At 62.9% G+C, this 451,250-nt stretch carries 410 protein-coding genes and 3 pseudogenes (1 of these 413 running past the window's edge); 218 read left to right on the top strand and 195 right to left on the bottom strand.

What is annotated here, in order from left to right:
* Positions 1-772: the 5' portion of an ABC transporter permease gene (locus ACQZ5H_RS10500; protein ID WP_112712476.1), read on the bottom strand. The gene continues 212 nt to the left of window position 1, outside the view; only the first 772 of its 984 coding nucleotides appear in the window; its start codon is at positions 770-772; its stop codon lies beyond the left edge, outside the window.
* A gap of 389 nt (positions 773-1,161) precedes the next feature.
* Here ACQZ5H_RS10500 and ACQZ5H_RS10495 point away from each other — a divergent pair, with 389 nt between their 5' ends.
* The 4 genes from ACQZ5H_RS10495 to ACQZ5H_RS10480 are packed head-to-tail and all read left to right on the top strand — an operon-like array spanning position 1,162 to position 4,784.
* Positions 1,162-2,082: a MurR/RpiR family transcriptional regulator gene (locus tag ACQZ5H_RS10495; RefSeq protein WP_130280082.1), complete on the top strand. Its 921-nt coding sequence runs from the start codon at positions 1,162-1,164 to the stop codon at positions 2,080-2,082.
* Entirely contained in the window at positions 2,075-2,719 is a 645-nt protein-coding gene (locus ACQZ5H_RS10490; protein WP_112712480.1) for a cysteine hydrolase family protein, read from the top strand. Before ACQZ5H_RS10495 ends, ACQZ5H_RS10490 begins: the two co-directional genes overlap by 8 nt.
* Positions 2,716-4,035, top strand: a complete 1,320-nt coding sequence (locus ACQZ5H_RS10485) for a glutamine synthetase family protein (protein WP_449097612.1) — start codon at positions 2,716-2,718, stop codon at positions 4,033-4,035. Before ACQZ5H_RS10490 ends, ACQZ5H_RS10485 begins: the two co-directional genes overlap by 4 nt.
* Before the next feature lie 2 nt (positions 4,036-4,037).
* Positions 4,038-4,784 carry an N-formylglutamate amidohydrolase gene (locus ACQZ5H_RS10480; protein ID WP_449097611.1) on the top strand — a complete coding sequence of 249 codons (747 nt, stop codon included), beginning with the start codon at positions 4,038-4,040 and terminating at the stop codon, positions 4,782-4,784.
* Positions 4,785-4,817: 33 nt separating this feature from the next.
* Here ACQZ5H_RS10480 and ACQZ5H_RS10475 read toward each other — a convergent pair whose 3' ends face one another.
* A complete protein-coding gene (locus tag ACQZ5H_RS10475; protein WP_449097610.1) occupies positions 4,818-5,561 on the bottom strand; it encodes a metallophosphoesterase in 744 nt (247 codons plus the stop codon).
* A 283-nt stretch (positions 5,562-5,844) separates the two neighbouring features.
* On the opposite strand from ACQZ5H_RS10475, the gene ACQZ5H_RS10470 reads away from it, so the two are divergent.
* From ACQZ5H_RS10470 to ACQZ5H_RS10445, 6 genes are all read left to right on the top strand, one after another.
* Positions 5,845-7,518, top strand: a complete 1,674-nt coding sequence (locus tag ACQZ5H_RS10470; protein WP_449097609.1) for an amidohydrolase — start codon at positions 5,845-5,847, stop codon at positions 7,516-7,518.
* 100 nt (positions 7,519-7,618) lie between these two features.
* Positions 7,619-8,710: an ABC transporter ATP-binding protein gene (locus ACQZ5H_RS10465; protein ID WP_112712488.1), complete on the top strand. Its 1,092-nt coding sequence runs from the start codon at positions 7,619-7,621 to the stop codon at positions 8,708-8,710.
* Between the two features lie 7 nt (positions 8,711-8,717).
* Positions 8,718-9,632: an ABC transporter permease gene (locus tag ACQZ5H_RS10460; protein WP_203431135.1), complete on the top strand. Its 915-nt coding sequence runs from the start codon at positions 8,718-8,720 to the stop codon at positions 9,630-9,632.
* Positions 9,625-10,425, top strand: a complete 801-nt coding sequence (locus tag ACQZ5H_RS10455; protein WP_112712492.1) for an ABC transporter permease — start codon at positions 9,625-9,627, stop codon at positions 10,423-10,425. The genes ACQZ5H_RS10460 and ACQZ5H_RS10455 overlap by 8 nt, the downstream gene beginning before the upstream one ends.
* A 16-nt stretch (positions 10,426-10,441) precedes the next feature.
* The gene (locus ACQZ5H_RS10450) at positions 10,442-11,476 is read left to right on the top strand and encodes an ABC transporter substrate-binding protein (protein ID WP_112712494.1); all 1,035 of its coding nucleotides are present in this window, start codon (positions 10,442-10,444) and stop codon (positions 11,474-11,476) included.
* Between the two features lie 62 nt (positions 11,477-11,538).
* Complete coding sequence (locus tag ACQZ5H_RS10445) at positions 11,539-12,570, top strand: histone deacetylase family protein (RefSeq protein ID WP_449097608.1); 1,032 nt, start codon at positions 11,539-11,541, stop codon at positions 12,568-12,570.
* A 22-nt stretch (positions 12,571-12,592) separates the two neighbouring features.
* Here the strand turns inward: ACQZ5H_RS10445 and ACQZ5H_RS10440 are convergent, their stop codons facing one another.
* From ACQZ5H_RS10440 to ACQZ5H_RS10430, 3 genes are all read right to left on the bottom strand, one after another.
* Complete coding sequence (locus ACQZ5H_RS10440) at positions 12,593-13,768, bottom strand: MFS transporter (protein WP_449097607.1); 1,176 nt, start codon at positions 13,766-13,768, stop codon at positions 12,593-12,595.
* 151 nt (positions 13,769-13,919) lie between these two features.
* Positions 13,920-14,555, bottom strand: a complete 636-nt coding sequence (locus tag ACQZ5H_RS10435; protein ID WP_449097606.1) for a Vgb family protein — start codon at positions 14,553-14,555, stop codon at positions 13,920-13,922.
* 29 nt (positions 14,556-14,584) lie between these two features.
* Positions 14,585-15,805 carry a helix-turn-helix domain-containing protein gene (locus tag ACQZ5H_RS10430; RefSeq protein ID WP_449097605.1) on the bottom strand — a complete coding sequence of 407 codons (1,221 nt, stop codon included), beginning with the start codon at positions 15,803-15,805 and terminating at the stop codon, positions 14,585-14,587.
* A gap of 110 nt (positions 15,806-15,915) precedes the next feature.
* Between ACQZ5H_RS10430 and ACQZ5H_RS10425 the strand changes: the two genes are divergently transcribed.
* Entirely contained in the window at positions 15,916-16,710 is a 795-nt protein-coding gene (locus tag ACQZ5H_RS10425) for a DUF899 domain-containing protein (RefSeq protein ID WP_449097604.1), read from the top strand.
* A 4-nt stretch (positions 16,711-16,714) separates the two neighbouring features.
* The gene (locus tag ACQZ5H_RS10420) at positions 16,715-16,990 is read left to right on the top strand and encodes a hypothetical protein (protein WP_449097603.1); all 276 of its coding nucleotides are present in this window, start codon (positions 16,715-16,717) and stop codon (positions 16,988-16,990) included.
* Positions 16,991-17,004: 14 nt separating this feature from the next.
* Here ACQZ5H_RS10420 and ACQZ5H_RS10415 read toward each other — a convergent pair whose 3' ends face one another.
* Positions 17,005-17,706 (bottom strand): helix-turn-helix transcriptional regulator, encoded by a 702-nt coding sequence (locus ACQZ5H_RS10415; protein WP_112712506.1) that lies wholly within the window; start codon positions 17,704-17,706, stop codon positions 17,005-17,007.
* A gap of 98 nt (positions 17,707-17,804) precedes the next feature.
* On the opposite strand from ACQZ5H_RS10415, the gene ACQZ5H_RS10410 reads away from it, so the two are divergent.
* The 4 genes from ACQZ5H_RS10410 to ACQZ5H_RS10395 all read left to right on the top strand — a co-directional run bounded on the left by ACQZ5H_RS10410 (position 17,805) and on the right by ACQZ5H_RS10395 (position 20,327).
* On the top strand, positions 17,805-18,203 hold the full coding sequence (locus ACQZ5H_RS10410; RefSeq protein WP_449097602.1) for a VOC family protein: 399 nt from the start codon (positions 17,805-17,807) through the stop codon (positions 18,201-18,203).
* 186 nt (positions 18,204-18,389) lie between these two features.
* Positions 18,390-18,611, top strand: a complete 222-nt coding sequence (locus ACQZ5H_RS10405) for a hypothetical protein (protein WP_449097601.1) — start codon at positions 18,390-18,392, stop codon at positions 18,609-18,611.
* Positions 18,612-18,750: 139 nt separating this feature from the next.
* Positions 18,751-19,794 carry a catalase family peroxidase gene (locus ACQZ5H_RS10400; protein ID WP_449097600.1) on the top strand — a complete coding sequence of 348 codons (1,044 nt, stop codon included), beginning with the start codon at positions 18,751-18,753 and terminating at the stop codon, positions 19,792-19,794.
* Positions 19,791-20,327 carry a cytochrome b gene (locus ACQZ5H_RS10395; protein ID WP_203430141.1) on the top strand — a complete coding sequence of 179 codons (537 nt, stop codon included), beginning with the start codon at positions 19,791-19,793 and terminating at the stop codon, positions 20,325-20,327. The genes ACQZ5H_RS10400 and ACQZ5H_RS10395 overlap by 4 nt, the downstream gene beginning before the upstream one ends.
* Positions 20,328-20,453: 126 nt before the next feature.
* Here the strand turns inward: ACQZ5H_RS10395 and ACQZ5H_RS10390 are convergent, their stop codons facing one another.
* The 3 genes from ACQZ5H_RS10390 to msrA all read right to left on the bottom strand — a co-directional run bounded on the left by ACQZ5H_RS10390 (position 20,454) and on the right by msrA (position 24,493).
* Positions 20,454-22,478, bottom strand: a complete 2,025-nt coding sequence (locus ACQZ5H_RS10390) for a methyl-accepting chemotaxis protein (RefSeq protein ID WP_449097599.1) — start codon at positions 22,476-22,478, stop codon at positions 20,454-20,456.
* A 648-nt stretch (positions 22,479-23,126) separates the two neighbouring features.
* The gene (locus tag ACQZ5H_RS10385) at positions 23,127-23,567 is read right to left on the bottom strand and encodes a response regulator (protein ID WP_112712516.1); all 441 of its coding nucleotides are present in this window, start codon (positions 23,565-23,567) and stop codon (positions 23,127-23,129) included.
* 230 nt (positions 23,568-23,797) lie between these two features.
* Positions 23,798-24,493: a peptide-methionine (S)-S-oxide reductase MsrA gene (gene msrA, locus ACQZ5H_RS10380; protein WP_130280119.1), complete on the bottom strand. Its 696-nt coding sequence runs from the start codon at positions 24,491-24,493 to the stop codon at positions 23,798-23,800.
* A gap of 202 nt (positions 24,494-24,695) precedes the next feature.
* Here msrA and ACQZ5H_RS10375 point away from each other — a divergent pair, with 202 nt between their 5' ends.
* The 6 genes from ACQZ5H_RS10375 (at position 24,696) to cueR (ending at position 38,462) form a co-directional block, all read left to right on the top strand.
* Positions 24,696-30,170, top strand: coding sequence for an alpha-2-macroglobulin family protein (locus ACQZ5H_RS10375; RefSeq protein WP_449097598.1), 5,475 nt, complete (start codon positions 24,696-24,698; stop codon positions 30,168-30,170).
* Positions 30,170-32,251 carry a penicillin-binding protein 1C gene (gene pbpC, locus ACQZ5H_RS10370; protein WP_449097597.1) on the top strand — a complete coding sequence of 694 codons (2,082 nt, stop codon included), beginning with the start codon at positions 30,170-30,172 and terminating at the stop codon, positions 32,249-32,251. Before ACQZ5H_RS10375 ends, pbpC begins: the two co-directional genes overlap by 1 nt.
* A gap of 90 nt (positions 32,252-32,341) precedes the next feature.
* On the top strand, positions 32,342-32,905 hold the full coding sequence (locus tag ACQZ5H_RS10365; RefSeq protein WP_449097596.1) for a dihydrofolate reductase family protein: 564 nt from the start codon (positions 32,342-32,344) through the stop codon (positions 32,903-32,905).
* A 95-nt stretch (positions 32,906-33,000) separates the two neighbouring features.
* The gene (gene treY / locus ACQZ5H_RS10360; protein WP_449097595.1) at positions 33,001-35,442 is read left to right on the top strand and encodes a malto-oligosyltrehalose synthase; all 2,442 of its coding nucleotides are present in this window, start codon (positions 33,001-33,003) and stop codon (positions 35,440-35,442) included.
* A gap of 95 nt (positions 35,443-35,537) precedes the next feature.
* Positions 35,538-38,057, top strand: a complete 2,520-nt coding sequence (locus tag ACQZ5H_RS10355; RefSeq protein WP_449097594.1) for a heavy metal translocating P-type ATPase — start codon at positions 35,538-35,540, stop codon at positions 38,055-38,057.
* A 9-nt stretch (positions 38,058-38,066) separates the two neighbouring features.
* A complete protein-coding gene (gene cueR / locus ACQZ5H_RS10350) occupies positions 38,067-38,462 on the top strand; it encodes a Cu(I)-responsive transcriptional regulator (RefSeq protein WP_130280131.1) in 396 nt (131 codons plus the stop codon).
* Here cueR and ACQZ5H_RS10345 read toward each other — a convergent pair.
* From ACQZ5H_RS10345 to ACQZ5H_RS10335, 3 genes are read right to left on the bottom strand one after another with little or no spacing between them, the layout of a single operon-like run.
* A complete protein-coding gene (locus tag ACQZ5H_RS10345; protein WP_449097593.1) occupies positions 38,459-38,725 on the bottom strand; it encodes a type II toxin-antitoxin system VapC family toxin in 267 nt (88 codons plus the stop codon). The genes cueR and ACQZ5H_RS10345 overlap by 4 nt on opposite strands.
* Entirely contained in the window at positions 38,718-38,891 is a 174-nt protein-coding gene (locus tag ACQZ5H_RS10340) for a PIN domain-containing protein (protein ID WP_449097592.1), read from the bottom strand. Before ACQZ5H_RS10340 ends, ACQZ5H_RS10345 begins: the two co-directional genes overlap by 8 nt.
* Positions 38,891-39,130: a type II toxin-antitoxin system VapB family antitoxin gene (locus ACQZ5H_RS10335; RefSeq protein WP_112712534.1), complete on the bottom strand. Its 240-nt coding sequence runs from the start codon at positions 39,128-39,130 to the stop codon at positions 38,891-38,893. The genes ACQZ5H_RS10340 and ACQZ5H_RS10335 overlap by 1 nt, the downstream gene beginning before the upstream one ends.
* A gap of 117 nt (positions 39,131-39,247) precedes the next feature.
* Here ACQZ5H_RS10335 and ACQZ5H_RS10330 point away from each other — a divergent pair, with 117 nt between their 5' ends.
* Genes ACQZ5H_RS10330 through ACQZ5H_RS10320 form a run of 3 tightly spaced genes read left to right on the top strand, consistent with a single transcriptional unit; the run spans position 39,248 to position 41,279 of the window.
* Positions 39,248-39,787 carry a sigma-70 family RNA polymerase sigma factor gene (locus ACQZ5H_RS10330; RefSeq protein ID WP_449097591.1) on the top strand — a complete coding sequence of 180 codons (540 nt, stop codon included), beginning with the start codon at positions 39,248-39,250 and terminating at the stop codon, positions 39,785-39,787.
* Entirely contained in the window at positions 39,774-40,541 is a 768-nt protein-coding gene (locus ACQZ5H_RS10325; RefSeq protein ID WP_130280139.1) for an anti-sigma factor family protein, read from the top strand. Before ACQZ5H_RS10330 ends, ACQZ5H_RS10325 begins: the two co-directional genes overlap by 14 nt.
* A 21-nt stretch (positions 40,542-40,562) precedes the next feature.
* On the top strand, positions 40,563-41,279 hold the full coding sequence (locus ACQZ5H_RS10320) for a Bax inhibitor-1/YccA family protein (protein WP_112712540.1): 717 nt from the start codon (positions 40,563-40,565) through the stop codon (positions 41,277-41,279).
* A gap of 148 nt (positions 41,280-41,427) precedes the next feature.
* Here ACQZ5H_RS10320 and ACQZ5H_RS10315 read toward each other — a convergent pair whose 3' ends face one another.
* The 3 genes from ACQZ5H_RS10315 to ACQZ5H_RS10305 form a co-directional block, all read right to left on the bottom strand.
* Positions 41,428-42,546, bottom strand: coding sequence for an RHE_PE00001 family protein (locus ACQZ5H_RS10315; RefSeq protein ID WP_449097590.1), 1,119 nt, complete (start codon positions 42,544-42,546; stop codon positions 41,428-41,430).
* Positions 42,547-42,623: 77 nt separating this feature from the next.
* Positions 42,624-43,340, bottom strand: a complete 717-nt coding sequence (gene hutC, locus ACQZ5H_RS10310; protein WP_449097589.1) for a histidine utilization repressor — start codon at positions 43,338-43,340, stop codon at positions 42,624-42,626.
* A gap of 59 nt (positions 43,341-43,399) precedes the next feature.
* Positions 43,400-44,746 carry a formimidoylglutamate deiminase gene (locus ACQZ5H_RS10305; RefSeq protein WP_449097588.1) on the bottom strand — a complete coding sequence of 449 codons (1,347 nt, stop codon included), beginning with the start codon at positions 44,744-44,746 and terminating at the stop codon, positions 43,400-43,402.
* 116 nt (positions 44,747-44,862) lie between these two features.
* Here ACQZ5H_RS10305 and hutI point away from each other — a divergent pair, with 116 nt between their 5' ends.
* The 3 genes from hutI to hutU are packed head-to-tail and all read left to right on the top strand — an operon-like array spanning position 44,863 to position 49,332.
* A complete protein-coding gene (hutI, locus tag ACQZ5H_RS10300; protein ID WP_449097587.1) occupies positions 44,863-46,113 on the top strand; it encodes an imidazolonepropionase in 1,251 nt (416 codons plus the stop codon).
* Positions 46,110-47,645 carry a histidine ammonia-lyase gene (hutH, locus tag ACQZ5H_RS10295; RefSeq protein ID WP_449097586.1) on the top strand — a complete coding sequence of 512 codons (1,536 nt, stop codon included), beginning with the start codon at positions 46,110-46,112 and terminating at the stop codon, positions 47,643-47,645. The genes hutI and hutH overlap by 4 nt, the downstream gene beginning before the upstream one ends.
* 1 nt (position 47,646) lies before the next feature.
* Complete coding sequence (gene hutU, locus ACQZ5H_RS10290; protein ID WP_449097585.1) at positions 47,647-49,332, top strand: urocanate hydratase; 1,686 nt, start codon at positions 47,647-47,649, stop codon at positions 49,330-49,332.
* Between the two features lie 4 nt (positions 49,333-49,336).
* Here hutU and ACQZ5H_RS10285 read toward each other — a convergent pair whose 3' ends face one another.
* Positions 49,337-49,726, bottom strand: a complete 390-nt coding sequence (locus tag ACQZ5H_RS10285; protein WP_199625510.1) for a type II toxin-antitoxin system VapC family toxin — start codon at positions 49,724-49,726, stop codon at positions 49,337-49,339.
* Positions 49,723-49,986: a type II toxin-antitoxin system Phd/YefM family antitoxin gene (locus tag ACQZ5H_RS10280; RefSeq protein ID WP_130280153.1), complete on the bottom strand. Its 264-nt coding sequence runs from the start codon at positions 49,984-49,986 to the stop codon at positions 49,723-49,725. The genes ACQZ5H_RS10285 and ACQZ5H_RS10280 overlap by 4 nt, the downstream gene beginning before the upstream one ends.
* A gap of 71 nt (positions 49,987-50,057) precedes the next feature.
* Here ACQZ5H_RS10280 and ACQZ5H_RS10275 point away from each other — a divergent pair, with 71 nt between their 5' ends.
* The 5 genes from ACQZ5H_RS10275 to hutC (ACQZ5H_RS10255) all read left to right on the top strand — a co-directional run bounded on the left by ACQZ5H_RS10275 (position 50,058) and on the right by hutC (ACQZ5H_RS10255) (position 54,051).
* Positions 50,058-50,642 carry a HutD/Ves family protein gene (locus tag ACQZ5H_RS10275; protein WP_449097584.1) on the top strand — a complete coding sequence of 195 codons (585 nt, stop codon included), beginning with the start codon at positions 50,058-50,060 and terminating at the stop codon, positions 50,640-50,642.
* A 116-nt stretch (positions 50,643-50,758) separates the two neighbouring features.
* Positions 50,759-51,706, top strand: a complete 948-nt coding sequence (locus ACQZ5H_RS10270; protein ID WP_449097583.1) for an ABC transporter substrate-binding protein — start codon at positions 50,759-50,761, stop codon at positions 51,704-51,706.
* A 67-nt stretch (positions 51,707-51,773) separates the two neighbouring features.
* Complete coding sequence (locus ACQZ5H_RS10265) at positions 51,774-52,547, top strand: ABC transporter permease (protein WP_449097582.1); 774 nt, start codon at positions 51,774-51,776, stop codon at positions 52,545-52,547.
* Complete coding sequence (locus ACQZ5H_RS10260; RefSeq protein WP_199625513.1) at positions 52,544-53,329, top strand: ABC transporter ATP-binding protein; 786 nt, start codon at positions 52,544-52,546, stop codon at positions 53,327-53,329. The genes ACQZ5H_RS10265 and ACQZ5H_RS10260 overlap by 4 nt, the downstream gene beginning before the upstream one ends.
* Before the next feature lie 20 nt (positions 53,330-53,349).
* Positions 53,350-54,051 (top strand): histidine utilization repressor, encoded by a 702-nt coding sequence (gene hutC / locus ACQZ5H_RS10255; RefSeq protein WP_449097581.1) that lies wholly within the window; start codon positions 53,350-53,352, stop codon positions 54,049-54,051.
* 2 nt (positions 54,052-54,053) lie between these two features.
* On the opposite strand, the gene ACQZ5H_RS10250 is transcribed toward hutC (ACQZ5H_RS10255), so the two are convergent.
* The 4 genes from ACQZ5H_RS10250 to ACQZ5H_RS10235 are packed head-to-tail and all read right to left on the bottom strand — an operon-like array spanning position 54,054 to position 57,539.
* Positions 54,054-54,866 (bottom strand): 3-methyl-2-oxobutanoate hydroxymethyltransferase, encoded by an 813-nt coding sequence (locus ACQZ5H_RS10250; RefSeq protein ID WP_449097580.1) that lies wholly within the window; start codon positions 54,864-54,866, stop codon positions 54,054-54,056.
* A gap of 12 nt (positions 54,867-54,878) precedes the next feature.
* Complete coding sequence (locus tag ACQZ5H_RS10245) at positions 54,879-56,102, bottom strand: NAD(P)/FAD-dependent oxidoreductase (protein ID WP_449097579.1); 1,224 nt, start codon at positions 56,100-56,102, stop codon at positions 54,879-54,881.
* Positions 56,103-56,112: 10 nt separating this feature from the next.
* Complete coding sequence (locus tag ACQZ5H_RS10240) at positions 56,113-56,427, bottom strand: MocE family 2Fe-2S type ferredoxin (protein WP_112712568.1); 315 nt, start codon at positions 56,425-56,427, stop codon at positions 56,113-56,115.
* Positions 56,428-56,453: 26 nt separating this feature from the next.
* Positions 56,454-57,539, bottom strand: coding sequence for a fatty acid desaturase family protein (locus ACQZ5H_RS10235; RefSeq protein ID WP_449097578.1), 1,086 nt, complete (start codon positions 57,537-57,539; stop codon positions 56,454-56,456).
* 135 nt (positions 57,540-57,674) lie between these two features.
* Between ACQZ5H_RS10235 and ACQZ5H_RS10230 the strand changes: the two genes are divergently transcribed.
* Positions 57,675-58,703: a LacI family DNA-binding transcriptional regulator gene (locus ACQZ5H_RS10230; protein ID WP_203430161.1), complete on the top strand. Its 1,029-nt coding sequence runs from the start codon at positions 57,675-57,677 to the stop codon at positions 58,701-58,703.
* 153 nt (positions 58,704-58,856) lie between these two features.
* On the top strand, positions 58,857-59,669 hold the full coding sequence (locus ACQZ5H_RS10225) for a TIM barrel protein (RefSeq protein ID WP_449097577.1): 813 nt from the start codon (positions 58,857-58,859) through the stop codon (positions 59,667-59,669).
* A 1-nt stretch (position 59,670) separates the two neighbouring features.
* Here the strand turns inward: ACQZ5H_RS10225 and cobM are convergent, their stop codons facing one another.
* Positions 59,671-60,429: a precorrin-4 C(11)-methyltransferase gene (gene cobM / locus ACQZ5H_RS10220; protein WP_449097576.1), complete on the bottom strand. Its 759-nt coding sequence runs from the start codon at positions 60,427-60,429 to the stop codon at positions 59,671-59,673.
* The gene (cbiE, locus tag ACQZ5H_RS10215; protein ID WP_449097575.1) at positions 60,426-61,664 is read right to left on the bottom strand and encodes a precorrin-6y C5,15-methyltransferase (decarboxylating) subunit CbiE; all 1,239 of its coding nucleotides are present in this window, start codon (positions 61,662-61,664) and stop codon (positions 60,426-60,428) included. Before cbiE ends, cobM begins: the two co-directional genes overlap by 4 nt.
* Here cbiE and ACQZ5H_RS10210 point away from each other — a divergent pair.
* On the top strand, positions 61,663-62,433 hold the full coding sequence (locus tag ACQZ5H_RS10210; protein ID WP_449097574.1) for a cobalt-precorrin-6A reductase: 771 nt from the start codon (positions 61,663-61,665) through the stop codon (positions 62,431-62,433). The genes cbiE and ACQZ5H_RS10210 overlap by 2 nt on opposite strands.
* Here the strand turns inward: ACQZ5H_RS10210 and ACQZ5H_RS10205 are convergent.
* From ACQZ5H_RS10205 to ACQZ5H_RS10180, 6 genes are read right to left on the bottom strand one after another with little or no spacing between them, the layout of a single operon-like run.
* Positions 62,397-63,161, bottom strand: coding sequence for a precorrin-3B C(17)-methyltransferase (locus tag ACQZ5H_RS10205; protein WP_449097573.1), 765 nt, complete (start codon positions 63,159-63,161; stop codon positions 62,397-62,399). The genes ACQZ5H_RS10210 and ACQZ5H_RS10205 overlap by 37 nt on opposite strands.
* A complete protein-coding gene (locus ACQZ5H_RS10200) occupies positions 63,158-63,889 on the bottom strand; it encodes a precorrin-2 C(20)-methyltransferase (protein ID WP_449097572.1) in 732 nt (243 codons plus the stop codon). The genes ACQZ5H_RS10205 and ACQZ5H_RS10200 overlap by 4 nt, the downstream gene beginning before the upstream one ends.
* Positions 63,886-64,518 (bottom strand): precorrin-8X methylmutase, encoded by a 633-nt coding sequence (locus ACQZ5H_RS10195; protein ID WP_449097571.1) that lies wholly within the window; start codon positions 64,516-64,518, stop codon positions 63,886-63,888. Before ACQZ5H_RS10195 ends, ACQZ5H_RS10200 begins: the two co-directional genes overlap by 4 nt.
* A 2-nt stretch (positions 64,519-64,520) precedes the next feature.
* Positions 64,521-65,885: a precorrin-3B synthase gene (gene cobG, locus ACQZ5H_RS10190; RefSeq protein ID WP_449097570.1), complete on the bottom strand. Its 1,365-nt coding sequence runs from the start codon at positions 65,883-65,885 to the stop codon at positions 64,521-64,523.
* A 41-nt stretch (positions 65,886-65,926) separates the two neighbouring features.
* Positions 65,927-66,685 (bottom strand): precorrin-6A synthase (deacetylating), encoded by a 759-nt coding sequence (gene cobF, locus ACQZ5H_RS10185; RefSeq protein ID WP_449097569.1) that lies wholly within the window; start codon positions 66,683-66,685, stop codon positions 65,927-65,929.
* Between the two features lie 14 nt (positions 66,686-66,699).
* The gene (locus ACQZ5H_RS10180; RefSeq protein ID WP_449097568.1) at positions 66,700-67,179 is read right to left on the bottom strand and encodes a DUF2938 domain-containing protein; all 480 of its coding nucleotides are present in this window, start codon (positions 67,177-67,179) and stop codon (positions 66,700-66,702) included.
* A gap of 231 nt (positions 67,180-67,410) precedes the next feature.
* Here ACQZ5H_RS10180 and ACQZ5H_RS10175 point away from each other — a divergent pair, with 231 nt between their 5' ends.
* From ACQZ5H_RS10175 to ACQZ5H_RS10140, 8 genes are all read left to right on the top strand, one after another.
* Positions 67,411-67,983 (top strand): GbsR/MarR family transcriptional regulator, encoded by a 573-nt coding sequence (locus ACQZ5H_RS10175; protein ID WP_112712593.1) that lies wholly within the window; start codon positions 67,411-67,413, stop codon positions 67,981-67,983.
* A 4-nt stretch (positions 67,984-67,987) separates the two neighbouring features.
* On the top strand, positions 67,988-69,691 hold the full coding sequence (gene cydD / locus ACQZ5H_RS10170; protein WP_449097567.1) for a thiol reductant ABC exporter subunit CydD: 1,704 nt from the start codon (positions 67,988-67,990) through the stop codon (positions 69,689-69,691).
* Positions 69,688-71,379 carry an amino acid ABC transporter ATP-binding/permease protein gene (locus ACQZ5H_RS10165; RefSeq protein WP_449097566.1) on the top strand — a complete coding sequence of 564 codons (1,692 nt, stop codon included), beginning with the start codon at positions 69,688-69,690 and terminating at the stop codon, positions 71,377-71,379. Before cydD ends, ACQZ5H_RS10165 begins: the two co-directional genes overlap by 4 nt.
* 73 nt (positions 71,380-71,452) lie before the next feature.
* The gene (locus tag ACQZ5H_RS10160) at positions 71,453-73,033 is read left to right on the top strand and encodes a cytochrome ubiquinol oxidase subunit I (RefSeq protein WP_449097565.1); all 1,581 of its coding nucleotides are present in this window, start codon (positions 71,453-71,455) and stop codon (positions 73,031-73,033) included.
* 5 nt (positions 73,034-73,038) lie between these two features.
* Complete coding sequence (gene cydB / locus ACQZ5H_RS10155; RefSeq protein WP_449097564.1) at positions 73,039-74,190, top strand: cytochrome d ubiquinol oxidase subunit II; 1,152 nt, start codon at positions 73,039-73,041, stop codon at positions 74,188-74,190.
* A gap of 12 nt (positions 74,191-74,202) precedes the next feature.
* The gene (gene cydX, locus ACQZ5H_RS10150; protein WP_130280199.1) at positions 74,203-74,313 is read left to right on the top strand and encodes a cytochrome bd-I oxidase subunit CydX; all 111 of its coding nucleotides are present in this window, start codon (positions 74,203-74,205) and stop codon (positions 74,311-74,313) included.
* Between the two features lie 115 nt (positions 74,314-74,428).
* On the top strand, positions 74,429-74,731 hold the full coding sequence (locus ACQZ5H_RS10145; RefSeq protein ID WP_130280201.1) for a hypothetical protein: 303 nt from the start codon (positions 74,429-74,431) through the stop codon (positions 74,729-74,731).
* A gap of 138 nt (positions 74,732-74,869) precedes the next feature.
* The gene (locus ACQZ5H_RS10140) at positions 74,870-75,487 is read left to right on the top strand and encodes a TerC family protein (protein WP_449097563.1); all 618 of its coding nucleotides are present in this window, start codon (positions 74,870-74,872) and stop codon (positions 75,485-75,487) included.
* A 52-nt stretch (positions 75,488-75,539) separates the two neighbouring features.
* Here ACQZ5H_RS10140 and ACQZ5H_RS10135 read toward each other — a convergent pair whose 3' ends face one another.
* From ACQZ5H_RS10135 to ACQZ5H_RS10110, 6 genes are all read right to left on the bottom strand, one after another.
* The gene (locus ACQZ5H_RS10135) at positions 75,540-76,583 is read right to left on the bottom strand and encodes a DUF2218 domain-containing protein (protein ID WP_449097562.1); all 1,044 of its coding nucleotides are present in this window, start codon (positions 76,581-76,583) and stop codon (positions 75,540-75,542) included.
* A complete protein-coding gene (gene fhuB, locus ACQZ5H_RS10130; protein ID WP_449097561.1) occupies positions 76,580-78,556 on the bottom strand; it encodes a Fe(3+)-hydroxamate ABC transporter permease FhuB in 1,977 nt (658 codons plus the stop codon). Before fhuB ends, ACQZ5H_RS10135 begins: the two co-directional genes overlap by 4 nt.
* The gene (locus tag ACQZ5H_RS10125) at positions 78,549-79,388 is read right to left on the bottom strand and encodes an ABC transporter substrate-binding protein (RefSeq protein WP_449097661.1); all 840 of its coding nucleotides are present in this window, start codon (positions 79,386-79,388) and stop codon (positions 78,549-78,551) included. The genes fhuB and ACQZ5H_RS10125 overlap by 8 nt, the downstream gene beginning before the upstream one ends.
* A 38-nt stretch (positions 79,389-79,426) precedes the next feature.
* Complete coding sequence (locus ACQZ5H_RS10120) at positions 79,427-80,206, bottom strand: ABC transporter ATP-binding protein (protein WP_449097560.1); 780 nt, start codon at positions 80,204-80,206, stop codon at positions 79,427-79,429.
* 82 nt (positions 80,207-80,288) lie between these two features.
* On the bottom strand, positions 80,289-82,454 hold the full coding sequence (locus ACQZ5H_RS10115) for a TonB-dependent siderophore receptor (protein WP_449097559.1): 2,166 nt from the start codon (positions 82,452-82,454) through the stop codon (positions 80,289-80,291).
* A 165-nt stretch (positions 82,455-82,619) separates the two neighbouring features.
* Entirely contained in the window at positions 82,620-83,504 is an 885-nt protein-coding gene (locus tag ACQZ5H_RS10110) for a helix-turn-helix domain-containing protein (protein WP_130280211.1), read from the bottom strand.
* A gap of 146 nt (positions 83,505-83,650) precedes the next feature.
* Here ACQZ5H_RS10110 and ACQZ5H_RS10105 point away from each other — a divergent pair, with 146 nt between their 5' ends.
* Positions 83,651-84,109: a YbaK/EbsC family protein gene (locus ACQZ5H_RS10105; RefSeq protein WP_413711953.1), complete on the top strand. Its 459-nt coding sequence runs from the start codon at positions 83,651-83,653 to the stop codon at positions 84,107-84,109.
* A gap of 79 nt (positions 84,110-84,188) precedes the next feature.
* Positions 84,189-85,190, top strand: a complete 1,002-nt coding sequence (locus ACQZ5H_RS10100; protein ID WP_449097558.1) for a Tim44 domain-containing protein — start codon at positions 84,189-84,191, stop codon at positions 85,188-85,190.
* A 4-nt stretch (positions 85,191-85,194) separates the two neighbouring features.
* Here the strand turns inward: ACQZ5H_RS10100 and ACQZ5H_RS10095 are convergent, their stop codons facing one another.
* Both ACQZ5H_RS10095 and ACQZ5H_RS10090 read right to left on the bottom strand, forming a co-directional pair.
* The gene (locus ACQZ5H_RS10095) at positions 85,195-86,472 is read right to left on the bottom strand and encodes an L-fuconate dehydratase (protein WP_449097557.1); all 1,278 of its coding nucleotides are present in this window, start codon (positions 86,470-86,472) and stop codon (positions 85,195-85,197) included.
* Between the two features lie 18 nt (positions 86,473-86,490).
* The gene (locus ACQZ5H_RS10090; protein ID WP_449097556.1) at positions 86,491-87,225 is read right to left on the bottom strand and encodes an SDR family oxidoreductase; all 735 of its coding nucleotides are present in this window, start codon (positions 87,223-87,225) and stop codon (positions 86,491-86,493) included.
* Between the two features lie 311 nt (positions 87,226-87,536).
* Between ACQZ5H_RS10090 and ACQZ5H_RS10085 the strand changes: the two genes are divergently transcribed.
* Positions 87,537-87,866 carry a hypothetical protein gene (locus ACQZ5H_RS10085; RefSeq protein WP_246777579.1) on the top strand — a complete coding sequence of 110 codons (330 nt, stop codon included), beginning with the start codon at positions 87,537-87,539 and terminating at the stop codon, positions 87,864-87,866.
* 18 nt (positions 87,867-87,884) lie between these two features.
* Here ACQZ5H_RS10085 and ACQZ5H_RS10080 read toward each other — a convergent pair whose 3' ends face one another.
* On the bottom strand, positions 87,885-91,505 hold the full coding sequence (locus ACQZ5H_RS10080) for a hydantoinase B/oxoprolinase family protein (RefSeq protein WP_449097555.1): 3,621 nt from the start codon (positions 91,503-91,505) through the stop codon (positions 87,885-87,887).
* Between the two features lie 89 nt (positions 91,506-91,594).
* Here ACQZ5H_RS10080 and ACQZ5H_RS10075 point away from each other — a divergent pair, with 89 nt between their 5' ends.
* From ACQZ5H_RS10075 to ACQZ5H_RS10040, 8 genes are all read left to right on the top strand, one after another.
* Positions 91,595-92,152, top strand: coding sequence for a winged helix DNA-binding protein (locus tag ACQZ5H_RS10075; protein ID WP_199625541.1), 558 nt, complete (start codon positions 91,595-91,597; stop codon positions 92,150-92,152).
* Positions 92,153-92,366: 214 nt separating this feature from the next.
* Positions 92,367-93,500, top strand: coding sequence for a transporter substrate-binding protein (locus tag ACQZ5H_RS10070; RefSeq protein ID WP_413711959.1), 1,134 nt, complete (start codon positions 92,367-92,369; stop codon positions 93,498-93,500).
* Positions 93,497-94,078 (top strand): ANTAR domain-containing protein, encoded by a 582-nt coding sequence (locus ACQZ5H_RS10065; RefSeq protein WP_112714417.1) that lies wholly within the window; start codon positions 93,497-93,499, stop codon positions 94,076-94,078. Before ACQZ5H_RS10070 ends, ACQZ5H_RS10065 begins: the two co-directional genes overlap by 4 nt.
* Positions 94,078-94,926, top strand: a complete 849-nt coding sequence (locus ACQZ5H_RS10060; RefSeq protein ID WP_449097554.1) for an ABC transporter permease — start codon at positions 94,078-94,080, stop codon at positions 94,924-94,926. The genes ACQZ5H_RS10065 and ACQZ5H_RS10060 overlap by 1 nt, the downstream gene beginning before the upstream one ends.
* Positions 94,923-95,843: an ABC transporter permease gene (locus ACQZ5H_RS10055; RefSeq protein WP_112714421.1), complete on the top strand. Its 921-nt coding sequence runs from the start codon at positions 94,923-94,925 to the stop codon at positions 95,841-95,843. The genes ACQZ5H_RS10060 and ACQZ5H_RS10055 overlap by 4 nt, the downstream gene beginning before the upstream one ends.
* 25 nt (positions 95,844-95,868) lie before the next feature.
* A complete protein-coding gene (locus ACQZ5H_RS10050; RefSeq protein ID WP_413711961.1) occupies positions 95,869-97,488 on the top strand; it encodes an ABC transporter substrate-binding protein in 1,620 nt (539 codons plus the stop codon).
* A 68-nt stretch (positions 97,489-97,556) separates the two neighbouring features.
* Positions 97,557-98,501, top strand: a complete 945-nt coding sequence (locus ACQZ5H_RS10045; protein WP_449097553.1) for an acetamidase/formamidase family protein — start codon at positions 97,557-97,559, stop codon at positions 98,499-98,501.
* On the top strand, positions 98,498-100,186 hold the full coding sequence (locus ACQZ5H_RS10040) for an ABC transporter ATP-binding protein (protein ID WP_449097552.1): 1,689 nt from the start codon (positions 98,498-98,500) through the stop codon (positions 100,184-100,186). The genes ACQZ5H_RS10045 and ACQZ5H_RS10040 overlap by 4 nt, the downstream gene beginning before the upstream one ends.
* Positions 100,187-100,228: 42 nt before the next feature.
* Here ACQZ5H_RS10040 and ACQZ5H_RS10035 read toward each other — a convergent pair whose 3' ends face one another.
* From ACQZ5H_RS10035 to ACQZ5H_RS09995, 9 genes are all read right to left on the bottom strand, one after another.
* Positions 100,229-101,026, bottom strand: a complete 798-nt coding sequence (locus ACQZ5H_RS10035; RefSeq protein ID WP_449097551.1) for a transporter substrate-binding domain-containing protein — start codon at positions 101,024-101,026, stop codon at positions 100,229-100,231.
* Between the two features lie 60 nt (positions 101,027-101,086).
* Positions 101,087-101,815, bottom strand: a complete 729-nt coding sequence (locus tag ACQZ5H_RS10030; RefSeq protein WP_112714431.1) for an amino acid ABC transporter ATP-binding protein — start codon at positions 101,813-101,815, stop codon at positions 101,087-101,089.
* The gene (locus ACQZ5H_RS10025; protein ID WP_449097550.1) at positions 101,799-102,452 is read right to left on the bottom strand and encodes an amino acid ABC transporter permease; all 654 of its coding nucleotides are present in this window, start codon (positions 102,450-102,452) and stop codon (positions 101,799-101,801) included. The genes ACQZ5H_RS10030 and ACQZ5H_RS10025 overlap by 17 nt, the downstream gene beginning before the upstream one ends.
* A 7-nt stretch (positions 102,453-102,459) precedes the next feature.
* Complete coding sequence (locus ACQZ5H_RS10020; protein ID WP_112714435.1) at positions 102,460-103,143, bottom strand: amino acid ABC transporter permease; 684 nt, start codon at positions 103,141-103,143, stop codon at positions 102,460-102,462.
* A gap of 40 nt (positions 103,144-103,183) precedes the next feature.
* Positions 103,184-103,939 carry a 2-dehydro-3-deoxy-D-gluconate 5-dehydrogenase KduD gene (gene kduD, locus ACQZ5H_RS10015; protein ID WP_449097549.1) on the bottom strand — a complete coding sequence of 252 codons (756 nt, stop codon included), beginning with the start codon at positions 103,937-103,939 and terminating at the stop codon, positions 103,184-103,186.
* Positions 103,940-103,943: 4 nt separating this feature from the next.
* Complete coding sequence (gene kduI / locus ACQZ5H_RS10010) at positions 103,944-104,780, bottom strand: 5-dehydro-4-deoxy-D-glucuronate isomerase (RefSeq protein ID WP_203430190.1); 837 nt, start codon at positions 104,778-104,780, stop codon at positions 103,944-103,946.
* Positions 104,777-105,547 (bottom strand): GntR family transcriptional regulator, encoded by a 771-nt coding sequence (locus tag ACQZ5H_RS10005; RefSeq protein ID WP_449097548.1) that lies wholly within the window; start codon positions 105,545-105,547, stop codon positions 104,777-104,779. Before ACQZ5H_RS10005 ends, kduI begins: the two co-directional genes overlap by 4 nt.
* Before the next feature lie 196 nt (positions 105,548-105,743).
* Positions 105,744-107,657, bottom strand: a complete 1,914-nt coding sequence (locus ACQZ5H_RS10000) for a DUF5054 domain-containing protein (protein WP_449097547.1) — start codon at positions 107,655-107,657, stop codon at positions 105,744-105,746.
* A gap of 237 nt (positions 107,658-107,894) precedes the next feature.
* Complete coding sequence (locus tag ACQZ5H_RS09995; protein ID WP_199625550.1) at positions 107,895-108,908, bottom strand: LacI family DNA-binding transcriptional regulator; 1,014 nt, start codon at positions 108,906-108,908, stop codon at positions 107,895-107,897.
* Positions 108,909-109,089: 181 nt separating this feature from the next.
* Between ACQZ5H_RS09995 and ACQZ5H_RS09990 the strand changes: the two are divergent.
* From ACQZ5H_RS09990 to ACQZ5H_RS09940, 11 genes and pseudogenes are all read left to right on the top strand, one after another.
* Positions 109,090-110,118, top strand: a pseudogene (locus tag ACQZ5H_RS09990) (ABC transporter substrate-binding protein).
* Between the two features lie 77 nt (positions 110,119-110,195).
* Entirely contained in the window at positions 110,196-112,436 is a 2,241-nt protein-coding gene (locus ACQZ5H_RS09985) for an ABC transporter permease (protein ID WP_449097546.1), read from the top strand.
* Complete coding sequence (locus ACQZ5H_RS09980; protein WP_449097545.1) at positions 112,433-113,494, top strand: ABC transporter ATP-binding protein; 1,062 nt, start codon at positions 112,433-112,435, stop codon at positions 113,492-113,494. The genes ACQZ5H_RS09985 and ACQZ5H_RS09980 overlap by 4 nt, the downstream gene beginning before the upstream one ends.
* A gap of 28 nt (positions 113,495-113,522) precedes the next feature.
* On the top strand, positions 113,523-114,323 hold the full coding sequence (locus ACQZ5H_RS09975; RefSeq protein ID WP_203430196.1) for an inositol monophosphatase family protein: 801 nt from the start codon (positions 113,523-113,525) through the stop codon (positions 114,321-114,323).
* Between the two features lie 177 nt (positions 114,324-114,500).
* Positions 114,501-115,226: a FadR/GntR family transcriptional regulator gene (locus ACQZ5H_RS09970; RefSeq protein WP_148194650.1), complete on the top strand. Its 726-nt coding sequence runs from the start codon at positions 114,501-114,503 to the stop codon at positions 115,224-115,226.
* Between the two features lie 44 nt (positions 115,227-115,270).
* Positions 115,271-116,779, top strand: coding sequence for an ABC transporter substrate-binding protein (locus ACQZ5H_RS09965; RefSeq protein WP_449097544.1), 1,509 nt, complete (start codon positions 115,271-115,273; stop codon positions 116,777-116,779).
* A 63-nt stretch (positions 116,780-116,842) separates the two neighbouring features.
* Positions 116,843-117,790 carry an ABC transporter permease gene (locus ACQZ5H_RS09960; protein ID WP_130280253.1) on the top strand — a complete coding sequence of 316 codons (948 nt, stop codon included), beginning with the start codon at positions 116,843-116,845 and terminating at the stop codon, positions 117,788-117,790.
* Entirely contained in the window at positions 117,787-118,659 is an 873-nt protein-coding gene (locus tag ACQZ5H_RS09955) for an ABC transporter permease (RefSeq protein WP_449097543.1), read from the top strand. Before ACQZ5H_RS09960 ends, ACQZ5H_RS09955 begins: the two co-directional genes overlap by 4 nt.
* A gap of 21 nt (positions 118,660-118,680) precedes the next feature.
* Positions 118,681-120,465: a gamma-glutamyltransferase family protein gene (locus ACQZ5H_RS09950; RefSeq protein WP_449097542.1), complete on the top strand. Its 1,785-nt coding sequence runs from the start codon at positions 118,681-118,683 to the stop codon at positions 120,463-120,465.
* Positions 120,466-120,467: 2 nt separating this feature from the next.
* Entirely contained in the window at positions 120,468-121,223 is a 756-nt protein-coding gene (locus ACQZ5H_RS09945; protein ID WP_449097541.1) for a DUF1028 domain-containing protein, read from the top strand.
* A 9-nt stretch (positions 121,224-121,232) separates the two neighbouring features.
* The gene (locus ACQZ5H_RS09940) at positions 121,233-123,071 is read left to right on the top strand and encodes an ABC transporter ATP-binding protein (protein ID WP_449097540.1); all 1,839 of its coding nucleotides are present in this window, start codon (positions 121,233-121,235) and stop codon (positions 123,069-123,071) included.
* A 158-nt stretch (positions 123,072-123,229) separates the two neighbouring features.
* On the opposite strand, the gene ACQZ5H_RS09935 is transcribed toward ACQZ5H_RS09940, so the two are convergent.
* Complete coding sequence (locus tag ACQZ5H_RS09935) at positions 123,230-123,361, bottom strand: hypothetical protein (protein ID WP_449097539.1); 132 nt, start codon at positions 123,359-123,361, stop codon at positions 123,230-123,232.
* Here ACQZ5H_RS09935 and ACQZ5H_RS09930 point away from each other — a divergent pair.
* The 6 genes from ACQZ5H_RS09930 to ACQZ5H_RS09905 all read left to right on the top strand — a co-directional run bounded on the left by ACQZ5H_RS09930 (position 123,360) and on the right by ACQZ5H_RS09905 (position 128,815).
* On the top strand, positions 123,360-124,853 hold the full coding sequence (locus tag ACQZ5H_RS09930) for a DegQ family serine endoprotease (protein ID WP_449097538.1): 1,494 nt from the start codon (positions 123,360-123,362) through the stop codon (positions 124,851-124,853). The two genes, ACQZ5H_RS09935 and ACQZ5H_RS09930, sit on opposite strands and share 2 nt — an antisense overlap.
* A 142-nt stretch (positions 124,854-124,995) precedes the next feature.
* Positions 124,996-125,667: an amino acid ABC transporter permease gene (locus tag ACQZ5H_RS09925; protein WP_449097537.1), complete on the top strand. Its 672-nt coding sequence runs from the start codon at positions 124,996-124,998 to the stop codon at positions 125,665-125,667.
* Positions 125,667-126,338 carry an amino acid ABC transporter permease gene (locus ACQZ5H_RS09920; protein ID WP_449097536.1) on the top strand — a complete coding sequence of 224 codons (672 nt, stop codon included), beginning with the start codon at positions 125,667-125,669 and terminating at the stop codon, positions 126,336-126,338. Before ACQZ5H_RS09925 ends, ACQZ5H_RS09920 begins: the two co-directional genes overlap by 1 nt.
* Before the next feature lies 1 nt (position 126,339).
* Complete coding sequence (locus tag ACQZ5H_RS09915) at positions 126,340-127,074, top strand: amino acid ABC transporter ATP-binding protein (protein ID WP_112714475.1); 735 nt, start codon at positions 126,340-126,342, stop codon at positions 127,072-127,074.
* Positions 127,075-127,083: 9 nt separating this feature from the next.
* Positions 127,084-128,001: a N(4)-(beta-N-acetylglucosaminyl)-L-asparaginase gene (locus tag ACQZ5H_RS09910; RefSeq protein ID WP_449097535.1), complete on the top strand. Its 918-nt coding sequence runs from the start codon at positions 127,084-127,086 to the stop codon at positions 127,999-128,001.
* A gap of 22 nt (positions 128,002-128,023) precedes the next feature.
* On the top strand, positions 128,024-128,815 hold the full coding sequence (locus ACQZ5H_RS09905) for a transporter substrate-binding domain-containing protein (RefSeq protein ID WP_199625560.1): 792 nt from the start codon (positions 128,024-128,026) through the stop codon (positions 128,813-128,815).
* Between the two features lie 60 nt (positions 128,816-128,875).
* On the opposite strand, the gene ACQZ5H_RS09900 is transcribed toward ACQZ5H_RS09905, so the two are convergent.
* On the bottom strand, positions 128,876-130,099 hold the full coding sequence (locus ACQZ5H_RS09900) for an argininosuccinate synthase (protein WP_449097660.1): 1,224 nt from the start codon (positions 130,097-130,099) through the stop codon (positions 128,876-128,878).
* Between the two features lie 124 nt (positions 130,100-130,223).
* Between ACQZ5H_RS09900 and ACQZ5H_RS09895 the strand changes: the two genes are divergently transcribed.
* Positions 130,224-130,679, top strand: coding sequence for an Lrp/AsnC family transcriptional regulator (locus ACQZ5H_RS09895; protein WP_449097534.1), 456 nt, complete (start codon positions 130,224-130,226; stop codon positions 130,677-130,679).
* Positions 130,680-130,697: 18 nt separating this feature from the next.
* Here ACQZ5H_RS09895 and ACQZ5H_RS09890 read toward each other — a convergent pair whose 3' ends face one another.
* From ACQZ5H_RS09890 to ACQZ5H_RS09860, 7 genes are all read right to left on the bottom strand, one after another.
* Positions 130,698-131,699, bottom strand: a complete 1,002-nt coding sequence (locus tag ACQZ5H_RS09890) for a LacI family DNA-binding transcriptional regulator (protein ID WP_199625561.1) — start codon at positions 131,697-131,699, stop codon at positions 130,698-130,700.
* Between the two features lie 127 nt (positions 131,700-131,826).
* Positions 131,827-132,372, bottom strand: a complete 546-nt coding sequence (locus tag ACQZ5H_RS09885; protein WP_449097659.1) for an RES family NAD+ phosphorylase — start codon at positions 132,370-132,372, stop codon at positions 131,827-131,829.
* Positions 132,338-132,709 (bottom strand): antitoxin Xre/MbcA/ParS toxin-binding domain-containing protein, encoded by a 372-nt coding sequence (locus ACQZ5H_RS09880; RefSeq protein WP_449097533.1) that lies wholly within the window; start codon positions 132,707-132,709, stop codon positions 132,338-132,340. Before ACQZ5H_RS09880 ends, ACQZ5H_RS09885 begins: the two co-directional genes overlap by 35 nt.
* 79 nt (positions 132,710-132,788) lie before the next feature.
* On the bottom strand, positions 132,789-133,571 hold the full coding sequence (locus tag ACQZ5H_RS09875) for a crotonase/enoyl-CoA hydratase family protein (protein ID WP_449097532.1): 783 nt from the start codon (positions 133,569-133,571) through the stop codon (positions 132,789-132,791).
* Entirely contained in the window at positions 133,568-134,428 is an 861-nt protein-coding gene (locus ACQZ5H_RS09870) for a hydroxymethylglutaryl-CoA lyase (RefSeq protein WP_449097531.1), read from the bottom strand. Before ACQZ5H_RS09870 ends, ACQZ5H_RS09875 begins: the two co-directional genes overlap by 4 nt.
* On the bottom strand, positions 134,425-136,404 hold the full coding sequence (locus ACQZ5H_RS09865; RefSeq protein WP_449097530.1) for an acetyl/propionyl/methylcrotonyl-CoA carboxylase subunit alpha: 1,980 nt from the start codon (positions 136,402-136,404) through the stop codon (positions 134,425-134,427). The genes ACQZ5H_RS09870 and ACQZ5H_RS09865 overlap by 4 nt, the downstream gene beginning before the upstream one ends.
* Positions 136,405-136,411: 7 nt before the next feature.
* Positions 136,412-138,019: a carboxyl transferase domain-containing protein gene (locus ACQZ5H_RS09860; RefSeq protein ID WP_449097529.1), complete on the bottom strand. Its 1,608-nt coding sequence runs from the start codon at positions 138,017-138,019 to the stop codon at positions 136,412-136,414.
* Between the two features lie 78 nt (positions 138,020-138,097).
* Here ACQZ5H_RS09860 and ACQZ5H_RS09855 point away from each other — a divergent pair, with 78 nt between their 5' ends.
* Complete coding sequence (locus ACQZ5H_RS09855; RefSeq protein ID WP_449097528.1) at positions 138,098-138,352, top strand: type II toxin-antitoxin system HicA family toxin; 255 nt, start codon at positions 138,098-138,100, stop codon at positions 138,350-138,352.
* On the top strand, positions 138,349-138,708 hold the full coding sequence (locus ACQZ5H_RS09850; protein ID WP_112714497.1) for a type II toxin-antitoxin system HicB family antitoxin: 360 nt from the start codon (positions 138,349-138,351) through the stop codon (positions 138,706-138,708). The genes ACQZ5H_RS09855 and ACQZ5H_RS09850 overlap by 4 nt, the downstream gene beginning before the upstream one ends.
* Positions 138,709-138,719: 11 nt before the next feature.
* On the opposite strand, the gene ACQZ5H_RS09845 is transcribed toward ACQZ5H_RS09850, so the two are convergent.
* The gene (locus ACQZ5H_RS09845) at positions 138,720-139,883 is read right to left on the bottom strand and encodes an isovaleryl-CoA dehydrogenase (RefSeq protein WP_449097527.1); all 1,164 of its coding nucleotides are present in this window, start codon (positions 139,881-139,883) and stop codon (positions 138,720-138,722) included.
* 77 nt (positions 139,884-139,960) lie between these two features.
* Entirely contained in the window at positions 139,961-143,431 is a 3,471-nt protein-coding gene (locus tag ACQZ5H_RS09840; protein ID WP_449097526.1) for an indolepyruvate ferredoxin oxidoreductase family protein, read from the bottom strand.
* A 260-nt stretch (positions 143,432-143,691) separates the two neighbouring features.
* Here ACQZ5H_RS09840 and ACQZ5H_RS09835 point away from each other — a divergent pair, with 260 nt between their 5' ends.
* A complete protein-coding gene (locus ACQZ5H_RS09835; RefSeq protein ID WP_449097525.1) occupies positions 143,692-145,056 on the top strand; it encodes a Xaa-Pro aminopeptidase in 1,365 nt (454 codons plus the stop codon).
* A 4-nt stretch (positions 145,057-145,060) separates the two neighbouring features.
* Here ACQZ5H_RS09835 and ACQZ5H_RS09830 read toward each other — a convergent pair whose 3' ends face one another.
* From ACQZ5H_RS09830 to ACQZ5H_RS09810, 5 genes are all read right to left on the bottom strand, one after another.
* Complete coding sequence (locus ACQZ5H_RS09830; protein WP_449097524.1) at positions 145,061-148,033, bottom strand: autotransporter outer membrane beta-barrel domain-containing protein; 2,973 nt, start codon at positions 148,031-148,033, stop codon at positions 145,061-145,063.
* A gap of 123 nt (positions 148,034-148,156) precedes the next feature.
* Positions 148,157-149,062 carry a DMT family transporter gene (locus ACQZ5H_RS09825; protein ID WP_449097523.1) on the bottom strand — a complete coding sequence of 302 codons (906 nt, stop codon included), beginning with the start codon at positions 149,060-149,062 and terminating at the stop codon, positions 148,157-148,159.
* A 95-nt stretch (positions 149,063-149,157) separates the two neighbouring features.
* Positions 149,158-150,189, bottom strand: coding sequence for a hydroxyacid dehydrogenase (locus ACQZ5H_RS09820; protein WP_449097522.1), 1,032 nt, complete (start codon positions 150,187-150,189; stop codon positions 149,158-149,160).
* A gap of 22 nt (positions 150,190-150,211) precedes the next feature.
* Entirely contained in the window at positions 150,212-150,640 is a 429-nt protein-coding gene (locus ACQZ5H_RS09815) for an aconitase X swivel domain-containing protein (RefSeq protein ID WP_449097521.1), read from the bottom strand.
* Positions 150,637-151,881 carry an aconitase X gene (locus ACQZ5H_RS09810; RefSeq protein ID WP_449097520.1) on the bottom strand — a complete coding sequence of 415 codons (1,245 nt, stop codon included), beginning with the start codon at positions 151,879-151,881 and terminating at the stop codon, positions 150,637-150,639. The genes ACQZ5H_RS09815 and ACQZ5H_RS09810 overlap by 4 nt, the downstream gene beginning before the upstream one ends.
* Before the next feature lie 247 nt (positions 151,882-152,128).
* Between ACQZ5H_RS09810 and ugpB the strand changes: the two genes are divergently transcribed.
* The 11 genes from ugpB to ACQZ5H_RS09755 all read left to right on the top strand — a co-directional run bounded on the left by ugpB (position 152,129) and on the right by ACQZ5H_RS09755 (position 164,353).
* Entirely contained in the window at positions 152,129-153,439 is a 1,311-nt protein-coding gene (gene ugpB / locus ACQZ5H_RS09805) for a sn-glycerol-3-phosphate ABC transporter substrate-binding protein UgpB (protein WP_130280297.1), read from the top strand.
* Positions 153,440-153,503: 64 nt separating this feature from the next.
* Complete coding sequence (gene ugpA / locus ACQZ5H_RS09800; protein ID WP_112714517.1) at positions 153,504-154,385, top strand: sn-glycerol-3-phosphate ABC transporter permease UgpA; 882 nt, start codon at positions 153,504-153,506, stop codon at positions 154,383-154,385.
* 9 nt (positions 154,386-154,394) lie between these two features.
* Positions 154,395-155,243, top strand: a complete 849-nt coding sequence (ugpE, locus tag ACQZ5H_RS09795; protein WP_112516416.1) for a sn-glycerol-3-phosphate ABC transporter permease UgpE — start codon at positions 154,395-154,397, stop codon at positions 155,241-155,243.
* Entirely contained in the window at positions 155,243-156,289 is a 1,047-nt protein-coding gene (locus tag ACQZ5H_RS09790; protein WP_449097519.1) for a sn-glycerol-3-phosphate import ATP-binding protein UgpC, read from the top strand. Before ugpE ends, ACQZ5H_RS09790 begins: the two co-directional genes overlap by 1 nt.
* 343 nt (positions 156,290-156,632) lie before the next feature.
* Entirely contained in the window at positions 156,633-157,592 is a 960-nt protein-coding gene (gene cyoA / locus ACQZ5H_RS09785) for a ubiquinol oxidase subunit II (RefSeq protein ID WP_449097518.1), read from the top strand.
* Positions 157,592-159,568, top strand: coding sequence for a cytochrome o ubiquinol oxidase subunit I (cyoB, locus tag ACQZ5H_RS09780; protein ID WP_449097517.1), 1,977 nt, complete (start codon positions 157,592-157,594; stop codon positions 159,566-159,568). The genes cyoA and cyoB overlap by 1 nt, the downstream gene beginning before the upstream one ends.
* Positions 159,569-159,577: 9 nt before the next feature.
* Positions 159,578-160,198 carry a cytochrome o ubiquinol oxidase subunit III gene (gene cyoC / locus ACQZ5H_RS09775; protein ID WP_449097658.1) on the top strand — a complete coding sequence of 207 codons (621 nt, stop codon included), beginning with the start codon at positions 159,578-159,580 and terminating at the stop codon, positions 160,196-160,198.
* Positions 160,198-160,557 (top strand): cytochrome o ubiquinol oxidase subunit IV, encoded by a 360-nt coding sequence (gene cyoD, locus ACQZ5H_RS09770; protein WP_449097516.1) that lies wholly within the window; start codon positions 160,198-160,200, stop codon positions 160,555-160,557. The genes cyoC and cyoD overlap by 1 nt, the downstream gene beginning before the upstream one ends.
* Before the next feature lie 68 nt (positions 160,558-160,625).
* Positions 160,626-161,849, top strand: a complete 1,224-nt coding sequence (hemA, locus tag ACQZ5H_RS09765; protein WP_449097515.1) for a 5-aminolevulinate synthase — start codon at positions 160,626-160,628, stop codon at positions 161,847-161,849.
* 22 nt (positions 161,850-161,871) lie between these two features.
* A complete protein-coding gene (locus ACQZ5H_RS09760; RefSeq protein WP_449097514.1) occupies positions 161,872-163,869 on the top strand; it encodes a DUF2849 domain-containing protein in 1,998 nt (665 codons plus the stop codon).
* Positions 163,856-164,353, top strand: a complete 498-nt coding sequence (locus ACQZ5H_RS09755) for a DUF934 domain-containing protein (protein ID WP_449097513.1) — start codon at positions 163,856-163,858, stop codon at positions 164,351-164,353. Before ACQZ5H_RS09760 ends, ACQZ5H_RS09755 begins: the two co-directional genes overlap by 14 nt.
* On the opposite strand, the gene ACQZ5H_RS09750 is transcribed toward ACQZ5H_RS09755, so the two are convergent.
* Positions 164,336-165,715 carry an aminotransferase-like domain-containing protein gene (locus tag ACQZ5H_RS09750; protein ID WP_449097512.1) on the bottom strand — a complete coding sequence of 460 codons (1,380 nt, stop codon included), beginning with the start codon at positions 165,713-165,715 and terminating at the stop codon, positions 164,336-164,338. The two genes, ACQZ5H_RS09755 and ACQZ5H_RS09750, sit on opposite strands and share 18 nt — an antisense overlap.
* A gap of 99 nt (positions 165,716-165,814) precedes the next feature.
* On the opposite strand from ACQZ5H_RS09750, the gene ACQZ5H_RS09745 reads away from it, so the two are divergent.
* The 13 genes from ACQZ5H_RS09745 to ACQZ5H_RS09685 all read left to right on the top strand — a co-directional run bounded on the left by ACQZ5H_RS09745 (position 165,815) and on the right by ACQZ5H_RS09685 (position 176,657).
* Positions 165,815-166,651, top strand: coding sequence for a methylenetetrahydrofolate reductase (locus tag ACQZ5H_RS09745; RefSeq protein WP_449097511.1), 837 nt, complete (start codon positions 165,815-165,817; stop codon positions 166,649-166,651).
* A gap of 47 nt (positions 166,652-166,698) precedes the next feature.
* Positions 166,699-167,481, top strand: a complete 783-nt coding sequence (locus tag ACQZ5H_RS09740; protein WP_112714539.1) for an IclR family transcriptional regulator — start codon at positions 166,699-166,701, stop codon at positions 167,479-167,481.
* A 188-nt stretch (positions 167,482-167,669) separates the two neighbouring features.
* On the top strand, positions 167,670-168,110 hold the full coding sequence (locus ACQZ5H_RS09735) for a hypothetical protein (RefSeq protein WP_413711988.1): 441 nt from the start codon (positions 167,670-167,672) through the stop codon (positions 168,108-168,110).
* A gap of 72 nt (positions 168,111-168,182) precedes the next feature.
* On the top strand, positions 168,183-168,968 hold the full coding sequence (hpaH, locus tag ACQZ5H_RS09730) for a 2-oxo-hept-4-ene-1,7-dioate hydratase (protein ID WP_112714541.1): 786 nt from the start codon (positions 168,183-168,185) through the stop codon (positions 168,966-168,968).
* A gap of 8 nt (positions 168,969-168,976) precedes the next feature.
* Positions 168,977-169,741, top strand: a complete 765-nt coding sequence (locus ACQZ5H_RS09725; RefSeq protein WP_449097510.1) for an HpcH/HpaI aldolase family protein — start codon at positions 168,977-168,979, stop codon at positions 169,739-169,741.
* 376 nt (positions 169,742-170,117) lie between these two features.
* Positions 170,118-171,374 (top strand): ABC transporter substrate-binding protein, encoded by a 1,257-nt coding sequence (locus ACQZ5H_RS09720; RefSeq protein ID WP_449097509.1) that lies wholly within the window; start codon positions 170,118-170,120, stop codon positions 171,372-171,374.
* A gap of 42 nt (positions 171,375-171,416) precedes the next feature.
* Positions 171,417-172,133: an ABC transporter ATP-binding protein gene (locus ACQZ5H_RS09715; protein WP_112714547.1), complete on the top strand. Its 717-nt coding sequence runs from the start codon at positions 171,417-171,419 to the stop codon at positions 172,131-172,133.
* 2 nt (positions 172,134-172,135) lie between these two features.
* Positions 172,136-172,915 (top strand): ABC transporter ATP-binding protein, encoded by a 780-nt coding sequence (locus ACQZ5H_RS09710; protein WP_449097508.1) that lies wholly within the window; start codon positions 172,136-172,138, stop codon positions 172,913-172,915.
* On the top strand, positions 172,912-173,838 hold the full coding sequence (locus ACQZ5H_RS09705) for a branched-chain amino acid ABC transporter permease (protein WP_449097507.1): 927 nt from the start codon (positions 172,912-172,914) through the stop codon (positions 173,836-173,838). The genes ACQZ5H_RS09710 and ACQZ5H_RS09705 overlap by 4 nt, the downstream gene beginning before the upstream one ends.
* A gap of 11 nt (positions 173,839-173,849) precedes the next feature.
* The gene (locus ACQZ5H_RS09700; RefSeq protein ID WP_449097506.1) at positions 173,850-175,037 is read left to right on the top strand and encodes a branched-chain amino acid ABC transporter permease; all 1,188 of its coding nucleotides are present in this window, start codon (positions 173,850-173,852) and stop codon (positions 175,035-175,037) included.
* Positions 175,034-175,915 carry an alpha/beta hydrolase gene (locus ACQZ5H_RS09695; protein ID WP_449097505.1) on the top strand — a complete coding sequence of 294 codons (882 nt, stop codon included), beginning with the start codon at positions 175,034-175,036 and terminating at the stop codon, positions 175,913-175,915. The genes ACQZ5H_RS09700 and ACQZ5H_RS09695 overlap by 4 nt, the downstream gene beginning before the upstream one ends.
* Before the next feature lie 165 nt (positions 175,916-176,080).
* Positions 176,081-176,293 (top strand): hypothetical protein, encoded by a 213-nt coding sequence (locus ACQZ5H_RS09690; protein WP_112714557.1) that lies wholly within the window; start codon positions 176,081-176,083, stop codon positions 176,291-176,293.
* Positions 176,283-176,657, top strand: a complete 375-nt coding sequence (locus ACQZ5H_RS09685) for a hypothetical protein (protein WP_449097504.1) — start codon at positions 176,283-176,285, stop codon at positions 176,655-176,657. The genes ACQZ5H_RS09690 and ACQZ5H_RS09685 overlap by 11 nt, the downstream gene beginning before the upstream one ends.
* A 24-nt stretch (positions 176,658-176,681) precedes the next feature.
* On the opposite strand, the gene ACQZ5H_RS09680 is transcribed toward ACQZ5H_RS09685, so the two are convergent.
* Together ACQZ5H_RS09680 and ACQZ5H_RS09675 are read right to left on the bottom strand one after the other, a co-directional pair.
* On the bottom strand, positions 176,682-176,948 hold the full coding sequence (locus ACQZ5H_RS09680; protein WP_413711996.1) for a hypothetical protein: 267 nt from the start codon (positions 176,946-176,948) through the stop codon (positions 176,682-176,684).
* Between the two features lie 38 nt (positions 176,949-176,986).
* Positions 176,987-177,139, bottom strand: coding sequence for a hypothetical protein (locus ACQZ5H_RS09675; RefSeq protein ID WP_449097503.1), 153 nt, complete (start codon positions 177,137-177,139; stop codon positions 176,987-176,989).
* 171 nt (positions 177,140-177,310) lie between these two features.
* Here ACQZ5H_RS09675 and ACQZ5H_RS09670 point away from each other — a divergent pair, with 171 nt between their 5' ends.
* Positions 177,311-177,571, top strand: coding sequence for a DUF982 domain-containing protein (locus tag ACQZ5H_RS09670; RefSeq protein WP_112714563.1), 261 nt, complete (start codon positions 177,311-177,313; stop codon positions 177,569-177,571).
* A gap of 841 nt (positions 177,572-178,412) precedes the next feature.
* On the top strand, positions 178,413-179,546 hold the full coding sequence (locus tag ACQZ5H_RS09665) for an HPP family protein (protein WP_449097502.1): 1,134 nt from the start codon (positions 178,413-178,415) through the stop codon (positions 179,544-179,546).
* On the opposite strand, the gene ACQZ5H_RS09660 is transcribed toward ACQZ5H_RS09665, so the two are convergent.
* The 6 genes from ACQZ5H_RS09660 to ACQZ5H_RS09635 all read right to left on the bottom strand — a co-directional run bounded on the left by ACQZ5H_RS09660 (position 179,524) and on the right by ACQZ5H_RS09635 (position 186,179).
* Entirely contained in the window at positions 179,524-179,826 is a 303-nt protein-coding gene (locus ACQZ5H_RS09660; RefSeq protein WP_449097501.1) for a hypothetical protein, read from the bottom strand. The genes ACQZ5H_RS09665 and ACQZ5H_RS09660 overlap by 23 nt on opposite strands.
* Positions 179,827-179,980: 154 nt before the next feature.
* Positions 179,981-180,730 carry an amino acid ABC transporter ATP-binding protein gene (locus ACQZ5H_RS09655; protein ID WP_449097657.1) on the bottom strand — a complete coding sequence of 250 codons (750 nt, stop codon included), beginning with the start codon at positions 180,728-180,730 and terminating at the stop codon, positions 179,981-179,983.
* A gap of 14 nt (positions 180,731-180,744) precedes the next feature.
* Positions 180,745-181,404: an amino acid ABC transporter permease gene (locus tag ACQZ5H_RS09650; protein ID WP_199625599.1), complete on the bottom strand. Its 660-nt coding sequence runs from the start codon at positions 181,402-181,404 to the stop codon at positions 180,745-180,747.
* 10 nt (positions 181,405-181,414) lie between these two features.
* Complete coding sequence (locus ACQZ5H_RS09645) at positions 181,415-182,062, bottom strand: amino acid ABC transporter permease (protein WP_449097656.1); 648 nt, start codon at positions 182,060-182,062, stop codon at positions 181,415-181,417.
* 58 nt (positions 182,063-182,120) lie between these two features.
* Positions 182,121-182,909: an ABC transporter substrate-binding protein gene (locus ACQZ5H_RS09640; RefSeq protein WP_449097500.1), complete on the bottom strand. Its 789-nt coding sequence runs from the start codon at positions 182,907-182,909 to the stop codon at positions 182,121-182,123.
* A 222-nt stretch (positions 182,910-183,131) separates the two neighbouring features.
* Positions 183,132-186,179: an aminotransferase class III-fold pyridoxal phosphate-dependent enzyme gene (locus ACQZ5H_RS09635; RefSeq protein WP_449097499.1), complete on the bottom strand. Its 3,048-nt coding sequence runs from the start codon at positions 186,177-186,179 to the stop codon at positions 183,132-183,134.
* A gap of 138 nt (positions 186,180-186,317) precedes the next feature.
* On the opposite strand from ACQZ5H_RS09635, the gene ACQZ5H_RS09630 reads away from it, so the two are divergent.
* On the top strand, positions 186,318-186,758 hold the full coding sequence (locus ACQZ5H_RS09630) for an Lrp/AsnC family transcriptional regulator (RefSeq protein WP_112714577.1): 441 nt from the start codon (positions 186,318-186,320) through the stop codon (positions 186,756-186,758).
* A gap of 13 nt (positions 186,759-186,771) precedes the next feature.
* Here ACQZ5H_RS09630 and ACQZ5H_RS09625 read toward each other — a convergent pair whose 3' ends face one another.
* Complete coding sequence (locus ACQZ5H_RS09625; RefSeq protein ID WP_449097498.1) at positions 186,772-187,698, bottom strand: LysR family transcriptional regulator; 927 nt, start codon at positions 187,696-187,698, stop codon at positions 186,772-186,774.
* 112 nt (positions 187,699-187,810) lie between these two features.
* Here ACQZ5H_RS09625 and hglS point away from each other — a divergent pair, with 112 nt between their 5' ends.
* From hglS to ydiJ, 4 genes are read left to right on the top strand one after another with little or no spacing between them, the layout of a single operon-like run.
* Complete coding sequence (gene hglS / locus ACQZ5H_RS09620; protein ID WP_449097497.1) at positions 187,811-189,202, top strand: 2-oxoadipate dioxygenase/decarboxylase HglS; 1,392 nt, start codon at positions 187,811-187,813, stop codon at positions 189,200-189,202.
* Between the two features lie 42 nt (positions 189,203-189,244).
* Positions 189,245-190,777, top strand: a complete 1,533-nt coding sequence (gene amaB, locus ACQZ5H_RS09615; protein WP_449097496.1) for an L-piperidine-6-carboxylate dehydrogenase — start codon at positions 189,245-189,247, stop codon at positions 190,775-190,777.
* Between the two features lie 12 nt (positions 190,778-190,789).
* A complete protein-coding gene (locus ACQZ5H_RS09610) occupies positions 190,790-192,025 on the top strand; it encodes a pyridoxal phosphate-dependent aminotransferase (protein ID WP_203430244.1) in 1,236 nt (411 codons plus the stop codon).
* Between the two features lie 23 nt (positions 192,026-192,048).
* Positions 192,049-195,081, top strand: coding sequence for a D-2-hydroxyglutarate dehydrogenase YdiJ (ydiJ, locus tag ACQZ5H_RS09605; protein WP_449097495.1), 3,033 nt, complete (start codon positions 192,049-192,051; stop codon positions 195,079-195,081).
* 59 nt (positions 195,082-195,140) lie between these two features.
* Here the strand turns inward: ydiJ and ACQZ5H_RS09600 are convergent, their stop codons facing one another.
* Positions 195,141-196,244: a saccharopine dehydrogenase family protein gene (locus ACQZ5H_RS09600; protein WP_199625605.1), complete on the bottom strand. Its 1,104-nt coding sequence runs from the start codon at positions 196,242-196,244 to the stop codon at positions 195,141-195,143.
* A 136-nt stretch (positions 196,245-196,380) separates the two neighbouring features.
* Here ACQZ5H_RS09600 and ACQZ5H_RS09595 point away from each other — a divergent pair, with 136 nt between their 5' ends.
* Positions 196,381-196,812, top strand: coding sequence for an Lrp/AsnC family transcriptional regulator (locus ACQZ5H_RS09595; protein WP_112714591.1), 432 nt, complete (start codon positions 196,381-196,383; stop codon positions 196,810-196,812).
* Here ACQZ5H_RS09595 and ACQZ5H_RS09590 read toward each other — a convergent pair whose 3' ends face one another.
* The 5 genes from ACQZ5H_RS09590 to bioB are packed head-to-tail and all read right to left on the bottom strand — an operon-like array spanning position 196,813 to position 201,844.
* Positions 196,813-197,799 carry a beta-ketoacyl-ACP synthase III gene (locus tag ACQZ5H_RS09590; RefSeq protein WP_449097494.1) on the bottom strand — a complete coding sequence of 329 codons (987 nt, stop codon included), beginning with the start codon at positions 197,797-197,799 and terminating at the stop codon, positions 196,813-196,815. It lies immediately after the preceding gene.
* Positions 197,796-199,076: an adenosylmethionine--8-amino-7-oxononanoate transaminase gene (locus ACQZ5H_RS09585; RefSeq protein ID WP_449097493.1), complete on the bottom strand. Its 1,281-nt coding sequence runs from the start codon at positions 199,074-199,076 to the stop codon at positions 197,796-197,798. The genes ACQZ5H_RS09590 and ACQZ5H_RS09585 overlap by 4 nt, the downstream gene beginning before the upstream one ends.
* A complete protein-coding gene (gene bioD / locus ACQZ5H_RS09580; RefSeq protein WP_449097492.1) occupies positions 199,073-199,714 on the bottom strand; it encodes a dethiobiotin synthase in 642 nt (213 codons plus the stop codon). The genes ACQZ5H_RS09585 and bioD overlap by 4 nt, the downstream gene beginning before the upstream one ends.
* On the bottom strand, positions 199,711-200,856 hold the full coding sequence (locus ACQZ5H_RS09575; RefSeq protein ID WP_449097491.1) for an 8-amino-7-oxononanoate synthase: 1,146 nt from the start codon (positions 200,854-200,856) through the stop codon (positions 199,711-199,713). The genes bioD and ACQZ5H_RS09575 overlap by 4 nt, the downstream gene beginning before the upstream one ends.
* Complete coding sequence (gene bioB / locus ACQZ5H_RS09570; protein ID WP_449097490.1) at positions 200,846-201,844, bottom strand: biotin synthase BioB; 999 nt, start codon at positions 201,842-201,844, stop codon at positions 200,846-200,848. The genes ACQZ5H_RS09575 and bioB overlap by 11 nt, the downstream gene beginning before the upstream one ends.
* A 147-nt stretch (positions 201,845-201,991) precedes the next feature.
* Here bioB and ACQZ5H_RS09565 point away from each other — a divergent pair, with 147 nt between their 5' ends.
* Complete coding sequence (locus ACQZ5H_RS09565; protein WP_199625611.1) at positions 201,992-202,645, top strand: GntR family transcriptional regulator; 654 nt, start codon at positions 201,992-201,994, stop codon at positions 202,643-202,645.
* Between the two features lie 43 nt (positions 202,646-202,688).
* Here the strand turns inward: ACQZ5H_RS09565 and ACQZ5H_RS09560 are convergent, their stop codons facing one another.
* The 5 genes from ACQZ5H_RS09560 to ACQZ5H_RS09540 form a co-directional block, all read right to left on the bottom strand.
* Positions 202,689-203,576 carry a MurR/RpiR family transcriptional regulator gene (locus ACQZ5H_RS09560; protein WP_199625612.1) on the bottom strand — a complete coding sequence of 296 codons (888 nt, stop codon included), beginning with the start codon at positions 203,574-203,576 and terminating at the stop codon, positions 202,689-202,691.
* Positions 203,577-203,702: 126 nt separating this feature from the next.
* Positions 203,703-204,716: a PDR/VanB family oxidoreductase gene (locus ACQZ5H_RS09555; RefSeq protein ID WP_449097489.1), complete on the bottom strand. Its 1,014-nt coding sequence runs from the start codon at positions 204,714-204,716 to the stop codon at positions 203,703-203,705.
* A 36-nt stretch (positions 204,717-204,752) separates the two neighbouring features.
* A complete protein-coding gene (locus tag ACQZ5H_RS09550; RefSeq protein WP_449097488.1) occupies positions 204,753-205,394 on the bottom strand; it encodes an aromatic-ring-hydroxylating dioxygenase subunit beta in 642 nt (213 codons plus the stop codon).
* Positions 205,391-206,692: an aromatic ring-hydroxylating oxygenase subunit alpha gene (locus tag ACQZ5H_RS09545; RefSeq protein ID WP_449097487.1), complete on the bottom strand. Its 1,302-nt coding sequence runs from the start codon at positions 206,690-206,692 to the stop codon at positions 205,391-205,393. The genes ACQZ5H_RS09550 and ACQZ5H_RS09545 overlap by 4 nt, the downstream gene beginning before the upstream one ends.
* A 26-nt stretch (positions 206,693-206,718) precedes the next feature.
* Positions 206,719-208,218 (bottom strand): glutamine synthetase family protein, encoded by a 1,500-nt coding sequence (locus ACQZ5H_RS09540; protein WP_413712014.1) that lies wholly within the window; start codon positions 208,216-208,218, stop codon positions 206,719-206,721.
* 242 nt (positions 208,219-208,460) lie between these two features.
* On the opposite strand from ACQZ5H_RS09540, the gene ACQZ5H_RS09535 reads away from it, so the two are divergent.
* Genes ACQZ5H_RS09535 through ACQZ5H_RS09520 form a run of 4 tightly spaced genes read left to right on the top strand, consistent with a single transcriptional unit; the run spans position 208,461 to position 212,983 of the window.
* Positions 208,461-208,997, top strand: coding sequence for a winged helix-turn-helix transcriptional regulator (locus ACQZ5H_RS09535; RefSeq protein ID WP_449097486.1), 537 nt, complete (start codon positions 208,461-208,463; stop codon positions 208,995-208,997).
* Between the two features lie 15 nt (positions 208,998-209,012).
* Entirely contained in the window at positions 209,013-210,101 is a 1,089-nt protein-coding gene (locus tag ACQZ5H_RS09530; protein WP_449097485.1) for an HlyD family secretion protein, read from the top strand.
* A 12-nt stretch (positions 210,102-210,113) separates the two neighbouring features.
* Entirely contained in the window at positions 210,114-211,691 is a 1,578-nt protein-coding gene (locus ACQZ5H_RS09525; RefSeq protein ID WP_112714615.1) for a DHA2 family efflux MFS transporter permease subunit, read from the top strand.
* 14 nt (positions 211,692-211,705) lie between these two features.
* Positions 211,706-212,983: a beta-ketoacyl-ACP synthase gene (locus ACQZ5H_RS09520; protein ID WP_449097484.1), complete on the top strand. Its 1,278-nt coding sequence runs from the start codon at positions 211,706-211,708 to the stop codon at positions 212,981-212,983.
* On the opposite strand, the gene ACQZ5H_RS09515 is transcribed toward ACQZ5H_RS09520, so the two are convergent.
* Positions 212,980-213,567, bottom strand: a complete 588-nt coding sequence (locus ACQZ5H_RS09515) for a TetR/AcrR family transcriptional regulator (protein WP_449097483.1) — start codon at positions 213,565-213,567, stop codon at positions 212,980-212,982. The genes ACQZ5H_RS09520 and ACQZ5H_RS09515 overlap by 4 nt on opposite strands.
* Before the next feature lie 140 nt (positions 213,568-213,707).
* On the opposite strand from ACQZ5H_RS09515, the gene ACQZ5H_RS09510 reads away from it, so the two are divergent.
* Both ACQZ5H_RS09510 and ACQZ5H_RS09505 read left to right on the top strand, forming a co-directional pair.
* Positions 213,708-214,427 carry an SDR family oxidoreductase gene (locus tag ACQZ5H_RS09510; RefSeq protein WP_203430255.1) on the top strand — a complete coding sequence of 240 codons (720 nt, stop codon included), beginning with the start codon at positions 213,708-213,710 and terminating at the stop codon, positions 214,425-214,427.
* A gap of 118 nt (positions 214,428-214,545) precedes the next feature.
* Positions 214,546-215,700, top strand: coding sequence for a metallophosphoesterase (locus ACQZ5H_RS09505; protein ID WP_449097482.1), 1,155 nt, complete (start codon positions 214,546-214,548; stop codon positions 215,698-215,700).
* Between the two features lie 27 nt (positions 215,701-215,727).
* Here ACQZ5H_RS09505 and ACQZ5H_RS09500 read toward each other — a convergent pair whose 3' ends face one another.
* The 7 genes from ACQZ5H_RS09500 to ACQZ5H_RS09470 are packed head-to-tail and all read right to left on the bottom strand — an operon-like array spanning position 215,728 to position 222,837.
* Positions 215,728-216,612, bottom strand: coding sequence for a hypothetical protein (locus tag ACQZ5H_RS09500; RefSeq protein ID WP_449097481.1), 885 nt, complete (start codon positions 216,610-216,612; stop codon positions 215,728-215,730).
* 22 nt (positions 216,613-216,634) lie between these two features.
* Entirely contained in the window at positions 216,635-217,582 is a 948-nt protein-coding gene (locus ACQZ5H_RS09495) for a threonine ammonia-lyase (protein WP_449097480.1), read from the bottom strand.
* Between the two features lie 21 nt (positions 217,583-217,603).
* Positions 217,604-218,593: an ornithine cyclodeaminase family protein gene (locus ACQZ5H_RS09490; protein ID WP_449097479.1), complete on the bottom strand. Its 990-nt coding sequence runs from the start codon at positions 218,591-218,593 to the stop codon at positions 217,604-217,606.
* Positions 218,594-218,600: 7 nt separating this feature from the next.
* The gene (locus ACQZ5H_RS09485) at positions 218,601-219,713 is read right to left on the bottom strand and encodes a DUF2817 domain-containing protein (protein ID WP_449097478.1); all 1,113 of its coding nucleotides are present in this window, start codon (positions 219,711-219,713) and stop codon (positions 218,601-218,603) included.
* Between the two features lie 17 nt (positions 219,714-219,730).
* Positions 219,731-220,888: a M20 metallopeptidase family protein gene (locus ACQZ5H_RS09480; protein ID WP_449097477.1), complete on the bottom strand. Its 1,158-nt coding sequence runs from the start codon at positions 220,886-220,888 to the stop codon at positions 219,731-219,733.
* A 39-nt stretch (positions 220,889-220,927) separates the two neighbouring features.
* On the bottom strand, positions 220,928-221,884 hold the full coding sequence (locus ACQZ5H_RS09475) for an ornithine cyclodeaminase family protein (RefSeq protein WP_449097476.1): 957 nt from the start codon (positions 221,882-221,884) through the stop codon (positions 220,928-220,930).
* On the bottom strand, positions 221,881-222,837 hold the full coding sequence (locus ACQZ5H_RS09470) for a threonine/serine dehydratase (RefSeq protein WP_449097475.1): 957 nt from the start codon (positions 222,835-222,837) through the stop codon (positions 221,881-221,883). Before ACQZ5H_RS09470 ends, ACQZ5H_RS09475 begins: the two co-directional genes overlap by 4 nt.
* Before the next feature lie 276 nt (positions 222,838-223,113).
* Between ACQZ5H_RS09470 and ACQZ5H_RS09465 the strand changes: the two genes are divergently transcribed.
* From ACQZ5H_RS09465 to ACQZ5H_RS09445, 5 genes are all read left to right on the top strand, one after another.
* Entirely contained in the window at positions 223,114-223,776 is a 663-nt protein-coding gene (locus tag ACQZ5H_RS09465; protein WP_199625627.1) for a helix-turn-helix transcriptional regulator, read from the top strand.
* A gap of 66 nt (positions 223,777-223,842) precedes the next feature.
* On the top strand, positions 223,843-224,616 hold the full coding sequence (locus ACQZ5H_RS09460) for a lysine/arginine/ornithine ABC transporter substrate-binding protein (RefSeq protein WP_112714637.1): 774 nt from the start codon (positions 223,843-223,845) through the stop codon (positions 224,614-224,616).
* A 27-nt stretch (positions 224,617-224,643) separates the two neighbouring features.
* Positions 224,644-225,348, top strand: coding sequence for an ABC transporter permease subunit (locus ACQZ5H_RS09455; RefSeq protein ID WP_130280397.1), 705 nt, complete (start codon positions 224,644-224,646; stop codon positions 225,346-225,348).
* Positions 225,345-226,031 carry an ABC transporter permease gene (locus ACQZ5H_RS09450; RefSeq protein ID WP_449097474.1) on the top strand — a complete coding sequence of 229 codons (687 nt, stop codon included), beginning with the start codon at positions 225,345-225,347 and terminating at the stop codon, positions 226,029-226,031. Before ACQZ5H_RS09455 ends, ACQZ5H_RS09450 begins: the two co-directional genes overlap by 4 nt.
* Before the next feature lie 211 nt (positions 226,032-226,242).
* A complete protein-coding gene (locus ACQZ5H_RS09445; RefSeq protein WP_449097473.1) occupies positions 226,243-226,878 on the top strand; it encodes a hypothetical protein in 636 nt (211 codons plus the stop codon).
* Positions 226,879-226,885: 7 nt separating this feature from the next.
* Here the strand turns inward: ACQZ5H_RS09445 and ACQZ5H_RS09440 are convergent, their stop codons facing one another.
* A complete protein-coding gene (locus tag ACQZ5H_RS09440; RefSeq protein ID WP_449097472.1) occupies positions 226,886-228,214 on the bottom strand; it encodes an aminotransferase-like domain-containing protein in 1,329 nt (442 codons plus the stop codon).
* Between the two features lie 100 nt (positions 228,215-228,314).
* On the opposite strand from ACQZ5H_RS09440, the gene ACQZ5H_RS09435 reads away from it, so the two are divergent.
* From ACQZ5H_RS09435 to ACQZ5H_RS09390, 10 genes are all read left to right on the top strand, one after another.
* Positions 228,315-229,295 (top strand): nitrate ABC transporter substrate-binding protein, encoded by a 981-nt coding sequence (locus ACQZ5H_RS09435; RefSeq protein ID WP_449097471.1) that lies wholly within the window; start codon positions 228,315-228,317, stop codon positions 229,293-229,295.
* Between the two features lie 35 nt (positions 229,296-229,330).
* Complete coding sequence (locus ACQZ5H_RS09430) at positions 229,331-230,215, top strand: ABC transporter substrate-binding protein (RefSeq protein WP_112715104.1); 885 nt, start codon at positions 229,331-229,333, stop codon at positions 230,213-230,215.
* Positions 230,212-231,168 carry an amino acid ABC transporter permease gene (locus ACQZ5H_RS09425; protein ID WP_449097470.1) on the top strand — a complete coding sequence of 319 codons (957 nt, stop codon included), beginning with the start codon at positions 230,212-230,214 and terminating at the stop codon, positions 231,166-231,168. The genes ACQZ5H_RS09430 and ACQZ5H_RS09425 overlap by 4 nt, the downstream gene beginning before the upstream one ends.
* A complete protein-coding gene (locus ACQZ5H_RS09420; RefSeq protein WP_449097469.1) occupies positions 231,165-231,944 on the top strand; it encodes an amino acid ABC transporter ATP-binding protein in 780 nt (259 codons plus the stop codon). The genes ACQZ5H_RS09425 and ACQZ5H_RS09420 overlap by 4 nt, the downstream gene beginning before the upstream one ends.
* Positions 231,945-232,028: 84 nt before the next feature.
* Positions 232,029-233,210 (top strand): M20 aminoacylase family protein, encoded by a 1,182-nt coding sequence (locus tag ACQZ5H_RS09415; protein WP_449097468.1) that lies wholly within the window; start codon positions 232,029-232,031, stop codon positions 233,208-233,210.
* Between the two features lie 259 nt (positions 233,211-233,469).
* The gene (locus ACQZ5H_RS09410) at positions 233,470-234,627 is read left to right on the top strand and encodes a Gfo/Idh/MocA family protein (protein ID WP_449097467.1); all 1,158 of its coding nucleotides are present in this window, start codon (positions 233,470-233,472) and stop codon (positions 234,625-234,627) included.
* 13 nt (positions 234,628-234,640) lie between these two features.
* Entirely contained in the window at positions 234,641-235,525 is an 885-nt protein-coding gene (locus tag ACQZ5H_RS09405) for a carbohydrate ABC transporter permease (RefSeq protein WP_112714657.1), read from the top strand.
* Positions 235,522-236,379, top strand: a complete 858-nt coding sequence (locus ACQZ5H_RS09400) for a carbohydrate ABC transporter permease (protein ID WP_449097466.1) — start codon at positions 235,522-235,524, stop codon at positions 236,377-236,379. Before ACQZ5H_RS09405 ends, ACQZ5H_RS09400 begins: the two co-directional genes overlap by 4 nt.
* 74 nt (positions 236,380-236,453) lie before the next feature.
* The gene (locus ACQZ5H_RS09395) at positions 236,454-237,659 is read left to right on the top strand and encodes an ABC transporter substrate-binding protein (protein WP_112714661.1); all 1,206 of its coding nucleotides are present in this window, start codon (positions 236,454-236,456) and stop codon (positions 237,657-237,659) included.
* Positions 237,660-237,747: 88 nt separating this feature from the next.
* Complete coding sequence (locus tag ACQZ5H_RS09390; RefSeq protein ID WP_413712028.1) at positions 237,748-238,881, top strand: ABC transporter ATP-binding protein; 1,134 nt, start codon at positions 237,748-237,750, stop codon at positions 238,879-238,881.
* A gap of 40 nt (positions 238,882-238,921) precedes the next feature.
* Here the strand turns inward: ACQZ5H_RS09390 and ACQZ5H_RS09385 are convergent, their stop codons facing one another.
* The 7 genes from ACQZ5H_RS09385 to ACQZ5H_RS09355 are packed head-to-tail and all read right to left on the bottom strand — an operon-like array spanning position 238,922 to position 246,437.
* On the bottom strand, positions 238,922-239,527 hold the full coding sequence (locus tag ACQZ5H_RS09385) for an alkylhydroperoxidase domain protein (RefSeq protein ID WP_449097465.1): 606 nt from the start codon (positions 239,525-239,527) through the stop codon (positions 238,922-238,924).
* Positions 239,528-239,538: 11 nt separating this feature from the next.
* Positions 239,539-240,174, bottom strand: coding sequence for a CMD domain protein (locus ACQZ5H_RS09380; RefSeq protein WP_449097464.1), 636 nt, complete (start codon positions 240,172-240,174; stop codon positions 239,539-239,541).
* A gap of 23 nt (positions 240,175-240,197) precedes the next feature.
* The gene (locus ACQZ5H_RS09375; RefSeq protein ID WP_449097463.1) at positions 240,198-241,244 is read right to left on the bottom strand and encodes a putative FMN-dependent luciferase-like monooxygenase; all 1,047 of its coding nucleotides are present in this window, start codon (positions 241,242-241,244) and stop codon (positions 240,198-240,200) included.
* Positions 241,241-242,926, bottom strand: a complete 1,686-nt coding sequence (locus ACQZ5H_RS09370) for a dipeptide ABC transporter ATP-binding protein (protein WP_449097462.1) — start codon at positions 242,924-242,926, stop codon at positions 241,241-241,243. The genes ACQZ5H_RS09375 and ACQZ5H_RS09370 overlap by 4 nt, the downstream gene beginning before the upstream one ends.
* Complete coding sequence (locus ACQZ5H_RS09365) at positions 242,923-243,813, bottom strand: ABC transporter permease (RefSeq protein WP_449097461.1); 891 nt, start codon at positions 243,811-243,813, stop codon at positions 242,923-242,925. Before ACQZ5H_RS09365 ends, ACQZ5H_RS09370 begins: the two co-directional genes overlap by 4 nt.
* On the bottom strand, positions 243,810-244,754 hold the full coding sequence (locus tag ACQZ5H_RS09360; RefSeq protein ID WP_449097460.1) for an ABC transporter permease: 945 nt from the start codon (positions 244,752-244,754) through the stop codon (positions 243,810-243,812). The genes ACQZ5H_RS09365 and ACQZ5H_RS09360 overlap by 4 nt, the downstream gene beginning before the upstream one ends.
* Positions 244,755-244,805: 51 nt before the next feature.
* On the bottom strand, positions 244,806-246,437 hold the full coding sequence (locus ACQZ5H_RS09355; protein ID WP_449097459.1) for a TIGR04028 family ABC transporter substrate-binding protein: 1,632 nt from the start codon (positions 246,435-246,437) through the stop codon (positions 244,806-244,808).
* A 401-nt stretch (positions 246,438-246,838) separates the two neighbouring features.
* Here ACQZ5H_RS09355 and ACQZ5H_RS09350 point away from each other — a divergent pair, with 401 nt between their 5' ends.
* The 6 genes from ACQZ5H_RS09350 to ACQZ5H_RS09325 are packed head-to-tail and all read left to right on the top strand — an operon-like array spanning position 246,839 to position 254,058.
* Positions 246,839-247,825 (top strand): BMP family protein, encoded by a 987-nt coding sequence (locus ACQZ5H_RS09350; RefSeq protein WP_449097458.1) that lies wholly within the window; start codon positions 246,839-246,841, stop codon positions 247,823-247,825.
* 9 nt (positions 247,826-247,834) lie between these two features.
* The gene (locus tag ACQZ5H_RS09345; protein ID WP_449097457.1) at positions 247,835-249,247 is read left to right on the top strand and encodes an amidase; all 1,413 of its coding nucleotides are present in this window, start codon (positions 247,835-247,837) and stop codon (positions 249,245-249,247) included.
* Entirely contained in the window at positions 249,244-250,770 is a 1,527-nt protein-coding gene (locus tag ACQZ5H_RS09340) for an ABC transporter ATP-binding protein (RefSeq protein ID WP_112714673.1), read from the top strand. Before ACQZ5H_RS09345 ends, ACQZ5H_RS09340 begins: the two co-directional genes overlap by 4 nt.
* Positions 250,760-251,809 carry an ABC transporter permease gene (locus ACQZ5H_RS09335; protein ID WP_203430273.1) on the top strand — a complete coding sequence of 350 codons (1,050 nt, stop codon included), beginning with the start codon at positions 250,760-250,762 and terminating at the stop codon, positions 251,807-251,809. The genes ACQZ5H_RS09340 and ACQZ5H_RS09335 overlap by 11 nt, the downstream gene beginning before the upstream one ends.
* A complete protein-coding gene (locus tag ACQZ5H_RS09330; RefSeq protein WP_449097456.1) occupies positions 251,806-252,747 on the top strand; it encodes an ABC transporter permease in 942 nt (313 codons plus the stop codon). Before ACQZ5H_RS09335 ends, ACQZ5H_RS09330 begins: the two co-directional genes overlap by 4 nt.
* A 21-nt stretch (positions 252,748-252,768) precedes the next feature.
* On the top strand, positions 252,769-254,058 hold the full coding sequence (locus ACQZ5H_RS09325; protein WP_449097455.1) for an amidohydrolase family protein: 1,290 nt from the start codon (positions 252,769-252,771) through the stop codon (positions 254,056-254,058).
* Positions 254,059-254,087: 29 nt separating this feature from the next.
* On the opposite strand, the gene ACQZ5H_RS09320 is transcribed toward ACQZ5H_RS09325, so the two are convergent.
* Positions 254,088-254,255 (bottom strand): hypothetical protein, encoded by a 168-nt coding sequence (locus tag ACQZ5H_RS09320; protein WP_449097454.1) that lies wholly within the window; start codon positions 254,253-254,255, stop codon positions 254,088-254,090.
* Positions 254,256-254,426: 171 nt separating this feature from the next.
* On the opposite strand from ACQZ5H_RS09320, the gene ACQZ5H_RS09315 reads away from it, so the two are divergent.
* Entirely contained in the window at positions 254,427-254,954 is a 528-nt protein-coding gene (locus ACQZ5H_RS09315) for a pyridoxamine 5'-phosphate oxidase family protein (protein WP_449097453.1), read from the top strand.
* Positions 254,955-255,293: 339 nt separating this feature from the next.
* On the opposite strand, the gene ACQZ5H_RS09310 is transcribed toward ACQZ5H_RS09315, so the two are convergent.
* Positions 255,294-256,328, bottom strand: a complete 1,035-nt coding sequence (locus ACQZ5H_RS09310; RefSeq protein ID WP_449097452.1) for an alpha/beta hydrolase — start codon at positions 256,326-256,328, stop codon at positions 255,294-255,296.
* Between the two features lie 154 nt (positions 256,329-256,482).
* Positions 256,483-257,394 carry an alpha/beta fold hydrolase gene (locus ACQZ5H_RS09305; RefSeq protein WP_449097451.1) on the bottom strand — a complete coding sequence of 304 codons (912 nt, stop codon included), beginning with the start codon at positions 257,392-257,394 and terminating at the stop codon, positions 256,483-256,485.
* A gap of 184 nt (positions 257,395-257,578) precedes the next feature.
* Between ACQZ5H_RS09305 and ACQZ5H_RS09300 the strand changes: the two genes are divergently transcribed.
* On the top strand, positions 257,579-258,172 hold the full coding sequence (locus ACQZ5H_RS09300) for a TetR/AcrR family transcriptional regulator (RefSeq protein ID WP_449097450.1): 594 nt from the start codon (positions 257,579-257,581) through the stop codon (positions 258,170-258,172).
* Positions 258,173-258,219: 47 nt separating this feature from the next.
* Here the strand turns inward: ACQZ5H_RS09300 and ACQZ5H_RS09295 are convergent, their stop codons facing one another.
* From ACQZ5H_RS09295 to ACQZ5H_RS09275, 5 genes are read right to left on the bottom strand one after another with little or no spacing between them, the layout of a single operon-like run.
* Complete coding sequence (locus ACQZ5H_RS09295) at positions 258,220-259,374, bottom strand: VWA domain-containing protein (protein ID WP_449097449.1); 1,155 nt, start codon at positions 259,372-259,374, stop codon at positions 258,220-258,222.
* Positions 259,371-261,683: a DUF5682 family protein gene (locus ACQZ5H_RS09290; RefSeq protein WP_449097448.1), complete on the bottom strand. Its 2,313-nt coding sequence runs from the start codon at positions 261,681-261,683 to the stop codon at positions 259,371-259,373. The genes ACQZ5H_RS09295 and ACQZ5H_RS09290 overlap by 4 nt, the downstream gene beginning before the upstream one ends.
* Positions 261,683-262,765 carry an ATP-binding protein gene (locus tag ACQZ5H_RS09285; protein ID WP_449097447.1) on the bottom strand — a complete coding sequence of 361 codons (1,083 nt, stop codon included), beginning with the start codon at positions 262,763-262,765 and terminating at the stop codon, positions 261,683-261,685. The genes ACQZ5H_RS09290 and ACQZ5H_RS09285 overlap by 1 nt, the downstream gene beginning before the upstream one ends.
* Positions 262,758-264,164 carry a DUF5691 domain-containing protein gene (locus ACQZ5H_RS09280; protein WP_449097446.1) on the bottom strand — a complete coding sequence of 469 codons (1,407 nt, stop codon included), beginning with the start codon at positions 264,162-264,164 and terminating at the stop codon, positions 262,758-262,760. Before ACQZ5H_RS09280 ends, ACQZ5H_RS09285 begins: the two co-directional genes overlap by 8 nt.
* Entirely contained in the window at positions 264,161-265,543 is a 1,383-nt protein-coding gene (locus ACQZ5H_RS09275) for an SWIM zinc finger family protein (protein WP_449097445.1), read from the bottom strand. The genes ACQZ5H_RS09280 and ACQZ5H_RS09275 overlap by 4 nt, the downstream gene beginning before the upstream one ends.
* 355 nt (positions 265,544-265,898) lie before the next feature.
* On the opposite strand from ACQZ5H_RS09275, the gene ACQZ5H_RS09270 reads away from it, so the two are divergent.
* Positions 265,899-266,216 (top strand): hypothetical protein, encoded by a 318-nt coding sequence (locus tag ACQZ5H_RS09270; RefSeq protein WP_449097444.1) that lies wholly within the window; start codon positions 265,899-265,901, stop codon positions 266,214-266,216.
* Between the two features lie 48 nt (positions 266,217-266,264).
* Here ACQZ5H_RS09270 and ACQZ5H_RS09265 read toward each other — a convergent pair whose 3' ends face one another.
* From ACQZ5H_RS09265 to ACQZ5H_RS09230, 8 genes are all read right to left on the bottom strand, one after another.
* The gene (locus ACQZ5H_RS09265) at positions 266,265-267,359 is read right to left on the bottom strand and encodes an ABC transporter ATP-binding protein (protein ID WP_449097443.1); all 1,095 of its coding nucleotides are present in this window, start codon (positions 267,357-267,359) and stop codon (positions 266,265-266,267) included.
* The gene (locus ACQZ5H_RS09260) at positions 267,359-268,405 is read right to left on the bottom strand and encodes an NAD(P)-dependent alcohol dehydrogenase (RefSeq protein WP_199625658.1); all 1,047 of its coding nucleotides are present in this window, start codon (positions 268,403-268,405) and stop codon (positions 267,359-267,361) included. Before ACQZ5H_RS09260 ends, ACQZ5H_RS09265 begins: the two co-directional genes overlap by 1 nt.
* Before the next feature lie 18 nt (positions 268,406-268,423).
* Positions 268,424-269,731 carry an extracellular solute-binding protein gene (locus ACQZ5H_RS09255; protein ID WP_449097655.1) on the bottom strand — a complete coding sequence of 436 codons (1,308 nt, stop codon included), beginning with the start codon at positions 269,729-269,731 and terminating at the stop codon, positions 268,424-268,426.
* 155 nt (positions 269,732-269,886) lie between these two features.
* Positions 269,887-270,846 carry an AraC family transcriptional regulator gene (locus ACQZ5H_RS09250; RefSeq protein ID WP_449097442.1) on the bottom strand — a complete coding sequence of 320 codons (960 nt, stop codon included), beginning with the start codon at positions 270,844-270,846 and terminating at the stop codon, positions 269,887-269,889.
* Positions 270,847-270,946: 100 nt separating this feature from the next.
* Positions 270,947-271,159: a hypothetical protein gene (locus ACQZ5H_RS09245; protein WP_112714709.1), complete on the bottom strand. Its 213-nt coding sequence runs from the start codon at positions 271,157-271,159 to the stop codon at positions 270,947-270,949.
* A gap of 72 nt (positions 271,160-271,231) precedes the next feature.
* Complete coding sequence (locus ACQZ5H_RS09240) at positions 271,232-272,332, bottom strand: D-TA family PLP-dependent enzyme (RefSeq protein WP_449097441.1); 1,101 nt, start codon at positions 272,330-272,332, stop codon at positions 271,232-271,234.
* Position 272,333: 1 nt separating this feature from the next.
* Entirely contained in the window at positions 272,334-273,809 is a 1,476-nt protein-coding gene (locus ACQZ5H_RS09235; protein ID WP_449097440.1) for a M81 family metallopeptidase, read from the bottom strand.
* A 30-nt stretch (positions 273,810-273,839) separates the two neighbouring features.
* A complete protein-coding gene (locus ACQZ5H_RS09230; protein WP_449097439.1) occupies positions 273,840-274,325 on the bottom strand; it encodes a hypothetical protein in 486 nt (161 codons plus the stop codon).
* Positions 274,326-274,436: 111 nt separating this feature from the next.
* Between ACQZ5H_RS09230 and ACQZ5H_RS09225 the strand changes: the two genes are divergently transcribed.
* From ACQZ5H_RS09225 to ACQZ5H_RS09200, 6 genes are all read left to right on the top strand, one after another.
* Complete coding sequence (locus ACQZ5H_RS09225; protein WP_130280459.1) at positions 274,437-274,823, top strand: RidA family protein; 387 nt, start codon at positions 274,437-274,439, stop codon at positions 274,821-274,823.
* A gap of 25 nt (positions 274,824-274,848) precedes the next feature.
* Positions 274,849-275,715 carry a MurR/RpiR family transcriptional regulator gene (locus tag ACQZ5H_RS09220; protein WP_449097438.1) on the top strand — a complete coding sequence of 289 codons (867 nt, stop codon included), beginning with the start codon at positions 274,849-274,851 and terminating at the stop codon, positions 275,713-275,715.
* 20 nt (positions 275,716-275,735) lie between these two features.
* Positions 275,736-276,512 carry an SDR family oxidoreductase gene (locus ACQZ5H_RS09215; protein ID WP_449097437.1) on the top strand — a complete coding sequence of 259 codons (777 nt, stop codon included), beginning with the start codon at positions 275,736-275,738 and terminating at the stop codon, positions 276,510-276,512.
* Between the two features lie 31 nt (positions 276,513-276,543).
* Positions 276,544-278,463, top strand: a complete 1,920-nt coding sequence (locus tag ACQZ5H_RS09210) for a beta-N-acetylhexosaminidase (protein ID WP_449097436.1) — start codon at positions 276,544-276,546, stop codon at positions 278,461-278,463.
* Between the two features lie 10 nt (positions 278,464-278,473).
* The gene (locus ACQZ5H_RS09205) at positions 278,474-279,910 is read left to right on the top strand and encodes a M81 family metallopeptidase (protein ID WP_449097435.1); all 1,437 of its coding nucleotides are present in this window, start codon (positions 278,474-278,476) and stop codon (positions 279,908-279,910) included.
* A gap of 81 nt (positions 279,911-279,991) precedes the next feature.
* The gene (locus tag ACQZ5H_RS09200) at positions 279,992-281,194 is read left to right on the top strand and encodes an MFS transporter (RefSeq protein WP_449097434.1); all 1,203 of its coding nucleotides are present in this window, start codon (positions 279,992-279,994) and stop codon (positions 281,192-281,194) included.
* 124 nt (positions 281,195-281,318) lie between these two features.
* Here ACQZ5H_RS09200 and repC read toward each other — a convergent pair whose 3' ends face one another.
* The 9 genes from repC to ACQZ5H_RS09155 form a co-directional block, all read right to left on the bottom strand.
* Complete coding sequence (gene repC, locus ACQZ5H_RS09195) at positions 281,319-282,605, bottom strand: plasmid replication protein RepC (RefSeq protein WP_449097433.1); 1,287 nt, start codon at positions 282,603-282,605, stop codon at positions 281,319-281,321.
* A 151-nt stretch (positions 282,606-282,756) separates the two neighbouring features.
* On the bottom strand, positions 282,757-283,800 hold the full coding sequence (repB, locus tag ACQZ5H_RS09190; protein WP_449097432.1) for a plasmid partitioning protein RepB: 1,044 nt from the start codon (positions 283,798-283,800) through the stop codon (positions 282,757-282,759).
* A 51-nt stretch (positions 283,801-283,851) separates the two neighbouring features.
* Positions 283,852-285,066 (bottom strand): plasmid partitioning protein RepA, encoded by a 1,215-nt coding sequence (repA, locus tag ACQZ5H_RS09185; protein WP_112714731.1) that lies wholly within the window; start codon positions 285,064-285,066, stop codon positions 283,852-283,854.
* A gap of 449 nt (positions 285,067-285,515) precedes the next feature.
* Positions 285,516-286,199, bottom strand: a complete 684-nt coding sequence (locus tag ACQZ5H_RS09180; RefSeq protein WP_449097431.1) for an ABC transporter permease — start codon at positions 286,197-286,199, stop codon at positions 285,516-285,518.
* A gap of 3 nt (positions 286,200-286,202) precedes the next feature.
* Complete coding sequence (locus ACQZ5H_RS09175) at positions 286,203-286,874, bottom strand: ABC transporter permease (RefSeq protein WP_199625672.1); 672 nt, start codon at positions 286,872-286,874, stop codon at positions 286,203-286,205.
* Positions 286,867-288,237 (bottom strand): M20/M25/M40 family metallo-hydrolase, encoded by a 1,371-nt coding sequence (locus ACQZ5H_RS09170; RefSeq protein ID WP_449097430.1) that lies wholly within the window; start codon positions 288,235-288,237, stop codon positions 286,867-286,869. The genes ACQZ5H_RS09175 and ACQZ5H_RS09170 overlap by 8 nt, the downstream gene beginning before the upstream one ends.
* 47 nt (positions 288,238-288,284) lie before the next feature.
* A complete protein-coding gene (locus tag ACQZ5H_RS09165; protein ID WP_112714739.1) occupies positions 288,285-289,064 on the bottom strand; it encodes a transporter substrate-binding domain-containing protein in 780 nt (259 codons plus the stop codon).
* A gap of 78 nt (positions 289,065-289,142) precedes the next feature.
* Positions 289,143-290,276 carry an aminotransferase gene (locus ACQZ5H_RS09160; RefSeq protein ID WP_112714741.1) on the bottom strand — a complete coding sequence of 378 codons (1,134 nt, stop codon included), beginning with the start codon at positions 290,274-290,276 and terminating at the stop codon, positions 289,143-289,145.
* Between the two features lie 22 nt (positions 290,277-290,298).
* The gene (locus ACQZ5H_RS09155) at positions 290,299-291,243 is read right to left on the bottom strand and encodes an ornithine cyclodeaminase family protein (RefSeq protein ID WP_449097429.1); all 945 of its coding nucleotides are present in this window, start codon (positions 291,241-291,243) and stop codon (positions 290,299-290,301) included.
* Between the two features lie 160 nt (positions 291,244-291,403).
* On the opposite strand from ACQZ5H_RS09155, the gene ACQZ5H_RS09150 reads away from it, so the two are divergent.
* Positions 291,404-291,934, top strand: a complete 531-nt coding sequence (locus ACQZ5H_RS09150; RefSeq protein WP_413712068.1) for a helix-turn-helix domain-containing protein — start codon at positions 291,404-291,406, stop codon at positions 291,932-291,934.
* Positions 291,935-292,032: 98 nt separating this feature from the next.
* Here the strand turns inward: ACQZ5H_RS09150 and ACQZ5H_RS09145 are convergent, their stop codons facing one another.
* The 4 genes from ACQZ5H_RS09145 to ACQZ5H_RS09130 form a co-directional block, all read right to left on the bottom strand.
* Entirely contained in the window at positions 292,033-292,275 is a 243-nt protein-coding gene (locus ACQZ5H_RS09145) for a hypothetical protein (RefSeq protein WP_112714747.1), read from the bottom strand.
* A 225-nt stretch (positions 292,276-292,500) separates the two neighbouring features.
* On the bottom strand, positions 292,501-292,962 hold the full coding sequence (locus ACQZ5H_RS09140; protein WP_112714749.1) for a helix-turn-helix domain-containing protein: 462 nt from the start codon (positions 292,960-292,962) through the stop codon (positions 292,501-292,503).
* Positions 292,963-293,115: 153 nt separating this feature from the next.
* Complete coding sequence (locus ACQZ5H_RS09135) at positions 293,116-294,138, bottom strand: hypothetical protein (protein ID WP_449097428.1); 1,023 nt, start codon at positions 294,136-294,138, stop codon at positions 293,116-293,118.
* Positions 294,138-295,175, bottom strand: a complete 1,038-nt coding sequence (locus ACQZ5H_RS09130) for an aldo/keto reductase (RefSeq protein ID WP_449097427.1) — start codon at positions 295,173-295,175, stop codon at positions 294,138-294,140. Before ACQZ5H_RS09130 ends, ACQZ5H_RS09135 begins: the two co-directional genes overlap by 1 nt.
* 261 nt (positions 295,176-295,436) lie before the next feature.
* Here ACQZ5H_RS09130 and ACQZ5H_RS09125 point away from each other — a divergent pair, with 261 nt between their 5' ends.
* Positions 295,437-295,880 (top strand): SRPBCC family protein, encoded by a 444-nt coding sequence (locus ACQZ5H_RS09125; RefSeq protein ID WP_203430299.1) that lies wholly within the window; start codon positions 295,437-295,439, stop codon positions 295,878-295,880.
* Between the two features lie 193 nt (positions 295,881-296,073).
* A complete protein-coding gene (locus ACQZ5H_RS09120) occupies positions 296,074-297,780 on the top strand; it encodes a methyl-accepting chemotaxis protein (protein WP_199625679.1) in 1,707 nt (568 codons plus the stop codon).
* Positions 297,781-297,806: 26 nt separating this feature from the next.
* Here ACQZ5H_RS09120 and ACQZ5H_RS09115 read toward each other — a convergent pair whose 3' ends face one another.
* The gene (locus tag ACQZ5H_RS09115; protein ID WP_449097426.1) at positions 297,807-298,400 is read right to left on the bottom strand and encodes an amino acid synthesis family protein; all 594 of its coding nucleotides are present in this window, start codon (positions 298,398-298,400) and stop codon (positions 297,807-297,809) included.
* A gap of 166 nt (positions 298,401-298,566) precedes the next feature.
* On the opposite strand from ACQZ5H_RS09115, the gene ACQZ5H_RS09110 reads away from it, so the two are divergent.
* From ACQZ5H_RS09110 to ACQZ5H_RS09070, 9 genes are all read left to right on the top strand, one after another.
* Positions 298,567-300,369: a helix-turn-helix domain-containing protein gene (locus ACQZ5H_RS09110; protein WP_112714761.1), complete on the top strand. Its 1,803-nt coding sequence runs from the start codon at positions 298,567-298,569 to the stop codon at positions 300,367-300,369.
* Positions 300,370-300,534: 165 nt separating this feature from the next.
* Complete coding sequence (locus ACQZ5H_RS09105) at positions 300,535-301,527, top strand: flavin reductase (protein ID WP_199625682.1); 993 nt, start codon at positions 300,535-300,537, stop codon at positions 301,525-301,527.
* 1 nt (position 301,528) lies between these two features.
* Positions 301,529-303,043 carry an aldehyde dehydrogenase gene (locus tag ACQZ5H_RS09100; RefSeq protein WP_449097425.1) on the top strand — a complete coding sequence of 505 codons (1,515 nt, stop codon included), beginning with the start codon at positions 301,529-301,531 and terminating at the stop codon, positions 303,041-303,043.
* A gap of 39 nt (positions 303,044-303,082) precedes the next feature.
* Positions 303,083-304,159: an LLM class flavin-dependent oxidoreductase gene (locus tag ACQZ5H_RS09095; RefSeq protein WP_449097424.1), complete on the top strand. Its 1,077-nt coding sequence runs from the start codon at positions 303,083-303,085 to the stop codon at positions 304,157-304,159.
* 1 nt (position 304,160) lies between these two features.
* Entirely contained in the window at positions 304,161-304,970 is an 810-nt protein-coding gene (locus tag ACQZ5H_RS09090) for an alpha/beta fold hydrolase (RefSeq protein ID WP_449097423.1), read from the top strand.
* On the top strand, positions 304,963-305,352 hold the full coding sequence (locus ACQZ5H_RS09085; protein ID WP_112714771.1) for a carboxymuconolactone decarboxylase family protein: 390 nt from the start codon (positions 304,963-304,965) through the stop codon (positions 305,350-305,352). Before ACQZ5H_RS09090 ends, ACQZ5H_RS09085 begins: the two co-directional genes overlap by 8 nt.
* Before the next feature lie 145 nt (positions 305,353-305,497).
* Positions 305,498-306,331: a transporter substrate-binding domain-containing protein gene (locus tag ACQZ5H_RS09080; protein ID WP_130280511.1), complete on the top strand. Its 834-nt coding sequence runs from the start codon at positions 305,498-305,500 to the stop codon at positions 306,329-306,331.
* A gap of 61 nt (positions 306,332-306,392) precedes the next feature.
* Positions 306,393-307,367, top strand: coding sequence for an amino acid ABC transporter permease (locus ACQZ5H_RS09075; RefSeq protein WP_449097422.1), 975 nt, complete (start codon positions 306,393-306,395; stop codon positions 307,365-307,367).
* Positions 307,364-308,107 carry an amino acid ABC transporter ATP-binding protein gene (locus ACQZ5H_RS09070; protein ID WP_281438215.1) on the top strand — a complete coding sequence of 248 codons (744 nt, stop codon included), beginning with the start codon at positions 307,364-307,366 and terminating at the stop codon, positions 308,105-308,107. Before ACQZ5H_RS09075 ends, ACQZ5H_RS09070 begins: the two co-directional genes overlap by 4 nt.
* A 14-nt stretch (positions 308,108-308,121) precedes the next feature.
* On the opposite strand, the gene ACQZ5H_RS09065 is transcribed toward ACQZ5H_RS09070, so the two are convergent.
* From ACQZ5H_RS09065 to ACQZ5H_RS09055, 3 genes are read right to left on the bottom strand one after another with little or no spacing between them, the layout of a single operon-like run.
* Positions 308,122-309,210 (bottom strand): lactonase family protein, encoded by a 1,089-nt coding sequence (locus ACQZ5H_RS09065; protein WP_449097421.1) that lies wholly within the window; start codon positions 309,208-309,210, stop codon positions 308,122-308,124.
* 11 nt (positions 309,211-309,221) lie between these two features.
* Positions 309,222-310,490: a glycerate kinase type-2 family protein gene (locus ACQZ5H_RS09060; protein ID WP_449097420.1), complete on the bottom strand. Its 1,269-nt coding sequence runs from the start codon at positions 310,488-310,490 to the stop codon at positions 309,222-309,224.
* 26 nt (positions 310,491-310,516) lie between these two features.
* The gene (locus ACQZ5H_RS09055) at positions 310,517-312,127 is read right to left on the bottom strand and encodes a GMC family oxidoreductase (RefSeq protein WP_449097419.1); all 1,611 of its coding nucleotides are present in this window, start codon (positions 312,125-312,127) and stop codon (positions 310,517-310,519) included.
* Positions 312,128-312,348: 221 nt separating this feature from the next.
* On the opposite strand from ACQZ5H_RS09055, the gene ACQZ5H_RS09050 reads away from it, so the two are divergent.
* From ACQZ5H_RS09050 to ACQZ5H_RS09035, 4 genes are all read left to right on the top strand, one after another.
* On the top strand, positions 312,349-313,428 hold the full coding sequence (locus ACQZ5H_RS09050; RefSeq protein ID WP_130280521.1) for a sugar ABC transporter substrate-binding protein: 1,080 nt from the start codon (positions 312,349-312,351) through the stop codon (positions 313,426-313,428).
* Positions 313,429-313,538: 110 nt separating this feature from the next.
* Positions 313,539-314,579, top strand: a complete 1,041-nt coding sequence (locus ACQZ5H_RS09045; RefSeq protein WP_449097418.1) for an ABC transporter permease — start codon at positions 313,539-313,541, stop codon at positions 314,577-314,579.
* Between the two features lie 5 nt (positions 314,580-314,584).
* Positions 314,585-316,087 carry a sugar ABC transporter ATP-binding protein gene (locus ACQZ5H_RS09040; RefSeq protein WP_449097417.1) on the top strand — a complete coding sequence of 501 codons (1,503 nt, stop codon included), beginning with the start codon at positions 314,585-314,587 and terminating at the stop codon, positions 316,085-316,087.
* Positions 316,088-316,097: 10 nt separating this feature from the next.
* A complete protein-coding gene (locus ACQZ5H_RS09035) occupies positions 316,098-317,060 on the top strand; it encodes an ABC transporter permease (RefSeq protein ID WP_112714789.1) in 963 nt (320 codons plus the stop codon).
* 62 nt (positions 317,061-317,122) lie between these two features.
* On the opposite strand, the gene gloA is transcribed toward ACQZ5H_RS09035, so the two are convergent.
* Positions 317,123-317,536, bottom strand: coding sequence for a lactoylglutathione lyase (gene gloA / locus ACQZ5H_RS09030; RefSeq protein ID WP_112714791.1), 414 nt, complete (start codon positions 317,534-317,536; stop codon positions 317,123-317,125).
* A 161-nt stretch (positions 317,537-317,697) separates the two neighbouring features.
* Here gloA and ACQZ5H_RS09025 point away from each other — a divergent pair, with 161 nt between their 5' ends.
* The 4 genes from ACQZ5H_RS09025 to ACQZ5H_RS09010 are packed head-to-tail and all read left to right on the top strand — an operon-like array spanning position 317,698 to position 321,501.
* Positions 317,698-319,143 (top strand): FAD-binding oxidoreductase, encoded by a 1,446-nt coding sequence (locus ACQZ5H_RS09025; protein WP_449097416.1) that lies wholly within the window; start codon positions 317,698-317,700, stop codon positions 319,141-319,143.
* Positions 319,144-319,146: 3 nt separating this feature from the next.
* Positions 319,147-319,866: a FadR/GntR family transcriptional regulator gene (locus ACQZ5H_RS09020; RefSeq protein ID WP_199625693.1), complete on the top strand. Its 720-nt coding sequence runs from the start codon at positions 319,147-319,149 to the stop codon at positions 319,864-319,866.
* Positions 319,867-319,883: 17 nt separating this feature from the next.
* Positions 319,884-320,627, top strand: a complete 744-nt coding sequence (locus ACQZ5H_RS09015; protein ID WP_449097415.1) for an SDR family oxidoreductase — start codon at positions 319,884-319,886, stop codon at positions 320,625-320,627.
* Positions 320,628-320,655: 28 nt separating this feature from the next.
* Complete coding sequence (locus tag ACQZ5H_RS09010) at positions 320,656-321,501, top strand: fumarylacetoacetate hydrolase family protein (protein WP_449097414.1); 846 nt, start codon at positions 320,656-320,658, stop codon at positions 321,499-321,501.
* A gap of 33 nt (positions 321,502-321,534) precedes the next feature.
* Here ACQZ5H_RS09010 and larB read toward each other — a convergent pair whose 3' ends face one another.
* The 4 genes and pseudogenes from larB to ACQZ5H_RS08990 form a co-directional block, all read right to left on the bottom strand.
* The gene (larB, locus tag ACQZ5H_RS09005) at positions 321,535-322,200 is read right to left on the bottom strand and encodes a nickel pincer cofactor biosynthesis protein LarB (RefSeq protein ID WP_449097413.1); all 666 of its coding nucleotides are present in this window, start codon (positions 322,198-322,200) and stop codon (positions 321,535-321,537) included.
* Positions 322,197-322,979 carry an ATP-dependent sacrificial sulfur transferase LarE gene (gene larE, locus ACQZ5H_RS09000; RefSeq protein ID WP_449097412.1) on the bottom strand — a complete coding sequence of 261 codons (783 nt, stop codon included), beginning with the start codon at positions 322,977-322,979 and terminating at the stop codon, positions 322,197-322,199. Before larE ends, larB begins: the two co-directional genes overlap by 4 nt.
* A complete protein-coding gene (gene larC / locus ACQZ5H_RS08995) occupies positions 322,976-324,271 on the bottom strand; it encodes a nickel pincer cofactor biosynthesis protein LarC (RefSeq protein WP_449097411.1) in 1,296 nt (431 codons plus the stop codon). The genes larE and larC overlap by 4 nt, the downstream gene beginning before the upstream one ends.
* A gap of 10 nt (positions 324,272-324,281) precedes the next feature.
* Positions 324,282-325,205 (bottom strand): annotated as a pseudogene (locus tag ACQZ5H_RS08990) (NAD(P)-dependent oxidoreductase); the annotation flags it as partial.
* Between the two features lie 108 nt (positions 325,206-325,313).
* Here ACQZ5H_RS08990 and ACQZ5H_RS08985 point away from each other — a divergent pair.
* Entirely contained in the window at positions 325,314-326,060 is a 747-nt protein-coding gene (locus ACQZ5H_RS08985) for a FadR/GntR family transcriptional regulator (protein ID WP_112714809.1), read from the top strand.
* 4 nt (positions 326,061-326,064) lie between these two features.
* Here the strand turns inward: ACQZ5H_RS08985 and ACQZ5H_RS08980 are convergent, their stop codons facing one another.
* From ACQZ5H_RS08980 to ACQZ5H_RS08955, 6 genes are all read right to left on the bottom strand, one after another.
* Entirely contained in the window at positions 326,065-327,351 is a 1,287-nt protein-coding gene (locus ACQZ5H_RS08980) for a lactate racemase domain-containing protein (protein WP_449097410.1), read from the bottom strand.
* A gap of 1 nt (position 327,352) precedes the next feature.
* Positions 327,353-328,081, bottom strand: a complete 729-nt coding sequence (locus tag ACQZ5H_RS08975; RefSeq protein WP_449097409.1) for an ABC transporter ATP-binding protein — start codon at positions 328,079-328,081, stop codon at positions 327,353-327,355.
* Positions 328,078-328,800, bottom strand: a complete 723-nt coding sequence (locus ACQZ5H_RS08970) for an ABC transporter ATP-binding protein (RefSeq protein WP_449097408.1) — start codon at positions 328,798-328,800, stop codon at positions 328,078-328,080. Before ACQZ5H_RS08970 ends, ACQZ5H_RS08975 begins: the two co-directional genes overlap by 4 nt.
* Positions 328,797-329,813, bottom strand: a complete 1,017-nt coding sequence (locus ACQZ5H_RS08965) for a branched-chain amino acid ABC transporter permease (protein ID WP_449097407.1) — start codon at positions 329,811-329,813, stop codon at positions 328,797-328,799. The genes ACQZ5H_RS08970 and ACQZ5H_RS08965 overlap by 4 nt, the downstream gene beginning before the upstream one ends.
* Positions 329,814-329,832: 19 nt before the next feature.
* Complete coding sequence (locus ACQZ5H_RS08960; protein WP_112714819.1) at positions 329,833-330,702, bottom strand: branched-chain amino acid ABC transporter permease; 870 nt, start codon at positions 330,700-330,702, stop codon at positions 329,833-329,835.
* A 100-nt stretch (positions 330,703-330,802) separates the two neighbouring features.
* Positions 330,803-331,954: an ABC transporter substrate-binding protein gene (locus ACQZ5H_RS08955; protein ID WP_449097406.1), complete on the bottom strand. Its 1,152-nt coding sequence runs from the start codon at positions 331,952-331,954 to the stop codon at positions 330,803-330,805.
* Between the two features lie 206 nt (positions 331,955-332,160).
* Between ACQZ5H_RS08955 and ACQZ5H_RS08950 the strand changes: the two genes are divergently transcribed.
* Genes ACQZ5H_RS08950 through ACQZ5H_RS08940 form a run of 3 tightly spaced genes read left to right on the top strand, consistent with a single transcriptional unit; the run spans position 332,161 to position 335,024 of the window.
* A complete protein-coding gene (locus ACQZ5H_RS08950) occupies positions 332,161-333,147 on the top strand; it encodes an aldo/keto reductase (RefSeq protein ID WP_449097405.1) in 987 nt (328 codons plus the stop codon).
* 12 nt (positions 333,148-333,159) lie between these two features.
* The gene (locus tag ACQZ5H_RS08945) at positions 333,160-334,035 is read left to right on the top strand and encodes an amidohydrolase family protein (RefSeq protein ID WP_449097404.1); all 876 of its coding nucleotides are present in this window, start codon (positions 333,160-333,162) and stop codon (positions 334,033-334,035) included.
* Entirely contained in the window at positions 334,032-335,024 is a 993-nt protein-coding gene (locus ACQZ5H_RS08940; RefSeq protein WP_449097403.1) for an aldo/keto reductase, read from the top strand. Before ACQZ5H_RS08945 ends, ACQZ5H_RS08940 begins: the two co-directional genes overlap by 4 nt.
* Positions 335,025-335,060: 36 nt before the next feature.
* On the opposite strand, the gene ACQZ5H_RS08935 is transcribed toward ACQZ5H_RS08940, so the two are convergent.
* The 3 genes from ACQZ5H_RS08935 to ACQZ5H_RS08925 all read right to left on the bottom strand — a co-directional run bounded on the left by ACQZ5H_RS08935 (position 335,061) and on the right by ACQZ5H_RS08925 (position 338,944).
* A complete protein-coding gene (locus tag ACQZ5H_RS08935) occupies positions 335,061-336,722 on the bottom strand; it encodes an ABC transporter permease (RefSeq protein WP_449097402.1) in 1,662 nt (553 codons plus the stop codon).
* Positions 336,723-336,773: 51 nt separating this feature from the next.
* A complete protein-coding gene (locus ACQZ5H_RS08930; RefSeq protein ID WP_449097401.1) occupies positions 336,774-337,778 on the bottom strand; it encodes an extracellular solute-binding protein in 1,005 nt (334 codons plus the stop codon).
* Between the two features lie 116 nt (positions 337,779-337,894).
* Complete coding sequence (locus ACQZ5H_RS08925) at positions 337,895-338,944, bottom strand: ABC transporter ATP-binding protein (protein WP_449097400.1); 1,050 nt, start codon at positions 338,942-338,944, stop codon at positions 337,895-337,897.
* A 278-nt stretch (positions 338,945-339,222) separates the two neighbouring features.
* On the opposite strand from ACQZ5H_RS08925, the gene ACQZ5H_RS08920 reads away from it, so the two are divergent.
* Both ACQZ5H_RS08920 and scpA read left to right on the top strand, forming a co-directional pair.
* On the top strand, positions 339,223-340,425 hold the full coding sequence (locus ACQZ5H_RS08920; protein ID WP_449097399.1) for an MFS transporter: 1,203 nt from the start codon (positions 339,223-339,225) through the stop codon (positions 340,423-340,425).
* A 114-nt stretch (positions 340,426-340,539) separates the two neighbouring features.
* The gene (gene scpA, locus ACQZ5H_RS08915) at positions 340,540-342,678 is read left to right on the top strand and encodes a methylmalonyl-CoA mutase (RefSeq protein ID WP_449097398.1); all 2,139 of its coding nucleotides are present in this window, start codon (positions 340,540-340,542) and stop codon (positions 342,676-342,678) included.
* A 6-nt stretch (positions 342,679-342,684) separates the two neighbouring features.
* On the opposite strand, the gene ACQZ5H_RS08910 is transcribed toward scpA, so the two are convergent.
* Positions 342,685-343,608 carry a LysR substrate-binding domain-containing protein gene (locus ACQZ5H_RS08910; RefSeq protein ID WP_449097397.1) on the bottom strand — a complete coding sequence of 308 codons (924 nt, stop codon included), beginning with the start codon at positions 343,606-343,608 and terminating at the stop codon, positions 342,685-342,687.
* A gap of 142 nt (positions 343,609-343,750) precedes the next feature.
* Between ACQZ5H_RS08910 and ACQZ5H_RS08905 the strand changes: the two genes are divergently transcribed.
* Positions 343,751-345,895: a TonB-dependent siderophore receptor gene (locus ACQZ5H_RS08905; RefSeq protein ID WP_449097396.1), complete on the top strand. Its 2,145-nt coding sequence runs from the start codon at positions 343,751-343,753 to the stop codon at positions 345,893-345,895.
* A gap of 48 nt (positions 345,896-345,943) precedes the next feature.
* On the opposite strand, the gene ACQZ5H_RS08900 is transcribed toward ACQZ5H_RS08905, so the two are convergent.
* Positions 345,944-346,825 (bottom strand): NmrA family NAD(P)-binding protein, encoded by an 882-nt coding sequence (locus ACQZ5H_RS08900; protein ID WP_449097395.1) that lies wholly within the window; start codon positions 346,823-346,825, stop codon positions 345,944-345,946.
* Between the two features lie 79 nt (positions 346,826-346,904).
* Here ACQZ5H_RS08900 and ACQZ5H_RS08895 point away from each other — a divergent pair, with 79 nt between their 5' ends.
* A complete protein-coding gene (locus ACQZ5H_RS08895) occupies positions 346,905-347,483 on the top strand; it encodes a TetR/AcrR family transcriptional regulator (RefSeq protein WP_449097394.1) in 579 nt (192 codons plus the stop codon).
* A gap of 3 nt (positions 347,484-347,486) precedes the next feature.
* On the opposite strand, the gene ACQZ5H_RS08890 is transcribed toward ACQZ5H_RS08895, so the two are convergent.
* Positions 347,487-347,648 carry a hypothetical protein gene (locus tag ACQZ5H_RS08890; protein ID WP_165402686.1) on the bottom strand — a complete coding sequence of 54 codons (162 nt, stop codon included), beginning with the start codon at positions 347,646-347,648 and terminating at the stop codon, positions 347,487-347,489.
* 43 nt (positions 347,649-347,691) lie between these two features.
* Positions 347,692-348,849, bottom strand: coding sequence for a fumarylacetoacetate hydrolase family protein (locus ACQZ5H_RS08885; protein WP_449097393.1), 1,158 nt, complete (start codon positions 348,847-348,849; stop codon positions 347,692-347,694).
* Between the two features lie 232 nt (positions 348,850-349,081).
* Here ACQZ5H_RS08885 and ACQZ5H_RS08880 point away from each other — a divergent pair, with 232 nt between their 5' ends.
* The 5 genes from ACQZ5H_RS08880 (at position 349,082) to ACQZ5H_RS08860 (ending at position 354,073) form a co-directional block, all read left to right on the top strand.
* Positions 349,082-349,480 (top strand): VOC family protein, encoded by a 399-nt coding sequence (locus tag ACQZ5H_RS08880; protein WP_199625718.1) that lies wholly within the window; start codon positions 349,082-349,084, stop codon positions 349,478-349,480.
* A gap of 112 nt (positions 349,481-349,592) precedes the next feature.
* Positions 349,593-349,862 carry a DUF2934 domain-containing protein gene (locus tag ACQZ5H_RS08875; protein WP_112714845.1) on the top strand — a complete coding sequence of 90 codons (270 nt, stop codon included), beginning with the start codon at positions 349,593-349,595 and terminating at the stop codon, positions 349,860-349,862.
* 82 nt (positions 349,863-349,944) lie between these two features.
* Entirely contained in the window at positions 349,945-351,342 is a 1,398-nt protein-coding gene (locus ACQZ5H_RS08870) for a c-type cytochrome (RefSeq protein ID WP_449097392.1), read from the top strand.
* On the top strand, positions 351,339-351,833 hold the full coding sequence (locus tag ACQZ5H_RS08865) for a (2Fe-2S)-binding protein (protein ID WP_449097391.1): 495 nt from the start codon (positions 351,339-351,341) through the stop codon (positions 351,831-351,833). The genes ACQZ5H_RS08870 and ACQZ5H_RS08865 overlap by 4 nt, the downstream gene beginning before the upstream one ends.
* Positions 351,833-354,073 (top strand): molybdopterin cofactor-binding domain-containing protein, encoded by a 2,241-nt coding sequence (locus ACQZ5H_RS08860; protein ID WP_449097390.1) that lies wholly within the window; start codon positions 351,833-351,835, stop codon positions 354,071-354,073. The genes ACQZ5H_RS08865 and ACQZ5H_RS08860 overlap by 1 nt, the downstream gene beginning before the upstream one ends.
* Before the next feature lie 7 nt (positions 354,074-354,080).
* Here the strand turns inward: ACQZ5H_RS08860 and ACQZ5H_RS08855 are convergent, their stop codons facing one another.
* The 4 genes from ACQZ5H_RS08855 to ACQZ5H_RS08840 all read right to left on the bottom strand — a co-directional run bounded on the left by ACQZ5H_RS08855 (position 354,081) and on the right by ACQZ5H_RS08840 (position 361,311).
* The gene (locus ACQZ5H_RS08855; RefSeq protein WP_449097389.1) at positions 354,081-354,314 is read right to left on the bottom strand and encodes a DUF2934 domain-containing protein; all 234 of its coding nucleotides are present in this window, start codon (positions 354,312-354,314) and stop codon (positions 354,081-354,083) included.
* Between the two features lie 19 nt (positions 354,315-354,333).
* On the bottom strand, positions 354,334-354,861 hold the full coding sequence (locus ACQZ5H_RS08850) for a sigma-70 family RNA polymerase sigma factor (protein ID WP_203430336.1): 528 nt from the start codon (positions 354,859-354,861) through the stop codon (positions 354,334-354,336).
* Positions 354,862-355,043: 182 nt separating this feature from the next.
* Positions 355,044-360,116 carry a beta strand repeat-containing protein gene (locus tag ACQZ5H_RS08845; RefSeq protein ID WP_449097388.1) on the bottom strand — a complete coding sequence of 1,691 codons (5,073 nt, stop codon included), beginning with the start codon at positions 360,114-360,116 and terminating at the stop codon, positions 355,044-355,046.
* 466 nt (positions 360,117-360,582) lie between these two features.
* Positions 360,583-361,311 (bottom strand): Crp/Fnr family transcriptional regulator, encoded by a 729-nt coding sequence (locus ACQZ5H_RS08840; RefSeq protein WP_199625724.1) that lies wholly within the window; start codon positions 361,309-361,311, stop codon positions 360,583-360,585.
* A 211-nt stretch (positions 361,312-361,522) separates the two neighbouring features.
* Here ACQZ5H_RS08840 and ACQZ5H_RS08835 point away from each other — a divergent pair, with 211 nt between their 5' ends.
* Positions 361,523-361,756 carry a hypothetical protein gene (locus ACQZ5H_RS08835; RefSeq protein WP_449097387.1) on the top strand — a complete coding sequence of 78 codons (234 nt, stop codon included), beginning with the start codon at positions 361,523-361,525 and terminating at the stop codon, positions 361,754-361,756.
* Here the strand turns inward: ACQZ5H_RS08835 and ACQZ5H_RS08830 are convergent, their stop codons facing one another.
* The 4 genes from ACQZ5H_RS08830 to ACQZ5H_RS08815 all read right to left on the bottom strand — a co-directional run bounded on the left by ACQZ5H_RS08830 (position 361,757) and on the right by ACQZ5H_RS08815 (position 364,282).
* Positions 361,757-362,473, bottom strand: a complete 717-nt coding sequence (locus ACQZ5H_RS08830) for a Crp/Fnr family transcriptional regulator (RefSeq protein ID WP_449097386.1) — start codon at positions 362,471-362,473, stop codon at positions 361,757-361,759. It abuts the gene before it with no gap.
* A gap of 3 nt (positions 362,474-362,476) precedes the next feature.
* On the bottom strand, positions 362,477-363,199 hold the full coding sequence (locus ACQZ5H_RS08825) for a metallophosphoesterase family protein (RefSeq protein WP_112714863.1): 723 nt from the start codon (positions 363,197-363,199) through the stop codon (positions 362,477-362,479).
* Positions 363,192-363,971 carry a hypothetical protein gene (locus ACQZ5H_RS08820; protein ID WP_449097654.1) on the bottom strand — a complete coding sequence of 260 codons (780 nt, stop codon included), beginning with the start codon at positions 363,969-363,971 and terminating at the stop codon, positions 363,192-363,194. The genes ACQZ5H_RS08825 and ACQZ5H_RS08820 overlap by 8 nt, the downstream gene beginning before the upstream one ends.
* Positions 363,972-364,075: 104 nt before the next feature.
* Positions 364,076-364,282, bottom strand: a complete 207-nt coding sequence (locus ACQZ5H_RS08815; RefSeq protein ID WP_112714865.1) for a hypothetical protein — start codon at positions 364,280-364,282, stop codon at positions 364,076-364,078.
* Between the two features lie 163 nt (positions 364,283-364,445).
* Between ACQZ5H_RS08815 and ACQZ5H_RS08810 the strand changes: the two genes are divergently transcribed.
* The 8 genes from ACQZ5H_RS08810 (at position 364,446) to ACQZ5H_RS08775 (ending at position 372,049) form a co-directional block, all read left to right on the top strand.
* On the top strand, positions 364,446-365,993 hold the full coding sequence (locus tag ACQZ5H_RS08810) for a putative bifunctional diguanylate cyclase/phosphodiesterase (RefSeq protein WP_449097385.1): 1,548 nt from the start codon (positions 364,446-364,448) through the stop codon (positions 365,991-365,993).
* A gap of 148 nt (positions 365,994-366,141) precedes the next feature.
* Positions 366,142-367,443, top strand: coding sequence for a hemolysin family protein (locus ACQZ5H_RS08805; protein ID WP_130280601.1), 1,302 nt, complete (start codon positions 366,142-366,144; stop codon positions 367,441-367,443).
* Between the two features lie 98 nt (positions 367,444-367,541).
* The gene (locus ACQZ5H_RS08800; protein ID WP_449097384.1) at positions 367,542-368,195 is read left to right on the top strand and encodes a lysophospholipid acyltransferase family protein; all 654 of its coding nucleotides are present in this window, start codon (positions 367,542-367,544) and stop codon (positions 368,193-368,195) included.
* Positions 368,192-369,142 (top strand): phosphatidate cytidylyltransferase, encoded by a 951-nt coding sequence (locus ACQZ5H_RS08795; RefSeq protein ID WP_112714871.1) that lies wholly within the window; start codon positions 368,192-368,194, stop codon positions 369,140-369,142. Before ACQZ5H_RS08800 ends, ACQZ5H_RS08795 begins: the two co-directional genes overlap by 4 nt.
* The gene (locus tag ACQZ5H_RS08790; RefSeq protein WP_449097383.1) at positions 369,139-369,525 is read left to right on the top strand and encodes a hypothetical protein; all 387 of its coding nucleotides are present in this window, start codon (positions 369,139-369,141) and stop codon (positions 369,523-369,525) included. Before ACQZ5H_RS08795 ends, ACQZ5H_RS08790 begins: the two co-directional genes overlap by 4 nt.
* A gap of 1 nt (position 369,526) precedes the next feature.
* Entirely contained in the window at positions 369,527-370,171 is a 645-nt protein-coding gene (locus ACQZ5H_RS08785; RefSeq protein ID WP_449097382.1) for a CDP-alcohol phosphatidyltransferase family protein, read from the top strand.
* 85 nt (positions 370,172-370,256) lie between these two features.
* On the top strand, positions 370,257-370,961 hold the full coding sequence (locus ACQZ5H_RS08780; RefSeq protein ID WP_449097381.1) for a GntR family transcriptional regulator: 705 nt from the start codon (positions 370,257-370,259) through the stop codon (positions 370,959-370,961).
* 125 nt (positions 370,962-371,086) lie between these two features.
* Positions 371,087-372,049 (top strand): dihydrodipicolinate synthase family protein, encoded by a 963-nt coding sequence (locus ACQZ5H_RS08775; RefSeq protein ID WP_449097380.1) that lies wholly within the window; start codon positions 371,087-371,089, stop codon positions 372,047-372,049.
* 266 nt (positions 372,050-372,315) lie between these two features.
* Here the strand turns inward: ACQZ5H_RS08775 and ACQZ5H_RS08770 are convergent, their stop codons facing one another.
* Both ACQZ5H_RS08770 and ACQZ5H_RS08765 read right to left on the bottom strand, forming a co-directional pair.
* Entirely contained in the window at positions 372,316-373,356 is a 1,041-nt protein-coding gene (locus ACQZ5H_RS08770; protein WP_449097379.1) for an Ldh family oxidoreductase, read from the bottom strand.
* A 29-nt stretch (positions 373,357-373,385) separates the two neighbouring features.
* Positions 373,386-374,564 carry a M20 aminoacylase family protein gene (locus tag ACQZ5H_RS08765; RefSeq protein ID WP_449097378.1) on the bottom strand — a complete coding sequence of 393 codons (1,179 nt, stop codon included), beginning with the start codon at positions 374,562-374,564 and terminating at the stop codon, positions 373,386-373,388.
* Between the two features lie 174 nt (positions 374,565-374,738).
* Between ACQZ5H_RS08765 and ACQZ5H_RS08760 the strand changes: the two genes are divergently transcribed.
* Both ACQZ5H_RS08760 and ACQZ5H_RS08755 read left to right on the top strand, forming a co-directional pair.
* Complete coding sequence (locus tag ACQZ5H_RS08760) at positions 374,739-375,074, top strand: hypothetical protein (RefSeq protein ID WP_112714895.1); 336 nt, start codon at positions 374,739-374,741, stop codon at positions 375,072-375,074.
* 119 nt (positions 375,075-375,193) lie between these two features.
* Positions 375,194-376,117: a DMT family transporter gene (locus tag ACQZ5H_RS08755; protein WP_413712133.1), complete on the top strand. Its 924-nt coding sequence runs from the start codon at positions 375,194-375,196 to the stop codon at positions 376,115-376,117.
* Between the two features lie 4 nt (positions 376,118-376,121).
* On the opposite strand, the gene ACQZ5H_RS08750 is transcribed toward ACQZ5H_RS08755, so the two are convergent.
* The 6 genes from ACQZ5H_RS08750 to ACQZ5H_RS08725 form a co-directional block, all read right to left on the bottom strand.
* Positions 376,122-377,732, bottom strand: a complete 1,611-nt coding sequence (locus tag ACQZ5H_RS08750) for a DHA2 family efflux MFS transporter permease subunit (protein ID WP_449097377.1) — start codon at positions 377,730-377,732, stop codon at positions 376,122-376,124.
* Between the two features lies 1 nt (position 377,733).
* Complete coding sequence (locus ACQZ5H_RS08745; RefSeq protein WP_449097376.1) at positions 377,734-378,897, bottom strand: HlyD family secretion protein; 1,164 nt, start codon at positions 378,895-378,897, stop codon at positions 377,734-377,736.
* Between the two features lie 91 nt (positions 378,898-378,988).
* The gene (locus ACQZ5H_RS08740; RefSeq protein ID WP_449097375.1) at positions 378,989-380,065 is read right to left on the bottom strand and encodes an ABC transporter ATP-binding protein; all 1,077 of its coding nucleotides are present in this window, start codon (positions 380,063-380,065) and stop codon (positions 378,989-378,991) included.
* Between the two features lie 9 nt (positions 380,066-380,074).
* The gene (locus ACQZ5H_RS08735; RefSeq protein WP_199625743.1) at positions 380,075-381,163 is read right to left on the bottom strand and encodes a carbohydrate ABC transporter permease; all 1,089 of its coding nucleotides are present in this window, start codon (positions 381,161-381,163) and stop codon (positions 380,075-380,077) included.
* Positions 381,156-382,154, bottom strand: coding sequence for a carbohydrate ABC transporter permease (locus ACQZ5H_RS08730; RefSeq protein WP_449097374.1), 999 nt, complete (start codon positions 382,152-382,154; stop codon positions 381,156-381,158). The genes ACQZ5H_RS08735 and ACQZ5H_RS08730 overlap by 8 nt, the downstream gene beginning before the upstream one ends.
* A gap of 23 nt (positions 382,155-382,177) precedes the next feature.
* A complete protein-coding gene (locus ACQZ5H_RS08725) occupies positions 382,178-383,455 on the bottom strand; it encodes an ABC transporter substrate-binding protein (RefSeq protein ID WP_449097373.1) in 1,278 nt (425 codons plus the stop codon).
* Between the two features lie 264 nt (positions 383,456-383,719).
* On the opposite strand from ACQZ5H_RS08725, the gene ACQZ5H_RS08720 reads away from it, so the two are divergent.
* From ACQZ5H_RS08720 to ACQZ5H_RS08710, 3 genes are read left to right on the top strand one after another with little or no spacing between them, the layout of a single operon-like run.
* The gene (locus tag ACQZ5H_RS08720; RefSeq protein ID WP_449097372.1) at positions 383,720-384,730 is read left to right on the top strand and encodes a Gfo/Idh/MocA family protein; all 1,011 of its coding nucleotides are present in this window, start codon (positions 383,720-383,722) and stop codon (positions 384,728-384,730) included.
* A 10-nt stretch (positions 384,731-384,740) separates the two neighbouring features.
* Positions 384,741-385,838, top strand: a complete 1,098-nt coding sequence (locus tag ACQZ5H_RS08715; RefSeq protein ID WP_130280627.1) for a Gfo/Idh/MocA family protein — start codon at positions 384,741-384,743, stop codon at positions 385,836-385,838.
* Between the two features lie 58 nt (positions 385,839-385,896).
* Complete coding sequence (locus ACQZ5H_RS08710) at positions 385,897-386,667, top strand: FadR/GntR family transcriptional regulator (protein WP_130280629.1); 771 nt, start codon at positions 385,897-385,899, stop codon at positions 386,665-386,667.
* Positions 386,668-386,743: 76 nt separating this feature from the next.
* Here ACQZ5H_RS08710 and ACQZ5H_RS08705 read toward each other — a convergent pair whose 3' ends face one another.
* Complete coding sequence (locus ACQZ5H_RS08705; protein ID WP_449097371.1) at positions 386,744-387,769, bottom strand: cell wall hydrolase; 1,026 nt, start codon at positions 387,767-387,769, stop codon at positions 386,744-386,746.
* A gap of 128 nt (positions 387,770-387,897) precedes the next feature.
* Entirely contained in the window at positions 387,898-388,866 is a 969-nt protein-coding gene (locus ACQZ5H_RS08700; RefSeq protein WP_449097370.1) for a LysR substrate-binding domain-containing protein, read from the bottom strand.
* A 113-nt stretch (positions 388,867-388,979) separates the two neighbouring features.
* Between ACQZ5H_RS08700 and ACQZ5H_RS08695 the strand changes: the two genes are divergently transcribed.
* On the top strand, positions 388,980-390,383 hold the full coding sequence (locus tag ACQZ5H_RS08695; protein ID WP_449097369.1) for an MFS transporter: 1,404 nt from the start codon (positions 388,980-388,982) through the stop codon (positions 390,381-390,383).
* Between the two features lie 33 nt (positions 390,384-390,416).
* Here ACQZ5H_RS08695 and ACQZ5H_RS08690 read toward each other — a convergent pair whose 3' ends face one another.
* A complete protein-coding gene (locus tag ACQZ5H_RS08690) occupies positions 390,417-390,884 on the bottom strand; it encodes a MarR family winged helix-turn-helix transcriptional regulator (RefSeq protein WP_449097368.1) in 468 nt (155 codons plus the stop codon).
* Between the two features lie 124 nt (positions 390,885-391,008).
* On the opposite strand from ACQZ5H_RS08690, the gene ACQZ5H_RS08685 reads away from it, so the two are divergent.
* The 4 genes from ACQZ5H_RS08685 to ACQZ5H_RS08670 all read left to right on the top strand — a co-directional run bounded on the left by ACQZ5H_RS08685 (position 391,009) and on the right by ACQZ5H_RS08670 (position 393,924).
* Positions 391,009-391,431, top strand: coding sequence for an organic hydroperoxide resistance protein (locus tag ACQZ5H_RS08685; protein WP_112714911.1), 423 nt, complete (start codon positions 391,009-391,011; stop codon positions 391,429-391,431).
* 328 nt (positions 391,432-391,759) lie between these two features.
* Positions 391,760-392,689, top strand: coding sequence for an IS110 family RNA-guided transposase (locus tag ACQZ5H_RS08680; RefSeq protein ID WP_449097367.1), 930 nt, complete (start codon positions 391,760-391,762; stop codon positions 392,687-392,689).
* Between the two features lie 139 nt (positions 392,690-392,828).
* On the top strand, positions 392,829-393,212 hold the full coding sequence (locus ACQZ5H_RS08675) for an antitoxin Xre/MbcA/ParS toxin-binding domain-containing protein (RefSeq protein WP_449097366.1): 384 nt from the start codon (positions 392,829-392,831) through the stop codon (positions 393,210-393,212).
* Positions 393,172-393,924, top strand: a complete 753-nt coding sequence (locus tag ACQZ5H_RS08670) for an RES family NAD+ phosphorylase (RefSeq protein WP_449097365.1) — start codon at positions 393,172-393,174, stop codon at positions 393,922-393,924. The genes ACQZ5H_RS08675 and ACQZ5H_RS08670 overlap by 41 nt, the downstream gene beginning before the upstream one ends.
* Here the strand turns inward: ACQZ5H_RS08670 and ACQZ5H_RS08665 are convergent, their stop codons facing one another.
* Complete coding sequence (locus ACQZ5H_RS08665; RefSeq protein WP_130280645.1) at positions 393,925-394,371, bottom strand: MarR family winged helix-turn-helix transcriptional regulator; 447 nt, start codon at positions 394,369-394,371, stop codon at positions 393,925-393,927.
* A gap of 92 nt (positions 394,372-394,463) precedes the next feature.
* On the opposite strand from ACQZ5H_RS08665, the gene ACQZ5H_RS08660 reads away from it, so the two are divergent.
* The 4 genes from ACQZ5H_RS08660 to ACQZ5H_RS08645 all read left to right on the top strand — a co-directional run bounded on the left by ACQZ5H_RS08660 (position 394,464) and on the right by ACQZ5H_RS08645 (position 410,215).
* Positions 394,464-395,192 (top strand): DUF899 domain-containing protein, encoded by a 729-nt coding sequence (locus ACQZ5H_RS08660; protein WP_413712140.1) that lies wholly within the window; start codon positions 394,464-394,466, stop codon positions 395,190-395,192.
* Between the two features lie 48 nt (positions 395,193-395,240).
* Positions 395,241-395,711 (top strand): DUF1579 domain-containing protein, encoded by a 471-nt coding sequence (locus ACQZ5H_RS08655; protein WP_449097364.1) that lies wholly within the window; start codon positions 395,241-395,243, stop codon positions 395,709-395,711.
* 56 nt (positions 395,712-395,767) lie between these two features.
* Positions 395,768-396,553: a VOC family protein gene (locus ACQZ5H_RS08650; RefSeq protein WP_449097363.1), complete on the top strand. Its 786-nt coding sequence runs from the start codon at positions 395,768-395,770 to the stop codon at positions 396,551-396,553.
* Between the two features lie 300 nt (positions 396,554-396,853).
* Entirely contained in the window at positions 396,854-410,215 is a 13,362-nt protein-coding gene (locus ACQZ5H_RS08645; protein WP_449097362.1) for a VCBS domain-containing protein, read from the top strand.
* 52 nt (positions 410,216-410,267) lie between these two features.
* Here ACQZ5H_RS08645 and ACQZ5H_RS08640 read toward each other — a convergent pair whose 3' ends face one another.
* The gene (locus ACQZ5H_RS08640; RefSeq protein WP_449097653.1) at positions 410,268-411,023 is read right to left on the bottom strand and encodes a GGDEF domain-containing protein; all 756 of its coding nucleotides are present in this window, start codon (positions 411,021-411,023) and stop codon (positions 410,268-410,270) included.
* A gap of 318 nt (positions 411,024-411,341) precedes the next feature.
* Here ACQZ5H_RS08640 and ACQZ5H_RS08635 point away from each other — a divergent pair, with 318 nt between their 5' ends.
* The 4 genes from ACQZ5H_RS08635 to ACQZ5H_RS08620 are packed head-to-tail and all read left to right on the top strand — an operon-like array spanning position 411,342 to position 416,867.
* Entirely contained in the window at positions 411,342-412,703 is a 1,362-nt protein-coding gene (locus tag ACQZ5H_RS08635) for a TolC family outer membrane protein (protein ID WP_130280653.1), read from the top strand.
* 19 nt (positions 412,704-412,722) lie between these two features.
* Positions 412,723-414,918, top strand: a complete 2,196-nt coding sequence (locus tag ACQZ5H_RS08630; RefSeq protein WP_449097361.1) for a type I secretion system permease/ATPase — start codon at positions 412,723-412,725, stop codon at positions 414,916-414,918.
* On the top strand, positions 414,915-416,207 hold the full coding sequence (locus ACQZ5H_RS08625; protein WP_199625758.1) for an HlyD family type I secretion periplasmic adaptor subunit: 1,293 nt from the start codon (positions 414,915-414,917) through the stop codon (positions 416,205-416,207). Before ACQZ5H_RS08630 ends, ACQZ5H_RS08625 begins: the two co-directional genes overlap by 4 nt.
* Entirely contained in the window at positions 416,208-416,867 is a 660-nt protein-coding gene (locus ACQZ5H_RS08620; protein WP_449097360.1) for a ribbon-helix-helix domain-containing protein, read from the top strand.
* Between the two features lie 3 nt (positions 416,868-416,870).
* On the opposite strand, the gene ACQZ5H_RS08615 is transcribed toward ACQZ5H_RS08620, so the two are convergent.
* On the bottom strand, positions 416,871-417,617 hold the full coding sequence (locus ACQZ5H_RS08615) for a histidine phosphatase family protein (RefSeq protein ID WP_449097359.1): 747 nt from the start codon (positions 417,615-417,617) through the stop codon (positions 416,871-416,873).
* 334 nt (positions 417,618-417,951) lie between these two features.
* Complete coding sequence (locus tag ACQZ5H_RS08610; RefSeq protein WP_354541110.1) at positions 417,952-418,722, bottom strand: transglutaminase-like cysteine peptidase; 771 nt, start codon at positions 418,720-418,722, stop codon at positions 417,952-417,954.
* 426 nt (positions 418,723-419,148) lie between these two features.
* On the opposite strand from ACQZ5H_RS08610, the gene ACQZ5H_RS08605 reads away from it, so the two are divergent.
* Entirely contained in the window at positions 419,149-420,375 is a 1,227-nt protein-coding gene (locus ACQZ5H_RS08605; protein WP_449097358.1) for a hypothetical protein, read from the top strand.
* A 68-nt stretch (positions 420,376-420,443) separates the two neighbouring features.
* Positions 420,444-420,824 carry a GFA family protein gene (locus ACQZ5H_RS08600; protein ID WP_449097357.1) on the top strand — a complete coding sequence of 127 codons (381 nt, stop codon included), beginning with the start codon at positions 420,444-420,446 and terminating at the stop codon, positions 420,822-420,824.
* A 2-nt stretch (positions 420,825-420,826) separates the two neighbouring features.
* Here the strand turns inward: ACQZ5H_RS08600 and ACQZ5H_RS08595 are convergent, their stop codons facing one another.
* The 3 genes from ACQZ5H_RS08595 to ACQZ5H_RS08585 are packed head-to-tail and all read right to left on the bottom strand — an operon-like array spanning position 420,827 to position 422,980.
* Positions 420,827-421,840 (bottom strand): aldo/keto reductase, encoded by a 1,014-nt coding sequence (locus tag ACQZ5H_RS08595; protein WP_130280667.1) that lies wholly within the window; start codon positions 421,838-421,840, stop codon positions 420,827-420,829.
* A gap of 27 nt (positions 421,841-421,867) precedes the next feature.
* A complete protein-coding gene (locus ACQZ5H_RS08590) occupies positions 421,868-422,164 on the bottom strand; it encodes a putative quinol monooxygenase (protein WP_449097356.1) in 297 nt (98 codons plus the stop codon).
* A gap of 18 nt (positions 422,165-422,182) precedes the next feature.
* The gene (locus ACQZ5H_RS08585) at positions 422,183-422,980 is read right to left on the bottom strand and encodes a type 1 glutamine amidotransferase domain-containing protein (RefSeq protein WP_449097355.1); all 798 of its coding nucleotides are present in this window, start codon (positions 422,978-422,980) and stop codon (positions 422,183-422,185) included.
* A 113-nt stretch (positions 422,981-423,093) separates the two neighbouring features.
* Here ACQZ5H_RS08585 and ACQZ5H_RS08580 point away from each other — a divergent pair, with 113 nt between their 5' ends.
* Positions 423,094-424,005 (top strand): LysR substrate-binding domain-containing protein, encoded by a 912-nt coding sequence (locus ACQZ5H_RS08580; RefSeq protein WP_449097354.1) that lies wholly within the window; start codon positions 423,094-423,096, stop codon positions 424,003-424,005.
* Between the two features lie 93 nt (positions 424,006-424,098).
* Positions 424,099-424,551 (top strand): hypothetical protein, encoded by a 453-nt coding sequence (locus ACQZ5H_RS08575; protein ID WP_449097353.1) that lies wholly within the window; start codon positions 424,099-424,101, stop codon positions 424,549-424,551.
* Positions 424,552-424,567: 16 nt separating this feature from the next.
* Here the strand turns inward: ACQZ5H_RS08575 and ACQZ5H_RS08570 are convergent, their stop codons facing one another.
* Both ACQZ5H_RS08570 and ACQZ5H_RS08565 read right to left on the bottom strand, forming a co-directional pair.
* Positions 424,568-425,023, bottom strand: a complete 456-nt coding sequence (locus ACQZ5H_RS08570; protein WP_449097352.1) for a MarR family winged helix-turn-helix transcriptional regulator — start codon at positions 425,021-425,023, stop codon at positions 424,568-424,570.
* Between the two features lie 13 nt (positions 425,024-425,036).
* Positions 425,037-425,477: a MarR family transcriptional regulator gene (locus ACQZ5H_RS08565; protein ID WP_449097351.1), complete on the bottom strand. Its 441-nt coding sequence runs from the start codon at positions 425,475-425,477 to the stop codon at positions 425,037-425,039.
* 86 nt (positions 425,478-425,563) lie between these two features.
* On the opposite strand from ACQZ5H_RS08565, the gene ACQZ5H_RS08560 reads away from it, so the two are divergent.
* The gene (locus ACQZ5H_RS08560) at positions 425,564-427,369 is read left to right on the top strand and encodes a chloride channel protein (protein ID WP_449097350.1); all 1,806 of its coding nucleotides are present in this window, start codon (positions 425,564-425,566) and stop codon (positions 427,367-427,369) included.
* Between the two features lie 47 nt (positions 427,370-427,416).
* Here ACQZ5H_RS08560 and ACQZ5H_RS08555 read toward each other — a convergent pair whose 3' ends face one another.
* Positions 427,417-428,949, bottom strand: coding sequence for an ABC-F family ATP-binding cassette domain-containing protein (locus ACQZ5H_RS08555; protein WP_449097349.1), 1,533 nt, complete (start codon positions 428,947-428,949; stop codon positions 427,417-427,419).
* A gap of 403 nt (positions 428,950-429,352) precedes the next feature.
* On the opposite strand from ACQZ5H_RS08555, the gene ACQZ5H_RS08550 reads away from it, so the two are divergent.
* Positions 429,353-429,655: an alkylphosphonate utilization protein gene (locus ACQZ5H_RS08550; RefSeq protein ID WP_449097348.1), complete on the top strand. Its 303-nt coding sequence runs from the start codon at positions 429,353-429,355 to the stop codon at positions 429,653-429,655.
* Between the two features lie 300 nt (positions 429,656-429,955).
* Here the strand turns inward: ACQZ5H_RS08550 and ACQZ5H_RS08545 are convergent, their stop codons facing one another.
* On the bottom strand, positions 429,956-431,512 hold the full coding sequence (locus ACQZ5H_RS08545) for a helicase HerA-like C-terminal domain-containing protein (protein ID WP_112714959.1): 1,557 nt from the start codon (positions 431,510-431,512) through the stop codon (positions 429,956-429,958).
* A 223-nt stretch (positions 431,513-431,735) separates the two neighbouring features.
* On the opposite strand from ACQZ5H_RS08545, the gene ACQZ5H_RS08540 reads away from it, so the two are divergent.
* The gene (locus tag ACQZ5H_RS08540; protein WP_449097347.1) at positions 431,736-432,128 is read left to right on the top strand and encodes a hypothetical protein; all 393 of its coding nucleotides are present in this window, start codon (positions 431,736-431,738) and stop codon (positions 432,126-432,128) included.
* A 334-nt stretch (positions 432,129-432,462) separates the two neighbouring features.
* A complete protein-coding gene (locus tag ACQZ5H_RS08535) occupies positions 432,463-432,759 on the top strand; it encodes a hypothetical protein (RefSeq protein WP_449097346.1) in 297 nt (98 codons plus the stop codon).
* 65 nt (positions 432,760-432,824) lie between these two features.
* Here ACQZ5H_RS08535 and ACQZ5H_RS08530 read toward each other — a convergent pair whose 3' ends face one another.
* The gene (locus tag ACQZ5H_RS08530; protein WP_449097345.1) at positions 432,825-434,240 is read right to left on the bottom strand and encodes an aldehyde dehydrogenase family protein; all 1,416 of its coding nucleotides are present in this window, start codon (positions 434,238-434,240) and stop codon (positions 432,825-432,827) included.
* A gap of 99 nt (positions 434,241-434,339) precedes the next feature.
* Between ACQZ5H_RS08530 and ACQZ5H_RS08525 the strand changes: the two are divergent.
* Positions 434,340-435,232 (top strand): annotated as a pseudogene (locus tag ACQZ5H_RS08525) (LysR family transcriptional regulator).
* 37 nt (positions 435,233-435,269) lie between these two features.
* On the opposite strand, the gene ACQZ5H_RS08520 reads toward ACQZ5H_RS08525, so the two are convergent.
* On the bottom strand, positions 435,270-436,433 hold the full coding sequence (locus ACQZ5H_RS08520) for an acyltransferase family protein (RefSeq protein ID WP_449097344.1): 1,164 nt from the start codon (positions 436,431-436,433) through the stop codon (positions 435,270-435,272).
* A gap of 133 nt (positions 436,434-436,566) precedes the next feature.
* On the bottom strand, positions 436,567-437,592 hold the full coding sequence (locus ACQZ5H_RS08515) for a DUF4886 domain-containing protein (protein ID WP_449097343.1): 1,026 nt from the start codon (positions 437,590-437,592) through the stop codon (positions 436,567-436,569).
* A 239-nt stretch (positions 437,593-437,831) separates the two neighbouring features.
* Between ACQZ5H_RS08515 and ACQZ5H_RS08510 the strand changes: the two genes are divergently transcribed.
* Entirely contained in the window at positions 437,832-438,719 is an 888-nt protein-coding gene (locus ACQZ5H_RS08510) for a hypothetical protein (protein WP_449097342.1), read from the top strand.
* Positions 438,720-439,079: 360 nt separating this feature from the next.
* Here ACQZ5H_RS08510 and ACQZ5H_RS08505 read toward each other — a convergent pair whose 3' ends face one another.
* From ACQZ5H_RS08505 to ACQZ5H_RS08490, 4 genes are all read right to left on the bottom strand, one after another.
* Positions 439,080-440,276, bottom strand: a complete 1,197-nt coding sequence (locus ACQZ5H_RS08505) for a hypothetical protein (RefSeq protein ID WP_449097341.1) — start codon at positions 440,274-440,276, stop codon at positions 439,080-439,082.
* 125 nt (positions 440,277-440,401) lie between these two features.
* Positions 440,402-440,965, bottom strand: coding sequence for a putative glycolipid-binding domain-containing protein (locus ACQZ5H_RS08500; RefSeq protein ID WP_449097340.1), 564 nt, complete (start codon positions 440,963-440,965; stop codon positions 440,402-440,404).
* A 173-nt stretch (positions 440,966-441,138) separates the two neighbouring features.
* Entirely contained in the window at positions 441,139-442,635 is a 1,497-nt protein-coding gene (zwf, locus tag ACQZ5H_RS08495; protein WP_449097339.1) for a glucose-6-phosphate dehydrogenase, read from the bottom strand.
* A 96-nt stretch (positions 442,636-442,731) separates the two neighbouring features.
* Positions 442,732-443,373 (bottom strand): HD domain-containing protein, encoded by a 642-nt coding sequence (locus ACQZ5H_RS08490; protein WP_449097338.1) that lies wholly within the window; start codon positions 443,371-443,373, stop codon positions 442,732-442,734.
* A 176-nt stretch (positions 443,374-443,549) separates the two neighbouring features.
* Between ACQZ5H_RS08490 and ACQZ5H_RS08485 the strand changes: the two genes are divergently transcribed.
* A complete protein-coding gene (locus tag ACQZ5H_RS08485) occupies positions 443,550-444,023 on the top strand; it encodes a VOC family protein (protein WP_449097337.1) in 474 nt (157 codons plus the stop codon).
* A gap of 4 nt (positions 444,024-444,027) precedes the next feature.
* Here the strand turns inward: ACQZ5H_RS08485 and ACQZ5H_RS08480 are convergent, their stop codons facing one another.
* From ACQZ5H_RS08480 to ACQZ5H_RS08460, 5 genes are all read right to left on the bottom strand, one after another.
* Positions 444,028-444,315, bottom strand: coding sequence for a type II toxin-antitoxin system RelE/ParE family toxin (locus ACQZ5H_RS08480; RefSeq protein WP_449097336.1), 288 nt, complete (start codon positions 444,313-444,315; stop codon positions 444,028-444,030).
* Complete coding sequence (locus tag ACQZ5H_RS08475) at positions 444,312-444,593, bottom strand: hypothetical protein (RefSeq protein ID WP_449097335.1); 282 nt, start codon at positions 444,591-444,593, stop codon at positions 444,312-444,314. The genes ACQZ5H_RS08480 and ACQZ5H_RS08475 overlap by 4 nt, the downstream gene beginning before the upstream one ends.
* Positions 444,594-444,654: 61 nt before the next feature.
* On the bottom strand, positions 444,655-445,425 hold the full coding sequence (gene tam, locus ACQZ5H_RS08470; protein ID WP_449097334.1) for a trans-aconitate 2-methyltransferase: 771 nt from the start codon (positions 445,423-445,425) through the stop codon (positions 444,655-444,657).
* Between the two features lie 169 nt (positions 445,426-445,594).
* On the bottom strand, positions 445,595-446,044 hold the full coding sequence (locus ACQZ5H_RS08465; protein ID WP_449097333.1) for a cupin domain-containing protein: 450 nt from the start codon (positions 446,042-446,044) through the stop codon (positions 445,595-445,597).
* A 37-nt stretch (positions 446,045-446,081) separates the two neighbouring features.
* Positions 446,082-446,708 carry a cysteine hydrolase family protein gene (locus tag ACQZ5H_RS08460; protein ID WP_449097332.1) on the bottom strand — a complete coding sequence of 209 codons (627 nt, stop codon included), beginning with the start codon at positions 446,706-446,708 and terminating at the stop codon, positions 446,082-446,084.
* 77 nt (positions 446,709-446,785) lie between these two features.
* Here ACQZ5H_RS08460 and ACQZ5H_RS08455 point away from each other — a divergent pair, with 77 nt between their 5' ends.
* Positions 446,786-447,670, top strand: a complete 885-nt coding sequence (locus ACQZ5H_RS08455; RefSeq protein ID WP_449097331.1) for a LysR family transcriptional regulator — start codon at positions 446,786-446,788, stop codon at positions 447,668-447,670.
* Here ACQZ5H_RS08455 and ACQZ5H_RS08450 read toward each other — a convergent pair.
* Positions 447,667-448,734: a patatin-like phospholipase family protein gene (locus ACQZ5H_RS08450; protein ID WP_449097330.1), complete on the bottom strand. Its 1,068-nt coding sequence runs from the start codon at positions 448,732-448,734 to the stop codon at positions 447,667-447,669. The genes ACQZ5H_RS08455 and ACQZ5H_RS08450 overlap by 4 nt on opposite strands.
* 140 nt (positions 448,735-448,874) lie before the next feature.
* Positions 448,875-449,915: a zinc-dependent alcohol dehydrogenase family protein gene (locus tag ACQZ5H_RS08445; RefSeq protein WP_449097329.1), complete on the bottom strand. Its 1,041-nt coding sequence runs from the start codon at positions 449,913-449,915 to the stop codon at positions 448,875-448,877.
* A 232-nt stretch (positions 449,916-450,147) separates the two neighbouring features.
* On the opposite strand from ACQZ5H_RS08445, the gene ACQZ5H_RS08440 reads away from it, so the two are divergent.
* Positions 450,148-451,035 carry a branched-chain amino acid aminotransferase gene (locus ACQZ5H_RS08440; protein WP_449097328.1) on the top strand — a complete coding sequence of 296 codons (888 nt, stop codon included), beginning with the start codon at positions 450,148-450,150 and terminating at the stop codon, positions 451,033-451,035.
* Positions 451,036-451,250: the final 215 nt, after the last annotated feature.

The raw sequence follows: 451,250 nt of genomic DNA, 5'->3' as shown, positions 1-451,250 counted from the left end.
CGATCACCGCGACCAGGACGATGTCGTAGAGCAGGGTCGAGTTGACGACGCGCGTATTGATCGAATGGAGGCTCGCGGCTGTCAGCAGCCCTGCGACAAAGGCGATGAGGGCCGAAAGCACATATCGGAAGACCAGCATTGGCCTGACCGGCATGCCGGCGTTACGCGCGGCAATCGGGTTGTCGCCGGCGTAGTAAACGTACCGTCCCCACTTGGTGTAGCGCAGAATAAGAAAGATAAGGAAAGCCAGCGCCGCAAAAATGAAAACCTCGATCGGCACATCGAAGAAGCGAAGGCCGCCGAAAAGCTGCAGCCAGTTCTCCGCCGGCACCGGAACCGCATCCTGGGCGATCAACTGCGAGCGCACGAAGCCGAAGACGAACGAGCCGCTGGCCAGCGTCACGAAAATTGCGGGAACATCCGCATAGGCGACCAGAAAACCGTTGATCAAGCCGATGCCGATCACGCCACCCAAGACGATGACGAAGGCCAGCCACCCGGAGGTTCCGTCGTTGAGCATCTGCAGATACCACGCCACCGACATCGCCATGACCGCAACGGCCGACAGATCGATCCCGCGGCCGATGATGACCACGGCCATGCCGAGCGCCAATATGCCGAGGACGGAGATCGAGCGGATGATCGAAACGACGTTCTCGGTCGTGAAGAAACCCGGGAGAGCGACGGAAGCGACAGCGAAGATCACCACGGCAATAACCGCCACGATAATCTCTTGGCTCAAAGCCCATTTCCGCGATGCGCGCTGCTTCATATGCAATCCCTCAGAACGCCATTAGCCTGCAGAAGCGAGGGAACTTCGTCAAAACGCGCTATCGCTAAATCAGCCGGAAGCTGAGAAGGATTTTCGGCGGCAACATCTGCCGTGCGAAATCTAATTCCCGGCGAAAGACCCGCAATCGACGCGGACCTACAGCTGGCAAGCGATTGAAGTACGATGCGTTCCCATGCAGTCTTTGCTGCGTTGCGAGAACGTTAGGCCGCGGCGGGCGGCTATGTCAATACGCTTTCATTGACTAAAGAAGGGATGAACTGTGAAAGGCATCCTACACCCTCTCCAGCTGTGGGATTGATGCAATTTATCTTTCACATATAAAGATATTGGTGTATTTCGCAGAATGAAATTCATAGGGGGAAGGTCACGTGACGGACGTCAGGACATTATTGCTCGATCAAAAACTGACCCTCACGCCGTCGGAAGAGAAGATCGTCCAGATCCTGCTTGCAGACTATCCGACCTCTGGACTGAGCACCGCAAGCAATCTGGCGAAAAAGGCGGGCGTCAGCGATGCGACCGTCGTTCGGCTCGCTGTCAAACTTGGGTTCGAAGGCTTTCCCGACCTCCAGAAACGGCTCCTGTCGGAAGTGGAGGCAAGACTTCACTCGCCTCTTTTGATGATGGAGACAAAGCGATCAAGCGACGCGGCCCAGGGAATTGCGGAAGCCTATCTGCATGCGGTCTCGGAAACGATAGACAAGACCGTCGGCGCAACGCCGGCGAACACCTATGACAAAGTCGCCAAGCTGATCATGGAATCCAAAGGCCGCGTCGGCCTCGTTGGCGGCCGCTTCAGCCGCCATATCGCTGGCATGCTGGCGGGGTACCTGTCGCAGCTCCGCCCCGGTGTCCACGACATCGGCACGCTCGCAGCGCCGTCGTTCGACATACTGGTCGATTACGGCAAGCGCGATGTGCTGATCGCCTTCGACTACAGACGCTACCAGAACGACGTCGTGGCCTTTGCCTCGCAGGCCGCCGATCGCGGCGCGACAGTCGTCCTGTTCACCGATCAGTGGCTCTCGCCGATTGCGGAGCACGCCGAGGTGACGATCATCTGTCCGCTGGACGTTCCATCCCCCTACGACACGCTCGCTCCGGCAGTCGCGCAGATCGAAGCGCTCGTGGCCCAGATCCTGTCGACGCTCGACGATTCCACACGCCGCCGCATCGAGAATCTCGAAGCTGTCCGGGCGCGCAATGGCGTGACTGTCGACGGCGATGAAAGCGAAACCAAGTCACAACCCGGCCCCAAGCGCACGAAAGGGACAACCAGCCATGCCTAGCAAACTCCTGAGCCGCGACGCACCCTATGTTGCCGGTGAAACGGCCCTGTTGCTGGTCGATATGCAGCGCATCTGGCTGGAGCCCGGGCTGGACCCCGATCACCCCGAGCGCGGTCCCGAGCACTATTTCTACCGCCAGACCGCCTCGGTCACGGTCCCCAACAACGAGCGGCTGCTCGCCGCAGCAAGAGCGAACGGGATCGAAGTCCTCCACACGATCATCCAAAGCCTGACTGAAGATGGCCGCGATCGCTCGCTGGACCACAAACTCACGCCGATCCACATTCCGCCGAGCAGCCCCGAAGGCTTTCCGCCGGAAAATCTCGGCCCGAAGAATGACGAGATCCTGATCCCGAAGACGTCCTCCGGCGTCTTCAACTCGACCAATATCGACTACGTCCTGAAGAACCTCGGCATCCGCTACCTGATCATCACCGGCATCATGACCGACCAATGCGTTGACATGGCGGTGCGGGATGCAGCCGACCGCGGATATTACGTCACCTGCGTTTCCGACGCATGCGCAGCCGCCTCGCAGGAGCGCCACGATACCGCGCTCAAGGCTTTCGGTGGCTATTGCTGGGTTGCGGACACCGATACCGTGGTCAAGCGCCTGTCAGTGAGGGCGGCGGCATGAGCACGGATGTCGACCTGACCGGGATCGTCACGACAGACATTGCCGCGGTTACGCGTGGGCGGTTTATCGCGAGCGACACGTTCGAGAAGACGATCGCCACCGGCGTCGGCTGGCTGCAGGCCAACCTTTCCCTGACGCCTTTCAACGTGATTGCGCATCCGAACCCGTGGGGTTCATCCGGTGACTTGCGGTTGCTGCCTGATCCGAATGCAAGATACCGGACCTCCAAGACTGGGTCCCAAACACCGTTCGATATGGTGCCGGGAAATCTCGTGGAGCTGGACGGCTCCCCGTGGTCATGCTGCACAAGAACTATGCTTGCAGATGCCCTCGCCGAGTTGAAAGCCAAGACCGGCCTTACGCTGGTGGCGGCATTCGAGCACGAGTTCAAACTGCTGGACGCGGGACTGCCCAAAGAACATGTGATGTCATTCGCGGGATTGCGCCGCGCCGACGGCTTCGCTTCGCAGGTGATGGCTGCTCTCGATGAAGCAGGGCTGAACCCGGAGGTTATCATCTCCGAGTATGGCGAGGATCAGTTCGAAGTAACGAACGCGCCGTGCGACGGGCTTGCGGCTGCGGACAGGGCAGCGGTCCTCAGGGAAATTGTACGCGAAATTGCGCGCACGCGCGGCTGGAAGGCGTCCTTCGCACCGAAGACATCGCCGTCGTCGGTGGGCAACGGTGTGCATATCCATTTCAGCCTCGTCGGGGCCGATGGTCAGCCGGCGACTTACGACCCGTCCGGTCCGGCTGGTCTCTCCCGGGCAGCGGGATCCTTCTGTGCAGGCGTGCTGCGCCATCTGCCGGCGATCACCGCACTGACTGCCTCCAGCGTATCATCATACTATCGCCTGAAGCCGCACAACTGGAGCTCGTCCTATACCTGGCTCGGCGACAAGGATCGCGAGGCTACCTTGCGGATCTGCCCTATGGTGACTTTTGGTGGAAAGGACCCTGCGAAGAGCTTCAACATCGAATATCGGGCGGCCGATGCGACCTCGAATCCGTACCTCGCACTCGCCGCAATCGTGCGCGCCGGCCTTGAGGGATTGATCGCCGGCCTTCCGTGCCCGCAGGTCCATTCAGGCGACCCGGAGGAACTCTCGGAAGAACAGCGCGTCGAGAAAGGTCTGCGCCGGCTGCCGGAGACGCTTGCCGGTGCATTGGACGCTCTCAAGTCCGATGCGGTGGTGACATCGTGGTTTTCCGAGGCCTTCCTGGAGACCTTCGTCGGAATGAAGGCGTTTGAAATGGCCTCGCTCGACGGGCTTGACGAGGAAGCGATCTGCGCAAGCTACCGGGCGGCCTATTGACGATGGGAACCGCAGACCAATCCGGCTGGCCCGATCCTGTTGAAATCCTGAATATCGACGGGACGTCGGAAGTCGTCCTGATCTGCGAGCATGCGTCGAACTTTATTCCGGAAGCTTTCAACGATCTCGGACTGCCATCCGAAGAGCTGGTTCGGCATATCGCCTGGGACATTGGCGCTGAAGGCGTGAGCCGCGCGCTCTCGCAGCTATTGGACGCGCCCTGCTTTCTCGGAAAATACTCCCGTCTTCTCATCGACCTGAACCGGCCGACCGACAGCCCTACGAGCATCCCGGAACTTTCGGAGGCGACTGCCATTCCCGGAAATATCGGCCTCGCTGTCGAAGCGCGCCAGGAAAGGATCGACAGGATATTTACGCCTTTCCAACAGGCTGTTTCCGCGCACTTGGACGCACGGCAGAAACAGGGGCTGCCGACGAAGATCGTCGCGATCCATTCGTTTACTCCGGTTTTCCTGGGTGAGGAACGCCCCTGGCACGCAGGCATCCTGTTCAACAAGTCATTCAGGTTCGGCCGGCAGATTATCGATCATCTGAGCCGGTCGACGGCGTTGAAGATCGGCGCAAATGTGCCCTACGTCATCGAACGAGCAAGCGATTACGCCATCCCGGTGCATGGTGAAGACCGGAGGCTCGACGCGGTATTGATCGAAATCAGGCATGACCTGATCGGATCCGCCGACGGGCAGGCCCGCTGGGCAAATTATCTGGCAGATTCTTTGAGGGCTTGACCACTCGACTTGACGCGACGCTATGCCGTAAGGCTACAGCCTTTGGCCCAGCGAATCCCATTCCTCTACGCCGATACCGCCATCGGCAGCGAGGCCCGTGCATACGAAATGGGAAAGCTCGTCATTGCGGATAACGGCCGCGGTCAACCGCCCGGTCCGGTAGGCCGCCGTGTCCAGCGCGATGCGATTTTGATATATTTCGGGTCGCAGAGAGCCGGTAACGGTATGACCGTGCACGACGATATGCTCGAACTGTTCGCCATGATCGAGAAATCCGGCCCGTATCCATCGCAAGTCGTACTCGGTCTGTTCGGCGAGCGGAACGCCGGGTCGCAGGCCGGCATGGACAAAGCAGAAGCGGCCGGCAACGTAATGCGTCACGGCATCGTTCAAGAGCTCGACATGATGCGGAAAGGCCTCGCGTATGTCCGCAGCGATCCCAGTGAAATTCGGCACCGGATGGCGGGAATAAGCGCTGACGGTCGCAACGCCACCCCAGTCCATCCAGTTCACCGCGTCTTCGTCAGCAAGCTCCTCGCGCAGAAGCGAGCGGAGGTAGTGATCATGATTTCCCAAGACGAGGCGCGAACCCGGATAGCGCTTGAGAGTGGAACCCACGAGATCGAGCACTTCAGGGCTATGCGGCCCCCGGTCGATCAGATCGCCGAGGAAAATGATGACAGGCTGTGCGCCTTCGCGAGCGGCGATATGGCCGAGGAGCGCCTTGAGAAGATCGGCACGTCCATGGATGTCGGCAATTGCATAGATGTCGGACAATGAAGGCTGGCTCCTGACTGCGATTTCTCGCGGCGCTCTGTAACCGATTGTGCTGGAAACGTATGTTTGCGCCGGAGGGACTTGATCCCGGTTACCTCGCGGACGGGCATCAGCGCAAGGGGTTCTTGAGTCGCGGAATTTTACGTAAGTAAAAGCTTACATTATAATCAGACGCAATGGATGCGTTCAGATTCAGGGTGGTCTTAAGCAGTCGTTGTGGTTAGCTTGCATTGCCTATCTCGCCTTCGCCACCGCCCGCCATCCGTCAAATCGCGAGTTCCCTATGACCCCGACAGCAGATCTTCTGATTCTCAATGCGCGCGTACTGACACTCGATCCCGGGCGGCCCAAGGCCACGGAAATTGCTGTCATTGATGGCAAAATTGCCGCGGTCGGTGCTAAGGGCGAGCTTGCTTCGCTGCGCGGCCCCGGCACCGAGGTTATCGATGCGGGCGGCGGGTCGGTCGTGCCCGGCTTTTCTGAAAATCACATGCATCTGTTCTCCGGTTCGGCCGAGCTCGTGCATCTGCAGCTCAATGGTGTCCACGGCCTTCCGGCACTGACGGAAGCGATCCGGAATTATGGAAAGGATCGCCTCGAGCAGGTGATGCTTTTTGCCCAGGGTGCCGATTACACGATCCTCGGCGGCGAGGAGCGGCTGACGCGGCATCATCTCGATGCGATCTGGCCGGACCAGCCGCTGGCCCTCTTCGCGCCCGACCATCATACCGCCTGGGCCAACACCAAGGCATTGGAGCTCGCCAATCTTCTTCATGGCGCCGAATTGCGCCCGGGCAACGAGATCGTCATGGGCGACGACGGGCTGGCGACCGGGGAGCTTCGCGAAATGGAAGCGTTCAGCCCTGTGCAGGCTGCCGGCGGCTTTGCGCGCTACCGACTTGGCCTTGCGACCGGCGGCGAGCCCGATCCGCGGCCGACCGATGTCGAATGGCGCACCGACATGGAAGTCATGCGCCGCGGGCTCGAATACTGCGCCCGCCACGGCATCACCACGATCCAGAACATGGATGGCAATCTCTATCAATTGGAGCTCTTGGCTGCGATCGAGAAGGAGGACGGTGGGCTGCCCTGCCGGGTCGCCATACCCTTCCACTTCAAGAATTTCATGTCGATCGACATGCTGGAGAAGGCCTCCGCCATGTCGAAGGCCTATGACAGCGATTTCCTGCGCTCGGGCATGGTGAAGGTCTTCTACGACGGCGTGCTGGACAGCTGGACGGCCGTCATGGTCGAACCCTATGCCGACCGGCCTGATTATGTTGGCGAGGGGTTGTTCAGGCCGGAGCGTTTCCGCGAGATCGCCATCGAAGCGGATAGACGCGGCCTGCAGATCGCCGTCCACGCGATCGGCGACGGCGCGGTCAGGGCCGTGCTCGATGGCTACGAAGCGGCCCGCAAGGAGAACGGCGCCCGCGACAGCCGCCATCGCATCGAGCATATCGAGGTCGTCCATCAGGACGACCTGCCGCGGTTTGCCGAACTCGGCGTCATCGCCTCGATGCAGCCTCCTCACCCGCCAGGCTGCATGGGCGTGCCGCTCGAGCCGACCGTATCGCGCATCGGACGTTCGCGCTGGCCGCTGAGCTATGCCTGGCGCACGATCAAGAATGCGGGTGCAAGGATCTGCTTCGCGTCGGATTGGCCGGTCTCGCCGATCAGCCCCATTCGCGGCATCCAGGCAGCGATGATCCGCGAACCCTGGCAGGCGACCGATCCGGATCAGAGCTTCAGCTTGATGGAAGCACTGGAAGGCTACACGACGGAAGGCGCCTACGCCGAGTTTCGTGAGGACCGCAAGGGCCGCATCAAGCCCGGCTTTCTCGCCGACATCACCATTCTCAACGCCGATATCGAGAGCGTTGCGGCTGATAAGCTCGGGGAGGTCGAGCCCGCGATAACAATCTGCGGCGGAAAAATCACCTACAAGGCGAACTAGATTGAGCGCTTGAGCGAATCCGGGTTGTCAATCGTCCGGCGCTGTGCTCACCTGACGGCCGTGGGAACTACATAATAATAGCGCGGTAAATGGCCTTTGCATGGCTCAGACGAATGCTGTCGAGATTAAGGGTGTATCCAAAATTTTCGGCTTCGGCGAATACGCCGTAGCTGCCGTCAACGAAACCTCACTATCGATCAGGCAGAACGAATTCTTCACGCTGCTTGGCCCGTCCGGCTGCGGCAAGACGACTTTGCTCCGGCTGATCGCCGGCTTCGAATTCCCGACGCATGGAGCGATCCTGCTCAACGGCGAGAACATCGCCGCGATGCCGCCCTTCAAGCGGCCGATCAATACCGTCTTCCAGAATTACGCGCTCTTTCCGCACATGACGGTGAGCGAGAACATCGCCTTCGGACTGCAGATGCTCGGCCGTCCGAAGGCAGAGATCAGCGCCCGGGTTTCCGCCATGTTGAAACTGGTGCGGATGGAAGCGCTCGCCAACCGCCGGACCAGCCAGATTTCAGGCGGACAGCAGCAGCGCGTTGCGCTCGCCAGAGCCCTTGCCCCGCAGCCGAAGGTCCTGCTTCTCGATGAGCCGCTGTCTGCCCTCGACTACAAGCTCCGCAAGGAAATGCAGATCGAGCTGAAGCGCCTCCAGGCGGAAACCGGCATCACCTTCATTTTCGTCACCCACGACCAGGAAGAAGCGCTGACCATGTCGGACCGGATCGCGGTCATGTCGGCGGGCAAGGTCCTTCAGGTCGGAAACCCGCGCGAGATCTATGATGCGCCGACCGATCGCTTCGTGGCCGATTTCATCGGCGAGACGAATTTCCTGCAGGGACGCGTCTCCGCGCTGAACGCCGGGCGGGCGGAGGTCGAGCTTGCGGTCGCTGCGCGCATCTCGGCGAGCGTGCCTGATGGCTTCGTTCCCGATGGCGACGTCACCGTCGTCTTGCGCCCCGAACACGCCATGCTCTGCACGCCGGCGGAGGGCCAGATCGGCGGGACGTTGACCGACATCATCTACTGCGGCACCGATACCCATTATCACGTGCGCCTTTCCGATGGCGACACGCGCTTCATGGTGCGCCAGCAGAACCGGCCGAACCACGTTGCCGGCTTTTCCCAGGGCGACGCGGTCGGCATTTCGATCGTCGCCGACGCAGCCCGCGTACTCAGGAGCTAGCCCGGAGATGACAGCGGAGATCGTCAGCGCGGAAAGGAAACGGGCCGTCCGGAACCGCTGGCTGCTCTCCCTCCCCGCGCTGCTGATCATCCTGTTTGCCGCCTGCGGCCCGCTGCTGATCGTCCTCGTTTACTCTTTCCTGACGCCCGGACCCTACGGCGACGTGCAGTGGCAGCCTTCCAGCGACGGCTGGATCAGCGTCTTTCTGCAGAGGGATATCTTCGACGATACGCTGTCGCTCGCCGACGCCCATATCTCGATCTTGCTACGGTCGCTGTCGCTCTCCTTCTTCACGACCATGCTGACGCTGATCGTCGGCTTCCCGACCGCCTATTTCATTGCGACCCGGCCTGAACGCACCCGCGAGCTCTGGCTGTTCCTGATCACCATCCCCTTCTGGACGAACCTGCTGATCCGCACTTTTGCCGTGCTCGAGATCATCCGCAACGAAGGGCTGATCAATACCGTGCTCATCCGTCTCGGGCTGATTGAGCGCCCCGTCCAGATTCTCTTCACCGACACGGCGATCCTGATCGGCATGGTCTATGTCTACCTGCCGCTGATGGTGCTTCCGATCTATGCGAGCCTCGAAAAGCTCGATTTCCGGCTGCTTGAAGCCGCCTATGACCTCTATGCGACGCCGGCGAAGGTCTTGCGCCGGATCATCCTTCCCCTGTCGACCCCCGGCATCGTGGCCGGGTCCATCCTGGTCTTCATCCCGTCGCTCGGCGCCTATGTGACGCCCACCATCTTGGGCGGCGGCAAGAACCTGATGATCGGCAACTTGATCGAACTGCAGTTCGGACAGGGGCGTAACTGGCCGCTCGGCTCGGCGCTTTCGATAACCCTGATGATCTTCGTGATGGCAGCGCTTCTGGTCTATGTCCGCAATGCCGGCTCAAAGGGGGCGCAGCATGGCTAGACGCTTCTCGGTACAGCGCCAGACCGGCTTCACGACGATCGCGATCATCTCCCTCTTCCTTCTCTATCTCCCGATCGCTGTTCTCGTCGTCTACGCGTTCAATGCGGGAGAATCGCTTGCATCCTGGCAGGGTTTCTCGCTGCGCTGGTTTGCGCAGGCCTACCAGAACCAGCAGGTGATCGACGCCTCGTTGCGTTCGCTGCAGATCGCCGTCATCGCCGCCGTCATTGCCACCATTGCGGCAACCATGGCGGCAATCGCCACGACGCGAACCGAAGCCTATCGCGGTCTGACGATGAAATATGCTTTCATCAACACCCCGCTGATGGTGCCGGAAATCGTCACCGCGGTAGCGCTTCTGATCCTGTTTTCGCGGATCAAGATCTGGACCGGCTATACCGGGCTTGGCTATCTCATCGCCGCCCATACCGCCTTCTGCGTGCCCTTCGCCTATCTGCCCATTCGCGCTCGGCTGGAGAACATGGACCTGACGCTGGAACGTGCCGCCGCCGATCTCTACGCCACGCCGCTCAAGACCTTCCGCTATATCACTCTGCCGCTTCTGTGGCCGGGCGTCCTTGCCGGTTTCATGCTGGCTTTCGTCATCTCGCTCGATGATGTCGTCATCACCGAGTTCGTCAAGTCAGCCGGCCAGGACACGCTGCCGACCTACATGCTCGGCCAGATCCGCCGTGTCATTACCCCTGAAATGAATGCGATTTCGACGGTCTTCCTCGTTCTTTCGATCGCGGCGGTCACCGTCTTCTTTTTCGTCAGCAAGAAACGCGAATAACAAGAAAGGGAACAGCATGAAGATCATCAATTGCGGCCTCGTCGCCTTGGCCACGCTTTTTGCAACGACCTCGCTCGCTTCGGCGGAAGGGGTGCTGAACATCTACAACTGGGGCAACTACACGAGCCCCGACATGATCAAGAAGTTCGAAGACAAGTACAAGGTGAAGGTCACCATCACCGATTACGATTCGAACGACACGGCGCTCGCCAAGGTTCGCCAGGGCGGATCCGGCTTCGATATGGCCGTGCCCTCGCAGAACTACCTGCCGATCTGGATCCAGGAAGGGCTGCTGCTCGAGACCGATCCGGGCAAGATGGAGAACTTCAAGAATGTCGCCCCGGAATGGGCAAACCCCGACTTCGATCCCGGCCGCAAATATTCAGTCCCGTGGGCGATGGGCATCGTCGGAACTGTCGTCAATACCGATGTCTATAACGGCGACATCAACACCTGGGCGATCATCTTCAATCCGCCGGAAGAGCTGAAGGGCAAGATCAACGTCGTGCCCGAGATGACCGACGTCATGGACGCCGCCATTCTTTATAACGGCGGCAAGAAGTGCACCGGCGACCTGACCGTGCTGAAGAAGGTGCGCGATACGCTGCTCGCCGCCAAGCCCTACTGGGTGGCGATGGAATACGGCACGATCCAGAAGATGGGCTCGGGCGACTTTGCCGCCTCGAGCGACTGGAACGGCTCGGCCTTCCGCCAGCGGCTCGCCAATCCGAAGATCCATTTCGGCTACCCTAAGGAAGGCTTCGTCAACTGGAGCGACAATCTTGTCGTGCTGAAGGAAGCCAAGAATGTCGAGAACGCCAAGCTCTTCCAGAACTTCATGATGGATCCGGAAAATGCCGGCATGAACTCGGGCTTCCACCGTTACGCCAACGGCATTGCCGGCTCGGAGAAATTCATGCCAGCCGACATGAAGGACGCGCCCGAAATCAAGGTACCGGACGAGTTCAAGTCGGTCGGCGTGCCCTCGCAGACCTGCCCGCCGGACGTTCAGGCGCTTTACACCAAGATCTGGACGGAACTGCAGAAGTAAGATCACCGGCAGCGCCATTCCCGCCGGTATGGCGCTGCATTTTTGTTCTCGCAGGTGTTTTCATGAAGACCGTCTTTTCTCCCCGCCATCTCGGCCATTCGAGCCAGCTGGAGCTTGTCGCCGGTGCGATCGTGCCGGGATTCGAACTGCCGTCTCGTCCAAAGTTCGTCGCCGAACGGATCGAGGCCGTCGGACTGGGGCCGGTCCTTGAGCCTGATGACCATGACCTGTCGACGGCGGCCAAGATCCATCGTCGGGATTATCTCGATTTCCTGCCGACCGTCTGGGATCGCTGGACGGCAGAGGGACGCAGCGGAACCGCCCTCCCCTTCACCTGGCCGACACGCGGCCTGCGCGGCGATGTGCCGCCGCGCTTTATCGACGGCTTGCTCGGCTACTATTCCTTCGATGCCGGCGCCGGTTTCGTCGAAGGCAGCTGGGATGCGATCAAGTCCTCGCATGACGTGGCGCTGAGCGCGGCCGCGATCGTGCAGGGTGGTGAGCGTGCCGCCTTCGCGCTCTGCCGCCCGCCCGGCCATCACGCCGGATCGGCTTTCGCCGGTGGCTATTGCTACATCAACAACGCCGCGGTCGCCGCCCAATGGCTGCGCGACAACGGCGCCAGACGCGTTTCGATCCTCGATGTCGATTACCATCACGGCAACGGCACCCAGGAAATCTTCTATGCGCGTGCCGACGTTCAGGTACTGAACCTCCACGCCGATCCGATGCAGGAATATCCCTACTTCCTCGGCCATGCCGACGAAAAAGGCGCAGGTGATGGCGAGGGCTTCAATCTCAATTATCCCATGCCCTTCGGAACCAGCTGGGCCGAATGGAACGCCTCGCTCGAAGACGCCTGCAGCCGCCTCGCGGCATATAAGCCGGATGTTGTGGTCGTGTCTCTCGGCGTCGATACCTTCGAGCGGGATCCGATCAGCAAGTTCAAGCTGAAGACAGAAGACTTTCCGAAGATCGGTGCACGCATCGCCGCCTTGGGATTGCCGACGCTGTTCGTCATGGAAGGCGGCTATGCCGTCGAAGAGATCGGCGTCAATGCCGTTGGCGTCTTGACGGGCTTCGAGGGTGCGTAAGGCACCTGCGGCATGCCAAAAGCTAGGGCCTCAGTGTTCCCAGTTTGCGACGGCTTGCGACCGCGACCAGCAACGTCGCGCAGACCATCAGTCCGGTCGTCGCAACGAGCGCCATCGTGATCGAACTCATCGTCATCATCGCGCTCGCGAAGATGACGCCCATGGCGTTTGCAGTTCGTAGCAACGCAAATATCTCCGCCCTCTTCGAGGGTGGAGCGAGCTTGTCGAGCTCGAGAGAATAATGCGTGCTGAGCGGCGCCAGCACGAAGCCCATGAGGATGGCGCCGCCGATCGTCGTCGCGACCGAGATGGAGGTCGCAACAAGCGCCGAGCCGACCGACATCAACAGCAGCTTCAGGATGACCTCGGCGCGCGAGGCGCCCCGGTTTCGTACGCTTACCCAGACCCCGCCCGCGACCGAAGCCAGGCATAGCGGCACGGTGAACATGATCGCCAAGGCGGGCGCATGGCCGAATTCGAGTGCCAGCGCGACGGCACCGATCTCGATGGCAGCGACGGCAGCGCCACCCGCCGTGGAACAAAGGAGCCAGATCATGATCTCAGGCGTGATCGTCGGCTCCGAGGATCGTACGCCGGCTTTCTGGACCTTCGCCCCAACCGAGGGGACGAGCAGCGCCGGCAACGTGCCAAGCACCGCCATCGCGCAGACTGCAAAGAGCGGCGAGACGCTGCCGAGCGCGGAGGCAAGCACCGGTGAAAGAACGAATGTGGCTTCGCCGAGCGTCGCGGCGATCCCAAGCGCGCGCGGCAGCTTGGCGGCAGGCGTGAGCTCATTCAGGACCGTGCGCAGATAGCCGAAGGCCGCACCGTTCACCAAGCCCGCAGCCGCCGCAAGACCAACCAGGACTTCCAGCGGCATCTTCCAAAACGCCGACAGCGTCATCAGCGCCAGCGCGATCGCCCGGAAGATCAGCAGGAAACGCAGTGCGGTTGCCGGCGTCACCGAAGACCCAAGCCGCGTCAGCGGAACGGCACCGGCCACCTGTGCAATGGTCATCGCCAGGATCATCGCCGCCCCGCCACTCGTCGCGCCTTCGAGCTGCAGCGCAAGCAGCGAAAAAGCCACCGGCCCTGCCGCTTGCGGGACGGACAGCGTTGCCGACGATATGAACCAGCGAAGCAAGCGCCCGCGAGCCGCTACCGGTGTGACGGCATGAGCGTCCAGATGATCTGTCATTCTCGTTCCGATTTCGACCGCCCCTGGCGGAGCGGCGCGGATCCTGGTGGAGGTGGGGAAATGAACCTGCCCTCCTCTAGAGCAAAGCTAGCGGAAGGTCCATCAGGCGCTTGGGCGATCGGAAAAATAGCGGAGCGGCAAAATGATCTGCCTAAGACCGCGGCCTCCTCACCGCGCGCACCACAGAACGCGTGCCGCCGCCGGCGAAGAAGCGGTCCTTGCCATCGGATTCCAGGCCGGAGACGCCGACGCCCTCGGGCATGTCGAGACGCACCAGAACCTCGCCGGTTGCCGGATCGATGCGGCGCACGTCACTTTCGTCGCCTTCCCAGGTTCCATGCCAGAGCTCGCCATCGACCCAGGTCACGCCTGTTACGACGCGGTCGGATTCGATCGTGCGCCGGATCGCGCCGGTTTCCGGATCGATCTCGTGGATCTTGCGGCCGCGATGCTGGCCGACCCAGAGGCTGCCTTCGCACCAGGCAAGGCCGGAATCGCCGCCGTTTCCGGGCGCCGGAATGGTCGAGAGAACAGTGCCGTCCTGAGGGTCGATCTTCATGATCCGGTCCTCGGCGATCTGGTAGAGGTAGCGGCCGTCGAAGGCGGTTCCGGCATGCGAGGCGACATCGATCGTGCGCAGCTCGCTGCCGGTTTCCGGATCCAGCGCGTGCAGCTTCTCGCCGGAGGCGAACCAGACATGCTGCCCGTCAAAGGTGACGCCGTTGACCCGCGCGGCGGTCTCGAAGGGGCCGTACTCGCGAATGATCTCAGCTGCGGATCGCTTCATGCTTCTTCCTCCATCGTCATTTCCTGACGCTAGTCGCTCGGGAGCGGTCCCGGGAGTAACAATGTTGTCGGGAAGCCGATTGCCGGCGTAATTATCCAGCGTCTCGCCCGGCCATTGCCGACGCTCTCGACCTTGCCCGATGTCGCTAACGTTTCGAGCGCCCGCTGCACCGTTCTAGCGCTGATGCCGAGCGCGATCGACAGAGCCGAGCTCGACCAGCTTTCGCCATCGGCGAGGAGAGCGAGCACGGCACCGTTCTCATCCTCGATCGGTGGCGCCAGCACGGCGACCGCGGCACCGTTGGCGGGCACGAGCACGAAACCCTCCTTCGTAGCCTCGATGGCCGCAAACCCTTCGAGTTCGGCGCGCAGCCGGCCGATCTCGACCCGCAGCCGGGCGCGGTGGGATTCGTCAGCATGGCGCGCGCCGAAGGCGCGGGCGAGCAGCAGGCCGCGCGGCACGTCATCGGGCGCGGCCTCGGCAAGCGCTCGGGCAAGCGAAAACAAGACCGGCCGGTGTGCCAGACGCACGATCCGCGACCCGCGCCGGACAGCGAAGCGGCAGGCATCGACAATGAGTGCATCGGAGGACAGGAGTGCCTCGACATCCTCAAGGTGAAGCGCGCGTTCCCGGCCCCGGACGACCTCCCTCCCCGCTGGAGCGTCGAGAACGCCGGCTGCGTTGCGCACCTCTGCAACCAGAGCCGGGATACCCGCATCGTTCGACGCTTTGGCCGCGCGCGCCAAAGCGTCGCGGGCGGGCTTGGTCTTCAATCGGCGGATCGCGATCCCGGCCACGGTCAGCTCCAGGCTTGCGCGTGCGGCGGGCGGCAATGGCGATGGGTCGAGCATGGCAAGCAGCGTCTCCGCCTCATCGAGCCGGCCGATCAGCAGCAGGCGGCGGATTTGGAGATTGCGGGCGTGGGCGGCGTTCAGCCCGTCCCCATGCCGCTCGAGCGTCTGGCGCGCCATCTCCAGAGCTTTCTCGGGCCAACCGAGATCGCGGCTGACAAGGGCGATCTCGGCTTCCGCCAGGGTACAGCGGGCGCGAGCCAGCGTTCCACGGGATGCGAAGGCGCGGTGAGCGCTTTTCAGAAGCGCCTTGGCGCGTTCGAAGTCGCCGAGCTGGGCAAGCGCGATGCCTCTGAGGGCGAGCGCCGGAGCGTCGTCGCGCAGCGCGACACGCTTCATTGCGCCGAGCACATCGCCGGCGGCAAGCGCCTGTGCGGCAGCCGTGATCATCGAGTCCATCGAAATCCCGTCACACTTGTAACTCCCACCCTCCGCTCAATCACACCTAGGGTAATGCCAACAGGCCGGCAACGTGAAGCGCCTGTTGAATGTCGATGAGGAGATGGATGATGACAACCCCGATGACAGGTACGCGTGAAGACTGGCTTTCGGCCCGGCTTGCCCTTCTGGAAGAAGAAAAGGAGTTGACGCGGCGCAGCGACGAAATCGCCGAGCACCGCCGCCAGCTTCCCTGGGTAAAGATCGGCAAACACTACCAGCTGCAGACGGATCAAGGTACGGTGCCACTCTCGGCGCTCTTTCGCGGGCGCTCGCAGCTCCTGGTCTATCATTTCATGTTCGGCACGGATTATACGGCGGGCTGCCCCTCCTGCTCGTCGATCGCCGACGGCTTCAACGGCATTTTCGTCCATCTGGAAAACCACGACGTCGCCTTCTGGGCGGTGTCGCGCGGACCGCTCGCCAAGCTGCAGCAATTCAAGAAGCGGATGGGATGGAGCTTCGACTGGGCGTCCTCGGCGGAGAGCGATTTCAACCACGACTTCAATGTCTGGTTCACGCCCGAAGAGCAGGTCAATGGCGGCATAGAATACAACTATCGCCGTGAGCCGCCGATGCCCGAGCCGCTCGCCGGCAAGACGGTGCAGCAGTGGGAGCTGAGGGGCAGCGAAGGGCCTGTCGCGCAAATCGCCTCGATGACCGGCACCGATGTGGCGACCTACACCCGCGACCGCCCAGGCGTCAGCGCCTTTGCCATGCGGGATGGCGAGATCTACCACACCTACTCCTCCTACGCCCGCGGGCTCGATGGTCTCTGGGGCATGTACCAGTGGCTGGACCGCGCACCGCTCGGGCGCAACGAGGAAGGGGTCTGGTGGCGCCATCACGACCGCTACGGGGTCTAGCGCCATGCGTGGACGCTCCACCCCCAACGGCATGGCCGGCGTTTTCGCCGGCCATTACAGGAAAACGGTTATTAGCCGCCTTCTGCACCTGGCCGCCGCGCCTGTCTTCGGCATCATGGCTTTCCTGAATGCTGGCGATCAATCGGCGATGATGATCTGCGCCAGCGAAGGCGGCTCTATACTGAGCGGGATGCCGGTGATGTATCTGCTGATGGCGATTGTCCATCTCGGGCCATGGCTGGATCTGCTCGGCGGGCGGGGCCAGTCGGTCACTCGATGACACCTGGTCCGTTGTTACCTTGAAGCTGCGGGCTCCCGGGCATTTCGCCAGCTCTCCCAGCGGCGGCGCAGCTCGCCTTTCCGCAGGCCGATACGCTCGTCAAGCACCTCGGCGGCGATCATCCTGTCGGTGCGAAAATGGCGGAAATCGCTCCGCGTCTCGCACCATGCGATCAGCATGCGATAGGCCTCGGCATAGCCGAGAATGATCGGCCAAACGATCCGCTCGGTCTCCTCGCCATGTTCGCTGCGATAGCGGAGCCTGATCTTCATACCGGTGCGGATGGCGTTGCGAAGCTGCAATGCATCGATGGTCTCCTTGGGATCGCCCGCTACGGGTTTGGTGCCAATGCTCGGTTCGGCAATATAGGGCCGCAGCCTCTCCGGTATGGCGACGGCGATCTTGGCAATCAGATCGCGGGCCGCACTGGCGAGCGATGGGTCGGAATGCTGGGCAACCCACTGGGCGCCGAGCACGGCGGCCTCGATCTCATCGGGCGTGAGCATCAGCGGCGGCATGTCGTAGTCTGAATCGAGGATATAGCCCAGGCCCGCTTCGCCGGCGATCGGCACGCGCTGGCCGATCAGATCGGCCATGTCCCGATAGACCGTGCGGATCGAGATCTCCAGCTCGCCGGCGAGCATCGTTGCCGTCACCGGACGGGATGACCGGCGAAGGATCTGGATGATCTGGAAAAGACGGTCGGCACGGCGCATGGGGTCACTCCTGCTGCCACCATGCTGTCAGGAGCCTCCGTTTACAAGGCCCGGATGCCGCACAAGCGGCAAAGCGTTTTGAACGGAGAGACGACATCATGAAACTTGCATCCACCCGCCTGATCGTCCGCGACATCAAGGCCACTGTCGCATTCTACGAACTGGTCACGGAAACCGCCGCCGACTGGCTGGCGCCGTTCTTCGCCGAGATCGTCACGCCCGGCGCGACACTGGCGATCGGCGCAGCCGAAACCGTTGCGCTCTTCAAAGAGGGAACCGCCGAACCGGGCGCCAACCGCTCGGCCATACTTGAATTCATGGTCGAGGATATCGACGCCGAATTCTCCCGCCTGAAGGACAAGGCCGACGTGGTCCACGAGCCAAAACTGCTACCCTGGGGCAACCGCACCTTCCAGCTTCGCGACCCCGAAGGCACGCTCGTGTCGCTCTTCATGCCTGAGACGGAGGCCGCGAGAGCACGGTTTGGTGGCCGGTGACGCCTTGGCCCAGCCAAGAAGCCATGTGAACTTCAGACGCAGAGAACATCGCTTGTGCATAGAAGCGCCCTGTGCACTCGACGTCTCGCCCTGGATCGACTAGCGACATCGACAGGTTCGCGGGCCGCAACAGGCGATGTTCGGCAGCTGGCAAGCCACGTTCGAGTTTTGCGATGGGAAGATCAGATGGGCAGATTTGAGGACACCGAAGCTGCGATTGCGCAGCGGCTTCGTGCGATGAAAGCCAAGCCCCAGATGACCATCAACCTTGTTGAGTTCAGCACGCCCTTGACCGCATCAGGATACACACAGGATGAGATCACCACTGTGCTCAACGCTTTGGCGCAGGATCGCATCGTTGAGATCGCGCCCGGCAACAGGCTTCGCTTGATCAAGCCTTTGCCGTAACCGGGTTTGACCACGCCCGGCAACAATGCCATCTTCCGTGACCAGAGAGCGGATAAAGCAATCCGCCGCATCGCTTGCCGCCGCACTGCCATTGATTTCCTAGCATCGCAGAGAAACTGATAACGACGGAGTGCCTTGTATGCCGGGCTCGCAGCGTTCCGCCCTCGGATCCCTCGTGCTGATTGCCGCCGTGGTCGGCTTCAGCGTCGGGGCTTTCGCCTATACGGCCGGATGGCTCACGCCTGGCCGCCTGACCTCCACCGAACTTGTCAGCGCTCTCGCGCCTCCTGGCGGAGCCGCCCTTGGGCATCGGCGCAATCATGCGAAGGGCGTGTGCTTTACGGGCAGCTTCGAAGCCAATGGAAACGCTGTGGCGCTTTCGAAGGCGCCGTTGTTCATCGCGGGGCAATATCCGGTTCTCGGGCGCTTCAATCTGGCAACGCCCGATCCTGATGCCGCCGATCCGACGGTCAGGGTGCGCGGCATCGGCGTGCAGATCACAGCGCCCGGCGGCGTCTGGCGCATGGCGCTGATCGACCCGCCCGTCTTCGCGGTCTCGACGCCGCAAGGGTTTTACGAATTGCTCGAAGCTTCGAAGAGCAAGAACCCCGACACGATGAAGGGCTTCGTCAGCGCACATCCGGAATTCGCGGCATTCGGCGAATGGGCGACCAAGGCACCCTGGACGGCGAGCTATGCCGAAGTGACCTTCAACAGTCTCAATGCCTTCATCTTCACCGACGCCGCCGGCAGCAGGAATGCGGTCCGATGGTCGCTCCGCCCGGAGGCGCAGGCCGTGACGATCTCAGCCGAGGATTTCGCGAAACTCGGCCCCAATCATCTCGAAGAGGACATAACGGAGCGCGTCTCCAAGGCGCCGCAGCGCTGGACGCTGATGCTGACGGTCGCCGATCCCTCCGATCCGACATCCGATCCGACAAAGGCCTGGCCGGCCGAGCGCCGCACGGTCGAGGCCGGAACGCTTGTGGTGGAGAAGATCGAGCCGGAGGCCGACGGTCCCTGCCGGGATATCAATTTCGACCCGACGATCCTGCCGGATGGCATCGCGGTATCCGACGATCCGTTCCCGGCAGCCCGCTCGGCGGCCTATGCCAAGTCCTACGATCTCAGAACCAGCGAGGCGAGCCACTATCCTCGAACAGCAGCGAGCGCAAAGCCATGACAGAGATGAAAACACGCTTCTCCGCCGCCCAGCGTCTGTTGCACTGGCTGATGGCGATCGCGATTATTGCCATGCTGTTCATCGGCGTCGGGATGGTCTCGACCATCGGCAGGCAGTACGTGCCCTTGCTGATAACCCACAAGACTCTGGGTATCGCCATTCTCGCGCTTGCCCTGGTTCGTCTCGTGGTTCGCTTCATCTCGGGCGCCCCGGCGCTGCCGCCGGATCTTCCGGGGCCGATGAAGCTCGCCGCGCATCTATCGCATGTCGCGCTCTACGCGCTGATGATCGGTATGCCGCTCATCGGCTGGGCGATGATGTCCGCGGCCGCCTATCCGATCGTGCTTTATGGCGGAATCCACCTTCCGCCGATCCTGCCTCAGAGCGCGAGCCTGCACGCTCTCCTCTGGAGCGCGCATTTCTATCTCGCCTTCGCGTTCTTTGGGCTGGTGGTGATGCATCTAGCGGCGGCGCTGTTTCATGGGCTGGTTCGCCGCGACGGCGTGCTCCAGACGATGCTGCCGGGCAAGTAACGTTCCGGCGCGCTTCATCCTGATCTTCGCCGGCTCCTCCCTGAGGAGTAATGTGAAGACCCGCCGGCTGCGACAGCATTGCGTGTGGCATTGATGCCGAAACCGACGGGGCTTTGAGGCGTGTGACTAGAACTCGCTCCACTGGGCGCTTCGGGTATCCACTGCCGCATTGCCGAAGGACGCCGCGACCTTGCGGCCGATGGCACGCGCCGGCGAAGCGTGTGCGACATCCGTGGACTGGGCGGCACGCAGCGTTCTCGACGCGGCCGACGAGGCCTCGGCAAGGCTGAAGCGGTTGACCAGTTCGCGCAGGCGCACGGCCTCGTTCGCGAGCGTGTTGGATGCCGCGTTCGATTGCTCGACCATTGCAGCATTCTGCTGCGTCGTCTGGTCCATCGCGTTGACGGCGGTGTTGACCTCGGCAAGGCCGACCGACTGTTCCTTTGCCGACGTCGCAATCGATTCCATATGCGTGTTGATCTCGACGATGAAGCCGCTGATCGTCTTCAAGGCAGAGCCGGTGTCACGCACCAGCTTGACCCCGTTCTCGACCTCGCTCGAGGAATTCTGGATCAGCCCCTTGATCTCCTTGGCAGCCTGGGCAGAGCGCTGCGCCAGTTCGCGGACTTCCTGGGCAACGACCGCAAATCCCTTGCCTGCCTCTCCGGCGCGCGCCGCTTCGACACCGGCATTGAGCGCCAGCAGATTGGTCTGGAACGCAATCTCGTCGATGACGCCGATGATGTTGGAGATCTGCTGCGAGCTCTCCTCGATCTTGCGCATAGCCTCCTCGGCATGGGAGACGACCTGAGCCGATTCCGCAGCCGACTGATTGGCCTGTCCGGCAACGCTTCTGGCTTCTTCCGTCCGCTTCGAGGAGTTCGTGACGTTGACGGTGATCTCGTCGAGTGCTGCTGCGGTCTGCTCCAGGGAGGCCGCCTGCTGCTCGGTCCGTCTCGAAAGATCGTCGGTTCCTGCGGCGATTTCCCGGGTGCCGGTGTCGACGGTCGAAATCGAATTCGAAATCTCCGAAAGTGTGGCGCCGAGTTTGCTGACGGAGCCGTTGAAATCGTGGCGCAGGGCCTCAAAGTCGGGTGCGAAGACCTCATTGATCTGGAAGGCGAGATCGCCACCGGCCAGGCGTTTCAGGCCTGCTGCCAGACCTGACGTTGCGAGACGCAACCGCTCTGCAGCATCCCGCTCGGCGCGTTCCTGAACGGTGAGACGCTCGGCTTCTGCGCGTTTGCGGTTGTCGTCGGCTTCCTGTTCGAGGCGCCGGTTCGAAATTGCCGCCTGACGGAAGACTTCGAGGGCCTTTGCCATTTCGCCGATCTCGTCGTCGTTGCGGGCGAGGCTGATGTCTGTATCGAGGCGGCCATCGGCGACTTGCGCCATGGAACTGCTCAGCTTGTACATCCCGCCGATGATGCGCTTGAAGGTGACAAACCCGACGAGAGCCAGCATCAGGACCAGCACCGACAGGGCGCTCAACGTCAGCGTCCAGTAGAAGCTCGCCCGTGCGGCTGCTCCGTCGATGGCGCTTTGCGTGCGCTGCTCGAGTTTCACGAAGAACGCATCGACCGGCTTCATGATCTCGGCCTTGGCCTTGTGATATTCCGGCGAATTCAACATCGCCGCCGCTTTCTGCCGCGCCTGCGGGCCAAGCGTTGCGGCATTGTCGACGAGATCCATGGCCTCGGTCTCGAGCTTGACGAGCGCATCCGAGCGCTTGGCAGCTTCGTCCAGAAGCGCAAACTCCTCATCGGTAAAGCCGGCAGCCTTCATCTCGTCGCGCGAAGAGATGGCCGGGCCGTCCGGGCGAGGTTTGGCATCGCCGCCGGCCACGAAATCCCAGTAAATTCGCTGGTATTCCTCGGGGCGAGGACGCGTGCCGTTGCGGATCTCGATGACGGCGTTGTACTGGTCCTTGAAGGACTTGTCGCCGGTCTCTGCATAGGTGCGGACCATGCGCGTCAGATCATCGGACGACTGCCGGAAATTGTCGGCAAGAATGTAGGATTTATACTTTTGATTATAGGCGCCGCTGATGTCCTCGGCGGCCTTGTCATAACTCCAGAGACTGGCCATCAGGCCAGCCATGGCGAGGCCGGTGACGGCGGCCAGGCCAATAAATTGCGTCTTGATTTTCATGATGACGATTTCCTGGCGTAGATGTGCCTTTGCGCCGCAATCATCGCGGACGCGGGAAGTCATTCTGCGCTGACGTTGTGTCTCGACCTCATTGTCGGGGGCGGCGAGAACGTAAGTTAATGATGGTTAGCGAATGGATAATTACGAATATAAGAAATGATCTTCTATTAATGCTAACGACACCGGCAATAGTATTACTGATTGAACTTTAAATACATATCCAAGCTAATTCAGCTGTTATTAATACGCAAAGAAATACTTCTGAATAATCAATCTGAAGTAGAATTTGCGCAGAATTTTCCGAACAAGAAACTCTCTGCGATAACTTTTCCGAACCTTCAGCCTTGGCCCACCGGGTGCTGGTCGCAGTCAGAGAGGACTCGTCGCGGATCGCGCTCTAGCCATAGCGCTCCGTCTTCCAGACGGTTCACCGGATGCGGCTCAGCAAACGGCGGGTGTAGCTTCTCGCGATGGGTGTCACAGCGCGCGGGAGAGCGCACACCACCTTTGAATCGCAAACAGATTATGGGATGCTTGCTCTCTTCACCGAGAGCATTTCAGCGCGCGCGCCTGCTTCATTTCTGGGGCGCACCCAATCCACCTCACAACCGCACAAGGCCGCAGCTCGCGGCCCGCGGCTATGTCAGCTCACGCAAACACCATCATCTGCGGCGGAACAGCCGCGAGCATGCCGGCGCGGCGCGCGACGGCGTATTTGAGGGACTGCTCGACGACGGCGGGCATGACGGGTTTGCTGACGACGCCGAGGGCGCCCTTGACGCCGTCGGCGACGGTTTCGGGGTTGCCGGTCATGAAGACCACGGTGATGCCGTGCTCTTCAGCAAGGCGGCGGCCGATCTCGGGGCCGGTTGCGCCATCGGACAGGTTGACATCGACGAAGGCAACATCGGCAAGCGGCGCAAGCTGCAGCGCCTGCTCCTTGTTGGTCGCGAGGCCCGCGACTTCCATACCCATGTTTTCGACCGTCGCTTCCAGATCGAGCGCGATCAGGAACTCGTCTTCTACAATCAATACTCTCTGGTTCATAACGTTATCCCGCAGCCATTTACGCACAACATTGATGGCCATGACGCCCTCTTCCGTTAACCCAAGCACGCGAAAGAACTTCGTTTCGAAGGGTTGTGGCCCGCGAAACTTGACGAGATAACGAGGTGGAAAAGGATATGTTCCGGCCCGGGACGTATTTTTTTGAACTTAACCCATTGTTAACGTTGATAAAACACTAACATCGCTTAAGTCTTTGAAATAAAAGGCGGCTCGAGCGGCCGCCTCTATGCTTATCCACAGGCCGGCGTTACTCAGCCCTTGGCCTTCAGCACCAGAACGGGATCTTCCCTGTATGCTGCCGGGAAGACCTGCTTCAGATTTTCGATCTTCGGCAGATCGTTATAGACGATATAGGGATAGGTCGGGTTCAGCGTCAGGAAATCCTGGTGATAGCGCTCGGCCGGGTAGAAGCCGTTGAACTCCGAAACCTTGGTGACGATCAGGTGCGGGAAGACCTTCGCCTGATTGAGCTGCGAGATATAGCTCTCGGCGACCTTGCGCTGTTCCGGGCTCTCGACGAACAGTGCCGAGCGGTATTGCGTGCCGCGATCCGGCCCCTGGAAATTCAGCTGCGTCGGGTTGTGCGCCACGGAGAAGAAGATCTGCAGCAGCTGGCCGTAGCTGACCTGCTTGGGATCGAAGGTGACCTCGACGGATTCGGCATGGCCGGTCGAGCCGGTGCTGACGGTCTCATAGTCGGCCGTCGCCTTGTCGCCGCCGGAATAGCCCGAGACGGCGTTCTTCACGCCCTTCACATGCTGGAACACGCCCTGCACGCCCCAGAAGCAGCCACCGGCAAAGACCGCCTTCTCGGTGGCGGGTGCGGCCGTCTCGTCGACGGTCGGTTTTGGAATGACGACGGCATCTTCCGCGGCGATTGCCGAGCCACAGGCAAAGAGCGAAATGGCCGCCAGTGCGGCGAGCCTTCCTGTCGAAAATACGCTCATGAGAACACCTCTACGAATGGGCTGTTCCCATCGTGTCGAAAGCTCCAAAAAGGCGCAATTCAAAAGGACTTATCTCACGCGGAAGTGACAATGGGATGGCGGCCTCTGTACGAAAGCGGGACACCGCATAAGTTGTGTTGACAATGGCGGCGGCCCGGCCAAAAGTGCACGCCGATCAGCGCCAGCCGACCGGGGGGACTTGATGTCTGTACGCTCGTTTTTCGCCTTTGCCGCCATCGCCATCTCTGCATTTGCAATCAGCCTTCCGGCCGCTGCCGCAGACAAGAAGCGCGATATCCAGACGATCAAGGACGCCGATTTCTTCGGCTTCGATCTCAGGACCGAGCAGAACGTCTCGCTCGACCAGTGCAAGGCTTCCTGCATCGGCGACAAGAGCTGCAAGGCCTTCACCTATAATCCGAAGGTCCAGTGGTGTTTCCTGAAATCCGACTTCAAGACGATGAACGCCTTCCCGGGCGCGATCGCCGGGCGCATCGTCGAGACGACGGCCGCAGCCATTCCGCAGGAGCCGGATCTGGGCGCTGCCCCGCGCCTCAATTTCCTCTCTGCTGACGTCATCCAGCAGGCTCGCGACTACAAGACGAACAACGAGCTGACCGAGGCGCAGGAAGGCCAGTCGGTCGACAACCTGACGGCTACCGCCCGCCTCGACCTGACCGCCAACAATCTCGCGGCTGCGCTGGAATCCTTCCACGGCGCGCTGGCGCTCACCCCTGACGATGGCGATCTCTGGCTGGAGACGGCGCGCGCCGCGAATTCGCTCGGCGGCACCGACAGCCAGGTCTTCGGCCAGGCGCAGCTCGATGCGCTGAATGCCTATAATCTTACGCGCACTGCGACCAAGCGCGCCGATGCGCTGGCCGTGCTCGCGACCTCGCTCGCCAAGAATTCCAATTATCGCGCCGCCCTCAATGCCTACAAGGCGAGCTTGGCGCTTGTCAGCTCCAAGGAAGTCAGCGACGCCTATCTGAAGCTGAAAGCCGAGCAGGGTTTCCGCATCACCGAGCATAATGTCGATGCCGACAGCGCCACGCCCCGCGCCTGCGTCACCTTCTCGGAATCACTGGTGAAGACCACCGATTACACGCCCTTCGTGACGCTGAACGGCCAGGCGCCAAAGGCGCTCGAAGCAAAGGACAAACAGATCTGCGTCGAAGGCCTCGTCCACGGCGAGAACTACAAGCTGGTCTTCCGCTCCGGCCTGCCGTCCTCGGTCGACGAGGTGCTGGAAGCGCCCGTCAGCCTCGACATCTATGTCAAGGATCGCAGCCAGACCGTGCGCTTCACCGGCGACAGCTTCGTGCTGCCGTCGACGGCGCGGCGCGGCATTCCGCTGGTCTCCGTCAACATCCAGTCGGCGGCCCTGAAGCTCTACCGCATCGGCGATCGCGGCATCGCGCCGCTGCTGACGAGCTCGCAGTTCCTGACCCAGCTCGACGGCTACAGCGCCCAGCGTATCGAGGACGAAAGCGGCGAGCTCGTCTGGCAGGGCTCGATCGATATCGCCAACGATCTCAACAAGGATGTGGTGACAAGCTTCCCGGTCGATGAAGCGCTGCCGCAGCGCAAGCCGGGCGTCTATCTGCTGATCGCCTCACCTGCCAATGCGCCCGCCAATGAGTGGGACAGCAAGGCGACGCAGTGGTTCGTTGTCTCCGATGTCGGCATCACCACCTATGCCGGCACCGATGGCCTCAACGTCTTCACCCGCTCGCTGGCATCGGCCAAGCCGATCGCGGGCGTCGAGCTGACGCTGCTTGCCAAGAACAATGAAGTGCTCGGCACCGCCAAGACCGACGATAACGGCCGCGCCACATTCACCGCCGGCCTGATGCGCGGCACGGCAGCGCTGACGCCCGCCGTCATCACTGCCAAGAACGGCGATTCCGATTACGTCTTCCTCGACATGACGCGCGCAGGCTTCGACCTCTCCGACCGCGGCGTTACCGGCCGCGCCTCGCCGGGCGCGATCGACATCATGACCTTCACCGAGCGCGGCATCTACCGCGCCGGCGAGACCGTGCATGCCTCCGCACTGGCCCGCGATACCGACGGCAAGGCCATCGAAAACCTGCCGCTCACCTTCGTCTTCCTGCGTCCTGACGGCGTCGAGGATCGCCGCATCATCAAGGAAACCAGCGATCTCGGCGGTTATACCGTCGATCTGCCGGTGCAGCAGAACGCCATGCGCGGCACCTGGACGATGAACATCTATACCGATCCCAAGGGTGAGGCGATTGGCACCAAGAGCTTCCTTGTCGACGATTTCGTGCCCGATCGCACCGACATGGAGCTGAAGACCGAGGCCAAGGAGATCGGCCCGGATACGCCGGCGACAATCGAGATCAACGGCAAATATCTCTATGGCGCGCCGGCCGCAGGCCTGACGCTCGAAGGCGATGTCGTCATCAAGCCGACCCGCGAGAGCGCCGCCTTCCCCGGCTATTTCTTCGGCCTTGCCGATGAGGAAGCCTCCGAGGAGAACCGCCAGACGATCGAGGGCCTGCCCGAGCTCGACGAGAACGGCAAGGCCTCGACGGATCTGACCGTCGGCGACCTACCCGCCACGACGCAGCTTCTCAATGCCACCGTCTATATCCGGATGCAGGAACAGGGCGGCCGGGCGCTGGAGCGTTCGCTGGTCATCCCGGTCAAGAACCAGGGACCGATGATCGGTATCAAGCCGGAATTCTCCGGTGACGTTGCCGAAAACTCGACCGCCTCCTTCAACATCATCGGCACCACAGCCGAGGGCCAGAAGCAGGACATGAAGGGCCTGCGCTGGAAATTCTACAATCTCGAGCGCGAATACCAGTGGTACCGCGACGGCACCGCCTGGAAATACGAGCCCGCCTATAATGCGCGCCAGGTCGCCGACGGCGTCATCGATGCGGGTGCGGATGGCGGCAAGATTTCCGTGCCGGTCGGCTGGGGCCGCTATCGCCTCGAAGTCGAGAGCCCGGATGCCGACGGCCCGACCTCGAGCTTCGAATTCGATGCCGGCTGGTTCGTCGAGACGACCTCGACGGAAACGCCGGATGGCCTGGAAATCGCCCTCGACAAGGACAGCTACAAGGTCGGCGAAACCGCCAAGCTGAAGGTCACCTCGCGCTATGGCGGCGAGCTGATGGTTGCGGCCGGCACCGAGAACCTTGTTGCCGTCCAAAATGCCACGATGGGCGAGACCGGCGGAGAGGTCGATATTCCCGTCACTGCCGAATGGGGTGCGGGCGCCTATGTCACCGCCACGCTCTTCCGGCCAGGTGACAGTCAGGACAATCACATGCCGATGCGCTCCATCGGCATCAAATGGCTGAAGGTCGATCCCGAGCAGCGGGCGCTGCAGGTCAAGGTCGATGCGCCCGAAAAGATGCTGCCGCGCGGACCGCTGAATATCAGCCTCGCCGTTGCCGGAGCAGGCGCCAACGAGGATGCTTATGTGACGGTTGCCGCCGTCGATGTCGGCATTCTCAACCTGACGCGCTATGAGGCGCCGAATCCTGAAGACTGGTATTTCGGCCAGCGCCAGCTCGGTCTCGAAATCCGCGACCTCTACGGCCGCCTGATTGACGGCTCGCTCGGCGCAACAGGCAAACTGCGCACCGGCGGCGATGGCGGCGCGGTGGCGCTCTCGGCCAGCCCGCCGACGCAGAAGCTCGTCGCCTTCTTCTCCGGTCCCGTGAAGCTCGATGCCGAAGGCAAGGCGAATGTCAGCTTCGACATTCCACAGTTCAACGGCACGGCCCGCATCATGGCCGTCGCCTGGTCGAAGGACGGTGTCGGCCATGGCGTCAAAGATGTGATCATTCGCGACCCCGTCGTCGTCACCGCCAGCCTGCCGAAATTCCTGGCACCAGGAGACAAGGCGGAACTGCGTCTCGACATCGCCAATACCGACGCGCCTGCAGGCGATTTCAAGATCGCAGTCACAGGCAATGACGCCGTCGGTGTGGACGCGGCTTCGGCCTCCAAGACCATCCATCTCGATGCCGGTGGAAAATCCGACCTGACCCTTGCCGTCGTCGGCAAGCAGCCGGGCCAGGGCACCGTTTCGATCAACCTCTCGGATGCATCCGGCCTGTCACTCGACCAGACGGCGGACGTGCCGGTACGCCCTGCAGCACTGCCGGTCACCGAGCGCCGTGTCATCGCGCTGAAGCCCGGTGCTTCGCTGACTATCGACAAGGAACTGCTGGCAGACAGCGTGCTGCCGGGCGCTTCCGTCAGCGTCAATGTCACCCGCTCCGCCGCATTCGACATTCCGGCGATGCTGATGACGCTCGACCGCTATCCCTTCGGCTGCGCCGAGCAGACGACGAGCCGCGCCATGCCGCTTCTCTATCTCGGCGAACTCGCCAAGCAGAACGGGCTGGAAGACGATGCCGACATCAAGAAGCGCGTACAGGACGCGATCTACCGCGTGCTCTCCTATCAGGCATCGGCCGGTAGCTTCGGCCTCTGGGGACCGGATTCCGGCGATCTCTGGCTCGATTCCTACGTCACCGACTTCCTGACGCGGGCGCGCGAAGAGAAGTATGACGTGCCGGATCGTGCCCTCGTACAGGCGCTCGAAAATCTGCAGAACGCGCTGAGCTACGACGTCAACGTCAAGACGCAGGGCGACCAGATCGCCTACGCGCTCTACGTTCTCGCCCGCAACAAGAAGGCGGCGATCAGCGATCTGCGCTACTACGCGGACACGATGATCAACGACTTCCCGACGCCGCTCTCCAAGGCCCATATCGCTGCCGCACTGGCACTTTATGGCGACGCGACGCGCTCGAAGAACATTTTCGTCGATGCGCTGCAGATGACCGAGGATTCGATGGTCCAGCGCGTCAATCTCTCGCGCACCGATTATGGTTCGATCCTGCGTGACGGCGCCGCCATTCTGGCGCTCGCCGCCGAAAGCCGCCCGGTGCCTCCGGTCATTCCGGAGCTCGCCAAGGCCGTCGCCAAGGAGTTCAACCGCTCGAAATGGACGAGCACGCAGGAACAGGCCTGGATGCTGCTCGCCGCCCGCGCGATCCAGAGCGGCGACGACGCGCTGAAGGTCGACGTCAACGGCGCCGAGCATAGCGGTGCATATATGGCGACGATGACCGGCGATGCGCTGATGACCAATCCACTGACGCTGAAGAGCGCCACCAGCGATGCGGTCTCCGCCGTGGTCACCACGGTTGCCGCGCCGGTTTCGCCGCTGCCGGCCGGCGGTGACGGTTTTGCCATCGAGCGCCGCTACTACACGCTCGACGGCGAGCAGGCGAATGTCAGCGAGGCCAAGCAGAACGAGCGCTATGTCGTCGTGCTGCATGTCACCGAAAGCAACGACTGGCCGTCGCGCATCGTCATCACCGACCTCCTTCCCGCCGGTTTCCAGATCGACAATCCGAGCCTGGTGGACAGCGCCCAGCTGACGAATTTCGACTGGATCGGCGAGCAGACGGCTGCCCATACCGAATTCCGCGACGACCGCTTCGTGGCGGCCTTCAACCGTTCGGAAGGCGACAACCGCGAGATCAACGTCGCCTATGTCGTGCGCGCCGTGACACCCGGCACCTACGATCATCCGGCGGCCGTCGTCGAGGACATGTACCGTCCGCAGCTCTCGGCACGCACGGCGATGGGCAAGATGGAGGTTGTCGCAGCACAATAATGCGGCTCTGGCACAAGCTCACCATCGTATCTGCGGCCGGCATTCTTGTTGCCGGCGCAGTGCTGCTTGGCCTCGATGCCGCCGACAGGGCCTATCCCCCGCCGATCGACAGGGCCGGGCAGGTCTCCGCCGAAGTGCTCGACGCCGACGGCCAGTTGCTGCGCGCCTTCGCGACATCTGAGGGACGCTGGCGGCTAAAGACGGATGTGTCCGATGTCGATCCGCAATTCCTGCGTATGCTGGTCGCCTACGAGGACCGGCGCTTCCACGATCACCACGGCATCGACGCCCTGGCGATCGGCCGCGCCGCGCTGCAGCTCGTCACCAACGGCCGCATCGTCTCGGGCGCCTCGACGCTTTCGATGCAGGTGGCGCGGCTGATCGAGCCGCGCAGCGGCCGCTCGCTTTCAGCCAAGCTGCTGCAGGTGGCCCGCGCCATCCAGATCGAACGGCGGCTCTCGAAGGAACAGATTCTCGACATCTACCTGACCCACGCCCCCTATGGCGGCAATCTGGAAGGTGTCCGGGCCGCAAGCCTTGCCTATTTCGGCAAGGAACCGAAGCGGCTGACGGTGGCGCAGGCCGCCCTTCTCGTGGCGCTGCCGCAGCTTCCGGAAAAGCGCCGGCCGGACCGCAATCTCGCCGCTGCCGAAGCGGCGCGCAAACGCGTGCTCGAGCGCGTCGCCGTCATCGACGCCGTTGGCGATGGCGAGGCCGAGCGTGCCGAGGCGACGTTGGTGCCGGCAAAACGCATGCAGCTGCCGGCGCTTGCCGCCCATGTCGCCGAAGCCGCGCTCCGCAAGGCACCGCAGCAGCGCGAGCACCGGACGACGCTGAAGAAGCAGGTGCAGGAAGGGCTGGAACTTGCGGCAAAGAACGCCGCCATGCGGCTCGGCCCAAAGCTTTCGGTCGCCATGGTGATGGCGGATGCCCGCAGCGGCGAAATCGTCGGTGAAGTCGGCTCGGCCGATTATTTCGATGCCAGCCGTTCCGGCTGGATCGACATGACGCGCATCAGCCGCTCGCCGGGCTCGACGCTGAAGCCCTTCATCTATGGTCTCGCCTTCGAACAGGGCCTCGTCAGCCAGGAGACCATCATCGAGGACCGCCCCTCCGATTTCTTCGGCTACCGGCCCCGCAATTTCGATATGAGCTATCAGGGCGACGTGACGATCCGCGAAGCGCTGCAGCTATCGCTGAATGTCCCCGCTGTGAAGCTGCTCGATGCCGTCAATCCGACGCGGCTGATGGTGCGCTTCCGCCGCGCCGAGGTGCACCCCAGTCTGCCGCCGAACGAGACGCCGGGTCTGGCTATCGGTCTCGGCGGCGTCGGCGTGACGTTGAAAGATCTCGTGCAACTTTACACGGCTCTCGCCAACAAGGGCCAGCCGGTGCGCATCGGCGACGGCGTGACCGGCATGCCGGGCAAGATCGACGGCGAGCCGCTGCTGGAGCCGGTCGCTGTCTGGAACATCGCCGATATCCTCTCCGGCGTGATACCGCCAGCCGGCGCCCCGCAACGCGGCATCGCCTACAAGACTGGCACGAGCTATGGTTACCGCGATGCCTGGTCGGTCGGCTATGACGGCCGCTACGTACTCGGTGTCTGGGTCGGACGACCCGATAATGGCGCCGTTCCGGGCTTGACGGGCTACGGCACAGCAGCGCCGATTCTCTTCGAAGCCTTTACCAAGTCGGGTATCGCCACCACGCCTCTGCCACGCCCGCCGTCCGGCGCAGTGCGTATCGCCAAGGCCGACCTGCCGGTCAGCCAGCGCCGTTTTGCGCTGAACGCCAGCGGCCTCCTCGTCAATTCCATACGTGAATCCGCTCCGCAGATCGTCTATCCGCCCGAAGGCGCACATGTCGATCTCGGCGCCAGAAACGGCCAACTCTCGCCGCTGATGCTGAAGCTGCAGGGCGGCCGGGCTCCGTTCCGCTGGCTCGCCAACGGCAAGCCGCTGCCCGATCTCTCCCGCCGCCGCACCAACCAATGGTTGCCCGATGGCGCCGGCTATTCGAAGCTGACGGTGATCGATGCCATGGGCCGCGCCGCCAGCGTCGGCATCTTCGTCGATTGAGGCGACGCCGTTTCACGAATTTTCGGCCGCGCCTGTCGGAACCTGCGCCCTCGCTGCGTCCTTGGATCAGAACAGCGCAAGGAGAGAGCAATGCGAGACCTGATCCTCACCATGGCCATGTCGCTCGACGGTTTCGTCTGCGGCCCCAACGGCGAGCTCGACTGGATTTTCAACGGCGACCAGGAGGCGATCGCCTGGAAGGTGGAGACCGTCTCAAGCGCCGGTCTGCACATCATGGGCAGCCGCACCTTCAAGAGCATGGCCGGCTTCTGGCCGACGGCGGCAGGCCCCTTCGCCGCGCCGATGAACGAGATCCCGAAGGCGGTCTTTTCGCAGCAGGGAGCTTCCATTCTCGAAGAGGCAGAAACCGGGAACTGGCAGGACGCCTATGTCGCGAGCGGTGACCTGCGTGAGGAAATCGCCCAGCTGAAGGCCACCGGCGGCAAGTCCATCGTTGCCCATGGCGGCGCGGCCTTCGCCCGCAGCCTGATCGCTGACGATCTGGTCGACGAATACCGGCTGATGGTCTACCCGATCGCGCTCGGCAGCGGCCTGCCGATCTTCTCCGGCGTAACGCCGCTGCGCCGCCTTGAATTGGTGAGTTCGAAGACCTTTCCGAAGGGCACGCAGGCGCAGGTCTACCGCCGCGCTTGATGACCTCGTCCTGAAGCCTGCAAGAGCTCAGTTGGCGGGAACAAAAGCCCGCCGCCGCCGTTCCGGATCGTTGCAATCCCGAACAAAGGCGGCTCATGACGCTTCCCACATCCACCTACAGACTGCAGTTCCGCGACGGCATGACCTTCGACCGGGCGGCCGAACTCGTGCCTTATCTCAAGGCGCTCGGCATCAGCCATCTCTATGCCTCGCCGATCTTCACGGCGGCATCCGGCTCGACCCATGGCTATGACGTCACCGACGCCAATGAAATCGACCCCGCGATTGGCGGGCGGGAAGCTTTCGAGCGGCTCTGTGCCGAGCTTAAGGAAGCCGGTCTCGGCCTGATCCTCGATATCGTGCCGAACCATATGGCGGCTTCGGTGGAAAACGCCTGGTGGCGGGATGTGCTGAGATATGGGAAGGAGAGCCGCTACGCCGGTTATTTCGACATCGACTGGTCCGAACCGCTGACACTTCCCGTTCTCGGCAAGCCATTCGAGGAGGCGCTGGCCGACGGCGAACTGCAGATCTTTACTGATCAGAACACTGGCGAGCGCTCGCTCGCCTATTTCGAGACGCATCTGCCGCTGCACCCGGATAGCCTCGCCGAAGCCGGCGACATCGCCCGTCTCCACGAAGTCCAGCATTGGCGTCTGACGCACTGGAAAACGGCCGCCGCTCACCTGAGCTACCGCCGCTTCTTCGAGGTCACCGGCCTTGTCGGCCTGCGCGTCGAGGAAGAGGCGGTCTTCGAAGACAGCCATCGCGTGGTTCTGGATCTCGTCCGCTCCGGTCAGGTCCAGGGTCTGCGGCTCGACCATATCGACGGTCTTGCCGACCCCAAGGCCTATCTCGACCGATTGCGGCAAGCGACCGGGCCGGAAACCTATATCATCGTCGAAAAGATCCTCAGCCATGGTGAGGCCCTGCCCGCCGATTGGCCGATTTCCGGCACGACCGGTTACGAATTCATCGCCGCCCTCGCAGATCTCTTCATCGACCCAAAAGGCATAGCCGGGCTGCAGACATCCTATGCCACCATCGCCCCCGGTACTGCGGATTTTCAGGAAGGAATGCGGGCCGCCAAGACACTGATGGTCGAGCGGAATTTTGCAGGCGAAGTCAGCCGCCTGACCAAGCTCGCGAGCGCGACGCTTCCCGATACATCCGAGGCGGAAATCAAGAAGGCCATTCGCGAGATGCTGATCGCCTTTCCCGTCTATCGCACGTACGGTCAGGATGCTGCCATGGACACGCGCGAAACCGTGGTGCTGGATAAGGTGAGGCAAGAGGCTGGCAGGCATCTCAAAGACCGCAGGGCGCTCGAAGCCATCTGTGGATTGCTGAGAAGTGGACGCGCGGAAGAATTCCAGCGGCGCTTCCAGCAATTGAGCGGCCCCGTCATGGCGAAGGCGATGGAGGACACGCTCTTTTATCGCCACAACCGGCTTTTGGCGGCCAACGAAGTCGGCGGCGAGCCGGATGCCACGCCCGGCGGTATCGAGGCCTTTCACCGCTTCATGCAAGACCGCGCCGCAGAACAGCCGCACGGGCTGTCGGCCACCTCGACCCACGACACCAAACGCGGCGAAGACGCCCGCGCCCGCCTCTATGCCCTCAGCGAAGAACCGGATCTCTGGCGGCGCGGCGTCGAGCGCTGGCGGCAGATGAACCGCGAGCATCTGACCGAGCTGCCCGGCGGCCTGACACCCGAAGGCAATGTCGAATGGATGCTCTATCAGGCGCTCGCCGGCATCTGGCCGGAGGATTTCAGCGAGGGACGCGCGGAGAAACTGACGAAGAGATTTACGGCCTATGCCGAAAAAGCGATCCGCGAGGCCAAGCTCGGCACCAGCTGGGACGAGCCGCATGCGGGCTATGAGGCTGCGGTCCGCCAATACGCATCGGCGCTGACGGCATCCTCGAGCCTCACTTTCCACGAGGATTTCGCCGAGACGCTGCGGCCGGTTCTCTCCGCCGGCTATCTCAACAGCCTGTCGCAAACGCTGATCAAGCTGACCGCCCCCGGCATTCCCGATATCTATCAGGGTGCGGAAGGTTTCGATTTCAGCCTTGTCGATCCTGACAATCGCCGCCCGGTGGATTTCAAGGCCTTGCGCAAGACGCTCTCGGCCCATGGCGAGATCGGCGAACTCACGGTGCCGGTGCTGAAACAGCGGATCGTCGAGATCGGCCTGCATCTGCGCCGCCGACAGCCGAAGCTCTTTGCCGAGGGCCGCTATCTGCCGCTCAGCATCACCGGAAGCCGCAGGGATCATGCCGTCGCCTTCGCCCGTGCGCTCGACGGCGACTATGCGATCACGGTCGTGCCTCGGCTGATGCTCGGCTGGCTGGATCCCGGCGTGTTGTTTTCAGGGCCCGAATTCTGGGCCGATACGGCGATCGAAATCCCGCCAGGTCTACAGGGCATCAAATGCGATCTGCTAACAGGACGCCATCTCGATCCCGGGCCGAAGCTGCCGCTTGGCGATATTCTCGGCGTCCAGCCGGTCGCCCTGATCGAGCCGGATTGATGATTTTCAGACGGGATGAAAATTCCCGCTTGACCTTCCAGTTGCTGGAAGGTTCATAAGCCTATCCACTGCCCGCCTGGGCAAAGGAGAAGCCTATGGATAATCATGACCATTCCCACCATCACGGCCACGGAGCGCATGATTGCCGCTCCGGCCACAGCCACGGCGCTGGTGCCGAGGCTCCGGTCACGCGCGATCCCGTCTGCGGCATGACGGTCGATCCGAACGCCGGCAAGCCGAGCCTCGTTCACGAAGGACACACCTACCATTTCTGCTGCGACGGCTGCCGCACGAAGTTTGAAGCGGCACCGCAGGATTATCTGACTGCCAAGGATCCTGTCTGCGGCATGTCGGTCGACCGCTCGACGGCAAAGCACTTCCTGAAGCATGAGGGCGAGAAGTTCTATTTCTGCTCCGCGGGCTGCAAGGCGAAATTCGAGGCGAACCCGGCGGATTACCGCGACGGCAACCGCCCGGCGCCGAAGCCCATGCCGAAAGGCACGCAGTATACCTGCCCGATGCATCCCGAGGTGATCAGCGATCATCCCGGCGACTGCCCGAAATGCGGCATGGCGCTGGAACCGACGGGTATTCCCCCGGCAGACGAAGGCCCAAACCCGGAGCTTGTCGATTTCACCCGCCGCTTCTGGGTGAGCGCAGTGCTCGCCGTGCCGCTGCTGGCGCTGACCATGGGGCCGATGATCGGCCTGCCGCTGCGCGACATGATCGGCGAAGCGCGTGCCGTCTGGCTGGAGCTTGCGCTGGCGACGCCCGTCGTGCTCTGGGCCGCCATTCCCTTCTTCCGCCGCGCCTGGGCATCCCTCGTCAACCGCAGCCCGAACATGTGGACGCTGATCGGCCTCGGCGTCGGCACCGCCTATCTCTACAGCGTCGTCGCGACATTGGCGCCCAGCCTGTTCCCGATGAGCATTCGCGGCCATGGTGACACGGTCCCTGTCTATTTCGAGGCTGCTGCGGTCATCGTGGCGCTGGTCTTCGTCGGCCAGCTGCTTGAGTTGAAGGCACGCGAGCGTACCGGTTCGGCGATCCGCGCCCTGCTCGACCTTGCCCCGAAGACCGCGCGGCGGATCAATGCCGATGGCAGCGAGATCGATATCGAGGTCGACGACATCGCCAAGGGCGACCGCTTGCGGGTGCGCCCCGGCGAGCGCGTGCCGGTCGATGGACTGGTGAGCGAAGGACAGTCGACTGTCGATGAATCGATGATATCAGGCGAGCCGCTGCCGGTCGAAAAGACCAGGGGCGATGCCGTCACCGGCGGCACGATGAACCGCAACGGCAGCTTCATCATGACCGCCGAGCGCGTCGGCGCCGAGACGACCCTGTCGCAGATCGTCGATATGGTCGCCAAGGCGCAGCGCTCGCGCGCGCCGATCCAGGGTGCCGTCGATCGCGTCTCGGCCGTGTTCGTGCCCGCCGTCGTCGCCGTCGCGATCCTCGCCTTCGGCGCCTGGATGATCGTCGGGCCGGAGCCGCGCCTCGCCCATGCACTGATCGCCGCCGTCGCGGTACTAATCATCGCCTGCCCCTGCGCGCTCGGTCTGGCAACGCCGATGTCGATCATGATCGCCACGGGACGCGGCGCCCAGGAAGGCGTGCTGATCAAGGATGCGGAAGCGCTGGAGCGCTTCTCCAAGGTCGATACGCTGATCGTCGACAAGACCGGCACCCTGACCGAAGGCAAACCGCGCCTCACCGACGTTGTCGCTCTCGGCGGCATCGGCGAAAGCCGGCTGCTCGCCGCTGCAGCCAGCCTTGAACGCGGCTCGGAGCATCCGCTCGCCGAGGCAATCGTCGCCGGTGCCGAAGAGCGCGGCATTGCAACCACCGACGTCACGTCGTTTGAAGCGGTCACCGGCAAGGGTGTGTCCGGCCTGGTCGGCGGCGCGAAGGTCGCGCTCGGAAATGCCGCGATGATGCAGGATCTCGGGATCGATACCTCGGCGCTCTATCAACAGATCATCGCGCTGCGCGATGAGGGCAAGACCGTGATGTTTGTCACCATCGACGGCAGCCTCGCAGGCTTCGTCGCCGTCGCCGACCGGATCAAGCCGACGACGGCAGCCGCAATCCGGGCGCTGCACGAAAGCGGCCTGCGGATCATCATGGCAACCGGTGACAACGAGCGGACCGCCAAGGCCGTGGCAAGGCAACTCGGTATCGACGAAGTGCGCGCCGACGTACTGCCGGAGGGCAAGAAGGCGCTGATCGACGAACTGCATGCCAAGGGCGCCGTCGTCGCCATGTCCGGTGACGGCGTCAATGACGCTCCCGCGCTGGCAGCGGCCGATGTCGGCATTGCCATGGGCGCCGGCGCCGATGTGGCGATGGAAAGCGCCGGGATTACCCTGGTGAAGGGCGATCTCAATGGCATCGTCCGCGCCCGCCGTCTGGCGGAAGCGACGATGCGCAATATCCGCCAGAACCTCGGCTTCGCCTTCGGCTATAATGCGCTCGGCGTTCCCGTTGCCGCAGGCATCCTCTACCCGGTGCTCGGCCTGCTGCTCTCGCCGATGATCGCGGCGGCGGCGATGAGCCTTTCCTCGGTCTCGGTCATCGCCAACGCGCTGCGGCTGCGCGTGCAGAAACTTTAGGAGACTTCGATGAATATCGGCGAAGCATCCGATCGCTCCGGACTTCCGGCAAAGACGATCCGCTATTACGAGGATATCGGCCTGATCCGCCCCGAAAGGGGCGGAAACGGCTATCGCGACTACGATATCTCTGACGTCCACAAGCTGCGCTTCCTGCAGCGCTCCCGCGGCCTCGGCTTTTCCGTCGAGGAATGCCGCCAGCTGCTGGCGCTTTATGAAGACAAGAGCCGCGCCAGCGCCGACGTCAAGGACATCGCCCAGACCAAGCTTACCGAGATCGACCAGAAGATCCGCGAAATGATGGAACTGCGCCGCACGCTGGAACATCTCGTCCACGCCTGCCACGGCAACGACCGGCCGGATTGCCCGATACTGGAGGAGCTTTCAGAGGGGGCGAAGGTCTAGAAATCCACGCCGATCACCCTGATATCCGTCAAGGCGAAGCCGGCATCCTTGGTGAGGATCGGCAGGTTCCGGCCTTTCGCGACGGCATAATGAAAGCAATCTGCAAGATTGAGTGCATCATTGCGCTTGTCATCGGCATGACGGTGCCTGCCATGAAGGTCGAAGGCTTTCAGCGCAAGGCCGTTGTCATCAGGCGTGACAGGCAGCACGGCGATATCCGCCAGCCGGATAAAAGCATCCAGTCTTTCTTGAGCCTCAGCCATGGAAACCCTGAGACTTCTTGCGATAGAGCGCTGCGGCGGCTTCCCAGACTGCAATAACGGATGTGCAGAGCGATCCTGGCGCGGCTTCTTCGAGCGCCCGGATGAAGCGGTCTGACTGGGGCTCCTGCAGCAAGATAGCCAGCATTGCCGAAGCATCGACGAACATCAGTAACCGCCGCTCAGTTCGTCGAAGAAGGCCTTGTCCAGCACCACGTCATTATCAGGCAGAGCAGCAATCTGCGCCTGCAGCGGCTTTAGCCGCGCGGCAAGAGGCAGTTTCTCATCGTGACGGCGAAGTTCACCTTCCAGCGCAAGGAGAACAGCCTCGGTTTTATTGACGTGCATCTTGGCCGCCAGCTCTTCAGCCAGCTGATTGACGCGCTCATTTCTGATATTTAGCGGCATGTCAGCATCCTTGTGTAGACATACACAATATAGCGTCTACACAGGCTCGCGCCAAGAACTCGAAAAAATTTGATGAGGCCGTGGAATAAATCCCGGCCAGCATCCGTATACTCAATCATGGAACGGAAAGAACGCCCATTCGATGTCATCGGACAGCTCGCAGCGCTCAGGCGCTATGCGCGCGCCCTGGTGCGCAATTCGGATGAGGCCGAGGACCTGGTGCATGATGCGCTGGTGCGTGCCTACGAGAAGCGTCAGAGCTTCCGCGGCGGCGGCAATCTTCGGACGTGGCTGCTTTCCATCGTCCACAACGCTCATATCGATCGCGTTCGCCAGAACCGGTCGATCACACGAAGGCATGACGAAGCGGCCCTCGAGGCGGACCAGTCGCTTCCGGCAGGACAGGAGCACGCCGTGCGCCTCCAGCAGGTTCGCGACGCCTTCTTCAACCTGCCGGAAGAACAGCGAGAGGCGCTGCATCTCGTCGCCATCGAAGACCTGTCCTATCAGGAAGCCGCGGCATCGCTCGGCATTCCCGTGGGTACGCTGATGTCGCGCATCTCGCGTGCCCGCGCTCAGCTTCGGGAATTCGAGGAGAAGACGCCGCGCGTTTCGCACCTGCGCTTAATCGGAGGGAACAGCAATGAAAGCAGTTGATCCGATCATCGATACCGATCTCGACGCCTATGTTGACGGCGAGCTCGATGTTGCGCGCCGCATTCAGGTGGAATCCTACCTCTCTGAGAACCCTGACATCGCCGCCAAGGTGATGGCCGATCTCAGCATGAAGGGTGAACTGCGCCTGGCGCTCGCCGGCGAGGATACATTCGGCCGGATCGAGACGCGCGATGCCGCACGGCGCCTGGAGCGTGGCCTTTCCTACGGCCGCATCCTGCATACGGTTCAGCGGATTGCTGCCGTCGCCGTGCTCGTAGCCGCCGGCTGGGTCGCGCATACTTCGTTCGGTGCCTTCACGGCGACCGAAGTGGCTGCCTCGACACCGGCTCCGGCTTATGTCGAAGACGCCGTTCGCGCCTACCAGACGGCGCAGTTGCGCCAGACCATGCCGTCGCAGACGGCACCGCATTACAACGCCGACGAAATTCGTGCGGCGACTGCAATTACCATGCCCGAGCTGCCGAAGGGCTGGAAGGTCTCTGATGTTCAGATCTTCCCGTCGGAATTCGGCCCGAGCGTTGAGATGGCTATCCAGGAAGCGGACGGGAAGCAGCTTTCGCTGTTTGCCGTCAGGCCGGGGGCGTTTGCCGTGCAACCGGTTGGTCATCTCGCGCTCGACAATGCAGAAGCCGCCTACTGGCAAATCGGCGAAGTGGCCTATGCCCTCGTTGCCGGTGACGGTGGTTCCAACCTCGATAGGGCGGCCGAAGGCCTTGCCCGTTCGCTGTACTAGTTTGAAACCGAGGAGATCAGAATGAACCAGATCAACCCGCGTTACGGCTACGGCTCTGCCGCCGGCTCGCAGGCCCTCTTCGACGAGGGACTCCGCCAGCATATGCTGCGCGTCTACAATTACATGGGCATCGGCCTTGTCATCACCGGCATCGTCGCCTTCATCGTCGGCTCGACGCCAGCTCTCTACGTGCCGATCTTCCAGTCGCCGCTGAAGTGGGTGGTGATGCTGGCTCCGCTCGCCTTCGTCTTCTTCTTCTCGTTCAAAATCCAGACGATGTCGGCAAGTGCTGCGCAGATGACCTTCTGGGCCTTCTGTGCCGTCATGGGCCTGTCGCTCGCCTCGGTGTTCCTGGTGTTCACCGGCACGAGCATCGCCCGCACCTTCTTCATCGCCGCAACGATGTTCGGCGCGACCAGCCTCTATGGCTACGTCACCAAGCGTGACCTGGCGAAGGTCGGCTCGTTCTTGATGATGGGCCTGATCGGCGTCGTCATCGCCAGCATCGTCAACATCTTCCTTGGCTCGTCTGCACTGCAGTTCGCCATCTCGGTCATCGGTATCGTCGTCTTCGTCGGCCTGACCGCTTGGGACACGCAGAACATCAAGGAACAGTATTCCGAAAACCATGATCAGGAATCGAACCAGAAGCTTGCCGTCTTCGGCGCTCTGTCTCTCTACCTGAACTTCGTCAACATCTTCCAGCTGCTGCTCAACTTCACGGGCGAGCGGGAATAGGACTGCGCTTCTGGGGGCAATGGAAGCGCTAGAGCGCCCGGTCCGCAATCTGTGACAGGATGGCGGGCCGGGCGTTCACCCTTTAAAGGAAAAGGCCGGAGCGAAAGCTTCGGCCTTTTTGCATTCCGGGTGGACTTTATAGTGCAGATCAGATGATGCCCCAGGCGCGGTAGCGGCCGCGGCCGGTGATCTCGCGAATGCCGATCTCGTTCAGCAGATTGAGCGCGCCGCGGCTGGTGACCTTCAGCTGCTTGGCAACCATCGCCGACGATACCATCGGCCGCGATAGCACGAACTCCGCCAGTTGCGGCAGGCTGCTGTTCGAGCGGCGATCCCTGAAGCGCAGCTCCATCTGCGTGCGGGCGAGCAGCAGGCGGTCCATCTCCTTGAGGCCGGTGGCAGCACTGTCGCTCATCGCTTCCAGGAAGGCGAGAAGCCGGGTCAGCCGGTCACGCGAGCGGCGCCGCTCGTGGCGGACGCTCTTCAAGCCGGCATAGAAGGAAAAGAGGTGCGAGGACACCTTTCCCCGCGCCCGCAGATGGCTGGAGACCAGCAGGCCGCCGAGCCAGGATTGGCGTCGCAGCGGCTCGATCCGCTCCCAAGCGTCGAAAAGAACGGCGGCGGCGAGAACCGGCGGCAGCTCGCCCGCGAGCGGCAGCACACCGCGCCAATCGGCAAGCCGCTGCCCCTCATCCCATTCGTCATCGCCGAAAAGGCCGAGCGGATCGTCGCTGCGCTTCTCCTTCGGCCGCTCTTCCTCGGCCTCGACAGGCTTGCCCATATGGGCATCGAGCAGTCGCTGCGAGCGGGCGAGTACCGCGTCGATTTCCGCAAGCTCGGCCGAAAGCAGCTGATCGGGCTCATCCGCCTCTTCTGTAGCAGCGGCAAAACCCTTGGTCTCCAACGCCGTGCCCTCGTCCAGCCCCGCCCCGGCCAGTGCGTTGAGACCGGCAGCGCTCAGCGCCCAGGCGGGGTCGGCGGTCCAGATGCGGCGCCGCGCGCGTAGCACCGCATGGGCGATCGTCAGCTCGTGGCTCGGCGTGCGGCTGTCCATATGCGCGTCGTGGAGCACGAGATCCTCGACATGCACGAGCTCGCCCGCCACCCAAAGGGCGCCCGCGGCATCGAAGAAGTGGCCACGTTCGGCAAAGCCTTCGCCAACCGGCGAGCGCGCCGCCCGTTCATCGACACGCGCCAACATGTCCTCCGCCTGCACCACGGCAGGCAGAAGGCTTTTCAGAAGGGCATTGTCGATCTCGTAGCGCACGTCATTTTCCGGAAGTCATTTCGACCTTTACTTCCGCTATTTGACCCATGATTCGCAACCGGCGCGCCGATCAAATCTCAGGAAGCCGGGCTGAAACGGGCAACGAGCGCGTGGCGATCACCAGGATAGGTGAAGCGCACATGGGTGACGGGACCGGCATTGCTCCAGGTCCTGCGCTCGACGACGAGGCAGGCGGTGCCGCGGGGAATGTCCAGCGCATCCGCCGCATTGCTGCTGGCGGGTGAGGCATGGATCTTGTGCTCGGCGGTCGTCCAGGGCACCTGTTTCACGAGCCACGGACCGGGCGCGGTTTCGGCGAAATCCGCAGCTGCCGCATCCGGCACGGTTTCGAGGTTGATCAGGCGTTCCTCAAGGCAGAAGGGGAGCGCGCCAGCAAAGTGGACGCAGGTGATCTCGCGAAGCGGCGCGCCGGGCGCGACGTCGGGAAGCTGACCCTCGCCGGCCTTCGCCTTGCGGGTTTTCTGGGCGATGACCCGATAGCTGTAGGCCACGTTCAGCGACTGAACCTCGGCCTTGATATCGTGGATCTCAAGAACCGCGGACTGCGCCTGCGGCTGGGTGACGAAGCTGCCGGATTTCTTGCGGCGTTCGATCAGCCCGGCCTTGGCAAGCTGGGTCAGCACCTTGTTGACTGTCATTCGCGAGCAGCCATATTGAGTGGCGAGATCGACCTCGAACGGAATGCGGTGGCCCGGCGGCCACTCGCCCGAAACGATGCGGCCTTCGATCTCGCTCAAGATGCTCTGATGCAGCGTGGCATCCTTGCTTGCCATATCAGGCTCCGGTTGACGTCCCCTCCCGCTCTATTGCGGATGCCGCAGAAGCGAAAGCCCTAGGCGGAGAGAAGTTCGCCCATTGCCGCCAGGAAACGGCGATTGATCGCCTCGCGCTTGCGATGGCGCCCGCCCTCGACCTGCTTGCGGCCGAGCGACCAGACGCTGTCGACACGCACGCCGCCTGCGAAGATCCAGTGGTCGAAGAGCTGGTCGCCGGCGAGATAGGGCACTGCGCTGCAATCCAGAGAGACGATATCGGCATCATTGCCTTCGCCTAGCCCGGGGTTGGAAGCCAGTGCGGCACTGCCGCCGTTGACGGCATTGTCGAACAGGTTGCGGCCGGTCGAGCCGCCGGTTTCGGCGATGACATTGCGGGCGCGGCGACCGAGACGCTGCGAATATTCCAGCTGGCAGAGCTCGCCCGGCAGTGAGATCATCACATTCGAATCCGAACCGACGCCATACCGGCCACCCTCTTCCAGGAAGAGCGGCGCTGCGAACATCCCGTCACCGAGATTGGCTTCGGTGATCGGGCAGAGACCGGCGATCGCGCCGCTTCTTGCCATGCCACGCGTCTCGTCATTGGTCATGTGGGTCGCATGGATCAGGCACCAGCGGCCATCGACCGGAGCATTTGCCAGCAGCCATTCCACCGGCCGCGCGCCGGACCAGGAGATGCAGTCCTCGACCTCCTTCACCTGCTCGGCGACATGGATATGAACCGGGCCATCGCCGGCCAGCGGCAGGATCGCCTTCAGCTCATCCGGCGTCGCGGCGCGCAGGCTGTGCGGCGCGATCCCGAGATGCGCACCGTCGAGCTTACCGGTGATCGACGCACAACGCTCCATCAGGCGGCCGAAGCCATCGACGGAGTTGATGAAACGGCGCTGGCCATCGATGGGAGCTGTGCCGCCGAAGCCGGAATGGGCATAGAAAACAGGCAGTAGCGTCAGGCCGACCCCCGTCTCCGTGCTCGCCGCGCCGATCCGCCCGGCAAGCTCGGCGATATCGCCGTAAGGGCTGCCGTCCTTGTCATGATGCAGATAGTGGAACTCGCCGACGCGGGAGAAACCGGCTTCCAGCATTTCCATGTAGAGCTGCGCCGCGACGGCCTCGACATGCTCGGGCGTCATCGACAAAGCGAACTTGTACATGACGGTGCGCCAGCTCCAGAAGCTGTCATCCGCGGGGCCGCGAACCTCTGCCAGTCCGGCCATGGCGCGCTGGAAAGCGTGGCTGTGCAGGTTCGGCATTGCCGGGATCAGCGCCGCATGGCGCTCGTCAGCGGCGTCAGCCGCGACGCCGGTCTCGATCTTGGCAATCCGGCCGCCTTCCAGCGTCAGCCGCACATCGCTCTGCCAGCCGTTTTGCAGCAGGGCATTCTTTGCATGGAGGGTCGTCATCGCTTGCTCCCTTTGAAGGCGTCCATCTTTCTTTTCCATGGAAGCGCCCAAAATTCCACTTGTCACCCGGTTATTATGTATATACATGTTTCGACATAAGGAAAGGCGTAAAGCTGATGACAGGGGATAATCTTCATAGCGAAATGGAGCGGCCGAGCCTCTGGCGCAATGCCAGACTGGCGACGCTCAATCCGGCGCAATCCGGTCTCGGGATCGTCGAGAAGGGCGCCATCGTCACCGAAGGCGGCCGGATCACTTATGCCGGCCCGGAAGGCGAACTGCCGGTTTCGATGATCGAGCGCGCCGAGATCACCGATCTCGAGGGACGCTGGGTCACCCCCGGCCTCGTCGATTGCCACACACACATCGTCTATGGCGGCAACCGCGCCCGGGAATTCGAAATGCGTCTCGAAGGCGCGACCTACGAAGAGATCGCCCGCGCCGGCGGCGGCATCGTTTCCTCGGTGAAGGCGACGAACGCGCTCTCCGTCGACGGCCTCGTTCAGGCCTCGATCCGGCGGCTGGACACGCTGCTTTCCGAGGGCGTGACGACGATCGAGATCAAGTCCGGTTACGGGCTGACGAGCGACGGCGAACTGAAGATGCTGGAAGCCGCCCGCGCGCTCGGCACCATCAGACCGGTTCGCGTCAAGACCAGCTATCTCGGCGCCCATGCGACGCCCGCCCACTACAAGGGCCGCAACGGCGATTATATCAGCGACATCGTGCTGCCGACGCTCGACGAAGCGCACAAACGCAGTCTTGCCGACGCCGTCGATGGTTTCTGTGAAGGCATCGCCTTTTCGACCGAGGAAATCGCCCGCGTCTTCGATCGCGCCAAGGCGCTTGGCCTGCCGGTCAAGCTCCATGCCGAGCAGCTTTCCAATCTCGGCGGCGCCAAGCTCGCTGCTGGTTACTGCGCCCTCTCCGCCGATCATCTCGAATATCTCGATGACGAAGGCATCGCGGCCATGGCCGCGGCCGGAACCGTCGCCGTGCTGCTTCCCGGCGCCTTCTACGCCATCAACGAGAAGCAGAAGCCGCCGGTGAAGGCGCTGCGCGCCGCAGGCGTGCCGATCGCTATCGCGACCGACTGCAATCCCGGCACCTCGCCGCTGACGTCCCTGCTGCTGACGATGAACATGTCGGCAACGCTTTTCGGCCTCACCGTCGAAGAATGTATCGCCGGCGCCACCCGCGAGGGCGCTCGCGCCCTCGGGCTTCTTGGCGAGACCGGAACGCTGGAAACCGGAAAATCCGCGGATCTGGCGATCTGGGACATCGAGAGCCCAGCCGAGCTCGTCTACCGCATCGGCTTCAACCCACTTCATGCACGTGTTTTCAAGGGCGAAAGGATCGACCGTTGACCATCACCCTCCATCCAGGCTCCGTTTCTCTGAAGCAGCTGGAAACCATCTACTGGACCGGCGAACCGGCCAGACTCGATGCGTCCTTTGACGCGGGGATCAACAAAGCCGCGGCCCGCATCGCGGAGATCGCAGCCGGCAATGCCCCGGTCTACGGCATCAATACCGGCTTCGGAAAGCTTGCCTCGATCAAGATCGACGCCGCTGATGTCGCCACGCTGCAGCGCAATCTCATCCTGTCGCATTGCTGCGGCATCGGCGCGCCGCTGCCTGAGAATGTCGTTCGGCTGATCATGGCCCTCAAGCTGGTCTCGCTTGGCCGCGGCGCTTCCGGCGTGCGCATCGAGTTGGTGCGGCTGATCGAAGGCATGCTCGAAAAGGGCGTCATCCCGGTGATCCCGGAAAAGGGTTCCGTTGGCGCATCCGGCGACCTCGCGCCGCTGGCGCATATGGCTGCGGTGATGATGGGCGAGGCCGAAGCCTTCTTCGCCGGTGAACGTCTTTCCGGCGTTGCAGCGCTGAAGAAGGCAGGGCTCAAGCCTGTGGTGCTGGCCGCTAAAGAAGGCCTGGCACTGATCAACGGCACGCAGACCTCCACCGCGCTGGCGCTGGCAGGTCTCTTCCGCGCCCACCGGGCGGCACAATCGGCGCTGATCACCGGCGCGATGTCGACCGATGCGGCGATGGGCTCCTCCGCACCGTTCCACCCTGACATTCATACCCTGCGCGGCCATCGCGGCCAGATCGATACGGCAGCGGCGCTGCGCGCGCTGCTCGACAACTCGGTCATCCGACAGAGCCATATCGAGGGCGACGAGCGCGTGCAGGACCCCTACTGCATCCGCTGCCAGCCGCAGGTCGATGGCGCCTGCCTCGATCTTCTGCGCTCGGTTGCCCGCACGCTTGAGATCGAAGCGAACGCAGTGACCGACAATCCGCTGGTTCTCTCCGACAACTCCGTCGTCTCGGGCGGCAATTTCCACGCCGAGCCGGTCGCCTTCGCTGCCGATCAGATCGCCATCGCCGTCTGCGAAATCGGGGCGATCGCCCAGCGCCGTATCGCGCTTCTGGTCGATCCAGCCCTCTCCTACGGCCTTCCGGCCTTCCTCGCCAAGAAGCCCGGCCTGAACTCCGGCCTGATGATCGCCGAAGTCACATCTGCCGCGCTGATGAGCGAAAACAAGCAGATGTCGCATCCGGCATCGGTCGACTCGACGCCGACGTCTGCCAACCAGGAAGACCATGTTTCCATGGCCTGCCACGGCGCACGCCGCCTTCTGCAGATGACCGAGAACCTCTTCGGCATCGTCGGCATCGAGGCGCTGACCGCCGCCCAGGGCGTCGAATTCCGCGCCCCGCTTGCCACCAGCCCCGAGCTGCAGAAGGCGATCGATGCGATCCGCACCGTCGTGCCGACGCTCGAAATCGACCGCTATATGGCCAATGACCTCGAGGCTGCCAGCAGCCTGATCGCTACCGGCGCGCTGAACGCGTCCGTATCCGCCAACATCCTTCCTTCCCTGGAGATCTGAGATGAGCAATCCGCGTCACAACATCCGCGAAATCCGTGCGCCGCGCGGCGACCAGCTGAATACCAAGAGCTGGATGACCGAAGCGCCGCTGCGCATGCTGATGAACAATCTCGATCCCGATGTGGCCGAGAACCCGAACGAGCTCGTCGTATACGGCGGCATCGGCCGCGCCACACGCACCTGGGACGATTTCGACCGCATCACCGCGACGCTGAAGACGCTGAACGAGGACGAGACGCTGCTGGTTCAGTCCGGCAAGCCGGTCGGCGTGTTCCGCACCCACAAGGATGCGCCACGCGTCCTGATCGCCAACTCCAACCTCGTGCCGCATTGGGCGACCTGGGATCACTTCAACGAACTCGACAAGAAGGGCCTTGCGATGTACGGCCAGATGACGGCCGGTTCGTGGATCTATATCGGCACCCAGGGCATCGTTCAGGGCACCTACGAAACCTTCGTCGAAGCCGGCAGCCAGCACTATGACGGCAACCTCAAGGGTAAGTGGATCCTTACTGGTGGTCTCGGCGGCATGGGCGGCGCGCAGCCGCTCGCGGCCGTCATGGCCGGCGCCTGCTGCCTTGCCGTCGAATGCGACGAGACCCGCATCGATTTCCGTATCCGCACCCGCTATGTCGATGAAAAGGCAAAGACGCTGGATGAAGCGCTGGCGCTGATCGACAAGTGGACGAAGGCCGGCGAAGCCAAGTCCGTCGGCCTGCTCGGCAATGCCGCCGAAATCTTCCCCGAGCTCGTCAAGCGCATGAAGGCCGGCGGCGCACGGCCTGATATCGTCACCGACCAGACTTCGGCACACGATCCTCGCAACGGCTACCTGCCGGTCGGCTGGAGCGTCGAGGAAGCCAAGGCGAAGCGCGAAACCGATCCGAAGGCCGTCGAAGATGCCGCCCGCGCCTCGATGCGCCAGCATGTCGAAGCCATGGTCGCCTTCTGGGATGCCGGCGTTCCGACGCTCGACTACGGCAACAACATCCGCCAGGTCGCCAAGGACGAAGGCTTCGAGAACGCCTTCGCCTTCCCAGGCTTCGTGCCGGCTTACATCCGCCCGCTCTTCTGCCGCGGCATCGGTCCGTTCCGCTGGGCAGCCCTCTCCGGTGATCCCGAGGATATCTACAAGACCGACGCGAAAGTGAAGGAGCTGCTGCCTGACAACAAGCACCTGCACAACTGGCTCGACATGGCCAGGGAGCGCATCGCCTTCCAGGGTCTGCCGGCGCGCATCTGCTGGGTCGGCCTCGGCGACCGCCACAAGCTCGGCCTCGCCTTCAACGAGATGGTGAGGAACGGCGAACTCAAGGCCCCGATCGTCATCGGCCGCGACCACCTGGATTCCGGCTCGGTCGCCTCGCCGAACCGCGAGACGGAAGCGATGAAGGACGGTTCGGACGCCGTTTCCGACTGGCCGCTTCTGAACGCGCTGCTGAACACCGCATCGGGGGCGACCTGGGTGTCGCTCCACCACGGCGGCGGCGTCGGCATGGGCTTCTCGCAGCATTCCGGCATGGTCATCTGCGCCGACGGCACCGATGACGCCGCCCGCCGCCTCGGAAACGTCCTCTGGAACGACCCGGCCACCGGCGTCATGCGCCACGCCGATGCGGGCTACGACATCGCGATCGATTGCGCCAAGGAAAAGGGTCTGCGGTTGCCTGGGATTTTGGGGAACTGAGGGATCACACCAATTGGATAAGGCCGCCGTATCGTGCGACGGTCTTGTCCACGGTGATCAGCGAAAGTCCCTCGACGAGCGATTGCGCGATAAGGATGCGGTCGAAGGGATCCCCATGAATATGGGGAAGTCCGCCGACGGCAACGGCATGTTCCCCCATTAGCGGAAGCTCACGGTAACTGTGATCTATCAGCGTTCGCCTCAGCCTCTCGGCATCAACAGAGAAATCGGGAAATCGCTTCAGCGACGACTTGATTGCAATTTCCCAAATGCTGACCGTTGAGAAAAAGACATCGTTCTCGACATCTTCGAGCAGTTCACGCGCTTTGTGCGGCAGCTTCCAAGACATGCCGCTCATCCAGAGAAGAATATGCGTATCAACAAGGAGCTTCATCGGTCCTTGAACTTGTCGGGATTGCCGTAGAACATCTCTTCAATCTCTTCGGCCATCATCGTGTCGAAATCGTCGGGGACCTTGATCTGACCGTCCATGAACCCAATGCGGCGCTTCTTCGGCTTCTCGGCTTCATCAATCGGTACGACCTTGCCGATCGGCTTGCCTGCCTTGGCGATGATAAAGGATTCGCCCTTAGCGACCTTCTCCATCAGGCGCGACAGGTTGGTCTTGGCTTCATGGATATTGACGATTTCCATGGCGTAACCTCATTGAACTTAGTCCACTAAACTTAGTCCACTTGCCCGCAATTTTCAATCCGGAGCCCGGCATGTCCAGCATCACCCATCTGAAAGCCGCTAATCACCGCCGCATGCCGTGGAAGAATGGCGGCGGGGAGACCGTCGAGATCGCTGTCTTTCCCGATAACGCAGCGCTTGGCGATTTCGACTGGCGGGTTAGCATGGCAACTGTCGCAACCGACGGGCCGTTCTCGATCTTCGAAGGCATCGACCGGACGTTGTCGGTCCTTTCCGGCGACGGCATAGCGCTCGCCATCGACTGCCGTGAGCCGGTGCGTCTGACCAAGATAAGCACGCCGCTCGCCTTCCCGGCCGATGTGCCTGTCATGGCGACGCTCTCGGACGGAACAATCACCGATCTCAACGTCATGACCCGGCGCGGACGCCTTGAGCACACTGTCGAGCGCCTTGCTGTCGATGGCATGCTTGAGGAAACTGTCCAGGCCGGGACAGTTCTGCTGGTCTGCCGTGATGGAGCCGTCAGCTGCACACATGATGGCGCGCAGATCGACCTCGATCACGACGATGGGCTGTTATTGCAGCTGGATTCGCCTTCCGCGCTGAAACTCCAGGGGGCGGGAACCGCCTATCTGATCCACATCCACGCGCTGTGACGCCACTCTGAAATTCCCTCTACTTTTGTATAGACAAGACAAAATTGGCGTGCCTAATATGCCAATAAACAGGCACACCGAACGCATGCCTAAACAAAGAGCAGGGAACGTCAGACATGAAAAAAGCATCTGTTATTGCTGCGGCTCTTGCCGCGCTTCTCGCCGGTAGCGCGGCTCATGCAGCCGAAACCAAGGTTTCGATCGGCATCTCCGGCTGGACCGGCTTCGCACCGTTGACGCTCGCCAAGGAAGCCGGCATCTTCAAAAAGCACGGCCTCGACGTGTCGATCGTCAAGGTTCCGCAGGCGAGCCGCCATCTGGCGCTGGCATCCGGCGACATCCAGTGTGCGGCGACCACCGTCGAGACCTGGATCGTCTGGAATGCCGCCGGCGTTGCCACGACGCAGATCTTCCAGCTCGATGTTTCCCACGGCGCCGACGGCATTGCCGCCAAGCCCGGCATCGAAAAGATCACCGATCTCAAGGGCAAATCGGTTGCCGCTTCGGCGCCCGGCACCTCGCCCTACTTCCTGCTCGCCTTCATCCTCGCCAAGAACGGCATGACGATGAAGGACGTGAAGGTCGTCAACATGGAGCCGGGTCCGGCGGCGCAGGCGCTGCTCGCCGGCCAGAACGACGCTGCCGTGACCTACGAACCCTACCTCTCCAGCGTCCGCGCCGCGCCTGACAAGGGCAAGATCATCGCCACGACGCTCGATTATCCGGCAGTCATGGACACGTTCGGCTGCACGACCGCCTTCCTGAAGGACAATCCGGAAGCCGCCAAAGCGCTGGCTGCCAGCTATTACGACGCGCTGGAGATGATCAAGACCGACAAGGACAAGTCCTTCGAGATCATGGGCAAGGACGTGAAGCAGTCCGGCAAGGAATTCGGCGAATCCGCCGCCTATCTGGAATGGCAGGACAAGGCCGCCGCCCAGAAATTCTTCGAGACCACCTTCAAGAGCTTCAACGAGGAAGCCGCCGACCTGTTGCTGCAGGCAGGCGTGATCAAGAAGAAGCCTGATCTGACGACGCTCGCCGATCCGTCCTTCATCAAGTAATCCCTGAACGCCACGGGAGCGCGCGGGCGAAACCTGCGCGCTTCCGAGACCATCGAGAAGGCGCGGCATGCATCCACTACAACCCATCGGAGCCCGCAGCAGACTGCTCTACGGCCTGCTGTTTTTCGTGATTTTCTTTGCGGGCTGGGGCTATGCGACGCTCGGCGGCTTCGTTTCCAAGACCTTCCTCGCCGATCCGATCACCATGGTGCAGGACGGCTACGACCTTCTCGTCAATCAGGGTTTCCTCTTCGACATCGGCATGACCATCTGGCGCGTCGTCGGCGGCTTCATCCTGTCGGCGCTGGTTGCCGTTCCGCTCGGCATCCTGATGGGCGCCTACAAGCCGGTCGAGGCCCTGCTCGAACCCTTCGTCTCCTTCGCCCGCTATCTGCCTGCCTCCGCCTTCGTGCCGCTCTTGATCCTCTGGGCCGGCATCGGCGAGACTCAGAAGCTGCTGGTGATCTTCATCGGCGCCGTCTTCCAGATCGTGCTGATGGTCGCCGTCTCGGTATCCAACACGCGCCGCGATCTGGTCGAGGCCGCCTATACGCTGGGCGCCGGAGACAGCGGCGTTGTCCGCCGCGTCCTCATTCCCGCTAGCGCGCCCGATATCGCCGAGACGCTGCGCCTCGTTCTCGGCTGGGCCTGGACCTATGTCATCGTCGCCGAGCTGATCGGCGCGTCCTCGGGCATCGGCTATATGATCATCAACAGCCAGGCGCTGCTCGCCACCGGCCAGATCATCTTCGGCATCATCGTCATCGGCCTGATCGGCCTCGTCTCGGATTTCGCCTTCAAGTGGGCCAATCGCCGGCTCTTTGCCTGGAGGCTCGCATGAGCGAACTCGTCATCAAGGGCGTCAGCCGCACCTTTCCGGGTGTTCACGGCGGTCAGCCGACGCTGGCGCTGCAGCCGACGGATCTCGATATTCCCCGCAACGACTTCGTGACCATCCTCGGACCCTCGGGCTGCGGGAAGTCGACGCTGCTACGCATCATCGCCGGTCTCGACAAGCCGACGACGGGGACCGTGACGCTCGAAGGCAAGGCGGTCACCGGCCCAGGTGCCGACCGCGGCATGGTCTTCCAGTCCTATACGCTCTTCCCTTGGCTGACGATCCGCGACAACGTCGCCTTCGGCCTGCGCGAGAAGGGTGTACCGGAGAAGGAAAAGAACGAGATCGTCGCCAGCTATATCGACAAGGTCGGCTTGCGCGGTTTCGAAAATCACTGGCCGAAGCAGCTTTCCGGCGGCATGCAGCAGCGCACGGCGATTGCCCGCGCGCTCGCCAACAATCCGAAGATCCTGCTGCTCGACGAACCCTTCGGCGCGCTGGACAACCAGACCCGCGGCCTGATGCAGGAACTGCTGCTCGGCATCTGGGAACGTGAGCAGAAGACCGTCATCTTCGTCACCCATGATATCGAGGAGGCCGTGTTCATGGCCTCGCGCGTAGTGACGATGACGGCACGGCCCGGGCGTATCAAGTCGATCACGCCGGTCGATCTGCCGCATCCCCGGCATTACACGGTCAAGGCCAGCCCGGAATTTTCGGCACTGCGCCTGAAGCTCACCGAAGAAATCCGCAGCGAGGCGATCGCGGCGGCAGCGCACGGATAGGGAAGCAGGCCATGGGGGACATGCCGCTTCACCTTCGCATCCAGAACGACGTCGAGCGCAGCATTCTTTCCGGAGAATGGCCGCCCGGCCATCGCATTCCGTTCGAACATGAGCTGACCGTGCAATATGGCTGCTCGCGCATGACGGTGAACAAGGCGCTGACCGATCTCGTCAAGCGCGGGCTGATCGAGCGGCGGCGCAAGGCCGGCACCTATGTCCGCTTCCCGCATGCGCAGTCGGCGGTCATGGAAATTCACGATCTCAGGCGCGAGGTGCAGGCCCTCGGCCTTCCCTACCACTACACGATCGCCAGCCTGAAGGTCCGTCGCGTGAAGCGCGAGGACAGCACGCGCCTCGACCTCGAGGCAGGGACATCGGTGCTCGACATCGTCTGCGACCACTTCGCCGGCGACCGCCCCTTCTGTCATGAACAGCGCCTGATCAATCTCGCCGCCGTTCCCGAGGCAGCAAGCGAACCGTTCGAAGACAGCCCTCCCGGCACCTGGCTGCTCGGCAAGGTGCCGTGGAGTTCAGCTGAACACCGCATCCGCGCCGAGCCTGCGAAGGCCGACATTGCCGCGGCATTGGCGATCCCGCCGGGCAGCGCCTGCCTGGTGATCGAGCGCAAGACGCAGAGCGGCGATGTGCATGTCACCCACGTGAAGCTCACCTACCCGGGCGACAGCCACGAACTCGTGGCCCAGTTCGCCCATGGCGGATAGCCTTACGCCTGATCGAGTTCGCTGCGCAGTCGCTGCAGGAAAAGCTTCAGCTGTTCCTCGTCAACGGCGACGAGATGCCGCTTTTCCGGATAGGCGCCGTTCTTCACGTCGTCAGCGAATTCGGTGAAGGCGGCGATCCGTTCGCGCTGCAGGCGGTCATATTCGGCGGCGAAGTTGCGGTAGACCTTGGCGTGGCGCGGGTAGTGATCGCGATTGGCGCCGAGCACGTCGTCGGCGAAGAGATATTGCGCATCGCAGCCGGTACCGGCGCCCATCGAGATCATCAGCATCGAGGTGTTCTGGCTGATCGCTGCGGCGACTTCGCCGGGCACGACCTCGATCTCGGCTGCGAAGGCGCCTGCCTCTTCCAGTGCCTTGGTCTGCCGCCAGATCTCGAAGGCGCTGGCCGCTGTCTTGCCGACAGCGCGGAAGCCGCCGGTCCAGGTCGCCTTGGAAGGGATGAGGCCGACATGACCGCAGACGGGAATGCCCTCTTCGCGCATGCGCCGGATGGTCGAGAGGCCCGCGGCGCAATAGACGGCGTCACCGCCGGCTTTTAGCGCCTTGAAGGCTTCGCGCAGATATTCCTCGGCGCTGACATAATCGCCATATTCGAGGCCGGGAACGGCAAACGGGCTCGGCGCCGCCTCGCGGAAGACCGGGCCGAGCAGCGCCGGGGGAACGGAGACCATGTCGATCTTCGCCTTCTCCGCGGCTTCCGCCTCCTCAAGCGTGGTGACGCGCAGCATCGTAAGCTGTCGCTTACCTTTCATTGACAGGAGGTCCGCAACGGTCGGCCGGCTGTGCTTCTTCATCTTGTTCTCCGTTCAGGCCGCGAGCAGCGACTTCAGTTTGACATTGCTGGCGGTCAAGGCCGCCGGATCGGGATGGGCACGCGCGGCGATCAGCATTTCCGCAAGGCGGATATCGCGGGCGACGGCATTGCCGGTGCCGATGCCGCTTGCGGCCAGCAACCGTCCCTCGCCATCTAGATGGAAGAGGATGAAGGCGCCATCGCCGAGGTCGCGCCGCAGATGCGTGACGGCGCCATCGGCAAGTCCGGCGATCTGCAGCGTCAGGTCATATTGATCCGACCAGAACCACGGGACGGCCCAAACAGCCTCGTTCGCGCCCATCATATTGGCTGCGGCGAGGTTGCCCTGCTCCTGCGCATTGCGCCACGACTCAAGCCGTACGCGTTTACCGCCGTAAATTTCAAGAGGAAAAGAGCAGCAGTCGCCAGCGGCATAAACGTCCGGCGATGAGGTCTGCAAATGCCCGTCGACGGCGATGCCGTTCTCGATCGCCAGGCCTGCGGCTTGCGCCAATTCCACATTCGGCTGCGCGCCAATTCCGACCAGGATAAGATCGGCCTCCAGCCTCTCGCCGCCAATCTTGATGAAGGCGTGGCCGGTCTCTTCGCCGACGGCCTCGATGGCGGCGCCGCAGCGCAGATCGATGCCTTCGCCGCGATGACGCTCGGAAAGCGCTAGCGCGATCTCCTCCGGCACGCCGCGTTTCAGGACGCGTTCCAGCCCCTCGACGAGGGTGACGCGGGCGCCGAGCTTGATCGCGGTGGCGGCAACCTCGAGGCCGATAAAGCCACCGCCGATAATGGCGATGTGCCTGCCGGGTTTCATGACATCGCGGAGCGAAACGGCGTCGTGATGGGTGCGCAATGCCCGGATCCGGGCGCTGACGGCCGGTGCACCCGGAAAGGCACGCGGGCTGGCGCCCGTTGCAAGCAACAGCTTGTCATAGGAGAGGACGGAGCCATCGGAGAGAACGACGCGCTTGGCTTCCGCATCGAGGCTCTTGGCCGATACGCCCGTCAGCAGGCGGATGCCAACTTCCGCATAGCGCTCGGAGGCGGCAATCAGCTTCGGCTCGAGGGCTTCGCTGATGCTCGCCTTCGACAAAGGCGGGCGCTCGTAAGGCAACAGCGTCTCGGTGCCGACAAGGGTGATCTCGCCTTCAAAGCCCTTTTCACGCAAAGCAAAGGCGGCCCGGGCGCCGCATTCGCCGGCCCCGATAATGACGAAGTGAGACATGGAAGCCTCCTCAGATGGAGATGAAGACAGAGCCGCCTTCGACCTTGACCGGATAGGTCTTCAGGTTGACGCAGACGGGTGCGCCCTTGGCCTCGCCGGTCTTGTAGTTGAAGCGGCCGTTATGTTTCGGACATTCGATGATGTCGTCCATCACCAGGCCATCGGCGAGATGGATGCGCTCGTGGGTGCAGAGCCCGTCGGTTGCGAAGAATTCATCGTCGGGGCTGCGATAGACGGCGAAAGTCTTGCCGTCATGGTCAAAGCGCATGACATCCTCTTCGTCGATATCATCCTTGGCGCAGACTTCGATCCAGTTTCCGCTCATATCTTCCTCCCAGAATTATCGTTGTCTTACTGAGCCGCCGGGGCGAGCTCGGCGTGGAACTCCTCGCGATACGGCCGCGCCGTCTGCGGCAGTTCGCGCTTCAGGAAATAGTCCTCGTTTCGCAGCTGGCGAAGAAAAGCCGGGATCATTTCCTTGTAGCCCGACCACATCGACGGGTTCGGCGCCGGAAGGTCGTGCTTGATCATCGCATGCAGCTGCGGCAGCGCATGGTAAGGCACCATCGGGAACATGTGATGCTCGACGTGGTAGTTCATGTTCCAGTAGATGAAGCGGCTGATCGGGTTCATGTAGACCGTGCGGCTGTTCAGCCGGTGGTCGATGACATTGTCGGCGAGGCCGCCATGCTGCAACAGGCCGGTCAGAACATGGTGCCAGGCGCCGTAGAGACGCGGCAGGCCGATCAACATCAGCGGCAGGAACGAGCCCATATAAATGGAGAGCGCGATGGTCGCGACATAGATCGCCAGCCAGATACGGGCGACGCGGATCGTCTTTGGCTGCTCCATCTCGGGAATGAAGGTCTTTTCCGCCTCGCTGACGACGCCGGAGGCGTTGCGCAGCATGTCGATCACAGCATAGCCGGCATCGAGGATGCCGAAGAAATTCAGGATCAGCCGGAAGAGATCCGGCGGGCGCATGACGGCAATTTCCGGATCGCGGCCGACGATGACGGTGTCTGTGTGATGGCGCGTATGGCTCCAGCGCCAGGTTACCGGATTGCGCATGATCATGAAGCAGGCGATCTGATAAACGGCATCGTTCATCCAGCGCGTCTTGAAGGCGGTGCCGTGGCCGCATTCATGCCAGCGACTGTCGGAAGCCGAGCCGTAGAGAACGCCATAGGCGAGGAAGAACGGGACGCAGATCCACGAACCCCAGAGATAGATACCGAGACCGGCGAAAACCAGCATGCTGCCGAGCCAGATGATCGTGTCGCGGATCGCAGGCGCATCCGAGCGCTGCATCAGCGCCTTCATCTCCTTGCGCGCTACGTCGGTGTGATACCATTGCGCTGCCGCAAGCCCGGTCTCAACCGCCCGGCGGCTGCTCTCCCCCAGCAGGCTGTAGTCGCGTTTCATCGTCTCGGTCATCTTTGCCTCCCGCCAATCCCTGGCTGACATGAAGGTTAAGTTGACTTTGCCCAGGGCTCAATGCAGTCTTGATATATTCTATCAAAAACCATCACACATGGCTTTCATCTGTGATGGATTACATCAGGAACCGTCATGCGCCGACCGACGATATCAGACCTTGCCCATGCGTCCGGCGTCAGTGTGGCGACTGTCGACCGCGTGCTCAACGGGCGCCATAAGGTGCGCGAGGAAACGGCGCGGCGTGTCTATGACGCGGCGCAATCGATCGGCTACCACGCTGTCGGCCTGATCCGGCAGCGCGTCTTCGAGGATCTGCCGCGCTATCAGCTGGCCTTCCTGCTGCAGAAGCCGATGCAATCCTTCTACCAGGCCTTTAGCCGCGAAATCGAGATTGCGGCGGCGGCCTGCACCACGGCGCGGCTGCAGATTCAGATCGATTATCCGGCGGCCTCAACGCCTGCCGCCATTACCGAGAAGCTCCGGACGCTGACGGCCCGCAACCAGGCGGTGGCCATGGTGGCCCCGGATTATCCGGCCGTCACCGCAGCCGTGGAAGAGCTGAAACACAAGGGCATCCCGGTCTTTTCCGTGCTGTCGGATTTCGCCGAGGGGACGCGCGCCGGCTATATCGGCCTCGATAACCGCAAGGTCGGCCGTTCTGCGGCCTGGACGATCGCCCGCACGGCCCGCAAGCCCGGCAAGGTCGCCTGTTTCGTCGGCAGCCATCGCTTCCATGGGCATGAGCTGCGCGAAGTCGGCTTCCGCTCCTATTTCCGCGAGGAAGCGCCCGATTTCGATGTGCTGGAAACGCTCATCAATCTCGACACCGTGGAGATCACCCATGAGGCGACGTCGACGCTGCTGCAGAAGCACCCTGACCTCGTCGGCCTCTATGTCTGCGGTGGCGGCATGGAAGGGGCGATCGCTGCGATCCAGGAGGAAAAACGCACCGGCGAGGTCGCCCTGATCGTCAATGAGCTGGTGCCGGAGAGCAAGGCCGCGCTGATGGACGGAACGGTGACCATGGCACTCAGCACACCGCTGCCGGCGATCTGCCGCGAGCTGGTCGCCCAGATGATCGCCGCCATCGGCAACGGTGAGGCGGCAGTTCCCGGCCAGACCTTCCTGCCGTTCGAAATCTATATTCCGGAGAATATCTAGAATGATGGATTTCCATCATTCATCACAAAAATCTGTCACGGATGATAGGATGGACAGGCGTCTGCCTGCTGGCGCCTTTGCAATTTTCGGATAGAGATTCCCCGGGCTAGATTTGCGCTCCAGGACCGGAGCGCCCTTGGGAGGACTTTTGAAATGGCATCTGTTCGCTACGCGCTGAACCACATGGCAGCGCCCGCACTGAAGATTGACAGCTTCTTCGCGCTCGCAAAGTCGCTCGGCATCGACTCCGTCGAAATCCGCAACGACCTCAGCGGCAACGCGATCCTCGACGGCACCAAGCCGGCGGAGATCAAGGCGGCCGCCGAGCGCCATGGCGTGACGATTATCTCGATCAACGCCCTGCAGCGTTTCAACGAGTGGAACGAGACCCGCGCCGCCGAAGCCGGGGAATTGATCAACTATGCAGCCGCCTGCGGCGCCAAGGCGCTGGTGCTGGTTCCGAAGAACGACGGCACCGGCCGTGAAGACGGCGCGCGCCAAGCCAATCTGCGTCAGTCGCTGACCGCCCTGAAGCCGATGCTCGATGCTGCCGGCATCACCGGTCTGGTCGAGCCGCTCGGCTTCGAAATCTGCTCGCTGAGCTCAAAGACGGAAGCGGCCGATGCGATCCGTGAACTCGGCGCTGAAGGCACGTTCAAGCTCGTCCACGACACGTTCCACCACCATCTCGCCGGCGAGGCCGCGATCTTCCCTGATATGACCGGCTTGATCCACATTTCCGGCGTCGATGACAAGGACGTTTCCGTCTCGGACATGCGCGACCCGCACCGCGTTCTCGTCACGTCAGCCGACCGGCTCGACAATGCCGGCCAAGTGCGCGCGCTGCTGCAGGCGGGCTACAAGGGGCCCGCCTCCTTCGAGCCGTTCTCGGCCGACGTCCATGCGCTGAAAGATCCGGCAGCGGCGCTGCGCCAGAGCATGGATTATCTCTCTTCGGCGATCTGAGCTATTCGCGGCCGCGGAAGCGGCGCTGATAGGCAGGATCGTAAAGCGAGCTTTCGCGGAAATCGCTGGCAGCAAGGGACGGACCGACGAAGATGATCGCGGTCCGTTCGATCGGTTCTGCGGCAACCTTCGCCTCGATATCGCCGAGCGTGCCGCGGACAATCCGCTCATCCGGCCACGAGGCCTTGACGACGATGGCCACAGGACAATCCGCGCCGTAAAGCGGCGTCAGCTCGCTGACCACCTGGCCGAGCGCATGGATCGCCAGATGAATGGCGAGCGTCGAGCCGGTCGCGCCGAATTTCTCCAGCGTCTCTGCATTCGGCATCGGCGATGCCCGGCCGGAAACGCGGGTCAGCACCAGGCTCTGCGCCACGGCCGGGATCGTCAGCTCGCGACCGAGCGCCGAGGCGGCGGCTGCAAAGGCCGGAACGCCGGGGGTCATCGTGAAATCGATGCCGTGCTTTTCGAGGCGGCGGATCTGCTCGGCCACGGCGCTCCACACCGAAAGATCGCCGGAATGCAGCCGCGCAACATCCTGACCGGCATTGGCGGCCTTCAGATACTCGGCCTCGATCTCGTCGAGCGACATCGGCGCCGTATCGACGATGAGCGCGCCCGGCGGGCAATATTGCAAGAGCTCCGGCGAAACGATCGAGCCGGCATAGAGGCAGACCGGGCATTTCGCGATCAGATCGCGGCCGCGAACAGTGATAAGGTCGGCAGCGCCCGGGCCAGCGCCGATGAAATGTACGGTCATGTCAGGTCCTTGATCCAGCGCCATTGCGTCACCGGCATTGCCGGGCGCCAGCCGCTCATCGTGCCGACGGGGGCGGCACGGGAAACTTCGAGGCGCGTCAGCGTTCCGCCGCGCCTTGCATATTCGGAAAGCAGCAGCACTTCCATTTCCAGCGTCACGGCGTTGGCGACGAGACGCCCGCCCGGCTTGAGCGCGGCGATAGCCGCCTCGAGTACGCCGGGCTCGCTGCCACCACCGCCGATGAAGATCGCGTCCGGCTGCGCGAGATCGCGAAGCGCCGAGGGCGCGGTGCCTTCGACCAGCGCGAGGCTTGGCACACCGAGAGCCGTTGCATTGCGGGCGATGCGCGCGGCGCGCTCCGGCGATTGCTCGATGGCGATCGCCTTCAGCGAGGGATCGCAGAGCATCCATTCGATGCCGATGGAGCCCGAACCTGCGCCGATATCCCACAGCAGTTCGCCGTAGCGCGGCGACAGCGCCGACAGCGTCAGAGCGCGGATCTCGCGCTTGGTGATCTGCCCGTCATGTTCGAAGAACCCGTCGTCCAGGCCATTGGTGAAGGGCAGGATGCGGGCCTTTTCGTCAGCCACGACTTCGACGGCGCAGACATTGAGCGGATCGATAGCGCCGAGCGCGAACTCCGCCGCAAGCGCCGAACGAACCGTCTCGCGATCACCGCCCAGCGCTTCCAGCACTGTCAGACGCGAACGGCCGAAACCGTAATTGGTCAGCAGCCTGGCGATTTCCGCCGGTCCCTTCTCATCCGATGTCAGCGCAATGATGCGCCGCCCATCATGCAGATGCGGCATGATCAGTTCGATGGGACGCCCATGCAGCGATACCGTCGCAACATCCTGCAGCGGCCAGCCGAGGCGCGAGGCGGCGAGGCTGAAGGCCGAAGGGGCCGGAATCGTGCACATCTCGTCCGCCGCGATCCGCCGCGAAAGCGTCGCGCCGACGCCATAGAGGAAGGGATCGCCGGAGGCGAGAACCACGACAGGCGTGCCGCGGCGGGAAACGATATCGTCCACCGACGTCTCGAACGGGCTTTGCCATATCCGCCGCTCGCCAGAAATGAGACGATCGAGCAGCGCATGATGCCGGGCGCCGCCGAACACGACCGGGGCCGAAGCAATCAGCCGCCGCGCCTCTTCGCCGAGACCGTCTGGACCATCTTCACCGATGCCGATAATGGTCAGCCAGGGTTTTTCGGATCGGGACGGCAGATCAGACATGGCAGAATTCCGCGTTCTGATACTGGGCGGCACAAGCGAGGCGCGCCTGCTGGCGGCCGCGCTGCAGAAGCGTTCCGACGTCGATACTCTGCTGTCTCTCGCCGGACGCACCGAAAAACCGTCCGAACAGCCGGTTTCCGTGAGGATTGGTGGTTTTGGCGGCGCCGAAGGACTTTCGCGTTTCCTTCGCGAAGGCGAATTTGACCTGCTCGTCGATGCCACGCATCCCTTTGCCGCCAGAATTTCCGCGAATGCCGCCGAGGCTGCCGGAATGACCGGCATTCGGTCCATCGCCCTGCGCCGCCCGCTCTGGAGCGAGGAACACGGCGACCGCTGGACGCATGCCGCGACCATTCCCGAAGCGATAGAGGCACTTGGAGCTGCGCCGCGCCGCGTCTTCCTGGCGACCGGCCGGCAGGAGGCGCATGCGGCAGAGGCGGCTCCGCAGCATTTCTATCTGGTCCGCAGCGTCGATCCCGTCACGCCGCCCTTGAAGCTCAATCACGCCGTCTTCATTCTCGACCGCGGCCCCTTCGCGCTGGATGCCGAACTGGCGCTCCTGCGGGACCATCGCATCGACGCCGTGATCGCCAAGAACAGTGGCGGCAGCGCCACCTATGCAAAGATCGAAGCGGCGCGCATGCTCGGCATCGAGGTTTTCATGGTCGGCCGCGCCGTGGGGCCTGCCATGAGAACGGTCGAAACTGTCGAGGACGCGCTGGCGGCGATCGATCACCTCGTCCCTCCGGCGATGAAACGCGGCGTATAGATCAGATCGGGCTTGCCATCCCGCGCCACGATGCGGGTTTCCGGCGAGCCGATGATGACACAGGTCGCCATATCCGCAACGGCGGCATCGGCCGTCTCCAGCGGCTGAACCGTAATGCGCTCATCCGGGCGTCCCGCGGCACGGCCGAAGATGACGGGCGTCGCGCCCGGCAATTCGCTGCGCAAAAGCTCGAAGGCACGACCGAGCTGCCAGGGGCGCGCCTTGCTGATCGGATTATAGAGTGCGATGACGAAACCCGCCTGCGCCGCAAGCGTCAGCCGCTTCTCGATCACATCCCAGGGCTTCAGATTGTCCGACAGCGAAATGGCACAGAAATCGTGGCCCAGCGGCGCGCCGGTGCGCGCCGCAACCGCGAGCATGGCCGTGATGCCGGGCAGCACGACGAGATCGACACCGCGCCATTCGGCAGGTCCCTTGTCGATAGCCTCGCAGATCGCCGCCGCCATGGCAAAGACGCCGGGATCGCCGCCGGAGACGACGCAGACGGTGCGTCCTTCGGCAGCCATCTTCAGCGCCGCATTGGCACGGTCGAGTTCCTCGCGATTATCGGAGGCATGACGGCTCTGATGTGGCTGGAAATCGATCCGGTCGAGATAGGGGCCGTAGCCGAAAAAGTCGGTCGATGCGGAAACGGCGCGCGCCGCTTCCGGCGTCATCTGGTCGGGATTGCCCGGGCCGGTGCCGATGACATAGAGCGTGCCGCTCATCGGCTCGTCTCCCAGCCGGGAACGAGCACCAGCGAGAAATAAGGCGCATCGCCATCCGGCCGCTCGGCGAGCTTGATCATCGCCGCATTCGCCATCGTGCCGCGCTCGACATAGACGGCTTCTTTCAGACGCCCGGCGCTCTCCAGCGCCCGGCGGATCTTCGGCAGATTGCGGCCGACTTTCATGATCACCGCCGCCTGGGTATCCGCCAGTCTGCGCGTCAGCTCGGCCTCCGCCATCGTGCCCGGCAGCACGGAGAGCACGTCGTCCCCCTGGACGATCGGCATGCCGGCGACCGACCAGCAGCCGGACATGGCGCTGATGCCGGGGATGACTTCGGTCGGATAGCGATGTGCCAGGCGGACATGCAGATGCATGTAGGAACCATAGAACATCGGATCGCCCTCGCTGAGGATCGCGACCGTCTTTCCGGCGTCGAGATGCGCAGCAACGGCAGCGGCCGACGCATCGTAGAAACCGGTGATCTGGCTCTGATAGGCCATTTCGCCCTTATCGATCTCCGTCGTCACCGGATAATAGAGCGGCAGCAGCTCGGCGCGCTCAGAGATCAGATGCTGGACGATGGCGCGGCCATTGCCGCTCCGCCCCTGCTTGGCGAAGAAGGCGATGACATCGGCGCTCTCGATCGCCTTCGCTGCCTTGATAGTCAGAAGCTCAGGATCACCCGGCCCGGTGCCGACGCCGATCAGACGGCCTTGCGTGCTCATAGACCCGGCCTCGCAAGTGCATTGACCGCGGCCGCCGTCATCGCGCTGCCGCCGAGGCGGCCGCGGACGATGGCATAGGGAACGCCGTAGGAATTTTCCGCCAGGGCATCCTTGGATTCCGCCGCGCCGACGAAGCCGACGGGCATGCCGAGGATCGCCGCAGGCTTCGGCCCACCATCGCGCAGCAATTCGAGCAGATAGAAAAGAGCGGTCGGCGCATTGCCGATAGCCACGACGCTGCCGGCCAGCCGCTCGCGCCAGAGCTCGATTGCCGCCGCAGACCGTGTATTGCCCTTTGCCCTGGCAAGCTCGGGCGTGCGCGGATCACGCAGCGTACAGATCACGTCATTTCCGGCCGGAAGCCGGGCGCGGGTGATGCCATGCGAGACCATCTCGGCATCGCAGAAAACAGGCGCGCCTGATTTCAGCGCCTCGCGCGCCGCCGTGACGACACCGGGAGCGAATTCGAAATGGGCAGCAGCCTCGACAAGGCCGCAGGCATGGATCATGCGCACGGCGACATCGGCCTCTTCAGGAGAGAAGCGCGAAAGATCGGCTTCGCTGCGGATGATCGCAAAGGAGCGCACGTAGATGGCGTCGCCTTCGCGGATGTAATCGTAGTCTGGCATCCCTAGTCCCGTCGCAGCGCTTTCGCGATCGTTGCGGCGCCAAACCGTTTCAGACAGGCGGCCGCCGATTCACCAGCCTGACGCTGCGGTCCGGCAAGCTGGGCGAGCTTCTCTATAGCGGATTCGATCCCGCCGCCAGCAATCGTTGCGTCGGGCGCATCACCGGCCTTGCCATCGAGCGAAAATCCATAGCCATCGGCTGATCCCACGAGCGCCAACGCTGGTGACGGATGGGCGCAGCCCTTAGCGCAACCGGAGAGATGGACGGTCAGCGAGCCGTCCAGCAATTCAGGCGCATGCTCGATAATCCGGGCGGCGAGCCGCCGTGTTTCATAGAAGCCCGACATGCAGAAACCGGCACCGGCACAGGCGGCGATATTGGCTGCGGGGTCCTGCGGATCGGCGCTCAGGCCGTGGCCGCCGGCGATCATCGTCAGGCGTTCCGCCTCCGCGCGGGAAAGGCCAGTGATCAGAAACTGGCGATCGGGCGCAAGCCGGATCTCCGCTGACGCATCGAGATTGGCAAGAAACGCGATCAGCTCGCTCGACTGCATCTGGCCGAATTGCGGGCGGAGACCGAGCGCGGCATGCTGCCCGGAAAGCATTACTGTCCCGGGTTGCGGCGTTGCGGAGACGGAAAGCGAGAGGGGGCCAAGTGGCTGCACGAATGCGGCTGCCAGTGCCTGATCATCAAGCTCCCTCGCCCGGCTGTGCTTGCCTATGGCAATCAGCAGATCGAGAATTCGGCCAACGGCGGCAACGGCCTCTCCGGCATCGCCGCAGAAAAGCGGATGCGCGGTTTTCGCCGTCCCTGCGATCGCTACCATCCAGCGCGCATCATCGACCGCCACCATGCGGATATCGGCGCTCATCTCATCAAGGCAAAAATGCCCGCGGCCATCGACGAGGATCGCGAGCTTCGGCGCCAGCAGCGGCGAGGCGAGCTTCTCGTGCAGGCGCTCGCGCAACATCTGCTCGAAAGCGGATGGATCCGCCACCTCGGCCGGATCGAGACCATGCAGCGGCGAGAGCTCGATGGCCGGATTGGCCGGGACGATAATGCCGGCGGCATCGATATCGGCAGCCAGGGCCTCGACGCTCTCTGCCCGCAAGCCACGGACCTGCAGATTGCCGCGCGCCGTGATCTCGAGGATGCCGTTTCCATGCGCCGCCGCCGAGACGGCGAGCGCCCGCATCTGCCCCACAGTCAGCGCGCCACCGGCCGGGCGCAAGCGCACCAGCAATCCGTCGCCTGTCGGCATCGGTGCGGCAAGCGTCGGGCAGGCGCCGCGGCGCAGGCCCGGTACGCAGTAATCGCCCGTCTCGATCTGTCTGTCAGTGGCCGCGGCCATGGCTGAACCTTTCATGCCCTGTCCTTACAGGATGACGGCACGCTCGGCAAAGGCGGCTATTCCTCGAAATCGCGGCCCTTGCGCAGCAGGTAGATATCCATGATCCAGCCATGCCGCTCGCGGGCTTCAGCCCGCATCTTCACGATCTCATCGGCGACATCGCCGAGACGGCCGGAATGGGTGATCTCGTCTTCGGTACCAAGATAGGCGCCCCAGAAGATCTCGGCATCGGGATTGTCGATCTTCGAGAATGCCTGGATACCATCGAGCATGACGACGGTGCTGTCGGCCTGCAGACCCGTCTCTGCGAGCCGCCGCCCGGTGGTGATCTCCACCGGCTTGCCGACGAGATTGACCGGAATCCGGTGGCTCGCCGCCAAAGCCTGGATACTGGTAATCCCGGGAATGACTGATACCGAAAACTCGACCTTGTCGCGGATGCGCTCGAGAATCCGCAGCGTGCTGTCATAAAGGCTGGGATCGCCCCACACGAGGAACGCGGCCTTTTCATCCGGCTTCAATCCGGCGATCAGCCCGGCATAGGTCGCGGCGATTGCCGCGTGCCACTCGTCGACGCTGCCGGTATAGCTCCGGCCCTCGATCTCGCGCTGGGGAACGGCGAATTCGATCGTCTTCGTCTTACCAGTGTCGAGGTAGCGCTCGCAGATCTCGCGGCGCACGGTCGCGAGCTCCTCCTTCTTCGCTCCCTTGGTGGGGATGAAGACGCAGTCCGCTCCCTTCATGGCGTTGATCGCCTGAATGGTGACATGATCGGGATTGCCGGTCCCGATGCCGATGACGAAGATCTCTCTCATTGCGGTCTCCCGCCTCAGCGGATCAGCAGCGCCGTTCCGTAAAGCCCGAGCGCAAACACCGTATGGGCAATCAGGTTCATGGCGCGCACCTTGTTCGGGTTCGCCGTCTTCGACGCCGCCCAGCCGATGCCGAGGCCCGGCTGCAGCAGGAACCAGCCGGCACCGACGGTGACGATACCGAGAATCCATGCCGGAATGAAGGTCGGCGCCGCCAGCCAAGGCTGCCCCATGATGATTGCCAGCGCCAGGCCATAGACGATGCCGGTGACGTAATGGCTGATCCAGCCGAGCGCCAGTTCATGCTCGTAAGGTGCGGCATTGCCGATGCTGTCGTGGAAAACCTTGCCGTTCTTCAGATGATAGAACCAGCGCCCGACCGGCGCCCAGTTGGCCGGTGCCTGCCCGAAAAAGCGATTGAGAACGATCGCCCAGATGTCCATGAGAACAGTCGCGCCGATGCCGATCACGATGCCGCGCCAGAGAATATCGAACATGTGAGAATATCCAGATGTGAAACCCCTCACCGTCTTAATGATGGCGGGGCTCCTCTGCAACAGAGCGAGACATCATTGCTGCGCCTAAACGATTGTTTGGGTGGGTCGCACCGAGCTCATGGGTACTGACCAAATTGCCGCAGACGGCGATCGCCGATTGTGCAGCGCGAAAACGAGAATATAGTGATTTCAGAAATTTCTGAAATCACAGACATTACGGAAACAACCGTCATGAACCTTCCGCCGCTCGTCCAATCCTTCGTCCTGCATTTCGGTGAAATGGGCTCCCGCTGGGGCATCAACCGCACCGTCGGGCAGATCTACGCCCTGCTCTATGTCTCGCCGGAGCCGCTTTGTGCCGAGGAGATCGTCGATGCGCTCAGCATCTCGCGCTCGAACGTATCGATGAGCCTGCGCGAGCTGCAGGCCTGGAACCTCGTGCTGATGAAACACAAGCCCGACGACCGTCGCGACTTCTTTTCGACGCCCGACGACGTCTGGCTGATCCTGCGCACGCTCGCCGAGGAGCGGAAGAAGCGTGAGGTCGATCCGACCCTTTCGGTGCTGCGGGAAATCCTGATGCAGAAGCCTGCAAGCGAGCATGAGCAATATGCACAGCAGCGCATGGGCGAGATGCACGGGCTAATCGAACAGCTGACGCATTGGTATGAAGACGTAAAACAACTTGAAACCGAACGTCTCGCAACATTACTATCTCTGGGGGCAAAAGTTACTAAGCTTCTGGAAGCCAAGGACCGGGTGATTTCGCTCGGCCGCGGCCGCCGTCCTGCGAACAAGAGTTAGCGCTATGGGGAGTGCTTTCTTAGACGCGAATGACGAGCCAGAACCGGGCGCGCAAGGGCGCGGCCGTCGCAGAAGCCGCGTTGCCAAAAACAGGCCAGGATCCAAGGCTGCCGCGCTGCTGCAGACCGCGGGCGCCCTGCTGTTCATTCCGCAGGCCGCCCTCATCGCTCTTTCCGTCGGCCGTATCGCCAATGGCGGCGGGCTCGACGCTGTTCTCTGGCCTGCAATCTTCATCGTCATCCTCGGCATTGCCAAGAGCTGTCTCGAGGCGGCAGGTGGCCGCCTGGCTTTCAAGGCGGCACGCGCCGAACTCAGCAAACGCCGCGCGGCCGCCGTCGGGGCCCTTGCGCGCCGCTCGCCTGTCGATCCCTCGCGGCCGGCCTCCGGCGAAGCGGCGAGCGTCATCGGCGAACAGGCCGAACTGATCGTGCCCTATATCGCCCGGTTCCAGCCCGCCCGCTTCAAGGCGACAGCTGTGCCTCTGGTGATGCTTGTCTGCATCTTTCCGATCTCCTGGATTGCTGCGCTGATCCTGCTAATCGCCATGCCGCTGATCCCGGTCTTCATGGCGCTGATCGGCTGGCGTGCCCAGGCCGCCAGCGAAAAGCAGCTGGCCGCGACCGGCGGGCTGAACGGCTTCCTGCTCGACCGTTTGCGCGGGTTGACGACGATCCGCGCGCTCGGTGCCGTCGATCAGACGGCAACGCGCCTGCGCGCCGATGCCGACGACCTGAAGAACCGGACGATGGCAGTCCTCAGGATCGCCTTCCTCTCCTCCGCCGTGCTTGAGCTCTTTGCAGCACTCGGTGTGGCCCTGCTCGCCGTCTATGTCGGCTTCAGCCTGCTCGGCGAAATCACTTTCGGCGCCTGGACCGGCGGCCTTGACCTGACGAACGGCCTCTTCCTGCTTTTGCTTGCTCCGGCCTTTTTCGAGCCGCTGCGGGACCTCTCGTCTGTCTGGCACGATCGCGCCAGCGGCGAAGCGGCGCTCCTCGCGCTGGATGGAATTGCAACCGGTGGCCTGGATATCGTCAAGGAAGCAGACGGCCAACAGGCGGCGCGTTTCGATATCGAACTTGACGATGCCGGTTTCCGCTATGCCGCCGACAAGGCGCTGGCGATCGGCACGTTCAGCTGTCGCATCATCCAGGGCGAGCATGTCGCGCTGCTCGGCGCCAGCGGCAGCGGCAAATCGACTTTGCTTGCGCTGATCGCCGGGCTTGCTCCGGTCTCGGAAGGTACAGTCCGCATCGGCGGTCTGCCGCTCGGCGAGGCCGGGGACTGGCGCCGCCATATCGCCTGGATCGGCCAGAAGCCGCATATCTTCGCCGGTTCGCTCGCGGGCAACATCACGCTCGGCCGCGCAGCTACCAAGGCCAATGACGCGCTCCATGCCGCCAAGCTCGAGCAGGTCGCCGCCGCATATGGCAAGCGCCCGCTCGGCGAAGGCGGGCTTGGGCTTTCGGGTGGGGAAGCGCTGCGGCTCGCGATCGCCCGCGCGGCCTGCAATCCCGATATCCGCATCATCCTTGCCGATGAGCCGACTGCGCACCTAGATGCCGCCACGGCGGCCGGTATCACCGACAGCCTGATCCATCTCGCCAAGGGCAAGACGCTTGTCGTCGCCACCCACGATCCACGGCTTGCCGCCCGCATGCAGCGGGTGATCGCCATCGGCGCGGAAAATCTTCGGGAGGCTGCGGAATGAGCACGCGTCTCAGCGACCTCAAACCCGTCATCGCCGTGTTTCTTGCTGAACGGCGCCGTGGCCTGCTGATCGGCGCACTAATGTCGGCGCTGACGGTTCTGGCCGGTATCGCGCTTCTCGGCGTTTCCGGCTGGTTCATCACCGCCGCCTCGATTGCCGGCCTGTCCGTCGCCACCGCCGTCACCTTCGACGTTTTCGCACCGTCGGCCGGTATCCGCCTGCTGGCGATCGGGCGCACCTTCTCGCGTTACGGCGAGCGGATGACGACGCATGACGCGACTCTGTCGGTGCTTGCCGCTCTGCGCGAACGCCTGTTTCGCGGCTGGGCGAAGGGCGGCGCGGCGCGCCATCTCGCGGCACGCCCTTCAAGGCTTCTGTTCCGGCTGACCGCCGATATCGATGCGCTGGACGGGCTCTATCTGCGCGTCCTCGTTCCCGCCGCCGTCGCGATCTGCGCCGCGATCGCCGCAAGCGTGGCGCTCGGCCTGATCCATCCGCTGCTCGGCGCCTCGACCGGGCTGCTCCTGCTGCTTGCCGGTCTCGGCATCCCCTATGCCGCCGGCTACGCCGCTGCAAAATCCGCACGCCGCCGCATGCATGGCCTCGAGGCGGTGCGCGGCCGCGTCATCGATCTCGTCGCCGGCCAGACAGACTTGCTGATGGCCGGGCGCCTGGATGCCCAATGCGCCGCAGTCGCCACCGCCGACACCTATACATCGGCAGCCGACGATCGTCTGAACCGCATCGAAACCGGTGTCGCGCTCGGTTTCGGCCTGACCTCCTCGCTGCTTCTCGGGGGATCACTGCTCGCGGTCGCCGCGCTGGCGGGCGCAGGCGCCATCGGGGCGCCGGTCGCAGCGCTCGGCATGCTGGTCGCCTTCGCTGCCATCGAGCCCTTTGCCGCGCTGCGCCGCGGCGCCATCGAGCTTGGGCGCACGCTGATTGCGGCGCGCCACGTCGGAAGCCGTCTGACGGCTCCGGACCGGGCGAGTGAACACGTCGCACCAGCGCCCGGCATCGCCCTTGCGCTGACGGATGTTGCAGCCGCTCACGACGGTGCCGAGAGGCTCGCCATAAGTAAGTTATCGCTTACCATAAAAGCCAATGAAAAACTCGCTCTAGTCGGTGCCAGCGGGGCCGGAAAGTCTTCATTCCTGGCACTGCTCGCAGGCGAGTTGCGGCCGCAGAGCGGAACTGCCGCGATTACCGATTCGACGCTGCTGACGCAGCGCACCGAACTCTTTGCCGACAGCATCCGCGGCAACCTCCTGATCGCCGACCCCGCAGCGAGCGAGGAGCGCCTGCGCGACGCACTCGATGCTGCGGGACTGCTCACTGCAATCGACGCCCTGCCGAAGGGGCTCGACACCAAACTCGGAGAAGGCGGGCTTGGCCTGTCGGGCGGGCAATCGCGCCGCCTGGCGCTTGCGCGGCTCTTTCTCCGCAACGCATCCCTCTGGCTGCTCGATGAGCCGACGGAGGGTCTGGATGGCGATACTGCCCGCGACGTCATGGACCGCCTTGCCGAACGGGCAGACGGCCGCGCCGTGGTCATCGCCAGCCACATCCGCCGTGAGGCGGCGATCGCCGATCTGATCGCCGTGATCGAGGACGGGCGCATCACAGAACTCGCGCGCCGCGGAGAAGCGGCGTTCGAAAGGGCACTCGACCGGCTCCGGCCGGACTGAATTTTAACGACCTCAGACGCCAGCCGGCGCCGGTGGACTTCTTGATATCCCGTGGGACCGTGGGAGAAAGACAATGGAACTCGACATAGTCGCGCTATCGCGCTTTCAATTTGCGCTGACCGCGCTTTATCACTTTCTTTTCGTACCGCTGACGCTTGGCCTTTCCGTGCTGCTCGCCATCATGGAAACGACCTATGTCATGACCGGCCGCCAGATCTGGCGGCAGATGACGAAATTCTGGGGCACGCTGTTCGGCATCAATTTCGTGCTCGGCGTCGCCACCGGTATCGTCATGGAATTCCAGTTCGGCATGAACTGGAGCTATTACAGCTATTATGTCGGCGATATCTTCGGTGCGCCGCTCGCTATCGAAGGGCTGATGGCCTTCTTCCTGGAGGCAACCTTCGTCGGCCTGTTCTTCTTTGGCTGGGACAAGCTCTCCAAGGTCGGGCATCTGGCCGCCACCTGGGCGGTGGCACTAGGCTCGAATTTTTCGGCACTCTGGATCCTGATCGCCAATGGCTGGATGCAGAACCCGGTCGGCTCGGCGCTCAATCCGCAGACGATGCGCATGGAGATCGCCAGCTTCTTCGACGTCGTCTTCAATCCCGTCGCCCAGGCCAAGTTCGTCCATACGGTTTCGGCCGGCTATGTCTGCGCCTCGATCTTCGTTCTCGGCGTCTCGGCCTGGTACCTGCTGAAGGGCCGTCATATCGAGATCGCCAAGCGCTCGATGACAGTCGCCGCTTCCTTCGGCCTCGCGTCGTCGCTCTCGGTCGTCGTCCTCGGTGACGAAAGCGGCTATCTCGCCACTGAAAACCAGAAGATGAAGCTCGCCGCGATCGAAGCGATGTGGAAGACGGAACCGGCGCCCGCCCCGTTCACCGCTTTCGGCTTCCCGGATCAGGAAGCCCGCGAAACGCATTTCGCCGTCCATATCCCCTGGGCGATGGGCCTGATCGGCACGCGCTCGCTGACGACCGAAATCCCCGGCATCGACAAGCTGGAGAAGGAAGCCGAAGTCCGCATCCGCGACGGCATCAAGGCCTATGATGCACTGACGAAGATCCGGGCTGTCCGCCCACCGGATCAGGTTCCCGCAGATGTCCAGGCCACGTTCGAGGACCTCGGCCACGATCTCGGCTATGCGCTGCTTCTGAAGCGCTATGTCGACGATCCGCGCCAGGCAACCGACGCGCAGATCGTCCAGGCGGCGCATGACACCATTCCGCATGTGCCGACGCTGTTCTGGTCGTTCCGCATCATGGTCGGCCTCGGCATGTTCTTCATCGTGATGACGGCAACCTTCTTCTGGTTGTCGGCGCGCCGCCATCTCGACAAGTATCCGCTGCTGCTCAGGGTCGCCGTCTTCGCGATCCCGCTGCCGTGGGTGGCGATCGAGGTCGGCTGGATCGTTGCCGAATTCGGGCGCCAGCCCTGGGTGATCGAAGGCGTGCTGCCGACGGCAGCGGCCGTCTCCAGCCTCGGCGCCAGCACCGTGCTGCTGACGATCATCGGCTTTGCGGCGCTTTATACGACGCTGATCATCATCGAGATGAGCCTGATGATCAAGGCGATCAAGAAAGGCCCCGAGCCCGATGACGAGCCGGAAGCCGAGCTGATCTCCGAAACCCTCGTTCCTGCTGCGGAGTGATTGTCATGATCCTTCACGAACTTCTTGACTACGACACGCTGCGCGTCATCTGGTGGGTGCTGCTCGGCGTCCTGCTGATCGCTTTCGCCACCACCGGCGGCTTCGATCTCGGCGTCGGCACTCTCCTGCCCTTCGTTGCGAAAACCGATACCGAGCGGCGCGTCGCCATCAACAGCGTCGGCGCTACCTGGGAAGGCAATCAGGTCTGGCTGATCCTCGGCGGCGGCGCCATTTTCGCCGCCTGGCCGCCGCTCTACGCGGTCTCGTTCTCGGGCTTCTACCTGGCGATGTTCGCGACGCTGTTTGCGCTCATCCTGCGTCCCGTCGGCTTCAAGTACCGCTCCAAGCGGGAAAGCCCGCGCTGGCGCAACAACTGGGACTGGGCACTCTTCGTCGGCGGCTTCGTGCCCTCGCTGATCTTCGGCGTCGCCGTCGGCAACGTTCTGCAGGGCGTGCCCTTCCGCTTCGCCGACGATATGCGGATCTTCTACGAAGGCACCTTCTTCGGCCTCCTCAACCCCTATGCCTTGCTCTGCGGACTGCTGTCCGTCGCTATGCTGGTCATGCATGGCGCGGCCTGGCTGATCCTGAAGACCGAAGGCCCGGTTGCCGAACGCGCCCGGCACTATGGCAGCCTTGCCGCCTTTGCCGCTATCCTGCTCTTTGCGCTCGGCGGCATCTTCCTTGCGGCCGGCGTCGACGGCTACCGCATCACCAGCGAGATCAACACGGTCGGTCCGTCCAATCCGCTGTTCAAGACGGCGGAACATGCCGGCACCTGGTTTGCCAATTACGGCACCTATCCGTGGCTGCTGATCGCACCGGCCTGCGGCTTTGCCGGAGCGGCGCTGGCGCTGCTCAGCATGCGGGCACGGCTGGAAGTGACCACGCTGCTGTTCAGCAAGCTGTCGATCTTCGGCATCATCTCGACGGTCGGCGTTTCGATGTTCCCGTTCATCCTGCCGTCGTCGCTCGATCCGCGGGCGAGTCTCACGGTCTGGGATGCCTCGTCGAGCCATATGACGCTGTTCATCATGCTCGTCGTCTCGGCGATCTTCCTGCCGCTGATCTTTCTCTACACCGCCTGGGTCTACAAGGTTCTGTGGGGCAAGGTGGACGAGAAGGCCATTACCGACAAAAGCGGCCACGCCTATTAAAGGAGCAAGACGATGTGGTATTTCGCATGGATCCTCGGCCTGCCGCTCGCAGCCGCCTTCGCCGTTCTCAACGCCATGTGGTACGAGCTGATGGACGACGAAGCCAAGAAGAAGAAACCCTGAGCTTTTGAATGATGAGCTGCCGGGCGGTACCCTGCCCGGCAGCTTCGCCAATCTGGCACAAGCCTTGCTTCATATTATTCAGGCGGAATATGCCCGCCGGTAGAAGAGGGGTAGCATGGTGTCAGTCACGGATATGATCGGTGCAACGTGGCGTCTTGAAGATGCGATCCGGGAAGTGATCGCGGAAAACCTGATTTTCTCCAACAATTCCAATCCGATGAAGAACAAGGCGCGCATGCTGCCGCATCTTCTCGTGCAGAAGTATCCGCAGCTCTCGGATATCGAGCATGAACTGCGCGGCGTCTTCGAGACCTGCCGCATCGCAATTGACCATAAATCGATCAGTCCTGTTGTTGCGAAGGCAGCCATCGCGATCGCCGATGAGTATCGCGAACTGATCATCAAGCTCAAACATTAGGCGATGGTCTCCCCGCGCGTTTCCGGCGTGGGACTGCCAGGACACACATCCGGGACATTTGCGTGGACCGGGGTGATTGCCGGTTGACGTAACGTTTTGCGGGCTCTAGTCCGGCTTCCGAACATCGGGGGACGTTTCATGGAAATCTTTACTGCCGCGGGGCTGACTGCGCTTTTGCAGGTCATCGCGATCGATCTCGTGCTTGCCGGCGATAATGCCGTCGTCATCGGCCTTGCCGCCGCTGGCCTTCCGGCCGATCAGCGCAAGAAGGCCATTCTGGTCGGTATTCTGGCCGCCACCGTTCTGCGCATCATCTTCGCGTCGATCACTGTCCAGCTGCTCGCCATCGTCGGCCTGCTGCTCGCCGGTGGCCTGCTGCTTCTCTGGGTCTGCTGGAAGATGTGGCGCGAGCTGCGCGCCCAGCATGGTGCGGAAGGCGAGGAAGCGCTCGACGGCGCCGCGGGCAAGCCGCGAAAAACCTTCTGGCAGGCCGCCAGCCAGATCGTCATCGCCGACGTGTCGATGTCGCTCGACAACGTTCTCGCGGTTGCCGGTGCTGCCCGCGAGCACCCGACCGTGCTCGTTGCCGGCCTGGCTCTGTCGATCGCCATGATGGGTATCGCCGCAAACTTCATCGCGCGCCTGCTCACCAAGCATCGCTGGATCGCCTATGTCGGCCTGGCGATCATCCTCTACGTCGCGCTCGACATGATGTATCGCGGCGCGCTCGAAGTCTGGCCGTATCTGCACGGCTGATCGGCTTTCAAGCTAGAAATCAGGGGCGGAGCGGCGAAAGCGGCTCCGCCTTTTACTTTTCCCAGTAGCTGCCGACGCGCATGCACTGCCGGTCGTATTGCAGCTCGTCCTTCAGATATTCGCGGATCGCCACGGCTTCCGCCTTTTCGCAGCCGACCCAGATGAATACGGGCGCGGCGCATTGCGGCGCCAGTTCGCGGATCAGCCGCCCCAGCCTGCCCGTCGTGCCGGGGGCCGCCCCGTTGCGATGCAGCCAGACCGCCTCGATCTCCGCCGCTGACGAAAGCGCCTGCTCTTCGGCGGCACTGTCCACCTCTGCGAAGAAGCGAACGCGGGTGCCCGCAGGTACCGTCTCGGCAATCCGCAGCATGGCCGGCAGCGCCGTCTCGTCTCCGGCGAGAACGAGATCGGCAGCCTCCGGCATCCAGCCGCCGCCCGGCCCCATGATGCCGATCAGATCGCCCGCGGCAGCCGTTGCGCCGAAGGTGGCACCCGGCATGGTTTCGCCCTCATGCAGCACGAAATCGATATCGACCTCGCCACGCTCCGCATCGACATTGCGGATCGTATAGATGCGCACGGCGGTGATTTTCTCGTCCGGCCACTGGACGCGGCCATCGTCGCCAACCGTCGGCCAGACCGGTGCCTCGCCATTCTGCGGCAGCAGCAGGCGGACATGTAGGCCGCCCTTCTCGAAGTCCTGCACATCGGGGCAGGAGAACGTGACGCGGCGCATATGCGGCGTGACGTTCCGGGCGCCTGTCACGGTCGCGAGACGCATATTGCCAGGCAGCGCCGGCTTCGGCTTTTCCGACCAGGTGAGCTCGAACTTCTCCTCCCCAGCGAAATGGAAGAGATGCTCGGCAAGCACGGTGCGGATCATCGTCAGCTCATCCTCGCTGTTCGAGGCAAGTTCGATGGCGAGCTTGCCCTCGGCGATGCTGATATCGGCGACGCCGATCTCATGCTCAAGATGCACCGTTTCGCCGACGCGGGTTACCGATGCGTGCTCGGCGAAATGTTCGGCGATCTCCTCCAGCATATGCCTCGCATCCGCCGGAATGGCCGTGCCCGAAAGCCTGAACTGCGCCGTCATGCCGCTTCCTTTCGCGTCAGGAGCCAGATGAGGTAGGGACCGCCGATCAGCGCCGCGAAGAGGCCGACCGGCACCTGATAGGGATAGATCACCACGCGCGACAGCCAATCGGCCGAAACGAGCACGCCGGCGCCGATCAGGATGCTGGCGGCAAGCTGCTGGCCGGGCCGGTGGAAACCGGTGAGCCGCGCCAGATGCGGCGCGATCAATCCGGTCAGGCTGAGCGGCCCGACGAGGAAGGAGGCGACAGCCGTCATCAACGCCGCGATGGTCGCCAGCGCCAGACGGCTGGCGCCGACCGGCAGGCCGAGGCTGCGCGCCGACGGGCCGCCAAGCGGCAGGATGGTGAGCCAGCGGCTGAGGAAGGGCAGCGGCGCCGCCAGCACCGCAAGCGAGATGACAGCCGTCCAGGCCTCGAAACTGCCCGCCCTGTTGGTGGAGCCCGAGAGCCAGGTGAGCAGCACGTAGCCGCGCATATCGCCCTGCGCCAAGACCATCGTGACGATCGCCATCGAGAAGGCGCCGATGGCGATCCCGGCGAGCAACAGCCGCTCTGGCGCGAACTGGGCGCGGGCAGCAATGGCGATCATGATGAGGAACGCGACAAGCGCGCCGATCGCCATCGAGGCCAGCATGACGAAGGGCGGCGGGAAGCCGAAGATGAACAGCGCAACCGTCAAGCCCGCGCCGCCGCCGGTGCTGACGCCGAGCACTTCCGGGCTGGCGATCGGATTGCCGGTGACGCGCTGCATGATGAAGCCCGCAGCCGCCAGCATTGCGCCCGCACCGGCAGCCACGATGGTGCGCGGCAGCCGCAGCGGCAGGAGATCGCTGAACAGCGCGCCGCTCGCGATGTGCCAGCCATCGTTGGCAGGCGCCGTCGTCAGCACCAGGGCAACGACCAGCGCGAGGGCGATGAGGAGCATCAGGAAGACGCGGGCGGGGCTGCGTAGCCGCTTGATCGCCGACGTGGTCTGCGCCGTGACGGCGGCGAAGGAATGCACGCGCGGCAACAGATAAAGAAGCAGCGGACCACCGAGCAGGGCCGTTGCCGCACCGGCGGGTGCAATATCGGTAAAGCCGGGGCCGAGAAGCTGCGTCAGGCAATCGGTGAAGAACAGCAGTGCGGCGCCGGTCAGCGGTGCGGCGATGACGAGCTGCCGCGTCGTGCGGGCTCCGGCGAAACGGGCGATCGCCGGGGCGGCGAGGCCGAGAAAGCCGATGATGCCGACATTGGCGGTAACCGAGGCCGACAGCCAGACGGCAAGCAGCAGCACCGCCAGCCGGGTCACATGCAGCGCGACGCCGAGGCTCTTTGCGCCGGCATCGTCAAGCGACAGGACCTGCAGCGGCCGCAGCAGCAGGACGGCAGCGGCAAAGCCTGCGGCCAGTCGCGGTGCAAGCGAGAGAACGCCGCTCCAATCCTGCTGGCTGAGCGAACCGGCGCCCCAGATATAGATCGACATCGCATATTCGCCGCGGGCAAGGATGATCGTGACGCTGAGCGCCGAGGCGATCAATGTCACGATCATGCCCGACAGGGCGACCGTCACCGGATCGAGGCTGCGCCGCCAGCTCAATCCCAACACGATCGCCACCGCAACCAGCCCGCCGGCAAAGGCGATAAGTTCACGCGAAAGCCCGAGCAGCAGCGGCGAGAAGCTGAGGCCGATGCTCATCGCAAGCTGCGCGCCCGAGGCAATGCCGAGCGTCGAGGCATCGGCGATCGGATTGCGCAGCACGCGCTGCAAAAGGAAGCCGGAAAGGCCGAGCGCAGCACCGGCGATCAGCGAAAGCGCGGCGCGCGGCATCATGCTCTGCCAGAGGAGAGCCGCATCGAGCACCGCTTCGCTTGCCGGCAGCCGCGGCCGGAACGTCAGCAGCAGTGCAAAGATCAGCGCACAGGCGCAGGCCGAGACGGCAATGCTCAGCTGCGGCTTGCCCCGGCGGCTTGCCGGTTTGCGGCTAACCATTCCATGCATCGGTCAGCCCTTTCGCAAGCAGATCGGCAAAGCGCGATGCGGCAGGCAAGGCGCCATAGGGATTGATGGAGCCGATGGTCAGCACGCGCTTTTCCCTGACGGCCGGCAGCGCCTGCCAGAAGGCGCCGTTCTGCAGCGCGACCAGCGCATCCGGCGGATGCGGCGGAATGAAAACGATCCAGGCATCCGGCATCGAAGCCAGCGTTTCGATGCCGATCGGCGCCATGGCCGTGTAGCTTGTCTTGCCTTGCCAGGCATTCTTCAGGCCGGTGCGCGCCAGAACCTCGCCGAACATGCTGTCGCTGCCGAACACGCGGTAGTGACGGGCATCGCCGAGATTGATCGGCAGAATCGTGCGGCCGTCACCCGAAGACAGAACCGTCCGGTAGCGATCAAGCCGTGCCGAGAGATCGTCCGCATAGCGCTTGCCGCTTGCGAGCCCGAGCTCGTCCGCTATCGCGAGCGTCACGTCCTGGGCGCGCTGGAAGGGGCTGTCGCCCATGCGGTAAATCGACTGGCTCTTGACCGGCGCGATGCGGCTCATCGGGCCGTCGGCCCAGCCGTAAAAATTCGAATTGAAGATCAGGTCGGGTCTGGCGAAGCGCAGCACCTCGAAATTCGGCGTGCCGCGCAGACCGAGATCGGCGACACTCTCTGGAACGGTGGGCTCGACGGCGATCTTGCGGAAGCCGACCAGCTCGGTGCCCGCCACCACATCGGCGCCGAGCGCCAGCAGCGTTTCGAGCAGCGCCCAATCAAGCGTTGCGACGCGCGGTGACGCAGCCGCCCTCGATAGGGACGGCGCCGCAAGGGCAGCAGCCATGGCGAGAAGGCCGCGGCGGGTGAATGTCGGTGCCGGCGTCACAGCAGGTAGCTCACAGGCTCGCCGCGCGCCGGATGCGTGAAGACGCCCATGCCGACGCCGAAGATCGACCGCAGGCGCTCGGCCTGCATGATCTCCTCCGGTGTGCCCTTGGCGCTGATCCGGCCGCGATTGAGCGCAATGATCTCATCGCAATGGCGGGCAGCGAGATTGATGTCGTGGAGCACGATGACGACGGTCAGCCCACGCTCATGGCTGAGCGACTCCACCAGCGACAGCATCGACGCCTGATGGGCAAGATCGAGCGCCGAAGTCGGCTCGTCGAGCAGCAGGCAGCTGGCATTCTGGGCCAGCATCATCGCGATCCAGGCGCGCTGACGCTCACCGCCCGACATGTTGGCGACCGGCCTGTCGGCGAAATCCTCAAGGTCGGTGCGGGCAATGGCATCGTCCACGAGTGCATGGTCGGCCTTGCCGAAACGGCCGAGCGTGCCATGCCAGGGAAAACGTCCGAGCGCCACCAGCTCGCGCACCGTCATACCGTCAGTGGCAGGCGTGAATTGCGGCATATAGGCGATCTTGCGGGCAAACTCCCGCCCGCCCCAGGCCGCCGCATCCTTGCCTTCGAGCGCAAGCTTTCCGCCCGTCGCCGCATGCTGGCGCGCCATGATCTTCATCAGCGTCGACTTGCCCGACCCGTTCGGCCCCACCAGCCCATAGATCCGCCCGCCCTCAAGCGACAGATCGATGCCGGAAAGGATGGTGCGCTCGCCCGCCGCAAAGCGGACATCCGACATCGTCAGGAAGGGGGTGGGCATCAGCGAACTCCGGAAGCTCAAATTGCAAGAGCGGGAAAAATTTCCCGCCCTCGCTTTGCAAAACTAAACTGCAATTGTCAACTTACCAGGAGACGCTGACGCGGCCCATCACAGTCCGGCCGTCACCGTAGTAGCAACCGAAGCTACCGCAGTTGGAGACATATTCCTTGTCGGCAAGGTTCTGGAAGTTCAGCGACGCCTTCAGGTTGTCTTTCTGGTAGTGGATGGAGGCGTCGAAGAGGGTTACGCCGGAAAGATCGTAGGTATTCGCCAGATCTCCGTATCGCTGGCCGATGTAACGAACGCCGCCGCCAACACCGAAGCCCTGCAGAGCCGTATCTTCTTTGAAGGTGTAGTCCAGCCACAGGCTCGCGGTGTGATTCGGAACATTGTCCGGGCGGTTGCCATCGTTGTCGCCACCGACGACCTCGGCATTCATGTAGGTGTATGCCGCACGCAGATCCAAGCCATCCGCGATACTCGCAACACCTTCGAGTTCAACGCCTTGGACGTGAACTTCACCGATCTGCGCACTCACGGTGTATGGAACGGCCGGGGGCAGAGGCGTCACGGTGGTGGTCGTGAGGACATTTTTCTGCCGCAGATCGAAGGCTGCAACACTGAAGAAACCATCGAAGTCTGTCGGCTGATATTTGACGCCGATTTCGTACTGCTCGCCGGTCGTGGGCACGAGCGGATTGCCAGCAGCATCGGAGCCAGATACCGGGTCAAATGACGTCGCGTAGCTCGCATAGGGCGCAATGCCATTGTCAAAGAGATAGCTGAGGCCGGCGCGCCAAGTGAGCTTGTGATCGGTTTGATCAAGCGAGGAGGTCGTGGTGCCGCCGAAAACAGTCTCCTGCTTGCCGTTGGTACCAGCCCAATCCTGACGCAACCCCAATGTTGCGCGCCAGTTTTCGTACTTGATCTCGTCTTGCAGATAGACGCCAGCCTGCCACAGCTCGGAGTTGACGTCCTGACTGTACCAGACGCTCTTGGGTACCGAGACGCCGTATTGCGGGTTGGCGCTATCGAGCGAAGGAGCGAGGCCGAACTCGGTCAACGCGCTGTTGTTGAAATACCTGAGATCGACGCCCATAACCGCCTTGTGATCGACTTCGCCTGTCGAAAACTCGGCTTGAAGCTGGTTATCAAGATTGTAGGTGTTGAGATTTTCGTCCTGATAGATCGCCCCGCGGTTCAGGGTATGTCCATCGGCATCAAGGCTGGAGAAATACAGCGACTGGTATTTCCAATCGAAGTTCGAATACCGCATGTTCTGACGGAAGGTCCAAACATCGTTGAGGCGGTGTTCGATTTCATAGCCGATATTCGTGAGCGTCCGATTCGACTTGTCGAAGCTGTCGTCGCCAACGGAGAAGCTACGGGACAGCTTGTTGTCACCACCATAAAGCGTCAAGGCAGCGGGCAACCCTGAGGGCGCATCGGGATTGTCATGCTGAACACTGGTCAGCAGCGTGATCTTCGTGTCCTCATCCGGCTGCCAGGTAAAGGCCGGTGCAATGAAGTAGCGATCGTTGTTGAGATCGTCCGTCTGCTCGCCCGCGGTCTTGACCAGACCCGTCAAGCGATAGGCGAAGTCCGAACCGTCCGAAACCGGACCGCCCACATCAAAAAACGCTCCGTAGTAATCGTAGGTGCCGATCTGGAGGCCGATCTCGCGGATGGGCTCGAACTGCGGGCGCTTGCTAACCATGTTGATCAGACCACCGGGATTGCCCTGACCGTACAAAACGGAAGCCGGGCCACGAAGGACTTCGAGCCGCTCAAGGCCGTATATTTCGACCGCCGGAGCACCTGCGGTACGCATCATCTTCAGGCCGTTCAGATACTGGCTTTGGCGACCATCGAAACCTCGAATATTCGGCGAGTCGAAACGTGCGTCCGAACCATAGGGCTCGCCTACAACGCCAGGCGTGTAACCAATCGCCTCGCCCAGCGTATCGGCGCCCTGGGCCCCGATCTCATCGGATGTCACGACCGAAATCGACTGCTGCGTCTCAACGAGCGGCGTGCCCGTCTTCGTGGCCGTGGCGCTGGTCTTTGCCACATAGCCCTTTACTGGCGCGCTCGGGTCCTGTTGCTGCCCGCCATCACCCTGCACCGTGATCGGTTTCAGCTCGGTCGCCTCCTGCGCCAGAACAGGCGTGGCGGCCGCGATGCCGATGGCGGCGGCGCCGGTCAGGAGATTGGCCTTGAAGATGAGAGCCTTGGTCCGCTCACGCATTGTCTTACCCCACTCACGCCGGCTTGAACGATGCCCGGCTAACAGCTTGTCGATAAGCTGAGCGTTTAACTCAAATTTAAGAGAGGGGATTGTCGCAATCCGGGGAATTTGAACGTTCTTGGGCAAATTTCCGCATTCTAAACAAATGCTCGTGAAGCGTGGTTTTCAGGCAACGTTGGCCTTCTTCCAGAGCGCCGGTGTGGCGCCGGTCACCTTCCGGAAGACGCGGGTGAAATGCGCCTGGTCGGAAAAGCCGGTCTCGGCGGCGATGACGGGCAGCGTGAATTCGCCCTGCAGAAGCAGATGCTTGGCGCGATCGACGCGGGCGTTCGTCTGCCACTGGTGCGGGGCGATCCCGGTCGAGGCCTTGAAGGCGTGGCTGAAATGCGATTGCGACAGGCCGGTAAGCGAGGCGAGCTCTTCCAGGCGGATATTGCGAAGGCAATTCTGTTCAATGAAATCCTGGGCGCGGCGCAGTTGCCAGCTCGCCAGCTTGCTGCGCTTGCGCACCGGCGCCCTAGAGAGTTTCAGCACATCGATGATCAGCGCCAGCGCCAGGCCGTCGCCATAGAGATCGTGCAGCGGCTGCGGGCTCACGCATTCGGCAGCGATCAGATTGGCAAGCGCCATCACCCGCTCGTCGTGAAACAGCAGCCGGGCATCGGCAAGCCGCGAGGGATCGATATCCTCCATCAGCCGCCGCCCGACGATCTCGGCATCGAAGTGAATGTCGAGATGGCGCACGAACTGCACATCGACGAGATCGGCCCAGAGCTCCATGCCGGCAGGCACGTAGGAGATCGGCCGGCGTACCGTATCCTGAACCGCGCCGGCACTCTTCGGCGTCAGCTTGACGCGGCTGTCGCCGGGGCCGCGCATATCGAGCAGGATGAACAGGCGCGGATCGTTCGCCACGTAATAACCGCCCGCATAGGGCGCGCATTCGACATCCCAGACATCGGCGACGATGCCATTCCAGTTGCGGCGGTTCATGCCACCGACGACGGAAAAGCCTTCGATCCTGTTCTGCATGCGCGGCTGAAAGGTCATGGGGCGCTGAATTAAACCTTCATTTTATAATCAAGTTTTCTCTAGCGAATATGGGAAGAATTGGCAACCGGCATTCGCTGCAGCGCAAAAAGGTCCGCGTCGAAGGCCTCTTCATTTCTTGGGACGCCTGTTCTAGCATCGCCGCCATGAGCCTCGAATCCGTCCGCGCCTTCTTCAGCGCCCATGCACCCGATATCGAAATCATCGAAACCGAAGCCAGCTCTTCGACCGTGACGCTGGCCGCCGAAGCCCATGGCGTCGAGCCCGCGCAGATCGCCAAGACGATCTGCCTGCGCGTCGGCGACGAGACCATGCTGGTGGTCGCAAGCGGCACGGCGCGGCTGGATAACCGGAAATTCAAGGATACGTTCGGCGGCAAAGGCCGCATGCTAGGGGCTGAGGAAGTTCTGGAAGTGACCAGCCATCCGGTCGGCGGCGTCTGCCCCTTCGGCCTGCCGGCGGCGCTGCCGATCTATTGCGACGCCTCGCTGAAACGCTTCGACGAGGTGATCCCGGCTGCCGGTTCGCCGAACTCCGCTGTGCGTATTCCGACCGGGCGTCTCGCGGCCATCACCGGCGCCAAATGGGTCGATGTCTGCCAATAGACTTTCGGCTGGCTTCAAATCGCCGCGGCGATCCCTATATTAGGTCCCGATATCGACAATGACCCCGATAGGAGAAGAGATGCCACGTGCCGTTTCGCGTTTTGCCAAGATTGCGGCGATTGCCGTTCTGACAAGCGCCACCGTTTTTGCTGCCTATGGAGACGCCGAGGCCCGCCGGGCCAGCGGCGGTTTCGGCAGCCGCGGAACGCGCACCTTCCAGGCGCCGCCGGTGACCAACACCGCGCCGCAGACCGTCTCTCCGATCGACCGCACGATGGCCCCGCGTCCGCAGACGAGCGCGCCGTCGACCGCTCAGCAGCCCTTCAACACCCAGCGCCCCGGCGGCCTGTTCGGCGGCTTCGGCCGCTCGATGGTCGGCGGCCTGATTGCCGGTGGCCTGCTCGGCATGCTGCTCGGCCATGGTTTCGGCGGCGGCTTCGGCTTCCTCGGCATGCTGCTGCAGATCGCCCTGATCTTCGGCGCGATCACCCTCGCCATGCGCTTCTTCGCCAATCGCCGCCAGCCGTCCTACGGTTCGGCAGGCGGGCCGTCCTACAGCAACATGTCGTCGAACAACAATTCGTCCTTCAGCATCCCGAAGATCGGTTCGGGCGCTGCGGGCTACCAGCAACAGCAGCCGCGCGGCCAGCGCCCGAGCGATGAAATCGGTCTGGCGCAGGCCGATCTCGACCAGTTCGAGGAACTGCTGACCAAGGTGCAGACCGCCTATGGCGCGGAGGATTACGGCACGCTGCGCACGCTGACGACGCCGGAGGCCATGTCCTATCTTGCCGAAGAGCTCGGTGAAAACGCCACCAACGGCGTGCGCAACCGCGTCTCCGACGTCAAGCTGTTGCAGGGCGATATCGCCGAAGCCTGGCGCGAAGATGGGCTGGAATATGCAACGCTCGCGATGCGCTATTCGTCGATCGACGCAATGGTCGAGCGCGACAGCGGGAAAGTCGTTTCGGGCGACGACCGCCGCCCGAGCGAAAGCACCGAAGTCTGGACCTTCGTGCGCAAGCACGGCGCCGACTGGAAGCTTGCCGCCATCCAGGGCACCGGCCAGTGGGCCGCCTAAATCTCTAGCCCCTGAAGGTGTAGTCGGCGATCGACTGCGCCTTCATCTCGATCGAGAAGCCCGGCTTCGACGGCGGCATATAGGCGGCGTTGCGGATATCGCAGGGCTCGAGGAAGTGTTCGTGCAGGTGGTCGACATATTCGATCACCCGTCCGTCCTTCGTGCCTGACACCGCGATGTAGTCGATCATCGACAAGTGCTGCACATATTCGCAGAGCCCGACGCCGCCCGCATGCGGCCAGACCGGCAGACCGTATTTGGCGGCAATCAGCAGCACCGACAGCACCTCGTTCAGCCCGCCCATGCGGCAGGAATCGATCTGGACGATATCGATCGCGCCCTCGGCGATGAACTGCTTGAACATGATGCGGTTCTGGCACATCTCGCCGGTCGCGACCTTCACCGGCGTGATCGCCTGGCGGATCTTGCGGTGACCGGCAACGTCATCGGGGCTTGTCGGCTCCTCGATGAAGAACGGCTTGGCAAAGGCAAGCTGCTTCACCCAGTCGATCGCCTGCGGCACTTCCCAGACCTGATTGGCGTCGATCATCAGATAGCGATCGGGACCCATGACCTCGCGGGCGATCCGCAGGCGGCGGATATCGTCTTCGAGATCGCGGCCGACCTTCATCTTCACATGGTTGAAACCGGCATCGATCGCTTCCTGGCAAAGGCGGCGCAGCTTCTCGTCGTCATAGCCGAGCCAGCCGGCAGAGGTCGTATAGCAGGCGTAGCCTTCGGCCTTGAGCGTCGCGATCCGCTCCGCCTTGCCTGTTTCCGCCTTCTTCAGGATCGCCACCGCCTCGTCGCGCGTCAGCACGTCGGTCAGGTAGCGGTAATCGACGATATCGGCGATTTCTTCTGCAGAGAGTTCCGAGACCAGTTGCCAGACCGGCTTGCCTTCCTTCTTCGCCAACAGATCCCAGAAAGCATTGACGACGGCGCCGGTGGCCAGATGCATGGCGCCCTTGTCGGGGCCGATCCAGCGCAGCTGGCTGTCGCCGGTCAGATGCCGCCAGAACTTGCCCGGCGCCTTGCGAAAGCTCTCCAGATCCTGGCCGACGACCAGATGATCCATCGCTTTGATCGCCATGCAGCAGATGTCGTTGCCGCGGCCGATCGTGAAGGTCAGGCCGTGGCCTTCAAGCCCGGCCTCGTCGGTATCGAGGATCACATAGGCGGCGGAGTAATCCGGATCCGGGTTCATCGCATCCGAGCCATCGAGGCTCTGCGAAGTCGGGAAGCGGAGATCGAAAACGCGAAGGCCGGTAATGCGGGTCATTGTCTTTCCTCCCGCGCCTCAGATCGTCCAGCCGCCATCAATGGCGTAGGCCTGGCCGGACGTGTAGGTGGCGCCGGCGAGATAGACGGCGAGCTCGGCGATCTCTTCCGGCGACCCGAGGCGGCCCATCGGTTGGCGGGAGATGAAGGCGGCGCGCGCCGTCTCATAGTCACCCTGCGCCTTCATGCGATCCTGCAGCGACGGGCTCTCGACCGTGCCGGGGCAAATCGCGTTGCAGCGGATGCCCTGCGCGACGTAGTCGGCGGCGACCGACTTGCTGAGGCCGATGACGGCAGCCTTGGTGACGCCATAGGCGAAGCGGTTCGGCACGCCCTTGATGCTCGAGGCGACCGAAGCCATGTTGATGATCGAACCATCCTTGCGCTCCAGCATGCCGGGCAGCACGGCACGGATGGTGCGGATCATTGCCTTGACGTTGAGGTCGAGGGCGAACTCCAGATCGCTGTCCTTCATCTCAAGGATCGATCCGGCATGGACGAAGCCGGCGCAATTGAAGAGCACGTCGACCCGGCCGATCTCGGAGACCAAGGCATTCACCGCTCCCTCGTCGAGAACGTTGAGCTTGTGGGTGGCAATTCCGGTTTCGGCAGCTAACTGCGCCAGCGCATCGGTGTTGATATCGGTCGCGTGCACCTTGGCACCGGCCTGTTGGAAGGCGATTGCCGAGGCCCGGCCGATCCCCTGCCCTGCAGCGGTGATCAGAACGGTCTTGCCGGAAAGTGAGATGGTCATGCTAGGGCCTCCCTTGATGTCGCGCATGGAACGGAGCGAAGGCGGTCTTCGCCGCCCTTCAATTCGCATTGTCATATTATCGATAAAAAACAGAACAGAAAAATGCAATGCCGAAGTTTGCGATTGCTGGCCTTGACAGGCGCGGCATGCAGGGCAGCCGGCCAAGCGATATTTTCCGGCGGCTATATATTCTATTAATTTAGACGCCCTATGATTGCGGCTACAAATATCCGTAACCCATTATTTAGACATCATTAAAAAACTTTCGCTTTCCTGATGAACGACAAAACGAACGACAAATTGAGCGCCCGATGAGCGAATATCAGAACCGAGCCGTCGAACTCATGCAGACGCTGATCGGCAACCAATCGACGGCAGATATCAACGACCGCCGCAATGCCTTCATCTTCCGGGCCATCGGGCTCTATCAGGCCCTGGGTGGCGACCCGGAATCCGTTCAGGGCGTCGTCGAAAAGGTCTATGCCGTCCGCGCACCGCGCATCGACGCTGCAGTCGGCGATCTGATGTACAATCTGGCAGGCGTCGGCCATGCCTCGGATCTCGACATCATCCAGGCGGCCTATAACAAGCTCGATCAAGCCGTTCCGTCAGCCGTTCCGCTGAAGCGCGCCCGGACCTGATTTAGAGTCAACCAAAGCTCAGGCCTTCCCGTAGCCACCGCCCGTCGGCGTGGTGACGATGAAGGCTTCGCCGGCTTCGAGCTGCGTGTGAGCGCTTCCGATCAGCACATCGAGCGCGCCGGAATTGCGGCGCACGGCGTTGCGGCCGAGTTCGCCGGGTTCCCCGCCTTCCAGCCCGAACGGCGCGACGCGGCGATGGCCGGAGAGGATCGCGAATTCCAGCTTTTCCCGCGCGCGGATCGTCCGCTCGGTACCGTCGCCCGCCGACCACTTGCCGCGGCCGCCCGAGCCCTTGCGGATATGGAAATCCTCCAGCACCACAGGGAAGCGGGTTTCGAGAATTTCGGGATCGGTGAGCCGCGAATTGGTCATGTGGGTATGGACGGCATCGGCGCCGTTGAAGCCCGGACCAGCGGGCGCGCCGGAGCAGATCGTCTCGTAATACTGATAGGCGTCATTGCCGAAGGTCAGGTTGTTCATCGTACCCTGCGCCGCCGCCATGGCGCCGACGGCGCCGAACAGGCAGTTGGTGACGGCCTGGCTGACCTCGACATTGCCGGCGACGACGGCCGCCGGGTATTCCGGCGTCAGCATCGTGCCCTTCGGGACGATGATCCGTATCGGCCGCAGGCAGCCGGCATTCATCGGGATGTCGGCCTCGACGAGAACCCGGAAGACATAGAGAACGGCGGCACGGGTGACCGGCTGCGGCGCGTTGAAATTGTCGGCGCGTTGGGCTGAGGTTCCGGTGAAATCGACCGTCGCCTCGCGCTTTTCCTTGTCGACCGTCACCTTGACGACGATCCTGCAGCCCTGATCCATCTCGTAGCTGAACTCGCCATCCTTGAGACGGTCGAGAACGCGGCGCACGCTCTCGGCGGCATTGTCCTGGACGTGGCCCATATAGGCGTCGACCACATCTTCGCCGAAGAGCGCGATCATCTTGGCAAGCTCGGCAACGCCCTTTTCATTGGCAGCGACCTGGGCCTTGAGATCATTGACGTTCTGGGCCAGCTGGCGAACCGGATAGCGGGCGCCGGTCAAAAGGGCTGCAAGCTCTTCCTCGCGGAAACGGCCGCGATCGAGGAGCTTGAAGTTGTCGATATAGACGCCCTCCTCCTCGATATGGGTCGCGAGCGGCGACATCGAGCCGGGCGCAATGCCGCCGATATCGGCATGGTGGCCGCGGCTGGCCACCCAGAAGCGGATGCGCGTTCCCTGGGCATCAAAGACAGGTGTGCAGACCGTCAGGTCGGGCAGATGCGTGCCGCCATTATAGGGCGCGTTGATCAGGAAGACGTCGCCCGGATGAATGACCGGGTTCTCGCGGATCGCGGTCGCGACCGAGGCATCCATGGAGCCGAGATGAACGGGCATATGCGGCGCATTGGCGACGAGATTGCCCTCGGCATCGAAGACGGCGCAGGAGAAATCGAGACGTTCCTTGATATTGACCGAATAGGCGGTGTTCTGCAGCGTGACACCCATCTGCTCGGCAATCGACATGAAGAGATTGTTGAAAATCTCCAACATGACGGGATCGGCTTTGGTGCCGATCGCGGTGCGCTCCGGCAGCGCCTTAATGCGGGTCAGCACGATATGGTCATGGGCCGTCAGCTTCGCCTGCCAGCCATCCTCGATGACGATGGTCTGGTTCGGCTCGATGACAATTGCCGGACCGGTGACGGTCTGGCCTACTTGTAGCGAGGCGCGCAGCACCACGGCTGCGTCATGCACGTCGCCCTGCGAATGGAAGCGCGTGCGGCGCGTCGCTTTCGCCTCGCCACCGGCACCTTCTTCGCTTGTGACGTCGATCTGCGCGGCAGCGCCGCCGATCGTCTCCACCTCGATGGCCTCGACCACCAGCGGCTTTCCCTCGGCAATGAAGCCGAAGCGGCGCTTGTGGAGGATTTCGAACTCGGCGCGCAGACGATCCGCATTGTCCTCGGCGGGGAACCGGGTTTCGACGGCAAGAAGAGTATCGGTACCGGCATAGCGGACATGGGCGCGGGCAACGGTCTGGATCGCAGCGGTGGCAACGCCCTGGGCCTCAAGCTCCGGCCTGCATTCGCCCTGAAGCTCAGTGGCGAGACCGGCGATTGCGGCGGGTGCGGCCGTATCGAGCGGCACGCCGAGCGCCTTCTGCCGGGTGGCGCGGATATCGGCGAGCCCCATGCCGTAAGCTGAGAGCAGGCCGGACATCGGATGCAGCAGAATGCTCTTCATGCCCAGCGCATCGGCGACAAGGCAGGCATGCTGACCACCGGCGCCGCCGAAGCAGTTCAGCGCGTAGCGGGTAACGTCATAGCCGCGCTGGACGGAAATCTTCTTGATCGCCTCGACCATATTGGCGACCGCGATGCGGATGAAGCCGTCGGCGACTTCTTCGGGACTGCGTCCATCGCCGATCCGTTCAGACAGTTCGGCAAAATTCGCCCGGACGGTCTCGACATCGAGCGGCTGGTCCTGGTTCGGGCCGAAGATAGCGGGGAAGAACTCCGGCAGCAGCTTGCCGGTCATGACATTGGCATCGGTCACCGCCAGCGGCCCGCCATTGCGATAGCAGGCGGGGCCGGGATGGGCACCGGCGGAATCCGGACCAACGCGAAAACGGTTATCCTCGAAATGCAGGATCGAGCCGCCGCCAGCGGCGACCGTATGGATCAGCATCATCGGCGCGCGGACGCGCACGCCGGCGACTTCGGTCTCGAAAGCGCGCTCATACTCGCCGTCAAAATGCGCGACGTCGGTGGAGGTACCGCCCATGTCGAAACCGATGACGCGGGAGAAGCCCGCCTGTTCGCCGGTCTTGGCGAGGCCGACGACACCACCGGCAGGACCGGAGAGGATGGCATCCTTGCCTTGGAACATATCGGCAGCCGTCAAGCCGCCCGAGGACATCATGAACATGACGCGGGCGCCAGTGCGCTTGACGTCGAGCTCGTCGGAAACCTGCGCCACATAGCGGCCAAGCACCGGCGACAGATAGGCATCGACGACAGTCGTATCGCCGCGGCCGACAAGTTTGATCAGCGGCGAGACTTCGTGGCTGACGGAGACCTGCTCGAAGCCGAGCTCGCGGGCGATGCGGGCAACGGCGGCCTCGTGGGCCGGGAATTTATAGGCATGCATGAAGACGATGGCGACCGAACGATAGCCCCCGGCGCGCAGAGCCTCCAGCGCGCGGCGGGCCTCGTCTTCATCGAGCGTCAGCTCGACCGTGCCATCGGCCAGGACGCGCTCACCGATTTCGGTGACGGTGTCGTAGAGCGCATCAGGCTTGATGATCTCGGTGGCGAAGATCTTCTTGCGCTCCTGGTAGCCGATCCTCAGCGCGTCGCGGAACCCCTTGGTCGTCACCAGCGCCAGCCGTTCGCCCTTGCGCTCCAGCAGCGCATTGGTCGCGACCGTCGTTCCCATGCGAACCTCGCCGATCAAGCCGGCCGGGATCGCTTCGCCCGCCGTCAATCCGAGATGCAGCCGGATTCCGTGGACCGCAGCGTCGCGATAGGCGGCCGGGTTTTCGGAGAGCACCTTGCGGGCATGCAATTCACCTTGCGGGTCGCGGGCGACGATATCGGTGAACGTGCCGCCACGATCGATCCAGAAATCCCAGCTCTTGGTATCCGTCGCTTGCATGGCCCCGTCCTCGGATTGGATTGCGGAATTGCACGTTGATAAAATATCGATAAAATGACGACATATTCTCGTCAAGACAGGAGAGCGAAATGGCCGACGGCAAGAACAGGGATCAGGATGCTAATGCCTTCCCCGGCACCGCCTCGTTCGGCCCGATCGTCTCCTCCGCCCATCTTGCCGAAGGCGGGTCGCCTGGTCTCTCGGAGATCGAATATGGCCTGATCCTCGCCTCCCACGCCTTCGACCGCTGGATCGTCCGCTGCATGGCGGCGGCCGGATTTCCGGGGCTATCGCCGATGGAAATCCTCATCCTGCATTCGATCCGCCACCGCGACCGGGAAAAGAAACTCGCCGATATCTGCCTCGTTCTCGATATCGAGGACACGCATATCGTCACCTATGCGATCCGCAAGCTGCAGGCGGCGGGGCTGCTGACGACCGGCCGGACCGGAAAAGAAAAAACCGTGAAGATCACCGAGCAGGGCGCGCAGGCTTGCAAGACCTACGCGGAAGTGCGCAAACATCTGCTTGTCGATTCGACCGCCAATGCCCGCCCCGCGGAGCAGACGCTGTCGGAAACGGCCGCCATCCTGCGCTTCATCTCGGGCGCATTCAACCAGGCGGCGCGGGCAGCCGCGACGCTTTAGGCACCGGTGAGAACCGGCCCGAAAATTGTTGATCGCCACACGCCGTTTGTGGCCTTGACAAGAAGGGTTGCCTGTATTTTATTCAAGCCTGCGGATTAGGCAGAGGAGCCATTCCGCAGTTACATGACTCCGATAGTCGCTGGGCAGTTTCGCCCCATGACGCCCCATCGATGATGGGCCCGCGTCGTGGGGTTTTTGGTTTTTTGGGTTCCGCATGACCGAAGCATTGAAAATCGGCATTCTCTACTCCACCACCGGTCCCTACGGCTCGATGGGCCGTGACGCGCGCGATGGCGCGGAATTCGCCCTGGCCGAATTTGCCGCCGCGCGCCGCATCAGGATCGAGCCTGTCTTCTTCGACCCGCATGCCGATCTCGCCGCCTATCTGGAAGGCGCCCGCCAGCTGCTGCGCGCCGGCTGCCGCCATATCGTCGGCACGATCACCTCCGCCGCCCGCAAGGAAGTCATCCCGCTGGTCGAAAAGCATGACGGGCTTCTCTGGTACATGTGCCCCTACGAGGGTTTCGAAGCCAACGAGAATGTCATCTATGTCGGCGGCTGCCCGAACCAGCACCTGATCCCGCTTTTCGAGCACCTGATCCCGCGCTTTGGCGCCCGGCCCTATCTCGTCGGCGCCAACTATGTATGGGGATGGGAGATGAACCGGCTGGCGCGCGAGCTGATCACCAATGCCGGCGGCGAAGTGCTCGGCGAGCGTTATCTGCCGCTCGAGGAGACCGCCGTAGAGCGTATCGTTGCCGATATCGAGCAGCGCCGCCCGAGCTTCATCCTGAACAACCTGATCGGCCCGTCGAGCTACGCCTTCCTGGCGGCCATCGGCAAGCTCGCCGAACGCGACCCGGCCTTCCGCCCGGAAAACTGCCCCGTCGTCAGCTGCGACCTGATGGAATGCGAGCTTGCCGATATCGAGCCCGGCCGGGCGATCGGCCAGCTCTGCGCCGCCTCCTATTTCGACAACCTCTCGACGCCCGAAAACCTCTCCTTCAAGATCCGCGTCGCTGCCCGCTATGGCGCCAACCGCCGCGTTTCCAGCGTCTTCGCCAGCGCTTACACAGCAGTCAAGCTCTGCGCCGATGCGATCGTCGAAGCCGGTACCGATGAACCGGCCGCCGTGCGCCGCGAGCTCTATGAGACGCAGCGCCCGAGCCTGTTCGGCTCGATCGCCATCGACCGCGAGACCAACCACGCGCCGCTGCCCTTCCATCTCGGCCAGATCAATACGGAAAACGGCTTCGATGTCGTGACCTCGCGGCCGCCGCTTGCTGCCGACCCCTATCTGACCGGCCGCAACAAGCCGGCATCGCCGAAGCTCAGGGTGGTCTCATGAGGGAAACCCCGAATTTCACCGGCTGGCACGCCGCCGTCATTCATCGCGAAGACAGCAATACCGAAAGGCTGATCCGTCAGCTCCGGCTGCTCGGCATCCGCGCCACCCTGCAATGGGCGCCGTTGGCGGTGACCGATCTTCCCGATCTCGTCATCGTCGATGCAGACCAGGGCTGGGACGACCTCCTGCCCTGGAAGGATACGGCCGTCGCCTGCCCGGTCGTCGCTCTTCTCGGCTCGGAAGCACCGGGCCGCATCGCCTGGGCCCTGGAACAGGGTGCGGGCGCCATCATCGCCAAACCGATCGCCACGTCAGCCGTCTATCCGGCGCTGGTCATGGCCGTCTCGATCCATCAGGAACGCAAGAACAATGCCGAACGGCTGCAATATCTCGAAGAGCGCGTGCGCCTTCGCCCCCTCGTCCATGCCGCGGTGGAAAAGCTGATGGCCGCGCACCGTGTCGATGAGGAACGCGCCTATGCGATCCTGCGTGATTGCGCCATGCGCCGCAGATTACCGATGGAGCAGATCGCCGCCTTCATCATCGGCGGCGCCGAGCCCCTGCCGGAGGCCGGCTGATGCGCGTGTTGAAGGAAATGCTGCGCCAGCCCGCGGCCCTGTTCGGCCTCGTGGTCGTCCTGCTCGTCGTCGTCATGGCGATTGCCGCTCCGTGGATCGCGCCCTTCGATCCTGACAACCAGATGTTCGACGGCTTGTCGCTCGAGGGCGCGCCGCTGCCGCCCGGCGGCCAGTTCCTGCTCGGCACCGATACGCTCGGCCGCGATCTTTTCTCGCGCCTGGCCTACGGCGCCCGCACCTCGCTGGTCATCGGCCTCGTCGCCAACGGCATCGCGGTTGCGATCGGCCTCCTCGTCGGCATCGTCGCCGGTTATGTGAAGGGTTTCGCCAGCAACGTGCTGATGCGCTTCACCGACCTGATGATGGCCTTCCCGGCGCTGCTGCTCGCCATCGTTCTCGCCGCCCTGCTGCGACCCAGCCTCTGGATCGTCGCGATGGTCATCGCGCTGGTCAACTGGGTGCAGGTCGCGCGCATCGTCTATACCGAGACCCGCGGCCTCTCCGAGCGCGATTTCATCATGGCCGAACGCTCGCTCGGCGCCGGGCATCTGCGCGTGCTCTTCATGCATATCCTGCCGCACCTGATCCCGACGGCGATCGTCTGGGGCACGCTCGGCATCGCCACGACCGTGCTACTCGAAGCGACGCTCTCCTTCCTCGGCATCGGCGTACAGCCGCCGCAGCCTTCCTGGGGCAACATCATCTTCGAGAGCCAGAGCTATTTCCAGGCGGCCCCTTGGCTGGTCTTCTTCCCGGGCATCATCATCCTGCTGACCGCTCTCTCCTTCAATCTCGTCGGTGACGCGCTGCGCGACATTCTCGACCCGACGCAGCGGGGGAGAAACTGATGTTCCTCGTTCTGCGCCGCCTCGCCCAGGCGTTTCTCATCCTGCTCGGCGTTGCCGCCATCACCTTCGTGCTGCTCTACGCGCTGCCCGCCGATCCGGCACGCATGATCGCCGGACGCAGCGCCACGGCGCAGACGGTCGCCAATATCCGCCACGAGCTCGGCCTCGATCAGCCGCTGCTCGTGCAGTTCTGGCACTATCTGACCAATCTTCTTTCCGGCAATCTCGGCCGTTCCTATGCGCAGAAGACCGATGTCTGGACGCTGATCGTCGCCCGCCTGCCGGCAACGCTGACGCTGATGCTTGCCGGCATCGCCGTCGAGGTTATCCTCGGCCTGACGCTCGGCACGATCGCCGCGATCCGCCGCGGCGGCTTCGTCGACCGCCTCGTCATGATGGCGTCCTTCGTCGGCGTTTCGGCCCCGCAATTCGTCGTCGCACTCCTGCTTCTCTACGTCTTCGCCGTGACGCTCGGATGGTTTCCGATGAGCGGCTACGGCACGCTTGCCCATGTCGTGCTGCCGGCCACCACCCTTGGCGTCCTCGGCGCCGGCTGGTACGCACGCATGGTGCGCTCGGCGATGATCGACGTGCTCAATCAGGACTATGTGCGCACGGCCCGCGCCAAGGGCCTCTCGTCGCGCCGCATCATTTTCCGCCACGCCCTGCCCAACGCCATCCTGCCGATCATCGCGATGATCGGCATCGATATCGGCCAGTTCATGGGCGGCGTGGTGGTCGTCGAGGCCGTCTATGGCTGGCCGGGTATCGGCCAGCTTGCCTGGCAGGCAATCCAGCAGGTCGACATCCCGATCATCATGGGCGTGACGCTGACATCGGCGCTCGCCATCGTCATCGGCAACCTGCTTGCAGACCTCATCGCGCCGGTCATCGACCCGCGTATCCGTACACGTTGACAGCAACCAAAGAAGGGGAACCAATATGTTCAAAAGCTGGCTTCGAATGACGACCATGGCAACGGTGGTGGCGCTGGCGCCGCTCTCCGTCATGGCACAGGATGCTCCCAAGCAGGGCGGCGACATTATCGTCACCTACAAGGACGATATCGCCACCCTCGACCCGGCAATCGGTTACGACTGGGTCAACTGGTCTATGATCAAGAGCCTCTATTCCCGCCTGATGGACTACGAGCCCGGCACGCCGAAGCTTGTTCCCTCGCTCGCCGAAAGCTTCACCGTTTCGGATGACGGCCTCACCTACACCTTCAAGCTCCGCAAGGGCGTGAAGTTCTCGAACGGCCGCGAAGTCGTCGCTTCCGACGTCAAGTATTCGATCGAGCGCGCTGTCAACCCGAAGACGCAGGGCCCGGGCGCCGGCTTCTTCGGCGCCATCAAGGGCTTCGACGACGTCACCGGCGGCAAGTCCGAGACGCTGGCAGGCATCGAGACGCCTGACGCGGGTACCGTCGTCTTCACGCTGTCGCGTCCGGACGCAACCTTCCTGCACGTCCTCGCCATCAACTTCGCCTCCGTCGTTCCGAAGGAAGCCGTCGAGGCAGCTGGCGGCGATTTCGGCAAGAAGCCCGTCGGCTCCGGCACCTTCATCCTGAAGGACTGGACGATCGGCCAGAAGCTCGTCTTCGAGCGCAACAAGGACTACTTCGTCAAGGACGTGCCGCATGTCGACAGCTTCACGGTCGAAGTCGGCCAGGAGCCGCTCGTCGCCTTGCTGCGTCTGCAGAAGGGTGAAGTCGATATCGCAGGCGACGGCATTCCGCCGGCAAAATTCCTCGAGATCAAGAATTCGGCCGATGGCCCGAAGATGATCGTCGACGGCGAACAGCTGCATACCGGCTACATCACGCTGAACACCAAGGTGAAGCCCTTCGACAACGTCAAGGTTCGCCAGGCCGTCAACATGGCCATCAACAAGGACCGCGTCACCCGTATCCTGAATGGCCGCGCAACGCCTGCCAACCAGCCGCTGCCGCCGCTGATGCCGGGCTATGACAAGTCCTTCACCGGCTATACCTACGACGTCGCCAAGGCCAAGGCGCTGCTTGCCGAAGCCGGCTTCGCGGATGGCTTCGAAACCACGCTCTACTCGACCAACACCGATCCGCAGCCGCGTATCGCCCAGGCGATCCAGCAGGATCTCGCCGCCGTCGGCATCAAGGCTGAAGTCCGCGCGCTCGCTCAGGCAAACGTCATCTCTGCCGGTGGCACGGAAGGCGAAGCACCGATGATCTGGTCGGGCGGCATGGCCTGGATCGCCGACTTCCCGGATCCGTCCAACTTCTACGGCCCGATCCTCGGTTGCTCGGGCGCGGTCGCTGGCGGCTGGAACTGGTCGTGGTACTGCAACAAGGATCTCGACGCCCGCGCGGTCGCCGCAGACTCCATGTCCGACCCGGCCAAGGGCGCAGAACGCACCGCTGCCTGGGGCAAGATCTTCACCGACATCATGGCCGATGCGCCGTGGGTTCCGGTGATCAACGAGCGCCGCGTCGTTGCCAAGTCGCTGCGCATGGGCGGTGCTGACAACGTCTATATCGATCCGACCCGCGTCATCAATTACGACGCCATCTACGTCAATCAATAAGCCCTGACGGGTGAACGCCCTCCCGGTTCTCCGGGAGGGCGACCATAAGAACGAGGGAGACACACAAGATGTGCATTGCCTGCACCCACACCATTCACCGCGCCCAGCACAATTTCGGCTGGAACAAGGATTTTGCCCCGGCGGTCGTCGCCAAGCCGGGCGAGACGATCCATTTCGAATGCATGGATTCCTCGGGCGGCCAGCTCGGCCGCGATGCGACGCTCGATACGCTGCGCGATCTCGATTTCGGCAAGATCAATCCGGTTTCCGGCCCTGTCTATGTCGAAGGCGCGAAGCCGGGCGATGCATTGAAGGTGACGCTGCGCAAATTCATTCCGTCGGGCATCGGCTGGACGGCCAATATTCCGGGCTTCGGCCTGCTCGCCGACCAGTTCAAGGATCCGGCGCTGCATGTCTGGTCCTATGATGCGAACTCGATGGTTCCAGCGCTCTTCGGCCCCGGCGGCCGTGTGCCGTTGAAGCCCTTTGCCGGTACGATCGGCGTTGCTCCGGCAGAACCCGGCACGCACTCCGTCGTCCCGCCGCGCCGCGTCGGCGGCAATATGGACATCCGCGACCTGACGGCCGGTGTCACGCTCTATCTGCCTGTCGAAGTCGAGGGCGCGCTGTTCTCGATCGGCGATACGCACGCCGCCCAGGGTGACGGCGAAGTCTGCGGCACGGCGATCGAAAGCCAGATGAATGTCGAAGCGACGATCGAGCTCGTCAAGGACGCCAGGCTGCAGACGCCGCGCTTCACGACCACCGAGCCGGTCACCCGCCATCTCGACGGCATGGGCTACGAAGTCACCACCGGCATCGGCCCCGACCTGATGACCGGCGCGCGCGAAAGCGTCATGCGGATGATCGACCTGCTGACCGTCGAACACGGCCTCAACCCGGTCGATGCCTATATGCTCTGCTCCGTCTGCGGCGATCTGCGCATCAGCGAAATCGTCGACATGCCGAACTGGGTCGTTTCCTTCTACTTCCCAAGGATCGTATTTTCGTGACATCGCCTACGAACACCGCGCCGGTCCTTTCCGTCCGCAATCTCAGCGTCGATGCCCGCACGCCCGAGGGTCTGAAGCCGGTCCTGAGGGATGTCGGCTTCAGCCTCGCCAGCGGTGAAACGCTCTGCATCGCGGGCGAATCCGGCTCGGGAAAATCGGTCACCTCGCTCGCCATCATGGGTCTGCTGCCGAAGGCGTCGCTGCGCGTCACCTCGGGCAATATCCTGCTTGGCGAGCGTGACCTGCTGACGCTCTCGAACCGCGCCATGCGCGACGTTCGCGGCGGCGAGGTCGCCATGGTCTTCCAGGAGCCGATGACCTCGCTGAACCCGGTCATGTCGATCGGCGCGCAGTTGACCGAGGCGATCCGCGAACACCAGGGCAGCGAGAATGCCGAGGCGACGGCGCTGAAGATGCTCGATGCGGTGCAGATCACCGATCCGGCCCGCCGTCTCAAGCAATATCCGCATGAGCTCTCGGGCGGCATGCGCCAGCGCGTGATGATCGCCATGGCGCTTTCCTGCCGCCCGAAAGTGCTGATCGCCGACGAGCCGACAACGGCACTCGACGTCACCGTGCAGGCGCAGATCCTCAAGCTGATGCGCGAGCTGAAGACCGAGTTCGGCACCTCGATCGTTCTGATCACGCATGACATGGGCGTCGTCGCCGAAATGGCCGATCGCGTGCTGATCATGCAGAACGGCCGGATCGTCGAGCAGGGTCCGTCGCTTGATATCTTCAACCGGCCGCAGGAAGACTATACGAAGCAACTGCTCGCCGCCGTGCCGCGTCTCGGCGCGCTGGCCGGCACCGACGGCCCGCCGCGGATCACCCCGCGCAAGATCGAGCCGGAGCGCACGGGCCAGGCGCCGGTGATGAGCGTGCGCGATCTCAACGTCCATTACGGCAGCCCGGCAGGCCGTTTCTTCAAGGGCAAGCCGCAGGTTCAGGCCGTCAGCGGCGTCTCCTTCGATATCCAGCCCGGCCAGACGCTCGGCCTCGTCGGCGAAAGCGGCTCGGGCAAGTCGACGACCGGCAAGGCGGCGCTCGGCCTCATACCCTTTACCGGCGACGTACTGATCGACGACCAGAATATCTCCGGCCTCAGCCAGCGCGAAATGCGCCCGGTACGCCGCTCGGCGCAGATGATCTTCCAGGATCCCTATGCCTCGCTCGACAGCCGCATGGCCGTCGGCGCCGCCATCGCCGAACCGATGGTCATCCATGGCATCGGCAACAAGGGCGAGCGGCAGGACCGCGTCGCCGAACTGCTGCGCCGCGTCGGCCTGACGCCGGATGCGGCGACCCGCTATCCGCACGAATTCTCCGGTGGTCAGCGCCAGCGCATCTGCATCGCGCGTGCGCTCGCCGTCGGGCCGAAGCTGATCGTCGCCGACGAGAGCGTTGCCGCACTCGACGTATCGGTGCGTGCCAAGGTGCTCGACCTGATGCTGGAACTGCAGGAGCAGATGGGGCTTGCCTATCTCTTCATCTCGCATGACATGGCCGTCATCGAGCGTATGTCGCATCACGTCGCCGTCATGCGCGGCGGCAAGATCGTAGAGCACGGAACGCGCCGTGAAATCTTCGAGAACCCGAAGGATGAATACACGCGGGCGCTGATCGCCGCCGTGCCCATCCCAGACCCCGAGGTCTACCAGAAGCGGGCGCAGGCCCACGCCTGAAAATTCGCCGGGGTCATTCGACCCCGGCGTTTTTCTTTCCGGTTACTGGCGCGAGGTCAGATCGTCGGGCAGTTCGGCATTGTGGTACTTGCGGTAGATGTCGCGCAGCACCTTGTTGTCGAAATTGGTCTTGACCCATCCGTCGAGCCAGCCCTTCAGAGCGGTTTCGCCCTTCGGAATGCCGATGCCGAGATTGGTTTCCTTCTGGGTGAACTTCACCTGCAGCGGATTGGCGGTCATCTTCTTGTTGATGCCGTTGATGACGGCCGACTGGCTGGACAGGATATCGACCTGGCCGGAAACGACGGACGTGATCAGCGTCGCATCATCCTCGAAGCGGACGATATCGGCACCCTTGGCCTTGGCGGTGATGTCCTGGTCGTTGGTGGTGGCGCGCGTCACGCCGATGCGCTTGCCGTCGAGATCGGCATAGTCCTTGATCGCGACGTCAGCCGGACCGGCAACGACGAGAGCGAGCGTCGCGTAGGGAACCGAGTAGTCGATCGCCTTCTTGCGCTCTTCGGTGATGCCGAGCGACGAGACCACCATGTCGGCCTTGCCTGTCTGCACCGAAGGAACGCGGGCGGCGTTGGTGATTTCCACCAGCTCCAGCTCGACGCCGAGATCCTTGGCGATCAGCTTGGCGGTTTCGACATCGGAGCCCGTCGGCTTCAGGTTTTCATCGACGAAGGAATATTCCGGAATACCCATCGCCACGGCGATGCGGACTTTCCCGGCCTTCTTGATGTTTTCAAGCACGTCGGCATTGGCAACCGATGCAAAGGCCAGAAGGCCTGCTCCGGCGATGAGCGCCAGTTTCGAAATCATTCTCGTCGGCATATGAGTCTCCTCTCTCGTTTACCCGACCCTGCGCTTTCGCGCAGGTACTCCTCCTTGAAATCACAGCTCTTCCGCCATGAATTCCTTCAGTTCCGGCGTCTGCGGATTGGAGAGGATGTCTGCCCCTCCGGTCTCCCAGACCTTGCCGGTATGCATGTAGATGACGCGATTGGCCGCCCGCTTGGCGAAGCCCATTTCGTGGGTGACGACGATCATCGTCATGCCGCCGCGGGCGAGATCTTCCATGACGCGCAGCACTTCGCCCGTCAGCTTCGGATCGAGCGCCGAGGTCACTTCGTCGAACAGCATCACCTTCGGCTGCATAGCGAGCGAGCGGGCGATCGCCACGCGCTGCTGCTGGCCGCCGGACAGCTGTTCCGGATAGTTGTCGATCTTCTCCGAAAGGCCGACCTTGGCGAGGACCTGTTTGGCGATCTCATGCGCCTGGTCCTTGCGCATGCTTTTCACCCGGCGCAGCGCCAGCATGATGTTTTCGGCGACGGTCATATGCGGGAAAAGATTGTAGCTCTGGAACACCATGCCGATATCGCGGCGCAGCGCGCGCAGATCGAGCTTCGGATCCTCGACGCGGTGGCCGCAGACCTCGATCGTGCCGTCCTGGATCGTCTCCAGGCGGTTGATGCAGCGCAGCGCCGTGCTCTTGCCGGAACCGGACTGGCCGATCAATGCCACGACCTCGCCGGTATTGATCTCGAAGGACACGCCCTTCAGCACCTCAAGGGCACCGAAACGCTTGACGACATTGGTGAGTTTAACGGCGGCCGGCATTGAGTTTCCTCTCAAGCGAACGGCTCCAGACCGACAGCGGATAGCAGACGCAGAAGTAGAAGAGCGCTGCGACGCCGAAGACCAGGAACGGCTGGAACAGGGAGTTGTTGATGACCTGCGCGGCGCGCGTCAGCTCCAGGAAGCCGACCACGGATGCGAGCGAGGTGTTCTTGACGAGCTGGACGAGAAACCCGACCGTCGGCGGCGTGGCGATCTTCAGTGCCTGCGGCAGGATGACGTCGCGCAATGCCTGCCAGCGGGTCAGGCCCAGGCATTCGGCCGCCTCGAACTGCGTCTTGGCGATCGATTCCACGGCGCCGCGCCAGATCTCGCCGAGATAGGAGCTCGAATAGACCATCATGCCGAGACCGGCGGCAACGAGCGGCGGCACGGAGATGCCGAAGACGCCGAGGCCGAAATAGAGCAGGAACATCTGGATCAGCAGCGGCGTGCCCTGGACGATCTGGATGTAGACCAGCGCCGTGCGCCGCAGCCAGCGGAAGCGCGAGATGCGCGCCAGCATGACGAAGAAGCCGGCAATGCCGCCGAGAACGAAGGCGAGCGCCGAAAGCACGACGGTCCAGAACAGGCCGTCCAGCAGGTAGAAGAGATGATTGGTCGAGAACGCGCCGAGCATCGTCACCTCACACGCCAAGCCCGAGCCGGCGGCGGCGCGGGAATGCAATGAGGCCGAGCCCGAAGAAGGCGGCGCGCATCAGATAGGTGATCGCGATATAGAGAAGCGCGACGACGAAATAGGTTTCAAGCGAGCGGAAGGTGTTCGACTGGATGTTGTTGGCAACCCCCGTCAGCTCTTCGGCCGAAATCTGCGAGCAGATCGACGTCGACAGCATCATCAGGATGAACTGGCTGGAGAGCGACGGGTAGACGCGCTCGATCGCCGGCAGGAGGATGATGTCGCGGTAGATCTGGAATTTCGAGAGTCCGAGTGCCTCGGCCGCCTCGATCTGGCTTGGATGGATCGAATCCATGCCGGCGCGGACGATCTCGGCGGTATAGGCGCCGACATTGATGACCATCGCGAAGACCGACGCCGCAATGATCGGCAGGCGGAAGCCGATCGACGAGAGGCCGAAGAAGATGAAGAAGATCTGCACGATGAACGGCGTGTTGCGTACCGTTTCGATATAGACGCTGACGATGCCGCGCAGGATGGCGGAGTTCGAGCGGCGGGCGATCGCGCAGGCGACGCCGATGCCCATGCCGATGATCACCGAGAAAAGCGTGATCTCGATCGTCGTCAGTGCGCCGGACAGGAAATCCTGCCAGTAGGGCAAGAGCGCCCCGAAATCGAACTGATACTGCATAACTCCTCCGTGCGCGGCGGGTCAGGCCGGCGCCAATGCCTTATCGTGCGAGCCAGCCGCCATCGACGGGGATGACGGTGCCGTGGACGTAGTCGGATGCTGCCGATGCCAGGAATACGGCGGCACCGCCGAGTTCCGATGGCGTGCCCCAGCGCCCGGCCGGAATGCGCGCCAGGATCGCGGCATTGCGGTCCGGATCCTCGCGCAGCGCCGTCGTGTTGTTGGTCGAGAAATAGCCGGGCGCGATCGCGTTGACGTTGACACCCTTGCCGGCCCATTCGCAGGCGAGCAGCCGGGTGATCCCGGCAAGGCCGCTCTTCGAGGCCGTATAGGACGGAATGCGGATGCCGCCTTGGAACGACAGGAGCGAGGCGATGTTGACGATCTTGCCGCTGCCCCTTTCCAGCATGTGGCGGCCGGCCGCCTGCGACAGGAAGAAGGCCGTCTTCAGATTGGTATCGATGACCGCGTCCCAGTCTTCCTCGGTAAAATCGATCGCATCGGCGCGGCGGATGATGCCGGCATTGTTCACCAGGATATCGAGAGAGCCGAAGATCGAGATGGTCTCGGCAACGATATCCTTGACCGGGGCGATCGTGCCGAGATCGGCCTTGATCGCGTGGAAGCGCACACCGGCCTTGGTGACCAGCGCTTCGGTTTCCTCCATCGACGAGCGGCCGACGGCAGCGATCGACGCGCCTGCCTCGGCGAGCGCGACGGCGATGCCCTGACCGATACCGGTGTTGGCGCCGGTAACGATGGCGGTGCGTCCCGAGAGATCGAATGGATTGGTCATCATCCTACCTCAGATCCGCGATGGCGATATGGTCCATGTCGGTGAAGCTCTTGTTGTCACCGGCCATCGCCCAGATGAAGCTGTAATTCTTGGTGCCGGCACCCGAATGGATCGACCAGGGCGGCGAGATGACTGCCTGCTCGCTGGCAACCAGCATGTGGCGGGTCTGCTGCGGCTCGCCCATGAAATGGAAGACGCGCTGATCGGCCTCCAGATCGAAATAGAGATAGGCTTCCATGCGCCGGTCATGCGTATGAGCCGGCATCGTGTTCCAGACGCTGCCCGCATCGATCATCGTGAAGCCCATGGTCAGCTGGCAGGACTGGCAGACTTCCGGATGGATGAACTGGTAGATCGAGCGCTTGTTGGCGGTCGCCGCTTCGCCGGGCGTCAGGTGGCGCGCCTTGTCGCGCGTCAGAAGCACGGTCGGATGAACCTCATGCGCCGGCGTCGAGACCAGGTAGAACTTGGCGGGCTTGGCAGCGTCAGCGCTTTCGAAGCGGACATCCGCGGCGCCCTTGCCGACATAGAGGCAATCGTATTTCTGGAGCTCATAGCTCTTGCCGTCGACGACGACGCGGCCGGCGCCACCGACATTCAGCGCGCCGAGCTCGCGTTCGGCGAGGAAGGTCTCCTGTCCGATTTCCTTCGGCGCGCCGAGCGAGAGGGCTTCGCCGAGCGGCGCCGCGCCGCCGATGACCATGCGGTCATAATGGGAATAGGTGAGCCGTATTTCGCCGCCTGCAAACACCGTCTCGACCAGGAAATGGCGGCGCAGCGTTTCCGTGTCGTAGCCGCGGACGGCTTCCGGATGGGAAGCGTGACGGACATCGATCTTCATTGATTTTTTCCCTTCTCTTCAATGGATGCCAAGGGAGATTTTGCATCCTCGATGAAATAGTTCGGATCCCAGATCTCGGCCTTCTCGACTTCGCCGAGCAGCTTGCCGAGATGGAAACCCATGGCGGCCGCAGCACCCGCCTTGTCGCCCGCCTTCATGCAGTCGATGACCGCCGAATGCTCCTCGATGACGCGGGCAAGACGCCCTTCCTGCGGCAGGGTCAGCAGGCGGTAGCGATCGGAATGGACCTTCACCTGCTGGATGATCGCCCAGATGCCGGGGAAGCCGGAGATATCGCTGATCAGCTTATGAAAATCGTTGTCGACCACATGGAAGGCAGCGACATCGTCGTCGCGCACGCAGGCGCTGAGATCGGCCAGATTGCGTTCCAGCGAACGGATGCCAGCAGGCGTGATCTTCTCGACGGCGATAGAAACGGTCGTATCCTCCAGCGCCTTGCGCACCAGGATCGCCTCATAGAGCGCCCGGCGCGGAATGCGCGACACGAAGGTGCCGGACTGCGGAAAGACATCGACGAGGCCATCGTCGGAGAGACGCAGGATCGCCTCGCGGATCGGCGTGCGGCTGACGCCGAACTGCGCCTCCAGTTCCTTCTCGTTGAGCAGGTCCATCGGCTTGCGGCGCAGGGAAATGATGTCGTCGCGCAGCGCGCTATAGACCAGCGTTGCGGCGCGCGGGGCGGCCGCGCGCTGATGCGAGAGATGGGTGACGCCGGCGAGCGAGCGCTTCTTGCGGGCTTCGCTCATCGCGCCGCGCTCCGCATGCCAACAATCCTATGCCCGAGATTTTTCTCCACCCGTCGCCACCTCCCGTTGGCTTGGCAAGAAGTAGTATATTAGTATCCAACTTAGCGCAAGCGGGCGAGGATAAAGACTTTTCCACAACGAAAAAGCCGCGGAGATCGCTCTCCGCGGCTTGGCTTTGCTATTATTTTTCAGGTACTTAAATTTCGGAAAGCCGGAAGCGGGCGATGATGTCGCCCTCGCACCACATCGGGAAATTCGTGCCCCACTTGTTGTTGTGGAGATTGAACCGGATGCCTTCCGCAAAGTCCGGGCGGGTCTTGCAGAAGGTCATGAAATCCCAGCTTGCGGGTGCGGCGAGCGGCGTATCCAGAGGCTCGATCTGCAGCGCACCGGAGCGTGCCGCGCTGACGGCCTGCAGTTGCGCCCCGCCGCTTTCGGCGATCGCATCCGAGCGATGCCAGAGCCCCATCTTTCGGAAGCTCCACTCCGTCTCGCCCACGGGCGTGACGAAGAAGAAGCTCGCCTCCGGCATGCGGTTGGCGGGCTTGGCATGCAGTGTCAGCTGAATGGAAAGCGCATCGCCCTCATCCGAGAACCGCAGCGAAACATGCTTTGGCGACCCGTATGAAGCCGATGCGCGCTCGGGCAGCGAAAGCAACATCATGTTGCCCGTGGCCGCCTCGAGAACCGGTGAGAAGGATTGCGACAGCGCAGCGCCCGACTGGCCGAGCCCTGGCTTGTCATGATCGAGCACCGCCCATTCCTGCCGGTGCGTCAGATAGGTGTCCATATGCCTGCCGACATCGGCGGCATCGTAGCTTTCGTAGCGATAGCCGAGCAGAGCGCCGCCACGGCCCGGAATCACCTTGCCCGAAGGCGTGCCGATCGAGGCGATATCGCCACTTTCGTCATCGAGACGGATCGTCCAATCGCCGACTTTCAGCTCGGTGTCTTTTCCTGAGATCGCCGGCAATGCAGGCGCCGCAAGCTCGCCAAGCGCCTGTGTGGCCGCCGCGATATCTTCGGGCTCCAACATCGAGACAGCCTTGCCGAGATAATCGCGCTGCTCCTGCCAGGATTGCTCGGCATAGGCAAAGCGGTAATCGCTCTTGCGCGCCGCCTCGAAATCCGGCCGCGACCAGGCCTTGTCGTCACGCAGATAGGATTTGATATCGACGCCGCAGGTGTGCTCGGCGACCATCGCCAGCTCACGGCCGAAGGCGAGCCGGCTTTTCGTCAGGCCGTCAGCGGCGAAGCGGTCGTAAAGCCGCTGTAAGGCGAGGAACTGCGCTGTCTTCTGCGGGTCGGTGGCGCTGCCGTGGATCCAGCTATCGCCGAGCTCGATATCGACGATAGGAAAGCGCTCGCGCGCCTCCCAGAGGAGTGCGCCGTAATCTTCGAGCGTTGCCGCGCGGATCACCGCATCCGGCTCGCGATGGCGGATTTCGCGCAGCGCTTCGGCGGTCTGCGGCACGCTCTGAGGGCCGATATTGTCGTTGGTATGGGCAAAGCTCAGCCCGTCCGCAAAGCCTTCCGGGAAATAGGTCTCGCCATAGGAGCGCTGATACATGACGACGACTTCCTCGCCGCCGGGCGCGCGCCAACGGAAGACGTCAGGCACTTCGGGCGGCGGCGAAGCAGTGTTGACGCCGAGATGCAGGAAGCGGATCCCGGCTTCGGCAAGCAGCGGTACCGTGCCGAGCGTGTGGCCGGGCACATCGGTCATCTTCGCCGCGATCGTCTTCTTGCCGAAGCGCCGGTCGAGCTCCTGCGAATAGGACAGCCCGGCGCGAAAGAGGTCGGGCGACATCAGCTCGGTATGCGTCGTGAACGGCAGGCCGTGCCAGCGGATCAGCCCGCGCTCGATCGCCTCCTCGAGCTTTGCCACCTCGGCCGGAGAGCGCGAATTCAGATGATCCCAGATCAGCCAGGCGCCCGTCGTCCAAATGAACTTCGGCTCCTCGGGGTTCTCCGCATAGAAATGCGCGCCCGTCTCGATCGCCTGCGGGATGAACCGCTCGTGATACTGGCGGCGAACCTTCTCCGCGTGATCCGTGAAGCCGATATCCAGATGGGTCTTGAAGACCAGATGCACGCGCTTTTCTGACATGTCCATTCCGCTCGCTGGCCTCGGCAACCGCACCGGCCGCCTCGACATCTACGAGACAATGTAAACGTGTTCAAGCTGACTTTTGACGCAGGCTGCCGTAGCGATCGGTTGCGGAACCGCTTCTTTCATTGGAACAGGCAAAATATCTTTGAATTACAGCGAAAGTGGCGCTCTAGCACACATAGATCCGCCGTTCGAAAATCTGTGTAATCGTATGCACAAAGCTCCGCGACGCGATCAGCCGCCGCGGATCGAACCGCGCCAGACGAGCTCCGCGTGAAGCTTCAGCGTCTGCACTTGCGCCTCCTCGTCAGCCGCCCCCGGCGCAGCAAGGAAGGCAACCGCCTCCCGGGCGATGGCTTCGACCGGCTGGGCAAACGTCGTCAGATCGTAGGAGGACCATGAGGCCTGTTCGATGTCGTCGAACCCGGCGACGCAGAGCTGGTCGGGAACCGACATCATGAACTGGTGGCGCGCCGCGTCCATCACGCCGCAGGCGAGCAGATCGTTGGCGCAGAAGATCGCGTCCGGGCGCTCCTTGCGGGTCAGCAGGCGCTGGGCGACGACCTTGCCCGCCTCATAGCCGGTCGAACCGAAACGCTCGACGGCGACCTCCATGCCGAGTGCCGCCGCAGCCGCGACGAAGCCGTGTTCGCGGGCCATCAAGCTCGGCGTTCCCACTTCCGAATTGGCGAAGGCGAGCCGCCGGCAGCCGGCGCGGACAAAGGCCGTCAGGATGCGGCCGGCCGCTTCCTGGTCGTCAAGATTGATCCTGAGCGGCCCCGGCTGGTCGTCGTCGCGGTTGATCAGCACCAGCCGCTGGCCGTTCTTCAGGCAGAGCTGGGTGATCGACTTGTCGGGCAGGCCGGAGAGAATGATCGAGGCATCGGCGCGGTAGCGGATCGCCTGCCGCAGCGCCCGGTCAACACTGCCGTCGGAACGATCGGTATTGATCAGCATGGCGATCTTGCCGGAATTCTGCAGGTGCTGCGTCACGGCGCGGATCAGCGACGAACGGTAGGGCGTGCCCATTTCCGAGACGATGAGGCAGACGATGCCGCTCTCGTTGCGCATCAGCCCGCGGGCAAGATGGTTGACGTGATAACCGAGCGCCTCGGCGGCCTCCATCACCCGCTTGCGGGTTTCGGGCGCGACGCTTGCTCCCGGCGTAAAGGTACGCGACACCGCCGAGCGGGAAACGCCCGCCTTTTCCGCAACTTCCTGCGCGCTGACAAAGACTTTCGTGACCACCTGAATCTCCCCTTGCACGCGACTGTGCACGATATTGCAATTGCGTGCAATATCCACCTCCAGGACTTTTATGACAGTTTTGTGACAAAAGTGGTTGACAGGGTTTATTAGGTCATGCAGCATTTGCACACGCTTGCAAAGGCGATCGGCGTGGAGGCGCCGCCACATCCAGGAGGAAATAATGCGTTCAGCTAAAATTGCGGCAGCGATGCTCGCCGCGACTGTGTCTTTTGGTGCCTTTTCGGCCCATGCCGCCGGCAATCTCAACGTCATCTGCTCGGCCGACTAAGAGGTCTGCGACCTCATGAAGGGGCTGTTCGAGAAGCAGTCCGACATCAAGGTGAACATGGTGCGCCTGTCCGCCGGCGAGACCTATGCCAAGATCCGCGCCGAGGCCCGCAATCCGAAGACCGACATCTGGTGGGCCGGCACCGGCGACCCGCATCTGCAGGCAGCAGCGGAAAACCTGACGCTCGAATACAAATCGCCGCTCTTCGACCAGCTGCAGGACTGGGCCAAGAAGCAGGCCGAAAGCGCCAAGTACCGCACGGTCGGCGTTTATGCCGGGGCGCTCGGCTGGGGCTACAATACCGACATCCTGAAGCAGAAGAACCTCAAGGAGCCGAAGTGCTGGGCCGATCTGCTTGATCCGTCCTATAAGGGCGAGATCCAGATCGCCAACCCGAACTCCTCGGGCACGTCCTACAACACGCTGGCGACGCTGGTGCAGATCATGGGCGAGGACCAGGCATTCGATTATCTGACGAAGCTGAACGCCAACGTCTCGCAATATACCAAGTCCGGCTCGGCGCCGGTAAAGGCGGCTGCCCGCGGCGAATCGACGATCGGCATCGTCTTCATGCATGACGCCGTCGCCCAGACCGTCGAAGGCTTCCCGATCAAGGCGGTCGCGCCTTGCGAAGGCACGGGTTACGAGATCGGCTCGATGTCGATCGTCAAGGGCGCCAAGAACCTCGAAAATGCCAAGAAGTGGTACGACTGGGCACTCAGCGCCGAGGCGCAGTCGCACATGAAGGACGCCAAGTCCTTCCAGCTGCCGTCCAACAAGTCGGCCGAGGTGCCGAAGGAAGCTCCGAAGTTCGAGGACATCAAGCTGATCGACTACGACTTCGCGAAGTACGGCAACCCTGATGTCCGCAAGGCGCTTCTCGCCCGCTGGGACAAGGAAATCGGCGCCAAGGCGAACTGATCTTCGTAAAACCGATGGCCGGGAGCCCAGCGCTGCCGGCCGCCATGCCTATACCGTGCTCAAGCGGGAGCGACCCCATGAAGAACCACAATCGCAGACTGGATATCGCTCTCGTCTTCGCCATTGCCGCCCTGATACTGCTCCCGTGGTATCGGATCGAAGGCGGCTTCTTCGGCCTTGGCTGGCTGTCTGATTTCCTGGGCGATCCCTCCACGGCGCCCGGCATCCTGCAGATCACCACCTATGGCCGATGGTGGCTCGCGATCGCCGTCTTCTTCGTTCTGCTTGGCGGCATCGCGCGCTTCCTTCCCGATCCGAAATCCCGCGCCACGCTGCTTGCCTGGGCAGGCGGCCTGGGGGTCCTTTTCCTGACGCTCGAAGGATTGGCGATCAATCTCTCCGGCTGGAGCTGGACATTCGCCGAAGCCCTCTTCGGCGCGCTTCCTGACGGCCAGCCGTCTATGGGCGCGGGCGCCACCGTCACCGGCCTCGTCTTCGTGTTCTTCTTCGCCTTCGGCCTTGCCGAACGCGGCGTGATGAAGGGCGACGCCTTCGTGGTCGGCGCCATCGCCATGCTGGTATTCCTCGTCGCCATCTTCGTCTTCTATCCGGTCGGCAGCATGTTTGTCGGCGCGTTTCAGGATTTCGACGGCTCTTTCAATCCCAGCGGCTTCCTCACCAATATCCAGGATTCGTCCGTCTGGAGCCTCGGCTGTGTTGTCGGCGGTGAGCGCTGCGGGGTTGCCTGGCGCACGCTCTGGCTGGCGATCATGACCGCCGCCGGCTCCACGACGCTCGGCCTCTGCTTTGCGCTTGTCGCCACCCGCACCCGCTTTCCCTACAAGAAGGGCCTCAGGCTGCTGACGATCCTGCCGATCATCACGCCGCCCTTCGTCGTCGGCTTGGCGCTCACCCTGCTGTTCGGCCGTTCCGGCGTCGCCACCCAGCTGGTCTCTTCACTCCTCGGCGTCGAGCCCGGCCGCTGGCTCTATGGCCTCACCGGCATCTGGATCGCCCAGGTTCTGTCCTTCACGCCGATTTCCTTCCTCGTGCTGATCGGCGTCGTCGAGGGCGTCAGCCCGTCGATGGAGGAGGCGTCGCAGACGCTGCGCGCTGACCGCTGGCGCACCTTCTGGCGTGTCTCGCTGCCGCTGATGAAGCCCGGCCTCGCCAACGCCTTCCTGATCGGCTTCATCGAAAGCATGGCCGATTTCGGCAACCCGATGGTGCTCGGCGGCAGCCATGGCGTGCTCTCGACGGAGATCTTCTTCGCCGTCGTCGGCTCGCAGAATGATCCGGCCCGCGCCGCCGTGCTCGCCATGATCCTGCTCGTCTTCACCATGTCGGCCTTCATCGCCCAGCGCTTCTGGCTGCAGGGCAAGAGCTACGCGACGGTAACCGGCAAGGGCGATTCCGGCCAGCATATCGCGCTGCCGCGCGGCGTCTCGATTGCCGTCCATTCGCTCGTCATCCCCTGGGCGATCTTCACCATCGTCGTCTATGCGATGATCCTGTTCGGCGGCTTCGTGCGCACCTGGGGCCTCGATAATACCCTGACATTCGAACACTACATTCGCGCCTTCTCGATCGGGTTCCGTGATGACGGCGGCCTGGCGTGGACGGGGGTCGCCTGGAATTCGTTCTGGACGACAATGGAGATCGCCCTGATCTCCGCCCCGCTCACGGCCGCTGTCGGCCTGCTGACGGCCTACATCATCGTCCGCCAGAAGTTCGTCGGCCGGAACGTCTTCGAATTCGCGCTGATGCTGAGCTTCGCGATCCCCGGCACCGTCATCGGCATCAGCTACATCATGGCCTTCAACCTGCCGCCACTCGAAATGACCGGCACGGCGCTGATCCTGGTCGCCTGCTTCGTGTTCCGCAACATGCCGGTCGGCGTGCGCGGCGGCGTGGCGGCGATGAGCCAGCTCGACAAGAGCCTCGACGAGGCATCGCTGACGCTGCGCGCCAACAGCTTCCGGACGATCCGCAAGGTCATCCTGCCGCTGCTGCGCCCGGCAATCACGGCAGCACTCGTCTATTCCTTCGTGCGCGCCATCACCTCGATCAGCGCCGTCATCTTCCTGGTCAGCGCCGAATACAACATGTCCACGGCCTATATCGTCGGCCTCGTCGAGAATGGCGAATACGGCGTCGCCATCGCCTATTCCTCGGCGCTGATCGTCGTCATGGTCACCGTCATCGCCGGCTTCCAGTTCCTCGTCGGTGAACGCCGTCTGCGCCGCGAAAACCGCGTCGCGATGGCAGCGCCGGCGGCCACCGCATCCGCACCTCTCGGTCAGGAGAAAACCGCATGAGCAGCAACAAACCCGGTTCCGTCGTCTTCGAGAACGTGCGCAAGACCTTCGGCGCCTTCACCGCCATTCCCAACCTGTCGCTGACGATCGAGCCCGGCACGCTGGTGACCCTGCTCGGCCCCTCCGGCTGCGGCAAGACGACGACGCTGCGCATGCTTGCCGGTCTCGAGCACCCCTCGTCCGGCCGCATCCTGATCGGCGGCAAGGATGTGACGATGCTGCCGGCCAACGAGCGGGACGTGTCGATGGTGTTCCAGTCCTATGCGCTCTTCCCGCACATGACCTCGCTCGACAATGTCGCCTACGGCCTGGAGTCGTCAGGCATGAAACGCAAGGAGGCGCGCGAGCGCGCCGAGGAGGGCCTGAAGCTCGTCGGCCTCGCCGGCATGGGCCAGCGCCTGCCCGCCGAACTCTCCGGCGGCCAGCAGCAGCGCGTCGCCGTCGCCCGCGCCCTCGTGCTCGAGCCCCAGGTGCTGCTGCTCGACGAGCCGCTGTCGAACCTCGACGCCCGCCTGCGCCGCAGGGTGCGCACCGAGATCCGCGAGCTGCAGCAGCGGCTCGGCTTCACCGCAGTCTATGTCACCCACGACCAGGACGAAGCACTTGCCGTCTCCGACCAGATCATCGTCATGAAGGACGGCGAGATCGCCCAGAAGGGCGCGCCGCGCGATCTCTACGACCAGCCGGTCTCCGCCTTCATCGCCGACTTCATGGGCGAGGCGAATGTCGTGCCCTGCGATGTCATCGGCATCGATGGCGATCACGCGACGATCAATGTCGAAGGTCTCACGCATCGCATATCGGGCCGCAACATGCGCCCTGGCCCGGCACAGCTCGCGATACGCCCGAACGCCATCACGCTGGCGCCGAAAAACGGCGGCGCCTACAGCGGCAAGATCACCCACGCCGCCTACCTTGGCGACCACGTGGAATATGAAGTCAAAACCAGTAACGGCACGCTCTTCGTCGTCGACCCCGCAGTGGAAAGGGCCTTTGCGCCTTTGACAGAGGTGGAGATCGGCTTCAAGGATCGCGGCATTGCCATCATCGGCGGCTGAGCCCGCATTTCATCAAGGGAAGATTTTCATGACGTCGCATGTCGTACCCGGGCTTGAAGCGCGCCTCGCGCTGGCCGAAGCCGTGGCCCGTGAAGCGGGAGCCGTCGCGCTCGATTATTTCAAGCGCCGCGAAACGCTGGTCATCGAAACCAAGCGCGATCCGCAGGACGTGGTCTCGATTGCCGACCGCGAAGTGGAAAACCTGATCCGCAAGCGCTTCAACGAGGCCTACCCCGCCGATGGCGTTCTCGGCGAGGAATATGGCCTCGAATCCGGCACATCGGGTTTCACCTGGGTCGTCGATCCGATCGATGGCACCAGCCCCTTCGTCAACGGCATGCCGAACTGGTGCGTCTCGATCGGCCTGCTGCATGACGGCGTGCCCGTCGTCGGCGTCATCTCGGCGCCCTGCCACGACGAACTCTATGCGGCAGCACTCGGCATGGGCGCGACGCTGAACGGCAAGACACTCTCGCTCGATCCGTCCCGCACCATCCGCAACGCCGTGACCGGCATCGGCGCCAACAACCACGTTACGCCTGCCTTCGTCGGCAAGATGGTGGAAAGCCTGCTGGAAGCCGGCGGCAATTTCATCCGCAACGGCTCCGGCGCCCTCATGCTCGCCTATGTCGCCGCCGGCCGTCTCGTCGGCTATTACGAGCCTTACATGCACGCCTGGGACTGCATGGCCGGCTACTGCCTCGTCAAGGAAGCCGGCGGCTGGTACCACCCCTTCCCGACCGAAGGCGAACGCCTGACCAAGGGTGCGCCGGTTCTGGCAACGGCACCCGGCTCAACCGACGATCTGCGCAAAATCGCCGGTATTTAAGCGTTTTTGCATCTTTATCTGCCCAATCCGGCGTCATCGGCGCCGGATTTTTTGTGCGTAGCGAAATCCACAGCCTATCTTTTGTGCAATGCAAAAATTGCACAAAAAACCGCTTGACGATGCGAACCAATATGGTTTTGGATTGGACCAATAAGAAATTGGTTCGGACCATTCGACATGGATGAGACCACGGGGAACTCCAATTACGCTCTCGACAAGCTGCGTGCGCTGCTGCGCTCGGACAGCCTCGATGCCGACGGCAAGCTGCCAACCGAGCGGGCTCTCTCGGAGATGCTCGACGTCAGCCGCCGCGCCATCCGTCGCGCGCTGGAAGTTCTGGAAGCCGAGGGACTGATCTGGCGCCGCCAGGGATCCGGCACGTTTGCCGGAAGGCGCCCCGACGGCTGGAGCGAGCATGTGGATTCGATCGTCGCCGGCACCGACCTGATGGAAATCATGGAAGTGCGCCTGCGCATCGAGCCGCAGCTCGCTCAGCTTGCCGCCATCCGCGCCAAGAAGGCCGATGTCGAGCGCATGTATGAGCTCGTCAAGAAGATCTACGAAAGCACCGATGCCGATGGCCGCGAGCTCTGGGACGGCGCGCTGCACCGCCATATCGCCCAATCGGCCGGCAACCAGTTCTTCCTGACGATCTTCGACGTCATCAACCGCGTGCGCCAGGACGAAGCCTGGCAGACGATCCGCGAGCGGGCACGCGCCGCCAGCAAGACGCGTACGGTGACCTATGGACAGCACACCGCGATCGTCGACGCGATCGCCGCCCGCGACCCCGCGAGAGCCGGCGAAGCCATGCGCCAGCACCTGCTGACACTGCAGGAGAGCCTGGTCCGCATGACCTCGCTCGACCACCAGATACCGGAGACCAAAGAAGAGCTCACCTGAAGAGCCGCCGGCAATGAAGCAAAAAAGAACCAGAGGAGAGTGAAATGAAGACCGCCAGTTTTGTGACGACCCTTCTAGCCGGGGCGCTTGTTGCCCTCCCATCCTTTGCCGCCGAGCTGAAGATCGGCCTGCAGGACGATGCCGACGTGCTCGATCCCGCGCAGTCGCGCACCTTCGTCGGCCGCATCGTCTATACCGCGATGTGCGACAAGCTTGTCGACGTCACCCCAGACCTGAAGATCGTGCCGCAGCTCGCCACCGAATGGCACTGGTCGGATGACGGCAAGGCGCTGACGATGAAGCTGCGCGAAGGCGTCAAGTTCCACGACGAAACGCCGATGAATGCCGCAGCCGTTGTCGCCACCATCGAGCGCAACATGACGCTGCCGGAATCGCGCCGCAAGAGCGAGCTGACCTCGGTCGAGAAGGTCGAAGCGACCGGCGAATACGAAGTGAAATTCACGCTGAAGAGCCCTGACGTCACGCTGCTCGCCCAGCTCTCCGACCGCGCCGGCATGATCGTTTCGCCGAAAGCCGCCAAGGAGCTCGGCGCCAATTTCGGCAATCATCCGGTCTGCGCCGGTCCCTTCAAGTTCGTCGAGCGTGTCCAGCAGGACCGCATCGTGCTTGAGAAGTTCCAGAACTACTGGAACAAAGACAATATCTTCATCGACAAGGTCACCTACCTGCCGATCCCGGATACCACCGTGCGCCTCGCCAACCTGCGCTCAGGCGATCTCGACATGATCGAGCGTCTGGCACCGACCGACGCCGCATCCGTCAAGGAAGATTCGACCCTCACCTATGCCGATGCGATCGGCACCGGCTACATGGCGCTCTACGCCAATATCGGCAACGGCGCACGCGCCGACAATCCGTTCGGCAAGGACAAGCGCCTGCGCCAGGCATTTTCGCTGGCGATCGACCGCGAAGCGCTGAACCAGATCGTCTATGAAGGCACGTCCGTTCCGGGCAACCAGTCCTTCCCGCCGAACAGCCCGTGGTTCGACAAGGATGTTCCGGTTCCGGCCCGCGATCTCGACAAGGCCAAGGCGCTCGTCAAGGAAGCCGGTTTCGACCGCGTGCCGATCGAGCTGCAGGTGCAGAACAACCCCGTGGCTTCGCAGATGATGCAGATCATCCAGTCGATGGTGGCCGAGGCCGGTTTCGACGTGACGATCCGCTCGACGGAATTCGCGACGCTACTTTCGGAACAGACGGCCGGCAACTACCAGCTCAGCCGTTCCGATTGGTCGGGCCGCATCGATCCCGACGGCAACATCCATCAGTTCATCACCTGCAAGGGCGGCATCAACGATACCAAGTATTGCAATGCCGAGGTCGACAAGCTGCTGAACGAGGCCCGCGCCTCCACCGACGATGCGGTGCGCAAGCAGAAATACGACGCCGCCGCCGTGATCCTCAACGACGACCTGCCGATCATCTATCTCGGCCATAACTCGTGGATCTGGGCGCTGCACAAGAACGTCACCGGCTTCGTCGCCTCGCCGGATGGCATGATCCGCCTGACCGGCGTCAAGAAGGAAGGCTGAGCCTAGCAACCGTGGCGGCGGGGCCATCCCGCCGCCTCTCCAGGCCCGTTCAGGATCGCCACCATGTATACCTACATCGCCAAGCGGCTTCTCGTCGCCATTCCGACGCTGCTGATCATATCGGTCTTCGTCTTTTCGCTGCAGAAGCTCCTGCCCGGCGACCCCATCCTCGCGATGGCCGGCGAAGAGCGGGACCCACAAGTCATCGAATATCTGCGTGAGAAATACCGGCTGAACGATCCGGTGCCCTACCAGTACGTCTCCTGGCTGGGCTCGGTGCTGCAGGGCGATCTCGGCATCTCGCTCAGGACCAATCAGCCGGTTCTCGAGCTCGTCGCCGAGAAGCTTCCGGTGACGATCCAGCTTGCCATCATGTCGATGATCTTCGCCTTCGTGATCGGCGTTCCCATGGGCATTCTGGCGGCGGTGAAGAAGAATACGCTCTTCGACTATCTCGCGAACCTGATCGCGCTCTCCGGCCTCTCGATCCCGAATTTCTGGCTCGGCATCATGCTGATCCTGCTCGTCTCGGTGAAGCTCGGCTGGCTGCCAGCATCAGGGTACGAGCCCTTCTTCAACGACCCGCTCCGTTCGATCCAGACGATGCTGATGCCCTCCTTCGTGCTTGGCAACGCGCTGGCGGCGACGCTGATGCGCCACACGCGCTCGGCGATGCTCAGCGTCCTCAGCGCCGACTACATCCGCACCGCCCGCGCCAAGGGGCTTTCGGAGCGCTCCGTCGTTCTCGAACACAGCTTCCGCAATGCCGTGCTGCCGATCGTGACGCTGAGCGCGCTGCTCTTCGGCGAACTTCTCGCAGGCGCCGTCCTGACCGAGCAGATCTTCACCATTCCGGGGTTCGGCAAGCTGATCGTCGATGCCGTCTTCAACCGCGACTACGCCGTCGTCCAGGGCGTCGTGCTCTGCACCGCGATCGGCTTCATCATGATGAACCTCATCGCCGATATCCTGTTCGTCCTTCTCAATCCGCGCATGAGGGCCTCGCTATGACCGCCATCGATCAGGTTGCCGTCGCCACCGAGCAGCGCGTACCCAGCCGCGCCTGGCGCAAACTGAAGGCCAACAAGGGCGCGCTTGTGGGCCTCTGCATCATCGCCTTCTTCGCGATCCTGGCGACCGCCGCGCCAATCCTGCCGATCCCGGATCCCAACGCCACCAGCTGGTCGGCGATCCGCAAGGCGCCATCGGCCGCCCACTGGCTTGGCACCGACGATATCGGCCGCGATATCCTCTCCCGCATGATCTGGGGAGCGCAGGCCTCGCTGATGGCCGGCGTCTTCTCGGTAGCGATCTCCGTTTTCATCGGCGTACCCTTCGGGCTGCTTGCCGGCTATTTCGGCGGCTGGGTCGACCAGATCATCTCGCGCATCACCGAGGCCTTCCTCGCCATGCCGTTCCTGATCACCGCAATCGCGCTCGCCGCCTTCCTGGGGCCGAGCCTGACCAATGCGATGATCGCCATCGGCCTGTCAGCGATGCCAATCTTCATCCGGTTGACACGCGGCCAGGTGCTCGCGGTCAAGACCGAGGATTATGTCGAGGGCGCGCGTTCGATCGGCCTTCGCCATTTCAGCATCATCACCCGCTACATCCTGCCGAACGTCGCGGCACCGATCCTCGTCCAGGCAACGCTGACGGTCGCCACCGCGATCATCGCCGAGGCCAGCCTCTCCTTCCTCGGTCTTGGCCAGCAGCCGCCTGCCGCCAGCTGGGGCTCGATGCTGAACGTTGCCAAGAACTTCCTCTCCCAAGCCCCATGGATGGCGATGTGGCCGGGGGCGGCGATCTTCCTCGTCGTCATCGGCTTCAATCTCCTCGGCGACGGCCTGCGCGATGCGCTCGATCCGCGCGAAGCATGATCTCCTGAAAGGACATATGAAATGACCGCATTCACGACCCGTCCCGAAATCCTCGGCACATTCGGCGTCGTCACCTCGACCCACTGGATCGCCTCCGCTGTCGGCATGAGCATCCTCGAAAAGGGCGGCAACGCCTTCGACGCGGCTGTCGCCACCGGCTTCGTGCTGCAGATCGTCGAGCCGCATCTCTGCGGCCCGGGCGGCGACATGCCGGCGATCCTCTATTCGAAGAAGAAGGACAAGGTCGAGGTCATCTGTGCCCAGGGACCGGCACCGGCTGGTGCGACGATCGAGCATTACACATCCGAAGGCCTGAAGCTGATCCCCGGCGACGGGTTGCTCGCGACCGTCATCCCCGGCAGCTTCGACGGCTGGATGCTGATGCTGCGCGACTATGGCCGCCTGACCGTCCGCGAGGTTCTCGAACCGGCAATCTATTATGCCGAAAACGGCCATCCGATGCTGCCGCGCGTCTCGGCGACAATCGCCGGCCTCGCCTCCTTCTTCGAGAAGGAATGGCCGACCTCGCACCAGACATGGCTGCCCGGCGGCTCCGTTCCCGAGCCGCTCTCCAATTTCAAGAACCCGGTTCTCGCCGAAACCTGGAAGCGGATTGTCGCCGAGGCGGAAGCCAAGCGCGATCGCGAAGAACAGATCCAGGCGGCCCGCGACGCCTTCTATCGCGGCTTCGTGGCCGAAGCGATCGAGCGTTACGCCGGTTCGACCGCGGTGATGGATGCCAGCGGCACCAAGCACAAGGGCGTCATCACCGCCGATGACATGGCGAACTGGTCGGCGATGATCGAAGCGCCGCAGACCTACGACTATCACGGCTGGACGGTCGCCAAGATCGGCCCCTGGGGCCAGGGACCAGTCTTCCTGCAGACGCTGGCGCTCTTGAAGGGCATCGATATCGCCTCGATGGATCCGGCCGGTGCCGATTTCGTCCATACGGTCACCGAAGCGATGAAGCTCGCCTTCGCCGACCGCGAGATCTATTACGGCGACCCGAATTTCTCGCAGATCCCGGTCGAGCATCTGCTGTCCGACGCCTATAACGACGAGCGCCGCAAGCTCATCAAGTCAGAGGCATCGCTGGAGCTGCAGCCCGGCATCGTGCCCGGCTTCGAAGAGCAATATGCACTCACGATGGACATGCTCGGCGTCACCTCGAAGACCGGCGCCGTCTATGAGCCGACCATGGCGCATCTGTCCGAGAAGCGCGGCGATACCGTCCATATCGACGTCATCGACCGCGAGGGCAACATGGTGTCGATCACCCCCTCAGGCGGCTGGCTGCAATCGTCGCCGGTCGTGCCCGGCCTCGGCTTCTGCCTGAATTCGCGCGCCCAGATGTTCTGGCTGAAGCCCGGCCTGCCGACCTCGCTTGCCCCCGGCAAGCGCCCACGCACGACGCTGACGCCATCGATCGCGCTCTACGAGGGACGCCCGACACTGGCCTTCGGCACGCCAGGCGGCGACCAGCAGGAACAGTGGCAGCTCTCCTTCTTCCTGCGCTATGTCCATCACAAGATGAACCTGCAGGCGGCGATCGACCAGCCGCTGTTCCACACCTCGCATTTCCCGGGCTCCTTCTACCCGCGCACCCGCGAACCGGGCAGCCTGATGGCCGAAGCGAATTTCGGCGAAGACGTGCTGGAGGCGCTGCGCCGGAAGGGCCACAAGCTGACGGTCGCCGATCCCTGGACGGTCGGCCGCCTGACCGCTGCACGCCGGGATGCCGATGGCCTGTTGCGGGCAGCGGCTACGCCGCGGCTGATGCAGGCCTATGCGGTGGGGAGATAACCGTGACCTATTCGATCGTCGCCCGTGACCCCGATAGCGGCCATCTCGGCATCGCCGTCGCCAGCCGCTTCTTCGCCGTTGGTGGCATCGTGCCGCATATCCGCGGCGGCATCGGCGCGGTGGCGACGCAGGCCTTCGTCAATCCGCTGAATGGCGTCGACGGTCTTGCGATGCTCGCCGCCGGTCAGGCGCCGGAGGCGATCGTTGCCGAACTTGCCGCGCGCGACGAAGGCCGCGACCAGCGGCAGTTCCACATGATCGACGCGACGGGGCGCAATGCCGTCTTTACCGGCGAGAAGTGTATCGACTGGGCCGGGCATCTGGTCGCCGAGAATGTCTCCGTGGCCGGCAACATGCTGGCCGGGCCGCAGGTGATCGCGGCCGCGCTCGAGACCTTCCAGAAGACGGCGGGAAAGCCGCTCGCCGAAAGGCTGCTGGAAGCCATGCAGGCTGGCGAGGATGCCGGTGGCGACAAGCGCGGCAAGCAATCCGCCGCGCTCGTGATCTACCGCGACCAGGATTATGCCTGGCTCAACATCCGCGCCGACGACCGTGCCGATCCACTGGAAGAGCTGCGGCGGCTCTACGCCGTCGCCGGCGAACGCTATCTGCATGTCGCCGAAACCATGGCGACGCGCGAAAGACCGAGCGGCATGATCGACCGTCGCGAGATCGACGCGAAGATCGCCGCACTCGAAGCCGCCCGTCTCGCCGAGGGACGCCCTTCGGCCTCGTTTGCCACCCCGCTCAAGAGCTGAGACCGAACCATGAAGCAGGAACAGGATATGGGTGAAGCTGCAAAACCGGTGCTTTCGGTCAACAACCTGACCACGTCGTTTCTGGTCGATGGCGCCTGGAGGCCGGTCGTGCGCGACGTCTCCTTCGACGTCATGCCCGGCGAGACCGTGGCGATCGTCGGCGAAAGCGGCTCGGGCAAGAGCGTCACCTCGCTGTCGATCATGCGCCTGCTTGCCAAGAAGCAGAGCCGTATCGAGGGCAGCATCCTCCTGAACGGCAAGGATATCCTGTCGCTGTCCGACAGGGAGATGCGCCGGGTGCGCGGCAACGATGCGGCGATGATCTTCCAGGAGCCGATGACATCGCTGAACCCGATCTTCACGGTCGGCCGCCAGATTTCGGAAGCGCTGACCTGCCACGGCGAAATGACCAAGAGCGAGGCGCGGGCCGAAACGATCCGCCTGCTCGAAAAGGTCCGCATTCCCAACGCCTCGTCGCGCTTCGACGAATATCCGCATCAGTTCTCAGGCGGCATGCGCCAGCGCGTGATGATCGCCATGGCGCTCGCCTCGCGCCCAAAACTCCTGATCGCCGACGAGCCGACAACGGCGCTCGACGTGACGATCCAGGGCCAGATCCTCGACCTGATCAAGCTGCTGCAGGAAGAGGAAGGCATGTCCGTTCTCTTCATCACCCACGACATGGGCGTCGTCGCCGAGATTTCCGACCGCACCATCGTCATGTATCGTGGCGAGGCCGTCGAAACAGGTGCGACCGACGACATCTTCCATCGCGGCAAGCACCCTTATACGCGCGCTCTGCTCTCGGCGGTGCCGCGGCTCGGCTCGATGACCGGCCAGAAATGGCCGCTGCGTTTCCCCGTTGTCGATACCGCGACGGGCGAGCGCAGCGAACCGGCCGCCGTTGCCGACACCGTCGATCGCGGCAAGACGCCGATCCTCGAAGTCAAGAACCTGACGACGCGCTTTGCGATCCGAGGCGGCATTTTCGGCAGCCGGACGGGCGCGATCCATGCCGTCGAGGACGTATCCTTCGACCTCTTCCAGGGCGAGACACTGTCGCTGGTCGGCGAATCCGGCTGCGGCAAGTCGACGACGGGACGCTCGATCACCCGGCTGATTGAGCCCAATGCCGGCAAGGTCAATCTCGACGGCTACGACGTCACCGGCCTCGATTCCTCGAGCCTCCGGCGCATGCGCCGCAGCATCCAGATGATCTTCCAGGATCCCTTCGCCAGCCTCAATCCGCGCATGACCGTCGGCGCCACCGTCAGCGAGCCGATCGTGGCGCATGGTCTGGGTACACGGGCGCAGGCCCGCGAGAAGGCGGCCGACCTGCTCGAACGCGTCGGCCTGAAGCCTGATATGATGGAGCGCTATCCACACGAGTTTTCCGGCGGTCAGCGCCAGCGCATCTGCATCGCCCGCGCGCTTGCGCTCGATCCGAAAGTCATCGTCGCCGACGAGAGCGTTTCGGCACTCGACGTCTCGATCAAGGCGCAGGTCTGCAATCTCCTGATGGACCTGCAGCAGAGCCTCAACCTCGCCTTCCTGTTCATCTCGCACGACATGGCGGTCGTCGAGCGCGTCAGCCACCGCGTCGCCGTCATGTATCTCGGCGAGATCGTCGAGATCGGCCCGCGCGAGGCGGTTTTTGGCAATCCGCAGCATCCCTATACGAAGAAGCTGATCTCGGCGGTCCCGGTTCCCGATCCGGCGCGCCGCGGCATCAGGCGCGGCCTCTCAACGGACGAGCTGAAGAGCCCGATCCGGCCGCTTGGCTATGTGCCGCCAAAGCGCTGCTACAAGAGCGTCAGCGAAGGCCATCTGGTTCAGGTCGAGGCCTGAACCAGCGGGTTCCGGCCCCGCCCGGATTTGTTCCGGCCCCCAAATATTAAATCCCTGTAATGCTTACGGTTTTGCAATGAAACCGTAATGAACATTTAATTTGTAAAGTGACGTCAGGCGGCGCATATCAGTTCTCAAGCGCTAATTCTTCACGAAGCCTAGTAAAAACCGCCAATACTGGCGATTTTATCTTCGATCGCGAAGAATTCGTGTATTTCGCCCGACGCCCGCGTTCCCGGCATGGAACCAAGACGCCGCTTAGCAACGATTTGCAAGGGACCATTCGCCATGTCCAAGATTCTCCTCAAGCACCGCACAGCAGCGCTTCTGGGTGCAGCCCTGATTGCAGGCACCGCAGCGCTTCCCTTCACCATCAATGCCGCGACCGCTGTCGCAGCACCGGCCGAAATCGGCGGCACGCTTGCCTCCGGCGGTTCGTTCGCGCCGATCGTCGATGCCGACAAGCCTGCCGTCGTCACCGTCACCACGACCATGAAGGCCACTGACGCCAGCGACCAGCAGTCGCCGATGGACGAGCAGTTCCGCCAGTTCTTCGAGCAGCAGGGCATCCCCTTCCCGCACCAGGCACCGAAGAATGAAGGCGGCCAGCATGCGATGGCTCTCGGCTCCGGCTTCATCATCAGCCCGGATGGCGTCATCGTCACCAACAACCACGTCATCGACAACGCCATCGACATCAAGGTGACGCTGGACGACGGCACAGAACTGCCGGCCAAGCTGGTCGGCACCGATCCGAAGTCCGATATCGCCGTCCTGAAGATCCAGGCGCCGAAGCCGCTCGCCACCGTCGCCTGGGGTGATTCCGACAAGCTGAAGCTCGGCGACCAGATTCTGGCGATCGGCAACCCCTTCGGCATCGGCACGACCGTGACTGCCGGTATCGTTTCGGCCCGTGGCCGCGACCTGCATAGCGGCCCCTATGACGACTTCATCCAGATCGACGCACCGATCAACCACGGCAACTCCGGCGGCCCTCTCGTTGACCGCGACGGCCATGTCGTCGGCATCAACACCGCCATCTACTCGCCGAATGGCGGCAGCGTCGGCGTCGGCTTCGCCATTCCTTCCGATGAAGCCAAGATGATCGTCGCCAAGCTGCAGAAGGATGGCTCGATCGAGCACGGCTATCTCGGCGTGCAGATCCAAGCCGTCACCAAGGATGTTGCCGATGCCGTCGGCCTCAGCGATGCCCAGGGCGCGCTGGTCGCCGCCGTCTCCGGTGATACGCCTGCCGCCCGCGCCGGCATCAAGACTGGCGACATCGTGACCGCCGTCGGCGGAGAAGCCGTCAAGACGCCGAAGGACCTGTCGCGCCTCGTCGCCGACATGAGCCCCGGCGCCAAGCAGACGATGACCGTCTGGCGCGATGGCAAGAGCACCGACCTGAACGTGACGATCGGCGGTAACGACGACGGCCAGAAGCAGGCCGCAGCCGACGAAAGCGACGGCAAGACCCAGAGCGGCCCGAGCATCGGCGTCGGCCTTGCCGACCTGACGCCCGATGCCCGCCAGGAGCTGAACCTGCCGCGCAGCGTCAACGGCGCCGTCGTTGCCAGCGTCAACCCCGACAAGCCGGCAGCCGCTGCCGGCATCCAGACGGGCGACGTGATCGTCTCGGTCAACGACAAGCCGGTGCACGACGCCAGCGATGCCAAGGCCGCCGTTGCGAGCGCCGCGAAGTCGGGCCGCAAGTCGGTGCTGCTGCTGATCGAACGCGGCGGCAACAAGACGTTCGTGGCCGTGCCGTTCTCCGCCGCCTGAGAGGCGCCAAGCCGCGACGAGACGCTCCGCACCCTCATGCGGGGCGTCTCACTATTCCACAGCTTCCCCACCTCGGCGCTTGACAGCGCCGTTTTGTGACCGCAATATGAAACCGGTTTCAATCGTGCTTGGGGGAGCGATCGTGCGGTTCGACCTTTCGATCCTTTTGCCGCATCTCGGCTTTCTCGGCAAAGGCGCGCTGCTGACGGCGGAAGCCTGCGCGCTGGCGCTGCTCGGCAGCGTCATCATGGGCGCCTTCGTGGCCATCGCCCGCACCTCGTCGTCGCCGACGCTGCGCCGCGTTGCCTTCGTCTATGTCGACATCTTCCGCAACGTGCCCTTCATCGTGCAGCTGTTCTTCTTCTATTACGGCCTGCCGGAACTCGGGATCTATATCGATGCGTTCACGACCGGCGTCGTGGCCCTGTCGATCGCCGGCGGCGCCTATGCCTCCGATGTCATCCGCGCCGGCATTCTGGCGATCGATCCCGGCATCATCGAAGCGGCCGAAGTCAGCGGGCTCTCGCGCCGCGTCACCTTCACCAAGATCGTCCTGCCGATCGCGCTCAGGACCTCGATCCGCCCGCTCGGCTCGGTACTCATCAACCTGATCCTGACCTCCTCGATCCTCTCGACCATCACGCTGAACGAGCTGACCGGCTCGGCGCAGATCGTCGTGTCGCAAACATACCGGCCCTTCGAGGTCTACGTCGTGCTGCTGGTTGCCTATGCGGCACTCACCTATCTCGTCTCGCTCGGCGTCACGCTGCTTCACCGCCGCCTCAACCGTGACATGATGGAGGCCGTCGGCTGATGCGCTATACGGATTTCACCCCCTTCGATCTCGTGCTTTTGGCCCAGGGCCTCGGCGTCAGCGTGGCGCTTTTCCTCGGCACCTCGCTGATCGGCCTGCTGATCGGGCTACTGTGGGCTGTCGTGCGCTTCTATCGCGTGCCGGTGCTGATGCCTGTCGTCACCTTCCTGGCCGAGCTCCTGAAGAACTCGCCCGTTCTTGTGCAGCTCTTCCTGGTCTTCTTCGGCCTTCCCGCACTCTTCCATATCCGCATCACGCCGATAACCGCCGCGACGATCACGCTGTCGGCCAATACTGCCGCCTTCGTCTATGTCATCGCCGTGTCGGCAATCGAATCCATCGGCCGCGACCAGATCGAGGCCGCCCGCGTCTTCGGCCTGACGCGCTGGCAGGTGCTGCGCCATGTCGTGGCACCGCAGGCCATGGCCTTTGCGATCGGCCCGCTGATCGCGCTGCTCGTCAACCAGCTGCAGGTGACATCGCTGATCTCCGTCATCGGCGTCGTCGATCTCACCAAGATCGGCAATATCCTGAACCTGCGCACGCTGAAGCCGTTCATCGTCTGGACCGCCGTCGGCCTGCTCTATTACGCGACGGCCAAGCTGGTCGCGCTTCTCGGCACCCGTTTCGAAAACCGCCTCAGGGCCCATAGCGCCTGGAGAGGGCTCTGACATGCTCAAAGTAGAAAACGTCAAGAAAGCGTTCGGCTCGACCACCGTCCTCGACGGTGTGGACCTGACGATCAATCCAGGCGAAGTGGTCTCGATCCTGGGATCATCGGGTTCCGGCAAGTCGACGCTGATCCGCTGCATCAACGGACTGGAAAAGCTGAACGGCGGCCGCATCCTCGTCGACGACTTCGATGTCGGCAAGCCGAAGGAACTGACCGAGGCACGCAAGCGCTCGGCCACGGTCTTCCAGCTCTTCAATCTCTATCCGCATATGACGGTGCTCGGAAACGTCACACTGGCGCCGATCGAGGTTCTGAAGAAGCCGCGCGCCGAAGCCGAGGCGACCGCCCGTGCACTCCTGCAATCCGTCGGCCTCGGCGAGCGCGCCGATGCCTATCCGGCCCAGCTTTCCGGCGGCCAGCGCCAACGCGTCGGCATCTGCCGGGCGCTTGCCATGCAGCCGCGCTACCTCCTGCTCGACGAAGTGACGAGCGCACTCGACCCGGAGATGACGGCCGAAGTTCTGGCGATCCTCGCCAAGCTCGCCGAAGAGGGCACGACGATGCTCTTCGTCACCCACGAGATCGAATTTGCCCGGCAGATTTCCGACCGGATCGTCTTCCTCGACAAGGGCAAGCTGCTTGTCGACCTGCCGACCGAACAGTTTTTCGCCGCCGATGGCGGCATGGCGCAGCCCCGCGTTGCCCAGTTCCTTTCCAAAATGCGTAAAGATTAGAGGTTTTTCATGCTGCTCATCGCCAACAAAGAAGCCTGGCCGGGTTTTGCCCACACGGTCGACATGCTGCGCAGCGGCGCCAACAGCCTCGACGCCATGGTCGCCGGCATCGGCAAGGTCGAGAGCGAAGTGAAGGTCCGCAGCGTCGGCTACGGCGGCTGGCCGAACATGATCGGCGACATGGAACTCGATGCCGCCGTGATGGACGGCACGACGCGCAATGTCGGCTCGGTCGGCGCCGTGCCGAACACGCTGCCGGTCGCAAGGCTCGCCCACGAAGTCATGAAGCGCCTGCCGCATGTGATGCTGACCGGCAACGGCGCCCGCCGCTTTGCAAGTGAAATCGGTTTCCCCGAGGACGACGTGCTTTTCGAAGACAGCAAGCGCGTCTGGTGGGAGCGGCTGGAGAAGGAAGTCGCGCCCGAAGATCTCGCGAAATTCCCCAACATTCCCCTGGCGCCGCTCAGCAGAGCGATTACCGATCCCGAGCGTGTCCGCGACACGACAGTCTTCCTCTCCGCCGATGCCGCCCGTGGCATTCACGCTGCAACGTCGACCTCCGGCTGGGCCTGGAAATATCCGGGCCGCCTCGGCGACTCGCCGATCCCCGGCGCCGGCTTCTATGCCGACAGCCGCTATGGCGCCGCCGCCTGCACCCATACCGGCGAGATGACGATGCGCTGCTCGACCTCGCGCACCATCGTTCTCGCCATGAAGCTCGGCTATTCCTTGTCCGACGCGATCAAGCTCGCCGTCGAGGAGCTTAACGAACTGGATACCGGTTTCCTTGCAGGTGTCGTCATTCACGCGGTTGACGCAAAAGGAAATCATGAGGTGGTGAATTTCAGATGCGAGGGCGAAATCAGCTACTGGCTCTGGGAGGATTCAATGTCCGAACCGGAACTGCGGGCGGCGAAACAGGCATAATCAACGAAGAGGGAATGGAACAATGAAACGCTTACTCACCGCGATCGCTGCGATCGCCGTCGTCGCAGGTTCGGCTCTGCCGTCCTTCGCCGGCATGCTCGATGATATCCGTTCGCGCGGTACGATCCGCATCGGCGTCTCGCTCGGCGGCGAACCGATCGGCTTCCGCGACGACCAGAACAATCCCGTCGGCTACGACGTCGATGTCGCCAAGCGCCTGGCCGAGAAAATCGGCGTTCCCGTCGAGTTCACCGACGTTTCCGGCGATGCGCGCATCTCGATGCTCGTTTCCGGCCAGATCGACGTGGCGATCGCCAATACCTCGGCAACGCTCGAGCGCGCCAAGGTCGTCAACTTCTCGATCCCCTATAACCGCGCCGGCCTGCGCATCATCGTGCAGAAGGATGCCGGCATCAAGGATCTGAAGGATCTCGCCGGCAAGAAGATCGTCGTCGGCCGCGGCACGACGGGCGAAACCTTCCTGAAGACCGCCGTTCCGGATGCGGAACTCGTCTATGTCGACCAGTTCGCGCCTGACGGCGTGCTGCAGCTGCAGCAGAAGCGCGTCGACGCTGCTATCGAGGACTCCTCGCTGCTCGACTACCTCGCCACCAAGAACCCGGCGCTGGTCACCCTCGCAGGCCTCTATTCGAACGACCCGATCGGCATGGCCGTCGCCAAGGGCGACCCGGAATTCGTCCGCTGGCTCGACATGTTCGTCTCCGATTACATCCAGTCGGGCGCCTACGAAGCGAACTACAAGAAGTGGTGGGGCCCCGAAGCCAACCCGCCGGCTCTGAACCCGCAGTGGTAACAGTCGCCTAAATACCTGCCGCCGCAACCGCCATGGTGCTTTGCGGCGGCAGTGCCAGACTTAAGCGGGCACCCTGTTGTTGCGGGCGCTCCAATTCTTCAGCCGCAATCCGTTGAGCTTTATGAAGCCATCGGCGTCACGTTGGTCATAGGCGCCAAAATCGTCCTCGAAAGTCACCAGCTCAGCGGAGTACAGCGAATTAGAAGAGCTGCGGGATATGACATTGGCCGCCCCCTTATAAAGTTTCAGTGTTACTTCACCGCTGACATAATTTTGGCTTTGATCAATTAGTGCCTGAAGCATCTCCCGTTCGGGAGAGTACCAGAAGCCGTTGTATATCAGCTCCGCATAGCGCGGCATGATCTCGTCCTTCAAATGAGCTGCCGCGCGATCGAGAGTGATCGATTCCATACCGCGATGCGCCGCGAGCAATATCGTGCCGCCAGGTGTTTCGTAGATCCCGCGCGACTTCACGCCAACGAAGCGATTTTCGACGAGATCCAGTCTGCCAATCCCATGCTTGCTGCCTAAGCCATTGAGTTCGATCAAAAGCTCCATGGGGCCAAGCTGCGTGCCATTCACTGAAACAGCATCGCCCTTCTCGAATCCTATCGTGACCACTTCCGGGAGATCGGGTGCGTCGACGGGATCGACCGTGCGCTGATAGACATAGGCGGATGCGGCTTCCCCGGCGTCCTCCAGAACCTTTCCTTCGGTCGAAGTATGCAGGAGGTTGGCATCGATAGAGAAAGGCGCATCCCCTCGCTTGTCCTTTGGGACGGGAATCTGGTGCCGCTCCGCGTAGGCGACAAGCTCGGTGCGAGAGCGGATATCCCACTGTCGCCATGGGGCAATTACCTTGATTGCCGGATCGAGCGCGTTTGCCGCGAGTTCAAAGCGGAGCTGATCGTTTCCTTTGCCGGTAGCTCCATGGGAGATGGCATCTGCGCCCACTTCTTGTGCAATCTGAACAAGATACTTGGCAATCAGCGGCCGGGCGATCGAGCTACCCAGCAGATAATGTCCTTCGTAGACGGTGTTGGCTCTAAACATCGGGAAGACAAAGTCGCGAACGAATTCCTCGCGCAAATCCAAGATGCGAATGTCGGTGACACCCAACATTTCCGCCTTGCTACGGACTTGGTCGAGTTCCTCGCCCTGTCCCAGGTCGGCGGTAAACGCAATGATTTCGCATTGGTATGTTTCCTGCAGCCATTTGAGGATCACCGAGGTGTCCAGGCCACCGGAATAAGAAAGCACGATCTTTTTCACCATAGTTTGCATCTCCGCGGTTAGGTGACGCAGAGAATAGATTGCGGCGTACGCAATCATCTTGCTAAGATTCCAGGAAGCAGGCTGCTATTGGCATAATGTGCCAATTTAACTGAAAATTGAAGACTTTAATGCCATGGATGAAATTGATCGTCGAATCCTGCGCGTCCTTCAGCGTAACGGACGTATTTCTAATGTGGAGCTGGCAAGAGAAGTAGGGCTCTCCCCTTCGCCATGCCTGCGTCGCGTTCGATTGTTGGAGGATGCAGGGATCATTAATCGCTACGTTGCGATCCTGGACCCGGAAAAGGTCGGCGCAGGGCTGACGGTGTTCGCTCGCATCTGGTTCAAGACGCAGGATGCTCAGGTTACGCTTCAGTTTGCCGAGGCCGTCAGAAAATTTCCCGAGGTAACTGAATGCTACCTCACCACAGGAGAATGTGACGCGATCCTTCGCATCGTCACTTCTAATCTTCACAGCTATTGGCGTTTTCAGGCCGACCACCTGACTCGAATTCCAAGCGTTCTGAACATCAAAACGGATGTCCCGATGGAAACCGTAAAACAGAGCTTCGAGCTTCCGTTGCGGTAAAGCTCGGCAATTCCGGAATTACGACGTCGCCCGCAGCACGAAGCGGGTGGGAACCGAGATCGGCGGCTGGCCGGAGCGGAAGCCTTCGGGGTCGGCGATGAAATCGACGACGTGGCGGACATAGTCGGATTTGTCGTAGCCGATCGAGGAAATCGGATAGGCGTCAAAATCCGTCAGCGACAGGTTGTCGAAGCCGTATAGGCGGAAGCGTGGCGGCTTGTTGCCCGGGAAGTCGGACCGGCAGACATCGAGAATGCCCATCGCCATGGCATCCGATGTACAGAAGATCGCGTCCGGACAGTCGTTGCCGGTCAAGACGGCCGCCGCGGCGTGGCCGCTCGCATAGGAGTAATCGCCCTGGACAGTGCGCACGAGCTCGATCTTGTGCTGCTCGAAGGCCTTTTGATAGATGCCGATGCGGCTGTGTTCGACCGGCGAGGAGGCGCGGCCGGTGACGAGGCCCGCGGTCCTGACCCGCTTGCTGGCAGCATCTGCCACCGCCTGGAATATCCCCGTCGCCTCGTCGGGCATGACGACGGGCGAGAGATGGTCGTGCAGACCGTTCAGCATCACGACGAGATCGGAACGAAACATCTTCCGCACCGTCACTGCATCGGCGAAATCGGAAAAGACCAGCGCGGCATCCACATGATAGGCAACGCCGTTGCGCAGGAATTCCTCGACGCGCGCCACCGAGCCGATGCGGATCAGGATCACCTGCTTGCCGATCGACTGGATCTGGTCGATCAGCCGGTCGAAGAGATCGAGGTCGGAAAGATCGTGGATGTGGTTGACGACCACGGCGACGAGATTGACGGTCTTGGTCGTCAGGCTCTGGGCCAGCAGATTGGGCTTGTAACCGAGGGTGTTCGCCGCCTCGATCACCCGCTCGCGCTTGTCTGCCGAAACCGGCCTTGGCTCCGTCGACAGCGCCCGGCTTGCAACGGCTCGGGAGACCCCCGCCAACCGCGCCACATCGGCAATCGTCGGAGCAGCGTCACGGCCGGTCGGTGCTTTCATCGTCAATCGCTTCCCCGCATTTTCGTATCGGCGCCACCGAAGATGGCGACCATTTCCGGCAAACTGCCAGATTGCGCCGTGCTTCGCAATCATGCCCAAATGGGTCAGGCCGGCGGGCTGCGAAAGCCTAGAGCCAGGAGGCTGCCGTTTTCGGCAGACGCCCTTCGGGATCGATGGCGCGAAGCTCGGGCGAACCGGGCGTATTCCAGCGCCAGAGGGCGACGCAGGTTCCGCCCGGCGACATGAAGGAGGGGTAGATGACGCCATCGAAGCCGTCGGCGATCAGCTGTCCGCGCAGGCGGTGCGTCGTGGGAATGCGTCCGGCGTCAAGCTCCTGGCGCCACTCGCAGCGGTGGATATCCGCTGCCTCGCCATAGGATTCGAGAACTGCCGGAGCGGTCGTGTCCGCAAGCCGCGCACCGGCCAATTCCAGTTGGGCGATGATCGCCGGATGCTGGACGAAGCCTTGATTATATTCGGCCCAGGCGGTCGAGAGCTCACGGGCGGCATAGATCGCCGGCGCGCCAACCGGATTCCAGCGCCCGCCGAAGCGCGCCGCTCCCTCGCCGGAGAGCGGCGCGAAAGCCCAGCGCGGAACGAAGGCCCGCCAGAGCTGGAGGATATCACCGGAATTCCGGTCAGGCATAGACGCCTGATCGAACCGCTTCGAGATAGGCGAGAACCTTGCCGGACTTGCCTTCACCGACAAGATCGAACGCGGTCTTGCCGCCCCAGCCGGGGATCGGCTGATGCTTGAACCAGATCACGGCGCGATTGTCGTCTCCCGCCATCTCGCTGGCCATCGAGAGGATGCGCACGACATTGCTCAGCGCACCGTCGACCTTGCGGGCGCTGGACTTCGCCGTCAGCGTGTTGCGCGCCACACCGATCAGCTTCGCGAGTTCAGCCAGCGTCACGCCGAGCTGATCGGCAACGCGGCGCGCCGAGAGGAAAGCCGATTGGCCATCGCCGAAGCGGGCCGCAGCAATGTCGAAACCGATAGCTGCCATGGTGATGATCCTAGCCTATTTTGACAGTCGCTCGTTCAAAGTATGCTCAGATCGCGCTTAATTCAAGCGCAAGGCGACCTCACCACCGCCAGGATGGCGCACGCTTCTCGAAAAAGGCAGTGACACCTTCCTGGGCTTCCGCCGTCTCCCAGGTATCGGCGAGCTGCTCGATGACCCGATTGATGACATCGTCGGTTACAGGGTTTCCGAGCGATTTCAGAAGCGCCTTGGCGCGGGAGGCGGCCTCGGGCGAGGCCTGCAGCAAATGACCGATCTCCGCATCGACAGCGCCATCCAGCGCATCGGCCGGGACGGCGCGGTTGACGAGCCCGATTGCCGCTGCCTCTTGGGCATCGATGAGCTTGCCCGACATGAACAACCCGCGGGCCGCCGAGACGCCGATCCGGGCGATGACGAAGGGGCTGATGGTTGCCGGGATGATGCCGAGGCGCACTTCGGTCAGACCGAATTTCGCAGTGTCGGCGGAGATTACCAGGTCGCAGACGCTGAGAAGCCCGACGCCCCCGCCGAAGCCATTGCCGTTGACCTTGGCAATGACGGGTTTCCGGAGATCGTCCACCGCCCGATAGGTCATGGCCAGCCGCCGCGCCTCGGCAATCCGCCCGGCCCGCGTCGCCGTGAACTGATCGCGCATCCAGCCAAGGTCGCCGCCCGCGCAGAAGCTCTTGCCTTCGCCGGACAGCACGACGGCCCGCACTGCGGGATCGGCGGACAGTTTGGCGGTGACGGAGATGAGCTCGTCCATCATCAGCGATGACAGCGCATTGTGCTTTTCCGGGCGTGCCAGCCTCACATGGGCCACGCCGCCCTCGACCGTGACATGAAGCGTTTCGAAAGTCATCCATCACTCCTCAGGCCACGTGCAAAGCGGGCCACATTCTCAAGCGCATCGAGCGGCAAGCCGGTCTCTATCCCTTTCGCCTGCAGATGGCGGGCGACGGCGAGCGTATCGACATTGCCCTTTGCGCCCGGCGCGTAAGGGCAGCCGCCCAGACCGCCGATCGAGGCGTCGAAGACGGCGAGACCGCGATCCAGGGAGACATCGATATTCTCAAGAGCCCGGCCTGACGTATCGTGGAAATGCCCGGCCAGCATCGACACCGGGGCTTCCCCGAGCACGCTCGCCAGCATCCGGTCCACCGCCTCCGGCTGCCCGCGGCCGATCGTGTCGCCAAGACTGATCTCGAAACAGCCGAGGCGGCGGAGTTCCGCCGCAACCCGGGCTGCGGCTTCCGGCGCGACAGCGCCCTCATAGGGGCATTCGACGACGCAGCTGACATAGCCGCGCATTGGAATGCCAGCCTCGCGGCTCGCGTCGGCGACCGGCCTGAAGCGCTCGATGCTTTCGGCGATCGAGCAGTTGATATTGCGCTGAGAGAAGGTTTCGGAGGCCGACGCGAAGATGGCAATCTCGCCGGCATCGGCGGCGACCGCTGCCTCAAAGCCCTTCATATTCGGCGTCAGTACGGCATAGCGTGTCCCGGCCCGCCGCTTGATCCCGGCCATGACGGCAGCGGCATCGGCGAGCTGTGGCACCCATTTGGGGCTGACGAAGCTCGTCACTTCGATGCGTTCGAAACCGCAATCGGAGAGCATGTCGACCAACCTGATCTTCTCGGCAGTCTCGACGAAACGCGCCTCGTTCTGCAGGCCGTCGCGCGGCGACATCTCAACGATGGTCACGCGGGACGGGGTCATTCCTCAGCGGCCTTCAGGCTGAAGAGCAATGCGCCTTCCGACACCTGCTGCCCTTCGCTGACGGCGACATTTTCCACCACCCCATCGCGCGGCGCGGCGAGCGTCAGCTCCATCTTCATCGCTTCCATGACAACCAGCGGATCGCCCTTCGAAACCGTGCCGCCCGCGACCGCCCGGACGATCTTCACGAAACCCGGCATCGGCGCGATCAGCCGGTCGCTGCCTGCCCCTTCGGAAGCAGCGGCCGAAAGCGGATCATCGAGATCGAAGACATGAACCGCGCCATCGAAGCGCAGGCTGAGATGGCCGCCATGACGACTGACCTCGACGAAGACCTGACGGCCATCCGCCTCGACCTGCACACCCCCGCCATCACGCCTGACGATGCGGACAGGGATGACCCGCTGGCCATTGTGGACGGCGAACATGTCGAAGCCGCGCGCCACGACGCGCAGGCTGGAGACATCGCCCGCATGATGCAGCGTCACGATGCGCTGCATCTCGCTCCAGAGCTGCCAATGCCCCAGCGTTTCCCAGGGGTCGCTGCCCGCCTGCCTGGCCTCCAGCGAGAGAACGGCGGCAAGAGCGATTGCCGTTCCGCTGGGCTCGGCGACGGCCGTCAGCATTTCGAGATTGCGATCGATCAACCCGGTATCGGGATGACCGCCGGCGAAATCATCCTGACGCGTCAAGTTGGCGAGGAAGGCAAGGTTGCTCACCGTTCCCTCGATGCGCGTGGCCTCCAGCGCGTGGCGCAGCCCGGTGAGCGCCGCCTGGCGGTTCGGGCCATGAACGATCAGCTTGGCGATCAGCGGATCGTAATGCGTGGAAATACGGTCACCGGATCGGATACCGGCGTTGACGCGGACGCCGCTCTGGGGAAACGCGAGCCGCTCGATCTTGCCCGTCGCCGGCAGGAAGCCTTTCGCGGCATCCTCGGCGTAAACCCGCGCCTCGAAGGCCCAGCCATTGATCGCAAGCTCGGCCTGCTTCTTCGGCAGCGGCTCTCCGGCCGCGACCCGCAGCTGCCATTCGACGAGATCGACGCCCGAAATCGCTTCGGTCACGGGATGCTCCACCTGCAGGCGGGTGTTCATCTCCATGAAGAAGAAGCGATCGGGCCAGAGGCCATCCGAAACGTCGGCGATGAACTCGACGGTGCCTGCGCCGCGATAGTCGATCGCCCGTGCGGCACGCACGGCCGCCTCGCCCATGACGCGGCGCATCTCTGCGGTCATGCCGGGTGCAGGTGCCTCCTCGATCACCTTCTGATGGCGGCGCTGCAGCGAGCAGTCGCGTTCGAAGAGGTGGACCGCATTGCCGTGGCGGTCACCGAAGACCTGTACTTCGATATGGCGCGGCCGCAGCAGATATTTCTCGATCAGCACCGCATCGTCGCCGAAGGCGGCCAGCGCCTCGCGCCGGGCAGCATCGAGAGAGGCGGCAAAATCCTGCGCATCGTCGACGCGACGCATGCCCTTGCCGCCACCGCCGGCCCGCGCCTTGATGAGAACGGGGTAGCCGATCTCTGACGCCCGTGCGGCGAGGAAATCAGGATTCTGATTGTCGCCGTGATAGCCGGGGACGACGGGAACGCCCGACTGCTCCATCAGCGCCTTCGCGGCATCCTTCAGACCCATGGCACGGATAGCCGAAGGCTGCGGGCCGATGAAAGTCAGCCCGGCCGCTTCGACAGCCTCGGCAAACGCGGCATTTTCAGAAAGGAATCCGTAGCCGGGATGGACGGCCTGGGCGCCGGATCGCTCAGCGGCGGCGATGATCCGCTCGATCGAGAGATAGCTTTCCTGCGCCGGTGCCGCGCCGATGCGATAGGCTTCGTCGGCAAGTTCGACATGCAGCGCGCCGCTATCGGCATCGGAATAGACGGCGACGGTCTTTATTCCCATGCGCCGTGCGGTGCGGATGACGCGGCAGGCGATTTCACCCCGGTTTGCGATGAGTATCTTGTCGAACATCGCCGCCTCACATCCTGAACAGGCCAAACCGGGTCTCGCCGATCGGCGCATTCAGCGCCGCCGACAGCGAAAGCCCGAGCACATCGCGGCTCTTCGTGGGATCGACCACTCCATCATCCCAGAGACGCGCCGAGGCATAGAGCGGATGGCTCTGGCTCTCGAAGCGGTCGAGAACCGGCTGCTTGAACGCCGCCTCCTCTTCCGCCGTCCACGGCTTGCCCGAACGCGCCAGCGCCTCGCCGCGCACCGTGGCGAGAACACCGGCCGCCTGTTCGCCGCCCATCACGGAGATGCGGCTGTTCGGCCAGGTCCAGAGGAAACGCGGCGAGAAGGCACGTCCCGCCATGCCGTAATTGCCGGCACCGAAGGAGCCGCCGATCAGCATGGTGATCTTCGGCACCTTCGTCGTCGCCACCGCCGTCACCAGCTTGGCGCCGTTCTTGGCGATGCCTTCCGTCTCGTATTTGCGGCCGACCATGAAGCCGGTGATATTCTGCAGGAAGACCAGCGGGATCTTGCGCTGCGAGCAGAGCTCGACGAAATGCGCGCCCTTCAGCGCCGATTCCGAGAAAAGCACGCCATTATTAGCGATGATACCGACGGGCATCCCGTGGATATGGGCAAAGCCGCAGACGAGCGTGGCGCCGTAACGCGCCTTGAACTCGTCGAACCGCGAGCCGTCGACGACGCGGGCGATAACCTCCCTGACGTCGTAAGGCGTGCGCAGGTCGGCGGGCACGATCCCGGCAATTTCGGCGGGATCGTAAAGCGGCGGCTCCGGCGCCTGCAGTTCCATATCCGTCCGTTTCGGGCGATTGAGCGCGGCGACACTGCGGCGGGCTAAAGCCAACGCATGTGCATCATCACGCGCCAGATGATCGGCCACCCCCGACAGCCGTGTATGGACATCGCCGCCGCCAAGGTCCTCGGCAGAGACGACCTCACCCGTCGCCGCCTTCACCAGCGGCGGACCGGCAAGAAAGATCGTGCCCTGCCCCTCGACGATGATCGTCTCGTCGGACATGGCAGGCACATAGGCGCCGCCTGCCGTACAGGAGCCCATGACGACGGCGATCTGCGGAATGCCCGCCGCCGACATGTTCGCCTGATTGAAGAAAATGCGGCCGAAATGATCGCGGTCGGGGAAGACCTCATCCTGGTTCGGCAGATTGGCGCCGCCTGAATCGACGAGATAGATGCAGGGCAGATTGTTCTCGGCGGCAATCTCCTGCGCCCTGAGATGCTTCTTCACCGTCATCGGGTAATAGGTGCCGCCTTTGACGGTCGCATCGTTGCAGACGATCATGCATTCGCGGCCCATCACCCGGCCAATCCCGGTGATCAGCCCCGCCGACGGCGCATCGCCGTCATACATGCCATGGGCAGCAGTCGCCGCAACCTCAAGAAACGGCGTCGCCGGATCGATCAGCCCCATGACCCGATCGCGCGGCAACATCTTGCCACGCCCTACATGCCGCTCCCGCGCCGCCTGCCCGCCGCCATTGGCCGCCAGCCGGACAGCGTCGTCCACAACCTTGCTCGCCTCGCCCATCGCCGCGCGATTGGCCTTGAAGGCTTCGGAATTGGTGGAGATTTCGGATCGGAGTACGGTCATTGACCACCTCCAAATGATACCATATTATGATACCAAGCATGCGAAACTTTTGTCGGATCGGGGCTGGGGGGACCTGACTTGCACAAGGCCCATCGCAATACGCTCAAGGCGATTTTCTCGGAACCTGTCAGCGGATCGATCAAATGGCGTGACATCGAAGCTCTGCTCGTTGCGCTGGGCGCGGATGTTTCGGAAGGAAGCGGTTCGCGGGTGCGGTTTACGCTCAGCGGTTCGTCGCTGTTGATCCACCGCCCGCATCCTTCGCCGGACACGAAGAAATACGTGGTACGCACGGTCAGGGAGTTCCTGGCGAATTCGGGAATAAAGCCATGAAAGCCTACAAGGGATATACCGGGTCGGTCGAATTCGACGAGGACGACATGGTCTTTCACGGGCGCGTCGTCGGCATCAAGGACATCGTCACCTTTGAAGCCGAGACGGCGCAGGACCTCGTCAAGGCCTTTCACGACAGCGTCGAGGACTACCTGGCCTTTTGCGCCGAAACCAAGCAGGAGCCGGAAAAACCCTTCTCCGGAAACCTGTCGCTTCGCATGTCGCCGAGCCTTCACAAGCAGGTTGTGCGCGCTGCCGGAAACAAGGCTCAATCGGTCAATCAGTGGATCACCGACACGCTGAGCGAAGCCGCAACCCGCGACGCCCAATCCGCTTCCAGCACCGTGAGAAGCTGAGCCGCCGTGCCTCATGCCGTCTCCGCAAAGAGTTCGCGCCCGATGAGCATGCGGCGGATTTCCGAAGTGCCGGCGCCGATCTCGTAGAGCTTGGCATCGCGCAGCAGCCGTCCCGCCGCGTAGTCGTTGGTATAGCCGTTGCCGCCGAGAGCCTGGATCGCTTCGAGCGCCATGGCCGTTGCCTTTTCGGCGGCGTAGAGGATGCAGCCGGCGGCGTCCTTGCGGGTGGTCTCGCCGCGATCGCAGGCAGCCGCGACGGCATAGACATAGGCGCGCGCCGTGTTCATCGTCACATACATGTCAGCGAGCTTGCCTTGCATCAGCTGGAATTCTCCGATCGCCTGGCCGAACTGTTTGCGCTCGTGCAGATAGGGCACGACGATATCCATGCAGGCCGCCATGATGCCGAGCGGACCGGCCGAGAGGACGACGCGCTCGTAATTGAGGCCGGACATCAGCACTTTCACGCCGCCGCCGACGGTGCCGAGGACGTTCTCCTCCGGCACTTCGCAATCGGCAAAGATCAGCTCGGACGTATTGGAGCCGCGCATGCCGAGCTTGTCGAGCTTCTGGCCGGTCGAGAAGCCCTTGAAGCCCTTCTCGATCAGGAATGCCGTGATGCCGCGCGGGCCGGCTTCCGGATCGGTCTTGGCATAGACGACGAGAACGTCGGCATCCGGGCCATTGGTGATCCACATCTTGTTGCCGTTGAGCACATAGCGGTCGCCACGCTTCTCGGCCCTGAGCTTCATCGAGACGACATCGGATCCGGCACCGGGTTCGGACATGGCAAGCGCGCCGACGTGCTCGCCCGTTACAAGCTTCGGCAGATATCGCTGCTTCTGCTCGCTATTGCCGTTGCGGTTGATCTGGTTGACGCAGAGATTGGAATGGGCGCCGTAGCTCAACGCCACGGAAGCGGAGGCGCGGCTGATCTCCTCCATTGCGACGCAATGGGCGAGATAGCCGAGAGCGGCCCCGCCATATTCCTCACCCGCCGTGATGCCGAGCAGGCCCATCTCCCCGAGCTCGCGCCAGAGCGGCATCGGAAAGGCATTGTTGCGATCGGTCTCATCGGCGAGCGGCGCGATGCGTTCGCTCGCAAAGCGCCTCACGGCATCGCGCAACGCTTCGATTTCATCGCCAAGCGCAAAGCTCAGGCCACCTGAATACATCCGGCTCTCTCCCTCCGACCCATTCCGCTGCTCTTCGAGCGCAGAGCGGGTCTATCTCCCTGTCGTCAGACCGTCGCTTATGCGGCGTCCGGCATGCGTGCCGGCTCACCCGATGTTTCGTACGCCTTCAGACGCGTCTCGACCTGATCCATGATCGTCCGGGCGGCCGCCTCCTTGACCGGCCCGTAGCCGCGAATCTCATCGAACAGCGTCAGAATGGCAAGAGCTTCCGCTTCGTTGCCGCCGTCGAGCCTGGCAAGCACGCGGGCCGCCACTTTCTCGTAGTCCGCGATCAACCGGCGCTCGAGCTTGCGCTCATGCAGGTAGCCGAAGGGATCGAGTGCGGTGCCGCGCAGGCTCTTGAAGCGTGCAAGACCACGCAGCAGCGGCAGGATCCAGGCGCCGAACTCGCGCTTCTTCGGGCGGCCGTTCGGGTCCTTGCCCGAAAGAACCGGCGGGGCGAGATTGAAGACGAGGCGGAAATCGCCCTGCATTTCCTCGCGCATCTTCGCTTCGAAAGCCGGATCGGTCAGCAGCCGGGCCACCTCATATTCGTCCTTGTAAGCAAGCACGCGGGCATAGGTGACGGCGGCGGCGAAGGGGACCTTGTCCGAGAGACCGGCCTTTGCGGCGGCAGCCTTCGCGCCCTCCACGAGGGCGCCGAAACGGGCGGCAAGCCGCTCGTCCTGATAAGCGGTCAGATGCGCCTTACGATGGGCGACGACCTCGGTGAAGGACATGTCGGCGAGCGTCCTGCGCTCTTCCTTCTCGCCCATTGCGGCGCGGACGGCTTCCGGATCGTGGGCGAGAAGCCGCCCCCAGTTGAACGAAGCACGGCTTGCCTTGACGGCCACGCCATTGAGCTCGATCGCCTTTTCGATCGCTTCCAGCGACAGCGGCACCAGACCCGACTGCCAGGCAAAGCCGGTCAGCAGGATATTGGTATTGATGCCATCTCCCGTCAGGGCGGTCGCCGCATGGCCGAAGTCGAGGAAGACCGAGCGGTCGCTGACGGTCTTGGCGATCGTGTGCATGACGGAGCCGGTCTTGAAATCGAAGTCGCGATTGCGGACGAAATCGGCAACCGGCATCAGGCCTGTATTGACGATCGCGGTGGTGCGCTCAGTCTTGCAGAGCGTGATCGCATCCTTCGAGGCGCCAACGACATCGTCGGCCGCGAGCAAGAGATCGGCACCGCCATTGACGATGCGCGGCGAGGTCACGTCCTTCTGCTCGCGGCCGATGCGCAGATAGCTCATCACCGCGCCGCCCTTCTGGGCAAGACCCGCCATATCGAGGATCATCGGCACCTTGCCGTCGAGATGGGCGGCCATGCCGAGCACCGCGCCGATCGTCAGGATGCCGGTACCGCCGACGCCGGCGATGGCGATATTCCAGGGACGGTCGCCGATCTCGGGGATGACGGGCATCGGAATGTCGGCATCGACGGGCTCGACCGCCTTGCGCTTCCTGCGCTCGCCGCCCTTCACGGTAACGAAGGAGGGACAAAAACCCTTTACGCAGGAGAAGTCCTTGTTGCAGGTCGACTGGTTGATATGCCGTTTGCGGCCGAATTCTGTTTCGAGGGGCTCGACCGAGATGCAGTTCGACTGCACCGAACAATCGCCGCAGCCTTCGCAGACGGCCTCATTGATGAAGACGCGCTTGGCCGGATCCTCCATCAGGCCGCGGCTGCGGCGCCGGCGCTTCTCGGCAGCGCAGGTCTGCACATAGACGATCGCCGAGCATCCCGGTGTTTCCCGCAGCTTCAGCATGACCGGATCGAGGTGATCGCGGTGGAGGACGATGACGCCGGGGGCGAGTTCGGGCGCCACATAGGCATCCGGGTTGTCCGACAGCAGATAGATCGGCGAGACGCCTTCGTTATGGAGCTGTTTGGTCATCAGCTGCGGCGTCATGTAGCCGTCGATCTGCTGGCCGCCGGTCATGGCGACGGCGTCGTTATAGAGCAGCTTGTAGGTGACATTCACCTTGGCGGCGACCGACTGGCGGATCGCCAGGATGCCGGAGTGGAAATAGGTGCCGTCGCCGAGATTGACGAACATGTGCTTCTCGTCGGTGAAGCGGGCGATCGCCGTCCAGGGAACGCCTTCGCCGCCCATCTGCGTGAAGGTCTCGGTGTTCCGGTCCATCCAGGTGACCATGTAGTGGCAACCGATACCCGCCGTCGCGCGGCTGCCTTCCGGCACGCGCGTCGAGGTATTGTGCGGACAGCCGGAGCAGAAGAACGGCGTGCGCTGCAACGGCGGCACATGGCTGCGGCTGATCTGGCCGCGCTCGGACAGATAGGCGAGCTTGTCGGAAATCCGCCGGTGCAGCGACGGATCCATATCGAGCTTCAGGATGCGTCCGGCGATGGCACGCGCCACGGCGCCGACCGTCAACGCCGCCGAGAGGCTGAGATAGGGTTTGTCATGCTCGTCGAACTTGCCGACGATGCGCGGGCGCACATCGGCGCGCCAGTTGAAGAGCTGCTGCTTGATCTGGTTCTCGATGATCTCGCGCCGCTCCTCGATGACCAGCACCTCGTCCAGACCTTCCGAGAAGTGGCGCACGGCCTCGGGTTCCAGTGGCCAGGGCATGCGCACCTTCAGGATGCGGATGCCGATCGCTTCCATCTCCTCGCGCCCGAGCTCCAGCTCGCGCAACGCCTGCAGCACATCCTCATAGGCCTTGCCGGAGGAGATGATGCCGAAGCGGGCGTGGGGTGCGTCATGGGTGATCTCGTCCACGCGGTTGGCGCGGGCAAAGGCGATGGCCGCATAGGCCTTGTAGGTCTGCAGGCGATCGTCCTGGATCAGCGGCGGATCCGGCCAGCGGATGTTGAGGCCGCCGGGCGGCAGCTCGAAATCGCTGGGTATGATGAACTGGCGCTTCTCCCCGGAGAGATCGACGGCCGCCGTGGTCTCCACCGTATCGGCGATGAACTTCATGCCGACCCAGCAGCCGGAATAGCGCGACATGGCGATGCCGAGCAGGCCGTATTCGATAAATTCATGGATGGAGGACGGATAGAGAACCGGAATGACCGCCGACATGAAATCATGGTCGGTCTGGTGCGGCACGGTGGACGACTTGGCCGAGTGATCGTCACCGGCAAAACAGAGCACGCCGCCATGTTTCGAGGTGCCGGCGGCATTGGCATGTTTCAGCACGTCGCCGGAGCGGTCGACGCCCGGCCCCTTGCCATACCAGATGCCGAGAACGCCATCCTTGTTGGCGCCCGGTGAAAGCCCCGCCTGCTGGCTGCCCCAGACGGCGGTCGCGGCAAGATCCTCGTTGATACCGGGCTGGAAGGTGATCTGGTGCTGATCGAGATAGCGCTGCGCCTTCATCAGCTGCTGGTCGTAGCCGCCGAGCGGCGAGCCGCGATAGCCCGAGATGAAGGCGGCCGTATTCAGCCCGGCCGCATGGTCGCGGCGCATCTGAACCATCGGCAGGCGAACCAGCGCCTGCAATCCTGACATGAAGACCCGGCCTTCGTCGGCCGTATATTTATCGTCGAGCGATACACTCGTCGCCAGCATCTGCTCTCCTCCCGAGATCGCAGTGGTGAACCATGACGCCTGGGGAGGGCTCCTCTTCCGCTCCCTCGGCATGTAACGCTGATAGTATCATTCCAGTTGCGGAATTTCCGGGCCAAGAATGGCGCGGCCGCGCATCTTTCGAAAATTAGAATGTGCCATCACGACATTTTTGCAATGGCTGGCCTTCGGCAATTGACCTGGCGCCTGCCATCTCGCCATATCAATCGAGCCCGATTTGGAGCGGGCGCATCGGAGGAAACATGGCCATTACGCTTGCACCCGTCGCCCTGCCCGACTTCGGTCCTCTCGGCGAACAGCCGCAGATCCCGGCAACCACCTATGCCGCCCGTGCCGATGCGGCGCTGAAAGCGGCGGGCACGGATTGGCTCGTCGTCTATGCCGATCGCGAGCATTTCGGAAACATCATGCACCTCTCGGGCTTCGAGCCCCGCTTCGAAGAGGCGCTGCTGCTGCTCGGCAAGGGCGGCAGGCGGGTCATCATCACCGGCAATGAATCCGAGAGCTACACCGTGCTTGCCGGACTGCCCGATATCGAGGTCTTGCGCGCCCAGAGCTTCAGCCTGATGGGCCAGGACCGCTCGCAGAACCCGCGCCTCGCCGACCGGCTGAAGGATGCGGGGATCAAAGCGGGCGACAGCATCGGTCTCGTCGGCTGGAAATATCTATCTGCCGAGGAAGATGACGACTACGCCCAGAGCTTCTTCGTCCCCGATTTCATCGTCAAGGTGCTGAGCCGCGTCATCGGCGGCCAGGGCCGGCTCATCGATCGCACCGAGGTGCTCATGCACCCGGAAACCGGCTTGCGCGCCATCGTCGATGTCGACCAGCTCGCGGCCTTCGAATGGGCGGCGGCGCGTTGCTCGACAGCGCTCTGGCGCGTCGTCTCGGGCGTCCGCGAAGGCGATACGGAATTCGAAGCGCTCGGGCGGCTCGGCTATGAAGGCGATCCGCTGAACGTCCACACGATGTTTGCCTCCGTCAGCAAGGGCGAGCACATCGTCGGCCTGCGCAGCCCGACTGCTCGAAGGTTGAAGCGCGGTGACGGCGTCACCACGGCGCTCGGGTATTGGGGCGCACTCTCGTCGCGCGCCGGATTGCTTGCTGATCACGATGACGATTTCCTGAAGCCGTCGAAGGCCTATTTCGAGGCGCTGATCACCTGGTACGAGACGGCGGGCATCGGCGTCTCGGGCGGCGAGCTCTTCGAAGCGGTCACCGGCAAACTCAAATCGGCGGGCCTCAATTCCGCGCTCAATCCCGGCCATCTCGGCAGCCACGAGGAATGGCTCCATTCGCCGGTGCGTCCGGGCTCGACGGATCGCCTGCGCTCCGGCATGCCGTTCCAGGTCGATGTCATCCCCGTGCCGATGCCGGCCGGCTGGGCGCTGAACTGCGAAGACGCGATCGCCTTTGCCGACGATGCCCTGCGGGCGGAAATCCAGAAACGCTACCCCGCGATGCATGCCCGCATCGCCGCCCGCCGCGCTTTCATGGCCGACAAGCTCGGCGTGGCGCTGAAGGACGACATCCTGCCGCTTTCCTCGACGCCGCTCTATCTCTCACCCTTCTGGCTGAAGTCGGGGAACGTGCTGGTGCGAAGCTAGGCCGCTAGAAGCTCGCCGAAAGGTTGGCCTGCGCAGCACTTGACTGCAGGCCTTTGCCGAACTCGCCGGAATAGCTGAGCGTCAGGCGGGCCGTCTTCGTGACCTTGGCGGAAACGCCAAGCCTGATGACTGCCGCATCCTCCGGCATCGTGACGCCATCGATGATGAAGGGCGAGCCACCGGCAAAGGCGAAGCTCGAAGACGGCGTGACGTCACCGGCAATATGCCGCCAGCCGAGCATGCCGGTGAAGGAGAGCGGAAGATCGTTTGCGTGCCAGTCCATCGACCAGCGGATGCCGATCGTCGAAGCGAAGATCGCTTCGCTGTCGCTTGCTCCCGATAGCGCCGCCGCCCCGCCACTTTCCTGGAAGGCGTCTGTATCGAGATTGACATAAGCGAGGTTGGCGAAGGGCTGAAGCTTGATGCCGTCGAGTTCGCCCGTCCAGGAAAGGTCGGCAAAGACCTGCGACGTCGCACTCGCATAATCGGCGGAGAGCTGGTCGGTGAAGCTTCCGAAGGCGATATCTCGGCGGGCCGATATATCGTTATGCGAATAGATTGCGCCGCCGACGAGGTTCACGTCGCCGAACTCACCCGATGCATAGAGACCGGCGTGATAGGAATCCGTTTCCGCCTGCTGCGGCGCGCCGTGGCTGTAGCCGAGCATGGCGCCGAGGCGCCATTGATCCGAGATCGGGCCGTCGGCACCGAACATGACGCCCGCGACATTGCCGTCAAAGCCCGCCGCATTGCCATCTCCCGACCAGAGGTTCGATGCGTAGAAGCTGGAGCTCCAGTACCTCACGCTGTCCTTCTGTCTTGCGGGATCGAGGGCGATCTCGTCGAGGACGGCTTCGCGCGCGAAGCGGCTTTCCCAGAGGAGTGCGCTTTCGAGCGAGGCATGGCTCTCGCCGCTCAGCTGCGTGAATGCGTCATTGGCCGTCTCAGCATCGAGCGGCAGGATGGCGGAATAGAGCGCGTTTGCGCCGCCGAGCGCCTCGACTGCCGCTGCGGTCGCGCGCCCGTTTGCCGTCTCCGCGACATCGGCGAACTGCACCGCATTGCGGTCCAGCGCCAGGTCGATCGCGGTCGCGCCATAGGTCAGCGTCGGCGACAGGAAGACGAAGTTGCTGGTGATGTCGTCGAAGGTGCCGGTGATGCCCGAGCCGCTCAGGATCGTATAGTTGTTGGTCAGCCCGTAGCTGCCGCCGTTGCTGCGGATATCCAATGTGCCGCCGTCGATGACGACGGCGCCCGAGGCGTTCACGGTATCGGAAAGGCCACCGCCGCTGACATCCACCTGATAGGTCGAACCGGTGCGGAATGTGACGCCGCCGTTGACCGTCAGAGCCGCAATGCCCGGACCGGGCGAGAGCACCCCGCCTGTATTGACCGAAAGCGCACCGATCGCGCCGCTGCCGGAGAGAAGCCCGTCGTCGTCGACATCGACGGTTCCCGAAATCGTCCCGTCATTGATCAGCGAACCGCCCGCTACCCGTGCCGATCCGGTGATCGTGCCGGTGTTGGAAAAGGTGCCGTCATTGTTGACGAGCTCGGCCACCGTTCCGTCGTTCGATGCCGTGCCGGAATTGGTGACCCTGCCGGCGACGGCGCCGCTATTGTTGATGAAGCTGCCGGCCGCGCCGATATCGATATCGGCCAGGGTCGCGTTGTTGACCGCGGTACCGCCGGTCACCGTCGTCATGCCGGTGACGGTGCCGCCGGCATTGTTGGTGAATGTGCCGCCCTCATTGCGGAGCGAAGCGATCGTCCCGGCATTCGTGACGGTCCCGGAGTTCCTGACATTGCCTGCCGTCGCACCGCTATTGTTGACGAAGGCGGCGACCGCCGCGACATCGGCATCTGTAATGACGAAATTGTTGGTGACCGTGCCGCCGGTGACGACGGTGTTGCCAGTCACCCTGCCACCGGCATTGTTGGTGAAGCTTCCCGCTGTGTTGGTGACCGAGGCAACCGTCCCGGCATTCGAGCTCGTTCCGGCGTTGGTAACCGCCCCCGCGGTCGCGCCGCTCGCATTGCTGAATGTGCCGTTCGCCCCGACATCGACGGCATTCAACGTCGCATTGTTGGTAACCGTGCCGCCCGAGACAACAGTGCCACCGGTGACGACGCCGCCGAAATTGTTGGTGAAGGTCCCGCCTTCGTTTCGAAGCGAGGCGATGGTCCCGGCATTCGACGTCGTGCCGGCATTCCTGACATTGCCCGCCGTCGCGCCATTGTTGTTGACGAAGGCCGCCACGGCCGCGACATCGGCATCGGTGATGACGAAGTTGTTCGTCACGGTGCCGCCGGAGACCGTCGTCTTTCCCGTCACCCTGCCGCCGGTATTGTTGGTGAAATTTCCGCCCGTGTTGGTGAGATCACCGATCGTCCCGGCATTGGATGCCGTGCCTGCATTGGTCACCGACGTAGCGGTGCCGCCCGTGTTGTTGACGAAGGTGCCGCCGGACGAGACATCGACGCCATCGATAACGCCGTTGTTCGACAGCTGGGTACCGGAGCCGACCACGCCGCTGTCGAGCGTGCCGTTGACGGTGACATTGCCGTTGTTCAGCATCAGCCGGCCATTGAGATCGCCATCGACCGACAGGCTGCCGCCATTGAGATCGACATCGGAATTCAGGACGCCACCGGCATTGATGCTGATGCTGCCCGAGCTGATCGTGCTGCCGCCGGTCGCCGTCAATGCGCCGGTATTGGTGATGGTGACGTTGCCGCCATCGACATCGAGCTTGTCGACCGTCACACCATTGGTGACCTGCGGCGATCCGGTATCAACGGTTGCAGTGTCCGTGGGACCGGGAGCAGACGGGGTCCAGTTTGCCGAGTTGCTGAATTCGTTATCCGCGCTTCCCGACCACGCCGACTGCGCATAGCCATGGCCAGGCACGGCAGCGGAGACCAGTGCCGTGAAGAGGCCGAGACGGCGCGAAAATGCCGGAAGCAGAGGTTTCATCTTTGGATCGGCCGGTGCTAGCGCGCACCGCCGTGGAGCGGCGGTACGGTTAACAACTCCTATCCAAGCGTGGTTAACGAAGTCTTACGTTTTTCGCCTTCCGGCTGAAATCCAAGCGCAATCTCAAGCCGTCAGGCGACGTCGCGACATGATCACCAGACGGCGTTCCCACCAGATCAGGATCAGGCTGGAGCCGACGATGAGGACCGCTCCGGCGACGACGTTCAGCGTCGGGATTTCGGCCCAGATCAGGTAGCCGTAGAGGAATGCCCAGATCAGCCCGCTATATTCGATCGGCGCCAGCGTCGAGGCCGGTGCATAGCGGAAACCTTCATAGAGGATGTACTGACCGGCGGCGCTGATGCAGCCGAGCCCGATCATCAGCGTCCAGCCGAAGAGGTCGGGCGTCTTCCAGACGAAGGGCAGCGCCGCGCCGCAGACGACGGTGAACAGCACGCCGGTCGCCAGCATCTGGTTGACCGTGCTTTCCGTGCGGCTGACGAGGCGCACGAGGATGGTGCTCCAGGCCCAGCAGAAGCCGGCGAAGAACACCATGCCGGCCGGAATGAGGCTTGGCGCCTCGGCAGGATCGGCGGCCAGGACGACACCGATGAAACCGCCGATGCAGGCCAGCCAGCGGATCGGCCCGACATTTTCCCTGAGAATGAAGATCGACAGCACGACGGTGATCACGGGCGCGCTGAAATACATCGTGGTGATTTCGGCGAGACCGAGATGACGGGCGGCCGAATAATAGGAAAGCCAGGCGCCGAGCATCAGCACCGCGCGCAGCAGAACGGAACTTCTGTGCGGGCTTTTCAGGATCGACGGATGCCGGTTCCGATGGATGAAGAAGGCCGAGAAACCGACGATCATCACGCTGCGGATGAACAGGATCTGCGGCACGGCATAGTCGGCCACCAGCCATTTGACGACGGCGTCCTGGATGGCGAACAGCGAATAGCCGATGCAGGCAAGGGCTATTCCCACCAGCGGGGACGGCGCCTCATCGGTCGATCTGGAAAACATGGAAGGCCTGCGAAGGAATGCATGAGCGGACGGCCCGGACTAGCAAGAGCCGCCTGCGTTGACAATGCAAGGAATAGCCCTCCGCGAAGATTTGATCAGTTGATCTTCACGCCCTTCGAGCGCATGCGTGAAACCGTTTCCCGTTCGGCCCGCTTGCAGCGCATCGGCGGCAGGCCGCGATCCATCAGATCCATGTCCTCAAGCACCATGTCGCCCATCTTCGTGAAGGCGCTGTCGAGGGCTCCGGCGCGGTGAGCCGAGCGGATGAAGCCCTTGAGTTTTCGCACCGGATGATCCAGCGGCAGCGGCTCTTCCGGGTAGACATCGCTGGCGGCCACGACATGGCCGGAGGCGACGGCTGCCATCAGTGCATCGAAGTCGACGACATCGGCGCGGCTGAGCAGGATGAAAGCCGCACCCTTGCGCATGCTGGCAAAGGCTTCGGCGCCGAGGAAACCCTTGTTCTCGCTGGTGACGGCAGCAACGACGAAGACGAAATCGCTCTTTGTCAGCACGTCTTCGAGGCTTGCCGCCTCGACATTGTTTTCCTCCAGGATCGATTTCGGCTGCCAGGGATCGAAGACCCGGACCTTGGCGCGGAAGCCCGAGAGTACGCGCCGCAGCGCCTTGCCGAGATCGCCGAAGCCGACGATGCCGATCTCCGATCCGGCAATCAGCCGGGCGCTGGCATTGCCCTCGCCGCCCCAGAGCTCGTTGCCTTCGCGGAAGGCGACATCAGCATCGACGATGCCGCGCGCCAGAGAGAGCGCAAACCCGAGACCGATCTCGGCCACCGGCTCGGCGAAGACCTGGCCGGTCGTGACGACATGGATGCCGCGCTGGAAGAGAATGTCATAGGGCATGTTGTTGATGAGATTGCTTTCGACATTCAGCACGCAGCGCAGCGAGGTCATCCGCGCCAGCGTCTCCTCCGAAAGCGGCGGCTGACCGATGATGTAGCGGGCTTTGCCGAGAACGGCATCGCCGAGACCGGCAATATTGTCTGGGTCCGCCTCGACGATCTCGTACTTATCATGAAGCACGCGACGCGCCGCGTCGCTGAAGATCAGGTCGAGCGTGCGTGGCTCCGGTGCGCTGATCGCCAGCGGCTTTTCGGTCTTGGTCATTTCATCCTCCTCCAGCAGCCGCTCACGGCTGCACAATCTCTATTCGCGCCTCGCGCTCCCCGGCTACAACAGACAGGCGCTCGGCCTGCACGATCTGCGTCCAATCCTCCGCCCGCGCCAGCACGACCGGACAGCCGATGCCATAGAGCGCCTCGGCGACCATTGCGCCGGTGACGACGATCGCGTCGCGTTTCAACAGGATGATGCCTGAAGGCGCCGTTTTCAGCCGGATCGCTTCGGCGAGCACCGAGCTTCCCGAACTCGATCCCCGTCCGGCTTCCATGACCAGGATAGACCCGCTGATCGACTGGCCGCTCTGCGGATGCCACTGGTCGATAATCCGGCCGGTCGCGGAATCGACGCCGCCCCAGAAGCTCAGGGGTTCGGCCAGCACGAAGGCCGGCGCTGCCGCGCTGCCTTCCATGAGCGTCGTTGCGAAGAAACTGGTCACAGCCGCACCACCTTGCCCGCCCGGGCCGAGGCCATGCATTCGGCCAGCGAGCCGAAGGCGACGTCGACGCCGATATTGCCGGGCGCGTAATAAGCCCATTTGCCGGAATTGGTCATGACGGCGCCGGACATGTCGCGGATGATCGCCGTCACATAGGTGCAGGTATCGATGACGAGCGTGATGCCCGCGGCTTCCAGCCTCGCGCGCCAGCTGCGGTTTTCGAGCTCCGCCAGAACCTCGCGGTTCGTGTTGATATAGATGTCGGTCGCCGCCTTCTCCGCCGTGAGCAGCGGCATCAGCCGCTCGAACTCGCCGATCGAGAAATGCGGCGTGCCCATGCTCACCGCGGCAAGCGCCGTGCCCTCCGCCACCGTCGAGAGATTGCGGATCGTCTCGCGGATGTCGTCACGGCTGAGACGGATGATCTCCACCGGCTCTTTTCCGCCGCAGGCTGCCTCAAGCGTCGGCGCTTCCGGCGTCAGGCCGACGGCATGGAAAAGTGCGACGGCACCCGCCGACGCGGCAACGGCGCCCAGCGCCTTCAGATCGTCCTCGGAGCTTTCCTTCGGCAAACCACGGATAACCGGGATCCTGTCGCCGCAGCGGCGGCCGATGGCGTGACCGGCCGCAACGCAGATCGATCCGGCATCGCCGTCAGGGAAAGCTTCGACATCGATCAGCACTGTGGCATGGCGGTTCTCCGTGACATGCAGTCCGTAATAGGGCGCCCGGCCGGTCAGCGCGCAACAGAGATCGATGAAATCGCCATAGCGATTTGTGCGGGCGCCGAGCACAGAATTGGCAAAGACGATGGCATTCGATTCCGCCCAGGCGATCTGCGCGCCGAATCGCGGCCGGAAGATCGTCTGGTAGGGCGCGCAGGTGAAGGTCGGCACGCAGCCGAGCTCTTCATGCGCCCGCATCAGCCGCGCGCCGTTGCGGCCGAGCTCCGCGTCGCCGCGAAACAGTTCGGGATGGATGAGATCGACCGAGCCGACATTCAGCGTCGTCGGCACCCGGACGCGCCCGCCCCATGAGACCATGCGCTCGACGAAATCGAGGCTGACCTCGCCGAGATAGAGACAGCCGTCGATATGGGCCGCTTCGATATCCACCAATTCCTGAGCGCCGACGGCTTCGGCAAAGCGCACCAGAAGCCGCATCGCAAATGCCGCAGCCTCGCCGTGGCGGCCGTCGAGAAGGGCGTGATCATGGGGGGAAAGCTGGAGCGAGGAATGCATGGCGGCGACGCTATCAGGTCGTCCCGCGGGAGAGAAGATGGCTTGCGAATTCGACCAAAGCCGCACTCGACAAAACTGTCATAAACACTATGTCACAAAACCTTCACAATTTCATTTGCCAGTTCGTTTCTTTTCGTTTTGTATGCGCAAAGTTTCGCAACGAAACCGGCCGGTGAGATCGAGGAGGATCTGCGCCGGCAAGCCGTGACCGGCTGAAACGGCGCGGCAGGACACATAGGGAGGAACCATGTCCATTCGTTTCATCGCCGCATCGGCGGCAACCGTCACCCTGTCGCTCTCCTTCGCTTCGAGCGCTTTCGCGGTGACCGAACTGCAGTGGTGGCACGCCATGGCGGGCGCCAATAACGAGGTGGTCAACCAGCTCTCCAAGGAATTCAACGACAGCCAGAAGGACTACAAGATCGTTCCGGTCTTCAAGGGCACCTATCCGGAGGCCCTGAATGCCGGCATCGCCGCCTTCCGCGCCAAGCAGGCGCCGGCGATCCTGCAGGTCTTCGATGCCGGCAGCGGCGTGATGATGGGCGCCGAGGGCGCGATCATGCCGGCGGCCCAGGTTCTCGAAAAGGGTGGCTTCAAGTTCGACAAGTCGGAATATCTGCCTGGTATCGCCGCCTATTATTCGAAGCCTGATGGCACGATGCTGTCCTTCCCCTACAACTCGTCCTCGCCGATCCTCTATTACAACAAGGACACCTTCAAGAAGGCCGGTCTCGACCCGGAAAGCCCGCCGAAGACCTGGCCTGAAGTGTTCGAAGCTGCCAAGAAGATCAAGTCGAGCGGCGCCTCCTCCTGCGGCCTGACGTCCACCTGGCTGACCTGGATCCAGACCGAAAACCTCGCCGCCTGGAACAACGTTTCCTACGGCTCCAACGAAAACGGTCTTGCCGGCACCGACGTGAAGCTCGCCTTCAACTCGCCGCTCTTCGTTCAGCATTTCCAGGCGATCGCCGATCTCGCCAAGGACGGCACGTTCCGTTACGGCGGCCGTACCTCCGAGGCCAAGCAGCTCTTCACTTCGGGTGAATGCGGCATCATGACCGAATCCTCCGGCGGCCTCGGCGACATCATCAAGACGGGCATGAACTACGGCATCGGCCAGCTGCCTTACTATGAAGGCGAAGGACGTCCGCAGAACACTATTCCGGGCGGCGCCAGCCTCTGGGTCTTCGCCGGCAAGAGCGATGAGGAATACAAGGGCATCGCCCAGTTCTTCCACTTCCTGTCGCAGACCAAGATCCAGGCACGCCTGCACCAGGTCTCCGGCTACATGCCGGTGACCATGGCCGCCTATGAAGACACCAAGAAGTCCGGCTTCTACGAGAAGAACCCGGGCCGCGAAACGCCGATCCTGCAGATGATGGGCAAGGCTCCGACCGAAAACTCCAAGGGCGTCCGTCTCGTCAACCTGCCGCAGGTACGCGACATCATGAACGAAGAATTCGAAGCGATGCTCGCCGGCAAGCAGGATGCCAAGGCTGCCCTCGACAAGGCGGTCGAACGCGGCAATGCCGCAATCCAGCAGGCGATCGGCCAGTAAGTTACGGCGCAATGCCGCCCGCAGCTTCGGCCGCGGGCGGTCCCTTCATGCCAAGGAGATCGCCGTGCAGCGCGTCGTCTTTCCGAACAAGATCCTCCCCTATTTCCTGGTGGCCCCGCAGATCATCCTCACGGTGGTCTTCTTCTTCTGGCCGGCCAGCCAGGCGCTCTACCAGTCGATGCAGCGCGAAGACCCCTTCGGCCTGAAAAGCGGCTTCGTCGGCTTTGCGAATTTTCGCGATGTATTGGCCGATCCCAACTATCTGCACTCGCTCTACGTCACCGTCGTCTTCAGCGTTCTGACGGCGCTGCTCTCGATGGTCGTGGCGCTGGCCCTGGCGACGGCCGCCGACAAGGTGGTGCGTGGGCAGACCTTCTATCGCACGCTGCTGATCTGGCCCTATGCCGTGGCGCCTGCCGTCGCCGGCATGCTGTGGCTCTTCATGTTCAATCCGGCCATGGGCACCTTCGCCTATATCCTGCGCCGCAACGGCTTTCTCTGGGATCCGCTTCTGAATGGCAACCAGGCGATGACGCTGGTCATCGTCGCGGCCGCCTGGAAGCAGATCAGCTACAATTTCCTGTTCTTCGTCGCCGGCCTGCAGGCGATCCCGAAATCGCTGATCGAGGCAGCCGCGATCGACGGCGCCCGCGGCAGCCGCCGCTTTTGGACCATCGTTTTCCCGCTTCTGGCGCCGACCACCTTCTTTCTGCTCGTCGTCAACACCGTCTACGCCTTCTTCGACACCTTCGGCATCATCCATTCGGTGACCGGCGGCGGCCCGGCAAAGGCGACGGAAACGCTTGTTTACAAGGTCTATAACGATGGCTTCGTGAACCTCAATCTCGGCTCGTCCGCGGCCCAGTCGGTGATCCTGATGATCATCGTCATCGCACTGACGGCTTTCCAATTCCGCTTCGTCGAGAAGCGCGTGCACTATGCGTGAGGGCCTGAAATGATTGAAAAACGCCCCATCGCCAGCCTCATCGGCCACCTGATGCTGATCATCGGCATCATCATCGTCGCCTTTCCGATCTATTACACGTTCATCGCCTCGACGATGACCTCTGCCGAGATCATCAAGCCGCCGATCTCGTTGCTGCCGGGCAGCCACTTCACCGAGAATTACAGCGAGGCGCTGTTTGGCGGCGTCGAGCGCGCCGTCGGCGTCAGTCTGGAACGGCTGCTCTTCAACACCTTCGTGGTGGCGATCCTGATTGCCGTCGGCAAGATCCTGATCTCCTTCCTGTCGGCCTTCGCGGTGGTGTTCTTCCGCTTTCCGCTGCGCATGGTGTTCTTCTGGATGATCTTCGTGACGCTGATGCTGCCGGTCGAGGTGCGCATCCTGCCGACCTACAAAGTCATCGTCGATCTCGGCCTGATCGATACCTATGCAGGACTGACCCTGCCGCTGATGGCCTCGGCGACCGCAACCTTCCTGTTCCGGCAGTTCTTCCTGACGATCCCCGGCGAACTGCTGGAGGCGGCGCGCATCGACAATGCGGGACCGTTCCGCTTCATGCGCGATATCCTGCTACCGCTGTCGCGCACCAATATCGCCGCGCTCTTCGTTATTCTGTTCATCTATGGCTGGACGCAGTATCTCTGGCCGCTGCTCGTTACCAATGACGCGCAGATGAACACGATCATTATCGGGCTCAGGAAGATGGTGGATTTCACCGACGCGGCAACGCCCTGGAATTTCGTGATGGTGACGGCGATCCTTGCGATCATTCCGCCCATCCTCGTCGTGGTGCTGATGCAGCGCTGGTTCGTAAAAGGTCTTGTGGAGACGGAGAAGTAATGGCCAGAATCACCCTCAAGGATGTCCGCAAGACCTATGGCGGCGGCGTCGAAGTCATCAAGGGCGTTTCGCTTGATATCGCCGACGGCGAGCTCGTCGTTCTCGTCGGCCCCTCCGGCTGCGGCAAGTCCACGCTGCTCAGGATGATCGCCGGTCTGGAAGGCATCACGTCGGGCCAGATCGCCATCGGCGAGCGCGTCGTCAACGACCTGGAACCCTCGGAGCGCGATATCGCCATGGTCTTCCAGAACTATGCGCTCTATCCGCATATGACGGTGCGCCAGAACCTCGCCTACGGCCTGAAGAACCGCAACACGCCGAAGGACGAGATCGAGCGGCGGATCGTCAAGGCGGCGAAGTCGCTGGAGATCGAACCCTTCCTGGAGCGCAAGCCGCGCCAGCTCTCCGGCGGCCAGCGCCAGCGCGTCGCCATGGGCCGCGCCATCGTCCGCGAACCCGCGGCCTTCCTGTTCGACGAGCCGCTCTCCAATCTCGATGCCAAACTGCGTGTGCAGATGCGCGTCGAGATCAAGCGGCTACAGCGGGCGCTCGCAACGACCAGCGTCTATGTCACCCACGACCAGATGGAAGCCATGACGCTCGCCGACCGGCTTGTCGTCCTGAACGGCGGCCAGATCGAGCAGGTCGGAACACCGATCGAGCTTTACGAAAAGCCGGCCACCACTTTCGTCGCCACCTTCATCGGCTCGCCGTCGATGAACCTGCTGGAGACGAGCGGCAGCGGCTTTGCACTCGGCAACGGCGCCACACCGCTGCCGTCTGGTACCGCCACCCTCGGCATCCGCCCGGAAGACCTTCACCTTGCCGAACCGGGCAAGTCCGATGCCTTCACCGCCGATGTCCGTGTCGGCGCTGTCGAGCTGGTCGGCGCCGAAAGCTATGTCCACGGCACCTTGCCGAACGCTCAGGATATCGTCTTCCGCGTCCCCGGCCGCTCGCAGATCACCATCGATTCCCGCGTCACCATCGGCGCCGCCCAATCCAGCCTTCATTTCTTCGACGGCAACGGCAAGCGGATCGGCTGACCCCAGCCGTCATCCCCTGATCTTCTGCTTCTGAACAGCCCGGCAACGGGCTGCTCAGGAGCCGTTCTGCGTCTTGCAATCCCCTCAGCTCACCAAACGACCCGATTGCTGCGGCCTATGCGCTGCGCGACGTCGCGGAGGTATTGTATGGACCGTTATTTCAGAAATCCATACAATTAACGGTTTAGAGACACTCATTCGACGCCACTTTGTCGCAGATTGTCAGCTTTCACCGCGAGCAGGTTGATTGCGACGGGCTTTCCTGTTAGCGCATGCAGCACACAATCAATATTGTATGCGTATAAGGCATATTATGACAGAATTTTGTATGCGCCATGACGCAATGTCCGGCCGACCAAACCGTCGCGGCACGCTCTCCCGCGCTTTCCGTTTTCTCCGCACCGGCGGCGCAATGCTGCTGACGGCTGCCTCGCTCACCGCCTGCGAACATCTCGAGCTGATGAACCCGAAAGGCGATATCGGCGCGCAGGAAAAGACGCTGATCCTCGTCGCGCTCGGCCTGATGCTGCTGGTCGTCATTCCCGTCATGGTGCTCACGGTGTTTTTCGCCTGGCGCTACCGCGCCACGAATACCAAGGCGACCTATGCGCCGGACTGGGCGCATTCGACCAAGATCGAAGCGATCGTCTGGACGATCCCCTGCCTGATCGTCGGCATCCTCGCCGTGATGATCTGGGAAACCACCCATTCGCTCGATCCATACAAGCCGCTGGATTCGAAGCTGCCGCCGGTACGCGTCGAAGTGATGGCGCTGAACTGGAAGTGGCTGTTCATCTATCCGGATTACGGCGTCGCTTCCGTCAATCACCTGGCGATCCCGGCCGGCACGCCGATCAACTTCACGCTGACGGCGGAATCGATGATGAATTCCTTCTTCATCCCGCAGCTCGGCACGCAGATCTACGCCATGGCCGGCATGCGCACCCGGCTGCATCTGATCGCCGATGAGCAGGGCACCTATGACGGCCTGTCCTCGGCCTTCAGCGGCCCTGGCTTCTCCGACATGCATTTCGACGTGGTGGCAACGAGCCCCGCCGACTTCGACAAGTGGGTGGCGCAGGCCAAGAGCTCGCCGCTGACGCTGAATGCGGAGAACTACCGGTCGCTCGAAGCCCCGAGCATCAAGAACCCCGCCGCAGTCTACGCCAATGTCGATCCGGGCATCTTCGATTCCGTCGTCAACCGCTACATGGCCGACCGCATGCCGCAGACCGCGGATGCCGCCACCTCCGACATCTGCACGGCTGCCACTCCCTATCCGACCGCCTGGAACAACAACTGATGTTTGGTAAGCTCACTCTCGACGCCATCCCCCTCCACGAACCGATCATCATGGGAACAGGCGCGGTCGTCGCCCTGCTCGGCATCGCGCTCTTCGCCTGGGTCACCTATCACGGCTGGTGGAAATACCTCTGGGAAGAATGGATCACCTCGGTCGATCACAAGAAGATCGGCGTGATGTATTTCATCCTCGGCCTCGTCATGCTGCTGCGCGGCTTTGCCGATGCGATCATGATGCGTGTGCAGCAGGCGATCGCCAGTGACGGCGCCGCCGGCTACCTGCCGCCGCATCACTACGACCAGATCTTCACCGCCCACGGCGTTATCATGATCTTCTTCGTCGCCACGCCCTTCATCCTCGGCCTGATGAACGTCGTCGTGCCGCTGCAGCTCGGCGCCCGCGACGTCGCCTACCCGTTCGTCAATTCGCTGGGCTTCTGGCTGTCGGCCGTCGGCGCCGTGCTCGTCATGGTGTCGATGTTCGTCGGCGATTTCGCCGCCACCGGCTGGGTCGCCTATCCGCCGCTTTCGGGGCTTGCCTACAGTCCGACGGTCGGGGTCGATTATTACATCTGGTCACTTCAGGTCTCCGGTCTCGGCACGACGCTCGCAGGCATCAACTTCGTGGTGACGATCCTGCGCATGCGCGCGCCGGGCATGAACCTGATGAAGATGCCGGTCTTCGTCTGGACCTCGCTGATCACCAACATCCTGATCGTCGCGATCTTCCCGGTTCTCACGGCGACGCTCGCGCTGCTCGCCGCCGACCGCTACTTCGACATGCATTTCTTCACCAACGAGCTTGGTGGCAATGCCATGATGTATATCAACCTCATCTGGATCTGGGGTCACCCCGAGGTCTACGTGCTGATCCTGCCGTGCTTCGGCGTCTATTCCGAAGTGATCGCCACCTTCTCGCGCAAGCCGTTGTTCGGCTACAAGTCGATGGTCTACGCCACCTCGTCGATCGGCATCCTGTCCTTCTTCGTCTGGCTGCACCACTTCTTCACCATGGGCTCGGGCGCCAACGTCAATGCCTTCTTCGGCATCATGACGACGATCATCTCGATCCCGACAGGCGTGAAGCTGTTCAACTGGCTGTTCACGATGTATCGCGGCCGGATCCGTTTCCATTCGGCAACGCTGTGGACCATCGGCTTCATGGTCACCTTCGCCGTCGGCGGCATGACCGGCGTGCTGCTGGCCGTCCCGGGCGCCGATTTCGTGCTGCATAACAGCCTGTTCCTCGTCGCCCATTTCCATAACGTCATCATCGGCGGCGTCGTCTTCGGCTGCCTCGCCGGCATGAGCTTCTGGTTCCCGAAGGTCTTCGGTTTCACGCTCAACGAGTTCTGGGGCAAGGTTTCCTTCTGGTGCTGGCTGATCGGCTACTGGCTGGCCTTCACGCCGCTCTACATCCTCGGCTTCAAGGGTATGACGCGGCGCATGAACCACTATGAGGTGCCCGGCTGGCACCCCTACCTGGTCGTCGCGCTGATCGGCGCCATCATCATCGGCCTCGGCATCCTGGCGATCCTCGTTCAGCTCTATGTCAGCGTCCGCGACCGCGAGCAGAACCGCGACGTCACCGGCGATCCCTGGGATGCGCGCAGCCTCGAATGGGCAACCGCTTCGCCGGCGCCGTTCTACAACTTCGCCCATGTGCCGGAGATCACCTCGCTCGAGCAGCATTGGGAAGACAAGCAGACCGGCAAGGCGAACGAGCGCGTCTGGGAATACGAAGACATCCACATGCCGCGCAACACGGCGGCAGGCTTCGTGATCTCGGCCTTCAGCTTCGTGCTCTGCTTCGCGCTGATCTGGCACATGTGGGTCTTCGCGGCCATCGGCCTTGCCGGAATGATCGCAACCTTCCTCGCCCGATCCTACGACCGCGACGTCGATTACTACGTGCCGGCCGCAGAGGTCGCGCGGATCGAAAACGCACGCTTCGCCCTGATGCGCAAAGGAGCCTGACGGATGAACATTCACGTTAAACCAGACCAGCACGGCAGCCACGCCGGAGGCCATCACGGCCACGGCGAGCACGACAGCGGCGGCAACACCGTTCTCGGCTTCTGGATCTACCTGATGAGCGACTGCCTCATCTTCGCGACGCTGTTTGCGACCTTCGGCGTGTTGGCGGCCAATACCGCCGGCGCCCCGGGCGGCCGGGAGATCTTCGACCTCCCCTACGTCGCGATCGAAACCGTGATCCTGCTGATCAGCAGCTTCACTTTCGGCATGGCCGGGCTGCATCTGCAGGCGGGCGCGAAAGCCAAGGTCATGCAGTGGCTGGGCATCACCTTCGTGTTCGGCGCCGTGTTCATCGTCATGGAAATCCATGAATTCATGGCACTGATCGCCGAGGGCGCAGGCCCCAGCCGCAGCGCTTTCCTGTCGGCCTATTTCACGCTGGTCGGCACGCACGGCCTGCATGTGACGGCCGGTCTTCTGTGGCTCGCGACGATGATCCACCAGGTCTGGCGCTTCGGCCTCGACGGCGTCGTGCGCCGCCGCCTCGCCTGCCTCAGCCTGTTCTGGCACTTCCTCGACCTGATCTGGATCTGCGTCTTCACCTTCGTTTATCTCAGGGGCGTTCTCTGATGGCTCACTCTCCTTCCGAAACAGCGACGCATGCCAGCCTGCGATCCTATGTCTGGGGCTTCATGCTGTCCCTCGGCCTGACCGGACTTTCTTTCGGCGCCGTCATGAGCGGCGTGCTGCCCTCCGAGGCGATCCTGCCTATCATCACCGTACTTGCCGTGGTGCAGCTCCTCGTGCAGCTCGTCTTCTTCCTGCACCTCGGCACCGCACCCGACCAGCGCAGCAACACGACGATCTTCCTGCTGACGATCATGCTGATCGCCATCATCGTCTCCGGTTCGCTCTGGGTCATCCACAACGCGAACGTCAACATGATGCCCTCGGGCATGACGATCGAGCGCGCCAAGGCGCTCGACTGATCCCCCTTCATCCCATCGACTGAGCCGCCGGTCGTTCCCCCAGCCAGGCGGCGGAAGAGAGCAAGGCAATGGACTATGCTGCTAGATTTGAGACCCTTCTTTCCGAGCTGAAGCTCGACGGCCGGTACCGCACCTTCGCGGAACTCGAACGCATCGCCGGCGAGTTTCCGAGCGCGCTGTGGCACGGGCCGACGGGCGAAACCCGGCATGTGACGGTCTGGTGCAGCAACGATTACCTCGGCATGGGCCAGCACCCCGACGTGCTGGCCGCCATGCACGCGGCGATCGACGATTTCGGCGCCGGCACCGGCGGCACGCGCAACATCTCCGGCACCAACCGCCAGCATGTGGCGCTGGAAACCGAACTTGCCGATCTGCACGGCAAGGAAGGCGCGCTGATCTTCACATCCGGGTGGATCTCCAATCTCGCGGCGCTCGGCACGCTCGGCAAGGTACTGCCCGATTGCGCCATCTTCTCTGACGCCCTGAACCACAATTCGATGATCGAGGGCATTCGCCGCTCCGGCGCCGAGCGCTTCATCTTCCGCCATAACGACGCTGCCCATCTCGACGAACTGATGAGCAGGATCGATCCCGCAAGGCCGAAGATCGTCGCCTTCGAGAGCGTCTACAGCATGGACGGCGATATCGCGCCGATCGCCGAGATTTGCAACGTCGCCGAAAAGCATGGAGCGCTCACCTATCTCGACGAGGTGCATGCCGTCGGCCTTTACGGCGAGCATGGCGGCGGGGTTGCCGAACAGCTCGGCGTCGCCGATCGCGTCACCATCATCGAGGGCACGCTGGCCAAGGCCTTCGGCGTCATGGGCGGCTATATCACCGGCCCGGCCACGCTGATCGACGTCGTGCGCAGCTTCTCCGACAGCTTCATCTTCACGACCTCCATGTGTCCGCACCTGGCGGCAGGCGCGCTGGCTGCCGTGCAGCACCTGAAGGCCCATCCGCAGGAGCGCAGCGAGCAGCAGGCGAATGTGACGCTGCTGAAGCAGATGATGAAGGCCGCCAACCTGCCGATCCTCGACAGCGCCAGCCACATCATTCCGCTGATGATCCCCGACGCGCATCTCTGCCGCGCCACCAGCGAATTCCTGATGCGCGAGCACAACATCTACGTCCAGCCGATCAACTACCCGACGGTCGCCCGCGGCCAGGAGCGGCTGCGGATCACGCCGACGCCGTTCCACACCCAGGCGCACATGCGCGCGCTCGTCTCGGCTCTCTGCGAGGCGCGCGAAAAGCTCGGCTGGTTCGGCCACTCGGCCGCCGCCTGACATTGCCCCAGAGGAGACGACCATGCCTGCCCATATGATAACAGCCAACCGGCTGAGCGACGGCGTAGCCGTCTGGTTCGACACACGCGGCCGCTGGACCGAGGACCTCGGCAAGGCAACCATTATCGAAGACGAGCGCCTTGCCGAACTGATAGAAACGGCCCGGCTTTCCGAACGCGGCAACATCGTCGTCGACACCCGCACGATCGAAGCCGAGTGCGTCGAGGGCGAATGGGTGCCGGCAGTACGGCGCGAGCGCCTGCGGGGTACGGGGCCGAGCGTGCGGCGAGACCTCGCGACACCCGGCAAGCCGGCGCGGTGGCCGCAGCCGCCCTTTCCGGAGCTCCCGTCGGCGACCTCGTCGTCGCCCTATGCCGGTATCTACCGCTATGACGAATACGACCGGCAGTTCCTGCGCGACCGCGCCGAACAATTCCGCCAACAGATCAACCGCCGTCTGGCGGGAGAGCTCAGCGAAGAGGAATTCAAACCGCTGCGGCTGATGAACGGCCTCTATCTGCAGCTTCACGGCTACATGCTGCGCGTGGCTCTGCCCTACGGCGTCGTCAGCGCCGCACAGATGCGCCAATTCGCCTATGTCGCCCGCTATTACGACCGCGGCTACGGCCATTTCACGACGCGCCAGAACATCCAGTTCAACTGGCCGCGGCTCGAAGACGCCGCCGATATTCTTGCCGTTCTGGCCGAGGCCGATCTGCACGCGATCCAGACCAGCGGCAATTGCGTTCGCAACGTCACGACCGACCATTTTGCCGGAGCGGCGGCCGAAGAAGTCGTCGACCCCCGCCTCTACGCCGAGATCCTCAGACAGTGGTCGACCGACCATCCCGAGTTCACCTACCTGCCGCGCAAGTTCAAGATCGCCATCACCGGCAGCCCCGAAGACCGCGCCGCCGTGCGCGTCCATGACATCGGCATTCTGGCGAGCCGCAACGAGGCCGGCGAACCGGGCTTCACCATCTATGCCGGGGGCGGCCTCGGCCGCACGCCGGTGGTTGGCACCAAGGTGCGCGACTGGTTGCCGGTGCGCGATCTCCTGCGCTATGTCGAGGCGATCCTGCGCGTCTACAACGCGCTCGGCCGCCGCGACAACATCTACAAGGCTCGCATCAAGATCCTGCTGCGCGAGATGAAGCCGGAAAACTTCATCCGCATGATCGAGGACGAATTCGCCGCCCTGCCAGACGATCACAACGTTCTCCACGAGGAGATCGTCGAAGCCGTCGCCGCCCGCTTCAACCCGCCGCCTTTCGAGGCATTGCCGGAGATACCCGCAGAAAAGGCGAATCGCGGCTTCAGCCTTTGGGCGAAGAGCAATACGCATCCGCACAAGCAGCCGGGCTACATCTCCGCCGTCATCTCGCTGAAGCCGGAGGGCGGCATTCCGGGCGATATCAGCGCCGACGAGATGGATGTGGTCGCAGACCTTGCCGACCGCTACTCGCTCGGCGAGATCCGCATATCCCATGAGCAGAACCTGGTCCTGCCGCATGTGCGCCAGGCCGATCTGCAAGCCTTGTGGACCGGCCTGGTGGAGGCCGGGCTTGCAAGCGGCAATATCGGCCTGATCACCGACATGATCGCCTGTCCTGGCATGGATTACTGCAGCCTCGCCACCGCCCGCTCGATCCCCGTCGCGCAGCGCATCGCGGCGCGCTTTGCCGATCCCGACCGGCAGCGGCAGATCGGAGCGCTCGACCTCAATATTTCCGGCTGCATCAATGCCTGCGGCCACCATCACGTCGGCAATATCGGCCTGCTCGGCGTCGATAAGAGCGGCGAGGAGGTCTACCAGATCACCCTCGGTGGCGCCGCCGACGAGAAGGCCTCGATCGGCAGCATCATCGGTCCGTCGGTCGCCTCCGACAAGGTGGTCGATGCCATCGAAGCGATCACCGGCGCCTATCTGGCCGAACGCCAGGACGGCGAGCGGTTCATCGATACCTACCGGCGTCTCGGCCCGGCGCCGTTCAAGGAGGCCGTCTATGGCGCTGATTAATCACCTCGGCGAGGAGCTTCCCGATCGCTGGCTCTATCCGCAGCCGGAGACCGATGCGATGCCGGCGCCTTACACCGTTGTGCCGGCCGAAGCCCTGCAGGGGCTGGAGCGCCTGCCGCCGGATGCAAGGCCGGCCGGCGTCCTGCTGCGGCCGGAGCAATCGGCCGATTTGATCGCACCGCTGCTCGATGAGTTCGATGTGGTGGTCGTCCTGTTCGAAAAATTCCGGGACGGCCGCGGCTTCACCATCGCCCATGCGCTGCGCAACAAGCACCGCTTCATGGGCGACGTCCGCGCCATCGGCCATCTGCTGCCGGATCAACTGCCACTGCTGCGGCAATGCGGATTCACCTCGATCGTCACCCCGGCGGAACACCCACCGGCCCGGTGGAGGAACGGCAATGCCGCCCAGGACCAGAGCGTGCAGGCCAAGCCGCTGCTGCAGCGGCTGATGAACAACCGGTCGTCAGACCACGGCGCGTGACGCCAGCGAAGGCTGTGCGATCAGACCGGAGAGAAGCGTCAACGCATCCTCCAGAGCGCCGCGGTCGGGCGCGACGCCGAGCGAAATGCGGACCGCTTCGGTCGTCGCGCCTGCCGTTGCAAAGGCTGATGCCGGTACGATCGAAACGCCGGCACGATCTGCATGTTCGGCGAAATCCGCCGCCCGCCAATGATCAGGAAGCGTCAGCCACAGGTGGTGGCCGTGCGGATCGGCGGCAAAGGGAATGCCGCCGAGAATGGCGGCGGCAAGTTTCTGGCGGACGGCATTCTCGGCGCGAATGGCCGCCGTCAGCTCATTGAGCGTGCCGTCGGTGATCCAGCGGCTGGCAAGCGCCGACATCAGTGGCGGCGCCATCAGGATCGTCGCGCGCAGCACGCCGGCAAGCCGCAGCCCCTGCCCGGCATTGGGCGCCACGACATAGGCAACGCGGAGCGCCGGCGTGGCGCATTTCGACAGCGTCGCGATATGCCAGGTAATGTCGGGCGCCAGCTCTGCAAACGAGACGATCCGCTCCGGCTGCAACGAGCTGTAGGGATCATCCTCGATGATCGCCACGCCGTAGTGACGGGCAAGCGAAACAAGCGCTTGTCGCCGCGCCTGCGGCAGCGTTGCCGTGCTCGGGTTGTCGATCGACGGAATGACGTAGAGCGCCTTCGGTGGCGCACGGCTGCAAAGCCGCTCGAAGGCGTCGGGGATGATGCCCTCGGCATCCATCGCCAGCGGCTCTAGCCGGACGCCCTTCTGCATCGCCACCGCCTTGAGGCCGGGATAGGTGACCTCGCCTGCGGCGATGGCATCACCGCCGCGCAGCAACAGATCGCAGACGGCAAACAGCGCGCTCTGCGCCCCGCCGGTAATGACGATGCGCTCGGCGGAGATGCCTGAAATACGCTGGCCGAGCCATGTGGCAGCAGCCTTCCGGTCGATCTCGGCGCCGTTACTCTCCTGATAATGCAAGCTGAGCAGGCCGCGCGATCCGGCCAGAACCTCGGCGATCCCCTGCGGCAGGGCCTTCTTCAGATTGGCCGATTGCGGCTGCGGCGGGATATTCATGCTGAGATCGATGAGCGGCGCCCGGCGTTCCAGCGGGCCGTTTTCCTCCAGCCGCTCGCTGATGAAACTGCCGCGGCCGGCCTGAGCCTCGACCAGTCCGCGCCGCCGCGCCTCGTTGAAGGCGCGTGTCACGGTGGTCAGATCAACGTTCAGCGCCTCGGCGATCGTGCGCTGCGGCGGCAGCCGTTCACCCGGCGTCACCCGGCCCGCGCGGATGTCCGCCTCGAGCGCCTCGACGATGCCGAGATATTTCATGCGGGCGGTTTCATTCAGCCGCGGCTGCCACATAAGATACCCTCCATGTATGCCGCATTGACATACATTTTTATGCCCATGTATGGCAATCCCGATGCGCCGCAAAACTGCTGGTATTGCTAGGGGAAGAGAATGTCTGAACGACGCGGCTTGTGGGCGGACTACGCGCTCGAGATCACCGGCAAGGGTATCGGCGAGATCGAAACCGCCCGGCCGGTAATCGCGCCGGACACGCCGGTCAATATCGCCTTCCTCGGCAACGAGATGCATGCCCAGCGCATCGAGGCCGCGCGCATCCTGCGCCGCTCCGGGTTCGAGCCGGTGCCGATCATCTCCGCCCGCCGCCTGACATCGGAAGACGACGTGGAGACACTGATCGGTGGGCTGAAAGCCGCCGCTTCTCCGCAGCGCTTCCTCTTCGTCGGCGGCGATCCGGCCACCGCAGCCGGGCCTTATTCCGATGCGATGACACTCCTCGAAAGCGGCGTTCTACAGCGCCACGGCATCGCCCGCGCAGGGATCGTCGGCTATCCCGAGGGACATCCGAAGATCAGCGATGCGGCGCTGTGGCAGGCGCTGCTCGCGAAGCTGGCCTTCCTTCGCGACAGCGGCTGCGAGACCGAGATCACCACGCAATATGGTTTCGATGCGGATGCCATTATCGGCTGGATCGCCAGGCTGCGGAATGCGGGCATCCATGTGCCCGTCCGCATCGGCATTCCCGGCCCGTCGCGGGCGGCAACGCTGATCCGCTTCGCCCGGCAATTCGGCGTCGCGCGCGCTCCTGAGCCGCTCGGCGATCCCGATGCGGTTGTCACGGCCGACCGCTTTGCAGCGCGCCTGCTTGAAGGTCTTGAGAGGCGGGCGCTCGGCAACGTGTTCTTCCATCTGTACCCGTTCGGCGGCATCGCAGCAGCCATCGAGTGGTTGAACCGCGTGGTGGCGCCGAACCATTCTGCTATTGACTGACGGCGGTCAGCGGCTACGAAAAGGGGACCAACCCAGAAGAAGCATCGATGACGCCGCCAGACTCTTCCCCGACCAAGGCCAAGGGCCAACGCAACGAGATCCGCCTGATCGCGCGTGCCGCATCAATCCTGCGGGCGCTCGCCGAGGAGCCTTCGGGGCTCAGCCTCGGCCAGATCGCCAAGCAGACCGGGCTTGCCCGAGCAACCGTGCAGCGGCTGGTGGGGGCAATGGAAGTCGAGCGGCTGGTGGCGACCGAAGTGGACAAGGTCGGCGTCAGGATCGGCTCGGAAATCCCGCGGATCGCGACGCTCGCCTATCGCGATATCAGGCAGTTCTTCCGCACGGCGATCGAGCAGCTGCATCAGGATGTCGAGGAAAGCGTCGATCTGACCCTGCTGCAGGGCAACGCCGCCGTGGTGATCGACCAGGTCCAGGGCGCCGGGCGGGTGCTGCGCGTCGTCTCGCAGGTCGGCTCAGCCCTTCCTCTCTACTGTACCTCGAACGGCAAGGCGCATCTGTCACAGATGTCCGATGCCGATGTCGCCGAAATCATCGCCGGCGGATTGCCGAAGATCACGCCGCAGACAATCACCGACGGCCCCACGCTGCTCGCCGAAATCGCCAAGATCCGCGCCGGCGGCATTGCGGCCGACGAGGAGGAATATGCGGCGGGCGTCTGTGCGCTATCGCTTCCGGTTCGCGGCGTCGGAAATGCCAGTTATGCGCTCGGCGTCCTGATGCCGCGGCAGCGATATGACGAGCGCGCCGGACTGGTGCGCGAGGCGCTGGCAAAGTGCCGGGCCTCGATCGAGACCGTAACCGGCCACTGACCGACCGGTCTTCGAGATCCGATAAACTCAAGCAAAATTAGTTGGTTAACTCGCGACGCCGCGTGCCCGCGAGGCTGCGTGGCGTTTTGCCGTTGACAATTTCCCGCTCACGTATCTACAATTTCGATACAGCTGTACCGTATAACGATACAGTTTTGGATGCCGCAGCCTTTCTGGAGGAGGAAACCATGCTGCTTGCCGTGAAGATTCTTTTGACCATCGTGACCCTCGGTTACAGCCTCATTCCGGCTCTGGCCGATCTCAACAAGACGCACGCGACCAACCCGCGCTGGACCGGCCATGCGCGCTTCCATTGTGTGTGGCAGGTGGTGAGCTACATCATCCTCGCCATCGCCATGCTCGCCATCATCTGGTTCCCGATCCTGCCGGAACGGCCGCAGCTGATCCTGCCGTTGGTGGCTGCCGTGGCGGTCTATGGCGGCTTCTTCGCCGCCGTGCTCGGCAAGCGGTTCTACGCGGGCGAGAACTACGACGAGAACGGCTACCTGCCGGTTGGCGGGCCGCTCGGCCTCGCACTCGACGTCAACATCACCATCTTCACCACGATGGTCGCCTTCGTCGCCGTCACCGCATTTCTGGTGTCGCAGCTTGTGACCGCGGCCGTCTGAGGCCCCCCGAGCACATCAGGAGAGCGGCCGCATCCCGGCCGCTTTCGCCATCCCGTTTCAAGGACATCCGAAATGCCACTGACCGAAGCCCAACTCGACGCCGCAGCCCGCTCGCTTTTCGATGCGGAAATGAGCCGCGCCGTCATTCCGCAGCTCTCGAAGAGCCATCCCGAACTCGTGCTCGCCGAAAGCTATGAGATCCAGCGCCGCTGGGTGAAACACCATCTTGCCGAAGGCCGCCGCATCGTCGGTCACAAGATCGGTCTGACATCGCGCGCCATGCAGATGGCCTCGAAGATGACCGAACCCGATTACGGCGCCCTGCTCGATCACATGATGTTCCGCGACGGCCAGACAATCCCTGCCGGGCGATTCATCAAGCCGCGGCTCGAGGTCGAGCTCGCCTTCGTCCTGAAGGACGATCTGAGCGGCCCGGGCTGCAACATCTACGACGTGATGCGCGCCACCGAAGTCGTCGTTCCCGCGCTCGAGATCATCGATTACCGCACGGAAGTGCCGCGCGCGATCACCGATACGATCGCCGATAACGCGGCATCGGGCGGCGTGGTCGTCGGCGGGCGGCCGGTGCGGCCGTTCGATGTCGATATCCGCTGGGTCGCCGCGACATTGTCGAAGAACGGTATCATCGAGGAATCGGGCGTATCGGCCGCCATCATGGGGCACCCGGCCGCCGGCGTCGCCTGGCTCGCCAACAAGCTTGCCGACCAGGGCGAGGTCCTGCGCAAGGGCCAGTTCATTCTCGGCGGCTCCTTCACCCGCCCAGTCGATATCGTCTCCGGAGACGTCATCCAGGCCGATTACGGCCCGCTCGGCGCCATCGGCATCTCCTTCGCATAGGTGACGCCATGCCCCGCAACCTGTTCAAACAGGCCCTCTCGGAGGGCCGCCGCCAGCATGGCCTCTGGTGCACCCTGTCCTCTGCCTTTGCCACAGAAGTGGTGGCAGGGGCGGGTTACGACTGGCTGCTGCTCGATACCGAACATTCGCCCGCCGATGCGCTGACCGTGCTGCCGCAGCTCCAGGTGATCGCCGGCTATCCCGGCGTCTCCGCGATCGTCCGGCCCGCCTCCAACGATGTAGTGCTGATCAAGCGGCTGCTCGATATCGGCGCCCAGACGCTGCTGATCCCCTATGTCCAGAACGCGGCGGAGGCGGAAGCCGCCGTGCGCGCGACCCGCTATCCGCCATGCGGCATACGCGGCGTCTCCGGCCTGACCCGGGCGACCCGTTTCGGCCGCGAGAAGGGCTACTTCGACAAGGCGGCCGAGGATCTCTGCGTCATCGTCCAGATCGAGACGGCGGAAGCGCTCGGCAACCTGAAGGCCATCGCGGCGGTTCCGGGTGTCGATGCGCTCTTCGTCGGTCCCGCCGATCTCGCCGCCAGCATCGGCTTCGGCGCCGATCTTAGCAATCCCGGCCTGCGCAAGACGGTCGTCGATGCGATCAGCAAGATCAAGGCGGCAGGCAAGCCAGCCGGGCTTCTGAGCGGCGATCCTGTGCTGATGAAGATGGCGGCGGAAGCCGGCGTCGATTTTCTCGCCGTCGGCGTCGATGCCGGGCTGCTGGCGCGGTCGTCGGAAGCGCTGCTCACGCAGGCGGCATCGCTCTAGACGGGCGGCCGATAGCGCCCGGTCTGCGGGCTGCGACATGCTCTGCCGTGGCTTCCTGCCGCGCTGATTTCCTGTTGATTTTCAATAGGAAAGGCGCGGCATTGCCGTATCTGCGGCCCGGCAGGAAAACGCCGAAAAATCGTTAATGTCTTATTTTTTTCATATTGACGTAATCATGAAAAATAATAGACTTCACTGCAGATCAATACCAGACAGTCAGCCCGCCCGTTCAGGCCGCGGAATGTGAGTTCGACGCCCCGCGCATCGCGGCGGCGAAGGGTCTCGCTCGGCCTCAAAACGATCGGTCACGCATGCCCAATCGCCCGGAGATGTCCTCCGGGAGACAGGTTCTTTGCTGCCAATAAAGGGGAACGATATGACGGCAAGCCTTATCAGCATGAAGAGAATTCTCGCAGGCGCATTTCTGCTTACCGCTTTGCCCGCCGGGCAAGCGCTGGCGGCGGACTGTAGCATCAGCATCGGCCGTATCGTCCCGATGACCGGCCCGCTCGCCGATGTCGGCAAGGATACGCCGTGGGTCGACGACAACAAGCTGAAGCCGATCAACGACGCCGGTGGACTGAAGGTCGGCAACGATCTCTGCAAGATCAGCTACAAGATCTATGACAGCAAGAGCACCGTCGCCGGTTCGGCCGAAGCCGCCACCCAGGCCATGCTGCAGGACAAGGTGGATTTCCTGATGGCGCAGGGCACGCCCGATACGACCAATGCGCCCTCCGATCTCTGCGAGCGCAACAAGATACCCTGCATCGTCACCAACACCCCGGTCGAAGCCTGGCTTCTCGGCCCCGACGGCAAGCCGAAGGAATACAAATACGCCTTCGAATTCTTCTTCTCGGTGCCCGATCTGGTGAAGAACCATGTCGGCATGATCAAGGCGCTGCCGGGCGGCTTCAACGGCAAGATCGGCTATCTCTATCCGAACGATGCCGACGGCACCGTCTTTGCCAAGATCTTCGATCCGGTCTTCAAGGGCGAGGGCTGGAAGCCTGTCGATCCCGGCCGTTTCCAGCAGGGGCTGCCCGACTTCTCCTCGCTGATCAACCAGTTCAAGCGCAACCACGTCGAGGTCGTCGCCGGTGTGCTCGCCCCGCCGGATATGCAGAACTATCTGCAGCAGGCCGCCCAGGCCGGTTTCAAGCCGAAAATGTACATCATCGACAAGGGCACCGGATATCCGGAGCCGATGGCGGCCCTCGGCGAGGTCGGCTACGGCCTGCTCTCGGTGAATTTCTGGTCGCCCGCCTATCCTGGCAGCTCGTCCTTCGGCGGCTATAGCGGCCAGGCGCTGGTCGATAGTTTCGAGAAGGCGACCGGCAAGCAGTATATCCCGCCGCTCGGTTACGACGATGCCTCCTATGACGTGCTGCTGAGCGCCATCCAGCGCGCCGGCACCAAGGACAGGGAAGCGGTCCTCGCCGCGCTACGGACCACCAAGGTCGATACCGTCGCCGGTCCCGTCGCCTTCAACAAGCAGAACTTCTCGGTCCAGCCGCTCGGCGGCGCGCAATGGCGCTTCGACCAGGCGCAGGGGAAGATCATCAAGGAAAACGTCTTCAACGCCGTCTACCCGTCGGTCCAGAAGACGGCCGAGATGAAGCTCTACGAATAGGGCGCCTTCGATCTGCGACACATCCGGACGGAGACACCCGACATGACCAGGATTCTCGAAGTCACCAATCTCACCAAATCCTTCGGCGCGCTCACCGTGGCGAAGGACGTGAGTTTCCATGTCTCGGAAGGCGAAGTGCTTGGCGTGATCGGCCCGAACGGCGCCGGCAAGACGACGCTGTTCGGCATGCTCTCCGGCCATATCAAGCCTTCGTCCGGCATGGTGCGGTTCTGCGGCAAGGACATTACCACGGCGCCGCCGCATCGCCGTGCCAGGCTCGGCATCGGGCGGACCTATCAGGTGCCGAAGCCTTTCGGGCAAATGACCGTCGAGCAGAACCTGCGCGTGGCGGCAACCTTTGCCGGACAGATGGACCAGCGTTCCGCCGACCATTGGGTCGGCGAGACGCTGGCGCTGACCGGGCTTTCGGCGCATGCCGGCATGCTCGCCGGCAGCCTGCCGCTGCTGGTGCGCAAGCGCCACGAGCTTGCCCGTGCGCTCGCCATGCGGCCGCGCCTGCTGCTGATCGACGAAGTGGCGGCGGGGCTGACCGAGGAAGAGGTCAGCGCCTTCATCTCCATGGTGAAAAGCGTGCGCTCCCTCGGTATCGCCGTCGTCTGGATCGAGCATGTGATCCGCACGATGCTGACCGCCACCGATCGCCTGATGGTTCTGGCTGGCGGCGAGATCGTCGCCGACGGCAATCCCGACAAGGTCATGGCCCTTCCCGAAACCCGCCGCATCTATCTAGGAGCCTGACGATGGCCGCGACCGAAACCATTCTCGCACTCGACGAAATCTCCGCCTTCTATGGCGAGCTGCAGGCGCTGTTCGATATCGATCTCGAGCTTCGCCGCGGCGACATCCTGGCGCTGATCGGCGCCAACGGCGCCGGCAAATCGACGCTGCTGCGGACCATCACCGGACTGACGGCAGTCGGTGGCAAGACGCGGCTGACCGGCCGCATGCGCTTCGAGGGCCAGGCGATCGAACGCCTGCCGCCCGAGCGAATCGTCGAGATGGGCATTGCCCTCGTCCCGGAGGGGCGGCGGCTGTTTTCGCGCATGAGTGTCGAAGACAATTTGCTTTGCGGCGCCTACCTGCCGGTCTGGCGCCGTAGCGCCCGGCAGAGACTCGATGAAATCTACGATCTCTTCCCGCGGCTTGCCGAACGGCGCCGCCAGATCGTGACGCAAATGTCCGGCGGCGAGCAGCAGATGGTGGCGATCGGCCGGGCGCTGATGACCTCGCCGCGCCTGCTGCTGCTCGATGAAGTCTCGCTCGGGCTTTCGCCTGCCACCGTCGAGGACCTCTACGGCAATCTGCAGCGGCTGCGCGACGGGCTGACCATCGTGCTCGTCGAGCAGGACCTGCAGCGGGCGATGCGGTTTGCCGGGCGGGCTGCCGTGATGCTGGAAGGCCGCATCGTGCTTTCCGGCGAGACTTCTTCGCTGAGCCGCGAGGCGATTACCACCGCCTATTTCGGCGGCGCCCGCCACTCCCATTCACCGATGCCGATGCCTGTCGAGGGAGCCCGATGACCATGACGATGGAGGATTTCTACTGGGCCTGGATCGACCTTGCCAACGGGCTTATGACGGGGGCGACGCTCGGCGGCTACTACGCTCTGATCAGCGTCGGCCTTGCGCTCAGCTTCGGGGTCATGAAGCTCGTCAACCTCTCGCATGGCGACTGGCTGATCCTGGCGGCCTATCTCGCCGTCGTCATTCTCGGGCTCTATCCGGTCTCGCCTTTCTGGGCGCTGCTGCCGCTGGTGCCGGTGATGTTTCTCATCGGCTATGCCCTGCAGCGCGGACTGCTGAACCGGGTCTCAACCTTTGCCGTCGAGCGACGCGGCCTCTCGCCGATCATGGGCATGATGCTGCCGCTGCTGATCACCTTCGGCATCTCGACGGTGCTGTCGCAGGCAATGCAGGTGGTGTTCAGCACCAACGCCCAGACGATCCGCAACAGCTATTCCTTCTCGGCGATCGCGCTCAGCGACGATCTTAGCATCTCGACGCTGCGCTTCGGCTTTCTCGTGCTTGCCGCCCTGCTGATCGGCGCGTTGGCGCTGTTCATCCAGCGCACCCATATCGGCCGGGCGATCCGGGCGACATCCGATGATGCCGAGATTGCCGCGCTGATGGGAATGCGGACGGCTCATGTCTATGGCGTTGCGGCCGGGCTCTCGCTGATGTTTGCCGCCTTCGCGGGGTTCATGATCGGCATGTCGCGCTCCTTCCAGCCGTTCGATGGCCCTCCCTACCTGCTGACCGCCTTCGGCGTCGTCGTCATCGGCGGGCTCGGATCGCTCGGCGGCTGCTTCCTCGGCGGCATCGCGCTTGGCATCACCCAGGTTCTTGCCGGCACCTATTTCGGGCCGGCGGCGCAGCAACTCGCCGGCTACCTGCTCATTCTTCTCGTACTCGCAGCACGCCCCCAGGGGCTCTTCAAGCGATAGGACCGGCACCCATGGACATCTCCAGTTCCCCCGCCATCGGCTCGCCCCCGGCAACCACCAGCCTTGCCAGACCGGCGCCGCGGCTGATCGCGGCACTCGCTTTGCTCGCCGCCTTGACGCTCGTTCCCATAGCAACCGGCGCCGACAGCTATGTCGTCCACCTGCTGATGTCGGTCTTCATCTTCGCGACGCTCGGCCACGCCTGGAACCTGATGGCCGGGTTCGGCGGCATGCTCTCCTTCGGCCAGCAGGTGTTCATCGGCCTTGCCGGCTTTTCCGAAGCCATCCTGATCTACTACGCTGCCGCGCCCATGGCAGCGGTCTGGATCTTTGCCGGCCTCGTGCCGCTGGCTTTTGCCATGCTGCTCGTCGTGCCGATGGGCTTCAAACGGCCGGTGAGGCGATCCTGGGCGCTCGGCGCCGCCCTCTGTCTTGCCGTTGGATATGAGATCGCCGTGACGCTGCGGCCTGAGCTCGATCTCTTCGGCGACGCCTTCACCCGCCGCGCCTCACTGCTGCTCTTCCTGTTTCTCGGCGCCCTGCCGCTCCTGCGGCTTCGCGGCGCGCATTTCGCCATCGCCACCTGGCTGATCGCCGAATCCGTCGCGACGATCTTCAACGGCTGGCCGCTTGCAGGCGCGGGCGGCGGCATGCAGATCAATGCCGGTGTCGATGTGCTGACGCTCTACTATCTGGCGCTCGGCCTCGCCGCCGCCGTCACGCTCGGCATCTTCCTCTCGATGCGCTCGACCTACGGACTGGCGCTGATGGCGGTGCGCGACGACGAGGAGGCGGCCGAAAGCAGCGGCATCGACGTGATGCGCATCAAGACCGCGATCTTCCTGATCAGTGCCTTCGTGACCGGGCTCGCGGCCGGGCTCTATTTCATGGACGCGATGATCATCACGCCGGCATCCGGCTTCTCGATCTCCTGGGCGTCCTACGTCGTCTTCGTCGCCGTGGCCGGCGGCATGGGAACCGTCTCCGGCCCGCTGATTGGCGCTGTCCTCTTCGTCATCGTCGACCGCATCCTCGGCCAGATGTCCGGCCAGGGCCAACTGGTGCTCGGGCTGATATCGATCGCCCTGATGCTGTTTCTGCCGCAGGGGCTCGCCGGCCTTCTCGAGCGGCGTGGCGGGCACCGCCCCGCCCTCACCCGATCGCCACAGCAACCATCCACCTCAGGAGAAGCGCAATGACACAGTTGTTTTCAGGCTACGAGACCCAGGCCGCGCTGGATGCCGCCTATGACGTCGAGGCCTCCGTTCCCGATTTCATGATCTATGCGCGCCGTTTCATGGAAGACAGCGCGGCCGCCGAAGCCGCCATCGCCGACAAGCAGCTCGGTATCGCCTACGGCCCGACGCTGATGGAGCATCTCGATCTCTACCGTCCCTCGCCTTCTCCGAAGAAGGCGCCGATCTTCGTCTTCGTTCACGGCGGCTACTGGAAATCGCTGACCTCGCGGGTCTTCTCCATGGTCGCGCCCGGACCGGTCGCAGCGGGTGCCTGTGTCGTCAACGTCACCTACGATCTCTGCCCCACCGTCGAAATCGGCGAGATCGTCCGCGAGGTCAGGGCTGCCGTCGCCTGGACCTACAGGAATGCCGAATCTTTCGGCGGCGATCCCGACAGGATCGTTGTCGGCGGGCATTCCGCCGGCGGCCACCTGACGGCCACCACGCTGCTGACCGACTGGTCGCGCTACGGCCTGCCTGACGACACGGTGAAGGCCGGTTTTGCGATCAGCGGCCTGTTCGACCTGACACCGCTTGCCGGCAGCTTCCTGCAGCCGTCGCTGAGGCTGACGCCGACAACGATCCAGAACGACAGCCCGCTGTTGAATGTCCGCAAGCTCGCCGCACCGCTTGCGCTGACCTGGGGCGATGCGGATCCGGAGGCTTTTGCCGGGCAATCCCGGCGTTTCGAGGAGGCCTGGCAAGCCAGCGGCAATCGCTCCAGCAGCTTCGTCCTGCCGAATGCAAACCACTTCGAAGTGCTGGAAGGTTTCAAGACGCGAGATGGAATAATGACCCGCACCGTCATGGATCTCTTCGACGGAAAGCTACCGCATTGAAAAGGTTGAGGCAGGTGCGGCCGGGCGGCGGATCATCCTGAAACACACCCTGTCAGTATTTACGGGATGTTCACCATGCCAGCCGCATCGGCCTTCGCAGGCCATGATTGCCGGTTAAGTGTCTAGCGAAACTCGATCCCGAGTCGCTTCAGACATAGGAACCTCATGGGCTATCTGACATCCGATGTTCAATCGCTCCTGCACGAGCTCGATCTGTTCGCAGCCGACCTTTCGAATCTGACGAAATCGGTCGAGGTGACGGCGCTCGAGCTTCGCTTTGCCATGCTGCGGGCGATGATCGAGGATAGCCTGGGCATCAACTCGTCGAACGACAATGCGGCGTCGGAAAGCCTGGATGGAGCCGGTCATGCGAGCTGACCGGATGAAAATGCGCGCCTCGCTTGCCCGCATCCACGCCGATGCCCGGCACATGCCGCTGACGCAGCTGTCGCTGGAGACGGCCGCCTTCATCGCCGAGCTGGAGCGTGTCGCCATATCGCTGCCGGGCATGACCGATATCGGCAAACGCGACGAACTGACCAAGGTCTGCGAGGCGGGGTTCGAGCTGTCGGGAAAGCTCGACGACGGGACGCCGGGAGCGGGTGAATTCGAGGATGCCATCACCGGATTGGGCATGATGCAGGCGAGCGATAGCGAGCTGTTGGAAGCCATCGTCGGCGTCGCGCAATCGGCTCTCGCCCTGCTGACGGCCAGGGATGGTCGCGCCGACGGGGCGCGCTAATCAGCCCGCCACATCAGGCGCCACCTATTCGATGACCGCCAGACGCGTCCCGAATTTTTCCGCGAGCGCCCGGCATTCGGCGCAATCGAGCATCAGCTCTCCCATCACAACCTTGGCGCCGCGATGCTCGCAGGCGGCCTTTTCCAGGCTGGCCACATGCAGGATCGCGTTGCCGAGCAGCATGTTGCACGGGCTCTCCTCGAGATCGTCGCCATGCACATTGTGAAGATGGACGCCCGAGACCGTCGCCAGCCAGTCGCGCTTCATCAGAACTTCTTCGTCGTCGACCACTGCACTATCCTCCTTGAGCAACCGGACGATCGCAAACGTCAGCCATGGCGCTTGAAATACTGCACCTCGCGCTCATGCTTCTCGGCGGCCTCGCGGGTCTCGAACGTCCCGAGATTGCGCCGCTTGTGGGTCCTCGGATCGACCTTGCGGGAATAAAGCCGGTATTCGCCGGATTTCAGCTTGCGGATCATGGTCATCTCCTCTGCATTCCATAAATTCGCGGAATGGCCTCCCGGTTCCCGACTACGGCATGGACAACCGCTTAGCGCCTCCTTAATCATGCTGCGAATGCGGAGATTTCCGGCTTTGACGCTGTGACGGTGTACTCTGTATGGTTTTCCTGTCCTGGTTGAGGGCTGGACATGAGTACACGCCGTTGGGAAATGCCGGTTCTGGTCGCCTGCAAGCGAACGGGCGACATGCATATCGTGGCGACGACAGCAGAGGCGCTGGCCATCCTGCTGAACGCATGGCCGGTTTCGAACGGCCGCGCCTTCATGGAAGCACTGCAGATCTGCTCGGATGTCGAGGCCGGGCTGCGCACGCCGCTGGAAGCGAGGCTGAGCTTCATCTCCGCCGCCTCCGAGGCAGGCGTCCCGATCGAAGCGCCTGCCGTCGTCTAGGTCCTGTTGACAAAGTGTTTTTGCCAATGCGACCGTAGGGTGGCGGGGATACCATGACGGCACTTAGAGTCTATGACCTCAAAGATCACGTTCTTGCGTTTGATCTCAGAGACTTGCTGCGACTTTTGGCCCCTCGTTCTTTAGAAGCATGCTGGGTGGTCTCGACAGTCAAGTCGTCCAAGCCGGGGCACGAGTGGTTTGAGGCTACCGGTGAAGGGGGTGAACGGCTTGAGGGGTTGGCGCAAGACGATGGCCGGCTTTCGGGCTCTGATTTAGCCGCCATAGCTGAGAATACACAACAGGTTATCTGGGGAGAGTTTGTTGGCTCGGAACCCACGCAGTCAGAAAGGCCGTGGGTGATAATTCGGGCGATCGATAGCACGTTCTATGAGATCGATTCGGATGACGAGACGGTGCTGAGTAAAATTAGCTCGACCTACAAAGACGTCCGAACGGGGGAGGCTCCGATTACGTCATGTCTCCTGGACCATGGCGACGGATGATGGCAGCCAGGCGCGAACGGCGGCCAGAGCAAGAAAAGTCATGAACGACCTCGCCGTAAAAGCAGTCTTGAACTGCGCGCTTCGGACCAAGGGCAGTCGCCGCAAGACAGGAAGATGCGTCACCTAGTCCTGGTTCTCTGGCACAGCAGGTCTTGATCGCGTTCTCATTTCGAGAATAGAAGAGCCTCGACAGTTGAGATGCCTGGCCGATGCGGCGGTTTATTCCCTATCACCGTTGATCCCCTTAGCGGCTTCAAGGACCTGCTCCTTACCGCACCATCCGCCTCCCCGGCACAGATTTCTCACTGAAGACAGCAATTCATCTGACAGGCCGATCCATGCCCCCTAAAGGACCGCGCGACGCAGCGAGCAAGCGCTCCCTATCATCCAGGCTCTTCCACCCCATGCTGGCGGGCGCGACGCTTCGCGACCGGCTTCTTGCCTGTCTCGGGGCGCTGGTGGCGATCGCGCTCACCGGGCTTATGTGCGGATTGCTGTTTGGCGAAGGATCGCATCTGCCGCTGATCGTTGCGCCGATGGGCGCCTCCGCCGTGCTTCTCTTTGCCGTGCCGGCGAGTCCGCTGGCGCAGCCCTGGTCGATCATCGGCGGCAATACCATCTCGGCGATCATGGGCGTTGCCGCCGCCAGCCTGATCAAGGATCCGATCATCGCCACCGGCGTCGGCGTGTCCCTGGCGATCGCCGCCATGTCCTTCACCCGCTGCCTGCATCCGCCGGGCGGTGCTGCGGCTTTGACGGCCGTTCTCGGCGGGCCTGTCGTCGCGAGCTGGGGAATGCTGTTTCCCTTCGTGCCGGTGGCGCTGAACTCCTGCCTGCTGGTGGCGATCGGCCTGCTGTTCCACAAGCTGTCGCGCCACAACTATCCGCATGTTGCCGCCGCCCCTGTGAACACGCACCTGACGGCCGATCCGCCGGCAGCCGAGCGCACCGGATTTCGTGACGAGGATATCGATGCGGCGCTCGCCGCCTTGAACGAAGCCTTCGACATCGATCGCGCCGATCTCGGCCGCGTGCTGCGCCGCGTCGAATTCGAGGCCGTTGCCCGCTCGAACGCCGAAATCACCTGCGCCGACATCATGTCGCGCGACGTCATCGCCATCGATTTCGATGGTACCGTCGAGCAGGCCCGATGGCTGCTCCTCCACCACAATATCCGCACGCTGCCGGTCAGGGACGCCGAGAGGCGGCTGATCGGAACGGTCGGCCTGCGCGAAATCGCGCTCCTGCCGGGTTCACTGGAGGGGCAGATTTCGGAAGCGGTCACCGCCCGCGCCGAAGACCGCGCCTTCGATCTCCTGCCACTTCTGACCGATGGCCGCACCCACGCCGTCATCATCGTCGACGACAACAGTCATATCCTCGGGCTGATCTCGCAAACCGATCTGCTGAGCGCCGTCGCCCGGTCGCTTCCGAAGAAAGAGGGACCGCCTATCTCAGCGCAACGTAGCTGAGCAGGCAGGCGACCGACAAGGCGGCCGTCATCCGCGGATTGTCCTGATCGAAGACCAACGCCACCAGAAGGCCACCGCCGATGGCGACGGCCGCATACCACAGCCCCCGATCGGAAACCGCCAGCGCGAGCGCCACCAGAAATACCGCACTCGCCACCATCGTCACCGGCGAGGACTGCTCGGCAATCTCGCCTTTCGCAAGATATGGCAGGCTGAACCGGCGCAGGCTGAGGCCAAGTGCTGCGGCAAGAAGCAGGCAGGTTATCGCAAGGTTGAACATGGGCACCCATCGATCTGTCGATATCAGATCGAAGCAAGCGCCGTGCCACCCCTCTAATCCCGGTGTTTTCCGCCTTTGGCGGCCGGAGGCTGACTATTTCGCCAGCAGGGCGCGCCTTTTTTCGGCAGGCGAGCCTCCACCGCGAGCGTGATCCTTATCTGTCGTGCAGATGCTTCTTCAGAAATGAGCGGGTTCGATCCTGCGCCGGATTCTGGAAGATCTGCTGCGGCGTCCCTTCCTCGACGACGACACCGCCGTCCATGAAGACGATCCGGTCAGCGACTTCGCCGGCGAAGCGCATTTCATGGGTCACGATCAACATCGTCATGTGCTCGGCAGCGAGCTGTTTCATCACGGCGTTGACCTCATCCACCAGCTCGGGATCCAGCGCCGATGTCGCCTCGTCGAAAAGCATCACCTTCGGCTGCATGGCCAGCGCTCTGGCAATGGCCACGCGTTGCTTCTGGCCACCCGACAGGCGGGACGGATATTCATCGATCTTGTCCGCAAGCCCGACCTTCGACAGCAGACCGAGCGCGAGCTCCCGGGCCGCCAGCTTCGAAAGGCCTTTGAGCTTGATCGGCCCAAGCGCGATATTCTCGAAAACCGTCAGATGCGGGAACAGATTGAAGTGCTGGAATACCATGCCCATCTGCTGGCGCACGGCATTGATATGCTTCTCGAAGGCTTGCCCCTTAAGCGGCCTGTTCACCTGCTCGCCGTCCAGCCAGATCTCTCCGGCGTTGAGCAATTCGAGCTGATTGATCGATCGCAGAAGCGTGCTTTTTCCTGACCCGCTGGGGCCGATGATCGCGATGATCTGGCCCCGCGACACAGAGAGGTCGATACCCTTGAGGACCTCCAGCGGCCCATATGCCTTCCGGGCACCTTTGACCTCGACCATAAGCTTTGCGATGCTCACCGTGACATCTCCACCTTGATTTCAAGAAATTGCAGGCCGGCTTCGAGAACAAGATTGGCCGCGTAATAGATGGCGGCGACAGTCAGGTAGAATTCGAACGGGCTGTAGGTCTCGCTGATAGCGAGCTGTGCGCTGTAAACCAGTTCGGCAATGCCGATGATGGAGACCAGCGATGTGTCCTTCAGGAGAACGATCAGGTTGTTTCCGATGGGCGCAATCGTCCGGCGCAGCGCCTGCGGAACGATAACGTAGCGCTGTGCCTGACCGCGGCTAAGCCCGATCGAACGGGCGCCTTCCATTTGTCCTGCGTCGACAGACAATATTCCGGCTCTGAAGACGTCGGCATTGTAGACGGCAAAATGCAGGCTGAGGCCGATGATACCGGCGCCGATCGCCGGAATGTCGATGCCGACCTGCACCAGACCGTAATAGATCAGATAGAGCTGCAGAAGCAGCGGCGTTCCCATGAGAAGCCAGGTCAGAAAGCGAACCGGCAAGGCCCAGAACCACGGGGCGTAAAGCAGCACGAGCGCAAAGCCAATGCCGAAGGTAAGGCTCAGTATGCTTGAGCCGACGAACATGACGAGTGTCCACCACAAGCCGGTCGCAAGAAGCCCGGCATAGGGCGTAACGATGGAGAAATCCAGATTCTGCATATCGGCGTCCTCACCTTGCCGCGAAACGCTGATCAAGGCGATCGACGACCAACCGGACCGCATAGACCATGACGATGTAAAGCACCGCGGATACCGAGAAGATTTCGAACGGCTTGTAGGTTGAACTGATGAACCGCTGGGCGGTGTAAGTCAGCTCCACGACGGAGATCGATGACACCAAGGCAGATCCCTTGATCAGCCCCACGGCGTTCACGCCGAGCGGTCTGATCATCAGGCGCGCCGCCTGGGGCAGCACCACGAGCCTGAGTGTCGCAGCCCGCCCAAATCCGATCGATCGGGCGGCTTCCGACTGGCCACGGTCGACATTCTCGATGGCTCCGCGGATGGATTCCGCCATGTACGCGGCAATGTTCAGGCCGAGGCCGATCACGCCGGCGACGAAAGGGTCAAGCTCCAGGCCCATTTGCGGTCCGCCAAAATAGATGACGAAGAGCTGAACCAGGCAGGGCGTGCCGCGGAAGACACTCACGTAGAGCCTCGAAAGGCACCGGACAGCAAGAAAATCGGAAAGCCGGAGAGCGACCAGCGCGATCGCGACCAGGAATCCGAGCAGAATTGAAAGACAAGATATCTGCACCGTCACCCACGCAGCCTCCAAAAAGAAGGGGAGGACGCGCTGCATAAGCGCCAAATCCATAGAAACGCTCCGAAAAGTCGAATGGTCAGGGCCGGAATTGATCCGGCCCTTATCGGGATCAGCGGATGTCGCGGCCAATCCACTGCATCGAGATCTTTTCGTAGGCGCCGTCCGCCTGCATGTCCTCAAGGACCTTTTGCATCTTGGCCTTGAGCTCAGGGTTGTTCTTGCGGATCGCAATACCGAGAGCTTCGCGGCCACCTTCGATGTTCGGGGTATCGAGGATGCGAACCTTCTGGCCCGTTTCCTTGACAGCGACCATGACGGGGATGCTGTCCATGACGAGCGCATCGATGCGTCCGGCATCAAGGTCGACGAGCATTTCGGGAAGACCCTTGTAGGTGCGCACGGTCAGATTGCCCTGGGCTCGCGCCCACTTGTCGTGGGAATCACCGAGCGTGACACCGACCGTCTTGCCGGCGAGTTCTTCAAGCTTCTGGATCGGCGAGTCCGCCTTGACGACGATCGTGCGGCCGGCGTGGTAGTGAGGTCCGACAAAGTCGACTGCTTTTTCGCGCTCGGGAGTGATCGTCATGGACGCGACGATTGCGTCATACTTCTTGGCCAGAAGGCCGGCGATGATGCCGTCGAATGGCGTCGTGACGATCTTCGCCTTGACGCCCATGCGCTCTGCCATGGCCTCGCTGATCGAGGCGTCAAAGCCAACGATCTCGTTCTTGTCGTTCGCGAAGCTGAACGGCGGATACTGGCCGCTCATCGCAACGCGAAGGTCGCCTGAATCCTGAATCGTCTTCAGTTCGTCGGCCGATGCCGGCGACGTTGAAAATGCGGCTGCAACCGCGATAGCGGCGACCGCTATAAAACTTTTAAACCTATGATTGGGCACGTCATATCTCCTCTGGGATTATTTTATTTCGTTCTTGTGGGTCTCACCGGGCAACCGTCACCCGAAGAGTTTTGCATGGCGGTTTTCCATGGGCATCCGGCAAGATGTCAGTCGGGCTGACACATTGCCGGAAACGACCGGCACTTTGCCGGCCGATGCTATGGGCGCGATGCAAGGTCCCGGCGCCGGCCAAGCGACGCCGGATAGGCTGGACTTTCCGCTCTATTTCAGGGCTGCTTCGAAGCTCGCGCTCAACACGTCGAGCAGGTGGTCGGCATTGGCCTGCGAAAAGACCATCGGCGGCCGCATTTTCAGGACGTTGTCGTGCGGCCCTTCCGTTCCCATCAGGATCCCACGTTCGCGCGCCCCGTCGTTGATCTTCCTTGCCAGGTCCGTCGCCGGAGCTTTCGTCTTGCGATCAACGACCAGTTCGATACCAAGGAACAGCCCCAGCCCGCGCACGTCGCCGATGATGTCGAAACGCTGCTGCATCTTGCGGAAGCCATCGAGCAGATAGTTTCCGACGCTGAGAGCATTCTCCCGCAGGCGGTCGCGCTCGATCGCATTCAGCACGGCGAGCCCGATCGCACACGACACCGGATTTCCGGCGAACGTATTGAAATACTCCATGCCGTTGTTGAAACTGTCCGCCACTTCGCGTGTCGTCACCACGGCCGACATCGGGTGGCCATTGCCGATCGGCTTGCCCATCGAGACGATGTCGGGGACGACATCCTGCGTTTCAAAGGCCCACCAGTGGCTTCCGACCCGGCCAAAACCCACCTGGACCTCATCGGCCAGGCAAAGGCCGCCTGCGGCCCGGACCATGGCATAGACTTCCTTGAGATAGCCGTCCGGCAAAAAGACCTGACCGGCGACGCTCGGAATGGATTCCGCAATGAAGAAGCCCGGGGAGCGCCCGTCTCTGCGCATCGCTTCGATATGATCCGCAACACTCTGCGCGAAACGCTTGGCGTGCTCGGCATGGGGCCAGCTTTCGGGTGCGTGGTAGCTGTCTGGAATGACCGCTTCATAGACGTGGTCGGGCCGTCCCTTGCCGCCCTTGCGCTTATACTTGTAGGCGCTGAGATCGATCAGTTCCTGCGTTGTGCCGTGATAGGCCCAGTCGAGGACGATAGCCTCGTTGTGGCCCGTATGATTGCGCGCCATGCGCAGCATCAGGCTATTGGCTTCGCTGCCCGAGCAAGCGAAGGAAGCAACAGCGAGGCCCGCGGGCAGCGTCGCCGTCAGCCGCTCGGCATATTCAACGATGTTATCGTGAAGATAGCGCGTATTGGTGTTGAGCACGGCTGCCTGACGTGAGACCGCCTCGACGACATCCGGATGGCTATGGCCGAGATGGCATACGTTGTTGAAGCAATCGAGATAGGCGCGGCCGAAATTGTCGATCAGCCATGCGCCTTCACCACGCACGAACTTGATCGGCTCGGAATAGGAAATCGACAGGTTGGGAAGCAGAAGTTCCCGGCGCTTGGAAATGATTTCTTCCCTCGTTCGCCCGGTCTGACCGAATGCTTCCGGCGGAATCTTGGTGAGCGCCGCGACATCGGGAAAGAGGTCTTCCCAGACGTCGAGATAGGCAGCCTCGCCGACGCCGATAATCTCGGCCGCGGTCAATTCGGTATCTGATGATACCTGGAAGTGGAGATGGGGCGTCCAGCCGCCATTCTCGCCGATGCCACCCATGTAGCCGACAAGGTCACCGGCCTCGAGCCGATCGCCGGGCTTGAGGCGTTCGAGGGCTTCATGGGCCATGTGCCCCCAAAGCGTGTTGAAAGGCGGACATCCTTCTGGCCTGTGCTCAAGCAGGACCAAGCCGCCGTAGCCGAGAGGTTCGCGCTCGACCTCGACACTCTTCACAGTCGCCGCAAGGGGGGTAAAGAGCGGCGTTTGCGCCGGCATGAACAGATCGACGCCGAGATGGTGAATTCGCCGCTTGCCTTCGATGAAGCGCGATTCAAAGGCCTTGTCTGTGTAGACGGTTCTCGCCTCGCCCCAGGGGCCGATACCGAGCGTGACCTTGTGGCGCGCCGAGAAGTCGTCCCACCATTTTGTCGCCTCTTCGGGACGCTGCTCCGCCGAGGCGACGGTCATCACATGCGCGGGATCGCCATAAGGCACGATTGCCTTGGTCATCTGCGCCGCCGCAGGGCGAACGACATCCGCGAACGACCTGCTATTGTCAGAAATCCAGCGGCGCACCGCGCCGGCACCCTCGATGGCATCGAAGCCGCAGGCTTTCCGGAGGATCGCTGTCGCAAGGCGCGGGTTCATCGCATCCATCTTTTCAAGCAATCGCCAGGCCGGTGCCTCGCTGATCGCCAGATACGGATTGTCGCCGGTCTGCTCGTGACGCGACGCCGAGAAGGTCACGCTGGTGACGAGGCGCATTGCGATCAGGTTGAACAGGACGTCGATTTCCTCAGCCTGAAGCGGATAACGCTCATGGAATCCCGCAGCCAGAGTAGCGGCCGCGCCGATCGGGTCTTCCATGTCGAGAATGGCGTAGGCACAGGCAATGGCGACTTCGGCGATGAGGACGGTGTGGACGGCATCGCCGAAATCGATGACGCCGGAAATCCGCTGATGGTCATGCTCGTCGACGAGAATGTTCCAGTCGTTGGCGTCGTTGTGGATGACCTGCGACCGCAGACGCGAGAGCTTCGGTTCGACCTTGTCTTCGAAGGCCGCAATGAAGCGCTCGAGGATCGCCCGCCGGCTCTCGTCCCTGATAAAGTGTAGACGCTGACGCGCGCGCTTGGCATGACGCAGATCCCAATCCAGATCGCGCAGGGCACCCGGATGAATGAAGCCTTGAAGAGCGCGGTCCAGCTCGCCCAGCGAGCGGCCAAAACTACGCATGAGCTCGGTCGTCCTGCCGACCTCCGCAAGCGGCTTGCCGGCCAGCCAGCCGACCAGCCGCACGGCATGTGCCTCGCCATTGGCAGCAACCGTGCTGGCCAGAAAATCGCCCGCGCGGCTCTCCTTGAGGTGCGGCACCATGAGGTCCGGTGCTGCCCGGCCAAGATGATGAAGAAGAGCGGTCTGGAACTCGCTTTCGATCTTTGGTTCGGTCGAGTTGACGATCTTCAGGATCCAGCCGGCGTCGATCTCCGTCTTGATGCGGTAGTTGCGATCACGCTCGCTATCAAGAGGCGAAGCGGTTCCCTCAACCCCGAATATATCCTTGGCGAGACGTTCCGCATCATCAGGAGAAAACTGTGGCGCCGGATGGGAAAGATCGGTCATAGTCGTTGTTTTTCCAAGCTATTTCTTATTCGAACAACTTGGCATGCAATGTGTTTTGAGGCATCAAGTAAGCTGTCGGATCGAACCGGCATATTGTCGGGATGGACCGACATATGTCCGGTCCTGAGGAGGATGGGCATGCGTGAGCTCGACGTCAAAGATCGCGAGATACTCCAGATCCTGTCCAAGGAAGCGCGTATCGCTCTGAAGACTTTGGCCGGAAGAATCGGGCTGTCGCGCAGCGCGACGAGCGAGCGTGTGACGAATCTCGAGCGCAGCGGCATTATCAGGGGCTATCGCGCCGACATTGGCGAGATCGATGCCAATGTCATCCGGGCGATCTTGCTGGTCAGCCTGAAGCGGACGCCCGCCCTCGGTCTGCTCGATCTGCTTGCTCGCAATACGCAGGTTCGCCGTGTTTCCTCGGTCAGCGGTCAGCTCGACCTTATAATAGAGTTGGAAGCAGCCTCGATCGACGATCTCAATCGTATCCGCGATATGATCGCCAGCCACGAGACGGTCGACGACATCACCACGGCGGTCGTGCTGCGCCGGGATATCGATCGCGAGACGCGCTAGTCGTCAGACAGCGCTATTCCGCGCGGGGCACACCTGCGGCCACCGGCTCATCCGCGCCCACCTCCGACAAAAGCCAGCCTTGGAACTCCTCCGCCACGGGATGGCTCTGCTTTTCCTCGGGGCGGACGACGTAGTAGGCGTTTTCGGTGCGCATCGTCGTCGCCAGCAGCGGGGCGAGGAGGCCGGAGCGCAGTTCTTCCTCGATCAGGTAGGTCGGCAGCAGGGCGGCGCCGAGGCCGGATATGGCGGCAGAGACCATCATCGAGAACTGGTCGAAACGCAGGCCGTGATAGGCGTTTTCGATCCCGAGCTCCTGCAAGCGGGAGAAATCGGACCACAGCTTCGGGCGGGTGGTCAGATGCAGAAGCGGCATTTGCGTGAAGTCCGGGCGGCCGTCGACTCGGTACTGCTTGGCGAGCTCGGCGCTTGCGGCCGGGATCACGGTTTCGTCGCAGAGGAAGACCGGAGTGCCGCCCGCCCAGACCGGCAGGCCGTAATGGATGGCGAGATCGAAGCTGTCTTCCATGAAGCTGAACGGCTTGGAGCGGGATTCGATCGTCAGCGACACATCGGGGCAACGCGCCAGAAAGCGGCCGAGCCGCGGCACCAACCATTTCGCCCCGAATGTCGGCAGGGTCGCAACCTTCAGCGTGGCGCGCATGCGCCCGGCGGCGGCCGCATCGATCATCAGCCGCTCTGAACGCGACAGAAGATCCCGGACCTCCGGAAGCAACCGGCGTCCGGCCTCCGACAGGATGACCCGCTGGCGTATCCGTTCGAACAGCTTCAGCCCCGTCTGCTTTTCGAGATCGGCGATCTGGCGGCTGATGGCGCTCTGCGTCAGGTTCAGCTCCTCGGCGGCGCGCGAAAAATTTCCATGCCGTGCGGCACATTCGAAAGCCTGCAACGTGACGATATCGGGGACCAGGCTTCTACGCATATCATTCCGTTTCGGCATCAAGTTAGGTGTAGATTTCACAACATGAGACTATATGGACGGAATATAGTGCATTTCGAGCATGAAGTCCTATCGTTTTCGAAGGTTGAGCAAAATGACGAAGCACGTCACGTCGAGCGAAATCCGGTCGTCCTTTTCCGCGGCCATGTCGGCCATGTACCGCACCGAGGTTCCCGCTTACGGAACGCTGATGGACCTGGTCGCCCGCGTCAATGACGAGGCCCTCTCCGCCGAGCCGGAACTCAAGACGCGCCTTCAAGCGACCGACAATCTGGAGCGCATTTCCGAGGAGCGCCACGGCGCGATCCGTCTCGGAACGGCTGAAGAACTGGCGATGATGCGTCGCGTCTTTGCCGTCATGGGCATGTATCCGGTCGGCTATTACGATCTCTCGACTGCAGGCGTTCCGGTTCATTCGACCGCCTTCCGGCCGGTCGGCGACGCCGCGCTGAAGCGCAATCCCTTCCGCGTCTTCACCTCGCTGCTCCGCCTCGATCTCATTGCCGACGCTGAGCTGCGCGAGGAAGCGGCAAAGATCCTGGCGACCCGCCGCATCTTCACCGATGAGGCGATCGAGCTGACGAAGAAAGCCGAAGAGAACGGCGGGCTGACCAAGGACGATGCCGATCGTTTCGTGGCTGCCGTGCTCGAAACCTTCCGCTGGCACGACAAGGCGATCGTCGATGTCGCGATGTACCATCGTCTGCATGACGCGCACCGCCTGATTGCCGACGTCGTCTCCTTTAAGGGCCCGCATATCAATCACCTGACGCCGCGCACGCTCGATATCGACAAGGTGCAGAGCCTGATGCCCGACTACGGCATTGCGCCCAAGGCGGTTGTCGAGGGTCCGCCGACCCGGCGCTGCGCCATTCTGCTGCGCCAGACATCGTTCAAGGCGCTCGAAGAAGCGGTCGCCTTTTCGGATGGCAAGGGCGGCTGGCAGACCGGCTCGCATACGGCGCGTTTCGGCGAGATCGAACAGCGCGGCATTGCGTTGACGCCGAAGGGCCGCGGCCTCTACGACCAGCTTCTGGAGCAGTCGCGCAAGGTCGTGCGCCCGGCGGCCGACGGTTCGAATGCCGATGCCTACGAGGCAGCGCTTGCCGCCACCTTCGAGGCCTTCCCGGACGATTGGGCGACGATCCGCACCGAAGGGCTCGGCTATTTCAGCTATTCGCTGACCGAAAAGGGCATGAAGGCATCGACGGATGCGGCCGACATCGAAACGCTGGTTTCGGACGGTCTCGTCCAGTTCGACCCGATCGTCTACGAAGACTTCCTGCCGGTCAGCGCCGCCGGGATTTTCCAGTCCAATCTCGGCGACGGCGCGCAACAGGAATTCGTCGCCAGCCCCAACCAGCAGCGCTTCGAGACCGATCTCGGCGCCAAGGTTCTCAACGAATTCGATCACTATGCAGGGATCGAGCAAGCATCGATCGACGAATGCCTTTCGAGGCTCTCGCGCCGCCCCGCAGCTCAGTAATCGTCAACACACGGCAGCAATCCGCACATTGGAGTCCGGCACATGAACATTTCCGTAAAGTCCTCTTCCGTCCTCGACGAAGCACACGCCATTCTCGATCGCCTCGGCGTCGACAAGTCCACCTATACCGACGGCAGCATGGTTTCCTTCTCGCCCATCACCGGCGAGAAGATCGGCAAGCTGAAGACCGTCGACGCGAAGGGTGCAGCCGCCGCGATCGAAGAAGCGCATGCCGCCTTCCAGACCTGGCGCCTGACGCCCGCCCCGAAGCGCGGCGAGCTCGTGCGTCTCCTCGGTGAGGAATTGCGCGCCGCCAAGGCAGATCTCGGCCGCCTCGTCTCGATCGAGGCCGGCAAGATCCCGTCTGAAGGTCTCGGCGAAGTGCAGGAAATGATCGACATCTGCGATTACGCAGTCGGTCTGTCGCGCCAGCTTTACGGCCTGACGATCGCCACCGAACGTCCCGGCCACCGGATGATGGAAACCTGGCACCCGCTCGGCGTCGTCGGCATCATCTCCGCCTTCAACTTCCCGGTTGCCGTCTGGTCCTGGAATGCCGCACTGGCTCTCGTCTGCGGCAACAGCGTCGTCTGGAAGCCGTCGGAAAAGACGCCCCTGACGGCGCTCGCATCGCAGGCCATTCTGGAGCGCGCCCTGAAGCGCTTCGGCGACGCGCCGGCCGGCCTGTCGCAGGTCATCATCGGCGGCCGCGAGATCGGCGAAGCACTCGTCGACCACAAAAACGTCACGCTGGTCTCGGCGACGGGCTCCACCCGCATGGGCCGTGAAGTCGGTCCGCGCCTTGCCAAGCGCTTTGCCCGTTCTATCCTCGAACTCGGCGGCAACAACGGCGGCATCGTCTGCCCGTCGGCCGATCTCGACATGGCGCTGCGCGCCATCGCCTTCGGTGCCATGGGCACCGCCGGTCAGCGCTGCACGACGCTTCGCCGCCTCTTCGTCCACGACAGCGTTTATGAAGAGCTCGTTCCGCGCCTGAAAAAGGCCTATGCCAGTGTCTCCGTCGGCAACCCGCTCGACAGCGCAGCTCTCGTCGGCCCGCTCGTCGACAAGGCCGCTTATGACGGTATGCAGAAGGCGCTTGGCGAAGCCCGCGCGCATGGCGGCAACGTCCATGGCGGCGAGCGTGTCGATCTCGGCCATCCCGATGCCTATTACGTCAAGCCGGCGCTTGTCGAAATGCCGAAGCATGAAGGTCCGGTTTTCGAAGAAACCTTCGCGCCGATCCTCTATGTCATGAAATACTCCGATTTCGACGCCGTCATTGCCGATCACAATGCGGTCGGTGCCGGCCTCTCCTCGTCGATCTTCACGCTCGACATGCGTGAGGCAGAGCGCTTCCTTGCCGCCGACGGTTCGGATTGCGGTATCGCCAACGTCAATATCGGCACTTCCGGCGCCGAAATCGGCGGGGCGTTCGGCGGTGAAAAGGAAACCGGCGGTGGCCGCGAATCCGGCTCGGACGCCTGGCGCGCCTACATGCGCCGTGCGACCAACACGATCAACTATTCGAAGGCCCTCCCTTTGGCACAGGGCGTATCCTTCGACATCGCATAAGGTGGACCTGTCATGACGGTTTCAGCGAAAATCGAAGAGGCGGGCTTCCGGCCCGCTTCGCGGATCGCCTCGGTCGGCGTTTCGAAGATCCTGCAGATCGGCGCGAAGGCCGCCGCCATGAAGCGTGATGGCCTTCCGGTCATCATTCTCGGCGCCGGCGAGCCCGATTTCGACACGCCCGACAACGTCAAGAATGCCGCCAAGCGGGCGATTGATGCCGGGGAGACAAAATATACCGCTCTCGACGGCACACCGGCCCTGAAGAAGGCGATCGTCGAGAAGTTCCGCCGTGAGAACGGCGTCGACTATACGACTGAGGAAGTGACGGTTGCGACCGGCGCCAAGCAGATCCTGTTCAATGCCTTCATGGCGAGCATCGATCCGGGCGACGAGGTGATCATCCCGACCCCCTACTGGACGTCCTATTCCGATATCGTCGAGATTTGCGGCGGCGTTTCGGTGCTGATCCCCTGCGATGCAGCGGCGGGATTCCGCCTGCAGGCCGAGCAGTTGGAAAAGGCGATCACGCCGAAGACCCGCTGGGTGCTGCTCAACTCGCCGTCCAACCCGTCGGGCGCTGCCTATAGCGCCGAGGACTATCGCCCGCTGCTCGATGTGCTTCTGCGCCATCCGCATGTCTGGCTGATGGTCGACGACATGTACGAGCACATCGTCTATGACGATTTCGCCTTCGTGACGCCGGTTGCCATCGAGCCGCGGCTGAAGGAACGCACGCTGACCATCAACGGCGTGTCGAAGGCCTATGCGATGACCGGCTGGCGCATCGGCTATGCCGGTGGCCCCAAGGCGCTGATCAAGGCCATGGCGGTCATTCAGAGCCAGGCCACCTCCTGCCCCTCTTCCGTCAGCCAGGCCGCCTCCGTCGAGGCGCTGAACGGGCCGCAGGATTTCCTGAAGGGCCGGCGTGACAGCTTCCGCCAGCGGCGCGATCTCGTCGTCTCCCGGCTGAACGCGATCGACGGTCTGGAATGCCGCACGCCGGAAGGCGCCTTCTACACCTTTTCGGGATGTGCGGGCGTTCTCGGCAAGACGACGCCGAAGGGCAAGAGGCTGGAAGCCGATCAGGATTTCACCGATTACCTGCTCGAAGAGGCGCATGTCGCGGTGGTTCCGGGATCGGCGTTCGGACTTTCGCCCTACTTCCGGATTTCCTACGCGACATCGGAAGCGGAGCTCGTCGAGGCCCTCGACCGCATCGAGCGCGCCTGCGCCGCATTGCGGACCTGATAGGATTCCGGCACCACTCGGCAATGATCCCACGTCTTCGCTCCGATCATGGTCAGCAGCCATCACATCCCGGCTTCTTCGAACGTCTCGTCGAAGCCGGGTTTGCTGGCGACGTGGAAACGAGCGCTGCCTCGCGCACGGTTTCGGCGACCGATAATTCGATCTACCAGATCGTGCCGTCAGGCATCCTGTTTCCGAAGGGTGTCGATGATTTGAAAGTGATCGCCAGCGTCCTCTCGGAACCCCGCTTCCGGAAGATCGCGATCGTACCCCGCGGCGGTGGCACCGGTACCAATGGCCAGTCGCTGACCTCAGACGTGGTGGTCGATTGTTCCCGGCATATGAACCGCATTCTGGAGATCGATCCCGCAAGACGGGTCGCCCGCGTCCAGGCCGGTGTCGTCAAGGACCAGCTGAACCGGGCGCTGAAGCCGTACGGCCTGTTCTTCGCACCTGAGCTCTCGACCTCGAACCGCGCGACGATCGGCGGCATGGTCTCGACGGATGCCTGCGGCCAGGGCTCCTGCCTCTATGGCAAGACCTCCAATCATGTGCTCGGCCTGCATATCGTTCTCACCGACGGTTCTGACTGGTGGTCGCGACCGATGGATGATGCGGAGCTTGCCGGCATCATGACGCAGCAGGACCGCATCGGCGACATCCACCGCACGGTGGAGACGATCGCGCGGGAAAAGCGCGAGTGCATCGCCGCGGTGTTTCCGAAGCTCAACCGCTATATGACCGGCTACGACCTCGCCCATATCCGCCGCGAGAACGGCCGTTTTGACCTGAACGCCATCCTTTGCGGTTCGGAAGGCACGCTGGCGATGATTGCCGAGGCGGAGCTGAACCTCCTGCCGATCCCGGCAAAGGCCGCACTCGTCAATATCCGCTATGGCGACTTCAACGCGGCGCTCGAGGATGCCCGCAACCTGACGGCCCTGAAGGTCGCCTCGGTCGAGACCGTCGACGAAAAGGTGCTCGGTCTTGCCCGGAAGGACATCGTCTGGACCGGCATCGCCGGCTTCTTTCCCGACGGTGACGCGGTTCCGGCAAACGGCATCAACATCGTCGAGGTGCTTGCCGATGATGCGGCCGGGCTCGAAGAGAAACTTGCGGCACTGACACAAACGCTCGATCGGGGGCAGGATGCCGGACGGCTCGGCTACACGGTTGCCCGCGATCCCCAGGATATCGAGGCGATCTGGACGATGCGCAAGCGCGCCGTCGGCCTGCTCGGCAATGTCGATGGCCCCATCAGGCCGGTTGCCTTCGTCGAGGACACGGCGGTGCCGCCGGAGAATCTCGCGGCCTATATCCGCGAGTTCCGCGCGCTGCTCGACGATGCCGGCGTCTCCTACGGCATGTTCGGCCATGTCGATGCCGGCGTGCTCCACGTCCGCCCGGCGCTCGATCTCACCCGCGAGGATCATGCGCCGATGGTGCGCCGGATCAGCGATGCCGTGGTGGCGCTGACGCGCAAGCATGGCGGCGTCTTGTGGGGCGAGCATGGCAAGGGTGTGCGCTCCGAATATGTGCCCGAATTCTTCGGCGATCTCTATCCCGACCTCCAGGACATCAAGCGCGCCTTCGACCCGGAGAACCGGCTCAATCCCGGCAAGATCGCCGCGCCGTCTTCGGCGCCCGCCCCTCTCCTGAAGATCGACGAGGTGCCGCTGCGCGGTGCATCCGACCGGGTGATCGGCAACGAGATCCGCGCCGCCTTCGACAATGCCGCCTATTGCAACGGCAACGGCGCCTGTTTCGATTTCGACGAGACGAGCCCGATGTGCCCCTCCTACAAGGCAACGCGCGACCGGCGGTTCTCGCCGAAGGGCCGCGCCATGCTGATGCGGGAATGGCTGCGGCTGCTCGCCGACAAGGGTATCGATCCCCGCAAGGAAGCCGGACGTCTGCGGAGCTGCAACTCGTTTGCCCGTCTTCCGGCGCGCCTCTTCAACAGCCTCAATCCCAAAAACCGCGCCGACTTTTCCCATGAGGTGCGCGAGGCGATGGACAGCTGTCTCGCCTGCAAGGCCTGCGCCGGGCAATGTCCCGTGAAGGTCAGCGTCCCCGCCTTCCGCTCCAAGTTCCTTGAGCTTTACTATGGCCGCTACCTGCGGCCGCTGAAGGACCCGCTCGTCTCGGCGATCGAGACCACTCTGCCGTGGATGAGAAGGGTCAGGCCGCTCTACAATCTCGCCGCCGGAACAGCTCTCGGCCAGCGCCTGATGCGGACCGCCGGCCTGACATCGCTTCCACTGCTGCCGAAGACCTCGCTGCGGACGGCGGCAAGCCGTCTCGGCATTGCCACTGCGGACCCCGAGGCCCTTGCCAAGCTCTCCGCTGCGGAGCGGCAGGCCATCGTCGTCTTCGTGCCGGATGCCTTCACAGCGTCTTTCGATCCCGACGTGGTGATCGCCGCGATCAAGCTGGCGCAGAAGATGGGGCTTTCGCCGCTGCTTGCGGCATCGCATGTCAACGGCAAGGCGCTGCATGTTCACGGCTATCTCGGCCAGTTCGAGAAGGCGGCCCTCAAGACCGCGAACCATTTGCAGCGGCTCGCGCAGACCGGCGTGACTCTCGTGGGCCTCGATCCCTCCATGACGCTCGCCTTCCGCAGCGAATACAAGGGCACCGCACTCTCCGCACCGGTGCTGCTGCCGCAGGAATGGCTGGCCGCCAATCTCGAGCGGCTGGCGAAGAACATCACGACGCCCTCCGGCAAGCGCTTCCAGCTGCTGCCGCATTGCACCGAACGCAGCAATGCTCCGGCCTCGACGGCACAGTGGAAAGCCGTCTTCGACGCCGTCAAGATCAAGCTTGAAACCATCCAGGCCGGATGCTGCGGCATGGCCGGAACCTTCGGCCACGAGACCCGCAACCGCGCCGTCTCGGAACAGCTCTATGCGATGAGCTGGGCTGGCCCCATCGCCGCCTCGTCGGATGACACTGTCGTCATGGCGACCGGCTATTCCTGCCGCTCGCAGGCAAAGGCGATCGACGCCATCCGCCCGCCTCACCCGCTCGAAATTCTCAGCCAGTTGGTCGACTAGGCAACAAAAAACGCCCGATCGCTTCCGCGACCGGGCGCTCTCAACTGCTCAGCGCAGGATTACATGGCCTGCTTCAGGCGCATCGCTTCCGGATCATAGACACGGCCGAAGCGGCTGTTCAGGAAGTCGGCGAGCGTGATCTCTTCCTGGCGAACGAAGCCCTTCTGCGGGAGCTTGCCGTCTGCGAGGAGATCGAGAACCGTGGTGATACCGGCAGCCGTGGTGATCTGGATCGCACTCATCTTCTTGCCGGCGACGACGCCCGCATAGACCTTGTTCGCGTAGGTCTCCTGCATGTAGCGGCCATCCTTCCAGCCGCAGACGGTGACGAAGATCACGACGACGTCCTGCATGGTGGCCGGAAGCGCGTTCTCGAAGAGATCCTTCAGGACGTCACGGCGGTTCTTCAGGTTGAGGTCGTTCAGCAGCGCCTTGATGATTGCCTGATGGCCGGGATAGCGGATCGTGCGGTAGTTCATGGTCCGCACGCGGCCTTCGAGCGACTTCGCCAGCGTGCCGAGGCCGCCCGACGTGTTGAAGGCTTCGTAGGTGACGCCATCGAGCGAGAACTCTTCGCGCTCTTCCATCGCCGGGACCGTCACGAGCTTGCCTTCGACGACAGCTTCGCAGGGCTCGATATATTCGTTGATCAGCCCGTCCGTGCTCCAGGTCAGATTATAGTTCAGGGCATTGGACGGATATTGCGGCAGGGCGCCGACGCGCATGCGAACGCTGTCGAGCGTGTCGAAACGGGTGGCAAGCTCATTGGCGACGATCGAGATGAAGCCCGGCGCCAGGCCGCACTGCGGGATGAAGGCGACATCGGCACCGTTCGCAAGCTCTTCGACCTTCTTGGTCGTGGCGACGTCTTCGGTGAGATCGAGATAGTGGACGGAAGCTGCGAGCGCTGCTTCGGCAACCTTGCCGGTCAGGTTGAAGGGGGCGGCCGAGAGAACGGCGAACTTGCCCTTGAGGACGGCGACCAGCGCGGCGCTATCGGTGATGTCGACGGCTGCGGTCGAGATCGCCGGATGGCGGTCGATCTTCGAAAGCTGCTTCTCGTCGCGATCGGTGACCACGACCTTGTAGTCGCCCGTCTCCGCCAGCATCAGCGCAATCGCTCCGCCGATCTTGCCAGCACCGATAACCACTATTTCCTTCATATAAATCCCCTGGGGTTTGGCTATAAGATTTTTATAAGTTTGCCGCCGAGGCAGGACGATTCATAGCGACATTATGAGCAATATGACGTAGATAATTCGGCATATTGCCGGAGATGATCGGCAGATTGTGGGAAACATGGCACTATCTGACAAAGATCGCGAGCTGCTCGCCGTACTCAGCGAAAATGCCCGGATGCCGGTCGCGACTCTCGCCAAGCGGCTGTCGCTGTCGCGCACGACGGTGCAAGCCCGCCTCGAACGTCTCGAGAGAGACAAGGTCATCGCCGGTTATTCGATCCGGCTGTCGGAAAGCTATGCCTCCAGCCTGGTGCGCGCGCATATCCTGATCACCATTGCGCCGAAGGCGCTGTCGCAGGTGACGGCGTCGCTGGAAAAGATGACGGCCGTGACCGAGGTGCATTCCGTTAGCGGCAGCTTCGACCTGATCGCCATCATCGCCGCACCGTCGATCTCCGAGCTCGACCAGATGATCGACGATATCGGCACGATCGAGGGCGTCGAGCGGACGCTTTCGTCGATCATCCTTTCGACGCGGATTTCGCGCTAGTCAGGCAACGCGGAAGGCAACAGCCCCACCGGCCATGCCAGCGCCGGCCGCCGCCAGCAGCAGGCACTCGCCGGAAGCAAAGCGCCGCTCTTTCTTGGCCAGCGAGAGCGACAGGGGAATGGTCGCCGCGGAGGAATTGCCGAACTCGCCGATGGTGCGCAGCGCCGCATCCGGCGGAATCGAAAGCTGGTCGCAGACAGCATCGATGATGCGGGAATTGGCCTGATGCGGTGCGAAACGGCCGATATCCTGCGCCGCAAGTCCCGCCTGCTCCATCGCCCGCGCCGCCGATTGCGTCATCATCCGCACGGCGTGCGCGAAGACCGCCTTGCCGTCTCGCATCGTCATGCGCAATTCGCCGATATCGAAACCGGGCTCGAAGGGACGCGCGCTGCCGCCGGCCGGGATCTGGATCAGATCGTAGTTCTGCCCCTCATGGATAAGCTCGACACCGATCACACCGCTATCCCGCACGGCCGACGGCATCAGCAGGACGGCGCCCGCGGCATCGGCAAAGACCGCGGCCGTACCCCGCTCCTTCATGTTGATACGCCGGCTCAGGATGTTGGCGGCAACGACCAGTACCGGCCTGCCATGCGCCCTGACGAAGCCGTCGGCGAGCACCAGTGCATAGAGAAAGCCGGAGCAGGCGCCCGCAAGATCGATCGCGCCCGAGGCGGAGAGGCCAAGGCGGAATGCCAGCAACGGTGCCGATGGCGGCAGGAGATGATCCGGCGTCGATGTTGCAAGCAGCGTCAGCGCCACGGTCTTCCGATCCACACCAGCTTCCTGAAGAGCCATCTCGCCTGCTTTCGCCGCAATATCCGTCAGCGTTTCTCCCGCTGCCGCCCAGCGCCGCGAGCGGATGCCCGTGCGCCGTTCGATCCAGCCGGGATCGAGGCCCAGCTGCAGCTCGAGCTCCAGATTGTCGACGCGCCGCTCGGGCACGTAATGCCCGAAACCCGCCATCCGGCTGGCAACCGTCATCGCGCCGCGCTCCTGATGAAATCGGCGGCCTCGTCGATGGCGTTGTAGGCCCTGTCGAGATCCGCCTCGGTCACGCAGTAGGGCGGCATCAGATAGATGACATTGCCGAGCGGGCGGATGAGGAGATCGCGCTGGCGGAAGAAGGCTCTGAGGCGCGGCCCGACTTCCGAGAGATAGCCCGTCGTATCGGCCGCGAGATCGAGCGCCGCAATCGTGCCCTGCTGGCGGATATTGGCGAAACGCGGATCCGAGCGAAACCGCGCCAGCCTGTCGCGATGCATCGCCGCCACGGCCTCGATGCGCTTGGCGACCGGTTCGGTACGCCAGATCTGGAGATTGGCGACGGCTGCGGCGCAGGCGATCGGATTGGCCGTATAGGAGCTCGAATGGAAGAAGGTCCGGCGGCGGTCTTCGGAGAGGTGCGCGTCGAAAATCTCGGCGGTGCACAGGGTGACCGCCAGCGGCAGGGCGCCGCCGGTGATACCCTTCGACAGGCAGAGGATATCGGGCGCGAGACCGGTCTGATCGCAGGCGAGCAGCGATCCCGTCCGCCCCCATCCGGTCATCACCTCGTCGGCGATGAGCAGCGTGCCGTATCGCTGGGTGATGCGCCGGAACTCCGCCAGAAGATGAGCCGGATACATTTTCATGCCACCAGCGCCGAGGACCAGCGGCTCGATCAACAGGGCTGCGACATCCCCACCGCGGCAGAACCGCTCGAGGGCATCGAGCGTCTGCTGCTCGCGGCCGGGTTCCGGAAAGGGGATCGTGTCGACATTGAAGAGCAGCGGCGCATAGGCGGCGTTGAAGACGCCGCGCTCACCTGCCGACATCGTGCCGATCGTATCGCCGTGGTAGCCGTGCTCCATGACGACGACGCGCGAGCGCGCCGCGCCGTTATTGTGGAAGAATCCGAGCGCCATCTTCAGGGCGACTTCGACCGCTGTCGATCCGCTATCGGAATAGAAGACATGCGCCATTTCAGGCGGCGCAAGTTCGATCAGTCCCCTCGCCAATTCCTCGGCCGGCTCGTGGGTATATTCGGCAAAGATGATCTGGTCGTAGCGCTCCGCGGCTACCCGGATCGCCTCGGTGATCACGGGATGGCGATGCCCATGCGTGATCACCCACCAGGAGGAAATCGCATCGAGAACGGAGCGCCCGTCCTCGTCGATCAGATAGGCGCCTTCGGTTTTGACGATCTTCTTGAAAGCCGGTTCGAGCTTGTGCTGGTTGAACGGGTGCCAGACCGGCGATGTCTTCGCAATGCCTGTCATGCGGCAGCCTTTTCCTGAAGGAGCGAGAGATCGAAATGATCCCTGAACGCCCGGCGCAGGTTCTCCGGCGTTAGCAGATCGAGCATCGGCAGACGGCCGAGAACCGGCACGCCGCTCATCTCGGCGATAATCGCTTGCGTGTCGGAGCGCTCCTCGCCGATGAAGGCAATCCCGGCGATCGGGATGCGCCGCTGGCGCAATGCCTCGACCGAGAGAAGCGTGTGATTGATCGTGCCCAGCCCGGTGCGCGCGCAGAGAATGACCGGCCGGCCCCAGCGGGCGAAGACGTCGATGTAGGTGCTTTGACGCGTCAGCGGGACGAGCAGCCCGCCGGCGCCTTCGACGACAAGGGGACGGTCGGCCTCAGGAAGCCGAAGCGCATCGGGATCGATCGCCACGCCATCGATCTCGGCCGAGAGATGCGGAGAGACCGGCGTCTGCAGGCGCCAGGCTTCCGGAAATATCCGCTCCGCCGACAGACCGGATAGCCGCCTCACGGTCTCGCTATCCGTCTCCTCATCGAGGCCCGATTGCACCGGCTTCCAGTAATAGCCATCGAGCGCGCCTGCCAGCGCCGCCGAAAAGACCGTCTTGCCGATGCCGGTATCCGTTCCGGTGACAACGAAGTACCTGCTCATGCTCTTTCCTCTTCCATCGCCTCGGCCAGCCCATCCATCATTCGTGCAATGGCGGGCTTATCGACATTGAGCGTGATCGTGATGCGGAGCCTGGCCGTGCCCACGGGCACGGTCGGCGGGCGGATCGCCCGGATATCAAAGCCTCTCACTTGCATCCGCTTCGCGATGCGGACGGTGCGGCTGTTGTCGCCGATGATGACAGGCAGGATCTGCGTGCCGCTTGCTGGCATGCCGAAGCGGCCGGAGAATTCGCCGCTGGCATAGTCGATCAGCGCATGCAGCCGGCTGCGCCGCTCCGGCTCACTGGCGAGAATGCGGAGCGCACGGCGCACACAGGCCGCCTGCAGCGGAGACGGCGCCGTCGAATAGATGAAAGGACGCGCTCGGTTGACGAGGAAATCGCAGAGCACGCGATTGGCGCCGACAAGCGCGCCAGCCGAACCCAACGCCTTGCCGCAGGTATGGAGAACGATGACGTTGTCGCGGCCTTCGAACCCGGCCGAATAGCCGATCCCGCCTCTGCCATGCACGCCCGTTGCATGCGCCTCATCGATGAAGAGAAAGCCATTGTGGCGATCGGCGATAGTGAGAAGCTCGGAGAGCGTGCTGCGATCACCATCCATCGAATAGAGGCTTTCGACGACGATCCAGGGAAAGCCGGTGCCACCAGCGGCACGCCAGGCGCGGATCGCATCCTCGACCGCATCGGGATCATTATGCGGCGCTGCGGCCATCTCAGCCTTGCCCGCCTTCATTCCTTCATGCGCGCTGGCGTGGACGAGGCAATCGTAGACGATGAGATCGCCCCGCTGCGGCAAGGTTGAGAGGATCGCCAGATTGGCGGCATAGCCGCTGCCGAAATACAGCATCCGCTCGCAGCCGAAGAAGGCGGCGGCCTCTTCCTCGAGCGCCTCATGCTCAGCATGGTTGCCGCGCAGCAGGCGCGATCCACCCGCACCCGCGGGAACGCCGCGTTCGATCGCGGCGAGCAATGCGTCGCGCATCTCCGCCGACGCTGCCAGCCCCAGATAGTCGTTGGAGGTGAAGTCGGCGCCGGTATCGCGCTTCAGCGCGCGCAACCGGCCCTTCTGGCGAAGCTGGCCGAGCGCCGCGCTGTAGCGGGCAAGCCGGTCAGCACTCACTAGGGATCTCCAGGCTGGTAGCGGTCATGCCGAGCCGGGCGAGCAGGTTCGAATCCCGGTCATTACCAGGGTTGGCTGCCGTCAGCAGCGTATCGCCGATGAAGATCGAGTTGGCGCCGGCAAAGAAGCACAACGCCTGCATCTCGTCGCTCATGGCGGTGCGCCCCGCCGTCAGGCGGACGGAGGACGCCGGCATCATCAGCCGCGCCAGCGCGATGATGCGGATGAACTCGATCGGATCGACGGGTTCGACATTGGCCATTCTGGTTCCCGGCATCGGGATCAGCAGATTGATCGGCACGCTCTCGGGCGGCTCCGGCAGATTGGCGAGCGTGACGAGCATGTCGATGCGATCGTCGACCGTTTCGCCCATGCCGAGAATGCCGCCGCTGCAGACCTTGATGCCGGCATCGCGCACATGCGCCAGGGTCTCCAGGCGATCGGAGAAGCTGCGGGTGGTGATGACTTCGGGATAGAAGCGTTCCGAAGTATCAACGTTGTGATTGTAATAATCGAGACCGGCGTCGGCGAAGGTTTCCGCCTGCTCGGACGAGAGCATCCCGAGGGTCATGCAGGTTTCGAGGCCGAGCGACTTCACGCCCTTGACCATGGCGACGATCGCCGCCTCGTCCCTCGCCTTCGGGCTGCGCCAGGCAGCGCCCATGCAATAGCGGGTGGCGCCGCTCTCCTTGGCCTTGCGGGCCTCCGACATGACGTCGTCGAGCTTCATGAGCTTGGAGGCCGCGAGACCGGAAGCATGCGCCGACTGGCTGCAATAGCCGCAATCCTCGGGACAGCCGCCGGTCTTGATGTTGAGCAGCTTGCTGAGCTGAACCTCATTCGGATCGAAGTTAGCGCGATGGATGCCATGCGACCGGTAGAGCAGTTCGTTGAAGGGCAGGTCATAAAGCTCCCGCGCCGAATCCAGTGTCCAACGGCCTTCGTCAGATCCATGCTCCGCCGCCATCGCCACTTCAGTTTTCAGCATGTCGCCTTCCTCTCTATCGATCTCAAGGCAACGCACAAAAAAATCATTGAATTATAGATTATCTATAATTATGCTGCCTATCGAAAAGGCTATCGGCCGATTTTGAGTCAATCAATCTATTTTTTAATAGATTATCTATGGAATACCATGGCTGAAACTGTCGCAGAACGCATGGCCCGGGTGATCGGGGAGAGAATTGTTTCCGGAGAGCTGGCGGCCGGAACGCCACTTCGGCAGGACCATATCGCCGAGGAATTCGACGCCAGCCATGTGCCCGCCCGCGAGGCCTTGCAGCTGCTTCGCGCCCAGGGGCTCGCCGTCAGCCTGCCGCGCCGCGGCATGCGCGTCGCCCCCTTGGATCAGGCCTCGATTCAGGAAACCGTCGAGATCCGCGCCGCGCTGGAGGCGCTGGCGCTGCGGCATGCCGCGCCGAGGATCAATGCGGCGGCGCTTGAGCGGATCGAGCTGGCACTGGCGGCCGGCGACAAGGCGGAGACCATCGCCGAATGGGAGAGCGCCAACCGCGTCTTCCACCGCGAACTGGTGAGCGCGTGCCGCATGCCGAGACTGCTGGCGATGCTCGACGACTTACAGCTCGCCAACTCTCGCATCATCTTCTCGGCAACCCGCTCGGCCGGCTGGCGGCCGGGATCCAGCATCGCCCACCGGCAGATCGTCGATGCGCTGAGAAAGCGGGATTATCACGCTGCGGTATCGCTGCTCGACGCCCATATCCGGGCGCTCGAACGTGCGACCGCGGACGGCAAGCCGTCATCGCGGGAAACGAGGCCGAAAGGCTAGGACCGATCGACATTCGGTTCAGGTTGAGCCGAATATATCGGTCCTAATCGCGAACCGGCGGTTCGAACTTGAGAATCAACCGGTCTTCGTCATCCTGCCGCTGGACGAATTCCGTCAGGCGGCTGCGGGCGGGTTCGCCGAGCGTCCTCGCGGTTTCGGATATCAGGAGCTCGGTCAGCGCGAAGGCTGCGGTCATGGAATCGAAGGGTTCTAGGCCCTTGTTGCTGGCGGTCAGCAGCGCCGTTGCCTTGGAGGCAAGCGGTGAGAGATACTGATCCGTGACCAGAATGATCTTGGCGCCCTTGTTGATCGCCTCGATGCCCCAGTTGATCGTCGTCTGCTGGTAGCGGCGGAAATCGAAGATCACGGCAACGGTCGAGGGACTGATGTCGACGAGGCTATGAATATCAGGCACCGAAAGACGCACCTGCGGGCGCAGGATCGACAGGTAGCGATAAAGCTGCTGGGCCAGAACCTGGCTGAAACGGCCGCCGACCACGACGATATCGTGTTCCCGGTCGCAGAGCAGCCGCACAGCATTGGCGATCTCGTCATCGCTGAGCGAGGCGAAGGTGTTGCGGATACTTTCAAGATATACGAGCTGCGCTTGTCCGGCGGGCGAGGATTCATCCGACGAGGCGCGATTGTTGGGATAGCTGCCAACCGGCGAAAACAGCCGGTTCTGGGCTTCCTGGCGCAGCGCTTCCTGGAATTCCGGATAGCCTTCGAAACCCATCTTCCGCACGAAGCGGACGACGGTCGGCGGGCTTGTTCCGGCATTGGCGGCAAGCTGGACGATCGGCACGAGGCCGCCCATCGGGTAATTTTCGGAAATCGAATTGGCTACGGCGAGTTCGGCTGGCGGCAAGCGATCGCGAAGCACCCTGATGCGCTGTGAAACAGTCCCATCGGCTCCGTCTTTCTCTGTCATTCCGCCTTTTTTCGCCACCATTGCCGTTTCGGTTGTATTCGACCGCCCGGCCTGCGGCAAGCCCGGCCGGACGAATATCGAGACGAACCGGAAGGCGCTAGGACCGACCGTGATCGGCCCCAGGTGCTAGAGGTCGAGCACCAGCTTGCGCGTTCTCGATCGGCCAACGCAGATCATCATCGTCCGGTTTGCCTGCCGCTCCTCATCGGTCAGCACCGTATCACGATGTTCAGGCAGCCCGGCAAGCACGGCCGTCTCGCAGGTGCCGCAATAGCCGTCGGCACAGGAGAAGGACAGACCCTGGCGGACCGTGCGGGCGCATTCGAGGATCGTCTGGCCCTTGCCGACGGTCACCGTCGCCCCGGTCTTGCGCAGCTCGACCTCGAAAGCGCCATCGGCATCGCAAGCCTGCTGCGTGGCATCGTCGGCGATCGCCTCGACATCTGCGGCAACGGCGATCTCGGCGCGGCCGAAGCGCTCCATGTGGAGATGGATCGACGGGCGGCGCGCAACCTGCGCCGCCAGCGCATCCATCAGCCCGTTCGGACCGCAGGTATAGACGGCCGTTCCATCCGGCAGGCCATCGACCAGCGCTGCAAGATCGATGCTCGTGCCCTCATCGTCGATGTGAATACCGGCCTGACCGGGGTTTGAGGGCGAGAGTCCGGCGACCGTCTCCAGATAGGCCATCCGCCCGCGCGAGCGGCCGAGATAGTAGAGCCGCCAGGGTTTTCCCTCCTGCTTCAACCTGTCGATCATCGGCAGGATCGGGGTGATGCCGATCCCTCCGGCGACGAAGACATGATGGGCGGCCGGTTCCAGGGCGAAGGAGTTCTTCGGCTCGGTGGTAAAGACGGTATCGCCCGGCAGCAGCTGCTCGTGAACATATTGCGAGCCGCCGCGGCTCTGCGGTTCGCGCAGAATCGCCAGCTCATAGCTGCGGCCTGGATCGCCAGAGACGATCGAATAGGCGCGCGCCAATCCACCGGGAAGCGCAAGCTCGATATGGGCTCCCGGCTCCCAAGCCGGAAGGTCCGCCCCGGCAAGCCGCAGCCTCACGATGCCATCGGCTGCAGCCTCCTTGCTTTGCACGGTGAGCCGCAGACGGAACTTCGGGGCGACCGCGGTTTCTGGGGGCATTCTGAAGGCTGCAGCAGAGGCGTTCATCATCTTATCTCACAGCAGGAACGTCATGTTGTGGTGGCTGCGCGGGGCATCGAGCAGGCAGACGACCTTGCGGTCGATCTTGGTGATCCCGTCCTCTTCGACGAAGACGTGCCCCATCCAGCCGCTGAAGGTCTGGATCTCGTGGCCGGCGCGCATCTCCTGGATCAGGAACTGCGAGCGCACCTTCACTTCCGACTTGTTCTCCGACGGCATCCGCACGAAGGCCGTGCTGATATGCGAGGTGTAGGAGGGCGGAAGCTGGGAATAGGCAACGCCGGTGCGCAGCCAGACGATGCGGTCGCCGAGACGGCGGCGGTCGTCGAAGGCGATCGTCACCTGGCGCTGAGGATCGGCCCTGACAGGATCGGGCAGATCGCCGACCGCCGGAACCCAGTAGACGCATTTGCGGCTGTAAAGCTGATACCAGCGCTCGAAGGCGCGCCGGTCGAGCAGCCAGTTTTCCTCGGTGATCAGCGCCTCGTAGATATGCCGCTCGGCCTCGCTGAGCAGCGTGCCCTTGCCGTCCCACTCGACCATGTCATGACGCAGCTTGGCGTAATAGGCATCGTCGATATAAGTCGAGTCCAGCGTGTCGCGCAGGATGTCGTCGAGCGTGAAGCCGCCCTGCATCGGGTCTGTCTTGATGTTCATTGCGTCACCCATGCGTTGCCGGATTCCATTCGTTTCAGCCATTCCCGCCAGAAGACGCGCAGCGGCAGTTCATCGGAAACCGGGCCGGTCAGCATGCCCTTGGCGCCGATATATTCCTTGCCGGTATCGAGATGGCGGCTGGTCTGCACCCAGGCGACTTCCTCGATTTCGAGACCGGACTGGCATTCTTCGAAATTGGCGAGATCATCCGGCTCGCCGAAGGACGGGAAATCCTCCTGTAGGCGCATGCGCAGCGAGTTGACCTCATCCGGCAGATCGTCGGCGACGAGCGCCGTCGCATACCAGTTGATATGGGTCTGGTTGACGCTCTGCGGTTCGAGAACCTGGATCTGGTTGCCGATGATCAGGAGGTTCGGGAAAATGTTCAGGTTCATGCCCGAACCCATGACGACGTCGAGCGCATCCTCGCCCTTTTCGCCCAGACGCTCGCGGATGATGCGCGCATAGGCATCCTCGCCCGGCATCGGCGCAGACTGGTCCCAGTAGCGGGTGATCTCGGCGCGCTGGTCGATGAAGGTGCCGCCATTGCCGGTATCGGCAACCGTCTGCAGGCCGTCGTCGACGTTGCCCAGCGTCCACTGCATGTCGACGCCGCCGCCATAGCGATCCTTGCGCATGCGCAGCAGCGAGGCATGCGAGAAACCCGGGTGATAGCCGTCGGCGGCGTTGTCGTAGATGAGCTTCCAGTTGCCGGCGCACATCAGCTTGTGGGCGCCGCGGCGCAGCTGGATCTCGGCGCCCGGCCAGCGGTCGAGCCACTCGTCGAGCAGCTGCACCGAAGGGCCGAGATGGGTCTTCAGGTCGGGCAGATCGTGATTGAACGTGCCGAAGATAAAGCCGCGATAGCTCTCGACGCGCAGCTTGCCGAGGCCGAGCTCGCTCTTGTCGAAGGACGGGCCGTAGCCCTCCTCCATCGGCACGGCGGCAAGCTCGCCCGTGTTGGTGAAGGACCAGTTGTGATAGGGACAGGTGAAGCGGCGCGCATTGCCCTCGTCCTGCCGGCAGATCGTCGCGCCGCGATGGGTGCACCGGTTCAGGAGGCCGTGGAACTTGCCCTCGCGGTCGCGGGTGACGATGACCGGGCGCAGGCCGAGCCGCTTGCGCACGAAATCGTTCGGGTTCGGCAGCTCGCTGGCGTGAGCGAGATACGTCCAGGTGCCGCCGAAGATGCGGCTCATCTCGAGATTGAAGATGCTGGCGTCTGTGTAAAGGGTACGGTGAACCCGCCGGTCTTCGATCAGATGACCGAAGCCCCTTGGTGCAGTGTGAACGTTCACGTCAATTTTCCTTTGTTGCTGCCGTCTCAGTAGCGCGTGAAATACTCACGATGCTCCCATTGGGTCACGGCATCGGGGTTCTTCTCCCAGTCGGGCTCGGCTGCGAGGAAGCGGTTGATTTCGCTCTTCTTCATGCCGACCAGCCAATCGATGAACTGATCGCCCATCGCCGCCCTGAAGAACTGGCTCTTGTCGAGGGCAGCCGTCGCTTCCATCAGATTGGTCGGCAGCTTCGGCCGGTGTGCCGCCTCGTAGGGGCTGGCCTCGACCGGACCGGGATCGAGCTGCCGCTCCAGGCCGTCGCAGCCGCTGAGGATCTGCGAGGCGATGTAGAGATAGGGGTTGGCACCCGGCTCGCCGATGCGGTTTTCGATATGCGACGAGCGGTGACCGGGCCGGCCCTGGACGCGGACCATGGCGGCGCGGTTGTCATAGCCCCAGGTGGAGCGGTCCGGCGCCAGCGAATTCGGCTTGCGGCGGCGGTAACCGTTGACCGTCGGCGTGGTGAAGACCGAAGCCTCGACCGCATGTTCCAGGAGGCCGGCGACATAGGCCTGGCCGGTTGCGGAAAGCAGCTCGTTGGTGCCCGGCGCGGCGACGAAGGCATTGCGATTGCCGGGCGACGACAGGCTCTGGTGCAGGTGCCAACCGGATGCCACGAAGCTCGGGAAGATCGGCCGGGTCATGAAGGTGGCGTGCAGGCCCATGCGGGCCATGGTCTGCTTCACCATCGAGCGGAACAGCACCATGGAATCGGCAGCCTTCAGCGGATCCTGAACGTCGAAGGTGAATTCCAGCTGCCCCGGCCCCATCTCGTCTTCCATGGTGCGCAGCGGCAGGCCGAGACCGAGACAGTTGTCGGCCAGGGAATCGGTAATCTCGCTGATCCGGTCCTGCTGGTCCTCGGACATATAAGCAAAACCGCGCCAAAGCGCCTCGACCGTCGGCGGCGTCGGCGGCACGCCGAGCCCGCCCATATGCTCTTCGCCGAGATTCTGGTCGAGCACGCGGGTCACGTAGAATTCGACTTCCAGACCGGTGACCAGCTCGAAACCGAGCGTCTTCAACCGGGAGATCGACGACTTCAGCTGGTGGCGCGCATCGAAGGGCACCGGCTTGCCGCTGCGCAGATGAATATCGCAGAGCACCCAACCGACAGTCGGCGCCCAGGGCAGCACACGGAAGGTCAGCGGATCGGGAACGAGGATCGCGTTGGAGAAGCCATGCATCTCGTCGAGGCCGATGCCGCCGCTCTTGCCGAACGGATTGTAGGCGACACCTTCGGCGGAATCGAAGCTGAAGAATGCGCTTGTAAACTCGACACCATCGCGCAGCGCCGACTTGAAGGCATCGGGCAGCAGCGTCTTGGACCGCAGCTTGGATTGCGCATCCGGCACCGAGACGCGGAAGGTCTTCAGCTTGCCGCTATCGACCAGCGCCGCAATGTCGCGCGCCGCTTCGCGCTGCTCTTCCGTCCAAAGCCCAAACTCATCGATGAAGCCGGAAAATACCGGTGTCGTGTCCATAGCTGTTCCCTTTTTTTCTGAAGCTATGGTCGTATGTTCATTTTTTTTCATAATACTGTCAATATGAAAAATTACAAACATCCGGTTTGATGTCTGAAATTTTTCATCCGTATCCCAGCCATGATTTCCGGGCTTCGACGCCGTCGAATTTACCCTGTTTAAGCGACCGGTCACGAACCGCTTGCAAAATGCAATTGGTCGGCGTATTGTAACTTCAATGATGAAAGCTACTAGGTGGCGAGATGCAGAATAAGAGCTTCAAATCCATGCAATGCCCGGTGGCCCGCAGCCTCGATCGCGTCGGCGAATGGTGGAGCATCCTCATCCTTCGCGACGCGATGCGCGGTGTGACGAGATTTGACGATTTCCAGAAGAGCCTCGGCATCGCCACCGCGACGCTGACCCGCCGCCTTGATGCTCTGGTGAAGGCCGGGCTGTTCGAGCGCCGGCAATATCAGGAGCGGCCGCAGCGTTTCGAATATGTGCTGACGGCCTGCGGCGAAGACTTCCGGCCGGTGATCTGGTCGATGATCGCCTGGAGCAACCGCAACTTTGCGCCGGAAGGACCGAGCCTTGTCATCGTCGACAAGGAGAGCGGCGCCTGGGCCGATCCCGTGCTGGTCGACCGCAATACCGGCAACCCGCTCGCCAAGCCGCAATACGACGTTGCTGCCGGTCCCGCCGCCGGCGAGACGCTGCAGGCCCGCTACCCCTTCCGTTCGGAGGCGCCGGGCACGGCGCTGATCGAGCGTCTGCCCCTTTCCAACCAAGAACAATAAGACTGGAGCATGGCCATGAATAAGGTCGTGACTGAATCCGAACTCTCGCAGGGCGCCGTTGCCCTGAAGCCGAAGAGAAGCCTCAAGCGCCCGCTCGGCATTCTTGCCCTCATCGCCATTGCAGGCGGCGCCGGCTGGTGTGGCTATTACTGGTCGCAGACCGGCCGCTTCCTGGAGACCACCGACGACGCCTATATCGGCGGTAATACCACGGCGCTCTCGCCGCGCGTTTCCGGCCATATCGAGGCCGTGCTCGTCGGCGACAACCAGCATGTCAGCGCCGGGCAGCTGCTTGTGCGCCTCGACGACCGCACCTTCAAGACGGCACTTGACCGCGCCGAAGCTGCCGTGCGCGAACAGCAGGCCAGCCTCGACAATCTGCACGCCCAGTCGGACATGCAGGCATCGCTGGTCAAGCAGGCCGAAGCCGATCTCGCCGCCAAGAAGGCAGCCGCCGACTTCACCGAGATCGACGCCGTGCGCTACAAGAACCTTGCGAGCCAGAGCACAGGCACCGAGCAGAACGCCCAGAAGGCGGTGATGGCCGACATGCAGGCGAAGGCCGCCGTCAACGCCTCCGAGGCCGGGCTCACCGCGGCGCGGCAGGAAATCCAGGTGCTGAACACCCAGATCACCCAGGGCCAATCGGCGCTCGAAGGCGCCAAGCTCGATGTCGAGACCGCCCGGCTGAACCTCGGCTATACCGAGATCCGCTCGCCGGTTGACGGCTATGTCGGCAACCGCGCCGCCCAGATCGGCGCATTCGTCTCCGATGGCAGCTATCTGCTCAGCGTCATCCCGGACAAGGGTCTGTGGATCGATGCCAACTTCAAGGAAGACCAGCTCGCCGTCATCAAGTCTGGCCAGAAGGTCACCGTCGTCGCCGACATCTATCCCGGCCATGACCTGAACGGCACCGTCACCAGCATCGCGCCGGCGACCGGCGCCACCTTCAGCGTCATCCCGCCGGAAAACGCCACCGGCAACTTCACCAAGATCGTCCAGCGCGTGCCGGTTCGCGTCACGCTCGACGATGCTTCTCTCAAGGATCAGGTGCTGCGCCCCGGCCTGTCGACGACAGTCACGGTCGACACGCGCCCCTGACAGGAGTGGACAATGACAGCCCCCGTCACGCCTGCCCAGCAAAGCTGGGTTCGCAGTCTGCTGCCCTTCGTGGTGATGTGCTTCGGCATGTTCATCGCCCTGCTCGACATCCAGATCGTCGCCTCCTCGCTGCAGGATATCGGCGGCGGTCTGTCGGCCTCGCAGGATGAGATCAGCTGGGTGCAGACCGCCTATCTGATCGCCGAGATCATCGTCATCCCGCTATCGGGATGGCTGACGCGCGTGTTCTCGACACGCTGGCTGTTTGCCGCCTCGGCTGCCGGTTTCACCATGACCAGCATGCTCTGCGGGCTCGCCTGGAACATCGACAGCATGATCGTCTTCCGCGCCCTGCAGGGTCTGCTCGGCGCCTCGATGATCCCGACCGTCTTCACCTCGTCCTTCCACTATTTCGACGGCCCGCGGCGGGTCTATGCCGCTGCCGTCGTCGGCACCATCGCCTCGGTCGCGCCGACGCTCGGACCGGTCATCGGCGGCTGGATCACCGATACCTGGAACTGGCACTGGCTGTTCTACATCAACGTCGTGCCCGGTGCGCTGATTGCCGTCCTCGTCGCCATCCTCGTGAAGATCGACGAGCCCGACCTGAAGCTCCTCAAGGAGGCCGATTATCCAGGCATCGTGCTGATGGCGATCGCGCTCGGGACGCTGGAATACACGCTGGAAGAAGGTACGCGCGCCAACTGGTTCGACGACCAGACGATCCGCACGACCGCGACGGTCGCCGCCATCTCCAGCCTGCTGTTCTTCATCCGCAGCCTCACCTATTCGAAGCCGGTCGTGGATCTGCGTGCCTTCGGAAACCGCAATTTTGCGATCGGCTGCCTGCTCTCCTTCGTCACCGGCATCGGCATCTTCTCGACCATCTACCTGACGCCGCTGTTTCTCGGCTATGTGCGCGGCTTCAATGCCTGGGAGACGGGACTTGCCGTTTTCTCGACGGGTGCCGCATCGATGATTGGCGTGCCCTTCTACATCATGCTCGCCAAGCGCTACGATATCCGCTGGCTGATGATGTTCGGGCTTGCCTCTTTCGGCATTTCCATGTGGGGCTTCAGCTACATTACCCATGACTGGGGCGGCGACGAGCTGTTCTGGCCGCAGGTCTTCCGCGGCTTCCCGCAGGTCTTCGCGGTGGCGCCAAGCGTGACGCTCGGCCTCGGCAGCCTGCCGCCGGAACGGCTGAAATATGCAAGCGGCTTGTTCAACATGATGCGCAATCTTGGCGGCGCCGTCGGCATCGCCGTCAGCGCGGCGATCATCAACAACCGTACCAACATGCATTTCAACGCCATCGCCTCCAACCTGACGCCCGCAAACGGCGCCATGGAGCGGCTGACGGGCGGCGTTGCCCAGCGTTATTCGGAGGTCGCCGGAAGCATCAATGACGGCCATACCGCAGCGCTGAAGCAACTCTTCAAGCTCGCTTATCGCGAAGCCTCGACCATGGCCTATGCCGATGCCTTCCGGGTGATCATGGTTGCCTTCGTCTTCGCCACCGCGCTTGTGCCGCTGTTGCGCAACGTCACCCCGCCGAAGGGTGCGCAGCCAGGCGGCGGCGGTCACTGATCAGGAGCAATGAAATGACTTACAGGGATCACCTCGGCCGACCGGTTGTCGCCGTCACCGGCATGGGCATCATCACCTCGCTTGGTCAGGGCATGAAGGATAACTGGGATGCCCTGACATCGGGAACCTCAGGCATTCACGAGATCACCCGCTTCCCGACAGAAGGGCTCTCGACGCGGATCGCCGGCACCGTCGATTTCATCGGCGTTCCCGCGCCGAACGCCGTCGAGCGCGCCTATGCCTTCGCCCGCGAAACCACGATCGAAGCGCTGGCGCAGGCCGGCCTCTCCGGCGATTTCAACGGCCCGCTGTTTCTGGCGGCTCCGCCGATCGAGCCGGAGTGGAGCGCCCGCTTCGAGCTCGCCGACCGCGCGCCGCCATCCGACCATCCGGGCGATGGCTACAAGCGCTTCCTTGCCGCAATGCGATCGAGAACTGATCCCGATTTCTACGAGGCCGCACTCTTCGGCGCGATCTCCGAGCGGCTGTCGGATCGCTTCGGCACCCGCGGCCTGCCGGTGACGCTGTCGACGGCCTGCGCGTCTGGCGTTACCGCCATCCAGCTCGGCATCGAGGCCATCCGCCAAGGCCGCACCGAGCGGGCGCTGACGGTCGCGACCGATGGCTCGCTCAGCGCCGAAGCGCTGATCCGCTTCTCGCTGCTCTCCGCTCTGTCGACCCAGAACGACCCGCCGAGCAAGGCCTCCAAGCCGTTCAGCAAGGACCGCGATGGTTTCGTCATAGCGGAAGGCGCCGCCACGCTGGTGCTGGAATCGCTGGAAGCCGCCGTTGCCCGCGGTGCAAGGATCCTCGGCATCATGAAGGGCGCAGGCGACAAGGCCGACAGCTTCCATCGCACCCGCTCATCACCCGATGGCGGCCCGGCGATCGCGACGATCCGCGCTGCACTCGCCGATGCCGGTCTCGATGAAAGCGGCATCGGCTATATCAACGCCCACGGAACCTCGACGCCCGAGAACGACAAGATGGAATATGGCGCGATGTCGGCGGTCTTCGGCGATGCGCTCGCAGGCATTCCGCTATCCTCCAACAAGTCGATGATCGGCCATACGCTGACCGCGGCCGGTGCCGTCGAGGCCGTCTTCTCGCTGCAGACGATGCTGACCGGCACGCTGCCGCCGACGATCAACTACGCCAATCCCGATCCGGCGATCGCGCTCGACGTGGTGCCGAACCGCAAGCGCGACAAGCAGGTCTCCGCCGTCATCTCGAACTCCTTCGGCTTCGGCGGGCAGAACGCCAGCCTCGTCATGGCGCTGGAGCCGTCCTAGGCTCGCCCGGCCCGCGCCGCATTGTCGAGCAGGGTGCCGACGGCCAGCGTGGCAGAGGCGAAGGGATCGGAGTTGCGGCAGACCTGCGCCATCACCAGCGCCCCCTGAAACAGCACGGCGATCTGCTTTCCGAGCGCGCTCGGGTCAGCGGCGCCGAAGCGGGCGCACATCTCGATGAAGCGCTGCTCGACATAGTAGCCGAGCCGTTCGCCACGGGCGGCGATGCCCTCATGCTTGCCGGCATATTCCTGCGAGGCGCGCACGCCGAGGCAGCCGCGCCGGTCGGCCTCCAGCATTACGCGGCGGCTGTCGAAACAGGCGAGGATCTGGGCGCGCGGATCGCTGTCGGCGGCTAACGCCGGTGCGAAATAGGCGTCGGCAATGCCCTCGCCGTAATAATCGAGCACCGCCTCGATCAGATCCTCCTTTGACGGAAAATATTTGTAGAGCGTGCGCTTCGAGATGCCGCTTTCGGCCATGACGCTGTCGATGCCGGTGGCATGGAAGCCGCCGTCATAGAAGCGCTCGAAGGCGAGCTTCAGGAGTTCAAGCTTTTTCGCCGGCATCGCGGTCGTCGCGGACATCATCACCTTCCCTGCGTTTCAGAGACCTATTAGCAAATCACGTTGACAAGGTAAACAGATCTGTTTATCTCATCCTTCATGTAAACAGATCGGTTTACATCTTGCCCTATTTGCCGAAGCAACGCTCGGGAAGGAATGTCATGTCACTGAAGAATAAGGTCGTCCTCGTCTCTGGCGCGAACCGCGGCATCGGCGCGGCAACCGTGCGCGAACTGCTCGGAGCCGGCGTCAAGAAGATCTACGCCACCGCCCGCAATCTTGCCTCGCTCCCCGATTTCGGCGATCAGCGCGTCGTGCCGCTGCAGCTCGACGTCACCAGCGACGCCTCCGTGGCGCAGGCGCTCGCCGCCGCTCCGGATGTCGATGTGCTGCTCAACAATGCCGGTAGCCTGGCCTTCAATGACTTCATCACCAGCTCGCATGAGGAGCTGAACGGTGACATGGAGACCAATTATTACGGCACGCTCCGCGTCATCCGCGCTTTCGTGCCGGGTTTTGCCGCCCGCGGTTCGGGCACGGTCGTCAATGTCGTCAGCATCGTCGGCCTCGTTTCCGCTCCGCCGCTCGGCGGCTACTCTGCCTCGAAGGCGGCGCTCCACTCGCTGACGCAGACGCTGCGCGGCACGCTGAAGCCTTCGGGCATCGATGTCATCGGCATCTATCCGGGCCCGATCGATACCGACCTCGCCAAACATATCCCGCTGCAGAAGGTGACGCCGGAGCATGCTGCCGCCAACATCGTGCGCGGCCTCGAAAACGGCGACGCCTACATCTTCCCGGACCCGACGGCGCAGCAGATCGAGCATCTCTGGGCCAATGACGGCCGCAGCCTCGAAGCGGCCATGGCCGCGGCAGGCTGACGCCTCGCCCAATCAATGCGGGGCCGGCCTTGCCGGCCTCGCTTCGAGGCCCTTTGCATAATGCAGGCGGCCCTCACATATAGGATGGGATACCGCCCGTCCCTGCTCCAAGGCCACCATGCTTCCAATCTCGTTTTTCGCCCGCGTTCTGACGTTCGGCATCCTGCTGCATCTCTATGTCGGCATCCGGCTGACCTCCGCCGTCCCGGCAGGTAGCTGGGTCACCTGGTTCGCGGTGGTCTTCCTTCTCGCATCGCTCATCCTGATCCCGCTCGGCATGTCGGCCCGGCGCATTGCCCGGCAGCCGCTTTCCGACCGGATTGCCTGGGCTGGCCTCTCGGCGATGGGCTTCTTCTCCTCGCTGCTGGCGCTGACGGTGCTGCGCGACATTATTCTGATGGCCGCCAATATCGTCGCCTGGATGACCGGAAACGCGCAGGCGCTCCCGCCGCTGACAGCCTATAGCGCTGTCGCCGTTCCAGTCCTGGCGCTGGCGTTCAGCCTGCTCGGGCTCTATTCCGCCCGCCGCGTCGCGCCGGTGAAGACGGTCGATGTGCCGATAGCGGGGCTCGATGACGATCTCGATGGTTTCACCATCGTCCAGGTCAGCGACATCCATATCGGCCCGACGATCAAGCGTGGCTATGTCGAACGGATCGTTGCATCGGTGAATGCGCTGGAGCCGGATCTGATCGCCGTCACCGGCGATCTCGTCGATGGTTCCGTCTCACAGCTGCTGTCACATACGCAGCCGCTGAGGGCGCTGTCCGCCCGCCACGGCGCCTTCTTCGTCACCGGCAATCACGAATATTATTCCGGCGCCGATCCCTGGATCGCCGAGTTCCGCCGCCTCGGGCTAAACGTGCTGATGAACGAGCATGTGGTGATCGACCACGGTACGGCCCGAGCTGTGGTCGCCGGAGTCACGGATTACGGCGGCGGTCATTTCGACCCGGCGCATGAGAGCGACCCGGCAAAGGCGATCGACGGTGCGCCCGATGTGCCCTTCCGCCTGCTGCTGGCCCACCAGCCGCGCAGCGCCGCAGCGGCGTCGGAGGCAGGCTTCACGCTGCAGCTCTCCGGCCATACGCATGGCGGCCAGTTCCTGCCATGGATGTTCTTCGTGCGGCTGCAGCAGCCCTTCGTTCACGGGCTGGCAAAGCTCGGCGATCTCTGGGTCTATACCAGCCGCGGCACCGGCTATTGGGGACCGCCGCTGAGGCTTGCAGCACCCTCCGAGATCACCCGCCTGAGGCTGGTGCCCGGCCGCTGAGCGAACGGGCACCAGGAGTGTTTGATCCTAGCGGCCGGCGGCCTTCGTATGCATGACGAAGCCGCTTTCGGCGGGTTCGATCAGCACGGTGACCTCGGCAAGGTCGGCGAGATCGGCGACATGGGTTCCGGCGCAATACATCTGCGCATCCTGGCCATCCAGGCTGCACTGCCACAGGCGGCGCGCATCGAGCGTCGACGGAACCGGGGCCAGCGAGATCGCGCCCGGTGCCGAGAGCCAGCCCTTCAACGTCTCGTTTGCTGCGGCGATGACGCCAGGCAGATCGGCGATGAAGCGGTCGAGCTCGAAACCCTTTTTGCGCAGCGTCTTGCCCACCCGGTAGGTATCGACGGAGACATTCTCCGACAGCGACGCGCTGACGATCGCTTCCTTGTCGAGATCGGGGCTGCCGAGGCTATCGACGGCCGCACCTTCCTTGGTCCAGTAAGCCTTGGAAGCGCGGTTCAGCGCGAAGGCGGAGAGATGCGCGGCGGTATGCGCGACGCTGAGCTTGCGGCGGTAATCGGCATCGACCTCGATCGATACGGCGCTACCGATAGCCGGCTTCGCGCCGCTGACGACATGCACGACGACGCTTTTCCATTCTTCGCCGGTGCGGCCGAGCGCGCGGGCATCTTCGCCGAGCACGAGCTCGCCGGTCTCGCTATTGGCCATTCCGGTCAGGGCATCAACAACAGGATGGCTGACACCATCGGCGCCGGTCATGGTGCCGCGGTCGGCCGGCTGGTCGGGCCAGCGGAAGCTCACCGGATGAACCGGCGTGCTGTCGCAGACGACGAGCGTGTTGCCGTCTTCTCCGGCGCCGGCAAACAGCACCGTGCCGCTGCCCTTCACCTCGCCAGCGGCGAAGGTGACCAGCGTGCTTTCCCTGACATCAGTTTCAAAACGCATATGCTTTTTCCTAGAGATTATTTCAGAGCCACTGCTTGAGCAGGGCAAGATCGACATTGCCGCCGGAGACGACGCAGACCACCGGGCCCTTGCCGCGCACGCGGTCGCGATTGGCAAGCAGGCCGGCAAGAGCCGCCGCGCCGGCAGGCTCCGGCATCAGCTTGCAGCGCTGCATCAGCAGCTTCATCGCCTCGACGATCTGCTCGTCATTGACGAGCAGCACATCCTCGAAACGCTGGCGCACCAGCTCGAAGCATTTCACACCGGCGCTCGGCGCCGCAAGGCCATCGGCGATGGTCTTGACGACGGGAAGACGAACGGCGCTGCCGGTTTTCAGGCTTTCATACATGGCGGGCGCACCCTCCGGCTCGATGCCGAAGAGCGAGACGGCGCGGTCCTGCGCGATCGCCGCCTTGGCGAGACCACCGGCCATGCCGCCGCCGCCCATGCCGAGGAAGATCGTACCTACATCCGGCAGATCCTCGAAGATCTCGCAGCCGAGCGAGGCATGGCCGGTCATCAGCGCGTCGTCGTCATAGGAGGAAATATAGGTGAGGCCGCGCTCCTTGGCGGTATCGAGGCAGAACTGCGCGGCTTCCTGCGGCGTGCCGTGGAGGATCACTTCCGCGCCGTAGTCCTTCGTCGCCTGAACCTTTGTGGGGTTGGCGGTGGCCGCCATGATCACGACCGTCTTCACGCCGAGAACTGCACCGGCATAGGCAAGCCCTTGCGCCGCGTTACCGGCGGAGAAGGTGATCGCACCGGCAGCGCGTTCGGCGTCGGAGAGCGACATCAGCGCCCAGATCATGCCGCGCGGCTTGTAGGAACCGGTCTTCTGCAGAAGCTCGGCCTTCAGATAGACCTCCTCGCCGATCATCTTCGACAGGGTGGTGGAGCGCCAGAGCGGCGTGCGGTGGATGTGCGGCTGAACGGCGCTGCGGGCGCGTTCGATATCGGCGAGCAAGCTCATGATGATCCTTCTCCGTCCTGACTATGAAAAAGCGACGCTGGCGCCAAGCCCGCGCTCGGCAGCGGCTGTATAAAGGTAATGCGCGCAGACAAGATCCTCGGCCGGGATGCCGAGCGACTTGTAGATGGTGATCTCATCGTCCGTCCGGCGTCCGGTCTTGCTGCCGGTGAGGATCTCGCCGATCTCGGCAAGAATATGATCGTCGCCGACGCGCCCTTCGCGCTTGGCAGCGAGAAACTCGCCGCCCTGCAGCAGGGTCGAAGGCTTGTAGTCGACGAAGAACCGGGCCTTCTCGACGGCATCGACATCGATCTCGCGGGCTGCGGCAACGCTCGAGCCGACAACATTGATATGCGCGCCGGGGCTGATCATCCGTCCTGCCAGGATCGGTTCGGCCGCCCCTGTTACCGTGCAGATCAGGCTCGCGCCTGCGACGGCCGCTTCGACGGTCGGGGCAATCTCGATCTCGCAATCGACGGCTTCCCGGCCTTCCCGGGCGAAATGCGCGGCACGCTCGGCCGAGCGGCCCCAGACGCGAACGCGCCGGAGCTTGCGGACGGCGGCCATGGCGCGCAGATGCTGCAGCGCCTGCTCGCCATAGCCGAGGATCGCCAGATCATCGGCATCCGGCCGCGCAAGAAGCCGGGTCGCCAGCGCGCTCGCGGCAGCCGTGCGGATCGCCGTCACCTCGCCGCCGTGAACGATCGCCACCGGCGCGCCGCCTTCGGCCTCGAAGAGGGCGATGATGCCGCGATGCGACTGCAGGCCCTTCGCACCGTTTTCAGGGTAGACCGCGGTGAGCTTGGCGCCGAAGCTTGCCGGCGCGTTCATGGCGCCGGGCATCAGGCCGAAGCCGCGGCCCTGATCGCCGGGCAGGCCGATGATCCAGCGCGGCGGCTGCAGTGTCTCGCCCTTGGCGGTCGCCTGCATGGCCTGTTCCATGAGGCCGATGCAAACGGGCATGGTCAGCAATTCGCGGACGATGGGCTGGTCGATGATGCGTAATGTCATGCTGGGGTCATTTCGGCATTGGTGTTTCGTCATTGAGGCGGATGCGTTCGGCCACCTCGCGGAAGACCTGGCGCCCACGGAACCAGATCATTTCGCGCCAGTCGTCGCGGTCGGGGCAGTGGATATCGCGCCAGCGTCGGCGGGCGGCGCGCGCTTCGCCGGACAGGCGATCCGCATCGCGCCACAGCAGCGCGTCATTGCGCTCCAACCGGGCGCGCTGGCCATCAGCCAGCCATTCGCCGCCGAATTCCAGGCACATGGCGATCACGTCGGCATGCGGCAGCTGGCTTTCGCAATAGCCGTAGAAATGGCCGTGCTGGATGAACTCCTCATGGGCACGATCGCCAGCAAGCGGCGCCTCGATGGTCGGGCCGAACAGGATGTTCGCCTTGTCGAGCTGCGGCCCGCCCGGCATGTGCCAGAGCGGAATGCCGTAGCCATAGGGGCCGTAACCGGTGTGGATATCGATGACGGCGATGCGCTTCGCCTTGCCGCAATAGCGGGCGAAGATTTCGTCGATCGTCTTGCGGCTCCAGACCGGCGCAGCACCGCCATAGGAGGGAGCATCGGGGAAGGAATATTGGCCGCCCTGCAGCGTCATGCCGGCGGTCAGGCGGCCATGCTGCTCGCGATAGGCGGCGAGCGCCGCATCGGCGGCCCTGCGGCTGATGGCATCGTCTTCGGGGCACATGACGTGCTCGTAGAGTTCCGCATAGTCGGGATTGGCAGGCGGGTTGGCGAAGTCGACATAGTGCCGGTTGAGATCGACATTGTCTTCCTGCTGGCGGCGGTCCCAGGCCATGCCCCAGGGATTGATCGCATGGATATGCAGCATCGCGACATCGTCGGGCAGCGCCATGCCGGCACGAATCCAGCCGATCTGGCAGGCCGATCCGGCCCAGCCCTCGACGCCATGCGTGCCGGAGACCGAGACGACGAGATAGGGAGCGTCCGCCCGGCCGAAATAGGCGACGTCAGTGGTGAGCGCCTCGCCATCCGGTCCCTTCCCGGGATGCGGGAAGGCGTCGAGCCTTGCGGCACCGGCGTAGGCCTCGCGGAACTTGTGGCGAGCCGAAGCAAAGTCGGCCGAGAAGTCACCCAGGAAACTGCGGTCGTCCATGGCTGCGCCTCCGCTCGTCATGCCAGCGCCCGCTCTGCCGTTGCCGCCAGAAGGCTTGCGCCGCGCACCAGGATATCGTCGTTGAAGTCGTAACCCGGCTGATGCAGGCCGGCGCCCTCGCCCGTCTCGCCGTTACCGATCCAGATATAGGCACCCGGCAGGTGCTGCAGGAAGACGCCGAAATCGTCGCCCGCCATGGTCGGCGGCAGGCTTTCGAGCTCGCTTTCGCCGAAGAGTTCGGCGGCAACGTCGCGGATCAGTTTGCCTTCCGCCCTTGTATTCACAACCGGCGGGCAGAGCCCGTCGTCGAACCGGATGCTGCCCTGCGCTCCGGCAATCGCGGCCGCGGAGCCGACGATCTCTTCGAGACGGCGCTGGATCAGCTTGAGCGTATCGAGGCTGAAGGCACGGAAGGTGCCGGTCAGCACCGTCTTCGTCGGAATGATGTTCTGGGCGATACCGCCCTGGAAGGAGCCGATCGTCACGACCGATGCGCTCAGGGGATCGATCGCGCGCGCCGCGATCTGCTGGACGCCGGTGACGAAATGGCCACCAGCCAAAATCGGGTCGCCCGTCAGATGCGGCATCGCCGCATGGCCGCCGCGCGCCGTGAAGGTGACCTCGAATTCACCGGTTCCGGCCATCACAGGTCCATCATGGACGACGACGGCACCAGCCCGCAGGCCCGGCCAGTTGTGAAGGCCGAAGATGCGCTCTGCCGGGAAGCGGGCGAGAAGCCCGTCGTCGATCATCATCTGCGCGCCGCCATAGCGCTCCTCGGCGGGTTGGAAGAACAGGTAGACGGTGCCGCGGAACTGACGGGTGCGGGCGAGATGCGTCGCAGCGCCGATCAGGATCGCCGTGTGGCCGTCATGGCCGCAGGCATGCATCTTGCCGGACGTCTTGGAGGCATAGGGCAGACCGCTCTGTTCATGGATCGCCAGCGCATCCATATCGGCGCGCAGCGCCACGGACGGGCCGGGTCCTGAACCATGGATGACACCGACGACGCTATGGCCGCCGATGCCGGTATGAACCTCGATGCCCAGCTCGCGAAGGCGATCGGCGACAAAGGCCGCCGTCCATTCTTCCTCCAGCGACAGCTCCGGATGCCTATGCATCTCGTGGCGCATCGCCTTCAGGGCCGGAAAGGCATCTGCAATCAACTCAAGCACGGCACTCACTCCCGAAAACCATGGCCTGCATGCGTGACATCACGCGTCTCCCGCAATCACTGCCGAGGCGATCGCCACGTCCTGCACAGCGAGACCGGTGAGCGAGGCAATCGTCACTTGGTCGGCTCCGGAGCGCGCCTTGGCATCGCCTGCAATGATCTGGCCGAGTTCGCTGACGCGGCCGATATCCACCGTACCGGCATCGAGCGCGCCCTTCAGATCGCCGCGAAGCGATCCCTGGACGCGGCTGTCGACGACGACCATGTCGGCCGCCGAAAAGACATCGGCATGCAGCTCGCGCTTCTCTGGCGTGTCGGCGCCCATTGCGGTGATATGCGTGCCCTTGCGGATCATCGCGCCGTGCAGATGCGGGACGATGCTCGGTGTCGTCGTGACGATGATCCGGCAGCGCTCGGCCACTTCCTCGACACTTCCGGCAACGGTCACCGAATAGCCGTCCTGCCGCATTTTTTCGGCATAGGCTTCGGCGCCCTCCTTACGGCGGCCCCAGACGAGCACGTTCTTGCAGGGGCGGACCGTCTGCAGGAATTTCACCTGCAGTTCCGCCTGCATGCCGGTGCCGATGACGCCGATCGTGTCGACCTCAGCGGGCGCCAGATATTTTGCCGCGACCGCACCGGCGGCTGCCGTGCGGATATCCGTCAGGTGACCGCGATCGTCGAGAATGGCGGCAAGCGCCCCGGTCTGGCGCTCGAAGGCGAGCATCAGACCGTTGCTGCTCGGCAGGCCATGGCGCGGGTTTTCATAGAAACCCGAGGCAATCTTGACGACATAGAATTCGCCGCCGCCGATATAGCCGTACTTGATGTGCACATCGCCGGGCGGATTATCGAAGATCAGCTCGCCCGGAGCCGGAACGATCGCATCGCCCGCCGAGAAGGCGCGGAACGCCTCCTCGACACAGACGACCGGATTGATCGCCGTCAGGCGGCTGCGGATTTCTTCAGGCGAGAAAAGACGGGCGGAGGAGGTCAAATGACGCTCCTCAGGACATCGCGGCTGACATTGGCGCCGCAGATGACGGCGACCGAACGGCCACGGGTCCACTCGGGAGCGACCTTGCCGAGACCGGCCAGCGCCACGCCGGCAGCGCCTTCGAGCAGCATGTGATGGCCGTCGATGAAGGTGCGCATGGCTTCGGCGATCTCTTCTTCCGAGACATCGACCCAATGGTCGACGAGATCACGGCAGAAAGGGAAGGTGATCGTGTCGGATTCCAGACCGCCGGCGGTGCCGTCGGACAGCGTATCGTCGGAGGGCAGATCGAGAACCGAACCGGCCTCGACCGACCGCGCCATGACGCAGGAATTCGCGGGCGAGCAGCCGATGATGCGGGTCTTCGGCGAGACTGCCTTCATATAGGCGGCGATGCCGCCGATCAGGCCGCCGCCGCCAACGGAGACGAAAAGATTGTCGATCGGCTGACCGGCGCTCTGGCGCATCAGCTCGACGCCGATCGTGCCCTGGCCGCGCATGACCTCATAGTCGTTGTACGGCGGAACGTAGAGGCAGCCATGCTCCTTGGCATAGGCGCGGGCATGGATTTCCGTGTCGATACTGTCATCGCCGTAGAAGGCGACTTCGGCGCCGAGCTTGCGGATGTTGGCAACCTTCGACGGCGAGGCGCCCTCGGGAACGAAGACCAGGCCATTGCCGCCGATGACGCGCAGCGCGTAAGCGACGGCCGCACCGTGATTGCCGGAGGAAGCGGTGACCACCTTGGTCTTTGCCGCCTCATCGCCCATGGCAAGGATCTTGTTCAGCGCGCCGCGCAGCTTGAAGGATCCGGTATGCTGCAGGTTTTCGAGTTTCAGCAGAACTTCCTGGCCGATCTTGTCCGAGAAAGTCGGCGATGCCTCCAGCAGCGTTTCGCGTGCGTAAGGGCGGATGCGGCGTTCTGCCGCTTCGATGGTCTCAGAAATGCTCACATAAAACTCCATTCTTGAATGCTGACGGGCGATCGTCTCAGCGGGCCGAAGACTAGACAAAAAATCCATGGGGAGACACTGCGTCTGCATCCTCAACCTCTGCTCGAGAAAAGGCGGTTCCGCGACGTCAGATGCTATGAAATCCAGCCTTAAGTAGCGATTTCGCAGCTAACGGCACGCAATCCACTTCCTCCCTGAACACTTCCTATACCCGGACGAGATTTGAGACAATATGTCTTGTTTGACAAAATGTCTTACAGGGCGTAACCGTTAAGCATGAAGGAAGTTCTGAAGCCATACGTTCCCGTTTGCCAGGCGATTGCGACGCTGCTGCAGCCGCATGCCGAAGTCGTGCTGCACGACCTTGCGACCGGCAACATCGCCTTTATCGCCAACGCCTTTTCCAAGCGCCGGCCGGGGGACTCCTCGATGACCGATGTGGAAGTGGCGATCTCGATCGACTCCTCCGTCATCGGCCCCTATCGCAAGACCAATTGGGACCGCCGCCAGCTGCGCTCGGTCACCGCGGTGCTGCGCGACCACGCCAACCGGCCGGTCGGGCTGCTCTGCATCAACCTCGACATTTCGGTGTTCGAGGGTGCGGTCGAATTCATCCGCAACCTCATCCAGTTCTCGCCGCCCTCCGAACCGCCGGAAGCGCTGTTCAAGAGCGACTGGAAAGAGGTCGTCAGCGCCACGATCGACGCCTATCTGCGCGAGCGGCATCTGACGGAAGCCGGCCTCAGCAAGGACGATCTCAGCGAGCTCGTCTCCATTCTCGACAATCAGGGACTGTTCTCGATCCGCAATGCCACCCCGTACATCGCCGAGGTGCTGAGGATGTCGAGAGCGACGCTCTACAAGCATCTCAAGGATCTGAGAGACAAGAAGAGCGGCAGGAATTCTCCGGGAGCCAAGGCGCTCCAGGAGGAAATTTGAGGCTATCCGGCGCCCCCGCCGGCCGGCCTTTGGCAACCACCTCATAAAGATAAAGGGAACTGAGACATGAATAGAACTATCGCTGCGGCCGCTTTCGCCGCACTCGGCCTGCTCGGCCTTTCGGCATCCTCCGCCTTCGCTCAGGAAAAGCTGACCATCGCCACCGAAGGCGCCTACCCGCCCTTCAACTTCAAGCAGGCCGACGGTACGCTCGCCGGCTTCGACGTCGATATCGCCAAGGCGCTCTGCGACAACATGAAGGTCGAGTGCAAGATCGTCGCCCAGGATTGGGACGGCATCATTCCGGGCCTGCTCGCCCACCACTACGACGCGATCGTCGCTTCGATGTCGATCACCGAGGAGCGCAAGAAGAAGATCGCCTTCACCGACCCCTATTACCACACGGCCGGTGCGCTCGCGGTTCTGAAGTCCGCGCCCCTCGCAGGCAACACGCCTGACGACCTGAAGGGCAAGACGCTCGGCGTGCAGTCCTCCTCGACCTTCTCGACGCTGATCGAAGACAAGTACAAGGATGCCGACGTGCGCCAGTACGGCACCGTCGACGAAGCCCTGCTCGACCTCGTCGCCGGCCGCGTCGATGCCGTCATGGCCGACAAGATCACGCTGACCGAGTGGTTCAAGAAGTCGGGCAATGACTGCTGCCAGCTCGCCGGCAACGACATCAAGGACTCGCACTATCTCGGCGACGGCGTCGGCATCGGCATCCGTCAGGCCGAACCGGACCTGCAAGCCAAGCTGAACAAGGCGCTCGCCAATATCGTCGCTGACGGCACCTACAAGACGATCAACGCGAAGTACTTCCCCTTCTCGATCTACTAAGCCGTCGCGCCCGGAGACGAAAAGGCCATGGAAACCCTTGGATTTGGCGCGAATGGCTGGGGCGGCCAGCTCCTCGCCGGCACATTGCTGACGATCGAGCTGGCACTGACGACCCTGCCGTTCGGCTTTGCCCTCGGGCTTGGCCTTGCCCTGATGAAGAATGCCCGCAGCAAAGTGCTGCGGGCAATCGGCGAAGGCTTCACGACAGCCTTTCGCGGCCTGCCCGAACTGCTGACGCTGCTGCTCATCTATTACGGTTCGTCGATCGCCATCCGCACCGTCGGCGAATGGATGGGCTATAGCGTCAATCTCGAACTCAGCCCGTTCATCGCCGGTGTCATCGCGCTCGGCGCCGTCTTTGCCGCCTATTCCAGCGAAGTGCTGCTCGGCGCACTCCGCGGTATCGACCGCGGCCAGATCGAGGCCGGTCTCAGCCTCGGCCTGAAACCTTTCCCGCTGTTTCTCAAGGTGATCTTCCCGCAGCTGTTGCGCCCGGCCCTGCCCGGCCTCGGCAACTGCTGGCTGGCGCTGCTGAAGGAAACGTCGCTGGTCTCGGTGATCGCGCTCGACGACATCCTGCGCCAGGCCTATCTGGCCTCGGGCCAGACCAAGCAGCCCTTTCTCTTCTATGCCGCCGCCTGCACGATCTATCTGCTGCTGACGATGCTCTCGAGCACGGTGCTGATTGCGCTCGAACGCTATGCCAACCGTGGATGGGGGCATGCGCGATGATCGATCTCGACGTTTTCCAGCAATATGGCGGACGCCTGTTTTCTGGCCTGCTCGTCACCATCGAGCTGACGGTCATCTCCATCATGCTCGGCGCCGTCCTCGCCGCGCTGCTGACCTGGGCCAGGTTGTCCGGCCCGAAGGCGGTGCGGGCTGCGGCCTTCGCCTATTCCTATGCGGTGCGCGGCACGCCGCTGCTCGCCCAGGTCTTCCTGGTCTATTACGGTTCCGGACAGTTCCGGCCCGAACTGCAGGCGCTCGGCCTATGGCAGCTGTTCCGCGAGCCGCAATTCTGCGTGCTTTTGACCTTCAGCCTCAACACCGCCGCCTACCAGTCGGAAATCTTCCGCGGCGCGGTGCTCGCCGTTCCGCGCGGACAGATGGAAGCCGCGAAAGCGCTGGCGCTGAGGCCGTTCCTGGCGACCTTCCTCGTTGTCGTGCCGCAGGCAATCCGCCACGGCCTGCGCGGCTTCGGCAACGAAGTTGTGCTTGTGCTGAAAGGCAGCGCGGTCGCCAGCGTCGTCACCGTCTACGACCTGCTCGGCGCCACGCGCTTTGCCTTCCAGCGCACCTATGATTTCCAGCTCTATATTGCGGCGGCGATCGTCTACATCATCATCGTCGAGCTGCTGCGCCGCGGCTGGAATCATCTGGAAGCTCGCTTCCGGCTGAAGGCTGCCCGCTAGTCCGGCCGGCCTCTGATCGACCTCCAAGCGGGCGGCAAGCAGGCCGCCCGGCGCATGATGCTCCCCGTCCGCTAAGGCTTTGCTGCGGCTATGTTACCGGCCGATGCGCAATCGTGAAGGAACGGGCTTGTCCACAGCTGCGTTTTCCAAACGGTAGAAATCGCGTGCCCGGCATGCGATTGACTGATGCGGAATCGCTGACGAGGACATGATGGCTTTCGATTTCGGCATGCTTCCGATTGCTCTTGCTGCAGCAATCGTCGCACCCGCCGCCGCTCCGCAGGAGACGGCGCCGGCGATGCTGCCTTTCGGCATATCGCAGGACATGCGCCCCTCAACGCTCGGCTGCGAGGCGATCGATGGCGGCGGTAGCAGCACGAGCGACGCGACCGGACAATATGTCTGCAAGGGCGCGCCGGAGGCGAGCGACCTCTTCAGCGAATATATCCTCGCCTATGTGAAGGGCACCGGGATCTGCAACATCTCGGCGGTCTCCTCCTATATCGCCGAAGACAGCGACGGAAAGAAAACCCGCGCGCTGTTCGGCAAGGCCTATGCGCTGATCAGCCAGCAGCTCGGCAAACCCGACGAAACGGTCGATCACGCCACCAGCAACGAATTCCGCGACAACCGGCAGTTCGAAGAGGCGATCATCAGCGAAGACCGGCAGATTTTCGACCAGTGGAACGACCTGTCGCTGCGCTTCGGCAATGCCGAGTCCGCCAGCCTGACGATATCGGGCAGCGACGAGCTCGGCCTCGCCGTCTACGGCATCTTCCGCTTTGCCGGCAATGACGACTGCTTGCGCAAGATGGAACTGGCGACCGGCCGCTCCGCCGGCGAATGATCCTTCCTCACTGGTGAACGGCCGCGAGCGCGATACCGTCGGCAACCTCCTGGCAGCGATCCGTCAGGTTGGCGGTCGCAACGCGCAGGTGGCTGCTCGGCAGGACCGAGAACTTCGCGCCCGGATGAACCGCGATGCCGCGGGCGGCGAGCGTCACCAGAGCAAACGGCTCCGAGGAAACCGGCACCCATGCACATAATCCGCCCCCATGGGCCGCCTCGACCCCGCGCTCACCAAGCGCATTGATCAGGTCGGCGCGGCGTTTGATGTAGATGTCGCGCGCCCGCTCCAGCGTTTCGCCGGTTGCGGGATCGCGGAGCAGCCAGGCGGCTGCGGATTGCAGGATGCGGCTGGTCCAGCCGGCGCTGAAGGCGCGGTAGGACTGGATCTGCTCGATCATCGCCCGCGAGCCGGAAAGCACCGCGAGCCGGAGATCCGGGCCATGGGTCTTTGAGAAGGACAGGATGTGGATGACGCGATCCGGATAGAGCGAGCCCAGCGAATGGCGCGGTGCCGACGCAATATCGGCAACGCCGTCGTCCTCGACGATCAGCGTATCGCTATCTTTCAGGATCGCCGCCAGTGCCTGCATCCGCCCGGCGCTGACGCTCTGGCCTGTGACGGAATGGATGCGAGGCTGGAAGATGAAGGCTGCCGGGCGCAGCCGCATCGCCGCTTCCAGTGACGCCGGAACCGGCCCCTCGCCATCGCATTGGACCGGCAGGATGCGCACGCCGCGGTCTTCCAGGATGTCGAGCAGTCGCATGCCTGTGGGAACCTCGATCGCCACCGAAGCTCCCGGCGTTACCAAGGCATGGATCAGCGTATAGACGGCATTGTAGCCGCCATTGGTCGCGAGAAAGGCTTCCGGCTCGTAGGGCCAGGAACGCCTGACCGCCTCTTCCAGCTCCGGCAGGATGCGGCTGCGCTCGTAACTGTTCAGGTTCTCGGCCGAGGCGCCATAGGCCATGGCTTCAGCGAGCTTCGGCAGCAGGCGCACATCGGGCACAGCCGCCGTGAGGTCCAGCACCCCCTCACCATAGTCGCCGACGCTTGCCAGGCGCTCCGGCTTGGCAATGAAGCGGTCGCCGCTGACCCAGGTGCCGTTGCGGCCGCGGCCGCTGATGATTTTCTGCCGCCGCAGCTCGCTCCAGGCCTCGGAGATCGTCGCGGGGCTGATCCCGAGCGCGAAGGCGAGATCGCGGATCGCCGGCAATTTGGTGCCGACAGGCAGCGCTCCGGCCCGGATCAAGGCACTGGTTTCAATCGCGATTCCCCGAATCGTACGATCGTTCAATTTTTCAGCAAACCAGTTTGCGTCCCGTATTTCGCTCATTTTCGCGCCATTTTTAATGTTCAATAACGTAATAACATTTGATCAATGTATTTTGAACATTTATCGATCATGAACACAAGCTTTTTAAGAGTAGATGCACATGCCCCTGACCTTACGCCTCGCCCTTCGTGACTGGGACTACATGACGCCACTGGTTCTCGGTGACGTCTCCTCGCCAAAGCTCGACATCAAGGTCGATCGCGTCGGCACGCTGCTTTCGCATGTCGGCAAGAGCGACAGCTATGACGCCGCAGAAATGTCCTTCAGCCGCTACACGCAGCTGCGCATCGATGGCGACGAGAGCGTCGTCGGCATTCCGAACTTCATCATGCGCGGCTTCCGCCATCGCTGCATCGTCACGACCAAGGACAGCAAGCTGCGCGAACTCGGTGATCTCGCCGGCAAGCGCATCGGCGTCACCGGCTGGCGCGACTCCGGTAACACCTGGACGCGTGCTGCGGTGCGCCGCGAAGGCGTCGGCGTCGAGGATGCCATGTGGTATGCGGGACGCCTGACCGAAGCGCATCCGATCGTCGACCGTCTCGACGGCTTCGGCCGCGCTGGGCGCATCGAAGCCGCTCCCGGCGAGCGCCCGATGGTCGATCTGCTGAAGGAAGGCGCGCTCGACGCGATCTTCACGCCCTTCATGCCCGACGGCTACTTCGCCAGCGGCTCGCCTTTCCGCCAGCTTCTTTCGGACTTCCGTGGCGCCGAGCGTCGCTATTTCGACGAGGTGGGCTATGTACCCGGTATGCACCTGATCGGCATCAAGTCGGAGATCGCCGCCGAGCATCCCTGGGTGATCGAAGAGCTCAGCCGCCTGATCGATGAATCGCAGCGCATGTGGCTCTCCAAGCGGCGCAAATATGCCGAGACGACGCCCTTCATGTTCGACGAGCTTCTGAAATGCGCCGCCGAACTGCCCGAAGGCTGGGATGCAAGCGGCTTTGCGCCCAACCGCAAGATGATCGCCGATTTCGCCGGAGAGCTTCATGCCCAGGGCATCCTGCCGCGGCTGATGACGCCGGAAGAACTCTTTCCACTCGACATTGACGGCAGACCGGTAGCTGCCGCCGCCTGACACCCGAGAATATCAAATCAAAAAGGGGAATGACCATGCAATTGAAGAAAATGACCACTCTTGCGCTCGCCGGCGTCATGCTCTCCGGAGCGGCCCTGGCGCAGGATCTGCCGAAGCTTTCGGTCAACGAGGAGCTGAAGGCCAAGCTGCCCGAGGCGATCCGCACGGCGGGCAAGATGATCTCCGTCAATAACGGCTCTTTCCCTCCCTATGAAATCGTCACCGGCACCGAGATGACCGGCGCCAGCGCCGATCTGACCGACGCGCTCGGCCAGATCCTCGGTGTCAAGATCGAGCATGAAACGGTCGGCGGCCTTCCCGCCCTCCTCGCCGGCGTCAATTCCGGCCGCTACCAGTTCGCCTTCGGCCCCGTCGGCGATTTCAAGAGCCGCGAAGAGGCCAACGACTTCGTCGACTGGGTTCAGGAATTCGTCGTCTTTGCCGTCCAGAAGGGCAATCCGAAGGCGATCACCTCGCTCGACAGCGCCTGCGGCAACCGCATTGCCGTCATGGCTGGCGGCTCGGCCGAAAAGGTCATCCAAGTCCAGGCCGAGAAGTGCAAGACCGACGGAAAGGACCCGATCGAAGTGCAGTCCTTCACCGACCAGCCGAGCTCGATCCTGGCGGTCCGCTCCAAGCGTTCGGACGCCTTCTTCTCCTCCCAGGCACCGCTCACTTATTTCGTCTCGCAGGCCAATGGCCAGCTGGAACTGACGGGTGTCGGCCAGAAGAACGGCTTCGAAGCGCTCTATCAGGGCGCCGTCGTTCCCAAGGGTTCCCCGCTCGGCCCCGTTCTGCGTGACGCGGTCAAGGTTCTGATCGATAATGGCACCTATGCGGCCATCATGAAGAAGTGGGGCCTCGAGAACAACATGATCAAGGAGCCGGGCATCAACCTCGGCGGGACGTTGCCGAAATGAGCACTGATATCAAGAACACCGCATCGCCACCCGGCGATGCGGCAGCTCGGGATGTGGCGCATGCCCACAAACCCTTCCCCACCGGCCGCGTCGCGGCCTGGGTCATCGTCCTGGCAATTGCCGCCTACTTTGCCTGGTCGATCGCCGGAAACGAAAATTTCGGCTGGCCGGTCGTCGCCCAGTATTTCTTCGATCCGGTCGTCATCAGCGGTCTCTATGTGTCGCTTGGCCTGACCGTCGTGGCGATGATCATTGGCGTCATCCTCGGCCTGCTGCTTGCCATCGCCCGCCTGTCGAAGGACGGCCTTGCCAACTCTCTCGCATCGCTCTTCATCTGGTTCTTCCGCGGCACGCCGCTGCTGGTGCAGCTGATCTTCTGGTACAACCTCTCGACCCTCTTCCCGACGCTGTCGATCGGCATCCCGTTCTTCGGGCCGACCTTCGTCAGCTGGGACACGAATTCCGTCATCAGTCCGATGACCGCCGCGATCGCCGGTCTCGCCCTCAATGAAGCAGCCTATATGGCCGAGATCATCCGCGGCGGCCTGCTTTCGGTCGACAAGGGCCAGTTCGAGACCGCCGAAGCCTTCGGCATGACCCGGGCAAGGGCGCTGCGCCGCATCATCATTCCGCAGGCGATGCGCTCGATCGTTCCGCCGACCGGCAACCAGCTGATCAGCATGATCAAGGCGACCTCGCTCGTCAGCGTCATCGCCATGGCCGATCTGCTCTATTCGGTCCAGTCGATCTACAACCGCACCTTCGAAGTCATCCCGATGCTGCTCGTCGCCGTCATCTGGTACCTGCTCATCACCTCGGTGCTGAACATCGGCCAGAGCTATATCGAGCGCTACTACAGCCGTGGCGACCGCCGCACCGGCGCCCCCAGGGCCGCGAAGGACGCCGCCGTGCCGGCACCGGCTCTTGCTGCCGCACAGGAGGCGAGCCAATGAACACGATCGCGACCATCGAGCCGCTCGTGCGCGCCCGAAATGTCCACAAGTCCTTCGACCAGCTCGAAGTGCTGAAGGGCATCGACCTCGACGTCGCCCCCGGCGAAGTCGTCGTCATCCTGGGACCGTCGGGCTCCGGCAAATCGACCTTCCTGCGCTGTATCAACCGCCTCGAAACGATCAATCAGGGTTCGATCGAGGTGGATGGCGAGCAGATCGGCTACAGCTTCCGCAAGGGCAAGCTGGTGCAGCTTTCCAATCACGCCGTCGCGCTCCAGCGCCGGAAGATCGGTATGGTGTTCCAGCAGTTCAACCTCTACCCGCATATGACGGCGCTGCAGAACATCGTCGAGGCACCGGTCGGCATCCACGGCGAAAGCCGCAAGGAAGCGACCGAGAATGCCAAGCGCCTGCTGGAACGCGTCGGCCTCTCGGCCAAGGCGGACAACTATCCGCGCCAGCTTTCCGGCGGCCAGCAGCAGCGCGTCGCCATCGCCCGGGCGCTCGCCATCAAGCCGAAGCTGATGCTCTTCGACGAGCCGACCTCGGCGCTCGACCCGGAACTCGTCGGCGAGGTGCTCGCCACCATGCGCGACCTCGCCAACCAGGGCCTGACGATGATCGTCGTCACCCACGAGATCGGCTTTGCCCGCGAGGCGGCCGACCGCGTCGTTTTCATGGATGGCGGCAAGGTCGTCGAACAGGGCAAGCCCGAAGATGTGCTCGGCAATCCGCAGCACCCCCGCACCCGAAGCTTCCTGTCGCGCTTTATCTGAGCGCGGCAATTCTCCTCCCGAAAAGATGCGCGCCGCTTGCCGCCCTGGCGGCAGCGGCCGCACTCCCGCAAGACCGGAACGGCCATGACCCTCAAGAACGATTTCGCCAGCCTCTCGGATCTCGAACCGATGAAAGCAGAGCTGACGGCAACCCGCCGCCACCTTCACGCCAATCCCGAACTCTCCTTCGAAGAAGCCGAAACAGCACGCCTCGTCGCCGAAAAGCTCGAGGCCTGGGGCTATGACGTGACGCGCAATGTCGGCGGCCACGGTGTCGTCGCCCGCATGACGGCCGGCAGCGGCAAGAAGAGCATCGCCATCCGCGCCGACATGGACGCGCTGCCGATCGCCGAGCAGACCGGCCTCGACTATGCGAGCAGGGTTTCCGGCAAGATGCATGCCTGCGGCCACGACGGCCATACGACCATTCTTCTTGGCGCCGCCGAATATCTGGCCCGCACCCGCCGCTTCAACGGCACGGTGACGCTGATCTTTCAGCCGGCAGAGGAAGCGGGCGCCGTCAGCGGCGCCCCGGCAATGATCGCCGATGGCCTGTTCGAGCGCTTTCCCTTCGACGTCATCTACGGTCTGCACAATCATCCGGGCGCGCCCGAGGGCACCTTCCTGATGCGCTCCGGCCCGCTGATGGCAGCCGCCGATACCGCCGAGATCACCATCACCGGCAAGGGCGGCCACGCCTCGCGCCCACACCTGACGATCGACCCTGTCGTCGTTGCCTGCCATCTCGTCGTCGCGCTGCAGACCATCGTCTCGCGCAGCGTCGACCCGACCCAGACGGCGGTCGTCACCGTCGGCGCGATCCATAGCGGCGAGGTTTCGAACGTCATTCCTGAAAGCGCCAAGCTGCTGATCACCGTCCGGTCCTTCGATCCGAAGACCCGCGAACTCCTGGAAGCCCGCGTCCGCAAGCTGACGGAGTCCGTCGTCGACGGCTTCGGCGCCACGGTGGAGATCGACTACGTCCACGGCCACCCTGTGGTTGTCAATTCCGAGGCGGAGACTGAATTCGCCTGGAAGGTCGCCGAAGAACTCGTCGGCGCCGAAAAGGTCACGACCTGCGCCCTGATCCCCGGGAGTGAGGACTTCTCGCACTTCCTCGAACACAAGCCCGGCGCCTTCCTGCGCCTCGGCAACGGCGTCAACTCGGCCATCCTGCACAGCGCCAAATACGACTTCGCCGATGAAAGCCTGGTGGCGGGTGCTGCCATGTGGGCGCGATTGACCGAGCGCTATCTCGACGAATAGGCCTCAGGGCCGCTACACCGCCTCTAAAGTGGAGCAGCCAACTGGTTCCACGGAACGAAACCAGTTTCATGACGCCCGCGGCAGCCGTTTTCATCGGCTGCCTGCTTTGCTTGCGCGGATATGCCCAAAAACGCGCTTATCCCGTATATTATGAAAATTAATTTCATCAATGCGCTTTCAGGCCCGTTTTCGGTTGACGGCCCCTGATTTTTGTCCCAACTTGAAGAAAATAAATTACGAAATTGGGAACGTCATCGGGATGAAAGTGGGAATCATAGGGCTGGGATTCCGGCTCGGCTACCTCGGCCATGTCTTTACGGCTATCGACAGCAGCTTCGAAATCGTCGGCTATGTCGATCCGGAGCCCGCGGGTCTTCCGGGGCTGACGGAAAAGGGCATTTCGGTCGGCAAGGCCTATGGCACGCCGCAGGAACTGCTGGCCTCCGAAAAGCTCGATCTCCTGATGATCGGCTCTCCCAACCACTTGCATCTCGACCATATCCGCCTCGGCCTCGAATCCGGCCTGAAGGTTTTCTGCGAAAAGCCGATCGTCACGACGATCGCCGAGAGCATCGAGCTCGCTCACCTGATGGCGAAATTCGGCCATGAGCGGCTGATGGTCGGCCTCGTGCTGCGCTACTCGCCACTCTACAAGGACCTGCGCGCCATCCAGGCCGAAGGCAAGCTCGGCCAGATCGTCTCGATCGAGGCATCCGAGCATATCGAGCCCTATCACGGCGCCTTCTTCATGCGCGACTGGCGCCGCTACGAGCGCTATTCCGGCAGCTTCATGCTGGAAAAGTGCTGCCATGACCTCGATCTCTACAATGGCGTGGTCGGCGCACGTCCCGAGCGCGTCGCAAGCTTCGGGGGCCGCAAGAGCTTCATTCCCGCCAACGACCCGGCCCGCGAAGGCATCAACGATCTCGAACTCTTCCATCGCAAGCCGAGCGGCTGGATGGGCTCCGACAAGGTGTTCGACAGCGATGCCGATATCATCGACTACCAGGTGGCAATCGTCGAATATGCCAATGGCGTCGGCATGAACTTCCACACGAACCTGAACGTCCCCGACCAGTTCCGCCGTTTCGCGATCATGGGGTCGCGCGGCATGGCCGAAGGCGACTTCGTCCGTGGCTATCTCGATGTCCACGAGCAGCTGACCGGCAAGAAGGTCGTCGAGACGAAATATGCCGCGACCGAACTCTCCCAGCATTACGGCGCCGACGAGCAGATGGCGGCCGATATCCTGGAGAGCGTGCGCACCGGGTCCGAACTGCCGGTCTCGACGCTCAATGCTCTGGAGGCCGGCATCCTGGCGCTTGCCATGGATGAGGCCCGCATGAAGAAGGCCGTCATCGACCTTCGTCCCGTCTGGGACAGGTTCGACGAGGCGCTACACGCCAGAGCGGCTTGAGGGAGGCGGCAAGATGAGTGCTCAGAAAAGTGCCGTCATCTTCGCCTGGATCCTTCTTCTTCCAGCAGTCCTCTATGTCCTGGCAATCGTTGCCTATCCGCTGGTCGACACGTTCATCCTGTCGTTCACGGACGCATCGCTGCGCAAAGTCACGAACTGGGTCGGCTGGGTCAACTACGAGAAGATCTTCAATTCCACCTTCGCGGAAGTCATTCTGCGCACCTTCATCTGGACGTTCTTTTCGGTCGCCCTGAAGATGATCATCGGCACGTTCGGCGCTGTCATGCTGAATGCCGCCGTGCCCGGCCGCTCGCTGTTCCGGCTGCTGACCATGCCGCCATGGATCGTGCCGATGGCAATCGGCATCTTCATGTGGGGCTGGATGTATAATGGCCAGTTCGGGATGATCTCCGGCCTGCTGCAGCGCTTCGGCCTGGTCGATGGCCCGGTCGCCTTCCTCGCCTATGGCAGCACCGCCTTCTGGGCGACGATCGTGACCGACGTCTGGATCGGCGTGCCGCTGGTGACGATCTACTTCCTCGCCGCCATCCAGTCGATCCCGAAGGATCTCTATGAGGCCGCCTGGACCGACGGCGCCGGCCGCATGTACCGCTTCCGCCGCATCACGCTGCCGCTGATGGTTCCCGCCATCATCACCATGTCGATGCTGTCGCTGATCGCGACCTTCAATTCCTTCGACATCATCTGGATCCTGACGCAGGGCGGTCCGAGCGGTGAAACGACGACGATGATCATCGACACCTATCAGACGGCAATTGGCTCGAAGAAATACGGTGAAGGTGCGGCCCGCGCCGTGCTGATCTGCATCTTCCTGTCGCTCTTCTGCTTCGCCTATTTCCGCGTCACCCGCCGCCTCAACCCGGAGAAGCGCGCATGAGCAGCCGTCCCATGATCGATCGCTACAGCTGGTGGGAAATCGTCCTCATCTATTGCGGCATCGCGATGTTTCTCTTCTTCGTGCTGTCGCCTTTCGTCGAAGGCTTCCTGGTATCCTTGAAGCCGCTCAGCCAGCTCTTCTCCTCGCCTTACCGCTTCTGGCCGGAGAACGGCTCGTTCGAGGCCTACAGGACGATGTGGATCAGCGTGCCGGGCTTCGGGCGCTATATCTTCAACTCCTTCTTCATCTCGATCATCGTGACCGTCATCGTGCTCTGCCTGGTCATCCCGGCATCCTATGCCTTCGCGAAGTTCGAATTCCGCGGCATGGGCATCCTGCTCGGCGCCTTCCTGACGGTGAACATGTTCTCCGGCGCCGTGCTGCTCATTCCGCTTTTCCGCCTGATGCGCACGATGGGCGTGCTCAACACCTATTTCGCCATGATCGTGCCGGGTGTCGCCTTCCTGATCCCGTCGGCGATCTGGCTTCTGCGCACCTACATGATCCGCATTCCCCAGGAACTCAACGAAGCGGCTTATATGGATGGCGCCAGCCATTTCTATACGCTCCGCCGCGTCATTCTGCCCATTGCGATGCCGGGGATTATCGTCGTCGCGATTACCACCTTCATCGGCGCCTATGCCCAGCAGTTCATCTTCGCGCTGACGTTCAACTCGAAGACTGAATACATGCCCCTGCCGGTGGGACTCTTCGCTTACTTCGGAAAGCAGGAGGTCATCTGGAACGAACTGATGGCGGCCTCCTTCGTCGGCATCGCGCCGGCGATGGTCGTCATCTTCTTCCTTCAGCGCTACCTTGTCGGCGGCCTGACCGCCGGTGCGGTGAAACAATAAGACCAAGAAAAGAGTGAACAGCTAACAACGAGAATGGGAGTCACGACGTGAACACTACCATCAAGACAGGCCTTATGGCGCTCGCCTTGCTCGGTTCGACGGCATTGACCGCGGTCACTGCCCAGGCAGCCGACAAGGAAATCAGCTGGATCTATTGCGGCGACACGATCGACCCGATCCACACCAAATACATCAAGGAATGGGAATCCAAGAACGAAGGCTGGAAGGTCGCGCCCGAAGTCGTCGGCTGGGCGCAGTGCCAGGACAAGGCTACGACGCTGGCAGCTGCCGGCACGCCCGTCGCCATGGCCTATGTCGGCTCGCGCACGCTGAAGGAATTCGCGCAGAACGACCTGATCGTTCCGGTTCCGATGAGTGACGACGAGAAGAAGGGTTACTACCCGCACATCGTCGACACCGTCACCTTCGACGGCAACCAGTGGGGCGTTCCGATCGCCTTCTCGACCAAGGCCCTCTATTGGAACAAGGATCTCTTCAAGCAGGCCGGTCTCGACCCCGAGAAGCCGCCGAAGACCTGGGCCGAAGAAATCGAGATGGCAAAGACCATCAAGGAAAAGACCGGCGTTCCGGGCTTCGGTCTCTCGGCCAAGACCTTCGACAACACGATGCACCAATTCATGCATTGGGTTTATACGAATAACGGCGCCGTCACCGATGCCGAGGGCAAGGTGACCCTCGACAGCCCGCAGATCCTCGCGGCCCTGAAGGCCTACAAGGATATCGCCGCTTATGCCGAAGAAGGCCCGACGGCATACGAACAGAACGAAGTTCGCGCCATCTTCCTCGACGGCAAGGTCGCGATGATCCAGGCCGGCTCCGGCGCCGCCTACCGCCTGAAGGACACCAAGATCAACTGGGGCGTCGCCACGCTGCCGCTTGGTCCGGATGCCAAGGGCGCCGGCACGCTGCTGATCACCGACAGCCTTGCGATCTTCAAGGGCTCGGGCGTCGAAGAAAAGGCGACCGAATTCGCCAAGTACATCACCTCTCCCGATATCCAGGGCGAGTACGAACTGCAGGGCGGCGCTGGCCTCACCCCGCTGCGTCCGTCCAAGAAGGTCGACGAGTTCGTTGCCAAGGATCCCTTCTGGAAGCCGTTCATCGAGGGTATCGATTACGGTGGTCCGGAGCCGCTCTTCACCGATTACAAGGGCTTCCAGAACTCGATGATCGAGATGGTCCAGTCCGTCGTCACCGGCAAGGCAGAACCGGAAGCCGCCCTCAAGAAGGCTGCCGGCGAAATCGAAGCCTTCAAGTAAGCCTCGAAACGGGGATCGCGGCCCTCGCGGCCGCGATCCTCACCGACCAACTTCATGCGCGTTCAAGGCCGGGACCGGAGACAGATTTTTGGGACAGCTTCAGCTCAATAAAGTTCAAAAATTCTATGGCGACTACGAAGTTCTGAAAGGCGTCGAACTCGACGTGAAGAACGGCGAGTTCGTTGTCTTCGTCGGGCCGTCGGGCTGCGGCAAGTCCACGCTGCTGCGGATGATCGCCGGCCTCGATGCGACCACCAAGGGCGACATCGTCATCGATGGCGTACGCGTCAACGATCTGCCGCCGGTCAAGCGCGGCATCGCCATGGTCTTCCAGTCCTACGCGCTCTATCCGCATATGAGCGTCTTCGAGAACATCGCCTTCCCGCTGCGCGTCGAGAAGATGGAGGAGGAGAAGCTCAAGGCCAAGGTGGAGAATGCCGCCCGCATCCTGCATCTCGAAACGCGGCTGCAGCAGAAGCCCGGCATGCTCTCGGGCGGCCAGCGCCAGCGCGTCGCGATCGGCCGCGCGATCGTCCGCGAACCGAAGATCTTCCTGTTCGACGAGCCGCTCTCGAATCTCGACGCGGCGCTACGCGCCGACATGCGCATCGAGCTTGCCAAGCTGCACCGGCAGCTGAAGGCGACGATGATCTACGTCACCCACGACCAGGTGGAAGCCATGACCATGGCCGACCGCATCGTCGTGCTCGACGCCGGCAACATCTCGCAGACGGGCGCGCCGCTGGAGCTCTATCACAAGCCGGCAAACCAGTTCGTCGCCGGCTTCATCGGCAATCCGAAAATGAATTTCCTGCCGGTCACCTGCACCGCGGCCAGCGCCTCCGGCGTCACCGTCGATTATCGTGGCCAGACGGCAACGCTGCCGGTCACGCCGCGCGACGGCATGGTCGGCAAGACCCTGACGCTCGGCATCCGCCCGGAGCATATCCAGCTGACCAACGGTGACATCTCGCTCGCCGTCACCCCGAGCGTCATCGAGCGGCTCGGCGCCAACACCGTTGCCTATGCAGCACTCGGCGGCGAAACGGAAAACTTCTGCGCCATGCTCCCCGGCAGCGTCGGCATCCGCGCCGACCAGCCCGTCACCGTCGGCATCAACGCCGCCGACTGCCACCTCTTCGACGAGGAAGGCAAGGCCTTCGAGCGCCGGGTGGAACTCACCGAAATCGACATGAACCTGCTGTCGCCGGCGACGGCGTGAGGGCAAGCGAGCGGGTCTTGTCGCTCGCCCCCGCCTCGCTTCATGCCGCCGGTGTGGGTTCACCGAGTGAGAGCATCAGCCGGTTGGCCCAGTTGAAGAAGGCAGCACCATGAATGGCATCGGCGATCTCCAGATCGTCCAGCCCCTGCTCGCGCAGGCGAGCGATGTCGTCAGCGCCGAAGCTCGACGGTGTCCCAGTCAGCGAAACCGAGGCCGTAACGACTGCATTCCATCGGCGGCTGCCGAGTTCGGCGCCGGTCCCCTCGTCCAGCAGCCGCTGGACGTCCTCGGTGCGCTTCGAATGATGCGATGCGAACCGTGAATGGACCGACGCGCAAAAGATGCAGCCGTTCGTGCGCGACGCGGCCGTTGCGGAAAGCTCGCGTTCCGCACGAGGCAGTCCGGCGCGGGTATTGTAGAAGATATCCTTGTCGGTCTTCGTGCGCGCCTCGAGCGTTTCGGGGTCTCTGGCAAGAAGCATGAAATAGGGCGATTTTGAGCGCGAGGCATCGACGAGCCCGGCCCAATGGCGATCGGTCAGCTCTTCTTCGGTGAGTGGTGTCAGCCAGGGTGTCCAGCCGATTTCGGCCTGGGTGAAGGCGTTCGGGCGGTTGTCGACCTCAGGGCGGATGACAGTCTCGGTCATGATGCTTCTCCTTATTCCGCTGCTGCGCGCGAGAGACTGCCTTCACCGGCCGCACCGAGCGCCGAAAGCCCGGCAACGACGCGGATCTGGAAGGACAGGAAGGCGACGAGCTGCGAAAGCGTGACGATGCCGGTTGTCGACCAGCCTGCGTCGAGCAGCTTTTGCAGGGCATCCGGGCTGGCCTCCCGCGGCCGGTAGACCAGGAGATGGGCGTGTTCGAGACCGGCACTGAGCTTGGCGCCGAGCACGGCGCGGCTGAAATCCGAAACGGCGAAGACCAGCCCGTCGTTATCCTCGACGGAGAGCGGTCCCGAGGGATAGCGGCCATACGGCCCTCGTACCGCACCCCTCGCGATCTCGATCTTCACTGCGGCAGCCAGCGATGCGCCGCCGTTCAGATCGGCGAGACCGGCGGCGTAGAATTCACCGGCTGCACCCGCCTGATGGAAGCCGGCAACGAAGGCTGCGACCGCAAGCCGCTCGGCGCGCGTCACCGCGTCTTCCGAGACAGGCTCGAAGAGGGCGAGGTAGCTCTTCTGGGCGTTGGCGCGGGTTTCCGGGCGCTCGCGGCGAAGCCGGTCGATGAATGAACCGGCCTCGGCTCCTGTGAGGAGATCGATGGTGTCAGGCGTGGGAGAAGAACTCATGTCTGATGCCTTTCCTGGAAAGTTCATGCGGTTGCGAGGCGGCGCTCGTGGATTGCCGGTCCCTTGCGGACCCATCCGAGCGCCGGGGCGACTTCGCTGGCGATGAGCTCCAGCGAGCGAAGAATGTGTTCGTGCGGCGGATCGACGGAATGAACCTGGAAGACGAGATCGGTGACCCGCGCCAGCGCGGTATCGGCGCTGAGCGATGCGATGACATCGTCAGGCGTGCCGACATGTACGTCGAAGGCCCTGATGAGATCTTCAGTCTTCTTGCTCGCGACCTGATGGCCGCTGGCGATGAAGCGTTCGACACTGCGCTGCAGCCCGAGCTCGGCAAAATGCAGCGCCGTCTTCCGGTCCTCGGCGACAAAGAGACTGCGCGATCCCAGGATGCGGGGCGCCCGTCCCTGTGGCAGGCTTGCCAGATAGGTATCGATGATCGGGTTCTGGAGATCCCAGAGCAGTGCTTCGGGGCTCTCTGCCGGGCGCGGCTGCGTCCGCGACAGCATCAGGCCGTCCCCGTCCAGCCCCGCCCGTTCACCGCCGCCAACCGAAAACGTCGCCTGCCAGACACGATCGAGCAGATGCGGCGCCGCCGGATAGAGATGGTTGCTGCCTGCGAGTTCGCGGCCGGCCCATGCATCCCGCACCGTTGCGAGGCTCTTGGCATAGACGGCGCCGCGATCGCTGCTGTCCAGCCCAAATGGCAGGAAGGACGCCGGCGTACCGCCGGTTCCGAACCCGACTTCGAGGCGGCCGTTGGCAAGGGTGTCGAGAACGGCAGTGTCTTCTGCGACGCGCACAGCACTCTCCATCGGCAGCGTGATGACGCCCGTGCCCAGCCGGATGCGCGACGTCCTGCCTGCGAGCTCGCCGAGAAAGACGAGCGGCGCCGGAAGGCCGCCTTCTTCGCCGTTGAAATGGTGTTGCGCCACCCAGGCGCTGTCGAAGCCATGTTTCTCGGCGTGCAGGATTTGCTCGGCAACCAGCCTGTAGCGGGTCGACGGATCGGCCTGATCGAGGACGCGGCTGAAGAAGCCGAGGCGCTTCGGCGTTGGGGAATGGCTCATGGCTGAGTTCCTGTGCTGATCAAGGGGGATGGCCGCTGGGCCGGAAATTTCTTGCCGGGGATCGCTTCGATCAATTCGCGCGTATAGGCGCTCGAAGGGTTGCCGAAGACCTCCTGGACGGGACCGCTGTCGACGATCTTTCCAGCGCTGAGAACCGAGACCGTGTCGGCGATCTGCCTGACGACGGCGAGATCGTGCGAAACGAACAGATAGGTCAGACCGAGTTCCCGCTGCAGCTTCTGAAGCAGCGCCAGGATTTGCGCTTGCACCGTGACGTCGAGCGCCGAGACGGCCTCGTCGAGCACCAGGATCTGCGGCCCGAGCACCAGTGCCCGGGCAATCGCCACGCGCTGCCTCTGCCCGCCCGATAGCGCATGCGGGCGCCTGTCGAGGACATCCGCCGGAAGTCCGACCTTGTCGATGATCGACACGACGCGCTCTGCCCGCTCCTGCCGTGTGACCGGTTCGAAGTTCAACAGCGGCTCCTCGACGATCCGCCGCACCGTCTGGCGCGGATCGAGCGAGCCGAACGGGTTCTGATAGACAAGCTGGATCTTCTTGCGGAAGAGCCGCAGGTTCTCGCCCCGCAGCGTGGAGAGGTCGAGGCCATCGATAACCACCCGCCCGGCCGTCGGCTTCTCGAATGCCGAGATGATGCGGATGCTGGTAGTCTTGCCAGACCCGGATTCTCCGACCAGCGCATGGGTCGTTCCGCGTTTGACGCGAAAGGAGACGCCGTCAACGGCAAAGAAGCGGTTCGGCCCGCCGAGGCCGAAATCCTTGACGAGATTTTCGACGACGATGATGTCCTCGCCGCCCTCATGCCAGCTGTCGGTTGGCGATCGCGCGGCGGCATTGAGCGATGGGGCGTCGGCAAGCAATTGCCTTGTATAGGCGCTTTGTGGTCTGGCGAGCACATCCGCCGTCAGACCCTGCTCCTGAATGCGGCCGTGCCGGAGGACGATCAGGCGATCGGCACGGTCGGCAGCGACGCCGAGATCGTGGGTCACGAGAAGCACGGCAGTTCCGTATTCGCGCCGCAACTCGTCGATCAGGTCGAGGATATGCTTTTGCACGGTGACATCGAGCGCGCTTGTCGGCTCGTCGGCGATGATCAGCGATGGCTTGAGTGCAATGGCGATGGCGATCAGCACGCGTTGCTTCATGCCGCCCGAAAGCTCGTGCGGATATTGCTGCGCCCTGAGCTTGGGTTCGCTGAGGCCGACGCGCTCGAGAAGTTCGATCGCCTGCGCATAGGCAGCCGGCCCGGACGCCTCGCCGTGGATCGCCAGGATCTCCGCCACCTGCTTGCCGATCGTCTTGACCGGGTTGAGGGAGCTTCCGGGATCCTGCGGCACGAGGCTGATGACCGCGCCGCGGATCGCGTCCAGCCGGCGCTGCGGCCAGGCTGCAATCTCCTGGCCGTTCAGCCGGATACTGCCGCCTTCAAGCTTTCCATTCTCCGGCAGAAGACCGATGATCGCCTGTGCCGTCGAGCTTTTTCCGGAACCGGACTCTCCGACGAGCGCGACCACCTCGCCCGCGCCGACTGTGAAATTGATACCGTGCACGGCGGTCCGCACGCCGTTGCGATCGCCGTAGCTGACCGTCAAGCCAGAGACGTCGAGGATGGGGGAGGCCGTCGGCGTGCTGCGAGGCAAGTCCACGGGTTGGATCGTCATCGTTCTATCCTTCCGATGGCCTGGCTGACGCGGTTGACGGAGAGGACGACCAGCACCACGACGATGCCGGGCGCCGCCGTCAGCCACCAGGCGGTTGCAATATAGTTGCGGCCCTCGGCGATCAGCAGGCCCCATTCGGGCGTCGGCGGCGGCGCGCCATAGCCGAGGAAGCCGAGCGTCGAAAGCTGCAGGATGGCCCAGCCGACCTGCAGCGCCGCGAAGGCGATTACCGAGGTCAACGAGTTCGGCAGAACGTGGCGCCAGAGCACGCTGAAGAACGTGCCACCGCTACCGAAGGCGGCCTCGACATAGTCGCTGCGCCGGACGGTCACGACTTCGGACCGGACGATCCGCGCAAAGCTCGCCACCGATGTGATGCCGACGGCGATCGCGGCGTTGATCGTGCCGAAGCCGAGCAGAATGATGATGCTGAGCGACAGAAGGAGAGCGGGAATGGACAGCAGCACGTCTATAAGGCGCATGATCGCCGCGTCGGTGCGCCCGCCGAGCGAACCGGCCAGCACGCCGAGCGCCGTTCCTGCCGCAAGGCCGATGGCGACGGCAGCGAGCGCGCCGGAAAGCGAATGCACCGCCCCGTGCACGAGACGCGCATAGAGGTCGCGCCCGAGCGCATCCGTGCCCAGCAGATGAACGGCGCTCGGCGCCTTCAGTTGCTGGCCTGGCAGTCCCTTGATCGGGTCATAGCCGGTGAAGAAACCCGGCGCGGTGGCCCAGAGCAGAACGATGAGCAGGACGGCACCCGCAAGCACGAGGCCGACGTCGATACGACGGCGCTTTGAACTCCGCACGGCTTCCGATCGGGATCGTTCCGCCGTTTCGGCAGGCTTCAGGCCCGGTGATGTTTCGGCAATGTCGAGGCTGGTCATCGTGCGGTCTCCGGTCCGGCTTTCAGCCGCGGATCGAGAATGGGATAGAGAAGATCGATCGACAGGTTGATGGTGACGAAAGCGGCAGCCGAGAGCACGACGATCGCCTGAAGCACCGCAACGTCCTGGAAGTTGACGGCCTGCTCGGTCAGGCTGCCGATGCCATTCAGGCCAAAGACGGTCTCGGTGATCACCGCGCCGGCGAGCAGCTCGCCGAACAGCACGCCCGCAACGGTCAGCACCGGCAGGAAGGCGTTCTTGGCGACATGGCGCCAGAGAACCCAGCCATGCGAAGCGCCCTTGGCGCGGGCGACGGCGACGAAGGGGCGGGTCAACACCTTGTCGATATTGCGCAGCAGGATCTGGGCAAGCGGCGCCGAGATCGGGACGGCAACGGTCAACACCGGCAGGATCAAGCCTTCCCACGGCCCCGGATTGATCACCGGAACGAGCCGCAGGCGGAAGGAAAAGATCTGGATCAGCATGATCCCGAGCCAGAAGGTCGGCACCGATACGAAGAGCGACGGCACCGACTGGATGACGCTGCGCAACCGGCCGAAACCCTGCAGATTGGCGAGGATCGCCAGCGTCACGGCTATCAGTGCGGCAACCAGGAAGCCGAAGCCCGCAAGCCGGATGGTTGGCGGAATATCGGCGGCAAGCTGCGCGCTGACGGCAACGCCTGCCTGCAGCGAATAGCCGAAATCACCGTTCAGGAACCTCCCCGCCGTATGCAGATATTGGCTGAGCAGCGATCCGTCGGCGGCATAGGCGGCGCGAATATCGGCAAGCTGCTCTGGGCTCAGGCCATATTCCGGGTTCTGGAATTTGATGAGGACGGCATCACCCGGCATTGCCTGCAACAGGATGAAAGAGATCGTGAACGCCGCCCACAGGACGATCAGTGCCTGGCCGATGCGGGAGATGAAATAGCGGGTCATGCCGTTCCTTTCGGGTAGCGGAGCCGGGCCTTGCGTCCGGCCCCGGCTCGATCAATGTTCGGCAAGCCAGGTGCTGTAGAAGCTCGGGCGGCCGACAGCCTCGAAACCGACGCCCTGGACGTAGGGCGCGCCGGCAAAGGCCTGCGGCTCCTCGAAGATCGGGATGGCATAGGCCTGATCAATCACGTAGTTCTGGACCTCGCCGGCGATCTGCAGGCGTTTTGGGCGGTCGGGTTCGGAGGACAGCTGTTCGAGCAGGCCGTTCAGCTTGTCATCGACGAAGGACTTCACCTTGTCGCTCGGTCCTCCCTTCTGGCGAAGCACGTCGCGGTTCTTCGGGTAATATTGACTCTTGATCACATCGGGATCGGCGCGGCCGACCATGGCGGGCGAAACCGGTGTCTTGGCCGGATCGAGATCGTCGACCGTCTTGCTGCCGGAATCGCCGGCAAGCACGTTCAGCGTCACCCCAAGCTTGGCCCATTGCTGGGCGACGAGTTGCAGCGTCGCCTTGTTCTGCGGCTGCGGCGGAGATTCGTAGGCCGTCAGCACAAGCTGGTTGCCATCCTTCTCGCGAATGCCGTTTGCGCCCGGCTTCCAGCCTGCTTCATCGAGAAGCTTGGCAGCCTTGTCGGCGTCATAGGTAAGCTTCGGCGACAGATCGAGATACCCCTGGGCGGTCGATGCAATGATCGACTTTGCCTGTGGATAGTTTGCCGAGAACAGCGTGGAAATGATCTCGGCGCTGTTGGTGCCATGCAGCAGCGCCTGGCGGACGCGCACGTCCGAGACCAGCGGATTGTCCGGGCGGAAGACGACGCTGTTGTTCACACCGCGGGTCGGTGCCGCGTAGATCTTGTAACCCTGGCTTTCGACCTGTTCCTCGTCATAGGCCTGAACCTGGCGGATGAAATCGGCCTGGCCGGAAAGAAGAGCGCCGATGCGCACGCTGTCTTCGCCGGTGATAACGTACTTGATACCGTCGAGATAGGCGCGCCCCTGATGCTCAAGCTTTGCCGGACTCCACGCATAGTCTTCGCGCACCTTCAGTGTCAGCTCCTTGCCGAGCGTCTCGCTATCGACCACGAACGGGCCGGAACCGATGATCTTCGTCGCGTCGCCGAGCTGGTCGAAGGGCAGCGCTAGCGTCTTCAGCGACACAAGACCCGAGCCGATGACCGATGTACCCTGCAGGAAGCCCGGAGACGGCTTCTTGAAATAGAACTTCACCGTCAACGGATCGATGACTTCGGAACGATCATAGTTGTTGATCACTTCCGATACCGGCTGCTTCAGCTCCTTGTTGCCGAGACCGAACGTGTCGTAATTCTTGGCGACAGCGGCAGCATCGAGCGGCGTGCCGTCCGAGAAGGTCACGCCCTTGCGCAGCTTGAACGTATATTCCGTCGCGTTGTCATTGACCGTCCAGGACTCGGCAACCCATGGTTCGATCTCGAGCGTCTTCGGGTTCTGGTAGGTCAGTTTGTCGGTGATCTGGTTGAGCACGCCGCCGTTCGGATAGAAGCCGCCGGCCGGCGGATAGAGGTTGGTGTGCGGCTGCTGCTCGAGATAGATCAGAGTTCCGCCCTGAACGGGCTTTGCGCTCGCATCTGCAGCGGATGCAAAGGCCGAGAACGAAACTGAAATTGCGCTCGCAAGAAGCAGGGTTTTAGCAGTCGCCATTAAGCTCATCGATTTTCCCTCGAAAGTGATTAGTTGAGGCTAGCGTCTCATGACTATTGTATATAGAATTAGTATTCTATTTGAATCCGAAACTGAGAAAATTCTAAGACGCCAAGCACCGCCACTCTTGAAAAATTGCGCCTGCCGCCGCCTTTCCCGTCAGAGACGACCGGCGGGCTGGCAGGTCATTTGCCTCTATATGCCGGCTATCCATCGGGCATGATTGCAATCGGGCCGCGAACGGTGTCCGACGCCGCTGAAAATGCCGGCTGATTCCATAACCATTTGAAATCAAATATACTATTTTTAGCTGTGCCCATTCATTGATCACGAACTCTGCTTGACACTTTTTTAACCCCTGCCTATGGTTTTTACCAAATAGTCAAAAAAGGGGAACGACTATGAAAAATCAGATCATCATGTCTCGCCGTAGCGTTCTGGCCTCGGGCATTGCGCTCGGCGCCAGCGCGCTTTCTCCCGCCGCACGCGCCGCCGCACCGCTCAAGGTGGCCGGCATCCACGCCTCGCCGGTCGAAAATGCCTGGAACTCCTGTCTCCATGCAGCCCTTCAAGCCGCGGCGAAGGAAGGTGTCATCGAATATGTCTTCTCCGAGGGCGTCTCGGGCACCGATTACCCGCGCGCCATGCGCGAATATGCCGAACAGGGCAACAAGCTGATCATCGGCGAGGCCTATGCGGTCGAAAAGGAAGCGCGCCAGGTAGCCGCCGAATATCCCGACACCGCCTTTGTTCTCGGCTCCAGCGGCAATGAGGAAGGCGACAATTTCGGCGTCTTCGGCACCTGGAACCATGACGGCGCCTATCTGGCCGGGATGCTCGCCGGCAAGATGACGAAGTCCAACGTCGTGGGTTCCGTCGGTGCGATCCCGATCCCCGAAGTCAACATGCTGATCAATGCCTTCGGCGAAGGCGTCAAGGCCGTGAACCCCGACGCCAAGCACCTCGTTGCCTTCATCGGCACGTTCTTCGACCCGCCGAAGGCGCGTGAAGCTGGCCTTGCGCAGATCGATGCAGGCGCGGACATTCTGTTCGGCGAGCGCATCGGCACGGCGGATGCCGCCAAGGAGCGCGGCATCAAGGCTGTCGGATCGCTGATCGATTACTCGCCGCGCTATCCCGACACGGTATTCGCCAACGCGCTCTGGGGCTTCCGCCCGATCCTCAATGCGGCGATCGCCGACGTTCAGGCCGGCAAGCCTGTCGGCAAGAACTACACGGCCTTCGGCCTGATGAAGGAAGGCGGCAGCGACATCGTCTATGTAAAGGGTGTGGCCCCCGCCGACGCCGAAACGGCGATGGAAGCCAAGCGCGCCGAGATCAAAGCCGGAACTTTCGAAGTTCCGAGAAACATGGACCAGCCGAAGTAATTCTCGCCCATGTTTCAGGACGCAACCGCGCTCGCCGGGTCGATCAGGGACGGACGCACCTCGGCAAGCGAGGCCATGCAGGCCGCTATCGACGCGGCCGCGCGTGAGGAGGCGCTTGGCGCGATCGCCTATCTCGATACCGGGATGGGCGTGGAAGCTGCGCGCCGCCTCGACGTCGAGCGGCAAAGCGAGCCCGAGCGTTTTGACGCCCGCGTCTTCGCTGGCGTGCCGACGCTCGCCAAGGATCTCGGCGGGCCGTTTGCGGGCCTGCCCGTTGCGGCCGGGTCGCGGCTCTTCGAGCGCCGGAAATCCGGCCTCGATTCCGACCTCGCCGACCGTTTTCGCGACGCCGGTCTTGTTCCCTTCGGCCTGACCACGAGTCCGGAATTTGGCCTGTCGCTCGCCAGCGAGCCGGCGATCGGCCCGCTCTGCCGCAATCCGCTCGACCGGAACAGGACACCCGGCGGCTCGTCGGGCGGGGCGGCGGCAGCCGTTGCAGCCGGCATCGTGGCGATCGCGCATGCGACCGACGCCGGTGGATCGATCCGTGTGCCGGCAGCGTGCTGCGGCCTCGTCGGCCTGAAGCCCGGCCGCGGCGCAATGCCCGCCGGACCTTTCTTCGGCAACCATCTCGGCGGGATTGCCAGCGAAATGGCGGTCACGCGCTCCGTACGGGACGCCGCCGCCATATTCGAAGCGCTCGAAGGCCCTGCCCGCGGTCCATCTGCGGACGCACCATCTGCGGCGCCACCGGAGCGGCCGCTGCGGATCGGCGTGCTGACCGATACGGGCGCGGCCTATCCGACCACCGCAGACCGCGCGCAGGCGGTAGAAGACGCCGCGAAGTTCCTGGAAGGCCGCGGTCACGCCATCGTAGCGCTCGCCTGGCAGGATTTTGCGCCTCTCGCCGATACAAGCGCAAAAGTCTTCGGCAACATTATCGCCGCCAATCTTGCCGCCTTGATCGATGGCCTTGCTCTAGACGCCGGCAAGACGGAAAAGATGACGCAGGCCTTCATCAACCGTGGACGCACCATGCCGGCAACGGAACTCTGGAAATCACTCGATGCCGGTGTGCGGGTCAGCCATGGTCTCTGGTCCCTGTTCGACAAGGTCGATGCGATTGTCACGCCAATGCTTTCAAGCGCACCGTTGCCGATCGGCTCGTTTCCATCGGATCACCATGACATCGAGCTTCATCTCAACCGCATGACCGCCTTTGCGCCGCTCGCAGCGCTCGCCAATATATCGGGCTTTCCGGCGATCACCCTGCCCTTCGGCAAGGATGCCGACGGCCTGCCGCTGCCGGTCCAGATCATCGCTCCGTTCAGCCAGGAGAAGCTGCTGCTTTCTCTGGCCACCACGCTGGAAGCCGACGAACGCTGGCAGCACCCCTGCAGCGTTGCAGGACTGAACGCATGAGCGAAAAGGTTCTCGAGCTCCTCGGCATCAGCAAGCGCTTCGGCGACAATCTCGCCAATGACGACATCTCGCTCGCTCTCGACAAGGGCGAGATCGTTGCCCTTCTCGGCGAGAACGGAGCAGGGAAGACGACGCTGATGAGCATCCTCTTCGGCCACTATGTGCCAGACAGCGGATCGATCCGCATTCACGGAAAGGATATCCCGCCCGGGCGGCCGCGTGCCGCGATTGCCGCAGGCGTCGGCATGGTTCACCAGCATTTCGCGCTCGCCCCCAACCTGACCGTGCTCGAAAACGTCATGACGGGGACGGAGACGCTCTGGAACATCCGCTCGCAATCGGCTGCGGCACGCCGGAAACTTGCCGGGATAGCCGACCGCTTCGGCCTCAAGGTCGACCCGGATGCCCGTCTCGGCGATCTCTCTGTCGGCGAGCAGCAGCGCGTCGAGATCCTGAAGGCGCTGTATAACGATGCGCGCATCCTGATCCTCGACGAGCCGACGGCCGTGCTGACCAATATCGAGGCCGAGCGGCTGTTTTCGACATTGAAGGAAATGGCGCGCCAGGGCCTTTCCCTGATCTTCATTTCGCACAAGCTCGACGAGGTCATGGCCGCGGCCGATCGTATCGTCGTCTTGAGAGGCGGCAGGATGGTCGCCGAGCGCCGGGCCGCGGAGACCAGCAAGGCGGAGCTTGCCGAGCTGATGGTCGGGCGGCGCGTCGAGCGGCCGGTGCGCGAACCCTCGACGCCCGGCCCCGTTGCGCTTGAAGCGCGCGGCCTGACGGTCCGCATCGGCGGCGTAGACCGGCTGAAAGAGATCGGCTTCACGCTTTGCGAGGGCGAGGTTCTCGGTATCATCGGGGTATCCGGAAACGGCCAGGCGCCTCTGGCTCAGCTCCTCTCCGGCACGCTGGCCCGCACGGGAGGCGATCTCCTGCTTTATGGCGAGCCCGTCGGCAATCTCGGCGTCAATGATGTGATTGCCGCCGGCATCGGCCGCATTCCGGAGGATCGCAACCGGGAAGGCGCGATCGGCGACATGACCATCTGGGAAAATGCCGTACTCGAAAGGCTGCCGGAATATTCCCGCAATGGCCTCGTCGACCGAAAGGCCGGCATGGCCTTCGCCACCGAAATCATTCAGGAATTCGACGTGCGCGGTGGAACAGCGGCAAGCCGCACCCGGCTTCTTTCCGGCGGCAACATGCAAAAGCTGATCCTCGGGCGCAATCTTCAGCGCCGTCCGCGCATCCTGATCGCTGCCCAGCCGGCACGCGGTCTCGACGAAGGCGCGGTCGCCGCTGTGCACGCCCGTATCCTCGACGCGCGCCGCGCCGGTACCGCCGTGCTGCTGATCTCCGAAGACCTGGACGAGGTGATATCGCTGGCCGACCGCATCCAGGCCATTGTCGGCGGGCGTCTGTCGCCATCTGTCGATGCCGCGGAAGCCAATGCGCGCCGCCTCGGATTGATGATGGCGGGCGATTGGAGCCATACCGCGGAGACCCGTCATGCGCCTTGAACGCCGCGAACATCGGCCGCTCTATCTGATGGCCGGGGCGCCGGTCGCCGCGATCATCGTTGCCCTGGCGCTGTCAGGCATCCTGATCGCCATTGCCGGTGCGCCGGTGCTGGAAGCGTACAAGCGTATCCTCATCGGCGCCTTCGGTTCGCGGCTTTCTGCAACGGAAACGCTGACCCGGGCCACGCCGCTGATCCTGACCGGGCTTGCCGCCGCCGTCGCCTTTCGTGCCCGCCTCTGGAACATCGGGGCCGAGGGGCAATTCTATTTCGGCGCCATCGCAGTCGCCGCCTTCGGCTCGAAACTGCTTGCCGGTCTGCCCTCCGTCGCGCTCATTCCGCTGCTCCTCGTCATTGGCGCCGTCGCCGGCATGGTGCTGATCCTCGTGCCGCTCTGGCTGCGCCTGCGCTTTTCCGTCGATGAGGTCGTCACCAGCCTGCTCATGAACTTCATCGCCATTCTCTTCGTTTCGATGCTGATCGATGGCGTCCTCAAGGATCCCCTCGCCTTCGGCTGGCCGCAATCGCAGTCGGTCGCCGATCACGCCATGCTGCCGAAGCTGCTTGCCCGCTCTCGCCTCCATATCGGCCTTGCGATTGCCATCGGCCTGGCGATCGCCATCCATTTCATCCAGTCGCGCACCGTCTTCGGCATGCAGTCGCGGGCTGCCGGGCTCAATCCGCAGGGCGCCGTCTTCGCAGGCGTTCCGCTCGCCCGCACGCTGGTCAAGGTTGCCTGCATCTCCGGCGGGCTGGCTGGGCTTGCCGGTGCCATCGAGGTGATGGGCGTCAGGGGCTATGTGACCACCGATCTTTCGCCGGGCTTCGGCTATTCCGGCATCGTCGTTGCGATGCTGGCGAACCTCAATCCGATCGGCGTCATCTTCGCGGCGCTGTTTACGGCTGTGATGTTTGTCGGCGCCGACGGCATGAGCCGCAGTCTGGGCATTCCGACCTATATTGCCGATGTCACGGTCGCGCTTTCGCTTCTGACGATGGTCGTGGCACTGTTCTTCACGCAGTATAGGATCCGCCGATGAGCACGCTGATCGACATCCTCGCATCGGCCGGCCTCTGGGCGGCGATCCTGCGCATCGCGACACCGCTGATCTTCGGCACTCTCGGCGCCCTGCTCTGCGAGCGCGCAGGCGTGCTCAATCTCGGCATCGAGGGCATCATGACCTTCGGCGCCATGATCGGCTGGCTTGCCGTCTATCATGGTGCCGATCTCTGGACGGGATTGCTGGTGGCGGCACTCGCCGGCGGCCTGTTCGGATTGCTGCATTCGCTGCTGACGGTGACGCTCGGTCTTTCGCAGCATGTCACGGGCCTCGGCGTGACGCTCTTTGCCTCCAGCTTCAGCTACTATGTGTTCCGGCTGATCGTTCCGGTCGCCGGCACCCCGCCGACGATCGTGCCGTTCCAGCCGATCGACATTCCCGGCCTCTCATCCCTGCCCTTCATCGGCCCGGCGCTCTTCACGCAGACGGCGCCGACCTATCTGGCGATCGCCGTCGCGCTTCTGATGGGATACGTGATCTTTCGCACGCCGATCGGGCTCGCCATCCGCATGACCGGTGAAAATCCACATGCCGCCGAGGCGCAGGGGCTGAACCCGGTGCGGATCCGCTATGGCGCGATCATCGCCGGCAGCGCGCTGATGGCCGTCGGCGGTGCCTTCCTGACCCTGTCGGCGTTCAACAGCTTCTTTCCGACGATGGTGCAGGGCCGCGGCTGGATCTGCATCGCGCTCGTTGTCTTTGCATCGTGGCGGCCGGGCCGCGCGCTGTTCGGCGCCCTGCTCTTTGCCTTTTTCGATGCCTTCCAGCTGAGGCTGCAGACCGCCGTCAGCGGCGTGCCCTACCAGATCTTCCTGATGACGCCGTATATCCTGTCCATCGTCGCGCTCGCCGTCATGGCGCGGCGCGCCCGCGTGCCGCAGGCGCTGATGCAACCCTACCGCCGCGGCGAGCGATAATTTTCCGAAAAGGAGCCAGCCATGTTCGATCTGATCATCCGCGATGCCAACCTGCCTGATGGACGCAAGGGAATGGACATCGCCATTTCCGGCGGCCTGATCGCGGCCGTCGAGAAGACTATCGAAGCAACGGCCGGCGAGGAGATCATGGCGACCAATCGCCTGGTCTCGCCACCCTTCATCGATCCGCATTTTCACATGGATGCGACATTGTCGCTCGGCCTGCCGCGCATGAATGTCTCGGGCACATTGCTCGAAGGCATTGCGCTCTGGGGCGAGTTGCGGCCGATCGTGACGAAGGAGGAACTGGTCGAGCGCGCACTCAGATATTGCGACCTCGCCGTCAGCCAGGGCCTGCTCTTCATCCGCAGCCATGTCGACACCTCTGATCCGAGATTGGTGACGGCGGAGGCCCTGCTCGAGGTCAAGGAGCGGGTGAAGCCCTATATCGACCTGCAGCTCGTCGCCTTCCCGCAGGATGGGTACTACCGCGCCGCCGACGGGGTCGCTTCGCTCAATCGCGCCCTCGACATGGGCGTCGATATCGTCGGCGGCATTCCGCATTTCGAACGCACGATGGATGAAGGGCGCCTATCGGTGGAAGCGCTCTGCCGCATCGCCGCCGACCGCGGCCTGCCGGTCGACATGCATTGCGACGAAACCGACGACCCTCACTCGCGCCATATCGAAACGCTTGCCGCCGAAACAGTCCGTTTCGGCCTGCAGGGCCGGGTGGCCGGCTCGCATCTGACCTCGATGCATTCGATGGACAACTACTATGTCTCGAAGCTCATTCCCCTGATGGCCGAGGCGAGGATCAACGTCATCCCGAACCCGCTGATCAACATCATGCTGCAGGGCCGGCATGACACCTATCCCAAGCGCCGCGGCATGACGCGCGTACGCGAGCTGATGGATGCCGGGCTCAACGTATCCTTCGGGCACGACTGCGTCATGGACCCCTGGTATTCGATGGGCTCCGGCGACATGCTGGAGGTCGGCCATATGGCGATCCATGTGGCGCAGATGGCGGGTGTGGAGGACAAGAAGAAGATTTTCGAGGCCCTGACCGTCAACTCGGCGAAAACGCTTGGGCTCGAAGGCTATGGGCTGGACAAGGGCTGCAAGGCCGACCTCGTCATCCTTCAGGCGGCCGATCCGCTGGAAGCGCTTCGCCTCAGGCCGGTTCGCCTGGCCGTTATCAAGGGCGGAAGGGTGATCGCGCGCACCGCGCCTCGGATCACGACCATATCGATCGACGGGCGGCCGCAGGCAATCGATATCGGGCTCGACTACATTCCCATGGCGTAACTGCGCAGCGGCCCTTCACGCAGAAGCGTTCAGGATCTCGCGCTTGCCTCTGCGACGGAAACCTGATGCCCGGTTTGCCTGTCGCCACCGCCTGCCCACAGGGCGAGCATGATCACCGCAGCGATCAGATAGAAGATCTTGTTCGAGAGATTGCGCAGGGATTTGTTGGCGCGCGTGCATTCGAAATGGGGTTGCAAGGGCTTGGTCCGGTGGATCGAAGTCGCGGAACCTAATGTTTTAGTCCCGCCAAATAAATAGCCAATCCCGAAAGCCTTGCATGCGCTGAGTGAATAGCTTTACGTCGAACGACGATAGGAGATCTGTCTATTTTACGATGACATCAATAACCGAGAGAGCCTGGGACGAGCTTGCAAACGCCGCGCAGCAGGTCGCCCTTCAACTTCCTTCAGCTCGCGACATCCGGGCTCGACGGCTCACCGCAGCTGCGCACCGTCGTGCTCCGGCGCTGTGATCCGAAGGAGGGAACGATTACGTTCATCACCGACACCAGATCGCCAAAAGCAATCGAGATCGGCCGCGACCCGCGCGTTTCGCTCCTCGGCTTCGATCCCGCCCGAATGATCCAGCTACGCCTCTCCGGCGACGCTCAACTCATCACCGACGAGCAAGAGCGGCACGAGATCTGGGCAGCACTGCCGGAGCGAACCGCCGCACTTTTCAAAATGCCTCTGGCTCCCGGAACTGCCATTGGCGATGACGGCGATGCATTGCATCGCGCCGCCCTCGACAATCCGGACGTGGCATTCGCGAGACTGGCGGTTATCGTCGTTCGTCTCTCTCGACTTGAATGGCTGGACGTCAGCGGCGAAAATCACCTGCGTTGGGCGAACGAGCTGACGGCCAGTGGCTGGAAAGACGTGAGGCTGTCACCCTGAGAAATGCCCGACTTTCGTCGCGCATCGGCCGTTTTCCAAAGCAATCGACAAGCAAGGAGACAGGGCGTCCCCGCGCAGATCGGGACGCCACTGTCCTGGCTATTTCTCTGTAGTTGAACGACGAGCCCGCGAAGGTGCAGCGGCGTGTTGGGCAGCTATCTCTTCTACGTCATCGTCGCCCGTATCGCGCCTGGAATTGAAACCGCAAGCAGGCGATTTTCTTTCCCCCACCGCCACGACGGTGAGTAAGCTACTGCTGATCTCCGGCGCGGAAAAGCACCGGACCGTCGCGGCGCTCGCGGCCTTATCGGCCATCGCCGGCCTTCTGCACATAGCTCCTCATTCGCCTGCGTGAACGATGGTGCGTGCCCAACGGTCCTGAACGAAACGCGAAACCGCTTCCTGCAACTCGCGATCCTCCGGCGTCCCGCCCATGAAGCCGCCATGCGGCATGGCTTCGAAGACATGCAACTCTGCTTTGACGCCAGCGGCTATCAAGGCGCGATGCATGCGAACGGTGTTGGACAGAAAGAGATCGCGCGTGCCAGTCTGGAGAAAGGTCGCCGGCAGTCCCTTGAGATCCCCGAACAGGGGCGAGACGTAGGGGTGCTTCAGGTCTGCACCATTGGCATAGAGCAGATTGCTGGACATCAGTGAGCCGGGCAGCACGATGTCAACCATCCTGTTGGTTTCAAAGCTGTCGCCGGATTCCGTCAGGTCGGCCTGCGGGGATAGCAATACCAAGCCGGATGGCATCGGAAGCCCTTCATCGCGCGCTCGCAGCATCAACGCCGCCGCGAGATTACCTCCGGCCGACCGGCCGCCGACAACGATGTCGTCAGGTGCATGCCGCTCAAGAATGTAGCGATAGGCCGCGACGCAGTCGTCGAGTGCGGCGGGATAGGGATGCTCGGGCGGCATCCGGTAGTCGACGCCATAGCAGAGCACCCCATGCTGGTCCGCCTGCATCCGGGCGCCGGCCAGGCAGGCCTCTCCACCGCCGAACACGAGCGCACCGCCATGGAGATCGAGATAGGCGCGAGCGGGATCGAACGTTTTATGCGGGGTCGCGACATGGATCGTTGCCTCGCCCAGTTTGATGGTATCCGCACTGGAATGCAGGCTTCCGGCGAGCCTTGCCACCGCCGCCGAATATTGCATGTCGACGGCGGCTTTGATCTTCATCCATCCATCCCGGTCATCCGGGTTCGGCATGCTGTGCAAGGCGTTGAGCGGCACGCCATCCTCCCGTACCATCCGCTCAAGCACAGCCAGAGCCTCCTTGCTGATCGAGGTGGGAAACGGCACCTGACGCGCCTGCACTGCTACACCGTGCTTCTGATCGTCCATATTCTTCAGGCCTTCAATATGCATGCATCAATGCGCCGCCGTCTTCGCGGCTTGCGCACTTCGCCAAGGTTCCACATCTGAAAAGCCCTATATTATCGTCATCACGCTCAGACAATGCCGGACAGCCCGAAGATGCTGGTCGCTCGGGGCGGACGCCTCGCCCGCCCCGAAGTCGAAATCAGTTCGCCGTGGAGACGGAGCCGGCGAAAGCGGACAGGTCGCGGTTGAAGCGGGCGGCCTCTTCGAGGAACGGTGCGTGACCCGAATTGGCGTAGATCTTTGTCCGGATTTTCGGATTGAGCTCGCGGGCCCGATCGATGCTGGGCTGGACCTTCACGAGATTGTCCTTACCTCCATAGAGCAGCAAAACCGGAGCCTGCGCTTTGGGAAGGCCCTGCGCGACGGAGACCGTCATCGAGGGTGTCGCCTTCGTCATGACCCAAGAGGCCATGGCGGCATTTGACAGCAGGCGTTCGAATGTCGCCCTGTCGGGCTGCGTTTCGAAGCAAAGGCTGAGGAATGTGCGTACCGCATCGAGATGTGTTCTGAGGTCGTCAGATGCCATCCCGGCATAGACCTGCGGATGCGATGTGATGAGCTCAGCATTGAGATCGATGACACCGTCCACATAGACGATGCCGCCTATGCCACCGTCCCCGTAAGCAGCGAGGTAGTTCGAAAGGACGACACCGCCCAGCGACCATCCGACGAGAACGGGTTTTTTCGCACCGCTTGCCTTGAGTACCACCGACAGATCGTCGGCCCAGCGGCGGCCATCGTGGTAGAATTCGACCCCGTCAGGCTTTCCGGACTGACCGTGCCCGCGCATGTCGTAACTGATCAGGCGGAATTGCTGCAGATCGGCGCTGCCAGTCTGCTTGTCCCAGTTGAGATGGCTGCCAAGCAAGCCGTGGATGAAGACGATCGGCCTCCCGGCTGGATTGCCGGTTTCCTGCACGGCAATGTCGATGCCGTCGGGTGCCTTGACGGTGTAGTCTTTCTCCGCGGCCATCGCGACGGATGACAGACCGAGCAGGATGACGGATGTCAGCATCCCGCGGACGGCTTTTACAATTTTCTCTCTTTTCATGACGCACTTCTTCGTTCGCGGAAGGCGAGGCTTCCGCGTTGGTTGGATCGATTTGATCGGCTCGTGATCTGGCCTGCGGCTCCACCGCGCCAGAATGGCTTCCGGAACCGCAATCACTTGTCTTTAGTGACCGCTAAAAACTACAGGCTTGATTTTTGGTGTCAACTTGTTTTTAGTGATCGCTATGGATAAGACAATCAAGCGGCGCCGCGGAGGCCCGCGTACCTTTGACAGAGCAGAGGCGGTTGACACCGCAATGCACCTCTTCTGGCGGCATGGATACGAGGGCGTTTCTCTAAACGATCTCACCGAGGCGATTGGCGTCGCTCCCCCAAGCATCTACTCCGCCTTCGGCAGCAAGGCCGGCCTCTACCGGGAGGCGCTCGACCATTACTTCGGCCTTCCGGGTGCCTTGAAGGATTTGGGAGAGAAGGAAACGCTTGCCGAAACCGTCGACACCCTTTTCGCCAGGGCCATCGATGCGGTCGTTGATCCCGCAGGCGAGCGGGGATGCATGATTTCGAGCGGCATGCTGCAAACTGCGGCCGAACATTCCGATCTGGCGAAAGAGCTCGCAGATAGGCGCAACGAAATGCGTCTCGCGATTGCCGGCACACTGCAGCGTTGGCTGCCCGAAGATCGGGCTTCGTCCGTTGCCCGCTACATTCTTGCTGTTCTTCAGGGCTTGTCGGTACAGGCCCGGGACGGCAGCACGCGCGAAGAGCTCAAGGAGGTAACGAAGGTGGCGAGCGCCGGAGTTCAAGCGATGATTGGCTAGGCGCCGGCATCCTCGCGATGCCTCCGCTTATCGAGCAGTCCTTGATTTCAGGGTTCGTTTCCTCGGATGAGCTCGATGCCGTTTGCGCTGGCCCATTGGCCGATATCCTGCTTCGTCAGAGCCGTCGCCATCAGATCGGGGAACTGATCCGGCGTGCAGGCGAAAACCGGGCAGTCCATCGCGGCAATCGCACCGGCGTGACGGCTATCGTAGCTTGGCCGGCCGTCGTCGGAGAGCGCCAGGAGCACGATGACGTTGACGCCGGACTGTTTCAGCGCCGCCACCCGTGCCAGCATGGCGTCTGCATCGCCGCCCTCGTAGAGATCGGTGATCAGCACCAGATGCGTCTTGGCCGGCCGGTCGATCTTGGTCTCGCAATAGGCAAGTGCGGCATTGATATCCGTGCCGCCGCCGAGCTGAACGCCGAAGAGCACCTGGACCGGATCGGCAAGATCCTCGGTGAGATCGACGATCGAGGTGTCGAAGCAGACCAGCTTCGTCGACAGAACCGGCAGCGAAGCCATGACCGCAGCAAAGATCGAGGCATAGACGACCGATGGCGCCATCGAGCCCGACTGGTCGACGCAGAGCAGGACATGGTCGAGATCCGCGCGCGTTCGCGTCTTGCGGGCAAAGCCGACAAGCGTCTCCGGTACGACCGTATTGTAGTCCTTCTGATAGTGGCGGAGATTGGCGCGGATGGTGCGCGGCCAGTCGATATCGGCATGCCGCGGCCGGTGCGTTCGCTTAGAGCGGTTCACCGCGCCGGTCAGCTTCTCCACCGTCTTGGATTGCAGCCGTTTCATCAGGTCCGCGACGACCTTGTCGACAACGGTGCGGGCGGTCTCCATGGTCTTTTCCGGCATGGCGCCACGCAGCGAAATCAGATCGGCTACGAGGTGGACGTCCGGTTCCAGGGTTTCCAGGAACTCCGGCTCCATCATCAGCGACTTGAGGTTCAGGCGCTCGAAGGCATCCTTCTGGATGACCTGCACGACCGGCGTCGGAAAGAATTCGCGGATATCGCCGAGCCAGCGGGAGACCTTCGGCGAAGAAGCCCCAAGCCCGCCGCGCCCCTTCTTGCCCTCGCCATCATAGAGAGCCGACAGTGCCTGGCTCAGCCGCCGATCACGTTCGCCAAGCCCTCCCATATCGTCATCGCCGAGAGCAAGCTTCCAGCGGCGGATCTGTTCGGAGGTCATTGGCTCATTCCCAGAATGTGCTTCAGAAGCGGCAAGGCGCGTTCGAAGGCGGAATTGTCCGAGGTTTCGGCTTGGGCAGGCAAGGTTTCTCCTCGTCCGCCGGCGATCCGTTCCATGATCCGTTTGCGGCCGCTCGCATCGAAGCCGGACATGGCGCGGCGCAGAAGCGGCAAGCTTTCGACGAGGACCGCCTCGTCCAGCCCGCAAAGCCACTCGTCGATCAGCAAGAGCAACGTCTGATCCTGGATCAGAACCTCTGCCGCGCCTGCGATAAAGGCCTCGATGAAGGGGCCAGCGCGTGCTGGCTCCTCGCCGACGATCTGGCGGGAAAAGGCTGCTGAAACCTGCTGCCTATCCCAGATGCCGAGATCGTGCAGCCGGCGCAGGCTGAAGCCGACGGCTGGCGCCACCGCCTGTTCGTCATCGACCAGCAGCGCAAGCTGGCGCCGCCACTCCGCCAGCAGAGCGGCATCGCTGAAAAGGCCAAGCGCTTCGTCGAAGGCGCGCATCGCGCTCATGCGTTTCGACGTCGCGTCCTCATCCAGCTGGCGTGAACCGATGCGCACGCCGGCATTCACCTCGACGCTGATCGCGGTGACCAGCGCCCGCAACTCCGGCTCCGGCAGCTTGCGGGCGGTGCCATAGCGCACGATACGCACAAGCGGCGGCACCGCATTCATGAGATCGGTGATGTCGTTGCTCTGGACGGCCGCAGCCTGCAAAAGACCGATGCAGGCGCTCGCTGCTTCCGGAAGATCGGCGACAAGGGCGCCCCGCACCAGATCCGAAAGCGGCGCGATACCTTCCGCCTTCCGGCCGCGATCGATCGTTGCGGCCGCGGCAGCCTGTTCGATCGTCAGACCCCAGACAAGCGCTTCGGCCAGTGCCACCGACATATCCGGAGACCAGGTGAGGCGCCAGATTTCGCGATATGTCCCTCTTCCGGCTTCCGCATCGATCAACCGCCCCCACTGGATGCCGATCAGGTTGAGCCGATGCAGGAAGGTGGATTTCAGCAGGCCCGCCTCGCTGCGCAGGTCGAGCTTTATCTCGCTCACCGCCTCTTCCGGCTTCAGTCGCGTCCTCTTGCACCAGGCCTCGAAATCCCTGGCGAGCGGCATCTGAGGCACCGCCTCGTCGATTTCGCCGATGCGGTTTCCCATGTAGAGTTTGCGCTCGATCATCGCGAGCTGCAGGCCGTCGCCATGGCACAGCGACGACAGAGAGGCATCCCGCATTTCGGCCAGGCCCGGCATGCTCAGACCCCGCATGCTGGCGAGCCCAAGTGCAAGCCGCGCCGCCTCGATGGCCGAGGCCGTGGAGGCATCGAAACCTTCCTGCCGCAAAAGGGTTGCGGTCCGTGCCTGCCAGACGGCGGCAAAGGCTTCCGGGCCATCATGCCGATCGCCGGAATAGAGCCCCCAGAGATGCCGGTACCAGCCAGGCGAGATGACGCCCGCGCCATAGCCCGACGCATAGCTGAGACGCCCGTCGCTCCACGGCGCCCAGGTTGCCTCCACCTTGATCTTCGGTAGATCCTTGACGATGGCGCGGTCCTCGGCAGCCGTCGTTTCCTCACGAAGCCCGCCGATATGCCAGGCGCCGACCACGACCGCGACCTCGCCCTCATGGCTCTTCAGCGCATCGCGGATATGCCCGCGCATGAAGGCCTCCCGGCGGCTCTCGCGCAGCCGCTGCTGATCGCTCATGCCTCCGGCATCCGACTGGTATTGACGCGCTTCCGTCATGGCGGTTTCGATGGCGGCAAATATCTCGAGCGGTGACTGGCCGCCGCCATGCTGCTCGATCAGCCCGTTCCAGAAACTCTCGCCGTCGCCATATCCGGCCGCTTCCGCCAGGAGATCGAGCGGGTCGAGACGAGGTGCCAAGCCCTCATCCGCCGCGGCATCACTCCCTTCGTCCTGCACCTCGTCGGGTTTCTCGAGGGTCGAGCGGGCCTCCTCCTTGGCCGCCTTGGTAAGCGCGAGGGACACGGAAGCCGGCCAATCGATGAAGCGTACGGCGCGGCCATGAGCGAGCGCCCATTGCATCGCAACCCATTCCGGCGAGAATTCCGCGAAAGGCGCGAATACGGCATTTGCCGGTTCGTCCGCAGCATAGAACAGCATCGCCAGCGGTGGCTTCATGCCGGGCAGCGCCACATACTGGATGAGTGCATCGCCCTCCGGCGCGCCCTCGATCAAAACGCAGGCGGGATCGAGGGCGTCGAGCGCGCCCTTGAGAAGCGCCGCCGAGCCCGGTCCGTGATGGCGGATGCCGAAGAGATGCGCCTTTCGCTTGGCAGCCATCAGATCACCTCGCGGATGGCCTCGTAGAGATCGCTCCAGCCGTCGCGCGTGCGCACCACCGTTTCCAGATATTCGGACAGCGCCACGCTGTCCTGCACCGGATCCTTGACCACGGCACCGACGATGTTGGTGGCAAGCGCATTGGCATCGATCCGGCCGTTGCCGAAATAGGCCGCCTCCGTCCAGGCCGAGACGCCGACGGAAATGGCTTCCGCCGTCGAGAGCGTACCGGTCGAGGTCTTGAGCTTGGTCTTGCCGTTCAGCGTCTTGCCATCGCGAATTTCGCGGAACAAGGTGACGACGCGCGCCAGCTCCTTGTCGGCCGGCTGGATTGGCGGCAGGCTGAGATTGGTGCCGATCTCGCCGACACGCTTCACGACAATCTGCGTTTCCTCATCGAGCGAGCTCGGCGACGGCAGCACGACGACGTTGAAACGCCGCTTCAGCGCCGAGGAGAGATCGTTGACGCCCTTGTCACGATTGTTCGCCGTGGCGATGATATTGAAGCCCCGTTCCGCGCCGATGGCGATATCGAGTTCCGGTACGGGCAACGTCTTTTCGGAAAGCACGGTGATCAGCGTGTCCTGCACATCCGAGCCCATGCGGGTCAGCTCTTCGAGCCGCAAGAGCGTGCCCTCCTCCATCGCCCGCACCAGCGGCGTCTTGATGAGAGCCTCCGGCGAAGGCCCTTTGGCCAGAAGCAGGGCGTAGTTCCAGCCATAGCGGATCTGGTTTTCGTCAGTGCCGGCCGTGCACTGGATGAGACGCTGCGACGAACCGGAGATCGCTGCGGCGAGGTGTTCTGAAACCCACGATTTGGCAGTGCCCGGAAGCCCGAGCAGCAATAGCGCCCGGTCGGTCGCCAGCGTCGCGACAGCGGTTTCGATCAGCCGTCGATTGCCGACATATTTGGCGGTGATCGCGGTTCCATCGGATGCCTTTCCGCCCAGCAGATAGGTCACCACGGCCTGCGGAGACAGTTTCCAGTTGCTCGGCCGCGGGCGATCGTCGCCCTTTGCAAGCGCGGCCAGCTCGCCGGCATAGATTTCTTCCGCAGGGCGGCGAAGGTGGGCTTCAGACATGGTCGGTCTCCAGGCTATTCATAAGATCGAGGAAAAGAATGGCGTTGCCGGTTTTGGCGGGGTCGAGCGCAGCGAACTCCGTTCGCAAGGCCGGACGCATCGCCGGCGGGCACATGGCGGCCATGTCGTCGATGATATCCGCATCGTAGCCGGCATTTGGCTTGCGAAGGGCAAGCCATGGCTTGGATCTCAGCACATCGGCGAACATCTTCTCGGTTGCTTCTGCGGCCAACTGCATCGCCATGCGACGGATCACCCATGGCGTCGTATCGCTTCCCCATCTGTCCGGCCGGAAGACATGGGCAACCCAGGCGCGCCGCATGTCCTGATTGTAGTCGGCCAGCGCTTCATCATCCGTCGCATCAACCAGCGTCCAGGCATCGGGCAGATGGCCGTCGGTGACCATTTCCACAACATCGAGCCGCCCGTCCTGTGTTGCCATGAGAAAGAAGGCCAGCAGCAGATCGTTCTGCTTTTCAGCGGCAGCAATCATGGCCTCCACCGAGAGCGACAGCGCGCCGGCAAGCATCTCAAGGCCGATCGGCCCGAAGGCTTGATTGAGCCAGGCCCTCTTGGTGTGATCCCGCACGGTCGCGGGCAGTTCCAGCGTCAGAACCGTCTTCTTGAATATGAGCCCGGATTTCGAAACCTTGATGCGCTCCAACACCTCGCGCAGCGCAGGATCGCTGCCCTCGAAACCAGGCAGTTTCACGATCAATCTCTGCGCCAGCGCGCGAACACGTGGTGCGCGATCCTTTTCGAGGCTTGTCAGGAACGGTGCATCGGCTTCCGAAAGACGCTCACGAAAGGCGCCAAGCAGACGGAAGCGGCTATCGGCATCCTCCGTTTTCCAGACCGCTTCGACCAGCGCCCTTGCCGCGTCCGGATCGATTGCCCGGCGGCCGCTGATATATCCCGCCTTCACCGCCGGCGTTGCAAGCATCCAGTTTTCGTCGCTCAGGCGATCGGGCGCGAAGTAATTCTGCTTCTGAGCGACCGGCTTCTCCCGCTCGGAAAAGGCAAGCGCTTCCGCACCGAGATCTTCCGCATGGGCTTTCACGAAGGTTTCCAGCTTCGGCAGATCGAAGGGATGCAGCCTCAGCTTCCGTTCGACAAGCTTTCGCACGATCGCGGCGGACAGCGATGCCTGGCCCTTGCCCGCCATAAGACGGATCAGAAGTTTGCGCGCCGCGTCCGGCATGATCGTGGCTCTGTCCGCGATCACATCCTCGATCTGAAACTGCAGCGGCTGCGGCGGACGGTCAAACCGCAGGGCCTGAGCGGCCAATGCGAGAGCTTGCAGGGAATCCGTCGCGCCGATCGCGTCAAGCGGCAGGCCATCGCGGGCACCGGTAAGAAGCTTCGGCAGAATTGCGGTCTTCAGTCTTCCTCCGATCATGCTGTCCACCGTCCCAGTGCCGTCTCCGACCAGCAAAGCGTCAGCTCACTGCCATCCCAGAGGGCGGCCCCATCAATCGTCTCGAATTGCAGCAGCGGCCAGCTGACAGTCGATTGCGACCTTGCGACAGGCAGGCTGATCTCGTCGCCATGCAGGTAGAAAGCATCGCCCGATCGCCTGAGCCGTGCCCCGCGAAACATCATCGGATATTCCTGGAGCCAGGGCTTTTCGATCAGCGCGTCTTCATACAATCCGTAGGCTGCGGCCAGATTCTGCTCTGGGAGAGCCAAAGGCGCATCGGAAGGCTCCGCGCCGGCCAGTTGATTGGCGATCAATGCACGGAGCGCCACGCTCGCGGGGTAGAAGACCAATTCGGCCTCGAAGGCATCGCCGACACTATAACCACTTGAAGACGCTCCGGTCGACACCGGGACATATTCGATGAGGACCGCCTGCCTGTCATCGCCCTGAAGCCATGTCTCGATCCGCCGCAACTTGTCGGGCTGCACCTCGCTGCGGACCGCCCAGACCCGCCATGTTCCCGAAACGCGCAGAGCCTGCTTGTCTTCCAGCAGCGCCTCGCGCGTGACGTTCCAGCCGACCAGCTGCCGGATATCATGGCGCATGGGTTCGGAGAGATCATTTTGCCGACGATAGGCCTCAGCAAGCAGGTGCAGCATGCCAAGCTCGCGTATCGCGGCCATCGGACGCTCTGCATCGGGGAGCGCAAACAGGCGGCTGGGCATTGTATCCACCCGAAGCGCCAGACCGGCTGCCTTTGCATCGAACAGACGCTGAGCCATAACCCGGCAGACGGCAGACGCCTTTGCCGGAAAGGCCGCAAGCCCAGCATCCGTCTGGTCGGCAAGCCAGATATCCAGTTCATCAAGACCGTTTGTGATCGACGTCTCGCGTTCGAGCCGATTCCGCTCGCGGGCAGCCGCCGCCCGGGCTTCCGCTTTGGGGTCGGCCTCGGCCTCAATCTCTTCGATGGCCGAGATCGAAGCCTTGGGCTTTTCGGGTGTGGCCGCCGGTGACGCGGCCGATGGACCGCGACGGCGCGCAAGCCAGTCGTTCACCCAGTCCGGCACCGGCCGCTCCTGAAAATCCACCTTGCCCTCGACCCGCATCCACATCAGGGCGAGCGAATGCTTGCAGGGAAATTTCCGGCTCGGACAGCTGCACTTATAGCCGGCATCGGCCTCGGTCACCGAGATCCTGTAGGGGGTCGATCCCGAACCCTGGCACTCCCCCCAAATGAGCCCGGCACGATCCTCGGCAATCGTCGGCCAGCTCGAAGGCTTCAGAAGCTTCTTCGCCGCTGCCAATGAGCCTTGATCCGGTGCAAGCTCCTCGATTTTTGCCAGCGTCAGACCCAAACGAAACCTCCGAACCGCCTACTTTCAGCTGCATCTCAAAAGAGGCGTAGCGGTCAACCACGACGCCAAGTTGACGAGACCCGAACAGACATGGAATCGCTTTACAATCGGTGAAGGGGCGGATGCCATCCGCAAGTTTCGGCTGAGCGTTCGGCGTGCTGTCCGAGCACCGATTGCGCCAGCGTTACCCAGCCAAGTGACTTGTGTCATTTTCACCGCGATCACCGAGCCAACCTGTGAACATTCGAAGTTTCGATTGCCGTTCATGGACAAAGGAGGCATTAGCCTAGCGCTAGCGATTCTGCAGTCTGACGATTGGAGATGCGGCAGGAAACGGCTGCATCCCGAAGGGGCAATGTTCGAGCCGATGCGCGAATATCTGAAAATACCGAGCCGGGTTGAAGTTGTCCGCGCTCGCGAGATCATTTCGGCATCGGGAGAAAGCTGGGACACTTCGCCGGGTTGGGTTCGCGAATGCTACGAACGTGGCGGGATGGTTATATCCGCGACGGGTGTCACGGTGTTCAATGGCCCGGCGGCTCTGAGAGCCCAGCTTGCCGATTTCGTCGTTCGCGATCATCGGGGCATTTTTTCTGTCTACGACGAGACGGCTTTCGAGCAGAATTTCGTGCCGGCCCACTCCGCTGAAGTCTTCAAGTTGCACGCCGCGTAAATTGCGAGCGCCCGGTCCGCCGCGCAGGGCGACGGACCGAAGCCAATTCTAGTTCAGACCGGACCGGCGCAGGGTCAGCCCCGTGCCGGCGTCGAACAGATGGATGCGCGTCTCATCGAGCGCAAACGAGACTCGATCGCCCGACTTGGGGCAGGACGCGGCCTTTACCAGTGCGCCCACTTCCTTTCCTGCGACCTGGAAGGTGACCAGGGCATCGTTGCCGTGAAACTCGATAAGGTCGGCCAAGCCGGAAAGCGTGTTGGCAGCGCCGGGCCGCGCGGCGGCAAGGTCGGGCGGCCGAATGCCGAGGACCACCTTCTGGCCTTCGGTGAGCGAGAATGCGTCGCCGACGATATGGATGTCCGAGCCTTCAGCGCGAAGGATCCAGCCGCGCTCGCCTCTTGCGACCGAAACATCGATCAGGTTCATGTTCGGCGTGCCGATGAAGCCCGCCACGAACAGCGTTCTCGGGCGTTCGTATATCTCGGCCGGCGTTCCAACCTGCTCGATCGCCCCGCCCTTCATCAGAACGATGCGGTCGGCAAGCGTCATCGCTTCAAGCTGGTCATGCGTGACGTAGATCGTCGTGGTCTGCAGCTTCCGGTGAAGCCTCGCGATCTCGACCCGCATGTGATGACGGAGCTTGGCGTCGAGGTTCGAAAGCGGCTCGTCGAACAGGAACACTTTCGGCGTCTTGATCATCGCGCGCGCGATCGCGACACGCTGCTGCTGGCCGCCTGAAAGCTCGGTCGGCTTGCGCGTCAGATACGGCTCGAGGCCAAGTGTGGCGGCGACCGCCTTGATCCGCTGGTCGATCTCGCTCTTGGGAACTTTCATCCGCTTGAGGCCGAAAGCGATATTGTCGTAGATCGTCATGTGCGGATAAAGCGCGTAATTCTGGAAAACCATCGCTACGCCGCGGTCGCGCGGCTCAAGATCGTTGACCTCGGTTCCGCCAATCGAGACCGAGCCGCCGGAAATCTCTTCCAGCCCGGCGATCATTCTGAGGAGCGTGGATTTTCCGCAGCCGGACGGGCCGAGGAAAACGATGAACTCCCGGTCAGCCACATCGAGATTGAAGTCCTTGATGACGTTGATGGAACCGTAGCTCTTGTCTACGTTGGCGCACGCGATATTGGACATCAGTTTCCTCCCGCTTCCATCAGGATCTGCAGCTTGACATCAGTCGGACGGGCGGAGGCCGCCCGCTCGAACGCCTTCACGCTTTCGCGGAAATCGAAGGTTTCGGTGATCAGCGGCTTGAGATCGACCTTTCCGGAAGCAATGAGCTGAAGCGCCCGATCGAAGATGTTGGCATATCTGAAGACGGTTTCGATACGCACTTCCTTGGCGATCGCGCCGGAGACGTCGAACTGAACGGGTTCGACCGGCAGGCCGACCATGACCAGCGTTCCGCCGGGGCGGACGAGATCGAAGAGACCTTGATAGGCCTTGGGGCTGCCGCTCGCCTCGAACACGACGTCAGCACCCCAGGCTTCGGTCTCGGAGGCGATGACATCCTTGAGCGCCCGCTCGGCGATATTCACGGGGATGATGCCGGGATAGCGTCCGGCGATCTCAAGCTTCTCGGCGCTGAAGTCCGAGATGTAGACCCGGCTGCATCCGCCGGCGAGCGCTGCGAGAGCCACCATGATGCCGATCGGACCACAGCCGATCACGGCGGCGACGTCGCCCGGCGCGATACGGGCACGGGCTGCCGCCTGCATGCCGATCGCAAACGGCTCGACCATCGCCCCTTCGGCGAACGAAACATTGTCCGGGAGCTTGTAGGTGAAGGCGGCCGGATGCACCGTGTAGGGTGTCAAAACACCGTGAATGGGTGGCGTCGCCCAGAAGCGGACGCTCGGGTCGACATTGTAGATACCGAGCTTCGAGGCGCGCGACGAGAGGTTCGGAATACCGGGCTCCATGCAGACCCGGTCGCCGACGGCAAGGCTCTTCACGTTCGATCCGACTTCGACAACGGTGCCGGCAGCCTCGTGACCGAGAACCATCGGTTCCCTGAGGACAAACGGGCCGATGGCACCGTGGGTGTAATAGTGGACGTCGCTTCCGCAAACGCCGACCGTGTTGATCTTGATCTTCACGTCGTCAGGTCCGACGGCCAGCGGGAGATCGATATCCCTCAACGCCAGTACGCCCTTTTGCTCCAGAACGAGAGCTTCCATTTTCAAGATTCCTTTTGACTAAGACGACTTGCGCTTGAAGGCGCTGTTCAGCATCCCGCTCAGGACTCCGAGGAAGAGCAGCGGGGGAATGGATAGCAGGACGACCGACGCGTTGAGGATGCCCCAAGGGACGTCCCGGCCGAGCTGGGTGAGTTCAGAGGCCACGATCGGCAGCGTCTTGGCGTCGGAAGTGGTCAGCATCAGCGCGATCAGGAATTCGTTCCAGACAAGAACGAAACTGAAGGCCACCGCTCCGATCAGCATCTCGGCAAACTTCGGGCTGGTCATCACGCTCGTGCGGTTCAGCTCGCTGAACTGGCCTTCCGCAAGGCGACGCTGCTCATTCTCCTTCGACGTCGCCCAGCCGATGAACAGGCCGGCGCACTGCTTGGCCGCGTCATCCTTGTTCGCCTTGGTGCCGATTGCCAGACCGTGGCCATAGCCACCACCAGTCAGCGGCGTCGGAGGCGGCAGGTAACCGATCTTGTCGGCGACCTGCGACGACTTCTTGTCGAGCGCCATGCCGACGAGCGGCGTGGATTCGATCAGCATCGCCACCTGGCCCGAGGTAAAGGCCCCGACGGCTTCGTCCCAACCGCCGGTCTGGCTGCCCGGAGCCGAATATTTGAAGAGCTTGAGATAGGTTTCCGTCGCCTTCACTGCCGCATCGCTGTCGAATGCCGGCGTCTTGCCATCGAACCAGTTGCCGCCGAAGCCCTTGAAGAACGGCATCCAACGCCAGACGTTCGCGCCCGAACCGCGCTGACCGCGAAGCGCCGTGCCATAGATGCCCTTGTCGGGTTGATTGAGCTTTTCGACCGCGGCAACATATTCGTCGAGTGTCTTGGGCGGCTGGATACCGGCGGCTTCAAGCAGGTCCTTGCGATAGACCATCAAGTCGCCGCCACCGGTCAGCGGCGCGAACCATACCTTGCCGTCGAAAGTCGCAACCTTCTGGCGGCCCGGATCGAAGTCGGCGTAGTCATAGTCTTTGGGGTAATAGTCGAGCAGAGGCGCGACCCAGCCGGACGACGCAAACAGCGCGACGTTGGCTTCGTCAATATAATACACGTTGTACTTCCCGATCGTCGAGGCGTCGGCCTTGGTCTTGGCGCGGCGGTCGTTCTCGTTCAGGTAGTCGATCTGGAAGTCAGCGCCTCCGCTGAGCTTCGTGAACTCGTCCTTGTACTTCTCAAGAAGGGTCAATCCATCGCGGGGCTGAGCGAGCACGCGGATAGTGCCGGAGCACTCTGCTGCGGCTGCGAAGGATGTTGCAGCGCCGAAAAATGCGCATGCGATAGCAATGCTCGAAACGAGCGTCTTCATCGGTTTCATGTGTGAATCTCCCAAAACTACCGAGCAGACTATGGATTTCCCGATCCCGTCTGCGCCTCCCAGCGATGTCGATCGCTGTAGTCATAGTACGAAGTCTCTTGCGGCGAACTAGCGCGCACCATGCGACAAATCTATACTTTAATGCGTTATGCGGCCGTTTGGTCTGCGGGTCGCACAGGCCGCCGCTGGGTCGTCAGCCGGCGATATGCCGACGGAGTGACCTTGTGGTGGCGCAGAAACGTCCGATTGAAATTGGAGATGTTCAGATATCCAACCTCGAAACAGATATCGGTGATCGGCATATCCGTATCGGACAACAGCTTGCAGGCCTGCCAGATGCGCAGCTTGTTGACATGGTCGGTGAAGGTATTGCCCGTGTTTTTCTTGAAGAAACGCGAGAAGGCGCTCTCGCTCATGCCGGCAAGCTCGGCGACCTCCGCCATATGGATATCCGTGGCGAGATTCTGAAAGATGTAGATCAGCGACTTCTGAAGCGCGTCCAGTGACTCCGTTTCGAGCTTCGGAGCGAATTCCGGTGACGAGAGAAGCTCGTACTCGCTGGATGAAGCAAGCAGATCGAGGAGCTGGACAAAGAGAGACAATCGCGAAAACCCTGTCAGATCGCCCATCTGCTCGATCATTTCAGCGGCTTTTGCCCTCGTCGCTCCGACATAGACAAGTCCGCGCTCGGACCTGCGAAAGAACTCGTCGAGCTGTCCAAACTCCGGAGAGGCTGCCGAGATGCCTCGCACGCGGTCGGGGTCAAACTGGATGACGACATCCCGCCCCTTTATGATCTCGCCAGGCTCCGTTGCCGTGACCCAGTCGTGCGGCAGGTTCGGGCCGACGACGGTCAGGTAACCGGAATGGAACTCACCGATATGATCGCCCACGAAAGCCATCCCGCTGGAATTTCGCAGAAGATGGATTTCGATCTCGGGGTGATAGTTCCAGACGTTACGCTCCCAAGGATAATCGTCCACCCGCCAGAGAAATGTCTCATTGGCATTGGTGACGATGTGCTCATAGGTCGGCGGATTGCCGGACAATGACGCGGATTTCGCGCCCAAAGCCCGTTTCGCAGCCGTGGACCTGTGTTTCAGCATCGCCCTTCCTCGCGAACATCACGCGGCACAGAATTAAGCTGTTTTTCTCTGCTGTCGAGATGCATCTCAAGTGAGACGAACCCTGGGCCTAGGCCGCGCATTACTCGCCTTCGGTCAGGCCGTCATAGACTTCCATCAATGCGTTGGTGATCGCCTGCCCAAGCGCGGCACCCGCAGCGCGAACATCGTTCTCGTCACCGTCGCGCGCCGACCTGGCAAGCTCGAAGCCCTGTTCGCTGACGATCAGCTTGGCGACTTCGATCGCCCACTGGCCGAAATCACCGCGATTTCCGATCTGGATCTGTTCTTCCACGCCGCTCTCCTTCGCTCGTTGGCCTCCATCTAGCGGATGTGGCCGCGGGCGCAAGCGCGAATGGCAGGTCGCCTACCAGACGAGACCGCGGGCCGCGACTTCCTCGACGCGGGTGACGACGCCGTTGCGGTGAAACACCATCGTGTCGAAGAGGTTCGAGACGACGCAGGTGTGGTTGGGGATGATGAAGATCTTCTCGCCGATCTGCGGACGCGGTCCGGTGCAGGCCGAAAGGTCGATCACGCCATGCTCTTCGGAGAGGCTGGCGATCTTCGCCTCGGGATAGCCGACGACGAGGCCGAAATCGCTGAAGCCCTGCAGATCCGAGGTCAGCGCCTTCGAACCGGCATCGATGACGGCGCGGTCGCCGTTCGGCCGGGAGACGACGGTCGCGACGATATACATGGCGCAGTCGTCCTCCGTGCAGTGGCCCATGCGGATCATCTGTCGGTCGTTGTAGATATAGGTCCCGGCCCGGTGTTCGGTGGCCGACTTGACGAGATGGGCGTCGAAAAGGCTCGGCGTGCCGCCGTTGCTGACGATCGGGCAGGCGATGCCTTCGGCTTCCAGCTGCTGCAGCGTCGCCTGGATGAAGGCTTCCACGGCATCGGCCGCCTGCGGCTTCGGGTAGGTGAGAATGCCGCCGAAGGTCAGGCCGTCGGCAGCGGCGATGCGCTTGGCAAGCGAGGCCGCCTGTTCCGGCGTCTGGACGCCGCAGCGCGCGCCGCCGGTATCACACTCGACGAGCACGGTCAGCGGCTTGCGGCCGGAGAAATGCGCCGAGAGGCCATCGACCGTCACGTCGCTGTCGGCCACCACCTTGAGAGCGGAGATACGGTCGTTCAGGGCGCCGAGCCGGTCTAGCTTCTGCGGACCGAGAATATTGAAGGTGATCAGGATGTCTTCGAAGCCGGCGGCAGCGAAGACCTCGGCCTCGGTGACCTTCTGGCAATTGATGCCCTTGGCGCCGGCCGCCACCTGGGCAACGGCGAGCGCCGGGATCTTGTGCGTCTTGATATGCGGGCGAAAATTCAGGCCGTGCTCGTCCATATAGGACTGAACCCGGTGAATATTGGCGGCCAGCTTGTCTTCGTCGATAACGGGGCGGGGGGTCGAGAGATCCGCGATCCTGTCACCAGCCTTGGCGACGACGGCAAACTGGTTGTCATGCATCTCAGGCGGCTCCGCGTTCGCTTCCATGAGGATCGGCCACGATCGGCCAGATGTTCTTCGGCGCCCGGCGGTAAGGCGTCGTCGCCGGGTTATTGGGATAGGGCGTTCCCGCCGAGCAGTAAAGGATCTCGGCGGCAATCTTCGAGAAGGAGGCGAAGAAGTGGTTGGTCGACTTGATGACCAGGATCTTCTGTTTGGCCGGATCGATGCCCATCACCGAAAACAGGCTCGGATCGAAGCTTTGCGCGCGCGTCGAGTTGAGAATGATGTCGATACCGTCGAGCACGATATGCGCGGCATCGCCGAAGGGCGCCAGGCTCTCCCCGAACTGCATTTCGGCATCCTTCACCAGCTTGACGACCTTCACCATGCCATCGACGGGATTGCCGGTGCCGGGCGCGGATTTGGCGCCGAAGCGGAGCGGGATTTCAGCGCCCTCGCCCGCCGCAAAGCAAATCTGGACGGCAATCGGATCCCAGATCGTGCCGATCGCAGCGCTCGTCACACCGCGGGCCAGCAATTCCTCGAGGATGACCGTCGCATCGCCCGCCGTGCCGCCGCCCGGATTGTCCCAGACATCGGCGATGACCACCGGCCAGGCCTTGGCGGCGATCGCCCGCGACACCGCTTCCTTCTCGTCGATCTGTGGCACCATGAACGTGCCACGCTTGGAAAACAGCTCCATGCCGAGTTCGCGCGCCAGCGCCGCACCCTTTTCCGGCTTGTTGTCGGTGACGACCAGCAGCTTGGTGCCCATCTCCGGCACGTCGCCGACCATGAAGCCGTGAACGACCGAGATCGACAAGACGTCCGGGTCTTCCTTCTCGATGCGCATGATCTTGTCGACGAACGAGCGCATCGGGTCGCGCGAGGTTGGGAAAACGTCGATCATCCGGCAATCGAACACCGAATTCACAGGCTTTGCCCGGCCCTCGAGCGCATCGACGGCGATCCGCCACAGGTCCTCGGCGCGATCGACGAAATCGGTATGCGGGAACTCCTTGAAATAGACGGCAAAGTTCAGCGCTTCGATGCGCTTCTTCGTCAGATGGCTGTGCGGATCGAGTTCGGCGCAGATCAGCACGTCGGGTCCGACCATGTCGCGCATGCGGCTCAGGAGATCGCCTTCGGTATCTTCATATCCGGCAGCGACCATGGCGCCGTGCAGACCCATGACGATAGCATCGACAGGCATCGCCGCTTTCAGCTGGTCGAGGATTTCGTCGCGCAGCTCTTCATAGGTGTTGCGATTGACGAGGCCGGCGGGGTCCGCCCAGGTGGCCGTGCCCTCGATCAGCTCCCAGCCCTTTCCGGCAGTGACGCGGCGGCCGACGGTGATCGGCGCAGTGCAGAGCGTCGGCGTTTCCGGATGCTGGCCAGGCGGCGCATAGAGGGACGCCTCGAAGGCACGGCGATCCACACAGATCGGGGAAAAGGTATTGGTCTCGGTCGCCAGTGCTGCCGTGAAAATGCGCAAGTGAGTTGGCCTTATTTTGTCGGTTCCGCGTCAACCCATCGGGTTCGGCAGGTAGCCGGTGAATCCGCAGATCTTCCATCGTCCTTCGTGGAGCCTGCAATAATAAAGCGTCTGCCACTGCATGATGTCGCGGCTGCCGTCGCTCTTCGTCAGGCCCCCGTCGAACTTCTTGCGGACAAGCGCCATCTCGCCTTCGATCTCGATATCTTCGAGGGTCGTGGTGGTGAAGATCGCCGTGCGGGTATCCTCGGCAAAGCTCTGCGTCGCGAAGTCCTTGGCCTGCTTCAGCCACTCGTCGCGATAGGCTTTCAGCGTCGGGAAGGCGAGACTCCATTTGTCGGGGCTGACTTCCTTGCGGCCATCGATGCCGATGAAGCCTTCCTCGACGAAATCATGCTCGACGGCGGACCAGTCGGCGGCCAGAAACGCATCGATATCGCGCGTCACCAGCATCTCCCAAATGGTATGCCTGGCGGCATCGGAGGCGGGGAAAGGATTCTTGAAAGGATCACGCATGTTCGCCCCCGATTTAAATAGTTTTCATAAATGGCGTTTTTCGCTGGTCAAATTCCGCTTTCTATGGTCACTTGTCAACTTATCAAGAAAATAATTTGCAGGGATCCGCGTATGTCCATCAAGCGATATGGCACTGTTCAAACCGGCGCCGGTGGCAAGCCGCTGCCTTTCGCGCGCGCCGTGGAAGCCGATGGCTGGCTCTATGTTTCCGGCCAGGTCGCCATGGAAAACGGCGAGATCATCGAAGGCAATATCATCCCGCAGACGCACAAGACGATCGCCAATCTGATCGCCATCCTTCATGAAGCCGGATACGGCGTCGAGGATATCGTGCGCGTCGGCGTCTGGCTCGACGATCCCCGCGACTTCTGGACCTTCAACAAGATCTACCAGGAATATTTCGGCGAGCACCCGCCGGCGCGCGCCTGCGTCCAATCGTCCATGATGGTCGATTGCAAGGTCGAGATCGACTGCGTCGCCTATAAGAAGAAAGACTGACGGCGGCGATTACGGGGGGACCGGCTTGGATATCTTTTCTACATTGCAGGAAGACAAGAGCCGGCTCTCAGCCTCCGAGAGCCGCATCGCCGAAATCATCGTCAACGATTTCGAATTCGCGGTGAATGCCTCGATCATCGAGCTTGCCGAGCGGGCGCAGGTTTCGCCGCCGACGGTGACACGCTTCTGCCGCCGGCTCGGCTGCGAGAGCTTTTCCGATTTCAAGGTTCAGCTTGCCCGCACCGCCCATATCGGCGTGCGATACCTGAAGCCGGAATCGAAGAGCGGCGATCCGGCCGATGTCGCCCAGGACATCATCACCAAGGCGCAGAACGCCCTCTTCCTGCTGCACCGCTCGCTGGATCTCGCCGCGATCGAGGCGGCCGTCGGGCTGATCTCCAAGGCCGAGATGATCTACGCCTTCGGCTCCGGCGGCAACTCCTCGATGATCGCCGACGAGCTGCAGAACCGCCTCTTCCGCCTCGGCCTGCGCATCACCGCCAGTTCCGATCACAGCATGCAGCTCATGATGGCCGCCGCAGCGAAATCCGGCGACGTTATCATCGGCTCCTCCTTCTCCGGCCGCAATGCCGAGCTGGTGCGTGCTTTTGCACTGGCGCGTGAGGCGAAGGTGAAGACCATCGCGCTGACGCAGACCGGCAGTTCGGTCGCCAAGGCGGCCGAGGTCGTCGTGCCGATCGACCTGCCCGAGGGCACCAATATCTACCGTCCGACCTCGACGCGCATCGCCTATATCGCGACGGTCGACATTCTGGCGAGCCTCGTTGCCTACGCCATACAACCGAAGGCGACGACGACGCTGAGACGCATCAAGCAGCAGCTGGTCACCCACCGTGACGGCAGCGACGACAAGCAGCTGCTCGGAGACTGACAAACAAGAGGGAAGCGGCAATGACTCAATCGGTGGCGATCGTGACGGGAGCAGCAGGCGATATCGGCGCGGCGATCGCCGCACGGCTTGCCGACGATCATGACGTCATTCTGCTTGCCGATATCGATGCCGAGGCTGCCGCCGCGACCGCCGGAAAGCTGGGCGATGCCGGCCGCTTCACTGCCGTTCAATGCGACGTGACAAACGAGGCAAGCGTTGCGGCTCTTGCCGAGCGCGCCGCCGGAACCGGCAGCCTGCGCACCCTCGTCAACAATGCGGGTGCGGCGCGCGCCGTCAGCCTGCATGACACGACGCCCGAGATCTGGCGCGCCGACAACGCGCTCAATCTCGAAGCCGCATTCCTGACCTTCCGCGCCGTCGAGGACCAGCTGAAGGCCTCGAAGGGCTCGGTCGTCAATATCGCCTCCGTCAACGGCATGAATGTCTTCGGCCATCCCGCTTATAGCGCCGCCAAGGCTGGGCTCCTGCATTTCACACGGCTGGTCGCCGTGGAATACGGCAAGTTCGGTATCCGCTCGAATGCCGTTGCTCCCGGGACCGTAAAGACGCAGGCCTGGGAAGTCCGGGCCGCGGCCAATCCCAACGTCTTCGAGGATGCCCGCCGCTGGTATCCGCTGCAGCGCGTCGTCGACCCGAAGGATGTCGCGAATGCCGTGAGTTTCCTGGCCGGGCCGATGGCGGCTGCCATTACCGGCGTCTGCCTGCCGGTCGATTGCGGCCTGACGGCTGGCCAAGCGGAGCTTGCCCGCACCTTCTCCCAGTCCGAGCACTACTGAAAAACATAAGAGAAAATGAGAGGAACGAGATATGAAACCGGTTTACTACCGCCTTGAGAACAGCTGGAACCCCAATGGCGGGCCGAACGGCGAGTTTACCTTCACGCTTTTCAACCTGTCCGATGAGGCGCTTTCCGGTTTCAAGCTCGTCTATACCTCGCTGACCCGCGTCATCGATGCTGCCGCCTGCGGCAATGCTACCTTCCTGCGCCGCAATGCCAATTTCCACGAATTCGGCCCGCCGGCCGGCCTGAGCGTCGCGCCCGGCGAGAGCTGGACCTTCACGGTCGCCGGCCTCCATCGCAAGGCGCAGCATTGCACCGATGGCGCCAAGTCCGCCTATCTGACGCTGTCCTCCGGCAAGCATGTGCCGGTCGCCGTTTCCGATCTACTGCTCGAAGGCGCGGCCAGCGAGCCGCCGCCGGTTCTGCTGCCCGAAGGACGCCTTGACCTGCCTTTCGCGCTGCAGCCCTGGCCGGCCGAAATCGATGCCAAGCCCGGCGATGATTTCCCGGTCGTGCTCTATCCGCAGGGCGCCTCGAGCGAGGAGCTCTCAGCGATCTCGACCGTCATCTCGCTGACGCGCCGCCTTTTCGAAAGCGATCATTCCGTCTTCAATCTCGTGCCTTCGCCACAGGGCCGGGTGCTTGTCTTCAGTGCGGATGCGGCGCTCGATGCCGAAGCCTACAAGCTGACTTTCGCAGCCGATCGCGTAACGCTCGCCTATTCGGGTGCGGCCGGGCGCCAATACGGCCTGACGACGCTTGCCCAGCTTTTGAACGGTGCCCGCGTCACCAAGGGCAAGTTCCGCTTCCCGATCTCGGGCACGATCTCCGACAAGCCGCGCTATGGCTGGCGCGGTTGCCATCTCGACGTTTCCCGCCAGTTCTATCCGGTGGCCGACGTCAAGCGGCTGATCGATATCCTCGCCTGGTTCAAGCTCAACATCTTCCATTGGCACCTGACCGACGACGAGGCCTGGCGCCTGGAGATCAAGGCCTATCCGCAACTGACGACGACGGGCGTCCTGCGCGGTCCCGACGAGCCGCTGCTGCCGCAGCTCGGCAACGGCGCAGAACCGGTTGGCGGCTTCTATTCGCAGGACGATATCCGTGACATCGTTGCCCACGCCGGCGCTCTCAATGTTGAGGTCGTTCCCGAGATCGATATTCCCGGCCACAATGCCGCGACGCTGATCGCCCTGCCCGATCTGACCGATGGCCAGGAAGCGCCTGACAGCTACCACTCGGTCCAGGGCTATCCGAACAACGCGCTGAACCCCGCCGTCGCGCTCACCTACGAATTCCTCGAAAAGGTGTTCGACGAGATGGTCGAGCTCTTCCCCTCCGCCTACATCCATATCGGCGGCGACGAAGTGGCGAACGGCTCGTGGCTCGCCTCGCCGATGGCCAAGAAGCTGATGGAAGAGGAAGGCATCACCAACGGTACCTTCGGCCTGCAGTCCTATTTCCTCAAGAAGGTGAAGGCGATGCTGACGGCGCGCGGCCGCAAGCTCTCCGGCTGGAACGAAGTGTCTCATGGCGGCGGCGTCGCTTCCGAGGACACGCTGCTGATGGCCTGGGAAAATCCGCAGGTCGGCATCGAGCTCGCCAAGGAAGGCTACGATGTGGTGATGACGCCGGGCCAGGCCTATTATCTCGACATGGTGCAGGCAACGGCCTTCCAGGAACCGGGCGCAAGCTGGGCCGGCACCGTGCCTCCGGCTCATACCTATGCCTATGAAGCGGCCGGCGAATTCCCCGAGGAATTGCAGCACAAGCTGAAGGGCGTTCAGGCCTGCATCTGGTCCGAACACTTCCTGTCGCGCGGCTATTTCAACCGCCTCGTCTTCCCGCGCCTGCCGGCGATTGCCGAAGCGGCCTGGACGCCGAAGGCCTTGAAGGATTGGGATCGCTTCGCGGCCATCGTTCCGCTCAGCCCGAAACTCTGAGGAGGAAGCGATGCGGATCGCGATCGGCGGGCTCCATACCGAATGCAGCACCTATTCGCCGGTGCTGATGTCGGTCGAGGATTTCAAGGTGTTGCGCGGGGAGGAACTTCTCCGCGCACCGCAGTTCGATTTTCTCGATGGCAGCGGCGCCGACCTTTCGCCGCTGCTTCACGCCCGCGCCGTCCCCGGCGGCCCCGTCTCGCGCGTCGCCTATGAAAGCTTCAAGGCCGAGTTTATCGAACGGCTGAAGGCGGCGCTGCCGCTCGACGGGCTCTATCTTGCCATGCATGGTGCCGTGAATGTCGAAGGCATGGACGATGCAGAGGGCGACTGGATCTCGGCGGCGCGCGATATTGTCGGCGACGCCTGCATTGTCGCGGCGAGTTATGACCTGCACGGCAATGTCAGCCAGCGCATCATCGACCAGCTCGATATCTTCGCCGCCTATCGCACGGCCCCGCATATCGATGTGCGCGAGACGATGGTCCGCGCCTGGTCGATGCTTCTGGAAGCGCTCAGGACCGGAAAGCGGCCGGGCGTCGCCTGGGCGCCGGTGCCGGTTCTCTGGCCGGGCGAGCGGACTTCGACCGAGGACGAACCGGCAAGGAGCCTCTACGCCAAGCTTTCGGATTACGATGCGCAAGACGGCATTCTCGATGCCAATCTGATGATCGGCTATGTCTGGGCCGACGAGCCTCGGGCGACGGCTTGTGCCGTTGCGACCGGCACCGACAAGGACGCGGTGTTGACTGCAGTAAACCGCATTGCCCAATCCTATTGGGACGCGCGGTCCGATTTCCGCTTCGGTCCGGTGACCGGTCCACTGGACGAGATGCTCGATATTGCCGGAAAATCCGCGACAGCGCCCGTCATTCTCGCCGATTCCGCCGATAACCCGACCGGCGGCGGCGTTGGCGATCGCGCCGATGTGCTGAGCGCCGTCCTCGCTCGCGGCTTCGACGATGCCCTCTTTGCCGGCATTACCGATCGCCCGGCTGTCGAGGCCTGCTTTGCGGCGGGCAAGGGCGCGCAAATATCGCTTTCCGTCGGCGGCAATCTCGATCCGTCGAGTGCTCCGGTCCGCTTCGACGCCGAAGTCGTGACGCTCCACGATCCCGGCTCCGCTGCCGAGCGTGAAGCCGTGGTCAGAACCGGTGGTGTAACCGTCGTGCTCGCGGCGCGCCGCCGCCCCTATCACAACATCGCCGATTTCACCCAGCTTGGCCTTGATCCGAAAGCGGTGCGATTGCTCGTCGTCAAATCCGGGTATCTCTCCCCGGAACTGGCGCCGATCGCCAACCCGAACCTGATGGCCCTGACCGAGGGTGTGGTCGGCCAGGACATCGAAAATCTGGTAAGTCTGCGGCGCAGCCGTCCAGCCTTTCCCTTCGACAAGAATTTCAGCTACACGCCGCAGGCGCGCCTTTCCTCCCGCTGGCGCGACTGAAACCGATCTGCCGCGATCCGAATGCGGATGGGATCTCCCTCCCCGTCCGCCTCGGCGTGCCTCTAGCCTCGAACGACGACAATGAAACGCCTGATCCCCGACGTCTTCCGCAACCCGGCCATCCGGGTGAGCATGATTGCCATCTTCACCTTCGGCTTTGCCGGAGCCACGACCTCGCCCTACCAGTCCGTCGTCGGCATCCGTGAGCTCGGCCTGTCGAACGCGCTCTACTCGGCGCTGATCTTTGCCGCAGCCACGGTGAACGTCATCGTCAGCATCCTGCTCGGCAATCTGGCGGACCGGCTCGGCGAATACCGAACGATGATGCTGGTTGCGGCGGTCTTCGGCATTATCGGTTACGGCGCGATCTTCGTCTTTCCGACGCAGGAGATCTTCGTTCTCAGCGCCCTGCTGTTGCTTCCCGTTTATGGCTCTCTGAACTCGCTGCTCTTCGCCAATGTTCGTGCCGCGACGGGAAAGATGGAGCGTAGCGAAGTCGCGACCGTCAATTCCGGTGTCCGCGCGATGATCTCGCTCTCCTGGGTGCTGGTTCCCGGATTGACCGGCATCCTGCTCTCCGGTTCGCCGACCATGCTGCCCGCCTATCTCTTTGCCTGCATTTCCTGTCTGGTCTGTCTCGGGCTGATCGGCCTCTTCCTGCCGCGGCAAAGTGGAACCGATCGCGCTGCCACCCATCACCTCTCCTATCTCGCAGCCCTGGGCCAGGTGATCTCGCCGAAGATCTTTGGACGCGTCGTCGCCATTGCGTTGATCAGCAGCACGCTTCATGTCAACGGCGCCATCCTGCCGCTGGTGGTGACCGGTGCCGCGCATGGGACGGTTGCCGATGTCGGTATTCTCGTCGGCATCGTCGCCTTTCTCGAAGTCGTCTTCATCATCGTCTGGTCGCGCATGCTGCGGGTCATCAGCCAGCTCAAGGCACTGGCGGCCGGCGCCGTCATCTACGCCGTCTACCTGTTGCTTCTCGCCGCTGCCTACGAACCGTGGCATGTCTACGCCCTCACCCTCATCAGCGGCATCGGCGCCGCAGCCCTGATCAGCATTCCGATCACCTATCTCCAGGACCTGATCGCCGAACGCCCCGGCCTCGGCAGCGCACTGATCTCGGTCAACATCTTCCTCAGCGCCGGTTTGAGCGCCCTGCTCTTCGCTGCCGGCACCGCCGTGACCACCTATTCCGGCACCGCGCTGGTCGGCGCCTTGTCCGGCCTGATCGGCACCGGCTGGCTGCTCTATCTCGATGGAAACAGACGCAGCCTCTAGAAGCCTGAATTCATTGGACTTCTTTGGTTTTGAGCACTCTGGTTGCGTTTTCAGCCGAACGAAATGCAATTGTTTCTATTCGATTTTCTTTTCGTAACGGAACTGAAAGGTAGTTTTCTTTCCCTCAGTTCGGCGGAGGTGCATACGGTGGTGTTTGCGCGCCCCTTTCACCGGAAACCGAGTTTCGCCTCAGAGCCGCCAGCATTGGCCACGCATTGAACCGTCCCTGCTCCGCAAGCCGTGCCAGAGAACGCAGATATCCGCCGGGTGACGTCACGCTCTCGCCTTTCTGGAGAATGCAGGCAACGACGGCAGCGGCATTTTGCGGTCCCATTGCCGCTGATGCTTGCCGATAGGCGGATGGTCCGATCTGCAACATGGTGCTGACGAGCGTGGTGGCCTGAATGAGATCCTGCCAATTCCGCACTCTCGCATTCGGTCCGTAGAGGGCGATGTCGGGGCAATAATCGATGATGGTACTGAGAGACACAGAGCTGGGGATAACATTATCTGCTGTAACGGTAGCGTCATCTTCGGCATGCATGGTGTCAGCGTGGTTGACGGAGTTTACGGTGGTAAACTCAATCTCTGGGCTTTCCGGCCGCGCTTCAGAATCAAGATAAGATTCGGATTCTGTTATCTGTATGTGCCGCTCATTTTGGGAGTCATTGGCGCTCGAATTTTCCGTTTTAATCTGTATTTCCAGTCGCTTGAGGATTTCGGTCCGGAGATCTTCGAGTTCCGCCAGAACCGAGGCGATCAGATGCGCCGGAGCAACGCGCGGAAGCTTGTTCAGGATCAGGTGAAAAGCTTCCTGGACGCGCCACCAATCGCCTCCGGCTTCTTCGGTGATCGCAGCGCTAATCAGCTTGGAAATATCCCGGCGGCACAAGGTCAGCCGCTCCTTGATCAGCTGCACATGCAAACGCTCGGCAGCGACCTTTTCCGCCAGACGCTCGATCTCGGCAGCACGCGCAAGCAACGGCGCCAGCGAAAATCCGTAGGCCTCGCTGATATCGCCCTGCCGGGTCTTGCGGGCATAGCGCTTGCCGTTCGGACTATCCTTGCGGATGACGAGACCGGCAGAGACCAGTGCGGCCATATGACGGCGAACGGTCGGTTCGGCCATACCATGGCAGCGGATCGACAGTTGCGTATTGGAGGGAAAGACAACGAGATTGCGCTCGCTGCAGAGCTCGTTGTGGGGATAAAAAGATAAAAGCGCATTCAGCACAGCAAGCGCTCTGTCCGAGATATCGAGCAGAGGTTTGGCCTGGCAAAGGGCGCGATAGATTTTCCATTTGTCGACCGAGGGGCTTTCCTCGATCTTTTGTGCCTTGATCTGACTTGCGAGCAAGCCAAGCGTCATCGGCCGCCGCCCGAAAGGCGTCGTCACACGTCCGCTGTCCATTTTTCTTCGCCTTCTTCAAGGCAAAAGATATGGCTTCACCAAAAATAGGTGCCGAAGACTCTTGACTATGGGGAGTGGAAATGTGATTCTCTGGGTGTCTAGATCAGAGAGGGCTTCCACTACGGCAACGTTTTGGGGGCCTTTTCTTTTGCTATTGATCTCCGTTCTTTCCTGACAATTGATCCTTCTCGAACGCCTCGAAGAGACGATCCAGATTGTCTGCGATATAGGCGCCGAAGGCCGATGCCCTGGCTGCCTTCAGCGCGATCGTGAATTGCTTCCCGTCATTCTTGATCTTCGCCTTGACCGAGCCGTCGCGGCGCTGCCACTGCGTTACGGCAGCGGGTTCAGCATGCGTTACGGCAGTCGAAGACGGCTTGCGGCTGAGGAAGCCGGCAAGCAGATCGAAGCGGATGTCGGGTTCCGCAGCGATGAAATCATCGGTCTCGACAAAGAGCTTGGCGCGCTCCGGCGCATTCTCTTCCTCGAACTTGACCGAGAGCTCATGCCAGCGGTCACGGCCAATCGCACGAGCCGCACCGATGCCTGAGAGCACATCGACGGGAATACGGCGGGTGACCGACAGCATCTTCGAAATCGTCGTCTTGTCAGCGCTGAGCGCCGACATGATGGTCTCGCGGTCGAAACCGAGCTTGTCGAGCTTGTCGGCAAACATCGTGCGTTCGATGAAGGAGAGATCGGCGCGGGCGGAGTTTTCCTGGCCCTGGGCGATGACGTGATCGCGATCGTCGAGCTTCTTGACGACGGCGCGAACCGGTCGGCCGAGCTCTTTCGCAACGCGGGCGCGGCGATGGCCGAAGGCGATCTGATACTTGCCGTCCTTCTGCGGATGCGGACGCACGAGAATAGGGGAGTCCTGCCCACGCGTACGGATCGCTTCCAGAAGCTCCTGGAACTGCTCGTCGGTCTGCACCAGGCGGTCGGCGACGAAGGAATCCTCGATCAACGCCGTGTCGAGATCGATTACCGTTTCGCCATGCGCCAGCTTTTCTTCGATATCGCGTGCGGCATCGGCCCGGGCAGCGAGCGCATCGATGCTGCGCGTCACCGCGCCGAGCGCGCCAATACCCTTGAAGGTGATCTGCTTCTCGGCAGCCGAGTCAGGCTCGTTGTTTACGGCGGTAAACTTCTTGGAATCGTCCATCAGGCCCGAGAGGATGTTCTTACGTGCCATTTATCTCCCTCCGGCCCATCGATCTGTCTGCTGTGGTCAATTGCGCCCGGGTCATTTGCGACCCCAGGCTTTGTGGATCAGATCGGCAATCTCGCCATTGACGGCGTCCATGGCCTCCATCGCGCGGTCATAGGTGGCGCGGGTAAAGGCGCTGCGCTCGACTTCGTAAAGCGTCTGGTTGGTCATCGCCGCATCCGAGATTGCCACGCTGCGCAGCATCGGATTGGTGAGAACGTGGTTGCGGAACATCGAGCGCATGAAGGCGACCATCTGTGTCTGCGGCCCGTCCTGCGGATCGTAGCGGGTCACGAGATAGCGAAGCCAGTCGAGGTTCATGTTGCCGCCGGCGCCCTTCAGCGTGTTCAGCACTTCGCCGAGCATCTGCAGGAACTGGCACATCGACATGACGTCGAGCATCTGCGGGTGAACCGTGATGAGAACCGCGGTCGCGCCGCAGATGGCGCTCATCGTCAGGAAGCCAAGCTGCGGCGGGCAGTCGATAACCACGACATCATAGTCATCGGCAACGGAGGACAGCGCCTCGTCGAGACGGGCAAAGAAGATGCGGCCGTAATCGCTGGTCTTGCCCTGCGCTAGAACGCGCGGCGTATCATGCTCGAATTCCATGAGCTCGAGATTGCCGGGCACCAGATCAAGGTTCGGAAAATTGGTTTTGCGGATGATTTCCTTCAGCGGCCGCCGCTCGTCGTCATAACGGATCGCCGCATAGAGCGTCTCGTTCTCGTTGACGTCGAACTCCGGCTGGAAGCCGTGGATCGCCGAAAGCGAAGCCTGCGGGTCGAGATCGACGGCGAGCACGCGGTGGCCGGTGAGCGCCAGATGCTGCGCCAGATGCGCGGCACTGGTGGTCTTGCCGCTGCCGCCCTTGAAGTTGACGACGGCCACGACCTGCAGATGCTCGCTGCCCTTGCGGTGCGGCACGTAGCGCGTGCCGCCGCGGGCGTTCTGATCCAGGAACTGGCGCATTTCGTCCATCTGCTCGGCCGTATAGGAACGGCGGCCCGATGACGTGACCTGGGGGAGGGGGCCTTTGCCCTCCAGCGACAGATTTCTCAAATAGCCGCTGGTGACGCCCAGAAAGCGCGCGGCTTCGGCGAGCTGAAACTCGCGCAGATCCTTCATGGCTCGCGGCGGGAACATTTCCAGACGATGCTGCTTCAGCTTGTCTGACAGTTCCTGAGCCTGAGCGATGATCAGCTGATCGACGTCAGAAATTGCCTTATCAATTGTCGTTGCCATATTCATGGAAATCTCGAAAATGCGATTTAAACGCCTTACGGGCTTTGAAAGCGCATTTAGCTCCGATTCTCATTTTCTTGCAAGGCAATTAGGGTTAACAGGGGCTTAACCCGCTTTCTTCGAGGCCTTTTTCACCGTGAAAATCGTCGTCGGCTAAGAATCGGCAGCGATTCAGTGGTGAATCCAGAGGCAGTATGGGCAGCGGAAGAAATGTGGGTCTTCATTTCCGTTGGAGAATGAAGATTAACCATATCAGCGCATTAGCATCTGGCCGTTTTGGGTCCCGAAAGCTGCGAATCGAATCACATCCGCCAGCTGATGCCTCATTCTACACCGGATTTGTGCTGTTTGAGCAATGCGAAACACCCGCCAGCCACAGCTTTGCGAGGCCGCGGGTTCCGTTCGAACACGATCGGCCGCGCGCCGCGCACAAAGCCGTGGCACAAGAATGCAGCTCACCTTCCCGGAATCGCAACCTTCGCCTCGATCGCCCGGAAGATGCGACCGAAGACGGCGCCCATCAGCAGGTAGCAGGTGCCGGCGATCAGGAAGGTTTCGAAGGGGGCGTAGGTCTTGGCGACGAAGACGCGGGCGGCGCCGGTCATTTCCATGACGGTGACGGCGCTGGCGAGCGTCGATCCTTTCATCACCAGGATGAGTTCGTTGCCGAGTGCAGGAAGGATGGCGCGGTAGGCCTGCGGCAGGATCACCTTGATCAGCAGTATCCGGTGATGGAGGCCGAGCGCCTTGCCCGCTTCCCATTGGCCCGCCGGTAGCTGGCGGATCGCGCCGGCAATCAACTCGCCGGCGTAGGCGGCCGAGTTCAGGCCGATCGCCAGGATGGCGCAATAGACGGGATTGCGCAGCAGCGGCCAGAAGATGCTGTGGCGCACGGCATCGATTTGCCCGAGGCCGTAATAGATGATGAAGAGCTGGACAAGTAGCGGGCTGCCGCGCACCAGGAACGTATAGGTCGAGAGCGGCGCGCGGATCGCCTTCCGGTCCGAGGTCAGCGCCAGCGCGATCGGCAGGGCGAGCAGCTGGCCGAGCGCGAAGCTCGCGATGGTGATCAGGATCGTCAGAAGGATGCCGTTCTTGACGGCCATGAAGGCGGGCAGGAAGAGATCGAAGGACAGCATGGCTTACCTCATATGCGGCGTCAGCCGCGTCTCGTAGGCCTTGAGCAGCAAGGTCGAGATGCCGGTCACGATGACGTAGAAGCCGGCGGCTGCGAGATAGAAGGCGAGCGGCTGGTGGGTCGCTCCTGCTGCCACCACCGATTTGCGCATCAGCTCCTCGAGGCCGATTACCGAAACGAGGGCGCTTTCCTTGAGGATGACCAGCCACTGGTTGGTGAGCCCGGGCAACGCCTTCACCATCATCTGCGGCAGGACGACAAGCAGAAAGGCGCGTGGGCGGCGGAAGCCGAGCGAGAGCGCCGCCTCCCACTGTCCCTGCGCGACGCTGAGAAGCGCACCGCGCAGGATCTCGGTGAGATAGGCGGCGGAGACGACCGAGAGCGAGGCGATGCCGGCGGTCAGCGCGTCGACCTCGACATAGCGGCCGGCAAGCTTCGTCAGCAGCACGGTGCCGCCGTAGAAGATCAGGAAGATAACCAGCAGTTCCGGGAGGCCACGGATCAGTCCGACATAGCCCATGATGATCCGCCGGGTCAGGGAATTGCCATAGACGGCAGCGGGCGCCAGCACGGCAGCGATGACGAAACCGACGACGAAGCTGCCGAAGGCGACGATCAGCGTCGTCGTCAGCCCCTGCAGCAGTTGTCCCTGATATTGGTAGAGCGCCTCAAACATGCGGTTCTGCCTCCGGCGCCGATCCGAAGCGGCCGGCGAGTGCGGCAAAGAATTCCGCAGAGAAGCCGATCATGTTTTCGAAATGCGAGACGAGGATGTTTTCGTCGGGCGAATGCAGCATGGCGCCATGATGCGTCAGACCGGCGCCGAAGAGTGTGGCGCCGAATTTGTGGATGAAGGGATGGGCAAGGCCGGATGCGGCCGAACTTGGCTGGATGATCGCCGGGCGGCCGAACCATTTCCCCAGCAGCTCGGCGCCGAGATCGACAGCCGCATGCGACGGATCACTTCTGACCCCCAGCACTTCGGCATCGAGAACCTTCAGCGCGATATCGTCAAATCCCCGGGCGTCGAGATGGCGGCGCAGCAGCTCGGCGATCTCCACCGGGTTCTGGCCGGGCGCCAGGCGGAAGTCGAGTTTCGCCATGCCGGTGCAGGGCAGCACGGTCTTGGCGCCTTCGCCATCATAGCCGCCGTGGAAGCCGTTGACGTTGAGGCAGGGCTCGAAATTCAGATGTTCATAGAAGGTCGCGGCATCGACGCCTTCGAGCAGCCGGCGTCCGCCGGTCTCCTCCTGCAGGCTTTCGAGCGGGAAGGGGGGCTTTGCCGCAAGCTCGCGGCTGCGCGGATCGGGCGCGATGACGCTGTCGTAGAAGCCATCGATCAGGATACGCCCGGAGGCATCGCGCAGCGACGAGATTGCCGTGGCCAGACGCCAGAGCGGGTTGTCAAAGATAGCGCCGAGGCTGGAATGAAGATCGGCGCGGGCCGTGCGGCATTCGAGCTCGACGGCGAGGATGCCCTTGAAGCCCATCAGGATGATCGGGCGGCCGGATTTGTCGACCTCGCCATATTCCCACCAGCAGAGATCGGCCTTGGTGTCGGGGAAGCGCTTGTCGAGGAAGCGGTTGAGCGACGGGCTGCCGATCTCCTCTTCGCCCTCGGCGATCCAGATCAGCTTGAAAGGCAGGGGGCCGGGATGGGTCCTACGGAATTCGCGCCAGCCGGCGAGGCGGCTGACGAATTCGCCCTTGTCGTCTGCCGAACCGCGGCCATAGAGGCGGCCGTCGCGTTCGGAGAGCGTGAAGGGCGGCGCGGTCCAGAGATCGACCGGATCTTCCGGCTGCACGTCATAGTGATTGTAGATCACCAGCGTGAAGGGGCCGTCGCCGGTTTCGCCGACCACGAAGGGGCCGACATCGCCGGAATGTTGTTCGGTGGCAAAACCCGCTTCGGCCAGCAGCCGTTCGATGCTGTCGGCGCAGGCTTCCATGCCTTCGCCATGGGCGCTGACGGACGGGATCGCGACGAGATCGGACAGGTCTTTGACGGCGGCGGCAAGAATGTCGGCGGGAATGCGCATAGTGTCTCCTGAAAACGGGAGGCGGGAACACCGCCTCCCGCCTGCCATCACTTCTTGGAGATGTCGTAGCCGAACCACTTTTCGGCGATGGTCTTGACCGTGCCGTCCTTCAGCATCGCATCGACAGCGCCATCGACCTTGGTCTTCAGCTCGGTCTTGCCCTTGCCCATGGCAACGCCCTGGCCCTTGCCGAATTCCGGGAAGTCGGCGCTGGTCAGCAGCGGGCCGGCATAGGCGAGCTTGTCGGCGCCGCGGTCCTTGATGAGCGGCTCCCAGGCGGAGCGTTCCATCAGGCCGGCGTCGATGCGGCCGGCAACGAGGTCGTCGGCGATCTGGTCGGGACGGTCGTAGACGCGCACGTCGGCATCCGGGAAGTGCGCGCGGATGACCTGCTCGTGGGTCGAGCCGGACTGTACGCCGATCGCGGCCTTGCCGAGCGCCTTGGCGAGATCGGCAGCGGACTTGGCAGAAGCGGCATCGCTGCCCGGAGCGGTGACGATGGCGTTCGGCGCATCGGCATAGGCAACCGAGAAGTCAACCTTCTGCGAGCGCTCGTCATTGATCGAAACGCCGGAGATGACGAGGTCGAACTTGCCGACCTGCAGCCCCGGCAGCAGGCCGTCATAGGCCTGGTTCTGCCAGTTGCAGGTTGCCGCGATGCGCTTGCAGATCTCGTCGCCGACATCCTTGTCGAAGCCGATGATGTTGCCGCCGGCATCGACGGATTCCCACGGCGGGTAGTCGGCGCTGGTGCCGATCCGCAGTTCGTCGGCCGAGGCGGCGCCGGCGAGCATCGAGAGAGCGAGTACGGTCAAAAGTCGTTTCATGAAATTCCCCTTTTGTTTGGAAACGGACTCAATCCGCCGCCCGGGACGGGCGGCAGGAATTCTTGGGATGGGTGGAGATCAGGCGGCCGAAGCGGCGGCTTCCTTCAGGAATTGCGAGATACGCTTCAGGCCTTCCTTCAGCACGTCTTCGCCATTGGTGTAGCCGATGCGCAGGTAGCCCTCCATGTCCATGGCGCTGCCCGGCGTCAGCATCACGCCCTTCTGGTCGAGCAGGCGCAGGCAGAATTCTTCGGAGGTGATCGGCAGGTCGTATTTCAGAAGCGCGGTCGTGCCGGATTTCGGCTTGATCCAGGAAATCAGCGGTTCGGCATCGACCCAGTCGGAGAGGATTGCCAGCGCCGAGCGGGTGATCTCGTGGCTGCGCTTTAGGATCTTGTCCTTGTTCTCCAGCGCGATCGCCGCGAAATGGTCGTCGAGACGGCCGACGCTGATCGTATTGTAGTCGCGATGGACGGAGACCGCGTGGATCAGCTCTTCCGGCGCGACGATCCAGCCGAGGCGCAGGCCCGCCAGCGAATAGGTCTTCGACATGCTGCCGGTGCTGATGCCCTTTTCGTAGAGATCGGCGATCGAGGCAGTCATCCCGTCTTCGCCTTGCTGATCCGTGCCGCGATAGACTTCGTCGCAGAGGATCCAGGCGCCGCATGCACGGGCGATCTCGACGATTTTTTCGAGATAGGCGCGGTCCATTAGCGAACCGGTAGGATTGTTCGGGTTGTTGATGGCGATAAGCTTGGTGCCGGGCGTCGCCAGTTTCTTCAGCTCTTCGAGATCGGGCAGGAAGCCGGTCTTTTCGGTGAGCTTCAGGATCTGGATATCGGCACCGATGCTTTCGGGGATCGAGTAGTGCTGCTGATAGGTCGGCAGCACGGAGATGACGCGGTCACCACGCTCGACGAGCGTCAGGTGAACGAGCGCATTGGCGCCGATCGCGCCATGCGTGATGACGGTGTTTTCGAGCTTCTGGTTTTCATAGAGACCGGCCACCAGATTGCGCAGGCGAACGCTGCCTTCGATCTCGCCATAGGTCAGCTTGAGCGGCAGCAGTTCGGCGGCGATATCGGTCTTGCCCGCCATGTCGAGCAGTTCGGCGACGGTCAGGGATTCGACGCAGGTCTCGGCCAGATTGAGCTCGCACGTCGTCTCGTACTTGTTCATCCAGATTTCGACGCCGAAATTGCGGATCTTCATGTCATTCTCCTCGGTATTACGATTATTGGCCGCGTGCCGCGGCGAGCAGGGCGACGGCAGCGGCGACATCCTCGAGGCCAAGGCCGATCGAGCGGAAGAAGGCCGGGCGTTCGCGGCTCGGGGCCTTTGCCCGTCCGGCGAGCAGTTCCGGCAGGTCGCCGCAAAGCGCATCCGGGCTCCAGGAGCCGGAAGCGGCGGCAAGCTTCATTTCACCGGCCGAAGCAGGCGTCGTGGCGCGGTAGTCGCAATAGACGTCGAAGCCGGAAAGCGCTGCCGGATCGACTTCATGGGCGTTGGCCACATTGGTGCTGATCGAGGTGACGACGGCGGCCTTCGAGAGCGCGGCCGTATCGATGACCGGCTTGCCCGATGAGGTGCAGAGCAGAACGACATCGGCGCCGCGCACTGCCTGGTTGACGTCGGTAAACTTGGTGATGGTGCAGCCGCCAGCGCTCTTCTCGGGAATGCCGGTGCGGCCGGCGATATTCGGCGAGGCGATGCGGATCTCTTTCCACGGCCGGATCGCCTCGGCATAGCGCAGGTGCGCCAGCGCGACCGGGCCGGAGCCGACGATGGTCAGTACCGAGGCACCGGCATCGGCCAAGGCATCGGCGGCGATAACGGAGGTCGCGGCGGTGCGCTCGGTCGTCAGCTTCTTGGAGTCGCAGAGGAGAATCGGCACGCCGGTTTCCATCGACATCAGCAGCGTCCAGGCCGTGACCAGCGCCTTGCCGTCGCCGGGGATGTAGGGAGAAAGCTTGGCGCCGAAGACCTTTTCGCCAGCGAGAACGCCGAGATAGGTGATGAAGTCGCCGGCATCGCGCGGGAAGAGGCTGAGCGTCTGTGGCGGCTGTACGGCATCGCCGTCGGCCAGCGCCCGGAACATGCGCTCCAGCACCGAGCGGACATCGACTTTCGGAAGAAGCGCCGTGATATCGGCTTCGTGGAGAACGATCGGTTGCGTCATGCTTTCCTCGCCTTTACATGCGGAACAGCCGATGGAACGCAGCTATCCGTTCGCGCGGCCGGATAGGACGCACGGCGAGATCGCGATTGATCTGACTGCCCAATGTGATTAGAGGAAGCCTATGAGCAATATATTGCACAGTCAAGGCGGGGGCGATGTCTTGTCGCATGTTTCTGGGAATCTTCGCAGACTAAGGCAGGCCTCGGGTCTGAGCCAGGTAGCGCTGGCGGAAGCTTCGGGCATCAGCAGGCGGATGATCGTCGCTGTCGAGGCGGGCGATGCCAATATCAGCCTCTCCAGTCTCGACAAGCTGGCGGCAGCCATGGGGGTCGGCTTCGTCGATCTCGTTCGCGATCCGAACCGCACGTCCTCATCCGATATCAACGAAGTGACTTGGCGCGGGCGCGGCCCAGCAAGCTCCGGCGTGCTGCTTGGCACGGCACCCGCCGCGCATGAGACGCAGATGTGGCACTGGTCGCTCGAAGCCGGCGAACGCTATGATGCCGAGCCTGATCCGCAGGGCTGGCACGAAATGATCTTCATCATCGAGGGCGTGCTGACGCTGTCGCTCAGCGGCACCGAGACCGATTATCCGGCCGGGACATTTGCGATCTACAGCTCGGCGCAAATCTATTCCTATCTCAACAACGGCAGAGAGACCGTTCGCTTCATCAGGAATGTCGTCTCTTAAATGCAGCCGGACCATCTGCTGTAACGTTTAATCAGATAGAGCGAAGAAATCCGAGAGATCGTCTCACTCCGGCTTTCCGGAGTGAGAGAATGTCTCGTTCAGTGGCGCACTGCGAAAGCTGCCTCGATACGCTGACCTTCTTCGGCGATAGCGGGCGCCGCGCTGTTCTGCAGGTCCTGAAGCAGGGAATTGAGCGCCAGGTCGAGGCAATGCGCCGGGAATTCGGCACTCAGCTCCTTGGCATTTTCGCGTGCGAAAGCAATCAGTCTTGCCAGCGACGCCAGCTCCTTCAGCTGCTCTTCGCTCTTCGCATGGGTGACGTCGATGACCGCATCTTCCATTGTCAAACCTCGTCAGATCGCCGCCTTGGGACGTGGCGGCAATGTGACGTTAGGGGAAGTTCTCGCGCGGCGCGCGTGACACAAGCGTGACACACCTGCAGGCATCAGAAAACACTTGCAGATTCAACTTCAAATTCCGCAATCGGCGTGACATCGCCGCTACAGAACATGACAAAGGCGCGAACCTTTCGGCCGCGCCTTCGAAACGTTGATACTGACGGCTGCTTAGCCGTTCAGCGGCTGGCTGGTTTCCGAAGCGGAAGCGCCGACCGCGGTGTCGCGATGGCCTTCGGCCTGCGCCATGGCCTTGACCAGCGAGACGATCTTTTCGCGGATCTGCGGGTCGTTGATCTTCAGGAAGGCGCGGTTGAGCGCGAGGCCTTCCTTGGAGCGCAGGAATTCCGAGACCGGATCGGCCTTCTGGGGCATTTCCAGGCCTTCGAGCGTCAGCGGCTGAGAGTCTTCCTGCTGGAAGAAATAGCTCGGCGGCGCCGAAAGCACTTCGGCGATCTTCTGCAGGCGGCTGGCGCCGATGCGGTTCATGCCCTTCTCATACTTCTGGACCTGCTGGAACGTCACGCCGATCTGATCGGCCAACCTTTCCTGGCTGAGGCCGAGAAGGAGCCGGCGCATTCTTACTCGGGAGCCGACATAGACGTCGATTGCATTCGGGGCCTTGGCGTTCATTTGTTTTTTCCGTTTACCGCGAGGTTCGATGGGCGTCCTTGCGGGAGACCGATCACTTGGGGGGCCAATAGATAGTGTATGAGCTAAGTGAAAAATTCAATCACTACTTCTGGGGATGGACCATTCGCCGCTGCGCGCTTGTGTATATAGTACTTACGGGTGGTTTTGGACATTTTCCGGGCGCTGCGCCTCGGCTTCCAGCCAGGCCCGAAATGCGTTTGTTTCCAAGCTCTTCGTTTCCAAGAGGTCGGTCATGACGACGAGCGGGTTCGCAAGGTCAAGGCCGTGCACCCGCCTTCCATGCAGCCAGCTCGCGGCATCGGCCGATATCACGATTGCGAGATTCGCAGGCGCTGGCGCGGTTACGGCGCGCAGATGGGAGAGCAGATCGGCAAATTCGGCGGTCGGGGCGAGCCTGACCTGCAGCTCCGGCACGTCCTGCCGGCGGCCGAGGAAATAGGTGGCGGCATATCGGCCGGTCACGGCATAGGCGATCCGATGACTGCGGCAGAAGCCGTCGAGCCGCTGCGGCAGCGCTGCCAGATGGTCCGGCGTCAGGGCGAAATGCTGCCAGCGGTTCGGCCGTGACGACGCGGCATGGGGCAGGTTGTCGACGATCGCTTGGGGATGGTCGAGGCGGTAGAGATGAGCGCCGACATCGCGATTCCGGCTGACCCACCCGGCCTGTATTGCTTCAGCGATGGCGGTGCGGGCTGATGTTGCCGAGATGCCGGCGGATCGGCCGAGTTCCGCTGCCGTGAAAGGTCGATGGCGAAGATGCCAGAGGGCGCAGAGCAGCGAGAGTTTGGTTTTTGAAGCGGGGATCGGCTTTGCGTCCAGCATGAGCTCGCCGCGCGGGCGGAGATCGACACCGTCACGAAACACACCCCATCCGGCATCACCGAGCGCAATTGCCAGGGAGGAGGCGGGATCGCCGGTCACGAGAACCGGCGTCACGCCGATCTTTCCGAGTGTTTCAGCGGTGCGCCGGGCCCGCGCCTTCAGGGCCGGCCAGTTGGGGATAGGGGATACGGGTTCGCGAACCAGCAGCAGCCGCGTCCGCTGCCCGAAGAGTTCGAGTTCCGGCAGACCGGCCGCTGCAACGAGATCGGCGCGCCGGGACGACAGAAGCGTCTCGAACTCGCCGATCACCGCCGCGGCCGGCCGCAACTGCATCAGCCACCGGCCGGAAGCGGAGCGGCGGGATCAATCAGCCCCTGCGCCCGCAGATCCGACCAGAGCGCTGCCGGGATCGGCCAATGGAGATAGGAGAGGTTCTGCTCGAGTTCCTCCACCGAGCGGGCGCCGGGAATGACGCTGACGACGAGCTTGTGAGCCAGCGGGAACTGTAGTGCTGCCGCGGCGAGCGGAACATCGTAGCGGTCGCAGACTGCCGCGAGCTTCGCCACCTTATCGAGCACTTCGGCCGGTGCATTGCGGGTATTGAAAGTCGCGCCATTGACCGCGCCGGTCGCCAAAATCCCGGAATTATAGGGGCCGCCGATGACCAGCTTGGTGCCCTTGCGCTCGCAGGCGGGGAGAAGGGTCGCGAGCGGCTCCTGTTCGAGCAGCGTGTAGCGTCCGGCGAGCAGGAAATAGTCGAACTGACCCGCCTCGACGAAATCCGACAGCATCTGCCACTGGTTGATGCCGACGCCGATCGCCTTGATCACGCCTTGCGACCGCAGTTCGTCGAGCGCGGGGTAGGCGCCGTCCATCGCTTCCTTGAAACGGCTGCGGGCGTAGGGATCCTCACCCTTGGCAAAATGGATCGCCTCGTCGGGATCGTGGATTGCCAGCATGTCGATATAATCGGTGCCGAGCCGCTTCAGCGATCCCTCGATCGAGCGCAGCACGGCATCGCGCGAATAGTCGAAATCGGCGCGGAAGGGTGGGGCCTCGTCCCATAGCACGGGTCTGACCTCGCTCTGGGGGATCGGCACCAGATCGTAGCCGACCTTGGAGGAAATCACGATCTCACTGCGCGGCAGCGTGCGGATCGCCTCCCCGAGCCGCGTTTCGGCAAGGCCGAAGCCATAGACCGGGGCAGTATCGAAATAGCGCAGCCCGTTTTCAAAGGCGGCATGCACGGTCTCGTGCGCCACCTTCGGATCGGTCGCCCGGTACATATTGCCAAGGCCCGTTCCTCCCAAGCCCATGGTGGTGACCGCAAGGCCGCCTTTGGTTACGCTTCTCTTCTCCAGATCGGGCATTGCTCTTCCTTGACCATCCTGTTCATCCGGGCGGCGCCAGCGGAGTGGGCCGCGGCGCCATTGCGAATGGCATAGTGGCACAGAATTTGTCGTACAACAATGTAACCGGACGAATAGATTTTGACGGCAGAGATCGCAGCGCGTGGGCTTGCCTTCGGCCCGGGCGGCATATTTCTTTGCTAAATCGAAACTGCGCTGTCGGATTGCCGCAGTGACGCACGTCCTTGGGATGTCCACGCAATCAAAGGAGGAAACCGAACCATGCCGAGTACCATCCGTCTGCACCGCGTGCTGGCCACCAGCCCTCAGAAGATCTACCGCGCCTTCATCGAGGCCGATGCACTGGCGAAGTGGCTGCCGCCGAACGGCTTTGCCTGCACTGTCCACCACATGGAGCCGAAGGTCGGCGGCACGTTCAAGATGTCGTTCCGCAATTTCACCAACGGTGACAGCCATTCCTTCGGCGGCGAATTCAAGGAGCTGATCCCGGGCGAGCGCGTGCGCTACACCGACAAGTTCGACGATCCGAACCTGCCCGGCGAAATGGAAGTCACAGTGATCCTGAAGAAGGTGTCCGTCGGCACCGAGGTCGACATCACCCAGGCCGGCGTTCCGGATCTCATTCCGCCGGAAGCCTGCTATCTCGGCTGGCAGGAATCGCTACGCAACCTCGCGAAACTGGTCGAGCCGGAGATCACCAACTGATCTTCCTTCATCGCAAGGCGGCGCGCCGACAGGCGGGCCGTCCTGCCGCGCAGCAAACGCGTAATTGAAAATATCCAAGCTTTAGACATGCTTAATCGCTAATTAACGCTGTCCCCCTACTGTTCACCAAAAGGTCTTTGGCTGCTCTTTGCGTGCGGCGGAGAAGCCTGTGGTCACCGGGGGTTCTTACTGCATGTCTCGCTTTTCCATTCTCGGCCTGGATGCGTCGGCTGTTATCGATGCGCTGAGCCGCTCGCAGGCCATCATCGAGTTCGATCTGAAGGGCAATATCCTGACGGCGAACGAGAATTTCTGCAAAGCGGTCGGCTACCAGCGATCCGAGATCGTCGGCCGCCACCACAGCATGTTCGTGCTGCCCGACGAGGCGAAATCCGAAGAATACCGGGCCTTCTGGGCGAAGCTGGCGCGCGGCGAATACGACCAGTGCCAGTATCGCCGCCGCGCCAAGAGCGGCCAGGAAATCTGGATCGAGGCCTCCTACAATCCGGTCTTCCGCCGCGGCAAGCCCTACAAGGTCGTCAAGATCGCCACCGACATCACCGCGATCAAGCGCAAGAGCGCCGAGGATGCCGGCAAGCTCGCCGCGCTGTCGCGCGTTCAGGCAGTCATCGAGTTCACGCCCGACGGGCGCATTCTCGGCGCCAACGAGAATTTCCTTTCGGTGCTCGGATATTCGGCCGACGAGATCGTCGGCAAGCACCACTCGATGTTCTGCGAGCCGGGCTATGCCCAGTCTCAGGAATATCGCGACTTCTGGGCCGACCTGCGCACCGGCAAGTTCTCGAACGGCCAGTTCATGCGGCTCGGGAAGGATAACAAGCGCATCTTCATCCAGGCCTCCTACAACCCGATCCTCGATCACAATGGCGAAGTCTTCAAAGTCGTGAAATTCGCGATCGACGTGACCGATCGCATGCATGCCGTCGAAGAGCTCGGTTCGGCGCTGGAGCGTCTCTCGCAGTGCAATATCCGCATCACCCTCGACGAGCCCTTCGTCGGCGAATTCGAGCGCCTGCGCCGCGACTTCAACAAGTCGATCGGCGAATTCCAGAAGACACTCGTCAACGTTCTCGGCCAGACCGGCGACCTGAGCAAGAGCAGCCAGGAAGTACGCGAAGCCTCGGAGCATCTGGCCGAGCGCTCTCGCGAACAGGCAGCCGCCCTCGATGAGACGACGGCGGCGCTGAGCGAGATCACCGCGACGGTCCGTTCGTCCACTGAAAATACCAAGGAAACGCGCCAGCTCGTCCAGAGCGCCCGCGTCTCGACCGCCGCTTCCACCGAAGTCGTTCAGCAGACCGTCGATGCCATGCAGCGCATCGAGGCGGCGTCGCGCGAAATCAGCCAGATCATCGGCGTCATCGACGAGATCGCCTTCCAGACCAATCTGCTGGCGCTGAATGCCGGCGTCGAGGCCGCGCGTGCCGGTGAAGCTGGCAAGGGCTTTGCGGTCGTGGCGCAGGAAGTGCGCGAGCTCGCCCAGCGTTCGGCCAATGCCGCCAAGGAAATCAAGGTGCTGATCAACAATTCGGGCGCCGAGGTTCTCGAAGGCGTCCGTCTCGTCGGCGAGACCGGCGAGGCGCTGAAGGAAATCGACGTCCTCGTGAAGCGCATCGACGGCAATGTCGACAAGATTGCCAAGGCCGCGGACGAGCAGACGACGGGTCTTGGCGAAATCAGCAAGGCGGTTGGCCGTCTCGACCGGATGACGCAGGAAAATGCGGCGATGAGCGCCCGCACCACGGCGATCTCGAGCACGCTGGCGCTCGGTGCCGACGCGCTGTCGCAGCTCGTCAGCCTGTTCAAGCTGAACCGCCGCGCCGTGCAGCGCGACGACGGTTCGTCGGTCAAGTCCAACTGGAAGCGCACGGCGGCTTGATGCCGCCGCCCCGCCGGGCGGGCTGATTAGCCCTTGGCGGCCATCTCGGCTTCCATCTCCGCAATATCCTGGAAACGGTCGGCGATGCGGGCATGCGGCCTGCCGCCATCGGCGGCGCCGATCGCCACGACGATTTCGTCCGGGCCGGGTGCATCGGCAATCAGGAAATTGGCGGTCAGGAAATGCGAGCGCTTGCCGCTCTCGCTCTTGTGCATCATCGGCAGCGACAGAAGCGCGCCCGGGCCGTTGCGGGTATTGGCGAATTCCAGGTAGTTGGTGCCGCCGATCGCTTCGCGGAACGGATTGCCGAAGCGCAGCGTGTGGATCATCGCCGACGCGTGCTCGATCTCGCCGTTGATGCCGACCGCTGCCGCCTTGCCGCAGGCCTCTATCTTGCCGGCATCCATCTGGCGCAGCAGCCGCGTCGTCATCTCATGGCTGAGGTCGCCGGCGATACGGATGATCTCCGGCCGCAGATCCTCGACGAAGCCGCGCCCGGCCCAGGGGTTCTGGATGACGGCCGCGACGACGACCATGGTCACCGGCCGAGCTGCCGCCTTGCCGCCTTCGACATGCGTTTCTTCGAGGAAGGTGGAAATCTTTCTGATGCCGAGTGTCATGCCTTGCGCCGATACGAAATGTTGAAACTCCCAAAAGCCTAGCGGCTAAACGGCGAACGTCTTCCTCCGATCAGCGGAAGAGCGTTGCGTCGGCTTCCATCGAAACGGAGTAGATTTCCGCCGAATGCGCGCGCATGATGCGGGCAGCTGGAGGGAGCGAGGCAGTTTGGATCAGAAGTCTCAGATATTGGCGCTCCGCGACGTCGCAAGCCAGATCAACAGCGGCGGCGATCTGCAGACCGTGCTGCAGCATCTGATCGCGGCGGCCTGCCGCCATGCCCATTGGTCGCTCGGCTCGATCATGGGCATCGATGCGGCGCATGGCTATGCCTGTGTCATCGTCCGCTACGATCCGACGCTGATCGAGCGGCAGTTGCCTGAGAAGTGGGAGCTCGCGACCAGTCCGTCGCTGATTGCCCTGCAGCGCAACGAACCGGTTTACCTCCGCGACGCCCGCGAGTCCGTCGAATTTCCCGGCTACCGCAAGGAAGCGTTCGAGCGGGATTACCGCACCGTCGTCGTCATGCCGATGAACTGCAAGGACGCCGAGGGCCGGCCGATGGTGCTGAGCGTCATCTCGCGCCAGATCACCGACGTCTCCGAGGACGACCTCGCCTTTCTCGGCGCCATCATCCACATGGGTGCCATCGCCGTCGAGCGCGAACACCGGCTGGAGGCCGAAAAGCGTGCGGCACAGCGGCTCGAGCGGGCGCTGCAGGCGCATACCTCGCTGCTGGAACATGTGCTCAGCGACGGTGCCGTCGCGCCGCTCTCGGCCATGGTCGGCATGATGCTGCCGAACCCGACCGTCGTCGTCGATTTCACCGCCAATCAGGTCATTGCAGGACGCCCGCCGAATGCGCTCTACGATGAGGCCTCCTGGCAGGAAGCGGCAGCGACGACGCTTGCCCGTCCCTTGATGAAGGCGGCGCGCGAGGCGATCGATCGCGGTGCGACCGATGCCGCCAGCTTGTTTCTCGATGATGGCGCGCAGCGCTTCAAGATCTCGGCGCGCATCGAGCCGCTGACGGTCGATAATCAGCTGGTCGGCGCATTGATCATCTTTCCGACCTCGCGCGAATTCAGCGATCTCGATCTCTTGATGCTCGACAGCGCCAAGTTCGCGCTCAGCGTCCAGATGATGCGCAGCTTCATCCGCTTCCGCTTCGAGACGAGAACGCAGACCGAACTATTCTTCGAGATCGTCGAGGCACGCTGGCGCAATGCCGGCGATGTCGCCCAGCGCGCCCAGCGCCTGGGGCTGAATTTCGCCACGCCGCAGCAGATGATCGTCATCGATTTCCCCGACAAGACGAAAGCCTTCGGCGGTGCCTCCGTCGATGTCGAGCATACGCTTGCCCGCATCATGCAGCAGGCCTCGTTGCAGGCAAACCTGATCGCCATTGATGGCGGCGTCGTCTGCCTCGTGCCCCACGACGCGAGCAAGCGGCAGGAGCGGACGGTCAAGCTGACGCGGCGTATCGCTGAGGAACTCGGTCGCTATTTCGACGAGCCGCCTGTTGTCGTTGCGGGAAATCGCTGCGCGGCGCTGTCCGATTATCCGGCGGCCTGGGAACGCTGCAGCCGGATGATCCGCATCGGCCGGTCCTTCGGGCTCACCGGTGCCGTCTCGGCGCAGGATTTCGGGCCGCTGCCGATGCTGGTGGCGGCATCCGAGGCGGGCGATGTGCGCAGCTTCGTGCAGGAGAGCGTTGGCGCCATCGCCGAGCATGACCGCGAGAACGGCACGCCCTATCTCGAGACGCTCTCTACGTATCTGCAGGAAGGCTGCCGCAGTCAGGCCTGCGCCGATACGATGGGCCTGCATGTGACGACGCTGCGCTACCGGTTGTCTCGCATCCAGGAGCTTTTCGGCGTCGATGTAGAGACGCCCGAGAAGCGCTTCGCCGTCGAGCTGGCGATCCGCCTGCACGGTGTCATCGACAATCGGGTCAGCGCCGAAAAGTAACCTCCGCCGACCGGTATCCGTGGTTTTACAGCGCTTGCTGCTGGCCGCTTTTCGTCTCCTACGGATCGCAGCAGAAGTTTTCCGCTCACTCCGTCGAAGCCAAGGAAGAACGGCTGCACCGGCAACGATAGCCTCTCCTCATCAAGCACGAGGAGGCGCTGAGAGATGGTGGAGATAGCGGCAAAGGCGGATGCGCCGATCGACCCGATCGCCCTGCGCCGAGCCTTCGGAACCTTCGTAACCGGCGTCACCGTTATCACCACCCGTGACGAGGACGGAACGCCGCGCGGCATGACGGCGAATTCCTTCACCTCCGTCTCGCTCGATCCGCCGCTGCTGCTGGTCTGCATCGCCAAGTCGGCATCCAGCTATCAGGCTTTCACCGGCGCCGGTTGCTTCGCGGTCAATATCCTCCATGAAGGACAGGTCGGCGTATCCGCGACCTTTGCCTCCAAGTCGCCGGACAAGTTCCAGTCCGTCACCCACGATCATATCCATACCGGCGCGCCTGTCTTGACCGACAGCCTCACCTGGTTCGACTGCACGACCTACAATACCGTCGATGCCGGTGATCATGCGGTGCTGATCGGCGAAGTCCGGGCTTTCGGCACCAGCCCGACGGCGCCGCTCGGCTTCTGCCGCGGCCGCTACGCCAGCGTCAAGGATCCGCTGCCATCGGGATGGCTCGCCTCGCATGGGATGATCATCGGCTATCTGATCGAAGCCGGCGATGGCCTGCTGTTGCGCTCGGATGGCAAGGGTGGCTGGGTGCTTCCCTCGGCGCGCCGCCGCAAGGCCGACAGCCAGCTGGTGGTCGAAGGCGGCGATGCGCTGAGCCTCGTTCCGGAAGAGACCTTTCTCTATTCCGTCTTCGATGTAGCCGACAGCGATCCCGGCTATCTCGTCTATCGTGCCCGGCTGGCGGGCGAGGGGGCGGGCGTCAACCTGCCAGCCGACCTCCGCTTCTTCGCCATCGACGATCTGCCCTACGAAGCGATCGCCACCCACGAACTGCGCTCCATGCTGCGCCGCTACGTCCGCGAGCGGCAGGCCGGCCGGTTCGGCATCTACATGGATTCGGACGACGGCGGCCGCGTCGCGATGATCGACGGCGAAGCCCGTGCCTGGATCCAAGCCTCCCAAGACCAAGGACAGTGACATGAAGACGACGGTAAGCTCCATCGAAGGGTCGCGACAGGGCCTGTTCATCAACGGCGAATTCGTGGCGCCGAAGAACGGCAACTACATCGCCAGCTACGACCCGACCACCGGCGAGCGCTGGTACGATCTGGCCGAAGCCGATGCCGACGACGTCGCATCTGCGGTCGCGGCCGCGAATGCCGCCTTCCGCAATCCGGCCTGGCGGCGCATGACGCAGACGGACCGCGGTGCGCTGGTCCGCAAGCTCGCGGAACTCGTCCGCGCCAATGCCGATACGCTTGCCGAGATCGAGACGCGCGACAACGGCAAGCTGCTGAAGGAAACCCGGGCGCAGATGCGCTCGATGCCTGATAGCTATCACTATTTCGCCGGGATGGCCGACAAGCTGCAGGGCGACACGATCCCGATCAACCGGGCCGATACGCTGAACATCAACCTGCGCGAACCGCTCGGCGTCGTCGGCATGATCACGCCCTGGAATTCGCCGCTGATGCTGCTGACCGGCACGCTGGCGCCATGCCTGGCGATCGGCAACACCGTCGTCATCAAGCCTTCGGAACATGCGACTGCCTCGACGCTGGCGCTGGCCGAACTCATTCATGAAGCCGGCTTCCCCGCCGGTGTCGTCAATGTCGTCACGGGCACCGGCAAGAGCGCCGGCGAAGCCCTGACCCGCCATCCGGGCGTCGCCAAGTACGTCTTCACCGGCAGCACCGCGACCGGCCGCCGTATCGCCGGCAATGCCGCGCAGAACCTCGTGCCCTGCTCAATGGAGCTCGGCGGAAAGTCGCCGCATGTGGTCTTCGGCGACGTCGAGATCGAGCATGCCGTCAATGGCGTCGTCTCCGGCGTCTTTGCCGCTGCCGGGCAGACCTGCGTTGCCGGTTCGCGCTGCTTCGTCGAGGCCAGCATCTACGACAAGTTCATCGATGCGCTGATCGCCCGCACCGCCCGCATCCGCGTCGGCCTGCCGACGGTCGATGATACCGATATCGGCCCTCTGGCGCTCGCCGACCAGCTTTCCAAGGTCGAGGGTTACGTTGCCTCGGGCGTCAAGGAAGGCGCCAAGGTTGCGGCGGGTGGCCGCCGTCCGCAGAAGGTAGGTCTCTCGAGCGGCGGCTGGTACTACGAGCCGACCGTCATGGTCGATGCGCAAAACGACATGGGCTTCATGCGTGACGAGATCTTCGGCCCGGTGGTCGGCGTCATGCCGTTCCGCGACGAGGCGGAGATGATCGCGCTTGCCAATGACAGCCATTACGGCCTCGCCTCCGGCATCTGGACCAAGGACATCGATCGGGCCTTGCGCTTCGCCAACCAGATCGAGGCCGGCACCGTCTGGGTCAATACCTATCGCTCGGCCTCCTTCATGTCCGCCAATGGCGGCTTCAAGGAGAGCGGCTATGGCCGCCGCGGCGGCTTCGAGGTGATGCATGAGTTCTCACGGCTGAAGAACGTCATCATCGATTATTCCGGCGCCATGCAGGACCCCTTCGTCATCCGTCTGAAGTGACGGCACGCACAAAACTGAACCCGAAAGGGAGGCTAGCAGATGAAATTCGCAGTATCGCTGACCATGGAACGCTTCTCGCCCGACATTCCGATGTCGACGGTCAAGAACAATCTCCTGCAATTGGCACGGATGGCCGACGAGGGCGGTTTCGAGGCGCTCTGGACTGCCGAGCACCACACGATCGAATGCACGATCTCTCCCAATCCGTTCCAGACGCTGGTCTGGCTGGCGCAGCACACCGAGCAGATCCGTCTGGGTACCTCGACGCTGGTTGCGCCCTACTGGACGCCGATCCGTCTCGCCGGCGAATCCGCGCTCTGCGATCATCTGACCAATGGCCGTCTGGAATTCGGCATCGCCCGCGGCTCCTACCAGTATGAGTTCGACCGGATGGCCGGCGGCATGCCGCAGCAGGAAGGCGTCGCCTACATGAAGGAGATCGTCCCGGCTGTGAAGAAGCTCTGGGCCGGCGACTACGCCCATGACGGGCACTACTGGAAATTCCCGACCGCCACGTCGGTGCCGAAGCCGCTGCAGCAGCCGCATCCGCCGATCTGGGTCGCGGCCCGCGATCCCGGCTCCTTCGACTGGGCGATCGCCAATGGCGCCAGCATCCTCTCGACGCCGCTCTCGCAGCCGGCGGCCGAGATCCAGGTTCTGGCCGACAAGTTCAACAAGGCGGTTGCCGATCATCCCGAGGTACCGCGCCCGCGCTTCATGATGCAGCGCCGCACCTGCGTTTACGACAAGGCCGACGGCTGGGAACTGGCAGTCAAGCACAGCATGGATTACGGCCGCGCCTTCGAAAACCTGATGCAGAATATCGGCAATGTCCGCGAAGGATTCCCGGAAGCGGTGCCCTATGAAGCGGTCAAGGGCAAGGACAACTACAATCCGGACAATATCCGCAAGAACCTGATGTTCGGCACGCCCGACGAGGCGATCGAGAAACTGCTGGTCTATGAAGCAGCAGGTGTCGATCAGTACTGCCTCGGCCTGACCTTCAACCTGCCCTTCGAGCTGCAGAAGCGGACGATCGAGCTGTTCGTCAAGGAAATCATGCCCTTCTTCGCAGCGCGCGAAAAGGACAAGCAGCGCAAGGCGGCGGCAGGCTGACATGGCAGAGGCACAGCGCCATACCGTCGGAGACGTGACGCTCAACTACCGGATCGACGGTAGCGGCGATCCGCTGGTCTGCATCCACGGCGTCGGCTCCTATCTGGAGGCGTGGTCGGGTGTGGTCGAGCGCCTGAAGGACAGTTTCACCATCCTGACCTTCGACCTGCGCGGCCACGGCCAATCGAGCCGGGTGAAGGGCCGCTACGAGATCGACGATTTCGTCAACGAGGCGCTGGCGCTCGCCGACAAGGCAGGCTTCTCGAGTTTCAATCTCGCCGGCTTCTCGCTCGGCGGGTTGATCGCCCAGCGCCTGGCGCTGACCCATCTCGACCGGCTGCGCAAGCTGGCGCTGCTATCGACAGTGGCCGGGCGCACGCCGGAGGAGCGGACGCGGGTTTTGGAGCGTCTCGCGGCGCTGCGGGCCGGTACGCCGGCCGATCATCACAATGCCTCGCTGTCGCGCTGGCTGACCGAAGAATTCCAGGCCGCGAACCCGAAGGTCATAGCAAGGCTTCGCCAGCGCGATGCCGAGAACGATCCGGAATGCTATGCGGCCGCCTACCGCGTGCTCGCCGAGACCGACTTCGGCGGCTTCCTCGACCAGATCCGCTGCCCGACGCTGATTGCGACGGGCGAGGACGATGCCGGATCCAATCCGCGCATGGCCCGCTACATGCACGAGCGTATCCCCGGCTCGACGCTGTCGATCCTGCCGGGCCTGCGCCATTCCATTCTCATCGAGGCGCCGGAAACGGTGGCGAACCTGATGCGCGGCTTCCTGGCCGCCAAGGAGACGAACCATGGATGAGGCACTCAGAAAGAGCGGCGAGGCCGTTCGCCGCAAGGTACTGGGTGACGACTATGTCGACCGCGCCATCAACGGCGCCGACAGCTTCTCGGCACCGTTCCAGGATGTGCTCAACGAATATTGCTGGGGCACGGCCTGGACCGACGAAGGGCTCGACCTCAAGCAGCGCAGCCTCCTCAACCTCGGCATGCTGGCGGCGCTGAACCGCATGCATGAATTCGGCATCCATTTTCGCGGCGCGATCCGCAATGGCCTGACTGATGACGAACTGAGGGCAGCACTCGTGCAGATCGCGGTTTATTGCGGCATTCCGGCCGGCGTCGAGGCCTTCCGGGTCGCCCGCTCCATTCGCGACGAGATGCGTCAGAAAGGAGAGCTCTGACTTCCATCGATTCAAGGAAGCGACCGGCCTGCGGCTGCTTCAAATCGCCGGAAGACGAAAAGGTCTCTTCGACATCAAGATTGCATGACGGTACGGGAATGAGCCCGGGCCAAAAACCAAGAATGACAATAAAGGGAACCATCGCATGAACAGACTGACCAAGATTTCCGCAGCGGCAGCATCGCTTGCCGTGGCCTTCGCCGCACTCCCGGCCAATGCCGGTGCCGTCCTCGACCGCGTCATGGCGGCCAAGGACCTGAAGGTTGCGACCGACGCCAACTGGGCGCCGCAATCCTTCATGAACGAGAAGAACGAACTCGACGGCTTCGACGTCGATGTCGCCAAGGATATCGGCAAGCGCCTCGGCGTGAAGGTCGAGTTCGTCACCCCGGGCTGGGACATCATCACTGCCGGCAACTGGGCGGGCCGCTGGGACATGCATGTCGGCTCGATGACGCCGACCAAGAAGCGCGCCGAGATCTTCGATTTCCCGGCCGTCTACTACTACACCCCGGCAGCCGTTGCCGTTCACAAGGATAGCAAGGCGACGAAGCTTTCCGATCTTGACGGTAAGGTCGTCGGCACCACGGCAACCTCGACCTTCGAAGCCTATGCCAAGGGCGACCTGACGCTCGATGCCGCCGGCGCGCCTCCCTTCAAATACGAGTTCAAGCCGAAGGAAGTGAAGTCCTACGCCAACTCGACCACCGCCTTCGACGATCTGCGTCTCGGTGACGGTACCCGTCTCGATGCCGTCGTCTCCTCGCTGCCGAGCATTCTCGACGCGGTAAAGGCCGGCTACCCGATCAAGCAGATCGGCGACCCCGTCTTCTACGAGCCGCTCGCCGTTGCGATCGAGCATGGCGACAAGGAATTCAACGACAAGATCGCTGAAGCCGTGAAGGGCATGCAGGCCGATGGCACTCTGAGCAAGCTCTCCGTGAAGTGGTATGGCGTAGACTATACGGTCGTAAAGTAACCACCGCCAGAAGCGGACGGTCCGGGCAACCGGACCGTCGATTTGCCGCAAGGGACAAGAGATGCTTTATCCCGATACCGTCGAGTCTGAAGTGCTCGTCCATAAGCCGTGGTTAATCGCGACGATGTTTGCGGTCGTGCTGGCCTTCTTCCTGATGTTCAACATGACCGGCACGGCGATGGGCGAATTGATGCGCCCCGTGATCGGCGATCCCTCTGCCAGCGGCCTGTATGGACGTTTCGCGATCGCCTTCGTCATCGCCGTCATGTTCGTGCTCAATGTCGTGCTGATCGGCTTTGCGCCGCTCAGGGTGCAGATTGCGGTCGTCTGGCTGGAACTGCTGCTTCTGTTCCTCGCCTTTTTCGCGACCTTTCATCTGAGCCTGCCGTTCATCGCCGAAAAACTGCCCTTCATGATTACCCAGGGCCTAGTGACGACGATCTATGTCTCGGCAATCTCGATCGTCATCGCCTCGGCGATCGCCATTCTCGGCGCCGTCGCCAAGCTCTCGACCAATGGCTTCGCCTATGCGATCGCCAGCTTCTACACGTCGTTCTTCCGCGGCCTGCCGCTCCTCATGCAGGTCTATCTGATCTATCTCGGCCTGCCGCAGCTCGGCTTCGTCATCGATGCGGTGCCGGCCGGTATTCTCGCCCTGTCGCTCTGCTACGGCGCCTACATGACGGAAATCTTCCGCTCGGGCATCCAGAGCATCGACCGTGGCCAGTGGGAAGCCTCGCGCTCGATCGGCTTCGGCTTCGGCATCACCATGCGCAAGATCATCCTGCCGCAGGCACTGCCGGTCATCATCCCGCCGACCGGCAACCAGTTCATCTCCATGCTGAAGGACAGCTCGCTGGTCTCGGTCATCGGCGTCTGGGAACTGATGTTCCTCGCCCGCACGCTCGGACAGAAGACCTTTCAGCACATGGAAATGCTGATCTCGGCCGCCATGCTCTACTGGATCATGTCGATCTGCCTGGAGCTCATCCAATCCCGCATCGAGCGTCATTACGCCAGGAGCAAAGTCCGATGAACGGCGACAAGATCATCGAAGCGAAGAACGTTTCCAAGTGGTACGGCGCCTTCCAGGTGCTGAAGGATATCAACCTGACGGTCAGCAAGGGCGAGCGCATCGTCGTCTGCGGTCCCTCGGGCTCCGGCAAGTCGACGCTGATCCGCTGCTTCAACCGGCTGGAAGCGCATCAGGAAGGCGAGATTTCCGTCAATGGCATCACGCTGCACAACAAGATGCGCAATGTCGGCGAGGTCCGCAAGAATGTCGGCATGGTGTTCCAGCACTTCAATCTCTTCCCGCATATGACGGTGCTGATGAACTGCATGGTCGGGCCGATGTGGATCAAGGGCGTGCCGGAGGCGGAAGCCAAGAAGACGGCGCTGAAATTTTTAGAGCGCGTGCGCATTCCCGAACAGGCCAACAAATATCCGATCCAGCTTTCGGGCGGCCAGCAGCAGCGCGTGGCGATTGCTCGCTCGCTCTGCATGCAGCCGGCCGTGATGCTCTTCGACGAGCCGACTTCGGCGCTCGACCCGGAAATGGTCTCGGAAGTGCTGGAGACGATGACCGGGCTTGCCAAGGACGGCATGACGATGGTCTGCGTGACCCACGAAATGGGCTTCGCCCGCGCCGTCGCCGACCGGGTGATCTTCATGAATTCGGGTCAGATCGTCGAGGAAGGCAAGCCGAACGACTTCTTCACCAACCCGCAGCACGAGCGGACCAAGCTGTTCCTCAGCCAGATTCTCAAGCACTGAGCGGCTTCTGCCGCTCAGGCCCTGGCAAAACGCAGGCACATCGGCGTGCCGATGCGGATGGTCTTGCCGCTGTCAACAAGTGCTCCGGTTTCCGGATCACGGGCGAAGATGCTGACGACATCGCCGTCCTGATTGGCGCAAAGCAGATGGCTGCCCTGCGGGGCGATCGCGAGATTGCGCGGCGTCCGGCCGCCGCAGGGGACCTGACCCATTGGCGAGAGCCTGCCGGTTTCAGCATCGACCGCGAAGACTGCGATGCTGTCATGGCCGCGATTGGCGCCGTAGAGAAACCGTCCGTCAGATGAGATCTGCAGGTCGGAGGCATGGTTTGCGGCGGCGGCCTGATCGGGAACGGTCGGACAGACGGCGATCTCTTCGAGTGACTTGCCGCCTGCGCCGATCCGGTAGCTTGCCACCGTCGAGTCAAGCTCGTTGATGACGAAGACGAAGCGCCCGGACGGATGCAGTGCGACATGGCGCGGTCCGGCGCCTGGCCGTGTGGCGGTCTCGCTGATCTTTTCGAGTTGCCCGTTTTCCAGGCTGTAGACCGTCAGCCGGTCGGTGCCGAGATCGGCGACAAGCAGCAGATTGGGCGCAATCTCGGTGACGCTGTGCGGATGGCTGCGTTCCTGGCGGGCGGCATTGGGGCCGGTGCCGGATTGCGCGGCGCTGATGCGGCCGGGCGCCAGCGAGCCGTCTGCCCGCCGTCCGAAGGCGACCAGTGCCTGATCCGGACCACCCGCACCCATCGCATAATTGACGACGAAGAGATGCCGTCCATCCCGGGAAATCGCATTATGCGCCGTCGTTGCGCCAAGCGAAGGCTGCATGTTGAGGTGGTCGAGGCGTGCAGCCTTGCTTTCGAAGGACAGGGCAGTAACCAGACCCTCGTACCAGCCCTCGATCTCGGAATTGGCATAGACGAGGCTGCCGTCCGGAGTCGGCGAGAGAAAGGTCGGATTGACGATCTGCGGGGCGGAAGCCAGCCGCTCGGCCGTCAGGGTCTCGTCATCGAAGAGGTGGACCGAGAGGCCATCGCCATTGGCGCCTTCGAAATAGGAGGTCGGCTGGTTGAGCGTGCCGATGAAGAGCAGATGTTTCATGGCTGGTCGCCTTAGAGGATCAGGATGGCTCTGAAATCGTTGACATTGGTCCCGGTCGGGCCGGTCTCGAAGAGGTCGCCGATCGCCTTGAAGCCGGTATAGCTGTCATTGGCATCGAGAACGCGGCGCGGATCGAGAGCCGCGGCGCGCAAGCGCTTGACGGTCGTGCCATCCGCAAAGGCGCCGGCATTGTTCTCCGATCCGTCGATGCCGTCGGTATCGGCAGCGAGCAGGTGGATGTCGTGGCCGTCGAGCGCGAGTGCGGCGGCAAGCGCGAATTCGCCGTTGCGGCCACCCTTGCCGCCCTTGGCGCGCAGCGTCACCGTCGTCTCGCCGCCGGAGAGCACGACGACCGGCTTCGTGAAGGGGCGGTCGCGGCCGCTGACTTCCCTGGCGATTGCCGCATGCACAAACGCCACGTCGCGGGATTCGCCTTCGATCGCATCCGACAGGATTGCCGCTTCGATGCCGCTCGCGCGGGCAAGCGCGGCGGCCGCTTCCAGCGAGACGCCGGCCGAGGCGATGATGTGATGGCTATTGCGGGCAAAGGCCGGATTATCGGGCAGCGGCGCGTCGGCCTTTTCGGAGTTCAGATGATCGAGCGCCGCCTGCGGCAGCTTCAGGCCGTACTGTGCGATAATCTCCAGCGCCTCGTGCCGGGTCGAGCGATCGGGGACGGTCGGTCCCGAGGCGACATGCGCCGGGTTGTCACCCGGAATGTCCGAAACGATGAGGCTGACGACACGGGCCTTGGTCGCGGCGGCGAGACGGCCGCCCTTGATCGTCGAGAGATGCTTGCGCACGACATTCATCGCCGAGATCGGCGCGCCGGATGCCAGCAGCATCTCGTTCAGCGCAATCTCGTCGTCGAGCGTCAGTCCCTCCGGCGGCGATGGCAGCAGTGCCGAACCGCCGCCGCAGACCAGCGCGATGACGAGGTCATCGGCCGTCAGGTCCCGGACCGTCTCAAGCAGCCGCTTCGATGCGGCAAGACCGGCGGCATCCGGCACCGGATGGGATGCCTCGATGATCTCGACATGTTCGGTCTCGCAGCCATAGCCGTAGCGAGTGACGACGACGCCTCCGAGCGGGCCGTCCCAGAGGCTTTCCAGTGCCCGCGCCATCTGCGCCGCGCCCTTGCCGGCGCCGATCACTACCGTTCTGCCCTTCGGCTTTTCCGGCAAATGCGCCCTGATCCCCGTCAGCGGGTCGGCGGCCTTGACGGCGGCGTGGAAAAGCGAAGCGAGGAATTCACGCGGCGAGGAGATGGAGTGGGTCATGGAATGATCTGCGCTTGATGTCACTACTATGCGTAATCGTGCTGCGGCTGCCGCTGCAAGACGCCTTTGAGAATATCGGCCGCTTTCTCGGCAATCATGATGGTCGCGGCATTGGTATTCGACGAGATCAGCCGCGGCATGACGGAACTGTCGCAGACCCGGAGCCGATCGATGCCGCGCACCTTGAGATCCGGATCGACGACGGCATCTTCGCCACCGCCCATGCGGCATGTGCCGACGGGGTGATAGGCCGAGCGGCCGTACTGCCGGGCGAACTGCCGGTATTCCTCTTGCGTGCGGATATTGCCGTCAGGCAGATGCAGCCGTCTGACGAAGGGCCGGAAGGCCGGCTGGGAGAGGATTTCCTGGCAGATCTTGATGCCGTCGACGGCGCGTTCCAGATCGTAGGGCTCGGCAAAGGCGTTCGGGTCGATCGCCGGGGGAACTGATGGATCCTTCGAGCGCAGCGTCACCGTCCCGCGAGAGCGCGGGCGCACGTGATAGGAATTCAGCGTGCAGCCGTTGCCGCCAGGCACGCCGCCGATGCCCTCCTCGACGCCTGCGCCCGGCAGGAAGTGGAACTGCAGGTCCGGGGTCTTCTCGGCCTTGTCGCCCCACCAGAAGCCGCCGCCCTCGACGATGTTCGAGGCCACCGGCCCCTTGCCGAACAGGGCGTATTCGATCCCGGCCGCGACCTGCCAATGGCGCTTCTTGTAGCGGTCGATGCCGTGCGAGCCGCTGAGTTCAGCGAGAACATCGACATCCATGTGATCCTGCAGGTTCTTGCCGACCTGCGGCAGATCTCTGACGACATCGATATCGAGCGCTCGTAGTTCGTCGGCGGGGCCGAGACCCGAGAGCATCAGCATCTTCGGCGAACCGATGGCGCCCGACGTGAGGATGACTTCGCGCTCGGCCCTCAACAGCACCGGCCGGCCGTTCTCGATGATCTCGATGCCGACGGCGCAGCCGTTCTCGATGACGATCCTGTTGACGGCGGTACCGGTGCGCACCGTCAGGTTCTTACGATGCGCGGCGGGCTTCAGATAGCCGACGGCGGTGCTGCTGCGGCGGCCGTTTTTGGTGGTCGTCTGATAGAAACCGGCGCCCGCCTGCGATCCCGCATTGAAGTCGGGATTGAAGGGAAGACCGGCTTCCTGTGCGGCGCGCACGAAGACGCGCGTCAGCGGATGCGGGTTCTGCGAGCTGACGCCGAGCGGTCCTTCGGTGCCGTGATGAGCGCCGCCGAATGTGTCATTGCCTTCGGACTTGCGGAAATAGGGGCGCACATCCTCGTAGCCCCAGCCAGCGCATCCCTCGAGGTCGCGCCAGCCGTCGTAATCCTCGGGGCAGCCGCGGGTGAAGACCTGCGCGTTGATCGAGCTGCCGCCGCCGAGCACGCGGGCCTGCGGATAGACCATCTTGCGCCCGGCAATCTCGCGCCCGGCCACCGTTTCATAGCCCCAGATCAGCGGGCCGGCCGTCATCTTGAAGAAGCCTACGGGGAGATGGATATACATATTGCTGTCGCGTGGACCGGCTTCCAGCAGGGTCACGGAAACACCAGGGTCCTCGCTCAGGCGCGCAGCAAGCACGCATCCCGCCGAGCCGCCCCCGACGATGATGTAATCGGGCATTCTCTCCTCCGTAAAATGCATGTGATGCCGGGCGCTCCTCGTTGCCGCGGCATCAATTCGCGATCACAATCTCAAGTCTCTTGCCCCTCGTCAAGAGAAAGGGTACGGTTATCGTCTTGAAGGGTTGTCGTACAAATGCTATGACGACGTTGCTTCAGATCGCGGTGCCGGGGAAAGAAGGACGGCATCGGGATCTTCGTCATTCAACGGGAGGTTTTCGAATGATCGATAAGATAAATTCGCATTTCGGCAGCATGAACCGCAGATCGTTTCTGGCAACCGTCGCGGCGGGCGCAACCGTCGCAGCGCTGCCGAAACAGCTCTTCGCCGCAGACAAGCCGACGCTTGTCACGTCGATCCGCTCGCTTTCCAACCCGTATCATGCGGTCTGGAAGACCGGTGCCGAGGCCTTCGCCTCCGCCATCGGCCTCGACCACGTCACGCTTGTCTCGGAAGGCAACAGCGAAAAGGGGATTGCCGACATCAAGGCCATGCTCGCCAAGACCGGCGGCAACATGGTTTTGAATTCCGACCCGAACGATACGCCGGATGCGCGCCCCATCGTCGAGGCCTGCGCCAAGGCCGGCGCCTATGTCGTGACCCAGTGGAACAAGCCTGCCGACCTGCATCCGAAGGACTTCAACCCGAACTACGTCTCGCATATCGAATTCGACGGCATCTCGAGCGGCAAGCAGATCGCCGAAATCCTCTTCAAGTCGATCGGCGGCTCCGGCGGCATCATCGCGCTCGGCGGCCAGATCTCCAACACCGCGGCGATCGAACGCAAGAAGGGCCTGGAAGACGCGCTGGCGGCCAACACCAACATCAAGCTCCTGGATTTCCAGGTGGCGAACTGGAAGTCTTCGGAAGCCTATGATCTGACGAGCAACCTGCTTACCCGCTTCGGCGACGACGTGAAGGGCATCTGGGCCGCCAATGACGACATGGGCACCGGCGCTCTCGAGGCGCTGCGCGCCGAAAACCTCGCGGGCAAGGTCCCGGTCGTCGGCGTCGATGGCATCAAGGCTGCGGTCGATGCGGTGCGCAAGGGCGAGTTTGCCTGCACCGTGACGTCCGATCCGTTCTGGCAGGGCGGCATGGGCCTGGCGATCGGTCTCGCCGCGCTTCAGAAGAAGTTCGACCCGGCCAAGGAGCCGGCCGATCACCGCGAGTTCTACGGCAAGGCGGTGCTGATCGCGAAGGAGAATGTCGAGGAATATTACAAGACCAACATCGACTCCCATCCGACGCTCGACTGGAACGATCTCTGGGGCCGCGTCACGGGTGCGATCCGCGCTTAAGCGGCAGTGTGTCCTCCCGCAGCTCGCGGCTCCTCCGCGGCTGCCTCCTCGCTGGCGGGCGCTTTCCGCGCCTGCCAGCAACTCCGGATGACGCAGCGAGGTGCAGTCTGTTGACCATCAATGCCGAAAACATCAAGACTATGACCAAAAGCGAACAGGCAGGTGACATGCCGACTGTTGGAAGCCGCCTGTTCGGCGGGCTCGATCGCAAGCGCTTGCGCGCCTATGCCCCGGCATTGGTGCTGATCGCACTCTGCATTCTGATCACCATCGCCAATCCCAATTTCATCGAGCCGCGCAATCTCGTGCGCATCGCCAATTCCGCCGCGGTGCCGCTGACGCTTGCCATGGGGCTCACCTTCATCATCCTGCTCGGCAGCATCGACCTTTCGGTCGAGGGATCGCTGTCGGTGGCCGCGATGGTCACCGTGCTGCTCGCCACCAACGACGCGAATGCCAATGCCTATGGTTGGCTCGCCGTGATCGCCGCCATCGCCGCCAGCACCGCCATGGGCTTCACCACCGGCATCATCCAGACCTTTCTCCGGATTCCATCCTTCATGGCGACGCTCGGCGTCTGGTTTATCGGGCTCGGGATCTCCGTCTATATGCTTGGTGGTTCGGCTGTGCGCCTGATGGATCCGTCGATCCGCGATCTGGCGCTGGCGCGCTTTCTCGGATTGCCGGTGGCAGTCTGGGTGGCGCTTGCCGCCTTCCTGATCGCCTGCACCGTTCAATATTACACCCGGCTTGGGCGCCACATCATGGCGATCGGCGGGGGTGAGGATGTGGCCGAGCTCTCGGGCATCAATCTGCGCCGTGTCCGCATCATGGCCTTCGGGCTCGCCGGCTTCTTCTTCGGCGTTGCCGGCGTGCTTGCCGCCGCCCAGCTTGGCCGTTCGGATGCGGTCATCGCCGACGGCCGCCTGTTTGCCGCCGTGACCGCCGTCGTCGTTGGCGGAACGGCGCTGACTGGCGGCGAAGGTGGGGTCATCAATACGCTGGTCGGCGTGCTGATCGTCACCGTGCTGAGCAACGGCATGATCCTGCTCGGCGTCTCGCCCTATGTGCAGCAGACCGTCCAGGGCCTGATGATCATTGCCGCCGTCGCGCTGTCGCTCGACCGCCTGCGCCTCCAGATCGTGAAGTGACCGCCATGTTGTCAGCCAACGAAATCAGCAAATCCTTCGCCGGCGTTCACGCATTGAAGAACGTCTCGCTCGAAATCCGCCCGAACGAGGTCGTTGGCCTCATCGGCGAAAATGGTGCCGGTAAATCGACGCTGATGCGCATCCTTGCCGGAACGCACCAGCCCGACAGCGGCACGCTTATGCTCGACGGGCAGCCGTTGAAGCTGCGCAATGCGCGTGATGGCGCGGCCAACGGCATCGGCATGGTGTTTCAGGAACAGTCCCTACTCCTCAACCTCTCGGTGGCCGAAAACATCTATCTCGGCCAGGAAGACCAGTTCGTCCGCTTCGGCATCATGGACTGGAAGGCGATGCGCGCCGCCGCCCGCCGCCAGCTCGAAAAGATCGGCGTCGATATCGATGTCACGGCGCGGACCTCGGAACTGACCTTCGCGGCCCGCCAGATGGTCGAGCTCGCCAAGGCGCTGACGCTGGAAGAGACTGTCTCGCGCCCGCTTGTCATCCTGCTCGACGAGCCAACATCGGTCTTGAGCGGTAGCGATATCGACGTGCTCTTCAAGCGGGTGCGCTCGCTGAAGTCGCGGGCAAGCTTCGTCTTCGTCTCGCATCGGCTGGACGAGGTGCTGCGCATCTCGGACCGCGTCTACACGATGAAGGACGGTCAGGTGGTGGCCGAGCATCGGGCCGCCGATGTTACCGGTCCCGAGCTTCACGAGATCATGGTCGGCCGCGGGCTGCAGGCGACCTATTACAAGGAAGACAAGCAGCTACCGCCGAAAAGCGAGATCGTCGTCGATGCCAGCAGGCTGTCGATCGACGGCGCTTTCCACGATGTCGACCTGCAGATCCGTGCTGGCGAGATCGTCGGTATTGCCGGCGTCGTCGGCTCCGGCCGCGAAGAGGTGACGCGGGCGATCGGCGGCTTCCTGACGCACACGGCCGGTACGCTGAAGATCAATGGCGAGCCGGTGCATTTCCGTTCGCCGGAGCAGGCGGTGCGCAAGAGCATCGGCTATATCCCCCGCGAACGGCGCGTCGAGGGACTGGTGATGTTCCTGTCGATCGCTGAGAATATCAGCCTTGCCGATCTCTCCTCCGTCATGCGCGGCGGCGCGATTGATTACCGGCGTGAACGCAAGCTCGCCGCCGACTGGATCAAGCGGCTGCGCATCAAGGCGCCGGGACCGGATATTGCCTGCCGTAAACTCTCGGGCGGTAACCAGCAGAAGGTAGTGCTGGCACGCTGGATGACGGCGGGCTCGCGGATCCTGATCCTCGATCATCCGACCCGCGGCCTCGATGTCGGTGCCAAGGAAGAGGTCTACGAGCTCGTCCGGCAGCTCTCCTCGGAAGGCGTCGCGATCCTTTTGATATCGGACACGCTGGAAGAAACGATCGGCCTGTCGCATCGCGTGCTGGTGATGCGCGATGGTGCGGTCACGGCCCATTTCGATGCGGCTCCGGGCGCCAAGCCGGATCAGGTCGATCTCGTTGCGGCAATGGTGTGAGGAGGCAATCATGTTCAAGGACATCAAATCCCTTCTCACGGCAGGCTGGATGCAGGGCGCCATTCCGCCAGCGCTGCTCGTCGTGCTGGTGCTGGTCATCGAGATTGCCGCACCCGGCTTCCTCACCGGCGATACGCTGATCCTTCTCTTGTCAAACACGGCAGTGCTTTTCATCCTCGCCGCGGGCGTGACCTTCGTCATCCTGATCGGTGGCATCGATCTGTCGATCCAGTCGGTGGCTTCGCTCTCGAGCGTCATCCTGGCGCAGCTCTTGCCGCAGATCGGTATGCTCGCTTTCCCGGTCGCGATCCTGTCGGGCCTCATCTTCGGCGTGCTCAGCGGCTACGTCCATGTTCGGCTGAAGGTGCCATCCTTCGTCGCCACCTTGGCGACCGGTGGTGTGGTTGCCGGTATCGCGCTCTGGGCCGCGGCCGGACGGGCGATCACCATCGAAGAGGGTGGCCGTGAAAACACGGCCTGGATCAACGGCAATTTTGCCGGTCTGCCGACTGTTATCTGGATTGCCGCGATCATCGGCGTGCTAGCCTTCGTCGGCCTGCGCTATACCCGCTTCGGCCGCCACAGCCTGGCGATCGGTGCCGGCGAGCCGGCGGCGATTGCGGCGGGTATCAATGTCGAGCGCACCAAGATCGTCGCCTTTGCGATCTCGGGCATGCTGGCGGCGATTGCCGGCTGCATCCTCGCCGCCCGTCTTTCCAGCGGCTCGCCGAATCTCGCCAATCAGCTGCTCCTGCCGGCGATCGCTGCCGTCATCGTCGGCGGCACGGCGATTACCGGCGGCCTCGGCGGCGTGGCGCGAACGGCGGTCGGCGCGCTGATCATCTCGATCGTGCGCATCGGCATGACCTTTATCGGCATCAATATCTTTGCCGAAAACGTCGTCTTCGGTTCGGTGCTGATCCTCGCCGTCGCCATCACCATCGACCGCAGCAAGATTGCGATCATCAAATGAGGATGGCTCCCAACAAAAAAAGCCGCGCCCAGGGGCGCGGCTCTCCGAAAGCGGACCGATCGTTACATCGTGTCGAGGCCGATCAGCTCGATCTTGTAGCCATCCGGATCCTCGATGAAGGCGATATGGGTCGTGCCGTGCATCATCGGGCCCGGCGGGCGCGGGATCTTGGCGCCCTGCTTTTCGAGCGCGGCGCAGACGGCGTAGATGTCGTTGACGCCGAGCGCCAGGTGGCCGAAGCCGGTGCCGAGTTCGTAAGGCTCTTCGCGGCCCCAGTTATAGGTCAGTTCGATGACGGTGTCGGTCTCCTCCGGACCGTAGCCGACGAAGGCGTTGGTGAACTTTCCGCCCGGATAATCATCCTTGCGCAGAAGCGTCATCCCGAGCAGTTCCGTGTAGAACTTGATCGACCTGTCGAGGTCGAACACGCGGATCATGGTGTGCATATTTCGAAATTGGCCGGACGCTGCGGTCATAATACGGATCCTCCTGCAAGTTATCGATTTTACACTGGTTTTTAGCGAATGGCGAGCAGCGGAAAGTAACCCTGCACTTGATGTTCGAAACCAGTGTTGTATGATAACCATGTAAGTGACCCAATTGTCCAGATGTTTTCCCGCTGAACCGGAGCAACCGCATGAATGCCCACTCGCCCCTGCAGGAAAGAGCGCTTGCCGCCCTCGCTGCCGCCATGCCGGCAGACCTGTTGCTGACGGACGGCGAGGCACTCGAGCGCTATAGCCGTGACTGGTCCGGCGAGCATTACGGCCGTCCGTTGGCGGTCGCGCGGCCCCGCTCGGCCGAAGAGCTCAGCCAGCTGATGGCCTTCTGTCACCAAGAGAAAATCCACGTTGTTCCCCAAGGCGGATTGACCGGTCTCGTCGGCGCGGCGGTTGCGAGCTACCCGGGCGGCGAAGTGGTCGTCTCGCTGGAGCGGATGAACAAGGTGCGCTCGGTCAATCCGATCGATTACGCCATGGTCGTCGAGGCCGGCTGCATTCTCGAAGACGCCAAGCGCCATGCCGAGGCGAAGGACTGTATCCTGCCGATCACTTTCGGCGCACAGGGGACCTGCCGCATCGGCGGCAACGTCTCGACCAATGCCGGCGGCTTCAATGTGCTGCGCTACGGCATGACGCGCGATCTGGTTCTCGGCCTCGAGGTCGTGCTCGCCGACGGCCGCATCTGGAATGGTCTCAGGACGCTGCGCAAGGACAATCGCGGTTATGACCTGAAGCAGCTTTTCATCGGCAGCGAGGGCACGCTCGGCATTGTCACCGCCGTGGCGCTCAAGGTCTTCCCGAAGCCCGAACAGGTCGAGACCGCGCTGGTCGGCCTCTCCTCCGTCGATGACGCGATGCAGCTCTATGCCCGGGCGCGCCGCCAGTGCAGCGATCTCCTGACGGCGTTCGAGCTGATCCTGCGCGGGGGCCTGGAGATCGCCATCAATTCCCGTGACGACCTGCCCGATCCGTTGAGCGAGCCCTATCCCGTCTATGTGCTGATCGAGGCGTCGGCCGCCGGGCGTGTCGATCTCCGCGCACTGCTCGAAGGTTTCCTCGCCGATGCATCCGATCTCGTCCTCGACGGCGTCATCGCAAGCAGCAAAGCACAGGGCGACCGCCTCTGGCTGCTGCGCGAGATGATGGTGGAGGCGCAAGGGCGCGGCGGACGATATCTCAGGACGGATGTGTCCGTTTCCATTTCGAGCCTCGCGGCCTTCGTGACCGACACGCTGGAAGCGCTTTCTGACAAGTATCCGGAAGCGATCGCCGTGACCTATGGCCATGTCGGCGATGGCAATATTCATCTGAACATCGTGCCGCCCGTCGGCATGCCTGCCGATCAATACGATGCTCTCTTTCATGCGACGGAAGAGGTGATCTTCGACGTGACGGACAAGCATGGCGGCTCGATCAGTGCCGAGCACGGCATCGGCCGCGTCAAGCAGAGCGCCTTCCTGAAACGCGCCGACCCCTTGACGCTGGAACTTTCGCGCCGGATCAAGGATGCCTTCGACCCGAAGCATCTGTTGAGCGAGGGGCGTATATTGGCAAGTGCAGCAGGCAGTGCAGAGGGGTAGGGAATGACGTTGAAACTCGACAAGGTCAATCGGGGGCCGCATCTATCGACGCTGGTCGCGAGCTCGATCTCGCGCGAGATCGCCCAAGGGCGTCTGCGGCCGGGCGATCAGCTTCCGACCGAACAGCAGCTTGCCCAGACATTCGGCGTCAGCCGCAACGTGGTGCGTGAGGCGATCGCGCGCTTGCGCTCCGAGGGGCGCATCTGGTCGCAGCAGGGCCGCGGCGCCTTCGTCGCCGACCAGCCGAACGCCACCGTGCTGACCATCGATTACGAGGCGCTGCAGCAGGCAAACGCCTTCCAGTCACTCTTCGAGCTTCGCGGTATCCTCGAAGTCGAAGCCGCAGCGCTTGCCGCCAAGCGGCGGACAGCCGACGATCTCGGCGCCATGAAAGAGGCGCTGGTAACGATGCGCGATGCGCCCTATGGCAGCGTCATGTGGCTGAAGACCGATCTCGAATTCCACAAGACCGTCGCTGCGGCGACAGGCAATGTCTACATGGTGCAGTTCCTGATGTTCGTTTCCGAGCGGGTGCGCGAATCCATTCTCGCATCGGGCAACCAGCAGCGCTCGGAGGACCTGGCGGCCGTCACGCTCGGCGAACACCAGCGTATCCTCGATGCGATCGAGGCAGGCGATGGCGACGAAGCCCGCGATGCGATGCGCGACCATCTCCATGGCGCCGCAAGCCGCGTCGGTCTTGCCGGAGAACAATCCGAGTAATCTGTTGAGGATCAGACATGACTGGAAGACTTGAGGGAAAGACGGCCGTCGTCACGGCGGCCGGGCAGGGGATGGGGCGTGCCACGGTGCTGGCCTTCCTGCGGGAGGGCGCCCGCGTCTGGGCGACGGATATCGACGCCGCCAAGCTTGAAACACTGAACGACCATGCCGGCGTGACGACCCGCAAGCTCGATGTGCTGAACCCCGCGGAGATCACCGCCTTTGCCGGTGAGATCGGTGCCCCGGATATCCTCTTCAACTGCGCCGGCTTCGTCCATCACGGCTCGATCCTCGATTGCGACGAGGATGCCTTCGACTTTTCCGTCAACCTGAACATCCGCGCCATGTACCGGATGATCCGGGCCTTCCTGCCGGGCATGATCGAGCGTGGCGGCGGCTCCATCGTCAACATGGCCTCGGTCGCCTCGACCGTCATCGCCGCGCCGAACCGCTTCATCTATGGCACCACGAAGGCTGCCGTCATCGGCCTGACGAAATCGGTGGCGCTCGATTATGTCGGCAAGGGCATTCGCGCCAACGCCATCTGCCCAGGCACGGTCGAAAGCCCGTCGCTGCAGGATCGTATGCGTGCGCTCGGCGATTACGATCAGGCGCGGGCCGGCTTCATCGCTCGCCAGCCGATGGGGCGCCTTGGAACACCGGAAGAGGTGGCCGACCTCGTCGTCTACTTAGCCAGCAATGAATCGGCCTTCATGACCGGCAATGCCCTCGTCATCGATGGCGGCTGGGCGAACGCCTGAAGACAAACCCCTTGAACGGATAATCGATATGAAGCTTCTGAGATACGGCCAGCGCGGCGCCGAAAAGCCCGGCATCCTCGACAAGAACGGCAAGGTGAGGGACCTGAGCGGCCAGATCGATGACGTCGCCGGCGCCAATCTGACGGCCGCGGGCCTCGCCAAGATCGCCGCCATCGACATCGAAAGCCTGCCCGTCGTCGCCGAGCCAGGCCGCCTTGGTCCCTGCGTTTCTCGCACCGGCAAATTTATCTGCGTTGGCCTGAACTATGCCGACCATGCTGCCGAAACGGGCGCTGCCATTCCCGCAGAGCCGATCCTGTTCATGAAGGCGACGAGCGCCATCACCGGCCCCAACGACAATGTCATCATTCCCCGCAAGTCGAAGAAGACCGACTGGGAAGTCGAGCTCGGCATCGTCATCGGCGATGAAGCACGCTACGTCTCGGAAGCCGATGCGATGAAGCATGTCGCCGGCTATTGCCTGATCAACGACGTCTCGGAGCGCGAGTTCCAGGCGGAACGCGGCGGCCAGTGGACCAAGGGCAAGTCGGCCGACAGCTTCGGCCCGATCGGCCCCTGGATGGTGACGCGCGACGAAGTCGCCGATCCGCAGGACCTGAAGATGTGGCTCTCCGTCGATGGCGTGATGCGCCAGAACGGCTCGACGAAGACGATGATCTTCGGCGTTTCCTTCCTCGTCCACTACATCTCGCAGTTCATGAGCCTGCAGCCGGGCGACATCATCTCGACCGGCACGCCCCCGGGCGTTGGCCTCGGCATGAAGCCGCCGGTCTTCCTGACGGCCGGGCAGACGATCAAGCTCGGGATCGAAGGCCTCGGCGAACAGACGCAGCTGACTGTTGACGCTGCCTGACGATAGTAGGGAGCCGCATTTGCGGCTCCCTACTTACCGAAGCTGCATGGTGTTGAGCAGCCGAAGGGCGGCGCAGGCTGCGCCATAGCCATTGTCGATATTGGTGACGAGAAGGCCGGGCGCGCAGCTCGCGAGCATCGCATTCAGCGCCGTACGGCCCTCTTCGGCGGCGCCATAGCCGACGGAGGTCGGGACGCAGATGAGGGCGCCGCCATAGAGACCGCCAAGGACGCTTGCGAGCGCCGCATCCATTCCAGCAACGGCGATGACGATTGGAAAGCGCCTGATGTCCTCGACCCTGTCCATCAGCCGCCAGAGACCGGCGACCCCGACATCGATCATGAAATTGCACTCGACGCCGGCGTGGCGAAGGGTGCGCTCGGCCTCGCGCGCTGCCGGGGCATCCGATGTGCCGGCCGAGACGATCGCGACCTTTCCGGTGAGCGACAGTGGCGGCAGCTCTCCGAAATAGGCGGTTTTCGACGTCTCGCACCAGTCGGTTTGCGCCTTGAGATGCGCAGGTAGTGCATCGTATTTCGCCGCATCGAGACGGGTCAGAAGCAGGCTCGCATCACGCTCCCTTGCGCTTTCGAGAATGCCCGCGATCTGTTGCGGCGATTTCCCGGCGCAGAAGACGGCTTCGCTGAGACCGATGCGCTCGGCCCGGGCGAAATCGAAGACGGTGTCGGTGCTGCTCATGGCCGTGCACCGATGAAGGCGCTGCCGTTGCGGTAAGGCTCGAAGGTGAGTTTCTTGCCCTTGTGGGCTTCAGGCAGCATCTCCCTCAGAACGGCGCCCATGTCACCTGTGCGCTGAAGGCTGCCGGGATCCAGTTCGACGACGACGCCGCTGCGGCGGATGCGGCAGCGGACCGTCTTCGGGCTAATCGCCTGTGTGAGGAAAGTCTCGATGCGATGCACCGCCGCCAGCGTTGCGGCGTCGATGGCGATCGATGTCTCGACGCGGCTGGAGAGGCAGGGCGAGGCGGGCAGTTCCGACAGGTCTCCGAGACCAGCCTCGCGCGCCAGACGCCGCACATCGGCCTTGCCGATCCCGGCCTCCACGAAGGGATGCCTGACAGAGAAATTGCGGGCGGCATCGAGCCCCGGCCGGTATTCGCCGAGATCGTCCAGATTGGTGCCCGACAGCACCTGCCGGGTGGTCCTGGCAGTGATGGCGCCGTAAAGATTGCCCTTGCAGAAGAAGCAGCGATTGAGGGGATTGGCGATGTAATCGGGGTCGGAGAATTCGCCGGCATCGATCAGCTGCAGGTCCCAGCCTTCCCTATCCGCGAGCATCCGCACCCGCTCCGTCGCCTCGGGCGGCACGGCCGGCGAAACGGCGTGCATGATACCGGCGCGCCCGGCGCCCAGGCGCTGGACGGCGATCGTCGCCAGTGTCAGCGAGTCGATGCCGCCGCTGACGGCGATCGAGACGTCGCCCAGCGTGTCGAGTACCGTGCTGAGCGCCTCTCTCACAGCAGATCTCCTCTCTTCTGCTTCAGCAATCCTTCCAGCAATCGACGCAACCCGTTGCGGGCGGCTGCACCCGACGTCGAGGCCAGCGTATCGGCCTCGAGCTTGGCGCTTCGCCCGGACGGGCGGTCAACCACCTTGAAGGCATAGACCTGGCCGCCATGCTCGACGGCTTCTTTTTCGCGGCGCAGCGTCATGCGCGCCGCCGTCGAAACGCGCAGGCCGATCGTCGTCGTCTCGTCGAGGATGGCATTGACGACCTCTTCCTTTGCGGCCGGGTCGGCGAGCACCCGCAGATGCGTCATCATCCGGCTCTTTTTGCCGAACACTGGCGCCTGGATGACATCGCGCACGCCGTCCTGGCTGCGCAACCTGTCGATCGCCTGGGCGATATCCTCGCCGGTCTGGTCGTCGATCTCGCATTCGAGGACTGCGATTGTCTCCTCGCTGATAGCTGCGTTTTCCCGCCGCTCGAAGGCGAGCAGCCGCAGGCAGTTGCTGACGCCCGGCAGTCGCTTGCTGCCGAAACCGTGGCTCGAAGCCTTCAAAGTCCTCCGCCCGGGAGCCGTAGGCTTCTCGCAGAGATAGGCGAGGATTGCCGCACCGGTCGGCGTCACGCGCTCACTGGCAATGCCATCGTCGATGACATCGAAGCCCCGGAGCAGGTGAACGGTCGCCGGTGCCGGGACAGGGAGGAGCCCATGCGCGGTCCTCACCCGGCCGCTGCCGAGCGGAATGGGGCCGACGGTCCAGCCGGTCGCGCCGATCTGGCCGATCAGCCATCCGGCGGCGACGATATCGGCAATCGAATCCCAGGCGCCGACCTCGTGGAACGTCACGTCGTCAGGTGCTTTCCCATGCACCCGCCCCTCGGCGTCGGCGAGCTTGCCGAAAATGCCGATGGCATGGCGTATGGTTTCGGCATTGAGGGACGATTGTGCCAGGGCACCGCGGATCGTTCGCCAGGCCACGTGGTCGTGTGTGAGGTCATCTACGCCGTGATCGTGGGCTTCATGTTCATGGTGATGATGGCCATGATGGTGGCGGTGATGATGTCCGTGGCCATGATCATGAACGTGGTCAGGCCCATGATCGCGATGGCGGACGGTGAAGCGGCTGCCAGTGAGGATGCCGTCGTTGTGGGCAACAAGCGCGCAGTCGACGCGCTCGATCAGCGGACAAAGCTTTAGTGCCGCCTGCAAGCCTTCCTGCAGGTCTGGCCGGAAATCGAGCAGGGCGGCGACGAACATGTCGCCTGCAATGCCGCCCACCGGATCGAGATGAACTTCGAGCACGTTTCCGTCCCTATTTTCCGGTCCTGTGAGCGGTGAGCGACACGCCGTTGGCCGCCGCGATGACATCAGACAGCGCCGGTACGAAGGATTGGCCCTGGCCGGCGGCGACTGCGGTTGCAAAGCTGTTGCGCACGGCCGCTCCGACCGGGTTGACCGCCTGCAGTGCCTGGGCGAGCGAGGCGAGGTAGGACATGTCCTTCAACGCATTGGCCATCGCGAAACGCTGGGCGTTTTCGTTGCGGTTCAAAACGAATTCGAAGAAGGCCTGATAGAAGCCGCAATCCATGCGGCTGCCGCGCAGGACGCTGTCGAAGACTTCGGGTGTCAGCCCCGCCTTGGCGGCGATCATCAGCGCTTCGGAATAGATCGCCGAATAGCCCATCGACACGAAGTTGTTCAGAAGCTTCATCGTATGACCCGTTCCGGCAGGACCGGTTTCGATGATGCGGGCGGCGAAGGCTTCGAGGATCGGCCGGGCGCGGGCAATGCCATCGGCAGAGCCGCCCGCCATCACATCCAGCTTGCCTTCGGCCGCTTCCTTCGGCGTGCGGGCGAGCGGCGCATCGACGAGCGTGATGCCCTGCTGGGACAGTTCGGCCGCAAGCCTGATCGTCACGGCCGGGTTGGATGTCGAGCAGTCGATCAGCAGCATCCGCTTGCCGGAGGCAAGCAGGCCATCCGCACCCGATAGCAGCTGCTGGACCTCTTCCGATCCGGTGACGCACAGGATCACCACATCGGATGCCAGCGCCAATTCTCTCGGCGTCGCCGCTTCGTCGGCACCCTGGGCCTTCAGCGCCTCCACAGCTTCGCGCCTGCGATGCGCCATCACGGTCAGCGGCCAGCCCTTGCTCAGAAGGTTGGCCGCCATGCCGGAGCCCATGGCGCCGAGACCGATGAACCCGATTTTCTCTTTCATGCTTTCCTCCCGGTTGGTTTCGGTATCCCGGTATGCGGGCTTTTGCTTTTTCTAGTGGTATGGTTTAGCAACGGCAGTATTGGCAGCCCGGCGCCGGACGGCGAGATTGGACTTCGGAACGGAATGAAGGACAGGGACAGCGCGGTTTTCAACACCATCCCGCAGACGCCCAATCTGCGCAGCGGACTGGCCGACAGCCTGATCGCGCAGATCGAATCCGGCGATCTGAAGCCCGGCCAGCGCCTGCCGACCGAGCAGGCGATCATGGAAGCGACGGGTGTGAGCCGCACCATCGTGCGCGAGGCGCTGGCGACGCTGAGGGCCAAGGGGCTGATCACCACGCGCCAGGGTCTCGGCGCCTTCGTTTCCAACGATCCGACGCCGCGCTCCTTCTCCATCATCCCGAACGACCTGGAATCGATCGACGAAGTGCTGCGCGTTCTCGAACTGCGCATCGGCATCGAGTATGAGGCCGCCGGCCTTGCGGCCCTGCGGCGCACGCCGGAGGATATCGCCCGCATGCAGGCGCGGCTGGATGCGCTCGATCAGGCGATCGAACAGGGTGGCTACGGGGCCGAGGAGGACTTCGCCTTCCACCGCTCGATCCTGGTCGCAACGCAGAATTCCTATTACGGACGGCTGTTCGACACGTTCGGAACGGCCATGGTGCCGCGCCAGTGGGCGCGGCTCGACAACATGACGGCGCTGGAGCGCGAGGGCCATGCGGCCCGCATGCGCAAGGAACATCACGCGATCTTCCAGGCGATCCGCGACGGCAATGAAGCGGCGGCGCGCAAGGCGCTGCGCGCCCACCTGTCGAAGAGCACGGCGCGCTTCGAAGAGCTCCGCGACGCCCGTCTTCATCGATAGCCGGTCAGCCCGCATAGCGAGGCACGACATAAGGCCCCTCCGGAATGATCGCGACATCGGGATCGCTGCTTCGTGAAATGCTGCGGGCGATCGCGGCCGTCAGGTCGTCGATCACGCCGACGCCGGTGAGCTCCCGGTCGCCGCCGGAAAGCCCGGTCGTATAGAGTTCGACGCGCCCGAGCCGCATCGGCTTCAGCTGCATCTCCGTCTGCCATTCATCGATCTCGGCAAGGTTCTTGGCTGTCAGCGTCGCCAGGAACCGATCCGGGCCGAGCTCGACGAGGCGCGCCTGCGCCTCGCGGAATTCGGGCGAGCCGAAGCCTTCGGAACATTCCGACGCGATGATCAGCGTGCCGCCGGGCTTCAGGATATCGAGCGGCGTCACCATGCCCTTGATCGTCTGGTAATAGGTCTTGTCGAGCGGATAGCCGGCGGACGAAGTGACGACGGTCGAAAACTTGCGGTCCATCGCCACCTGCGTCGCGCCGCTGACGAAATCGACGGCCGCCTGATGGCTGGCGATGATCTCGCCGAAGGTGACGCAGACGAGATCGCGCTCCTCGTCCAGCACCGTATTCAGCGCAAAGACCTCGCCGAGCATGCGGACGATCTCCAGCTGCTCCTCGTGCAGGGGATTGCCGATAAGATTGCACTGCACCGCGAGCGGGTCTTCCATGAAGCGGGCCGAATGGAAGGTGCGGATCGTCTCGTGATGGGCAACACCCGGCGCGATGACCTTGCGCCCGCCGGACCATCCGGCCATGAAATGCGGCTCGACGAGCCCGGTGGCAATCTTGAGATCGGCCTCGGCAAACAGCCGGTCGAGCTTGACTGGCGTGCTCCGTGTTTTCGTGAAGCCGAAATCGATATGGGCATCTTCGTCGCGCGCGTAGTGGTTCTCGACGCGGACATTTTCGAGAACCCAGGGATCGCCGACGAGCTCGGCCAGTTCATCGCCGAGATTGGGACGGTGGAGGCCGGTTGCGACCAGCACCGAGATTTTTTCGCGCGCAATGCCGGAGGCGATCATCGTCTCGATCATCGGGCGCAGGAACAGCCGATTCGGCACCGGCCGGGTGATGTCGCAGATCAGGATGCAGGCGCTGCTGCGTCCCCTCGCGAGTTCGGCAAGCGGCGCCGATGCGATCGGATTGTCGAGAGCGCTGCGAATGGCCGCCTTGGGGTCGGCGAGCTTCGGAAGTGCCTGCTTTCGGATCACCGCCGGGCGGGCGCCCGGTGGAAGAGTGATGTCGAGATGGCCGCGGCCATAGGAGAGGGCGATTTCGTTCATATCAGGCCTGCTCCGCCACGCCGCCGAGATAGAGCTCGCGCATCAGCGACATATCCTTGAGTTCGGCAATCGGCCCCGACGTGGCGATGCGGCCGTTCTGCATAAGATAGCCGCGGCTGGCGACCGAGAGCGCCAGCCCGGCATTCTGCTCTACCAGCAGAACGGAGGCGCCGAAGGTCTTGCCGATATTCAGGATGATCTGCTGGATTTCTTTCACCAGCAGCGGCGAGAGGCCCAGCGAGGGCTCGTCGAGCAGGAGCACGCGCGGGCGCGCCATCAGCCCGCGGGCAATCGCCAGCATCTGCTGCTGGCCGCCGCTCAGCGAGCCGCCTTTCTGCTGGCGTTTGGTCGCAAGGATCGGAAAGAAGCTTTCCATCGTCTTGACGTCGGTCTCGACGGCATCGGTATCGCGACGCGCATAGGCGCCAAGCCGGAGATTTTCCTCGACCGACATGTCGGCAAAGATCCGCCGTCCTTCGGGAACGAGGACGACGCCGCGCTTGGCCATGATGTCAGGCGTGCGGCCGGTGACGTTCTCGCCGGCGAAGCTGACGCTTCCCGCGCGCGGCTTGACGAGGCCGACGATGGTGCGCAGCAGGGTCGACTTGCCTGCGCCGTTCGGACCGAGAATGGTGATGATCTCGCCGTCTTCCAGGGTGAGCGAAACATCGCGATTGACGACGGTCGCGCCGTAGCCCGTCGTCACGTTTGAAACACTGAGCAGCGTCACAGCGCACCTCCGAGATAGACTTCCAGCACTTTCGGATCGGACAGCACGGCCTGTGTCGGCCCGTCGGCGATCTTCGATCCGAAGTCGAGAACGACCAGGCGCTTGCAGAGCATCTGCATCAGCTTCATGTCGTGATCGATGACACAGACGCTGATGCCGTGCCCTGGGAATTGCTTGACCAGGCCGACAAGCGTTGCCGTCTCGCGGTCGTTGAGACCTGCGGCCGGTTCGTCGAGCAGGATTAGCGAGGGGCGGGTTGCGAGCGCCAGCGCGATGCCGAGCAGACGAAGATTGCCGAAGGGCAGGACCCCGGCGCGCTCATTGGCGAGCGCCGTCAGGCCGACGAAATCGAGTAGCGCCGCCGGTGTCGTCCAGGGATAGGGACGGCTGGTCTTGCGGGCGTGTTCGCAGGCGATCTGGACGTTTTCGATGACGGAGAGCCCGGGAAAGGCCATGGCCTGCTGGAACGTATAGCCGATGCCGGCGCCGGAGACTTCGTGGGCCGCAAGGCTGGTGATATCGCGGCCGCGCCAGGTCACGTGTCCCTCGGTCGGCTTGTAGACGCCGGTGATGACATTGAAGAGCGTCGTCTTGCCGGACCCGTTCGGCCCGACAATGCCGAGGATTTCGCCCTCTTCGATCGAGAGATCGACGCCGGAGAGCGCGGTGACGCCGCCGAACTGCTTCTTCAAGCCCGATATTTCAAGAATGGCGTTCATCGTCCGGCCTCCGAAGCGTGGTTGCGTCCGGCGGCAGGGGACGGCGCCTGTTTGCGGCTGGCGCCGAACAGCCGCTGCCATCCATCGGCGAGGCCGGCAATCAGGCCGTTCGGCAGAAGCAGGATGACCGCGATCAGGCAGACGCCGTAGAGAATGCGCGACTGGACCGGGTCGAGGTTCAGAACCTCCGGCAGGAAGGACACGAGGATGCCGCCTGCAATCGGCCCGAGAAGCAACCGGGCGCCGCCGATCATCACCATCAGTGCCAGATAGATGCTGGGGAAGGAGGCGAACTGGCTTGGTGAGATGTGGCGCAGGAAATAGGCGAGCAAGACGCCTGAGACGCCGGCAAAGACGCCGCTGACGACGAAGGCGCCGATCTTGTGGCGTCCGACATTGATGCCGAGCGACGCCGCCAGTTTTTCGTTCTCGCGGATGGCGCGCAGCGTGCGTCCATAGGGCGAGTTGATGATCGCCCAGCTGGCGATGGCGCTCAGCGTCACGAAGGCCAGGACGACGAAGTAGTAAGGCACGAGATCGTCGGCACGCATGCCGAAGAAGCCGACCGGCAGCTGCAGGTCGAGCCCTGTCGCCGCCCCGGTAAAGTCACCGCCATTGGTCAGCACGATGGTCAGCAGCTGCCCGAAGGCGAAGGTCATGATGACGAAGTGGTGGCCGCTGACGCGCAGCGACGGCACGCCGATGACCGCCGCGAAGGCGGCCGCGGCGATGCCGCCGACCGGCAGCGCCACCCAGAAGCCGATGCCGGTGTCGCGGGCAAGCAGCGCCGCCGCATAGGCGCCGACACCGACGAGTGCCGCATGTCCCATCGAGAGAATGCCGGTCTGGCCGAAAAGTACCGAGAGACCGTAGAGGGCGACGATGTTGATGCCGGCGGAGATCGCGAGCGACAGCATGCGGTTGCTGGCGCCGATTGCCGGAACGAAGGCGAGGATCGCCAGCACGACGAGTGCCGGGGCGAGCGAGCGGAGCGACGAAAGAGGGGTGTTCATAGCATGTGCCTTTCGTGCGTCACGCCATCTTCGGGCCGCTGGTGCCGCCGAACAGGCCGTTCGGGCGGAAGAGCAGCACGAGGATCATCAGGGCGAAGGAATAGGCGTCGGTCCAGGCGGAGAAGCCGTAGCCGGCGCTGAAGCCCTCGACGATGCCGAGGATCAGGCCGGCGACGACGGCGCCGGTCAGGTTTCCGAGGCCGCCGATCAATGCGACAGCAAATCCCTTCATGACCATGGTGCCGCCGGTGAACGGCGTGATCGGGAAGAGGGCGATCAGCAGGGCGCCGCCGAGACCGGCAAGCGCACTGCCGAGCACGAAGACGCCGGTGATGTAGCGGCGCACGGGGATGCCCATCAGCGCCGCGGTATCGCGATCATCGACGGCGGCGCGAAGCGCGCGGCCATAGCGGCTGCGGGTGACCATGACGAAGGTGAGCGCCACGACGGCGATGGTGACGAGGATGACCATGACGCGAACCGAGGCGATGCGCACGCCCGCGACATCCCAGATGCCGGTCAGCGGCCGCGGGATGCTCTTCTGGTTCGGGTCATAGAAGAAGATGACGATGTGTTGGAGCACGACGATCAGGCCGAGCGAAACGATGAAGCCGTTGGTCGGGCGCGTGAGCGTGAAGCGGAAGAGCCCGCGCTCGAGAACGAAGCCCATGACCCCGACGGCAAGAATGGCGAGCACGAGGGCCAGATAGAAGCTGAGGCCTGCCTGCACGGCGAGCCAGGTCACGATGCTGCCGATCATCAGGAATTCGCCATGGGCGAAATTGATGATGCCGGTCAGTCCGAAGATCAAGGTGACCCCGACGGCGATCAGCGTGATGACGCTTGCGATCGACAGACCGTTGAGGATTTGCTGAATGAGAATGTCCACAGCCCTGTTCCGCTGTTGCGCGGACCGCACGGGCGGCCCGTCGGTTTTCTGAATGAAAGTCCCGCCGGCGCAGGGGGCCGGCGGGAGGCGCATCGGCAGTTTATTCCGCAGGGGCTTCGGCGGGTGGCTGCTGCATCGCGCAGGAGATGTCGCCGCCCGGAGCTGCGGCGCAGACCTCGGTCGCGTGCGTCACCTGATGGCTCTTGTTGAAGGAGAGATCGTCGGAGACGACGCCCTTGTGATGGAGCGATTCAAGCGCTGCGACCGTCTTGTCCGGATCGAGCGAGCCGGCCTTGGTCCAGGCTTCGGCGAGCATGTGGACATAATCGTAGTAGAGCAGCGAGACCGAGGAGGTCACGCCCTTCGGGGCGCCGGCGGCGAAGTAGGCCTTGAAATAGGTCTTCGCGTTGGCGTTGGAGGATTCACCCCAGCAGATCGGCACGCAGCTCATGGCGACCGGAACGTCGGCGGAAAGACCGCGCTCCTTCCAGATGCCCGGATCGACGCCGAACAGGAAGTAGCTCGGTGCGACGCCGAGTTCGAGCGCCTGCGGCAGGGCCGTCAGCGTCGAGTCGCCATTGTACCAGAAGTGCACGACGTCAGGATTGAGGCTCTTGGCGCGTGTCAGGAACGGCGAGAAGTCGGTGGTATCGGGCGGATAGGAGATGACTTCGGGCACGTCCTGGCCCTCTGCCTTCAGTGCCTTGACGTAATAGGAGGTCAGGAACTGGCCGGTCGCGTCGTTGCCGACGATGACGACGGATTTTTTCAGCGGATGGCCGACGAGCGGCGTCAGCAGGCTGAGAACGCCGCGGGCGGTCGAGCCGGAGCGCTGGAATTCCTGCGGCTCGGACTGGAAGAGATAGTGATCCTCAGCGCCGGGGGCGACGGACTGCGGGTTCAGGATCTTGGCCAGCGTGCTGTTGCCGGCAAACTGGATGACCTTGGCGGGCTGGGTGATCTTGGTCATCGCCAGCGTAAAGTCATGGGTTTCGGAACCGAAGATCGCCGAGACCTTTTCGTCGCGGACCAGCTCCTGCGTTGCCGCGATTGCGGTGGAGATATCGGTGCGGTCGTCGCGCTTCACCATCTCGACCTTGTAGGTCTTGTCACCAACCTTGACGCCTCCCGCGTCGTTGATTTCCTTGACTGCCAGGCCGACGCCTGCCGGCAGGGTGTGACCGGCCGAGACGAAAGCGCCCGATTCCGCCGCGACGACGCCGATCTTGATCGTGTCTTCGGCGGCTGCCATTTGCATAGATGCGCCGAGGCCCAGCGCTAGAGAAATGCCTCCCAAAACAAGTGATCGCACGGTCTCATCCTCCCGATGCAGATTTTGCGTACTTACCGGGTTGTCGTACAACCCTGTTTTCTGATAATTGGGTTGACGGAGAATGTCAAGCAAGTCCAACCAAGCGGCGCCGGTGTGCCGGCCACCGCAAAACGAGGGAGTGAGTTATGCGAACCAAGGAATTCGGCCGCACCGGCCGGAAGGTCAGCGAGATCGGCTTTGGCGCCTGGGCGATCGGCGCAGCATGGGGGGAAGTGAATGACGAGGAGGCGCTTGCCGCCCTTCACGCCGCTCTCGATACCGGCGTCACCTTCATCGATACGGCCGATGTCTATGGCGACGGCCATTCGGAGCGGCTGATTGCCAAGGTGATGAAAGAGCGGGGCGGCGCGCGTCCGTTCATCGCCACCAAGGCCGGACGCCGTCTGCCCGAGCAGTCGGTCGAGGGCTACAGCGCCGAGAACCTCGACGGCTGGATCGACCGCAGTCTCAAAAATCTTGAGACCGATTGCCTCGATCTCGTGCAGCTGCATTGCCCGCCGACGGATCTCTACTATCACCCGGAGGTCTTCGGCCGCCTCGACCGCCTCGTCGAACAGGGCAAGATCCGCAATTACGGCGTCAGCGTCGAGCGCGTCGAGGAAGCGCTGAAGGCGATCGAATATCCTGGCGTCGTCAGCGTCCAGATCATCTTCAATGCCTTCCGCCAGCGTCCGATCGAGCATTTCTTCAAGCAGGCTCTGGAAAAGAAAGTGGCGATCATTGCCCGCGTGCCGCTGGCAAGCGGCCTTCTGTCCGGCAAGTTCAAGAAGGACACCAAGTTCGAAGCCAACGATCATCGCCTGTTCAACCGTAACGGTGAAGCTTTCGATGTCGGCGAGACCTTCTCCGGCGTGCCCTATGAAGTCGGTCTCGAAGCCGTCGAAAAGGTCCGTCCGCTGGTCTCAGGCGATACGACCATGGCGAAATTTGCGCTGCGCTGGATCCTCATGTTCGACGCCGTGACGGTGGCGATCCCCGGTGCCCGCAATCCGGCGCAGGCGAGCTCGAATGCCGAGGCCGCCGGTCTTCCGGCCATTTCCGACAGCGCGATGCGGGAGATCAAGTCGATCTACGATACCTACATCAAGCAGTATGTGCATCAGCGCTGGTAGGAGATTTCAGCCATGACGAGCCCTATCATCGATTCCCATCATCACTTCTGGGATCCCGCCAGCGGCGGCGACTACGGCTGGCTGAGCGGCCCGTTCGAGCCGATCAACCGCGTCTTCGAGCCTGATGATCTTCGCCCGGCGCTGCAGAAAAGCGGCGTCACCGGCACCGTCCTCGTCCAGACCTGGAACGATCTCGGCGAGACCTGGGACTTCATCCGCACGGCCGAAGCCACGGATTTCGTCGCCGGTGTCGTTGGCTGGGTGGACCTGACAGACCCGAAGCTCGGCCAGACGCTTGCCGAGCTCAAGTCTTCGCCCGAAGGCAAATGGCTGGTCGGCGTGCGCCACCTGATCCAGACGGAGAGCGATCCGAACTGGCTGCTGCGCGCCGATGTGAAGGCCGGGCTGCTGGCCGTTCAGGCTTCCGGTCTGGTCTATGACCTAGTGCCGAACCTGCCGCAGCTGCCCTCCTGCATCGCGACCACGCAGGCCTTCCCGGAGATGCGCTTCGTTCTCGACCATATCTCGAAGCCTGAAATCCGCAATCGCGGCTTCGACGAATGGGCGGTGCTGATCCGGCAGTTCAGGGGGCAGCGCGATCATGTCTGGTGCAAGCTATCAGGCATGGTCACCGAAGCGGACTGGCAGAGCTGGACGCCTGAAGACCTGAAGCCTTATGTCCACGAGGTGCTCGACGTCTTCGGTACGGATCGCTGCATGTTCGGCACCGACTGGCCGGTCTGCCTCGTCGCGGCCAGCTACGACCGCGTCGTCGAGGCGCTGCAGGAATGCCTCAAGGATCTTTCCAGCGCCGAGCGGGAACGGATCTTCGGGCTGAACGCCATCGAGGTCTATCGTCTCCCCGGCTTTCAGGAGCGCAGGGCATGAGAGACGCTAAGACCTCAAGCAAGATCGGCTTTGCCTCGCGTCTCGGCTTTGGCGCGAGTGGTATCGGCACGCTCTATCGCGATGTCACCGAGGCGCAGGCGGCCGAAGTGCTGACTGCCGCTTATGGTGGCGGGATGCGCTATTTCGATACCGCGCCGCTCTATGGTCATGGGCTGAGCGAATTGCGCCTCGGCACCTTACTGCGGACCATCGATCGCAAGACCGTCACCGTTTCGACCAAGGCCGGCCGCTATATGGCGCCGCCTTATGGCGAAGCGGTCGATTATGGCCTCTGGGCCTCGCCGCTGCGCCTCAAGCCGGTCTTCGACTACAGCTATGCCGGAACGATGCGCTCGCTGGAGCAATCGGCAAACCGTCTCGGCATCGCCGATTTCGATCTGGTCTATATCCATGATGTCGATCGCTTCACCCATGGCGATGCCTACGAGCGGCGTTTCAACGAGGCCGTCGAGGGCTGCTACCGGGCGCTCGACGATCTCAGAAAGGCCGGTCACATCAAGGCGATCGGTGTCGGCGTCAATGAGAGCGACGTCGCAACGCGGTTCATCAAGGCCTGCGCGCTCGACGCCGTCATGATGGCCGGGCGCTATACCCTGCTCGACCGGGCGGCCGAAGCCGACCTATTGCCGGAAGCTCAGCGTCAGGGCGTCGAGATCGTCGTTGCCGGGGTGTTCAATTCGGGCATTCTCGCAACCGGCGCCGCCAGCTCCGGAGCGACCTTCGATTATGGTGCGCCGCCTGAGCATGTGGTGGCAAGGGCAAAGAGGATCGAGGAGATCTGCGAGCGTCACGGCGTTCCGCTGCAGGCGGCGGCGATCCAGTTCGCCTTCCGAAATCCGCAGGTCTCCGCCGCCGTTCTCGGCATGAGCCGGCCGGAGCGTATCGCGCAGAATCTTGACTGGGCGAAACTGCCGATCCCCGAGGCTCTCTGGCAGGAAACGGACGCGCTCTTCGAGCACGAAGGCTAAGATCGGGCGCCCGCGTGGAGAACGCGCGGGCGTCCTTCAGCGCCTGATGCTGCCGACCCGCGAGAGCAGGATGACCGGCAGCAGGCTGACGAGCACGATCGCGAGAGCTGCGATCGAGGCCTCCTCATAGGTGCCCCGGGCCGCCTCGCCATACAGATGCGTGGCGAAGGTCTCGACATTCAGCGGGCGCAAAAGCAGCGTCGCCGGCAATTCCTTGACGCAATCGACGAAGACCAGCAGCGCCGCCGCCGCGATTGCCGTCTTCGACAGCGGCAGATGCACGAGGCGGAATGTGCCCGATGGTGTCTGTCCCAGCGTGCGCGATGCGTGGTCGAGCGAGACGGGAATGCGCGCCAATCCGGCGTCGATGCCGCCAGCCGAAATCGCCAGGAAGCGGCACGTCAGCGCATAGACGAGCGCCGCGCCAGACCCCATGAAGAACAGTCCGGTGGCGATGCCGAACCATTGCGCGCCGGCATGAAAGATCAGCCGGTCGGCACCGCCGAGAACGATCAGCACGCCGATCGCGACGACCGTGCCCGGCGCGGCATAGCCGGTTGCGGCAAGCCGTAGCAGCGACGACGAGCCGGTACCGGGCCACAGGCGAGCCGCATAGGCGAGCATCAGGCCAAGAAGGATGGCGGCGGCAGTGGCGATCGAGGCGAAGAGCACGGTGTTGACCGCCTCGCTGAGAAAATTGGCAGAAACCCCGGCGAAGCGGAAGCGCTTCCAGGCTTCGGAAGCCAGATAGATAGCCGGCGCGCCGAAGCCGAGGACAACAGGCAGGAAGCCGAGAACCGCGAGCAGGATGCCTTTGGAGCGAGACACCTTTTGCGGCTGCAGACCGCGGCTGCGGCGGCTGTCGGTGGCGTAGCGCTGATTGCGCCTCGCCCAGCGCTCGATGGCGATGAGCGCCACGACGATGAAAAGCAATGCCAGCGCGATCTGCGAGGCGCCGGGCAGGTCGGTGCGGGTGATCCAGGTCGTGTAGATCGAGACGGTCAGCGTTCGTACGCCGAGGAATTCGGCGGCGCCCACATCGTTCAGCGTCTCCATCAGCGCCAGGCTGACACCGACGGCAACGGCCGGGCGGGCAAGCGGCAGGGCGATGTGCCAGAAGACGCCGCGCCTGCTGATGCCGAGCATCCGCCCGGCTTCGATGAGATTGGCCGACTGCGTCAGGAACATCGCCCTGACGGGGATATAGACATAGGGATAAAGCACAATGCCGAGCAGCAGGATGCATCCGGTCATCGAGCGGATATCCGGCAGGCGGAATTGCCGTGGGCTCTCGTAGCCGAGCATCCAGCGGATTGCACCCTGCACCGCGCCGATCGGGTGCAGGATATCGAGATAGGCATAGGCGATGATGTAGGTCGGCACCGCGAGCGGCAGCAGCAGCGCCCATTCGAGAATGCGGCGGCCGGGAAAATCGTAAGCCGTCACCAGCCATGCCGTCAGCGTGCCGATTGCTGCCGTCATCAGCCCGACGCCGGCAAGCAGGATCACGGTATCGGCGAGCGCCACCGGCAGGATGGTCGAAAACAGATGGCTCCAGAGCGATGGCGAGCCCTTGAAGGCCTCGAAGGCAAGGCCGCCGAAGGGCAGCAGGACGAGAAACGCAACAAGCCCGGCTCCGGAAAGCCAGGCGCTGACGGGCCGCCTCGCCGGGCGGTTTGCCGCTGATATCAGGGACATGCGATCATCCGGGAAGGGAAGGGGCGCCGGCTAACCAGCGCCCCGATCGCCTTAGTTGTCGAAACCGACCTTGTCGACGAGCGCGCTCGCCTCCTTGCGGTAGCCGACGATCTCGGCAAGCGGCTTGCTGTCGATCTTCAATTCGCCGAAGGAGGCGATGATCGGATCGACCGAGGCGCCAGCCTTGACCGGATATTCGTAGTTGGCTTCGGCATAGATCTTCTGCGCCTCGTCGGAGACGAGATATTCGAGAAGCTTCACGGCTTCGGCCTTGTTCGGCGCGTGCTTTGCAACAGCCGCACCGCTGATGTTGACCTGCGTGCCGCCGTTCTTGAAGGTCGGCAGGACAACCTTGATCGCCTCGCCCCACTTCACCTGATCCTCGCCGCCCTTACCGGAGCGCATGAGGCCGACATAGTAGGAGTTGGCGATTGCGATGTCGCAGACGCCGCCGAGGATGTCCTTCGCGCCGTCGCGGTCACCACCGGCCGCCTTGCGGGCGAGGTTGTCCTTGACGCCGGAAAGCCACTTCTCGGTTTCGGCTTCGCCGTAATGGGCGATGTAGTCGGCAAACAGCGCCGTGTTGTACGGATGCTGGCCGGACCGGATGCAGATCTTGCCCTTCCACTTGGGATCGGCGAGATCTTCATAGTTGAAGGCGGTCAGGTCGACATCCTTGGCCGCGTAGAGCACGCGGGCGCGCATCGACAGGCCGAACCAGTAGCCCTTCGCATCGCGAAGCTGTTCCGGAATGGCGGCGTTGAGCGTTGCGGATTCGATCGGCTGGGTGACGCCCTTTTCGGCGAGATCGACCAGATTGCCGGCGTCGACGGCCATCAGGATATCTGCCGGAGAGGCTTCGCCTTCGCTTGCCAAGCGTTCGGCAAGACCGTCCTTCAGGAACACGGTGTTGACCTTGGTGCCGGTCTTTGCCGTGTAGGCTTCCAGAAGCGGCGCGATCAGCGCCGGCTCTCTTGTCGTGTAGAGATTGAGCTCGGCGGCCGAAACAGTAACCGGAAGAGCGCACAGAGAAACAGCGGCGAATGCCGCAGACATTTTAACTTGCATCATATCTACCCCCGTAAATGAATGCGCCCCGTAGCTGAAGTTCTTGAGGGTGATAGTCAAGTTTTAAGCCGAAGCATCACGAAGACGTGATGTGCGGATTGCTCTCAATTGGAAGCGAAGACGCGGGCGTTTTCGACCGAGATCGTCACCGCACGCGCGGTTTCAGGCAGTCGCCGCAGGGTCCGCGCCTTCAGTGGTGCGGCAAGGCCATCGACCGCAAGCGTCAGTTCCTCGACCTCGCCGTGGAAGGCGCGTGCTTCGATCCTGGCGGCGATACCGCCGTCGCCGAGCGAGACCGCAATGTCCTGAAGCCGGATAAAGACCGTGGCGGCGTCATGCTCCTTGAGGTCGAGCATGTGGGCGAAGCTTCCGATCGCCGTTTCCATCCGCCCGTTCCTGTTGATCCCGGGGACCTTGTTGGAGGGCGAGAAGAAATCGGCGGCATAGGCGCAGTTCGGCCGGTCGTGCAGATCGTAGCCGGAGCCCTGCTGGACGATCTCACCGGCACGCATCAGCACGACACGGTCACCGGCAGACAATGCTTCCTGCGGATCGTGGGTGACGATGATCGCGGTGGTGCCGAGTGAGCGGATCAGCGCAATCGTCTCGCCGCGCACCTGGTCGCGAAGGCCCTGGTCGAGATTGGAGAAAGGCTCGTCCATCAGCAGGATCCGCGGCCGTGGGGCAAGCGCCCGGGCCAGCGCGACACGCTGCTGCTCGCCGCCCGAAAGCATATGCGGATAACGATCGGTCAGATGGGCGATGCCGGCAATGCGCACGACATCTTCGGCCATCGCTGCTGCCTCGGCCTTCGGACGTTTGCGCAGGCCGAAGAGGATGTTCTCCATCGCGGTCAGATGTGGAAAGAGCGCGTAATCCTGAAACACGAAGCCGATATTGCGCGTCTCCGGTTCCACAAAACGCTGCGGCCCGGACACTTCCTCGCCGTCGAGCCGCACGGAGCCGGCATCCGGCCGTTCGATCCCGGCGATGACGCGCAGCAGGGTCGACTTGCCGCAGCCGGAATGGCCGACCAGCGTGACGATCTCCCCGCGATTGACAGTCAGCGACAGTCCGGCAAGGGCTGCCTGCGCGCCGAAGCTGCGGCTGATGGTGCTGACTTCGAGAGCGGGTGAAGACGTCGTCGCCTGCATGCGGTTCCCTGAATTTGCGTTTCGATACCCCTTACTTCAGGAAGGCCGTGACATGCAAACTGGGCCGCGGGGAAACAGCCGAAGCAAAAATGGCGCAGCCGCGCAAAATTTAGGCATCGGCGTACCGCTCCTGCCCAAAGCGGGCTGTGCCGCAAAGAGAAGTTGCGATACATGCTCTGTCAGCGAACGCCATCGAGCCCATCAGCCCCCGATCCCGAACGCTTCCATTTCTTCAGCACATGACCGCAGCACAAATCTTTGCTGCAGGAGGAATACCTATGGCCGTAGTGAGCGAAACCGCGCCGCGTTTCCAGAAGACGACAATGTCGATCCTGATGGCAGTCAGCTTCTGCCACATGCTGAACGACATCATGCAGTCGCTTCTTGCGTCGCTCTATCCGCTCTTCAAGGCCAATTATAACCTCGACTTCGTGCAGATCGGCCTGCTGACGATGACCTTCCAGGTCACGGCGTCGCTGCTGCAGCCCTTCGTCGGCATCTTCACCGATCGCTGGCCGATGCCCTATTCGCTGCCGGTCGGCATGGCGAGCACCTTCTGCGGCCTGATCCTGCTCGGCAATGCCGGCAGCTTCGAGCTGCTGCTCGTCGCCGCCAGCCTGATCGGCTTCGGTTCGGCCGTCTTCCATCCGGAATCCTCGCGCGTTGCGCGTCTGGCCTCCGGCGGTCGCCACGGCTTCGCGCAGTCCTTCTTCCAGGTCGGCGGCAATGCCGGCCAGGCGATCGGCCCGCTGATTGCCGCCTTCATCGTCTTCCCGCTCGGCCAGCACAGCGTGTCCTGGCTGTCGGGCATCGCCCTCATCGGCATGATCGTGCTCGGCTGGGTCGGAAACTGGTACATGAGCCACCGCCGCCAGAATGCCGGAAAGCCCGCCGTCAGCCGCACACTGCCGCTGCCGCAGAACAAGGTCGTCGTCGCCCTGCTCATCCTCGTGCTGCTGACCGCGACCAAGAACGTCTACATGGCAAGCGTCTCCAGCTATTTCACCTTCTATGTGATCGACCGCTTCCAGCTCGGCGTTCAGCAGGCGCAGCTGATGCTCTTCCTGTTCCTCGGTTCCGTTGCCGTCGGCACCTTCCTCGGCGGCCCGATCGGCGATCGTCTCGGCGCCCGCTTCGTCATCTGGTTCTCGATCCTCGGCGTCATTCCCTTCGCGCTGATGCTGCCCTATGCGAACCTGTTCTGGACCGGCGTGCTCAGCGTCGTCATCGGCCTGATCTTCGCCTCCGCCTTTTCGGCAATCGTCGTTTTTGCGCAGGAGCTGGTGCCGGGCCGTGTCGGCTTGATCGCCGGGGTGTTCTTCGGCTTCGCCTTCGGTGCCGGTGGTCTCGGTGCGGCCTTCCTCGGCGACTTCGCCGATAGCCACGGCATCGAATTCGTCTATCGCATCTGCTCCTACCTGCCGCTGCTCGGCCTGCTGACGATCTTCCTGCCGAAGATCCCGAAGCACGCCCACGCATGACCCGGCGCGCGCTCGCGCGTGACGTAAAGCCCGGCGTAAATTATCCTAAGGCCCTATCGCGCCGCATGCGTTCCAGGTGATAGCGTGCGGCGCAATGACATGCCGGAGGATGACATGACGAAGAAGACGGTTGGCGATTGGCAGGCTTTGGCCGAGAAGGAACTGAAAGCCTCGCCGGAGACGCTCGTCTGGAAGACGCCTGAGGGCATCGACGTCAAGCCGCTCTATACCGCAGGCGATCTTGCCTCCGCCGATCACTTGGACAGCATGCCGGGCCTCGCGCCCTTCACCCGCGGACCGCGCGCCACGATGTATGCCGGGCGGCCCTGGACCATCCGTCAGTATGCCGGCTTCTCGACCGCCGAGGCCTCCAACGCCTTCTACCGCAAGGCGCTCGCCGCCGGTCAGCAGGGTGTGTCGGTCGCCTTCGATCTCGCCACCCATCGCGGCTATGACAGCGACCATCCGCGTGTCGAAGGCGATGTCGGCAAGGCCGGCGTCGCGATCGACAGCGTCGAGGACATGAGAATCCTGTTCGACGGCATTCCGCTCGAAAAGATCTCGGTGTCGATGACGATGAACGGCGCCGTCATCCCGATCCTCGCCTCCTTCATCGTTGCCGGCGAAGAGCAGGGCGTGTCGCGCGCCGAACTCTCGGGGACCATCCAGAACGACATCCTCAAGGAGTTCATGGTCCGCAACACCTATATCTATCCGCCCGAACCCTCGATGCGGATCGTGGCCGATATCATCGAATATACGGCCAGGGAGATGCCGAAGTTCAACTCGATCTCGATCTCCGGCTATCACATGCAGGAAGCCGGGGCGACGCTGGTGCAGGAACTCGCCTTCACGCTGGCCGACGGGCGCGAATATGTGCGCGCGGCGATCGCCAAGGGCCTGAACGTCGACGACTTCGCCGGGCGTCTCTCCTTCTTCTTCGCGATAGGCATGAACTTCTTCATGGAGGCCGCCAAGCTGCGTGCCGCCCGTCTGCTCTGGACGAAGATCATGGAGGAGTTCGAGCCGAAGAAGGCGTCTTCGCTGATGCTGCGCACCCACTGCCAGACGTCAGGCGTCTCGCTGCAGGAGCAGGATCCCTACAACAATATCGTCAGAACCGCCTTCGAGGCGATGTCGGCCGTGCTCGGCGGCACGCAGTCACTGCACACCAATTCCTTCGACGAGGCGATCGCGCTGCCGACGGAATTCTCCGCCCGCATTGCCCGCAACACGCAGCTGATCCTGCAGCACGAGACCGGCGTCACCAAGGTCGTCGACCCCCTCGCAGGCTCCTATTATGTCGAGAGCCTGACCAAGGAACTCGCCGACAAGGCCTGGGCGCTGATCGAGGAGGTCGAGGCGCTCGGCGGCATGACAAAGGCCGTCAACGAGGGCCTGCCGAAGCGGCTGATCGAGGAGGCCGCGACGCGCCGCCAAGCGGCTGTCGACAAGGGCGACGAGGTGATCGTCGGCGTCAACAAATACCGGCTGGAAACCGAGGAAGAGCTGGAAATCCTGGCGATCGACAATGCCGCGGTGCGCGCCGCGCAGGTCAGACGGATCGAGGATACCCGCCGCCGCCGCGACAGCGGCAAGGTGCGTGAGACGCTGGAAACGCTCTCCGAAGTCGCCCGCAGCGGAGAGGGCAATCTGCTTGCCGCTGCCGTCGAGGCGGCGCGGGCACGCGCCACCGTCGGCGAGATATCGGATGCGATGCGCCAGGCCTTCGGCGATCATGCCGCCGTTCCCGAAGTGATCAAGGATGTCTATGGCGAGGCCTATCGCGACCAGCCGGAACTCGAGATCCTGAAGGCCCGCATGGTCGATATCAGCGCCAGTCTCGGGCGCAAGCCGAAGATCATGGTCGCCAAGCTCGGCCAGGATGGACACGACCGCGGTGCCAAGGTGATCGCCTCGGCTTTCGGCGACGTCGGCTTCGATGTGCTCGCCGGACCGCTGTTCCAGACACCCGATGAGGCGGCCGGCATGGCGCTGAGCGAGAAGGTCAATGTCATCGGCGTGTCGTCACTGGCGGCCGGTCACAAGACGCTGCTGCCGCAGCTGGTCGATGCGCTGAAGGCCAGGGGCGGCGGCGATGTCATCGTCGTCTGCGGCGGCGTCATCCCGCGGCAGGACTACCAGTTTCTCACCGACCACGGCGTCGCTGCCGTCTTCGGCCCCGGCACCAATGTGCTCGACGCCGCAAATTCGGTGCTCGATCTCTTGCAGGGTATCAGGCGCAATACCTGATCCGTCTCAGAAGCTGTCCTCGTCGCGCGACAGGCTCTTCTTGAAATGGGCGATGAAGCTCTTGATGATCGGCGAGGGCTCGACTTTCCGGTAGGCGATCGCCAGGTCCGAGGTGACCGAGCAGCCCTTCAGCCTGGTATAGGCAATTCCCGGCAGCTGCACGCATTGGAACGAGCGTGGCACCAGCGCCACGCCGGTGCCGAGCACGACCATGCTGGCGATGGTGATGAAGTCGCGGCCGGAGCTGTTGATATCCGGCTCGAAACCCGCTTCCCGGCAGGCGGCGATCGTATTGCGGTGAAAGCCGACATCGGGCGGCTGGCGCGGCGTGATGAAGACTTCGCCGGCCAGGGATTTCAGAGCGACGGACGGCGATGCCGCGTGGGCATGGGCGGCCGGCAGCGCCACCACGAATTCCTCGCGCATGGCGATCTCGGCCGCCAGCCCCTGCGGCAGCGCGATCGGCGGGCGGATGAAGCCGAGGTCGAGCGTCTTGTCGGCGATCTTTTCCAGCTGCTGGCGCATCTCGATCTCGATCAACTGAAACTCGACGCCGGGTCGCGACGCCTTGAATTTCGACAGCGCATCGCCGAGCACGCCGGAATAGGCCGCCGAGGCGACATAGCCGACGGCAACGCGCTCCAGATCGCCCTTCGCCGCCCGGTGGACGGCCTCGACGGCGCTTTCCGCAAGCCCGAGAACACGCCGGCCCTGCTCGGCAAGCTCCAGTCCCGGCCGGGTCAGGCGCAGCGAGCGGCGGCTGCGATCCAGAAGCGATACGCCTAACAGCGCCTCGAGCTTGATGATCTGCTGGCTGAGACCCGGCTGCGCAATCCCGAGCCGCGCTGCGGCACGCTCGAAATTCTGCTCCTCGGCGCGGGCTACGAAATATCTCAGATGCCTGAGCTCGAGAGCTGCGCTACTGACCAAATGCCACCTCTGTTCATAATCGGCGCTTATGAAAAACGCTGACTACCTTATTGGATCATCAAAATGAAACCGTCTAGTAACGTGACTGAAATTGTCAAGTTTTGAGACGGATCGCCCCCGTCCGGGTCTCCATGAGGTTGCCGTGCGCCTGAAGAATGTTTCGCTCGTCCTGCTGTCCACCGTTTGCGCAGCAGCGCTTCTTCCGGCCGCGGCCTTTGCACAGGAGGCCACCGAGCTTGCGCCGATCACCGTGCAGGGGCAGACCAAGGAAGATCCGAAGGCGCCGGTGAAGGGCTTCGTCGCCAAGACCAGCTCGACGGCGACGAAGACGGGAACGCCGATCCTCGAAACGCAGCAGTCGATCTCGGTGATCACGGCCGACCAGCTGAAGGCGCAGAACGCCCAGACTGTCGGCCAGGCGCTCGACTATACCCCCGGCGTCGTCAGCCAGCCAGGCGGCTCGGATCCGCGCTTCGACGCGCCGCGCATCCGTGGCTTCGATGGCCGCCAATCGCAATATTTGAATGGTCTGAGACTGATGCGCACGGCCGGCGCGCCGGCGATCGATCCCTACCAGCTGGAGCGCATCGAAGTGCTGCGCGGCCCTGCCTCCGTGATGTTCGGCCAGGGCAATCCGGGCGGCATCATCAACCTGATCAGCAAGCGCCCGACCTTCGACAGCTTCGGCGAGGTCGGCCTGCAGTTCGGCAGCTACGATACCTACGGCACCTATTTCGACGTCGGTGGCCCGGTCACCGACGGCTCGGACTTCGCCTATCGCGTCACGGGTCTCGCCCGCACCGCAAGCGCGCAGGTCGACGAGCTCGACAACGACCGCTATTTCATCGCCCCCGCTTTCACCTGGCAGCCCGACGAAGACACCAAGCTGACGATCCTGACGAGCGTGCAGCACGACAATCCAAGCACGCCGTCCGGCGTCCCGGCGCTCTTCGCCGATACGCTCGGCCGCGACTTCTATGTCGGCGACAAGAGCTTCGATCACTCCAACCGGACGCTGACCAATCTCGGTTATGAATTCGAACACCGCCTGAACGACACCTGGACCTTCCGCCAGAACCTTCGCTACTCGAATTTCGACTGGAACTATCAGGCGCTGGGCATGTCTTCGACAAATGGCGGCGTCGGCGCGGACGGACATTCCATCCGGCGCAACGCGACATTCCAGGATGAGTTGCTGAACACGTTCAACGTCGACAACAACCTGCTCGGCGAGTTCGAGACGGGCGATGTCGAGCACAAGCTGCTTGTCGGTCTCGATTACCGCTATTTCAGCAACAATGTGCATACCCGGTTCTTCCAGGCAACGCCGCTCGATATCCTAAATCCCGTCTATGGCGGGCCGATCAGCCTGCTCTCTCCGACCACCAACACGCTAGTCAACAGCGACCTGTCCCAGATCGGTATCTACATTCAGGACGAACTTGCCTACAACAACTGGCGGGCAACCTTCGGGCTGCGTCAGGATTGGGCGAGCACCGATGGAACGTCCTTCAATGGCCTGCCGGGCGTGGTTCCCACGCCGACATCGCCGAACCCTCGATCGCTTGATCAGGACGATCATAAGCTAACCGGCCGGGTCGGTTTGGGATATGTGTTCGACAACGGCATTGCGCCTTACATCAGCTACAGCACGTCGTTCGAACCGGTCGCGCCGTCCACCAGCTTGGCGAACCCGGTTCCGACTGAAGGCAAGCAGGTGGAGATCGGCGTCAAGTATCAGCCGGAAGGCTGGGACGGCTTCTTCTCTGCGGCAGTCTACGATCTCCGCCAAAAGAACGTCTCGACGACGGTCTTAACGCCGGCGGGAAGCAAGACGCAGCAGATTGGCGAAGTTCATGTCCAGGGTCTCGAACTCGAGGGTGTTGCGAGCTTGATGGACGGACTGAACCTGCGGGCGGCATATAGTTATACGGACAGCGAAATCGTTGGCGGTTCGACGGCTGGCAACCGTCTTGATAACGTGCCGCTGAACGCTGCGAGCCTGTGGCTAGATTACAGCTTCAAAGAGGGCAGCGCCCTGGAAGGCTTCGGTGTTGGCGGCGGCGTTCGCTATGTCGGTCAGCGCTATGGCGACGCCGCGAACGTCTACGACCTCGACGCCGTCACCCTCCTCGATGCGGCGCTGACCTACAAGAAGGAAGGCGTCACCGCCTCGCTCAATTTCCGCAACCTTGCCGACAAGGACTATATCGCCAGCTGCAGTTCGTTCGGCTGCACCTACGGCGACGGTCGCACGGTGATGGGCAAGCTGACGTTCAATTGGTAACCAGCAGCCGGCTGCGATCTGCAGCCGGCTTCAGCCTCGTCCCGCAGCTCAGCGGAAGGCGGTGAGGTTTTCCTTCAGCCATTGCGGCAGGCTCTTCGGCGGCGTGCCGGTCAGCGCCTCGACGGTCGAGGTCGTCTCGCCGAGGACGGATTCGCGAAAGACCTGGTCGAGACCGAGCAGCAGTTCGGCGACGAAGGGCGGCAGACCGCCTGCCAACAGTGCGGCATGCTGTTCTTCCGGCGAGCGATGTCCGTAAGTGACTGGCCGTCCGAGCTGGGCGGAAAGCTCGGCGGCGACTTCCGCCATCGTCCAGGCGCGCGAACCGGTCAGGTGATAGGCGCGCTGCGACCACGGCCAGACTTCTTCCAGCAGGGCGGCGCGTGCCGCTCTTGCAATGTCGGCGGTGTCGATGAAATTCACCCGGCCGTTTCCGCCCGCGCTCGCCCATTGTCCGGTAGCGATCTCGGCCGCCGACCGTTTCAGGATATCGGGAAAGGCGGATGGCCGCAGCACGGTGGAGGCGACCGGCTGGCGCGCGAGATGCGCCTCGATCTCCATGTGCCAGGCGAAGGGGTTGAGCCGGGTTGCCGGGCCGAGTGCCGAGAGCTTGACGATATGGCGCACCCCGGCGCCAACGGCGGCATCGATCAATGCGATCTCGTTGGTCACCTGCCGCGCAGAGGTGCCATGCGAGAGAAACAGACGGTCCGCACCCGAAAGCGCTGACGCCAAAGTCTCCGGCCGGTCGAAATCGACGACGGCGATCTCCGCGCCTTCGGCTATGCCGGTGGCGTCGGGCCGGCGGGTCAGCGCCACCGGGGTGATGGGATCAGCGGTCAGAAGCCGGGTAAGTTCGGCGCCGACGCGGCCGGTGGAACCGGCGATTGCGATGCGGCTGGTCGAAGCGGATTGCAAAGATTCGTTTGGCATGGGGGCACAACCTATGTATCTTGGAACGACTGTTCCATTATTGTTGAACCGATCGTTCCAAGATGTCAAGCGAGGATGCATGAGCGGAAAACCGCAATTCGACGAGGCTGCCGTTATCGATGCCGCCCTGATCGTCTTCTGGCGCCAGGGCTATGCGGCGGCCTCGATCAGCGACCTGACGGAGGCGACCGGCCTTTCGCGCTCAAGCATCTATCAACGCTTCGGCGACAAGGACGGACTGTTTCGCGAGGCGCTGGCGGCCTATACGCGGCGCGTGCTTGCGCGCATGAACGGCGCTGAGGCGCCCTCCGCACGCGGCGCCGTCGAGGCGATCCTGCGCGGCTTCGTGCCGGAACAGCCGATGAGCCGTCCGGCCGGCTGCCTGATTGCCCGAAGCTGCGTGGAAAAGGGTGAGTTGAGCGCAGAAGGGCAGGCGGCGGCCCTGCAGGCGGCAGCCGATCAGCGGCAGATCTTCGCTGCGCTACTGCGCCAGGCGATTGCCGCGGGCGAGCTCAGTCGGGATGCGGATGTGGAGGCGCTCGCCTGGTATTATCTCGGCGTGCTGCAGGCAGTGCTGAATTTCCCGAATGCCGGCGCAGACAGCAGCGCGCTCCATCATATGATCGATGTCGCGATGATGGCCTGGCCGCGCCGGTGAATCTCAAACGCCCGGCTGGGCGCCGAAATAGTTGAAATAGGCCCAGGCGATGGCGAAGAGGACCACGATGGTCAGCACCACGATCAGCTTGCGCAGCGCCGGGTTGATCTGGCGCGGGGGCTTGGGCTTGTTCGGCTTTTTGAATTTGATGACGTTGTCGTTCATGGCACGGTTCTAACCCGATTTTCCGGCGCAGGGCAATCGGCGGTCAGAGGAGACCGCGCTTTGCGAGATTGCCCATCAGCGCCGAGATGCCGAAGGTCCAGGGCGGGCAATCGGTGGAGAGGCGCACGGTATTGGCAAGCGTCCCAAGCCCCGCCGAGGAAATCTCGACGATATCGCCGACCTTGTGGGTAAAGCCCTGGTTCTTGGCATCGCGATCCTGCGTCGGCGCAAACAGCGTGCCGAGGAACAGCATGAAGCCGTCAGGATACTGGTGATGGGCGCCGCAGGTCTGCTTGACGAGATCGGCCGGGTCGCGGCTGATCTTCGACATCGAGCTTTTGCCGTGCAGCACGAAGCCGTCTTCGCCGGTTACCTTGAGGTCGAGTTCGGCCTTGCGCACGTCATCCAGCGTGAAGCTCTGGTCGAACAGGCGGATGAACGGGCCGATCGAGCAGGAGGCGTTGTTGTCCTTCGCCTTGCCGAGCAGCAGCGCCGAGCGGCCCTCGACATCGCGCAGATTGACGTCGTTGCCGAGCGTCGCGCCCTTGATCTCGCCGCGGCTGTTGACCGCGAGCACGATCTCGGGCTCCGGGTTGTTCCAGGTGGAGATCGGGTGCAGGCCGACATCGGCGCCCCAGCCGACTGAGGACAGCACCGGCGACTTGGTGAAGACCTCGGCATCCGGGCCGATGCCGACTTCCAGATATTGCGACCACATGCCCTCTTCGATCAGCGCCTGCTTGACCTTGGCGGCTTCCGGCGAGCCGGCCTTGATATTGGCAAGGCTGCCGCCGATCAGCGCGCCGACGCGGTCACGGATCGAGGCGGCGCGGTCAGGATTGCCGGCCGCCTTTTCCTCGATGACGCGCTCGATCATCGACTGCGCGAAGGTGACGCCGCAGGCTTTGATCGCCTGCAGGTCTGCGGGCGCCAGAAGATAGGGTTTGGCTGCATCCGGCTTGCCGTTGCTGTTCTTCGAAACATCGTCGAGCGTACCTATGGCTTCGCCTTTCGCGGCGCGCACGAAGGCGGCCGGATCGTCCCGCTCTAGAAGCGAGCTCAGCGTCGGCGCATCCCTGGAGGTGATGTCGATCAGCTGTCCGTCGCGGATAGTGACGATCGACGGGCCTGAAACCTTGGGGTTCCAGACGCGGCCGACGAAGAGACCGGCCGAGGCGGCGGCGTCGAGAAGCTGAGACATGATGAGCCCTCCAATGCTGATGAGCGATCGCTCATTTTATCATCTGATTGCCGCCCTCCAGCAGCGCCGGAAATCGATCACATTCGCTCCGCGGCGGCAAGGCCGGTTGCCGGAAAAACAGACTGCACGTTTGGTTGAAAGGCTAGATTTCGGACTTGCGGCAGAGCTCTCAGCGGCTAGGGTCGGCATCGGCTTTCAAACATGTACCCGGGGAGAGGAGGCCCCGTTCGCAATGCTGAAATCCTTCGAACATGTCGGCATGACCGTCAGCAATATGGACCAGGCCGTTGCATTCTATTGCGATCTTCTCGGCCTGACGCTGCATCTCAGGAAAAAGACCGATGACGGCTCAGATCTCGCCTTTCTCGATGCCGGCGGCGGCATGCTGGAGATCATCGCGCCCGTGAATGGCGCCAAGCGGGCGGTCGATGTGCCCGACGACACCGCCGGGCTGCGCCATCTGACTTTCCTTTACGCAAGCGTCGATGAAACCTTTGCCAAACTCGAGGCGGCCGGCGTCGATCTCAAGGAGCGGCCGCGCTTCACCTACAATCCCGAAGTGTTGCACAAGGTGGCCTTCGTGCGCGATCCCGACGGCATCATCATCGAGCTTGCCGAGCGTAAAAACTAAGGCCCCGCGACAAACAATTCTTGCTCGGATTTTACATGCGCAAGTAACGACTCCGTAAGTCTGCTCTGGCAGTCTCCTCTGTAGATTAAATTACATATTTCAGTTGGATACCATGAGCCGTAGCAAAGACGATTGGATCAATCAGCGCGCCTATTCCATCTGGGAAGAAGAGGGCCGCCCGCATGATCGCGGCGGCGCTCACTGGCAGCAGGCCGCTGCCGAATACGAGCAGCTGGAAAGAACACGCGCCTCGGCGGATGGAAATGAGCTGATCGAGATGCTGCGCCGAACCGGCCGGCTGATGCGCGCTGCCGAAAACGATGCTCTGCGCGTGGTCCGGCCGGAACAGAAGCCGGCACGCAAGGCCATCAAACGCGCATAAAAATTCTCATATTGCGGGAACTTTAGTTCTCCTTCCGCGTTTGACCGGATCGGTTTGCGCGGCTGGGAGGGCCTGATCCGCAATGCGAGCCATTCGCGTTCTCTCTACGATCATCACGCTTTTCATCATTCTCGGCCTCGCTTTCTTCTTCCTTGCCTGGAATTCGGAGATCGCGCCGCAGAAAGTCGCCGACCGGCAGCCGTTCGATCCCGCCTTGGTCGCCCATGGCGCCAGCCTTGCAGCGGTCGGAAACTGTATTGCCTGTCATACGGTCCCCGGGAAGGAGGCGTTTTCCGGGGGCCTGAAGCTGCAGACGCCTTTCGGGACGATCTATTCGACGAATATCACCCCGGATGAAGAGACCGGCATCGGTCTCTGGAGCGAGGCGGCTTTCCAGCGCGCCATGCGTCATGGTGTCGATCGGCAGGGGGAACACCTCTATCCGGCTTTCCCCTATGATCATTTCACCCGGGTCACCGACGAGGATAACAAGGCGCTCTATGCCTATCTGATGACGCGCACGCCGGTGAAGGCGACGGCGCCGAAGAACGAGCTGCCTTTCCCGCTCGATGTCCGCCCGATACTTGCAGGCTGGAAGCTGCTGTTCTTCGATGACGGCGCCTTCACCCCCGATCCGCAACAGAGCGATGAGTGGAACCGCGGCGCCTATCTCGCCGAAGGTCTCGGCCATTGCGGCGCCTGCCACACTCCGCGCAATTCGCTCGGCGCCGAAGACAAGGCGAAGCATTTCGCCGGCGGCGAGGCCGAGGGTTGGCAGGCCTATGCGATCAATGCCGATAGCCGCGCGCCGATCCCCTGGGACAAGGATGCGATCGCCTTCTATCTGCGCCACGGCTATCACGAATTGCACGGCGTCTCGCGCGGCCCGATGGCGGAGGTCACCGGCAATCTCGCAGCGCTTCCGGATGCCGATGTCGAGGCGATCGCCACTTATGTTGCGTCCGGCATGGGCGAGCCGTCCGCCGATCGCGCCGCCAAGGGGGAGGAGCTGAAGAAGCAGTTCGGTTCGGAGGCCGATGGCATCGTCACCGCGGCCGTCGACGCCAAACCATCCCGCGATCTCGCGTCACATCCCGGCGCGCAGATCTACACGGCCACCTGCGCCAGCTGTCACGAGGGGGGCAAGAAGCCGCCCTTCGGCGGCATGAACTTCCACCTCAGCACCGCGGTCAACGCGCCGAATCCGCAGAACATCATCAACGTCACCCTGTTCGGCCTGCCGCCGGCCGATGGCCAGGCAAGCGCGGTCATGCCCGCCTTCGGCGGCGCATTGAACGACCAGCAGGTTGCCGATCTGCTCGGCTATCTCCGCCAGCGCTTCGCCGATGGCAAACCGGCCTGGGCCGATCTGCCGCAACAGGTGAGCCGCACCCGATCAGGCGATTATTTCGTCGCCGTCCGTCCTTCCGAAGGCATTGAAAGGGCGCCGTCCAATGTCGGCGCAAAGGCAGCGCAATGACGACACTCAATGTGAATGGACAGAGCCACCAGATCGACAGTGAGCCGGATACGCCGCTGCTCTATGTTCTCAGAAACGATCTCGAGCTCAATGCCGCAAAGTTCGGCTGCGGTCTCGGCCAATGCGGCGCCTGCACCGTCATGGTCGATGGACAGGCGGTGCTTTCCTGTGTCACGCCGCTGATCGCGGTCGAGGGCAAGGAGATCGTCACCGTCGAGGGTCTCGGGACGATCGATAAGCCCGGACCGCTGCAGGCCGCCTTCATCGAAAAGCAGTCGGCGCAATGCGGCTACTGTATCGCCGGGATGATGATGAGTGCTGCGGCACTGCTGAAGCAGAACGCCAAGCCGAGCGATGACGAGATCCGCAACGCGCTGCGCACCAATCTCTGTCGATGCGGCACACATATGCGCATTCTCGCCGCCATCCGGCGTGCGAGCGAGCTCATGGAGGCCGCCGAATTGCCGGCCGCAAACAGGAGTGCCGGCTGATGGATATTCTCACCAGGGACGAAATCACCCGCCGCGGCCTGCTTGCCGGAACCGGCGCCCTCGTCGTCAGCTTCTCCGTTGTCCGGGCCTTTGCGCAGGACGCGCCCGCTGCGGCACCTGACAAGCCGAAGCTGCCGGGCAGCCTTGATGACGACCGTTATCTCGATAGCTGGATCAGGATCGATGCCGACGGCAAGATCACCGTGTTCACCGGCAAGGCCGAGCTCGGACAGGGCATTCGCACGCCGCTGATCCAGGTGGCTGCTGAAGAGCTCGATGTCGAGCCTGGCGACATCACGCTGGTGACCGCCGATACGGGCCGCACGCCCGATGAAGGCTTCACGGCCGGCAGCCAGTCGATGCAGAACAGCGGCACGGCGATCCGCAATGCGGCGGCGCAGGTGCGCGAGATGCTGATCGCCGAAGCCGCGCGCCGCTTCTCGCTGCCGCCTGAGCAGCTGAAGGCGGAGAAGAAAGCGATCACCGGTCCCGATGGAAAATCTGCGACCTACGGCGAACTCGTTGCCGGTCAGTTTCTGCATGTCGAAGCGCAGCCGAAATCGAAGCTGAAGGCGCCGGATATGCTGCGTGTCATCGGCCGGGATGTGCAGCGCGTCGATATTCCCGGAAAGGTCACCGGCGGCGTTGCCTATGTTCAGGATCTGAAGCTGGAAGGCATGGTGCATGCCCGCGTCATCCGCCCGCCGAGCTATGGCGCGACGCTGAAGGAACTCGATGCGACGCCGATCGAAGCACTGCCCGGCGTCGTCTCGGTGATCCGCGACGGCAATTTCCTCGCCGTCGTTGCCGATCGCGAATGGCATGCCGTCAAGGCGATGCGCGCGCTGGAGAAAGTAGCCCACTGGGATGAACCGGCGACGCTGCCGGATCAGGCCGATCTCTACACCGTTCTTGTCGGCATGGAGAAAGAGGTCGGTACCGTGGCGGAATCGGGGGCACCCGCCTTCCCCAATGGCGCAACCTATGAGGCGACCTTCACGCGGCCCTATCATATGCATGGTTCGATCGGCCCCTCCTGCGGCGTTGCGCATCTCAAGCAGGATGGCACGATCGATGTCTGGTCGCACACGCAGGGTGTCTTTCCGGATCGCACCGCGATCGCTCAGATGATCGGCCTGCCGGAGGACAAAGTGCGGGTCATCCATATGGAGGGCTCCGGCTGCTACGGCCATAACGGCGCCGATGACGCGGCCGCGGATGCGGCGCTGATCGCCATGAAAATCCCCGGCCGTCCGGTCCGCGTCCAGTGGATGCGTGAGCAGGAGCATGGCTGGGAGCCTTATGGGCCGGGTATGGTGACCAAGGTCAGGGCATCGCTCGACGCTTCCGGCAAGATCGACAACTGGACCTACGATCTCTGGAGCAACTCGCATGGCACCCGTCCCGGCGATGCCGGATCGCTGCTTGCGGGGCGCACCAAGGCCGATGCGGTGCCGCTCAAACTGCCGAAGCTTTCGATCAATCCGAACGGTAATGGCGACCGCAATGCCGATCCTCTCTATGCGATCCCGAACCGGAAGATTCTGTGGCACTTCCTGCCGGATATGCCGATCCGTGTCTCGGCGCTCCGGGGGCTCGGCGCCTATGCCAATGTCTTTTCGATCGAAAGCACGATGGATGAACTGGCAATCGCCGCCAAGGCCGATCCGGTCGAGTTCCGCCTGCGCCACCTTCAGGACAGCCGCGCCAGCGATGTCGTGAAAATGGCGGCCGAAAAGTTCGGCTGGGGGCAGGGGGAGGTGCCGCAAGGCCATGGCCGCGGCTTTGCCTTTGCGCGCTACAAGAACCACGCCGCCTATCTGGCGCTGGCGCTCGAAGCGCGCATCGAGCCGGAAACCGGCCGCGTCCAGGTGATCCGTGCCGTTGCCGCCATCGACAGCGGCCAGGCGGTTAACCCCGACGGCATCCGCAACCAGACGGAAGGCGGGATCCTGCAGTCGATCAGCTGGACGCTCTATGAGCAGGTCACCTTCGACCGTACGCGGATCACCAGCACAGACTGGTCGAGCTATCCGATCCTGCGCTTCGCGAGCGTCCCTGAAAGTGTCGAGGTGCATGTGATCGATCGGCCCGGCCAGCCCTTCCTCGGCACCGGCGAGGCGGCGCAGGGGCCAACCTCGGCAGCCGTCGCCAACGCCATCCGCAACGCGACGGGCAAGCGTTTGACCGATCTGCCGCTGTCGCGCAGCCGCGTGCGTCAGGCGGCGGGTTTGGGATAAAAGGAGGTCAGCGGCCCGTGCTGCGATAGCGGTCGCGGGCCGAAGGCTTGGCCGTCGGTGATTTCAGGCGAAAGCGAACCAGAACCTCGGCGCCATCGAGCGAGACGCGCGTGCGCTCCAGTTCGTCGCGCTCGCGGACGGCCTGTATCCAATGTTCCGCATCATGTCCGCTCAGGTGGCCGGAAAGTTCCCAAAGCGCATAGGCGCGCTTGGCGATCCACTCGTCTCTGGCATCGGCCATCACGTTCTCCAGCAATGATTTAATGAATGGATGTCGCTTCCGAAAATTCGGTCTCGCCGAGCATTTCCAGCAGATGGCAGCGGGCGCGATTGACCCGGCTCTTGATCGTGCCGATTTCACAATTGCAGAGGACCGCCGCCTCTTCATAACTAGCGCCCGAAACGACGAGGAGAAGGGCGACGCGATGCGTGTTGCGAAGTTTGGCGATCGCCGCCTGGACATCGAGCGCCCGCATCGCCCAATCCTGCGTCGATTTCACCGGCAGCTGGTAATCGCTGAGATCGTCGACGGAGCCGACCGGCTCGCGCCGGCGACGCCGGTAGGCGCTGCAATAGGTGTTGCGCATGATGGTGAAAAGCCAGGATTTCAGGCTGGTACCGTCGTGAAACTGGTCCATATGCCCGAGCGCTCGCGACAGCGTCTCCTGCACAAGATCGTCGGCATCGTTCTCTCCGCGCTCGAAGCGCCGGGCGAAGGATTTGAGGGCAGGAAGAAGAGAGACGATTTCGGCCTGGTGGCCGGACAAGGCAACTGCAGTCTGGGTCATGGCGGTTTCCTTCTGGTGGAAGGGTAATGCCGCTTGATGGGCCGCGTTCCGGGGGATGTGCCGTTGGGTACGAAAGCGTACTACGATTTATCGGCCGGCGGCCGGAAATGACGGCTGCAGGCCGGAAAACAAGAAAGGCGCGGCTTGTGGCCGCGCCTTTCCGTTGTCCCTAGGGGACGTTCTTATGCTTCGCCGTAGGCGGCGATTGCCGCTGCGACTGCGCCGATCTGCGTGTCGTTCATCGCCTGGATCTGGTCCGAGGTGAAGGCCTTCAGCGGATCCTCGTCGAGGCCAGCGATATCTTCGGCAGCGATGCCGGAGATTGCCTTGACGTTGATGGCTGCGATGTCTTCCTCGGAGAACTCCTTGAGGTCTTCAGGCGACATGGCGGCGATCTGCGTGGCGGTCAGCTTTGCAGTCTGGTCGGAGGTCAAGCCGCCGATCTGCTCTGCCGACATCCCGGTGATCTGGGAGGCCTTCAGACCGGTGACGGCCGTTACGCTGAGCTTGCCGATCTGGGCAGCAGAGAGACCAGCGATCTGCTCGTCCGTCAGCGCGCCAACCTGGACCGCCGAGAGGGCACCGAGCTGGGCATCGCTGAACTTGCCGAGCTGGCCGGCCGTAAAGCCGGTGATCTGCTTGGCGGAGACCGCACCGATCTGGTCGACCGACAGCTTGCCGATCTGGTCGTCGCTCAGTGCACCGATGGCGGTGTTGCTCAGACCTGCGACTGCAGCCTTGGTGATCGCAGCCACACCATCCTCGGAGAGGCCGGTGATGTTGTCGGCGGTGAGGCCGGCAGTCTGAACTGCGGTCAGGAGACCAGCCTGGGTCGCCGTCAGGCCACCAACCTGCTCGTCGGTCATCGCAGTGATCTGCGTTGCCTTGAGGCCGGTGGTGCCTGCGTTGCTCAGCTGGCCGATCTGGTCAGCGGAGAAACCAGCGATCTGGTCAGTGGTCAGAGCGCCGACCTGTACTGCAGAGAGGGCACCCATCTGTGCGCTGCTGAACTTGCCGAGCTGGGCAGCCGAGAAGCCAGCCATCTGGGTCGAGAGCAGGCCGGAGATCTGATCCGTGCTCAGCTTGCCGATCTGTTCTTCGGTCAGAACACCGATGGCGTCGTTCTTAAGGCCGTTGATCGCCTTGGCGCTGATGGCGCCAATTTCATCGGCAGAGAACTTCTTGACGTCATCAGCCGACAGGGCGCCGACCTGGGCAGCCGAGAGAGCGCCTGCCTGAGCGACGCTGAGCCCTTCGAGCTGCACGTCGGACATGCCGGAGATCTGGGTTGCCTTCAGTCCGCCGACAGCGGCGTTGCTGAGCTTGCCGATCTGGGCGGCCGAGAAGCCGGCGATCTGCGTATCGCTCAGAGCACCGACCTGAGCGGCCGTCAGGGCACCGATCTGCTCATCGCTGAACTTGCCGAGCTGACCTGCGGTGAAGCCGGCGACCTGCGTGGTCGTGATTGCACCGATCTGTTCGGCAGAGAGAGCGCCAAGCTGGTCATCGCTGAGGACTGCGATTGCCTCGTTCTTCAGGCCAGGGATGGCCTTCGTACCGATCTTGGCAACTGCGTCTTCAGACAGGCCGGTGATGTTGGTAGCGCCGAAGCCGCCAACCTGGGCTGCAGTCAGCAGCGCCGCCTGGGTGTCGGTGATGCCGCCAACCTGTTCGTCGGTCAGGACAGCGATCTGCGTTGCCTTGAGACCCGAGACAGCCTTGTCGCTCAGCTTGCCGATCTGGTCGTCCGTGAGGCCACCGATCTGCGTGGTCGTCAGAGCGCCAGCCTGAGCCGCCGTCAGGGCGCCGACCTGTTCATCGCTGAACTTGCCGAGCTGACCTGCGGTGAAGGCAGTGACCTGCGTGGTCGTAACCGCGCCGATCTGTGCAGCCGAGAGCTTCGCAACCTGACCGTCCGTCAGAACGGCGATGGCTTCATTCTTCATGCCGCTGATCGACTTTGTGCTGATCTTCGCAACAGCATCCTCAGACAGCTTGGTGACGTTGGCAGCAGTGAAGCCGCCGACCTGAGCCGCGGTCATGAGACCGGCCTGGGTGTCGGTGATGCCTGCCACCTGGGTATCCGTCATCGCAGCGATCTGCGTTGCCTTCAGACCCACGACCGCCTTGTCGCTGAGCTTGCCGATCTGGTCGGCAGAGAGACCTGCGATCTGATCGTTGGTCAGCGAGCCGACCTGAGCTGCCGTCAGGGCGCCCATCTGTTCATCGCTGAAGTTGCCGAGCTGATCAGCCGTGAAGGCGGTGATCTGCTTGGTGCTGAGTACGCCGACCTGTGCAGCGGACAGTGCGCCGAGCTGATCATCGCTGAGAACAGCAATCGCTGCGTTTGCGAGGCTGGTGATCGACTTCGTGCTGAGCTTGGCAACACCGGTCTCGGAGAGGCCGGTGATGTTGTCAGCGGTGAAGCCGGCAACCTGAGCTGCGGACAGCAGGCCAGCCTGGGTGTCGGTGATACCGCCAACCTGTTCGTCGGTCATGGCAGTGATCTGCGTTGCCTTCAGGCCAGCGACGGCCTTGTCGCTGAGCTTGCCGATCTGATCTGCCGTCAGGCCACCGATCTGATCGTTGGTCAGCGAGCCGACCTGGACTGCCGTCAGAGCGCCCATCTGTTCATCGTTGAACTTGCCGAGCTGCGCTGCGGAGAAGCCGGTGATCTGCTTGGCAGTCATCGCGCCGATCTGGCCAGCGGAGAGCTTGCCAACCTGTGCTTCGGTCAGGACGCCGATCGCATCGTTGCTCAGGCCGCCGATGGCCTTGGTGCTGATCGCACCGATTTCGTCGGCAGAGAACTTCTTGATGTCGTCAGCGGAGAGAGCACCAACCTGGGCAGTCGAGAGAGCACCGGCCTGAGCAACACTCAGTCCTTCGAGCTGCACGTCTGTCATAGCGCTGATCTGCGTCGCCTTGAGGCCTGCGACGGCCTTGTCGCTGATCTTGCCGATCTGGGCGGCAGAGAGACCTGCGATCTGATCGTTGGTCAGCGAGCCGACCTGAGCTGCAGTGAGAGCGCCGATCTGTTCATCGCTGAACTTGCCGAGCTGAGCGGCCGTGAAGCCGGTGATCTGCTTGGTGCTGAGCACGCCGACCTGAGCAGCCGAGAGAGCGCCAACCTGATCGTCGCTGAGGACGCCGATTGCTTCGTTCTTCAGGCTGATGATTGCCTTGGTGCTGAGCTTGGCGACACCAGTCTCGGAGAGGCCGGTGATGTTGGTTGCGCTGAAGCCGCCAACCTGAGCTGCCGTCAGAAGGCCAGCCTGGGTGTCGGTCATGCCGCCAACCTGCTCGTCGGTCATGGCAGCGATCTGCGTAGCCTTCAGGCCAGCAAATGCCTTGTCGCTGAGCTTGCCGATCTGATCAGCCGTCAGGCCGCCGATCTGGTCGGTGGTCAGCGAGCCGACCTGAGCTGCCGTGAGAGCGCCGATCTGTTCGTCGTTGAACTTGCCGAGCTGCGCTGCGGAGAAGCCAGTGATCTGCTTGGTGGTGATCGCGCCGATCTGGCCAGCGGAGAGCTTGCCAACCTGTGCTTCGGTCAGAACGCCGATCGCATCGTTGCTCAGGCTGCCGATCGCCTTGGTGCTGATCGCACCGATTTCGTCGGCAGAGAACTTCTTGATGTCGTCAGCCGTGAGAGCGCCGACCTGGGCAGCCGACAGAGCGCCGGCCTGAGCAACGCTCAGTCCTTCGAGCTGCACGTCCGTCATCGCGGAGATCTGCGTAGCCTTGAGGCCTGCGACAGCCTTGTCGCTGATCTTGCCGATCTGGTCGGCAGAGAGACCGGTGATCTGGTCATTGGTCAGCGAGCCGACCTGAGCTGCCGTCAGGGCACCAATCTGTTCATCGCTGAACTTGCCGAGCTGAGCGGCGGTGAAGCCGGTGATCTGCTTGGCGCTGAGCGCTCCAACCTGAGCAGCGGAGAGAGCGCCGACCTGGTCGTCGCTGAGGACAGCGATTGCTTCGTTCTTCAGGCCAGCGATGGCCTTGGTGCTGAGCTTGGCGACACCGGTTTCGGAGAGGCCGGTGATGTTGGTTGCGCTGAAGCCGCCAACCTGGGCTGCCGTCAGCAGGCCAGCCTGGGTGTCGGTCATGCCGCCAACCTGTTCGTCGGTCATGGCAGCGATCTGCGTAGCTTTCAGGCCGACGACAGCCTTGTCGCTCAGCTTGCCGATCTGGTCGGCAGAGAGGCCGCTGATCTGGTCATTGGTCAGCGAGCTGACCTGAACCGCCGTCAGGGCGCCCATCTGCTCATCGGTGAACTTGCCGACCTGTGCCGACGTGAAGCCGGTGATCTGCTTGGCGGTCATCGCGCCGATCTGGCCGGCGGAGAGTGCGCCGACCTGGTCTTCGGTGAGGACGGCGATTGCTTCATTCTTCAGGCTGACGATTGCCTTGGTGCCGAGCTTTGCAACAGCATCTTCGGAGAGGCCCGTGATGTTGGTGGCGGTGAAGCCGGCGACCTGCGCAGCACTCAGAACGCCTGCCTGGTCGGCGGTAAAGCCTTCAACCTGAGACGACGTCATGGCGGTGATCTGGGTTGCCTTGAGACCGGCAACAGCCTTGAGGCTGAGCTGGCCGACCTGGTCACCGCTGAAGCCACCAACCTGGGTGGTGCTGAGAGCGCCGACCTGTACGGCCGACAGGGCGCCCATCTGTGCTTCGCTGAACTTGCCGAGCTGGGCCGAGGTCAGCGCAGTCATCTGCTTCGTGGTCAGCGCCGCGATCTGGTCGGTGCTGAGCTTGGCGATCTGGTCGTCGGTCAGGCCGGCGACGGCGTCGTTGCTCAGGCCTGCGATTGCCTTGGCGCTGATGGCGCCAACTTCATCAGCCGAGAACTTGGCGATGTCGTCTGCGCCGAGCGAACCGATCTGCGCGGCGCTCAGGCCCTTGATCTGGTCGGAGGTCAGGTTTTCGACCTGATCGGCGGAAAGCGCGGCCATCTGGGTGGTGCTGAAGGCAGCGATCTGGGCGTTGCTCAGGTCCTTGAACTTGGTGGCATCGATTGCACCGAGCTGGGCGGCGCTGAGGCCGCCGATCGCGGCTGTGGAGATCGCGCCGAGCTGGTCGGAACCGAGAGCGCCCACATCTTCGGCTTCGAAGGCAGCAACCTGCGTCTTGTTGAGAAGCTTCAGCTGGTCGACGGAGAATGCTGCAACGTCGTCCTTGGTAAAGGCTTTGATGGTTGTAGCGGAAAGAGCTTTGATTTGATTTGCGGAAAGAGAAGTAACGATCGAGGTCATGAAAGGTGCCCTTGCACTGGCGTTAGCGGTGACAGTGTCATTCGTCCGCGCGTCGTTCCCAAGAAGTTGGCAGATCCCCAACTGCAGACACGGGGGCTCGTGCCGTGCACAACTGCAAGGCCGATCGGCTTAGACGAAATGTTTCGGAAGACATCGCTCGAGAGAGCAGTCGCTTAGGACAAGCATCATGCGTACGGCGCCTCGCATTTGAGACGCCGGTTCCTAAACCGAAGACGCCCGGCAGGAAGCCGCACATCTCTAGCCTTGGTTTCTGAGACCCCCACGGCCAAAAATAGAAATATGTTGGAAGCACTAATTATGGGTTAATTTTCGCGCAATGCTGGCAGGTGTTGGGGCGCCAAAAGTCTAACTTCTTGGATTACCCCAAAAAAGGGCAGTATAAGTTCTTGTGTTATTTTTATAACACTACGAAGGATATGGATATCAATATCTATTGAATTATGAGCTACTGATTCAGCCGCGACAATGCCACTCCGAGCAACCTGCGGTACTCCTCTTCCGCCGCACCATAGGAGCCGTTTGCCTCTTCCATCAGGCCCCGGCGGCTGAGGATGGTGATCTGGCCGCGATTGGCGCGAACAAGGCCTTTTCCCTCGAGAATATGGAGTGCGACGGTGATGCCGGGGCGGCGGACACCCAGCATGACGGCCAGGAATTCGTGGGTCAGCGAGATGGTATTGCCGTCCATGCGGTCATGGACCATCAACAGCCACCGCGCGAGTCGCTCTTCGAGTTTCGCATGGCCGTTTGCCAGCACGGTCGACGACATTTGCGCCAGAAAGGCCTGAACATAAGCAAGCAGCTTGGCGCGCAATGTGGCGCTCGTGTCGATTGCCGCTTGCAGCGCTGCAGAGGTGATTCGGTAGCCGGTGCCGGAGACCTGCATGAAGGTCATGTTCGGGGATTGCTCGCCGCCGAGGACGATCGCGGCCCCGGTCATTCCCTCGCGTCCGGCAATGCCGACCTCGATGTCCCGTCCACCGGACAGGCGGGCGACGATCGAGGCGAGACCTGATTCCAGGAAGATGACGAAATCGACCGGCACATGCGCCTTTTCGATCTGGTAGGGGATATCGAGCGTCACGAATTCGAGATGCGGGGAAAGAAGTGCCAGATCGCTGGCATCGAGGCTTTTCAGCAGTTCATTGCGGTAGTGGCGCTCTTCAGTCGGCATTCTCGTCCCCACGGCCGGCGGGGTAAAGCCGACTCGATTGAAAAGGAACCTACCGCCTTGAAATTGCAGTACAACCGACTGTCTCTTACCGTACAAAGATGAGCGATCGCCGGAATGGAACAACATCACCGGTTTTGAAGTTCGGCACCCAAAGAACGGAGTGTCCGGCGTGGCGGCGAGAACGTTCCATCGATATGCGCGATCACAGGATGTGCCCAACACAGCCGTGCGCCTGATCCTGCGGGTCATCGAGGGCAGTGTCGTCGCCGATGTCGAATGGCCGGCAAATGCCGAGACGGATGGGGGAAACTATCTCTACCCGACCTATGTGCCGCTGGCGATCGAGCGGGCCGAGGATGTCCGTGTGCACTACGGATTCATCGAGGTCGCCGTCGTGACCGGCAATCCGGATCTCTGGAACGAAGCCTGGGGCAGGCTGGTCTGATCAACGGATCTTCCAGCCGAGCACGCGCTCGTATTCCGCTTCCGTGCGGCCATAGCTGCCATTGGCCTGCTGCTTCAGGCCCTCGCGGTCGATGATGGTGATCTCGGAGCGGTGCGAGCGGATCAGCCCCTTGCCCTCCAGCATATGCAGCGCCACCGTGACGCCCGGGCGGCGCACGCCGAGCATGATCGACAGGAACTCATGGGTCAGCGCCAGTTTCTGCCCCTCGATGCGATCGTGAACCATGAGCAGCCAGCGGGCCAGCCGGTTTTCCAACACGGTATGGCCGTTTGTCCATGCGGTCGAGGCGACCTGCAGGTTCAGCGCCCGGGTGAAACGGCCGAAATGGCGGCGCATCTGCGGCCGGGCGTCCATCAGTTCCATGAGTTCTCCGGACCGTACCCGATAGGCCTCGCCAGGAATCTGGATATAGGTTTTGAACGGCCCCTGGTCGTCCCAGAGCACAAGCGACGAGCCGACAAAGCCTTCCCAGCCGATGACACCGACTTCGATATCGCGGCCGCGCGACATCGAGGCGATGGTCGAGGCGAGGCCGCTTTCCATGAAATAGGCAAATTCCAGCGGCTGGTTGGGCTTCTCCACCTCTTCGCCGAGCGGCAGTAAGACGCGCTCCAGCAGCGGCTCCAGCTTGGCGAAATCGGCGGCTGGCAGCGTCGAAATCATGAAATTCCGGAAGATCGCTTGCCGGGTATTCACAGTTCAAAGCTCCAGAAGTGCGTAGGCCTTGCCCGTCGGTTTCTCGATATGGGCAGCAACGTTGAAAACAGGGGCACCGCCCGGTGTGCGGCCCTCATAGGTGCCGCGATGGGCATGGCCGTGGACGACGGCATCGACCTTGAAGCGGTCGATGGTCTCGGCAAGGCGCGAGGAGCCGAGGAACGGATAGATTTCCAGCGGCTCTCCGGCCACGGTCTCGGCGATCGGCGCATAATGCAGGATCACCATGGATTTTTCGGCGCGCACCTGGCGCATGGCGTTTTCCAGCCGCATCGATTCCTCGACGCTTTCGGCCACCATCGCCTTGATGGCGCTTTCGCCGAAAGAGCCCAGCATGTGGCGGCCGAAGCCGCCGGCGAAACCCTTGACGCCGACGAAGCCGACGCCCGAAATCTCGGCGGCCTGGCCGTTGAGAAGCTTGACGCCGGCATCCGTCAGGATCTGAGTCACGTCATCGACCGAGCCGCTTTCATGGTCGTGATTGCCAAGCACAGCGACAACGGGAACGGTGCAGCTGCGCAGGTCGGCAGCGAGCAGTTCGGCTTCCTTCGGCTTGCCGAGATCGGTCAGGTCGCCGGCCATGACGAGAACGTCGGCGACGCTCGATATCTCGCCGAACAGCTCCTTGTAGGATTTGCCGCCGTCTTCCTTCACGTGCAGGTCGGCGACGGCGGCGACGCGCACCTTTCTATTCTTCTCAGCCATCTCGATCTTCCCATTCGCCACGGGGCTGGCCCTCGCCGCCGACATCGGCAAAGCCCCATTCCTTGACGTCTATTTCGAAATCGACGCGCGAATACATGCGGCCGCGGCAGATGCGCATCTGCGGCAGGGGCAGTTCGCGCTGGGCAGCCAGACGCTCCAGGAGTTCGTCGAGCAGCCATTGCGGAACCTTGTCGCGCTCGGTCGGGTAGATCCAGCGGAAGTTCAAAATGGCGATCAACAGCACTTCCCAGTGCACTTCCATGTATCCGAGCAGCTTTCGCCAATCGATCTTGTCATGGGCGCGCAGGATGACATGGGCGATGTCGGCGCCGTCATAGCGGTGGCGCAGCTGCACGAAGAATTTCGACCATAGAAGCTCGGTGGGACTGATGATCCAGACAGGAGAACCGCACATCTCCACCTGCCGGGCATCCTGAAACCAGTCGTCGCCGACCGGCATGGTGCCGTTGGTCGAGGCGAAGATCACGTCGAAGAAATGCTTGCCTTTGAAGACCTTGCCGAGCCAGCGTTCGTCTTCGACCTCGACGACATAGCCCCTCTCCTTGAAGTGCCCGAGGATACGGCCGTAGTCGCCTGCCTTGCAGAAGATGTCGAAATCCTTCGTCTGCCGGGTAATGCCGGTATAGGCGCAGACCGCATAGGTGCCGGCCACCAGGAACGGGATCTTGCAATCGACGAGTTCGCGCACGGCATCGGCGACGAAGGGCTCGGCGTCCGGATCGATCAGCTGCGGAACGGCCCGGGCCTTCATCAGCGCCGGGTTCGCCTTGCCTTTCTTTGTCGCTGTCGCCGTGGTGTTCATCACCCGTCCTTTGCGTCACAAACCGGCATGTCCGGCCGAACTGAAGGCCCGTCTCAGAATAGGACCTGTTCAAGCCGGATCGGAGGACGGCGCTTGGCAGCCATCAGCAGATCGAGTTCGATCGACGACGGTCCGAAGCGCGAGAAGAGGTCTTCTGCCTGGTCATCTTCCAGGCCATATTTTTCCGCAAATTCGCTCAGACTGTAGGGACGGCCACGCAGGGTGCGGCCGCGGCGTTCGGTTTCACGGATCTGTGTCATGAGATAATTCTCCCCAGGCTCGTTGAGGAGAAGGAACCGGCGAGGCGGACAAAAGTTCCCTGTGGATGACGCGTCGAGTTGTGCCGGGGTGAGGCTGCACGTGCAGGAAGCGTTAACGCGCAGCCCCGATAATCGCGCAGGTTTAGGCGCTTGGAGACAAGACGTGAAGCGCAGTGATATCAGGCAGTTCTACATGCGGCATCGGGTTTCGATACACGATCTTCTCATTCTCATAGCGGCGATGTTCGTCGTCGCCTATGTCGCCTTCGAGGTCGATATCTTCGTCACCGAAGGCGCGGTCAGCGCGGCCGAGGAGACGATCGAGCTCGATGAGGCGCTGATGCTGGGCGGGCTGCTCGCCGTCGGCATGCTGGTCTTTGCCGTGCGCCGCTACATCGACCAGAAGCGTGAGACGGCGCGCCGCATCGTGGCCGAGCGCAAGGCACGCGAACTGGCCTTTCAGGATCCGTTGACGGGTCTCGCCAACCGGCGCCAGTTCGACGACGCGCTGCGCGTCGCGGCTTCCTCGCCGCCGGCGGCCGGCCAGCAGCACGGCATTTTCCTGCTCGATCTCAACGGTTTCAAGAAGATCAATGACAGCTATGGCCACGGCGCCGGTGACGAGGTGCTGCTGATCGTCGCCCAGCGGCTTCTTTCCGCAGTGCGGCCCGGCGATCTCGTCGCCCGTCTCGGCGGCGATGAATTCGTCATCCTGGCGCCGCATCTCTTGGGCGCCGAAGCGGCGACGACGCTCGCGATGCGCATCGTCCAGGCCTTTGCCGATCCGATCGCTACTGGCCCGATCGTCCACCAGATCGGCACCGGGATAGGCATCTCGCTCTATCCGCGGGATGGCGAACAGCCGAGCGAACTGGTGCGAAAGGCGGATGTCGCGCTCTACCGCGCCAAGGGCGAGCAGCGCTCTGCTATCCGCTTCTTCGAAGAGGAAATGGATCTGCTCCTGAAGGAGCGGGGCCGGATGGAAGTGGCGCTGCGCAAGGCGATGGCAGACGGCGCCATCGAACCGCGCTTCCGGCCCTCCTTCGATCTGAATACCGGCGAAGTGACCGCTTTCGAGGCCGTGCCCTATTGGGAAATGGACGAGACGGAAGTGCCTGTCGAGCGCTTCCTGGCAATCGCCGAAGAGACCGGCATGATCCATGCGCTGTTCGAAAGCGTGCTCAAACGCGCCTGCGCCGGAGCACGCAACTGGCCGCCCGAAACCAGGCTGTCGATCGATATCTTCCCCGGTCAGCTGCGGGATGCCAATCTCGGCCAGACCATCCTGTCGATCCTGAAGACCTGCAATTTCGATCCGCACCGGCTGGAAGTGGAAATCGCCGAGGCAACGCTGGTGCGAGATTTCGAGACCGCCAAGCAAGCGCTGGCGCCACTGCGCGAAACCGGCGTGACGATGACGCTCGACCATTTCGGCACCGGCTATTCCAATCTCTACCACATCCAGGAATTCAAGCTCGACAAGGTGAAGATCGACCGGCGCTTCACGGAAAATCTGAACGACGACCGCTCGGCGCGGATGATGCGGGCGCTTGCCGGTCTCGGCCATGGATTGGGGCTAACGGTGACCGCCGATGGCATCGAGGGTGACGCCTCGCCGTTGATCTCCTCGGGCATCGAACATGGCCAGGCGGTGACCGCTCTGGTGACCGTCGACGAGGCGGCGATGCTCTTCCGCAAGGCCAGCGTGTAGCGGTTCGAAGGCGTCCCGGTACACGCCTTCCTCCCGGAAATGTCAGAAGAGAACTGAAAAATATCCGCAATTCCGCGGATCGTTTGCTTTCATTGTCAGCGCTTTGCCCTTATCTTGGGGCCATCCTTGTCGATGTTATAGGCTTCTTTTGTTAGTCGAAATCATTATCGTGGTATTGCTCACCGTTCTGAACGGTGTGCTCGCCATGTCCGAACTTGCTGTCGTTTCTTCCCGTCCCGCCCGTCTTAAAGTTCTCGCCGATCACGGAAGCCGGGGCGCTACCCAAGCCATCAGACTTGCTGAAAATCCCGGACGCTTTCTGTCCACCGTGCAGATCGGCATCACGCTGGTCGGCGTTCTCTCGGGTGCCTTTTCGGGCGCCACCCTCGGTGGCCGCCTGACACAGTGGCTCTCCGAGCAGGGCGTTGGCCCCGCACTCTCCGATGCGCTCGGCGTCGGTACCGTCGTCGTCGCCATCACCTATCTGTCGCTGATCGTCGGCGAACTGGTGCCGAAGCAGATCGCGCTGCGGGAGCCGGAAGCGGTTGCCGCCAAGGTGGCGCCGGCCATGGTCGTGCTGTCGAAATTCGCGCTGCCGCTCGTCTGGCTGCTCGATGCATCCGGCAAGCTGGTGCTGAGGCTGCTTGGCCAGTCGGGCAAGGTCAGCGATGGCGTGACCGACGAAGAGATCAAGACCGTTCTTGCCGAGGCGCAGAGCGCCGGCGTTATCGAGAGCGAAGAATCGGCAATGATTTCAGGCGTCATGCGCCTGGCCGACCGCACGGCGCGCGCCCTGATGACGCCGCGCCGCGATGTCGAGGTCGTCGATATCGACGACACCCCGGAGGAAATCCGCAAGCAGCTGCAAGAGACGCGCCGTTCGCGCGTTCCGGTGCGCCGTGGCAGTTCCGACGAAGTCTTCGGCGTGCTCTTCGTCAAGGATTACTATGACGCAATGAACAGCAACGGCCATGCCGATATCCAGGCGTTGGCCCACGAAGTCCCGGTCATCTCGGACCTGTCGACCGCCACCCACGCGATCCAGGCGATCCGCAAGTCGCCGGTGCATATGGTGCTCGTCTATGACGAATATGGCCATTTCGAAGGCATCATCTCGTCCGGCGACATCATGGAAGCGATCATGGGCGCGTTGCTCGAAGGTCCGTCCGAAGAGCAGGCGATCGTTCGCCGCACCGATGGCTCCTACCTCGTTTCCGGCTGGACGCCGATCGACGAGTTCGCCGAGTTCATGAGCTTCAAGCTTGATGACGACATCGAGTTCCAGACGGTTGCGGGCCTGATCCTCGAGGAATTGAAGCATCTCCCGGAACTCGGCGAGAGCTTCGTCAAGAACGGTTGGCGCTTCGAGGTCATCGATCTCGACGGCCGCCGCGTCGACAAGATCCTGGTTTCGGCGGAGGCCGAGGAAAGCGAAGCACGGTCGGCCTGACACCGGCCGCCTGTGGAAATCTTACCCGGCTTACCGCGCTGCTTCACGTCCGCCTAAAACGCGGCTAGGTTTCTGCAACCCTGAATGCAGGAACCTCGATGCAAGACTTGCGACGTTTCTTAGCCAAGCCTGCAGCGGTGGCGATCGTGCTCTTTGCGCGCGCCATCACTGCGGTGCGTGCCATCTGGGCGACGGAGGGGCTGCCGCCCCGCCGCTGCGTCTATTTTGCCAATCATTCCAGCCATGGCGATTTCATCCTCGTCTGGGCGGTGCTGCCGCCCCGGATGCGGCGGCGCGCCCGGCCGGTCGCCGGCGCCGAATACTGGCTGAAGTCATCGCTCAGCACCTTCATCGGCCGCGATGTCTTCAACTCGGTGTTGATCCAGCGCGACCGGGAGCACCGGACCGAGGACCCGATCGAGCAGATGGCGGCGGCGATCGACAGCGGTTCGTCGCTGATCGTCTTTCCCGAAGGCACGAGAAACCAGACCGAGGAGCCGCTCCTGCCCTTCAAGAGCGGCATTTTCCATCTCGCCGAGGCGCGACCGGAGCTCGATTTCGTGCCCGTCTGGATCAACAATCTCAACCGCGTCATGCCGAAGGGAGAGATCGTGCCGATCCCGCTGATCTGCACCGTCACCTTCGGTAGTCCGATGCGGCTTGAGGCGGGCGAGGCCAAGGAGGCATTCATCGAGCGGACGCGCGCGGCATTGCTGGCGCTGTCTCCCAAACATGCAGGGGCTGCGGAATGAACGAGGCGCAATCCGATCTCATCACCCTGGTTCTCGGCATCTTCGGTATCCTGATCGTCGCTTCGGCGGTCGGCTATGTTTTGCAGAAGAAATTCTCGCCCGACGGCGCAAACAGCGCCATCGAAAACTTGAACGCCCGCATCAAGGCCTGGTGGATCATGGTGATCTTCATCGGGATCGCCTTCCTGGCGGGCCGGGCAGGCGTCATCATCCTTTTCGCCTTCTGCTCGTTTGCGGCGCTGCGCGAATTCATCACGCTGACCAATACCAAGCGGGCCGATCACTGGGCGCTGGCCTCGGCCTTCTTCGTCGTCTTGCCGATCCAGTATTATCTCCTCTGGGCGGAAGAATACGGCATCTATTCCATCTTCGTGCCTGTCTACGCCTTCCTGCTGATGCCGATCGTCTCGGTGCTGCGCGGCGATACCGAGCGCTTCCTGATCCGCATTGCCGAAGTGCAATGGGCACTGATGATATGCGTCTTCTGCGCCTCGCATGTGCCGGCACTGCTGACCTTGACCATCCCGGGTTACGAGGGCCGCAATGTGCTCCTCATCGCCTTCCTGGTCATCGTCGTGCAGCTCTCCGACGTGCTGCAATATGTCTGGGGCAAGCTCTTCGGGCGCACCAAGATCGCCCCGAAACTCTCGCCGTCGAAGACGGTCGAAGGCTTCGTCGGCGGCGTGGCGAGCGCCACGCTGATCGGGGCGGCGCTCTGGTGGATTACGCCGTTCACGCCGTTCCAGGCCGGCCTTCTGGCGCTGATCATCACGCTGATGGGCTTCTTCGGCGGCCTTGTCATGTCGGCGATCAAGCGTGACCGCGGCGTTAAGGATTGGGGCCATATCATCGAGGGCCATGGCGGGCTGATCGACCGGCTGGATTCGGTGGTCTTCTCGGCGCCGATCTTCTTCCACCTCGTCCGCTACTGGTGGTCGCTGACATGAGCGGCCTCGTCGCGCGGCTTGGCCGAAGCAGCGCTGTTCATGTCGCCTTTGCCTTCGTGGCGATGGGGAGCTGGGCGCTGTTTGCAAACCGCGCCTATCCGCTGCCGCGCATGCTCTTGGCAGGCCTGGTGCAGGGCGCGCTGTCGGGTTGCCTGACGCTGTTTCTAAAGCGGGTGGTCGAGAGACTGTCGGCGATATTCTCCGGCCCGCTTCGCCTCGTCGCGCCGCCGGTGATCGCCTTGTTGGGTTCGGCGACGCTGCTCGTCACCTTCCACATGGTGAGCGGCACGCCTGAAATTCTGAAGACGATTGCCGTGCCGCTTCTCGTTTCGACGAGCTATGCCGCGCTCTATAATTATTCGATATCGAAAGGGAGGAGCTGACGTGACCGAGACCGGAGATCGCCGTCCGCTGACGAGCCGCAACAGCTGGTGGGCGCAGTCGATCGCGCGCTGGCTCGCCGGAAAATCGGTCACGCCGAACCAGATCTCGCAGGCGAGCATCCTTGCCGCCGCGCTCGCCGGTCTGTTCTTCTACCTCGCGGGACAGGGGCTGGGCTCCGCCCGGATCGTCTTCCTGCTGCTCGCAGCGCTCTCTTGCCAGCTCCGCCTGCTCTGCAACCTGTTCGACGGCATGGTCGCCGTCGAGGGCGGCAAGGCGGCGGCCGACGGGCCATTCTGGAACGAGTTTCCGGACCGCGCGGCCGATATCCTGATCTTTGCCGGCATCGGTCTCGGGATCGGCTATCCCGGCCTCGGCTGGGCAGCGGCTGCCTTCGCGGTGCTGACCGCCTATGTCCGCGAACTCGGCCGCGCTTCGGGGCAGGGCGCCGATTTCTCCGGCCCGATGGCCAAGCAGCATCGCATGGCAACGGTCACCGCCGCCGCGGTGCTATCGATCTTCGAACCGCTCGCCGGGCTTCACAACGACATCTTGTGGGCAGCGCTCTGGATCGTCTCCATCGGCGCCGCATTCACGGCGCTGAGACGCAGCCGCAATCTGATCCGGGCGATGAAGGGCCGGGTCTGAGGGCCATACCGGCAGCCTCTCCGAAAAAGATTGATCCCGTCGACGCCCGCCCTTACTCGATAGGTCAGAGACAAGGATTCTGCCGATGACCGATACCGACCCGGCCTCCGTTCCCGAGCGCAAACGCGGCTCCGGGGTGAAAATGGTCTATAAAGTTCTGCGCGACGAGATCCTCGATCTGGTGCTGCCGCCCGGCAGCCCGATCGACGAGGTACAGCTCGCCGAGCGCTTCGGCATGTCGCGCACGCCGATCCGCGAGGCGCTGGTGCGGCTCTCGGGCGAGGGGCTGATCGATACGCTGCCGAACCGCTCGACGATGGTGGCGAATATCGATTTTCTCAACATGCACACCTTTTTCGATGCTCTGGTGCTGATGTACCGGGTGACGACGCGGCTTGCGGCGCAGTATCACCGCCCCGAGGATCTGAAGGCGATCCGGGCCGAACAGGCGCGTTTCACCGCTGCCGCCGAGGCGCAGGATGCGCTGGCGATGATCGCCACCAACGCTGCGCTGCACGCGGCGATCGCCGAGGCCGGACGCAATCCCTATTATATAAGCCTGTTCAACCGGCTGCTCGACGAGGGCCGCCGGATCCTCAGGCTCTACTACCAGTCCTATGGCGACCGGCTGCCGCAGCAATTCGTCGACGAGCACGAGGACATGATCGCCGCAATCGAGGCCCGCGACATCGACGCCGCCGACCGGCTCGCGAAGGCGCATGCCGAGCAGATCGTCGCCCAGATCCAGACGCTGTTTTCGCGAAACCAGCGGCACGATATCGATTTGTGAGACGTCGCCAATTTCTTGTCGACAAATAAAATACAAAGTGCTAGATGATATATCAGAGCTTGAAGCGCCGCTGATTTTGCGCCTTTGTAGCCACGATCATTCGCTATCCGCTGAAGGAGTTTGACATGAAGGCCAAGATCTTTTCCGGCGTCATCCCGGCGCTCATGACCCCCTGCAAGAAGGACCGCACGCCTGATTTCGATCAGCTGGTGCGCAAGGGCAAGCAGCTGATCGCCGATGGCATGTCGGCCGTCGTCTATTGCGGCTCCATGGGCGACTGGCCGCTGCTCAGCGACGAGCAGCGCATGGAAGGCGTCGAGCGCCTGGTCAAGGCCGGCGTTCCGGTCATCGTCGGCACCGGTGCGGTCAACACCGCGTCGGCCGCTGCCCATGCGGCGCATGCGCAGAAGGTCGGCGCTCAGGGCCTGATGGTCATCCCGCGCGTGCTGTCCCGCGGCTCGGTCATCGCAGCCCAGAAGGCGCATTTCAAGGCGATCCTCTCGGCAGCTCCCGATCTTCCGGCTGTCATCTACAACAGCCCCTATTACGGCTTCGCCACCCGCGCCGACCTGTTCTTCGCGCTGCGCGCTGAACACTCCAACCTCGTCGGCTTCAAGGAATTCGGTGGCCCGGCCGATATGCGCTATGCGGCTGAAAACATCACCAGCCGCGACGACGGCGTCTCGCTGATGATCGGCGTCGACACGGCCGTCTTCCACGGCTTCGTCAATTGCGGCGCAACCGGCGCCATCACCGGCATCGGCAACGTCCTGCCGAAGGAAGTCATCACGCTGTGCAGCCTCTCCCAGGCGGCAGCCAAGGGTGACGTCGACGCCCGGCAGCGCGCCCAGGAACTGGAACAGGCACTCGCCGTTCTCTCCTCCTTCGATGAAGGCCCGGATCTGGTGCTGTTCTTCAAGCACATGATGGTGCTGAAGGGCGACGAGGAATACACGCTGCACTTCAACGAAAGCGACGTGCTGAGCGACAGCCAGCGCGGCTATGTCGAGAGCCAGTTCAAGCTGTTCAACAGCTGGTACGCGGAGTGGAGCAAGCTCCCGGGCGCGGTTGCGAAGTACAAGGCCTGATGGCTTCTTGAGGTGTGAGTTTCTGAGGCGGCTGGAGGCAACTCCGGCCGCTTTTCTTATGGTCTCCGTCTGTGACATCCCGTGGGCGAAGCCCTAAGGGCAGAGGGATGAGGGAACTCAGCGCGGGCGGCCCCCTCATCCGGCCCTATCGGGCACCTCCTCCCCGTTGGGGAAAAGGGAAAACTGAGGATGCCCCTCACCCTGCCCTCTCCCCTCGGGGAAAGGGCAGGGTGAGGGGGCTCCGGGCGCGACGGCCCCCTTGATACTCAGCCAACAGAAGCCAAACCAAGCGCCAGCTGACGATCAAGCTGCTCGATCTCGGCCTTGGTCAGCACAATCCCCTCCGCAAGCGACTTTGCTCGTGCCGTATAGCGCCGCTGTGACGGCAGGCGGGCGCCCTGGCCGGCGATGGCTTCGAAGAGCAGTTCGGCGCGGGCGAAGGGATCGCCCGTGCGGCCGGCGGCGAAGGCCTTCGGCGAGAAGGCAAGCACCAGTTCGCCGTGGCGCGGCGCCAGCGTCGTGGTGCCGAGATAGTCGAGGACTTCAGGGCTGGTCAGGTCGCCGATCATGATGCCGGCGAGCAGTTCGACCATGGTGCTGATCGCCGAGCCCTTGTGGCCGCCGAAGGGCAGCATGGCGCCGGCGAGTGCGGCTTCCGGCTCGATCGTCGGTTCGCCATCGGCGTCGATCGCCCAGCCCTCGGGCAGCTTCTTTCCGGCGCGGCGGTGCAGCTCGATTTCGCCGCGGGCGGCGACCGAGGTGGCGAAGTCGTAGACGTAAGGCGTCTTGTCGGGACGCGGCCAGCCGAAGGCGAGCGGGTTGGTGCCGAGCAGCGGTTTGTTGCCGCCTGCCGGCGCAACCGTCGCATAGCTCGGGCACATGACGATGGCCGCGAGACCTTCGGCGGCGACCGCCTCGACCTCCGGCCAGAGTGCGGAGAAATGCGTGCAGTCGTTGATGACGAGTGCCGCAAGGCCTGACGTGCGGGCGCGCTCGGCAAGCAGCGGCAGGCCGAGTTCGAAAGCCGGATTGGCAAAGCCGCCCCTGGCATTGACCTTGACGATCGCCGACTGCTCCGGCTGCGGCTCGACTTCAGGCACTGCATCCGGGGTGACCTTGCCCGCCTTGATGGTGCGCAGCACGCCTTCGATACGGTAGATGCCGTGCGATTTGCAGGCATCGCGCTCGCCCGCGGTGATCACCCGGGTGACGGCCGCTGCCTGGATGGCATTCATCCCGGCCTTGCGGAAAATCGCCACGACGCGGGCTTCGAGCTCGGCGAGCGTCAATGTGGAAGTGTCGGTCATTTCTTTGTCCTGTCTCTCGTCCGGCGGGATTATTTCGCTGCGGGCGCCAGCTGCTGCGCGACCAGCGCCAGCCAGTAGCTGACGCCGTGAATGATCGCGCCATCGTTGAAATCATAGGCCGGGTTGTGCAGGTCGGCGCTGTCGCCATTGCCGAGCCAGATGAAGGCGCCGGGCCGCTTCTCCAGCATGTAGGAGAAATCTTCCGAACCCATGGTCGGCGGATAGTTGTCGTCGACGCGGCCGTCGCCGGCAACGCGGCGGGCGGCCGATACGGCAACCCTGGTCTTCTCGGCATCGTTGACGGTCACAGGGTAGCCCGGGCGCCAATCGATCTCCGCCTCGGCGGCAAAGGCCTTGGCGGTCATGGTGACCACGTCGCGGAAGCGGGCCTCGACAGCCTTGCGGGTCTTCGGCTGCATGGTGCGGATCGTGCCGCCGATCTTGACGGCAGGCGGGATGACGTTCAGCGCCCGGTCGCTGCCGCCGTTGACATAGGTGATCGACACGACAACCGGATCGAAGGGATCGGTGAAGCGCGAGGCGATCGACTGCAGCGCGGAAATCATATGCGCCATGACGACGACGGGGTCGTGGCTGAGATGCGGAGAGGCGGCATGGCCACCCTTGCCGTTGATGGTGATGACGAAGCGGTCGCCGCCGGCCATCAGCGGGCCGCTGCGGATCGCGAAGGAGCCGACCGCGAGACCCGGCTCATTATGCATGCCATAGACTTCCTCGATGCCGAAGCGCTCGAGCACGCCTTCCTCGATCATCACCCGGCCGCCGCCGCCGCCTTCTTCAGCCGGCTGGAAGATCAGGACGGCCTTGCCGGCGAAGTCGCGATTGGCGGCGAGATGCTTGGCGGTCGCAAGCAGCATGGCCGTGTGCCCGTCATGGCCGCAGGCATGCATCATGTTCTCGACCTTGGAGGCATAGGGAAGGTTCGTCTGCTCGGACATCGGCAGGGCGTCCATATCGCAGCGGAGCGCAATCGTCTTTCCCGCGCCGCGCGAACCGTTGATGACGGCCACGACGCCGGATGTGGCGAGCCCGGTCACCACTTCATCGCAGCCGAATTCCCTCAGCTTCTCGGTCACCAGCGCCGATGTCTTCGGCAGATCGAAAAGCAGCTCCGGGTGCTGGTGGATGGTGCGGCGCCATCCCTTGGCTTCTTCAGCAAGGGCGGCGAGGGTGGAATCGGGCGTCATGGGAGCCTCCGGAAACGCATTGGCCTTCAACTGGGTAACGGCATAGCCCGCCACCGGGCCGTTTTCCACAGTGCAGTCGTTCCAGCCCCGACTTTTTCACCGTTTCACCCAATTGGGGGCGGTAGAATCGCGACGAATATCCGATTATACTGCAATCAGTAGACGGGGAATTTGATGTATCGCGAAGAAACAATTCCTGCACTTGTCATAAAGCTTGTGTCGGTTGCCAATAAAGTCACTGATCTTTCCGATGTCGGGAAGCGAGACCTGGTGCAGGATACGGTCCTCAAGGTCGAGAACATCTGTGAATTGCTTGGCGGCAGCCATGACAATCTCCGCGTGATCGCGGATGAGTTGTGGGATGCCGTCTTCGAACTTGGTGCCGGCAAGAGCACCGATGCACAGCTGAGAGCCGCGCTTCTGGGGCTCGCCGCTGCCGCTGCCGATCTCCACAGCAGCGCCAAACCCGTTCCCGCGACGTCCCCCACGCCGCAGCGAACCATCCACTGACCCATCCCCAAACTCTCTTCGCGCGAATTAGCATCATCGAACGCTTGACATCGCTGCGGTTAAGGACGAAGCCGCATTCGGCGCCGATTGCGCCGGCATAGCGGGGCAATGCAGGAAAAATGAAACCGAGTTCAGCGACGGCGGCAGCCGGAAACGTCATCATGACAGGCATCGTCTTCATGCTGATCGGCGATATGCTTTTCGCGCTGAACGACGCGATGGGCAAATGGCTGGTGGCGAGCTTCGCGGTCGGCCAGGTGCTTGTCATTCGCTCCGTCGGCGCCTTCATCGTGCTCGGGCCGATGATTGCCCGCCAGGGGCCGGGCGCGCTGTTCCGGGTCGAGCGGAAACCGCTCCATCTGATGCGGGTGCTGATGACCACCTGCGATGTCGGCCTCTTCTATGCGGCGGTCGCCTATCTGCCGCTTGCCGATGTCATGACCTTCTATATGGCCGGGCCGATCTACGTTGCGGCGCTGTCGCATTTCTTCCTGGGCGAAAAGATCGGCTGGCGGCGCTGGCTCGCGGTGTTCGTCGGCTTTGTCGGCGTCATCATTGCGCTGCGTCCCTCCTCGGCGATGCTGTCGCTGCCGTCGCTCTTCGGCCTGGCCGGCAGTCTCTCCTTCGCGCTGACGCTCGTCATGAACCGCTATCTGCGCTCCACCAGCGACACGACGCTGGTGACCTGGCAGACACTTGCGGCGCTGGCGACCGGTATCGCCGTGGTGCTCCTGACCGGCGACTGGCGGCAGGCGAGCATGATCGACTGGGGCGGCATGCTGCTTCTCGGTGTCGTTGCCACCTGCGCGCATCTGCTGATTACCCGGGCGCTGAAACTCGCGCCCGCTTCGCTTCTCGCACCGCTGCAATATACGCTGCTGCTCTGGGCGATCGTGCTTGGCTATGTCTTCTTCAGCGACGTGCCGGATGCGCAGATCATCGTCGGCGCTGTCATCATCGTGTTTGCGGGTCTCTTCATCTTCCACCGCAAGAACCTGAAAGAGACGGTCCCCGAGGAAGCCGTGCCGGTCGACGGCCACTGAGCTTTTAGTGGCCGCCGGGCGCAGCGCCGTGTTTCAGGTCGATGCGCCGCAGGATCAGCGCCAGCGGCACCATCAAAGCCGAGATCACCATCAGCACATGGAAGACGTCGATATAGGCGAGATAGCTCGCCTGCGTCTGCACCTGCGTGCCGATCCAGCCCGTCGCCTGCGCCTGCGCGTCGAGCAGGCTTGAGCCGCGGTCCGTGAAGAACTGGGTCGCCTGGTTGAAGGCATTGGTATAGCCGGGATCCGACGGGATCACATGCTCCACGAGCCGGCTCTGATGCCATTGTTCGCGATGCGCCAGCACGTTCGAGGCGATCGACACGCCGATCGAGCCGCCGGTATTGCGGGCCGCATTGATCAGCGCCGAGGCCTGGTCGGTCTGGTCGGGGCGCAGGCCATCATAGGAGGCCGCGGTGATCGGGATGAAGATCAGCGGCAGGCCAAGGCCGAGATAGAGGCGCGACCAGACGAAGAAGCCGAAGTTCAGGTCGGCGTTCAGCCGCGTCATGTCCCACATGGCAAGCGCGATGATGCCCATGCCGATGGCGATCAGGTATTTCGGCTGGAACATGCCGGTCAGGCGGCCGGCCGCAAACATCATTGCCATCGTCACCAGCCCGCCCGGAGACAGCGCCAGGCCGGCCCAGGTCGCGGTGTAGCCGTAGTTGGTCTGCAGCACCTGCGGCACGAACTGCGTTGTGGCGATCAGGATCGCGCCCGTCGCCAGCATGACGATGACGCAGGCGCCGAACTGGCGGCTTGCCAGCAGACGGACGTCGATCACCGGGTTCGATTTCGTCAGCAGCCAGGGAATGGCAAGCAGAAGCGCTAGCGCCGAAATCGCCGATGTGACGATGATGAAATTGGAGCCGAACCAGTCCTCCGTTTGCCCACGGTCGAGAACCAGTTCCAGCGCGCCGAGGAAGGTGGCGACGAGCAGGAAGCCGGTGATGTCGAAACGCGTCCCCTTCCTGCGCATCTCGGCGCGTTCCTTCCTCAGCGTCTCAGGCTCCTTCACCAGCATGTAGACGAGGATGAAGGCGAAGACGCCGACCGGGCCGTTGATCAGGAAACACCAGTGCCAGGAGAAGTTGTCGGAGAGATAGCCGCCAAGCGTCGGGCCAATGACAGGCGCGACGACGACGGCGACACCGAACATCGCGAAGGCCTGGCCGCGTTTGGCGGGTGGGAAGGAGTCGGCAAGGATCGATTGCGAGATCGGCACCATACCGCCGCCGGCAAAGCCCTGGATCATCCGGAAGACCAGAAGGGATTGGAGGTTCCAGGCAAGGCCGCAGCAGATCGAGGCGACCGTGAATGTCGCGAGGCAGAGCAGATAGAAGCGCCGCCGGCCGTAGCGCTTGGCGATGAAACTCGAGGCGACCAGAATGATCGCGTTCGAGACGAGATAGGTGGTGACGACCCAGGAGGCCTCGTCGGCGCTGACGGCCAGTCCGCCGGAGATGTAGCGCAGCGCCACGTTGGCGATCGTCGTGTCGAGCACTTCCATGAAGGTCGCGAGCGACACGACCATGGCGATCAGCCATGGGTTCGAGGTGCCGGACGCAGCTTTTGGTGCGCCTCCGGCCGTTGTTGCGGCGCCGCTCATCTCAGTTCCTCGGCCGCACCGTCACCGTCGGGATCACCGACATGCCGGGGCCGATGGCGATATCCTTCGGCCAGTTATCGACCACGATCTTGACCGGTACGCGCTGGGTAACCTTCACATAGTTGCCCGTCGCGTTCTCGGCCGGAAGCAGCGAGAAGGCAGTGCCGGAGCCCGGCTGCACGGAATCGATCTTTCCCTTCAGCACATGATCCGGATAGGCATCGATCGTCAGATCGACAGGTTGGCCGGGGCGCATGTCGGTCAGCTGGGTTTCCTTGAAATTGGCGGTCACCCAGGTTTCGTCCGGCACGAACATCGAGATCGCCTGACTGGCCTGAACATATTGACCCTTTGAGCCGCTGAGCTTGACGACGCGGCCCGGCTGGGCGGCAGTGATCGTCGTATAGTCGAGGTTCTGCTGGGCGGCTTCGGCCTGCGCCTCGGCCTGATGCAGGCTGGCGATGGCGCTTGCCTTCTGCGCCTCGGCGGCTGCCTGGTTCTTGACGGCCGAGGTCACGCTTGCCTGCGACTGGGCATAGCTCGCCTGGCCCTGGCGGAGCGTCGATGCGGCCTGCTGTGCCGCCTGTTCGGAGCCCGCGCCGCTCTTCACCAGCTGCTGCTGGCGGTCGTTCTCGTCCTTGGCATATTGGAGGGCCGCGGCCGCCGATGTCTGCTGCGCCTTCGCCTCGTCGATCGCCGCACCCGCAGCCGCAATCTGCGCATCGGCGCTCGCGACTGCCGCCTTGGCAACGCCGATCTGCCCGTTGGCCTGATCCAGCGCGATCTGGTAGTCGCGCGGATCGATCTTGGCGATCACCGCACCAGCATCGACATGCTGGTTATCGGAAACCGGAACATCCGCCACATAGCCGGAAATCTTGGCCGCAACCGAAAAACTGCGCGCATCGATAAAGGCGTCGTCGGTGCTTTCATAGGGATGGAAATAGATGAGCCAGACGAAATAACCGATCACGGCAACGGCAATGATCGCGACGACGATCAGCAGCGTTGCCAGCGGATGGCGGCGGATGATCGACGGCTTCTTCTCTTCCGTCTCGTCCGGCTGCTCTGCTTCGGGACTTGCCGTCTGCGGACTTGCGCCCTTTGCCGTCTCCACCCGTTCGTCTTCATCCAGTTGCGGTGTCTTGCGCTTGGTCTGGGTCACGGCGGCTCTCGTTCATGAGGGAGGAACAGCCGGGAAAACGCGTCAGATCTGCTTTCTGTTCCTCGCCAAAACGCCGCGGGCTTTGAGCTGGCTATTGCGTGTCGATGCGCAATCCCTGCTCGTCGAAAAGGTGCCAATGGTCGGCCCGTGGTGCGATCTTCAGCGTATCGCCGCGCTCGACCCGGCTCTGCCCCTGCTGGTGCACGAGGATCGGTTCGCCATTCTGCAAGGTACAATGCAGATAGCTGTTGGCGCCATGCTGTTCTGCGACGGTCAGGTCCGCCGGCCAGCCGGTGTCGCCGACGATGATGTCCTCCGGCCGGATGCCGAGTGTTGCCTTGGTACCGACGGGAAGGTCGATCCCGAGCGGCAGCGTTAGCGGAGGAAGGCCATTGCCCTCGAAAGTGACGGAGCCGCTGCCTGAAGCGGTGATCTTGCCCTCGATCAAGTTCATGCGCGGCGAGCCGATAAAGCCGGCGACGAAGGTGTTGCGCGGCTTGTTGTAGAGCTCAAGCGGCGCGCCGACCTGTTCGACCACGCCCTTGCGCAGAACGACGATCTTGTCGGCCATGGTCATGGCTTCGATCTGGTCGTGCGTCACATAGATCATCGTGTTGCCGAGGCGCTCGTGCAGCTTGGTGATCTCGACGCGCATCAGCACGCGCAGCTCGGCATCGAGGTTGGAAAGCGGCTCGTCGAAGAGGAAAATCTTCGGATCGCGGGTAATCGCCCGGCCGATCGCGACGCGCTGGCGCTGGCCGCCGGAAAGCTGGCGCGGCCGGCGCTCCAGCAGCGTATCGATCTGCAGCAGCCTGCCTGCAGCCTCGACACGCTTGTTGATCTCTTCCTTCGGCATGTGGATGTTTTCGAGCCCGAAGCTCAGGTTCTGGCGCACCGTCATGTGCGGATAGAGGGCATAAGACTGAAACACCATCGCGACACCGCGGTCAGCCGCCGGTGTGTCGATGACGCTGCCGCCGTCGATGCGGATATCGCCCCCCGTCGTCTCTTCAAGGCCGGCGATCATCCGCAGCAGGGTCGACTTGCCGCAGCCCGACGGTCCGACGAAGACGACGAATTCGCCGTCCTTGATGTCGAGGTTGATGCTCGGGATCACCTCCAGCGCACCGAAGGATTTCCTGACATTTTCGAGAACGAGATTGGCCATGGATGAAACTCACTTGATGCCTGTGGAAGCGATGCCCGTGGTGATGTAGCGCTGCAGGAAGATGAAGGCGCAGGCGAGCGGCAGCGCCGTCAGCGTCGTCATGGCGAGCAGCATGTCGTAGCGCACCTCGAATTCGCTCTGGAAGGAATTGAGAGCGAGCTGCAGCGTGTAGACCTCGCGCTTGTTGAGGACGACGAGCGGCAGCAGGAAGTCGTTCCAGCGCGACAGGATCGAGAAAATCGCGACAACGGCAAGCGCCGGCGAAGACAGCGGCAGGACGATGCGCCAGAAAATCCGCCATTCGCTGGCGTGGTCCATGCGGGCGGCCTCGATCAGTTCGTCCGGGATCGTCAGCATATACTGGCGCAGCAGGAAAACCCCGGTCGGTGTCGCCACGGTCGGCAGGATCACGCCCCAGAGATTGCCGACGAGACCGAGCTCGGAGACGATCAGATAGGTCGGAACGAGCACGACAGTCGCCGGGATCATCAGCGTCGAGAGGATCGAGACGAGCGCAACGTTGCTGCCGGCGAAACGGTATTTCGACAGCGCGAAAGCCGCCATCGAGTTCATGATCAGTGTGATGATCGTCGCCACCACGGTGATGAACAGGCTGTTGTAGACGTAGAGGCCGATCGCCTGGCCGGAGCTTGCGACGAGGTTTGTATAGTTCTCGGTTGCGAGGCGCACCTTTCGGACAGGCACAGCATCCGTCACCGCGATCGTGACCCGGCCGGCGGCCGGATTGTCAGGGTCGATCATCTGGGCGTTCTTGCCGACACGGCGGATCTGCGCCAGACGATCCTTGCTGCCGTCCTTCATCGTCACGTCGAAGAGCGGCAGTGGCTGGTCGAAGCCTTCGACCGTGACCGTCTCGCTCGCATAGGGCAGGATGCTCGGCGGAAATTCCTGCAGGCTCGATTGCGTCTTGAATGACGACAGCACCATCCAGGCAACCGGCGTGAACATGACCAGCAGGCCAAGTACGAGGAAGCCGTAGGTAAGCCAGTCGCTGAAATCGAGCCGCTTGCGGCCGCGGCGTGCGAAAAGCAGGCTGCGGGCCGATGTTTCGGACTTGGACAGGGCAGCATCAGCCATTCTGCGAACCTTTCGACAAGCGGAGCTGGATGCCCGTGAAGATCAGGAGCACAACACCGAGCAGCAGCGATGCCGCGGCGGCCAGTCCGAAATTGCGCGGCTGCACCGCAAAGCCGACCTCGTAGATATATTGAACGATCAGCATGGTCGCCGATCCCGGGCCGCCGCCGGTCAGCACGTAGAGCTCGTCGAAGGTCTGCACCGAGCGGATGACGCAGAGCACGAAGACGACGAGGAGAACGGGTTTCAGAAGCGGCAGGGTGATGCGGGTAAAGACGCGCCAATTGGTGGCAGAGTCCATCTTGGCGGCTTCGTAGACGTCACGCGGGATCGACTGCAGCCCGGCAAGCAGGATGATCGTATAGAAGCCCATATGCGCCCAGACGGTGACGAAGACCGACCAGAAGAAGGCTGTGTTCGGAAAGACCAGCCAGTTGACCGGGGACAGCCCGGCCCAGATCAGGATGCCGTTCAGCGCGCCATTGCGCTGCAGGATCCATTGCCAGGTCAGCGCCACGACGACTGGTGACAGCATGACGGGAAAGAAGAAGACGGCACGGAAGAACCCGCGTCCGCGGATTTCCCGATTGAGGCAGACGGCGGCGAGCAGCGCCACCCCGATCATGCAGATCACCTGGATCGGCACGAAGACCAGGCTGTTGCCAACCGCTCGCCAGAAGAGATCGGTCGTGCAGCTCGACGCATCGAGATAATTGCCGCAATCGAACAGCGTTTCGTAGTTGAAGCCGCCGATATAGGGGCGTTCGCTTGGGTAGAGCCGGTCGCTGCCGGTGACGGAATAATAGACGTTGATGGCGACGGGCAGCAGCGAGAAGAGGGTCACCGCCAGGAGGTTCGGGATGAGGAAGACCCATGGCATCCGCTTGATACCGAGGAGCTTCTGCAGCCCGGTCATCACGGGCTCCACAATCCGTGCCGGCAGCATTGCGATGCCGCCGGCGGTGTTTGCGAATTGGGCCTTTATGCCCATGCTCGTCTCCTTCGGGTCTGGGCTTATTGACCAGCGGCCTTGATGGCTGTCTCGACATCCTGCTTGACGCGGGCAAGAGCCGTGTCGACGTCAAGTTCGCCGTTCAGCACCTGGCTGATGCGTGTCGTCATCGCGTTCATCATGGCGCGCTGATAGCGCCAGCCCTGGAAGCGGTAGGCGGCAGGCGCCATCTTCGGGATCTGGCCGATATAGGTCGCAAGCGATTCCTGCGTGCGCTTCGACGCACCCGGATATTGCACGCCGCCCTCGATCAGCGACTTCGCTGCGGGGATCTCGACCGCTGCCGAGACGATCTCGGCATTGTTCTTCGATTGCGCCAGATAGTCGATGAACTTGCCGACGGCTTCGGGGTTCTTGGTATGCTTGAAGCCGACAAGCGCGCCGCCGCCGGGCATCACGGTGCAGGACGACGGGCCGCAGGGGGCCGGTGCCACTTCCCAATCGAAGAGGTCGCCCACTTCGCGGTCCATCTGGCTGAGCGTCCAGGAGCCGCCGAAGTAGAGCACGGTCTTGGCGTTCAGGAAGTCGGAGAACAACTCGCGGTGCGTTGCGCCGCCCACGGCACCCCAGAGGTCCATCGGCATCGTGCCGTCCTTGTGCCAGGCAACGAATTGCTCGACGGCATCCTTCAGGCCCTTGTCGATGACCGGTTGTCCCTTGTCGTCGACGAGTTCGGCGCCGTAGCTGATTGCCAGGCTGGCGAAGCGATGGCCGGAGCGGTCCATTTCCATCGCGAATTCGGTATTGGTGGCCTTTGCGACCTTGCGGGTGGCATCCGCCCACTCGGCCCAGGTCGCTCCCTCCTTCGGCACCGGCACGCCGGCCTGTTCGAAGAGCGTCAGGTTCACATAGGCGCCGTTCACCGTCAGCGTCGTCGGCATGCCGTTGATCGCCTTGCCGTTCGGATCGAGACCGCGCAGCCATTGCAGCGTCTGGTGATATTCCTTGTCGAAATTCGCAGCATCGACATAGGGCGTGAGGTCGAGATAGTAACGGCTGAGGCCGCCGAGATCGGTGATGATTGCCGCATCCGGTCCCTGGCCGGATTCCAGCTGCACCGGCAGGCTCTCGACCAGCGACTGGTAGGGCACGACCTCCAGCTTCACCTTGATGCCTGAATTTTCCTGCTCGAAGCGTTTGACGACCGGTTCCATCGTCGGGCAGCCGAAGCCGAGGTCGTCGCAGAAGACTGTGATTTCCTGCGCCCGGGCAGTACCCGTCAGCGCCGTGGCTGCAAGCAGCGCAGACGCTGCCCACAGGCCAATGCGGGTGAGTTTCATATTCAAGCTCCTCCAGCGATCGCGGCTAAGGGCCTCCCGCCCAGTCAGGCGATCTGTCTAAAACATGTCTGGTCTTACCAGATTGTCAACCGCCTTTCGGAAAGAAATTTCTAAAAGCCTGATACACGCCGGTATGCGCCGCATTTGTCGCATATGGCGCGAAAAAACATTCTTGACAGCTGTGGGGTTTGAGTATCTGGTTTGACCAGATTGAGGAGAAGAGAGGCCGCGCTCCCACGGTCTTTGCAGGAGGAATATACCAAAATGTTGAGATTTGCCGTCGTCGGGATCGACCATGGGCATACGTTCGATCACGTGAAGGGATTGCTTGCGGCGGGTGGGGAGTTTGTCGGCTATTGCCCGAAGACTTCGGTCCCGGCGCTGCTCGAGAATTTCAAGAAGACCTATCCGGATACGCCGCAGATCGATCGCGAGGCGCTGTTTGCCGATCCGTCGATCAATGTCATCTGCATCGCCGCGATCCCGCGCGATCGCGCCGGTCTGGCGATCCGCGCCATGAAGGCCGGCAAGGACGTGATGACCGACAAGCCCGGCGTCACCACTTTCGCGCAGCTGGAAGAGGTTAAGAAGACCGTTGCCGAGACCGGCCGCATCTTCTCGATCTGCTTCTCCGAGCGCCATTGCGTGCGCTCCGCCGTCAAGGCGGGCAAGCTCGTCAAGGAAGGCGCGATCGGCACGGTCATTCAGACGATCGGCATGGGGCCGCACAAGCTGCAGCTGCCGACCCGGCCGGACTGGTTCTTCGATCCCGAAGCTTTCGGTGGCATCATCGTCGACATCGCATCGCATCAGGTCGACCAGTTCCTCTTCTATACCGGCTCGACCACGGGCCAAGTTGTCGCCAGCTCGATCGGCAATTTCGGCATGCCGGAAAAGCCGAAATTCGAGGATTTCGGCGAGGTGTTGCTGCGCTCGGATCGCGGTTCCGGTTATGTCCGCGTCGACTGGTTCACCCCCGAAGGTCTCGGCACCTGGGGTGACGGGCGCCTGACCATTCTCGGCACCGAAGGCTATATCGAGCTGCGCAAGTACATCGATATTTCCGGTCGCCCCGGCAAGGACCATCTGTTCCTGGTCAACGGCACCGAAAACAGGCACATCGATTGCAGCGACGAGAAGCTCGATTACTTCGACGCCTTCACCGCCGACGTTCGCGACCGCTCCGAAACGGCGATGACCCAGGCACATGTCTATGAGGTCTGCCGCCTTTCGCTGGAAGCGCAGACCAAGGCCGTCCGGCTCGGCGGACGCTAGGAGGAGTATCATGACCAAGAAATTGCGCGTTGGCGTCATCGGCGCCGGTATCGCCGCCCGCCACATGATCGGCTACGACTGGAACAAGGATCTCTTCGAGGTTCCCGTTCTTTGCTCTCTCGATGAAGATCGCGGACGCGAACTGTGCGCCAAGCACGGCATCCCCGAATATACGCAGAATGCCGACGAGCTCTTCGCCCGCGACGATCTCGACATCATCGACGTCTCGACCCCGCCGGATTCGCATTTCGAGCTCTGCAAGAAGGGTATCGAGTCAGGCAAGCATGTCATCTGCGAGAAGCCGCTTTTCGGCTCGATTGCCGATGTCGATGAGATGAGCCGCATCGTCGCCCGCTCCAATGGCAGGAAGCTGATGCCGATCTTCCAATATCGCTATGGATCCGGCCTGCAGAAGCTGAAGCGGCTGATCGAACTCGGCCTGACCGGCCGCCCGTTCATGACGACGATCGAGACCCATTGGTGGCGCGGTCCTGCCTATTACGAGGTTCCGTGGCGCGGCAAGTGGAAGAGCGAGCTCGGCGGCGGCCTTCTCGGCCATGCGATCCATGCCCATGACATGTTGAACTACGTACACGGCGCCTGCGCTGAAGTCTTCGCCTATGGCGCGACGCTGGTGAACAAGATCGAGGTCGAGGATACCATGGCGCTTGCCGTCAAGATGCAGAACGGCTCGCTGGCAACGCTGTCGATGACGCTCGGTTCCCGCAAGGAGATCTCCCGCCTGCGCTTCTGCTTCCACGATCTCGTTGCCGAAAGCATACTTGAGCCCTACACGATGGGCCGCGATCCCTGGACCTTCATCGCCGGGACAGAAGAGCACCAGAAGCGGATCGATGACGCGCTTGCCGGCTACGAGCCGACGGAAGACGGCTACACGCGCCAGTTCGAGCTGTTCCATCAGGCGATCATGGACGGTAAGGAGCCGCCGGTGACGCTGCAGGATGCGCGCAATTCGCTGGAACTTGTTACCGCTGCCTATTATTCGCAGCGCACCGGCAAGCCGACGCCGATGCCGATCACGGCGGAGCATCCGCTCTACCGGTCGTGGCTGCCGGAAGAAGAGCGCCGCATGGCCGCCAGCGCCTGAGGCTGGCTATCGAAACGGCGCCACCCGGCTTTAGAGGGTGGCGCGCAAGGAGAAGAAGATGGAAGCAGCCGCACCACCGCTGAGGGTCCAGGGGGAACAGCGGCTCTACCAGATCGTCGCGCGGCGCATCGCCCGGATGATCGAGGCGAATGTCAAGAATCCCGACTGGCGCATGCCCTCCGAGCGCGAGCTTGCCGAAGAGCTCGAGGTCAGCCGCCCCGTCGTGCGCGAGGCGGTGATCGCGCTCGAAATGCGCGGGCTCGTCGAAGTGAAGGGCCGCGCCGGTATCGTCGTGCTGCCGGTGCGCGGTAACCAGGTGAATTTCGACAAGATCAATGCCGATGCCGGGCCGGGACCGTTCGAGTTACTGGAAGCCCGGCTTGCGATCGAATCCAGCGCTGCGGCGATGGCTGCCGAGCGGGCGACGAACTATGACATCGCGGTGCTGGAAGAATGCATCGCGCAGATGGAGCATGAGACCGATGTCACGTTGCTTAACGAAAAGGGCGACCGCGATTTCCACATGACCATCGCCCGGATGACCGGCAACGCGATCATCGTCTCGATTGTCGAGGCGCTCTGGGTGCAGCGCGACGAGTCGCTGATGTGGAAGAAGCTGCATGAGCACATTCACGCACCCAGCGTACGGCCGCTGTGGATCGGCGATCACCATGCGGTTCTGACGGCGCTCAAACTGCGCAATCCCGACGCCGCCTATAAGGCGATGGCCCGCCATATCCGCAATGTCAGCAACGAACTGATGGAAGCCGACGAACGCGGCCGCTTCGCGCCGGATGTAATGCAGGCCGATGAGGGCAAGACGCGGTAATCAAAGCGAAGACGTAAGCCCAAAAAAAAGCTCCCGAGGCAAGGCCCGGGAGCTTTCTCAATTGAGCGATCCGGCTTTAGCCGCCGGCGCGCAGCGGCCCGAGATTGAGCGATGCGCTGTTGTAGGCCGGGCGCGGCGTTGGCAGGACGACGCGGGTGGGCGGGGTCAGCACATCGGCGGCGGGCTGCAGCTGTGGTGCCTGCAGGGTCTGGGGTGCCGGCTGCGCCTGGAATTGCATCTGCATCTGTGAGGCCTGCGGCAGCGAGCCTGTGGAGGCGGGCTGGAGGGCCAGGGCGGGTGCGGCTTCGCCGGGCATCGCAGCCGGGACCGGGCCGGTTTCCGGCAGCAGGATTTCGAACGGCGCCGGTGAATCCGGATCAGCGGCGGCGACCTGCGTATAGGCGACCTGTGTCGAAGGCGGCGGCGGAGCGCCGACGGCAGGCGTTGCCGGGGCCGGCTGCGGAGCGGCGCTATACTGCTCGACGCCGGCGAACTGGACGGCGCCCGAGCGCTGGTCGTTGGAAACGTAGTTCATCGCCACTTCATAGGAAGGCATCGGCGCCGGCGTCTGCAATTCGCCGTCCTTGCCGCGCTTCTCGTAAAAGACATTGCCGCCGGCGGCGGTGACGTAGTGCATGTTGCCATAGGGGAATCTCAGCCCCTCGGTATGGAAGAACATCGCTTCCTTGACGCCCGGATGGCGGGCGCCGCGCAGAATGTCGTCGGCGGCGGCATCGAGCTGCGGCTCGGCAACCGGCTCGACGGTGCGGGTCAGGACGCCAGGCGCAAACTGCTTCTTCTGGCCGACAACGCCGCAGATGGAATCGGAATAGGCCTGCGAGGTCAGGCGGTTCATCACCACGGTACCGACGGCCATATAGCCATCACGATCCGAATGCTCGGATTCGAAATACATCGCGCGCTTCAGGCACTCGCGGTCCTTGGCGGTGTAATTATAGGTGACTTTGCCCGGAGCGGCGGCGACGGTCTTCTTCGCTGCGGGTGTTGCTTTGGCATCGAGTGCGTCTGGCTCGTTGGCCGTGCTGCAACCCGTGACGGCCAGTCCTGCGAACAAAATCGCGGAGATGGTTTTGCCCCTCAACGGCAGTGCCTCCCAAGTTTTATCGGTCCAGCCCCAAATCACTCGGCGAGACGTTGTACCTCACGTTCCCGATTATGCCAAACACATTTCGTGATCGGCTTTTTTAAGGCAGCTTGGCAAACAAGTCGTTAAGCAGCGGCTTTTTTCGCAATCGTCGTCGTGCATCCAGAGGCTTCGAGGGCGGCCGCTGCTACCTCGATGAACAGTCTGCGGAACCAGACGGCCCGGCCATCGGCCTGGTCGACACGGCGATACAGCATGGAGACAGGATCGGCTGGAATATCGAAAGGCAGCCTGGCGATCGCCAGCCCGTGCAGTTGTGCCATGCAGCGGGCGATCGCCTCCGGAACCGTGGCGATCGCCGGCATCGCCTTCAGCGCCGTCGGCAGCGCCGAGAAGCGCGGTACGCTGGCGGCAACCGTCCGCTTCTGGCCGATGCGCGCAAGCGCAATGTCGAGCGTGGTCGCCGCCGCATCGCTGTCATAGGCGATGGTGATATGCGGGCTGGCGACGAAATCGGCGAGCCCGAGCGGCGCCTTCAGATGGAGCTGGGTTGGGTCGTAGATCGACATCGAGCATTGCTCGAACAGCGGCTCGCGCACATGCCATGAGGCCGGTTCGTCATGCACGGCGACACTGAAGTCATAAGCGCCGTCATCAAGAAGCTTTGCCGCCTCTCGCTTTTCCGAGGCGACGCCGATCAGCTTCGCGCCGGGCGCCAGCTGCCGCAGGCGCGCCGCCAGCGGGCCGAAGAAAGCGGTCTCGAGATTGTCGCACATGCTGATGCGGAACTCGCCTTCATAGCTCGCGGGATCGAAGGCGGCGGGCGGGCGGATGGCTTTCTCGATGCAGGTGAGCGCCTCTTCGATGACCGGGGCGATCGACAGCGCCCGCGGCGTCGGCTGCAGGCCGCGCCCAACGCGCACGAAAAGTTCGTCGTTCAGCGCCTCTCGTAATCGCTTCAAGGCCGCTGAAAGCCCGGGTTGCCCGAGCAGCAGCCGTTCGGCCGCGCGGCTGACATTGCGCTCCTGCATCAGCACCGAGAAGGCGAGAAGCAGGTTCAGGTCGATCTTTCGAAGGGTCGCATCGTTTATCATTATCAGTAATACCTGCCATGGATACTATCAATTTGCAATAGGATTAGGAGATGGTCATTTTCTCGTTCCCTGCCGCTTCCTCCCAACCGCGGCAGCCGAAAGGAACGATTTCGATGACACTCTCCCAATCGCCAAGGGGCGCGGGGCTGGCTTTGCTGCTGCTCTGCGCCGCCAATTTCCTTGATGCCATGGACGTCTCCACCATCGGCGTCGCACTGCCCGCCATCCAGGCTGAACTTGGGATGCCCGCCACCTCGCTGCAATGGGCCGTTAGCGCCTATGTGCTGGGCTATGGCGGCTTCCTACTGCTCGGCGGCCGCGTCGCCGATGTCTTCGGCCATCGCCGCGTCTTCCTCTGGTCGCTCGCTGTCTTCGCCGCCGCCAGCATCGCAGGCGGCTTCGTGGACAGCGGCCCGACGCTGATCGCCGCCCGCCTGATCAAGGGCATTGCCGCGGCCTTTACCGCGCCTGCCGCGCTCGCCCTGCTGCTCTCCGTCTTTGGCGAAGGCAATGCCCGCGCCAAGGCGCTCGGCGTCTTCGCCTCGACGGGTGCCACCGGCTTCGTGCTCGGTATGGTTCTCGGCGGTGCCGCCACCATCATCAGCTGGCGGGCGACGCTCGTCATGGGCGCCCCGGTGGCCATCCTCGCGCTGATCGCCGCTCCCTATGTGCTGCCGCGTGACGTTGCGCTCGGCGGCAAGCGCCCGTCCTTCGACTGGGCCGGCGCGCTGACCATCACCCCCGGCCTGCTGCTCTTCGTCTTCGGCATCACCAATGCCGCCGCCGAGGGCTGGAATGCGGTCCCGACCTGGGGCTCGCTCGTCGTCGCCGTGGTGCTGATCGGCCTGTTCCTCGTCGTCGAATCCAAGCACAAGGATCCGATGGTGCCGCTTGGCATCTTCCGCAAGGCGAAGCTCAGCCATGCGAATCTGCTCGCAGCCCTTTTCCAGGGCGTCTATGTCGGTTTCCAGTTCATCGCCACGCTCTATTATCAGGATGAACTCGGCTGGTCGGCCTTTGCGACCGGCTTCTGTTTCGCCTTCGGCGGCATCTGCGTCATGGTGCTCGCACCGCGCTTCGCCACGATCGCCCAGAACCGCGGCACGACAGCGCTGATGACTGCAGGCGTGGCCCTGCAGGCCTCGAGCTATGTCTTCTGGGTGCTCGCCGCCGGCCACGTCAATCCGGTGCTGCTCGTCGCGCTCTCGCAGATCCCGCTCGGCGTCGGTTATGCGATGACCTATCCGTCGGTTCAGGTCGCGGCACTCTCGGATGTCGAGGAAGACAAGTCGGGCCTCGCCTCCGGTCTTCTGTTCGCCGCCTTCCAGATCGGCGGCGGCATCGTGCTCGCAGCCGCCTCCGCCGTCTTCAGCGCCGCCCCGTCCATGGGCTATGACGCCTACAACGCAGGCGTCACCTTCGTCGCCATCCTCTCGGTGCTGGTGGTGCTCTTCGCCGCCTTCGGTCCGCGCGGCTCCCGTGCGGCAGTCCCGGCCGCCTATCAGGCCGCCGAATAACAAAACCGACCCGCGCCATCGGCGCGGGTCTTTTTACTCCGTGCCGTTCAAATTCGACCGCAGGCCTTCCAGCAGCTTGCGGATCTCCGTCATTTCCTCGAGCGTGCAGCCGATCGCCTCGCCGATCGAGCCCATGATTGTATCGACCTCGCCGCGCATCGCGTCGCCCTTAGGCGTCAGCGATACGAGCACCTGGCGCTCGTCGCGCAGATCGCGCGTGCGCTTGATCAGGCCGTTCTGCTCGAGGCGTTTCAAGAGCGGCGAGAGCGTGCCGGAATCAAGGTCGAGCTTTTCGCCGATCGTCTTCACCGGCAGTTCCGATTTTTCCCAGAGCACCAGCATGGCCAGATATTGCGGGTAGGTGAGGCCGACCTTGTCGAGGATCGGCTTATAGGCGCGGGTGAAGGCGTGCGCCGTCGAATAGACCGCGAAACAGAGCTGGCGCTCCAGCTTCTTTTCCTCTGCCGGTATTTCCATCGTCCTTGCCGTCTGCGCTTTCATATCCGTGTGTCCTGTCTCTGCAATTGTCGTCTTTTCAGATTCCGAATGCAATTTGCAAAATTCACTTGCGTACAATTTAATTGCGCATTATACAAATCGCAACCCCAACGCAAAGGAGACTGACATGCCTATCCTCTACACCACCCAAGCATCCGCCACCGGTGGCCGCGCCGGCCGCGCCGTAACCGATAACGGCGTTCTCGACGTCACGCTGACGGTTCCGAAGGAACTCGGCGGCGACGGCGCCACCGGCACCAACCCGGAACAGCTCTTTGCCGCCGGCTACTCCGCCTGCTTCCTGGGCGCTCTGAAATTTGTCGCCGGCCAGCAGAAGGTCAAGATTCCGGAAGACGCGACCGTCTCCGCCAAGGTCGGCATCGGCCCGCGCGAAGATGGCACGGGCTTCGGCATCGAAGTGGCGCTGACGGTCCACATCCCGGGCCTCGATCGCGAAACGGCTGAAAAGCTTGCCGCTGCCGCCCACATCGTCTGCCCGTACAGCCACGCGATGCGCACCTCGACCGAAGTTCCGGTCACGGTTGCCTGATTGAACTTCCCCTTCTCCTAGGGAGAAGGGGCGGAGAGCCTCGATGGTGGATGGCTCCGCACCCGGAGCCCCCTCATCCGCTTGCTAGCTCCCTTCTCCCCCCGGGGGAGAAGGGAGCTAGTCGCACCCGCCGAGTTTCCCCTTGTAACTTCCCTTTATCCGCTATCGAGGCTGTAATGCCTATCGCGGTGGCGGATGGAAGACCGATGCCCTTTGGGACACCAAGCCCGTGGGAGAGCCTGGGTCTCCGTCCGCCGTTCCATTGAACCCGAACAGTCGCCAGGGCCGCTTGCGCAGGCAAAGCCCGCTTAGGCAAGGATGGGATCAGATGGAGACGATAGTAGGCATCGATGTTTCGAAAGACCGGCTCGACGTGGCGGTGCTTCCGCAGGGCGAGGCTTTTGCGGTGGACAACGACGATGCCGGCATTGGCGAGCTGACCGGCCGACTGAAGGCGATCGGGGCCGATGCGATCGCGCTTGAGGCGACTGGCGGCTTCGAGACGCAAGCTGTGGCCGGACTGTCATCGGCAGGCCTGACGGTGCTCGTCGTCAATCCGGCGCAGGTGCGTGCCTATGCCAATGCCATTGGCCGCAAGGCCAAGACCGACCCGATCGACGCGGCCGTCATTGCCGCCTTCGTGCTGGCGACCAAGCCCGAGATCCGGCCTCTGCGCGATGCCGAGACGCAGGCTCTTTCGGAACTCGTCGCCCGCAGGCGCCAGATCGTGCAGATGATCGTTGCCGAGGAGAACCGGCTGCGTATGGTGTTGGCAAGACAGGCGCAGAAAAGCATCAAGCGCTTGCTTGCGGCCTTGCGGCGCGAACTCGAAAGCCTTGATGCCGATCTCGACGACCATATCCGCAAGTCGCCGATATGGCGGGTGCGCGAGAGCCTGCTGGTCTCCGTGCCAGGCGTCGGGCCGACAACGGCCCGCACGCTGCTGGCCGAACTGCCGGAGCTCGGCAGCCTCGACCGGCGCCAGATCGCCTCACTGGCAGGACTGGCGCCCTGGACGCGGCAGTCGGGCAAATGGAAGGGCAAGAGCTTCATCGGCGGCGGCAGAGGCAAGGTGCGCGCCGTTCTGTTCATGGCCGCCCTCGTCGCAAGCCGTCACAACCCAGGCCTCAAGGCCTTCCGCGACCGGCTCGTCGCCGCGGGCAAGCCGAAGATCGTCGCCATCGTCGCAACCATGCGAAAGCTCCTCACCATCCTCAACGCCATCATCCGGGACGCAAAGCCATGGCAAAACGCTTGACGCCAAAGACAGTCGCTCTCCCCGGGGGGAGAGGGCAGGGTGAGGGGGCTCCGGGCCGCAGCCCCCACCATCTCCGAAACTGCATACCTTTTCTTCTGAAATAAAATTGCTATATTCTTTCCAAGGAAAGGATAGCCGCATGCCCGCACCAAGCCCCGATCAAACCCGCGCGATCGCCGAAGCTGCCGTCATCACCAAGGCTGCCGTCAACGCTGCCGATCGCCTTGGCATCAGCGCGCGCACATTGTCCGCCGTGCTCGGTGTTTCCGAAGCCACCGTTTCGCGTATGAAGCGGCAGGATCATCTGCTGGAGCGCAACAGCAAGCCGTTCGAGCTTGCCATCCTGCTGGTGCGCCTGTTCCGCTCGCTCGATGCCATCGTCGGCGGGGACGAGGCGGTGGCGCGGCAGTGGCTGCGCAATGCCAATACGGCGCTCGGCGCCACGCCCCTCGACAAGATCGTCAGCATATCAGGCCTCACCGATGTCCTTGCCTATCTGGACGCCCGCCGCGCTGTCGTCTGAGCTGCGCGCCATTTCCGGCCGCTTCTGGCGGCTGGTGGAGGCGCAGCATCAGATCTCGACGCTGAAGCTCGTCGATACGCTGGAGGAGCAGTCGCTGCTCGAAAACCTGCTGGAAGAGAGCAAGCCCGCATTGCCGCCTGAATGTCAGGGGCTGGATTATCTGCTGGCGACACCTTTCCGCTATGGCGCGGTCTATCCGCACGGTTCGCGCTTTCGCCGGGCAGGGCGCACGCTCGGGGTCTTCTACGCGTCGGAAAAGGTCGAGACGGCGCTGTCGGAAATGGCCTTCTACCGCCTGCTGTTCTTCGCGGATTCGCCTGATACACCGCTGCCCGCCAATGCCGCCGAATATACCGCCTTTTCGGCACCGGTTTCGACCAAGGCAGCACTCGACCTGACTATCCCGCCGCTTGATCGCGACCGCGCGGCATGGACGGACCTGCAGAATTACGAGCCATGCCAGGCGCTGGCCGAAGCCGCCCGCGCGGCCGGTGGCGAAGCGATCCTCTATGAATCCGTGCGCGATCCCCGCAATGGCCGCAATATCGCACTGCTGACCGCCAGCGCCTTCAGCGCCCGCGAACCTGCCGAGCGGCAGACCTGGCGCATCCGGCTGTCGGCTACGGGCGTCCAGGCGATCTGCGAATTTCCGAAGGTCAGGATCGGTTTCTCGCGCGCCGATTTCGGTGCCGATCCGCGCATCGCGCCCTGATCAGCAGAGCGACAGCAGCATTGCGCGCAACCCGTCGCCATTGGCGCCCGGCAGCTTGTCCTCCAGCATCGCATGCGTGCTCTGCCAGATCGGCACGGCTGCCGCCAGCACCGATTTGCCCTCGGCCGTCAGGCTAAGAAGCCGCGAGCGCTTGTCTTTCGGGCTCGGCGTTACATTTACCCATCCACGGCGTTGCAGCGGCTTCAGGGCGGCGGTCAGCGTCGTCTGGTCCATGGCCAGCAGATTGGCGACCGGCCCCATGGGCGGCGGCTCCGGCCGGTTGAGCGACATCATCAGCGAGAATTGCCCGTTGGTGAGGCCGACAGGACGCAGTGCATCGTCGAACAGCCGGGCGAGCGCCCGTGCCGCCCGCTGAACATGCAGGCAGAGGCAGGTGTCGCGCACCAGAAGCGTCGTGGAATAGGGAATCTCGGCCGAATTTGACATGATCTATTTCTATTGATATCAATCTATTTAGTCAAGCGAAGCAGAACGAAATGCCGGTCCTTGCCGGCCGCGCCGGAGGAGGGCGTGCGATCATGCAGAATGCTGTCGTTTCCCGCGAAGAATGGCTCGAAGCCCGCCGCGCCCTGTTGCTCAAGGAAAAGGAAGAGACCCGCCAGCGCGACAAGCTGCGCGCCGAGCGCATGGCGCTGCCCTGGGTGAAGGTCGACAAGGACTATCGCTTCGATACGCCGTCGGGCCAGAAGTCGCTCTCCGATCTCTTCGATGGCCGCAGCCAGCTCATGGTATATCATTTCATGATGGGGCCGGAATGGAAGGAAGGCTGCACCGGCTGCTCGTTCCTGTCCGATCATGTCGACGGCATGCTGCCGCATCTCAACAATCACGATGTCACCTGGGTTGCCGTTGCCCGCGCCCCGGTCGAGCGGATCGAAGCCTACAAGAAGCGCATGGGCTGGAAATTCCCCTGGGTCTCGTCGCTGAACAGCGATTTCAACTTCGACTACCACGTCTCCTTCACGCCCGAGGACCTGGCCAAGGGCAAGGTTTTCTACAATTTCACCGAGATCAAGTCCGAGGATGCGCATGACGAGCTTCCCGGCATGAGCGTCTTCTACAAGAACGACAAGGGCGAGATCTTCCACACCTATTCCAACTATGCCCGCGGCGGCGAGGAAGCGCTCGGCACGCTGATGGTGCTCGACTGCGCGCCGAAGGGCCGCAACGAGACCTCGACCATGGATTTCGTCAAGCGCCATGACGAATACGAGAGCGCCAGGAACGGTCCATCCTGCTGCCACTGACATCTGCCAGCATCATTCAAGCCAACATCATTCAAGGGAGGATGAAGGATGATGGAACCTGCAAAGGTGCGCGAGGAGCACCAGTTTCTCGAAAAGCTCGTCGGCACCTGGAGCGTCACGTCCAAGGACATGAGCCCAAACGAGCAATGGACCGAGGTGGTCCGCTCGCTGCACGGCATCTGGTTCGTGGCCGAAGGCAATGGCGACGTGCCGGGTTGCGGCACCGGAACCACGGTGCTGACCCTCGGCTACTCCGCCTCCAGGGGCAAATATATCGGCACCTGGATCGGCTCGATGATGGACCATATGTGGATCTATGAAGGGGAGATGTCGCCCGATGGCAAGGTGCTCACCCTCTATACTCGCGGTCCTGATTTCGAGTTTTCCGGCGCCGAGCAGGATTACCGCGAACAGATCGCCTTCATAGACGACGACAACCGCACCTTTACCTCATCGGCCAAGCAGGCCGACGGCAGCTGGAAGCAATTCATGCAAGCGCGCTACGCACGCAAGCCGTAATCGCCGGCGCGCATGCCTGGTGGAAATGACATCCGATAGTCTGAAAGGGAAAGATCATGGCATCCGATACGCATGGCAAGTTCATCTGGTGCGAGCTGATGACGCCCGATCCGGCGGCAGCTGCAAAATTCTACGGCTCGGTGGTCGGTTGGGCGACCAAGGAAATGCCCATGGGCGAGATGGGTGTTTATACCATCTTCGAGGCCAATGGCCGCGGCGTCGCCGGCATGATGCAGTTTCCGGCCGAGCTCGAAGGGCAGGGCATCCCGCCGAACTGGACGGGCTATGTCGCGGTCGACGATGTCGATCAGTCGGCCCGGGGTTTCGCCGCCAATGGCGGCAGCGTCCGCCGCCCGCCCGAGGACATCCCGACGATCGGGCGCTTTGCCGTGGTTGCCGATCCGAGCGGCGCCGTCCTCTGCATCATGACGCCGTTCCCGATGGAAAACGACGACGGCTGGCGGCCGGACATGGCAACGCCCGGCCATGTCGGCTGGCACGAACTGATGTCCGGCGACTGGCAGCAGGCCTTCGATTTCTATGGGAAGGTCTTCGGCTGGACCAAGGATCACGACTTCGACATGGGCGAGATGGGCACCTATCGCATCTTCGCCGAACACGGAAAACAGACCGGCGGCATGATGACCAAGCCGGCCGACATACCGGCGACTTACTGGGCCTATTACTTCAACGTGCCCGAAATCGACAGTGCGATCGAGCGCGTTACATCGGGAGGCGGCAAGATCGTCTTCGGCCCGATGGAGGTTCCGGGCGGCAGCTGGGTGATCAACGGCATCGATCCGCAGGGGGCCTATTTCTGCCTCGTGGCACCCAGGCGCTGACCTCTCGGAAAGGGGTGCCCGGCGACCTCCGAAAACCCCGAATCGACACCTCTCAAGGTTAACGGTGGCCCCTGAAAACAGGGGTCGCCGTTAACCGTTTTGGGGTCCCAAACCCCTTGCTACTTCCTTAATTTTATTCAAATTTTAGCGTTCTGACCCCAAAAGGCCTTTCCAAGGTTAACTGTCCCTGAACATTTTTGGGTGGAAGCATAATCGGCTATATCTTGGTGGTTAAGGAAGTATTGCAATTCGACGGCCCGCGTAATTGATTGCACCTCAATTGTTCATTGGGGTACTGTCATGTCTATCGAAGATCTGCGCAATTCGAACGTTGATGGCGATCACGCCTCCCACGAGATGATCTCGGACGTTCACGAAACTGCAGGACGCGAAGATGCCAAGCTTCCTGAGGTCGAGCGTGTAGAGCTCGCCCAGGCGCAGAGCACGCCCCAGGGCAGCGATCAGCCGCAGGGTGGCGAGCAGTCGCCGAAGACCGACCGCGTCGAGGTCGCCCCGCCGGCTCCGCAGGCCGCCGCCAACCTGAACGAGATTGTTCCGGATCAGAACAACGTGGCGCATCTGGCCGCCAACGTTTCGCTCGACGATATCCGCATCGAGGGTGCCAATCTGGTACTCGTCCAGCCCGACGGCACCGAGATCGTCATCGTCAACGGCGCAGCCCACGTCCCGACCTTCCTGCTCGGCGACGTCGAACTGCCCCGCGACACCGTCATCGCCGCGCTGAACGACAGCCACATCAACGTAGCCGCCGGCCCCGACGGCGGCGACAGCGCATCCGCCGCAGCCCCGAGCTCCGGCGCCGAGTTCCAGGACACCACCCCGGGCGGCGACGATGCGCCGACGGAGCTGGCGGCGCTGCTGGCCGATACGCAGCAGCTGGATGGTGGGCCTGGTGGCAATGAAGAGCTTTTCAACGGCAAGCCGTTCATCATCCCGTCGGGTCCGTTCGGTCTTGCTGAAACGACGACCGAAGGTGACGTCTTCAAGGAGCTGGTGCTTGAAGGTACGCTCGGCTTCAACGGCGGCAAGGACGTCGGCACGATCACCTCGATCGCGTTCAAGGGCGCTGTCGATGTTGATGGCCAAGACGATGGTGCTGATGTGCCGACCGGGCTGAAGTCTGGTGGTCACGATGTCACGATCACTGTCAACGGGCTGACGATCACCGGTACGATCCAGGTTACGACGATCGTTGATGGCCAGGAGACGACGAAAACCGAGACTGTTTTCCAGCTGACGGTTACCAATGCAGCCACCGGCGCGTTCACCTACACGCAGTCGCTGCCGCTTGATCATCCGGATCATGGCCAGACTGGCGCCGACGATCGCCTGAGCCTCGACTTCAGCTACACGGTCACCGACAAGGACGGCGATAGCGCGACTGGCAGCGTTTCGGTTGTTGTCGCCGATGATGCTCCGACCGCGCATGATGTCACCGCGGGAATGACCGAAAACCAGGGTGCCGGAAACGACGAAGGCGCTGGTTTCACGGTAAGCCTTTCTGACGGCAAGGATTTCACCTTCGGTGCCGACGGCGGCTCGATCGCCTTTCATGCGCCGACGGTTACCGATGCGCCTGAAGGCGTCAAGCTCGGTCTGCCGGAGATCCAGGTAGGCAAGGACGGTCAGTCCATCACCATCATCCCGGGCACGGCGTTCGATGCTCTGGCCAAGGGCGAGACGGCACTCCTGCACATTTCCTACACCGTTACGGACGGCGACGGCGACACCGTCACCAAGGAGATCGCAGTTACGGTCACTGGCACAAACGATGACGCTGTCTTCTCGGTCGTTCCCGAAGTGAACACCGATGTCGGTGCAGTCGTCGAAGACGCGACGCAGCCTGCGGAAGAATCGGCAGCCGTCGAAAAGACTTCGGGCACGCTTTCCTTTAGCGACGTCGATGTTCATGACACCCACACGGTCACCGTTGCTGCTCCGGAAGGGGCTGTCGGCACGCTGACCGCTGTCGTTACCAACGACACCACCAACGGCGGCGCTGGCAAGGTCACTTGGAGCTACCAGGTCGACGACAGCAAGATTCAATATCTCGGTGCTGGCGAGACCAAGGAAGAAACCTTCACGATCCAGCTCAACGATGGCACCAGCATCGTTGAGAAGACGGTGACCATCACCATCACCGGCACGAACGATGATGCGATCATCTCCGTGGCGCCGGACATTGATTCCGTCACAGGCTCCGTTGTTGAAGATGCTACCCAGCCGACTGAAGAATCGGCGGCAGTTGAAAAGACCTCTGGCACGCTCTCCTTCAGCGACGTCGATGTTCATGACACGCATACGGTCACTGTTGCTGCTCCGCAAGGAGCGCTCGGCACTCTGACGGCAAGTGTCGCAACGGACAGCACCAACGGCGGCGCTGGCAAGATCACCTGGAATTATGAGGTCGACGACAGCAAGATCCAGTACCTTGCTCAGGGGCAGACCAAGGTCGAGACCTTCACGGTTGAGCTCTTCGATGGCCACAGCACGGTCACGCAGACGGTCACGATCACCATCACTGGCACCAATGATGCGCCGGTTCTGGTTGCGGATACGAATTCAGTCGAGGCGTGGGGCTACGACCGCGGCAACCATTTCGATCTGGGCGACCCTCTTGCGTCGGGCAATGTCCTGTCGAACGATTCCGACGTGGATCAGGGTGACAAGCTGACGGTAACTGGCGTCTCTGCCGGTACCAACAACGGCGACGTCAGCGGTCATGTGGCCGACATCATCACGGGCAAGTACGGCTTCCTGGTGATGGGGGCGAACGGCAAGTACGTCTACACCTTGAACAACCTCGACGCCGATACCAACGCGCTTGCCAAGGGCGAGCACGACTCCGACGTGTTCACCTACACCGTCACCGACAAGTACGGCGCGTCCACGACGACAACGCTGACCATCGATGTGACCGGTCAGAACAACCGACCGGACGCCAACAATGACGTCAACACCGGCTCCGCCGTCGTCGAGTCTGGCGTCGGCCCGGGCAATACGCCGGTTGACGGCGTATCGTCTGCAAGCGGCAACGTTCTGACGAACGACACCGATGTCGACCACAATGACACGAAGGTGGTGACCGGTGTTTCGGCCGGCCCAAGCTGGCTCGGCTCGGACGTTTCGGGCAAGGTCGGAACGGTTGTCACCGGCACCTACGGCACGGTGACCATCAACGCCGACGGCACTTGGACCTACAAGCTCAACAACGCCGATACAGATACCCAGAAGCTGGGGCAGGGCGACCACGGCAAGGACGTCTTCACCTACACGATGCAGGACGCCAACGGCGCGACCTCTACCGCGACGCTGACCATCGACGTCACCGGCACCAATGACCGCCCTGTCGCAGTTGCCGACAGCAACGCTTCGATCATCGAATCCGGTGTGAGCCCGGCCGACGTCGCTTATGCCGGCGTTTCATCGGCGACCGGCAACGTGCTCACCAACGATACCGATATCGACAAGGGTGACACGAAGACTGTGACCGGCGTTGCTGCTGGCGGCAACACTGCGGCAGACGTCCTCGGCCAGGTTGGCTCGGTTGTTGCAGGCAAGTACGGTACGGTGACAATTGGCGCCGATGGCAAGTGGACCTACACGCTCGACAACGCCGACAAGGATACCCAGGCGCTGACGGTTGGCGAAAAGGTCGACGACGTCTTCACCTATACGATGCAGGACAAGTATGGCGCGTCTTCGACGACGACGCTGACCATCACGATCACCGGTACGAATGATGCGCCGGTGGTTGTTGCCGATACGAATTCGGTTGAGGCTGCGGGCGTCAGCCCGGGCAACTGGCCGGATCTCGGCGATGCGTTCGCTGGTGGCAATGTTCTTTCGAATGATTTCGATGTCGACAAGGGCGACAAGCTGACCGTGACCGGTATTTCAGCCGGCAGCAACGGCGGCAACGATGTCAGTGGCCATGTCGCCGACATCATTGCCGGCAAATATGGCTCCCTGGTTATGGGATCGGATGGTAAGTACCTTTATACGTTGAATAATTTCGATGCCGACACGATCGCGCTTGCCAAGGGCGAACACGGCACTGATGTTTTCACCTATACGGTCACCGATAAGTACGGCGCCACCTCGACGACCACGCTGACAATCGATGTTACCGGTGCCAACAACCGGCCCGTCGCCAACGACGATGTCAACACCGGTGCAGCGATCGTCGAATCCGGCGTCGGTCCAGGCAATACGCCGATTGACGGCAACGCCTCGGCGACCGGCAACGTGTTGGCGAACGACACCGATGTCGACCACAATGACACGAAGACCGTTATCGGCGTATCGGCCGGCCCAAGCTGGCTCGGCTCGGACGTTTCGGGCAAGGTTGGAACGGTTGTCACCGGCACCTACGGCACGGTGACTATCAACGCCGACGGCACTTGGACCTACAAGCTCAACAACGCCGATACAGATACCCAGAAGCTGGGGCAGGGCGACCACGGCAAGGACGTGTTCACCTACACGATGCAGGACGCTAACGGCGCGACCTCGACGGCGACGCTGACGATCGACGTCACCGGCACCAACGATCGTCCCGTTGCCGTTGCCGACAGTGTTTCGACAATCATCGAGTCGGGCGTCGGCCCTGGCAATAATCCGATTGCGGGCGTCTCCACCGCGAACGGAAACGTTCTGACGAACGATACCGACGTCGATACGGGCGACAAGGCCAATCTCAAGGTTACGGGCGTTGCTGCCGGCAACAACACGGCGTCTGACGTTTCTGGCCATGTGAATGTGCAGGTAGCGGGCACGTACGGCACCGTGACGATCGGCGCCGATGGCAAGTGGACCTATACGCTCGACAACGCTGACAAGGATACGCAGGGTCTCGGCGCTGGCCAGAAGGCTACCGACGTCTTCGTCTACACGATCCAGGACACGAATGGCGCTTCGTCGACGACGACCCTGACCATCAACATCACCGGCACCAACGACAAGCCGGTCATTGCGAATTCCGATGCCACCGGCTCTGTCATCGAAGACGGCTTCAACGCCGCTGGCGCACATGTTGGTCAGAGCACGATCTCCGACACGCTGGTCAAGTCCGATGTCGATGCTGACGACAACACCACCAACGACCACTGGGGTGTTCTGGTCAAGCAGGGCCAGAACACGGTCGAGCTTTCGAACGTCAACGGTAAATACGGCACGTTCTCGGTCGATCAGAACGGCAAGTGGACCTACACGCTCGACGACGATCGCCAGGCGACGCAGGAACTGAACCTCAACCAGACTGCGACCGAAACCTTCACTGTGCAGGTCACGGACAGCCATGGCGCGACGGCGACCCAGCAGGTTGTTGTCACAATCACAGGCTCCAACGACAAGCCGGTCATTTCGGGTGGCGACACGAGTGGAACCGTCACCGAGGCCGGCGTCGATCGCTTGAACAACTACTATGCCGGCGATGCAAGCGACAGCGGCACGCTGAAGAAGTATGATGTTGACGCCGAAGACGACGACACCAACGACAAGTGGTCGGTTCTCGCCCACGACCAGCAGACGCAGAGCAGCGTCACCTCGGTCTCCGGTACCTATGGTTCACTGACGATCAATCAGGACGGCAAGTGGACCTACAATCTCAACAACAGCCTTGCAGCAACACAGGGGCTGGGCCGTGGCGACACCGAGGTCGAACGCTTCTACGTTCAGGTGACCGATACCCACGGCGCCACCACGACCGAGGTCGTCAAGATCACTGTCGTCGGCACCAATGATCGCCCGGTCGGAAACGACGACAGCTTCACCGTTACTGAATCGCAAATCGAGGCAGCGTCCGCCGGCAATAGGCTGACTGTCGGCAACGTCCTGACCGGCGCAGGCAAGGATACCGACGTCGACGGCGATACGCTGAAGGTGAGCGATGTCTACAACGTCAAGTTCACCATCGGTGGCCAGACCCTTAATGCTTCGGCGGTTCAGGGCCAGAATGATGTCTACAAGATCCACACCGGGAATGGTGATGCCTATCTGACGGTTTCGGAAAACGGCACAGTCAGGGTCTGGTCGGCCTCGAACGAGGATCCGTTCAAGGAACTGGGCGTCAACGACACCGGCAAGATTACCTTCACCTACGAAGTGTCCGACGGCAACGGCGGCAAGGACACCGCGACGGCAACCATCAATGTCACGGGTACCAACGACACCCCGATCGGTAATGCTGACAGTTATAAGGTCGACGAGGACAACACGCTCACCGTCCAGGCAAATGCTGGCGTTCTCGCAAACGACAAGGATCCCGATCACGATGCGCTGACGGCGGTTCTGGTAACCGGCCCGGCCCACGGCACGGTGACCCTCAATGCCGATGGTTCGTTCTCCTACGTGCCCACGACCAACTATAACGGTGAAGACAGCTTCAGCTACAAGCCGAACGACGGCATCACCAATGGTGCCCCCGTCGTCGTCAAGATCACCGTCGGTTCGGTCCTTGACCAAGTCTTCACCAACAATGGCGAAACGGTCAACCTGCACAACTTCGCAGCCGACCAGACAATGACCAGCCCGAACAATCCTTACTTCGAGGACGGCAACTATCTCAACGCCAAGGATGGCGACGACACGGTCTATCTGCCTGACGCAAAAGACGGTCTCGGCAAGACCTACGCCGACCTCTACGCTGCGGGCGGCACGTTCAACGCCGGCGACGGCAACGACAAGATCATCGGTGGCGATCTCAACGATCGCATCGACGGCGGTGCCGGCGATGACGACATTTCGGGCGGCCTCGGAGCGGACAATCTCTCCGGCGGCACCGGCGACGACACCTTCCGCCTCGGCGCCGATCTGGTTGCCTCCGGCACGCGCTACATCGAGCTCGGCGACGGCACGAAGCAGGCGATCGACATCACCGGCTATGCCGGCACCATGGATGTCGTCCAGGGCGGCGACGGCACGGACAAGATCGTGCTCGACAGCGGCGACCTGACGAAGGGCTTCGTCTACGACGCCTATAGCGCACCGAGCTACATCAACAGCGTCGAGGAAATCGACGGCACCGCGAAGGATGACATCATCCTCGTTGGCGCAGACTACCGCAGCGGTGCTGCAAACGGCGGCATCACGATCGAAGGCGGCGCCGGCAACGACATCATCGGCGGCGGCGCAGGCGACGATACGCTGCGCGGCGGAACCGGCGACGACCTGATCTCCGGCCTCGGCGGCAATGACACGATCGAAGGTGGCGACGGCAAGGATACGCTTTACGGCGGTGCTGGCGACGACACGATCGACGGCGGCGATGGCGACGACACGATCATCGGCGGCGCGGGTAACGACACGCTCAACGGCGGAGCTGGAAACGATCGCTTCATCTACCAGCCAGGGAATGGCAGCAGCGTCGTTGGCGATGGTTCCGACAAGATTGATGGCGGTGACGGTGTCGATACGGTCGAGATTGATCGCGTCGCCAGCGAGCAGAATCGCTATTACGTGAAGAACGGTGCTGATGGCATTGACGTCACCATCAACCATTACAACATCGGCGCGAGCGATGTTCTGAACCTCCATAACGTCGAAACCCTCGAGATCAACGTCAAGGGTTATGATCAAGTCGTCCTTCAAGGGGATCTCACCGGTCTTACGGTTGGCGTGCACGGCAATGACGAAGGAAGCAGCATCTTCCTGAACGAGCTGGGTGCTGTCGCGGCGGTGAATGCAGACCTCGGTGCAGGGAACGACGAAGTTTACGGTGGCAATCAGGCGACGAGCGTCAACATCGATGGCGGTGACGGTACCGACTCGTTGAACTACAGCCTCGTCAACGGCGACGTGAAGATCGATCTGGATGCAGGGACCGCAGTGCGCGTCGCTGGCACCGACACTGTCACCAATTTCGAGAACGTGACCACTGGTGCGGGCAACGACACGATCCGTGGTACCTCTGGCGCCAACGTTCTCAATGGCGGCGACGGCGACGATATCATCGAGGGCCGCGGTGGTGCCGACACGCTTAACGGCGGCGAAGGCAACGACCGCATTACAGCCGGCAGCGAACTGATCGTCAACGGCGGCTTCAAGGGGCCGGCCGAAGTGATGGTCAGCGGCGGTTCGGACGCGATCAATCTCGGCGGCGGCTGGAATGTCACCGACGGCAGCGTCGATCTGCTTTTCGTTCCCGGTGCCCTCAACGCCAAGTTCCCGGCGGGTGTGAACGCCGTCGACATGCAGGGCGTGTCGCAGGGCACGATCTCGCAGAAATTCGACACCGTCGCAGGTCAGACCTATACGGTCACCTTCCTGCAGGCGACCAATCCGGATGCTGTCACGCACGGCCTGACGGAATCGTCTGTCACCGTCAATGTCGGCGGCCAAACCGCGATCTTCACCGATACTGCTGATGCTGGCATCACCTGGTCGACAGTCGGCGGCACCTTCGTCGAGCGCACCATTACCTTTACGGCTTCGGGCGACTCGACGACGCTCGAATTCGTTGCAGGCGGCAGCACGCCCTATGGCTCGCTGATCGCCGAAGTCTCGGTCACCAGCGATGCTCCAAGTGCAGGTGCAACGCTCAACGGCGGCGGTGGCAATGACATCATCACCGGCGGTACCGGCAACGACATCATCGATGGCGGCACCGGCGACGACCTGATCCGTGGCGGTGCCGGCAACGACACCATCCACGGCGGCGACGGCGACGACTTCATCTCCGGCGGCAAGGGTGACGACACGATCTTCGGCGATGCCGGCAACGATACCTTCTCCTACAGCACGGGCGACGGCGCCGATAAGATCGACGGTGGCGACGGCAACGACACCCTGCATATCGCAGGCAGCGACACCGGCTCGACCTTCAACATCAACGACGTGTTGATCGACGGCGTGAAAAACCTCGCCGTCAACATCGAAGAAGGCTCCACGGCCAACGCGGCAACGGCCGGCAACTACGAAGTTGCCACGACCAATGTCGAAGAATGGGTCGTCGAGGGCGGCAAGGGCGACGACACCTTCGTCGTCAGCGGCGACCTCTCGGGCACCGGCCTGGCAACCTCGACGATCACCATCAATGGTGGTGCGGGTAACGACACGCTTGACGTGCGCAACTTTGCGTCCAGCCAGCATATCGTCTTCAATGGCGGTGAAGGCGGCCAGGACACGATCATCTTCAACGCCGACTGGAAGGACGCAACGGTCACGCAGACCGCCACCGGCTTCGAAATCAAGATCGGCGACAATGTCTACGACGTTAACGGCACCGAGCAGTTCAAGTTCAACAACGGTACCGCAACGGTTCAGACCCTCATGGAAGCCGCGCCTACCGGCGTCGAGGGAACGCTGACCGTCGCCGAAAACTCCGCAGCAGGAGCGAGCGTCGGAACGCTTACCGGCACAGATGTCAACGGCGGTCTGGACAAGCTGACCTACGCCTTCGTCGATGCCAATGGCCATGCGTCACAGACCTCGGCCGACGGCAAGTTCGTCATCGATGCAAGCACCGGCGCCGTGACTGTCGCCGCCAATGCGTCGATCGACTACGAAACGACGCCTTCGCTGACGGAAACCGTGCGCGTCACGGATGTTCACAACAACTTCACCGACACGTCCGTCTCGATCGCAGTCACGGACGTCAACGAGGCTCCGCATATCACCGGCGAACTTTCATCGACCGTAGCCGAGGGCGGGCAGCATATGCTCACCCTGGCCGAGCTCGGCGCGAGCGATCCGGATGCTTCGGACACCGGGGCTGCGCTCACCTTTACGGCAAGCTCGATCACCAACGGCACGATCCTGGTCAACAACCAGGCCTCGTCCACCTTCACTGCGGCTGATGTGGCAGGCGGCAAGGTCGTCTTCGTTCACGACGGAAGCGAAACCAGCTCCGCAGGCTTCAACGTTTCGCTGGCCGATGGCGGCGAGAACGGCGTTGGTCCCGATACCGGACATTTCAGCTTCAACGTAACGCCCGTCGACGATGGAAAGGCGACGCTGTCGATCAACGACAGCACGCAGCAGTCGGGCGCGCCGGTGGTCGGCGACGTCATCCAGGCTGGCATCGCGACGCATGATCCTGACAAGGGAGAAGGCACGGTTACCTACCACTGGCTGCGCGGCACGACCGAAATCAGCGGTGCGACCGGCTCGAGCTATACGCTGACATCGGCAGATGTCGGCTCGAAGATCTCTGTCTATGCGACCTATACGGATGGCCAGGGCTTTGCGACGACGACGGATGCGGTGGGTCTGTCCACCGCGGTTGTATCGCCGAACCATGCGCCGTCCGCTGCAGATGACATCGTCATCACGAATGCATCGAATATCTCGATCCCGGATTGGGCCCTGTTGCTGAATGACCGTGATCAGGATGGCGACAGCCTGCAGATTACCAAAGCAACCGGCCTCTACGGCGACACGGCAAGTCACTCTGCTGGAGCTGTTTCATTTGCGGATACTGTCACCGCATACTGGCCGCTGCCGATCGCAGACGGTGGTTCGCTCAAGTACACGGTGTCAGACGGTGCGGTGCCGACTGCCGGGACGACTACTGCGGAAGCTGACATCGAGCGCCAGTTCGGCGACCTTTCCGGCACTGACAAAACCGAAATCTTCGTCGGCAGCGATTTCGGTGAAACCATCGATGCCAAGGGCGGCGACGACGTCCTCCTCGGAAACGGCGGCGATGACGTGCTGAAGGGTGGCGCTGGCGCCGACTGGCTCTTCGGTGGTTCGGGCAACGACAGCCTCTACGGCGACCAGAGCGACGTTGTTCTGGATGGCGGTACCGGCACCGATACCCTCTATGTCGCAGGCGGCTTCAACAGCACCAGCGACGCGCAGATCGCTTCGGTCGAAAAGGTCGTGATGACCTCGGCAGGCACGCTCGATCTGTCGAAGCAGACCGAAGGCTTCATCATCAGCGGCTCCTCCGGCAATGATACCATCAAGGCTGGTAGCGGCGACGACACGATCAACTACGACATCGGCGACGGCGCCGACAACGTGGATGGTGGCGCCGGTAACGACACTCTCGCAATCCTCGGCGGCAGCGCCAACGAGACGTTGGGTGTGACCGTTAGCGGCGGCAAGATCACGACGGTGGCAGGCGGTAATATCGCCAATGTCGAGCATATCACGCTAAACATGGACGGCGGTGGCGATGACGTGCTGACCTACGCCGGTACGGTGCAGGATGTCGCCGTAAACCTGTCGAACGGCACCGCAACTGGCTTCGACTCGATCGCTGGGGTGGATGATGTTACCGGCGGCTCTGGCAACGACAGCCTCACCGGCAACAGCAGCGCCAATACCCTGATTGGCGGCGCTGGCGACGATACGCTGACTGGTGGTGGCGGCAACGACACGCTGACAGGCGGCACGGGCAACGACACGTTCAATGTCGATAGCGGCACCGACGCTGTGACGGATCTGTCGGGCGGCGACATCCTGAAGGTTTCGCAGGGCGCCACGGCAAATGTGATCGCCACTGGCGACTGGACGGCGGCAAGCTCGAGCGTCAACAATGGCAGCGCAACGATCGCAGCGAATGGCAACGACATCAACCTCGCAGCTGCTACCGGCAGCAACGGTTGGACGCTGACCAATAGCGGCAGCTCGACGGGCGTCACGTTGACGGGTTCGGCCAAGTCTGACTCGATCACCGGCGGTAGCGGCAATGACATCATCAACTATGTCGTTGGATCTGGCGCCGACACCGTAAATGGTGGCAGCGGTACCGACAAACTCGTCGTTACCGGCACTGCAAACAACGACACGCTTTCGGTCATTGTCTCGAGCGACAAGATCACCCAGCTTGCCGGCGGTTCGATCAGCAGCATCGAGCAGGTCACGGCCGATCTTGGCGGCGGCACGAGCGATACTCTGAGCTATGCCGGAACCAGCCAGGCTGTTACGATCGATCTGTCGGCAGGCACTGCGACCGGCTTCACGTCGATTGCCGGTATCGAGAACTTCGTCGGCGGCAACAGCAGCAACGACGTTCTGAAGGTGGGCGCTGGTTTCACCAGCACCGGCGACGGTCAGCTCTCGAGCATCGAAAATGTCGCGCTGACCTCTGCTGGCAAGATCGACCTGTCGAACCAGACGGAAAGCATCAACATCACCGGCACATCCAGCAGTGATACGATTATTGCCAGCACTGGCGGCGGCACCATCAATGCCGGCTTTGGTGGCGACACCGTCGTGATCAATGCGGGAACGCTTTCTGACAAGACCTGGATTGTCAATCTAGGCTCTGGCGACTCGGCCTCGGATACGCTGGTATTCAAGCATGATACAATCGCAAGCGGCCGGGACACTTTTGTCACCGTCAACGATTTTGGAACGAGTACGCCTGACAAGATCGCGCTTGTCGTCGGCGGTACGAGCGTAAGCGGCACGCTTCAAATTATTGATAGCCAAAATGAGGATGTTACATCCAGCAAGGTGCTGGAATTCTACAAGGCGAGCGGAAGCGTCGGGGCCTATATTACCAACAATCTGAATGACGATACCAATAATGGGGACGTCAAGACGATGATCGCCAATGGCATTCGTAGTATAGCCGCTGGTGTTTATGAGGTGGTTATCTATTCGGATGCTGGCAATAAGGCCGACGCTGGTATCTACTTGATGAATGTCACATCTTCGACAGGCGATCTGAGGACCAGCGGATTTACGCTCGATCACGTCATGACTATCGCCAATGTCGGTTATGGCAACCTGAGCGCCGCTAACTTTACGACCGCTCCATCCGCAATCGACCCCATCATCCTCGACCTCGATCACAACGGCGTCGCGCTGACCTCGCTCGACCAGGGCGTGCAGTTCGATATCAATGCCGACGGTCACAAGGATCAGATTGCCTGGACGGCCGGTAGCGATGGCATTCTGGCGCTGGATGTCGATGGCAATGGCAAGATCGACAATGGCAGCGAGATCTTCTCGCCGCACTTTGCCGGCGGCAATTATGCCACGGGTCTCGCGGCTCTGGCGACGCTCGACAGCAACCATGACGGCAAGATCGATGCGGCTGACGAGGCCTTCTCGAAGCTCACCGTCTGGCAGGATCTGAACCATAACGGCGTGACCGATGCCGGCGAGCTTTCGAGCCTTGCCGACCAGCACATCACCAGCATCAGCCTGGACGCTGCGGCATCGAACACCTCGATCAACGGCCAGACGATCCTCTCGGAAGGCAGCTACCAGACGGCTGATGGCGGTCATGGCAGCTTCGTCGAAGTCGCCTTCGACACCACGCTCGGCGGCAGCGAAGACGGCGCTCATGGCTACTCGCTGATCGGCAGCAACGGTGACGACGTGCTCTCGGGCGCCGGCGGCATGTACACCATCACCGGCGGGGCAGGGGCCGATACGTTCGTCCTCGATACCGACGCGCTGAAGGATGTGAAGCTTGCCGACGTGATCACCGACTACAAGGCCAGCGAAGGCGACACGCTCGATGTGTCGAAGCTTCTCGATACCTTGCTCGGTCACCAGGCGACGGAAGCCGAAGCGCTTGCCAGCGTCAAGACGACGGTCAGCGGTTCGGATACCGTGGTCAGCGTCAACGCAAACGGCGGCTGGCACGATGTGGCGGTTCTCCAGAACACCACCGAGGCGGTCAAGATCCTGTTCGACGACAAGCACGACACGACGACCGCGCCGCACGTCGGCTAAGCTGTCCTCATCTCAGACCATTGGAAAAGGCGCGAAAGCGCCTTTTCTGCTTTCAAGCGGCCGGCAACCGCCCGATCGAGATCGGCTCGTCTTCGCCTCCGGCATCCATCGCCAGCTCTCCGGCCATCTGCCTGATCCGGTTGAATTCGGCCGGGCCGTCGAAGATCGCGCCGCCGAGCTTCAGGTCGATGGAGAGCGGGTTTTCGTCGGCGGCGAAGGCGGCGGCGGAGACGCGTTCGCGGATGCGATTGGCGATATCGACAGCGCTTTCGGGGGCGGCGCCCGGCAGGAAGATGCCGAGCTCGTTGGTGGCGAGCCGCGCCACCAGATCGCCGCTGCGCACCGAGGACTGGATGATGGCGGCGAGCGACTGCATCACGGTATCGGCCCATTGCGGCCCGTAGCGGCGGCTGATCGCGTCCAGCGGATCGACGACGGCGGCGATCATGATGCCGCCTGAGTCGGTGGCGATCCGCTTGCGCCGGTCGATGTAATGCTCGACGGATGCGGCAAAGGCGGTGCCGTTGAGAGCGCCCGTCGCCGCGTCGTGGCGGGCCGAGTAATTAATCCGTTCGTGTAGCTTCCGGATTTCAGCGTTTTTGCTTCCGATTGCTGCAAGCAGCGGAAATGCAACAAACAGAGAAATTGAGCATGTACTGATTAAACCTACCAAAAATGGTCGGTCCGGCATAAGAAGGTTTAAGATAAGTAAAACCCCAGCGGACCCAACGAGGCATCCTGATGCTCCGAATGCGGCCGTCCGCAGGGCTTTTACTGAGGGCAGGGAGTAATTCTTTCGGAAATTCATGGCGCGCAATATCCGTTTCCAGTACGGATAGAGCTAATCAGCTGCGGGAAAATTGGGGATTAAAAAATCCTGTAAAATTGTTCCTTTAGTGTGTGATCTCTGTGAATTAACTGTCTTCGAAGGAATGTCCCGCTCTACAGTTGGAGTGTGGAAATGTTGGTGATACTTGTTTGCCGAAGAACAGCTTCGGTATATGGGTTTCGCCCGGTGAATCTGAGATGTTGAGGGGCATCAGTCTTGTTTAAAGGCAAAAGAATTTTTGCGGCTCTGTCCGCTACCGTTGCTTTCAGCTTCGCGTTTTCGATTAACGCCGATGCAATGACCTTGCAGCAGGCGATCGAAAAGACGATGAAGACGAACCCGCAGATCTTGCAGGCTGCCAAGGATCGTGAAGCTGTCGAATTTGAACTGCGCCAGGCACGCGGCCTTTACTTGCCGTCCGTGGATCTTGAAGCTGGTGTCGGCCGCCGCAGGCTGTCCAATTCCAGCACAGGTACACTGACGTCGGACCATGATTACCTGAAGCCGGGCGAAGTTGGTCTTACCGTTACGCAGACGTTGTTTGACGGCGGCAGCCGCCGCTCGCAGGTCGAGCAGCAGGCCGCCCGCGTCGATGGCGCCTCGTTCCGCGTTCTCGAACGCTCGGAAGCGCTCGCCCTCGAAGTCACGCAGGATTATCTGGAATACATCCTCCAGAACCAGATCGTGAAGGCGGCGCAGGATAACGTCGGCTTCCACAACCAGATCCTCGGCAATATCGAGCAGAGCATCAAGGGCGGCACGCTCACCGATGCCGACCGTCTACAGGGCGTCGAGCGCCAGCAGGCTGCTCAGGCCCGCCTCCAGGAAGCCAAGGAAGAGCTGGAAGCGACCCGTATCCGCTTCCTCCAGGCCGTCGGCGAGCCGATCACCAATGCGTCCACCCCGCCGTCGGTCAGCAAGTTCCTGCCGAAGACGCTGAATGACGCGGTCTTCGTCGCTGCCAAGAACAGCCCGCGCATCTACTCGGCCAATGCCGATGTCGATGCCGCCGATGCCGGCGTTCGCGGTTCGCGCGCCAACTACCTGCCGAAGGTCGATCTCGAAGGCACCGCCCGCGTCGGCGATGACATCGATGGCGACGAAGGCAACACCAACGACTACCAGGTTCGTGTCGTTGCCCGCTGGAACCTCTATCGCGGCGGTATCGATACGGCCCGCGAGCAGGAGCAGATCCGCCGCGCCGGCGAGCAGCGTTATGCACTGGCCCAGGTGCAGCGCGAAGTCGAGCAGTCGGTCCGTTCCGCCTGGAACGAGCGCACCAGCCGCGGTACCCTTGCCGGTATCCTCGGCAAGCAGGCGCAGACCAACGCCCAGCTCGTTTCGTCCTACCGTCAGCAGTTCGGTGTCGGCCAGCGTTCGCTGCTCGACGTGCTGGACGCGCAGAACACCAATTTCAACACCAGAGTTCTGGCAGACACGGCGCGCGTTGCCTCGCTGTTTGCCGAATACAAGATCCTGGCCGCCTCCGGTAACCTGCTTCAGACCATGAAGCTGCGTCCGGTCGAGCAGGCCAAGGCTTATGCGCGGGAAGAGTTTGTTGTCCCCGCGGGCGTCGCTGATCCGGGTTATGTCGAGCTGCAGTCCACGCAGAAGGCTGGCATGCCCCTGGACCTCCTAGCGCCAATTCGACAGCAGTAGTCGACACGGCCATGGAACAATGCTGAACGTAGCGCTCGAAACTTCCAGCGGCACGCCGCTGCAAACATTCAAAGCCGCTTTCAAGTCTGTGGCTGCGTTCTATGGCCGTCCATCCTCGGACACGGTGCTCTTTTCCGGCCTGCCGGATGAGATCACCGAGTCACTCGAGGTCGACGATGTCGAGCGCATGGCTGAGCGTATCGGCCTGCAGGTCATCAAGCACGAAGAGCGCGATTGCCGCACCGGCAATTTCGACTGTCCGGCGATCGTCGCGTTCGCCGATGGCGGCGTGCTGCCCCTGCTCGAGATCGCCGAAGACGGCTCCTACGTCACCGATATCGTGGCGATCCCCGGCGCGCCGATCCGCATCACGCGGCAGGAGCTCGCGGCGCTGAAGCCGCATACGGCTTTCGCCTTCACGCTCTATTATCAGAACGCTTCGGAAGAGGCGCTTGTCGGCAATGCCGTCGAGATCGAGAAGCGCCACTGGCTGGCGACGACGCTGGCGCCGTACTGGCGCACCTATGTCCGCGTCATGGTCGCAGCGCTGTTCATCAATCTCATTGCGCTCGGCTCACCGCTGTTCACGATGAACGTCTATGACCGCGTGCTGCCGAACAAGGCGATCCCGACGCTCTGGGTTCTCTCGGCCGGCATTTCGCTCGCCTATCTCTTCGATTTCCTGCTGAAGACCGCGCGCTCCTCGCTGATCGACTATGCCGGCCGCAAGGCGGATCTGCGCCTGTCGCAGATGATCTTCGACAAGGTGCTGAACTCGACGCTCGCCTCGCGGCCGATGTCGACGGGCGAATATGCCAACCGCGTCACGCAATATGAGTTCGTCCGCGAATTCTTCACCTCGAACACGATCGGCGTCCTCATCGACAGCCTCTTCGTCTTCATCTTCCTGTTCGTGATCTATCTGATCTCCGGCTGGCTCGTCGTCATTCCGGCCGTCGCTCTGGTTGCCTCCGTCGCCATCGGCCTCTGGGCGCAGGCGGCGATCGGCAAGCGCATGGCAACGGCGGCGAACGAGGCCTCGCGCCGCCAGTCGCTGCTGGTCGAGACGATCTCGACCATCGAGACGCTGAAGAGCCTGCGCGCCGAAGCCACCATGCTGCGCCGCTGGCAGGAACTGACGAAATATTCGAGCCGCACCAGCGAAGACATCAAGCATATCTCGACCAATGCGATCAACACGACGATGCTGATCCAGCAGATGGTGAGCGTCTTCATCGTCATCGCCGGCACCTATGAATTCTCCGAGGGCCGCATCGCCATGGGCGCGATCGTCGCCACCGTGATGCTGGCAAGCCGCGCCGGTGCGCCGCTCGGCCAGATCGCCATGACGCTGGCGCGTTTCCGCCAGGCCACTATGTCGCTGCGCATCCTTGACAAGATCATGGAACAGCCTGATGACCGCCCGTCCACGGTCGGCTTCGTCAACCGCCAGATCGCCCATGGCGGCTTCAGCTTCCAGAAGGTGTCGTTCCAGTATCCGGGCTCGGATCACCCTGTCATCAACGGCCTGTCTTTCAATGTCCGCCCGGGCGAAAAGATCGGCATTATCGGCCGCATCGGCTCCGGCAAGACGACACTCGGACGCCTGCTCGATGGCCTCTTTGCGCCGGCTGCCGGCCGCGTGCTGATCGATGGCGTCGATATCCGCCAGTATCATATGGCCGAAGTGCGTTCCGCCGTTGCTGTTGCCGGCCAGTCCTCGGATCTGTTCTCCGGCACCGTCAAGGAAAACCTGCTGATCGGCCGCGCCGATGCCACCGATGAAGAGCTGCTGCAGGTTGCCCGCATCACCGGCGTCGACGAATTTGTCGGCAATCATCCGCGCGGCTTCGACATGCCGGTCGGCGAGCGCGGCACCAATCTGTCGAGCGGCCAGAAGCAGGCGCTGACCATTGCCCGCCTGCTGCTCACCAAGCCGAAGATCGTCTTCCTCGACGAGCCCTCGGGCGCCATGGACCTTGCGACCGAACGCCACCTGATCTCGAAGCTCTCCAACGCCTTTGGCCCGGAAACCACGCTGCTGATCGCCACGCATCGCCACAGCATGCTGGAGCTGGTCGATCGCCTGATCGTCATCGACAAGGGCAAGATCATCGCTGATGGCCCGAAGCAGGCCGTCATCCAAGCCATGCAGCAACCGCGTCCGGCTGCCGCTGCCCCGGCAGCTCCGGCTGCCGCAGGAGTTGCCCGATGAGCCGCGCCCAGATCGACAATCCGCCGCTCTTTGCCCGTGCCATCCTGGCGCTCTGCGCCCTGCTGATCGCAAGCTTCCTCGCCTGGGCGGCCTTCGCCAGCATCGATGAGATCGCCCGCGGCGAGGGCAAGGTCATTCCGGTCTCGAAGACGCAGATCATCCAGTCGTCGGAACCCGGGGTCGTTCAGCAGATCGCCGTCACCCTCGGCCAGGTGGTCCGCAAGGGCCAGCTGCTGGTGCAGCTCGACAATACGACGACCGCCTCGACGCTCGGTGAATCGGTTGCCAAGGCGCGCGCGCTCGGCGCCAAGGTTGCCCGCCTGAAGCTCGAGGAAGCCGGTCTCTACGACACGAAATTCGTCTGCCCGGCGGAGATTCTCTCCGTTGCCAAGCCGGTTTGTGACAACGAGGAAAACCTCTTCGCCGCCGACCGTGCGAGCTATGAGAACAAGCTCGGCGTGCTGCAGGAGCGCGTCAAGCAGCGCGAGAACGAGCTCAACGAAGCCCATGCCAACATCGCCCGCCTGACCGACAATATCGACGGCGCCAAGCGCCAATACGATCTGATCAAGCCGCTGAGCGACAAGAAGCTGGTTGCCCAGACCGAAATGCTGAAGGTCGAGCGCGATCTCACCGACCAGCAGGGCCAGCTCAAGGTCTATCAGGAAAGCATCGATCGCCTCGAGGCGGCCGTCCAGGAAGCCAAGCTGCAGGTCGGCGATCTGGCGCTCGAGCTGCGCCAGCAGGCGCTCACCGAAAAGGCCACGACGCTTGCCGAGCTCTCCGTTGTCGACGAGACGATCCGCGGCGCGTCGGACCGCGTCAAGCGCACCGATATCCGCTCGCCGGTCGATGGCATCGTCAACACGCTCGAAGTCAACACGATCGGTGCCTATGTCGATCCGGGCCGCGTCATCGCCGGCATCGTGCCGACCGCCGACACGCTGCTGATCGAGGCGAAGATCTCGCCGCGCGACGTCGCTTTCGTGCGCCGCGGCCAGCCGGCCGTCGTCAAGATCACCGCCTACGACTTCTCTATCTTCGGCGGCCTCGAAGGCGTCGTCGAGAATATCTCGGCGGACAGCCTCGTCGAGAAGGAAAAGGGCGAAACCTATTATCTCGTGCAGGTAAAGACCGACAAGTCGGAGCTCTCGCGCAACGGCAAGGCCTATCCGATCATCCCGGGCATGGTCGCCTCGGTCGAGATCATGACCGGCAACAAGACTGTGCTGAGCTATCTCCTGAAGCCGATCAACAAGGCGCGCTCTGAAGCGCTGACGGAGCGGTAGATGCTGATCAGCAAGGCGGCCGCAACAGATCTTTCCAATGCAGAGCCCCTTGAGGAGCAGCTGCCGGCGATCGACGCCGAAGAGATCGAGCCGCGCTTCCGCGCCGTTGCCGGCCGGGGCGGGGAGCGCCGCGGCATTCGTCTTGAGCGGATCTATTGGGACGGCCTCGGCCGCATGTCCTCTGCCGGCAAGATGACGACTGCCGATCTCGTGCATCACACCGCGGCACAGATGCCGGAAACCGGCAATCTCGCCTCGCTGCTGCGCGTGCTCAGCTTCAAATGGGCGCTGAAGCGTCTCGATACGGTTGAGGACGTGTCCTCGATGGCCAATCTCAGCGCGCTGATCCAGGCCTCGCCGTCGCCGACCATTCTGCTGACGCTGGACAAGAAGATCCAGCTGTTCAACGATCCCTTCCTGGCGATGCTGCGCCACCGCCTGCCGATGGGCGATGCCGCGCAGCTCACCAAGAGCCTGCGCTTCTCGATCGATACGCAGATCGAGGATGCGATGGCGACGCTCGCGATGAACAAGGGCAAGACCCTGAACACCGGCTTCACCATTGCCGCCGGTTCGCAGGCGATGAAGGGCCAGATCAACCTGGCCCTGGCGCCGACCCACGAAAAGCCGATGCTGGTCGGTTATATCTCCCGCTACTGATGTCTAGGCGCCCGGTTTCGGGGTCGTCGTCAGCTCCGAACCATAGGCATCGCGCAGTTCCGCCGCCTCGCCGGGCGCCCGGTCGTCGGCCTTGTGCAGCAGGATCGACCGGTATCCCTCCGCATGCGTGCCCTCGATCAGCGTCACGTCGGCATTGCCCGGATTGTCCGAGCGCTCGAACCAATCGACGCTGTGGCGCAGGAAATTCATCTCGAAGGCACGGTTGGTGACGCCGTGGCCGACGATGATGGCGGTATCGCTGCCATTGCCGATGTCGTGCATCACAGTCAGCAGGAAAAGCCGCACCCGCTGCGCCACATCCGCCCGGCTTTCGCCATCAGGCGGTCGCGCATAGAACTTGCCGCTATTGTTGCGCAGCCGCGCCCATTTCTCGAATTCCTCCGGAAATTTCCGCCGCTGCTCGGCGCGGTCGTAGATCTCGGTGAACAGGCCGAAATCCTGTTCGCGCAGCAGGTAGTCCTCAAGCACCGCGCCGACGGCGGCCGCAGGCAGGGCTTCCAGGATCGCATCCTTGGTCTGGCGGGTGCGCAGATAGGGCGAATGCCAGACGGTGGCCTTTGGCGCGGCGTCGGTGAGACCGCCGAGGTAGGCCGCGATGCTCTCTCCTGCCGCCAGCGCCTGCCGGTAACCCCACTCCGTCAGCGGGACGTTGTGGTCGCCGAACTGGCGATAGGCGCTGTCGCTGAGATTGCCGAGAGATTCGCCGTGTCGAACGAGAAAGATGCGCATGTGATGCCGTCGGTGTTTCGGATGGTTCCATCATACGGGGGGAGGAGCGGCGTGCAATCGGGAAACGCCGTGCGTGCGGCCCCCTCATCCCCGGTGCAACAAGTTGCACCTGAAACCTTCGGGCACCTTCTCCCCGCGGGGGAGAAGGGAAGCCGCGTTTGCCGCTTGCGCTGACTTCCCCTCTCCCCTGGGGGCGAGGGCTAGGGCGAGGGGGGCTCCGGGTGTTACCGTCTGCTATTAGCGGGCTCCGGGTGCCGCCGCCCACCATAAGCACCAAAACAAAAAGCCGGCCTCAAAGGCCGGCTCTTGCACTCCGCTCGATATCGCCTGAGGCTCAGTAGGGGACACCTTCGCCAGGGGCGACTTTCTCGAGCGGCATGGCGGAAGCCACCTGTTTGTTGCCGGCGCGCAGGCCGTGGAGATAGCCCTTGCCCGATGTGATCGAGTAGAGCGGCTGGTAGTCGGGCAGGCGATTGTCGGTCAGAACCTGGTCGCGCATGTTGTCGAGGATGAAGTAGTTGCCGTTGACGGCGACCGAGAGCACGGCGTGGTAGAAGTGGCGCTTCTGGTCGAAGAGAACCACGATCGACATGTCCTTCATGTCGACGCCCTCTGCCTTCAGCGCCGCCATTTTCAAGATCGCGAAATCTTCGCAGTCGCCTTGCTGGCGGGCGAGCGTTTCCGATGGCGTCGCCCAGTAATCGGCGACCTTGTAGGTCTCGATATCCTTACGGTAGCGGATCGCGTGGTTGACGGCGGCGTTGACGGTGTTCAGCTTATCGCGGATCGAGGCCTGCGATGCCTGGCCGAGGGCGGCCTTGATCACCTGCGCGGCGTTGGTGCAGCCCTTGGCGTTGCAGCTGATTGCCGCACCGCTTTCCATTTCGGCGAGCGACGGCGCGAAGCGCTTCACGGCTGCAAGCCGCTTGAAGGGAATGGTTACCGAGCCGAACACCGCATCCTTCGAGGCCGCGGGCTTGGCCGGCATGTCGGGCTTGATCGAGGCGGTCGTCTGCGGCTCGTCCACCTGTTGCGGCCGTGCAATGGCGGCAAGATCAATGCGCTGGAAGCTTGCCGCGATGCCGCTGTAAGCGGTCTCAACCATGCCGTAGAGGCCGGATATACTTGCGGCACTTGCAAGTGCAGCCAGCGTATTTTCCGAAGCAACGCTGGCATATGTCGTTGCAGAAATCTGCGGGGAAACCAACAGTTCGGCATTCGCAGGTGCCGAACCAAGAATAGATGCGAAAGATGCAAAAGTAAAAGCTGCAAGTATTTTTGATTTTGTGCTGCGCTTCATCGGATTTTTCTCTCACTGTTTGAGAGTAATGTACCGATGAGCTATAAATATGCGGTGTGTAAGCTTGGGAAATGCAAGTATAAATATTCCGATCAAAGACGCATAAAAGTTTAGCGTTTGCGTCAACCAAGTTTGGGGGAATGGTTTGATTTTCGCGCCCGCCCGGTGCAGAAATAAGCCCATTCTAAAAAGGCCGCCAAAGGCCGCGACATCGCATCCTCGGGGGAAACAGTGACGCCGCATCTGAATGTGAACACCGGGCGCCCGCATGGTTTACGCCAGGCGGCTCTCAAGACGTCTGGTGCGATGCGCCGCATGGTTCCGGTTCTGGCGCTCTTGGCCGGCGGCTTTCTTGCCGGTTGCCAGGCGGATGGCGATGCTCTCTCCAACACAGTCAAGAACACCGATATCAAGGCGCCGTCCAGCGATGTCGAGGAAAGCTTCGGCGAGACCGGCGCCGAGATCACCCTGCTGATCCCGAAGGGCGCAAGTGGCATCTATGAAGGCGAAGCCCGCGATATCCGCGATGGCGCAGCGCTCGGCACCGGCGAAGTCGGCAACGGCCAGGTCTTCGTCAAGGTGATCGATGTCGGCAGCGGCCCGGCTGCGGTGGCGTCCGCAGTTTCCGCCGCGAAGGCGCGCAATTCGGCGCTGCTCGTCAGCTTTGCGCCGCAGGCAACGGCCGCCGCTGTCGCAGCCATTCCCTCGGCTGAGCGTCCGCCGCTGATCAATCTCGGCGCCCCGGTCCCGACGGCGACGGGCAATGTCTATAATTTCGTCTCCGACGAGACCGACAGCGCCGCCGAAGGCGCGCGCACGGCTGTTGCCGGCGGCCACAAGAAGGTTTTCGTCTTTGCGACGACCGAGCTGACGGCGATGGGCGAGGCGGAGATTTCGAATGCCGTTCGCGCCGGCGGCGGCACCTATCTCGGCTCGGCGCGCTATGCGCTCTCGGATGCTTCGGCCGCCGATGCTGTCGCCAAGAGCAAGGCGCAAATGCAGGGCGCCGATACCGTCGTCGTGCTCGGCAAGTCGGTTATCGTCACCACGGTTGCGGGCGCGATCAAGGCCGCGGGCTTCAACAATATCACGCTGGTCGGCACCAGCGGCTGGCCGCAGCAGTCTTATACGAGCCCGTCGGTGCAGGGCGCGCTGATCGCCATGGTCGATCCCGAGGGCGCCTCGATGATCTCGGAGCGCTACCAGCGCCACTACCGCCGCCCGCTGACGGCCAACGCCGCCTATGGTTACGACGCGGTGGCGATCGCCTCCGGCATCATCCGCACCAAGGATGCCAAGGCGCTGACCGCGGAGAACCTGACCAGCAAGACCGGCTTCCGCGGCATTACCGGCCTCTTCCGCCTGAACGCTTCGGGCGGCGTCGAGCGCAAGCTCAGCCTGTTCACGCTGACGGGCGGCAAGCCCAACCTGTTCGTCGCGGCCCCCAAGGCATTCTGAAGCCATCGCGCGGTTTGCCCGGCGGCGGTTTTGGAGCCTGCCCCTGTCTGCAAACCAAGGAGATGGCCATGAAACGCCTGGCATCCTGTTCCTGCGGCAAGCTCTCGGCCACTGCCGAAGGCGATCCGCTGACGATATCCGTTTGTCACTGCGCAGCCTGCCGTCAGCGAACCGGCAGCGCCTTCGGCGTCGCCGTCTTCTTCGACAAGGGGTGGGTGGACTGCGCTGGTATCTCGCAGACCTACAGCCGCCTGGGCCGAAGCGGCAAATCGATCACTTTCCACTTCTGCCCGTCCTGCGGCTCGACGGTCTATTGGCTGCCGGAATTTCGCGACCAGCTGATTGCGATTGCGCTCGGCTGTTTCGAAAAGCCGGAAATGCTGACACCAGGGCAAAGCGTCTTCAATGAAAACGCCTTGCCCTGGGTCGCGCTCGATATTCGTACCTGAGCTCACTGTCCGTGCGGCAGCGGTGCCTCGGGGTTGATGACGCCGGCCTTGCGCAGGTCGCGCCAGAACTCGGCGGGAACCGTCTCGTTCAGCGCCGCGCTGTCTTCGGCGATACGGTCCGGCTTGCTGGCGCCCGGGATGACGGCGGCGACGGCCGGGTGGGCGAGCGAGAATTGCAGGCCGGCGGCCTTCATGCTGACGCCGTGACGGTCGGCGATCGCCTTGATGCGCGCCACCTTGTCGAGGATGGCAGGCGTGGCCGGGGCATATTCGAAGTTCGGCCCGCCGACCAGCGCGCCGGAGCTGTAGGGACCGCCGGCGACGATGCCGAGCCCGCGTTCGGCAACGAGCGGCATCACCCGCTGCAGCGCGCGGTCATGGTCGAGCAGCGTGTAGCGCCCGGCAAGCAGGAAGCCGTCGGGGCGTGGCCCCTGTAAGCCGAGCAGCAGCTCGATCGGCTCGACACGGTTCACCCCGAGCCCCCAGGCCTTGATCACCCCCTCGTCGCGCAGCCGGTCGAGCGCCTTGAAGGCACCTTTGCGCGCGGTCTCGAAGACATCGAGCCATTCGTCGCCGTAGAAATCCTGGGCGACGTCATGCACGAAGGCGATATCGATCCGGTCGGTCTTCAGCCGCTTCAGGCTGTCCTCGATCGAGCGCAGGGTGGCGTCCGCCGAGTAGTCGTTGACGATCTTGTTCGGGCGGCCGTACTTGAAGACCTCGCCCTTCTCGCCAAGATCGCGGGCGCTGACATCCTCGATCTCGTCGAGGATGACGCGCCCGACCTTGGTGCTGATCACGTAATCGTCGCGCTTCTTGCCGGCCAGTGCGTCGCCCATGCGGATTTCCGCAAGACCAGCGCCATAGAAGGGCGCGTTGTCGAAGTAGCGGATGCCGTCATTCCAGGCGGCATCAACGGTTGCCTGTGCTTCCGCTTCCGGAATGTCGCGGAACATGTTGCCGAGCGGGGCGGCGCCGAAACCGAGCTTGCTCGGCAGAATATCCTTGAGTGCCATTGGTCTGTCCTCTCCTTGTTGTCAGGGTCAGCCGATATCGGCGGGATCGAGCACGAGCGCGGTGCGTTCGGCGAGATCGTTGATCTTTGCGAGATAGGCCTTGAAATGCGGGGTCTGGCGGTGGGCGGCCACCGCGTCATTATCCTGGTAGAGTTCATCAAGCGCGAAGCGCGTGGCATCGGCTTGATCGCGCCAGATATCCCAGCGCAGATTGCCCGGCTCCGCCCGGCAGGCTGGTGCCATGCCGGAAAGGAGCGCTTCCAGTTCCTCGGCCTTGCCAGGCCGGGCGGGGAGGATCGCCATGATCTTCACGGGATGTGGCATGGCTGTCTTCCCCCAGTCTCAGGCTGCCGTCGCGCGGTCGAGAGCCTCGACCAGCCTGGCGGCGAGCGGATGGTCGGAACGCGGGTTCTGGCCGGTGATCAGTTCGCGATCGACGATGACGTGCGGCTCGAAATCGACCGCCGTCGTCACCACCTTGCCCCCGGCCGTCTGCAGCGCATCGACGACGTTGAAATAGAGCTTGGCGTGAAGAATGTAGTCCTCGACGATCTTTTCTTCGCTGTTGGAGAAGACGGTCATCTGATAGCCGGCATATTGCCAGTCCTTGGCCCATTCGGCAGCCTTCACCGGGTCGCCGGCGACAAGGGCGGCACGGAATTCACGGGCATGCGGCATGGCCGAGGCAACGGCGATCGGGCCGTGGCAGAGCAGCGCGGTCGGCTTGGCCTTCTCATGGAAGTGGCGCAGGATTTCGCCGAGATCGGGATCCTGCATCAGGTCGACGACCGGTGCCTGGCCGCCGGGCACGAAAACGCCGGCATAGTCATCCAGGTCTTCGGCAATCACGGCGGCCAGTGTGCGCACATTGTTCATCGAGGGATCCTCGGCGTAGAAAGCCTTGGCCTTGCGATATGCCGCCTCGTCGCCGCCGAAGTGATCGGCCTTGTCGGAGACCTCGTCGATATGCGGCTTGGTGCCGTTGGGGGTGGCGAGCACCACCTCGTAACCGGCTGCGATCACCGCCATCGCCGGAACCACGGTTTCGTTGAGATACTGGCCGGTTGCGCCGGTGCGGCCGCCCTTGGTTTCGATGCGCGTTGCATTCGAACCGACTACGAGAACTTTACCCTTGCTCATTGTCATCTCCTTGGCTCTCTGGCCTCGTTTCGATGACTGGATGATGCCGTTTCTCAATGTATTTCGGAAATTTATTTGTTCTATTCCAGATATTCGCATGGCATTATAACTGGATGCGATACGACCTGAACCTGATGCCCATTTTCCTCGCCCTCATGGAGGAGCGCAACGTCACCCGCGCCGCCGAGCGTCTGGGGATTACCCAGCCGGCACTGTCGAATGCGCTGAACCGGCTGCGCGACACGCTGCGCGATCCGCTGTTCATCCGCGAGCGCTACGGCATGCGCCCGACGCAGCTCGCCGAAGAGATGGCCCCGGTGATCCGCACGGCGCTGGCGCAGTTCGACGAGCTGATCCTCGGCCAGCAGGAATTCGATCCGGAAAAGGCATCGCGTCTCTTCACAGTCGCGCCGAACAGCTATGTCGAATTCGTGCTGATGCCTGAAGTGGTCGCGCGGCTTCGGGAGCGCGCCGATGGCATCAAGCTCCGCCTCATCCCCTTCGGCAGCGATCTCTCCGAAACCGGCGCCGTCTCGGGCACGACGGAGATGGTGCTCGGCCGCATCACCGATCCGCCGGACAATATGGTCGTGCAGCACCTGATGGATGACGGGCTCGCCTGCGTTGTCCGCGCCGATCATCCCGAGATCGGCGACAGCATCTCGAAGGAAGATTACGAGCGGTTGAAACACGTCAACGTGCTGCCGCCCGGGCGTCTGCGCGCCGGCCTGTTCCAGGCGCTGGAGCAGCGCGGCCTGCGCCGCGAGGTCGCCGTATCCGTCACCCATTTCCTTGCGGTGCCGGAAATGATCGCCGCCACCGACTATTGCACCACGTTGCCGCGCCAGATCTGCCGGCGGCTCGCCCGCGACACCCGCCTGAAGATTTTACCCGCCCCCGCCGATCTCGGCACCTTCCCGGTCGAGATCGCCTGGCACGTCCGCTACCGCCACGATCCCGCGCACCGCTGGCTGCGTTCGCTGATATCGGAGGTGGCGAGGGAGATTGGTGGGGAAATATCGTAGTCTGCGATATCAGTTTGGATTTCAGGCAAATGCAACCCAAGATAATGTAGATCGCATGGTTGCAGTTATTTGAACTGGTGAAGGGATTCGCGGGTGGCGACGGTAAAATACTTCTACGTCGATGATGACACTGCCATACTTTTTGGCGCCAATGGTACTGCTTTAACTGCAGCGCTCGCTGCGGCAGGAGGGATGATCTCCGATGTCAAGTTCGCCATACCTACCTTCCCGATGTGGATTTACCTTCTCGGACTGATCTTTGCCTTCGTCTCGAAGATGGTGATCACGGCGTACAATGGCGATACGCGTGAACGGGAGAAAAGCCAGTCGGTGCGCGATTTTCTTCTTGAGGTACGTCAAGATCCAGATTTTGAAGCGACCGGTATCGATTGGGACGCTCAGTGGCGTGAGATGGAAGAGCGGCGCAAACATCTTCTGGGTCTTCACGCGGCGAACAGGCTCAACGGCCTACGGGCGTATTCGTTTTTCGCGTCTGCGCTCTGCTTCCTCATTGCTACATCGAGCGTGATCTGGTTCGTGGGCTAGCAATCGGTTATAGCGCCTAATCCGACCAGGGATCGTCCTGGAGTTCCACCCCATCCTGCAAACCATGCAGAATGTCGATCAGCCGTGGCGCCAGGTCGCGGATTTCGGTGAGGTGAATGGCAGTCAGCCGCTTGAGCACGGTTTCGGCCTTGGCGGTCAGCGCCAGCGTCTGGCGGCGCTTGTCGTTCGGGTCGGCGGTGCGCGATACGTATCCGGCGGTCACCAGGCGGCCGACGAGCTCGGTTGCCGAATGCGGCGCGATCAGCAGCCGCTCGGCGAGCAGGCCGATGGTCATCGCCTCTTCGCTGCGGTGGCCCCTGATTGCCAGCAGCGCCTGATGCTGCTGCGCCGGCAGGCCTTCCTCCTGGGCTGCGGAAGCGCTGAAATCCATGAAGCGGCGCAGCGTGTAGCGCAGATTGGAAAGCGCCTCGTAATCGGCGTCCGTCAGATCGTCCTTCGGCTTCCTGGCCATCAATCCCCCGCCGTCACTGCATCCATGCCGCCATCTCCATCCGCCGGTGATCCTGCAGCGCGCGTAGTGCCTGCATCAGTTCCGGCGCCATCTCGCGGATTTCGTGGAGGTGAGCAGGTGTCAGCCGACGCAATAGCTCTTCTGCCTGATCTGTCAATCGCACATGCGAGCGGCGTTTGGGCTTGATGTGCACAGTCACATGGCCACGCGCCTGCAGCGTCGCCGCCAGTTCTGCCGCGGCTGCCGGTGTGAGGAAGAGCTTTTTCGCGAGGCTGGAAACGCTCATCGCGCCACCAATGCCGAGCCCCTTGATCGCGAGCAGCGCCTGATGCTCCTGCGGCGACAGCCCGAGGCGATCTGCGGCTTCGGCGCTGAACTGACGGAACTTGCGGATCCGGTATCTCAGATTGGCAAGCGCCTCATATTCCATCTCTGACAGGCTTTCTCCGGGCATCTCACTCGTCCTCAAACCATGGCTTGATTTATATCGTAATACGATATATCTGGCCCGGCATTGCCAGCCTGTCAACAGGAACCCCGATGTCCCCACACAGCAAACACCGGCCGCATGATTTCATGGGCGGCCTTTCCCGGCGCGAGGCCGGAGATTTCACCACGGACAAGCGCGTCATCGCCCTCATCGGCATGGCGGTGATCGTCGGCACCGGCGGCGCCTTTGCCGCCTGGGTGCTGGTCAGTCTCATTTCGCTGGTCACCAACCTCGTCTGGTTCGGCCGCTTCAGCATCCATGCGATATCGCTGGCTGAGGCGCCGCGTTCGCTCTGGATGGTCGCCATCCCGGTTCTCGGCGGCCTCGTCATCGGCCTGATGGCCCGCTTCGGCTCCGAGAAGATCAGAGGGCACGGCATTCCCGAAGCGATCGAGGCGATCCTGATCGGCGGCAGCCGGATGTCGCCCAAGGTCGCGATCCTGAAGCCGGTCTCCTCGGCAATCTCGATCGGAACCGGCGGCCCCTTCGGCGCGGAAGGCCCGATCATCATGACCGGCGGCGCCATCGGCTCGCTGTTTGCCCAGTGCTTCCATCTGAGTTCCGCCGAGCGCAAGACGCTCCTCGTCGCCGGCGCCGCAGCCGGCATGACGGCGATCTTCGGCTCGCCGATCGCCGCCATTATGCTCGCCGTCGAGCTTCTGCTGTTCGAATGGAAGCCGCGCAGCTTCATCCCCGTTGCTGTCGCCGCCTGCGTCTCGATCTGCTGGCGCCCGTTCCTTTTCGAGGCCGGTGCTCTCTTCCCCAAGCAGTTCCACATGGACCTGCCCTGGTGGGGCATCCTGCTCTGTGCCGGCATGGGCATCGTCTCCGGCCTGCAGTCGGGCATCCTGACGACGCTGCTCTACAAGATCGAGGATCTCTTCGAGGCATTGCCGATTCACTGGATGTGGTGCCCGGCGCTCGGCGGGCTGATCATCGGCCTCGGCGGCCTGATCGAGCCGCGCGTCCTCGGCGTCGGTTACGATATCATCGACGGTCTCCTGAACAGCAAGATGCTGCCGCAGGCGGTGCTGACGGTCCTTCTCGTCAAGGCGGCGATCTGGCTCGTGGCGCTGTCGTCAGGCACGTCAGGCGGCGTGCTGGCGCCGCTGCTGATCTTCGGCGGCGCGCTCGGCTGGCTGGTCGGCTTGGTGTTGCCCGGCGATCCCGGCTTCTGGGCGCTGCTCGGAATGGCCGCGATGATGGGCGGCACGATGCGCGCGCCGCTGACCGGCACCTTCTTTGCGGTCGAGCTGACCGGCGACGTTTCGGCGCTGCTGCCGCTGCTGGTTGCGACGGTTTCAGCCTATGCCGTCACCGTGCTGCTGCTGCGCCGCTCGATCCTCACCGAAAAGATCGCCCGCCGCGGCCAGCACATCACCCGCGAGTACGGCATCGATCCCTTCGAATTCTCCCGCGCCCGCGACATCATGATCTCTGACGTCGACAGCTTCCGGGCCGACATGACGGTCGCCGAAGCGATCGGCCATTTCACGACGAAGGAGAAGACCCATCGCGTCTATCCCGTTGTCGATGAGCTCGGCATTCTCAAGGGGTTGGTGTCGCGCGGCGATGTCTTGCGCTGGCAGCAGGAGAGGGCGGAGCTCGATCAACCGCTCGCCGATCTCGTCTCCGATGCCTCCCTGCCGCTTGCTCATCCTGATGACACGGTCGGCTACGTTGCCGACCTGATGCTGGCGACCGACGCCGGCCGTATTCCGATCGTCGATCCCGAGAGCGGCCAGCTTGCCGGTCTCGTCGCCCGCAAGGACCTGCTGCGGCTTCGCCACTCCCTGCAGGCCAACGAAACCGAACGCCAGCCCTATTTCGGGCGAAGCGCCAAGGCGCTGTCCTGAAGCCATCAGCCAGTCGCGGCCACCGAGGCCGCGACTGTCTTCCAGGCCTAGCCCGCGCCTGCAGCCGCCGCCGCGGCAAAGAACCCTTCCGGGCTCTCCACCTCCACCAGCCGCTTGCGCTCGATCTGCCAGAAGCGGTTGCCGGTGGCGCGCACGAAGCTGCGGTCGTGGGAAACGAGCAGGCAGCTTGCCTGATGCGCCATCAGCTCGCCCTCCAGCGCTTCCTGCCCGTCGATGTCGAGATGGTTGGTTGGCTCGTCCAGCAGGTAGAAGTTCGGCTCCGTCAGCCGCAGAACCAGCATGCCGAGCCGCGCTTTCTGCCCGCCGGAGAGACGTGCGACCGGCTTCGACTGCATGTCGATCGTCATCCCCGCGCCGGCGAGCAGGGCGCGTGCCCGCTGGTCGCCGACATCGAAGCGGCGGATGACCGTCTCCATCGGCGTGTCGGCATCCCTGAGATCGGCCAGCGCCTGATCGGCATAGCCGAGCACCAGCGACGGCGTCGCCTTGATGCCATCCTGCGCGGCCTCGGGGTTGCCGATGGCCTTGCGCAGCATGGCAATGAAGCGCGACTTGCCCGCACCATTCTCCCCAAGCAGTACGATCCGGTCGCCCTGGCAGATGAACTGCTTGCCCGTCTTGAACAGCATGGTTCCATCCGGTGTGCGCACCTCGGCATCATCGAGGGTAACGAGCACCTTGGCATGGGTGCCGCGATTGCCGAGCTTGATGGCGCCTGCCGAGCGTTCCAGATGCGCCGGCTTTGCCGCGTCCTCCAGCTTCTCCGCCCGCTGCTTCAGCTGCTTGGTCTTGACCACCAGCAGGTCGCTGCCGGAATTGACGCCGATATTGTGAAGCTTGGCCGCCTGCCTGCGCAGCTGATCGGCCGCCTTCATGTCGCGCTCGTAGCGCTTGGCATCGGCTGCGTCCGTCTCATCGAGCGCTGCGCGCGCCTGCGAATAGGGCAGCGCAAAGAGCTGCGAATTCTCGGGCCGCAGGAACAGCGTCCGGTTGCTGACGGCATCGAGGAAGGCGCGGTCATGGCTGGCGATGACGACAGCCGTGTCGCGCGGCAGGGCATTGAGCCAGGTCTCGAGCATGGCGATCTTGCCGAGATCGAGATGGTTGGTCGGTTCGTCCAGCATCAGCACATCGGGCTCGGTCACCGCGACACGCGCCAGCATCGCCAGCCGCTGCCAGCCGCCGCTGAGTGCCGAAAGCGCGCGAATGCGGAATTCCTCTGGCACCTCCAGCCCTTCGAGCGCGACATCGACGCGCCAGCTTTCACTCTCCGCCTGCTCCGGCGGCAGGGCATCGAGCACCGCCTCGTAGAAGGAGAGGGGAAGGAGCGGGGCGGGCACATTCTGCTCGACATAGCCGACGGTCGCCCCGCGGGCGCGGGTGATCTCGCCCTCGGTTGCCTCCAGTGCGCCGGCCATGCAGCGGAACAGGGTGGATTTCCCCCGCCCGTTGGCGGCCACGAGACCGATCCGGTCGCCGGCATTGACGGCGAGGTTGAGCCTGGAAAACAGCGGCGACGACAGGGTGATGCCGAGATTGCGGATATTGATGAGGGTCATGTCAGAAACTCTCTGGTCGGTCCGCGCGCCGAATTCATCGAGGGCATCAGGCCATCATCGATGAATGCGTCAGCGGCGGTGTATAGATGATTGCAGCCGCAAACCACACGGGTTCGGGCGCTGCATGCCACGAGGGGCAGACCAGGAAGAGGTGTCTCGAGAAACGGTCTCTGGTCAGCCCTGCAAACGCATCCGCAGGGCGTTGACGGGGCCACGCTGCCGGTAATACCGGAAATAGAAATTCTGCACGTGACCCTCCTTTCTCTTTGAGCGCACGCCAATGAAATAGCATCGCTCCGCCCGCTTCGCAACTGTACGCTGCGGGCACAGCGGTCTTGCCGCCGCCGTCCCGCTCCTGTAAGCGCCGGTCTCATACTGACATTCATTTCAAGGAGAGCGGCCGATGGCAGCCGGTGACGACGATTACGTTTACGACGAAGCAACAGGCGAATGGCGCCCGGCACCCGAACTGGCCGCCGCCGCCGCTGCCGCCGCAGAAGTCCGCGACGCTTCTGGCAACGTGCTTCAGGACGGCGATTCCGTGACGCTGATCAAGGACCTCAAGGTCAAGGGCGCCGGCCAGACGCTGAAGCAGGGCACGGTGATCCGCTCGATCCGGCTGACGGATAATCCTGAGGAAATCGACTGCCGCCATGATGCGATCAAGGGGCTGGTGCTTCGGACGGAGTTTGTTCGGAAGCGGTGAGGTTTGCTGGGCGGGGGCACCCCCCTCTGCCCTGCCGGGCATCTCCCCCACAAGGGGGGAGATTGGCTGGAGGCACCGCCTCAACCACCCTCATTCCTGTGCTTGTCACGGGAACCAGCCACCGCGCGTCGGCGCGGTGAATGACTCATATGCTTAAAGAAGTCTGCCGTGCCACGAAGTGCGGGAGAGCCGTACTACCCAACGGTAAAGTGTCGCGAGCGGCCGCTCCAGCCAATCTCCCCCCTTGTGGGGGAGATGCCCGGCAGGGCAGAGGGGGGTAAACCCCTCGAAGCAGCAACCCTACCGCTTCAAACTCCCCAAAATCCCCCGCACCAGGGCCCGGCCGACCTGCGTCGCAACCGTCCGCGCGACACTCTTCATCGCCGCTTCCACCACCGTCTCGCGCTGGTAGCCCGAGGAACGCCCGCGGCCCTGGCTGCTCTGCTTGTCGTCGTCACCGCCGCCGAAGCCCGGCAGGCTCCAGCCGGAGGTCGTCCCGGCTTCCGTCGGCTGGGCCTCCTGCGCCTGCTTGGCGGCCTCGGAATCGGCCGCCTTCTTGGCGCGGGCGGCGAGGATTTCGAAGGCGGATTCGCGATCGACGTCTTCGTCATAGACGCCGAGAACCGGGCTGTGGTCCATCACCTGCTGGCGCTCGGCATCGGTGAGCGGGCCGACGCGGCCGGACGGCGGGCGGATCAGCGTGCGCTCGACGATCGACGGCGCGCCCTTGGCCTCCAGCGTCGAAACCAGCGCCTCGCCGGTGCCAAGCGTGGTGATGACGGTGGCGCAATCGAAGGCCGGGTTGGGGCGGAACGTATCGGCGGCGGTCTTCACCGCCTTCTGCTCGCGCGGCGAATAGGCGCGCAGCGCATGCTGCACGCGGTTGCCGAGCTGGGCGAGCACGGTTTCCGGCACGTCGAGCGGGTTCTGCGTCACGAAATAGACGCCGACGCCCTTGGAGCGGATCAGGCGCACGACCTGTTCGACACGCTCGGTCAGAACCTTCGGCGCGTCGTTGAACAGCAGATGCGCCTCGTCGAAGAAGAACACGAGCTTCGGCTTGTCGGGGTCGCCGACTTCAGGCAGCTCCTCGAAGAGTTCGGAGAGCAGCCACAGCAGGAAGGTGGCGTAGAGCCGCGGGTTCATCATCAGCTTGTCGGCGGCCAGCACCGAGATCTGGCCGTAGCCGCGATTATCGGTGCGCATGATGTCGGAAATCTTCAGCGCCGGTTCGCCGAAGAAATGCTCGGCACCCTGCTGTTCGAGCACCAGCATGGCGCGCTGGATCGAGCCGACCGAGGCCTTGGAGATCAGGCCGAACTGGTTGGAAAGCTCGGTGGCGTTCTCGGCCATGTAGTTCAGCAGCGAGGAGAAATCCTTGAGGTCGAGCAGCGGCAGGCCGGCTTTGTCGGCGATCTTGAAGGCGATGTTGATGACACCTTCCTGCGGCTCGGAGGCATCCATCAGCCGCGCCAGAAGCAGCGGTCCCATCTCGGCGATGGTGGTGCGCACGCGATGGCCCTTCTCGCCGAAGAGATCCCAGAAGATGACCGGAAACTGGTCGAACTCGTAATCGGTAAAGCCGATCTGTTCGGCGCGCTTGGTCAGGAAATCCTTCGCTTCGCCTTTGGCGGCGATACCCGAAAGGTCGCCCTTGATGTCGCCGCAGAACACGGGCACGCCGGCCTTCGAAAAACCCTCGGCCAGCACCTGCAGCGTCACCGTCTTGCCGGTGCCGGTCGCACCGGTGACGAGGCCGTGGCGATTGCCGAATTTCAGGTCCAGATATTCCGGTTTGTTGATGCTATCATCAGGATTGCGGCTGGCGCCGATGAAAATCTTGCCGTCTTCAAGCATTGCGAAATCTCCCGTGGGCCAAGGCCGCCGCTACAGCTGGAATGCGAAGATCAGCCGCATTCATTTTCCTATCTTGTACCTGTTATAAGCAGGGAGTGTGATGGCAGCAACTGTTTGCATTAAAAGCAATTCTGGACGATACGCGGTCCTGTCGAAGGCCGCTTGAGTTGCGGAAGAAGTTCGATTAACGTTGACGTTAACGTCAAATAACAGGAGGCTGACGATGAATGAAGTTGTGACCCAGATTGCCGACCGCGTAGGCATTGCGCCCGACCTCGCCGAAAAGGCGCTCGGCATGATGCTCGGTTTCCTGCAGCGCGAAGCCGATGACGGTCCGGTGGCCAAGATGATCGAAGCGATTCCCGGCGGCGCCGATCTCGTCGCCCAGTTCAACGGCGAGGGCGCCGGCGGCGGCGGCCTGCTCGGCGGCCTGATGAGTGCGCTCGGCGGCGGCGGCATCATGGGCCTCGGACAGCAGCTGATGAGCGAAGGCCTCGGCATGGGCGAGATCACCGCGCTCGCCAAGGAAACCATCGCCGTAGCCAAGCAGTATGCCGGTGACGAGATCGTCGACCAGGTGGTGGCCTCGGTACCGGGCCTCAGCCAGTTCGTCTGAGCTGAATTGATTTCTTAAGATGAAAGCCTCGCGCATCGCGCGGGGCTTTTTTGTATCTAACGGAATGCCAGCGGCCCCCTCATCCCAAGGGGAGAAGGCGAAATCAGTGGGCGCGGCAGCGTCCCTTCTCCCCGCGGGGAGAAGGTGCCCGAATGGCGGATGAGGGGGCTCCAGCCTCAGCGCCCACCGTCCCAGAACCCACCACCGCAAACCACCGCTTAACCCCCCGTTTCCAATCGCCCAAATTTGATCGAACCGGCCCTCCGCCGCCGCGGAACAAAACGCCCGTTTCCACTGTTTCCGTCGCGATGATCACACCGGAAGGATAACGATCATGCGTAAGCTCATTTCAGTGACATCCATAGTGCTTCTCATTGCAGCTCCGGCCTTCGCTCAGTCGAGCATGGGCGTCGATACCAACGGCCGTTTCGACGGCAGCCCGCCTCCCGGCACGTCGCCGGAATATGACGCCCAGCAGAGCGGCCTGGAAATCCCGCTCGACCCGATCGAAACCGGCACGATCACCATCGTCCGGCCGTCGCATTGGCAGGCGCCGTGCGAGCGCGAGAACACCCACGCGACGCGTGGTGACGGCACCGTCAACGCCGCCTGCCCGGATCGCACCAACTAGGCGCTGGCCTACCCAAATCCCAACCGGCCGCCCGCAGTGTTGCGGGCGGGGATAGGTATTTTGCGCTACGCCAAGATCGCCCGCGGCTCCAGAAACGCCTCCAGCCCGAAAACCCCGAACTCGCGCCCGATCCCCGACTGCTTGAAGCCGCCGAAGGGTGCCAGGGGTTCATGCGGCGCGCCGTTGATGACGACGCGGCCGGATTCCATTTGTTCGGCAACGCGTTTGGCGCGGCCCGGATCGCTGGAATGGACATAGGCCTGCAGGCCGTAGCTCGTGTCGTTGGCGATCCGGATGGCGTCTTCCTCGTCCCTGTAGGGAATGACCGAGAGAACCGGCCCGAAAATCTCTTCGCGGGCGATGCGCATGCCGTTATGGACATTGGCAAAGATCGTCGGGCGCACGAACCAGCCGCGCTCCAGCCCCTCCGGCCTGCCGGGACCGCCGGCCAGCAGCTCGGCCCCTTCCTCTTCGCCGAGGCGGATATAGGATTGAACCCGGTCATACTGCTTCTGGCTCACCATCGGCCCGACCTTGACCTCAGGGTCACTGGGATCACCTATCTTGATCGCTTCGGCCCCGGCTTTCAGCCGCGGCAGGATCTCGGCCATCCGGCTTTCGGGTGCGAGGATGCGCGTTCCGGCGATGCAGGCCTGGCCGCTATTGGCGAGCCCCATCATCAGCACGGTCGGGATCGCGCTGTCGAGATCGGCATCGTCGAGAATGATGTTCGGCCCCTTGCCGCCGAGCTCCAGCGTCACCCGCTTAAGTGTCTCGGCGCCGGATCGCAGGATCTGCTTGCCGACGGCGGTGGAACCGGTGAAGCTCACCTTGGCGATATCGGGGTGCGTGCTGAACTCGGCGCCGACGACATCGCCGCGGCCGTTGACGATGTTGAACACGCCCTTCGGCAGCCCCGCCTCGTGCAGGCACTCGGTAATCAGCTGCGTCTGAATGGCGCTCATCTCGCTCGGCTTGATGACCACGGTGCAGCCGGCAGCGAGCGCCGTGGCGAGCTTGGCGCAGATGAAGCCGTAATTGCTGTTCCACGGGGTGATCGCCGCGACGACGCCGAGCGGCTGCATGGTCACCTCAGCGCGGCCGATCACGCGGGTGAAATCATAGGTCTCCAGCACTTCGGCCATCTTCAGGAAGGCGGAAGCGGCGTAGGGGACGGAGAAGCCGGTGAAATATTGCGGCGCTCCATATTCTTCGGCCATCGCCGCCGTCATCTCCTCGGCGCGGGCCGAAACGGCTGCCGCCAGCCGCTGCAGCATGTCGATCCGCTCCACCTTGCTGGTGCGCGAAAAGGCCGGGAAGGCCCGCTTGGCGGCGGCAATCGCCGCTTGCGCGTCTTCGCGGTCGCCAAGCCGGACGGTGCCGATCTTCTCCTCGGTCGAGGGGTTGAAGAGCTCGGCGATCTCCTCGCCATGCGGCGTCACGAAGGCGCCGTCGATATAGATCTCGGTGATGTTGCGCATCGCTTTTCTCCTGTCTGCGATACGCCCTATCTGGCATCGGCCGATTGCTCTGATAAGCTGTCGAATAAAGGACGAGCTGATAAGGAAATCCGGACAATGATGCGCGGCACGCTGGCGGAGCTGGAAGCGGTGGTGACGGTGGCGGCAAAGGGCGGCTTCCGCGCCGCCGCCCGCGAGCTCGGGATATCCTCCTCGGCGCTCAGCCAGCAGATCGCCGCGCTCGAGGCCCGGCTCGGCGTACGCCTCTTCAACCGCACGACCCGCAGCGTCACGCTCTCATCGGCGGGCGAACAGTTCGTCGCTGAGATCGCCCCGGCGCTGACGGCCATCCGCAACGCCATCGATCTTACCGACGAGCACCGCTCGGAACCATCAGGCCCGCTGCGCATCAACACCTCGGTTGGCGCCGCCCGCATGGTGCTGGCGCCGCTGGCGCTGGAATATCTGCGGCGCTATCCCCGCATGCAGCTGGAGATCGTCACCGAGGGGGCGCTGGTCGATATCAACGCCCAGGGCTTCGACGCCGGCATCCGCATTCTCGAAGCCGTGCCCCCTGATATGATCTCGGTGCCGATCAACCGCCTTATCCGCCCCGCCATCGTCGGCTCGCCCGCCTATTTCAGCACCCGCCCGCAACCGAAAACACCGGCCGACCTCGAAAGTCATCGCTGCATCCGCGCCCGCATGGCCAGCGGCACCATCTACCGCTGGGAATTCGAAAGGCGCGGCGATGCCTTCACCATGGATGTGCCTGGCAATCTCATCCTCGACGAAAGCGACCTCATCCTGCGCGCCGCCCGCGAAGGCGCGGGGCTCGCGTATCTCAGCGAATGGCAGCTTGTCGAAGATTTGGCCGCCGGCCGCCTGATCCGCGTGCTCGAGGACTGGACGGCCCCTATCCCGGCCTGTGCCTCTACTATCCCGGCAGGCGGCATATTCCGGCGAAGCTGAGGGCGTTTGTGGAGGTGGTGAGGGAGATGCGGTGGGATTGAGGGGCAACGGCGGGGCGAGCGCCGTGGCCTCAGCCACCTAGTCCAGCGCCGCGCCCGGCGGCGATAGCTTGGTGGGCACTCTCACCAATGCGGCCAATCTTGAGATCACAACGGGAAGACATCTCATTGCCAGCTTCTGCGCCTCGCCGATCACGCCACAGCCGATCGCGGTGATCAGCATCACGGGGATGAAAGAGCTGATATTCAGCATGCCCAACTTCGCGATGTAATAGGCAACGATAATGATGATCGTCTGGTGGACCACATAATAGGTCATCATCGACCTGTTCAGGAAGCTGATCACCGGGTTCGGGCGGTTGGCGATCCTGGCCGCAAATCCCAGCAGCGCGAGCATGGCGCACCATTGTAAGATCGATCTGACGATCCGCATCGGGATGACGAGGCTATCCGGCCGATAGTCCTGCGGAACGGCAAGAACGACTGTTGCGATGATGAGAAAGGAGAGGATGGCAAGGCCGCCGCTCACCCATCGTTGCCGGTCCACTTCACGCCAGAAGGACGGCTCGTTCATTAGCAGCGAGCCCGCCAGGAACATCGGGAAATAGACGAGATGCGCGTAGACGTCGGTGCTGATCACCAGAGTCTCGCCGAAGATCGGGTAGAGCCAGACCCTGAGGACGGAAAGGAAGATGATCGGGATCAGCAGCAGCTTCGCGCCCCGGAGCTGATTTGCGAAGGCGGACGGTAGGTTCGGCAAAAATCGCTGGACGCATGGCCAGAGCAGCGACCACAGGAACATGTAGATCCAGAGATAGGCCAGGAACCACAGGTGTTCGAACCTCAGCCCGGACACGACGTACGCCTTCCAGAATTCCCAGTAAGACAGGCCGGGAAAGGGATTGTGCTGCGATAGATAGAGTTGCGGGGGGACGATCAGCAAGACGCCCAGCACGAACGGCAGGAGCAATTGCCGCGTTCGCGCCGTGCGAATCTCGCGGATCGACCTGTTGCGCAGCAGCGACTGCGTGACGAGACCCGAGATGAAGAAAAGCAGGCTCATCCGCCACGGATGGGAACCCGCCGCAATAAGATCGACAAGACGGCTACCGTCACTTGCGTTGAGAAGCCATGTTCGCGTGCCGTATGCGAGGCTCGTATGATAGATAATAAGTGTACCGAAGCATAAAACGCGCAGCGCATCGAGATCGTGGCGCCGCCCGCTCAATTTGATGTCCGTCATGATGTTTTGCCCCAACCAAGGCAATACAATCATAAGATTGTTTAACGGACGTTAATTTTTCTTCTCTGGTTGCATTAGCTGTTCGCGAACGGCAATCTTTATTGCCGCCGGAAAACCCGCATGGAGCCGGTGTTCAGCCCGGTCCGGACGTCCCATCCCCTCTGCCGAGATCGGCAGATGGAGGCGTGGCGATTGCCTTATCCTTGAAATACCGGGAAACGACCGATCGCAGCATCCTGGCATCTTCAGGTGAAATTTCACGCGGCTTGAAGGTGACATCCGCCACCTCGCGTTTCGAGAAATAGCCGTAGAACATCAGCGCCGAGAGATAGCTGCCATAGATCGACGGATGGTTGCAGTCGTCATAGAGGGTGAAGGATTGCGGACGGCTCTGCAGGTCTTCCCAGACAAGGCCGACGTTGACGAGGTCGACCCCGGTCAATGCGGCCAGGCGCGCATGCTGTTCCTGGATGTTGCGGTGCATGTTGGCATAGCCCGAAGGCGATACGCCGGCTGCCGATTTCGGCATGCCTTGATTGTCCTTGCACTGATCGGTGTAGCGCCAGGTCACGAACATCGCGGGCGTGGACCCTTTCGCCTGCGCTTCGCGGATCAGATCGGCGGCGACCTCCCATGTCCGGCCGGCGCGCTCGGCGCTGTACTGGTCGCTGCTCAGGACCTGCAGGACCACATGGTCCCAGCGCTGCGCCAGCAAAGCCTGCGTATTCGGGTCGTCCATATGCGTTTCGAGACTCACGCCGGGTTCGGCGTCCATGACGACATGCAGCTTGTTGGGATAGCCGGCAGAGTCGGCGATCGAGCGCACCATGCCGGGCATGTTGTGATAGAACGTCCGGCTGTTGCCGATAAACAGCGCGGTCTCGCGCGGCCTCTTGTCGAAGAAGTCCACGGTATCGCGCACGTAGCCGTTAAACGGCGGCAAATACAGGAGCGATCCGATCAAAATCGCTGACAGAACACCTGCCCGGGCGAATTTAAACAACTGCGGCCTCACACAATCGTGGCAATCCCGCATGAGGTAACCATCGATATGTAAAGGATAAGTTGAATAAACGAGGCGGTTTTTTAGTGCTGGGGGTTTTGGGCGCCCGGAACGCTTCATTGGTGGACGGCGCTCAAACTTTGCCTGCCAGCTCATTCTCGACGGAAGCGACTCATCCTGCGCGCCGCGCGCGAAGGCTCAAGGCTCTCCTATCTAAACGAATATTGGCCCAAAAATCTTGCCGCCAGCCGACCGATCCGCGCACTCGTCGAAATGGTTAGGGGACATCTAAACGCATCGCCAGAGCGAGCGGGAAGCGTGTTGCATCTCGCACTGTTAATCAACTATAAATTTAGATGCCAAGACTACCTTTAGGTGTCTTTTGAGGGGGCGAAATGCAGCAGGAAGTCAGTCTTTATCTTGATCTGAAAGATGGAATGAAAGTCGATCTAGCAACAGCGGCACGCGCTGCTTTGGCTTTCGACGCAGCTTTGAAAGATATCGCGTTTTCGATTGATCCGTTCGCCATAGTTCGAGTCGAACTTGAGAGCGGCACGGAGGGCAGTTTATCACTCAACTCAATCATCAAGGCGGCAAAGCTAGATGAAGCGCGGTTAAGATCAATCGCGTGGGGAATCGCAGCGTTTTTCGTAGCGGATACAGCCTCGTACACCTATCAGAAGGTGCTCGATCATTTTCTTGAAGAACCTGAGATTCACCAGAGTATGTCAAAGGAAGAGGTTCACCAGCTTGCGGAAGCAGTGATGCGAATCGTTGAATCAAAGGTTGCCGAAAAGCAGGTGGGCAAAATCTATCAAGAGCTGCAGCGAGACGAAGCGGTTAAGGGCGTTGGTGTGTCGCAGAAGCACGATCGCCGTCCGGCACAAATAGTTCCTCGATCTGAGTTCCAGCGCCGCGGTCGAGTCGTTGAGGAATCGGAAAAGATGGGGGAGCGAAGCGAGACGACGGTACAAGTATTGACCTTGGTTAGCCCGGTGCTTGTGCAAGGCAGTTCTAGAAAGTGGAAGTTTCGCTCAGGAAAGCTTGAATTCGGCGCGCCAATCAAGGATCAACCGTTCCTCGATCGGGTACCTTCTGGTCGCGAACGGGTGCCGATGGCCGACGGCATTAGAATGAAAGTCGTCCTGACTGTGAAGGAGGAGCGCAAGGAGGGCGTGTGGCAGATTAAGGAACGTATCGTCGATGAGGTAATGGAAATCACGCCGGCCAGCGCGCAAGGTTCTCTAGACTTAAGAGCGGCGCCAGAACACGACACCGATTAAAGCAAGCACAACAATGCCAAGGCCCCAGGCTAGAGGCCGGGACACAAGATGTGAAAATATTTCCAAGCCGATCACCGTCACAATAAATAGGACGACAACGTCGGGACGAAACGGCCCGGTACGGCGCTTTCGGTTCATGCTTGTGCCAATTGGTAAGCCGGGTCTCATGTTTCAAGCTGTTGTAAAGGACGGATCGAGACGACTTTAGGGCGAAACGTATTTAGAAAACGTCAAAGCGTTGTTCTCTAAACGTTCTACTTCGAGTTGGCGGTGTCAAGCGCTGAATCACCACGAACGTGGTCGGTATGTCAACGGCGCTCAAGCCGCCTTGCGGCGATACGGGTTACTACCGCAGTGAGTCTACCAAGGCCGACCCAGCCGCCCACCAGCCAACCCCGCCCCAACCAAAAGCGTCCCCGCGGCCGCGAAAAACACCAGCATCGGTGGTCCGGCATCCGCCCACAAGCCGCCGAGCGCCATCCCTGCCGCTCCGCCCGCCGTCAGCATTGCATTGAGTAGCGCCTGGCCCTCCGATGTCCGTCCGGGCGGCAGTATCTGATCGATCATTTGCTGCATGACGAGCAGGCCAGGGGAGATGAAGAGCCCGGCAAGTGTCAGAATGGGCAGCAACAGAAGCGGCGGGAGTGCCAGCCATAGGCCGAGGCCGGCGGCGGCGAGTCCGAGGCCGAAGCCGCCGAGCGATGCGACAAGCAGGCGATAGGCGGAAAAGCGCCATTCCCTTGCGCCGAAGAACAGGCCGCCGCCAATGCTGCCGATGGCGACCGCGGCAAACATCAGGCCGAGCATCAGGCCATGGGTGGAGATCGCCTGCGCCGCGGAAGTCAGCGCGACGTCCATCTGGCCGAAGCCGACCGCCATGGTGGCTGCGATGATTGCGACAAGCAGGATACCCGGCTGCAGAACGATGGCGCCGGGAGCGTCGCCTGCCGATCGGCCGTCCGTCTCGCCGCTGACGCGTCCCGCCGGAGAGGCGGCATAACCCACGCCACCGGCCGCAAGCAGGATGCAGGTGGCGATCACAGGAAGCGTCGGGCCGCCGCCATAGAGGCCGCCGACCACCAGCGGTCCAAGGACGAACAGCGTTTCAACTGCTACCGCGTCGAGTGCATAGGCTGGCGCCAACAGGCCGGAACCGTCAGGGACCAGACGCCGCCAGGCGACGCGCATCGCCGGGGTGATCGGCGGAAAGAACAGGCCGACGCCGAGCGATAATCCCGCGATGGCGGGCAGGCTCCATTGCTGCGCGGTGCCGATCAGCGCAAGGCCGAGGAAGGCAGCCGAGGTGAGCGACGTTCCCGCTATAACGCGCCGGTGGGAGCCTCTATCAAGAGCCCGTCCCCAGAAGGGCACGGACAAGGCGCTGCCGAGCGCAAAGGCGCCGGAGACGAGGCCGCCCTGCGCGTAGGAGCCTGTCGCTGCCTCGACGAGGATCAGCAGGCTGAGCGGCACCATGGCGATCGGCAGCCGCGCGACGAGGGCGGCGATATAGGACCAGCGGGCTGCGGGCATGGCGAGAATGGCGAGATAGGCTTTCACGATGCAGGCCGCCCTGCCGGTGTCTGGCCTGCTCCACTCGTCATCCCGATCACAAATCCATCTCCCGAATCGGCGCATTGCCGCCTATAAAAGCGGGACCGGAACGAAATGGCAACATCTGGCCATCAGGCGGGAGGAGCCACCCTTTCAAACAAATGCTCATAAAACATCACCAGCCCCCGCTCATCCACCCTGAGATCGGCCTCGAAGCCAATCGATAACCCGAGATCGACATAGCGCACGCGCCCCGGCCCCTGCCGGTCGTAGCGCTGCTTCGAGCGGGTCACTGTCATGGCCGGGCCGTCGATGAAGGCGGTGTCGAGGGGGAGGGTGGCGCCTGCTGTTTCCGGCGTGCGGCGGATCGGGAAGGTGTTGCAGAAGGGGGTGACGGAGAGGTCGGGTTCGTCGGCGCCGTCGAGATCGGGGCGGGGCAGGCCGTCGACTTCCCAGCCGCTGGGCACGCGCTCCAGCGTCAGCTTCCTGTGGTCGCGGCCGTTCCAGCGCTCGACGGTGACCGATTGCGCGCTCCAGCCGCCGTCGAGCCGCCAGTGGTGGTCGAGGCGGAAACCGCCGTCTTCGAGACAGAGAACGGTCGATGATGCCGTCACGCTTTCGGCGCCGACGCTGAGCGTCAGGCGCTCGAACCCTTCGATATCGGTGCGGCGCCAGAACAGAACTGAAGTCTGCATGCGAATGCCTCCCTTTTTAACGCGCGTGCGCGCAATGCGGAGGCGGGCAAAGGGGGCGTCAGCCGGGCTCCGGGCCTTTTTGGTTTTGGACCGATCGACATTCAGCCATGCGCGGACTGTCGACTGGTCCTGAGGAAACCTAGCATTTCTGCCGCGTGGCTTGAACCGGGCGGTTACGTCTTCTTGGCGATCGCGCCGATATCGTGCCAGTGGCGGTTGTCGCGCTCGATGAGCTCGTCGGCGCAGGCCGGGCCCATCGTGCCCGGCGCATAGGCTTCCGGCTCGCCTTCCTTGGCCCAGAGATCGAGAAAGGGCTGGACGGCGGCCCAGCCGGCCTCGATGCCGTCGGCGCGCTGGAACAGCGTCTGGTCGCCGATCATCAGGTCGTAGATCAGCGACTCGTAGCCGGTCATCTTGCCGATATCGAACTGGTCGGCGTAGCGGAAATCGAGCGACACCGGCACGGTATCGACGGAAAGGCCGGGGGACTTGATGGAGATTTCCATGCTCATGCCCTCGTCCGGCTGTACCTGGATGATCAGCCGGTTCGGCGGCAGGCGGCGGTTGACCTCGGTCTCGCGGAACTGCGCGAAGGGCACCGGCTGGAAGGTGACGACGATCTCGGTATCGCGCGCCGTCATCGCCTTGCCGGTCCTGAGATAGAAGGGCACGCCGGCCCAGCGCCAGGTATCGGCATAGAGCTTCAGGGCCACGAAGGTCTCGGTCTTGCTGCCGGGCGCCACTTGCGGCGTGTCGTGATAGGCGGTGATATCGGCGCCGTTGAGCTTGCCCGCGGTATAGACGCCGCGCACGCCATGGGTCTTCGCCTCCTCCGGCGTATAGACGCGCAGCGCCTTCAAAACCTTGCTCTTCTCGTTGCGGATCGCCTCGGCGTCAAAGCTGTTCGGCGGCTCCATGGCGATCATCGCCAGCAGCTGGAAGAGGTGGTTCGGCACCATGTCGCGCAGCGCGCCGGTCGCGTCGTAGAAGGCGCCGCGCGAGCCGACATCGACGATCTCGGCGGCGGTGATCTGCACGTTGTCGATATAGCGGTTGTTCCACAGCGCCTCGATCATCATGTTGGCAAAGCGCGCCGTCATCAGGTTCTGCACCGTTTCCTTTCCGAGGAAATGGTCGAGCCGGTAAACCTGGCTCTCCGCCACCTTGGAGAGGATCTGCGCGTTCAGCGCCTTTGCCGAGGCGAGATCGGTGCCGAAGGGTTTTTCGATGGCAATGCGCCGGAAGCAGTTCTCGCCTTCCGTGGTCAGCTTGTTGGCCGCCAGACGCTCGACGATCTCGCCGAAGAAGCGCGGCGGCACGGCGAGATAGAAGGCGGCGTTGCCATTGAGCCGCTTGCCGATCTCGCCATAGATCTCGTCCTTGGTGAAATCGCCTGCGAGATAGGAGATGCGCTTGCGCAGCCTCAGCCATGCCTCGTCCTTGGAGAGCGGCTGGTCGCCGCCGAGGCCTGCGAGAAAGTCGTCGAGCTTGCCCCGCAGCATCTCGTCATCGCCCTGGTCGATGCCGATGCCGAGAATGTGCAAGTCGTCGCCGACAAGGCCGCTTCGCGTCAGGTTGATGATCGCGGGGATGAGCAGGCGCCGCGTCAGGTCGCCCGTGGCGCCGAAGATGACAAGCGTTGCGGGCGGGGTGGGCACGGCATCGGTCATGGCGTCTCGCTCCTTGGCTGGTCAAGCGAATATAAGCGGCGGCGCGGCGCGGGCAAGCGGGCGGCGTGACGCAGACGCCGCCACCCGCCGATCGGCTCAGGCCTCCTGTGGCGCCGGGGCAAGAATGCCCTGCTCGACGGCAAGCGCGATCAGCTGGGCGCTGAGATCGCCGAGCGTATCGGAGGCCATGCCGATCGGCTGCATGCGGCGCTCGACATTTGCCGCCGTTATCCCGCCCGCGCTCCAGGTGCCGCCCTCGGTGAAGAAATTGTGCAGCAGCGGCTGCAGCCGGTCCATGGCATTGGCAAAGCGGGATTCGGCCGAAGCCTTCGCCTCGAACTCATCCCAGAGCGCCCGGAATTCTCTCGCCTGATCTTCCGGCAGCAGCGCGAAGATCCGCTCGGCGGCCTTCAATTCGCGCTCCGCCTGGCTGGCGGCAAGTACGGTGTCGTAGGCGAAGGTATCGCCGGCATCGATCTCGACGATATCGTGGATCAGCAGCATCTTCAGAACGCGGACGAGCTCGACCTTCTCGCGCGAGTGCTCCGAAAGCACCATCGCCATCAGCGCCAGCTGCCAGGTGTGCTCGGCATCGTTCTCGACCCGCGAGCGATCGAGAAGCAGCGTTCGGCGCAGCACCGTCTTCAGCTTCTCGACTTCGAGGATGAAGGCAATCTGCTGGCTGAGGCGGCGATTGCCGAGAAAGCTTTCCAGATGATCGGCGGTGGGGCTGGGCATGTCGAACTCCTTGGGCTGCAGGCGGGATGCTGCGGGCGGGCGAGGCCACCGGCCTATCACCGAAGCCGTGCGAGCGCCATATCGCCATCGTCGCCTGAAGCCGCATCCGGACTGGAGAAATTCAAGACGGCCCTTATGTCTTGAGGCAATGGCAAGCGAATGGGAGAAAACGCATCATGGCCAAGAACACCATCTGCCTCTGGTATAACGGAGATGCCGAGGAGGCTGCCGGCTTCTATGCGGCGACCTTTCCCGACAGTGCCGTGACCGCTGTGGTCCGGGCGCCGGGCAATTATCCGGATGGCAAGGAGGGCGATGTCCTGGTCGTCGAGTTCACTGTCGCCGGCATCGACTGCATCGGCCTCAACGGCGGCCCGGCCTTCAAGCACAGCGAGGCCTTCTCCTTCCAGATTGCCACCGAAAACCAGGAAGAAACCGACCGCTACTGGAACGCCATCGTCGGCAATGGCGGCAAGGAAAGCGATTGCGGCTGGTGCAAGGATAAATGGGGCCTGTCGTGGCAGATCACGCCGCGGGCGCTGAGCGAAGCGCTGAAGGCAAACCCCGCGGAAGCCAAGCGCGCCTTCGATGCGATGATGACGATGCAGAAGATCGACATCGCCAAGATCGAGGCGGCACGGCGGGGGTAGGGTGCTATTCCTCCGCCTCGGGCGGCCACTGCCGGGAGGTGTGGACAAGCGCGAGAATCCAGACAGCGTTTTCCGCGATTTCATAGATGATGCGGTAGCTGCGATGCGGAATGAGCTCCCGCGTACCCTCGATGAGGCCGGGCCTCCCGGAACGTGGAAAGTCCGTCAGGCGCGCAATTGCTTCGGCAAACCGTTCGTCGATCGAGATGGCGGCGTCGATATTTTCGGCGGCCAGGTGCTGGAAGATCGTCAGGCGGTCGAGCTCGGCCTGCGGCGTCCAGAGGATTCTCATCGCGCGGCTTTTTGAATTGCCTTGCGCATGTCGCTGAACAGCGCCTCCACCTCGGAGGATGGCCGGCCCTCGCCGGCGGCTACCGATTTCCGTGCACGATCGACCTTTTTCTGCAGGAAATCTGCATAGCTGGCGGCGTCGCCCTGCTGGTCCACGAACTCCTGCACCAACTCGGCGATCAGCTCCTCCGGCTCGCGCTGGGCGGATTTCGCGGCGTTCAGAAATGCGTCGGAGAGGTCAATATCGAGTTCGAATTGAAATGCGCTGCGCTTTGCCATCGAAGTCTCCTGGCGGCCGGTTTCGAGTATAGCTCACACCAGCCGCCGGGCAAGCGGGGCCCTAAGCCTTCACCGCCACCATGAAAATCCGCGGGAAGCGCAGCAGCACACGGCCATCGACCATTTTCGGATGGGCCTTTTCGATACGCGCGAGGTAATCTGCCAGGAACGCCTCCCGATGCTCCTCACCCGCCTGCGCGAGATAGGGCATGAGGCCGGTGCCCTTCAGCCATTCGACGATCGCGGCGGCATCAGCCATCGGGTGGTTGTAGATCGTGTGCCAGATATCGACGCGGGCAGCCTTGGGGGAGAGGCGGCTGTAATAGGTCGATGCCGGCGGCAGCGGGGTGCGGCGTACGCTCTTCTTCTCGAAATTGGCCTTCCACGGCCCGGCATGGGCGGTTTCTTCCATCGCAAGATGCGTCGGCTCTCCGAGGTTATCGGGCATCTGCACCGCGAGCACGCCGCCCGGCGCCAGGCCATCGATCAGGCGCTCGAAGATGTCGAGGTGATTGGGCAACCACTGGAAGACGGCGTTGGCAAACAGCAGGTCGGGTTGCCCGGAGGGCTGCCAGGCCGAGAGATCGCCCTTGTCGAAGCGCGTCTGCGGCAGGCGCTTGCGGGCGGCTTCCAGCATGTTGTCGTCGCTGTCGAGACCGGAAACATTCTCGACGCCGTAGCGGTCGATGATCAGCTCCGTCGAATTGCCGGGTCCGCAGCCGAGGTCGATTGCGTTCTTGACGGACGCAAGCGGCACCTGCGCCAGAAGATCGCGCGCCGGGCGCGTCCGTTCATCCTCGAATTTGACGTATTGGCTGGCAGACCATGCCATGGGGAACCTCCTGCTTGGCTTTCTCTCTGCGGATCGCCGGCTGGCGCGCCGCGGCTCTTCTCTATCAGCAAATCACCGGGGCTCATATGCGCTGCCTGATGACATCCAGGTGAACTGCCCGGTAACTGGAATGAAAAAGGCGCCTGCAATGAGGCGCCTTTTCAAGGGTTTATGCGGCACGGATGGTTGTGCCGTCGCTGTTTGCGGCAGTCCCGATCCGCTGGATCGGGCCGGGCAATGCGGGTGCCTCGCCTGCGGTGACCAGAGCCTCGCCGCTGGCGCTGTCGATGGTGGCGGAAAACACCGCCTCGGCGCTATCGGGGTTGGCATAGCCATAGGCCTGATGCGCGCCGATCGAAACGATATCGCCGGCGAGTGCGGCGATTTCTTCGCGCCGTCCATCGGCCATCCGCCAGATCGACAGGCGTCCCGCGATGATGCGCAGCACCTGCGGGCTGTCGATCACCTCGGGCGTGGCGCTGCCGCCGGCCGGAACGGTGACGTCGACGATGCTCAGCCAGGAGCCCTGCAGCCGGACTTGCCGCTCGATGCGGTCGCCGGCCACGAAATAGACCTTCGCGCCCGTCTGCGCCAAAGTCTTAACACTGGAGTTGGACATTAACGTCCCTTTCATTCTTTTTCTTACGGCACGCCCGTTAGACCTTCGCGACGCGTTTGGCAACGGCCGAGATGTCGCGTGCTACCGTCGCGAAGCGATCGGCGATCTCGGCAAGCGCCGTCCTCTGGACCGTCTCGGCCGGGATCACGCCGCCCAGCGGGTCGGGCAGATCGCGTGTCGCGGTGGCCGAGGCGATGACCGTCGACTTGAAGCCGAGATCGAGTGCCGCGCGCGCCGTGGCGCCGACGCACATGTGGGTCATGAATCCGGTGAGCACAAGTTCGTTTCTGCCGGTTTCCTTGACTATGCCGGTCAGCACGGCATGGAGGTCCGTTCCGGCAAAGGCATTTGGCAGCGTCTTTTCGACCACGCGTTCGCCGTTGACGGGCGCCAGCGCCGCAATGATTTCAGCGCCGTGCGAGCCGGGGTCAAAGAGCCAGCTTCCCGCTCCCGACTTATGGATGACATGAACGACGGGAACGCCGTCTTCGCGCGCGAGATCGAGCAGGCTGCGGATTTCGGCGACGGCCGCTTCAACGCCGGTGAGCGGCAGGCTTCCATCGACATAGTCGTTCTGTGCGTCGATCACGACGATGACGGCTTTCTGCCAGTCGGCGGCTTCGGCGGTGGCGCCGCTGCGCTGAAGAAGGGTGAGGGGAGCCATGGATCTATCTCCTGTTTCGGTTGGCAGCGTAGGACTAGCGGCTTCCATCATGAGCGAATATTCGCTATTTCAGCGCAATGGCTGAGCAGAAACGCACAGATATCGACTGGGAAGACCTGCGCTTCTTTGCGGCGCTCGCCCGCCATGGCAGCCTGTCGGCAGCGGCCCGCGCGCTCAAGGTCAATCATGCCACCGTTGCCCGCCGGATATCGGCGCTGGAAATGACGCTCGGCGTCCAGCTCTTCGAGCGCCGTCCGGATGGATATGTCCTGACCGTGCAGGGGCAGTCGATATCGGCGGAGACGACGTCGATGGCGACCGCGGTCTCCGTCATCCGCGATCGGCTCGTGTCGCCGGAGGGGCCGAGCGGGCGCGTGCGGCTGACGACCATCCGCTCGGTTGCCGATCTGCTTCTGGCGCCCCATCTTGGCGAAATCCTTGATGGGCTTCCAGGCATCGAGCTTGAGATCCTGACCGATGTCCGCGTCCATAGTCTTGCCCATCGCGAGGCCGATATCGCGCTGCGGCTCGGCCGCCCTGCGGATAGCGATCTCAACGGCAAGCGCGTCGCCACCATCACCCACGGCTTCTACGCCAGCGAGGCGGTGGCCGCGCGCTGGAAGAATGGCGAAGCCGCGCCGTTGATCGGATTCGATCTCGACAGCGACCTACTGATCGCCGAAGCCCGCTGGCTGGAGACCCACCATGCGCGCCATCCCTATTCGGTGCGTTCCGGCAGCGCCATCACCCAAGCCGTCGCCGCCGCGGGCGGCATGGGCATTGCCATGCTCCAGCGGTTCCAGGCACGGCAATATCCCTCGCTCGTCGAGATCGATTTCGGTGCCGTCATGCCTGACCGCGAACTCTGGATGCTCGCGCCACCCGGCCTCAGGGATGTGCCGAGGGTCAGCGCCATCTGGGAGCGTCTCTCGGCGCTGTTCGCGGGTATGGAGACCCTCTAGATCTTCTTCTCCGCCTTGATCCGGCTCACCACCGCGTCCAGCACGGCGCCGTTGTCGGCGATGAGCCGCTCGGCCACGGTCCGCAACTGCTCGATATTGGTGGCGCTGGCATCGTCGAGATCGTCATTGGCGCCCTGCAGCCTCCCGTCGATGCGGAAATAGGCGAGCGTTTCAGGCTTTGCAAAGCTCATGTCGGTGGAGCCCTCGGCGTTCAGCTTGGCGCCCTTCGGGTTCAGCAGCTTGTTTGCCTGATAGGCCGCCGTGCTCGCCTGTCCCTGCATCAGCACGGAGATCAGCGGCGTGCCGTTCTGCGGGTTGATCCAGCCAAAGGCGCCCCAATCCTTGGCCTGCTGATAGGGGATTTTGCGGTTCTGCCGCCCGGTGCCGAGCGAGAGCACGACGAAACCGTCGCTCGCCGCCTGCCAGAGCTTGCGGGCCTCGACATAGGCGGCGAGAACCGGATCGTTGGCGAAGACGCCGCCATCGATCAGCGGGACCTTCCGCTGCTCGTCGCCGGCGGGCTTTGCCAGGTTCTCGACCAGCGCCGGCTCGAAATAGGTGGGTGCCGCAGAAGAACCGCGTGCCGCTTCCCAGAAGCGGAATTTGGCATTCTCCATATCGCAATTGGTCATGAACACCGCTTCGCGCTGGTGGATGTCGTAGGCGGTGATCAGCACCTTCGTCAGCCCGTCGGCGATCAGCGTGTTGGCGCCGAGCCGCGCCTGCAGCTTTTCTTCCAGCGTCGTCGCGCTGTAGCGTTCTTCCTGCCAGCCGCCGATATTAATGATCCGCGAGATCAGTTTCGAGTAGAAGATATCCTTGCCTTCGTCGGCATAGAGCTTGACGAGATCGGCGGGCGTGCAGGCGGCGATCTTCTTGTTCTTCGGGTTCGGGCAGGTGAGCCCGGCAGCGATGATGCCGCCGGTCGAGGTGCCGCCGATCAGGTCAAAAACCTCGTGCATCGCCGGTCCCTTCAGGCGCCTGGCGAGCTCCTCGATGATGATTGCTGGAATGAGGCCGCGAATGCCGCCGCCATCGATCGACAGGATGAATCGAACTGTCATGGTCCCCTCCACGCCGGAGTCATTCCGGGCGAGCGGGATTATGCCTCATGTATTATAAATTGCAATTCGACTAAATACACCAATAAATAGTTAACGATTGCGCCTCGACTGTCCCGATCCCGAACGCTCCAAGAGGCCAATCAGAATTGGGTGATGACGCTGATGCCGAGCCCTTCGGAGCGCTCCATCGCCACCAGCGCCGGGACTCCCTCTTCGAGACTGATGCGCTTGCCGATTAGCTTCTGCGGCGCGATCTTGCCGGCCGAAAGCATGGAGAGCATCGCGTCGTAGCGCCAGGCCTGCATGCCGTGGCTGCCGTAGATCTCCAGCTCGTGGCCGATGACCTGCGCCATCGGGATCTGCGGCGTCGAGTGGTCGCCGAGCATCAGGCCGATCTGCACATGGCGCCCGCGGCGGCGCAGATTCTTGATCGAGTTGAAGCAGGTGACGGGATGGCCGAGCGCATCGATCGAGACATGCGCACCACCCTTGGTGATCTCGCGCACCGCTTCCGGCACGTCGCCGACGGTCGCCGCATTGATCGTCGCCACCGCGCCGCATTCGCGGGCAAAGGCGAGCTTCTCGTCCGAGATGTCGATGGCAACAGGATTGGCGCCGAGTGCCGCGGCGATCATGATCGCCGACAGGCCAACGCCGCCGCAGCCGTGGATGGCGATCCACTCACCGGGGCCGGTGCGCGCCTGGTCGGCCACGGCGCGGAACGAGGTGGCGAAGCGGCAGCCGAGGCTCGCCGCGGTCGCATCGTCGATCTCCTCGGGCAGATGCACGAGATTGGTCTCGGCATAATCGATCGCCACATATTCGGCGAACGAGCCCCAATGGGTGAAGCCCGGCTGGAACTGGTTGGGGCAGACCTGCTGGTTGCCGGAATGGCACTCGCCGCAATGGCCGCAGCCGGAAACGAAGGGCACGGTGACGCGATCGCCGACCTTGAAGCGCATCACGCCCTTGCCGGTCGCCACCACCTTGCCGGCAAGCTCGTGGCCCGGCACATGCGGCAGGCGGATGTCGGGGTCGTGGCCCATCCAGCCGTGCCAGTCGCTGCGGCAGAGCCCGGTGGCGCCGACGGCGATGACGACGCCGTCTTCCGAAGGCGAGGGATCGGCCACGGTTCGGATCTCCGGCGTCTTGCCGAAGGCGTCGTAAAACATGGCTTTCATCGGGCTCTCCTTCGTCTGCGATTCCGTCCGTATCATCGCACGCGGACGCGACAGGATTCCATCATTTTTGCTGATAGACCCATCGCATCCGCGTGAAGCGCGGCGATGGATTGTTGCGACTTGCGATGCGCCCGCGTCATTTTCTTGCGTCCGGTTTTGGCGCGCCAGTTTCTCCTTGACCCCGCCAACGGGGAAGGATTTTGCTGCTGCAACTTGTTTGAGGAGAAGAAAAATGGCCGTCAACACAGCGCCCCGCTCGACCACATGGACCTATGTCGATGGCGAGTGGCTTTCCGGCAATCCGCCGCTGATCGGCCCGACCTCGCATGCGATGTGGCTCGCCTCCACCGTCTTCGACGGCGCCCGCTGGTTCGATGGTATCGCCCCAGATCTCGACCAGCACTGCCAGCGCATCAACCGCTCGGCGCTCAACATGGGCCTGAAGCCGACCAAGACGTCGGAGGAGATCGAGGCGCTGGCCTGGGAAGGCATCAAGAAGTTCGACGGCAAGACGCCGATCTACATCAAGCCGATGTACTGGGCAGAACACGGCGCCCCCTTTAGCGTCGTCACCGCCGATCCGGAATCGACCCGTTTCGTCCTCTGTCTGTTCGAAGCGCCGATGGGCGGCCATGGCGGCTCGTCGCTGACCGTCTCGCCCTTCCGCCGCCCGACGCCCGAGACGGCGATGACCGATGCCAAGGCCGGCTCGCTCTACCCGAATTCCGGCCGCGCCATCGCCGAGGCCCGCGCGCGCGGCTTCGACAATGCGCTGATGCGCGACACCAACGGCAACGTCGTCGAAACGGCATCCTCGAATGTCTTCATGGTCAAGGATGGCGTGGTCTTCACCCCGGTCGCCAACCGCACCTTCCTCGCAGGCATCACCCGCGCCCGCGTCATGGGCCTGTTGCGCCAGGCCGGTTTCGACGTGCGCGAGGCAACGCTCTCCGTCGAAGACTTCATGGGTGCCGACGAGATCTTCACCTCCGGCAACTACTCCAAGGTCGTCGGCGTGAATCGTCTCGATGGCCGCGACTTCCAGGAAGGCCCGGTCACCCGCAAGGCGCTCGAGCTTTACATGAACTGGGCTTATGGACGGACGGCAAGCGGGGAGTGAGCTGGCGGTGCGGTCGCAATCGCTAGGTAGGCGCCCGCGGCCCCCTCATCCGGCCCTATGGGCCACCTTCTCCCCGCGGGGAGAAGGGAATACCGTTTCGCGTCGCGCGCCTACATCCCCTTGTAACTTCCCTTTATCCGCTATCGAGGCTGTAATGCCTATCGCGGTGGCGAGCGAGAGACCGAGGCCCCTCTGGGACACCAAGCCCGCGGGAG

It is taken from the genome of Rhizobium sp. 21-4511-3d (assembly GCF_053522545.1).
This window is presented reverse-complemented; position numbering and strand designations above follow the sequence as displayed.

What these genes read in the sequence shown, in the direction of transcription:
- ACQZ5H_RS10490 (WP_112712480.1), top strand. Translation starts at nt 2,075, where the DNA reads ATGCCTAGCAAACTCCTGAGCCGCGACGCACCCTATGTTGCCGGTGAA.
- ACQZ5H_RS10485 (WP_449097612.1), top strand. Translation starts at nt 2,716, where the DNA reads ATGAGCACGGATGTCGACCTGACCGGGATCGTCACGACAGACATTGCC.
- ACQZ5H_RS10480 (WP_449097611.1), top strand. Translation starts at nt 4,038, where the DNA reads ATGGGAACCGCAGACCAATCCGGCTGGCCCGATCCTGTTGAAATCCTG.
- ACQZ5H_RS10470 (WP_449097609.1), top strand. Translation starts at nt 5,845, where the DNA reads ATGACCCCGACAGCAGATCTTCTGATTCTCAATGCGCGCGTACTGACA.
- ACQZ5H_RS10465 (WP_112712488.1), top strand. Translation starts at nt 7,619, where the DNA reads ATGGCTCAGACGAATGCTGTCGAGATTAAGGGTGTATCCAAAATTTTC.
- ACQZ5H_RS10460 (WP_203431135.1), top strand. Translation starts at nt 8,718, where the DNA reads ATGACAGCGGAGATCGTCAGCGCGGAAAGGAAACGGGCCGTCCGGAAC.
- ACQZ5H_RS10455 (WP_112712492.1), top strand. Translation starts at nt 9,625, where the DNA reads ATGGCTAGACGCTTCTCGGTACAGCGCCAGACCGGCTTCACGACGATC.
- ACQZ5H_RS10450 (WP_112712494.1), top strand. Translation starts at nt 10,442, where the DNA reads ATGAAGATCATCAATTGCGGCCTCGTCGCCTTGGCCACGCTTTTTGCA.
- ACQZ5H_RS10445 (WP_449097608.1), top strand. Translation starts at nt 11,539, where the DNA reads ATGAAGACCGTCTTTTCTCCCCGCCATCTCGGCCATTCGAGCCAGCTG.
- ACQZ5H_RS10440 (WP_449097607.1), bottom strand. Translation starts at nt 13,768, where the DNA reads ATGACAGATCATCTGGACGCTCATGCCGTCACACCGGTAGCGGCTCGC.
- ACQZ5H_RS10435 (WP_449097606.1), bottom strand. Translation starts at nt 14,555, where the DNA reads ATGAAGCGATCCGCAGCTGAGATCATTCGCGAGTACGGCCCCTTCGAG.
- ACQZ5H_RS10430 (WP_449097605.1), bottom strand. Translation starts at nt 15,805, where the DNA reads ATGGACTCGATGATCACGGCTGCCGCACAGGCGCTTGCCGCCGGCGAT.
- ACQZ5H_RS10425 (WP_449097604.1), top strand. Translation starts at nt 15,916, where the DNA reads ATGACAACCCCGATGACAGGTACGCGTGAAGACTGGCTTTCGGCCCGG.
- ACQZ5H_RS10420 (WP_449097603.1), top strand. Translation starts at nt 16,715, where the DNA reads ATGCGTGGACGCTCCACCCCCAACGGCATGGCCGGCGTTTTCGCCGGC.
- ACQZ5H_RS10415 (WP_112712506.1), bottom strand. Translation starts at nt 17,706, where the DNA reads ATGCGCCGTGCCGACCGTCTTTTCCAGATCATCCAGATCCTTCGCCGG.
- ACQZ5H_RS10410 (WP_449097602.1), top strand. Translation starts at nt 17,805, where the DNA reads ATGAAACTTGCATCCACCCGCCTGATCGTCCGCGACATCAAGGCCACT.
- ACQZ5H_RS10405 (WP_449097601.1), top strand. Translation starts at nt 18,390, where the DNA reads ATGGGCAGATTTGAGGACACCGAAGCTGCGATTGCGCAGCGGCTTCGT.
- ACQZ5H_RS10400 (WP_449097600.1), top strand. Translation starts at nt 18,751, where the DNA reads ATGCCGGGCTCGCAGCGTTCCGCCCTCGGATCCCTCGTGCTGATTGCC.
- ACQZ5H_RS10395 (WP_203430141.1), top strand. Translation starts at nt 19,791, where the DNA reads ATGACAGAGATGAAAACACGCTTCTCCGCCGCCCAGCGTCTGTTGCAC.
- ACQZ5H_RS10390 (WP_449097599.1), bottom strand. Translation starts at nt 22,478, where the DNA reads ATGAAAATCAAGACGCAATTTATTGGCCTGGCCGCCGTCACCGGCCTC.
- ACQZ5H_RS10385 (WP_112712516.1), bottom strand. Translation starts at nt 23,567, where the DNA reads ATGGCCATCAATGTTGTGCGTAAATGGCTGCGGGATAACGTTATGAAC.
- msrA (WP_130280119.1), bottom strand. Translation starts at nt 24,493, where the DNA reads ATGAGCGTATTTTCGACAGGAAGGCTCGCCGCACTGGCGGCCATTTCG.
- ACQZ5H_RS10375 (WP_449097598.1), top strand. Translation starts at nt 24,696, where the DNA reads ATGTCTGTACGCTCGTTTTTCGCCTTTGCCGCCATCGCCATCTCTGCA.
- pbpC (WP_449097597.1), top strand. Translation starts at nt 30,170, where the DNA reads ATGCGGCTCTGGCACAAGCTCACCATCGTATCTGCGGCCGGCATTCTT.
- ACQZ5H_RS10365 (WP_449097596.1), top strand. Translation starts at nt 32,342, where the DNA reads ATGCGAGACCTGATCCTCACCATGGCCATGTCGCTCGACGGTTTCGTC.
- treY (WP_449097595.1), top strand. Translation starts at nt 33,001, where the DNA reads ATGACGCTTCCCACATCCACCTACAGACTGCAGTTCCGCGACGGCATG.
- ACQZ5H_RS10355 (WP_449097594.1), top strand. Translation starts at nt 35,538, where the DNA reads ATGGATAATCATGACCATTCCCACCATCACGGCCACGGAGCGCATGAT.
- cueR (WP_130280131.1), top strand. Translation starts at nt 38,067, where the DNA reads ATGAATATCGGCGAAGCATCCGATCGCTCCGGACTTCCGGCAAAGACG.
- ACQZ5H_RS10345 (WP_449097593.1), bottom strand. Translation starts at nt 38,725, where the DNA reads ATGGCTGAGGCTCAAGAAAGACTGGATGCTTTTATCCGGCTGGCGGAT.
- ACQZ5H_RS10340 (WP_449097592.1), bottom strand. Translation starts at nt 38,891, where the DNA reads ATGTTCGTCGATGCTTCGGCAATGCTGGCTATCTTGCTGCAGGAGCCC.
- ACQZ5H_RS10335 (WP_112712534.1), bottom strand. Translation starts at nt 39,130, where the DNA reads ATGCCGCTAAATATCAGAAATGAGCGCGTCAATCAGCTGGCTGAAGAG.
- ACQZ5H_RS10330 (WP_449097591.1), top strand. Translation starts at nt 39,248, where the DNA reads ATGGAACGGAAAGAACGCCCATTCGATGTCATCGGACAGCTCGCAGCG.
- ACQZ5H_RS10325 (WP_130280139.1), top strand. Translation starts at nt 39,774, where the DNA reads ATGAAAGCAGTTGATCCGATCATCGATACCGATCTCGACGCCTATGTT.
- ACQZ5H_RS10320 (WP_112712540.1), top strand. Translation starts at nt 40,563, where the DNA reads ATGAACCAGATCAACCCGCGTTACGGCTACGGCTCTGCCGCCGGCTCG.
- hutC (WP_449097589.1), bottom strand. Translation starts at nt 43,340, where the DNA reads ATGGCAAGCAAGGATGCCACGCTGCATCAGAGCATCTTGAGCGAGATC.
- ACQZ5H_RS10305 (WP_449097588.1), bottom strand. Translation starts at nt 44,746, where the DNA reads ATGACGACCCTCCATGCAAAGAATGCCCTGCTGCAAAACGGCTGGCAG.
- hutI (WP_449097587.1), top strand. Translation starts at nt 44,863, where the DNA reads ATGACAGGGGATAATCTTCATAGCGAAATGGAGCGGCCGAGCCTCTGG.
- hutU (WP_449097585.1), top strand. Translation starts at nt 47,647, where the DNA reads ATGAGCAATCCGCGTCACAACATCCGCGAAATCCGTGCGCCGCGCGGC.
- ACQZ5H_RS10285 (WP_199625510.1), bottom strand. Translation starts at nt 49,726, where the DNA reads ATGAAGCTCCTTGTTGATACGCATATTCTTCTCTGGATGAGCGGCATG.
- ACQZ5H_RS10280 (WP_130280153.1), bottom strand. Translation starts at nt 49,986, where the DNA reads ATGGAAATCGTCAATATCCATGAAGCCAAGACCAACCTGTCGCGCCTG.
- ACQZ5H_RS10275 (WP_449097584.1), top strand. Translation starts at nt 50,058, where the DNA reads ATGTCCAGCATCACCCATCTGAAAGCCGCTAATCACCGCCGCATGCCG.
- ACQZ5H_RS10270 (WP_449097583.1), top strand. Translation starts at nt 50,759, where the DNA reads ATGAAAAAAGCATCTGTTATTGCTGCGGCTCTTGCCGCGCTTCTCGCC.
- ACQZ5H_RS10265 (WP_449097582.1), top strand. Translation starts at nt 51,774, where the DNA reads ATGCATCCACTACAACCCATCGGAGCCCGCAGCAGACTGCTCTACGGC.
- ACQZ5H_RS10260 (WP_199625513.1), top strand. Translation starts at nt 52,544, where the DNA reads ATGAGCGAACTCGTCATCAAGGGCGTCAGCCGCACCTTTCCGGGTGTT.
- hutC (WP_449097581.1), top strand. Translation starts at nt 53,350, where the DNA reads ATGCCGCTTCACCTTCGCATCCAGAACGACGTCGAGCGCAGCATTCTT.
- ACQZ5H_RS10250 (WP_449097580.1), bottom strand. Translation starts at nt 54,866, where the DNA reads ATGAAGAAGCACAGCCGGCCGACCGTTGCGGACCTCCTGTCAATGAAA.
- ACQZ5H_RS10245 (WP_449097579.1), bottom strand. Translation starts at nt 56,102, where the DNA reads ATGTCTCACTTCGTCATTATCGGGGCCGGCGAATGCGGCGCCCGGGCC.
- ACQZ5H_RS10240 (WP_112712568.1), bottom strand. Translation starts at nt 56,427, where the DNA reads ATGAGCGGAAACTGGATCGAAGTCTGCGCCAAGGATGATATCGACGAA.
- ACQZ5H_RS10235 (WP_449097578.1), bottom strand. Translation starts at nt 57,539, where the DNA reads ATGACCGAGACGATGAAACGCGACTACAGCCTGCTGGGGGAGAGCAGC.
- ACQZ5H_RS10230 (WP_203430161.1), top strand. Translation starts at nt 57,675, where the DNA reads ATGCGCCGACCGACGATATCAGACCTTGCCCATGCGTCCGGCGTCAGT.
- ACQZ5H_RS10225 (WP_449097577.1), top strand. Translation starts at nt 58,857, where the DNA reads ATGGCATCTGTTCGCTACGCGCTGAACCACATGGCAGCGCCCGCACTG.
- cobM (WP_449097576.1), bottom strand. Translation starts at nt 60,429, where the DNA reads ATGACCGTACATTTCATCGGCGCTGGCCCGGGCGCTGCCGACCTTATC.
- ACQZ5H_RS10210 (WP_449097574.1), top strand. Translation starts at nt 61,663, where the DNA reads ATGGCAGAATTCCGCGTTCTGATACTGGGCGGCACAAGCGAGGCGCGC.
- cbiE (WP_449097575.1), bottom strand. Translation starts at nt 61,664, where the DNA reads ATGTCTGATCTGCCGTCCCGATCCGAAAAACCCTGGCTGACCATTATC.
- ACQZ5H_RS10205 (WP_449097573.1), bottom strand. Translation starts at nt 63,161, where the DNA reads ATGAGCGGCACGCTCTATGTCATCGGCACCGGCCCGGGCAATCCCGAC.
- ACQZ5H_RS10200 (WP_449097572.1), bottom strand. Translation starts at nt 63,889, where the DNA reads ATGAGCACGCAAGGCCGTCTGATCGGCGTCGGCACCGGGCCGGGTGAT.
- ACQZ5H_RS10195 (WP_449097571.1), bottom strand. Translation starts at nt 64,518, where the DNA reads ATGCCAGACTACGATTACATCCGCGAAGGCGACGCCATCTACGTGCGC.
- cobG (WP_449097570.1), bottom strand. Translation starts at nt 65,885, where the DNA reads ATGAAAGGTTCAGCCATGGCCGCGGCCACTGACAGACAGATCGAGACG.
- cobF (WP_449097569.1), bottom strand. Translation starts at nt 66,685, where the DNA reads ATGAGAGAGATCTTCGTCATCGGCATCGGGACCGGCAATCCCGATCAT.
- ACQZ5H_RS10180 (WP_449097568.1), bottom strand. Translation starts at nt 67,179, where the DNA reads ATGTTCGATATTCTCTGGCGCGGCATCGTGATCGGCATCGGCGCGACT.
- ACQZ5H_RS10175 (WP_112712593.1), top strand. Translation starts at nt 67,411, where the DNA reads ATGAACCTTCCGCCGCTCGTCCAATCCTTCGTCCTGCATTTCGGTGAA.
- cydD (WP_449097567.1), top strand. Translation starts at nt 67,988, where the DNA reads ATGGGGAGTGCTTTCTTAGACGCGAATGACGAGCCAGAACCGGGCGCG.
- ACQZ5H_RS10165 (WP_449097566.1), top strand. Translation starts at nt 69,688, where the DNA reads ATGAGCACGCGTCTCAGCGACCTCAAACCCGTCATCGCCGTGTTTCTT.
- ACQZ5H_RS10160 (WP_449097565.1), top strand. Translation starts at nt 71,453, where the DNA reads ATGGAACTCGACATAGTCGCGCTATCGCGCTTTCAATTTGCGCTGACC.
- cydB (WP_449097564.1), top strand. Translation starts at nt 73,039, where the DNA reads ATGATCCTTCACGAACTTCTTGACTACGACACGCTGCGCGTCATCTGG.
- cydX (WP_130280199.1), top strand. Translation starts at nt 74,203, where the DNA reads ATGTGGTATTTCGCATGGATCCTCGGCCTGCCGCTCGCAGCCGCCTTC.
- ACQZ5H_RS10145 (WP_130280201.1), top strand. Translation starts at nt 74,429, where the DNA reads ATGGTGTCAGTCACGGATATGATCGGTGCAACGTGGCGTCTTGAAGAT.
- ACQZ5H_RS10140 (WP_449097563.1), top strand. Translation starts at nt 74,870, where the DNA reads ATGGAAATCTTTACTGCCGCGGGGCTGACTGCGCTTTTGCAGGTCATC.
- ACQZ5H_RS10135 (WP_449097562.1), bottom strand. Translation starts at nt 76,583, where the DNA reads ATGACGGCGCAGTTCAGGCTTTCGGGCACGGCCATTCCGGCGGATGCG.
- fhuB (WP_449097561.1), bottom strand. Translation starts at nt 78,556, where the DNA reads ATGGTTAGCCGCAAACCGGCAAGCCGCCGGGGCAAGCCGCAGCTGAGC.
- ACQZ5H_RS10125 (WP_449097661.1), bottom strand. Translation starts at nt 79,388, where the DNA reads ATGGCTGCTGCCCTTGCGGCGCCGTCCCTATCGAGGGCGGCTGCGTCA.
- ACQZ5H_RS10120 (WP_449097560.1), bottom strand. Translation starts at nt 80,206, where the DNA reads ATGCCCACCCCCTTCCTGACGATGTCGGATGTCCGCTTTGCGGCGGGC.
- ACQZ5H_RS10115 (WP_449097559.1), bottom strand. Translation starts at nt 82,454, where the DNA reads ATGCGTGAGCGGACCAAGGCTCTCATCTTCAAGGCCAATCTCCTGACC.
- ACQZ5H_RS10110 (WP_130280211.1), bottom strand. Translation starts at nt 83,504, where the DNA reads ATGACCTTTCAGCCGCGCATGCAGAACAGGATCGAAGGCTTTTCCGTC.
- ACQZ5H_RS10105 (WP_413711953.1), top strand. Translation starts at nt 83,651, where the DNA reads ATGAGCCTCGAATCCGTCCGCGCCTTCTTCAGCGCCCATGCACCCGAT.
- ACQZ5H_RS10100 (WP_449097558.1), top strand. Translation starts at nt 84,189, where the DNA reads ATGCCACGTGCCGTTTCGCGTTTTGCCAAGATTGCGGCGATTGCCGTT.
- ACQZ5H_RS10095 (WP_449097557.1), bottom strand. Translation starts at nt 86,472, where the DNA reads ATGACCCGCATTACCGGCCTTCGCGTTTTCGATCTCCGCTTCCCGACT.
- ACQZ5H_RS10090 (WP_449097556.1), bottom strand. Translation starts at nt 87,225, where the DNA reads ATGACCATCTCACTTTCCGGCAAGACCGTTCTGATCACCGCTGCAGGG.
- ACQZ5H_RS10085 (WP_246777579.1), top strand. Translation starts at nt 87,537, where the DNA reads ATGAGCGAATATCAGAACCGAGCCGTCGAACTCATGCAGACGCTGATC.
- ACQZ5H_RS10080 (WP_449097555.1), bottom strand. Translation starts at nt 91,505, where the DNA reads ATGCAAGCGACGGATACCAAGAGCTGGGATTTCTGGATCGATCGTGGC.
- ACQZ5H_RS10075 (WP_199625541.1), top strand. Translation starts at nt 91,595, where the DNA reads ATGGCCGACGGCAAGAACAGGGATCAGGATGCTAATGCCTTCCCCGGC.
- ACQZ5H_RS10070 (WP_413711959.1), top strand. Translation starts at nt 92,367, where the DNA reads ATGACCGAAGCATTGAAAATCGGCATTCTCTACTCCACCACCGGTCCC.
- ACQZ5H_RS10065 (WP_112714417.1), top strand. Translation starts at nt 93,497, where the DNA reads ATGAGGGAAACCCCGAATTTCACCGGCTGGCACGCCGCCGTCATTCAT.
- ACQZ5H_RS10060 (WP_449097554.1), top strand. Translation starts at nt 94,078, where the DNA reads ATGCGCGTGTTGAAGGAAATGCTGCGCCAGCCCGCGGCCCTGTTCGGC.
- ACQZ5H_RS10050 (WP_413711961.1), top strand. Translation starts at nt 95,869, where the DNA reads ATGTTCAAAAGCTGGCTTCGAATGACGACCATGGCAACGGTGGTGGCG.
- ACQZ5H_RS10045 (WP_449097553.1), top strand. Translation starts at nt 97,557, where the DNA reads ATGTGCATTGCCTGCACCCACACCATTCACCGCGCCCAGCACAATTTC.
- ACQZ5H_RS10035 (WP_449097551.1), bottom strand. Translation starts at nt 101,026, where the DNA reads ATGCCGACGAGAATGATTTCGAAACTGGCGCTCATCGCCGGAGCAGGC.
- ACQZ5H_RS10030 (WP_112714431.1), bottom strand. Translation starts at nt 101,815, where the DNA reads ATGCCGGCCGCCGTTAAACTCACCAATGTCGTCAAGCGTTTCGGTGCC.
- ACQZ5H_RS10025 (WP_449097550.1), bottom strand. Translation starts at nt 102,452, where the DNA reads ATGCTCGGCGCGTTCTCGACCAATCATCTCTTCTACCTGCTGGACGGC.
- ACQZ5H_RS10020 (WP_112714435.1), bottom strand. Translation starts at nt 103,143, where the DNA reads ATGCAGTATCAGTTCGATTTCGGGGCGCTCTTGCCCTACTGGCAGGAT.
- kduD (WP_449097549.1), bottom strand. Translation starts at nt 103,939, where the DNA reads ATGACCAATCCATTCGATCTCTCGGGACGCACCGCCATCGTTACCGGC.
- kduI (WP_203430190.1), bottom strand. Translation starts at nt 104,780, where the DNA reads ATGAAGATCGATGTCCGTCACGCTTCCCATCCGGAAGCCGTCCGCGGC.
- ACQZ5H_RS10005 (WP_449097548.1), bottom strand. Translation starts at nt 105,547, where the DNA reads ATGAGCGAAGCCCGCAAGAAGCGCTCGCTCGCCGGCGTCACCCATCTC.
- ACQZ5H_RS10000 (WP_449097547.1), bottom strand. Translation starts at nt 107,657, where the DNA reads ATGTCAGAAAAGCGCGTGCATCTGGTCTTCAAGACCCATCTGGATATC.
- ACQZ5H_RS09985 (WP_449097546.1), top strand. Translation starts at nt 110,196, where the DNA reads ATGAAGAACCACAATCGCAGACTGGATATCGCTCTCGTCTTCGCCATT.
- ACQZ5H_RS09980 (WP_449097545.1), top strand. Translation starts at nt 112,433, where the DNA reads ATGAGCAGCAACAAACCCGGTTCCGTCGTCTTCGAGAACGTGCGCAAG.
- ACQZ5H_RS09975 (WP_203430196.1), top strand. Translation starts at nt 113,523, where the DNA reads ATGACGTCGCATGTCGTACCCGGGCTTGAAGCGCGCCTCGCGCTGGCC.
- ACQZ5H_RS09970 (WP_148194650.1), top strand. Translation starts at nt 114,501, where the DNA reads ATGGATGAGACCACGGGGAACTCCAATTACGCTCTCGACAAGCTGCGT.
- ACQZ5H_RS09965 (WP_449097544.1), top strand. Translation starts at nt 115,271, where the DNA reads ATGAAGACCGCCAGTTTTGTGACGACCCTTCTAGCCGGGGCGCTTGTT.
- ACQZ5H_RS09960 (WP_130280253.1), top strand. Translation starts at nt 116,843, where the DNA reads ATGTATACCTACATCGCCAAGCGGCTTCTCGTCGCCATTCCGACGCTG.
- ACQZ5H_RS09955 (WP_449097543.1), top strand. Translation starts at nt 117,787, where the DNA reads ATGACCGCCATCGATCAGGTTGCCGTCGCCACCGAGCAGCGCGTACCC.
- ACQZ5H_RS09950 (WP_449097542.1), top strand. Translation starts at nt 118,681, where the DNA reads ATGACCGCATTCACGACCCGTCCCGAAATCCTCGGCACATTCGGCGTC.
- ACQZ5H_RS09940 (WP_449097540.1), top strand. Translation starts at nt 121,233, where the DNA reads ATGAAGCAGGAACAGGATATGGGTGAAGCTGCAAAACCGGTGCTTTCG.
- ACQZ5H_RS09930 (WP_449097538.1), top strand. Translation starts at nt 123,360, where the DNA reads ATGTCCAAGATTCTCCTCAAGCACCGCACAGCAGCGCTTCTGGGTGCA.
- ACQZ5H_RS09935 (WP_449097539.1), bottom strand. Translation starts at nt 123,361, where the DNA reads ATGGCGAATGGTCCCTTGCAAATCGTTGCTAAGCGGCGTCTTGGTTCC.
- ACQZ5H_RS09920 (WP_449097536.1), top strand. Translation starts at nt 125,667, where the DNA reads ATGCGCTATACGGATTTCACCCCCTTCGATCTCGTGCTTTTGGCCCAG.
- ACQZ5H_RS09915 (WP_112714475.1), top strand. Translation starts at nt 126,340, where the DNA reads ATGCTCAAAGTAGAAAACGTCAAGAAAGCGTTCGGCTCGACCACCGTC.
- ACQZ5H_RS09910 (WP_449097535.1), top strand. Translation starts at nt 127,084, where the DNA reads ATGCTGCTCATCGCCAACAAAGAAGCCTGGCCGGGTTTTGCCCACACG.
- ACQZ5H_RS09905 (WP_199625560.1), top strand. Translation starts at nt 128,024, where the DNA reads ATGAAACGCTTACTCACCGCGATCGCTGCGATCGCCGTCGTCGCAGGT.
- ACQZ5H_RS09900 (WP_449097660.1), bottom strand. Translation starts at nt 130,099, where the DNA reads ATGCAAACTATGGTGAAAAAGATCGTGCTTTCTTATTCCGGTGGCCTG.
- ACQZ5H_RS09895 (WP_449097534.1), top strand. Translation starts at nt 130,224, where the DNA reads ATGGATGAAATTGATCGTCGAATCCTGCGCGTCCTTCAGCGTAACGGA.
- ACQZ5H_RS09890 (WP_199625561.1), bottom strand. Translation starts at nt 131,699, where the DNA reads ATGAAAGCACCGACCGGCCGTGACGCTGCTCCGACGATTGCCGATGTG.
- ACQZ5H_RS09880 (WP_449097533.1), bottom strand. Translation starts at nt 132,709, where the DNA reads ATGGCAGCTATCGGTTTCGACATTGCTGCGGCCCGCTTCGGCGATGGC.
- ACQZ5H_RS09875 (WP_449097532.1), bottom strand. Translation starts at nt 133,571, where the DNA reads ATGACTTTCGAAACGCTTCATGTCACGGTCGAGGGCGGCGTGGCCCAT.
- ACQZ5H_RS09870 (WP_449097531.1), bottom strand. Translation starts at nt 134,428, where the DNA reads ATGACCCCGTCCCGCGTGACCATCGTTGAGATGTCGCCGCGCGACGGC.
- ACQZ5H_RS09865 (WP_449097530.1), bottom strand. Translation starts at nt 136,404, where the DNA reads ATGTTCGACAAGATACTCATCGCAAACCGGGGTGAAATCGCCTGCCGC.
- ACQZ5H_RS09860 (WP_449097529.1), bottom strand. Translation starts at nt 138,019, where the DNA reads ATGACCGTACTCCGATCCGAAATCTCCACCAATTCCGAAGCCTTCAAG.
- ACQZ5H_RS09850 (WP_112714497.1), top strand. Translation starts at nt 138,349, where the DNA reads ATGAAAGCCTACAAGGGATATACCGGGTCGGTCGAATTCGACGAGGAC.
- ACQZ5H_RS09845 (WP_449097527.1), bottom strand. Translation starts at nt 139,883, where the DNA reads ATGTATTCAGGTGGCCTGAGCTTTGCGCTTGGCGATGAAATCGAAGCG.
- ACQZ5H_RS09840 (WP_449097526.1), bottom strand. Translation starts at nt 143,431, where the DNA reads ATGCTGGCGACGAGTGTATCGCTCGACGATAAATATACGGCCGACGAA.
- ACQZ5H_RS09835 (WP_449097525.1), top strand. Translation starts at nt 143,692, where the DNA reads ATGGCCATTACGCTTGCACCCGTCGCCCTGCCCGACTTCGGTCCTCTC.
- ACQZ5H_RS09830 (WP_449097524.1), bottom strand. Translation starts at nt 148,033, where the DNA reads ATGAAACCTCTGCTTCCGGCATTTTCGCGCCGTCTCGGCCTCTTCACG.
- ACQZ5H_RS09825 (WP_449097523.1), bottom strand. Translation starts at nt 149,062, where the DNA reads ATGTTTTCCAGATCGACCGATGAGGCGCCGTCCCCGCTGGTGGGAATA.
- ACQZ5H_RS09820 (WP_449097522.1), bottom strand. Translation starts at nt 150,189, where the DNA reads ATGACCAAGACCGAAAAGCCGCTGGCGATCAGCGCACCGGAGCCACGC.
- ACQZ5H_RS09810 (WP_449097520.1), bottom strand. Translation starts at nt 151,881, where the DNA reads ATGCATTCCTCGCTCCAGCTTTCCCCCCATGATCACGCCCTTCTCGAC.
- ugpB (WP_130280297.1), top strand. Translation starts at nt 152,129, where the DNA reads ATGTCCATTCGTTTCATCGCCGCATCGGCGGCAACCGTCACCCTGTCG.
- ugpE (WP_112516416.1), top strand. Translation starts at nt 154,395, where the DNA reads ATGATTGAAAAACGCCCCATCGCCAGCCTCATCGGCCACCTGATGCTG.
- ACQZ5H_RS09790 (WP_449097519.1), top strand. Translation starts at nt 155,243, where the DNA reads ATGGCCAGAATCACCCTCAAGGATGTCCGCAAGACCTATGGCGGCGGC.
- cyoA (WP_449097518.1), top strand. Translation starts at nt 156,633, where the DNA reads ATGTCCGGCCGACCAAACCGTCGCGGCACGCTCTCCCGCGCTTTCCGT.
- cyoB (WP_449097517.1), top strand. Translation starts at nt 157,592, where the DNA reads ATGTTTGGTAAGCTCACTCTCGACGCCATCCCCCTCCACGAACCGATC.
- cyoD (WP_449097516.1), top strand. Translation starts at nt 160,198, where the DNA reads ATGGCTCACTCTCCTTCCGAAACAGCGACGCATGCCAGCCTGCGATCC.
- hemA (WP_449097515.1), top strand. Translation starts at nt 160,626, where the DNA reads ATGGACTATGCTGCTAGATTTGAGACCCTTCTTTCCGAGCTGAAGCTC.
- ACQZ5H_RS09760 (WP_449097514.1), top strand. Translation starts at nt 161,872, where the DNA reads ATGCCTGCCCATATGATAACAGCCAACCGGCTGAGCGACGGCGTAGCC.
- ACQZ5H_RS09755 (WP_449097513.1), top strand. Translation starts at nt 163,856, where the DNA reads ATGGCGCTGATTAATCACCTCGGCGAGGAGCTTCCCGATCGCTGGCTC.
- ACQZ5H_RS09750 (WP_449097512.1), bottom strand. Translation starts at nt 165,715, where the DNA reads ATGTGGCAGCCGCGGCTGAATGAAACCGCCCGCATGAAATATCTCGGC.
- ACQZ5H_RS09745 (WP_449097511.1), top strand. Translation starts at nt 165,815, where the DNA reads ATGTCTGAACGACGCGGCTTGTGGGCGGACTACGCGCTCGAGATCACC.
- ACQZ5H_RS09740 (WP_112714539.1), top strand. Translation starts at nt 166,699, where the DNA reads ATGACGCCGCCAGACTCTTCCCCGACCAAGGCCAAGGGCCAACGCAAC.
- ACQZ5H_RS09735 (WP_413711988.1), top strand. Translation starts at nt 167,670, where the DNA reads ATGCTGCTTGCCGTGAAGATTCTTTTGACCATCGTGACCCTCGGTTAC.
- hpaH (WP_112714541.1), top strand. Translation starts at nt 168,183, where the DNA reads ATGCCACTGACCGAAGCCCAACTCGACGCCGCAGCCCGCTCGCTTTTC.
- ACQZ5H_RS09725 (WP_449097510.1), top strand. Translation starts at nt 168,977, where the DNA reads ATGCCCCGCAACCTGTTCAAACAGGCCCTCTCGGAGGGCCGCCGCCAG.
- ACQZ5H_RS09720 (WP_449097509.1), top strand. Translation starts at nt 170,118, where the DNA reads ATGACGGCAAGCCTTATCAGCATGAAGAGAATTCTCGCAGGCGCATTT.
- ACQZ5H_RS09715 (WP_112714547.1), top strand. Translation starts at nt 171,417, where the DNA reads ATGACCAGGATTCTCGAAGTCACCAATCTCACCAAATCCTTCGGCGCG.
- ACQZ5H_RS09710 (WP_449097508.1), top strand. Translation starts at nt 172,136, where the DNA reads ATGGCCGCGACCGAAACCATTCTCGCACTCGACGAAATCTCCGCCTTC.
- ACQZ5H_RS09705 (WP_449097507.1), top strand. Translation starts at nt 172,912, where the DNA reads ATGACCATGACGATGGAGGATTTCTACTGGGCCTGGATCGACCTTGCC.
- ACQZ5H_RS09700 (WP_449097506.1), top strand. Translation starts at nt 173,850, where the DNA reads ATGGACATCTCCAGTTCCCCCGCCATCGGCTCGCCCCCGGCAACCACC.
- ACQZ5H_RS09695 (WP_449097505.1), top strand. Translation starts at nt 175,034, where the DNA reads ATGACACAGTTGTTTTCAGGCTACGAGACCCAGGCCGCGCTGGATGCC.
- ACQZ5H_RS09690 (WP_112714557.1), top strand. Translation starts at nt 176,081, where the DNA reads ATGGGCTATCTGACATCCGATGTTCAATCGCTCCTGCACGAGCTCGAT.
- ACQZ5H_RS09685 (WP_449097504.1), top strand. Translation starts at nt 176,283, where the DNA reads ATGCGAGCTGACCGGATGAAAATGCGCGCCTCGCTTGCCCGCATCCAC.
- ACQZ5H_RS09675 (WP_449097503.1), bottom strand. Translation starts at nt 177,139, where the DNA reads ATGATCCGCAAGCTGAAATCCGGCGAATACCGGCTTTATTCCCGCAAG.
- ACQZ5H_RS09670 (WP_112714563.1), top strand. Translation starts at nt 177,311, where the DNA reads ATGAGTACACGCCGTTGGGAAATGCCGGTTCTGGTCGCCTGCAAGCGA.
- ACQZ5H_RS09665 (WP_449097502.1), top strand. Translation starts at nt 178,413, where the DNA reads ATGCCCCCTAAAGGACCGCGCGACGCAGCGAGCAAGCGCTCCCTATCA.
- ACQZ5H_RS09660 (WP_449097501.1), bottom strand. Translation starts at nt 179,826, where the DNA reads ATGTTCAACCTTGCGATAACCTGCCTGCTTCTTGCCGCAGCACTTGGC.
- ACQZ5H_RS09655 (WP_449097657.1), bottom strand. Translation starts at nt 180,730, where the DNA reads ATGGTCGAGGTCAAAGGTGCCCGGAAGGCATATGGGCCGCTGGAGGTC.
- ACQZ5H_RS09650 (WP_199625599.1), bottom strand. Translation starts at nt 181,404, where the DNA reads ATGCAGAATCTGGATTTCTCCATCGTTACGCCCTATGCCGGGCTTCTT.
- ACQZ5H_RS09645 (WP_449097656.1), bottom strand. Translation starts at nt 182,062, where the DNA reads ATGGATTTGGCGCTTATGCAGCGCGTCCTCCCCTTCTTTTTGGAGGCT.
- ACQZ5H_RS09635 (WP_449097499.1), bottom strand. Translation starts at nt 186,179, where the DNA reads ATGACCGATCTTTCCCATCCGGCGCCACAGTTTTCTCCTGATGATGCG.
- ACQZ5H_RS09630 (WP_112714577.1), top strand. Translation starts at nt 186,318, where the DNA reads ATGCGTGAGCTCGACGTCAAAGATCGCGAGATACTCCAGATCCTGTCC.
- ACQZ5H_RS09625 (WP_449097498.1), bottom strand. Translation starts at nt 187,698, where the DNA reads ATGCGTAGAAGCCTGGTCCCCGATATCGTCACGTTGCAGGCTTTCGAA.
- hglS (WP_449097497.1), top strand. Translation starts at nt 187,811, where the DNA reads ATGACGAAGCACGTCACGTCGAGCGAAATCCGGTCGTCCTTTTCCGCG.
- amaB (WP_449097496.1), top strand. Translation starts at nt 189,245, where the DNA reads ATGAACATTTCCGTAAAGTCCTCTTCCGTCCTCGACGAAGCACACGCC.
- ACQZ5H_RS09610 (WP_203430244.1), top strand. Translation starts at nt 190,790, where the DNA reads ATGACGGTTTCAGCGAAAATCGAAGAGGCGGGCTTCCGGCCCGCTTCG.
- ydiJ (WP_449097495.1), top strand. Translation starts at nt 192,049, where the DNA reads ATGATCCCACGTCTTCGCTCCGATCATGGTCAGCAGCCATCACATCCC.
- ACQZ5H_RS09600 (WP_199625605.1), bottom strand. Translation starts at nt 196,244, where the DNA reads ATGAAGGAAATAGTGGTTATCGGTGCTGGCAAGATCGGCGGAGCGATT.
- ACQZ5H_RS09595 (WP_112714591.1), top strand. Translation starts at nt 196,381, where the DNA reads ATGGCACTATCTGACAAAGATCGCGAGCTGCTCGCCGTACTCAGCGAA.
- ACQZ5H_RS09590 (WP_449097494.1), bottom strand. Translation starts at nt 197,799, where the DNA reads ATGACGGTTGCCAGCCGGATGGCGGGTTTCGGGCATTACGTGCCCGAG.
- ACQZ5H_RS09585 (WP_449097493.1), bottom strand. Translation starts at nt 199,076, where the DNA reads ATGACAGGCATTGCGAAGACATCGCCGGTCTGGCACCCGTTCAACCAG.
- bioD (WP_449097492.1), bottom strand. Translation starts at nt 199,714, where the DNA reads ATGAGCAGGTACTTCGTTGTCACCGGAACGGATACCGGCATCGGCAAG.
- bioB (WP_449097490.1), bottom strand. Translation starts at nt 201,844, where the DNA reads ATGCTGAAAACTGAAGTGGCGATGGCGGCGGAGCATGGATCTGACGAA.
- ACQZ5H_RS09565 (WP_199625611.1), top strand. Translation starts at nt 201,992, where the DNA reads ATGGCTGAAACTGTCGCAGAACGCATGGCCCGGGTGATCGGGGAGAGA.
- ACQZ5H_RS09560 (WP_199625612.1), bottom strand. Translation starts at nt 203,576, where the DNA reads ATGACAGAGAAAGACGGAGCCGATGGGACTGTTTCACAGCGCATCAGG.
- ACQZ5H_RS09555 (WP_449097489.1), bottom strand. Translation starts at nt 204,716, where the DNA reads ATGCCCCCAGAAACCGCGGTCGCCCCGAAGTTCCGTCTGCGGCTCACC.
- ACQZ5H_RS09550 (WP_449097488.1), bottom strand. Translation starts at nt 205,394, where the DNA reads ATGAACATCAAGACAGACCCGATGCAGGGCGGCTTCACGCTCGACGAC.
- ACQZ5H_RS09540 (WP_413712014.1), bottom strand. Translation starts at nt 208,218, where the DNA reads ATGGACACGACACCGGTATTTTCCGGCTTCATCGATGAGTTTGGGCTT.
- ACQZ5H_RS09535 (WP_449097486.1), top strand. Translation starts at nt 208,461, where the DNA reads ATGCAGAATAAGAGCTTCAAATCCATGCAATGCCCGGTGGCCCGCAGC.
- ACQZ5H_RS09530 (WP_449097485.1), top strand. Translation starts at nt 209,013, where the DNA reads ATGAATAAGGTCGTGACTGAATCCGAACTCTCGCAGGGCGCCGTTGCC.
- ACQZ5H_RS09525 (WP_112714615.1), top strand. Translation starts at nt 210,114, where the DNA reads ATGACAGCCCCCGTCACGCCTGCCCAGCAAAGCTGGGTTCGCAGTCTG.
- ACQZ5H_RS09520 (WP_449097484.1), top strand. Translation starts at nt 211,706, where the DNA reads ATGACTTACAGGGATCACCTCGGCCGACCGGTTGTCGCCGTCACCGGC.
- ACQZ5H_RS09515 (WP_449097483.1), bottom strand. Translation starts at nt 213,567, where the DNA reads ATGTCCGCGACGACCGCGATGCCGGCGAAAAAGCTTGAACTCCTGAAG.
- ACQZ5H_RS09510 (WP_203430255.1), top strand. Translation starts at nt 213,708, where the DNA reads ATGTCACTGAAGAATAAGGTCGTCCTCGTCTCTGGCGCGAACCGCGGC.
- ACQZ5H_RS09505 (WP_449097482.1), top strand. Translation starts at nt 214,546, where the DNA reads ATGCTTCCAATCTCGTTTTTCGCCCGCGTTCTGACGTTCGGCATCCTG.
- ACQZ5H_RS09500 (WP_449097481.1), bottom strand. Translation starts at nt 216,612, where the DNA reads ATGCGTTTTGAAACTGATGTCAGGGAAAGCACGCTGGTCACCTTCGCC.
- ACQZ5H_RS09495 (WP_449097480.1), bottom strand. Translation starts at nt 217,582, where the DNA reads ATGAGCTTGCTCGCCGATATCGAACGCGCCCGCAGCGCCGTTCAGCCG.
- ACQZ5H_RS09490 (WP_449097479.1), bottom strand. Translation starts at nt 218,593, where the DNA reads ATGACATTACGCATCATCGACCAGCCCATCGTCCGCGAATTGCTGACC.
- ACQZ5H_RS09485 (WP_449097478.1), bottom strand. Translation starts at nt 219,713, where the DNA reads ATGGACGACCGCAGTTTCCTGGGTGACTTCTCGGCCGACTTTGCTTCG.
- ACQZ5H_RS09465 (WP_199625627.1), top strand. Translation starts at nt 223,114, where the DNA reads ATGAAGGAAGTTCTGAAGCCATACGTTCCCGTTTGCCAGGCGATTGCG.
- ACQZ5H_RS09460 (WP_112714637.1), top strand. Translation starts at nt 223,843, where the DNA reads ATGAATAGAACTATCGCTGCGGCCGCTTTCGCCGCACTCGGCCTGCTC.
- ACQZ5H_RS09455 (WP_130280397.1), top strand. Translation starts at nt 224,644, where the DNA reads ATGGAAACCCTTGGATTTGGCGCGAATGGCTGGGGCGGCCAGCTCCTC.
- ACQZ5H_RS09450 (WP_449097474.1), top strand. Translation starts at nt 225,345, where the DNA reads ATGATCGATCTCGACGTTTTCCAGCAATATGGCGGACGCCTGTTTTCT.
- ACQZ5H_RS09445 (WP_449097473.1), top strand. Translation starts at nt 226,243, where the DNA reads ATGGCTTTCGATTTCGGCATGCTTCCGATTGCTCTTGCTGCAGCAATC.
- ACQZ5H_RS09440 (WP_449097472.1), bottom strand. Translation starts at nt 228,214, where the DNA reads ATGAGCGAAATACGGGACGCAAACTGGTTTGCTGAAAAATTGAACGAT.
- ACQZ5H_RS09435 (WP_449097471.1), top strand. Translation starts at nt 228,315, where the DNA reads ATGCCCCTGACCTTACGCCTCGCCCTTCGTGACTGGGACTACATGACG.
- ACQZ5H_RS09430 (WP_112715104.1), top strand. Translation starts at nt 229,331, where the DNA reads ATGCAATTGAAGAAAATGACCACTCTTGCGCTCGCCGGCGTCATGCTC.
- ACQZ5H_RS09425 (WP_449097470.1), top strand. Translation starts at nt 230,212, where the DNA reads ATGAGCACTGATATCAAGAACACCGCATCGCCACCCGGCGATGCGGCA.
- ACQZ5H_RS09420 (WP_449097469.1), top strand. Translation starts at nt 231,165, where the DNA reads ATGAACACGATCGCGACCATCGAGCCGCTCGTGCGCGCCCGAAATGTC.
- ACQZ5H_RS09415 (WP_449097468.1), top strand. Translation starts at nt 232,029, where the DNA reads ATGACCCTCAAGAACGATTTCGCCAGCCTCTCGGATCTCGAACCGATG.
- ACQZ5H_RS09410 (WP_449097467.1), top strand. Translation starts at nt 233,470, where the DNA reads ATGAAAGTGGGAATCATAGGGCTGGGATTCCGGCTCGGCTACCTCGGC.
- ACQZ5H_RS09405 (WP_112714657.1), top strand. Translation starts at nt 234,641, where the DNA reads ATGAGTGCTCAGAAAAGTGCCGTCATCTTCGCCTGGATCCTTCTTCTT.
- ACQZ5H_RS09400 (WP_449097466.1), top strand. Translation starts at nt 235,522, where the DNA reads ATGAGCAGCCGTCCCATGATCGATCGCTACAGCTGGTGGGAAATCGTC.
- ACQZ5H_RS09395 (WP_112714661.1), top strand. Translation starts at nt 236,454, where the DNA reads ATGGCGCTCGCCTTGCTCGGTTCGACGGCATTGACCGCGGTCACTGCC.
- ACQZ5H_RS09385 (WP_449097465.1), bottom strand. Translation starts at nt 239,527, where the DNA reads ATGACCGAGACTGTCATCCGCCCTGAGGTCGACAACCGCCCGAACGCC.
- ACQZ5H_RS09380 (WP_449097464.1), bottom strand. Translation starts at nt 240,174, where the DNA reads ATGAGTTCTTCTCCCACGCCTGACACCATCGATCTCCTCACAGGAGCC.
- ACQZ5H_RS09375 (WP_449097463.1), bottom strand. Translation starts at nt 241,244, where the DNA reads ATGAGCCATTCCCCAACGCCGAAGCGCCTCGGCTTCTTCAGCCGCGTC.
- ACQZ5H_RS09370 (WP_449097462.1), bottom strand. Translation starts at nt 242,926, where the DNA reads ATGACGATCCAACCCGTGGACTTGCCTCGCAGCACGCCGACGGCCTCC.
- ACQZ5H_RS09365 (WP_449097461.1), bottom strand. Translation starts at nt 243,813, where the DNA reads ATGACCAGCCTCGACATTGCCGAAACATCACCGGGCCTGAAGCCTGCC.
- ACQZ5H_RS09360 (WP_449097460.1), bottom strand. Translation starts at nt 244,754, where the DNA reads ATGACCCGCTATTTCATCTCCCGCATCGGCCAGGCACTGATCGTCCTG.
- ACQZ5H_RS09355 (WP_449097459.1), bottom strand. Translation starts at nt 246,437, where the DNA reads ATGGCGACTGCTAAAACCCTGCTTCTTGCGAGCGCAATTTCAGTTTCG.
- ACQZ5H_RS09350 (WP_449097458.1), top strand. Translation starts at nt 246,839, where the DNA reads ATGAAAAATCAGATCATCATGTCTCGCCGTAGCGTTCTGGCCTCGGGC.
- ACQZ5H_RS09345 (WP_449097457.1), top strand. Translation starts at nt 247,835, where the DNA reads ATGTTTCAGGACGCAACCGCGCTCGCCGGGTCGATCAGGGACGGACGC.
- ACQZ5H_RS09340 (WP_112714673.1), top strand. Translation starts at nt 249,244, where the DNA reads ATGAGCGAAAAGGTTCTCGAGCTCCTCGGCATCAGCAAGCGCTTCGGC.
- ACQZ5H_RS09335 (WP_203430273.1), top strand. Translation starts at nt 250,760, where the DNA reads ATGCGCCTTGAACGCCGCGAACATCGGCCGCTCTATCTGATGGCCGGG.
- ACQZ5H_RS09330 (WP_449097456.1), top strand. Translation starts at nt 251,806, where the DNA reads ATGAGCACGCTGATCGACATCCTCGCATCGGCCGGCCTCTGGGCGGCG.
- ACQZ5H_RS09325 (WP_449097455.1), top strand. Translation starts at nt 252,769, where the DNA reads ATGTTCGATCTGATCATCCGCGATGCCAACCTGCCTGATGGACGCAAG.
- ACQZ5H_RS09310 (WP_449097452.1), bottom strand. Translation starts at nt 256,328, where the DNA reads ATGCATATTGAAGGCCTGAAGAATATGGACGATCAGAAGCACGGTGTA.
- ACQZ5H_RS09305 (WP_449097451.1), bottom strand. Translation starts at nt 257,394, where the DNA reads ATGAAAAGAGAGAAAATTGTAAAAGCCGTCCGCGGGATGCTGACATCC.
- ACQZ5H_RS09300 (WP_449097450.1), top strand. Translation starts at nt 257,579, where the DNA reads ATGGATAAGACAATCAAGCGGCGCCGCGGAGGCCCGCGTACCTTTGAC.
- ACQZ5H_RS09295 (WP_449097449.1), bottom strand. Translation starts at nt 259,374, where the DNA reads ATGACCTCCGAACAGATCCGCCGCTGGAAGCTTGCTCTCGGCGATGAC.
- ACQZ5H_RS09290 (WP_449097448.1), bottom strand. Translation starts at nt 261,683, where the DNA reads ATGGCTGCCAAGCGAAAGGCGCATCTCTTCGGCATCCGCCATCACGGA.
- ACQZ5H_RS09285 (WP_449097447.1), bottom strand. Translation starts at nt 262,765, where the DNA reads ATGTCTGAAGCCCACCTTCGCCGCCCTGCGGAAGAAATCTATGCCGGC.
- ACQZ5H_RS09280 (WP_449097446.1), bottom strand. Translation starts at nt 264,164, where the DNA reads ATGATCGGAGGAAGACTGAAGACCGCAATTCTGCCGAAGCTTCTTACC.
- ACQZ5H_RS09270 (WP_449097444.1), top strand. Translation starts at nt 265,899, where the DNA reads ATGTTCGAGCCGATGCGCGAATATCTGAAAATACCGAGCCGGGTTGAA.
- ACQZ5H_RS09265 (WP_449097443.1), bottom strand. Translation starts at nt 267,359, where the DNA reads ATGTCCAATATCGCGTGCGCCAACGTAGACAAGAGCTACGGTTCCATC.
- ACQZ5H_RS09260 (WP_199625658.1), bottom strand. Translation starts at nt 268,405, where the DNA reads ATGGAAGCTCTCGTTCTGGAGCAAAAGGGCGTACTGGCGTTGAGGGAT.
- ACQZ5H_RS09255 (WP_449097655.1), bottom strand. Translation starts at nt 269,731, where the DNA reads ATGAAGACGCTCGTTTCGAGCATTGCTATCGCATGCGCATTTTTCGGC.
- ACQZ5H_RS09250 (WP_449097442.1), bottom strand. Translation starts at nt 270,846, where the DNA reads ATGCTGAAACACAGGTCCACGGCTGCGAAACGGGCTTTGGGCGCGAAA.
- ACQZ5H_RS09240 (WP_449097441.1), bottom strand. Translation starts at nt 272,332, where the DNA reads ATGCATGACAACCAGTTTGCCGTCGTCGCCAAGGCTGGTGACAGGATC.
- ACQZ5H_RS09230 (WP_449097439.1), bottom strand. Translation starts at nt 274,325, where the DNA reads ATGCGTGATCCTTTCAAGAATCCTTTCCCCGCCTCCGATGCCGCCAGG.
- ACQZ5H_RS09225 (WP_130280459.1), top strand. Translation starts at nt 274,437, where the DNA reads ATGTCCATCAAGCGATATGGCACTGTTCAAACCGGCGCCGGTGGCAAG.
- ACQZ5H_RS09215 (WP_449097437.1), top strand. Translation starts at nt 275,736, where the DNA reads ATGACTCAATCGGTGGCGATCGTGACGGGAGCAGCAGGCGATATCGGC.
- ACQZ5H_RS09210 (WP_449097436.1), top strand. Translation starts at nt 276,544, where the DNA reads ATGAAACCGGTTTACTACCGCCTTGAGAACAGCTGGAACCCCAATGGC.
- ACQZ5H_RS09205 (WP_449097435.1), top strand. Translation starts at nt 278,474, where the DNA reads ATGCGGATCGCGATCGGCGGGCTCCATACCGAATGCAGCACCTATTCG.
- ACQZ5H_RS09200 (WP_449097434.1), top strand. Translation starts at nt 279,992, where the DNA reads ATGAAACGCCTGATCCCCGACGTCTTCCGCAACCCGGCCATCCGGGTG.
- repC (WP_449097433.1), bottom strand. Translation starts at nt 282,605, where the DNA reads ATGGACAGCGGACGTGTGACGACGCCTTTCGGGCGGCGGCCGATGACG.
- repB (WP_449097432.1), bottom strand. Translation starts at nt 283,800, where the DNA reads ATGGCACGTAAGAACATCCTCTCGGGCCTGATGGACGATTCCAAGAAG.
- repA (WP_112714731.1), bottom strand. Translation starts at nt 285,066, where the DNA reads ATGAATATGGCAACGACAATTGATAAGGCAATTTCTGACGTCGATCAG.
- ACQZ5H_RS09180 (WP_449097431.1), bottom strand. Translation starts at nt 286,199, where the DNA reads ATGCTGTCCTTCGATCTCTTCCTGCCCGCCTTCATGGCCGTCAAGAAC.
- ACQZ5H_RS09175 (WP_199625672.1), bottom strand. Translation starts at nt 286,874, where the DNA reads ATGTTTGAGGCGCTCTACCAATATCAGGGACAACTGCTGCAGGGGCTG.
- ACQZ5H_RS09170 (WP_449097430.1), bottom strand. Translation starts at nt 288,237, where the DNA reads ATGCGCATTCCCGCCGACATTCTTGCCGCCGCCGTCAAAGACCTGTCC.
- ACQZ5H_RS09165 (WP_112714739.1), bottom strand. Translation starts at nt 289,064, where the DNA reads ATGAAACGACTTTTGACCGTACTCGCTCTCTCGATGCTCGCCGGCGCC.
- ACQZ5H_RS09160 (WP_112714741.1), bottom strand. Translation starts at nt 290,276, where the DNA reads ATGAAGATCCGCAATTTCGGCGTCGAAATCTGGATGAACAAGTACGAG.
- ACQZ5H_RS09155 (WP_449097429.1), bottom strand. Translation starts at nt 291,243, where the DNA reads ATGACGCAACCGATCGTTCTCCACGAAGCCGATATCACGGCGCTTCTT.
- ACQZ5H_RS09145 (WP_112714747.1), bottom strand. Translation starts at nt 292,275, where the DNA reads ATGGAAGATGCGGTCATCGACGTCACCCATGCGAAGAGCGAAGAGCAG.
- ACQZ5H_RS09140 (WP_112714749.1), bottom strand. Translation starts at nt 292,962, where the DNA reads ATGAACGCCAAGGCCCCGAATGCAATCGACGTCTATGTCGGCTCCCGA.
- ACQZ5H_RS09135 (WP_449097428.1), bottom strand. Translation starts at nt 294,138, where the DNA reads ATGCAGTTGCGGCCGGCCGCGGCGGTGATCGGCGAGTTCGAGACGCTT.
- ACQZ5H_RS09130 (WP_449097427.1), bottom strand. Translation starts at nt 295,175, where the DNA reads ATGCCCGATCTGGAGAAGAGAAGCGTAACCAAAGGCGGCCTTGCGGTC.
- ACQZ5H_RS09125 (WP_203430299.1), top strand. Translation starts at nt 295,437, where the DNA reads ATGCCGAGTACCATCCGTCTGCACCGCGTGCTGGCCACCAGCCCTCAG.
- ACQZ5H_RS09120 (WP_199625679.1), top strand. Translation starts at nt 296,074, where the DNA reads ATGTCTCGCTTTTCCATTCTCGGCCTGGATGCGTCGGCTGTTATCGAT.
- ACQZ5H_RS09115 (WP_449097426.1), bottom strand. Translation starts at nt 298,400, where the DNA reads ATGACACTCGGCATCAGAAAGATTTCCACCTTCCTCGAAGAAACGCAT.
- ACQZ5H_RS09105 (WP_199625682.1), top strand. Translation starts at nt 300,535, where the DNA reads ATGGTGGAGATAGCGGCAAAGGCGGATGCGCCGATCGACCCGATCGCC.
- ACQZ5H_RS09100 (WP_449097425.1), top strand. Translation starts at nt 301,529, where the DNA reads ATGAAGACGACGGTAAGCTCCATCGAAGGGTCGCGACAGGGCCTGTTC.
- ACQZ5H_RS09095 (WP_449097424.1), top strand. Translation starts at nt 303,083, where the DNA reads ATGAAATTCGCAGTATCGCTGACCATGGAACGCTTCTCGCCCGACATT.
- ACQZ5H_RS09090 (WP_449097423.1), top strand. Translation starts at nt 304,161, where the DNA reads ATGGCAGAGGCACAGCGCCATACCGTCGGAGACGTGACGCTCAACTAC.
- ACQZ5H_RS09085 (WP_112714771.1), top strand. Translation starts at nt 304,963, where the DNA reads ATGGATGAGGCACTCAGAAAGAGCGGCGAGGCCGTTCGCCGCAAGGTA.
- ACQZ5H_RS09080 (WP_130280511.1), top strand. Translation starts at nt 305,498, where the DNA reads ATGAACAGACTGACCAAGATTTCCGCAGCGGCAGCATCGCTTGCCGTG.
- ACQZ5H_RS09075 (WP_449097422.1), top strand. Translation starts at nt 306,393, where the DNA reads ATGCTTTATCCCGATACCGTCGAGTCTGAAGTGCTCGTCCATAAGCCG.
- ACQZ5H_RS09070 (WP_281438215.1), top strand. Translation starts at nt 307,364, where the DNA reads ATGAACGGCGACAAGATCATCGAAGCGAAGAACGTTTCCAAGTGGTAC.
- ACQZ5H_RS09065 (WP_449097421.1), bottom strand. Translation starts at nt 309,210, where the DNA reads ATGAAACATCTGCTCTTCATCGGCACGCTCAACCAGCCGACCTCCTAT.
- ACQZ5H_RS09060 (WP_449097420.1), bottom strand. Translation starts at nt 310,490, where the DNA reads ATGACCCACTCCATCTCCTCGCCGCGTGAATTCCTCGCTTCGCTTTTC.
- ACQZ5H_RS09055 (WP_449097419.1), bottom strand. Translation starts at nt 312,127, where the DNA reads ATGCCCGATTACATCATCGTCGGGGGCGGCTCGGCGGGATGCGTGCTT.
- ACQZ5H_RS09050 (WP_130280521.1), top strand. Translation starts at nt 312,349, where the DNA reads ATGATCGATAAGATAAATTCGCATTTCGGCAGCATGAACCGCAGATCG.
- ACQZ5H_RS09040 (WP_449097417.1), top strand. Translation starts at nt 314,585, where the DNA reads ATGTTGTCAGCCAACGAAATCAGCAAATCCTTCGCCGGCGTTCACGCA.
- ACQZ5H_RS09035 (WP_112714789.1), top strand. Translation starts at nt 316,098, where the DNA reads ATGTTCAAGGACATCAAATCCCTTCTCACGGCAGGCTGGATGCAGGGC.
- gloA (WP_112714791.1), bottom strand. Translation starts at nt 317,536, where the DNA reads ATGACCGCAGCGTCCGGCCAATTTCGAAATATGCACACCATGATCCGC.
- ACQZ5H_RS09025 (WP_449097416.1), top strand. Translation starts at nt 317,698, where the DNA reads ATGAATGCCCACTCGCCCCTGCAGGAAAGAGCGCTTGCCGCCCTCGCT.
- ACQZ5H_RS09020 (WP_199625693.1), top strand. Translation starts at nt 319,147, where the DNA reads ATGACGTTGAAACTCGACAAGGTCAATCGGGGGCCGCATCTATCGACG.
- ACQZ5H_RS09015 (WP_449097415.1), top strand. Translation starts at nt 319,884, where the DNA reads ATGACTGGAAGACTTGAGGGAAAGACGGCCGTCGTCACGGCGGCCGGG.
- ACQZ5H_RS09010 (WP_449097414.1), top strand. Translation starts at nt 320,656, where the DNA reads ATGAAGCTTCTGAGATACGGCCAGCGCGGCGCCGAAAAGCCCGGCATC.
- larB (WP_449097413.1), bottom strand. Translation starts at nt 322,200, where the DNA reads ATGAGCAGCACCGACACCGTCTTCGATTTCGCCCGGGCCGAGCGCATC.
- ACQZ5H_RS08985 (WP_112714809.1), top strand. Translation starts at nt 325,314, where the DNA reads ATGAAGGACAGGGACAGCGCGGTTTTCAACACCATCCCGCAGACGCCC.
- ACQZ5H_RS08980 (WP_449097410.1), bottom strand. Translation starts at nt 327,351, where the DNA reads ATGAACGAAATCGCCCTCTCCTATGGCCGCGGCCATCTCGACATCACT.
- ACQZ5H_RS08970 (WP_449097408.1), bottom strand. Translation starts at nt 328,800, where the DNA reads ATGAACGCCATTCTTGAAATATCGGGCTTGAAGAAGCAGTTCGGCGGC.
- ACQZ5H_RS08965 (WP_449097407.1), bottom strand. Translation starts at nt 329,813, where the DNA reads ATGAACACCCCTCTTTCGTCGCTCCGCTCGCTCGCCCCGGCACTCGTC.
- ACQZ5H_RS08955 (WP_449097406.1), bottom strand. Translation starts at nt 331,954, where the DNA reads ATGGCAGCCGCCGAAGACACGATCAAGATCGGCGTCGTCGCGGCGGAA.
- ACQZ5H_RS08950 (WP_449097405.1), top strand. Translation starts at nt 332,161, where the DNA reads ATGCGAACCAAGGAATTCGGCCGCACCGGCCGGAAGGTCAGCGAGATC.
- ACQZ5H_RS08945 (WP_449097404.1), top strand. Translation starts at nt 333,160, where the DNA reads ATGACGAGCCCTATCATCGATTCCCATCATCACTTCTGGGATCCCGCC.
- ACQZ5H_RS08940 (WP_449097403.1), top strand. Translation starts at nt 334,032, where the DNA reads ATGAGAGACGCTAAGACCTCAAGCAAGATCGGCTTTGCCTCGCGTCTC.
- ACQZ5H_RS08935 (WP_449097402.1), bottom strand. Translation starts at nt 336,722, where the DNA reads ATGTCCCTGATATCAGCGGCAAACCGCCCGGCGAGGCGGCCCGTCAGC.
- ACQZ5H_RS08930 (WP_449097401.1), bottom strand. Translation starts at nt 337,778, where the DNA reads ATGTCTGCGGCATTCGCCGCTGTTTCTCTGTGCGCTCTTCCGGTTACT.
- ACQZ5H_RS08925 (WP_449097400.1), bottom strand. Translation starts at nt 338,944, where the DNA reads ATGCAGGCGACGACGTCTTCACCCGCTCTCGAAGTCAGCACCATCAGC.
- ACQZ5H_RS08920 (WP_449097399.1), top strand. Translation starts at nt 339,223, where the DNA reads ATGGCCGTAGTGAGCGAAACCGCGCCGCGTTTCCAGAAGACGACAATG.
- scpA (WP_449097398.1), top strand. Translation starts at nt 340,540, where the DNA reads ATGACGAAGAAGACGGTTGGCGATTGGCAGGCTTTGGCCGAGAAGGAA.
- ACQZ5H_RS08900 (WP_449097395.1), bottom strand. Translation starts at nt 346,825, where the DNA reads ATGCCAAACGAATCTTTGCAATCCGCTTCGACCAGCCGCATCGCAATC.
- ACQZ5H_RS08895 (WP_449097394.1), top strand. Translation starts at nt 346,905, where the DNA reads ATGAGCGGAAAACCGCAATTCGACGAGGCTGCCGTTATCGATGCCGCC.
- ACQZ5H_RS08890 (WP_165402686.1), bottom strand. Translation starts at nt 347,648, where the DNA reads ATGAACGACAACGTCATCAAATTCAAAAAGCCGAACAAGCCCAAGCCC.
- ACQZ5H_RS08885 (WP_449097393.1), bottom strand. Translation starts at nt 348,849, where the DNA reads ATGTCTCAGCTTCTCGACGCCGCCGCCTCGGCCGGTCTCTTCGTCGGC.
- ACQZ5H_RS08880 (WP_199625718.1), top strand. Translation starts at nt 349,082, where the DNA reads ATGCTGAAATCCTTCGAACATGTCGGCATGACCGTCAGCAATATGGAC.
- ACQZ5H_RS08875 (WP_112714845.1), top strand. Translation starts at nt 349,593, where the DNA reads ATGAGCCGTAGCAAAGACGATTGGATCAATCAGCGCGCCTATTCCATC.
- ACQZ5H_RS08870 (WP_449097392.1), top strand. Translation starts at nt 349,945, where the DNA reads ATGCGAGCCATTCGCGTTCTCTCTACGATCATCACGCTTTTCATCATT.
- ACQZ5H_RS08865 (WP_449097391.1), top strand. Translation starts at nt 351,339, where the DNA reads ATGACGACACTCAATGTGAATGGACAGAGCCACCAGATCGACAGTGAG.
- ACQZ5H_RS08860 (WP_449097390.1), top strand. Translation starts at nt 351,833, where the DNA reads ATGGATATTCTCACCAGGGACGAAATCACCCGCCGCGGCCTGCTTGCC.
- ACQZ5H_RS08855 (WP_449097389.1), bottom strand. Translation starts at nt 354,314, where the DNA reads ATGGCCGATGCCAGAGACGAGTGGATCGCCAAGCGCGCCTATGCGCTT.
- ACQZ5H_RS08850 (WP_203430336.1), bottom strand. Translation starts at nt 354,861, where the DNA reads ATGACCCAGACTGCAGTTGCCTTGTCCGGCCACCAGGCCGAAATCGTC.
- ACQZ5H_RS08845 (WP_449097388.1), bottom strand. Translation starts at nt 360,116, where the DNA reads ATGACCTCGATCGTTACTTCTCTTTCCGCAAATCAAATCAAAGCTCTT.
- ACQZ5H_RS08840 (WP_199625724.1), bottom strand. Translation starts at nt 361,311, where the DNA reads ATGCCGACTGAAGAGCGCCACTACCGCAATGAACTGCTGAAAAGCCTC.
- ACQZ5H_RS08825 (WP_112714863.1), bottom strand. Translation starts at nt 363,199, where the DNA reads ATGGCTGAGAAGAATAGAAAGGTGCGCGTCGCCGCCGTCGCCGACCTG.
- ACQZ5H_RS08820 (WP_449097654.1), bottom strand. Translation starts at nt 363,971, where the DNA reads ATGAAGGCCCGGGCCGTTCCGCAGCTGATCGATCCGGACGCCGAGCCC.
- ACQZ5H_RS08815 (WP_112714865.1), bottom strand. Translation starts at nt 364,282, where the DNA reads ATGACACAGATCCGTGAAACCGAACGCCGCGGCCGCACCCTGCGTGGC.
- ACQZ5H_RS08800 (WP_449097384.1), top strand. Translation starts at nt 367,542, where the DNA reads ATGCAAGACTTGCGACGTTTCTTAGCCAAGCCTGCAGCGGTGGCGATC.
- ACQZ5H_RS08795 (WP_112714871.1), top strand. Translation starts at nt 368,192, where the DNA reads ATGAACGAGGCGCAATCCGATCTCATCACCCTGGTTCTCGGCATCTTC.
- ACQZ5H_RS08790 (WP_449097383.1), top strand. Translation starts at nt 369,139, where the DNA reads ATGAGCGGCCTCGTCGCGCGGCTTGGCCGAAGCAGCGCTGTTCATGTC.
- ACQZ5H_RS08780 (WP_449097381.1), top strand. Translation starts at nt 370,257, where the DNA reads ATGACCGATACCGACCCGGCCTCCGTTCCCGAGCGCAAACGCGGCTCC.
- ACQZ5H_RS08775 (WP_449097380.1), top strand. Translation starts at nt 371,087, where the DNA reads ATGAAGGCCAAGATCTTTTCCGGCGTCATCCCGGCGCTCATGACCCCC.
- ACQZ5H_RS08770 (WP_449097379.1), bottom strand. Translation starts at nt 373,356, where the DNA reads ATGACCGACACTTCCACATTGACGCTCGCCGAGCTCGAAGCCCGCGTC.
- ACQZ5H_RS08765 (WP_449097378.1), bottom strand. Translation starts at nt 374,564, where the DNA reads ATGACGCCCGATTCCACCCTCGCCGCCCTTGCTGAAGAAGCCAAGGGA.
- ACQZ5H_RS08760 (WP_112714895.1), top strand. Translation starts at nt 374,739, where the DNA reads ATGTATCGCGAAGAAACAATTCCTGCACTTGTCATAAAGCTTGTGTCG.
- ACQZ5H_RS08755 (WP_413712133.1), top strand. Translation starts at nt 375,194, where the DNA reads ATGAAACCGAGTTCAGCGACGGCGGCAGCCGGAAACGTCATCATGACA.
- ACQZ5H_RS08750 (WP_449097377.1), bottom strand. Translation starts at nt 377,732, where the DNA reads ATGAGCGGCGCCGCAACAACGGCCGGAGGCGCACCAAAAGCTGCGTCC.
- ACQZ5H_RS08740 (WP_449097375.1), bottom strand. Translation starts at nt 380,065, where the DNA reads ATGGCCAATCTCGTTCTCGAAAATGTCAGGAAATCCTTCGGTGCGCTG.
- ACQZ5H_RS08735 (WP_199625743.1), bottom strand. Translation starts at nt 381,163, where the DNA reads ATGGCTGATGCTGCCCTGTCCAAGTCCGAAACATCGGCCCGCAGCCTG.
- ACQZ5H_RS08730 (WP_449097374.1), bottom strand. Translation starts at nt 382,154, where the DNA reads ATGGGCATAAAGGCCCAATTCGCAAACACCGCCGGCGGCATCGCAATG.
- ACQZ5H_RS08725 (WP_449097373.1), bottom strand. Translation starts at nt 383,455, where the DNA reads ATGAAACTCACCCGCATTGGCCTGTGGGCAGCGTCTGCGCTGCTTGCA.
- ACQZ5H_RS08720 (WP_449097372.1), top strand. Translation starts at nt 383,720, where the DNA reads ATGTTGAGATTTGCCGTCGTCGGGATCGACCATGGGCATACGTTCGAT.
- ACQZ5H_RS08715 (WP_130280627.1), top strand. Translation starts at nt 384,741, where the DNA reads ATGACCAAGAAATTGCGCGTTGGCGTCATCGGCGCCGGTATCGCCGCC.
- ACQZ5H_RS08710 (WP_130280629.1), top strand. Translation starts at nt 385,897, where the DNA reads ATGGAAGCAGCCGCACCACCGCTGAGGGTCCAGGGGGAACAGCGGCTC.
- ACQZ5H_RS08700 (WP_449097370.1), bottom strand. Translation starts at nt 388,866, where the DNA reads ATGATAAACGATGCGACCCTTCGAAAGATCGACCTGAACCTGCTTCTC.
- ACQZ5H_RS08695 (WP_449097369.1), top strand. Translation starts at nt 388,980, where the DNA reads ATGACACTCTCCCAATCGCCAAGGGGCGCGGGGCTGGCTTTGCTGCTG.
- ACQZ5H_RS08690 (WP_449097368.1), bottom strand. Translation starts at nt 390,884, where the DNA reads ATGAAAGCGCAGACGGCAAGGACGATGGAAATACCGGCAGAGGAAAAG.
- ACQZ5H_RS08685 (WP_112714911.1), top strand. Translation starts at nt 391,009, where the DNA reads ATGCCTATCCTCTACACCACCCAAGCATCCGCCACCGGTGGCCGCGCC.
- ACQZ5H_RS08680 (WP_449097367.1), top strand. Translation starts at nt 391,760, where the DNA reads ATGGAGACGATAGTAGGCATCGATGTTTCGAAAGACCGGCTCGACGTG.
- ACQZ5H_RS08675 (WP_449097366.1), top strand. Translation starts at nt 392,829, where the DNA reads ATGCCCGCACCAAGCCCCGATCAAACCCGCGCGATCGCCGAAGCTGCC.
- ACQZ5H_RS08670 (WP_449097365.1), top strand. Translation starts at nt 393,172, where the DNA reads ATGTCCTTGCCTATCTGGACGCCCGCCGCGCTGTCGTCTGAGCTGCGC.
- ACQZ5H_RS08665 (WP_130280645.1), bottom strand. Translation starts at nt 394,371, where the DNA reads ATGTCAAATTCGGCCGAGATTCCCTATTCCACGACGCTTCTGGTGCGC.
- ACQZ5H_RS08660 (WP_413712140.1), top strand. Translation starts at nt 394,464, where the DNA reads ATGCAGAATGCTGTCGTTTCCCGCGAAGAATGGCTCGAAGCCCGCCGC.
- ACQZ5H_RS08655 (WP_449097364.1), top strand. Translation starts at nt 395,241, where the DNA reads ATGATGGAACCTGCAAAGGTGCGCGAGGAGCACCAGTTTCTCGAAAAG.
- ACQZ5H_RS08650 (WP_449097363.1), top strand. Translation starts at nt 395,768, where the DNA reads ATGGCATCCGATACGCATGGCAAGTTCATCTGGTGCGAGCTGATGACG.
- ACQZ5H_RS08645 (WP_449097362.1), top strand. Translation starts at nt 396,854, where the DNA reads ATGTCTATCGAAGATCTGCGCAATTCGAACGTTGATGGCGATCACGCC.
- ACQZ5H_RS08640 (WP_449097653.1), bottom strand. Translation starts at nt 411,023, where the DNA reads ATGAATTTCCGAAAGAATTACTCCCTGCCCTCAGTAAAAGCCCTGCGG.
- ACQZ5H_RS08635 (WP_130280653.1), top strand. Translation starts at nt 411,342, where the DNA reads ATGACCTTGCAGCAGGCGATCGAAAAGACGATGAAGACGAACCCGCAG.
- ACQZ5H_RS08630 (WP_449097361.1), top strand. Translation starts at nt 412,723, where the DNA reads ATGCTGAACGTAGCGCTCGAAACTTCCAGCGGCACGCCGCTGCAAACA.
- ACQZ5H_RS08625 (WP_199625758.1), top strand. Translation starts at nt 414,915, where the DNA reads ATGAGCCGCGCCCAGATCGACAATCCGCCGCTCTTTGCCCGTGCCATC.
- ACQZ5H_RS08620 (WP_449097360.1), top strand. Translation starts at nt 416,208, where the DNA reads ATGCTGATCAGCAAGGCGGCCGCAACAGATCTTTCCAATGCAGAGCCC.
- ACQZ5H_RS08615 (WP_449097359.1), bottom strand. Translation starts at nt 417,617, where the DNA reads ATGCGCATCTTTCTCGTTCGACACGGCGAATCTCTCGGCAATCTCAGC.
- ACQZ5H_RS08610 (WP_354541110.1), bottom strand. Translation starts at nt 418,722, where the DNA reads ATGGTTGAGACCGCTTACAGCGGCATCGCGGCAAGCTTCCAGCGCATT.
- ACQZ5H_RS08600 (WP_449097357.1), top strand. Translation starts at nt 420,444, where the DNA reads ATGAAACGCCTGGCATCCTGTTCCTGCGGCAAGCTCTCGGCCACTGCC.
- ACQZ5H_RS08595 (WP_130280667.1), bottom strand. Translation starts at nt 421,840, where the DNA reads ATGGCACTCAAGGATATTCTGCCGAGCAAGCTCGGTTTCGGCGCCGCC.
- ACQZ5H_RS08590 (WP_449097356.1), bottom strand. Translation starts at nt 422,164, where the DNA reads ATGCCACATCCCGTGAAGATCATGGCGATCCTCCCCGCCCGGCCTGGC.
- ACQZ5H_RS08585 (WP_449097355.1), bottom strand. Translation starts at nt 422,980, where the DNA reads ATGAGCAAGGGTAAAGTTCTCGTAGTCGGTTCGAATGCAACGCGCATC.
- ACQZ5H_RS08580 (WP_449097354.1), top strand. Translation starts at nt 423,094, where the DNA reads ATGCGATACGACCTGAACCTGATGCCCATTTTCCTCGCCCTCATGGAG.
- ACQZ5H_RS08570 (WP_449097352.1), bottom strand. Translation starts at nt 425,023, where the DNA reads ATGGCCAGGAAGCCGAAGGACGATCTGACGGACGCCGATTACGAGGCG.
- ACQZ5H_RS08565 (WP_449097351.1), bottom strand. Translation starts at nt 425,477, where the DNA reads ATGCCCGGAGAAAGCCTGTCAGAGATGGAATATGAGGCGCTTGCCAAT.
- ACQZ5H_RS08560 (WP_449097350.1), top strand. Translation starts at nt 425,564, where the DNA reads ATGTCCCCACACAGCAAACACCGGCCGCATGATTTCATGGGCGGCCTT.
- ACQZ5H_RS08555 (WP_449097349.1), bottom strand. Translation starts at nt 428,949, where the DNA reads ATGACCCTCATCAATATCCGCAATCTCGGCATCACCCTGTCGTCGCCG.
- ACQZ5H_RS08550 (WP_449097348.1), top strand. Translation starts at nt 429,353, where the DNA reads ATGGCAGCCGGTGACGACGATTACGTTTACGACGAAGCAACAGGCGAA.
- ACQZ5H_RS08545 (WP_112714959.1), bottom strand. Translation starts at nt 431,512, where the DNA reads ATGCTTGAAGACGGCAAGATTTTCATCGGCGCCAGCCGCAATCCTGAT.
- ACQZ5H_RS08540 (WP_449097347.1), top strand. Translation starts at nt 431,736, where the DNA reads ATGAATGAAGTTGTGACCCAGATTGCCGACCGCGTAGGCATTGCGCCC.
- ACQZ5H_RS08535 (WP_449097346.1), top strand. Translation starts at nt 432,463, where the DNA reads ATGCGTAAGCTCATTTCAGTGACATCCATAGTGCTTCTCATTGCAGCT.
- ACQZ5H_RS08530 (WP_449097345.1), bottom strand. Translation starts at nt 434,240, where the DNA reads ATGCGCAACATCACCGAGATCTATATCGACGGCGCCTTCGTGACGCCG.
- ACQZ5H_RS08520 (WP_449097344.1), bottom strand. Translation starts at nt 436,433, where the DNA reads ATGACGGACATCAAATTGAGCGGGCGGCGCCACGATCTCGATGCGCTG.
- ACQZ5H_RS08515 (WP_449097343.1), bottom strand. Translation starts at nt 437,592, where the DNA reads ATGAGCTGGCAGGCAAAGTTTGAGCGCCGTCCACCAATGAAGCGTTCC.
- ACQZ5H_RS08510 (WP_449097342.1), top strand. Translation starts at nt 437,832, where the DNA reads ATGCAGCAGGAAGTCAGTCTTTATCTTGATCTGAAAGATGGAATGAAA.
- ACQZ5H_RS08500 (WP_449097340.1), bottom strand. Translation starts at nt 440,965, where the DNA reads ATGCAGACTTCAGTTCTGTTCTGGCGCCGCACCGATATCGAAGGGTTC.
- zwf (WP_449097339.1), bottom strand. Translation starts at nt 442,635, where the DNA reads ATGACCGATGCCGTGCCCACCCCGCCCGCAACGCTTGTCATCTTCGGC.
- ACQZ5H_RS08490 (WP_449097338.1), bottom strand. Translation starts at nt 443,373, where the DNA reads ATGCCCAGCCCCACCGCCGATCATCTGGAAAGCTTTCTCGGCAATCGC.
- ACQZ5H_RS08485 (WP_449097337.1), top strand. Translation starts at nt 443,550, where the DNA reads ATGGCCAAGAACACCATCTGCCTCTGGTATAACGGAGATGCCGAGGAG.
- ACQZ5H_RS08480 (WP_449097336.1), bottom strand. Translation starts at nt 444,315, where the DNA reads ATGAGAATCCTCTGGACGCCGCAGGCCGAGCTCGACCGCCTGACGATC.
- ACQZ5H_RS08475 (WP_449097335.1), bottom strand. Translation starts at nt 444,593, where the DNA reads ATGGCAAAGCGCAGCGCATTTCAATTCGAACTCGATATTGACCTCTCC.
- tam (WP_449097334.1), bottom strand. Translation starts at nt 445,425, where the DNA reads ATGGCATGGTCTGCCAGCCAATACGTCAAATTCGAGGATGAACGGACG.
- ACQZ5H_RS08465 (WP_449097333.1), bottom strand. Translation starts at nt 446,044, where the DNA reads ATGTCCAACTCCAGTGTTAAGACTTTGGCGCAGACGGGCGCGAAGGTC.
- ACQZ5H_RS08460 (WP_449097332.1), bottom strand. Translation starts at nt 446,708, where the DNA reads ATGGCTCCCCTCACCCTTCTTCAGCGCAGCGGCGCCACCGCCGAAGCC.
- ACQZ5H_RS08455 (WP_449097331.1), top strand. Translation starts at nt 446,786, where the DNA reads ATGGCTGAGCAGAAACGCACAGATATCGACTGGGAAGACCTGCGCTTC.
- ACQZ5H_RS08450 (WP_449097330.1), bottom strand. Translation starts at nt 448,734, where the DNA reads ATGACAGTTCGATTCATCCTGTCGATCGATGGCGGCGGCATTCGCGGC.
- ACQZ5H_RS08445 (WP_449097329.1), bottom strand. Translation starts at nt 449,915, where the DNA reads ATGAAAGCCATGTTTTACGACGCCTTCGGCAAGACGCCGGAGATCCGA.
- ACQZ5H_RS08440 (WP_449097328.1), top strand. Translation starts at nt 450,148, where the DNA reads ATGGCCGTCAACACAGCGCCCCGCTCGACCACATGGACCTATGTCGAT.